Source organism: Micromonospora pisi (genome assembly GCF_003633685.1).
GTDB lineage: Bacteria > Actinomycetota > Actinomycetes > Mycobacteriales > Micromonosporaceae > Micromonospora_G > Micromonospora_G pisi.
Genome location: NZ_RBKT01000001.1, coordinates 4,601,852 through 5,063,224 on the forward strand (window position 1 = coordinate 4,601,852; position 461,373 = coordinate 5,063,224).

A 461,373-nucleotide genomic window follows, 5' to 3' on the forward strand; every position below is an offset into this window, starting at 1 on the left:
TCAGCAGTGGGGAGCCGGTCGCGGCCAGTTCCTCGCAGACGATGGCGAGGTCGGTGATGCCGCCGCCACCGCCGCCGTACTCCTCGGGGATGTTGACGCCGAGGTAGCCGAGCCGGCCGGCTTCCTGCCACAGCTCGGTGGTGTGCTCACCGGCCTTCGCCTTGCTGACGTAGTACTCGTGCCCGTACCGGTTACCGAGCGCGCGTACGGCGTCGCGCAACTGTTCCTGTTCCGGGGTGAGGTCGAAGTCCATGAGGGGCCTCCGGAGGTGCGCTGGGGGTGGACGGGGCGTTAGGAAGGGGCCCTTCCTATACAAAAAGCGATAACAAGGGGCCCTTCCTTACACCACGACGGCGAGGACGGTGCCGGCTTCGACCTGGGCGCCGGGGGGCACCGGGAGTTCGGTGACGGTGCCGGCGGTGGGGGCGTGGACCGGGTGTTCGAGTTTCATCGCTTCGAGGGTGAGCAGGAGGTCCCCGGCGGCCACGTGTTGACCGGTGACGACGAGGATGCGGCTGACGGCGCCGGGAAGCGGGGCGACCAGGGAACCTTCGGCCAGCTCCGGGGTGGGTTCGGGGAAACGGGGGAGTTCGGTCAGGGTCACCGAACCGTCCGGGCCGTCCACATAGGAGACGGAGTCGACCCGGTGTACGGCGAACGCGACGCGTACCCCGGCGACGTCGAGCACCACCCGATCCGGTTCGGCGGTCAGGATCGTCACCGCCGGTGAGTCGTCGGGCAGCGGGGCGACGGTGGGGTGCAGGCCGGCGAGGTCGAGTTCGTCCGGGTCGACGGGGCGTACCCACCAGGTGGCGAGGGCGCCGGTCCGGTCCAGCCGGTAGCCGACCTCGACCGGGCCGGACGGGCCGTCGAAGACGCTGGTCTGCGCGCCGGCAGGGACGTTGCGCCAACCGGACGGCAGGCTCGTCAGCACCGGGGCGGACCGGCGGCGGGCGGCTGCACCGGCGAGCGCGGCGGCGAGGCAGGAGACGCGTACCGCCTCGACCGAGGAGAGCAGTGGGGCGAAGAGTTCCGGGTGCCGGTCGAGGAAGCCGGTGTCGATCGCCCCGGCCCGGAACTCCGGGTGCCGGAGTACGCGTACCAGCAGGTCACGGTTGGTGCGTACGCCGTGCAGCTCGGCCCGGCTCAGCGCGTTGGCGAGCAGCCGGGTCGCCTCGCCCCGGGTCGGTGCCCAGGCGACGAGTTTCGCCAGCATCGAGTCGTAGTGCACCCCGACGGTCGAGCCGTCGCGTACGCCGGAGTCGAGCCGCAGCGCGGCCCGGCCGGCGGCGGTCGGCACCGGTTCGAACTCGGTGACCACGCCGGGGACGGCGAAGCGGTGCAGGGTGCCGGTCGCCGGCATCCACACGTTCGCCGGGTCCTCGGCGCAGAGCCGCACCTCGATCGCGTGCCCGGTGGTGAGGATCAGCGAGGAGGAGTAGGCGCCGGAGCCGGTCGCGCTGGGCAGCAGGCCGCCCTCGGCGACGACGAGCTGCCAGCGGACCAGGTCGAAACCGGTGACCGCCTCGGTGACCGGGTGTTCGACCTGGAGTCGGGTGTTCATCTCCAGGAAGAAGAACTCACCGGTCGGGGCGAGCAGGAACTCGACCGTGCCGGCGCCGAGGTAGCCGACCGCGCGGGCCGCCGCCGTCGCCGCTTCGAACAGCCTCGGCCGAAGCTGGTCGCTGACCGCCGTCGACGGCGTCTCCTCGATGATCTTCTGGTGGCGGCGCTGGATCGAGCATTCCCGTTCGCCGAGCGGCACGATGTGGCCGTGCGAGTCGGCGAAGATCTGCACCTCGATGTGGCGGGCCTGCTCCACGTACCGCTCGATGAAGACGGTGCCGTCGCCGAACGCGTTGGCCGCCTCCCGCCGGGCCGAGGCGACCGCCTCGGTCAGCGTGGCCGCGTCCCGGACCACCCGCATGCCGCGCCCGCCGCCACCGGCCGACGCCTTGACCAGCACCGGGAACTCGGTGACCCGGTCTGGGTCGGTTTCGGTCGGCAGCATCGGCACTCCGGCGTCGGCGAGCAGCGCTTTCGCCTCGATCTTCGAACCCATCACCGCGATCGCCTTGGCCGGTGGGCCGACCCAGGTCAGCCCGGCGTCGGTGACGGCGGTGGCGAAGTTGGCGTTCTCGGCGAGGAAGCCGTACCCGGGGTGGATCGCGTCCGCGCCGGACCGTCCGGCCGCCGCGACGAGCAGGTCCGCGCGGAGGTACGTCTCCGCCGGGGTCTGGCCGGGCAGCCGTACGGCGAAGTCCGCCTCGGCCACGTACGGCGCGTCGGCGTCCGCGTCGGAGTAGACCGCGACCGTCTCGACGCCGACCGACCGGCAGGTGGCGAAGATCCGTCGGGCGATCTCGCCCCGGTTCGCCACCAGCAGCCTGCGAATCATGAGGAGTCCCCCAGCCTGCGAATCATGACGAGTCCCCTCACATCCGGAAGACGCCGAAGCCGGCGCTTCGGGCTCCACCGTGGAGCGGTGCACCGACCGGGCCGACCGGGCCGACCGGGCCGCTGTGGATCGCGGAAAGGCAGAGCCCGAGCACGGTACGGGTGTCCCGGGGGTCGATCACCCCGTCGTCGAGCAGCCGACCGGAGAGAAAGAGCGCCGCCGACTGCGACTCGACCTGCGACTCGACCATGGTGCGCATCGCCTGGTCACGTGCCTCGTCGTACGGCTGGCCCTTCGCCTCCGCCGCCTGCCTCGCCACGATCGACAGCACCCCGGCGAGCTGGGTCGGCCCCATCACCGCAGATTTCGCGTTCGGCCAGGTGAAGAGGAACCTCGGGTCGTACGCCCGACCGCACATGCCGTAGTTGCCCGCCCCGTACGACGCGCCGAGGTTCACCGTCAGGTGCGGCACGGACGAGTTCGACACCGCGTTGATCATCAGTGCGCCGTGTTTGATGATGCCGCGCTGCTCGTACTCGGTGCCGACCATGTAACCGGTGGTGTTCTGGAGGAAGACCAGGGGAGTGCCGGCGGTGTTGGCGAGCTGGATGAACTGCGTCGCCTTCTGCGCCTCCTCGGAGAAGAGCACCCCGCGCGCGTTGGCCAGCACCCCGACCGGATAGCCGTGCAGCTCACCCCAGCCGGTCACCAGGGCGGTGCCGTACCCGGGTTTGAACTCGTCGAACTCGGAACCGTCCAGGATCCGGGCCAGCACCTCATGTGGGTCGAACGGCACGCGCGGGTCGGCACTCGGGATGGCGAGCAGCTCCTCCGGGTCGTACTTCGGCTCGGCCGGCATGGTCGACCGGGGCGCCGGGCCGTGCTTGCGCCAGTTGAGCCGGCGTACGCACTGCCGGGCCAGGCGGATCCCGTCCCGCTCGTCCTCGGCGACAAAGTCGGCAAGTCCGGAGGTGGTGGCGTGCATCCCCGCCCCGCCCAACGACTCGTCGTCGGTCACCTCGCCGGTCGCCATCCTGACCAGCGGCGGTCCGGCGAGGAAGACCTTCGCCCGGCCCCGGACCATGATCGTGAAGTCGGACATGCCCGGCACGTACGCGCCACCAGCGGTCGCGTTGCCGAAGACGACGGCTACGGTCGGAATGCCGGCTGCGGAGAGCCGGGTCAGATCGCGGAACACCTGCCCGCCGGGGATGAAGATCTCCGCCTGGCTCGGCAGGTCCGCTCCGCCCGACTCCACCAGATTGATCATCGGGAGCCGGTTCGCGAGCGCGATCTCACCCGCCCGTACGGTCTTGCGCAACGTGTACGGGTTCACCGCGCCACCGCGTACGGTCGGGTCGTTGGCGACGATCACACACTCGACACCCTCGACCACCCCGATCGCGGTCACCACGCTCGCCCCGACCGGATAGTCGGTCCCCCACGCCGCCACCGGCGACAACTCCAGCACCGGCGAGTCCCGGTCGACCAGCAGTTCGATCCGCTCCCGGGGCAGCAGTTTGCCCCGGGCGTGGTGGCGGGTCACGTACTTCTCGCCGCCGCCGGCACGGGCGGTCGCCACCGCGGCGTCGAGTTCGGCGAGACGCTCCAGCATCGCCGCCCGGTTCTCCTGGTACGCCGACTGTCGCGGCTGCACCGCGCTCTCCAGAACGGCCACGTCAGTTTCCCATGCCCTTCGCGATGATCCTGTTCATGATCTCCGTGGTGCCACCGTTGCCGCTCATGGTGCGGGCGTCGCTCGTCGTCTGAGCGTCGCTCGTGGTGCGGGCGTCGCTTGTGGTGCGGGCGTCGCGGGAGAGCCGCTCGACCTCTGCGTCGGGCGGGCCCGCCATGACGAAGGCGATGGTCTGAGCCATCGCCAACTCCGTAACGAACGGCTCACCGATCTCGATACGGACCCCGTGCGGCCGAACATCGCCGCCCGTCGTATCGACCGCCCGGCTCATCGTCGACCCGCCGACGACACGCCGGAGGAGACCGTCGCGGGCGTCGGCGCGGCCACCAGCGCAGCCGGTACGTCGACCACCCGGGCCCGTAGCAGCTCACCCAGCGCCTTCGCCTGCGGGTCGAACCGGGTCGACCCGGCCACCCCCTCGCCGAGCAGTCCCCGGATCACGAAGTTCACCGCCCGCAGGTTCGGCAGCTCGTACCGCTCGATGGTCAGGTCCGCCGTTTCCGGCAGCAGCTCCCGCAGCCGCTCGACGGTCAGCCACCCGCGCAGCCAGGCGTACCCGTCGGCGGTGCGCCCCCACACCCCGAGGTTCGCGTCCCCGCCCTTGTCCCCCGACCGCGCCCCCAGCACCCTCCCCAACGGCACGGGTGAGGAAGGGCCCCCTGTTATCGGATTCCGCATAGGAAGGGGCCCTTCCAAATGCTTCTGCGGGGGTGTGGTGACAGTGGGGGCGGGGATGGTCAGGTGTTCGCCGGAAGGGAGGACCGCGATCTGGGTGACCTCGGACTGCGGCAGCTCGCTCGCGGTGAAGACGCCGTACGGGCTGGCGTCACCGGGGACGCCGGTGAGCGTGCAACCGGGGTAGGAGGCGAGCGCCAGCTCCACCGCCGCCGCCGAGAAAACCCGTCCGGCCCGCTTCGGGTCGGCGTCGCGCAGGTGTACGCGCAGCAGCGCGCTCGCCGCCTCCGTCTCCGCCGCGTCCGGGTGGTCGGTACGGGCGAGTGTGAACTCCAACCCGGTCGCGCCGATCGCGTCGACCAGTTGGGCTCGTACGAGCTCGGCCTTCGCCTCGATGTCAAGTCCACAGAGGACGAAGGTGGCGCTGTTGCGGTGACCGCCGAGCGAGTTCGCGCCCACCTTGAGGGTCGGCGGCGGCGGCAGACCCCGCACGCCGGTGACGCGTACCCGGTCGGGGCCGTCGTCGGAGAGGGAGACCGTGTCGAGCCGGGTCACCACGTCCGGGCCGAGGTAGTCCGGGGCGCCGATCTCGTAGACCAGTTGCGCGGTGACGGTTTCCGGGGTGACCGCACCGCCCGTACCGGGATGTTTCGTGATGACCGACGAGCCGTCCTCGTACAGTTCGGCGATCGGGAATCCGGGCCGACGTCCCCCGTCCGGCAACTCGGTGAAGAAGCTGAAGTTGCCGCCGGTCACCTGCGTTCCACATTCGAGCAGGTGCCCGGCGACGGTCGCCCCGGCGAGCCGGTCCAGGTCGCCCCGGGACCAGCCGAACCGGGCGATCGCCGGGCCGACGACCAGGGACGCGTCGGTGACCCGCCCGGTCACCACGACGTTCGCGCCCCCGGCCAGGCAACGTGCGATGCCGAACGCCCCCAGGTACGCGTTCGCGGTCAACGCGCCCGGTCGATCCACGGCGTCACCGGTGACGTAGCCGATCCGGGCCGGCACGCCCAGCCGCTCGGCGAGCGTACGCAACGCCTCGGCCAGCCCGGCCGGGTTCAGCCCACCGGCGTTCGTCACGATGGTCACCCCGCGTTCGACCGCGAGGCCCAGGCACGATTCCATCTGGCGCAGGAACGTCCGGGCGTAGCCGAGACCCGGGTCCCGCAGCCGGTCCCGGCCCAGGATCAGCATGGTCAGCTCGGCCAGGTAGTCGCCGGTCAGCACATCGAGGTGCCCGCCGTCGAGCATTTCCCGCCAGGCGCTGAACCGGTCACCGTAGAAACCGGAGGCGTTGCCGACCCGGAGCACTTCCGGCGCGGTGGGCCTACTCATGGTTGGACCCCGGCCCGTCGCGACCTGGCGGCGTCCCGGCCGCTGCCCGGCTCCCGGCCCGGGCCCGGCGGGCCGGCGAACGCCTGGGCCACGTCCAGCCACTCGTCGGCGACCTGCCCGGTCGCCACCAGGGCCAGGTCGGTCCGGTGCCGCCGCTGGGTGACCAGCAGGCAGAAGTCGAGTGCCGGCCCGGCGACCCGGTTGGCGGCGTCGGCCGGTCCGAAGACCCACTCGTCGCCGTCGGGCGCGCGGAGTTCGACCCGGACCGGCACGTTGGGCGTGGCGCGGCCGTGGGCCGCGAAGCTGTGCCCGAGGGTACGGACGCCGAGGTATGCCACGTGCCGCAGCCGCCGGCTCGGGGTACGGCTGAGTCCGAGCGTGTCCGCGATGTCCTGGCCGTGCGCCCAGGTTTCCATGATCCGGGCGGTCGCCATCGAGGCGGGCGACATCTGGGTGCCGTACCAGGGCAGTCTGTTTCCGGCCGGCACGGCGGCGAGTGCGGTGGCCAGCGCAGCCCGTCCGGATCGCCACCGTCGCAGCAACGCGGCCGGAGCACCGGCCCGGTCCAACGCGCCACCGGGTGCGGCGGTCGCCATCACCTCGTCGAGCAGTTCGTTCGCGCCCCGGTCGACGAACCCACCCGGGTCGGTGGCCGCGTGCTGGAGCGAGGCGTAGAACGCCGGTACGTCCGTCGCCGCCATCAGCGCCACCTGGTCGGTCCAGGCCAGGTGGGCGATCTGGTGGGCGATGCTCCAGCCCGGAGCCGGGGTCGGCTCCGCCCAGTCGACCGCCGGCCGGTCGGCGACCAGGGCGTCGACCTCGGCCGACTCCTCGTCCAGGTCGGTCAGGAGCTGACTCAGGTCGACCACTACGCCTCCACTGTGGTGTTCGGGGTGTCCGACCCGTCCAGCATCGTCGCGAGCTGGCGTTTCCAGATACCGAGCAGGGCCGTACGCCGGGCCGAGTCGTCCGAGAGCAGGTTCGCCACCCCGAGCCCGCGCAGCAGGTCGAGGGTGGCCTGCACCGACTCCCGTACGCCCGGTTTCCGCTCGTCGGCATCGAGCAGTTCGACGGTGAGCCGGTGCATCTCCCGCCCCACCCGGGCCTCCAGCGGCACCAGCGCGTCCCGCAGTTCCGCGTCCGTACGCGCGGCGAGCCAGAGTTCGAGCGCGGCGACGAAGAGCGGGCCGGTGAACGCGGAGGCGAGCATGTCGATCACCCGGTCGAGTCGGCCGGGGCCGGCGGGGAGCAGGGCCGCCTCGGCCCGGATCTCCGCTGCCCGCCGCTCGGTGAGGTGGACGACCGCGGCCGTCACCAGCGCCGCCCTGGTCGGGTAGTGGTGCAGTTGGGCGCCTCGGGAGACACCGGCGCGGGTGGCGACGACCGTGCTGGTGGTGCCGGACCAGCCGAACTCGACCAGGCACTCGACGGTCGCCTCCAGCAACCGGGCCTGGGTCGCGCGGCTGCGCTCCTGTTGTGGCACACGTGTGGGGGCGGACACAGCGACAGCGTGCCGCCCACAAAACAAACAGTCAAGACTGACTTTTTCTGTCTCCCGCCCCGCCCCGGGCGGGCGGGGTGGAGCACCTACCGGCCGTCCCGGGGACCGAAGACCGTCAACGCCCGCACGTCATCGGCCCGCGAGTGCAGGTAGTAGTCGGCCCAGGTGGCCGCCTCGGGATAACCCGACTCCGCCGCCACCCGCGCGCACGCCGCCTCGATGTCGTACGCCGTCCGCCGTAGCTGCACCCCCGGGCCGAGCAGCGCCCAGTGTGCGCCCGAGCGCCCGTACGGCATGCCGACGCTGCCCGGGTTCACCACCAGTCGCCGGTGCGCGAGCCGCACGTACGGCATGTGGGTGTGCCCGCAGACGATCGTGTCGACCTCGTCCGGCAGCCCGGTGAAGACCTCGGCCCACCGGTTCAGCCGCGAGTCGACCAGCACGACCTCCTCGTCATCGCGGGGAGTCGCGTGGCAGAAGATCACCGTGCCGAGTCCGGCCACCGGCATGGTCACCGTCGCCGGGAGGCCGGCGAGCAGTTCGAGCTGGTTGTCGCGGAGCTGCGCGGCCGCCCACGGGGCGATCGGGTCGGGGATGACAGGTTCCTTGCCGGCCCGCAGCTCGACCATCTCCCGGTCGGCGTTGCCGCGCACCCAGACCACCCGGTCACCGAGGCCGGTCAACCGGTCCAGCACCTCGACCGGTTGCGGGCCGGCGACGATGTCACCGGTGAGCACGATCCGCTCGGCGGCGCGGACGTCCGGTTCGGCCAGCACCGCGTCGAGGGCGGGCAGGACGCCGTGGATGTCGGAGAGGACGGCAACGGTCTGCGGCATCTCCCCACGGTCGGGCCCCACCACCGCCCGCGTCGAGACGTTTTAGCAGAGAGCAGAAAGCCGGACTCGGAGCCGTCGCGGTCGGTTCCTCGACTCAAGGGGACAGCAGTACGGGGACCGCCGGTCGGCGATCCCCGCTCGTGCTGGGTGCGATGGTTCAGACGCGGGCGCGTCGGGCCAGTCGCTCCGGGTCGAGAATGATGATGCTCTTGCCGTCCAGCCGGAGCCAGCCCCGCGAGGCGAAGTCCGCCAGCGCCTTGTTCACCGTCTCCCGGGAGGCGCCGACGAGCTGGGCGATCTCCTCCTGGGTGAGGTCGTGGGTCACCCGCAGCACGCCGCCGTCGCGGGTGCCGAAGCGGCCGGCCATCTGGAGCAGGTTCTTCGCCACCCGGCCCGGCACGTCCGTGAAGATCAGGTCGGCCAGCGAGTCGTTCGTCCGGCGCAGCCTGCGGGCGAGCACCCGGAGCAGCTGCTCCGCGATCTCCGGCCGGTTGTTCAGCCAGGGCCGCAGGGCCTGCTTGCGCAGCCGTACGAGCTTCGTGTCGGTAACCGCGGTCGCGGTGGCCGTACGCGGACCCGGGTCGAAGAGGGAAAGCTCCCCGACCATGTCCGACGGACCCATCACGGCAATCAGATTCTGGCGGCCGTCCGCGGCGCGTCGACCAACCTTGATCTTGCCGGTGAGTAGGATATAGAGGCTGTCACCGGGTTCGCCCTCGTTAAAGACGATTTCGCCCTTTCGGACGTCAATCGTCTCCATCTCCTTGGCGAGCGCCTCGGCCGCTTCCGGGTCTACGCCCTGGAAGATCCCGCTGCGGGCCAGTACCTCGTCCATCGCGCACCTCCGACTGCGCGCACCTCCGTCGGCCGGGTCCGCCGGCTGATGATCCGTCGCGCGCCGCCAAGTCTAAGCGCACGTCAACGTGATCCGGGGGTGCACCCCTGGAAACTTGATCCGGCACGGTAACCCGTCCGACCATGACAGCGGCTATCATCCGCGCGCCGGGCGGCTCCGTCCACCCGAGCCCTTGGACCAGCCCCGTTACGCGGCCTCAACGGAAGCCCTCGTGCCCGTCTGCTCCCGCTGACCGATATTCCCTGACCAAGCTGCCCGCTCTTCCCCACCGAACGGTGGACCTTCGCAGGTTAGCGGGTTATGTAGCGTCGCGAACGATGTACGACAGCAATAGACCCCCGTCAGGCCAACGCCGCCAGCGCCGTGGCCCCGGCCGCCCCGTCCTGGTGGCCGGCGCGGTCCTGGTCCTCCTGGTCGGTGTGGCGATCGCCGGGGTCGCCGCCGTACGCCTCACCGGTCGTGACGCGGGGCAGCCGCAGTGGCAGGCCGACCCCACCGGAGCGGGGGCGACCGTGCCGAGCCTTCCGGGCAGCGCCCCGCCCACCGCCAAGGTCATCTCGCTCTCCGCCACCGGCGACATCGTCATGGGCAACGCCCCGGGACGGCTGCCCGCCAACGGCGGCAAGGGCTTCTTCGACTCGGTTCAGCGGGCACTCGCCGCCGACCTGGTGATGGGCAACCTGGAAGAGCCGATCACCGACGACACCGGCGCCTCCAAGTGCGGCGCCGACGCCACCCAGTGCCACCAGTTCCGGGTCCCCCCGTCGTACGCGGCACACCTCAAGGACGCCGGCTTCCACCTGCTCAACCAGGCGAACAACCACGGGCACGACTACGGCGCCGCCGGTTACCGCAACACCCAGAAGCACCTGGAGGCGCAGGGGCTGGCGCACACCGGAGCGCGCGACCAGATCACCGTGGTCGACGCCAAGGGTGTCAAGGTCGCCGTGGTCGGCTTCTCCGGGTACGCCTGGAACAACAACCTGAACGACATCCCCGCCGCCGAGAAGCTGATCAAGCAGGCGACGGGCATGGCCGACCTGGTTGTCGTACAGGTGCACATGGGCGGCGAGGGGGTCGACAAGATCCACGTCAAGCCGGGGACGGAGATGTTCCTCGGCGAGAACCGGGGCGACCCGATCAGGTTCTCCCACGCCATGATCGACGCCGGTGCCGACCTGATCGTCGGGCACGGTCCGCACGTACTGCGCGGCATGGAGTTCTACCAGGGCCGGCTGATCGCGTACAGCCTCGGCAACTTCTCCGGTGGTGCCGGCGCGCTGAACAACAGCGGCCGGCTCGGCTGGGGCGGGGTGCTGAAGGTGTCCCTCGGTGTCGACGGGAGCTGGGCCGGCGGCGAGTTCGTCTCGACGTACATGAACGGCGCCGGCAAGCCGACCCCGGACACCCAGAAGCGTGGACTCAAGGCGGTCCAGGAACTCTCCGAGGCGGACTTCGGCGACACCGCCGCGGCACTCGACGCGGCCGGGAAGATCAGCCCGCCGGCCTGAGAGCGGGACCGGTCGCCAGGTCGGCGGGCCGACGTAGGCTGACCGACGTGAGTCGTACCCCTGCCCCGGACGCCGAGACCGACCTCGGCCGCAAGCGACGGGCCCGCCGGATGGGTCGGGTGCTGGCCGAGACGCACCCGGACGCCCACTGCGAACTCGACCACGACGGGCCCCTGCAACTCGCCGTGGCGACCATCCTCTCCGCCCAGACCACCGACAAGCGGGTCAACGAGGTCACCCCGAAGCTCTTCGCCCGCTACCGCACCGCCGCCGACTACGCCGGCGCCGACCGGGCGGAGATGGAAGAGCTGCTCCGCCCCACCGGCTTCTTCCGCAACAAGACCACCTCGCTGATCAACCTGGGCCGCACCCTGGTCGAGCGGTACGACGGCCGGGTGCCCGGCAAACTCACCGAACTGGTCACGCTGCCCGGAATCGGGCGCAAGACGGCGAACGTCGTCCTCGGCAACGCCTTCGACGTCCCCGGCATCACCGTCGACACCCACTTCCAACGGTTGGTACGACGGTGGAACTGGACCACCGAAACCGACCCGGTCAAGATCGAATACGTGGTCGGCGCGCTCTTCGAGAAGCGCGAATGGACCATGCTCTCGCACCGGGTGATCTTCCACGGGCGGCGGGTCTGCCACGCCCGCAAACCCGCCTGCGGCGCCTGCACACTCGCACCGCTCTGCCCCTCGTACGGCCTCGGGCCGACCGACGCCCCGAGCGCGGCCAAGCTGCTCAAGGGGCCCCGCGCCCGGGAACTCGCGATCCAGGCCGGCGTCGACCCCGCGCTGGTGCCGGCCACCGCCGTGACGGCGGAGGCACCGTGAAGCGTCCGCTCGCCGGGCTGCTCCTGCCCCTGCTCCTGCTCGCGGCGGCGTGCGGCCGGTCCGGCCCCGCCCCCGAGCCCGAACCGCCGGCACCCTTCGCCGACTGCGCCGCGCTGACCACGCCGGTCGCCGCGTCGCCCGGGGCAACCGACAGCACCGCCGGACCGACCGGCCGACCGGACGGGTCGACAAAGCCGCTGCCGGCGATCGCCCTGCCCTGCTTCACCGGCGGCGCCGACGTGTCACTGGCCGACGTACGCGGACCAGCGGTGATCAACCTCTGGGCATCCTGGTGCCCGCCCTGCCGCAAGGAACTACCCGCGTTCCAGCGCCTCGCCCAACGGGCCGGCGGTCAACTGCGCGTCATCGGGGTGGACAGCAGGGACGACCGGGACGACGCCCGCGACCTCGCCACCGAGATCGGCCTCACCTTCCCCGCCCTCTTCGACGCCGGTGAGAAGCTCCGGACCGGGCTCGCCGCGCCCGGCCTGCCCGCCACCGCCTTCGTCGACGACCAGGGACGGGTACGTCACCTCGACGTCTCCGGCGCGCTCGACGACGCCACCCTCACCGCCCTGGTCGAACAGCACCTCGGGGTGGTGCTGCCGGCATGAGCCCTGAACTGCCCCCATGGTGCGAACCGCTGGTCAGCCGGGTCAGGACCGCCCGCACCGAGGACTTCACCCGACTCCGTACGCCCAGCACCGGCGGTCGGGCCAGCGCGGTCCTGGTACTGATCGGCGAGGACCCGGCGTACGGCCCCGACGTGCTGATGCTCCAGCGGGCGGCGACCATGCGTACCCACGCCGGCCAACCCGCCTTCCCCGGCGGTGCCGCCGACCCGGACGACACCGGCCCGGTGGCGACCGCGCTGCGCGAGGCGGAGGAAGAGGTCGGCCTCGACCGGACCAGCGTGACCGTGCTGGCGCAACTCCCACCGCTCTGGATCCCGGTCAGCGAGTTCGTGGTCACCCCGGTCCTCGCCTGGTGGCACGCCCCGCACCCGGTGCACGCCCGCCAGCCGGCAGAGGTCGCCCACGTCGCCCGACTCCCCGTCGCCGAACTGGTCGACCCCGCCAACCGGGTACGGGTCCGCCACCCCAGCGGCTGGATCGGCCCCGCGTTCCAGGTCCGGGGCATGCTCGTCTGGGGCTTTACCGCCGGAGTGCTCACCGCCCTGCTCGGCATGGCCGGCTGGGACCGCCCCTGGTCACAGGAGCGGATCGTCGAGCTTCCGCCGGTCGGCGCGACACCGGCCCCGTACGCCGGGAACGGGTCGGCAGGAGAGCTCGCCGAGCCCGGCACGGCGAGCGGATCGATCCTTCCCGGGCGCTGATTCGCCAACCACTACCGGCGGGCTGTCATCTACCGGCCCCGGTCCCCGTACGCTGGACCCGTGTCGGTGGTGGATGTGGTGCTGATCCTGCTCATGCTGGTGTTCGCCATCACCGGCTACCGGCAGGGCTTTGTCATCGGTGCGCTCTCCTTCACCGGTTTCTTCGTCGGTGCGCTGATCGGGCTGCAACTCGGACCGCTTCTGGCCGACCAGTTCTCCGGCGAGTCGATGCGGATCCTGGTCGCGCTGATCACGATCTTCGGGTTGGCGGTGCTCGGTCAGACCCTCTCCGGTTGGGTCGGCTCGCACCTGCGGCACGCGATCAGCAGTCCGGTCGGCCGCAAGGCCGACGACGTCGGCGGCGCCTTCGTCTCGCTCTTCGCGGTGCTGCTGGTCGCCTGGCTGGTCGCGGTCCCGCTCGGCTCGTCCTCCCTGCCCTGGCTCGCGAGCGCGGTACGCAACAGCGCGCTGCTGGACGCCGTCGACCACGTACTGCCCGCCCAGGCGCAGGCGCTCTCCAACCAGCTGCGCGACACGGTCGACACGAACGGCTTTCCGGACGTCTTCGGTGGCCTCGCCGCGACCCGCGCCCGGGAGGTCGCGCCCCCCGACCCCGCGCTGGCCGGATCGCAGGTGGTGGTGAACGGGCAGCGGTCGGTGGTCAAGGTGCTCGGCTCCGCACCGGCCTGCTCGCGGCGGATCGAGGGCTCCGGTTTTGTCTACGCCGACGACCGGGTGATGACGAACGCGCACGTGGTCGCCGGGACCAAGTCGGTCTCGGTCGAGGTGGAAGGCGACCGGCACAACGGTCGGGTGGTCGTCTACGACCCGGAACGTGACCTGGCGGTGATCTTCGTACCGGGGTTGACCGCGCCGGTGATGCCGTTCGCCCCCCGCCAGGCGCCGAGCGAGGCGGACGCGATCGTGCTCGGCTTCCCGCTCGACGGTCCGTACAACGCGCAGGCGGCCCGGGTACGGGACGTCACAAAGATCACCGGTCCGAACATCTACGACTCCGGGGACGTCACCCGCGAGATCTACACGATCCGGTCGCTGGTCCAGAGCGGCAATTCGGGCGGCCCGCTGGTCGCACCGAACGGGCAGGTGCTCGGCGTCATCTTCGCCGCCGCCGCGGACGATCCGAACACCGGTTTCGCGGTCACCGCCGAGGAGGCCCGGCCGGTGGCGACCGCCGGTACCGAGCGCACCCGGGCCACCGGAACCGGCGCCTGCACCTGACCCGGGGCGGCTAGTCGCGCTGGTCGCGGCGCCTGCGGTAGAGAACCTGGCGGCGCAGTTCGGGCGAATCGGGCTCGGGGTCGTCGAAGTCGTCCGTCGCGTCGGTGGTCATTCCGATCCGGTGCATCACCGCCTGCGAGCGCAGGTTCGTCCGCGCGGTGACCGCCAGAATCTCGGGCAGTTCGACCGTGTCGAAGCCGTACGCGAGCACGGCCCGCGCCGCCTCGGTGGCGTACCCGTGCCCCCATGCCGACCGGGCCAGCCGCCAGCCGATCTCCACCCCGTGGAACGGCATCCCCTCGTCCACCCGGTCCAGGCCGGTGAAGCCGATGAACTCCCCGGTCGAGTGGACCTCGACCGCCCAGAAACCGAAGCCGTTGCGGTCCAGGTCGTCCTGGAACGCGGTCATCGATGCGGCGGCCTCGTCCGGGGTCAGCAGCCGGCCGAGATGCTCGCGGACCTCGGGGTCGGCGTTCATCGCCGCCCACACCGGCAGATCGGACTCACGCCAGTTCCGCAGCCGCAGTCGTTCCGTGACGATCTTGTGGGTCATGGCGCGAGACTAGCCCCGGGGTGCGCCCGACGGTCGTCAGGATTCGCTTGACGGCTCGCTGTCGCTGGTGGCGGCGCCGCCGCTTCCCGTCTCGGGCGCAGGCGCAGGCGGTGGCGCCGTGCCCACCCGGTCCCGTCGGCCCCTCGGGCGCCACAGCCCGTTCCGCGCGGCCTGCGCGTACTGGAGCCGGTTCACCAACAGGGCACTGCCGGTGAGTACGGCCACGAGCAGCGCGCTCCCGACCCAGACCCCCGACTGTCCGGTCGCCCCCTCCAGGCCACCGGCCGGCTGAGCCGCCCAACGAATCCGGCCACCCGGCGGCGCAACCTTGAGCTGGTCCGTCTGGTGGCTGCCCGATCCGCTCGCCGCACTCACCCCCGGAGCCGGGCCGAAGCCGGCCTCACCGGGGGAGAGGTTGTCGTCGAGCGGGTTGAGCGGCACCGCCTCCACCTGTTCCGACAGTGCCGCGAGCGGGTTGACCAGACCGAAGCCGAACGTGTCGTCCCGGCCGGCCGGCCCCAGGTCACGGGCCGTACGGACCAGCCTGTTCACCACGTCGGCGGCGGACATGTGCGGCCACTTGGCACGGACCAGCGCCGCCGAGGCGGTCACCATCGGAGCGGCGAAGCTGGTGCCCTGGACCCGCCAGTACCCGCCGTCGCGGCCGGCGCCGTACAGGCCGGTGGCGGGGGCGGTCAGCACCGTCTGCGAGCCGGTGATCGAATCAGCCCAGAGGCGGTCGCTGTCGCGATCCATCCCGGCGACCGCGACCACGCCCGGCTCCCGGGCCGGGTACCAGACGTCGGTCGACGACGAGACGCCCCGGTTGCCGGTGCAGGCGATCACGACCACGTCGCGAACGAACGCGTAGTCGAGCGCGGCGGCCAGGGCCGGGCTGTTGCCGGCACCGCCGAGCGACAGGTTGACCACCCGGGCGCCGTTGTCGACCGCCCAGCGCAGACCCTTCGCGACGATCATGGCGTCGTCGTAGCGGTTCTGCGCGTCCAGCACGCGGACCGGGAGGATCTTGGCTTTCGGGGCCAGACCCGCCACTCCGCGGGTGTCGTCGTTGCGCCCGGCGATCAGCCCCGCCACCGTCGTGCCGTGGCCCACCGGGTCGGTCTGCCCGTTACCGCCCGGCTGCACCAGGTCGAGACCGGGCAGCACCTGGCCGGCGAGATCGGGATGGCTACCGTCGACGCCCGAGTCGATCACCGCGACGGTGACCCCGTTGCCGGTCGAGACCTTCCACAGGGCCTTCGCGTTGAACTCGTCGAGCTGCCACTGCTCGTCGCGGATCGCGTCCACCCGGATCGGCAACGCCGCCGGCTGGGCCTGCGCCACCACGGGGCGGGTACGAGGCGCGGCTGTGGCCACGGCCGGACCGGTCAGGGTCGCCCCGACCCCGACCATGGCGAGCAGCGCCGACACGGCGACCCGTGCCCCGGCACTACGGTCTCGATACACCAGCCCTGTCACAGCTTGGCCATTTCACCCCGGTGGAAACGTGATGCACGGAGGTTACCCCGTTTCACAGTGGTGGCGGGGCAAACGAGGTGAATCGATCACACCGGGGGCAGATGGGCGAGCTGGATCAGCCGTACGCCCTCCTTCCGCGTGACCAACCGGCCCCGCCCCGGCGGCATCGGACCGGGACGTACCGCGCCCACCAGAGCACCCTCGTCCTTGTCCCCGGACATCACCAGGCCGGGCGAGGAAAGCTCGCGTAGCCGCTGGATGATCGGCTCGTAGAGGGAGCGGGACGCACCCCCGGACCGACGGGTCAGCACCAGGTGCAACCCGATGTCCCGGGCCTGCGGCAGGAACTCCTCCAACGGGCGCAGCGGGTTCGCCGGACCGGTCGCGACCAGGTCGTAGTCGTCGACCAGGACGAACAGCTCCGGGCCGGTCCACCAGGACCGGTCCTTCAACTGCTGCGGGGTGACGTCCGGACCGGGCAGCCGGCGAGACATGTAACCCGCCGCCGACTCGATCAGCTCGACAGTTGCCGCCGCCGCCGTGCCGTACCCGATCAGGTGTTCGGTCTGGATCACCCCGAGCAGGCTGCGCCGGTAGTCGACCAGGATCACCCGGGCCTGCTCCGGCGTGAACCGGTTGGTGATCGACGTGGCCAGCGCGCGCAGGAACGACGACTTCCCGCACTCCGCGTCCCCGAAGAGCAGGAAGTGCGGTTCGCTCGCGAAGTCGAGCGCGACCGGACGCAGGTCCGCCTCGGAGATGCCGATCGGCAGCCGCAGGCCGCTGGTCCCGGACAGGTCCAGCTCCGCGTACGGCAGCACCGGCGGCAACAGCCGCACCCGGGGGGCCGGTGGCCCGGACCAGCCGCTCGCCACCGCCTTCACCAGGGAAGGGGTGTCACCACCGAGACTGGTCAGCCCCGGCAGCGCGGTCAGGAAATGCAGACTCTCCGCGGTGATCCCGCGACCCGGCGTCTTCTCCGGCACGTTCGCCGCCGCACGCCGGGAGACGATCGAGTCGGTCGGGTCACCGAGCCGCAGTTCGAGACGGGAACCGAAGAGGTCCCGGATCGCCGGCCGGAAGTCCATCCAGCGCGGCGCGGCGGCGACCACGTGCACGCCGTACGACAGGCCCCGGGTGGCGATGTCGGTGATCATCGGCTCCAGGTCGTCGTACTCGCCACGCAGCGTCGGCCAACCGTCGACCACGAGGAACACGTCACCGAACGGATCCGCTCCCGGCCCGACCCCACCGGCCGCCCGCCGCTTGCGGTACGCCACCATCGAGTCCACCCCGAGATCGGCGAAACGCCGCTCACGCTCGGCGAGCAGAGTGGAGATCTCGCCGATGGTGCGCCGTACCGCCGCCGTGTCGAGCCGGCCGGCCACCCCGCCGACGTGCGGCAGGTCGCGCAGCGCGGCGAGCGCCCCGCCACCGAAGTCGAGGCAGTAGACCTGCACCTCGGCCGGGGTGTGGGTGAGTGCCAGGCCGCAGATCAGCGTCCGCAGCAGGGTCGACTTGCCGCTCTGCGGCCCGCCGACAACGGCGACGTGCCCGGCGGCCGAGTCCAACGCCAACCAGAGCAGGTCCCGCCGCTGCTCGAACGGCTTGTCGATCAGCGCCACCGGCACCTGGAGCGCGCCGTGCAGCTCCGGGTTGCCGAACGTCAGGCCCCGGGCCGGGTCGCCGACCACCGGGCCGAGCAGTTCGTCCAGCGCCGGTGCCTGGGCCAGCGGCGGCAGCCACACCTGGTGTGCCGGCGGCCCCTGGCCGATCAGCCGGGAGACCATCACGTCGAGCAGGCTCTGACCGGCCGGCACCTCCTCCGGCACCGGCGCGGCGGTGGGCGCCGGATCGGGCACCGGCACGAAGTGGGTCGAGTAGTTCAGCAGGCGTGGCGCACCGCCCTGGCCAGCGCCGGCCCCGCCGAGCCCGTCCCGGCGGAAGGCGCCGGAGACGTACGCGGCCTTGAACCGCACCAGCGGCTCGGTGCCGAACTTGAGGTAGCCGTGCCCGGGGGAGCGGGGCAGTTCGTAGGCGTCCGGCACGCCGAGCACCGCCCGGGACTCCAGCGCGGAGAAGGTCCGCAACCCGATCCGGTACGACAGGTGCGTGTCCAGGCCACGCAGCCGCCCCTCCTCCAGCCGCTGCGAGGCGAGCAGCAGGTGTACGCCGAGCGACCGGCCCAACCGCCCGATCTGGACGAAGAGGTCGATGAAGTCGGGTTTGGCGGAGAGAAGTTCGGAGAACTCGTCACAGATGATCAGCAGGGACGGCAGCGGTGCGAGCGCCGCTCCACCGCCCCGGGCCTTCTCGTAGTCGCGGAGGCTGGCGAAGTTGCCGGCCCGGCGGAGCAGCTCCTGCCGCCGGATCAGCTCACCGTTGATCGCGTCCACCATCCGGTCGACCAGGGGCAGCTCGTCGGCCAGGTTCGTGATCACCGCCGCGGTGTGCGGCAACCGGTCCAGTGAGGAGAAGGTCGCGCCGCCCTTGAAGTCGACCAGGACGAAGTTGAGCGCCTCGGAGGAGTGCGTGGCGGCGAGCCCGAGTACGAGCGTACGGAGCAGCTCCGACTTGCCCGAGCCGGTCGCGCCGATCAGCAGCCCGTGCGGGCCCATGCCGTCCTGCGCCGACTCCTTCAGGTCCAGCTCGATCGCACCACCGTCGCCGCCCACACCGATCGGCACCCGCAACCCGTCCCGGGCCGGGCGGGGCGCCCAACCCTGGGCGGTGGTGAAGTTCTCCGGGTCACCGATGCCGAGCAGATCGGCCAGGCCCATCTCGGTGTTCAGCGGCGTGTCGGCCCCCTTCGCGGCGGCCGCCAGCCGCAGCGGCGCGAGCCGGCGGGCGACCGCCTCCGCCTCCACCACGGTCAGCCGGTCCGCCGTGCCGACCTCCGCCTGCCCGTCCATCGTGTACGTGTCCAGGCGCCCGCCGCGTACCTCCAGCACCAGCGTCGAGCGGTCCAGCAGCCGGGGCGGTGGGCTGTCCAGGTCGATGATGGTCACCGCGTCGATGCCGCCGTCGCTGACCAGCGCCGCCGCCCCGGTCAGGTCACCGCCGTCGAGGACCACCACCACATGCGGGCCGTCGGTCGCCGGACCGGCCGGGCTGAACCGGGACCGGTTGCCGAGCACCTCGTCGAGCAACTGTTCGAGTTCGGTGGCGGAGCTTGCGACCAGGCGTACGGGTCCGAGCGCGTCGACCCGGTTCGGGTGCTGCGCGTGCGGCAGCCACTTCAACCACTCCCAGAGCCCGCGACGCTCCGGACCGGCGCAGACCGCGATCAACAACTCGTCCGGGGCGTGGAAGACGGCGAGTTGGGTCAGCATCGCCCGGGCCAGCGCCTGCGGACCCTCGGCACCGGTCCCCGGGGTGCCGGGACCGGATTCGGTCCAGCCCAGGTCGGGCCGGCCCAACTCGACCCGGGGCGCCTCACCTCGGACGAAGACCCGGGCGAACGCCCGCAACGAGAGCGCGACCGGCAGGTCTGGCACCACCGCGTACGCGTCCAGGAACCGGCGCAGCGCCCCGGCGGTCATCGGCTCCAGATCCTCCAGCGGCCGGGTGACCGGCGGGATCAGCGGGGTGGCCAGGGTCTGCGGGCCGACCGCGACCCGGACCACACCGAAGTCCGGATCGGCCGGTCGACGCTCCCAGACCCGGTGGCTGCCCACCGTGGACCAGAGCCGGGCCGGGTCGGGGTGCCGGTAGAAGAGCCCGGCGCGCTGCTTGCCGGCGGTCTCCCGGACCCGGCGACGCAGCGTCGCCAGGTGCCGCAGGTACTCCCGGCGGGCCGCCATCATCTCCGCCTTCTTCGGCGTGCCGGAGGCACTACCCCAGGAGGACGCGAGCATGGCCAGCGACGACACCCCGAACATCGCGCCGACCACGTACGAGTAGGCGCCGCCACCACGGCCGAACATCATCGCCATCGCGACCGAGCCGCCGAGCATCGGCAGCACCATCATCAGTTGCTGCATCCGCCCACCGGCGGCGGCCGGGATCTCCGGTGGCGGGTCCACTGGCAACTCACCCGTCGGAATGTCCGGCGCGGGTCGGCGTGGAGGCCGCTTGATGACAACCGTGCTCACGCCACCATCCCGTCGAGTGCACCGCGCCCGCTCATCCGATCTCCCCCTGACGCTCGGTCGGCAAAGCCCGGCCCATGGTAGGTAAAGTGCGGTCGTCTGCGCAGCCGTGGCGGTCCGGTGATGGGGGAAAGTCAATGAGTAGCGGGCTCGCCCGGGTCACGATCAGCGCACCCCAGCGCCGGGTCGACGTCGCGCTACCGGAGCATCTTCCGCTCGCCGAACTCCTGCCCGAGGTGCTCCGACACGCCGGGGACGGGCTGGCCGACGACGGTGAGCGGCACGGTGGCTGGGTGCTGCGGCGTACCGACGGTGCCGCGCTCTCCAACGGTCAGGCGCTGCTCCCGCAGGGGGTACGCGACGGCGACGTGCTGCATCTCGTACCGGCCCGGGCACAGTGGCCGGAGCTGGAGTACGACGACGTGGTCGAGGCGATCGCCGACGGGGCCCGGCGGCGGGGCGCCGCCTGGTCGGCCCCGGCCACCCGGGGCGCCAGCCTGGCCGGTGCCGGTGCCCTGCTCACGGTCGGCCTGGTCGCGGTTCTCGCCGCCGGTCCGGGGGTCGGACTCGGCCCGATCGCCGCGCTGGTCATCTCCGTTGTGCTGGCGCTCGCCGGGGTGGTGGCCTCCCGCGCGTACGGCGACGCCGCAGCCGGTGCCGCGCTCGGCGGCTACGCCCTGCCGTACGCGTTCGTCGGCGGGGCGCTGCTGATCGCCTCCGGGGATCCGGTCGGGGTGCTGGCCCCGGTGCGCTGGCTCGGTGCGCCGGAGGCGCTGGCCGGCTCGGTGGCGGTGCTGCTGGTCGCCGTACTCGGCGCGGTCGGGGTCGCCGCCGGGCTGCGGGTCTTCGCGGCCGGTGCCACCGTCGGCCTGCTCGGCGCGGCGACTGCGCTGGCCGGGTTCGCGGTCTCCGCCGGTGGGGCCGCCGCGATCCTGCTCTCGGTGCTGGTCTGCGGGATCGGGGTGCTGCCGCTGCTGGCCATCCGGTTCGGCAAGCTGCCGATGCCGCCGATCACCCTGCCCGCCGGGACCGACGGTACGGAGGGCTTCACCGCTGCCGGCGGCCCACTCGACGGGGCACGGGAGCGGCCGGAGCGGGGGCGGGTCTTCGCCGCGGTCGCCCGTACCGAGGAACTGCTCACCGGCATGTTGATCGGACACGCCGTGCTCGCCACCGTGGCGGCCGGGCTGCTGGTGCTCGCGGGTGGCTTCGCTGGCCGGCTGCTGGTGGCGGTCGCGGCGGCGGCGCTGCTCCTGCGTTCCCGGCTCTTCGTCACGTTCCGCCAGCGGGTGCCGCTGGTGGTCGCCGGCATCCTCGGCTTCGTGGTGCTCGGGTTGGCGCTGGTCACCGGCGCCGGTACGGACACCCTGCTGGTGCTCGTCGGCGGTGCACTGGTGCTGGCGCTGGTGACCGTCGGTGCCGGTGCCACCTACGCGCACCGGACCCCGTCGCCGTACCTCGGGCGCGCCGCCGACCTGGTGGACACCCTGATGGTGGTTTCGGTGGTGCCGGTGGCCTGCGCGGTGCTCGGCCTCTACGCCCAGGTACGCGGCCTGCTTGGCTGATCCGCTGGACGGTTGGTCCGTTCGGCGTGCCCGGGGCCCCGCTGGTCTGACGCCCACGGTGGCCCCGGCCGTCTCGTCCCCGCCGACCGGAGTCCAGCCGGCGGGAACGGTACGTCGTCAGTGCGCGTACGCGGTGCCGTTCTCCTCGGCCTCCTGCTGGCGGCGGATCGAGGCACGGATCTCCGCCTCGGCCTCGGTACGGCCGACCCAGGTGGCGCCCTCGACCGACTTGCCCGGCTCAAGATCCTTGTAGACCTCGAAGAAGTGCTGGATCTCCAGCCGGTCGAACTCGCCGAGGTGGTGGATGTCGCGCAGGTGCTCCTGCCGCGGGTCCTCGTAAGGCACGCAGAGGACCTTGTCGTCGCCGCCCTTTTCGTCCTTCATCCGGAACATGCCGATGGTCCGGCACCGGATCAGACAGCCGGGGAAGGTCGGCTCGGGGACCAGGACCAACGCGTCGAGCGGGTCGCCGTCCTCGCCGAGGGTGCCCTCGATGAAGCCGTAGTCGGCCGGGTATTGGGTCGAGGTGAAGAGGGTACGGTCCAGCCTGATCCGGCCGGTCGCGTGGTCGACCTCGTATTTGTTGCGGTGACCCTTGGGGATCTCAACCGTGACGTCGAAATCCATCTTCCACGCTCCCTCGTTCGCCGACGCTGGCTAACGGAATGTAGGCGGCGTGTGCCGGAGGAGTGTTGTCCCACTCCAAAAGAACCGGGCGCCGCTTAGTGTTCGGACGGAAGTAGTGTCACCTAAAGGTGTTTGCTGACTGGGAGGAGGGGCCGGTGGAGAGTGAAGATTCACACTCGGGGTGGATAAATGAGCCACCAGCGTCGGGGCCGCACTCGCCTGACCAGCAGTTTCGGGCGCACCCTGCGGTGGAGCGGTCACCGTCCGACGGCCGCCCGGCTCCCGGCCGGGCGAGCGTGCCACAGCCCGCCGCACCACAGCCCGGCCACCCCGGTCCGCGTCCACCGGCGCCCTACGATCCGCCGTCGGGTTCGTCTCGTTCGGCGTCGGGGTCGGCGCGTCCAATTCCGCCCGGGTCCGCCCCGGCGGGGACGTACTACTCCGGTTCGCCGTCGGCTTCGGGCTCCGCCCGTCCTGTTCCTCCCGGTTCGGCGATGCCGGTTCCTCCGTATTCACCCGTTCCGGCGACCACCTCGTACCGTCCGGATCCACCGGCGTCCGGTCCGCTGCCGTCGGTTGGGCCGGCGTCGGGTAGCGCCCGAGTCGTCCCGCCGCCCGGTCCGAACCCGCCCGCCGTCCCGGCCAACCCGGGCGGATATTCGGTGAACCCGGGGCACTACCCGGTCAACCCGCCGCACCACCCGGGCTCGGCCGCCGTCCCTGGGCGGGCCGCCGTCCCACCCACCACGGGTTATCCGGCCGACACCCCGCCCGCTCCGACACCCCCGCCCGCCCGACGTCGGACCCGGCTGGTCGCCGGAGCCGCCGCGGTGGTCGTGCTGGCACTCGCCGCCGCCGGGGTCGCCGTGGTACGCCCAGGCCCGGTCGCCGGCTGGCTGGGTCAGGCCGATCCCAGTCCCGCTGCCCGCTCCGAGCCGCCCGAGCCACCGCCCGCACCCGTGCTCCTCGCCGCCGGCGCCACCGCGCCCGTCCCGACCCAGCAGGGCCTGCGGACGGCACTCGAACCGCTGGTGGGCGCCGCCGCCCTCGGCTCCTCGGTGCATGTCGCCGTGCTCGACGTGGCGACCGGGGAGCAGCTCTACGGCCAGGGCCAGGACACCCCGACGGTGCCCGCCTCGACGACCAAGTTGGTCACCGCCGCGACCGTGCTGGCGGCCCGTGGCCCGGCATACCGGATCCCGACCCGGGTCGTGGCCGGCGCCACCCCGGGTGAGGTGGTGATCGTTGGCGGCGGCGACCCCACGCTCGCGATCAACGCCACCGGGATCTACCCCGGTGCCGGCCGCCTCGACGACCTGGCGGCGAAGGTGAAGCAGGCCCTCGGCGGGACCGCGCCGACCAAGGTCACCGTCGACTCCTCCCTCTTCTCCGGGCCGGTGTACGGGCCGGGCTGGGACGCGGACATCCCGACCGGAGGGTTCGCGGCGCCGATCACCGCACTGATGACCGACGGCGGGCGGATCGACCCGAAGGACAACATCAAGGGCGCCGAGCGGTACGAGAAGCCGGATGTGGCGGCCGGCCGCCTCTTCGCCAAGGCGCTCGGGCTTCCCACGGCCACGGTGAACGCGGTGGCCAAGGGCACCGCTCCGGCCGCCCCGCCGGACGCGACCGGCGCATCGGCCTCACCCGGCGCCACCATCGCCCCCGGGACCGAACTGGGCCGGATCGACTCGCCACCGCTGGTCCGGCTGGTCGAGTTCATGCTCGCGGACAGCGACAACGTGGTCGCCGAGGCGCTCGCCCGACAGGTGGCGCTGGCCCGCCAGCAGCCCGCGTCGTTCGACGGTGCCGCCGCCGCGATGGACACCGTGGTGGGTGAACTCGGGCTGGACGCGAACCAGACCGCGGTCAGCGACGGCAGCGGCCTGTCCCGACGCAACCGGATCAGTCCGGCGTTGCTCACCGACGTACTCGGGTTGGCGGCTGACGGCAGCAAGCCGGAACTCGCCGGCATCTTCGCCGGACTTCCGGTCGCCGGCTGGTCCGGCACGCTCACCGAGCGGTTCGCCAGCCCCGCGGCGGTTGCCGCCCTCGGGGCGGTACGGGCGAAGACCGGCACGTTGAGCGAGGTGAACGCGATCTCCGGCACGGTGACCACGGCACAGGGGCGGCTGCTCGCCTTCGCCGTACTCGCCGACAGGGTGCCGAGCGGCCCGGAGCAGGCAGGGTCGGCGTTGGACAAAATCGCCGCCGCCCTGGCCGCCTGTGGCTGCGCCGGCTGAACCGTACGACACGGTGAGGGTGTGCGGGCGCGGGTACGGTGGGTGCCATGGCGCAGTTCGTGGACTGGGACCTGGCCGCCGCCACCGCTGGCGCGCTGGGTAAGACGGGCCCGAGGGTCTCGTACGACGAGGCCACCGCGGTCGTGGGCGACCTGCGGCAGCTGACCGACGAGGCGGCGGGGCACGTGGTCGCGTACACCGGGCTGCGGTCCCAGGTGGCGCACCCGCCGGTGCGGGTGGTCGATCGCAAGGACTGGGCCGCCACCAACATCGCCGGCCTCCGCGAGGTGATCACGCCACTGGTCAACCGGCTCTCCGGTGACAAGCAGCCCGGCGCGATCAGCGACGCGATCGGCTCCCGGCTCACCGGTGTCCAGGCCGGAACCGTGCTGGCCTACCTCTCCGGTCGGGTCCTCGGCCAGTACGAGGTCTTCTCCGCCGACCCCGGTCAACTCCTCCTGGTCGCGCCGAACATCGTCGAGGTGGAACGGAAACTGGAGGCCGAGCCCCGGGACTTCCGGCTCTGGGTCTGCCTGCACGAGGTCACCCACCGCACCCAGTTCACCGCCGTGCCGTGGATGCGCGGGCACTTCCTCGGCGAGGTGCAGGCGTTCGTCGACGCCTCCCAGGCCGGTGGCGAGCACTTCACCGACCGGCTGCGGCGCGGGGTGGCGACGCTCTCCGACTCGGTCCGTAATCCCGACAGCCGGGCGAGCGTGCTCGACATCGTGCAGACACCCGGCCAGCGTGCCGTGCTGGACCGGCTCACCGCGCTGATGACCCTGCTCGAGGGGCACGCGGAGTTCGTCATGGACGGGGTTGGCCCGGAGGTCATCCCGAGCGTCGAACGGATCCGCGCCAAGTTCAACCGCCGCCGTGAGTCCGGCAACCCGCTGGAGAAGGCGATCCGCAAGCTGCTCGGTGTGGACGTCAAGATGCGCCAGTACGCGGAGGGCCGCAAGTTTGTGCACGGTGTCGTCGACCGGGTCGGCATGGAGGGCTTCAACCGTGTCTTCAGCTCACCGTTGACCCTGCCCCGCCTGGAGGAACTCGCCGATCCGGACGCCTGGGTGAACCGGGTCCACGGCAAGGCCGGCCCGACGCCGGCCGCCGGCTGATCCGCGCCGAGTGGCCGCGCTCGCCCCACCGGTTGCCGCCGTCCGGGTCGCGGTCCGGGCGGCCCTGACCGGGGTAGGCCGACCGGGCCCCGTCCTGGTCGCCTGCTCCGGTGGCGCCGACTCGCTGGCGCTCGCCGCCGCCACCGCGTTCGTCGCCCCTCGGCTCGGTCTCGCCGCCGGGCTCGTCACCGTCGACCACGGGTTGCAGCCCGGCTCGGCGGATCGGGCCCGGGACGTGGCCCGCTGGGCCGCTGATCAGGCGTTCTCTCCGGTTGAGGTGGCCACTGTGACGGTACGGGGACGTCCCGGTGGACCGGAGGCCGCCGCGCGGGAGGCGCGTTACCAGGCCCTGGTCGACACCGCCCGGCGGTACGACGCGTCGGCGGTGCTGCTCGGCCACACCCGGGACGACCAGGCGGAGACGGTGCTGCTCGCGCTCGCCCGGGGCGCCGGGCCGCACGGTCTGGCCGGGATGCCGGCACGGCGGGAGCTGGCCGGTGTGACGCTGCTGCGGCCGTTGCTCGACGTCGACCGGGAACAGACCCGCAAGGCGTGCGCGGTGCTCGGGCTCAGCCCCTGGGAGGACCCGCACAACACCGACCCCGGGTACGCCCGCGCCCGGGTCCGGTCCGATCTGCTTCCGGCACTGATCGCCACGCTCGGCCCGGGTGTGGTGGCGAACCTGGCCCGAACCGCTCGGATGATCGCCGAGGACACCGAGGTACTGGACGACCTGGCCGCGACGGCGCTGCGCGCCGCCCGGGTCGGTCCAGCCGCCGACCCCGCTGCCGGTCCGGCCGCCGACCCCGCTGCCGCCGGGGCTGTCCGTACCGGTGCCGGGCTCGCGGTGGCCGTACTCGCCGGGCTGTCCGCGGCGGTGCGCTCCCGGGTGCTGCACCGCTGGGCGCGGGAGCTCGGCGCCCCGCCCGCCGCCCTCTCCGCCCGCCACGTGACCGCCCTCGACGCGCTGGTCACCAACTGGCACGGCCAGGGGCCGGTGCACCTGCCCGGGGCAATAACGGTGGCCCGGCGCGGTGACACTCTCGGCAGGGGGTAGACAGGGTGCATGGCACATCCCCGTCAACCCCTCTACGCGCCGCACGGCGCGGTCGCGACCAGTCAACCGCTCGCCGCCGCCGCCGGGCTGGCCGTACTCCGTAAAGGTGGCACCGCGGTCGACGCGGCGCTCGCCACCGCGATCGCCCTGACCGTGGTCCAACCCGGTTCCAACGACATCGGCGGCGACCTGTTCGCCATCGTCTGGGACGGCGAGCGGCTGCACGGCCTGAACGCCTCGGGCCGCTCCCCGGCGGCCCTGACCAGGGAGGCGGTGCTCGCCGCCACCGACGGCCTGGGAGCGGCGCCGGCGACCGCGCTCGGCGGGGCACAGGCGTCCGGCCCGGCGATGCCGGCCCGGGGGTGGCTGCCGGTGACGGTTCCCGGCGCCCCGGCGGGCTGGCGGGACCTGCACGACCGGTTCGGAGTGCTGCCCTTCGCCGACCTCTTCGCCGACGCGATCGGCTACGCCGAGAACGGCTACCCGGTCTCGCCGAACGTGGCCGCCGGCTGGGCTCGCTCGGTGGAGATCCAGGCGGAGCTCACCGGCCCGGAGTTCGACGAGTGGTCCAAGGTCTTCACCGTGGACGGCAAGCGGGCTCCCCGCCCGGGCGAGCGTTGGCGCAATCCGGACGCGGCACGCACCCTGCGGCGGATCGCCGCCACCAACGCGGACGCCTTCTACCGGGGCGAGATCGCCGAGGCGTTGGCCGGGTACGCGGCGCGGACCGGCGGTCTGCTCACCGCCGACGACCTCGCCCGGCACACCTCGACCTGGGTCCAGCCGATCAAGGCCGGGTACCGGGGGCACGAGGTGTGGGAGTTGCCGCCGAACGGGCAGGGTGTGGCCGCGCTGCTCGCCCTGAACATCCTCGACGGGGTGGACCTGACCGGGATGTCCCTCGCCGACCGGCTGCACTGGCAGATCGAGGCGATGAAGCTCGGCTTCGCCGACGCGCACGCGTACGTGGCCGACCCGGAGAAGGTCGCCGTACCGACCGAGGAGCTGCTCAGCCCGGAGTACGCGGCCACCCGGCGAGAGCTGATCACCGACCGGGCCGGTACGCCGGAGCCGGGAAGCCCGGGGCGGGGCGGCACCGTCTACCTCTGTGCGGCCGACTCGGGCGGGATGATGGTGAGCCTGATCCAGTCCAACTACCTGGCATTCGGCTCGCACGTGGTGCTGCCCGGATTCGGTTTCGGGCTGCAGAACCGGGGCACCGGGTTCAGCCTCGACCCGGCGCACCCGAACGTGGTCGCGCCGAACAAGCGCCCGTACCACACCATCATCCCGGGCTTCCTGACTCGTGGCGGCGAGCCGGTCGGCCCGTTCGGGGTGATGGGTGGTCACATGCAACCGCAGGGGCACCTGCAGTTGGTGTCGCACACGGTCGACGACGGCCTCGATCCGCAGGCGGCGCTGAACGCTCCCCGCTGGTACTGGCACGCCGACCGGTCGGTGCTGGTCGAGCCGGACCTGCTGAACGCCCGTTCGGGGCCGATGGCAATCGGTGAGCTGCGCCAGCGCGGCCACGCGCTCGCGGTCGCGGACGACGACGACTCGCCGCCGTTCGGCTACGGCCAGGCGATCTGGCGGCTGCCGGAGGGCGGCTACGTCGCCGGCTCCGATCCCCGCGCCGACGGCTGCGCCGTCGTCTACTAGCTGAAGGAAGGGCCCCTTCTTATCGTTTTCCGTATAGGAAGGGTCCCTTCCTAACGCCTGCTGCCGGGTCGAACGCCTGCTGCCGGGTCAGACCCGTTCGCGGAAGAGGGTGCGGTAGGCGTGCGGGGTGGTGCCGACCCGGCGGGTGAAGTGGTGGCGCAGCGTGGCGGCCTCACCGAAGCCGGCCCGGGTGGCGATCGCCTCGACGCCGAGTTCGGTCTCCTCCAGTAGGCGCCGGGCGAGCAGGATCCGCTGGTTGGTCAGCCAGTCGTGCGGGGTGGTGCCGGTCTCCGCCCGGAACCGCCGGGCGAACGTACGCGGGGCCATGTGTGACCGGGCGGCCATGTCGTCGATGGTCAGGCTCTGGTCGAGATGGCCGACCAGCCAGCCGAGCACCGGTTCGAGGGTGGGCGCGTCCGGCGTACGGGGGATGGGTGCCTCGATGAACTGAGCCTGACCGCCATCGCGGTGCGGTGGTACGACCATCCGCCGGGCCAGTTTGGTGGCGAGCGCGGAGCCGTGTTCCTGGCGGACCAGGTGCAGGCAGGCGTCGATGCCGGCGGCGGTGCCGGCGCCGGTGAGCAGGTTGCCGTCCTGGACGTACAGCTCGTTGCAGCGGACCCGGGCCAGGGGAAAGCGTGCGGCGAGCTGGTCGGCGTACTTCCAGTGGGTAGTGCACTCGCGTCCGTCGAGCAGCCCGGCCTCGCCCAGCACGAAGGCGCCGGAGCAGACGCTGAGCACGTACGCCCCGCGCTGGTGGGCCCGGCGCAGCGCGTCGAGCACCGGCTCGGGGACGGGCGTGCCGTCGTACAGGGCCGGTACGGCGACCAGGTCGGCGTCCTCGGTGGGGGTGAGATCCGCCTCGGGCACCAGTTGGAAGCCGGATCGGCTACGTACCGGGGCACCGTCGACGGTGCAGACGTCGAAGCGGTAGCCGGGGAAGCCGTCGGCTGTCCGGTCGGTGCCGAACACCTCGCAGAGCACACCCAGTTCGAAGGCGGCCACCTGGTCGAGGACGATCACCGCGACTTTGCTCAGCATGTGCGGAGGATAACGCCGCCGGTGGCAGGAAATCGAGGCCCAATGGCATTCCTGCCACTGTCCGCGTCTTCGCGCTCGGCGGAAACTGAACAGGACGTCCGGTGCGCACCGGTGGCGAAACCACAGGAAACCGTTGAAAGGTCCACGCCGCCATGGAACTCTTCATCCTGCTCTTCGTGTTGCTGCTCGCACTCGCCTCCGCGCTCGGCCTGACCACCGACACCCGCGAATCGACCGGGCGCCGGTCCGTGGACGGGGGCCGCGAGTGGCGTTCCCGCACCTGCTGACCGGTCTGTCCGAAGCCCCGGGCCCTCGCCGGGACGGTCACGTCACGAACTGGCCGCCCCGGCGACAGGCCGTCACCGACGTACGGCAGGCTAGGGGCATGGCTGACGGCTCCTGGTATGACGCCGACATCGATCACGTGATCATCTCTGAGGAGGAGATCCGCGAGAAGACCGAGGAACTGGCCAAGCAGGTCTCGGCCGACTACGCCTCGGTCGACGACGGGCTGCTGCTGGTATGCGTCCTGAAGGGCGCGGTCATGTTCATGGCCGACTTCGCGCGGGCGCTGGGGCGGCACGGCCCCCCGTCCGAGCTGGAGTTCATGGCCGTCTCCTCGTACGGCCAGGGGACCACCTCCTCGGGCGTGGTGCGCATCCTGAAGGACCTGGACCGCGACATCGCCGGCCGGCACGTGATGGTGGTCGAGGACATCGTCGACTCCGGGTTGACCCTTTCCTGGCTGCTCCGGTACCTCGAGTCCCGTTCGGCGGCGAGCGTCGAGGTGGTCGCCCTCTTCCGTAAGCCGGATGCGATCAAGGTCCACGTCCCGGTCAAGTACGTCGGTTTCGACATCCCGAGCGAGTTCGTGGTCGGTTACGGGCTCGACTTCGGCGAGCGGTACCGCGAGCTGCCCTACGTCGGAGTGTTGAAGCCCGAGGTCTACACCCGGTCCTGACCCGGGACGGCCCGTGGGTGGGGCCCGGTACGACGCTCGTCCGTCGATGTGTGCGGGCCATCTCCCGGCATCGGCGTGAGGAAATATCGAGCAGTCGTACAGCGCGCTCTCAGGAAGACCGGCTACGGTATGCGGTGGTGGCGCGGACGTATCTCCGCGCCGGGTCTTTCGCCCTGTTTGACCGGACAGGTCGGGAACCGGGCGCAAGTTCGCCGTCACGCTGGCACGACGGGCGAGCCGAGGGCGTCCACGGAGGGTTTCCTCCAGCGCTCACGGAGCGGCACCGGATCGCGACTGCTGGGCTCGCAAGCTCACTCCTCGCGGTCACGGTGTACCGTCGAATCACCCCGGCGAGATATTCGCGTCGAGGTCGAGGCCGGCCCGCAAGGCGGCCCCGGCCGCCGCTCCGCGCGGCGACAAGCCAACCCAGACGGTCAGGACGTCGATCAGGAGGGTCCGGGCGCCAAGGCGCTCGACAACAGTATGGAACGTACGCGTTTCTTCCGCCGCCCGGTGGTCTGGATCATCCTGGTGATCATCGGTGCGATCGCGCTCAGCTCGTTCTTCACCGGCGGCCCGAGCTACCACAAGGTCGACACCTCGGTCGCCCTTGATCAGCTCCACACGGCCAGTATCAAGAAGGCGGTCTTCCAGGACAAGGAGCAGACGCTCCAGCTCGACCTGGCCAACAAGACCAAGTTCGGCGACACCACTACCGATCGGATCCAGGCCCAGTTCCCGGCCGAGATCGGCCGTGACGTCTGGAACCAGGTCGAGGCGGCCAAGGCGGCGAACCGGATCACCGGTCCCGCCGACACCAAGGTGTCCAGTGACAACGTCTTCCTGACGCTCCTGGTCAACCTGCTGCCCATCGCCGTACTGGTGATCCTGCTGCTGCTGTTCATGTCGCAGATGCAGGGCGGTGGGTCCCGGGTGCTCAACTTCGGCAAGTCCAAGGCGAAGATGATCACCAAGGACACCCCGAAGACGACCTTCGCCGACGTCGCCGGCTCGGAAGAGGCGGTCGAGGAACTCCACGAGATCAAGGACTTCCTCCAGAACCCGGCGAAGTACCAGGCGCTCGGTGCCAAGATCCCCAAGGGCGTACTGCTCTTCGGGCCGCCCGGAACCGGAAAGACCCTGCTTGCGCGGGCGGTCGCCGGTGAGGCGGGGGTGCCGTTCTACTCGATCTCCGGTTCCGACTTCGTCGAGATGTTCGTCGGTGTCGGCGCGAGCCGGGTCCGTGACCTGTTCGAGCAGGCGAAGTCGAACGCTCCGGCGATCGTCTTCGTCGACGAGATCGACGCGGTCGGCCGGCACCGGGGCGCTGGCATGGGTGGTGGCCACGACGAACGTGAGCAGACCCTCAACCAGCTTCTGGTCGAGATGGACGGCTTCGACACCAAGGGCGGCGTGATCCTGATCGCCGCGACCAACCGGCCGGACATCCTCGACCCGGCGCTGCTGCGCCCGGGCCGCTTCGACCGGCAGATCGCGGTGGACACCCCGGACATGGAGGGCCGCAAGGCGATCCTCCGGGTACACGCCAAGGGCAAGCCGTTCTCGCCCGACGTCGACCTTGACGCGGTGGCTCGCCGTACCCCGGGCTTCACCGGTGCCGACCTGGCGAACGTGATCAACGAGTCGGCGCTGCTGACCGCCCGTGGCAACAAGCGGGCGATCTCCAACGATTCGCTCGAGGAGTCGATCGACCGTGTGATCGCCGGCCCGCAGCGGCGTACCCGGGTGATGAGCGACCAGGAGAAGAAGATCACCGCGTACCACGAGGGTGGACACGCGCTGGTGGCCTGGGCGCTGCCGCACTCCGCGCCGGTGCACAAGGTGACGATCCTGTCCCGGGGACGTTCGCTCGGCCACACCCTGGTGCTGCCGACCGAGGACAAGTACACCCAGACCCGGGCCGAGATGGTCGACACGCTGGCGTACGCGCTCGGTGGTCGGGCAGCCGAGGAACTCGTCTTCCACGAGCCCACCACGGGTGCCGGCAACGACATCGAGAAGGCCACCGCACTGGCCCGCGCGATGATCACCCAGTACGGCATGAGCTCGAAGCTGGGCGCGATCAAGTACGGCACCACCGGTGACGAACCGTTCCTCGGCCGCAACATGGGCCACGAGCGGGACTACTCCGACTCGGTCGCCGCCGAGATCGACGCCGAGATGCGCGCGCTGGTCGAACTGGCCCACGACGAGGCCTGGGAGATCCTGGTCGAGTACCGCGACGTGCTCGACAACATCGTGCTCGAGCTGATGGAGAAGGAAACCCTCTCCACCGCCGACATGGCCCGGATCTGCGCCCGGGTGGTCAAGCGTCCGCCGCTCGCCCCGTACAACGGGTTCGGCAAGCGGCAGCCGTCGACCGAGCCCCCGGTGCTCACCCCGGCTGAGAAGGACAAGCTCAAGGCGCAGGCCGAGGCGGACGGCGCCGAGGCGACCGTCGGTGGCGGCGGTGCCACGCCGCCCGCGCCCAACTCGGACGGCCCGCACTGAGCAGCGACATCGTCGGCCCGGTGGACGAGGTGCACGACGCCTCGTCCACCGAGCCCGACAACGACGACACGCTGGACTACCTCGCCGCCCGACTGGTCGACGGCAAGCTCACCGGCAGCCCGGTGGAGGACGCCGTCGACCTGCTACGGATCGAGAAGGCGGTACGCGAGATCCTCATCGCGGTCGGCGAGGACCCCGATCGGGACGGCCTGGTGAAGACCCCGGCCCGGGTCGCCCGGGCGTACGCGGAACTCTTCGCCGGCCTGCGGGTCGATCCCGCCCAGGTGCTCGGCACCACCTTCGAGGCCAACCACAGCGAGCTGGTGCTGGTCCGCGACATCGACGTGATGAGCCTCTGTGAGCACCACCTGCTCCCGTTCCGGGGAATGGCCCACATCGGCTACATCCCGGGTGCCAACGGGCGGATCACCGGCCTTTCCAAGCTGGCCCGCCTGGTCGAGGTCTACGCCCGGCGACCACAGGTCCAGGAGCGGCTGACCAGCCAGATCGCCGACCTGCTCACCGAGAAGCTGCAACCACGCGGTGTGGTCGTCGTACTCGAGTGCGAACACATGTGCATGGCGATGCGGGGCATCCAGAAGTCCGGTGCCAAGACCATCACCTCAGCGGTACGCGGCTCGCTCCAGGAGGACTCGAGGTCCCGCGCCGAGGCGATGGCCCTGATCATGCACTCCTAGGCGCAGCCACGGACGGCACTAGCCGAACAACGCGAACGCGCCGATGCCCAGACAGCTCAGCAGCACCAGCACCGCGAGAGCGAACGGGCCGTACACCACCAGTCCGTGCACCCATGTCCGGCGACGGCGGTCCGCCCCACTGCCCACGGCCGGTAGCCGGGTCGCGGTGACCATGACGTCCGCCACGTCCGCCGTGCCCCGCGCCTGACGCAGCCCGGCCAGGACCGCCGCTGGACCAGCCGCCATCGCCTGACCGGCTGCGGCCACCTCGGCCGGTGCCGGTACGAGTTCCGGTTCCGGTACGCCCAGGGCGCGCAGACGTGCCTGCTGCGGCACCAGCCGGGCCCGTACGGCGGTCAGTTCCTCCCGGGCGTCCTGCACCGCCTCAGCCTGCTCGCCGGCTGCGGTCGCCGCCCCTCGGCGAACCGCGTCGAGCCGCTGCGCGGCGGCGAGATACTCCTCCCAGGCGCTCACCGGAGCACCTCCGGAAGGACGAACGGGACGATCATGGTGGTCCGGTCGGCCCGCCGGTCATGCCACAGTGCCCGACCACGGCGTGGCCGTACGACGGGGCGGCCGAGCAGTCCGGCCAGTTCGGCTTCCGGGAGTCCCAGCAGGACCAGATCGCTGACCAGGGCACCGGCGGCCCGGTCACCGGCCGGCCCGGTCGCGCCACCCCCGCCGGAGTCGATGGCGCCCTGGGCGGTGGCCGGTTCAACGCCGAGAACCCCGGCGAGGCGACCGGGCCGCTCCGCCCAGGCCAGCAGGTGCACGCCGCGATTCGGCCACTCGCGCAGCAGCACGGCGAGCCGGTCGGTGGGCAGAGCCGTCGGTGCGAGCCCGTCCAGACCGAAGAGCACCAGGTAGCCGGGTTCCTCCTGGTCGAGCACGCGATCCAGCCCGGTGGCGTCGACCATCAGCACCTCGTGTCGCTCGCTGGTGAGGTCGGCGGCGAGCCGGCTCGCCGGACCGACCGTCCCCGGCGCGAGAGACGCGACCACGAACCGGCCGGCGCCGCTCGGCAGGTGCGCGGCCAGGCTGCGCGCCGCCACGTCGAGTACGTCGGCCCCGGCCGGGCCGAGGACCACCAGGTGCCGCGCGCTTGACTTGTCGAACGAGATCGCGGCGGTCTCGAGCGCCGGTGCGAGCACCCGGCCGACCAGGGCGGCCGGTCCGGCGCTCAGGCCCGCAGCCGCCGCCAGGTAGCCGGGATCCTCGGTCAGCGCCTGCTCCGCGTACCCGACGAAGATCGTCGGCGGTAAGGCGTCCGCCGCCCGTGCCTGCCAGAGTCGCTGCCGTAGCGCAGCCAGTGCGCCGGGGTCGACCTGCGGGTCGGGGAACTGGACCACGCGCTCGTGTCCCCGGGTGGCGCCGCGTGGGCCACCCAACCCGCCCGCCGTGTTGACCACCGCACTGCCCATCGGCAGACCGGCCGCCGCGTCGTTTGTCGGCTCCAGCACCTCACCACCGCCGGGCAGCGCCACCCGGACCGGGAACTGGGCGTACACCGAGTCCCGCTGTCCGTATCCCGGCGCCGGATCGGAGACGGCCCGGTTCACCAGGACCAGATGTACGCCGTACGGACGGCTGCGGCGGGCCAGCGACTCGAGTCGGCGGCGGGCCTGCGGGTCAGCGTCGTCCTCGGCGTCCAGCAGGAACCGGAAGCTGTCCAGCACGCAGAGGATCCGCGGCATCCGGTGCCGGGCGCGCAGGTCGGCGAACCGGGTGACGCCGGCGGACTCGGCCAGGGCCGCGCGCCGGGTCACCTCCGCGTCGAGTTCGTCGAGCACGGCCAGTCCGTACTCCCGGTCGCACTCCATCCCGACCACCCGCGCGTGCGGCAGCCACGACGGATCGTGACCCGCCGGAACGACCTCCTCGAACGACGATCCCTCGGCGAAGTCGAGCAGGTAGAGCATCAGATCGTCGGGAGAGTAGTGGGCGCAGAGACCGTAGATCACGTTGACCAGGAACGCGGACTTGCCGGCACCGGGGCGCCCACTGACCAGCCAGTGCGGGGTGAGTTCGTTGAACCGCAGCGTCACCGGGATCTCGCCGTCCCGGCCGACCGTGGTGACCAGACCCTCGGCCGGATCCGCTGTCCAGAGGCCGTCCGCCCCTTCGGGCAGCAGGTCGGCCAGGTGCGGGCGTGAGTTCGCGTTGACCCGCGCGGCCAACTCCTGGCAGACGCGTTGGAAGAGCTGCGCCGGCGGGTCCTCGTCGAGGAAGACCGGAGAGTTGAGCCCGGTGGAGGGCAGGTGTTCACCCGGGCTGCCGAACGAGGCGCCGGGCGGGTCACCGACCAGCGCGTACGGGTTGCGCAAAGCGATCATCGTGCTGTCGGCCAGGGGAGGTTGGGTGGTCTCCGCGGTCAGCGGTGGTGGCGGCCAGCCCGCGATCATCAGGTGCAGCCCGGCCGCGGGACCATGCTGGGCCAGGGCGCCGATGCGGACCAGGTCCGCCGACTCGGTCAGCTCGGGCAGCGAGGCGATCACCAGCAGCAGGGTGCGCTCGTGGCGGCGGCCCCGGTCGGAGTGCGGGCGGGCGGGCCGTACCCACTGCTCGGCCTCGGTCAGGATGGCCCGCAGACCGGCCCGGTCGGTTGCCGGCGGCGGCATGAGGCCGGCGTCGGCCAGCGGCGCGAACGGCGCGAAGAGTCGGCCGGCGGTGGCCGCGTCCACCGCCCGTACCAGCAGCGAGCCGGCGGGGGCGGCGGCCAGCAACCGGAGCAGGACCGCGCGGACCAGGCCGGACACCCGGGGGTCGCGAGCGTCCGCGTCGATGGTGAGGTGGCCGGTGCCGAGCAGCGGTACGACCGCCGGGAACCGGGCGTCGTCGAGTGGTTGTGCGATGCCGACCCGGACGAAGCCGGGGAGCCCGGGGCCGCCCAGCGGGGTGTCCACCGCCTGCGCGCCCAGTGGTGCGCCGAGCCAACCGGGCACCAGTGCAGCCGCGGCGGCCCGAAGCCGCTCCGCGAGTTCGTGCTGCTCCCGCTGGTCTGCCGGGGCCGGCTGGGTCGCGTCCAAGGTGGTGGCGGCGGCCACCGCGGTGGCCGCGGCCTGGCGGTGCAGCGCCGCCGCTTGACTGGTCCTCGTCTTCACTTGGGTCACCCCCTCCACCTCTCACTCGTGGCGGGTCACCCGGGGCGGGTACCTCTTCTGTCGGAGACGTTATCCCAGCCGGAGCCGATCATCGTGGACGCACAGCCGAGCACGGAGGGTGCTCATGTCGCATCAACTGCATATCGTCACACTTTGCTGCCATTGAGTTATCAAGCTGTGCTTCTCGCCCATTGGGTCGGAACCCGCCAACCGATAGCCTCAGGGTGTGGAATCAGTGCAGCCCCCCGCGGGTTCCCAGGTGTCGTGGGTCCCCGCCCAGCGCACCAGGTCGGGACAGGAGAGCCCTGACCCGGTCGCGATTCCACCCGCCCCGAAGCGTCGCCGGTTGCGCACGGTCCTGGCGATCGTCGCCGGGCTGCTCGCCGTGCTGGGTGTCGCCGGTGCGGCCATCGCGTACGTCGCGTACGACCGCTACACCAGCCCGGACCAGAGCGCGCCCGACATCACCGTGAACAACTACCTCCAGGCGTACATGGCTGACCGGAACGACATCCGGGCCAAGCCGCTGGCCTGTGGGGACACGTCCAAGTTGGCCGAGTTGGCCGCATTGCGGGCCGACCTCGTGGAGCGCGAGAAGCGGTTTGATACCACCTTCCACGTCAAGTGGGGCAAATTGGACCCGCACGAGGAAGGCGACAGGGCCGAGGTCCTGGTCGACTTGGTTCTCTCCACCTGGGTGAACGATCTGATTCAAAGCGAACGACAATCCTGGCGGTTTGTCACCGAACGGGACGGCGCCTGGCGGGTCTGCGAAGCCTCGCGGGTCACCTAGTGACCGCCGATCGAGCGGTCACTCGATCCAGAGCAGGTGAACCGGAATCTCCAGAGTGGCCGGTGGCTGCCCGCTCCATCCCCAGCGGTACCAGTCGAGTTCCGGCGTGACCCGTACGCAGATGTCACCTTCCGTGCTGGTGTAGACCTCGGTGACGGCCCGCAGGTCGCGGCGTTCGACGGTATCCACTACGTGCACCACCCGGCGCCCGGAGACCGAGTCCGCCTCGACAACCGGCAACGGGGGCCGGTGCGCGGGCCGGTCGAGTGAGACCAGCAGGGAGAGCACGTCGCCGGAGGGGGCGCGTACGCCGAGATCCGGCCCCGCTGGTTCCCCGAGGGTCTCCACCCAGACCCGGTCCGCCGGTACCAGCGGCGCGAAAACCTCGATCTGCTCCGCTTCGGCCCGGTACCACTCCTGTTCGGGAATCACCGGTACGTAGGTGCGGCTGCCCTGCACCACCCGCTCGTCCGAACGCAGGTCGGCCCGCCACCCCAGACCGGGAAGACCGACCAGGACCCGGCGACCGCGCAGATCGAGTTGTTCCCCGCTGGTGGCGAGCACGACCGGCCGGGGTGGCCGGGGCGCCCAGTCCGGTTGCCCGGCGAACGGATCGGGGAGAGGGTCGCCGGTCACGGCCGAGGTTTCCGGTGCCGATCGGATCGGGTTGGCCGGACCAACCTCATCCGTTCCCCTGCAAGGTCGCGCCGCGATCCCGCATGAACGGCACCGGGTTGATCGCACCCCGACTGCTCCGGTCGCCCTTCACGTGCACCTCGAAGTGCAGGTGCGGCCCGGAGGAGTTACCGCTTGAGCCGACATTGCCGATCACCTGTCCGGCCTCCACCATGTCGTTCACGTTCACCAGTGGCTTTCTGACCATGTGACAGTATCGCGTGATGATCTGATTGGCGTGCAGGATGTCGACGAACCAGCCGCAGCCACCCTTGCCGGGGAATCCGTCGACGTCACAACTGCGTACGCCGCCCCGGTCGGGATCACAGCGGGCCACCAGCACCCGTCCACTCGCCGCGGCGCGGATCTCGGTCCCCTTCGCCGCACCGATGTCGACCCCGTTGTGCGACGGCCGCGAGGCGGTGCGGAAGCCGGACCCGACCGCGCCCGGGATGGGCAGGGTCCAACCGGAGGCGGCGATGTCCGCACCAGCTGCGCACCGCAGATCGGCACCGTTCACCGGCACACCGGCGCCAGCCGCACGGGCGGCACCCTTGGTGAGTGCGTTCACGATCTGGGTGGCGATCGCCTCGTGTTTGGCGTACGCGTCGGGGAAGGCGCTGCGCTGGACCCGCTGCGCGGCATCGGTCAGCCGTTTCTTCTGCCAGCCGCGTACCTCCAGCAGCTTCTCGTAGAACTTGCGCGACGTGTACTCGGGATCCAGCAGCTGCTGGGGTGTACCCCAGCCCTGCGAGGGCCGCTGCTGGAACAGGCCGATCGAGTCGTGGTCGTTGCTGGCGCCGAGGTGGGGCAGGTTGCTCAGCCGGGACTCCTGCATGGCGGTCGCCACCGCGATCACCCAGCCCCGTGGAGGAACCCGCATCTGCGCACCGACGTTGATGATGACCGCGGCGTTGCGCATCTGGGCCGCGTCGTACGGCTCGATGATCGGCAGGCCGTCCTTGATTTCGATCGGCTTGTCCTGGCCGCAGCCGAAGGTGTTGAGCACCGGGTCGTCGGACTTTCCGAGGAACTCGGAGAAGAGCAGCGCACCGGTCCCCCCGGTGCAGCAGAGCAGCGCCAGCGCGGCGGTGAGCGCGATGGCCAGCGCCGGCAGTCGCCTGCGCCGGGCGTTCGCCGCGGGATCCTGGTCGTCGCTCATCGTCCACTCCGGACCGTGGTCATCCTCGCTCCCAATCCACCGCGTCGACCAGCCATCGCCCCTGCGGGGCGACCAGCTCGAGACGGAGCGTGCCGGCGTCGACCGGCACGCTGACCTCGACGAGCTCGGCGCTGCGGGTGACGACCTCCAGCTTGCCGGTGAGTCGTTCCGCCGGCACTCCCGCCGGGTCCACACCACTGAGCCGGTCCGCCAGTCCACTCGTGGAGAGGGGGCGGAGCTTGTCGTGCCACTGCTTCGCCGACACTCCCTCGTGGGCGAGCCAGGCAGCGGCGAACCTACCCGCGATCTCCTCCGGTGCCGCCGCGCCCGGACTGGTCCGTGGTGTCGGTGGCGGCTCGGTGGTGATGACGCCGTCGTCGCCGGTCGTCGGGTCGACCGTGGCGATCGGCTCGACCGGTGCCCCGGAGAGCCCGGAGTCGTTTCCGGAGACGCCGGAGACGAGTCGGGCCGCACCCACCACGCCCAGGATCAGCACAGCCAGCATCAGTGCGATCCCGAGTCGGGACCGCAGGATGCCGGTGACCAGGGTCTCGAGTGCGCGTCGCACGGTCTACCTCGCCTCGGACCGGATCCGGGGTGCGGTCGGCGTCGGTGTCGGCGTCGTCTCCGGCCGCTTGGCCGAGTCGGGACGGTAGAGCACGTACGTCGGTTTCTCCGCCGGCACGTCCGGATCGGTCCACTCCGCGCCCCGTCCGCTTCGGGGACGCGGTGCGGTCTGCTTCGACGGGCCGCCCCGGTCCGGCTGGCCGGCCCCGCCGGACTCTTCCCGACCGTCCGGGCGACCCTCCCGGCCATCCGATCGCTCGCCGGCACGGGTGTCGGCCGAGTGCGACGGATCCTCCAACCGGGCCTCGGGACGCAGGTTGGTCTGCTCGGCCATCACCTCGCGCCGCTTGCCGACGGCCCGGTCGCCGCGGGAGTCGGACTGGTCCGAGCGGGACGACTCCCGCAGGTCACGCAGGAAGCGGCGGTGCCAGGACTGCTCGGCGTCGACCGTACGCGTGGTCGTCTTGCCACCAAGTTGGGTGATCCGCCGGTAGGGCCGGAGCAACAGCCACCCCACCACGCCGGTCAGGAACACGAGCACGACCTGTAGCCAGCCGGGCAGGGTCGGTGTGCTCATCACCAGGTCGACGGCGAACAGGTAGATGGCCGCGCCGGTCCCGAAGATGGCGATGTTGAACACCGCCGCGACAACCGCGTTGGCCAGCCGACGCAGCCCGGCGCTCGCGGGCCGCATCAGGCCCACGGTGCCGAGCACCGGCGCGGCGATGACAGCCCAGCGGAAGATCAGGAAGCCGAGCAGGACCAGCAGTGAGGCGGTCAGGTCGAACAGGGCGAAGAGCAGGGCGGCGAGCGCGGCGATGAAACCCGCACCGATCCGCTCCATGTCCCGGCTCCCCTGGAGGTACTCGTACGCCTCGGGATCCTCGATCTTGATCTGCTGGGCGACCTTGTTCCACTGGTTCTTCTTCGCCTCGAAGATGGTGTCCCGGGTGGTGGGGTTGGCCCGCAGTCGCTCGGTCTCCTCCCAGGTCAGCGACTTGGCGTCGTACAACGCCTTGCCGTACTTCTTGGCCGTCACGCTGTCGGCCGAGCCGAGCAGGCCACGCAGCCAGTTCCGGTAGAGCATGGTCTCGGTCGAGATGTCGCTGGCTCGTACCGCCGGGGGCCGCTTGTCCGTGCAGGCTCTCGGGTCCAGCGCCGAGCACTCTTCCGGCGGGATGTCTCTGGTCGAGGGTCCGACGGCCTCGTGTACGACGCTGAGCGAGGAGATCAGGGCGTTGTCGGCGATGTTCGCCGACTGCACCGGCCACGCGGCCAACGCGGTCACCGCCACCATCACCAGCAGCGCCCAGCCGGCGGTGGTCATCGCGTGGCTCATCTCGGACTGCCGCGACCGCCACAGCAGATAGAGCCCGACAACACAGAGAGTGATGATGCCGAAGACGCTGAAGACCTTCTCGTACACTGCCTTGGTTGCCTGTTCGACCAGGGGATTCGCCCAGTCCCACATGGTCCGGGGGTCCCAGGCCCGTTCCCGGAGCGCGTTCGACGCGCCGATGACCGCGGTCGCCGCCATCAGCTCACCACTGGCCACCTTGGTGAGCGCGAGGCTCGCCGGGTTGACCACGCTCGACGCGCAGCCACCCTCCAGGTCGTAGGTCTCGTAGCTGTAGCCGGCGTAGCCGTAGTCGCTGTAGAGCCCGCGTGGACCGGGTTCCTTAACGGAGTCGGGGCGGGCGGCGAACCAGCCGGCGAGACCGGAGTCGGGCGTGCCCGGAGTGGGCGGATCCAGGCACTCGGCGGTTGTCCCGCCGACCTCCTGGAGCTTGTCGACACAGGTCCGGAAGTCCGCCTGCCATTCCTCCGTGGTGCAGAGGTCGGCCGGGGCGTAGGCCGGCAGCGTCGTCGCCGGGGCGGCGGTCGCCGTGACGCCGAGCAGCGGCCAGGACACGGTCGCCACCGCGATCACGGCGAGGGCGAGGAGGAACGCGATGCTGCGTACGCCGGCCCGCGCCATGTCAAGCCTCCAGGTCCGCGAGGGGGATGGGCAGGTTCGCCGGGGTCGAAGCCGCGCTGGCCGGGGTGGTGTCGAGGTGGTCGAGCAGACCCTCGACGTACGACACGTCGACCCGGATCTTCTGCACCCGTCCGTCGACGTCGCGCATGACGAACTCCCGGAAACCGAGCCGGGAGGCTGACGACGAGTCCACGTTCGACAGCGAGGCCAGGGTGGCCTCGTAACCGTCGTTGACCGGCACCCGGAGCAGCCGTAGCGCCTCGGAGGCGATCTCGGTGTCCTCGGCGATCCGACCCACGAACACCGTCGAGACCAGGTTCTGCACGTCCAGGCCGAGGATGTCCCGGGGGTTCTGGGATGCCACCAGTGCGGAGAGGTTCCACTTCCGGGAGTCCCGGGCGAGTCGGACCAGGAACGAGCGGCCGGATCGCCAGCCCTCCATGAAGTGGGCCTCGTCGAGACCGACCATCTTCCGGGATCCCATCGAGCCGCCGTAGCAGCGGCGTACGGCCAGTCGGTGTGCCGTGTGCAGCATCGGCAGCGCGAGAGCCTCCTCGGCCGACCAGTACTCTCGCTCGATCTTCAGATCGGGCAGGCGCAGTCCGGCCATGGTGATCACGGTCAGCGCGGCGTCGGCGCCGAGCAGACCGGCCGGAGGCCGACCGAAGAAGAGCAGCGCGAGCGGCATCTCGGCGGTGTCCAGCAGGAGGTTGGCCAGCTCCTTGCCCTCGTCGTTGTCGAGGTTCGCCAGGCAGGCGACGACATCGTCCAGGGTGGACGTCTCCTCGGCCGGCACCTGACGCACCGCGTGCCGCAGCAGGGTGGCGGTGGACGCCTCCCGGGCCACCTGCGGCGGGACCAGCATCATGCAGATGTCCTGCACCAGCATCCGCCGCTCGGCCCGGGAGTTGGAGATGGCGATCTCGAACTCCCGGTCGCCACCGGCACCGGTCGGGAACTCCGACCGCAGTGGGGTGGGGATCAACGCGTACGGGGCGAGCGTGCCCTGTTCCGAGCCGGTCAGGTTGAGCACCCGCGAGTACGGCCGCAGCTCTGGCATCGAGCAGAGCCGGGCCAGTGGACCGGACGGGTCCAGGAGCGTCACCTGCACCCCGCGTCGGGCGGCCAGGTAGCCCAGGGCACCGAGCAGCGTCGACTTTCCGCCGCCCGGTTCGGCGACGAAGACGGCCAGCCCGGAACGTTCCCGTACCTCCATCGGGAAGTGCAGGTCGAGGAAGACCGGCCGACGGCAGGTGCCGGCGGTACGTCCGATCAGGTCGCCGCGCCGGTCACCGACCGTGGAGGCGGCCTGCGGCAGTGCGGCGGCGAGCAGGTTGACCGGCATCCGCCGGATGTATCCGGTGTTGGCGATCGGCTCACCGGGGATGAATTCGCGGGCCAGCCAGTCCTGGTTCTTCGGGTGCTGCAGCGACACGCGCAGTTCCCGGGAGTAGAGCTGGATGAGCCGGCGAGCCCGCTCCAGGCACTCTTCCCGGGTGCGCCCACCAACCGCGATCCGGTGCCAGCCGTGTGCCCGGGCCGAGTCGACCGGCAGGCCGGTGGTCATCTCGTCGCCGATGACCAGGGCCCGCTTGGCGAGCCGTTCCAGCTCCGGCGGGGCGTCGATGCCGTGTTCGGCGTAGTCGAGCTGTTGCGACCGGATCATCCGCAGCCGGTGTTCGAGGTTACGGAACGAGTCGCCGGAGCCGAGGATGTCGACCCGGGTGGAGAGTTCCATCGGCCAGGGCAGCCGCTCGTGGAAGTGCAGCCAGGGCTCGTGCCGTTCGGGGATCTCCAGCGGCTCCATCCGGCCGACGGCGAGTACGGCGACGTGTCGCTCCTCGCCGGTCATCCGGTTGACCAGTTTGACCGTGGAGCCGTACGGGCTGCGGTAGCGCTCGACCTGTTCGGTCAGGGCCAGCAGGTCACCACGTTCCCACTGTCCGTTGGTGACCGGGGAGAGCGTTCCGGGCGGCGCCATGCAGAGCGCCACCGAGCGGTAGAGCAGCCACTCGAGTTCACCGGCGGTGACCCGCCGCCCGCGCATGCCGAAGGCGCCGAGTACCTCGTCGAACTGTTCGACGGTGCGACCCAGCTTGCGTCGCTCACCGTCGGCCACGCCCCGCCCGAAGGTGCGCAGGATCCGTTCGGTGAGCGAGTTGCCGAGGGAGCGGCGGGCGAAGGTGACCCCGAGATAGGTCTGACCCTCGGCGTGGTTCACCGAGAGCAGGTGCCGTTGGGCGGCGACCAGGTGGTCGGACCAGCTGGCGGCGCCGGGTACCGCTGCCAGGGGGTGGGGGGTGTGCGCGTCGACGGTGCGGGCCCACTCGTCGGCGGGGAAGGGGCGGGTGGTGCGGCGCAGGTGCAGCCGGAAGCCGGCGAGTCCGGCGTACTGCTCGGAGATGGCGGCGAGCAGCGCCTCCCGTTCGGCATCCGGGCGGAAGGCCCAGCGCACCTCCGGTAGCCAGTACCAGGCGGTGACCGTGTTGGGGGTGAAGGTCAGGTGGCCGGCGATCTCGGTGATGGCGAGTTCGATGGCCGGATCCCGGTCGGTGAACTTCACCTTCGGGGCGCGGACCTGGGTGGGCTTCGGTTCCGACTCGCGTCGCCGGGACCGGCCGGGCTTCTCCTTCGAGGAGCCGGCCCCCTCCCGGGGCTGTCCCGGGCCGGAACCGGTTCGTTGCTGGTGCGGTCCGGGGTCGGTGGGGTCGGGGCCGTGTTGGTCAGGTCCGGGGCCGCCCTGTCGGGGGTCCGGTCCGGTGGGCCGGTCGTCCCGGCCGGGGGCGAATCCGGTGGGCCGTTCGCCGCGGTCGCCGGCGAACGCGGCGGGTCCGGCCTCGGCTGGCCGTGGTCCGGGCCGCGCGGTCGACGGTGTGTCGGTGGTCCGGCGGGCCTCCCGACGATCCTCCGGGTACGGCTCGTCCGCGGGCGGCGACGGGTGTGGTTCGGACGTCACCGGTGGGTGGGTCGGCTGCTCCGGGATACGCCTGCGGGCGGGCGCGCCGGTGGCCGGGGCGGCGCGCTGGCTGGGTGGCGCGGTGGCGATCCGCCGTCGGGCCGGGTCCATCGCCGGTACGCCGATGCCGCTTTCCGGGGTCCGGGCCCGTACCACCGGTTCGGGCAGTTCGTCGGGTTCCCAGGTGGGGAGTTCGGCCGGGTGGGCGGCCCATCCGGTGTCGGTACGGGGCGGTGGCTCGGCTGCCGTACGGGTGGGTTCGGTGTGCGGGGTGTCGGTGCCGCGGGCCGTTCGGCTGCCCGTTGGCCGGGTTGGGGGAGCCGGGGGTACGGCGACGGCCGCTGGGATGCCGCTCGACTGTGGCTGGCTGGGCGCCCGGGGTGCGGGCGGCATCGCGCCACCGAACAGGTCGAGGAAGGGTGAGTCGATGTCCGGGCCGTCGACCGGTGGTGGGCTGGCGACGGTGGGTGTGGCCGGCGTGGCGGACCGGTCGCGGGCGGGTTGCGGCGCCTGGAATACCGCCACGCCGCCGTTTCCGGGGGTGGCGGTGAGCGCGTCGTTGACGGTCTCGTCCTCGTCAAGATCGGGCTCGGCGTAGCTGATCGGTCGCGTACCGTTACCCCTGAGGGTGGCAGCACTTTCGGCCGGGTGTGGGGAACCCGGCGTGGCGGGGCGGGTCATGCCGCTGCCTCGCCCGACCGGACAGCTCCCGTTGCCTGGGACCAGATCTTCACGCGCCGCCTCGATTCGTTCCACGTGGCCGTTCCGGCCGCCGCCCCGAGCCCTACGCTCGTCCGCTGCCTACTCATGCCAGGTCCTCCCGGATCCGGATGCGGGTGGCGATCAGTCGGGGATCGCGCTGCTCCGTGGCCGGCTCACGGGTACGTCGCCAGTCGGTCAGCGCGGTGCGGATGACCATTCGCGCGGGCCGGTCCGGGTCGACGTGCCGGAAGATGAAGGACGTGGTGACGATCGCGAGTGCGATTTCCCAGGCCGGGAAGAGCTCGACCTTGAGGGTGAACAGCCAGTGGATGAAGATGTAGAGCGGCACCAGTAGCAGGAAGAGTCCGTACTGGGCGTAGGGCAGGTGCACCGGCAGGGTGTAGCCGGGTGGCCCGAGGTAGACCAGACGTGCCCGGTAGATGTCGTCGTCGGTGCGCAGCCGCATCTGGATGCTCCGCGGTCTACTCGAAGATCAGTTTGATCAGGTAGTCGCCGACGAAGAACAGCGTGGCGGCACCGGCGATGAAGGCCAGGCCGACGATGGCGATGGCCGAACTGGTCAGCACCTTTGAGATCTCACCCCGGCTGGCCCGCCCGATGAAGATCACTCCGAGTACGGCGAGCAGGATGGGTGCGATCTTGCTGGCGAAGAAGCTGACGACACCGTCGGTGTTGATGCCCGGCGAGGGTGTCGGCTCGGCGGCGAGAACGGGAGCGACCGTTTGGAGCGCGTACGTGGTGTTGGCCCACGCCGTCTCCACCAGCTCCATGGCGATCATCGGAATCCTCCCCGGTGCGGCGACCGGAATCGCGGCACTGCAGTTGTCCAACCCGGCCGAACAAGGGGGTCGGCGATGCGGTGCCGGGTTGACCCTCTGTCTCGACCCTCACCGCGAGCGGTGACGGCTTCTGGGCGTTTTGGTCCGCTTCGGCCCATCTCCTCAAGCTTCGACGTCCGGCTGTTGCGCAATTCCAAAGGGTACGGCCCGTGCCTGCTTGGAACAAGCCAAGCGGAGTGTCACCGTTACGACCTCGTTGTCCGGTCTGTTTGGCCAGCTACCGCCCAGGTGGGACGCGGTGCGTTCGATGCCGCTGGGTAACGTTCAGCCGTGACTGAGTTGGCCCACGGCCCCGCTGGCACCTCCGGTGCGCCCGCACCGGCGTCCACCGCGGCGCCCGACCTGACCCGACTGACCGGCCCGGAACCGGACGAGTTGCTCCGACCGGCCCGCCCGGTGGTGATGGGCGTCCTCAACGTCACCCCCGACTCCTTCTCCGACGGTGGCCGGTACGCCGACCTCGAAGCGGCCGTACGGCATGGACTGCGGATGCGCCACGAGGGTGCCCGACTGATCGACGTCGGCGGCGAATCGACCCGACCCGGTGCCGACCGGGTGGACGCCGAGACCGAGGCGGCCCGGGTGCTCCCCGTCATCCGCGAACTGGCCGCCCACGGCGTACCGATGAGCATCGACACGTACCGTGCCAGTGTCGCGGCGGCGGCGCTGGAGGCAGGAGCGACGGTCGTCAACGACGTCTCCGGTGGGCTCGCCGATCCGGACATGGCCCGGGTGGTCGCCGACGCGGGTTGCCCCTGGGTCCTGATGCACTGGCGCGGCCACGCCAAGCAGATGCGGGACCTGGCCAACTACACCGACGTGGTGACCGACGTGAAGGCCGAGCTGGGCCAGCGGATCGCGGACGCGTTGGCGGCGGGCGTCGCCGCCGACCGGATCGTGGTCGACCCCGGCCTCGGGTTCGCCAAGGGGGCGGCCGACAACTGGCAGCTCACCGCCCGGCTCCCCGAACTGCTCGCGCTCGGCTTCCCGTTGCTCTTCGCCGCGAGCCGGAAGTCGTACCTGGGGGCGCTGCTCGCCGACCCGGACGGCACCCCCCGCCCGACCGACGAACGCGCGGCGGCGACCGTCGCCACCAGCGTGCTCGCGGTCGCCGCCGGCGCCTGGGGCGTACGGGTGCACGACGTACGCGGCACCGCGGACGCGCTCGCCGTCTGGGAGGCGAGCGGTCGACCCCGACTGGCCGTACCGGGGGCGACCCGATGACGGACCGGATCACCCTGACCGGCCTGCGCGCCCGTGGCCACCACGGTGTCTTCGACTTCGAACGGGCCCAGGGGCAGGACTTCCTCGTCGACGTGGTGTTGGAGCTGGACCTCGGCCCGGCGGCCCGCTCCGACGAGGTGACCGACACCGTGCACTACGGCGAGTTGGCGGACGTGCTGGTCGGGATCATCGGTGGCGAGCCGGTGAACCTGATCGAGACGCTGGCGGAGCGGCTCGCCGCAGCCTGTCTCGCCGACCCTCGGGTGCAGGTCGCGACGGTGACCGTACACAAGCCACAGGCGCCGATCCGGCACGAGTTCGCCGACGTCGCCGTCACGCTGACCAGGCGGAGGTGAGCGGTGAGCCAGGTGGTGTTCTCGCTCGGCAGCAATCTCGGTGACCGGCTCGGGCACCTGCGTTCGGCCGTGACGGCACTCCAGGACGTACTGCTGGTTGTCTCCGGGGTCTACGAGACGCCGCCGTGGGGCGACCCGGACCAGCCGGCGTACCTCAATGCCGCGCTGCTGGCCGCGGACCCGGCGGCCGCGCCCCGGGACTGGCTGGAGCGGGCCCGTGGGATCGAGGAGGCCGCCGGCCGGGTCCGTGACCCGGCCCGCCGGTACGGCCCCCGCAGCCTGGACGTCGACGTGATCGGGGTCTGGACCGACGCGGGCGAACCGGTGTTCAGTGACGACCCCGAGTTGACCCTTCCGCATCCTCGGGCGCATCAGCGGGCGTTCGTGCTGCGTCCGTGGATTGACATCCAGCCGTACGGCAAGCTCCCCGGCCACGGCTGGCTGACCGATCTGATGAGCACCGAGCCGGTCGCGACCGACGTCCTGGACGTGCGTGCCCGGCCCGATCTCCAGTTAGAGTCGATATGAGGAACGAGTCGGCCGGAGGGTCGCGGAACGCGCCGGCCACGGGTGCGGCCCGGCTGAGCGAGCGGATCGCCGCGGCCGAACAGAGCGAGGAGACGCCCATGACCGAGCGGCAGTCCCCACCGCGCGGGCCGACGGACGAACGCCCCCGGATGGGCCCCACCCGGCTGGCCACCCTGGTGGTCGCCGCGCTGGCCTCGGCCGCCCTGGCCTGGCTGCTGGTCAGCCTCTTCTACGCCGACATCCCACCGCTTCCGTGGCTGCCCCCGGCGACCATCGCCGCACTCGCGGTCCTGGAGGGGTACGCGGCGATCAACACCCGGGCGCGGATCGAGCGTCGGCCCGGTCGGGACCCGGTCGACCCGCTCGCGGTGGCGCGTTTTGTCGTGCTGGCCAAGGCATCGTCGCTGGCCGGGGCGATCTTCGCCGGGTTCTACGCCGGCCTGGACGCCTGGCTACTGGTCGAACCGACCCGGGCGGCGGGCAACGACGTGCCCGCGGCGACCGCCGGACTGGTGGCCTCGTTGGGGCTGGTCGTGGCGGCGCTACTGCTGGAACGGTCCGGTCGGGTGCCGAAGCGTCCCGGCGACGATCGGGAAAACGACGAGCGCCAGGACTGACGGCCGAACCCAGAAGTGGCGTCCGCAGGGGGTGACGGCGGTGCCGGATCCGAGTAGCGTGCCTGCGACCGGTGGAAACGTGAGTTCCGTCGGGTCGGGTCCGGCGCTGTGACCGGCTCGGGCCCCAGCGACCGTCGAGGGGCTGGGATGGTCGGCACGACGACCGCGGGAGGCGCGCGAGATGGCGTACGACGAGTCGATCTATCGGCGGCACGAGTCAGCCGGCTCGGAGCCGGCCGGCGCGGGCGCGCGAGATGACTCCTGGTACGACGAGCGTGGTTACGCCGATGAGCGGACCGCTCGCCCCGACCCCGGCTACGCCGCCGGTTACGCGGCTGACGACTACACCGCCGGCTACCCCGCCGACGAGTACACCGGCAACTACCGCAGGGGTTCGACGACAGCGCAGTTCTCCGATGCGCCCGAGCCGATGGCGCCGACCCGGCCCGGTGTCTCGCCGGCCGAACTCGACGACGTCTTCGACGACCCGGCGCACGGCGAGCCCGGCCGGGACCGGCTCGGTGTGCACTTCGGCTGGGAGTTCGTACTGCTGCTGGTGACCGGGCTGCTGGCGTACGCGCTCTACCGGACCGACCCCGACCTGCTGCGGGGCGCACCGCTGAACCGGTTGCTGGTCGACGGGGCGGCGCTGGGGGCACTGGCGCTGGGCGCGGGCCTGACGCTCCGCGCCGGGGCGCCCAACCTCGCCCTCGGCCCGGTCGCCGTCGCGGCGGCCCTGCACTTCGCCGAGAACGGGGACCGGGGCGTGGTCGACGCCATGCTCCCCGCAGTGCTCTGGGCGATCGCCGCCGGCCTGGTGCTCGCGTTGCTGGTGGTCGGGTTCCACGTACCGGGCTGGGGTGCCAGCCTCGCCGTCGCGCTCGGGGTGATCGTCTTCATCCAGCAGCGTTCCGGGGCGGTGGACGTGCAGGGGGACTACGACCCGACCGAGCACGCCCTCTACCTGATCGGCGGCTTCGCCGCGCTGGCGCTGCTGGGCGGCCTGCTCGGCATGATCAAGCCCATCCGACGCTCGGTGGGCCGGTTCCGGCCGATCGGTGACCCGGCCCGGCGTCGTGGCGGGGTGGCCGCGACGATCACCACGCTGTCGATCATCGTGTCGATGGTGGCGGCCACCCTGGCCGGTGTGCTGCTCGCCGCCGACGGGACCGGGCGGGTGACGCCGACCTCCGGGCTCGAGTGGACCGGTCTGGCCATCGGGGTCGCGCTGGTCGGCGGCACGAGCGCGTACGGTCGCCGGGGCGGGGTCTTCGGCACGCTTTTCGCGGTCGCCGCGCTCACCCTCTTCCTCGCCTACGAGAACGCCCGGGACTGGGACATCGCGCTGGCCGCCACCGCCGCCGTCACCGTTGCCGCCGGGCTGGTGGTGACCCGGCTGGTCGAGTCGTTCGGCCGGCCCCGGTCCGCCGGCCCCGCCGAGGAGGAGTGGCAACCCGAACCGGCTCCCGCCGCGACCGCCTCCAGTTGGAGCGAGGAGCCCCCGGATCGGCCGGAGTGGTCCTCGGTGCTGCCGGACCAGGCGCCGGCCAGCCGAAGCGACCCATGGGGCAACGACCGCTGGGGCAACGAGCGCTGAGCGGCGCCCTGCGGGCAGTGGCAGGGCGACACGTGGCCACTCCGGGTGCCGCCGGGATCAACCCCGGCTAGGCTCGGCAGCATGACCGAATCGTCAGCCGGCGGCCCTAACGAGTCCGAGTTCGCGCAGCTCGACGCGTTGTCCACTGAGGAGCTGCGGGAGCGTGCTTTCGCCCGGGCCCGGGAACGCCTCGATGTCGGCTTCTTCTGGTCGGTGCTGCGTCACCTGCCCAACGCCGACGAGGCCACGATTCTCGACGGCTCGCCGAATTCGGTGGGGCCGACGGTGGACGAGGCGGTGGCGTTGTGGCGGCAGTTGACTGGTCACGGGTACGCCGATCCGGACACCGAACCGTTGCTGCGTGCCGCCTTCATCGACTACCTCCAGCGGCATTGACCCGTCGGGGCGGTGCAGGACCCGCTGCTAGTCCTAAATCCGCTCTTCCGGACATCCGTACGTAGCGCACAGTTCTTGAGCTACGTACCGTTGGTGCCTATTCATTAGTTGAGCGACAACGGGTGAGCGGTTCTCGGGTTTGCCCACTTGAGGGCACCGGGAAATAACGCGGCATGGCTCTCACCAATCGCTACAAGACCGCAACCGGTGCGGGCACACTCGCCGCACTCATTCTGGTCCTGGTCTTCGGCAGCCCCTGGTACGTCGACTGGGCCCGGGACAACACCGATCCGAACACGGCCGGCGGCTGGTTCCTGCGGCTGCTCTCCTGGCCGTCCTGGCGGTTCGACTCCGACGACTCGGTGCAGAACGTCGTTGCCGCCGACCTCAGGGCGATCCTGGTCGTCGCGCTCACCGCGCTCTTCCTCTACCTGCTGCCCGGTTCACAGTTGGCCCGGGCCCGGGGCACGCTCAGCCAGTTCTTCGCCGGCTGGGCCTCGTACGTCTTCGCCGGCGCCTTCGCGGCCCTGCTCACCACGCTGATCCAGGCGGACCCGACGCTGCTCGGCGCGTTTCAGGCGGCCGGCGACGGGGCCGGGTACGGGCTCTTCGTGGGCTGGGTCATCGGCCTCGCCACCCTCGGTGGCTGGCGCGGCCGGCGTTGACCGATTGTCGCCAGAGCCGATCGGAGCGTTGACCGCAGGCCATGCCCCGGGCCGAACACCTCACCGGCCCGGGGCGTGGCGTCGTCTTCAGCCGACCGGGTCGGCGGGGTAGTCGATGCTCAGGATGCGGTGGCGGCTGAGCAGGCCGACCGGCTCACTGCCCTCGGTCACCCACGTCTCGTCCGCGTTCGTGGTCAGCAGGGTGGCGAGCGCGTCGTAGAGCGACGAGCCGAGTGCCACCCGGGGCAGCGAACCCGGCAACGGCGTGGTGGGGAGGGGGTTGAGCAGGTCCCGGGTGATCGGGGTGACGGCGAGTCGACGGATTCCCCGGTCCGCGCCGACGAACTCCCGGACGAAGGACGACGCCGGTTCGCCGAGCAGGGTGGCGGGACTGTCGTACTGCTCCAGCCGCCCGCCCTGGGACAGGATGGCGATCCGGTCGCCGAGCCGTACCGCCTCGTCCAGGTCGTGGGTGACCAGCACGATCGTCTTGCGTACCTCCTCCTGCAACCGGAGGAACTCCTCCTGGAGTCGGGCGCGGGCGATCGGGTCGACGGCCGAGAACGGCTCGTCCATCAGCAGGACCACCGGGTCGGCGGCGAGCGCGCGGGCCACGCCCACCCGTTGCCGCTGCCCGCCGGAGAGCTCGTGCGGGTAACGCCGGCCGAACCTGGACGGGTCGAGGCCGACCAGGTCGAGCAGTTCGTCGGAGCGGCTCCGGATCCGCGACCGGGACCAGCCGAGCAGGCGCGGTACGGTGCCGACGTTGGCCTGCACCGTCTGGTGTGGAAAGAGTCCGACGTTCTGGATGACGTAGCCGATCCGACGCCGGAGTTGCACCGGATCGGTCTCGGTGACGTCCTCGTCGTCGAGCAGGATCCGCCCGGCCGACGGCTCGATCAGTCGGTTGATCATGCGCAGTACGGTCGACTTACCGCAGCCGGAGGGGCCGATCAGCACCACCAGTTCGCCGGCCGGCACCGACAGGCTCAGTTTGTTGACCGCGACGGTCCCGTCCGGGTACTGCTTGCGGACGCCGTCCAGCCGGATCGACGCCGCGCTCGGCGTACCGGCGGCACGGGTGGCACCGTCGCCGGAGTCACCGTACGGCGCGCTTCGGTGCGATGCCGCGGAATCGTCCTCCGGGGTAGCGTTCACCTATGTCCTTCCACCTGCTCTACCGGGAAGCCCCGGGTAATCCGTGGTTCTCCTGGCAGTACGTGCGGGACAACTCTGACACCATTCTCGGCGCACTGCGAGAACACGCGAGCCTGACCGCCCAGGCGGTGTTGCTCGCCGCACTCATAGCGATACCCCTTGCGGTCGTGGCCTACTGGTTCCGTGCCCTCGCCGGCCCGATTCTCGCACTCTCCGGGGTGCTCTACACGGTTCCGTCACTGGCCCTGTTCGCGTTCCTGGCGCCATTGCTCGGCATCGGGACCACCACCGTACTGGTCGGTTTGGTGCTCTACGCCCTGCTTCTGATCATCAGGAACGCGCTCGCCGGGCTCAACCAGGTGCCGGCGGAGGTACGCGACGCCGCCGAGGGAATGGGGTACGGGCGCCTCGGGCGCCTGATCCGGATCGACCTGCCGTTGGCCCTGCCCGGCATCCTCACCGGGTTACGCCTGGCGACGGTCTCCACCGTGGCGCTTGTCACGGTCGGGGTGCTGGTCGGCCATGGCGGGCTCGGGCAGTTGATCCTCGGCGGCTTCCGGAACAACTTCTTCAAAGCCGAGATCATGGTCGGCACCGTGCTCTGCGTCGTCCTGGCGCTGGTGCTCGACCTCATCCTGGCCGGCATCGGCCGGCTACTGACGCCGTGGACCGCCCGGGGGAGGACCCGATGAACGCGTTCGAACAGGCGGTGCGCTGGCTCAACGATCCGCTGAACTGGACCAATCCCGGTGGCATCCTGGACCGGCTCGGCGAGCACCTGACCATCTCGGCGGCGGCGGTGGCGCTCGGCTGCCTGGTCGCCTGGCCGATCGGGCTCTGGCTCGGGCACAGCGGCCGGGGCGGGGCCCTCGTCCTGCTGATCTCGAACGTGACGCTGGCCATTCCCACCCTCGCGCTGCTCACCATCCTGCCGCTGACCGCTCTCGGCTTCGGCCAGCGGCCGGTGATCGTGGCGCTGGCGATCTTCGCGGTGCCGCCGCTGCTCGCGAACGCGTACACCGGTGTGCGGCAGGTCGACCCGGAGACGCGGGACGCCGCCCGGGGGATGGGGCTCTCCGGTGGGCAACTGTTGCGGCGGGTCGAACTGCCGCTGGCGGTGCCGTACCTCGCCGCCGGGTTCCGTACTGCGGCGGTCCAGGTGGTGGCCACCGCGGCGCTCGCCTCGTTCGTCAACGGCGGTGGTCTCGGACAGATCATCAGCGCCGGGTTCGGGCTCGGTATCGGGGTCGGCGGCGGGCAGATCCTCGCCGGTGGCCTGCTGGTGGCGTTGCTCGCCCTGCTGGTCGAGGTGATCCTGGCCACGGTCGAACGGGCGGTCACGCCGCGTCCGCTGCGTCGCGGCACCCGCCGCGCGAACCGGAGGGCGGCGGCGGCCATCACCGGCTCCTGACGCCGTACGGCCGTGCCCCGCCGGTGTTTCCCCGCCGCGGGACCGTACGGCTGACCCTCGGATCAGCCCGATTCCGGTGCGTGGCTTACCCGTTAATCCAGCCAGCTAACAGTGTGACGATCCGGTGACGACATCGCCCCCGAGTTGTCGCTCGGTACGCGACGATGTTGGGTGGGAGGTCGCGGGCGATCGCCACGTCTGATCGTCCGTCGGACACGCGGCCGGCCCCGTTGGGCCGCGCCGGGACACGGAAGGCGGGCGTTATGCGCGCACGTACACGTCTGGCGGCGGGAGCGGTGGGCGCGCTCGCCGTGGCCACATTCCTCGCCGGGTGCGGTGAATCCGGGTCGTCGGGCACCGAGGCGCCGCCGAGCGCGGCGGCCGGTGCCGGTTGCGCACCGGTGGCGGGCAAGAAGCTGGTGGTGCTCGAGGACGACAAGAAGTTGCAGGACACGGACAACGTCATTCCGGCGATCAACGCGAAGGCCGCCACGCCGGAGCTGGTCGCCGCCCTGGACAAGGTTTCCGCCGCGATCGACACGCCGAAGCTGATCCAGCTGAACAAGGCGGTCGACGTCGACCGGAAGTCGTCGAAGGTGGCGGCCCAGGAGTTCGCCTCCGCGAACAACCTGACCAGTGGCATCAGCAAGGGTGCCGGGGGCCCGATCACGGTCGGCGCGGCCAACTTCAGCGAGAGCCAGACGCTGGGTGAGCTCTACTCGATCGCGTTGACCGCCGCCGGGTTCACGGTGAAGGTCCAGACGGTCGGCAACCGTGAGCTCTACGAGCCGGCGCTGGAGAAGGGTGAGCTCCAGGTGGTGCCGGAGTACGCCGCCACCCTGGCCACGTTCCTCAACGGCAAGATCAATCAGGGCAGCACCGCCCAGGTCGCCTCCTCCGACCTGAACCAGACGGTGACCAACCTGAAGGGCCTCGGTGAGAAGGCCGGCCTCACCTTCGGTACGGCGTCGAGCGCGCAGGACCAGAACGCGTTCGCGGTCACCCAGGCCTTCGCCGACCAGCACGGACTGAAGACCCTGTCTGACCTGGCCGCCAAGTGCTCCGGGTCGGCCACCATCCTCGGTGGCCCGCCGGAGTGCCCCCAACGGCCGAAGTGCCAGGCCGGACTGGTCCAGGTCTACGACTTCAAGGCCGGTTCGTTCAGTTCCCTGGACGCCGGTGGCCCGCAGACGAAGACGGCGCTGACGACCGGCGCGATCAGCGTCGGCCTGGTGCTCTCCTCCGACGGAGAACTCGCCGCCGGCTGAGTCCACCTCCTCGGGTATCCCGTGGGGCCGGCATCGTGACGCGATGCCGGCCCCACGGCCGTCTACGGAGGGTGTGCGGATGTGACCGGCCAGACGTTCGGGCGCCATCTCCCCGGATTCGGCAACTGTGGGTAGGCTGCAGTGCCATGCCCGCCGGGGATGACACCGAGCCGCCGCGCCGTCGGCAACTCCTGACGACCCTCTCCTGGACGGGCGTCGGGTTGGCATCGCTAGCTGCGCTCATGCTCCTGTTCGGGCAGAGCAACGGACTGCTGCGGATCACCGCGTTGCTGGGCGTACTCGCCATTGTCCTGATAGGACTTTCGGTCACCCTGCGTGGCAACTCGGAGACTGAGGGTGCCGAGCTGGAAGAGGCCCTGCTCGAGCGGATTGAGGAGGTGCGCGGCACTCTCCGTCAGGACATCGCCACCGCCGCCCGCTCCACCCATCAGGCACTCGGCGAGCAACTCCAAGCGGTCCAGCACAACGTGGCGGCGTTGCGCCGACAGGCCGACGCCGCTGGCACGGAATCCGGGCCCGGTCGCGGGGACCCGGCGGCAGGTCGTGGTGCCGCTCGCGCCGAGGCCGCTCCGGACCGGACGAGCGCGCCACCGCCGGACGCCGCCCGGAACGGTCCCCCGTCCGTGCCGGTGACCGGACCGTCGCCGGGTTCCCGTTCCGCGACGGGCTACCCCGGCCCCAACCGACGCGAGTCGGACCACCGTGAGCCGGTCCGGCAGGAGGCGTACGGCGGGTCCGCCCGGAACCACGAGCAGTACCCCGCCCAGTACGGCGCCGGCCAGTACGGCGGCGGTGCCCAGTACGGCGCCGAACCGTACAGGGGTGGCCAGTACGACGGCGCCCAGCAGGGCGGGCCCGAGCAGTATGACGGCAGCCAGTACGACGGCGGCCAGTACGACGGTGCCGAACCGTACGGCGGAGGCCGGTACGGCGGCGCCATGCCGGAGTCGGGCTACGGCGGCCGGGAGCGGGGCGGCCGTGCCACGGTACCGCCCGCCACCGGCGCCGCTCCGCCTCGTCCACACCTCGGTGGCGGCGTGGTCCGGCACACCGAGACGGTGAAGGTCACCACCCGGCACACGATCGTCGGGCCGCCGGGTGACGACAGCGGTCCCGGCCATGTGTACGGCAACGTCTACGGCGGTGGCGGCGGCTACGCCCCGGAGGCCGATTACCCGTCCAGCGATCGGTATCCGCCGGGCGAGGGCTACCGAGGTGGCGGCGGGGCGGACGCAGACGAGTGGTCCGACCGGCCGGCCCGGGGACGCCGGGCGGCCAGCCCGGACGACGAGCATCGGGGCGACTGGTCGGGGGCGCACCCGGGCGGCGAGACGCCACGATCCGAGCGGTACGTCTCGGCGGAGCCGGACGGGGCCGGTTTCGAGGACGCGTCCCGGTGGTCCGGCCGGGCGGGCGACCGGTGGGCGTCGGTACGCAACGACGAGCGGGGCAGCGAGCTTCGGATGGGCGAGCGGCGGGCGGCCGTACGCGCGGACGAATCCGGCACCGAACTGCGGGTCGAGGACCGCTGGGCGAGCATGCGGCGGGAGGAGCCGAGGCGCGACGGGTCCCGGCGGGACGAGCCGGGTTGGGCCGGTGACCGCCCGGCGGCTCCGGAGGGTGGAGGGCGTCGCCGGGCCGACCAGTGGGGTGACGCGGACCGAGGTGCCTCTGGCGATGGTGACCGTCGGCACCGTGGCGCCTCCGCTGACGGGGACCGTCGGGGAGACCCGCAGTGGGCCGGTTCCGGGAATCGGCAGCGAGCCGGTGCGGGGGACGTGTACTGGGCCGAGCCCGACGCTTCCGGGGGCCGCTGGTCGGGCGCAGGCGGGGACCCGGCCGGGGGCCGCTGGTCGGGTCGGGGCGAGGGCCAGGACGACGGCCGTTGGTCGGACGCGGGCGCCGGGGCGTGGCCGGATCGTGGCCGGGACCGGTCGCCGGTCGTCCCGGCCCTGCCGGCCGGAAGCGCCGAGCCGAACGGTGGGTGGCGGGCGGGCCGGGGTGAGGCACCAGGTGCGCCACCGGCTCCGGGCGGGCGCCGCCGGGCCGAGGACCAGGCGTACGGCTATCCACCCGAGGACGACGCGCCGCGCGCTGGTGGAGCCCGCTGGCGCTGAACCGCTCATCCGATGGTCGCCCCGGCCCGGTGACGTCGCCGGGCCGATGGCGTCCGGGGACTACTTGTCGATGTCGCCGACGACGAAGAACATCGAGCCGAGTACGGCGATCAGGTCCGGCACCAGGCAGCCGGGGAGCAGGGTGGCGAGGGCCTGGACGTTCGCGTACGAAGCGGTGCGCAGCTTCATCCGCCACGGGGTTTTCTCGCCCCGCGAGACGAGGTAGTAGCCGTTGATGCCGAGCGGGTTCTCGGTCCAGGCGTAGGTGTGCCCCTCCGGTGCCTTGACCACCTTCGGCAGCCGTACGTTGACCGGTCCGCTGATCCGGTCGACCTGGTCGAGGCACTGTTCGGCCAGGTCGAGTGAGACGTACACCTGGTCGAGCAGGACCTCGAACCGGGAGTGGCAGTCCCCGGCGGTCCGGGTGACGACGGGTACGTCCAGCGACCCGTACGCCAGGTAGGGCTCGTCCCGGCGCAGGTCCAGGTCCAGGCCGGAGGCGCGGGCCACCGGCCCGGAGGCACCGAAGGCGGCCGCGTCCTCGGCGGAGAGCACACCCACGCCGACGGTACGGGCGAGGAAGATCTCGTTGCGCCGGATCAGGTTGTCCAGGTCGGGCATCCGGCGGCGTACCTCGCCGATCGCGGCCCGGGCGCGACCGGTCCAGCCGGCCGGCACCTCCTCCTTGATTCCGCCGACCCGGTTGAACATGTAGTGGATCCGGCCGCCGGAAGCTTCCTCCATCACCGCCTGGAGCGTCTCCCGTTCCCGGAAGGCGTAGAAGACCGGCGTGATCGCGCCGATCTCCAGCGGGTACGAGCCGAGGAACATCAGGTGGTTGAGCACCCGGTTCAGTTCGGCGAGGGCGGTACGCAGCCAGATCGCCCGTTCGGGGACCTCGATGCCCATCAGCCGCTCCACCGCCAGCACGACGCCCAACTCGTTGGAGAACGCGGAGAGCCAGTCGTGCCGGTTGGCCAGCACGATGATCTGCCGGTAGTCGCGGACCTCGAACAGCTTCTCCGCGCCCCGGTGCATGTAGCCGACGATCGGCTCGCAGGCCACCACCCGCTCGCCGTCGAGCACCAGCTTGAGCCGGAGTACGCCGTGCGTGGACGGATGCTGGGGGCCGATGTTGAGCACCATGTCGGCGGTGTCGAGCCCCGCCCCGGTGCCGACGGTCAGCTCCCGCAAGGCGCCGGTATCGGTGGTCATACCCGCCATCGTGGCACGCCGCGCCGCCGCGACGGCACAGCCCCGCCCAATCCGCCCGCCGCGCGCCCGGACCCGACCGGCTACCTTTTCCGACCGGTCAGGATGGTCACCCGGACCTGTTCGGTGAACCGGTCCTCGGGAATCAGTGCCTGGCGGACCTGGTCGGCGAAGTCCGGTCGCCGCTGCGGTGCGGGCAGTTGGTCGACGGGGAAGGCCGAGTAGAGGCTGCCGACGAGTTGTTCCAGGTCCAGGCTCGCCTGGTACGCGACGTACGTCTCGTGGGTCTCGAAGCCAGCGGCGGCCAGACTGGCCCGGTACCGCTGGTGACTGTCGGTGTCGGTGCCGCAGGCGTAGTCGAGCCGCCTCCCCGACCACCGTTCCAGGAACGCGCGCAGCGCCCGTGACCAGGTGGTGTCCTGAAGCCACAGTGGAGATCCGTTTGTCACCACCGCCACGCCGCCGCTGGGACGTACCAGCGGAAAGAGGGTGGGAAACAGGTCGTCCGGACGCATCCAGTGCAGTGCCTGCCCGATGGTCACCGCGCCGACCGAACCGGCGCCGAGCAGCGCGCCCAGCGCGGGCAGGTCGGTGTCCGTACCGAGCAGCCAGCTGGTGTTGGTGAGGCCCCTGCCGTCGGCGGCGGACCGGGCCCGGGAGAGCATGTCCGGCTCCGGGTCGACGCCGACCACGGCACGTACCCGCCGGGCGATCGGTGCCGCGAGTTGACCCGTGCCACAGCCGAGGTCGACCACGGTGTCGTCGCCGGTCAGCCCGAACGCCGCCACGAGGGCGTCGATCACCGCCTCCGGATAGCCCCGCCGGTACCGGTGGTAGAAGTCGACGACCTCGCCTCGGAAGCCCAGTCCCGGTCCCGGCGCTGGTTCCGTTCTCGCTGCTCTTGTCGGCGTGGCTGCCATCGGCACAGCGTGGCAGTCGGGGTCCGTACGGGAAAGGCGATTCTGCTCAGGGCAGCCGACGTTCAGGAGCGCCGGGCGATGGTGATGATCTCCGGGCTGGTGGCGGTGACCGGGTTTCCGGTCCAGTCCCCGTACTGTCGTTCGACCGCGAGCCCGGTCGCCGCGAGATGTCCGGCCGGGTGCGGGCCTGTTCGAGCATTCCGTGCGCCGGGTCGAGTCCGCAGAGCCGGCCGCCGTGTCCGCTGGACCGGGCCCGGTGCAGCAGCATGCCGGTGCCGCAGCCGATGTCGAGTACGTTCTCCGCCGCCATCACCAGGGGCAGGTAGAAGCCGAGGTCGTCCTGCTCCTGCCAGGGGTGGAAGAGGTCGCACAACTCGGCGAGCCCGTTGTCGGCGAACTGGTGGTCGGCCATCACGCCTGTCTATCAGCTCGCCTGGTTGCCCGCGACCGGGATAACTCGGGACGGCAACCGGGGCCGGGCGGCGTGTCCTGACCGACGGCTCGGGCCGGAGGATCACCCGACGGCGTAACCGGGAACCGACGGCCACCGTACGGTCAGCACCACCGACTCCTCCTCGGCGTACCAGGAGTGGTCCACGCCCCGACCCCAGACCACGTAATCGCCCTGCTTCGACAGCAGGACGCTCCGCCCGGGCAACTCCACCCGGAAGCGTCCGCTGATCAGCATGAGCAACGCGGTACGCCGCTCCCCGGTGACCCACTGCGCGCGTTCGTCGCCGGGCGGGTGGACACCCCACTTGATCTCGACGTCCGCACTGTGCCGGACATCGTCGGCCGGCTTGAAGTGCCCGAGCAGCCAGCCCCGGTCGCCCGGAGCGTCCACCCCGGCGTTGCCGACGTACACGTCCTCGATCATGGTCCGGGAAGCTAACACGGGCCGCGTTGGCGAGATCGCCGTACGCCGGGATCGGCCGAACGGGCGCCGAGTTCACTTTCTCGCCGGTGCCAGCGGGCGGGTGGCCACCCCGATACTTGTCGCGGGTCGGTACGGCCTCGCCGGCGGGTTCCGTCGGCCACACTCCGCCGACCGCGCCGAACCGTGAGGCGGGAGGTCGAGTGTCGGTACACGAGGAGGTGGCGCTCGCGCGGAAGTCCCCGACGCACGGCCCACCGCCACCGGCGGACGAGTGGATCGACATCGAGTTCGCCGACGCCGACATCGACGCCGTTGTGGACGTGGCCGCCGACGAGGACGTGGCCGCCGAGGGGACGGGGCGGCGGCGGGCCGGGACGCCGGACCGTACCGCGCCGCTGACCTGGGGACAGTGGGCACTGCGGTTCGGAGTCGAGCGCTACCCCGCCAACCGCATCCTGATCAACATGCGGCGGGTGGTGCCGGTGCCCCGGCGTGCCCCGGACGGGGTCGACGACGTACGCCGTGCGGTCGGAGCACTGGTCGGCCGGCACAGCTCGCTGCGTACCCGAATGCCGGTCACCGACGGGCGGTGGCACCAGGCGGTCGCCGCCGCCGGCCGGCTCCCGACCCTCCTGGCCCGCGCCGCCGCCGACGACGCCGACGGTACGGCGACCGCTCGGGCGGTCGCGGACCGCCTCGCCGCCACCGCCTTCGACTTCGCCGAGGAGTGGCCACTGCGGGTGGCGCTCGTCCTGGTCGACGGGCGGGTACGGCAGATCGTCGTCGTCTTCAGCCACACCACGGTCGACTTCGGAGCGGTCGAGGTCCTGCTCCGCGACCTGCGCCTGCTGTTGCTGCGCGGCACGCTCGACGCGCCGGTCGGCCCGCAGTCGATCGACGTCGCCGGACGGGAGCAGGACCCCCGGTACCGGCGCCGCAGCATCCGCTGCGTCGCCCGGTGGAGCACCGGCTTCGGTCGTCTCACCGAGCAGACCCTGCCGTGGCGGGCACCGCCGCTCGAACCGAGGTTCCGGCGGGCGTTCCTGGAGTCGGGGGCGGCCGACACCGCGCTCCGGCTGCTGGCCAGCCGGCACCGGGTGACCAGTTCGACGGTGCTGCTCACGGCGACCACCGTGGTCCTCGCCCGCCGGTCCGGCAACGAGGTCGTCGGCCTCTACACCATGGTCAGCAACCGTGCGCTCGACGGTTACCGCGAGGCGGTCGCGAACCTGGCCCAGCTCGGGCTCGCCGTCGTCGACCTGGCCGACCGGCCCAGCTTCGCCAACCTGTTGCCAACCGTGTGGCGAGCCGCGCTCGACGCCTACCGGCACGCCTACTACGACCCGTCCGACCTGCGCCGCACCCCCGAGTCGACCGGTTACCCGAGCGCTCCCGGTACCAGCCCCCACTGCTACTTCAACGACATCCGGCTCGCCACCGACCTCGACCTCTTCGGCCGCGCGACAAGTGAAGCCGAGGTACGCGCCGCCATGACGGGCACGACCTTCTCCTGGCTGGAGCACCTCGACGACTTCCCCTGGCGTACCCGGGTGGAGGTGGTCGACCGGCCCGGGGCGCTCGGCTTCATCCTCACCGCCGACAGCGCGTACCTGCCGCCGGAGGAGGCCGAGAGTTTCCTGCGCGAGCTGGAACAACTGCTGGTCGACGCGGCCTTCCGTGACCTGCCCTGGCCCTGGGAGTAGCCCGCTACGAGGTTGGCTTCGGTCGAACCGGAAACCCGGCCGGGCCCGGTGGTTACGATGCTCCCAGCGATCACGCCGCCCGGCGGGCTGCCGGCAGCGGCCCGCTCGGCTCGGACGAGGGCGGTGGCGCATGGCGAGACCAACCGGTCCGGACCTGCCGGTTGCCGCGAGATCCGATCACCCGAGGCCGTTCACCGCCACCGTCGTCCTGCTCTCGCTCGCGGCCGGCGGAACCGACGCGATCAGCCTGCTCCACCTCGGCGGGACCTTCTCCAGCGTGGTCACCGGCAACATCGTGGTGCTGGGTGCGTCGGCCACCGGACTCGAGGTGGCGACCCTGGTACGGGTGGTGGCGGCGATCGGGTGCTACGGACTGGGGGTCTTCGCCGGCGCCCGACTGACGGCCCTGCCCCGGTACGCGACCCCGCCCGGTCCACGTTGGCGTCCCCGGGCGGCGATCACCTGCCTGGTCATCGAGGCGCTCCTGCTCGTCGCCTTCTGGGTGGGTTGGCTGGCGGCCCATGGTGCGCCGAGGGGCGACGTACAGCTTCCGCTGATCGCGCTCGCCGGCCTGGCGATGGGGGTGCAGAGCGTTGCCGTACGGGCACTTGGTCGCGCCAATCTCTCCACCACCTATCTCACCGGTTCACTCACCCGGATCGTCAGTGCGATCGGCACTCCCAACTGGCGACGACAATTCGACGGCGTGCAGGCACTCGCACTCGTCGGCGTTCTGATCGGCGCGGGAATCGCCGCGTTGGTAACGGAATTCCTCCCCTGGGCGGGACCGTTGCCGCCCGTGTTGTTCACCGTCACCGCTGGTGGGCTTCTACTCGCCGACGCGATCGGCGGACGGCAAAGTGGAGCTCGGCGGGCGTCATAGGACATCGAAAACGCGCCCCTGACGGTAGTCTTTGCCAGGTTTCGATCGTCGACGCGACGGTCGCCTTCCTGTGCGGGTCACCAATACCCCGCGTCTTGTACGGATGTACGCCTTAAGCAATCGAGTTGGGGGCACCGGTGCGAAGGCAATTCCTACTCCGTTCGTGCGTTCTCGCCCTGGCGGTGGGCGCCGTCGCCGGGTGCACCGAGTCCGGGCCGGAAGCGGAGGTTCCCGGACTCGCGTCCCGGGGTACGACGATGACCACGGTGCAGCCCACCCGCCAGGATCTGACGAACAAGGTCAGCCTCGCCGGCAAGGTGACCGTGAATCCGGTGTTCGGGCTGGTGTCGCCGGTCAAGGGGCAGGTGCGCTATCTCGACGTCAAGGCGCCGCAGAGCACCCCGACCAAGCCGACCCGGGTGGCGAGTGTCTGGGTCTCCGGCAAGGCACACCGGATCGACGTGCCGGCCGGCGCGGTGTTCAGCGGCCGCCTGGCCGACGACCGTTCGACGGTCACCGCCGGGATGCCGGTCGTCTCGGCGAAGATGATCGGCTACGGGCTGGTCGCTGACCTGGACGGTGCCCAGGCGTACCAGATCGCCGACGGGCTCGCGACCGTCCAGGCCCAGATCAAGAACGGACCGGGGCCGTTCCCCTGCGACGTGCTCGGCACGATCGCGGCGCTGCCCGCCGGTACGATCCCGGACCCGCCGGCCCCGCCGCCCGCCGCGCCGCCGTCCGGAGCGCCCTCCGCCCCGCCGGCGCCGGTGGCCCCGCCGGAGCGGAACCAGACCGAGCCGTCGGAGGCGACCGGGCTACGTCTGGTCTGCACCGCCCCGGCCGACGTGAGACTGATCAACGGTGCCAGCGCCACTCTGGAGGTGGTGACCGCGCGCGCCGCGAACGTGCTGGTGCTGCCGGTCGAGTCGGTCGCCGGTGCGCAGGGCAAGGGCAAGGTGGACGTGGTCAACCCGCAGGGGGTGCGGGAGACCAGGGACGTGGTGCTGGGGCTCAGTGACGGCAAGGTCGTGGAGATCAAGTCGGGCCTCACCGGTACGGAGACGATTGCCGTACCCGGCCCGGACATCCCCGCCGCGAAGCCGGCCGAGGGTGACCCCAACGCACCGATGGGTGTGAAATGACCGCCCTGCTGGAGTTGCACGGCCTCACCAAGACGCTCAAGGGGCAGCAGGCCCCCCGGCCGATCCTCACCGGTGCCGACCTCAGCGTCGACCGGGGCGAGAGCGTGGCGATCCTCGGCCGTTCCGGCTCCGGCAAGAGCACCCTGTTGAGCCTGATCGGGCTCTTCGACCGGGCCGACGGTGGCCAGTACCTGCTGGGTGGCCGCGACATCACGAAGCTTCCCGAGCGTAAGGCGGCTGCCCTGCGCAGCGCCGAGTTCGGCTTCGTGTTCCAACGGTTTTTCCTGCTCAAACACCTGACCGCCGCCCAGAACGTGGCGATGGCCCTGGTCAACGGTCAGGGCTGGACGTCGCGACGCAAGCGCCGGGCGAAGACCCTCGCGGCGCTCGACCAGGTCGGCATCGCCCACCTGGCCAAGCACCGGCCGGCTCGCCTTTCCGGCGGTGAGCAGCAGCGGGTCGCGGTGGCGCGGGCGCTGGTACGCGATCCCCGCCTCCTGCTGGCGGACGAGCCGACCGGTGCCCTCGACACCGAGACCGGCAACCTGGTGATCGAGGTGATGCGGGCCGCGACCGACCGGGGCTGCGGGCTGATCCTGGTCACCCACGACCAGGACCACGCCAACAAGATGCAGCGGGTGGTACGCCTGCACGACGGACTGCTCCACCCGGTCGTCGGCGCAGGCACCGCCGCCGCCTCGGCCACCACCGCCGCCTTGCCGACGGTGGTCGACGGGTTGTCGCCGGCCGAGGCGGGGACGGTGGTCCGGTGATCCGTCTCTCCGGGCGGTTCCGCTCCGCTCTGATCATTGGTGGCCAGGGCATCCGGGCGCGTAAGACCCGCACGCTGCTGTCGATGGTCAGCCTCTTCCTCGGGGTGCTGGCCGTGGTCGTCGTACAACTCGGCGCCGAACTCGCCGAGCGAGCCCAACTTGCCAACCTGGAACTGCAGGTGGGTAAGGACGGCACCCGGCAGGGGTTCCTGTCGGGTGACGCCAACAGCGTCCGGATCAGCCAGGAGACGCTGGCCGGGCGACCGGACGCGACCGCGATCCTCAACCTGCAGGCGATCATCGGGGAGCCGGACGTCACCCCGGTCAACCCCGGTGCGGCCCCGTTCGACCAACCCGGCATGTTCGGCAACTACCGGACCACCTGCGACATGAGCGGGAACTGCTACTCCGTAGGGCTCGACGCTGCCGGCGTGGAGGCGGCGGTTCCCGGTGCCGCGATCGAGCTGAGTCTGCTCGCCCTGACCGGTGACGTGCGCCAGTTCAAGCCGTTCCGGTCCGTCGCCGGTGACTGGCTGGACTTCTCGTCGACGCCGTCGCTCGCTCCCGGACTGGTCATCAACGAGGAGGCGGCGAAGGGTTTCGCGCGCTACCAGGTGCCGGCGGAGATGCGGGTCGTCGGAGCGACAGCCAATCCGACCCCACGGATCATCGGGGTGGTGGACGACGGCAACCAGCAGCCGACCGCGTACGCCCGGGCCGACGAGATGGGGAACTGGTTGCCGACGCTGACCGGCGGCGGCAACTACGGACCCGGCCTCCAGGTCATGTTGGCACCGACCGCGCTCGACGCGGAGCAGTTGCTACGGGTACGGATGGTCGCTGCCGGGGTCCCCGCCGAGCAGATCCACTTCGAGACGATCAACGCGCGCGAGCGGATCGCCAAGGAACTGGCACTGTTCCGCTGGATCTTTCTCGGCATGGCCGGGCTGGTCCTGTTGATCGGGGTCGCCGGAATCCTGAACGTCGGACTCGCCACGGTCGGCGAGCGGGTGGAGGAGTTCGCGCTGCGTCGGGCGGTCGGCACCCCACGTTCGCTGCTGGCCGGAATCGTACTGGCGGAGACACTGCTCACCGGGCTCTTCACCGCCGCCCTCGCGATCGGGCTCTGTGCCGCCGGGGTGAGCGCGGCCAGCGCGATCTTCGGTGGGCAGCAGCAGTTCCTCCAGGATCTCGTCTTTCCCTGGGAGGCGGGGGTGGCGGGGGTGATCGCCGGTCTGGTCGCCGGTGTGCTCGGCGGTCTCATCCCGGCGGTACGGGCGGCCCGGATTCCGATCGCCACCGTCATGCGGGCCTGAGACGGGTCGGACGGAGCAGGGCCGGCGGGTCGCCCCGGGGGGCGTCTTCGGACGTCATGTCGGTCGGATATCCGTACGCCCTGCTCCGCCGGCCGGCCCGGCGTAATCAGAGGGCTATCCGGTAGTCTTTGCTCCCAGCGGGCTGTTAGCTCAATAGGCAGAGCAGCTGACTTTTAATCAGCGGGTTCTGGGTTCGAGTCCCAGGCGGCCCACGTTGATCATGGCTCTGACCTGGCGTTTCTGTCAGGTCAGAGTTTTTTCATGTCTGGTATGGACGGCTGTGTGACCGACGTGTGATCTACGGTTCGGCGGGGTCCGGGATGACCCGCGTTGGTGGGTCGGGTGCTGTTGCTGCTACCGGCTGCGTCGGCGCTGGTCCAGCGTCGGCCGGTTACCGATCGATTCGCGTTCGTTGAGGCCCCCAGGAGCGGCGATACCACTACCATAGTGGGATGATTCCGGCAGAATGAGTCTCCGATGGCTGATGACGTCGGCGTGGTTCGGGAAGCGACGGGAGAACATCGCCCGGCGTTTCTCGAACTCTTCTTCGACCTGGTGTTCGTCCTCGCGTTGATCGTGCTCGCGGCGGATCTGTCCGCGACACTGTCCTGGTTAGCCGTCGCGCGAACGCTGATCCTGTTCCTGGCGTTCTCACTGGTGTGGGCGCTGACCTCATGGGCAGCGGACACCTTCGATCTGAGTCGCCCGCGTGGTCAGGTGCAGGTCTTCTGGGTGATGACGGGCAGCCTGGTGATGTCGGTCGCGGTCCCGGAGGCGTTCGACGGACGAGGGCTGCTCTTCGCGATCGCGTATCTCGCGATCCAGCTCGGGTCAGCCACGTATCTCGTGATCACCGGTCGCCAACAGGTACTACGGATCCGTAACCGTCGGATCCTCTTCTGGGTCGGCATCTCCGGGGTGGCCTGGCTCGCCGGCGCGTTCGTTCCCGGCACCCCGCGCACGGCGCTGTGGGGACTGGCGATATTGATCGAGTACACGGCGGCCGTGCTCGGCTGGCCCACGCCGAAACTCGGCCACTCCGTAGGGTGGGAGTGGAAACTCGTCGGTGAGCGCGTCGCCGAACGCTACCGCCAGCTTCTGATCATCGCGCTCGGGGTGTCGATTTTCACAGCCGGGCTGACGCTCAGCCCCGACAACTACACGTCCCATCGGATCGCCGCCTTCGGGGTGGCGTTCGCCACAGTGGTGCTGATGTGGCGGATCTACATCTACCGTGCCGGTGAAATCCTGCCCGATGCCATCGTCGCTTCCACCAATCCATCCAGGTTCTGCCAGTTCGCGGCGGTGGGCCATCTCGTCATGGTCGCTGGCCTCATCCTCACCGCGGCCGGCACCGCACTCGTGATCGACCACCCGTTGCGCCCGGCCGACCCGAGCTGGGGCGCGATCATGCTCAGCGGCCCGGCACTGTTCCTGGTCGGCCGCAGTGTGCTCGCCTACACCGTGTTCGGCAGAGTGTCGTGGAACCGTCCCATCGGGATCATCCTGATCGGCCTGCTCGTGCCCACCTTCCCCGTCCTCCCGCAACTCACGATCATGGCGCTCATCCCGCTCATCCTGCTCGGCATCGCGGTGGCGAACATGATCACTTACGGAAGACGACCGAGACCGCCCGCGCCCCCACAGCTACGTCTCTGAATCCTCGTCGTCGACCGATTCCTGACCTGACACGGGCGCTCAGTGACGACGAGCGGACGCCGGCGGCGTCTCTACGAACCCCGTCCGCCAGCGACTTGGGCACCTGGAGAGAGCGACCGGGGGTGCGCAACCGCCAGCTCGACGACCAGCGTCGCGGCGAGCACCACGTCGATCAGGATCAGCACGGCGAACATCGGAAGCAGATGCAGCGCCGGCGTCATGGCGAGCAGCACAAGCATCCCGATGAGGCGCGGGCGGAACGACCGGTGGACCAACAGATCGAACAGTGAACTGCCGAACAGGAAGAGTGCGGGTCCGGCAGCGATGCAGACCGTCCACGCCACGTTCTCCTTCTGCAGCGGGTCACGCGCGGCCAGGTCGGCGGCGACCGCCATCACCACGACACCGGCAACCATCACCAGATGGCTGTGCGACATGAGGATTCCTCGACGTATTTGTTCCAGGAGCACGATGGACGGCCCGGCGATCAGTTCCCTTACCCTGTTGATGTAAATCTGGAATACCAGGAGTGCTCCGACGAACGCGGCCCCCGCCGCGGCGACACTTTCGGTCGGGAGTGGGCCCCCGACGACACGCAGGCCGACGCTGAGGATCATCTCTCCGAGCGCGACGACGAAGATCTGCCGGTGCCGCTCGTAGAGATGGGGACCAGTGAAGATCCGGGAGGCCAGTTCGGTGCGGCCGAGGCCCGGTGTCGGCCATCCATAGGTTGCCGAGACATATTCGATGACGAGCGCGGCGGCCCACAGCACCAACTGGATGTCGCCGTGCGCGATCGCCCCGCCGATCCAGAGCGGGCTGGTGAGACCGTGCCAGAAGATGACCCGGATGCTCCTGGCCTGCACGGTTCGGTTGACCCTGGTAGCGGGGATAAGGAATCCATCGCGGGCAACATGGATGGCGAGGTACGCGCCGGCGAAGAACAGGGCGCGCGCCTCGAACGCGGTCGGCATCACGAGCGCCATCGCCATGACGCCGAGCATGATCAGGATTACGAGTAGCTGGATCTTCGGCAGGCGCGGATTGAACAGGTCGGTCAGCCAGACAGTCAGTACCCAGACCCACCACGCGGCGAGAAGCAGCAGGACCATCTCGAACGCGCCGTGCCAGGTCAGGTTCTGGACCAGTTCGTGCGCCAACTGGGCGAAAACCAATATGAAGGCGAGATCGAAGAAGAGTTCGAGGAACGACGGAGGTGCGGTCTCACCTGGGGGACGGCGGATCGCCGGTATCAGATGTCCGTCCCGTGGCCACTTCATGGCCCTTTTGTACCATCTTTCGGAATTGTACCCCCGACCTTCGCTGGTGACGCCACCAGCCCGCGGCCCATCGTTGTCGCAAGCTGCAGCTTTGCCGCAACGAATCAAATGTCCGCGCGAACCGGGCGTGAGATCGTGGGCGCGGGACGAAGCGCGGGTGATGAGGCCGTCTCCTGATCGCCGTAACCGGTCCTGGAATCGGCCGGCAGGGCTACCATTGCCCGCGTCATGCTGCTTCGGGTGCTTGGACCGTTCGAGGTCGAGGTCGACGGGGGCGATGCGGTCGATCTCGGGGGACCCCGCCAGCGTGCCGTACTCGCCCTGCTGCTGTCTGCTCGTGGTGAGGTCGTTTCCGTCGATCGGATGATCGACGATCTGTGGCGGGGTGAGGCGCCTCCCCGGGCGATCGCCTCCCTCCAGGCGTACGTCTCGAATCTGCGGCGGCTGTTGGAGCCGTCCCGTGAACGCGGGACGCCCGGCCGGCTGCTGGTGACCGCACCGCCCGGGTACGCGATCCGGGTGCCCCCGGACGCCGTTGACGCCTGGCGGTTCGAGGGGCTGCTGGCTGAGGCGCGTTCGGTCAGTGTCACCGACCCGGTCCACGCCCGCCGGCTGCTGGAGGCCGGGCTCGGATTGTGGCGTGGGGACGCGTACGCCGAGTTCGTTGGGGAGCCGTGGGCGCAGTCGGAGGTGCTGCGGCTGGGGGAGTTGCGCCTGGTGGCTCGGGAGTTGCTTCTTGATGTGCGGTTGCGTACGGGGAGTGCGGCGGAGGCGGTGCCGGAGGCGGAGGTGTTGACGCGGCAGGCGCCGTTGCGGGAGGAGAGTTGGCGGCTGTTGGCGTTGGCGTTGTGGCGTACTGGTCGGCAGGGGGACGCGCTCGCGGCGCTGCGTCGGGCGCGCGTCACCCTGGTGGAGGAACTCGGCCTGGATCCGGGACCGGCGCTGGTCGAGCTGGAGAACGCCATCCTTGGGCAGCGCCTTCACCTGCTTCCGCCGCCGGCCACGGCCGGGGCTCTCGTACCGCATGCCGGCACCGAGCCGCCGAGCCTGGTCCCGCCCGTGGACCCGCTGCCGGAGGTTTCGCCGGAGGAGTTGTTCGTCGGGCGGGAGGCGGAGCTGGCGGTTCTCGGGGAGGCGGCGGCCGAGGCGGTCAGCGGGGGGCCGCGGATTGTGTTGCTGACCGGGGAGGCGGGTGCTGGTAAGACGAGTGTGCTTTCCCGTTTTCGGCGGGAGCTCGCCGGCCAGGGTTGGTTGGTCACGGTTGGGCGGTGTCCGGAGGTTGAGGGTGCTCCGCCGGCGTGGGCGTGGGTCGAGGTGCTTCGGCAGCTGGCTGAGGAGGTGCCGCCGGGGGATCTCGCGTCTGCGCTCGCGCCGCTGCTCGACGACACCGATCCTGGAAGCGGTGGTGATGTCGCCGCCGGGCGGTTTCGGTTGCATCGCGCGGTCGTGATGTGGTTGCGTGCCGCGGCGGCCCGCAGGCCGGTCGCGATCCTTCTCGATGATTTGCACGCCGCTGACGCGGAGACGTTGTTGTTGTTGACCAGTGCCGCTGAGTTGACCGACGTGGCGATCCTGTTCGTCGCGGCGTTCCGGCCCGCCGACAACCGTGACCGGCTCGCCGAGAGCATGGCCCTGCTTGCCCGCCGGTCACCCCGGCGGGTGCACCTGGATGGGCTCGCGGCGGTTGACGTCGAACAACTGATCCGCACCTTCACCGGTACGGCTGTCGACCCGGACACGGTTGCGGCGTTGGCCGAGCGGACCGGTGGGAATCCGTTCTATGTGCGGGAGTCGGCCCGGTTGCTTGCTTCCGAGGGTGCGTTGGTGGCGACGTCGGAGGTGCCGGAGGGGGTTCGGGACGTGTTGCGTCGGCGTCTTTCCCGGTTGCCGGAGTCGGCGGTGGCGGTGTTGCGTCTGGCCGCTGTCGCGGGTCGGGAGGCGGATGTGGAGACGCTTGTCGAGGCCGCCGACGCCGACGAGGGCACTGTTCTGGACGGGTTGGAGGCGGGGTTGGTCGCGGGGTTGCTCGTCGAACCGGCGCCGGGGCGGGTGCGGTTCGTGCATGGTCTGGTCCGCGACACCATCTACACCGACCTGTCGCACCTGCGCCGGTCCCGGATGCATGCCCGGGTCGCGGCCTGTATCCGCCGGTTGCGTCCTGATGACTATCCGGCGTTGGCTCACCACTATGCCCGGGCGGCGTCGTCTGACACCGCCGGGCTCGCTGTCGACTACGCGGTCCGTGCGGCTGAGTTGGCGCAGCGGCGGTACGCGTACGACGCGGCGATCGAGACGCTGGGCAACGCGGTTGACGCCGTCGATGGCGTGGTCAGGGATCGTGACGCGTTGCGGGTGGATCTGCTGGGCCGTCTGTTGCGTGCCCAGGCGCGTGCCGGGGCGGTGGCCGCGGCCCGGGATTCTCGTGCCCGGGCGGTCGAGATCGCCGCCGACTCGGGTCGGGACGAGTTGCTCGTGGCTGCGTTCACCGCGTGGAAGGTCGCGACACCGTGGCTGATTCGCGCGTACGGGGTGGTGGACCACCGGATTGTCGAGTTGCTCACCAGGTTGTTGGGCAGGGACGACCTGGATCCGGTGGACCGTTGTCGGCTGCTGGAGGCGTTGACCAACGAGCTCGACGGCGAGGACGACCCCCGTGGCCCGGCGGCGGGGCTGGAGGCGCTGGGCATCTCGCGTGGGTTCGACGACCCCGAACTGCGTGCTCTCGGGCTCGCTGCCCGGCTCCGTACGATGCGGTTCGACCTGGAGGCGCCGCAGCGGCGGGACCTGGCGTGGGAACTTCGCGATCTCGCCACCGAGCATGGCCTGGTGACCTACCACTGGCTGGCCGAGCAGACGCTGAGCCAGAGCGCCACCGCGCTCAACCAACCAGAGGAACTACGCGCCAGCATCGCCCGGCAGGAAGCGATGGTCAGCACCTACCGGCTCCACGAGGCGATCGGGATCGGCCTCGCCACCCAGGCCGCACTCGCACACATCGCCGGCGACTTCACCACCGCGCAGCGCCGCTACGACGAGGCCGCCGAACAAATGCAACAACAGGGCTCACTACACGCCGACAGCCTCCGCTTCTTCTCCACCGCGATCCTGCTGACCACGCAGCGGCGCCTCGGTGAATACCTGGAGCCGATCCGAGCCGCGCGCGGGATATTCGGTCCGATCGTCGACGACCTGCTGGCGCTGGCGCTCATCGAGAGCGGCCGGGTCGAGGAGGCCAGGGTCACGCCGTTCGGTGTTCACTCCTATCGTCCCGATTACTTTCAGTCGGCACTTTTCACGGTGCGGGCGATGGTTGTCGTGGCGCTGGGCCGCACGGACCTGGCGCAGCCCGTCATCGACGAGCTGCTTCCGGTCCGGGAACAGTTGGCCGGTTTCTCCAGCACCGCGTTCACGTTGCGCCCGGTGGCGTTGACGCTCGGCGAGCTGTTCCGCCTGCAGGGCCGTACCGAGGAGGCGGCGCGGCACTTCGCGCTGGCGGCGGAGGTGGCCCGCCGGTGGGACGCGCCGTACTGGCTGGCGGAGGCGGAGTCCGCGCTCGCCGCCTGACCCCGGCAGGCCGATTAGCAGATTCCAAGCTGGCTGCAAGTGGTACGGATCAGGCTTGGTTGAACAGTACGATGCCACACCCGTGTCCCGGAGGGCGTTATGTCCCGCGCGTGCCCTTCCTGGGTGCTTCCTGCGCCGAAGCCAACGTCGTCGTGCACTGTCCGCGAGTGCTCGGCCCGGTGGTGCCGGGGGGCACCGCACGGCAGGCTCCCCGCGTCGCGCGACACCGGGTGTTCTCAGCGCCGGCACACGTTACCGGTGACACGGCATTCGTCACGTCCGAATCGTGCCCACCGCCGCCGGTTTCGTTTCCGGTCGGGCGGTGCCGAGTCAACCAACGAACACTGGAGTGAAGAGACATGCCCAGCGCTGCCACACCGATGGCCGACAGCCGTGACATGTATATGGTGCACACCGTCTTCCGGCGTGAGTTCGGAGCGGCCCCACAGGTGATCCGGAACGTGGCGGACGGGGACGTCAAGCGCGCACGGTTGGTCGCCGACCATGTGGAGCTGCTTACCTTTTTGCTGAACACGCACCACAAGGGTGAGGACGATCTGGTCTGGCCGAAGCTGCTTGAGCGCGGCGCAACCGAGATCGCTCCGATGGTCGAGACGATGGAGCGTCAGCACGAAGCGATCCACGGCCCGCTGGATGAGGTGGACGCGAAGCTCGGCCAGTGGCGCCGGACGGCGGATGCCATCGAGCGCGACGCGCTCGCGGCGGCCGTCGAGCGGCTCATCCCGCCGCTGTTGGAGCACCTGGCCACGGAGGAAGCCAACCTCCTGTCACTGATCGACAAGCACCTGACGGCTGCCGAATGGGCCGAGGTCGCTGCCGCCAGCATGGGCAAGCTCCCGAAGGGCAAGCTGCCGCTCTCCTTCGGCATGGCACTCTACGAGGCGGAGCCCGAGCATGTGCAGGTGTTGAAGGAGGCTGTTCCGACGCCGGTCTGGTTCGTCTTCTCCCGCCTCGGTCCGCGTGCGTACGCCAACCACTCCCGGCGTATCCACGGCACGGCCACGCCCGCCCGCTTCGCGGGCTGAGCTGGCCCGGTCAGCTTCGGCGCGGCCTGAGGCGGGGGTTCGTGCTGCTCCCAGCGGCATTGTGGTGACCGGGTGCGGGGGAGGGGGGTGCCCGGTCACCCCTTGCGGGGTACGGGCTGGATGAGCGTACGGAACTCCGCCGGCAGTTGAGCGATCGTGTCCTCGAACTCCTTGGGTCCGACGACCCGGTGCATGGTCTGCAGGACGGCTCGTACGCCCCGCTCGGCGGCACTGGGGTCGACCGAGGCGCGGTCGGCTACCCGGCGGAGGAATTCGTCGTACCCGAACGCCTCCGGGTCGGCCTGCCGTTCCTTGCTGAGGAACGGGCGTAGCTCGTGCGCCACTCGGTTGGTCAGGTCGTCGATCTCCCCGCCGCTGATCCGCTCGGTGAGCGTACGCAGGGTCGCCTCGGTCAGGGACTGGGCCGTTTCCGCTGGTACGTCGGCTCGCGCGGCGACCTTCTCGAAGAACGACAGTTCGGCCATGGTCCGTCCTCTCCGCCCCTGAGACTCGTGTCCCTTCCCATCCCTGCGGCAGCGTGGCTACCCGAACCCATCGCCGGCAAACGGGCGGTGTGCAGCCGTTGTGAGTGAACCGGGGCGGTGTCGGGCCTGGTGGTCGGGGGTTCCGGTTCTGGAATACGACAATCCACAGCAGACGGGACCGGATGGGACCTGCTCGGGACAGTAGTCTGAGGGCTGGTTGTTGTCGGGGAGGCGCGATGCTTGGCGAGGGCGGGTTCGAACGTCAACTGGTGGACGTACGCGCTCTGCTGCGCGAGACCATCAGCAGGGCGTCCGAGGAGGGGCGTGACGAGCCAGGGGAGTACGTCGCCGAGGCGGCCGACGGCCGGATCCGGGTCACTGTGGGGACGGACGGACGGGTTGGCGCGGTGGAGATCGATCCTCGGGTGCTGCGCGAGGGGGCGGAGTACCTGGCCGACGAGTTCCGTACGGCGGTGAACGCGGCCCTTGACGGGCGGGGTGAGCAGAACCGGACGGACGAGCCCGTACCGGACCTCGACGCGCTGAACAGTGCGGTCGAGCGCCTCCAGGATCAGAGCATCCGCCAGATGCGGGAGATGACCGCGACCATCGGCGAGGTCATGCGGAAGCTCCACAAGAGCTGACCGTCTCGGCGTGGTGATCGCGACAGCGGCTGGAGGGCCTCTGCGACGAGACCGCTCCAGCCGGTGCGGGTCAGGGTGCGGTGAGCACCACCGGGCCGGCGGCGGTGACCGCGATGGTGTGTTCGAAGTGGGCCGCACGGCTGCCGTCGGTGGTTGCGATCGACCAACCGTCCGACAGGGTGCGGCAGCGGCTGTCGCCACCTTCGATCAGCATCGGTTCGATCGCGATCACCAGCCCTTCCCGTAGCGGTAGGCCACGGTTCGCCTCGCCGGTGTTGGGAACCGACGGGGCCTCGTGCATGGCGGTCCCCACCCCGTGTCCGCCGAGCCCCTCCGGCAGGCCGTAGCCGGCGGCGCGGGCGACCGACTCGACGGCGTACGAGATGTCGCCGATTCTGGCGCCGACCCGGGCGGCGGCGATGCCGGCGGCGAGCGCCCGGTCTGTGGTCTTGGAGAGGCGCCGGGCGGCGTCGTCGATCTCGCCGATGGCGACGGTGATCGCCGCGTCGCCGTGGTAACCGTCGATGTACGCGCCGCAGTCGATCGAAAGCAGGTCGCCGTCGGCGAGCACCCGGCGGTCCGGGATGCCGTGTACGACCACGTCGTTGACCGAGAGGCAGAGCACCCCGGGGTAGGGCGTCGGGGCCCAGGCGGGGTGGTAGTTCAGGAACGACGGTTTGGCACCGCCGCTGGCGATGAGTTCGGCGGCGAGCAGGTCGAGGTCGATCAGGCGTACGCCGGACCGGGCCGCCGAGGCGACGGCGGCGAGGGTGTTGGCGACGATCCGGCCCGCCTCGCGCATTGTCGCGATCTCGGCTTCTGATTTCAGGACAACCATGCCTGGTATTTTAATACTAGGATTAGTATCGGGCCATGGTACGTACGCCACTGACCGAGGAAGAGCGGGTGCGAGGGCTCGCGCTGGGCCGGGCGCTGCAACGTGCCCGGGGCACCCGCAGCGCGGCCGAGGTCGCACTCCGCGCCGGCATCTCCCTGGACACGTTGCGAAAGATCGAACGTGGGGCGATCGTCACCCCGGCCTTCTTCACCGTGGCCGCCCTCGCGGAGGTGCTCGGCCTGGACCTCAACGACCTGGTCGACGAACTCGCCGCCCCGGTGCACCTGCCCGAGCGCCTGGCCTCGTAGCGCCGCCCAGCCAGGGTGGAGACGGTCCGGGGAGCCGTCCGGGCTACCGCGGCCGGGCTACCGGCCGGGTGGCAGGGGGCCGGCGAGGTCGTGCGGGCGGGGGCGGGCCAGCCAGCAGAGGGCGCACACGAGGGCGGCGATCATGCCGGCACCGCCGCCCCGGGTGGCGACCACGAACGCGGTGACGTACGGCCCGGACTCGGGCAGGTGGGCGCGGGCGCCGAGCAGGCCGCCGGCGACCGTGGTGAGGCCGATGAAGGCCCAGATCGCGTACGCGAGCGGGCGTGGGACCGGGGCCGTACGCGGGTCGGTACGTGGCTGCGGCGTACTCGTGTGCCACCAGTGGACGAACCAGCCGAGCAGGGCCGCCCCGCCGATCAGGCCGCTCGCGTACTGCGCCCAGCGGTATCCGGGTAGTCCCGCGTGGATCTCGGCCAGCCAACCGATGTGCCGGGTGCCCCACCGACCGAGGTGGGTGAAGGAGTCCCAGACCACGTGGGTCACTGCCCCCAGCGCCAGCGAGGCGGCGAGCACCGCGACCCGCCGCAGGCTCCGCAAGTGGAAGGTGGCCCCCCGGGGCAGCCGGGAGTCGATCCGGTCCCGCAGCGCCGCCGGCGCGATCGCGATCGCGAACGGGGCCAGCGCGGCCTGCCACACCGCGAAGGCAACCCCACCCAGCAGTACGTCCACCGTCAGCGCCGAGGCCAGGGTGTGCGTGGTGGTCCCGTCGAAGGTGGTCGGCACGAAGTACGGCAGGTCCGGTGCCATGCTGCCGATGACCAGGGCGGACGGGACGAGCCCGGAGCGCATGAACGGCAGTACGGCGGCGGGGTGGCTACCGGTGAACGGCATGTCTGCTCCGATCCGCGTGAGCGTACGGGGCCGGTTCCCTCCAGCTAACCGCTCCTACCGCCGGGGCGGGAGTCATGGAGGGGGCGATCAGCCATTCGTGAAACGGATGAACAGCGCAAAATATCCAGATCGGGGACCGTGGCGGGTTGAGTGATCGCCCACGTTGTCGGCCGAGCCTGGGCGATCGGACCCGGAGTGCGGCAGCATGGACCGGTGCATGAGGGTACGGCCGAGAGTTGCGCCGAGCTGGCCGGGTTGCTGGCCGGCGGTGACGTGGTGGTGCTGAGCGGCGCCGGCCTCTCCACCGAGTCGGGGATTCCCGACTACCGGGGACCGAGCGGGGCGCTGGTGCGGACCAGCCCGATGACGTACCAGACCTTCACCGGTGATCCGTTGGCCCGCCGACGTTACTGGGCGCGCAGTTTCCTCGGCTGGCGGCGGATGGCGCAGACCCGCCCGAACGCCGGGCACCGCGCGGTCGCCCAGTTGCAGCGCCAGGGACTCGTCACCGGCGTGGTCACCCAGAACGTCGATGGTCTGCACCAGGCCGGGGGCGCGGACCGGGTGGTCGAGCTGCACGGCAGCCTGGCCAAGGTGATCTGTCTCGGCTGCGGCGACGTGACCTCCCGTACGGAACTCGACCGCCGCATGGCGTGGGCGAACCCGAGGTTCGACGCGCGGGTCACCGCGCTCAACCCGGATGGCGACGTCGACCTGTCGGACGAGGAGATCGACCGGTTCCGGATGGTCGAATGCTCCGCCTGCGCCGGTGACACGCTCAAGCCCGATGTTGTCTTCTTCGGCGAGACGGTGCCGGCGGACCGGGTCCAGCAGTGCTTCGCGATGGTGGAGAAGGCCCGGGTCCTGCTGGTGCTCGGCTCGTCCCTGACGGTGATGTCGGGGCGTCGGTTCGTCATCCGGGCGGCGAAGCTCGGCATCCCGGTGGTGATCGTCAACCAGGGCCCGACCCGGGGAGACGCATACTCGGCGCTGAGCGTCGACGCCCCGCTCGGTGTCGTACTGCCGGAACTCGTCCGGCTCACCGCCGTACGTTCCGCCGTGGCCGTGCCGCCGGTCGCGACCGGTCCGGTCGGTGCCGGGTCGCCGGTCACGGCGTAGGTCGGATCGCCCGCACACGCGGGTTCCCGCCTGGTCGGGTCGAGTTTTCTCGTCCCTCGGCGGCTTCCGGCCACGGCCGGGCATGCTGCACATGGGAACGGCCCCGAAGGAGGCGCAGCGTGCCGGACTACGACAGCGACTGGACCGATGATCAGCGCGGCCTGTACGACGAGTGCTACTCCATCGGGCACGCCTGGGCGACGGACCAGGACACCTCGGCGGACGACCTTCAGCAGGTGCTGGACCTGGCCGAGGCGGACGACGACGATCTCGGCGACGTCGAACTCGACTACCCGCCGCTGGTCGACGCGGTGGCCGAGGCCATCGGCGAGACCGTCACCAGCGTCACCGCCGACCGCGACGACCCCGCGTTCCGTGGTTTTGTCGACGGCGCCCGCGACGGCGCCGCCGAGGACGTCTTCGGTCTCTAGGCGGCCGGCCAGCCCGCACCCTTCCGCCGCCCGGCGGCGGACGGCTAGGCGGGCAGGAGGTCGGCGATGATCACCGTGACGTTGTCCGGAGCGCCGCCCTGGTGGGCCAGCTTGACCAGTTGCTCCGCGCACTGCTGTGGGTCCGCGTGTTGGGCCAGCGCCTCGCCGATCGCGTCGTCGTCGATCACGTCCGAGAGCCCGTCGCTGCAGAGCAGCAGCCGGTCGCCCGGCGCCGCCGTCACGAGCGCGGTGGTCGGAACAAGTTCACCGCCCTGTACGGCCCGGGTGATGATCGAGCGCTGCGGGTGACGGTGTGCCTCCTCCGGGGTCAGCGCGCCCCGGTCCACCAACTCCTGGACGAAGGTGTCGTCCCTGGTCAACTGGTAGAAGTTGGGGTCGCGGGCGAGGTAGCAGCGGGAGTCGCCGACGTGCAGCACCGAGAGCTGGTCGCCGGTGAGCAGCACAGCCGTCACCGTCGTGCCCAGACCGGCCTGGTCCGGATCGGACTGGGCGGCAGCCGCGATCTGGCGGTTGGCCGCCGCGAGTGCGCCGGTGAGTGCGGCGAGCGGATCGGGGCCGATCGGGGCCCGGTCCAGCGGCAGCAGGTTCTTGATCACGATTGCGCTGGCCACCTCGCCAGCCGGCTGTCCGCCGACCCCATCGGCGACCACGAGTAACCGCTCGCCAGCATGGGCCGCGTCCTCGTTGTTGGTGCGGACCAGGCCGGGGTCGCTGACAATCGCGGTACGCAGGCTCAGGTTCATGGAGTGCAGCATGCCAAGCGGAGCACCGAATCGTCTCTACGCACTGTTGCGTAGGGTTGGCCCATGATGCCGGTCGCCATGGTCGGGCGCGTCGCGGAGCTGACCGAGCTCGCCCGCGCCTGGTCCAGCCTGGCCGGCTCGGCCCGGCCGGCCCGCCGTACCGCGTTGATCACCGGGGCGGGTGGCGTGGGCAAGAGCATGTTGGTCGCCGCCGCGCTGGACGCGTTCAATCCCGCGCCGGGGACCGTGCTCTTCGGCACTGCCCGGGTGCACAGTCCGGCGCCGTACGACTGGTTGGCGGCGGTGCTGACCGGGCGGAACACCGGCGACCTGCCGTTGCCGGCCGACGCGCTGGCCTGGCTGGCCCAGCACCCGAACGCGCCCCGTGAGCGGTACGCCCCCGGCACCCTGCTCCGGCTCGCCGTACAGACCGTGCGGGCGCTGGTCGGGTCGGGGCCGGCGGTGCTCGTGGTGGAGGACCTGCACGCGCTCGACCCGGCGAGTCTCAACCTGATCGGCGAGCTGGCCGCCGCGCCCGAGTTGCCGGCCCTGCTGGTGGTCGCCAGCCGGCCCCCGGAAGCGGCGGTCGCACCCGAACTCGCCGCCCGTACGCTGGCCCGGCTCGCCGGTGCGCCGGGCTCGATCCGCCAGCACCTCGGCCCGCTGACCCGGGACCAGGTCGAGGCGGTGCTGGCGCAGGTCTACCCGGACCGCGTCGTGGAGCCGCGGTTGGTCGAGGCGGTGCGGGAACGGACCGGGGGGAACCCGTACCGGCTCACCGAGCTGCTCGCCACCCAGGGCGGGCACGGACCGGAGGGGCTGGTCCGGCAGCCGTCGCCGGGGCAGCCGTCGCCCGTGGTGGACTGGCCGGTCGAACCGCTCGGCGCGGAGTTGACCGCTCGTGAGGTCGAGGTGCTCGGCTGTCTGGCGGCCGGGATGTCGAACAAGCAGGTGGCCCGCTCACTGGGCATCTCGGTACGCACCGTGACGGTGCACGTCTCCAACCTGCTGCGCAAGACCGGCTCGGCGTCGCGTACGGAGGCCGCGCTCTGGGCGGTACGCCGGCAGCTCACCGGGCCGACACAGCCGGTCTGAGCGCGGTGGCGGAACCGCTCCGGTCGGCCGCCGTCCCGTTCTTATTGATCAATTGTCTCAGCGGCTGGTCCCGATTTCTCCACCCTTGACGCGTACGCCATCATTGGCAGATAGGACTGGCCCGCGAGAGGGGGTGGTCGCCATGATTCGTGGCACCACTGTAGAAAGATCATATATTCCGCGGGCTGACCAGCGTCTTTGCTTGACCAGCTGAGCTGGTTCCGGTCGCATTCGCACCGAGCCATGATCCATAAGCACCCGTTCTCCGGGGCCCCTTGGTGTACCCGGTTGCATGACAATTGGCGGATGGTGGTGCACGACAGATGAGGATTCAACCTCGTCAGGAGCTTCTCGAGATCTGGGCTGCCGTTGTCAGGTCGTCCTGGCGGGACGGCCGTTGGGTGTGGGGCGGTGCGGACGGCTCCAATTCGATCAGTGACGCGGAACAGCTGCTCTGCCTGCTCCTGCCGTCGACGCAGGTGACCGCGTTCAACATCGACCGTCCGGACGAGACGGCCGATGAAATGATCAAGGTATTGCGTCCGCTCGGCACGGCGACCCAGATACCGCTGGTACTCGTACAGATCTTGACCGAGTACTTCGCCCGCTACACCGACCCGTCCGGTACGCCCATTTTCTCGGGTGACAGCTATTTTGGCATCGACGACCCGACCCAGCCCGCGACCGAGGAGCAGCGGCACCTCGACATCGTGGACTCCTTCGCGATGTCGGTCACCCTCTCGCTGGCGACCATCGGTTTCCTCCGGGTGTTCCGCAACGCGGTCCGGCGCGAGGAGACCCTCCAGGAGATCACCTCCCTGGAAACGATGGCGAGCACCCGGCTCAGCGCCGCCATGATCGGCCTACTGCGCAGCTTCTCCGTCAACGTCTTCGACGTCGACTCCACCGAGGGCCGGGCCCTGATCCGTACGGTCAACCAGGCCGAACTGCCGCAACGGCAGATCGTCTCCCAGCTCCGCCGGGCACTGCGCCAGACGATGGCGACGTTCCGTGAGGTCCTGATCGGATCCGGCCAGGTTGCCGACCTGGAAAGCCCGAACCGACTGTTCGAGTGCGGCTGGTCCTGGGGGATCGTCAACGACGCCCCGCTGATCGAGACCAACGAACCGGTCGGCGACCAACCCAAGGGCGTGGCGCAGGACGCCCCGTACCTCTACTTCACGGTCATCGCGGTCGACGCGATCGAGGACCTCTTCTCCGAACGGACCCGCATCCTCGGCCTGCTCAACGACGAGCAGCAGCGGCTCTCCCGGGCGCTGCAACTGCGGTGGGAGCTGACCAGGACCTACTGGGCCACGGTCGCGACCTTCGGCGACAGTCACCGCTGGCCGCTGGAGGACATCCCGTGGCGGACCACCGACGAGGACGCCTCCGACTACTACACCCTGCTGGTCACCTCGCTCGCGGTGAAGGGGCTGGTGCAGGAGCGGGGTACGGATGCCGAGCTGAGCCGGGTCGGCCTGGCCCTGGTCGAGCTGGCCAACCGGGCCCGGATCACCCGCCGGCCGTTCGACGCCGACCCGGCGCTGACCCTGCACTCACCCGGCGTACGGCTGACCCTCAACGGCAGCGAACAACTCGGTGGCCCACGACTGCGCTGGATGGTGAGCGAGTTCTCGGCGCTGCTGCTGCAACGTACGGCCTTCATCGCCGGCCTGCTCAGCGACGCCGAGCAGCGGGGAACCCTGCTCGACCTCGCCGACCGGGTCTGGGAGCACCTCTCCGCCCGGCGGCTCGACGGCGGTGTCGGACGGAGCCTCTGGGACCAGCCGGCAAAGGTCTTCCGACAGCTCAAGCACACCCAGGAGGGGACCTCCTGGTACTACACCGAACGGGTGGTGCAGGGGCTGGTCACCACCGCCAACATGCTCAACCGACCGCCGCTACGCAGCGATAAGCTGGCCGATTACGCGTTGGACCTGCTCAGCGAGGCCGAGCACCTGTACGACATGGAGCTGCTCAGCGGTGCCGCCGAGGGCGGTCCGAAGATGCAGCAGACCCTGCACCTGATCCGGGTGAACCTACGCCGGTCCCGGGAGATCGTGCAGGACCGGCCCGGCACCGCCGCCGCGCTGGCCACCGAGGTGTTGCGCGCGCTCGACGAACTCGCCGCCGCCCGCCGCGACGTCTCCGAGGCGGGCTGACCATGCTGATCTTCGCGACTTCCGACAAGGGTGGCACCGGCCGCTCCGTGACCAGCAGCAACGTGCTCTATCGCAGCGCGTTGCAGGGCACCGACGTCTGCTACCTCGACTTCGACTTCGGCTCGCCCACGGCCGGTGCCATTTTCAACATCGACCGGGCGGTGCACGGCACCACCACCCAGACCGGGCTGCACAACTACCTCAACTCCGAGTGCGCGGAACCACACCGCCTCGATGTCTGGGCCGACTCCGACCGGCCCAGCCTCCGGAACCGACCACCGGGAGCGGGCCGACTGATGTTGCTTCCCGGCGACGTCGGCGGCGGAGAGTTCCCGAGCAGTGAGGAACGGGTGCGCCAGTGCATCCGCCTCTTCCTCCGGCTGGAGGAGGAGTTCGAACTCAGCCTGGTCGACCTGAGCGCCGGTCGGTCGTACGCCACCGACATCGTTCTCGCCGCCACCGCCGCACCCGAACTGCGTTCGGTCAAGGCGCGCTGGTTGGTGTTCCACCGCTGGACCCGGCAACACGTGCTGGCCGCCTCCAGTCTGGTCTACGGGGACAAGGGCATCCTCGAAACCGGGGTACGGCGCGGCCACACGTACGACAGCCTGCTCAACGGGCTGCGGTTCGTGCGTACCGCCGTGGTCGACCCCGACTCGCCCGAGCTGGAAGGGCTGCAACCACCCCAGGTGGCCTGGCTGCGCGAGTGCAACCAGGACCTGCTGGAGATGGCGAGCACCAACCGGGTGGGCCGGACGATGATGATCGGCTCGGTGCCGTTGGACCCGGTGCTGCAATGGCGCGAGCAGCTCATCTCCGACAACGACGTGTACGCCCGGCGGATCGCCAACCTGGAGACGGTCGAAGCCTTCTCCTCCCTGGCCAAACGCATAGTCGACGACGCGGCCTGGGAGACGCTGTGACAAAACCGGAAGTGAGCTTCGAAGAGACGGCGGCCCGACGAAGCGTCGAATCGGTCCCGCTCTCCCATCTCTCGATCGAACTCGGCCACCTCTACATCGAGGAGTTCGCCGGCGGCGTCGAACAACTGCGCCGACATTTCTCCCGGGTGGCGCCCTGGGTGGCCGCGGCCCGCCAGGCCGCCGTCGGCCGGGTCCCCAAGGGACGGGCCAGGATCAGCACCTGTTTCCTGATCGACGACTACTTCACCCGGTTCAGCACCCCCGGCGAGGTGGTCCGGCAACTCCAGGAGGCGGCCGAGGGCACCGGGCTGGTGATCGACTACTTCGCTCGCGAGTCCGGTTGCGCGGAGGCCGACGGCATCCCGCTGGCCCAGCTGGTGGTGGACCAGTTGGTCTCCGACCCGGTGCCGGAGACCAACGGGGAGCGGCCACCGGTCACCGAGACCGGTTGGCTCTGCAACGGCAAGCGTTCCCCGGCCAGCGGGCCGGCCCAGGCGATGAGCGACTACGTCTGGCAGCCGCCGGTGCAGAACGCGGCCAACCGACACTCGATCTTCATGGACGTCGAGCTCTGGGACTTCGACGAGAACGGGCAACTGGTCTGGTCCTGCCCCTTCCTCGCCGGGGTATGGCAGCTCATGCGCCTCGGCCTGCTGCGGCACGAGGGCGAAGGCGTGACCAACCCGTACCAGCTGGAGGAATGGCCGGACGACTGGGACGAACTGCCGGCCGTGGTCAAACTGAACCCGCGCGCGGCGCCGTTCAGCGCGTACCGCACCTTCTCCGTGCTCGGGTCGCGTTTCCTTCCGATCGAACACGCCGTACGGACGATCCTCAGCCAGGTGTCGATCGGCCCGGCGGTGCTCGACCAGATCCACACCCGGAGCCGGAACGAGCACGTCGACCTCCCCAAGGACCTGGTCGAACGGATCGAGTACGTGTTCATCTCCGACTGACCGCGCTGGCACCCGCTGCCGCCCACTGCCTCGACCGGTGGTCATCGCGGGATGTCCGGCAGATGGTCCGGATCCGCTCCCGGTAGCCAGGTCAGCGCCTGGCCGGCGAACCGACGGAAGCCGGGATCGTCGTCGTGCCGGGCCAGCCCGGTCAGCAGCGTACGGGTCTCCGGGTCGTCGCCGAACCGGGTGCCGAGCAGCCGCACGGCGGTCACCCGTACCGACCAGTCGTGGTCGTAGAGCCGTTCGACGAAGAGCGCCCGCACCTGGGGGTGCTCGGCGAGCCGCTCACCCAACACCCCCAGCACCTCCCGGCGTACCTGCACGTCGGTGTCGTGCCGGGCCTTGTCGAGCAGCAGTTCACGGACCCCGGGCTCGGCGCCGAAATGGTCGCCGAGGATGCGTACCGCCACGCAACGGACCAGGCCCTCCTCGCTCTCGACCCGCTGCGTCAACACCGCACCGAGCTCGGTCGTGGCGGAGTGGGTGGCCAACGCGGTCGCCGCCGCCCGGAGCAGTTCGGCGTCCGGGTCCAGACGAACCCGGTCCAGCAGGATCGTGGCGAGCTCCGGGGCGCCCCGGAACCGCTCCACCAGCATCCGCACCGCGGCGAGCCGTAGCCGGGGACTGGTGTCGACGGCCCGGCCGGCGAGCAGCTCCCACACCACCGACGTGTCGGTCCCGGGCAGCCCGGCGATCACCGACGCGGCATGGGCGAAGACCTCCCCGGCCTGGTCGTGGCGCGCCCGGTCGACGAGTACGGCGTGCACCTGCGCGTCCGACCCGGCCCGAGCCGCGAGGGCGCGCGACGCCGCGAGGCGTACCTCCGCCCCGCTGTCGTCGACAGCCCGTTCGATGATCAGTTGTCGTACGTCGTCCTCGGCCGCCCACTCGGCCAGCGCCCGTACCGCCGCCAGGCGTACCGCCGCGCTGGCGTCGTCGCGGGCCAACCCGGCCAACGTCTCCCGGGCGCCCGGGTCGATGCCGATCCGGTGCACCAGTGCACGCGCGGCAGCCAGCCGGATCCGGGGGTCGAAGTCGACCCGGGCCAGCCGGACCAGGCTCTCCACCAGTTCCGGTGCGCCGCGCAGCCGATCGACCAGCGCCTCGACGGCGATCAGCCGTACGTCCGCGTCCCGGTCGTGCCCCGCCACCACGGTCAGCAGCTCGACCAGCGAATCCTCGTCCGCGAAGCACTCGACCAGCATCCGCAGCGCGGTCCGACGGACCACCTCGTCGTCGTCCTGCCGGATCCGGAGCTCCAACAGTTCGCGCAGTTCCCGATCCGGTCCGAACCGCTCGACCAGGGACTGGGCGGCGGCCCGGAGCACCAGGGCGTCGCTGTCCGAGCGGATCCGGTCGACCAGGAGCGTCTGGACCACCGGGTCGACGCCGAGTCGCTCGCCGAGGGCCCGTACGGTGGCCCGACGCAGCACCGGGTCGACGTCGTCACGGGCCCGCTCGATCAGGCGGTCACGGACCTCTCCGCTCGCGTTGAAGCGTTCGATCAGGACCTGGGCGGCCATCCGCACCACGTCCGCGTCGCAGTCGCTGTCGAGGCGGTCGAGCAACATCGCCCGCAGTTCGTCCTCGCCGCCGCAGCGTTCACCGAGCAACCGCAGCGCCGCCTGTCGGACACCGGCGTTCTCGTCGGTGGAGGCCCGTTCCAACAGCAGCTCGCGTACGGGTGGTTCGCCCCGGAAGCGTTCGCCCAGCGCCTGCACCGCGGCGAGCCGTACCCCGGAGTACCCGTCCTTGCAGGCCCGCTCGGTGAGCAGTTCGCGGGCCCGGTGGTCGGCGCCGAAACGCTCTCCGAGGGCCTGCACCGCGGCGAGCCGTACTCCGGTGTAGCCGTCGTCGCGGGCACGTCTGATCAGTCGGGCGCGGACCAGCTCCGCCGCCGTCCGATGCGCGGTGCTCTCCGCCGCGGCGGTGGCGAGCTGCGCCACCTCGGTCAGCCCGGCTACCCAGGCGTACGCGGCCGAGCTGCCGTCCTGTTCGCCGAGTTCCTGGTCGAAGAGTTCGTCGATCCGCTCGTTCGGCGTGGAGAGCATCGCGGCGAGCCGGGCTGCGTACGCCGACACCGGACTCCAGGCCACCCGGACCCCTCGTCGGCGGTACCAGCGCAGGTACGCCTCCCGGTCCGGCCAGTCGGTGCCGATCGCCTGCGCCGCCGGCAGGATCTCCGCCTCGATCAGCTCCGCCGTCTTGCGGTCGTGCATCGACACACCGTGTTCCAACAGCAGGATGAGCTTGCGCAGCAGTGCGGCGGCGGGCTTCGCCACCACCGGCGAGATGGTGCGGACCTCGGCGAGGCACTGCACCGCCAGCGCCAGGTTCCAGGGCGGCCGGCTGAACGGGGTTGGCGGCCAGGACCGGTTCACCTCGTTCGTCAGCAGGTCGATGATCTCCGCCGTACGCTCCTCGGGCAGCGCGCCGGCGAGCAGCCGGAGCACCTCCCGCCAGGACTGCCGGGGCCAGTGCTGGCGGAACAGGTCCTTCACCTCGCCGATGGTGAGCACCCGGTCGTGCTGGAACTTGGTCAGCACCGCGTCGGCGCAGAAGAACTCCAGGAACGTGCGGTGGACGAAGCCGTACAGGTGGGAGCCGTACCGGCTGAGGATGAAGTTTCGTTCCCGGAACTGATTGATCATCGACAGGGCGATGGCGCGGGCCGCGGCCGGGTCCCGGTGGTAGCGCTCGACCAGGTAGTCCTCGAAGACCTGGCTCAGCTCCTCGGCCTCGATGTAGTTGGCGCTGAGGCCACCTTCGGCGGACTGCATCCGGTACGCGAGCCGCCGCAGCAGTTCCTTCTTGTCCTCGGTGCCGATGAAGTCCGGGTCCTGGTGCTGGTCGCGGAGGTGCCGGTTGACGTCCCAGTGTTCGACCAGCACGGTCGCCGCGTGGTCGTAGAGCCGCCACCGTTCGCGGGGTAGCGCCTGGTGCTTCCCGATGATCGCGAGGATGGTCAGCAGCAGTGGATTTCCGGCCAACTCCCGGATCGCGTGCGAGTGGCGCATGGCGTCGAGCAGGCGCGCCTGGCGGATCAGCGCGTCCTGCGGCCGGTCGTGGATCGCGAGCCTGTACCAGTGTCCGAGGAACTCCGCGGTCTGGTCGGAGTCGAGATCCTGGAGGGTGAAGTGGGTGAACCCGACGTCGGTCAGGATCCGTCGGGCGTAGTCGACCACCCGCGACGTGACGATGACGCGTACCTGTGGGAAGTCGGCGGCGAAGCCGGCGATCTGGCTGACCACCTCCTGCCGGCGGCGGCGGTCGAAGACCTCGTCCAGGCCGTCGAAGACGGCGACCGTCCGGCCGAGGGTGAGGTGGCGCAGCAGCGCCGTCCGGTCGATGCCCAGGCCGTCGGTGTGCGCCCGGTGGTCCAGGTAGTCGACGAAGCTCTGGCAGCGTCCCTCGGCGGCGAGGGTGACGTACGAGCGGAGTTCGACAAGCAGCGGCAGGTGGTCGGTCAGGGCTGCCAGCCGGTCGTCGGGGTGCCCGCCGGCCAGGGCGAGGACCAGGTAACGGGCGGCGGTGGACTTGCCCGAGCCGGGGTCGCCGAGGAGCACCACGGTCCGCTGCTCGGGTGAGCCGAGCACGTCGAAGAGTCGCTGCAACGGTTTGGCCCGGTAGGACTCCTGCAGATGTGCCAGCTCGCTCGGGCTCACCTCGGCCGGCACGTTCTCCAGGGGCAGGCTGCCGTCGACCGGCACCCGCTGCCGCCATTCCCGGGGCACCTCGGCCGGCGGCGGGTCCGCCCGTACGGTCTGTTCCACGAAGACCGACGCGAGACCGATCTGCAGGTAGTCCTCACTCTGCGCCGGGGTGAGCGCGTCCAGGTCCAGTACGCCGTAGTGCTGCCGTAGCCGGGCGAAGTAGCGCTTGACCGTGTCCTGGCCGAGGGCGTTCAGCCCGTGCCCGGGCCACCCGGTCTCCGCCAGCCGTACGGCCACCGCGGCGGTGACCCGGGCGGCCAGGTCGGCCGGGTCGGTGAACATGCTGCACATGTGTCGATCGGCCAGCTCGGCGCGGAGCGCCTCGATCTGCTCGGCGTCCGCGCCCCGGTCGACGAAGGTCCGTGGCCACGGCGCTTCCTCGTCGAGTAGGAAGATCAGGCAGGGCTTTCCGCTGTTCAGCGCCTCACGGTATTCCAATTCTGTGATCGAGCGACCATAGCCGGGCGGCACGAAACCGTAGCGCCAGGCGAAAATGCCCACGTAGACATCACATTCCCGGACATCTTCGAGGCATCTTTCCAGCGGGCGCCGATCTTCCGCGACATAGGATTCCATCGCCATGTCCTCGACCCGGAGCCGGCGCAGCGCGAGCTGCACCGCGGCGCGACATTCCTGTAGATCCCGGAAAGTGGCTGACACGTAGACCTTGGTCACGGCGGCTCCTATGCGGCGTGAGCGGCACGTGACGTAACCGTATCAATAGGGCGCAAGAATAATTTGCCCGTCGTCCGGCCCCCGACAGCAGTATCGGCGGCCGAACAAGGCATCGGCGCTAATGATTTTCAAGACAAGGTTGCGGTGCGTGATTCGATCATGTCCAGCACGTCGAGGGCGCAGCCCCAGGAAAGGCTGATCCCACTTCCACCGTGACCGTAATTGTGGATCACCTGGCTACCATCCACATTGATCACATCCAGCCTGACCTGTGGGCGGACCGGGCGGAAACCTACCCGGTGACTCAGGACCCGGGCCCGTGCCAGAGCGGGCTCGACGGCGGCACAGCGGCGTACGATCGCCGCCGCGGTCTCTTCCCGGGGTGTCGCGTCGCAGTGTTCGGGCTCCATGGTGCCGCCGAGCACGACGTGGTCCCCGTGCGGGAGGAAGTAGGTCAACTCGGCGAGTTCGTTGCTGCTCTCCGCGAAGAACCAGTCCACGCCGGGGTTGTCGACCACCACCAGTTGCCCCCGGGTCGGTCGCACCTCGCTGTCCGGCACGAGTTCCCGGGCGCTGGACCCGGTGCAGTTCACCACCACCGGCGCCTCGGCGGCGACCTCGGTGAGCGAGTCGACCGTGGCCCGCTCGATCCGGCCGCCGGCCCGGCTCAGTCGGTGCACCAGGTAGTCGAGGTAACGCGGCATGTCGATGACCGGCGCGGTGTACCGCCATCCGGAGACAAAACCGCTGGGCAGCTCGGCCGGTCGGCAGAGCTCGAAGTCGTCGACCTCGGTCAGCCACGGGTGCGGTGGCGACCAGGTGCGGGTGGCCTCCAGGCCGGTGACCAGACGCACCCCGGTCCCGGTCGCCCTGGCAAGCGGCTTGAGCAGAGCGAGCGTCTGCTGGCCCCAGTGGGCCGCCCGCTCGTGCGCGGCGATCACCCGCCCCCAGATCGCGCCGGCCGCGTACGAGGTCGTCTCCGCCGGTCGCTCCCGGGTCCGGACCAGAACCGACCGTCCGCTCTCGGCAAGACATACCGCCGTGGTCAGGCCGGTCACCCCGGCGCCGACAACAAGTACGTCCATGTTGGCAGCCGTCACCACTTGAGCCTATGGCGCGGATTGCGTTGCCGCCCGACCCCTGGAAGTTCAGTGAAAAGGTGTATCCGGGACTTCCGTCGTAAAAACCCGCGCGGAATCAGACGCCGCTCGGCGCGGACCACCCCGCCCGGGTACGCCACCCGCTCCCCGACGCGCCGCAGGGCCGGGCGGACCAGCCGGGCCCCAGCCGTACGCAACCGCGACGATAGTTACGCGTGCGTTCGCGTGTCCCTTACGTTGCACGGCGGTCCGATGATGGGATGAAACCGGTCGATCGATGAGACGTCCTGGTCGCAAGCCGCGGCAGGGGCGGCGCGTGACGTTGCGGAGGTGCCATGCTGACCGTGGGCGAGGTCCACACCGGGCTGCTCCAGAACTCGACCGCGCTGTCGCTGGATCGGACCGCCCAACTGCTGGACCTCCTGACCGGTGAACGGGTCCGTCGCTCGGAACGGCCGATCGCCTACGCCGTCTCGCCGGACCAGCTCACCGGAGTCGACTGTCGACTTCCGACCAGCACCGGCAGTCGGAGCCGGGGTGTCGGCACGGTGGTCTCGCACGCTGCCGTCACCGGGGGGCACGTGTTGCAGGGTTCCACCCACACCCGGATCGCCCGAGCCGCCGCCAACCGTCGGCTGGTCTGGTCGCACTACCTCTCCCGGCCGGGGCAGGTGGAGACGATCGGCAAAGTTGACGTACGGGACATGACCCGGGGGTTCCTCGGCGCGGCGTACCAGTCGCCGGCACTCAACCTCGGTGCGATCAGTGCCCGGAGCATGGACACCGTGCAGGCGTCCGCGACGCTCGACCACCGCCCGCCGTTCCGGGCCCAACGGACCTGCCTACGCTGGGTCCTGCTGCCAGCCGAAGACCCCGAGACCGAACTGAGCGGCACCTTCCGGGTCGAGTCGGACACCCTCCGTACGCTCGAACTGACCGTGGCGGACCGGGACGTGCAGACGATCGTGGAGCTCTGCGAGGACCTCGCCCTGCACGACTGGTTGCTGACCACGCTGCTCGCCCTGATGGAGGCCAGCCTCACCGGGCCGGGCAGCCGGTCGCAGAAGCTGGATCGGCTCCGGCCGGCGATCGACTGCCTGTTGCACCTCTGGATGCCCGCCGCCCGGCTCGACGAGTCCGTGCTCCCGGTCTGGCAGGCGCTCGAACGGCGCCCCGGCTTCACCCGGCAGTGGGAGTCGTCGGTGAACCGGATTCGCGACCAGGTCAGCCTCAGCGCCATCGCCCTGCTCGAAACCCCGACCCGCTGATCGTCGGCGCCACCTCGCGACCGGCCGGCGGGCCGGCGCCGCGCGCACCGGTCGGCGCTGCGGTGACGGGTCAGTGGGCCTCGGGGACCAGTTCGGCCCGGCCCACGGTCAACTCCACCACATCCTGGTTGACGTCGGCGATCTGGTCGGCCTCGATGTAGAGGTCACGGGCGAGCAGGCCGGGGCTGTCCACCTTCAGGTAGCCGCTGCGCAGCAGCCGGGCGGCGAGATCTGGCGGTACGTCCGGCTCGTCACCGCTCTCGGTGTGCGGCACCCGGTCACCGAGCACGCCGTCACCGTTCGGGGGGTCCTGCGCGGTCACCGCGTTCGGGTCGCCGACGCGGACCGCGACGACCGTACCGACCTCTTCACCGACCGGGTCGACGACCCGCATGCCGGTGGTCACCTGGGCGATGGGCTCGGGGCTGGTTGGGACGTCGCTGTGCATGTCTGGGCGATTCCCTGCTGGTCGCCGCGCTAAACCCGACCCCGGGTCCGGGCGGGACGAAGGGCGCTGCGACCGGCTGCCTCAGCCGAGTCCGGGTGGCCGGGCCGAGAGCTCCCGCCAGTTGTCCGGTCCGACCAGCAGGCCGCGTACCGCCTCGTACGCCTCGTCCTCGCTGTCGTACTCGAAGAACCGGGAGATCCCCTCGGCGCCGCCGGCCCGCTGTTCCAGGTGCCACTGGTCGGCATCCGTACGGAGGTAGACGTCCCGCCGGGCGAGGTGCCCCCATTTGCCGTTCCACCAGTGTTTCCGCTGTTCCATGATCGCACCCTATCGAACGTGTGTTCGATAGGGTGCGGGGAGGGGGAAATTCGAGATGTGGCCGGTCAGCGGCCCGACGCCGGGTGGTCCCGTCCGGCCGGCGGGTAGTCCCGACCGGTCAGGTTGTCGAACGCCTCCCGGTGCTGTGACGGCACCCGACCCCCGGCGACCAGCGCGTCCCGGATCTCGGTGAGCAGCTTGACCTCTTCACTCGGTGCGGCCGGCGGCGGCTCCTCGCCGCGGCGGCGGCGCTCGGCCAGCTTGTTCAGCGGGAGCACCACCAGGAAGTAGAGCACCGCCGCGGTGATGAAGAAGGTGATCACCGCGTTCACGAAGGCGGCCCAGTCGAACACGACCCCGTTGAGGTGCCAGGCGCCGGGCGTGGGAGGCGCCTCCGCGCCCGGCGTACCGGGTGTACCGGGGGTGCCGGTCGGTGCCGGGGTGGCAACGGAACCGCCCAGCAGTTGGATCAACGGCTTGAGGAACGAGAGCGTGAGCTGGGTGACCACGGTGGTGAAGGCGGCGCCGATGACGACGCCGACCGCGAGGTCGACGACGTTGCCACGCATGATGAAGTCTTTGAAACCCTTGAGCATTCGCGTCTCCGGAAGGTTGGCGGTGTCGACCGACAACCTATGCCCCGGGAAAGGCGCGAAGAAAAGTGCCGCCTGGTCGGCCTTGTGGGGCGTACCAGGCGGCGACAGTTCCACCACCGAGCGGCACCGCCGCGAGGGGCGGCGATGGGCGTACTAGGACGAGGCGGGAGTCTGGTCCGCGGCGATGGCCTGCTCCACCGACGGGTGGGTCTGCAGCACCTCCACCAGTCCGCTGACCTCCAGGATGCGCAACACACCGCGCTGCGGAGCGGCGAGTCGTACCACCCCACCGGCCTCGTCGGAGCTGTTCTTCGCGCGTACGAACACGGAAAGGCCGGTCGAGTCGCAGAACGTGAGCTCGGCCAGGTTGAAGACCAGCCGAGGCTTGCCCCGATCGAGCAGATCAGTGATCTCGTCCTGCAACTGCGGGGCCGTGGCCATGTCCAGCTCGCCCGCGACCGCTACGACGACCACGTCGCCGCGCTGCTCCGTGTGCACCGTCAAGGACATTCGCGACCTCCTGTTATCGACAGAAACGGTACTCCACCGAGGGGTGCGGTGGCAGGACCGGAACGCCCGGTTGGCGAACACCATTTTCCTTACCGGGTGGTGGCGACCGGGAGCCGCCCCTGCCGACACCGCTCCGGCCGCGCCGGGGACGGGTGGAGCGGTTGGAGCAGCTATTCGACGCGGACCACGAGACCGGGCGAGGAGGGTACGTGGTACAGCCGTAGCCGGACGATCCGGGCGCGGACCGGGATGTCGTAGACCAGTGCGCCGGTCACCAGGATGCCCGGGTTGATCTCGTTGAGGAAGGCCTGCTGGTCGGCGTTGGCCAGCAGGCTCGCCTCGCTGTCGGCGTTGAACAGCGCCCCGTCCGGCCCGTACGCCCGCTGGAGCGCGTCGGTGAAGAACGCCGGATTCTTCCCGATGTTGCGTACGGCGAGTTCCACCAGGCAGAACTGACCGACGGCGGCCTGGTTGACCAGGCGATCACCGACCTGGTCGACGCCGCACCGGACTCCGCTCACCAGAAACTCGAGATCCCCGTCCCGGCCGGCCTGGTTGAGGCCGACAACCCGCTGCCCCCGACTCTCCACCCGGGTGTAGATGTCACCGCCCCAGGTCAGCGCCGTGCCGACAACGCCGGCGCAGCAGCAGATCACCAGCGCCACGCTGACCCCGAGTAGCAGCCAGAGTCGTCGGCGGCGTTCCGGACGCACCGGGTGCGGCTCCGCGTCGGGGTCGTCGAGCCAGGAGACCGACTGGCCCGGTGACCAATCGTCCGGGGGTGGCTGCTCGGATCGCGGCTGCTCCGGGGGCCACTGCCCGGTCTGCCGCTGCTCGGTCTGCCACTGCTCGTCGGGCGGCCGGTCGGGCTGCGACTGGTCGGCGTACGGCGGTGGTTGGTCGGGATAGGGAAGCGTGGAGTCGCCGCCGATCGGCGGGGCCACCACGGGGGTGTCCGGGGTGGACCAGTCCGGCGGCCGGACCGGCGCCTGCGGGTCGGGTGGACCGGTGCCGGCTGCCGGTCCGTCGACCGGCGGCGGCACTGGCTTGTCGACCGGGGGTGGCGGAAGTGGCTCGTCGACCGTGGAGCCGCCCTCCGGGTCCGGGGTCGGTTCGCTGGTGGGCGGGTCCGGGTCGACCGACCAGCTCCACGGTTGTGCGTGGGGGCCAGGGGGGTCGCTTCCGGATCCGGGCCCCGGATCCGGGCGCGGGGTGGGCTCGGGACGGGGTTCGGGCGGGCCGTTCTCCGGTCGGTCGGGCGTGGGCATCGCGGTCCCCCGATCACGCGAACACTTTGCCTGATTCTAGGGTTGATAACCCCTTTGTCCGTTCAAGATCCCGGTTTCTGACCCCGCCACACCGGCCCACACTGCGGTTGAATGATCGGATGGACCTGGTGACCTTGGACGATGTCCGGGACGCGGCCACGCGGATCGCCGGCCGGGTCGTCCGCACCCCGCTGCTCCCCGCCGGCTGGGATCCGGAGTTCTGGCTCAAGCCGGAAAGCCTCCAGCCGGTCGGCTCGTTCAAACTGCGTGGTGCCACCAACGCGGTGGCCCGACTCACCGAAACCGAGCGGGCCCGGGGCGTGGTCACCCACTCCTCCGGAAACCACGGCCAGGCGCTGGCGTACGCGGCCCGGGCGGCCGGGGCGCCCTGCACGGTGGTGATTCCGGAGGGGGCGCCGACGATCAAGATCGAACAGGTACGGGCACTCGGTGCCGAGGTGGTGCTCGTACCCGCGGCCGAACGCCTCGCCACCGCCGAGTGGATCGTCGCCGAGCGGGGCCGCACCCTGATCCCGCCGTACGACGACCGGAACGTGATCGCCGGGCAGGGCACGATCGGGCTGGAGATCGTCGAGGACCTGTCCGAGGTCGAGGTGGTGCTGGTGCCGGTGGGCGGCGGTGGTCTCGCCTCCGGAGTCGCCACCGCGATCAAGGCGCTCCAGCCGCTGACCAGGGTCTACGGGGTGGAACCGGCGTACGCGGCCGACGCGCAGGAGTCGCTGACCAGCGGGAAACTTGTGGTCTGGGACCTGGCACGGACCCACCGCACCAGCGCCGACGGGCTGCGTACCAGCCTCGCCGAACTCACCCTGGCGCATCTTCGGGAGCGGCTCGACGGCATCCTCACGGTCACCGAGTCCGAGATCGCCGCCGCCACCGCCCGGCTGGTCCGGGGCGCCCGGCTGGTGGTCGAGCCGAGTGGCGCGGTGGCCGCAGCCGCCCGGCTGTTCCACCGGGACGAACTGCCGTCCGGCCGTACCGTGGCGGTGGTGAGCGGCGGCAACGTCGACCCGGCCGTGCTCGCCGCCGCGGTGGCCGCCTGAGTGCTCTTCCACCCGGGCGACCACCACCGGTCAGCCGTTGTCGATGCGGGCTGGCGCCGCCTCCGCTGAACGTGCTGTCAGCCTCGGCGCCACTTCTGGTTCGCGCCCCCGCCGCAGGTCCAGGTCTGGAGCTTGGCGCCGTTCGCGGTGCTCCAGTCCCGTACGTCCACGCACTTGTTGGCCTGCGGGTTGACCAGGTCGCCGGCGCCGGTGAGGACGAACTGCTGGGCCGCGTTGCCGCTACAGGTGGCGAGTTGGATGTTCGCACCGTTGGCGGTCGAGCCCCAGGCGACGTCCATGCACTTGCCCATCGCCCGGACCGTGCCGTCGCCCGGGAAACTCCACCGCTGGGCATCCGTGCCGTTGCAGTCCCAGAGCTGGAGCGCAATGCCCTCGGTCGGGGTCGCGCCGGGGATGTCGACGCACTTGTTGCCGTACCCGATCAGTGGCCCGCCGGTGCCGGGGTTGCCGCCGCCGGTGTTCCAGGCCCAGACCCGGACGTAGTCGATCAGCATCTGCTGGGGGAACTGGGTGCTGCCGTCCGGGTAGCCGGGCCAGTAGCCGCCGACCGCCACGTTCATGATCATGAAGAACGGGTGGTCGTAGACCCAACGATTGCCGCGCAGGTCGGCCGGGGTCTTACGGGCGTACTGGTTGCCGTCGACGTACCAGGTCACCGAGTCCGGCGCCCAGTCCACGGTGAAGGTGTGGAAGGCGTCCGCGAACGCCTGCCCGTTCGGCAGGGTGTAGCTGCTGCTGATCGCGTTCCCGCCGGAGTAACCGGGACCGTGCAGGGTGCCCCAGACGGTGCTCGGCTCCCGGCCGATGTTCTCCAGGATGTCGATCTCACCGTTGTCCGGCCACTGTGAACCGCCGAGCATCCAGAACGCGGGCCAGATGCCCTGCGTACGCGGAATCTTGATGCGGGCCTCGTAGCGGCCGTACGTCTGGCTGAACCGGTCCGCGGTGAGCAACCGGGCCGAGGTGTACTGGCAGGTGCCGTAGTGGCACTGGTAGTTCGCCGGATTCTCCCGGCGAGCGGTGATCACCATATTGCCGTTGCCGTCGTGCGCGGCGTTGCGCGTGGAGCTGGTGTAGTACTGCTGCTCGTTGTTGCCCCAACCGCCGCCGCCGATGTCGAACTTCCACTTGTTGCCGTCCGGGCCGGTGCCCGCGGCTCCGTTGAACTCGTCGCTCCAGGTGAGTGCGCCCGGCGCCGCCTGGGCGACGTCGGGCGTGGGAGCCGTCAGCAGGGTGGCCAGGCTCGCCCCGAGCAGGGCGAGGGCCAGGGCGATCCGTCGTGTACGCATGGAAATACTTCTATAACAACTGACGGCTTTTTGACAAGGTTGTTAACTAATAACTGCGTCAATTCCGGCAAGAGTGGCAAGTCGCCGGGGTCCAGCGGTAGTTGCCGGGCCCCGGCGGTAGATCGCCGGACGAGGCGGCGAGCCGGCTCAGTGGGAGAGACCGAAGCGGTCCAGCATCCAGGCGGTGATGAACGCCTCCTCGCGCCACGAGTCGTAGCGCCCGCTCGGCCCGCCGTGCCCCGCCCCCATCTCCGTCTTCAGCAGGTACGACCCCTCCGGTGCCACGGCCCGCAGCCGGGCGATCCACTTCGCCGGCTCGTGGTAGAGCACGCGGGTGTCGTTCAGGCTGGTCACCGCGAGGATCGCCGGATAGCTCACCGGGGCCACGTTCTCGTACGGGGTGTACGACTTCATGTACGCGTACACCTCGGGGTCGGCCAGCGGGTTGCCCCACTCCTCCCACTCGGTCACGGTCAGCGGCAGCGACGGGTCGAGAATCGAGTTCAGCGCGTCGACGAACGGCACCTGCGCCACGATGCCGGCGAACGCCTCCGGTGCCAGGTTCGCCACCGCGCCCATCAGCAGGCCACCGGCGGACGCGCCCCGGGCCACCAGCTTGTCGGCCGTGGTCCAGTCGGACTTGACCAGGTGCCGGGCCACCGCGACAAAGTCGGTGAAGGTGTTCTTCTTGGCCAGCATCTTGCCCTGGTCGTACCAGTGCCGGCCCAGCTCGCCGCCGCCCCGGACGTGTGCGACCGCGAAGACGACGCCCCGGTCCAGCAGCGAGAGCCGGGGAATTGAGAACCACGGGTCCATGCTCGCCTCGTACGACCCGTAGCCGTAGAGCACACACGGTGCCGAGCCGTCGCGGGGCGTACCGGCACGGCAGACCAGCGAGATCGGCACCCGGGTGCCGTCGTCGGCCAACGCCCAGTCCCGGTGCTGCTCGTACGCGGCCGGATCGAAACCACCCAGCACCGGCTTCTGCTTGCGCAGCACCATCGTCCGGGTCACCAGGTCGTAGTCGTAGACCGAGTCCGGGGTGACCAGGGAGGTGTAGCGCAACCGGACGGTGCTGGTCTGGTACTCCGGGTTGGCGTCCAGCCCGACGCTGTAGATCGGCTCGGGGAAGTCGATGTCGTACGCGTCGGTGCTGCCGGTGGTGAGCACCCGCAGCCCGGTCAGCCCCTCGCTGCGCAGCGAGACCACCAGGTGGTTGGCGAACGCGTCCACCGACTCCAGCCGGGTGCCGGGCGTGTGCTCGATCATCGGCACCCAGTCACCGGGGTTGTCCGCCGACGTGTACGCGAGCGCGAAGTCCTCGGCGCCGTCGTTGTGCAGGATCAGGAACCGGTGCCCGTGGTGCTCGATCGAATACTCGACGCCCTGCCGGCGGGGTGCGATCACCGCCGGCTCGCCGGTCGGGTTGCTGGCCGGGATGACCCGTACCTCGCTGGTGACCTTGCTGTGCGCCTCGATGACGATGAACTTCTCCGAGCGGGTCAGCTCCACCCCGACCCAGAACCGCTCGTCGTCCTCCTGGTAGACCACGTCGTCGTCGGCGGCCGCCGCGCCCACGGTGTGCCGCCACACCTGGTTCGGCCGCCACGCCTCGTCCACGGTCAGGTAGAACAGGGTCGACCCGTCCCCGGACCAGGCGCTGCCGTAGAAGGTGTCGGGCACCTCGTCGGCGAGCACCTCCCCGGTGCGGAGGTCCTTCACCCGCAGGGTGAAGCGTTCGTCACCGGCGAAGTCGGTGGAGTACGCCAGCCAGTTCCCGTCCGGGCTCACGTCGAAGGTGCCGAGCGCGAAGAAGTCCTGGCCCTGCGCGAGAGCGTTGCCGTCGAGCAGGATCTCCTCGCCGTCGAGCGGGGCGCCGTCACCGGTGGCAGGCGGCTCCGTCTCGTCCTCGGCGACCGGGCGTCGGCAGTGGATGCCGTACTGCTGGCCCTCGACGGTGCGGGTGTAGTACCAGTAGCCGCCCTTGCGGGCCGGCACCGAGAGGTCGGTCTCCTGGGTGCGGTCCTTGGTCTCGACGAAGAGCGTCTCCCGCAGCGCGGCCAGTGGCGCCGTCACGGCCTCGGTGTAGTCGTTCTCGGCGGTCAGGTGGGCGATCGTCGCCGGGTTGTCCTTCGCGGCGAGCCACGCGTACTCGTCGATGACGGTGTCGCCGTGGTGGGTGCGCTCGCTCGGGATCCGGTCGGCGATGGGGGCGGCGGGTGTCTCAGTGCTCACGACGGCCACGTTACCGCTCCCGGTGGCGCCGGCCCGGCACCGACCGTTGGCAAAGATTAGAACATGTGTACGATAAGCGCCGTGGGGACATCGATGACAGCGGTGGAGCGGGCAGCTGGTGGGGGGATCGGTCAGCGACTGGCCGACATCTGTGGAGAAGAGTTCGTCCGCCCGGCCGGCATGGCCGACGGGGTGGCCGGCAGGGCGGCGCGCTGGGTGGCGGCGCCGGGCACCGCCGACGGGGTGAGCGCCGTGCTGCGGGTCGCCGCCGACCACGCGCTCTCGGTGGTGCCCCGTGGCGCCGGCACCAAGATGGACTGGGGCGCGCCGCCGTCGCGGGTGGACGTCGTGCTCGACACCGGCCGGCTGGCCGGGATCTGGCACCACGCCGCCGACGAGATGGTGGCCGAGGTCGGGGCGGGCACGCCGGTCCGCGCGGTGCAGGCCGCGCTGGCCCGGACCGGGACCCGGCTCCCGCTCGACCTGCCGTCACCCGACGCGACCATCGGCGGCATGGTGGCCGCCGACGAGACCGGCCCGATGCGTCACCGGCACGGCTCGCCCGGCGACCGGCTCCTCGGGGTCAGTTACGTGGACGCGACCGGGGCGCTGCACCACGCCGGCGGCTGGGCGGCCGGCGAGAACGCCGGCTACGACCTGGCCCGGCTGCTCTGCGGCTCCAACGGCGCGCTCGGTGTGCTGGTCTCCGCGACGATGCGGCTCCAGCCGACCCCGGCGACCCGGATCTGGGTGTCCCGGCCGGTCCAGTCGCCGCTGGAGGTGCACCAGCTGGTCCGGTCGATCCACGGCGCCTGGCTGAGCCCGGCGGCGATCGAGGTCGACCTGCCGAAGGAGGGCATCGGTGGTGGACACCGCACCGGGCCGCCCGCCGCCGGCACCCTCTCCGTCCTGCTGGAGGGCGGCGAGGCCGACGTCGGTGGGCGGGTGGCCCGGCTGGTCGAGCTGTTCGACGGTGACAGTCGGGTCGACACCAGGGCGCCGGCCTGGTGGGGCCGCTACCCGTTCACCGCCGACGACGTCGCCGTACGTATCGACGTACCCTCGACCGACCTGCACGCCGTGCTCTACGCGTTGGGCGACGCCGCCGGCACCCCGATCTCGGTCCGCGGCTCCGCCGGCCTCGGCGTGGTGTACGCCGCACTGCCCGGCTACCTCGCCCCGGAGCAGATCGGACCGATCCTCGCGGTGGTGCGCCGTGTGCTGTCGGCCCGCAACGGTCGCTGTGTGGTGCTGGCCGCCCCGCCGCGGACCCGGGGAGAGATCGACTTCTGGGGCACCCTGCCCACCCTGCCGTTGCTGCGGCGGGTGAAGGAACGCTTCGACCCGGATCACCGGTTCGCGCCGGGCCGCTACACCGGCGGCCTCTGAGCCCGCCGCCGGTCCTGGAACCGCTGACGCCTGGCGCCGCCCACCAGCAGGGCGCCAGGCGTCAGCCAGGTGTCCGTTCGGGCGCGGTTACGGGCGGCGCTGGTAGGCCCCGTACCACCAGATTTTCGCCAGCTCCTCACCGAAGGCGTCGTCGCCGCTGCTGTCACCCGGGGTCGTCGCCACGTACTCGGTGATGGCACGGTCGCCACCGATCACGATCACCTGGGCGGCGTACGACACGTGCAGGTCGGGGATCCGGTTGCTGTCCCGTTCGGCGGTCAGCACCTGAGCGGTGTGTTCGATGAACCGGCTGTGCCCGGCGATCCAGAAATCGCGCACCGTGGCGTCGTACGCGGCGACCTCGTTGATCGCGGCGAGCACGGCGGCGTACTCCCGGTAGACCCGCACGATCCGCTGGAAGACGTCGATCAGGACGTCCAGTCCGTCCGAGGGCTTCCAGATGGTGCCGGTGTCGTAGCCGATGGTCCGCATCGTGTGGGCCAACCGCACGAGCAGCTCGCTCTTGTCCCGGAAGTGGGTGTAGAAGGTCGACCGGGCGACACCCGCCTCGGCGGCGATCCGCTGTACGCCGAGTTCGGTGAAGCTCGCCCCGCCGGCCAGCAGCCGTTCGGTCGCGGCGAGGATCTGGGCTTCGACCGAGGCGCGGCGGCCGGGATCAGTCGCGCGTCGGGTGATCGATGGCATGCCCGCAGTCTAAATCGGCTGCTCGGAGCAGAGCTCTCCATGGCGTTCGCCCGCCGCCGGGGCCGGTCGACGGCTCAGACCGGGACCGCCTCGTTGCGCAGTACGAGGATGGCGATGTCGTCGCGGGGGGCCTCAGCGGAGAACCCGATCGCGGTGGAGCGCAGCCGGGCTGCGACCACGTCGGCGGAGTAGCCGGCCAACGGCGCGGCCGCGTCCCGGAGCCGGTCGAGGCCGAACAGCTCCCGGCCGCGCCGCCGCTCGGTCACCCCGTCGGTGTAGAAGATCAGCGCGTCGCCCGGGGCCATCGGCACCGTCATCGCCGGGGTGGCGATCGAGTCGAGCAGCCCGAGCGCGGTCCCACCGGTGCCGACGAAGGAGGTGCGACCGTTGCCGCGTACCAGGACCGGACGGTCGTGCCCGGCCAGGTGCAGCTCCACCGCGAGCCGACCCTCGTGGTCCTGTGCCACCGCCGCCAGGGCCAGCGTGCAGTAGCGCCCGCCGCCCCGCTCCACCAGCGTCTCGTTGAGCCGGGCCAGCGCCTCGGGCAGCGGTTTGCCGTCCCCGACCAGCACCCGGATCACGTCCCGGACCAATCCGGTCACCGCTGCCGCCTGTACGCCCTTGCCGGAGACGTCCCCGACCACGACCAGCCACCGGCCGTCCGGCAGCGGCAGTACGTCGTAGAAGTCGCCGCCCACGTCGGCGTCGTCGCCGGTCGGTACGTACTCGGCGGCGAAGCCGATGCCGTCGACCACCGGTAGGACCGGTGGCAGCAGCGACTGTTGCAGGGTGTGCGCCACCCGGCGCCGCTCGGCGTGGATGCGCGCGTTCTCGATCGCCAGTGCCGCCCGCCGGGCCACGTCCTCCAGCACCGCGACTTCGTCCGGGTCGTGCCGATGGCGCAGGTGGCGGCCGACCGCGAGGGTGCCGAGCCGCTGCCCCCGGGCGACCAGTGGGACGGCGAAGCCGTCCATCGGGCCGCCGATCGGCACCTGCGACCCGCTGCGGGACGCCTCCCGCAGGCGGGCCTGGACCGAGTCCGGACCCTCGTCCTTGAGCACCTTGTGCAGTTCGGGCAGGACCGCCTCGTCCGCGTGGCTGGCCGCGGCGAGTTTGAGCCGCCCCCACTCGTCCGTGGTGTGCACGGCGCACCACTGCCCCAGGCGGGGTACGACCAGTTGCGGGATGAGCGCCATGGTCAGCTCGACGTCCAGCGACTGGGCCAGCAGTTCAGACGCCTCCGCCAGGAAGGTCAGCCAGCTCTGCCGGCGTACGTCGGCCCGGCGGAGCCGGTCGTTCTCCAGGTGCAACGAGAGCCGCTCGGCCATCAGCGCGGCGAGTGGCTGGGCGTAACCCGATGGTGCCGCGTCGAGTTCCAGCTCCCCGCTGTAGGGCCGGTGCACGGCGAGCGGCACCCGGAGCAGGTCGTCGCCGGAACGGGGGTGCCGGCCGTAACGGGCCAGCACCTGTGATCCGTTGCCGTCGCCCCGGTCCAGCCGTACGGTGCCGCCGGCCGCCCCGACCATCTCGCCGACCCGGGCCAGCAGGTCGCCGGCGAAGTCGGGCAACGGGTCGTCCGCGTACGAGTCGGGGGCGATCTGCATCAGCGCGCTGAGCGCACCGGCGCTCGGCGCGGGTCCGGTGCCCTGACCGGCGGCGGGTGACGTCGGGGTGCTCTGCGCCAGGGTGGTGTCGGGGGGTGTCGGGGTCTTGCGGTCGAGCCGGAACCAGACGCCCTTGCCGGTGGGGAGGTGGGTGGTTCCCCAGCGGCTGGCGAAGTGGTCGACGAGCAGGAGGCCGCGCCCTCGCTCCGAAACCTCGGAAATATCTGTCAGGTCGTTTTTCGGCCGGGCGGTCACCTTTTCGATCGGTCCGACGGCGAAGTCGGAGACCGTCACGGTCAGTCCGCTCTCGTCCGCGACGACCTCGATGTCCAGTTCCGTCCCGGCGTGTTCCACCGCGTTCGTGGACAACTCGGTAGTCAGCAGTAGTGCCTCGTTGAGCAGCTCGTCCAGCTTCGCGTCGGCCAGAACCGACCGTACGATCGCCCGCGCCGCGGCGGGTGTGCGCCGGTCGGCGGGAAGCCTTATCCGCCGGACGCGCTCGTCCGTGCGGTCACTGAACGGCCCCCCGATTTCCGCTGACACGGTTTCATCCTCCACTGACAGGCTCCCGGTGCCAAGCCTGGCGGCACGCCGCCGCAGGTCAGCGCGGGCTGGTATCGACGCGGTCGGAGCACAATGATGGGGGGTGCTGCCATGGCACGGGGCCGGTCAGGCGCCCTGTCCCCCCTCCGGCGAACTGAGCGAGGAAGTATGACCACGGCGAAACAATTGCCCGTCGCGGACCCGTCGACCTCGGATGACGCGGCCCTGCTCGGCGAACTCGCCGAGGCGCTGCGGCGGGTTCGCCGCGGTGATCTCAAGGTGCGGCTGCCGCGTCGCGCGGGGGTCGCTGGCGAGGTCGCGGACGCCTTCAACGAGGTGGTTTCCCTCCAGGAGCGGCAGAACCTCGACCTGCGGCGGATCAGCCGGATCGTCGGCCGGGACGGCCGGCTCACCGAACGGCTCGACGAGGAGGGCTTCGACGGCGCCTGGGCCGACGGGCAACGGGCGGTCAACTCTCTGATCGACGACCTGGCCCGGCCGGCCACCGAGATCGCCCGGGTGATCGTGGCGGTCGCCGACGGCGACCTGTCCCAGCACATGGCGATGGAGATGGACGGTCGGCCGCTGCGCGGCGAGTTCCTCCGGATCGGCCGTACGGTCAACACGATGGTCGACCAGCTCTCCTCCTTCTCCAACGAGGTGACCCGGGTGGCCCGCGAGGTGGGCACCGAGGGTGAGCTGGGCGGACAGGCCGACGTACGCGGGGTCTCCGGCACCTGGAAGGACCTGACCGAGTCGGTCAACACGATGGCGTCGAACCTGACCTACCAGGTGCGGTCGATTTCACAGGTCGCCACCGCAGTGGCTCGGGGCGACCTGTCGCAGAAGATCACCGTGTCGGCGAAGGGTGAGGTGGCCGAGCTGGCCCATACCTTCAACTCGCTCACCGACACGCTGCGGCTCTTCGCCGAGCAGGTGACCCGGGTGGCCCGCGAGGTGGGCACCGAGGGCAAGCTCGGTGGCCAGGCCGAGGTGCCGAACGTCGCCGGTACCTGGAAGGACCTGACCGACAGCGTCAACTCGATGGCGTCGAACCTGACCTCCCAGGTCCGCAACATCGCCCAGGTGTCGACCGCGGTGGCCCGGGGCGACCTCAGCCAGAAGATCACCGTGGCGGCGCAGGGCGAGATCCTGGAGCTGAAGGACACCGTCAACACGATGGTCGACCAGTTGTCGTCGTTCGCCGACGAGGTGACCCGGGTGGCCCGTGAGGTGGGTATCGAGGGCAAGCTCGGTGGTCAGGCCCAGGTACGCGGTGTCTCCGGTACCTGGCGGGACCTGACCGAGAACGTGAACCAGCTCGCCGGCAACCTCACCTCGCAGGTCCGCAACATCTCCCAGGTCTCCACCGCCGTCGCGAAGGGTGACCTGTCGCAGAAGATCACTGTTGATGCCCGGGGTGAGATCCTGGAGTTGAAGTCGACGGTGAACACGATGGTGGATCAGTTGTCGTCGTTCGCCGACGAGGTGACCCGGGTGGCCCGTGAGGTGGGCACCGAGGGCAAGCTCGGTGGTCAGGCGCAGGTGAAGGGGGTTTCCGGCACCTGGCGGGACCTGACCGACAACGTGAACTCGATGGCGTCGAACCTGACCTCCCAGGTCCGGAACATCGCCTCGGTGACCACGGCGGTGGCGAAGGGCGATCTGTCGCAGAAGATCACTGTTGATGCCCGGGGTGAGATCCTGGAGCTGAAGTCGACGGTGAACACGATGGTGGATCAGTTGTCGTCGTTCGCCGACGAGGTGACCCGGGTGGCCCGTGAGGTGGGCACCGAGGGCAAGCTCGGTGGTCAGGCCCAGGTACGTGGAGTCGCCGGCACCTGGCGGGACCTGACCGACAACGTGAACTCGATGGCGTCGAACCTGACCTCCCAGGTGCGGAACATCGCCCAGGTCTCCACGGCGGTGGCGAAGGGTGACCTGTCGCAGAAGATCACTGTTGATGCCCGGGGTGAGATCCTGGAGTTGAAGTCGACGGTGAACACGATGGTGGATCAGTTGTCGTCGTTCGCCGACGAGGTGACCCGGGTGGCCCGTGAGGTGGGCACCGAGGGCAAGCTCGGTGGTCAGGCCGAGGTGAAGGGCGTCTCGGGCACCTGGCGGGACCTGACCGACAACGTGAACTCGATGGCGTCGAACCTGACCTCCCAGGTCCGGAACATCGCCTCGGTGACCACGGCGGTTGCCCGGGGTGACCTGGGGCAGAAGATCACCGTTGACGCGCAGGGCGAGATCCTGGAGCTGAAGAACACCATCAACACGATGGTGGATCAGTTGTCGTCGTTCGCCGACGAGGTGACCCGGGTGGCCCGTGAGGTGGGTATCGAGGGCAAGCTCGGTGGTCAGGCGCAGGTGAAGGGGGTTTCCGGCACCTGGCGGGACCTGACCGAGAACGTGAACCAGCTCGCCTCCACGTTGACCACCCAGTTGCGCGCGATCGCGCAGGTGTCGACCTCGGTGACCCGGGGTGACCTGACCCAGCGGATCACGGTCGAGGCGCAGGGTGAGGTCGCCGAGCTGAAGGACAACATCAACCAGATGATCGTCACGCTCCGGGAGACCACCAAGAAGAACGCGGAGCAGGGTTGGCTCGACTCCAACCTGGCCCGGATCGGTGGCCTGCTCCAGGGGCAGCGGGATCTGGGCGAGGTCTGCCGGATGATCATGATGGAGGTCACCCCGCTGGTCGACGCGCAGCTCGGCGCGTTCTTCCTGGCCGACACCGAAGAGGCGGTGATGCGGCTGCGGCTGACCGCCTCGTACGGTTATGTCGCCCGGCACCACAACGTCACCTTCGGCCCCGGTGAGGGACTGGTCGGGCAGGCGGCGCTCTCCCGCCGGACGATCCGGGTCGGCGTACCGGACGGGAAGCTGACCGTACGGTCCGGGCTGGCCGCGACACCCCCGGCCGACCTGGTGGTGCTGCCGGTCCTCTTCGAGGGCGAACTGCTCGGCGTGATCGAGTTCGCCAGCGTCGCCGCCTTCTCCGAGCTGCACCTGACCTTCCTGGAGCGGCTGGTCACGACGATCGGCATCGCGGTCAACACCATCCAGGCCAACCGGCGTACGGAGGAGCTGCTGGCCCAGTCCCAGCGGCTGGCGCACGAGTTGCAGGAACAGTCGGCCGAACTCCAGCGTACGAATGCCGAACTGGAGGACAAGGCGCAACTGCTCTCCGAGCAGAAGGGCAACATCGAGACCAAGAACCGGGAGATCGAGATGGCCCGGATCGGTCTGGAGGAGAAGGCGCAGCAGCTCACCCGCGCCTCGGCGTACAAGTCGGAGTTCCTGGCCAACATGAGCCACGAGCTGCGTACGCCGCTCAACTCGCTGCTGCTGCTGGCCCGGCTGTTGGCGGACAACTCGGAGCAGAACCTGACCGACAAGCAGACCGAGTTCGCCCGCACCATCCACAGTGCCGGCTCCGACCTGCTCCGGCTGATCGACGACATCCTCGACCTGTCCAAGATCGAGGCTGGCCGGATGGACGTCGAGCCGACCGAGGTGCGGTTCGACGAGATCCGGGCCTACGTCGAGCAGGCGTTCGCGCCGCAGGCCGAGGAGAAACACCTGGACTTCCAGGTACGGATCTCCCGGGACCTGCCGGCCGCGGTGATCACCGATGCCCAGCGACTCCAGCAGATCCTGCGCAACCTGCTCTCCAATGCGGTGAAGTTCACCGACAACGGGGCGGTCACGCTCCGGATCGCGCCGGCACAGGAGGGGACGTACTTCGACGTGCCGGCACTGGCCACGGCCCGTCAGGTGGTCGCGTTCACCGTGATCGACACCGGTATCGGCATCTCCGACGACAAGCTCTCATTGATCTTCGAAGCGTTCCAGCAGGCGGACGGGACCACCAGCCGCCGCTACGGCGGCACCGGTCTCGGGCTGTCGATCAGCCGGGACCTGGCCCGTTTGATCGGTGGCACGATCACGGTCTCGTCCGCGCCTGGCCAGGGCTCGACCTTCACCCTGTTCGTACCGGACGTGCTGGCCCCGGACACGGTGGTCGCCCCGATGCCGTTGCCGGCCGCCCCGATCCGCAAGGACCTGCCGCCGCTGCTGCGCCCGGCCGAGGTCGAACGGATGAACGCCCCGGTCACCCGCCAACTCGACGGCGCCACCGTACTCATCATCGACGACGACGTACGGAACGTCTTCGCGTTGACCAGCGCGCTGGAGCTGCACGGGATGACGGTGCTCTACTCGGACAACGGGGTGGACGGCGTACGGCTGCTCGCCGAGCATCCGGAGGTCGATATTGTGCTGATGGATGCGATGATGCCGGATCAGGACGGTTACGAGACCACCCGGGCGATTCGTCGTAACCACCGATTCACTGACCTGCCGGTCGTCTTCCTGACCGCGAAGGCCATGCCGGGCGACCGTGAGTCGGCGCTCGGTGCCGGAGCCAGTGACTACATCACCAAGCCGGTCGACCTGGATGAGCTGATCGAACTGATGGCCTCCTGGGTCAACGGCAGCGGACGGGAGATGCCCAGTGAGTGAGTACGGCAGCGAAGCGGTAGTCCGATGAGCGAGGTGGCGAAGGCACTTCTGGTCGACGACCGGCGGGAGAACCTGCTGGCCCTGGAGGCGATCCTGCAGGGCCTGCCGGTGCACTCGGTGGCGGTCGAGAGCGGCGAGGCGGCACTCAAGCAGCTTCTCGTGGACGACTTCGCGGTGATCCTGCTCGATGCCCAGATGCCGGACATGGACGGGTTCGAGACCGCCAGCCACATCAAGCGGCGGGAGCGGACCCGACACGTACCGATCATCTTCCTTACCGCCGCCGACCGCGACGCCCAGCTTGCGCTGCGTGGTTACGCCGTCGGTGCGGTCGACTACCTGACCAAGCCGTTCGACCCCTGGGTGCTACGGGCGAAGGTGTCGGTATTCGTCGACCTCTGGACCAAGAACCGGCAGCTCGTGGCCCAGTCCGAGGTGGTACGCGAGCGCAACACCCAGTGGCGCAACCTCACCGACGCGGTGGACGAGGCGACCCGCCTGCTCCGTTCGGAAAACACGGACGCCCACGAACGGGCCGCGGAAATCCTCGAACAGGCCCGCTGGGGCACCACCCCCTAACCGCTCGCTGGCCGGCACCGCTGATCCGGTCGGCAACCGCCGCGACGGTGGAAGCCGCGTAGAGTCGCACTGTTCGGCGGAGGAAAGGGATCTGGGCAGAATCGTGGGCAGTGGGCCGGCGTACCAGCGGGTCGCGGACGAGATCCGCGCAGCCATCCTCTCTGGCGAGTTGGCGCAGGGCGACCGGATGCCGTCGCTGCCGGAGTTGGCGGCTCAGTTCGGTGTGACCACGACCGTCGCGCACAGCGCGGTCAACGTGCTCCGTGGCGAGGGTCTGGTGGTAACCCGGCAGGGCGCGGGCGCCTTCATCCGTCGCTTCGAACGGATCCTCCGCAGTTCGCCGGGGAGGCTCTCCCGCTCGCACTGGGGACAGGGCCAGGCCATCCAGGACCATGACACCGGCGTACGGGCAAGAGTGTTGGACGTGGTCGTCAGTGAGGTGCCCGCTCCGGGGTACGTCGCAACCGCGTTGGGCGTGGCTGTCGACGCCGCCGTGCTCAGTCGCTCCCGCCGGTTCGAGGTCGACGGGCGCCCGGTGCAGTTGGCCACCTCCTACCTTCCGCTCGAACTGGTACGTGGGACGGCAATCACCTACACGGACACCGGACCGGGTGGTGCGTACGCCCGGCTTGCCGAGTTGGGCTTTGGGCCAGCGCGTTTCGTGGAACGTCTGACGGATCGGGCGCCCCATCCGGACGAGCGGGACCGACTGGCTCTGTCCACCGCTGGCGCACGGGTTATCGAGATCACTCGGTACGCGTACACCGAGGCGGACCGCTGTGTAGAGGTGACCCGGATGGTGCTCGACGCCTCCGCCTACGAGTTGGAGTACAGCTTTCCCGCATAACTCTTGCCAAGAGTTCTAACTCTCTGCAAGAGTTGGTCTATCGATATCTCCGTGGAGTAGGGGACGACATGGACCTTCGCGAACAGGTGTGCAAACTCGCGGTCGACCTCGGTTACGAGATTGAAGAGCGGGACCTGCTGGAACTGATTGCCGATGAACCGGAGGGCGTCAGCGAGGCGATCGGCGCGGTGGCGGCAATCGCGGCACACGAGTTCACGCTGAAGTTGCTCCGTCAGTCCCTCGACAAGCTGCGTGCGCAGTGGCTGACCTGGCAACTCGGCGATGGCCTCGGAGACCTCGCAGAACTGCTCGTGCGGCTGGACGAGGCGTACGAGACCGTCACCGCTGATCTTCGCGACAGTCGAGCCGAGTTTCAGACCTCGATGCGCCACCTCGTCGGCACCCCCGCCCGGCCGTGACCTTTGCAGGGGTGGTCTGCCGCGTGGGCTGTGGCGGATTCGTACCCCTCCAGGGGTAGTAATTCGCCACAGCTCGCTGTCGACCTCCGGTTGGATGGGTGCCATGGACGTCACAAGGGGCGGGCGGAGTTGGCGGATCGGTACGGCCGACGACGTGGGCTGGATCGTTGGCCAGACCACGTCAGGCATCTCGATCACCACGGCGATCCCGCCGGTGTACGACGCCTACGCCACCTTTTTCCCGCCCGACGGCGTCGGTTACCAGGCGCATGAACGCGCCGTGGTCGACGTGCTCGTCAGACACACCCCCGATCAGCCCTGGTGGCTGGGCTACCTCGACACCGGCGCCCACGACATCGTCTTCCCCCTGGCTCCGAAGGTGGCCCTCTACTGGGACTGGCCCTATGTGCTGGTCGAGGCCGGCCCCGAACAGGCTCTCGGTTGGCGGACCGGTCACATGCGCGGTGACGGACCACTGCCCGATCTGTTCTTTCCCGCGGACCGGTCCTGGCTCGTCTCCGCGCTCTGGGACGACACCTGGACCGACATCGGCGGCAGCGCGGCCTTGATCGCCGCCCTGCGCCACAATCCGCTGGTCAACGCCCGCCCGGTCGGGCCCGACGAAGACGCCCTCCCGCCGGGGTTGACCCGCGAATGACGCCGGTGCCCGGTACGGGTCAGCTGTTGGCGGGCTCGTTGCGGATCATGAGAGCGGAGCGCAGGCCGGTGATGTCCAACACCCGCAGCAGGAAGTCGCCCACGTTGGTCAACACCAGCAGGGTCTGCGCGTGACTGGCCTTGCGACTCAGTACGACCAGGGTGCCGAGCCCCTGCGAGTCGCAGAAGGTGACACCGCTCAGATCCAGCACCACTCGCGGCGGCGCGTCGGAAAGCACCTCGTTCACGGCGGCGGAGAGCCGGCCCGCAGTGAGCATGTCAATCTCACCGGCGAGGTTCAGGATCACCTCTTCGCCGGTCCGCTGGACCGCTATGGTCAGCTCCGCTCGCTCCACCGGATCAGCGTATCGCGATCTAGGTGACTCGGCCGGTTTGAGGCATACCGCCGCGCTGCGAAGATCGCGTACACCGGGGCGCGGTCGGGGTGCCGGACGTGAGCCGGGTAACCCCACCAGGGGTGGTTACCGCGCTGACCGGTGGCGCTGACAGAATGGCGGCACCGTGACCGATACGCACTCCGCCGGCACCGGCCCCTACCCGGCCGAAGCCCCGGCATCCGAAGCCCTGTTCGACCGCGCCCGAGCCATCGTGCCGGGCGGGGTCAACTCCCCCGTACGCGCGTTCCGGGCGGTCGGGGGGACGCCCCGCTTCATGGTCCGTGGCTCCGGCCCGTGGCTCTTCGACGCCGACGGCCGGCGCTACGTCGATCTGGTCTGCTCCTGGGGCCCGCTGATCGCCGGGCACGCCCACCCCGAGGTGGTCGCTGCCGTCCAGGCCGCCGCCGCCCTCGGCACCAGCTTCGGTACGCCCACGCCGGGCGAGATCGAGCTGGCCACCGAGATCGTCGCGCGCACCCCGGTCGAGCAGGTACGACTGGTCAACTCCGGGACCGAGGCCACCATGTCGGCGATCCGGCTGGCCCGGGGCTTCACCGGCCGCTCGAAGATCGTCAAGTTCGCCGGTTGTTACCACGGGCACGTGGACGCGCTGCTCGCGTCGGCCGGCTCCGGCGTCGCCACCCTGGGCCTGCCCGATTCGCCCGGGGTCACCGGCGCGGCGGCCGGCGAGACCATCGTGCTGCCGTACAACGACGTGAGCGCGGTCGAGGCCGTGTTCGCCGCCGAGGGCGAGCACATCGCCGCGATCATCACCGAGGCGGCGCCGGGCAACATGGGTGTGATCGCCCCTCGCGACGGCTTCAACGCGCGGCTGGCCAGCATCGCCCACGCGTACGGCGCGCTGCTCGTGGTGGACGAGGTGATGACCGGGTTCCGGGTCTCGAAGGGCGGCTGGGCCGGGCACGAACCGGTCGACGCCGACCTGTTCACCTACGGCAAGGTGATGGGCGGCGGCCTGCCGGCAGCGGCGTTCGGCGGCCGGACCGAGATCATGTCGCGGCTGGCCCCGGCCGGCCCGGTCTACCAGGCCGGCACGCTCTCCGGTAACCCGCTCGCCTGCGCCGCCGGGCTGGCCACCCTCCGGCTCGCCGACGATGCGCTCTACCAGCGCCTGGACACCACCGCCAACACCGTCGGCAAGCTGGCCGGCGAGGCGCTGGCCGCCGTCGGGGTGCCGCACCGGCTCTCGTACGCGGGCAACATGTTCTCGATCTTCTTCACCGAGAATGACGTGGTCGACTTCGACTCGGCCCGTACCCAGGACGTGGCCGCGTTCCGGGCGTTCTTCCACGCGATGCTGGCCCACGGCGTGTACCTGCCGCCGAGCGCGTTCGAGTCGTGGTTCGTGTCGGCGGCGTTGGATGACGCCGCACTGGAGCAGTACGCGGCAGCACTGCCCGCGGCAGCGGCAGCAGCCGCGGCGGCGGCCAGTCACGGGGGGTAGTCGAGTGAGCAAGACGGTCGTCCACGTGCTTCGGCACGGCGAGGTGTACAACCCGGACAAGATTCTCTACGGTCGGTTGCCCGGATTCCGCCTCTCCGAGTTGGGTGTCCAGATGGCCAAGGCGGCGGCGCAGGCGCTCGCCGACCGGGATCTGGCGTACGTGGTGGCCAGTCCCCTGGAACGGGCCCAGCAGACCGCCGAACCGATCGCCGCCCAGTTCGGGCTCCCGGTCGCGGTCGACGACCGGCTGATCGAGAGTGCCAACTGGTTCGAGGGCAAGCGGGTGTCGCCGGGCGACGGGTCGTTCAGTGACCCACGCAACTGGTGGGTGCTGCGCGACCCGGTCACCCCGTCCTGGGGCGAGGCGTACCGGGTCATCGCCGAGCGGATGTTCGCCGCCGTACACGCCGCCCGGGTCGCCGCCGAGGGGCGCGAGGCCGTCTGCGTCTCGCACCAGCTGCCGATCTGGACGCTGCGCCGGTACATCGAGCGCAAGCGGCTCTGGCACGACCCGCGCAAGCGGCAGTGCGGGCTGGCCAGCCTCACCTCGTTCCACTTCGAGGACGCCAAGATCGTTGGCATCGGCTACTCCGAGCCGGCCGCTCACCTGGTGGCCATGTCGCCGACCGCGCGGACGGCCAAGGGGGCTTGACGATGAGGCTGTCGCCGCGGGTCTGGGTCGGCGCCGCGCTTTCCGCCGTCGCGGTGGTGGCGCTCGCCGGCTGCTCCGGTGGCAGCTGGGAGGAGAAGTGCTCGACCAACGCCGACCAGGCGATCGAGTGCGCCCCGGAGGACCGGGCACCCGCCCCCAAGGTCAGCGGTGAACTGCTCGACGGCGGCCAGTACGACATCACCCAGGACCGTGGCCAGGTCGTCGTGGTCAACTTCTGGGGCTCCTGGTGCCCGCCCTGCCGGGCCGAGGCGGACGACCTTGAGAGCACCTTCGCGGCCACCCGGGATCAGGGGGTCCGGTTCATCGGCGTCAACGTCCAGGACAGCCGGGACAAGGCGAAGGCGTTCGAGCAGAGCCTCGGGGTGACGTATCCGAGCCTCTTCGACTCGGGCAACCGGGTGGCGCTCAACTTCGAGATCCCGCCGAACAGCACCCCGGCGACGATCGTGCTCGACCGCGACGGCAAGATCGCGGCGGTCTTCCGCAAGCCCGTACTCCAGTCGATGCTGCAACCGGTGGTGGCCCGGGTCGCCGCGGAGAAGCCGGCGACCGGTGGTGCCGTCACCACCCCCACCTCTTCCGACGCCGGTTCGCCGTCGGCCGGCTCTCCGTCTCCGGTTGCCCGCTGATGGGCGACTCGTTCGCGTCCCTCGCCGAGAGCGGGCCGCTGGTACTGGCGTTCGGCGCGGCGGCCCTCGCCGGCCTGGTCAGCTTCCTGTCACCGTGCATCCTGCCGCTGGTCCCCGGCTACCTCTCGTACGTCACCGGCCTGGCCGGCGCCGACCTCGACGCCTCCCGGGTTAGGAAGGGCCCCCTGTTATCGGATTCCGTTGTAGAAGGGGCCCTTCCTAACGCCGAAGGCGGTGCACCGGCCAGCGGCGGCGCGGTGGCGGTGGAGGAGGCGGTGGCGACCCGGAGCGTTCGTGCGGTCAAGGGTCGGGTGCTCGCCGGCACGCTGCTCTTCATCGCCGGCTTCACCGTCGTGTACGTGCTCAGCGCGATCCTCGCGGCCAGCGCCGGACAGTTGCTCGCCACGCACCGCCGGGCACTCGAGATCGGCATCGGTGCGCTGATCATCCTGCTCGGGCTCGCCTTCCTCGGCCTGGTGCCCGGTCTGCAACGCGAGTTCCGGATCCAGCGGCTGCCGGCCGCCGGGCTGATCGGGGCACCGGTCTTCGGCGCCGTTTTCGCGCTCTCCTGGCTGCCCTGCTCCGGGCCGACCCTCGGGGCGGTGCTCGGACTCGCCGCGGTCAGCGGACAGACCGATCGGGCCGCGCTGCTGGCGGTCGCGTACTGCCTCGGACTCGGGCTGCCGTTCGTGATCTTCGGGCTCGCCTTCCGGCGGCTGCTCGGCGTCTTCAAGGCGATCCGGCGCAACAGTCTCTGGGTCACCCGGATCGGTGGGGCACTGCTGGTCGTGGTCGGGCTCGCCCTGGTCACCGGCGGCTGGCTCGATTTCGTGATCTGGTTGCAGACCACGTTCGGTGTGGGTGAGGTCAGCATCTGATGTCCAGCGTCGAGGAACGTACCGGGACCAACGCGGGGCACAGTGCCACGGCGGGCGCCGGTGGCGGCCCGCCGGCCGTACGGCGGACCAACCGGGCGATCGTCCTGCTGCGCAACTCGTGGCGGCAGCTGACCAGCATGCGTACGGCGCTGATCCTGCTCTTCCTGCTCGCCGTCGCGGCCATTCCCGGCTCGGTGCTGCCCCAGCGCAACATCAGCCCGGAGAAGGTCAACGAGTACTTCACGGCGCACCCCGACCTGGCCCCGGTGCTCGACCGGCTCGGCGGATTCAGCGTCTTCTCCTCGATCTGGTTCTCCGCGATCTACCTGCTCCTCTTCACCTCACTCGTGGGCTGCATCGCCCCCCGGATGCGCGACCACGTCCGGACGCTGCGCTCCGTACCGCCGACCGGTCCGAAGCGGTTGGACCGGCTGCCGCAGCACGCGGTCCTGACCGACCTCGACGAAGCCGGGCGTCAGGCCGTCGCCGACGCGGGCGGTGAGCTGCCGGCGATCGCGTCGATGCTGCGCAAGCGCCGCTGGCGGGTGGTGGTGCGCGGCAACACCGTCGCGGCCGAGAAGGGGTACGTGAAGGAGAGCGGGAACCTGCTCTTCCACATCTCGATGCTGGCCATGCTGCTCGGGGTTGCGATCGGTTCCTGGTACGGCTGGCACGGCAACCGGTTGCTCGTCGCCGGTAAGGACTCCTCCTTCTGCAGCACCCTGGACCAGTTCAGCGAGACCGGTCTCGGCCCCCGGGTGCACGCCACCGACCTGCCCCGGTTCTGCCTGGAACTGACCGATTTCAAGGCCCGGTTCCTGCCGTCGGGGCAGCCGGAGTCGTTCAGCGCCTCGGTCCTGGTCGACGAGAACGGTGGGGCGCAGCGCCCGGCCGACTTCTCGGTCAACTCCCCGCTGCGCCTGCACGGGGCGAGCGTCTACCTGCTCGGTCACGGCTACGCCCCGGTGATCCGCTACACCGACCGCAACGGCAAGTCGCAGACGCTCGCGTCGCCGTTCCTGAGCAACGACGGCAACCTGACCAGCGAGGGTGTGGCGACGTTCCCGGACGTCAACCTCGACCCGGCGACCGGGAAGCGGGACCCGAAGCTCCAGGTCGCGTTCGAGGGCATCTACCTGCCGACCGCCCCGGAGCAGCCTCCGTTCGTACGCTCGCAGTTCCCGGAGGAACGGAATCCGGCGCTGATGCTGATCGCGTACCGGGGCAACCTCGGCATGGACGCCGGCCTGCCGGGCTCGGTCTACAGCCTGAACCAGAAGCTGATCAGCGACGGCAAGCTGACCCAGGTGGGGGACGCGAAACTGCTCCGCCCGAACGAGAAGTGGACCCTCGACGACGGTACGACGGTCGAGTTCCTCGGCACCCAGCAGTACATCACGCTCTCCGTCCGGTACGCCCCGGCCTCGACATTGATGCTGGTCAGCTCGGCGACGCTGCTGATCGGACTGATGTTCTCGCTGTTTGGTCGGCGGCGACGGGTCTGGTTCCGGGTGACGCCGACCGACCCGGACGATGGGTCCACGACGGGCGGTAGTAGTTTGATCGAGGCCGGTGGGTTGCCGCGCACCGACTATGCCGGATTCGCCGACGAGTTCAACCAACTCGTCGCCGCGGTGAAACGCGGTGCCGGGGGCCGAGAAGGGACCGAGTAGATGGCCGCACTCTCCGATCAGCTCCTGGTCTTCACGATCCTGGGCTACCTGATCGCGATGATCAGCCACGCCGCGTCGTACGCGTTCGACGGTGGGGCGGTCGCCCGGGTCGTCCGCCCGGCGCGCCAACTCGTCTCGGTGGGTGCGGCCGACTCCGGCGTGGAGAGCACCGACGCCCCCACCGGATCGACGCCGGCCCGGCCGGGGTCGACCGGACGGGCCGCGATCGCCGCCCGGGTCGCCCTGGTCGCCACCATGATCGCCACCGCGCTGCACTTCGGAGCGGTGGTCACCCGGGGTGTGGCGGCTGACCGCCTGCCCTGGGGCAACATGTACGAGTTCGTGCTGTCGGTGACCTTCGTCGGCGCCGCCGGCTGGCTCTACCTGGTCTTCCGTTGGCCGGCCGTACGCCAGTTGGGGCTCCTCCTGACGTTGGTGATGGTGCTGCTGCTCGGCATCGCCGGGCTGGTGCTCTACACCTCGGTGGTGCCGCTGGTCCCGGCGTTGAACTCGTACTGGTTCGACATTCACGTGACGACGATCAGCTTCTCGTCCGGCATCCTGCTGCTCGCGTTCGTTCCCGCCGCGATGTACCTGATGCGGTCCGGGTACGAGGACGGCAAGCGGAGTTTCCCGTACGTCCTGGCCCGTCGGTCGCCGAGCGCCGCCACCCTGGAACGGCTGACCTTCGGCCTGAACGCGTTCGCCTTCCCGATCTTCACCTTCGCGGTGATCGCGGGCGCGGTCTGGGCCGAGGCGGCCTGGGGCCGGGCCTGGGGTTGGGACCCGAAGGAGACCTGGGCGTTCATCTCGTGGGTGGTCTACGCGGGTTACCTGCACGCACGGGCCACGCCGAGCGTGCGGCGCAACGTGGTCGCCTGGATCTCGATCCTCGGCTTCCTGACCATGCTGATGAACCTCTTCGGGGTGAACTTCTTCTTCACCGGCCTGCACTCGTACGCCGGGGTCAACTGAGTCCTCGCGGCTGAGCCCCTGCCGCAATAGTTAGAAGTACACTTCTAAGAGGTGTACTTCTAACTCCGGGCGGTCATCGTGACGCTACCCAAACCGGCCGAGATCTTCGATCGCGACGCCGAGTGGCACGAACTCGCCCGGTTTGTCGGCGACGAACGGCCCGGTGCCACGCTCGGCGTCGTCAGCGGCCGTCGTCGCCAGGGGAAAACTCTGCTGCTCTACCAGCTCGCACAGGCCACCGGAGGGTTCTACTTCGGCGCGACCGAGGCGACCGCGACGGACTCGCTCCGCCGCCTCGGCACGGCGCTCGGCGAGCACACCGGCGCCCCGGGGCCGGTCCACCTGCCGGACTGGGCGCACGCGGTCGACGCGCTGCTGGCGCTTGGACGCGACCGGCCGACCACGGTGGTCATCGACGAGTTCCCCTACCTCGCCCGGACCAGCCACGACCTCCCGTCGATCGTCCAGCATGCCCTCACACCGGGCCGACCGGAACGGATCGGGTCCCGAACCCGCCTGCTGCTCTGCGGGTCGGCACTCTCCTTCATGGGGGGGTTGCTGGCAGGCTCGGCGCCACTGCGGGGTCGAGCCGGACTGGAATTGCCGGTCGCGCCGTTGGACTTCCGCGCGGCCGCCGGGTTCTGGGGCATCACCGACCCGGCCCTTGCCGTACGGGTCTTCTCCATCGTCGGCGGCACGCCCGCCTACCGTCGGGAGTACGTCCAGGACGACGCCCCGGCCGACGCCGCCGACTTCGACAACTGGGTGACCCGCGCCGTCCTCAATCCCGCCCGACCCCTGTTCCGGGAAGCGCGTTACCTCCTGGCTGAGGACCCGGACCTGCGCGAAACGGCGCTCTACCACTCGGTGCTGGCCGCCGTGGCCGAAGGAAACGCCACCCGGGGCGGGATCGCCGGGTACATCGGCCGGAAGGCGACCGACCTACAGCATCCGCTGACCGTGTTGGAAGACGCCGGCCTGCTCGTTCGCGACCCGGACCCGCTGCGGAGCGGAAGGAGTTCGTACCGGATCACCGAACCGTTGGTCACCTTCTACGAGGCGGTGATGAAGCCGGCCTGGACCGCGTTGGAGCAGCGCCGGGGGGCAGACGTATGGCGAGGGGCGCAACGGCGGTTCACCAGCGCGGTGCTGGGCCCGCGTTTCGAGGAGATGGTTCGCCAGTGGGCGGGCCGGTTCGCCGGGCCGGAAACGCTCGGTGGGCTCGCCGCGCAGGTCGGCTCGGCGACCATGACCGATCCGGCGACCCGTACCAGTCATGAGTTGGACCTGGTCGCACTCGGTGAGCAGCCGCTTGGTGGTGCGCCCCGCCCGGTGCTCGCCATCGGTGAGGTCAAGTGGGGCCGAACGCTGGGGCAGCCGGACCTCGACCGACTGGACCGGGTACGCGAGTTGTTGCGGCGACGTCCAGGGGCGGACGCCGAGCGGACCCGCTTGTTGCTCTCCAGCGCGGCCGGGTTCACCGAGCAGTTGGTGGCCGCGTCGGCTGGTCGGACGGATGTGCTCCTCGTCGACCTGGAGCGGTTGTACGGCGGCGACTGACCGGTGCCCCCTTGGCGCAAGCCATCTACGGACCGGGACGAGTGAAATCTAGCTGTTGACAAGATGCGACGTCCGCGCCAATCTTGACACTGACAAGCTGTGTTCGACTCACCCCGGGAGCCCGCCGTGACACCGGAAACCCGCATCAGCGCCGCCATTTTGCTCATCACGGTCGGCACCATCGCCTTTGGTGGATTGTCGCTGCTGATGAACCTGGTTCGCCGCATACCCGGTTACCTGGACAATCCGGTACGCCGCGCGCTCTGGACCGCCGGTCACGCCCACGCCGGAGTTCTTGTGCTCCTGGCCCTGGTCGCTCTCCTCTATCTCGACCAGGCGGACTATTCGGACGGACTCAAGACGCTGGTCCGGGTCCTCTTTGTCGCCGCCCCGATCCTGATGCCACTCGGTTTCTTCCTTTCCGTCGTCCGTCCGTCGGATACCAAGCCGAACAAGCTGATCTGGCTGGTGGGGGTTGGTGGGGCCAGCCTGACCGCCGGAACCCTGCTGCTCGGCATCGGCCTGCTCTGACGAGCGACTCCAAGCGGTGAATTGCGTCGATGATTGGAAATTCGGGCGTAGCGGATTTGTGTGGATTGGCCTATCGGGGTTGCCTGGCCGACACAAACCCCTTAACCTCGCCAAGTCATCCGTGATCAACATTCCGGGCGACTTCCACACCATTTTGAAAGGTGCCCATGCGCCCCTTCATGACCCTGTCCCGGATCGGTCTGGCCACCGCCGTGACCGGACTGGCCGTTGTAGGCGCCGTCGCGCCGGCTGCCGCGCGCGAAGCCGCCCCGGCCCATACCTGGGTGAGCCCGTCACTTCCACCGCTCACCAACGTTTCCACTGATGCCACGAAGCCGAAGACGATCAAGGTTGGGGTCTTCAATCAGACCTCCCTGGCGGCCCGCGACATCACGATCAAGATCGACGCCTCCCGGTTGCCGGCACGTATCGCCGCCGTGCTGCCCGGCCCGGACCAGGGCTGCGCCGCGTCTGGCGCGGTGGCAACCTGCCAGCTGTCGGAACTCGCCGGCGACGCCACCCACGTGTACACCATGGGTGTCGGCCCCAGCGGCGTCGAGAGCGGTGAGTGGGGCGGAAACATCAGCGTGACCTCGCGGGCGTCGAACAGCCCCGGCGAGCAGTCGACCGAGGGGCTGGTACAGCTCACCGGACCCGGCATCGACCTGGTCATCGGCGGCATCGACGATCTTGCGGTTGCCCCCGGTGCCTCGACCGACGTGCCGATCGCACTGCGCAACGAGGGCAACGTCACCGCAGATGGAGTCGCCGTCGTACTCCACGCGTACGACCACAACCTCGAACTGCCGAACACCTACAGCAACTGCTCCGACGATCCGGACTTCCTGGAAGTGGTCTGCTTCTTCGACCAGCCGGTCGGCGCGGACGAGACCTTCGTCGTCGACCCGGCGACGCCGCTGAAGCTCAAGGTGTCCGACACGGCGCCGGGCCCGTACTCGTACGGGGCCGGCGCGGTGGTGGTTCCGCTGAACGACGAAGCCCTGGCGCAGAAGGCCGGGGCGGCCAAGTCCGCCGGTGGCAAGAAGCTCCGGCTGATTCCGGCGGGCAACCCAGCCGCTCGCGGGGTCGCCGACGACCTGAACTCCGACGACAACGTGGCCGAGTTCAAGGTCAAGGTGCCGTCGCACGCTGCGGACAGTGCGGCGGTCGGTACCGGGGTCGACGGAGTCACCGGCTCGTCCCTGACGGTCAAGGTCGGTATCCGCAACGACGGGCCGGCGGACACCCTCGGCCCGGACGACAACTGGGGCTCCAGCGCGTTGATCAGCCTCCCGGCCGGCCTGGCCGTTCGCAAGGTCGACTCGCGATGTGTACCGGTCATCGACGGCAAGCCGGACTGGGAGCAGGGGAGCAGGGTGGACGGCCTCGTCTACCATTGCCGCCCGCTGGAGAGCGTCGCCGTCGGGACCACCGACCTGTTCTCGTTCACCGTCGAGATCACCGGTCCTGCCGGCGCGGCCGGCTCGATCGTCGTTGACGGCGGGGTGCAGGATGCGAACGCCGCGAACAACACTGCCGCGATCACGCTCACGACCGGTGACGGTGGTTCCGGTGACGGTGGTTCCGGCGACGGCGACGGCGGTGCGGGTGCCGGCGGTGGACTGCCGGTGACCGGTGCCAGTGCCGGTGCGATCGCGGTCGGCGGCATCCTGCTGCTCGGCGCGGGTGTCACGGCGCTCGTGGTGGCCCGGCGCCGTCGGATCGTCACGGTCGTCGACTGATCTTCCCCGATCTCCCGGTACGGGGGCAGCGGCACCGCGCCGTTGCCCCCGTACCCGTTCTCGGTCGTGACCTGGCCCGCCCGAACCCGGCTGCTCGTGACACCGGTCATGGCCGGACGGGGCCCCGCGCCGCAGGGCACCCCGGCTGAGTCGACCCGCTCGCCGGTGCGGGAGACTGGCAGTCATGGTGGCCCGTGGTTTCCCGTACGCCGATCTGAAGGATTTCCTCGCCGCGCTGGAGAGTGCGGGCGAACTGCGCCGGGTGTCCGTGCCGGTCGACCCGACGCTGGAGATCAGCGAGGTGGTGACCCGGACGGTACGGGCGAACGGGCCCGCTCTGCTCTTCGAGCGCCCGACCCGGGGCGAGATGCCGGTGGCGGTCAACCTCTTCGGCACCGAGCGCCGGATGGCGATGGCTCTCGGTGTGGACCGCCTCGACGAGGTCGGCGACCGGATCGGTGCCCTGGTCAAGCCGGAGTTGCCGGTCGGCTGGTCCGGTATCCGGGACGGCCTGGGCAAGGTGCTCCAGCTCAAGTCGGTGCCGCCGAAGAAGGTCAAGACCGCCCCCTGTCAGCAGGTCGTCTACCGGGGCGCGGACGTCGACCTGAACCGGCTGCCGGGCCTGCAGGTCTGGCCCGGCGACGGCGGGATCTTCCACAACTACGGGCTGACCCACACCAAGCACCCGGAGACCGGCAAGCGCAACCTCGGCCTCTACCGGTTGCAGCAGCACTCGCAGAACACCCTCGGCATGCACTGGCAGATCCACAAGGACTCCACCGCCCACCACGCGGTCGCCGAACGCCGGGGGGAGCGGTTGCCGGTCGCGATCGCCATCGGCAGCGACCCGGTGGTCAGCTACGCCGCCTCCGCCCCACTCCCCGGCGACATCGACGAATACCTCTTCGCCGGCTTCCTGCGTGGTGAGCGGGTCGAGATGGTCGACTGCCTGACCGTGCCGTTGCAGGTGCCGGCGAACGCGCAGATCGTGCTGGAGGGGTACATCGAGCCGGGCGAGCGGCTACCGGAGGGACCCTTCGGCGACCACACCGGTTTCTACACCCCGGTCGAGCCGTTCCCGGTGATGCACGTCGAGGTGATGACGACCCAGCGCGACCCGATCTACCACTCGATCGTCACCTCGCAGCCGCCGCAGGAGGACCACGGGCTGGGCAAGGCCACCGAGCGGATCTTCCTGCCCCTGCTCAAGCTGATGATCCCGGACATCGTCGACTACGACATGCCCGCCGCCGGGGTGTTCCACAACTGTGTGATCGTCTCGATCCGTAAGCGCTACCCGAAGCACGCCCAGAAGGTGATGAGCGCGATCTGGGGTGCGCACCTGCTCTCGCTGGCCAAACTGATCGTGGTGGTCGACGAGGACTGCGACGTGCACGACTACTCCGAGGTCGCGTTCCGCGCCTTCGGCAACGTCGACTACTCGCACGACCTGCTCGTCACCCAGGGGCCGGTGGATCACCTCGACCATTCGTCGTACCAGCAGTTCTGGGGCGGTAAGGCGGGCGTCGACGCGACCCGGAAGCTCCCCACCGAGGGCTACACCCGAGGTTGGCCGGAGGAGATGACCATGTCGCCCGAGATCCGGGCACTGGTCGACAAGCGCTGGAAGGAGTACGGAATATGAGGCGGGCACAGTGAGCGCTGCTACCACCACCGTTGCCGAGCGGCCGGGGCGGGTGAAGTCCTTCCTGAAGCTGGTCGTGATCGAGCACTCGGTCTTCGCGCTTCCGTTCGCGTTCCTCTCCGCGCTGGCCGCGATGTTCGTCGACGGCGGTCGGGTGCGTTGGCTCGACCTGCTGCTGATCACCATCGCCATGGTCGGCGCCCGTACCTTCGCCATGGCGGCGAACCGGATCATCGACCGGCGGATCGACGCGCGCAATCCGCGTACGGCCGGTCGGGAACTGGTCACCGGGGCGGTGAGTGTCCGGACTGCCTGGACCGGCGCGATCGTCGCCGTGATCGTCTTCCTCGGCGTCGCCGCCGCGCTCAACCCGCTCTGTTTCGCGCTCGCCCCGCTCGCTGTCGTCCCGCTGGTCGTCTACCCGTACGGCAAGCGGTTCACCGACTGGCCGCACGCGATCCTGGCGGTCGCCCAGGCGGTCGGCCCGGTCGGCGCCTGGCTCGCGGTGACCGGCACCTTCTCCGGTTCCGGTCCGGCCTGGCTGCTCGGTGCGGCGGTCGGCCTCTGGATCGGCGGCTTCGACCTGATCTACGCCTGCCAGGACGCCGAAATCGATCGGGAGATCGGGGTACGCAGCGTCCCCGCCCGGTACGGCAAGTCGTTCGCGCTGCGCCTGTCGAGCGTGACGCACGTGGTGACGTTCGTGCTCTTCGGCTGGTTCGGTGCGCTGATCGGCCTGGGCTGGCTCTTCTGGATCGGGCTGGCCCTGACCGCGGTGGCCTTCGTCTACCAGCACCTGGTGGTGACGCCGACCGATCTGTCCCGGGTCAACCGGTCGTTCTTCACCGCCAACGGGTTCGTCGCGATCGCGCTCTTCTTCTTCGCCCTGTTGGACCTGGTGTTCCGGCTCCACCTGCGGGCCTGAGCTGGGTTCGGGCGCTACCGGAGTTCCGGTGGTGCGGCGGGCGGCACCGAGACGGTCCGTCCGCCGCTCTGTCGGTAGCGGCTGCTCTCCAGCGACCAGTCGATGGTGCCGCGCACGGAGTACGCCACCCCGTCCAGGTAGTCGCCCAGCGCCTCGTCGATCCCCGGCCCGAAGGACGGTACGGCCGCCCGCAGCGCGGCGAAGCCGTCCATCGTCCGCTGCCAGCGTCGGACCACCGCCTGCACCGCCGCGCGTTCCGGTAGTCCCTCGGCTCGGGCGACCGCGAGCACCAGGTTGTGCCCGCCGGCGGTGGCGGTGTCCCGGGCCAGTGAGAGCACGTCGTTGAACCAGGAGAGCAGGTCGTTTCCGGTGGTCGCGTATTCGCGTACGGCCGGGTGGTGGTAGACCGCGTCGGGCAGTGGTCGCCCCGTGGCGAACTCGACCAACGTGTACGAGACGTACGCCGCCGAGGTGGCGCGGCGCAGTTCCACGTACTCGGGCACGGTCGGTTGCCGGCCGACCGCCTTGTTGTCCGCCTCGATCAGCACCCCGTCGAGGTGGTGGGCGACCGCGTCCACGAACCGGTCCCGGGCGGCCGGGGAGAGCCGTCGGGACGGCACCCGCCATGCGTCGGTGAGTTGCCGCCGCAGCGGTCCGGTGAAGCCCGGGTGGCGGCTGCGTGGGCCGTTGCGGAGTATCCGCAGGATGCCGTCGCGTAGACCTCGGACGTAGTCGGGGTCGGGGCCGGCGGTGCCGTCGCAGGCGTCGTCGAGCAGGAAGAACCAGGTGAAGAGCGCGGTGAGGGTGCGTAGGTCGGTGTGGGAGGCGGTCGGGTAGAGGCGTCCGGCGTAGCGGGCGAAGCCGTGGCGGTGCAGCCGGGCGGCGGCGTGGTCGTCGAGGGGCAACCCGGACCGCCGGAGCCAGCCAGGCAGCCAATTCTGGACGGAGTCGGCATATGGCGAGATTCTCGATGGAATGGGACAATCGAACTCAATCGACCAGAGTGCCTCGCCGTCCATGCCGTCGCCTCCCCAAACGACCGGTGCCGGGCCTGTCGGAAAGCATGGCAGTTCCACGGCGGTTCGGGCGGCCCCAGCGGTACTCAATCCCGCCTGGTTCGCCGCAATCCTGCCCTGTTCGATCGGCCCGCCTCCGCTACCGGATGGCCCCCGGTGCCACGGCCGTCAGCCGGACCGGGCAGGCTGGGTGCATGCGCAGGCCGTGGGTGGTGGGGGTTTCCGGGGCATCGGGTACGCCGTACGCGGCCGCCGTCATCAACGGGCTGCTCGACGCCGGCGCGGCGGTCGACCTGGTGGTCTCCCGGGCGGCCCGGCTGACCATCCTCGACGAGACCGGCTCTGCGTTCCGTGACGCCCATTGGCGCGACGACCTGGGCACCTGGCTGGGGCGGGACCTCGCCGCGGCGGACCTGGTCCACTGGCCGGCCGGGGACCTCGCCGCCGGCCCGAGCAGCGGGTCGTACCCGGTGCGCGGGATGGCGGTGGTGCCGGCGAGCACGGCAGCCTGCGCCGGGATCGCCATCGGGCTCTCCAAGGACCTGTTGCAACGCGCGGCCGAGGTGAACCTGAAGGAGCGCCGACCGGTGGTCGTGGTGCCCCGGGAGACCCCGGTCACCCGTAGCCACCTGGAGCATCTGATCGCGTTGCACGACGCCGGGGCGGTGGTGCTGCCCGCGAGCCCCGGCTTCTACGGCGCGGGTGCGTCGGCCACCGCGCGACAGCTGGTCGACTTCGTCGCCGGCAAGGTCCTCGACGCGCTCGGCGTTCCGCACTCGTTGTTCCGGCGCTGGGCCGGCGAACTCGGCGCCGGCCGCGACGGCCGGGAATCGGCCGACGACGCCTGAATCAGACCGTTACGGCCCGGTTGGGATATTGAGGGTATCGGGCCGGTCCCCGGCCCGATCCTCAGGTGGTACTCGCTGGTTGGTTCTCAGTGCAGGCCGACGTTGCCGGCACTGGCTGGGCCAGTTCCGGTCGGCGTCGCCGGACCGGCGTTGCGCGGCCGGTTGGCGATGTTGTCGTCGACCTCGTCGAGCATGCCCTCGCCCTCGAGCAGGGCACGCACCTCCGACTCGCGGAACCGGCGGTGCCCGCCCGGCGTCCGGATACTGCCGATCCGTCCGGCCGCAGCCCATCGGGTGACGGTCTTGGGGTCGACGCGGAACAGCGCAGCTACCTCGCCCGGCGTCAGCAGACGATCTCCAGTGTCCACAGCCCCCTCCTCGCGTCCACGAAGCCCCCGGACTGGTAAGACCGCCCCCGGGACAAAAGTGCCTGCCAGAGCCTTCGGTGGGGACGTACGGCAATTACAGCACCGCCAGAGTGTCGTGTCCGGCGAACGCGAAAACGCCCTGAGTGGGAAGTTAGCTCTACCGATATGTGGTTTTTACGTGCTTTGAGCGCGGCCCTCCGCCTACCGGTCGTTACCCGTCCCATCCACCGGGATAGTGTCTACAGTCCGTGGACGCTATAGACCTGGTGCTCGTCAATCTCCTACAGGCAAACGCCCGTCTCTCCTACGCCGAACTGGCCCGACAGGTCGGCCTCTCCGCGCCTGCCGTACATGAGCGGGTCGGCAAACTGGAGGCGAGCGGAGCCATCCGCGGCTACCGGGCCGACGTCGAACCGGAGGCGATCGGGCTCGGCGTCACCGCACTGATCGGCATCGTGCAGGATTCCGGCGGCGACACCGACGACGTGCTCTCCGCGCTCCGCGACATGCCCGAGATCGAATCCTGCTACTTCATGGCCGGCGTCGAGTCGTTCCTGCTCAAGGCAAGGGTGGGCACGATCGCCGAGCTGGAGCAGTTGATCGTACGGCTCAACCGGACCGCGGGTGTCGCCTCGACCCGGACCGGGATCGCCCTCTCCACGAAGTGGGAGAACCGGCCGCAGCCGACCACGGCGGAAGTCCCGAACCGCCCAGCCTGAGCCCCGTTCCCCGGCTCAGCTCCCGGTCCGGGGTCCCGGTTCGGTGTCCCGGCTCAGCGGCGTACCTCGGTCCCGACCCGCTCGGCCAGGCCGGGATAGTCGACCACGTAGCCGTCCTGGTCGAGCCGCAGCTCCGCGTCGAAACCGTTGTCCGCAAAACGTACGTTGCCGCCCTCCAGCACCGTGTAGACCTGCTCGGAGGGGACCACGACCAGGCTCGGCACCAGCACCCAGGCGACCGTGAGCCGGTGCACGGCGCCCGGCGTCGCGGCGCGCAGACCGAGCCGGCGTACCGGCAGGGTGTTGAACAGCGGTGCACCGCCGAGGTCGACATCGAGCGCGTCGGCCAACCGGTGCGCCTCCTCGATCCCCGGGATGCCGGCCGGAGGCTTTCCGACGGCGGCCAGCGCGGCGTCGAGGTCGCCCTGCTCGGCGGTGCTGGCCCGCCACCGCCCGGCCGCCCGTTCCAGCCGGATGCTGCGCAACCAGCCCGCACCCTCGACGCTGACCTCCATACGTACCGTCGCCCAGGTCTCGTCGGTGGTCACCTCGTACCGGCAGGTGTAGGGGAGCGGGTCCACCGCCAGCGCCACACCCCGGGCGAGCAGCCCGCGCCGGTCGTCGAGAAGCACATGGTCGGCGCCGGGCACGTCGGTACGGTTCCAGAGCAGCGATCTCGGCATCATCGGCATAGCCGGGACGTTACCGCCGGAAAGACGCCCACGCCGGCCGCGCTGCCGCCAGCAACGACAAAAACGGCGGGCGGACGATGTGGTCGAGCCACGTCGTCCGCCCGCCGCAAGGTCGGTCAGGCCGGCTGAAGATCAGTGGGTACGGGTGGGACGGCGGCTGCCGAACGGGCGGTCGCCACCGGAGCGCGGACGCTCGCCCTGAGCCTCGCTCGGCCGGTCAGGCCGAGGCGCGCTCTCGTGCCGGAATCCGCCCCGACGATCGTCGGAACGCCATTCCCCACCGCTGCGCCACTCGCCCGCCGGACGCGAGCCGGTGGCCCGTTCGCCCTGCGGCCGGTCACCGTAACGGCGTTCGCCCTGCGGCCGGTCACCGTAACGGCGTTCGCCCTGCGGCCGGTCCCCGAAGCGGCGTTCGCCCTGCGGCCGGTCACCGAAGCGGCGTTCGCCCTGCGGCCGGTCACCGTAACGGCGGTCACCACGCGGGCGGTCGCTGTAGCGTTCCGGCTCGGCCACCACCGGCACACCGCTCGGCGCCTGGGCGCCGGTGAGCTCGGCCAGTACCGCGTCGCCGGGGCGTACCCGGGTCTGGGCCGGCTCGACGCCCGCCTTCTCCAGCATCGCGAGTGTGGTCCGGCGCTGCTTCGGCAGGACCAGGGTCGCCACCGCGCCGGACTCACCGGCCCGAGCGGTGCGGCCGGCCCGGTGCAGGTAGTCCTTCGGGTCCTTCGGCGGGTCGACGTGCACCACGAGGGAGACACCGTCAACGTGAATGCCCCGGGCGGCCACGTCGGTGGCGACCAGGACACTCGTCCGGCCTTCCTTGAACTCGGCCAGCGTGCGGGTCCGTACCCGTTGGGTCTTGCCGCCGTGCAGCGCACCGGCCCGGACACCGACCGCCGCGAGCTGCTCGACCAGCCGGTCCACCCCCATCTGGGTGCGGGCGAACATCATCGTGCGGCCCTGCCGGGCCGCGATCGACGCGGCGATCGCGAACTTGTCGTGCGGCGGGATCAGCAGCAGGTGGTGGTCCATGGTGGACACCGCAGCGGTCGCCGGTGCGGTCGAGTGCGTCACCGGGTCGTGCATGAAGCGCCGGACCAGCGCGTCGACGTCGCCGTCGAGGGTGGCCGAGAAGAGCAGCCGCTGCGCGTTGACGGGCGTCTTCGAGAGCAGTTCGGTGACCTCGGGCAGGAAGCCCATGTCGGCCATCTGGTCCGCCTCGTCGAGCACGGTGATCTCAATTTCGTCCAGCTTGCAGACACCGCGCGAGATCAGGTCGCCGAGCCGACCCGGCGTCGCCACGATGACCTCCACGCCGCGCCGCAGCGCGTCGATCTGCCGGTCGTACGGCACCCCGCCCACGGCGGTCTTCAGGAACACGCCGAGCGACTTGCCCAGCGGCACGAGGGCGTCGTTGACCTGCATCGCGAGTTCGCGGGTCGGCACCAGGATCAGCGCCCGGGGGTGCTGTGGCCGGGCCCGGCCACCGTTGGCCACCCGGGCCAGTACGGGCAGACCGAACGCGAGCGTCTTGCCGGAGCCGGTCTGGCCACGGCCGAGTACGTCCCGTCCGGCCAGCGCGTCCGGAACGGTCGCCTGCTGGATCTCGAACGGGGTGCTGATGCCCTCCCGGGCGAGCGCCCGGACGAGCTGGTGCGGCAGACCAAGCGCCGCGAAGTCGCGTACGGGTGCCGGCGCGGTCTCGGCGATCGGCTCGGATTCCTCGGCCGGCCCGGCCTGTGCGACCTGTGCGACCTCTGCGGGCTGCGGGACCTCTGCGGGCTGGCTGGGTGCTACCGCCTGGGCTGCGGGTTCGATCTGTTCCGTCGAATCGATCTGCGCGGTCGGGGCCGTGGTTGCGTTCGGGGCCTCTGCGGTGTCGACCGGGGAGTCGAAGACGGACGGGAACGTGCTGGGATCAGCGAAGGGCGTCAAGAAAAACCTCTCAAGCGGGGCACATCTTCGCGAATGGCCCACTGCGGCAAACGTCCGCCGCTGAATCGCCCGCAAGATCGCCCAGGGGCGCGCTTTGTGCGCGCCAGGTCAGTAATCGCGTCAAGTGTACGGCTTCTCCGTGGTCCTGGCATCGACCGACCCCGGCCAGTGGGCAGGGTCACCCCGACCACGGAGCCCTCTCACGGGCGCCGCAGCCGGGGTTCGCGAAGGGAACGGCACGCCGGATCAGCTGCCCAGCAAGCCGCCGAACAGGTTGTTGAACGCGTCACCGGTCCCGAAGACCACGAGCAGACCGATCGCGACGAGCACGGCCAGTCCGGCGACCAGCACCCCGATCATCTTCGCCGTGCCCGTGTTGCTCGTGGGCGTGTCCGCCCAGCCCTGCGCCAGAATGTGCCCGGTCAGCGAACCGGTGTTCTCCACCGGGTTCCCGGTCCGGATCGGGACCGTCAGGTCCCCCGGGTTGCCGGTCCGGATCGGGATCGTCACGTCCGCCGCCGAACCATCCTCCCCGCCGTACACGGCCCCCCGGCCGGGCTGCTCGCCCGCCGTCTTCCGGGGATCGCCCACCGGAAGTCGGATCGGTTGGGTGGTGAGCGCGGAGGCCGAGGTGGGAATCGGCTGGGTGGTGAGCGCGGACGTCGCCGTCGTGATCGGCTGGGTGGTGAGCGCGGAGACCGAGGTGTTGATCCGCTGGGTCGCCACCGCGTCCGAACCCACCGGGGTGCCGGTCGAGGTGGAAGAAGACGGCACGCGGCTCGCCGGTGGCGGAGGGAACGGCGGTACCGGGGCCGGCACCGGCGGGCCGGGCGGCGCAGGCGGCGCGGGCGGGACCGGACCCGGTCCGGGTGGCGGGGGAGTCGGCCGGGGCGGAGTCGGTCCCGGTGCCGGTGGAGCGGGCACCGGTACGGGCGGAGTCGGTCCGGGTGCCGGTGGAACCGGGAACGGGGCCGGCGCCGGTCCGGGGCCGGGTGGCTTCGGCGGTTCCGGCCTCGGCGGGCGGGCCGGCTCGGGCGGGTGCACCGGCTCGGGCGGCTGCGGCGGCACGGGCGGACGCGGGTCGGAGTCCAGGATCGGAACCGGTCCGCTTGTCTGACCGGCCCGGTAGACCGTGGGCTGGACGCCCGACGTGGGCGCACCGCCCGCTCGCCCGTCGGCCGGCGCCGTGCCGACTCCGGAGACCTTCCCGCCGGAGCGGACACCTGCCTCGCCCGCCTCCCCGGAGCGCTGCGTCGGGATCGAGTAACCGATCGTCGGCTTGCCCCAGGGGCGGTCGGTGGACCTCGGTGGCGTGGCGTCCGTCGACCTGGTGGACGTACCGGTCGGCTCCGGATCCGTCCCCGGCTTGGAGAAGGCGGACCAGGGCACGTCAGCCGCGGGGACCTTCGGCGTACGGCGTTGCAGTGGAGTGCTCGCCGAGGCCGCCTCGACCAGCGCTGGTCGGGCCGACGCCGGCGGGGACACGCTGGCGCTGACGGACGTGGCCGGCGTGGTCGACGCGTCGGTCGTCTCGTCCGGTGTGTCGCCACGGGTCGGGGCGTCCTCGACCGAAGCGAGGCCGGTGGAGACGTCGTCGGTCGAGGCGTCGTCGTCGACCGGCTCGGGGCCGTCGTCCGATTCGGAAACCGTCTCCGGTGTGCTCTCCGACTTCTCCGCCCCCGCCCAGAGCGTGCCGGCCGGAGGCGGCGGAGGCGGCTCGTACGCCTCCGGCAGCTCATCGTCGGCGGCCTCCGGCACGACTGTGCCCACCGGCGGCGGCGGTGCCAACGGCGGCAGCTCCGCTACGTCGTCCGCCGCGTCCGGTGGTGTCGTGGTCAAGGTCCCGGTATTCGAACTCGCCAGCTCGATGGCTGGCGGTGTCTGCTCTTCGCCCATCGTTGCCTCCCGCGCCCGCACCCGGACCGGTGGCGCCGGACCGGGAGTGCCCTCGATCCTCACCGTGCCACATCCGGGCACGGGCGGACAGTCGGAGCCCGTTGTCCGGCCGAGCGGCCCGCGCGCCGCAGGCGCGGACCGGCCGGTCCGGAGGCGGCTACGTGCCGCTCGGCGTCACGTTGTTCGAGGCCGACGGCGTGGAGCCGGTGGTCGGGTTCGGTGTCGGCGAAGGCGCCGTGCTCGGCGGTGTCGACGTCGGCGGAGTGCCCGGTGTTGTCGGCGTACCCGTGCCGGTGGTGGGATCGGGTGAACCGGTCGTGGGCTTCGGCGTCGGTGTGGGGGTTGTCGGCTTCGGCGTCGGAGTCGGAGTTGTCGGCTTCGGCGTCGGTGTGGTGGCTGTCGGCTTCGGGGTCGGTGTGGTGGCCGTCGGCTTCGGCGTGGGCCGGGTGGTCGTCGGCGTCGGGTTGGGCGTCGTGGTCGGCGCCGGTACGGCCCCGTAGATCCGGGTCGCGGCGTAGAAACGCGACCACCAGACGGTCGAGACCTTCACCACGTCGCCCGAGTTCGGGGCGTGCACCATCTTGCCGCCACCGATGTACATGCCGACGTGGTGCACCGTGGTCCAACTGCTGCCCGAGGCGAAGAAGATCAGGTCCCCGGGGAGCAGCGAGTAACGGTCGACCGCCCGGGCCCGGGTCGCGTAGTACTGGTCCTTCGCCACCCGGGGGAGCTGGTAGCCGGCACTGCGGTAGGCCGCCCACATCAGGCCGGAGCAGTCGAACTCGTTCGGTCCTTCGGCCGCCCAGACATACGGATCGCCCCGCTGCGCGAGCGCGTACTGCACCGCTTGCAGCGCTCTCGGGTCGGCAACCATTCCGGCGACGCTGTCGCTGTTGAGCGAACCGGGACCGAGCTGCTGCTCGGCGGCCTCCCGGGCGCGTTCGATCGCGGCGAGCTGATCCGCGTTGTCCCGCTTCAACTTCAACAGGTCGGCTTCGAGCTGCTTGAAGGTGGTTTCCTTGGTGGTGAAGAGCGTGGTCGCGGTGGCGACCCGGGCATCGGCGGCGAGTTGTCCCTCGCGTGCCGTCTGCTCGGCCGCTCGGGCCCGGGTGAGTTCACGGGCGGGAGCGATGCTGTCCGCGCCGGCCGGCGCGCCCTTCTGTAGGCGGCTCAGCGCCCCCAGCCCTTCCAGGTCGGAGCCGAGCGCGCCCGGCGGCAGACCGGCGGCCTCCTTGAACGCCTCGGCGGCGGCGACGTCAGCCGCCTGCTGTGCCTTGAGCAACTGCTCGTGTGCCGACTGCCACTGCGTCTGAGCGGTCACCAGCAGGCCGGCCGCGGTGTCCCGGTCCTGGCGTAGCTGGAGCAGTTCGTCGCCGAGTACGGCGAGCTGTGTCTCCTTGGCCTGGATCTGGGTGGCGAGCGGGCCGTTCAGCAGCGGCGGCAGCGGGGCGGTGGGGCCGGTGCCACCGGCCGGCGCGGTGGCACCGGGCAGCAGCAGGGAACCGACCACCGCGGGGCGGGAGCCGGTGTCCGGCACGGTGGTGGGCAGAGCCGGGTCGGCGTAGACCGGGGTGGCGAAAGCGAACGCGACCACTCCGCTGAGCAGCGCGGACCAGGCCAGCGGCCGCAGCACCGGGCTGATCAGCGGTCGGCGGTGTCGTCCTCGTCGATTGCCCGTCTTCTGTGCCATTCCGCTCCCCATCCAGCAATCGAGGGCCCGGTTATACCGCCCCGGGGCCCTCGTGTCCGGCGATGTGCCCGGCGTCCCACTTTTGTCTACCTCACCACGTCCAGGAAGTCGATCGGGGCGGGGGTAACAAGAGCCTGAGAGTCTGGTGACGGCAGCCTGAGTGTCGGATGGCCGGCGGGCGTCCGGTGAACTACGTCGCTGTGGCAGTGGCCGTCCGGGCGTTCCCGGGTGGGCCACGTACGCTCGACCCTGGATCGTAGGGAAGGACGGGCCCGCCATGGATGCCGGACGCAAGCGTGAACTGGAAGAGAAGGTCTACGCCGGGGAGCGGCTGAGCCGGCAGGACGGCGAGGACCTCTACGACAGCGACGATCTGGCGTGGCTGGGGCGGCTGGCTCACCACCGTCGCACCGAGATCAACGGTGACCGGGTGATGTTCAACGTCAACCGCCACCTGAACCTGACCAACGTGTGCAGCGCCTCCTGCGCGTACTGCTCCTTCCAGCGCAAGCCGGGCGAGAAGGACGCGTACACGATGCGGATCGAGGAAGCCGTCCGCAAGGCCAAGGAGATGCAGGACGAGCAGCTCACCGAGCTGCACATCGTCAACGGTCTGCACCCGACGCTGCCCTGGCGTTACTACCCGAAGGTGCTGCGCGAGCTGAAGGCGGCGCTGCCGACGGTGAAGCTGAAGGCGTTCACCGCCACCGAGGTGCAGTGGTTCGAGAAGATCAGCGGTCTGCCGGCGGACGAGATCCTGGACGAGCTGATCGACGCTGGCCTGGAGTCGCTCACCGGTGGCGGTGCGGAGATCTTCGACTGGGAGGTCCGGCAGCACATCGTGGACCACGCCTGCCACTGGGAGGACTGGTCGCGGATCCACCGGCTGGCGCACTCGAAGGGGCTCAAGACCCCGTCGACGATGCTCTACGGCCACATCGAGGAGCCCCGGCACCGGGTCGACCACGTACTGCGGCTGCGTGAGTTGCAGGACGAGACCGGGGGCTTCACCGTCTTCATCCCGCTGCGCTACCAGCACGACTTCGTCGACTCGGCGGACGGCAAGATCCGTAACCGGATCCAGGCCAGGACCACGATGGCGTCCCCGGCCGAGTCGCTCAAGACCTTCGCGGTCTCCCGGCTGCTCTTCGACAACGTGCCGCACGTGAAGTGCTTCTGGGTGATGCACGGGCTGTCGGTCGCCCAGCTCTCGCTGAACTTCGGCGTGGACGACCTGGACGGCTCGGTGGTCGAATACAAGATCACCCACGATGCGGACTCGTACGGCACCCCGAACACCATGCACCGTGAGGACCTGCTCAACCTGATCTGGGACGCCGGGTTCCAACCGGTCGAACGGGACACCCGTTACAACGTGGTACGCGAGTACGACGCCCCGCCGACCCTGGCCCAGCGCCGGGCGGAGCCGCAGCAGGTCTGGGCCTGACCCTGGACGGGGTTGCCCGCTCTTAACCTGCCCCATGTCCGGCGTGCGTGTTGGCGTGCGTGTCACGCCACTGGTCGTCAGTAGCTTCCATTCACCGTGATGATTGATGCTGCCGAGCGTGGTCGAGTCGGGACCGCACGCCGGATCAAGAGGTTCCGCCGTCCACTGGCCGGCGGTCTGACCGCATTGGTGGCCGCCGTCGTGGTCGCCCTGCCGGCATATGCGGGTGCCGCACCAGCGCCGGGTCCGAGCGGTCCCGGATCGGTAGACATCACGGTGGAGATCGGACCCCCGTCGCCCACCGGGTCGGGCAGTCCGACTCCATCGGTCACTCCGACCGGCTCGACCGGTCCCAGCCCGTCCACCACCCCGACCGGCTCGACCAGTCCCACTCCGACCGCGTCGACCAGTCCGAGCACGTCCACCAGCCCGACCGGGTCCGCCACTCCCAGCGCATCCGCCAGCCTGGGGCTGTCGCCCAGTTCGACGAGCCCGGCACCGCTCGGCAACGGTTCCGGAGGCGTCCTGCCCCGAACCGGGATGCCGCTGATGCTGCTCCTCGGCGCCGCCGCCTTCCTGGTGGCGGTGGGGCTCAGCCTGCGGGCCGCCGCGGAGCGTCGGACCGCCTAGGAAAACCCGGCCGGGCCGATCGAGCGCTGGGCCGTCGTCCGCCGAACCCAGCCGGTAGCCGCCCCGGTCAACCCCCCGGCCGAGCGGCCGGGGCAGACCTGCGCGGCGGGCCAGGGCCGCCCGTACGTGGATGCGGTATCGCCGTTTACACCGGCCTCCAATGTCCGTTTAGAGCGGCGAGTGGCTGACCAGCGGGCATCTGCGCGGCGAATCGGACATCGACATTCATGATCGGGGCAACGGGTCAATGACCGAATCCGAGATGCTATCGATGCATTTACCTGGGTGACGATAAATGGAGCTACTGCGCCTTATCTTTCCAATGCAAAGGTACGCCCTATTTGATCACCCCGAGTGAACTGATGTTCACCCCGTGCATGTCTGGCGTGAGCATTTGGCTTTGCGCCCGGTCACGGTGCGTGCGCAGCCTGATCGCGGTGGTCGCCCCGACAGCGAGGCCCACGCATGCGCGTTCCACGCTCGACGGGAGGAACTGGTGCAGCAATCGCGTTTCGTCTTCCTATCCATGCCGGCGAAATCGGGCGGCCAGGTGGACGAGGCTGCCGAGGAGGTGTTGTGGATGCTCGTCTCGCCCAACAATCGGCAGCTGGGTCGCGGTGAGGAGGGCTACGGGACGTACGCCGAGTGTCGCGCGGCGGTCGTACGCCTGCGGGACGAGCACCGCCGGGCCGACGCGATGGCCCTGGCCGACGAGTTGACCGGCCAGTGGGTGTGGCGGCTGGAACTCGACGGTGAGACGGTCGCTGTCTCCAGCCGGTCCTACCTGCGCGCCCGAGAGTGCAGCTACAACCTGGAGAGGTTCCTGGCCGCCGTACCACAGGCCGACGTGGTCGACGGGACTCGGGCGGTCCGCAAAGGACAACGGCTGGGCGGTGACGTACGGACCGTGTTCAGGTCGTCCGCCCTGCGCCGGCCCTACGGCCCGGACAACGGAACCAGGGCGGCGATCTGATGGCGCCGAGCGCCGCAGCGGGTACCACGTTGCCGTCGGCACCGGAGGAGTCGCCGGACGTTCCTCGGCGGACCGTTGACCGACCCGGCCCGGCGGATCTGGTCTTCCGCGCTGTGGCCCGGTCCGGTGGGCTGCTCGTGCTCGCCATCATGGCGCTGGTCGGCGTCTTCCTGGCCTACCGCGCATTGGACGCGATCGAATTCGCCGGCTGGTCGTTCCTGAGCGAGCAGCGGTGGGAGCCGGAGTCCGGCCGGTTCGGCATCGCCGCGGTGCTCGTCGGTACCCTGCTCATCGCCCTGGTCGCGATTGTCATCGCGGTACCACTGGCAATCGGTGCCGCGTTGTACATCTCCGAGTACGCACCGCGCCGGATGAAACAGACCCTGGTGAGTCTGGTCGACCTGATGGCTGCCGTGCCGAGTGTGGTCTACGGCCTGTGGGGGCTCTTCCTGCTACAGGGCAACGTGCTCGGGCTGTCCCGGTGGATCTCGACCTACTTCGGCTGGATCCCGCTGTTCCGGGTGGACGGGGTGGACCCGAGGGACCCGTTGGCCACCGACTCGGTCTACACCTCGTCCACCTTCATCGCCGGGATCGTGGTGGCGATGATGGTCGCCCCCATCATCTGCTCGATCATGCGCGAGGTCTTCGCCCAGGCGCCGGCCGGTGAGCGGGAGGGCGCGTACGCCCTCGGGGCCACCAGATGGGGGATGATCCGCTCGGTCGTGCTGCCGTTCGGCAAGGGCGGCATGATCGGTGGGACGATGCTCGGCCTGGGTCGGGCGCTGGGCGAGACGATCGGCGTCTACCTCGTCATCTCCATGGTCTTCGCGATCCAGCCCAACATCGTGCAGAACGGCGGCAGTTCGGTGGCCGCGCTGATCGCGCTCCGCTACGGCGACGCGACACCGATGGGCATCTCCGCGTTGATGGCCGCTGGACTCGCACTCTTCCTGATGACCTTGGTGGTCAACTTCATCGCTTCCAGCATCGTGGCGCGATCCAGGTCCGGCGCGGCGAGCGAGGCGTGAGGAGCGGTGATGACTAACAGGCAGCTCGCCGAGACGGTACGCGACGAGTTCGTGCCGCAGACCGTACACCTCGCCGACGAGCTCGATACCGGCCATTCTCCGGACCTGGCTCAGCCGGCGACGACCGTACCGGCTCAAGGCCCGGAGCCCGAGCGGCTCGAGGAACGGCGGTCGACCGGAACCAGCCGGCGCAGCGACCGGTTCGCGGCAGCCGGCGCCGCCCTCGCCGCGCTCGCCTTCACCATGATCGTATTCACCCAGTTGGCTCCGTTCGACGGGTTGCTGGGCTTCGTCGTCTTCGCCTGGCTTTCGTTCGTCGGCATCTACGCCCTGCTGGTCAGCTTCGACGAGGACGGTCCGGCGGTCCGCGACCGGATGGCCGCGGCGGTCGTGCACAGCCTCGGATTCCTGCTCCTGCTCGGCCTGGTCGTGGTGGTGCTCTTCACCCTGTTCCGGGGACGGGCGGCGCTGGTCCACCTCAACTTCTTTGTCCAGGACATGCGGCTGGCGGGCCCGCTGGAGCCATTGAGCGTCGGCGGTATCTGGCACGCGATCGTCGGCACCCTGGAGCAGATCGGGATCGCGCTGGCCATCACCGTGCCACTCGGGGTGCTCTGCGCGGTCTTCCTCGGCGAACTGCCGGGCGCGTTCAGCCGGTTCGTCCGTACGATCGTCGAGGCGATGACGGCGCTGCCGTCCATCGTCGCGGGCCTGTTCATCTACGCGACGGTCGTACTGATGATCGGGTTCGGCAAGTCCGGCTTCGCCGCGTCCCTGGCGATCACCGTGATGATGTTGCCGATCGTCATCCGGGCGTCCGATGTGGTGATCCGGCTGGTGCCCGGCTCGCTGCGCGAGGCGTCGTTGGCGCTGGGCGCCTCCCAATGGCGCACGGTCTGGCACGTGGTGCTGCCCACCGCGCGCTCGGGCCTGGCCACCGCGGTGATCCTCGGTACCGCCCGTGGCGTCGGTGAGACCTCGCCCGTACTGCTGACCGCCGGGGTGAACGCGGGGATGAACGCGAACCCCTTCTCCGGCTGGCAGATCTCACTGCCGCTACAGACATTCGAATTCGTCAAGTCGCCGCAGCCGACCATGATCGCGCGTGGCTTCGGGACCGCGGCCACCCTGATGGTGCTGGTGCTCGTGCTCTTCATCGTGGCCCGGACCATCGGTGGCCGGGGTCCCGGTCAACTCACCCGGCGCCAGGCGCGGCGCCGGGTCGCCCAGTCGGAACGCGACAAGCGCCGCTTCCTGGAGCGGCAGTCGGCGACGCCGCCCGCCACCGAGGCCATGACATCCCCCGCCCTTCCGGACCGCCATCGCGAGCCGGAAGTCGATCCCGCCGACCATCGCGAGGAACGAGATGCCTGAACGTACGAATCTCCGGATGTCCGCCGTCAGTCGGCGGCTGTTCCGCCTGGCCGCCGGGGTGCTGGCCCTCGGCCTGGTGGCCGCCACCGTGCTCGCCGGCGGGGCGGCCCAGGCGGCCGCGCCCATCCTGGTGCCGATCAGTGGCGCCGGCTCGACCTGGAGCCAGAATGCGGTCGACGCCTGGCGGCGCAACGTCACCCAGTACAACATGACGATCAACTACGCCGGTACGGGTTCGACCGACGGGCGTAACCAGTTCAAGAACGGCACCGTCGACTTCGCCGTGTCCGAGATTCCGTACGGGATCGACGACCCGGCCACGCCGAACGCCGACGATGCCCCGCCGAACCGCAAGTTCGCGTACATGCCGATCGTCGCCGGTGGCACGTCCTTCATGTACAACCTGAAGATCGGTGGCCGACAGGTGACGAACCTGCGGCTGTCCGGACCGGTGATTACCAAGATCTTCACCGGTGTGATCACCAACTGGAGCCACCCGGAGATCAAAGCGGACAACCCGGGACTGGCCCTGCCCAGCCGCAAGATCGTGCCGGTGGTCCGCTCCGACGGTTCGGGCACCACGGCCCAGTTCACGCTCTGGATGAGCAAGGAGCACGGCGGCCTGTGGAACGACTACTGCCGGGCCGCCGGCCGGGCCACGCCGTGCGGGATCACCTCCTACTACCCGACGATTCCCGGTCGGGGCTTCGTCGCCCAGGCGCAGTCCGTCGGGGTCGCCGGCTACGTGGCGCAGGGGTACGGCGAGGGCGCGATCACCTATGTCGAGTACTCGTACGCGTTGGAGAACCGGTTTCCGGTGGCGAAGGTGCTCAACCGCGCGGGTTACTACATCGAGCCGAAGGCGGCCAATGTCGCGGTCGGCCTGCTCGGCGCGACGATCAACGGCGACCTCACCCAGAATCTCGACAACGTCTACCGCGGCGCTGATGCGCGGACCTATCCGCTGTCGTCGTACTCCTACATGGTCCTGCCGGTCTCGGAGAGCGTTCTTGGTTTCACCAAGAACAAGGGCTACACCCTTGGCCGGTTCGCCTATTACTTCCTCTGCCAGGGCCAGCAACAGGCCGAGGTGCTCGGCTATTCGCCGCTGCCGATCAACCTGGTGACCGCCGCTTTCGACCAGGTCGCACGGATCGACGGGGTGGAGAAACAGGACATCAAAATTGAGAACTGCAACAATCCGACGTTCTCCCGGGACGGCACCAACACCCTGGCACGCAACGCGGCGCAGCCGCCGAGTTGCGACGCGAAGTCCAGCGGTACGCAGTGTGTGACCGGCACCGGCGGCGCGACCCAGGAGACCCGGAACAGCAATCCCGTCGGTGGGAACAGCAACAATCCCGCCGGTGGCGGCAACAATCCCGCTGCCGGCGGCAACAACGCCACCGGCGGGGCCACGCCGACCGGAGTGGCCAGCGCCGGCCCGGTCGCGGTGGACCCCGACACCGGCGAGTCTCTCGGTAACCCCGGCGGTGGGGGCAACGACGAGTTCGTGGTGGCCACCCCGGTCTCGCTCGACGGTCAGGGCGGCTGGGCGCTGCGGCACACCATGATGCTGCTGGCCGGGGTGTTGCTCGCCGGGCTGCTGCTCGCGCCGCCGCTGTTCACCCGCCGGCTGGCCGGCCGGAACGGGACCGACCAGCGGAGCCCGCGATGACGGCGATGGTCCGGCGATCGGGTCGCGAGCCGCTACGGGGCTGGCGCCTGGCCCTGGCCCTGGTGGTGGTCGTGCCGCTGGCCGGAGCCGCGATGGTGGCACCGCAGTACCCGGCCGGGGCGCAGCAGCCGTCCGGCGGGGTGGACGCGCCGACCGACTCGGCGGTGACCGTGAGCGGCCGGGCGGACGGCGTGTACGGCGACGACTTCTCCGACCTCCGGGTGACGGTCTCGCAGACCAGGAACCTCACCAGCCAGGGCATCTCGGTCAGTTGGACCGGTGGCAAGCCGACGGTGATGAGGGACGCCGTCCAGATGGTCGCCAACTATCTACAGATCATGCAGTGTTGGGGACCCGACCCGGCGGCGGCCGACTTCCGGGAGACCTGCGTGCAGGGATTCGGTCGTCCCGGTGGGGCGGTCAACCGTATCCCCAAGTTGCTCGTACCCGATCCGCTGGAGACGGTCCTGTCGCCGGACGCCAAGATCATTCCGTTCCTGGCGGTGACCGGCGAACGGTCGTCGGACGGGGCGGAATGCGACGCGGGCTGCAACCTCGGTGCCCTGCTCTCCGACTACTTCCGGGCGGACAACACCAACGAGATCTACCAGGGATTCACGGCCGCCGACGGCACCGGCCGGGTCGTCTTCGAGGTGCAGAACGCGATCACGCAGCCCTATCTGGGCTGCGGGGCACCCCAGCCGGCCCCCGGTGGCGGCCAGACGCCACGGCCCTGCTCGCTGGTGGTGGTTCCACGGGGCGATCACGACATGGACGGGAACCCCTTGTGTGCGGGCTGCGCGCTGGTGGACAGCCCGCTGCAGGCGTCGACGTTCCGGGACCGGATCGTCATTCCGTTGCAGTTCGAGTCGCTCGGTGGCGGCTGCGAGCTGGGGGCCGAGGAGCGGCTCACCGTCGGGTCGGATCTGGTCGCCGACGCGGTCCGGTCCTGGCAGCCAGCGCTCTGCGCGGACGGCGGCGCGACCTTCGGCTACTCCGCCGCCAGCGACGAGGACGCGGTACGGCAGGTGCTCAGCCCCGTACCGGGCGCCCCAGGTATGGGTTTCACCGCCGAGCCCGCGGTGCCCCTCCCGGGCGGGCCGGAAGTGCTGCACGCCCCGGTCGTGCTCTCCGGGGCGGTGATCGCCTTCAACATCGACGTGGAGGTCGATGCCAGCGCGCCGCCGGACGTACTGAAACTGAGGGCGAGCGCGCTGCGCGAGCTGAAGCTGACGCCCCGGTTGGTGGCGAAGCTGCTCACCCAGTCGTACTCCTCGGACGTACCGGGTGGCGCCGTTAGCGAACATGTCCGGAACAACCCCCGTGACCTCTTCCAGGACCCGGAACTGCGGTCGCTGAACCCGGTGTTCGTACAGTTCACCCGCGTCGCCGCGCTGCGCTCCGGACTGATGGTCGCGCAGGGCAACTCGGCCGCCTACCGCGAGGTGTGGAAGTGGATTCTGGCCGATGCCACGGCGCGGAAGTGGCTGGCCGGTGAGCCGGACGAGCACGGAATGGTGGTCAACAGCTACTACCGCGATGTGCTCAACACCGGCGTGCCGCTCGACACCTTCCCCAAGGCCGACGCCACGGAGGTCGTCGGTGCCGGCGCTCCGGAGGACAAGCCCTTCGGAACCGGTCACCTCCGTCCCTACCTCGGCAGCATGGAAGAGGCGGCGCTCCAGACGCGACGTGCCGACCCGAAGTCGAAGACGGTCTGGGACGCGAACCGGACACCGCCGGACTATGTCGCCGGTAGTGCTCTCCGGCCGGTCGGATTCCGGGGGGCCATGTCGATCACCGACGCCGCGTCGGCCGCCCGTTACGGTCTCTACGCGGCGAGCCTGACCAACCAGAACCAGGAGTTCGTGGCGCCGACCCGGGAAGGCATGCTGGCCGCGGTCGACGCCATGGTGCCGAGTGAGGCCGATGACGATGTCCTGATGATCGACCCGACGAAAAAGGCACCCGGCGCCTATCCGCTCACGATGGTGAACTATGCCGCGGTCAATATCAGCAATCAGGATCAGGCGGCGCGTGATGACTACGCGCAATTCCTGCGATATGCCGCCGGGGCCGGTCAGACCGAGGGCGTCCGCCGGGGCGAACTGCCCCGGGGCTACGTCCCGCTACCCAACAAGTTGCGCCAGCAGACGATGTCGGCCGCGAACGCGATCGAACGCGGGCCGGCCCCCAGCCCGACCCCGTCGGTCGAGCCGACGGAGCCGGAAACGACCACCCCGACCACCTTGTCGACGACCCCGGCCAGCACCAGCACCTCCACCGGCACCCCCAACGCGGGGCTGCCACCGGTGACACCCGGCCCGACCCGTACCCCGGCGCCGGTGCCACCGGCCACCGCGGTCAGTCAGACCACCCCGGGGGGGCCGCTCGGCCTGGTGGGCCAGTACGCGTTGGTCGCCGCGCTCGCGCTCGGACTTCTCGGCGGTGCCGCCGGCCCGGTGCTGCTCCGGCTGTCCGGGCGCCGCCGAATCTAGCCGTCCCTCATTCCTGATGTGTTCCTCGATTGATGTGACGCTCCGTGGCCAATCCTGTTCATTCGGCCTAAACGTTGGCGATAAGTAGCGCACGAAACGTTTGCGAAACAGCAGTATCGACCGACGGGACGGGTGAGAAAGACTTGCTTCCAGCTCATTGATCACCGGAAATGGGCTAACCGTTTTTGTCTCTCTCAGAAGGGGAGAACAAATGAAGGTAAGGGCTCTCGCGAGCACGATGGGCGTCGGTGTGGCCGCCGCCCTCATGCTCACCGCCGTGGCCGTCCCGGCCTCGGCCGACCCGGTCCCGGCCACCGACTACCGCCAGCTTGCCGGTGTCGGGTCGGACACCACGCAGGACGTGCTGAACCACCTCGGCAAGGTGGTCGGCGGCGGCAGCACGATCGCCTCCTGGGACGCCCGGCCGCCGGCCGGCGCGACGACGACCATCAAGACCAAGGCGTCGGGCCCGAACGGGGACTGCACCCAGACCCGGCCGAACGGCTCCGGCGCTGGCCGGACGGCGCTGCGTAACGCGCAGAGCAGCACCAACGCCACGTACGACTGCGTTGATTTCGCCCGCTCGTCCAGCTACCCCAACGCGGTCCCGCAGACCACCGGCCTCTACACCTACATCCCGTTCGGCGTGGACGCGGTGACCGTGGCGGTCAACGAGAACAGCTTCCTGCCGTCGAACATCACCTCCATCCAGGCCCAGCGGATCTACCAGTGCTTCGACGACGACATCGCCGGTGAGCCGGTCGTCCCGCTGCTGATCCAGTCCGGCTCGGGCACCCGGCAGTTCTGGCTGCAGAAGATGGGTGTCGCCGAGCAGGACATCGCCGCCGGCTTCTACCCGTGTCTGCAGGACCTGGGCAACACCGTCCAGGAGCACGACGGCAACGTCCTGGCCGGCCACGAGGAGTACCTGCTGCCGTTCTCGGTCGGTCAGTGGATCGCCCAGGGCAACACCGGGCAGGTTGTCGGCGGACACGCGATCGACATCGCCAACCGTCGGGGTCCGTCGAAGCTGCTCTCGATGGACGCCGTCGCGCCGCGCAACGTCGACGGCTCCCTGAACATCAACTTCCCGATCCGCCGCGACGTGTACAACGTCGTACCCACCGCCGACCTGGTCACGGGTTCGCTGCTCTCGAACACCTTCGCCGGTCCGACCTCGTCCGTCTGCAACGAGGACGACGTCATCAAGGCGTACGGCTTCGGTTTCCGTACCGGTTCCAGCTCGAACCTGCTGGAGCTGCCCTGTGGCTCGACCCTGCTGAAGGCCGACTCCTGATCCTCGGGCCGGCCGACTGAACGCGCACCACGACCCGGGGACCGGACCGCATCCGCGACCGGTCCCCGGTTCGCCCATGACACCGCAGGTCCTCTGGCTTCGCACCCGCGAGAAAAGGAAGTGGTTCATGTACAACCTCACCCGTCGGATGGGCGTGCTGGTCGCGTCCGCCGCGCTCACCTTCGCCGCTCTGACCGGATTCGCCGGCGCGGCGCAGGCCGAGAGCCCGATCCTCGGCACCCTCACCCTCAGCCAGACCAGTGGCACTGTCAGCGACACGCCGTTCGTGGCGAATGCCACCACCTCCGCCGGCTGCCCCGCCGGGTACGGCCAGAACGCGTCGCTCCGGGTCGGTCCGGTGGGTGGGCAGTCCCGGCTGCTCGGGCCCATCGGCGGCGCCGGCGACTACGACAGCGTCGGGTCGATCACCCTGCCGGCCGCCCGGTCGCTGACCACCGCGCTCGGCGCGACCCCCGCCGACGGGGACTACGAGGTCGTCATCAACTGCGCGGGTGTGCCGGTCGGCACCCACCCGAAGACGTTCTCCACCCTCGTCACCGTTTCCGGCAGCAACTGGCAGGTGAAGGCGGCCGTGGCCACCACCACCAACCTGCAGGCCAAGCCCTGGCTCTTCGCCTTCGAGGGGCAGCAGGTCACGCTGACGGCGGACGTGTCGCGAGGCGCCGCCGGCACGGTCGAATACCTGGTGGACGGCATTTCCGTCGGGACCGCTCCGGTCGTCGACGGCAAGTCGGTGCTGAAGACCCGCGCGCTGCCCAACGGGCTGCTCCAGGTCAAGGCGAAGTTCACCCCCGATGACCCGCGGCTGTTCAAGCCTTCGGTCTCGGCGATCTGCTACATCGTCATCGGTTGATCGTCCGGCCGATCTGATCCGGACCCGGCCGGAACGTGTCGCAACCGACCCGTAGCCGGCCACCCGTCCACGCCGCCAAGCCGTTCCCGGTTTGGCGGCGGTGGCCGTACCACCCCATCTCGGCGCAACCCGCTCAGAGAAAAGGACGCGGCTCGTGCGTGAGTCCAGACTTCCCGTCGCCGTAGCGGCCGTACTGCTGGCCGCGCTCCTGCTGACCAGCACACCCGCCACCGCCACGGCCGGCACCACCGGGCCCGCGCTGGCCGGCCCGGTTGGGCTCGGCCGCTCGGCCCGGGCGGCGCCGCTCGGCCCACTGACCCTCGGCCCGACCAGCGGCAGCACGACCGCCAACCCACTGTTCACCAGCGTCACCACGGCGGCGCCGTGCCCGGCCGGCTACGGGCGGAACGTCGGGCTGCGGATCGGTCCGGCCGGCGGCACCGGTGGCCTGCTTCTCGCCCCCCAGAACGCCGGGGGGTACGACGCGAACCCGGTGACGTTTCCGGCCACCATCCGTACCCTGACGCAGGCGCTCGGGGTCGAGACCGCCGAGGACGGCGACTACGACGTGTACGTCGAGTGTTTCGGGCTCACCACCGGCCGGCACCCGGAGCGGTTCCAGACCACGATCAGCGTCGCCGGCGACCGCTGGCAGATCAGGACCGGTGGTCCCGCTCCGGCCGGTCCGTCGACGCCCGTTCCGGCGCTGGAGCCGCCCTCGACCACCGCCCCGAACAGTCCCTCTGCCGGGCCCGGCCCGACCGTCGAGGTTGCCCCGACCATCGAGCCCACCCCGGCCGCGGCTGCCCCGGTCAGCCCGTCGCGGGTGGCCGGAGGAGGAGACGACGACCCGAGCCTTGCTCCGTCCGTGTTGCTGATCGGTGGGCTCGCCGTCGCCGTCGCCGCCGTAGCGCTGCTGGTCGCCCGTCGTCGCCGCGCTGCCGCGACCGGTTCAGCCGGCGCGGCGACATGGAACGACCGGTCCTGACCCGTTCGAGAGCCACCGCAGTCCACCGACAGATAAGGACATGATCGTGCGAAAGTCCAGGTTCCCGCAGTTTGCGGCCGCCGTACTGCTGATGGTGACCGCCAGTGCGGCGGCGGCCATCCTCGGCACGGCTGGCACAGCCCAGGCGGCACCGCTCGGCACCCTGACGTTGACCGCGCTGACCGGCAGCACCACCACCGCTCCGATGCTCGTCAGCGCGACCACCTCCTCGGCCTGCCCGGCCGGTTACGGGCAGAACGTCGGCCTGCGGGTCGGCCCGGCCGGATCCGCCACCGGTGGCCTGCTCGGCGCCGCGCTCGGGGCCGGCGGCTACGACACCGCTCCGGTCACGTTCTCCGGTGGCCAGATCAGCCGCAGCCTGGCCCAGGGCCTCGCCGTCACGGCTGTCGCCGACGGCGACTACGACGTGTACGTCGAGTGCTTCGGGGTGAGCAGCGGCAAGCACCCGGACCGGTTCCAGACCACCATCACGGTGACCGGCGGCAGTTGGGAGCTCAAGGGCGGTGGTGGGGTGCCCACCCCGACCGCGACGCCGTCGCCGACGCCGACCAAGACGCCGACGACAACCGCGCTGGTGATGTCGCCGGCAAACTCCGCACCCGCGGGAACCCGGATCACCGCCACCCTGAACGTCACTCCCGCCACGCTCGGCGGGCAGTTCCAGCTGCTGAACGGCACCGCCTCGCTCACCAGTGGCAACGTGGTCAACGGTGTCGGCGTCGTGACGATCGACACCCTTCCCGCAGCCAGCTATTCGCTCGTCGGCAGGTTCACCCCGCTCGACCCCACGTACGAGGTGTCGACTTCGGATCCGGTCGCCTACACCGTCACCCCGGGCCAGACGAACAGTCCGACCCCGACGACCACGCCGACCCGGACCACCAGTCCGACGCCGACGACGACGAACAGTCCGACCCCGACGAACAGTCCGACCCCGACCGAGAGTTCGACCCCGACGAACAGTCCGACCCCGACCGACAGTCCGAGCCCGACGCCCACAGCCAGCGGGGGCAACCTCCCGGTCACCGGCATGCCGCTGATGCTGATTGTCGGCAGCGGGGCAGCGCTGGTCGGCGGCGGCAGCGGACTGTTGCTGGCCGCGCGGCGGCGTCGCGACCAGGTCGTCCCCAGCGGGCTGCCGCAGTGGCGCGATTAGTGGGGCCGGACCGGATGACCACCAGCACCGAGCCGCGCGAGAGCGGAGCTGCCCGACCCGCGCCGCCGCGGACCGAGCGGATCGGGCTCTACCTGCCCGGTACGGCGTTGACCATCCTCGCGGTGATCCTGCTCGGGTTCGTGGCGCACGTCGTGCTGCTCTCCCAGGTGCGCTACGCCCGGGCCCAACAACTCGCGTACGCCGACTTCCGGGCGGACCTGGCCGAGGCGACCGCTCCGGTCGGGCAGACCGACGACCAGGGGCGGTTGTTGCGGCCGGGCACTTCGGTCGCGGTACTGCGGATTCCGGCACTCGGCGAGCGGCAGGTCGTGGTCGAGGGAACGGAGGCCGGCGTGCTGATGGCCGGGCCGGGACATCGCCGGGACACGGTGCTGCCGGGCCAGGCGGGCACCAGCGTGATCATGGGGCGGCAGGCGACGTACGGCGGCCCGTTCGGCCGGATAGCCCTGCTCTCCCCCGGCGACCAGTTGACCGTGACCACCGGACAGGGCGTGCACACGTACGTGGTCCGTGGGGTGCGGCGGCCGGGCGATCCGGCTCCGCCGGCGCTGACCCCCGGTGCCGGCCGGCTAACCCTGCTGACCGTGGCCGGCAGGCCGTTCATGCCCCGGGAACTGGTCCGGGTCGACGCGGATCTGACCTCCCCGGCACAGCCGATCCCGAAGCGGGTGCTCGGCCGGGGTGAGGCGGCGCTGCTTCCCGCGGAGCGGGCGCTCGCCTCGGACCAGGGCGCCTGGATCGGGCTGGTGCTGCTGACGCAGGCGTTGCTCGCGGCTGTGATCGGGATTGCCTGGGCCCGGGTCAGATGGGGTGTCCCGCAGGCGTGGGTGGTCGGGTTTCCCGTCGTCGGGGGGCTCGGGATGGTCACCGCCGACCAGATCATGCGACTGCTGCCGAACCTGTTGTGACGTCCACCGCTCGTTTCTGTGAGGTACTGACATGACGACTTCCGTCGACCACCAGGTGCCGCCGTCGTCGTCGGCGCCGGCTGCCGCGTCGCCCGACCTCGGCACGCTCCAGGCGCGATCGATCTCCGCCTGGTTCGGAGAGCACAAGGTGCTGGACCGGGTCTCCCTGACCATGAACGCGGGGGAGGTGACCGCACTGATCGGGCCGTCCGGGTGCGGCAAGTCGACCTTCCTGCGCATTCTCAACCGGATGCACGAGCTGATCCCGAGCGCCTCGCTCGCCGGTGAGGTGCTGCTCGACGGCGAGGACCTGTACGCGTCCGCGCGGCGAATCACCGACGCCCGGCGTCAGGTCGGGATGGTGTTCCAGAAACCCAATCCCTTTCCGGCGATGTCCATCTACGACAACACGCTGGCCGGTCTGAAACTGACCGGGGTGCGGGCCAGCCGGGCTACCCGCGACGACCTGGTCGAGGAGTGCCTGACCAAGGCCGGGCTGTGGAAGGAGGTACGGGACCGGCTCCGCGCCCCCGGCGGGGCGCTCTCCGGTGGGCAGCAGCAGCGGTTGTGCATCGCCCGGTCGTTGGCCATCCGGCCACGGGTGTTGTTGATGGACGAACCCTGTTCGGCGCTGGACCCGACCTCCACTCGTCGGATCGAGGAGACGATCGCGGAGTTGGTCGCGGAGGTGACGATCGTCATTGTCACGCACAACATGCAGCAGGCGGCGCGGGTCTCCCACCAGTGCGCGTTCTTTCTCGCGGAACACGGAACGCCGGGAGCCATTGTGGAGCACGGTCCGACCGAGGCGATGTTCGAGCGCCCGCAGGACCCTCGTACGTCCGATTATGTGCACGGACGGTTCGGTTAGCCGAGAACGCCGACCGGGTGACGGCCAGCCACCGGTCGGCGAGCCATCGAATGAGTGAAATCCCAGGTACGGGTGGGTCTGACGTCTGTCGTTCACGCCGGATATCTGTCTGATTCTTTAGATTGTCGATCCCGCGCCAGTAACGGCGTAACCCGCAATTCGCTTTATGCATGTCTGGCGTAGGCGTTGGCCTGCACGCGGGGTCACAGCCCGTGTGCAGCCTGATCGAAGTCGCGGCCGGTCTTCGGGCACCAACAGGCAACGGGCCTGCCGCACCACCACTTCTCCTGAAGGAAGTGATCCATGAAGGCATCCACGTCCCGTCTCGGCCGGGTTGTCGCGCTGTTCGGCGCGGCCGCCCTGTCGACGGTTGGTCTGGTTGGTATCGCGGCGCCGGCACAGGCGGCACCGCTGGGCACCCTGACTCTCAACCCGGCCAGCGGCAGCGCCACCGCCGCCCCGGCATTCACCAGCGTGACCACCTCCTCGGCCTGCCCGGCCGGTTACGGGCAGAACGTCGGCCTGCGGGTCGGCCCGGCCGGGTCCGCCACCGGTGGCCTGCTCGGCGTCGCGCTCGGGGCCGGCGGCTACGACACCGCTCCGGTCACGTTCTCCGGTGGCCAGATCAGCCGCAGCCTGGCCCAGGGCCTCGCCGTCACGGCCGTTGCCAACGGCGACTACGACGTGTACGTCGAGTGCTTCGGGGTGAGCAGCGGCAAGCACCCGGACCGGTTCCAGACCACCATCACGGTCAACAACGGCAACTGGCAGGTCAAGGGTGTGGTCCAGCCGGCCACCCCGACCACCACCACGCTCGCGGTCAGCCCGGCCGGTTCGGTGCAGCAGGGCACGGACGTGACCCTGACCGCGACCGTGGCGCCGACCGCCGCGGCCGGCTCGGTCGAGTTCCGCCGTGGCGCCGTCGCGGTGGGTACCGCGCCGGTGGTCAACGGCACGGCGAGCATCACCATCAACACCCTGGCCGCGGGCTTCAACTCGCTGACCGCTGTCTTCACCCCGACGGTCGCGGCGGACTTCCAGCCGTCCACCTCGGCTCCGGTCAGCGTCCAGGTCACCGTTCCGGGTGGCCTCGGCGCCGAGCAGGAGATCACCGCGGACGTGGCGCCGGGCGCGTTCTCGCTCGGGGTGGCCGGTGGCGCGGTTGCCCTCTCCGGTGGCCTGGTCGGCGGTACGGCGACCGGTGCGCTGAACAAGGCCACGGTGACCGACCTGCGCGGCACCAACGGCGGGTGGAACCTGACCGGCCAGGTGGAGAACTTCACCGGGCCGGCCGGCGCCTCCATCCCGGCCAACCAGCTCGGCTGGACCCCGAGCGCGACCAAGGTCGGCCAGGGCTCCGGTTCGGTCGCGGCCGGCGCGCCGGCGAACCCGGGCGCCGGCCTGGGCGACGCGCGCACGTTGTGCAGCGCCGCCCAGGGGGGTAGCGCTGGCGTCTTCGAGTGCGGCGCCGGGCTGACCCTCGGGATTCCGGACACCGCGGTGCCGGGCAGCTACACCGCCACCCTGACCCTCACGCTGGTCTGACCCGACCGGTCCGTTCAACCCAGGTCAGCCGACCCCGTTCGGTGGGACGGTGGCCGCCCTCTGCGGGGGTGGCCACCGATCCGCCGACCGAACGCACCACGGTGGTGGTACGGCGAGCGGTCCGCTCGCGGTACCACCACCGCACACCCGTATCTGGACCCCGGAGTGGCTCTCATGACCGCAGCTCGCATCCCCCGCGCCCGTGCCGCCGTCCTGCTCCTCGTCGCCGCCGTGACCGCCTTGGCCGGGGTGCTGCCGCCCTCGCCGGCACGTGCCGCGCCGGAGGACGAGTTCCGGTGGGCGGTGCAACCCTCCGACGCGAACGGGCCCGCCGGCCGTACCCAGTTTGTCTACGACGTGGCCGCCGGGCAGCAGATCGACGACCACGTGGCGATCACCAACCTGTCGGCCAGGTCCCTGGTCTTCACGGTGTACGCCACCGACGCGTTCACCGCGACCGACGGCGCGTTCGCACTGCTGCCGGCGAGCCAGCCGGCGCGGGACGCGGGTAGCTGGGTCGGTTTCGACGGCAAGCCCCACACCATTCGTCCCGGTCAGCGGGTCATCGTTCCGTTCCGGCTGACTGTGCCGAGCAACGCGACCCCCGGTGACCACGCCGCTGGCGTGATCGCGTCGGTCAGCGAGCAGCGGGTCGACGCCGAGGGACAGCAGGTCAACGTGGACCGGCGGGTCGCTGCCCGTGTCTACCTGCGGGTGGCCGGTCCGATCATCGCAACCGCCGAGGTCGAGTCGGTGCAGGTGACCTACGACAACCCGGTGCTGCCGTTGGGTCGAGGACCGATGACGATCACCTACCGGGTACGGAACACCGGCAACGTCCGGGTCGACGGCGTCGTACGGCTCCGTGCCACCGGTCTGCTCGGCATCCCGCTCGCCGGTGCTGCACAGATCGACCTGCCGGAGTTACTGCCGGGCGGCGAGGTCGCCCTGACCCGGCGGCTCGACGGCGTGGTGCCGGCCGGTCTGGTCAACGGTTCGGTGGTGGTCAGGCCGACGACCAGCGATGGCGCGCTGCCCGAGACGATCCGTACCGAGTCGGTGCTCGCGCCGCCTTGGACGCTGCTCTACCTGTTGACGGTGGTGGGCGCGTTGTTGCTGTGGCGGTGGTCGCGGCGTCGGGAACGTACGGCAGCGCCCGGGGACGGCACGGCGGCGGACGCCAGTGACGACAGCACGGCCGTCGAGGTCCGTGTCTAGGCCGGCGCTGGCCGCCCGGTTCGCGGTCACCGTCGGTGCCATCCTCGTCCTGGGGCTGGCCGGCGGGGCGACCGCCGGGGCGCGGGCTGAGCCGGTGGTCGCCGTCGATCAGACCGAGGTCGCGCTCGGGGAGGAACTGGCGGTACGGCTCGCCGGCTGGGCGCCCGGCACCGTGCTGGTGGAGCTCTGCGGGAACGGGGCGCATCGGGGTTCGATCGACTGCGCGGTGGGCACCGGGGCGACCGCCGCCGTCCGGGCCGACGGATCGGGCTCGGTGGCGTTGACCTTGTCCATGCCACCGAGCGGCTGCCCGTGCGTGGTGCGGGTACGGCCGGTCCTCAGCGGTGCCACGGTCACCGTCCCGGTGGTGGTCAGGGGTGTACCGGTGCAGCCCGCCCCGCCCGCCGGCCGGGTGCCGACCGCGCTCGCCGCGACCGGCGTACGGGTCGCCGCGTCCGGATCGTCCTGGGCGTCGATCTTCGGCGGCCCGGCACACCGGACGGTCACCGTGACCCTGAGCAACCCGGGCCAGGCACCCGTGGCGGAGCCCCGGCTCAGGCTGACCAGCGGCCGACCCGGCCGGACCGATGTGATCGTCCCGGCACCCGGGATCGAGCTGCTGGAGCCGGGACAGCGCCGCACCTTCGATCTGCCGGTCACCTTCGGGGCGCCGACCTGGGGCCGGTACGCGGTCCGTGGCGAACTGCTCGGCGCTGACCAGCCAGCGGTTTTCTACGCGCACACGTACTCGTATCCCTGGGGTCTGCTCGTCCTGCCGGCGTTTGCCATCGGCCTGGCGATGCGGCGTCGATGGCGCCGCGTCGGGTAGATCGGACCATGTCGCGTAGATGCGGCCACCGGGCCGGGTGAGCCGCATCGCCGCGCCGGGGGCCCGGGCGGCGGTCTGACGTACCCTCGACGGGTCATGAGTGAAGCGCAGAGCAGTTTTCCCCGGCGGGACGAGAGCGGACGGGTCACCGGCCTGGCCGATCTGGTCGGCGTGGTGTTGGCCGGTCTGGTCATCGGGGTGCTGGCGCTGCTTGTCTTCGACTGGGCGTTCGAGTCGATCGGCCTGGCGGACTTCGGCCGTACCAACGGTTGGCTGGCGGTGATCCTGCCGGCCTGGCTCTTCCTGGAGGAGTACCGGGCCTGGGGTCCGGGTCCGGCCCGGCTCGTGGCGGCGCTGGTGGCCGCCGTCGTCGGCCTCACCACCGGGCTGCTCGCCGCAGGATTGGCCGCCGGGCTGCCGCCCCTGGTCTCGGGCGCGGCGGCGGCTGGCGGGTTCGCGCTGGTATATACGCTGATCTGGTATTTCGGGGTCCGGTGGCTCGACCGCCGGACAGGTTGATCGGAGACGGAATCGTGAGTCCCGCGGTGAAGTACACGCTGGGCCGGATAGGGCTGTTCCTGGTCGTCGCGGCGGCGCTGCTGCCGGTCCCCATGAACATCTTCCTGAAGCTCATGCTGGCCGTGGTCTTCTCGGCGGCGGCCTCCTTCTTCCTGCTCCGGACCTGGCGCGACCAGATGGCCGAGCAGGTGGCCGGTGCGGTGCAGCGGCGTCAGGCGGAGAAGCAGCGGTTGCGGGCCGCGCTCTCCGGCGAGGACGAGGCGTCCGAGGCCCCGGTGTCGCCGGCCGGCCCGGTCCCGACCAACCCGCCGACGACCGATGCCGACGGCGGCCCGGCGACCCGCTGACCGCAGGGCGGTGGGTCGGACCGCCCGCCGCGTGACGTGTCGGGTCGTTTGGTCGTGCGCGACGCCACGCTTCTGTCAACGCCCGCCCGTTTCGTGCGGCTCCTCGCCGTACGCCCGCTTCCGTCACGTTTGACGCATGCTTCGTCGACGCGCTACCCGCCCCGTGCTGGCGGCGGTGGTCAGGAGTCGAGGCCGCGGCGGCGGGCCACCCGGTCCAGGTCGTTGACGAGCCCGTCCAACCGGTGCATGCCCGCCTCCAGGTCGCCCACGGACTGTTCGCTCGGCGCGGACGCCAGTATCGGCGCCATGATCTCGTTGGCGCGTTCGGCGTACTCCCGTTGGGCCTCGACGACCGCGGCGGTGACCTCCGCCGTCAGGTCCCCGACCGGCAGGCGCATCGCGTTCGGATCGATCCGTAGCTCCTGCAGGGCGCCACCCGGGCCGGTAACCGCCCGTACGTATCCGCGTGGCGATTCGCCGGTGCCGAACTGTGCGGCGAGGTCGTCCTGCATCCGCTGGATCCGCGCCAGTTGCTCGTGGGCGTACTCGGCCAGGTTCTCCAGGTTGCGCATGTCGGGCACGTCGTCGAATCCTCTCAGCCGGTGCTGGGTTAACAAGGGGCCCTTCCCCTACGGAAAGCGATAAGAAGGGGCCCTTCCTTACGGGTCAGGGTGGTGAGGATAGCGACGTGGGGTGGGGGGTGGCATCCTTGCCCGGTGGCCAAGGACTACACGATCCACATTGAGCCGGTGGTACGTCCACTGCTGGAGCCCGCCGAGCGTCTGCTGGCGGTGACTCCGCTGATCAAGGATCCGGGCGCGACCGAGGACGTCTCCGTCTCCGACGAGCTGAAGAACCTGCTCGACCCGACCATCCTGCTCGGACTCGGTAGTCACCCCGGCGAGTTGCTGCAACGGGCGACCTTCGGCCGCGCGGTCGTCGGCGCGCCGGGGAGCGGCGGACGGGTGCTCTTCGAGGCCGTCGACCGGCTGACCTCGCCGACCCTCGTGGTGACCGACAGCCGGTTGCTCGTGGTCGAACTGGAGATGGTCGAGCGGCCGGGCCGGAGTTGGACGGACCGGTGGTTCGGTCCGGTGGAGCAGGTCGCCAGGTTGGTCCACGCGGTGTTCCGGGCCGCTATTGTCGGTGCGGTCGAGGCCCCGGCCGGTGTGTTGCGGCGGGGCCGGTTCCTGGTCGTCTTCGCCGATCGTTCGGCGTGCGCCCTGGTCGGCGGTCCGCCGAAGCTGGGGCTCGCGGCCGCGGCGGCGATCGGCATTCCACGACCACCGGTCGATGCCCCTGGGGAGGAGCAGGCGTGAGCCAGCCGTTGAAGGTCTATCTCGACGCGATGACCCGGTACGCGGACGCGATGGACGACCTCAGCACCGCGTTCGGCAACACCCGTTCGTTGCTGGTGGACGCCGACGTCACCGAGGACAGCTTCGGGCTCCTGCCCGAGTCCCGGGACGCGGCGAAGATCTACGAGCAGCGCACCACCGACGGCCTCGGGGTGTTGCGTACAGGCGAGGAGGTCTTCAGCGAGCTGGGTGTGGCGTTCCGCCAGATGCGGGACAACTACCAGGCTGCCGATCAGGCTTCCGCCGACCAGTTCGGAGGCGGACGGTGACCCGGGCCCCGAGCGGCGCGGAGCGGATCGAGACGTACCTCGGTCCGGCCGGGGCGGCGTACTCGGTGATCAAGCCGATCGTCGAGTTCCTCGCTCACCCGATGGACGCGGTGACCGGTGACCCGGAGGCGCTGATCGCGCAGGCGAAGGCGTGGCGGGACGCGGCGGACCGGATGGACCAGTTCGTCCAGGACGAGGTCGGTGCGCGCCGCAATCTGCTCGCCCACTGGGAGGGCGACGCGGCGGAGTCGTTCAACGCCGAGATGAGCCAAGTCAACCAGTCGTTGAGCGAGATCGGTGCGCACTTCGAGGCGACCGCGGAGCTGTTGGAGGGGTCGGCGGAGGGGGCCAGACAGGCGCAGGAACTGGTCGAGCAGATCGTCCGTGAGCTGATCGCCTGGGCGATCATCACGATCATCGTGGCGCTCGCCTCGGCCTGGATCACCGCGGGCGCCTCGGTGCTGGCCGGGGCGGCGGCGACCGGTGTGGAGGCGGCGGTGGCCGGCACCCGGGCGGCGGCGGTGGGGGTCAAGCTCGCCAACCTGCTGCGCAAGGTGGCGACCTTCCTGAAGAAGATGAGCGATTTCGCCCGGACGTACAAGCTGACCAGTATCCACAAGGTCGGGGTGCAGAACTGGGCGAGTGCCCGGTACGCCACCAGTTCCGGTTACCAGCTTCTGGCGACCAACTGGGTGATCAAGAAGACCATCGTGGAGCCGACCCTCGGCCCCACCGTCGACAAGGTCACCGGTGCGGACAAGCAGTGGGAGCTGCCCCAGGTGCTCTGAGGGGCGGCCTGGTGGCACCCGGTCTGCTGGCATTTACCTTCACCGATTCGCGTACATGCGGCACTTTTTGCCGACGTGACGACGATGTTGACATGGAACAGAGAGTGATCGTTATTGATATGACCATGTGAGGGGTGGTGCAGTGTGCGGTACAGAGCGGGAATCTCCGCACCCCCAGGAGGTTTTGCATGCCCTTCCGTACCCTCGTACCCCGGCGGTCGTCCCGGCGCCGGACCCTGGCCCTCGCGACGACCGTCGCGATCGGACTCTTCGCCGCGGTGACCGCCCCGGTCTCCGCCGACCCCAAGCCGGACGCGATCAGCGCCGCCACCAGTGCCGAGTACCGGGTGATCGGCCCGCGCACGCTGGACGACCGGAACGCGGTCGCCCGGACCGGCGTGGCGATCAACTACAGCGAGCACGGCATCCTGAACGTCACCGCCACCGCAGCCGAGGCGAAGGCGATCTCCGCACTCGGCTTCACGCTCGAGGCGGTACCGGCACCCCCGTCCCGCGGCGCCACCGATGGGGTGGGCACGTTCGCCTTCCCGCCCGCGGACTCGAACTACCACGACTACGCCGAGCTGACTGCGGTGATCAACCAGGTGGTGTCGGACCACCCCACGATCGCCCGTAAGTCCAGCATCGGCAGCTCGTACGAGGGCCGGGACCTGCCCGTCATCAAGATCTCGGACAACGTCGGTACGGACGAGGCCGAGCCGGAGATCCTGTTCAACTCCCAGCAGCACGCCCGTGAGCACCTGACCGTCGAGATGGCGATCTACCTGCTCAACCTCTTCACCGACAACTACGGCTCCGACTCCCGGATCACCAACATCGTGAACACCCGGGAGATCTGGATCGTGCCGACGGTCAACCCGGACGGCAGCGAGTACGACATCGCCACCGGCTCGTACCGGTCCTGGCGGAAGAACCGGCAGCCGAACAGCGGCTCGTCGAACGTCGGCACCGACCTGAACCGCAACTGGAGCTACAACTGGGGCTGCTGTGGCGGCTCCTCCGGTTCGACCTCGTCGGAGACGTACCGCGGTCCGTCCGCCTTCTCCGCCCCGGAGACCCAGGCGCTGCGCAACTTCGTCAACAGCCGGGTGGTCAGCGGCACCCAGCAGATCAAGGCGAACATCGACTTCCACACGTACTCGCAACTGGTGCTCTGGCCGTACGGCTACACCACGGCGAACACCGCGCCGGGGCTCGACGCGGACCAGGAGGCGACGTTCCGGACCCTCGGCCAGCAGATGGCGGCCACCAACGGCTACACCCCGGAGCAGTCCTCCGACCTCTACATCACCGACGGCGACAGCATCGACTGGATGTGGGGCCAGCACAAGATCTGGGCGTACACCTTCGAGATGTACCCGGGCTCCTCCGGCGGCGGCGGCTTCTACCCGCCCGACGAGGTCATCCCGGCGCAGACCTCGCGCAACCGTGAGGCGGTGCTGCTGCTCAGCGAGGCCGCCGACTGCCCATACCGGGTGATCGGCAAGGAGGCGCAGTACTGCGGCGGCGGGGGCGGCACCACCGTCTGGTCGGACACCTTCGAGACCGCGACCGGTTGGACCATCAACCCGTCCGCCACGGACACCGCCACCTCCGGTGTCTGGGAGCGGGGGACCGCGCAGGCGACCAACTCCAGCGGTGCCAAGCAGCTCGCCCCGGCGGGCGGCAGCAACGACCTGGTGACCGGCCGGCTCGCCGGCACCGCCGCCGGTGACTACGACATCGACGGTGGGCTGACCAGTGCCCGTTCACCTGCGGTGACGTTGCCGGGCAGCGGCACGCTGACCCTGTCGCTCAACTGGTACCTCGCGCACGGTGCGAACTCGTCCTCGGCGGACTTCTTCCGGGTCAGCCTGGTGCACAACGGCGGTACGACCGCCCTGCTCACCCAGGCCGGGGCGGCGAGCAACCGCAACGGCGCGTGGACGTCGGCGAGCCTGAACCTCTCCGCGTACGCGGGCCAGTCGGTCCGGATCCTGGTGGAGGCGACCGACGCCTCCGGTGCCAGCCTGGTCGAGGCGGGCGTGGACAACGTGACGATCACTAGCTCCTGACCACACCCCCGCGACACTGCCCCGTCGACCGGTTTCCGGTCGGCGGGGCAGCCGTCGGTGGCCTCGTCAGCTGAACCGGCGACCCTCGTCCCGCCGGTACGCCCACCCGGCGGTCGAGCCCAGCACCACGACCCAGACACCGAGCATGACCAGCGCGGTGGTGTCCGGCCGGAAGTCGCCCACCGCCGCCCACATCAGCTCGACCGCCCCCCGGGTCGGCAGGTAGGGGGCGATCGTCTCGATGAACGCGGGCGCGTCGCCCGGAGAGGAGAGCAGGCCGCCACCGAAGGCGAGCGGGAAGAAGACGATCTGCGCCACCACGATCGCGGCCTTGCTCGGCAACGCGTACCCGATGGTGAGCCCCAGCAGCGTGAACGGCACCGCGGCCACGACCACCGCGCCGAGCGCGAGCAGGAACGCGCCGGGCGTGATCGTCGCCGCGGTGGCGACCGCGGCGATGACCACCACCGGGATCAGCGAGACGAAGGTGAGCGCCAGGCCGGCGAGAATCCGGCCGGCGAAGCGCGGGGCCGGTCCGGTCGGCAACGTACGCGTGTAGGGGTCCCAGGGCTGTGCGCGGTCCTCGGCCACACCGATGCCGTACTGGAAGATGTTGCTGCTCATCACCGCGAAGGTGACCATCGAGGCGGTGGCGAAGGTGGCCCCGACCGGGTCGTCGCCGGCGAACGGCACCACGAAGAAGAGCATCGAGGCGGCCGGGAAGAAGGCGCTGCCGATCACCGCGATCGGGATCCGGATCGTCTCCAGGAGCTGGTATCTGGCGTGTACGAGCGCGAGCTGCATGGCGGTTCCCCCGGTCAGGCGGTGATCGGTTGGGTGGCGGCGGACGAGCCGGTGTCGACCGGTCGGTCGGCCCCGGTGGTCAGGGTCAGGAACGCCTCTTCCAGCGAGGTGGGCCGGATCTCCAGGTCGGAGAAGGGGACGTTCGAGGTGACGAGGTCCCGGACGAGCTGGTCCGCGTCGGCGGTGAGCAGGTGGGTACGCCCGTCGGTCCGTTCGACGCCGAGCACACCCGGCAGCGGCGGCAGGTCGGCGACGGTCAGGCTGACCCGGCGTACGCCGACGATGTCGCGGATCGCGGCGACCGTGTCGTCGGCGAGCACCCGTCCCTGGCCGAGCACCACCACCCGCTGGGCGAGCGCCTCGATCTCCTCCAGGTAGTGACTGCTCAGCAGGACCGTTCCGCCGTCGGCGTGGTACGCCCGGATGGCGGCCCAGAGGCTGTGCCGGGCCTCCACGTCGAGGCCGGTGGTCGGCTCGTCCAGGATCACCAGCTCCGGGCGTCCGACGAAGGCCAGGGCGATGGCGAGCCGCCGTTTCTGCCCGCCGGAGAGCCCGCCGGTCTGACGCCGGGCCAGGTCGGTGATGCCGAACTGGTCGAGCAGCTCGGCCCGGGGGATCGGGTTGGCGTAGTGCGCGGAGACGAAGTCGACCACCTCGCCGACCCGCAGGGTCGGGGGCAGGCCGGTTTCCTGTGGGGTCACGCCGAGCCGCTGCCGCCTGCCCGGGTCGCGCGGGTCGCCGCCGAAGAGCTCCACCCGGCCTTCGGTGACCCGGCGTACGCCGACGAGCAGGCTCAACAGGGTGCTCTTCCCGGCCCCGTTCGGCCCGAGCAGTCCGACAAGTTCGCCCGCCCCGACCTCGAAGCTGACCTGGTTGAGCGCGGTCACGTCGCCGTACCGGCGGGTGGCCCGATCTGCGCGGGCGAGAATCATGTCGGCTCCTTGGCGGGGGTGGTGGGGTCGAGCAGGGCACGCAGGGCGGCGGTGTAATCCTCGAACGCCAGTTGCCCGCGCCGGCTGAGCCGGACCAGGGTGGCTGGCGTACGTCCCTGGTGGGTCTTGGTGACCTCGACGTACTGGGCGTCTTCGAGCTTGCGCAGATGCACCGAGAGGTTGCCGGCGGTCATCCCCAGGATCTCCTGGAGGCGGGGGAAGGTGATCCGGTCGCCTTCGGCGAGGGTGGCCAGGGTCGAGACCACCCGTAGTCGGGCCTGCGCATGGATGATCGGGTCGAGCTCGGGTGGCCCGCTCACGAACCGCTCCCGCGCCTCAGCCAGGCGATCACGCCGCCGACCAGCATGCCGCCGCCACCGGCGACCGCGACGATCAGCGCGTGCCAGCCGGGTCCGGCGTACACCCCGACGATGTTGATCAGCGTGAGCCAGATGCCGAGCCGGAACAGGTTGCGGTCCAGCCAGATCGCCCCGCCGGCCAGGTGCAGCACCCCGGTCAGGCCGACCGCGCCGGCGGCCCAGAGGAGTCGGGCGAGGTCGTCCGGCAGGTGGTCGGTGACTCGGCCGAGGGTGACTCCGTAGGTGACGAAGCCGAGCATCCAGGCGATGCCGTACCACTGGCCGCGACGGGAGGAGTCGCCCGTGACCTGCCCGTACGCTCGGGCGCCGCCGATCGCGCCGAGTGTCCCGGCGGCGGCGAGCAGGACGAACAGGACGGTCAGTGGCAGCCACTCGGGCAGGTTCACGAAGACCCGGTCGTCCGGGCCGAAGCGGAGGAAGAAGAGACTGAATCCGACCAGCCAGGCGACTCCCCAGGGCCAGTAGACCAGGCGGGGGTCGGGGCTGAGGTGGCGCGCCGTCTCGGCCTGTTGCTGGCGGATCAGCCGCAGTGTCTCGGCCGGGCTGGCTGGCGGCAGGTCGTCATCGTCGAGGATCACGCAAACAACTTTACCGCACAAAGTCCTTGGCGCGCTTGACCCCGTCACCCACCCGACACCACCGGTCGCGGTCCTCGCCTCACTCCCGACCGAGCAGGCACACCACGGCCTGCCGGAGAGCGGTCGGCCGACGGCCGAGCAGCCGGCGGCCTCGGCGCCACCGAATCACCGGGTGGCGATCACCGGGCCGAGCGGGTCGGGGAGCGGGTCGTGGTGGAGCACGGCGAGGCGGGAGACGGCCCGGGTCAGTACCACATAGAGCCGGTGCAGCCCACGGGGTTCGGCGGCCACGATCTGGGCCGGCTCGACGACGATGACGTGGTCGTACTCCAGTCCCTTGACCAGGCTCGCCGGAACCACGGTGACCCGCTCGGTGGCCTCGACGTCGTCGGCGGTCGAGGTGGCGATCCCGGCCCCGGCGAGCGCGCCGGCCAGCCGGTCGACCGCCACGTCCGCGGCGATCACCGCCACCGAGCCCTCGTACGCCAGGGCCGCCCGTACCTCGGTCACCGTCGCCGAGTCCAGGTCGTCCACCGTACGCAGATCCAGTGCGCCGTCGCGGCGCAGCGACTCGGCCGGTGGTACGTCGACAGCGAGCGCCGGCAGCAGCCGGTTGGCGAACGCGACCACCGCCGCCGGCACCCGGAAACCGATGGTCAGCGGCACCACGGCGGCGTCCGGCTTGCCCAGGTGGGCCAGGGATTCCCGCCAGTCGGTGGCGGCCCACGGCGCGGTGCCCTGGGCGAGGTCGCCGAGGAGGGTGATCGAGCCGTGCACGCTGCGGCGGGCGATCGCCCGGCACTGCATCGGGGAGAGGTCCTGTGCCTCGTCGACGACCACGTGACCGAAGCTGGCCACCCGTTCGATCAGGCCGGCGGCCTCGTCGATGAGGACCGCGTCCGCCGCACTCCACTTCGCCGCCTTCGCGGTGCGAGGTGGTTTCGCCCAGATCAGGAGTTCCTGTTCGGCGGCGGTGAGCAGGTCGCCTGCCGCGGTGGCGAGCGCGTCGGGGTCGGAGAAGAGGTGGTGCACGAGCCCGTCCGGGGTGAGCGCCGGCCAGGCCGCGTCGAGGAACCCGGTCACCGGCGCGGCCTTGCCCATCCGGCGCAGCCAGGCGTCGTTCGGTGACTCGCCCCGGCGCGCCTCGGCCTGCCGTTGCAGCAGGCTGACCACCCGGGCCCGGACCCGTTCGCGGCCGATGCCGTACGGCAGCCGCTCCCGGCGGGCCTCGTCGACCACCCGGCGCAGCACCTCGGTCCCGATCCGCCAGCGGAACGAGCCGTCCGAGACCGTGATCGACTCCTCCGGCTCGCGGATGTGGGCGGCCACCGCCCGGCGCAGCACCTCGGCCATCCGTACGTCGTGCTTGAGTCCGGCGACGGCCGGGGTGTCGCTGCCCCGGACGGTGATGGTGCGTCCACGCTCCCCGAACTCCTGCCGGACGAAGGCGGCGGTGACCAGGTCCTCGACCGTGGCCTGGGCTACCTCCACCTCACCGAGCGCGGGCAGTACGGCGGCGATGTAGGACAGGAACGCCCGGTTCGGCCCGACGATGAGTACGCCGGAGCGGCGCAGCCGTTCGCGGTGCAGGTAGAGCAGGTACGCGGCGCGGTGCAGCCCGACGGCCGTCTTGCCGGTGCCGGGCGCCCCCTGTACGCAGATCGAGGTCTCCAGTTCGGCCCGGACAAGTTCGTCCTGCTCCGGCTGGATGGTGGCGACGATGTCGCGCATCGGGCCGACGCGGGGGCGTTCGATCTCGGCGGTGAGGATCCGGGAGGCGGTGCCGAGCTCCTCGCCCCGGTCCAGGTGCTCGTCCTCGAAGCTGGTCAGGACGCCGGCGCTGAAGCCGAAGCGGCGCCGGGTGGCGACGCCCTGCGGGTCGCGGACGCTGGCCCGGTAGAACGACCGGGAGACCGGCGCCCGCCAGTCCAGCACCATCGGTTCGCCGAGGTCGTCGGTGACGTGCCGCCGACCGATGTGGTAGTCGACCTCGGGAAAGGTGAGCCGACCGAAGAAGAGCGGGGTGGTCGGGTCGTCGGCCAGTTCGGCGACCCGGCGGGAGAGCGTACGGCCGAGCATTTCCGCCGTGTACGAGTCACCGGCGACGTTCTCGCCGGTGCTGAAGAGGGCTTCGGCACGTTGCCGCATCCGGTGCAGGGCGGCACGGGAGGCGGCGAGATGTTCGCGTTCCGAGGTGAGGTCGGTTTCGAGTGCGGGCACGTTGACGTCCTGTCGGAATCACCTGCTGCTCGCTCGCGTATCCGGGGGCGGTTGGCCGACACCCGGCGCGGGGACGTCCGCTGCGGTGGCTACCTCACCGCGGCCGTCAAGCGACCACCCAGCGTACGCGCACCCGCTGCACCGATCCACCGAATTACCCGCGCCGGGTTCGGGTTGCCGCTCGCCGGTTTCGGGTCGCAGTCGGGCGCGGCCGCGGCTGGCACGCGCCACGCGACCTCCGGTTAGGAAGGGCCCCTTCCTATACAAAATCCGATAACAAGGGGCCCTTCCTTCGCGGGGCTGTGGGTGGTTGGCCACTTCGTTGGTGACTGGTTGAGCGACTGCCCGAAGCGCCGGTTACGGTGGGGTTCATGGGTGATCTTCAGCGACCTCGGGTAGGGCACATCCAGTTCCTCAACTGCCTGCCGATCTACTGGGGGCTGATGCGGTCCGGTGCCTTGATCGACTTCGATCTGCACAAGGACACGCCGGAGCGGCTCAGTGCCGCCCTGGTCGCGGGCGACCTGGACATCGGTCCGATCACGCTGGTCGAGTATCTGCGCCACGCCGACGAACTGCTCCTCCTGCCGAACCTCGCGGTCGGCAGCGACGGGCCGGTGCTCTCGGTGAACGTCGTCTCCACCCGGCCGCTGGCAGACCTGGACGGGGCCCGGGTGGCGCTCGGCTCCACCTCCCGTACCGGGGTGCTGCTCGCCCAGATGCTGCTCGCCGACCGGTACGGTGTCCGGCCCGACTACTTCACCTGCCCGCCCGACCTGACCCAGATGCTGCTTGAAGCCGACGCTGGGGTGCTGATCGGCGATGTCGCGCTCCGCGCGCTCTACGAGGCCCCGGGGCGGGGGCTGTCGGTCACCGACCTCGGGCAGGCATGGCGCGACTGGACCGGGCTACCCATGGTCTTCGCCGTCTGGGCCGTACGGCGCGACTTCGCCGCCGCCCACCCGGGTCGGGTCAAGGAGGTGCACCAGGCGTTCCTGCGCTCCCGTGACCTCTGCCTGGCCGGGCTGGACGAGGTGGCGGAGGCAGCGGCCCGCTGGGAGCCGTTCGACGCCGCCACCCTGGCGTCGTACTTCCGGGTGCTCGACTTCTCTCTCGGCGACCGCCAGGTTGGCGGGTTGCGGGAGTTCGCCCGCCGCGCCGCCGCGATCGGCGCCACGCCCGCGTTGCCGGAGCACGGTCCGGCCTTCTTCGTCGGCTGAGAAAGGGACTCAGTCCGTACGGAGCTGCGCCGCGACCTGCTGGCAGATCTTGAAGCCGTGGGTGTAGCCGAGGTCGATCGGGTACCGGGTCATCACGCCCATGGTCCAGCCGTCCCCGATCGCGAGGCAGTTCACGTTCACCTCCTGCTCGGCCGTGCGTTGGACCCAGCCGTTCTTGATCGCGATCGTTTTCTGGACGATCGACGGGAAGGCCTTGCGGATACCGAAGTCGCCGGAGCCCCGGACCGCCCGCATCTCGTCGAGCAGCCATGTCGTCCAGGTGGGGCCGGCGGCCCGGCCGTCGTCGATGCAGGCGGCGAGCCGGGTGACGTCCCGGGGCGAGAGCGACGTACGGCTCCAGCCGCCGTTGGCCTTGCTGTCGGTCAGCTTGCAGATGCTGATCAACCGCTTGATCGAGGCGGACCCGCCGATGGTCTGGTAGAGCGCGGTGGCGGCCTCGTTGTCGCTGTCCCGGATCATGATCTGGACCTGGTGTAGCTGGGCGTCGGTCGGTTTCCTGCCGGCCTCGGCCGATCGGCGCAGGAAGTCCGCGCCGATCCATGCCTTGATCAGGGAGGCGGTGGCATTGGTCTCGCCCATGTTGCCGGAGCCGCGGATCTCGCCGGTCCTGGTGTCCTGGAGGGCCCAGGCCCACCAGCCCTTCGCGTCGATCTTGACGTCGGTGGGGTGCACCGCGAGCGGCGGCAGTTCCGGGCTCGGGGTCGGGCTCGGGGTCGGTGTCGCCGGAACCACCGGGTTGCCGGTCGGGGTCGTGTCGGCCAGTTCCGGGGACTCGTTCCACTCGACGGCGGTACGGACCGCCAGTGGAGATCCCGGCAGCAACCCGAGCGCGGCAACGACCAGGGCCAGGAGTACGCCGGCGCTGACGGCGATCCGCAGCGGCGTTAGCTCCCTGGCGCGAAGATCGCCGGTTCCCTGTGGCTCGGCCATCAGTTCGCCCCTCCGGCAGCGGCCGGGGCCGCCCTGCCCACTGGTACGGGCACCTTGAGCGCGGCGCCGGGCTGCGGGGTGACCAGTTGGGTGGCCACGCTGGCGCAGAGCTGCGCGCCGTGGTCCAGCCCCCGAGCCTGTGGATATCGCAACAACACCGCGAGCACCCACTCGTCGGCCAGCGCGAGGCAGTTGAGGTGCCATGACCCGTCTGCGTTGATCATCGTCCAGCCGTTCTTGATCGCGATTGGGCCCTGGTCGGTGATCTCCCTGGGCAGGCCGTCGATGATTCCCCACCGGCCACCGCCGCTGGTGCTGCGTTGGTCTCCGGCGGCGGTGCTGCCTCTCACCCGGCTCATCTCGTCGAGGACCCAGCGGGTCCATCTCGGGCCGGCGGCGGTGCCGTTCTTGACGCACTCTCCCATCCGGACCGCGTCCCGGGCGGAGATCGCCGTGTAGCTCCACCAGACGACGTCGTCGCCGGGTGGGATCACTGGTTTCGTCTCGGTCAGCCGGCACATTTTGATCATGCGGTCGATCACCGGCCGGCCACCGCCGAGCCGGAACAGGGTTTCGGCCGCGCGGTCGTCGCTGTCCACGATGGCTCGGGAGGCGTCGCGTAGCCGCGCCGGTGGGGGTTGCCGGTCGCCGAGCCGGCGGAGGTAGTCCGATACCAGCCAGGCTTTGATCATCGACTGGCTGGTATTGGTGGCGGTCCGGTTCGGCGAGCCGGAGATCGTGCCGGTGTCGCGGTCGAGCAGGGCCCAGGCGAAGAAGCCGCCGTCGACCCGTACGTCCACCGGCGCGGAGGCCAGCGTCGGTGGTGGCGCGGGGGTGAGCTCGACCGGGGTGGCGGGACCGGTCGGGGTTGCCGGGGTTGGCTCGGTCACCGGGTCGGCTGTCTCACGGGCGTACGCCGGCACGAGCAGGACACCGCCGGCGACGAGGGTCGCGAGGGCGAGCACCGTGATCACACGAGGACGCATGAGCGGTAGAACTCCAAGAAAGTCGGGTCCCGGGGGAGCGGGGCGGCCTGCGCTTGGGGTGTGTGGTCCTGCTCTGGTCTGGCTGCGTTGGTCTGTCGGTCCCGGCGACCCGTCGTTGCCCGGTCGCACCGGCCGTGACCTGCCCGGGAGGGGAGGGGCCGACCCGGAAAGTTTACGTGACCAGGGTCGATGTGTTCGATCGGCGACGCATCAAGTTCTGGTAAAGACACCCCGATATATCCCTTATGCGATAAGGGTTTTCGCGAGTCGATCACCAGGTGGCTGGGAGTGGTTTGTCCAGCTTGGACCGATTTGCAGGTTTGTGTAGGCAATCGATTACCGAATGTGTTCGTCGGCTTTTCCTGTGACACCCCCTGGCTTACTCATGTTTGAGCTGTAACACTGGGGGCGTGTACGGCAACGACTTCTCCGATGCGTCCGACGAGCCGGCTGGTGGCTTGATCGACCAGGTCGAGGCGGCCGAGGCGGCGTTGCGGGCCGCGGCCACCCAGGCGCGGCCCGGCGCTGGCGTCGACCTGTCCGAGGCGAGCGAAAGTGATCTCGACTACTACTTCACCGCGGTGATCGAGGCGGACCAGAAGATCGAACCCCGGGACTGGATGCCCGACTCCTACCGGAAGACGCTGATCCGGCAGATCGCCCAACATGCCCATTCCGAGATCATCGGCATGCAGCCGGAGGGCAACTGGATCAGCCGCGCCCCCTCGCTCAAGCGCAAGGCGATCCTGCTGGCGAAGGTCCAGGACGAGGCCGGGCACGGCCTCTACCTCTACGCCGCCGCCGAGACCCTCGGGATCAGCCGGGACGAACTCGTCGACATGCTGCTCGAAGGCCGCCAGAAGTACAGCTCGATCTTCAACTACCCCACCCTGACCTGGGCCGATGTCGGCGCCATCGGGTGGCTGGTGGATGGCGCGGCAATCGTCAACCAGGTGCCGCTGTGCCGGTGCTCGTACGGGCCCTACGCCCGCGCCATGATCCGGGTCTGCAAGGAGGAGTCCTTCCACCAGCGCCAGGGCTACGAGATCCTGCACACCCTGTCCCACGGCACCCCGGACCAGCAGGCCATGGCCCAGGACGCGGTGGACCGCTGGTGGTACCCGTCGTTGGCGATGTTCGGTCCACCGGACACCGACTCGACCCACTCCGCCCAGTCCATGGCCTGGAAGATCAAGCGCTTCTCCAACGACGAACTGCGGCAACGGTTCGTCGACATGTGCGTACAGCAGGCCGGCTTCCTCGGCCTCCGGCTGCCCGACCCGGATCTGCGCTGGAACGAGCAGCGCCAGGCACACGACTACACCCAGCCGGACTACGCGGAGCTGATGCGAGTGATCAAGGGCGACGGGCCGTGCAACCGGCAACGGATCGACCACCGCCGTCGGGCGCACACCGATGGCGCCTGGGTACGTGCGGCCGCCACCGCGTACGCCGCCAAGCGCGCCGCCCGCACCCTGGAGCCGGCCCAGTGAGCGAGTCGTCGCCGTTGTGGGAGGTGTTCGTACGGGCCCGGCGGGGCCTGTCCCACACGCACGTCGGCAGCCTGCACGCGCCCGACGCCGAACTGGCCCTGCGTAACGCCCGGGACCTCTACACCCGGCGCCAGGAGGGCGTGTCCATCTGGGTGGTGCCGGCGGGTGCGATCACCGCGTCCAGCCCGGACGAGAAGGACGCCTTCTTCGAACCGGCCGCCGACAAGATCTACCGCCACCCGACCTTCTACGAGGTACCCGACGGGGTGGCCCACCTGTGAGCGTCTCCGTCGAACACCTGCTCCGGCTCGGCGACGACGCCCTCGTCGCGGCGCAGCGGCTCGGTGAGTGGGCCGCCGCCGCACCCGAGATGGAAGAGGACATCGCGCTGGCGAACATCGCGCTCGACCAGCTCGGCGCGGCGCGGCTGCTGCTGTCGTACGCGGGCGAGCGGGAAGGCGCCGGCCGGGACGAGGACGCCCTGGCGTACCTGCGCGACGATCGGCAGTACCGCAACTGCCTGCTGGTGGAACTTCCCAACGGTGACTTCGCGGTCACCATGGCGAAGCTGCTCTTCCTCGCCGCGTACCAGCTTCCGCTCTACACCGCGCTGAGTAGATGCGGCGACGAGCGGCTCGCTGCCATCGGCGACAAGGCTCGCAAGGAGTCGGCGTACCACCTCGACCACGCCTCACTCTGGACCGTCCGGCTCGGCGACGGCACCGACGAGTCGCACCACCGGATGCAGGCGGCGATCGACCAGGTCTGGCCGTACACGCACGAACTCTGCGCCGCCGACCCGGAGGCGCCGGTCGACCCGTCCAGCCTGCGGCCGGCCTTCATGGCCACGGTCGACGCCGTGCTGACCGAGGCGACGCTGGTACGTCCGGCCGACGGCTGGGCACCGAGCGGTGGGCGCTCCGGGGTGCACACCGAGCATCTCTCGTACCTGCTGGCCGAGATGCAGGTGCTGCACCGGGCCCATCCCGGCGCGCGCTGGTGACGGCGTGACGGAGCCGACGGTGAGCCCACGGGCAGCGGCAGCGGCGGTGGCCGACCCGGAGATCCGGGTGCTGACCATCGAGGAACTGGGCATCCTGCGTGACGTGCGGCAGGAGCCGGGGACCGGTCGGGTGACCGTGACGATCACCCCCACCTACACCGGCTGCCCCGCGATGGACGTCATCCGGGAGGACATCCGGATCGCCCTCGCCGCCGCCGGCTACCCGGACGCCGAGGTCGCGACCGTCTACGCGCCGGCCTGGAGCACCGACTGGGTCTCCGCGTCCGGCCGGGCCAAGCTCGCCGCCGCCGGCATCGCCCCGCCGGGACCCGCGCCCTCGGGGGACGGGCCGGTGCCGGTGCGACTGACCGTACGCTGCCCGCGCTGCGAGTCGGCCGACACCGAGCAGGTCAGCCGGTTCGGCTCCACCGCCTGCAAGGCGCTCTGGCGCTGCCGCGCCTGCCGTGAACCGTTCGACCAGATGAAGGCGTTATGAGCAGCGTGACGATCACCCGTCCGGTACGCCGCCGGCCGGTCTTCCACCCGCTACCGGTCACCGCCGTGGACCGGCTCACCGACGACGCGGTCGCGATCACCTTCGCCGTCCCGGACGACCTGCGGGAGACCTTCGCGTTCCGGCCCGGCCAGCACCTCACCGTGCGGCGACGCGACGAGGTGACCGGTGACGAGGTGCGCCGGTCGTACTCCATCTGCTCCACCCCGTCCGAGTTGGCCGGTCGCGGCCGCCTCCGGATCGGGGTCCGCGAGGTACCCGGCGGTGCCTTCTCCCTCAACGCCTGCCGTCTGCTCCGCGCCGGTGACACGGTCGAGGTGATGCCGCCGCTCGGACACTTCAGCACCGCGCTGCGCCCGGACCGGGCCCGGCACTACGCCGCGGTGGCCGCTGGCTCGGGGATCACGCCGGTGCTCTCGCTGATCGCGACCGCGCTCGCCGTCGAACCGGCGAGCACCTTCACCCTGGTGTACGGCAACCGCAACGCTCGCAGCGTGATGTTCACCGAGGAACTGGCCGACCTGAAGGACCGCTATCCGACCCGGCTGCACCTGATCCACGTGCTCTCCCGGGAGCCGGGTGAGTCCCCGCTGCTCTCCGGCAGGGTCGACGCGGACCGGCTGCGGCGGCTCCTGGACCACCTGGTGCCAGCCGAGCGGATCGACGAGTGGTTCCTCTGTGGTCCGTACGGGATGGTCACCGACGCCCGGGACGTGCTTGCCGCGCGTGGGGTGGCGGCCGAGGTCGTACACACCGAGTTGTTCCATGTCGACGAGCCGCCCGCGCCGCCGGTACGGCCGACCACGGCGGTGACCGCCGGCACCGACGTCACCATCGTGCTGGACGGTCGCGCCTCGTCGTTCCGGATGGACCGGACCGAGCGGGTGCTCGACGCCGCGCTCAAGGTACGCGGGGAACTGCCGTACGCGTGCAAGGGCGGGGTCTGTTCGACCTGCCGGGCGAAGGTGGTGACCGGCGAGGTGTCGATGGCGCGCAACTACGCGCTGGAGCCGGAGGAGGTCGCCGCCGGTTATGTCCTGACCTGCCAGTCCAGCCCGGTCGGCGACCGCCTCGTGATCGACTACGACGCCTGACCGCTGTCCGGTGCGGCGATACAGCCCGAGCGCCTCATGGTGGCCGGTCGGACCACCCGTACCGGGATGATCGACGCCGGGAGGGGTGGCCGCCGGTGGCCGGACCCGGGCGATTGAGGGCGTCCTCCGGGCCGGCCAGTACGCTCGGAGCTGTGACTGGGAGCCGCGAGATCGACAACATCCTGCAACGTGGTGCCGACGGTGGGCGGATCACGCCCGAGGAGGCGCTGCTGCTCTACACCGAGGCGCCGTTCCACGCCCTCGGCGAGGCTGCCGACGCGGTACGCCGCCGCCGGTATCCGGACAACATCGTCACGTACCTGATCGACCGCAATATCAACTACACCAACGTCTGCGTCACGGCGTGCAAGTTCTGCGCGTTCTACCGGGCGCCGAAGCACGGCGAGGGCTGGACCCACCCCACCGAGGAGATCCTGCGCCGGTGCGGCGAGGCGGTCGAACTCGGTGCGACCCAGGTGATGTTGCAGGGCGGCCACCACCCCGACTACGGCGTGGAGTACTACGAGGAACTCTTCTCCTCGGTCAAGGCGGCATACCCGCAGCTGGTGATCCACTCGATCGGGCCGAGTGAGATCCTGCACATGGCGAAGGTGTCGGGTGTCTCACTCGACGAGGCGATCCGTCGGATCAAGGTCGCCGGGCTGGACTCGATCGCGGGCGCCGGCGCCGAGATGTTGCCGGACCGGCCGCGCAAGGCGATCGCGCCGCTGAAGGAGTCCGGGCAGCGCTGGCTCGAGGTGATGGAGCTCGCCCACCGTCAGGGGATCGAGTCCACCGCCACGATGATGATGGGGACCGGCGAGACCAACGCCGAGCGGATCGAGCACCTGCGGATGATCCGCGACGTGCAGGACCGTACCGGCGGGTTCCGGTCGTTCATCCCGTGGACGTACCAGCCCGAGAACAACCACCTCAAGGGGCGGACCCAGGCCACGACCCTGGAGTACCTGCGGCTGATCGCGGTGGCCCGGCTCTTCTTCGAGACCGTGCCGCACCTGCAGGCGTCCTGGCTGACCACCGGTAAGGAGGCGGGTCAGCTCGCGCTGCACATGGGCGTCGACGACCTCGGCTCGATCATGCTGGAGGAGAACGTCATCTCCTCGGCCGGAGCCCGGCACCGGTCCAACCTCCAGGACCTGATCTGGATGATCCGCTCCGCCGGCCGGATTCCGGCGCAGCGGGACACCCTCTACCGCCACCTGGCGGTGCACCGCACCCCGGACGAGGACCCGCGGGACGACCGCGTGGTCTCCCACTTCTCCTCGATCGCCCTGCCCGGCGGAGGAGTGGGTAAGTCGTTGCCGTTGGTGGAGGCGAAGTAGGGCCGACGGTCGGCCGGCCGGCACCGGCCGACCGGTTGCCCGGTTACTCCGGTCGGGCGCTGCCCCCGGCCGGTCGGGCCGATCAATGGGACATTCCTGAATCGGTAGCGCCGCAGGTCATAACGGAAGAGTTACGCGGGTAGCGGCGGGTCGGCGGTGATCGCTAACGTCAGTCGTAGCTCCCTTTTCTCCGGGAAACTCCTGACGATTCTCTGCGCCGCCGCGCCACCATGGCCGTGTCGGTGGTGAGTGGCGTCCGTACTCCATCGGCCCAGCGGGGCCGTCCACATAACGCAAGGCGGCGGGGGCGGGGTGCTCGGCACCCCGCCCCCGCTGTGTTTCCGCCGAATTTTGTTGTTTCTCCAGGTGAAACGCTATTGGTCGGGCGCGTCGGGTCAGTTGTTTGACTACAGTACGCAGTCATGCGAACACAACTTTTCCTGGTCGGTTCGGCCTGTTCAGTTCTGCTCATGGCGGCAGGGCTGGTCGTCACCGCGCCGGTGTTCGCAGCCGTACCCCGCGCGGCCGTACCCCGGGCGGCCGTAGCGGTTGCCGCCGATGTGGACCTCGCGGTCACCCTCGACGGGACCACCCTCACCAACCAGACGCAACGCAAGACCGCCACCGCGACCGTGACCAACCACGGCACCGCGACCGCGCAGGGCGTACGGCTGCACTTTTCCGGTCGGGTGGACGGCGAGGTGATCAATCCCAGCAGTGTCGCCTTCTGCCCGGCGTCGGCGACGCCGACCCCGCCGACCACCGCGCCGTCCCTGGAGGTGACGGTCGGCGGCGAGTGCGGCCTGCCGGACCTCGCACCGGGGCAGACACTCCGGCTCACCAGCACGATCGTCCGATCGGCGCACGGCACCGGTCAGGTCGGCGAGGTGACCGTACGGGTGTCGCACGGCGGGACCGACCGGGTGCCGGCAAACGACTCCGCGACCGCCTCGATCGGTTTCGCCGAAGGCGCCGGTCCCGACCTCTACGCCCGAGCCTGGGACGGACCGGCGGACCGGGCCGGGACGCTCACGCCGGTGCCGCCGGGTGGCAGTGCCGATCTGCGTTTCGAGATCGGCAACCACGGCGCCGAATCGGTCAGCGGCATGGTGGTGACCATCGGCCTGCCGAACCACGTCATGTTCGCCGAGGAGAGCGCCGGGTGCGCGTACGACGCCGCTCGGCGCAACGCCACCTGCACCTATCCGGACCTCTCCCTGGTCAGCGCGCGGGCGGATCGGGCGAGCGACGATCGGAGCTTCTCGGCGGTCCGGTTCCGGCACCCGGTCCGGATCTCCCGGTCCGCACCGGCACCGGCCCGGCTGGACGGTGGCCGGGTCGAGGTCGAACCGCTGCTCGCCGGGCAGTTGCCGCCCAGCGGGCGGCTGCCCGAGGGGGCCACCGGGCTGGTGGCGACCGAGACGGTCGGTGCCGCCGACAGCGACCGGTTCACCATGTCGACCGTGACCCGTGCCGGTGCGGCGGCCGGCCTGCCGTTGACCGGTACGCCGACCGGGCTGCTCGGTGGGCTCGGGCTCGGTGTGCTCGTCGTCGGGGGTGGGCTGGTGCTCCTGGCCCGCCAGCGCCGACTGGTCCCGGTGCTCCCGGCCACGTGACGGCCGCAGACGGCGGTTCGAGTCGGTGGCCGCCGGGTGTCGGTCCCGCCGGGGTACCGCCCCGCTCCGGGCGCGACGGCGGCGGCTGGCAGAGTGGTACGGCGTGACCGGTACCCCACACGGACAGCGTGCCAGCCTGGACAAGCAGCCGCACGAGGTGGCGGCGATGTTCGATGGCGTCGCGTCCCGGTATGACCTGACGAACACGATCGTCTCCTTCGGCCAGGACCGGGGATGGCGGCGGGCGACCCGGGCCGCGCTCGGGCTGCGCCCCGGTGAACGGGTTCTCGACGTCGGCGCCGGCACCGGTGTCTCGACCGAGGAGCTGGCCCATTCCGGTGCGTACGCGGTGGGGCTCGACCTCTCCATCGGCATGCTGCGGGCCGGGCGCCGGAGCCGGCCGGAGGTGCCGTTGCTCGCCGGTGACGCGTTGCGGTTGCCGTTTCCGGACGCTTCCTTCGATGCGGTGACCATCTCACTGGCCCTGCGCAACGTGGTGGACAGCGAGGCGGCGCTGCGGGAGATGGCGCGGGTGACCCGGCCGGGTGGCCGGCTGGTGGTCTGCGAGTTCAGTACGCCGACCAACCCGGTCTTCCGTACCGTCTACCTCTCCTACCTGATGCGCTCGCTGCCGGTGGTGGCGCGGACGGTGTCGAGCAATCCCGACGCCTACGTCTACCTGGCCGAGTCGATCCGGGCCTGGCCGGACCAGGCCGGGCTGGCCGCGCGGATCGCCGCCTCGGGGTGGGGTTCGGTTGGTTGGCGGAACCTGACCGGCGGCATCGTGGCGCTGCACCGGGCCGTGCGCGAATAAGCCGGCTTGTCCGAGGACGAGCCCCTCCGCCGACCCGGTTTTCGTGTTTCGTCCCATTAGTGCGGTCTGGGCCAGTAGGCTGCCCGCATGGCGGGTGCATATCGGCAGCCGGACCGCGACGACTGGTCGGCGGCGGCGGAGAACGGCGCGCCGGCCGACACGGACGCGGCTGAGCTGATCGCGCAGATCCGGCAGTTGGCCGCGGACGCCGACCCCGCCGGCGTACGACAGGTGGTCGCGGAGGTGCTCTCCGCGCTCGACCGCGCGGCCGGGGGGGCGTTACGCGAACAGTTGCCGAACGGACTGCCGGGGATGGACGGTTACCCGGAGTCGCCCTCGGGTCACGTCACGCCGGAGCGCGGTGTTCCCGATCCGACCAAGGGACGAAGCGAGTGGGAACCGGCCGGGGACGGCTGGAGATCCGCCGCGGCCGAACCATCGGCCGGCACGGCGCAGCCGCCGGTCGACCTGCCGGCCGGGTACGAGAACGCTCCGGTCGACCTGCCGACCGGCGGCGAATACCCGGAGCTGGGCCGGGCAGCCGAGTCGGATGGGCCGCCCGCCAACCGGTTGACCGGGGACGACGAGCCAACGGTGGCACTGTCCGATCTGGAGGCTGGCGGGTCGGAGGAGCGCCCGACCGGAGTGGCCTGAACCGACTTGTACGCAGCCGCGCGCTCCCGACCGCGTCCACCTCGGTAACTTAGGTTCACCTAACCCGCTGGCGACCTCGTGGCGGTCTTAGACTCCTCACCGGATTCGCTTGTGAAGCATTTCACGAGCACTCGGGAGGGAGGCGCTGATGGCCACGGTCGAATACGACGCGGATGTCATCGTCGTCGGTGCCGGGCCGGGAGGTTCCACCACCGCCTATCACCTGGCCCGCAACGGCCTGCGTGTACTCCTCCTGGAGAAGACCGAGTTCCCGCGCGAGAAGGTGTGCGGCGACGGCCTCACCCCGCGCGCGGTCAAGCAGCTCGTCAAGCTCGGCGTCGACACCTCACCGGAAGCCGGTTGGCTGCACAACCGGGGACTGCGGGTGATCGGTGGCGGCATGCGGCTGGAGCTCGACTGGCCCGAGCTCGCCAGCTTCCCCAACTACGGTCTGGTCCGGACCCGGCTCGACTTCGACGACCTCCTCGCCAAGCAGGCGGTGGGTGCCGGCGCGGAGCTGCGCACCGGCGTCAACGTCGTCGGTCCGGTGCTGGACGACAGCGGCCGGGCGGTCGGGGTCAACGCCGAGTCCGGCCCCGGCAAGGAGCCGGTGACCTTCCGGGCCCCGCTGATCGTCGCCGGCGACGGCGTCTCCGGGCGTCTTCCGCTCGCGCTCGGCCTGGCCAAGCGGGAGGACCGGCCGATCGGCGTCGCGGTCCGCCGCTACTACCAGTCACCGGCGAAGACGAACGACAACTACCTCGAGTCATGGCTGGAGCTGCGCAGCCGGGACTCCGGCGACAAGCTGCTCCCCGGCTACGGCTGGATCTTCGGCATGGGCGATGGTCGGGTCAACGTCGGGCTCGGCGTACTCAACTCCTCGTCCGCGTTCGGTAAGACCAACTACCGCCGGATGCTCACCGACTGGCTGGCCAACACGCCGCCCGAGTGGGGCATGACCGACGAGACCAATGCGGAGGGTCCGATCCTCGGGGCCGCGCTGCCGATGGGCTTCAACCGGGTTCCGCACTACACCCGTGGTGTCTTGCTCGTCGGCGACTCCGGTGGCATGGTCAACCCGTTCAACGGCGAGGGCATCGCGTACGCGATGGAGTCCGGCGAACTCGCCGCCGAGGTGATCGTGCAGGCGTTGGCCCGGGCCGAGGGTGCGGACCGGGAGCGCGCGCTCGCCGGCTACCCGGCCGAACTCAAGGCTCGCTACGGCGGTTACTACCGGCTCGGCGGGATCTTCGTGAAGCTCATCGGCAATCCGCAGATCATGCGGATCGCCACCAAGCACGGCATGCCGCATCCGACCCTGATGCGGTTCGTGCTGAAGCTGCTGGCCAACCTGACCGACCCCCGCGATGGGGACGCGATGGACCGGGTGATCAACGCGATGACCAAGGTGGCACCAGCGGTGTGAGCAGCGGCCCCCCGGGCGAAGGTGCCCAGGGGACTGTGAATAGTGTGAATTTCGTTAATCACCGAGGGCAGGGAAGGACGAGCAGGAGAAGAGATGTCGCTCTCGCCTTACGTACCCATCATCGGGCTCCTCGCCCTCGCCGCGGCGTTCGCGCTGTTCTCCGTCGGCGCCGCGCGGTTCGCCGGTCCGCTGCGTTACAACAAGGCCAAGCTCGAGGCGTACGAGTGCGGCATCGAGCCGAGCCCCCAGCCACCGGGTGGTGGTCGGTTCCCGATCAAGTTCTACCTGACCGCGATGCTCTTCATCATCTTCGACATCGAGATCATCTTCCTCTACCCGTGGGCGGTGTCGTTCGACGCGCTGCCCATCTTCGGTTTCGTGGAGATGGTGCTGTTCATCGTCGCGGTCTTCGTCGCGTATGCCTATATCTGGCGGCGCGGCGGCCTGGACTGGGACTGAGGGAGGACGTCAGATGGGTATCGAGGAGAAACTCCCGGCCGGTGTCCTGCTCACCTCGGTGGAGAAGCTGGTCAACTGGTCCCGCAAGTCGTCCGTCTGGGGTGCGACCTTCGGTCTGGCCTGCTGCGCCATCGAGATGATGGCCGCCGGTGGCCCGCACTACGACATGGGCCGCTGGGGCATGGAGGTCTTCCGCGCCTCGCCGCGTCAGGCCGACCTGATGATCGTGGCCGGTCGGGTCAGTCAGAAGATGGCCCCGGTGCTGCGTCAGATCTACGACCAGATGGCCGAGCCCCGTTGGGTGCTCTCGATGGGCGTCTGCGCCAGCAGCGGCGGCATGTTCAACAACTACGCCATCGTGCAGGGCGTCGACCACATCGTTCCGGTCGACATGTACCTGCCCGGCTGCCCGCCCCGGCCGGAGATGCTGATCGACGCGGTGCTGAAGCTCCGCGAGAAGATCGGGCACGAGCCGCTCGGTCCGAACGGGCGCAAGATGCTCGAGGCCCGCAAGGCCCGCGGTGACGTGCCGGTCGTGCCGTACGGCTCGATGCCGTCGTCGTACCGGTCCGACAAGACCCGGCGGGCGGAGTGGACACAGGCGGTGCGCGAGGGCCGCGAGGAACAGCTCCGGATCGAGAACTGGATGAAAGCACAGAACCACATCGGCGGGGGTGTCAAGCCGTGACCACGCCCAGTGAGAAGCCCGGTGGCGGCGTACCGGCGACTGCCCCGCCGGTCGGCGCGACCAGCGGTGCACCCGCCGAACACCCGCCGGCCAGCCCGGCCGGGCGCGGCATGTTCGGTATCCACGGCTCCGGCGACACCTCCGGCTTCGGTGGACTGGTCCGCCGCCGGGTCGGCCTGGTCGACAGCCCCCGGCCGTACGGCGGCTACTTCGACGAGGTCCGGGACGCGCTGGAGGAGGCGTACCCCGCCTTCGCCGACGCGATCGAGAAGATCGTGGTCGACCGGGGTGAGCTGACCCTGCACGTACGCGCGGAGCGGATCGCCGAGGTGTGCCAGGTGCTCCGCGACGACCGGGCACTCCGGTTCGAGCTCTGCTCCTCGGTTTCCGGGGCGGACTACCTCGGCAGCGACGAGCGCCGGCTGCACGTGATCTACCTGCTCACCTCGATGACCTACCGGCGCCGGATCCGCCTGGAGGTCGCCGTCACGGCCGAGGAACCGCACCTGCCGAGCGTCACCGCGATCTACCCGACCGCCGACTGGCAGGAGCGGGAGGCGTACGACATGTTCGGGGTCGTCTTCGACGGCCACCCCGGTCTGACCCGGATCCTGATGCCGGACGACTGGGAGGGACACCCGCAGCGCAAGGACTACCCGCTCGGCGGTGTGCCGGTCGAGTACAAGGGCGCGGAGATCCCACCGCCGGACAAGCGGAGGAGCTACCAGTAATGACTACTCCTGGATACGCGTCGCAGCGTGAGACGACCGAGGGTCGGGTCTTCACCGTCACCGGTGGCGACTGGGACACCGTCGTCGCCGGCCACGACCCGATCGCGGACGAGCGGATCGTCGTCAACATGGGTCCGCAGCACCCCTCCACCCACGGCGTGCTGCGGCTGATCCTCGAACTCGAGGGCGAGACGGTCCGTGAGGCGCGCAGCGTCGTCGGCTACCTGCACACCGGCATCGAGAAGAACCTCGAATACCGCAACTGGGTGCAGGGCTCGACCTTCGTGACCCGGATGGACTACCTGGCGCCGATCTTCAACGAGACGGCGTACAGCCTGGCCGTGGAGAAGCTGCTCGGCATCACCGACGAGGTCACCGAGCGGGCGACCACGATCCGGGTGCTGATGATGGAGCTGAACCGGATCGCCTCGCACCTGGTCTGGCTCGCCACCACGGGCATGGAACTCGGCGCGATCTCGATCATGCTGTACGGCTTCCGCGAGCGTGAGTACATCCTCGACATCTTCGAGATGATCACCGGCCTGCGGATGAACATGGCGTACGTCCGCCCCGGCGGTGTCGCGCAGGACGTACCGGACGCGGCCGTCGTCAAGATCCGCGAGTTCCTCGCCATGATGCCGAAGCGGCTCAAGGAGTACGAGGACCTCCTCTCCGGGCAGCCGATCTGGATCGAGCGGACCAAGAACGTGGCCGTGCTCGACGTGACCGGTTGTGTCGCGCTCGGCGTCACCGGCCCCGTGCTCCGCTCGGCGGGGCTTCCCTGGGACCTGCGCAAGACGATGCCGTACTGCGGTTACGAGACGTACGAGTTCGACGTACCGACCTCGACTGACGCCGACGTCTGGGGACGCTACCAGGTCCGGCTCGCCGAAATCCGCGAGTCGCTCAAGCTGGTGGAGCAGGCACTCGACCGGCTCCGCCCCGGTCCGATCATGGTGGCCGACAAGAAGATCGCCTGGCCGGCGCAGCTGGCCATCGGCGTCGACGGCATGGGCAACTCCCTCGAACACGTCGCGAAGATCATGGGTCAGTCGATGGAGTCGCTGATCCACCACTTCAAGCTCGTCACCGAGGGTTTCCGGGTACCGCCCGGCCAGGTCTACGTCGCGATCGAGGCTCCCCGTGGCGAGCTGGGCGTACACGCCGTCTCCGACGGCGGCACCCGGCCGTACCGGGTGCACTACCGCGAGCCGAGCTTCGTCAACCTGCAGGCCCTCCCGGCTATGGCCGAAGGCGGTCTGATCGCGGACGTGATCGCGGGCGGTGCCTCTCTGGATCCGGTGATGGGTGGGTGTGATCGCTGATGGGCTTCAGTGAAGAGACGTACGGGCGCGCGCGGGAGATCATCGCGCGTTACCCGGCCGACCGGTCCCGCTCGGCCCTGTTGCCGCTGCTGCACCTGGTCCAGTCCGAGGAGGGCTATGTCTCCCCGGCCGGCGTCACGTTCTGCGCCGAGGTCCTCGGCCTGAACAAGGCACAGGTCGGCGCGGTCGCGACCTTCTACACCATGTACAAGCGCCGGCCCACCGGCGACTGGCTGGTCAGCGTCTGCACCAACACCATGTGCAACGTCCTCGGCGGGCAGCAGGTCTACGACACCCTCTCCGAGCACCTCGGCGTCGGGCACGACGAGACCACCAGCGACGGCAGCATCACGCTGGAACACGCCGAGTGCCTGGCCGCGTGCGACTACGGCCCGGTGATGACGGTCAACTACGACTTCTTCGACCAGGTCGACCCGGACAGCGCGGTCGGTGTGGTCAACGAGCTGCGGGCCGGCAACCGACCGGCGCCGAGCCGGGGCGCCCGGCTCTGCACGCTCAAGGAGATGTCGCTCCAGCTCGCCGGCTTCTCCGACGAGCGCGAGGGCGCGGTCGCCGACGGCGTGGCGGGCGACCCGACGCTGCGCGGTCTGCGCCTGGCCGAACAGCACGGCATCTCGGTGAAGGGCTTCGACCCGAACACCCCGATCAAGCGCAAGCAGGACGCCGCACCGGCACCGGCCACCACCCGGCCGGCCGCCGCGACCGGCAGCACCGCGCCGGACGTACCGGCGCCGGACCAGAAGTCGCCGCAGTTGCGTACCGCGGAGACCCGCGCGCCGGACGCGAAGACGCCGGCACCGGACGCGCCGGGGGTAGCCACCCCGGTCGACGGCGAACCGCCGGCACCGGCGGACGCCCAGGCCGCCGCCGCCGCAGGCACCGCCACCAACCCGCCCGCCAGCGATGGCAAGCCGGCCGGTGACGACGCAGAGCAGCAGCAGCGTTCGTTGAAGGAGGCTCAATCATGAGTACGCCTCGGCCGGAGACGCTGGCGAAGCTGACCCCGGTGCTGACCAAGCGCTGGCTCTCCCCGGACGCCTGGAAACTCGACGTCTACCAGCGGCTCGACGGCTACGCCGCGCTGCGCAAGGCGATCGCCGCCGACCCGGACGACCTGATCCAGCTGATCAAGGACTCCGGGCTGCGTGGTCGTGGTGGCGCCGGCTTCCCGACCGGGCTCAAGTGGGGTTTCATCCCGCAGGGCGACGGCAAGCCGCACTACCTGGTGGTCAACGCCGACGAGGGCGAGCCGGGCACCTGCAAGGACCTGCCGCTGATGACGCACGACCCGCACTCGCTGGTCGAGGGCGTGATCATCGCGTCGTACGCGATCCGGGCCAACCGCGCCTACATCTACATCCGGGGCGAGGCGGTCCACGCCGCCCGGCGGCTGCGGCACGCGGTCGACGAGGCGTACCGGGCCGGTTACCTCGGCAAGAACATCCTCGGCTCCGGGTTCGATCTGGACCTGGTCGTGCACAGCGGCGCCGGGGCGTACATCTGTGGTGAGGAAACCGCGCTGCTCGACTCGCTGGAGGGCTTCCGGGGCCAGCCGCGGCTGCGCCCGCCGTTCCCCGCGACGCACGGCCTCTACGCCTCGCCGACCGTGGTCAACAACGTCGGCACCATCGCCAGCGTGCCGTACATCGTGCTCGGCGGCGCCGACTGGTGGAAGAGCATGGGTACGGAGAAGTCCTCCGGGCCGATGATCTACTCGCTCTCCGGTCGGGTGAACAACCCGGGTCAGTTCGAGGCCGGCCTCGGCATCACGCTGCGCGAGCTGATCGAGCTGGCGGGCGGCATGCAGCCCGGTCACAACCTGCGGTTCTGGACCCCGGGTGGCTCGTCGACCCCGCTACTCACGGCCGACCACCTGGACGTGCCGCTCGACTTCGAGGGGGTGGCGGCGGCCGGCTCGATCCTCGGCACCACCGCGACCCAGATCTTCTCCGACCAGGACTGCCCGGTCTACGCGACCTACCGGTGGCTGGAGTTCTACCACCACGAGTCGTGTGGCAAGTGCACCCCGTGCCGGGAGGGCAACTACTGGATGGTCCGGGTCTACCGCCGGATCCTCTCCGGGCACGGCACCCAGGAGGACCTGGACACCCTGCTCGACACCTGTGACAACATCCTCGGCCGCTCGTTCTGCGGTCTCGGCGACGGCGCGACCAGCCCGGTGACCTCGTCCCTGCAGTACTTCAAGCAGGACTACCTCGACTACATCGAGGGGCGCACCGCGCCGAAGCTGTCGGACAAGCAGTTGGTAGGTGCGCACTAATGACCGATCTGAAGGCCGTCAACCCGGCCGGCGCTGCCGCGCCGGTGGAGACCGTCACCCTCACCATCGACGGCATCGAGGTGACCGCGCCCAAGGGCACGCTGCTCATCCGGGCCGCCGAGAAGCTCGGCATCGAGATCCCCCGGTTCTGCGACCACCCGCTGCTCGCCCCGGCCGGGGCCTGCCGGCAGTGTCTGGTCGACGTGGAGGGCCAGCGCAAGCCGGTCGCCTCCTGCACCCAGACGGTGGCCGAGGGCATGGTGGTGAAGACCCAGCTCACCTCCCCGGTCGCCAAGAAGGCGCAGGAGGGGGTGATGGAGCTGCTTCTGCTCAACCACCCGCTCGACTGCCCGATGTGCGACAAGGGCGGCGAGTGCCCACTGCAGAACCAGGCGATGTCCACCGGCCGCCCGGAGTCGCGCTTCCACGAACAGAAGCGCGAGTACGAGAAGCCGATCAACATCTCCTCGCAGGTGCTGCTCGACCGTGAGCGGTGCGTACTCTGCCAGCGCTGCACCCGGTTCTCCGAGGAGATCGCCGGGGACAAGTTCATCGACCTGATGGACCGCTCCTCCGGCGAGCAGATCAACGTCTACCGGGACGAGGTCTACGGCGGCGAGGGCGACGGCACCGGACGCGACGCAGGCGGTGCCGGGGATGTCCCGTTCAACTCGTACTTCTCCGGCAACACGGTGCAGATCTGCCCGGTCGGCGCGCTGACCGGTGCCCAGTACCGGTTCCGGGCCCGCCCGTTCGACCTGGTCTCCACCCCGAGCGTCTGCGAGCACTGCTCCGCCGGCTGCGCCCAGCGCACCGACCACCGCCGGGGCAAGGTGCAGCGCCGGCTCGCCGGCGACGACGCCGCGGTGAACGAGGAGTGGAACTGCGACAAGGGCCGCTGGGGCTTCCGCTACAGCACCGCGAACGAGCGGCTCACCAACCCGCTGATCCGCGACGCCAAGACCGGTGAGCTGCGGGAGGCTTCCTGGAGCGAGGCGTTCGCCTTCGCCGCCGAAGGGCTGCGTCGGGCCCGGGACGGCGCGTACGGCATCGGTGTGCTCACCGGTGGCCGGCTCACCGTCGAGGACGCGTACGCGTACGCGAAGTTCGCCCGGGTGGCTCTGAACACCAACGACATCGACTTCCGTGCCCGCCCGGTCGCCGCCGAGGAGACCCAGTTCCTGGCGAGCAACGTGGCCGGCGTGACCGATGTGACCTACGCCGACATCGAGCGGGCATCCGCGGTGGTCCTCGCCGGCCTCGAGCCGGAGGAGGAGTGCCCGATCCTCTTCCTGCGCCTGCGCAAGGCGCACCAGAAGAAGGGCCTCAAGGTCTACGCGTTGGCGCCGTTCGCCAGCCGTGGGCTGGAGAAGCTCGGCGCCAAGCTCGCCCGGGTCGTCCCGGGTGAGGAGGCGCGGGTGCTGGCCGAGCACGACACGGTCGCCGAGGCGCTCAGCACGCCGGGCGCGATCCTCTTCGTCGGCGAGCGGCTCGCCACCGTACCGGGCGGGCTCTCCGCCGCGGCGGCGGTCGCCGAACGTACCGGGGCGAAGCTGGCCTGGGTGCCGCGGCGAGCGGGCGACCGGGGTGCGGTCGACGCGGGCTGCCTGCCCAACCTGCTCCCCGGCGGACGCCCGGTGACCGACCCCGGTGCACGGGCCGAACTGGCCGGTGCCTGGGACGTGGCCGCCGGAGTCATCCCGAGCCAGGTGGGTCGGGACACCGACCAGATCATCGCCGCGGTCGCCGACGATCGGATCGGTGCGCTGGTGGTGGCCGGGGTCGACCCGTCCGACCTGGCCGATCCCCGGCTCGCCGAGGAAGCTCTGGAGAAGGTGCAGTTCCTGATCAGCCTGGAGATCAAGGGCAGTGCGGTCACCCGCCGCGCCGACGTGGTCTTCCCGGTCGCCCCGGTGGTGGAGAAGGCCGGCAGCTTCCTCGACTGGGAGGGCCGGCTGCGGACCTTCGAGGCCGTGCTCGACACGACCGCGATGAGCGACGCCCGGGTGCTGGACGCGCTCGCCGCGCAGCTCGGGATCGACCTCGGCACCGGCGACGTGAACAGCGTCCGCCGCGAGCTGGGCGGACTGCCGGTGACCCGGGCGGAGCGCCCGGCCAGCCCGGCGGTCGAGCCGGCCGGGGCCGTCGCGCCCGGCGCGGGTGAGGCGGTCCTCGCCACCTGGCACCACCTGATCGACCTGGGCAGCCTGACCGAGGGCGACGCACAGCTCGGCGGCACCGCCCGCCCGCCGGTGGTCCGGCTCGGCAAGGCCGCCGCAGAGGCACTCGGCGTCACCGACGGCGACGCGGTCACCGTCGGCACCGACCGGGGCGCGCTCACCCTGCCCCTGGAGATCACCGACATGCCCGACGGTGTGGTCTGGCTGCCGACCAACTCGCCCGGCTCGACGGTCCGGCGCGGTCTCGGCGTCACCTCGGGCGCGATCGTCCGGCTCTCCGCCGGTGCGTCCCACCTGGTCGCCGCCGACGCGGCCGACCGGCCCGGCCCGCTGCTCAACGCGGCAGCAGGAGGTGGAACCGAATGAGAATCGACTACCTGGCCCAGGACCCGACCCTCGCCGACTTCGGCAAGGACACCTGGTGGCTGGTCCTGCTCAAGATTGTCTTTGCCTTCGTCTTCGCGGTGCTGGCCACCCTGCTCGGGGTCTGGTTCGAGCGGCGCGTGGTCGGTCGGATGCAGGTCCGTCCCGGCCCGAACCAGGTGGGCCCCTTCGGCCTGCTGCAGACCCTCGCTGACGGCCTCAAGATGGCCTTCAAGGAGGACATCCTGCCGAAGGCGTCGGACAAGGTGGTCTTCTTCTTCGCCCCGACCATCTCGGTGATCAGCGCGGTGACCGCGCTTTCGGTGGTCCCGTTCGGCCCGATGGTGAGCATCTTCGGCGAGCGGACGCCGTTGCAGGTCACCGACGTGCCGGTGGCGGTCCTGGTGATCCTCGCCTGCTCCTCGATGGGCGTCTACGGCATCGTGCTCGGCGGCTGGGCCTCCGGCTCGACCTACCCGCTCCTCGGCGGGCTCCGGTCGAGCGCCCAGATGATCTCGTACGAGGTCGCGATGGGTCTCTCCATCGTTGCCGTCTTCATGACCGCCGGCACCATGTCCACCAGCGGGATCGTCGCCGCGCAGTCCGGCAACTCGTCGGCCAGCTGGGACATCTTCGGCTGGCACCCGACCGCGCCGGCCTGGTACGCGATCCTGCTGCTGCCGAGCTTCATCATCTTCTTCATCGCGATCGTCGGCGAGACCAACCGGGCGCCGTTCGACCTGCCCGAAGCCGAGTCCGAGCTGGTCGCCGGCTTCATGACCGAGTACAGCTCGCTGAAGTTCGCGCTCTTCATGCTCTCCGAGTACGTCGCCATGGTGACCATGTCGGCGGTGACCGTCACGCTCTTCCTGGGTGGTTGGCGGGCGCCGTGGCCGATCACCTTCTGGGAGGGCGCGAACTCCGGCTGGTGGCCGCTGCTCTGGTTCCTCGGCAAGGTGGTCCTGCTCGTCTTCGTCTTCGTCTGGCTCCGGGGCACCCTGCCCCGGCTCCGGTACGACCAGTTCATGAGGTTCGGCTGGAAGGTGCTGCTGCCGATCAACCTGGTCTGGATCCTGGCGCTCTCCGGCATCCGCTCGATCGACGGCTGGCGCGCGACCGACCGGTGGATCGTCATCGGCATCGTGGTCGCGGTCCTGTTGCTGATCGTGCTCTTCTGGCCCAACCGCAAGCCGGAACCGACCGAGACCCTGCAGCAGCAGGTGCGCTCCCGCCCGGCCGGCAGCTTCCCGCTGCCCCCCATGGACCTGGTGGTCCCGCCGAGTCCGCGGCTCAAGCGCGCGGTCGCGGAGCGGGAGCAGGCCGTCATCACCGCTGGCGCGGACGAGAAGGAGGTGTGACGTGGGCATCTCGGGGACCTTCAAGGGTTTCGGGGTCACCTTCTCGCACATGTTCAAGAAGGTGGTCACCACCGACTACCCGTTCAAGCCGCCGACGCCGGCCCCGCGCTACCACGGGCGGCACATCCTCAACCGTCACCCCGACGGGCTGGAGAAGTGCATCGGCTGCGAGCTGTGCGCCTGGGCCTGCCCGGCGGACGCGATCTACGTCGAGGGCGGCGACAACACCGACGAGAAGCGCTTCTCGCCCGGTGAGCGGTACGCCAGCACGTACCAGATCAACTACGCCCGCTGCATCTTCTGCGGACTCTGCATCGAGGCCTGCCCGACCCGCTCGCTGACGATGAGCAACGAGTACGAGCTGGCCCGGGACTCGCGGCAGGACCTGATCTTCACCAAGGAGCAGCTGCTCGCGCCGCTGCTGCCGGGGATGGAGCAGCCGCCGCACCCGATGCGGCTCGGGGACACCGAGAAGGACTACTACGTCGGTGCGCTGACCAATCCGGGCACCTCGGCCGGCGCCGAGCGGGCGCCCTGGTCGGAGACCGGTACGGCGGACGCCGCCGGGTCGACTGGAGACAAGTGATGACGACGCAGACGGTGCTCGCCGCGGCCGGCGACGTCTCCACCGGCGAGGCGGTGACCTTCTGGATCCTCGCCCCGCTCGCCCTGATCGGCGGGCTCGGCATGGTCGTGGCCCGCAACGCGGTGCACTCGGCGCTCTGGCTGGTGCTGACCATGCTCTGCCTGGGCGTGTTCTACGTGCTGCAGGCCGGACCGTTCATCGGCATGGTGCAGATCATCGTCTACACCGGCGCGATCATGATGCTCTTCCTGTTCGTGCTGATGCTGGTCGGTCGGGACGCCTCGGACTCGCTGATCGAGACACTGCGCGGCCAGCGGGTCGCCGCGATCGCCCTGGGCCTCGGTTTCGCCGCGCTGGTGGCGAGCGGGGTCTACCGGGCGGTGGAGGGCACCACCGCGGTGGGACTGGACGAGGCGAACCGGGACGGCAACGTCCAGGGCATCGCGTCGCTGCTCTTCACCAAGTACGTCTTCGCCTTCGAGGTGACCTCGGCGCTGCTGATCACCGCGGCCGTCGGCGCGATGGTGCTGGCGCACGTGGAGCGGCGCAAGGAGGAGCGGATGGACCAGGTGGCGACCATGAAGGCGCGCTTCGTCCCGGGTAACTACCCCGGTCCGAAGCCCGGCCCGGGTGTCTTCGCCACGTCGAGTTCGGTCGCCACCCCCGGCCGGCTCCCGGACGGCTCGCTCAGTGAGCGCAGCGTGCCCGAGATCCTGCCGACCCGGGAGATGACCGAGTCGGAGACCGCGCTGAAGGGGACCGAGAAATGAGACCGGAGTACTACCTCGTCCTCGCCTCGGTGCTCTTCACCATCGGCGCGGTCGGGGTCCTCGTCCGCCGTAACGCGATCGTGCTCTTCATGTGCGTCGAGCTGATGCTCAACGCGGCCAACCTGGCGCTGGTCACCTTCAGCCGGATCAACGGCGACCTGAATGGCCAGATCATGGCGTTCTTCGTGATGGTGGTCGCCGCGGCCGAGGTCGTGGTCGGACTCGCGATCATCATGTCGATCTTCCGGACTCGACGCTCGGCGAGCGTCGACGACGCCAACCTGCTGAAGTACTAAAGGGGCCCTCGAGTGGAAGAGACTGTGGAGTACGCCCAGGCCACGGGGCTACTGAGCAGCGTGTGGCTGCTGGTGGCCATCCCCCTGGCCAGCGCGGCGATCCTCCTGCTGCTCGGCCGTCGGGCCGACCGGTGGGGTCACTGGCTGGGCGTGGCGAGTATCGGCGCCGCATTCGTGCTTGGCCTGACCTATTTCTTCCAGCTGCGCGGCCTGGACAACAAGTCCGTCGAGAGCAGCCTCTGGGAGTTCATCTCGGTCGGCAACTTCAAGGTCGACTTCGGCCTGCTCTTCGACCCGCTGTCCGGGGTCTTCGTGCTGCTGATCACCGGGGTGGGTTTCCTCATCCACCTCTACGCGGTCGGCTACATGGAGCACGACCCGGGCCGGCGTCGATTCTTCGCGTACTTCAACCTGTTCGTCGCCGCGATGCTCATGCTCGTGCTCGGCAACAACTACGTGATGCTCTACTTCGGCTGGGAGGGCGTCGGTCTGGCGTCGTACCTGCTGATCTCCTTCTGGTACGGGCGCCCGTCGGCGGCCACCGCCGGTAAGAAGGCGTTCCTGATGAACCGGGTCGGTGACGCCGGTCTGGCCATCGCCATCTTCATCATGTTCGCCACCTTCGGCACCACCCAGTACAACGAGGTCTTCAACGGGGTGATCGGCGGCGTCGACGCCGGCACCCTGGCCGGCGGCACCGTACTGGCGATCGGGCTGCTGCTGCTGCTCGGCGCGGCCGGCAAGTCCGGTCAGTTCCCGCTGCAGGCATGGTTGCCGGACGCGATGGAGGGTCCGACCCCGGTCTCCGCCCTGATCCACGCCGCCACCATGGTCACCGCCGGCGTCTACCTGATCGCCCGGTCCAACCCGATCTTCTCGGCGGACCACACGCTGCAGACCGTGGTGGTCAGCGTCGGTGCGCTGACGCTGCTGATGGGCTGCATCATCGGCGCGGCCAAGGACGACATCAAGCGGGTCCTCGCCTGGTCGACGGTGAGCCAGATCGGCTACATGTTCCTCGGCGTCGGACTCGGCGGTGGCGCGTACGCGCTGGCCATCATCCACCTGCTGGCGCACGGCTTCTTCAAGGCCAACATGTTCCTCGGCGCCGGTTCGGTCATGCACGGCATGAAGGACCAGGTCGACATCCGCCGCTTCGGCGGGCTCGCCAAGTACATGCGGATCACCTGGCTCACCTTCGGCGCCGGCTGGTTGGCGATCATCGGCATGTGGCCGTTCTCCGGCTACTTCTCCAAGGAGCCGATCATCGCCGCCGCCTTCGAGCGGCACGGCTGGACCGCGTGGCTCTACGGCGGAGCGGCCCTGCTCGGTGCCGGCCTCACCGCCTTCTACATGACCCGGCTCTTCGTGCTCACGTTCCACGGGCCGAAGCGCTGGACCGACGACATCGAGCACCCGCACGAGTCGCCAGCGATCATGACCATCCCGCTCATCCTGCTCGGGATCGGTTCGCTCGGCGCCGGCGCGCTGCTCGCCACCTCGGTGCCGGACTGGCTCGCCCCGGCGGTGCTGCCGGAGGCCGAGGAGGGAGCACACGGCGTGCTCTCGCACGGTGTGATCACCACGCTCTCGCTGGTGCTGACCGTGCTCGGTGCCGGGCTCGCCTGGCTGCTGTTCCGTAACGGCACCGCGCTGCAGCAGCAGCCGGTCGGGCCGGTGGTACAGGCCGCGCGGCGCAACCTGTACACGGACGCGTTCAACGAGGCGGTCTTCGAAAAGCCCGGCATCTTCCTCACCCGGGCCCTGGTCTACCTCGACAACCGCGGCATCGACGGGCTGGTCAACGGACTGGCCGCGGCGGTAGGCGGCGGCTCCGGCCGGCTGCGCCGGCTGCAGACCGGGTTCGTCCGGTCGTACGCGATGTCGATGCTCACCGGCGCCCTGCTGGTGGTGGCGGCGTTCCTGGCCCTGCAGATGGGATGGCTGGCCTGATGGAGGATTTTCCCTTCCTCTCCGTACTGACGCTGGCGCCGCTGGTCGGTGCCCTGGTCGTGGTGTTCCTGCCACGCAGCCAGCCGGAGCTGGCCAAGCGGGTCGCGCTCGTCTGGTCGGTCGCCGTACTGGTGCTCTCGATCTTCATGTGGGTGGCGTTCCAGGCCGGCGGTGACCGACTCCAGTTCCGCGAGTCGTACTCCTGGATCCCACGCTGGGGGGTCAACTTCACCTTCGCGGCCGACGGCATCGCGCTGGTGATGCTGATGCTGATCGCGATCCTGGTGCCGCTGGTGATCCTGGCCAGCTGGCACGACGCGGACAAGTCCAAGCGGTCGGTGCCGGTCTACTTCGCGCTGCTGCTGCTCCTCGAATGCACGATGATCGGCGTCTTCGCCGCCGCCGACGTCTTCCTGTTCTACGTGTTCTTCGAGGTCATGCTGGTCCCGATGTACTTCCTGATCGGAAGCTACGGCGGACACCAGCGCCAGTACGCGGCGGTGAAGTTCTTCCTCTACTCGCTCGTCGGCGGGCTCTTCATGCTCGCCGCGGTGATCGGCCTCTGGGTCGTCGGCGGCAAGACCTTCGACTGGCAGACGCTGCTCCAGACGCTGCCGCAGATGGACATCTCCACCGGTACCGAACGCTGGCTCTTCCTCGGCTTCTTCATCGCCTTCGCGATCAAGGCACCGTTCTTCCCCTTCCACACCTGGCTGCCGGACGCCGGTGGCGCCGCCCCGGCGGGTGCCGCCGCACTGCTGGTCGGTGTGATGGACAAGGTCGGTACGTTCGGCATCCTCCGCTACTGCCTGCCGCTCTTCCCCGAGGCGTCCCGCTGGTTCGCCCCCTGGGCACTCGCCCTCGGCGTGATCGGCATCATCTACGCGGCGCTGCTCGCGGTCGGCCAGAACGACCTCAAGCGGCTGGTGTCGTACACCTCGATCGCCCACTTCGGCTTCATCGGCGTCGGCATCTTCGCCTTCACCACCCAGGCCGGCACCGGCGCGGTGCTCTACATGCTCAACCACGGTCTCGCCACCGGCATGCTCTTCCTGGTGGTCGGCATGTTCGTGGCCCGCCGCAACTCGGCGCTGATCAGCGACTTCGGTGGGGCCGGCAAGATGGTCCCGGTACTGGCCGGGATCCTCTTCTTCGCCGGTCTGGCCTCGCTGGCGCTGCCCGGCACGGCACCGTTCATCTCCGAGTTCCTGGTGCTGATCGGCACCTACACGGTGAACAAGCCGGTCGCCATCATCGCCACGGCCGGCATCATCCTGGCCGCCGCGTACGTGCTGTGGATGGTGCAGCGCACCACGCAGGGCACCCTGAATCCGGCTCTGACCGAGGTCGAGGGAATGCGGCACGACATGAACCTTCGGGAGAAGGTCGTGGTCGCGCCCCTGATCGCGCTCATCCTGGTACTCGGCTTCTACCCGAAGCCGGTCACCGACGTCATCAACCCCGCCGTCAAGGCCACGATGGAGAACGTCGGCAAGTCCGACCCCGCTCCGACGGTCGGGCACCTTCCGGAGGCCGCGAAATGAACACGCTGCAGTTGCCCTCCATCAACTACGCGGCCCTCGCGCCGATCCTGATCCTGCTCGGTACGGCCTGCGTCGGGGTCCTGGTCGAGGCGTTCGTCCCGCGGCGCCTCCGGCACGTGGTGCAGCTCGTCCTCGGTCTCGCCGCCCTGGTCGCCGCCCTGATCGTGGTGGTGCTGGAGCGGACCACCCAGACGGTCACCGCCGGTGAGGCGGTCGCGGTCGACGGTCCCACCCTCTTCCTGCAGGGCGCGATCCTCGTGCTCGCCGCGATGGCGCTGCTGATGATCGGTGAGCGGACGCTGGAGCACGGCGGCGCCTTCGTCGCCCACGCCGCGGTGACCGTCGGCTCCGAGGAGGACCGGCGGCAGGCGAACGAGGAGGGTGGCTCCACCGAGGTCTTCCCGCTGACCATGTTCGCGGTCGGTGGCATGCTGCTCTTCGTCGCCGCCAACGACCTGCTCACCATGTTCATCGCGCTCGAGGTCTTCTCGCTGCCGCTCTACCTGCTCTGCGCGCTGGCCCGTCGCCGGCGACTGCTGAGCCAGGAGGCCGCGCTCAAGTACTTCATGCTCGGTGCGTACGCCTCCGCGTTCTTCCTCTTCGGCATCGCGCTCACCTACGGCTTCACCGCCGGTGTGACGAACGGCCAGCCGGGCGACGAGCCGGGCGGCGTCGACTTCGCCACCATCAGCAACGCCGTCGCCGACTCGTCGAACAACCGGATCCTGCTGGTCGCGGGCATCGCCATGATCAGCATCGGGCTGCTCTTCAAGGCCGCCGCCGCGCCGTTCCACGTCTGGACCCCGGACGTCTACCAGGGCGCCCCGACGCCGGTGACCGCCTTCATGGCCGCCTGCACCAAGATTGCCGCCTTCGGTGGTCTGCTGCGGGTGCTCTACGTGGCGTTCGCCGGAGCCGCCTGGGACTTCACCCCGATCCTCGGTGCTGTCGCGGTGCTGACCATGCTGGTCGGCGCGGTCCTCGCGGTCACCCAGACCGACATGAAGCGGCTCCTCGCGTACTCGTCCGTGGCGAACGCCGGTTACCTGCTCGTCGGCGTACTCGCGCTCACCCGCGACGGCCTCTCCAGCACGATGTTCTACCTCGTCGCGTACGGCTTCACCGTGATCGCCGCATTCGGCGTGGTGAGCCTGGTCCGGGACGCCGACGGGGAGGCCACCCACCTGTCCCGCTGGGCCGGCCTCGGCCGCCGCTCGCCGCTCTTCGCCGGGATCTTCACGTTCCTCCTGCTGGCCTTCGCCGGCATCCCGCTCACCAGCGGCTTCACCAGCAAGTTCGCGGTCTTCGGGGCGGCGCTGGACGGCGGGAACACCTGGATGGTCATCGCCGGTGTACTGACCAGCATGATCCTTGCCTTCCCGTACCTCCGGGTCGTGGTCATGATGTGGCTTTCCGAGCCGAGCGAGTCCACCCCGACCGTCTCGATCCCGGGAGGCCTCACCTCCGCCGCGCTGACGATCGGCGTGGTCGCGACGCTCGCCCTCGGAGTGGTTCCGGCACCGCTGCTGGACCTCGCCAACGGCGCCGCAGAATTCGTCAAGTGACCGGAATCACGACCCGGCACCTGGCTCCGCGCACGATGGATCCCGACCGCCCCCGGCCAGGGGTGGTCGGGCCGGTGTGGCATGGTTGAGAGCGTGGGGAGACCGGCTGACGGCCTGACGGGAATTGGGCTCGACTTCGTCGACGAGAAAGTCGAGGCTTCGGCCCTGGCGGTCCTCGCCTCGGTCGAGACCGAACTGCTGGCGAGCGTGGCGAGCGCCGACCCGCTCGTGACGGAGGCGGCCCGGCATCTTGTCGAGGCCGGCGGCAAGCGGTTCCGGCCACTACTGGTCGCCCTCGGCGCCCAGTTCGGCGACCCGACCTCCGAATTTGTGGTGCCCGCAGCGGTGGTGATGGAGCTCACCCACCTCGCCACGCTCTACCACGACGATGTCATGGACGAGGCCCTCGTCCGGCGCGGCGCCCCGAGCGCCAACTCGCGCTGGACCAACTCGGTGGCGATCCTGGTCGGTGACTACCTCTTCGCCCGCGCCGCCGACATCGCCGCCGACCTCGGCCCCGAAGCCGTACGCCTCCAGGCCCGCACCTTCGCCCGGCTGGTACACGGACAGATCGCCGAAACCGTCGGCGTACGAGCCGGCGAGGACCCGGTCGCCCACTACCTGAACGTCATCGGCGAGAAGACCGGCTCCCTGATCGCCACCTCCGCCCGCTTCGGCGGCATGTTCGGCGGCGCCCCCGAGGCACACGTCGAGGCGCTCGCCCGCTACGGCGAAACCATCGGTGTGGCGTTTCAGCTCTCCGACGACCTGCTCGACATCGCCTCGGACTCAGTCCAGTCCGGCAAAACACCCGGCACCGACCTGCGGGAGGGCGTGCCCACCCTCCCCGTGCTGTATGCGCTCGCCTCCGACGACGACGACGCCGCCTCCGTACGGCTCCGCGAGATCCTCTCCGTCGGCCCGGTCACCGACGACGCCCTGCACGCCGAGGCACTCGGCTTGCTCCGCGAATCGCCGGCCCTCAAACGAGCCCGCGAAACCGTCCGCAGCTACGCCGAAGACGCGCGCGAACAACTCACCCCGCTGCCAAGCTGCTCCGCCCGACAGGCCCTCGAGTCCCTCTGCGACTTCATCGCCGACCGGACTAGTTAGCTGGGCCTCGCTGCGCTCGGCCGGCTCGCTCCGTGTTAGCCGGCGCCAGCGGGGCTGGCGCGGCTCGCTCCGCTTCGCGCCGCCCAGTGCGGCGTCTTCGCCTGCGGGCGACGAAGGCTTCGCCTCGTCGTCCTCGGCTCCAGACGCCGCGGCGGCGCTCGGTCGACTCGCGACGTGGGTGCGGTTACTGCTGACTGACGTTTTGTTCGCCGTTCGGTTCGGCGTGGGCGGTGGGCGATGCCGCGAGGAGGACCGGACCATTGGTACGGGCCAGCAGCTTGCCGCCGTGGGTACCCCCGCCGTGCTGTCGGCGCGCTGAGGGCCACAGATCAGCCGTCACGACCCGTTCGGCGTACCCCGGCATTCGACCAGGGCCAGCGACCAGAAAGAGCCGGACGGCGAAGAGAGCGGCAGTCCGTTCTGACCGCGACCAACGTCGCGAGTCGACCGAGCGCCGCGCGGCGTCTGGAGCCGAGGACGACGCGGCGAAGCCGTCGTCGCCCGCAGGCGAAGACGCCGCATTGGGCGGCGCGAAGCGGAGCGAGCCAGCCGAGGCGCAGCCGAGGCCAGTCAGTCCGGTATGGGGTCGTTGTACTGGCCGGGCTTGCCGGCGTACAACTTGCCGTTCTGGAGGGGCCAGGCGTTGGCGGTGCAGCCGTGCATGCCGAGGGTCTGTTGCTGCATCACGGGCGCGAGTTCGCCCTTGCCGGGGCAGAGTTCGTGGCCATGGCCGAGCCGGTGACCGACCTCGTGGTTGATGACGTACAGCTGGTACTCGGCGAGGGATGCGCCGTAGTTGGGTACGCCGTGCGCCCAGCGGGCGACGTTGATGACGACGGAGTTGCCGTTGCGGCAGGAGGTGTAGCGGTCGTACCCGTCCTGGCAGAGCTGGTCGCGGGTCGCCGGGCTGGCGAGGTAGATCGTGAAGGCCGCTGTTTCGTTCGGTCCCACGCGTTGTAGTCGCCATTGGCCGTTGCCGGTCCAGCTTCGGGGGTCTCCCAGCGTGGTGACCACCGCGTCGGCGAACTCGTTGGCGGTGATGCCCTCGATCTTGTTCTCCACGGACACCCGGAACCGCAGCAGTTGTCCGGAGGTGCCATAGACCTTGCTGCGGCCGTCGGCGACCTGCCAGGTGCGGGGGCCCGTCTCGGGGTACGTCACCGGCTTCGGGGGCGCGACGGCCTCCTGCGACGGGGTGACGACGGGCTTGGGGGCCTGCGCGGAGGGCGCGGGGCTGCCGCTGCCGGCCGGGTTGGCGGCGGCGCTGGCGGCTGAGTTGGCCTGGGAGGGGTTGGGGTGACGGCCGGCCCCGGTCAGGCCGACCACGGCGATCGCCACGCCGACGACCACGGCCACTGCGGCGGGCGGTAGCAGGCGTCGGGTGGCGGAGGGCCTGCGGCGCTTTCCGGTGCGGCGGGCGGGCATGGACGGCTCCTCGTGGTTCGGGCGGATGGCGCCGGTGCGGTTCGGGCGAATCGGGGCGCTGATCCGGCCGTTGGGCGTACGGCGCCGACCGGCCCGGTCGTGTCGGGTCGGTGCGGGTCGGTTCCGGGGTGGGATGGGGTGACGGGTCCGGTCTGTGAGGGGGTGTGCGGGTGTCTAGGGGAGCAGGGCCGGGTCGGTGACCAGGTCGGCGAGCTGTTGGTCCGGGAGGACGGGGCGGCCGAGCGCGTAGACGCCGGGGCGGGGGCGGCCCGCCTGTTGCACCGTAACGAGTAGGTTTTTGGTGATGTACACGGCCTCGTCCACCGGGCCGGTCACCGGGTGCCAGCTGGCGATCCGTACGGCTGACCCGTTGCCGGCTGTGACCATCCGGCAGGTCTGCTCCTCGCTGTTTATCGGGGTGTCGCAGGGGTTGGCGGACACCCCGCCGGATGGGGTCTGGGCGGGCAGCAGTCGTAAGGTGAGGACGGCCGCGCGACCGTCGAGTTGGACCTCCAGCGACGCCCGGTACAGCTCCTTCGGCTTCTGCTCGTTGGTCGACGCCCGGGTGGCGGAGTGCCAGGTGGTCTCACGGGTGGCGTAGGTGCCGCCACCGGGGGCGGGGGTGGAGTCGCCCTGGGGCAGGGTGTATCCGGCCGGGATGGCGGCCGTGAGTCGGTCCATCGCGGCCAGTGCGAGGGCGCGGTAGTCCGGTGGTGGGCCGGTGGCCGGTGGGGTTGCCGTGACCATCGGGGTCGCCGCGTTCGGCAGGGGTGCGGCCGGTGCGGTGGGCAGCGCCGATCGTGGCCAACCGGGGAGCAGGGTGGCGATTCCGGCGGCGACGGTGACCAGTACGGCGGCGGCGACGGTCTGGCCGATCCGTCGGCGGCGGAGCAGTTGCCGGTTGCGGGCGAGGACGTCGTCGACGGGTAGTTGGATCCCCGGTGGCGGGCCGGCCTCGACGGCCCGCGAGAGCAGCTCCCGGATCGACGGCTCGGTCATCGGATCTCCTTCTTCGGAACCAGGCTCAGGGTGTCGGTCTGGTTCAGGGTCAACGAGCCGAGCTTTGACCGTAATGCGGCTAATGCCCGGTGTGTATGTGTCTTGACCGCGCCGGTGGTGATCCCGAGCAGGTCCGCGGTCTGCTCGACCGACATGTCCTCGAAGAAGCGCAGTACGAGGGTGGCGCGCTGTCGGGTGGGGAGGCCGGACAGTGCGTCGAGCAGAACTATCCGGTCCTCGGTGCGGCTGGCTGTGCTGCTGGTCGTGGCCCTGTCGTCCGGCAGTTCCCGTACCGGGTCCTCTCGCCGCCAGGCGCGACGGCGCTCGCTGATGAACGTGTGGAGCAAGGTGCGGTGGGCGTACTGGTCGAGGTGCTCGTACCGGTAGATCCGTGGCCAGGCCAGATAGAGCTTGGTGAAGGTGGCCTGCACCAGATCCTCGGCCAGGTGCCAGTCGCCGCACAGGAGGTACGCGGTAGCGCGCAGCCGGGTGCCGCGAGCCACGTAGAAGTCACGGAAGCCCTGGTCACGCGCGGCGGCCGGATCCCTGGCCCTCCCCATTCCGCTCCCTCCTGCCGTACGAGGGATAGAACGCGGGCGGGCGACGAACTGGTTGACGTGATCCAGCCCACTTTGGGACAACCTGCGCGACAGGAGCGGCACATGGGCCGGGCGGAGGAACTTACCGTGTCTGTCGCTGCACGCAGTGTCGCCGTAGATCTGGCATCCTCGATCCGAACGGGCATTTCGTAGTCGGCGGATTTTTCATATGGTGTAAGCCCCAGCGGCGGAGGTGGTTGTGCGCGACCCTCTGGCGGAACCTTCGGACCTGATCCGTAGCGTGTCCCGTGCGCTACGTGTTCTCGAAGCGGTCGGGCGCGCCCCGAAGGGCTTGACCGTGAAGCAGATTGCGCGACGGTGTGAGCTGACCGTCGCCACCACGTACCACCTGGTGCGGACGCTCGCGTACGAGGGTTACGTGATCCGGCGCGAGGACGGCACGTACATCGTCGGGCTGGAGGTGGCGGACCGCTATCGCGAGCTGGTGACCGCCTTCCGGGGTCCTCCGGTGGTGGGTGAGTCGCTCCGGCGGGCCGCGGTCGACACCGGCTACAGCCACTTCCTCGGCCGGTTCGTCGGCGGCCAGGTGGCGATCACCGCGGTGGCGGAGGGGCCACGGTCGCCGTACCTGGAGGATCTGGTGCCGGGCTTCGACGAGGGAGCCCACGCGACCGCCCTCGGCAAGGCCCTGCTCGCCACGCTCACGCCCGAGCAGCGCTTCCGCTATCTGCGGGAGTACGGCATGCGCCCGTTCACCACGGCGACGTTGACCGCGACCGACACCTTCGAGGCCGACCTGACCGCCGGTGACCGGCGCGGGATGCACCTGGAACTGGGGCAGTACCGGCAGGGGGTGGCGTGCGCCGCCGTGCTGGCGACGCCCGACAAGGACATGGAACGCCGGGTGGTGCTGGCCTGCGCGCTGCCGGCCGCGGAGATGATGACGTCGGCGCGGGTGGTCCGGGCGAAACTGCTGACCGTGGCCCGCGCGGTCGCCGACGGGCTCGCCACCGAGGTCTGACCCGAGACGGGACGACCCGCCGGTACCGGCGTGGTGCCGGTACCGGCGGGCCGTCACAGGAGGGTCAGCTGCCCACCGGGCCGCCGTCGAGGCGCCAGGTGACGACCACGCCCGGCTTGGCGAAGTCACCGTCCGGCCAGTTCGACGCCGGCTTCTCGATCGACGCACCGCTGATCTCGCCCGGGTGCTGTACGGCGACGAAGACCGAGCGGTTGTCCGTGCTGATGAACGGGCCGCAGGTCTCGGCGCCGACCGGCACGGTCAGGAACTGCTTGAGGTGACCCTTCTCCGGACCTTCGATCGCGGTGGCGAAGAGGCCGTCGTTGCTGCCGAGCTGGTTACCGTCGGTGGAGATCCACAGGTTTCCCGCACCGTCGAAGGCGACGTTGTCCGGGCAGGAGATCGGCGACACCTGGGTCTTGTCGTACCCGGCGAAGAACGTCGACGGGTCGGTCGGGTCGCCGCAGACGATCGGCAACGACCAGACGAAGCTCTCCCCGGTGTGGTCGCCCTTGTTCTCGACGATCTCCAGGATCTGCCCGTGCTTGTTGCCGTTGCGCGGGTTCGCCTCGTCGACCGCCGGGTTGGTGCCGACGCCCCGGTTGGTGTTGTTGGTCAACGCCACGTAGATCTTGCCGGTGAGCAACGACGGCTCGACGTCCTCCGGCCGGTCCATCTTCGTCGCGCCGACCGCGTCACCGGCGAGCCGGGTGAAGGTCAGTACGTCGGCGGCGGTCATGCCGGGCACGTACGAGGTGTTGCCCCGGACCAGCTTGATCCACTTGCCCTGGCCGTTGAACGCCCCGTCGGTCGGGAGCTTCCCGGAACCGTCGATCTCGTCGGCGCTGGTGTAGTCGAGCTTGGCGACGTACAGGGTGCCGGACTCCAGCAGGGTCAGGTTGTGCTGCCGGGCGGTCCACGAGTTGCCCTTGATGTACTTCTTGTCCGAGACGAACTTGTACATGTAGTCGAACCGCTCGTCGTCACCCATGTACGCGACCACGTGGCCGGACTTGGCGATGATGACGTTCGCGCCCTCGTGCTTGAACCGGCCGAGCGCGGTGTGCTTGCGCGGCTTCGCCTCCGGGTCGAGCGGATCGACCTCGACGATCCAGCCGAACCGGTGCGCCTCGTTCGGGTGCTTCGCCAGGTCGAAGCGCTCGTCGGCGCGCTCCCACTTGCGGCTGCCGCTCGGGTAGCGGGCGGTGGTCGGGATGCCGTACCGGGCCAGCTTCGGCTTGAGCGCCTCCGGTGCCCCGTCGCCACCGACGAAGTACTGGTTGAAGTTCTCCTCGCCGGAGAGCACCGTGCCCCACGGGGTGACGCCACCGGCGCAGTTGTTGAGCGTACCGATGGCGACCATGCCACGCGGGTCCGCCGCCGTCTTCAGCCAGGCCGAGCCGGCCGCCGGGCCGGTGAAGTCGAACCGGGTGTTCAGCGCGGTGATCCGCCGGTTGTACGGCCGCTTGCCCGTGCGGACCAGCCGCCACTCGCCGGTGTCGCCGACCCGCTCCACCTCCACCACGGAGAGGCCGTGCGCGGCGATGGTGGCCCGGACCTGTTCGACGGTGAGCGCGTCCAGCGAGGTGAAGCCCGGGAACATCAGTTCCTCGTTGGTGTACTCGTGGTTCACCACGAGCAGTGCCTTCTCACCCTTGCGGTCCAGCGGCAGCACGGCGACGAAGTCGTTGTTGTAGCCGAACTGCTTCGACTGGCGGGCTGCGGTCTGGTGGTGGATGTCCAGTTCAGGCGCGTCCGGCGCCACCGGGTCGCCCCAGCGGATCACCACGGAGTGGTCGTACCCGTTCGGCACGACCAGCGTGTCCAGCTTGTTCGGCGGGATCGACTTGAAGGTCAGGGCGCCGTTGCCGGGCGGGGTCTTCCGCGCGGTGAACGACTCGACGTCCGGCAGGGCCGGGGTCGAGCCCTCACCGGGCGCCGCGAGCGCGGGGGCCGCACCGGCGAGCGCACCGGCGGCCGCACCGCCGAAGCCGAGTACGAGGGCGCCGACCGCGCCGGCCCGGACCACTCCGCGACGGGTGACCTCGGCCTTGACCACGTCGCCGAAGTACTCGTTCTCCGACTCGTTCGGCACCGGGTGATCACAGGCGTTACCGCAGCGGTAGAGGCAGGTCATGGCACTGCGGCCACCATGACCGGTCGAGCCGAGCAGGGGGAGCAGCCGGGGACGGTCGTTCATGTGGGATGGCCTCCTTGGCTGGATCAAGCTGCATGTCGGTTCAGCGGAACGGCCCCCGGCGCACCGCTCGGGGAGAGCGGTGGGCAGGGGTGAGCCGCACGCTAGGAGCGCGCTGTGAGCGGCTTTCGGCGCTGTGGTGAACCCCACATGAACAGCCGCAGTTCCGAGCATCGATGGGCCGGTCGGCGGTGATCCCCTCGGACAGTCGGCCATGGGTCGATGGACCGCCCGGTCAGCGGTCGATGGACCGCTCGGGTGCCGGCGGCCGAACCAGCGGGCCCGCCCGACGGTGAACCGATCGGCACCGGACCGCGTGTAACAGTTGCGAGAGTGTCGGGACCACCGACGTCGGGTGCGGCAGCGAGGAGGTTGCCATCAGCGACCGGGACGCCGAGTTGCTGCGCGCGCTGCACGACGAGCACGCGGACGCGCTCTTCGCGCACTCGTTGCGTCTGGTCAACGGTGACCGCCAACGGGCCGAGGACCTGGTCCAGGAGACCCTGCTGCGGGCCTGGCGCCACCCGGAGGCGCTGGACCCGGCACGCGGCTCGGTCCGGGCCTGGCTCTTCACCACGGCCCGGAACCTGGCGATCGACGCCTGGCGTCGGCGCAGCACCCGGGTCGGCGAGGTGATCACCGACGACCTGCCGGAGCCGCCGCAACTGTCCGACGAGGCGGACCGGGCGGTGGAGGCGTGGATGGTCGCCGAGGCGCTCGCCCGTCTCTCCCCGACCCACCGTGAGGTTCTGGTGGAGTGCTTCTACCAGGGACGGTCGGTGGCTGAGGCGGCGTCGCGGCTCGGCGTACCGCCGGGCACGGTGAAGTCGCGGACGCACTACGCGCTGCGATCCCTGCGGTTGGTACTGGCGGAGATGGGGGTGACCCAATAGATGAGCGAGCGCGACGAGCGGTGTGAGTTTGCTTTTGACGACGGCGCGTACGTGTTGGGTGCACTCGCCCCCTCCGAACGCGCCGCGTACGAGCGTCACCTCGCCAACTGTCCGACCTGCCCGGCGGCGGTGGCCGAGGTCGCCGCCCTGCCGGGGCTGCTCGGCCGTCTCGACGTGGAGGGGCTGGCGCGGATCACCGGGCCGTCGCCGACCGTCGAGTCCCGGCTGCCGACCCTGATCGAGGCCGCGCGGTCGGTGCGGCGCCGGGAGCGGTCGGTGACCCGCTGGCGGTACGCCGGAGCGGCGCTCGCCGCCGCCTGCCTGGCGCTGGTGGTGGGGCTGGGCTCGGTCTGGCTCACCAACCCGGGAACACCGCCCCGGACCGACCTCCAGGTACGGATGGTCGCCATGCAGCCGGTCGCCGGGGCGGTGCCGGTCAGCGCCGAGATCGGGCTCAATGGCACGCAGTGGGGGACCGAGGTGACCATGCGGTGCGAGTACGGCGCCCGGACCGGCTACCAGAAGGCGTACACGTTCCGGCTGGTGGCGTACGGCCCGGACGGCGCGAGCGAGCAGGTGGGGTCGTGGCTGGCGGCCCCCGGCGACGAGGTCCACTTCACCGGGGCGACCCGGTTCTCCGGGGCGGAGCTGGTCCGGCTGGAGGTGCACCGGGTCGACGGGACTCCGCTGCTCGGTTACGACGTGCGCTGACGTCGACCCCCGGGTCGCCTCATGCAGCGCCAGGCGGTGCCGCTGGTCAAGGCGCCCGGTCGCCGCGCACCGGGCTGACGCGGGAGGCTAGACCGGCTCGGTCACCGCGACGGCGTGGACGGTGGCGCGGGCGGACCGGCGGGCGTGCCGGATCGCGTCGGCGGTGAAGACGATCAGGGCCAGCCAGACCAGGGCGAAGCCGGCCAGCCGGGCCGGCGGCATCGGCTCGTGGAAGATCAGCACGCCGAGGACGAGTTGCAGGCTGGGCGTGAGGTACTGCAGCATGCCGAGGCTGGTCAGCGGCAGCCGGTTGGCCGCACCGGCGAAGAGCAGCAACGGGATCGCGGTGGCGGCGCCGGCCAGCACCAGCAGGGTGGTGTGGGTGGCCGAGCCGTGGCCGAAGCTCAACTCGGAGTGCCAGGTCAGCCAGGCGAGGTAGCCCAGCGCGGGGAGTGCGAGCAGCGCCGACTCGACGAAGAGCCCCTCGGTGGCGGGCAGCCCGAGCCGCTTCTTCAGCAGGCCGTACCCGCCGAAGCTCAGTGCCAGGGTGAGCGCGATGTACGGCGGCTGGCCGTAGTCGATGGCGATGACCACAACGGCCAGGCCACCGATGCCGAGCGCGGTCCACTGCGTCGCGCGGAGCCGTTCGCGTAGCACGGTGACGCCGAGCAGCACCACGACGAGTGGGTTGATGAAGTAGCCGAGGGCGGTCTCCACCACCCGGTTGGCGTTGACCCCGTAGATGTAGACGCCCCAGTTCACCCCGATCAGCACGGCCGCGGTGGCGATGCCGGTCAACAGCCGGGGCTGGCGGACCAGCGCGCGCAGGAACGCCCAGTGCCGGGTGGCGGCGAGGATCAGCGCGACGAACGCCACCGACCAGATCACCCGGTGGGCGAGGATCTCCACCGCGCCGGTGGGCCGGAGCAGCTTGATGTAGAGCGGGAAGAAACCCCAGAGGACGTACGCGCCGAGTCCGTAGAGATATCCCAGGCGGAGCTGGTTCACTTCGCTACCGTAAGGGGCGGAGCCGGTTGGGTTCCTTATCGGTGACCGGCGTCACCCACGGTTGTGGACGCATCAGCTCCATCAGGTTCTGCGGCTTCGCCAGGGAGGTGAAGCCGACCTGCGCATAGACCCCGTGGGCGTCGTCGGTGGCGAGCAGCATCCGGTACACGCCGAGTTCGGTCACCGCGTCCCGGGCGGTCGCGGCCAGCCAGCCCCCGAGTCCCCGTCCCCGCTCGGCCGGGTCCACGAAGACATCGGAGAGCCAGGCGACGGTCGCCCGGTCGGTCACCACCCGGGCGAACGCGACCTGGATCCCGTCGCCCGGCCGGTACACCCCGAACACCATCGAGTTGGCGATCGCGCGGGCCGTCACCTCGTACGGGCGGTCACGCGCCCAGTAGGCCTCGGTCGACAACCAGCGGTGCACCCGGTCGACGTCGATCCGGTCGGGGTCGGTGCAGAGTTCGTAACCGTCAGTACGGGTGAGCGTCAACACCGGGCGACCGTAGTCCCGCCCCCCGCCCCCCGCGCCAGTCCAATTCCCGAACTCTGGTCAGTCGCGGTTGGTGACCATGCCGAGCACCCAGGTGACCACGCTGACGAAGAGCGCCCCGAGTACGGCGGCCGGCCAGAAGCCGTCCACCGCGAACGGCAGCTCCAACTGACCGGCGATCCAGCTGGTCAACAGGAAGAGCAGCCCGTTCACCACGATCGCGATCAGACCGAGGGTGAGCAGGTAGAAGCCGCAGCCGAGGGTCTTGATGACGGGCTGGAGCACCCCGTTCACAACCCCGAAGATCACCGCCACCAGGAGCAGGGTGAGTACCGCCTCGCCGATCGAGTCCGTACCCAGGGTGATGCCGGGGATGACGAGTGTCGCCAGCCAGAACGCGAGCGCGGTGGTGGCGAGCCGCAGCAGCAGGCCGGTCAGGAAATTCATGCCGGGGATCGTGCCACGGCACGCCCGGCAGCGCTGTCCCGGGACCTGCTCGTGCCCGGCCGGCGGGGCCGGTCAGCTCCGGGTCGGCGGGCCGATCAACTGGACCTCGATCGGGGTCGCGGAGAGCAGCGCCCAGCGCAGCACCCGACGATTCACCACGCCGACCATGTCGCCCCGGATCCGGGTCAGCCACTCTGCCGAGTCACCGAGTCCGAGCGCCACCCCGGCCAGCGCCGCCTCGTCGGCCCGCAGCGGTTGCAGGATCACCAGGTCGGCCCGGGAGACCGCGTCCGTGTCCGCCGGGGTCAGCCCGTCCCGAACCACCAGGCTCGCCTGCCAGCCCGGACCTGGCTGGGCCTCCGCGCCGACCGGCCCGACGTCCACCACGACCAGCAGCGGGTGCAGCGGGGTGCCGGGCGGACCGCCGACCTGACGGCCGGGCGGAATGAGCGGAATGGTCTCGCCCGGTGCGCTCACCGCCCGGACGAACGGTTCCCAGACCCGGGGCCGGGCGGTCTGCACCACCACCCGGGCGCCGAGGGCCATCGCCCGCAGCGCCACCAGTTGCGCGGCGGCGACCCCGCCGATCAGCAGCACCCGGGTCGGCTCGGCGCGGAAGAGCCGGACGGTGACCGCCGCCCCGTGCCGGTTCGCGCCGATCATCAGACCGGCCGTGCCGAAGGGGAGGTCGAGCAGGTCCACCATGGCCGACGCCGACCGCTGGGCGAGTGCGGCGGAGGGCGTACCGACCGGCAGCGTGGCCGCGAGGCCGTCCAACTGCTCCCCGTCGAGCCGCCGCCCGGTCGCGTTCTCGGCGGCGAGCAGCCGACGTAGGGCCTGGGTGGTGGCGGAGAGTCCGGCCGCGTTCTCGGCCGCCACCCGTACGGTGAGGTCCACCGGCACCGGGTCGCCGGCCGCGCCGCGCGGACCGGCGGCGAGCGACACCGTGGTCGCGGTGGCCGGTAATGCGAGCAGCCGGGGCACCAGCCGTCGGGCCGTCTCCGATTTCGGGTCGGGCCAGCGGCGCAGCCGGAAGGTCGTCTGCAGCAGGCCGCCCAACCGCACCGCCTGCCAGCTTTCCTGGGCCGGTTGCGCGCCGTCGTGGTGGGCCAACTCCGCGAGTACGCCGAGCGCGGCGCGTTCGCCCAGCGGACGCGCCGGCACCGGGGCGAGCCGCCGGCGAACCTTCCGGACGGTGCTGGAGAGCGCCCGCCGCAGGTCCACCTCGGACCAGCCCTCGGTGCGCACCACCCGGACCGCCAGCAGGGCCCGCTCGTGCCCGAGGAGCCGCCCGTCGGTGAGCTGCCGGTACGAGGTGGCGGGGGTGCCGCCACCGGCGCGCAGGGTCGGCGCGGGCGCACCGGCGAGGACGAGTTGGATCCGGACCGGCGGGGTCTGGGCGCCGGTCGCCGGCAGCAGGCTCGCCGGGCTCGGCAGTGACTGCGCGGTGTCGGCGAGTAGTCCGGTCGGGTCCCCGAGTTCGAGGACGGCGGTCAACCCGTACCCGTCGCTGATCACCGCGGCGGCGTCGCCGGCCAGGTCGACCGAGAGCACGCCCGCGCCGGGGGCGAGCAGGTCGAGCAGGGCGGCCGGGTCGGCGTTCGGGGCGAGGGCGCGCCGACGGAGCAGGTAGCGCGTGCCGACCGCGATCCATTCGAAGAGCCAGCGGCGGCGCAGCCGGAGCCAGGCGGTGAGCACCAGTACGGCGGCGCCGAGTCCGGCGGCGGTCAGCACCAGCGGCCCGTGTCCGGCGGCGGCCAGCAGCAGCGCCACCGCGCTCTGGGCGGCCACGATCTGCCCGGCGCGCTGACCGAGCGAGGTGCGGCGGACCGGGCCGACGGCGGTGGCGCGTCCGGCGCCCGGGTCGCCGTCCGGACCGGTCCAGCTCGACTCGCCGGTTCGGGCCAGGTCACCCGCCACACTCACCGTCACCGCGATAGCCTCCCGTGCATGGACCGCCCCCGGGCGTCCCCCCGAGACTCGCCGAGGGGCCTATCGTATGGGCCGGACACACCGGGGAGGGGCCCGCATGCCGTCTCGGCAGGACCAGTTGCACTCTTACCAGTTCATGGTCCAACGTGTCGTGGCCGCGCTGGTGATGCGGGAGACCGACCCGGCGCAGTCGCCGTTCCGACGGGCGGCCGGGGCGACCCTGGCCAGCGTCCTGATCGCGGCGATCGCGCTCGGCGGGGTCGGGGTCTACGGTGCGATCGTGGGCGGTGGCGGCAAGAGCTGGCGCGACCCGAACGCGGTGATCGTGGAGAAGGAGTCCGGTGCCCGTTACGTCTTCCGTGACGAGAAGCTGCACCTGGTGCTCAACTACGCGTCCGCGCTGCTGATCGTCGGTGGCGCGCAGCCGAAGACGGTGCTGGTGTCGCGCAAGTCGATCGACGGGGTGCCGCGCGGCAACACGCTCGGCATCAGCGGCGCCCCCGACTCGCTCCCGGCGGCGAACCGGTTGTCGACGGCGCCGTGGACGGTCTGCTCGACCGTGCTCACCGTGGACGGTACGGCGGCGCCGCGTTCGGTGCTGCTGGTCGGCGCCGAGGTCGGCGGCGGTACGCCGCTCGGCGACCGCGCGGCGCTGGTCCGGCATCCGGGCGGCGGGCTGTACCTGGTCTGGCACAACCGCCGGCACCTGATCCGGGACCCGGACCTGGTGCTGTCGGCGCTCACCTGGAACAGCGAACGGCCGACGCCGGTCGCTCCGGCGCTGCTGAACGCGCTGCCTGCCGGAGCCGACCTGGGGCGGGTGCCGATGGCGGACCAGGGCAAGCGGTCGGTGAAGGTGGAGGGTGCCCGGATCGGTGAGGTGTTCGTGGTGGAGAGCCAGGGTGGCGGCCGGCAGTACGCGGTGGCCAAGCGGGATGGCCTGGCCGGGATCACCCAGGTGCAGGCCGACCTGCTGCTGACCGCCGTCGGGCAGGATGATCCGACGCCGATGTCCCAGGGCGAGTACGCCCGGGTGGCGAAGGTGGACCCGCTGGACTCCGAGGATCCCGGTGCGCCCCCGGCGAACCGGCCGGAGCTGGTCCCGGCCGAGGACGGCGGGATCTGCGGCGAGGTACGTGACGACGGCGGTGTGCACCAGGTGACGACCGGATCGAAACTTCCGGATCTCACCGACGCGGCGCGGACCGCGGCCCGGTCCGCGCAGGGTGCGGCGCTCGCCGACCACATTCTGGTGGAGCCGGGTCGGGGTGCGGTGGTGGAGGCCGCCGCGGCGCCGGGGTTGGGTGGTGGGGCGATCTCGGTCATCACCGACCAGGGCCGGCGGCACGCGGTGACGAGCGCCGACGTGCTCGCGATGCTCGGCTACGGCAACGCCAAACCGCTTCGTCTGCCGGCCAGTCTGGTCGCCCTGGTGCCGGCCGGCGAGGCACTCGACCCGGCCGCTGCCCGCGCGCCGGCCACTCAGGACTGAGCGGCCCGTCAGGGCGACAGTTATCCACAGGGCGCGGTCAGGGGCTACCGGGCATGGGCTCGGCCCGCTACGGTCAGCGACGGAGTTCGCCGTACGGCGTGCCTGTCGGGCCGGCCGGGGAACGAAATACCAGCGCGGCGTCCACTGTGGTCGCCGTGGGCGCGACGATCGAGGGAGCGGGGTGACGTCCGGGGTGTCCCAGACGCAGGCAGAAGCCGCGGTGATGCAACAGACCGCGAAGAAGTTCGAAGATGTGGACCAGTCGCTGCAGTCGATGCTCAACAGCCTGATGAACGAGCTGGAAGGGCTCCAGCAGGCGTGGCGTGGCGCGGGCGGTCGCTCGTTCGAGCAGGTCAAGCAGCAGTGGGCGGCCGACCAGGCGAAGCTGGGGCGGGCGCTGCGCGAGACGGCGGGTGCGATCCGCACCTCCGGCCAGCAGTACGACGCGTCGGACAGCGAGGCGGCCAGTCGGGTCGCCAACACCAACCGCGGCATCCAGCTGCCGCTCTGATTCCCGGGGGAGGATCCAACCGATGAACGATGGCGTGCTTGTCGTCAGTTTCACCGCGTTGCAGCAGGCCAGCGCGGACATCCAGCGGGCGCTGAACACGCTCGACTCGCAGCTCGGTCAGCTCGAGCGCGACGCGGCTCCGCTGGTCGCCACCTGGTCCGGTGAGGCGAAGGAGGCGTACGAGCAGCGGCAGGCGAGCTGGCGTTCGGCCTCGCTCGACCTGAAGAACATGCTCCGTGACATCAAGGTCGCCGTGGACGATTCCGCGGCCGACTACCAGAACACCGAGAAGCGGAACACCAGCCTGTTCCAGTGACACCGCACCCGCCGAAGGCGCTGCCGGCCGCTCACAGCCGGTAGGCCGGCGGGAGAGGGAACAGACTGGTTTGGCGGTCCGGCCGGCGTCGCTACGCCGGCCCGGCCGGCTGCCAACCGCGCCGGGCGCCCCGGGGCAGCACCACCGCCAGGAACAGCGCCAGCGCGGCCAACCCACCGGCCACCCCGGCCAGCCAGAGCGCGCGAACGCCTGCCTGCTCGCGCCGGTGCTGCCGGGCTACCGCCACCGGATCCGCCTGGTCGGCCGGGAGCGCCGCCGCCGTCGGAGCCGCACCGGCGGGCCGGGTGTCGGTCAGTGCCCGGTACGGGTTGAGCACCCCGCTGCCGTACGCGTCGCTGCGCCCGCCGTCCGGGGCCGGATCGGCGCTCGCCACGATCCGGGCGACCACCTCGGCGGCGGGCAGTTTCGGCTGGTACTGCCGGAGCAGGGCGGCGGTGGCCGCTACGAAGGGTGCCGCGTAACTGGTGCCGTCGTTTCGGCTGTGTCCCGGACCGGCGGTGGCGGCCAGCACCCCGACCCCGGGGGCGACCAGGTCCACCCACGGCCCGGTCTGGGAGAACGAGGCATGTACGCCGTTCTCGTCGACCGCCCCCACGCCGAGCACCCCGTCGTAGGAGGCGGGGTAGGGGCGCGGGTTTCCGGTGGTGTAGCGGTTGCCGACCGCGGCGACCACCACCACGTTTCGTGCGATCGCGTACTCGATCGCGGTCCGGACCGCCCGGTTGTCCTCGTACAGCACGACGGAGAGGTTGAGTACGTCCGCGTCGTGGTCGACCGCCCAGCGGATGGCCTGGGCGAAGCCCGCCTCGCTGACCGTCCGGCCCTGCTGCTCCCCGCCGATGTCCTGCTGCTCGCTGATCCGTACCGGCATGATCTTCGCCTCCGGGGCGAGTCCGTGGAACCGGACGCCGTCGCGTGCGCTCGCCGCGATGATGCTCGCGACGGCGGTGCCGTGGTAGACGCAGTCGTCGGTTCCGTCGCCGCCCGGGTCGAGCAGATCGGTCCCGTCGGTGACCCGCCCGCGCAGTTGGGGATGCTTCTCGTCGACCCCGGAGTCGATCACCGCCACGGTGATGCCCGCGCCCGTGGCGAGCGGCGCGAGCCGGTCCGGCTGGTAGCGGCGCTGGGCCCACGGTTCCTCGGCGACGAACTTCCCCGGTGTGGCCCGGGTGGTGCAGTCCAGGGCGACACGCCGTGCGGCGCCCGCCGGTGCGGGTGCCGCCCCGGCCGGTCCGGCGGGCAGCACGAGCACCGCCAGCACGACATGGGTGAGGGCGAGACCTAATCTCCGGCCCGGCATCGTCCGCCTCCGAAAGTGTGTCGGGTTCGCGACCGGATGTTATCCGTGTGGTATCGGCCACGGCACCCACCGCCGGGCTGACATCGTGATCTCGTGCCAACCTTGTAGGTTGTACGCGGTACCTGTGGCCTCTTCGTGGAAAGGAAGGTGGCCGTGACGGAATGGGAGCCGGCCACCGAGGCCGAGGCCGCTATGCGGGACGCGCTACGCGCGAATGATCAGGAACGGTACTTCAGGATTCTGGCCCGTACCGAACTGCTGCTGCCGGTCTCCGCGAACGCGCTCGCCGGGCACGCGCCGATGGGCTGGGGGACCTGGACCACCAGCGGCCGGACCCACGTACTCGCGTTCACCTCCGTGAACGCCATGCAGGCATGCCTTGGCGACAGCGCCGGCCCGACCCGGCGTACGGGTTACCACGAGCTGGCCGGTAACTGGCCGAACCTGGAGTGGTGGCTCGCGGTCAACCCCGGTCTGCCGGTCGAGGGTTACCTGCCGGCGTGGTTCGTTTCGCAGCTCGCCCGGGGTGACGTGCGGTTGCCTGGCCGGACCATAGGTGCCCGGGCCCGGTTGGAGCGGGCCGAGAGCGCCGCCCGGGCCCGGGCCACCGCGGTCGTACCGGGGCGTCCGCAGACCCAGGACCCGGCTCCGGAGCAGGCCGCACCGCCACTGCCGACGCGACCGTCGCTCGGGGCGGCCGTCGATCCGCTGACCGGTGCGAACGGCGGATACCCGGCCAACGGGGCGGCACCGGAAAAGGCGTATCCGCAGCCCGGTGGAGAGGCGCCCGGTCAACTCGGCGCCGGACACCCCGGTCGTGACCGGAACGGCAATGGCGGCGACGGCCCGGCGAACTTCTTCACCTCCATACCGCGGTCGGCACGACCCGCAGCCGCCCCGACCGGGGCCGTGAACGCCGCCCCGACCGGGGCCGTGACCCAGGAACTTTCCGGCTGGTACGCGGCGGCGAAGTCCGCCGAGCCGGCGCCCGAGCCGGAACCCGCGACACCATGGCTGAGCGGGACCACGGCCGGCGCGGGCACCGTGCCGGCGGCCCCGACCAGGTCGGGGTGGACCCAGGGGGCACCCGCCGAGGCGGATCTGACCATGGCGATGCGTCGTCCGGGTCTGTCCGGGGATGCTGAGCTGACCACGGCGATGCCGCGTCCGGGTTTGTCCGGGGATGCTGAGCTGACCACGGCGATGCCGCGTCCGGGTTTGTCCGGGGATGCTGAGCTGACCACGGCGATGCCGCATCCCGGGACGCCCGCCGAGGCGGATCTGACCATGGCGATGCCCCGCCCCGCACCGGTTGCTGACCGTGCCCCGGTCGATCCGGCCGTGCCGGCACCGCTGCCCACCGCGCGGCCACCGGCGGATCCGACACCGGTCGGCTACGGATCGACCGACTCCAGCCTCACCGACCTGACCCCGGTCGACCCGGCGTTCGCGGACTACGCCCCGGTCGACCCGGCGTTCGCGGACTACACCCCGACCGAGCCGGCGTTCGCGGACTACGCCCCGGCCGAGTCGGCCTACGCTCCGGTCACGGCCGCCTACCCCGAGGTCGCCCCGGCCGATCCGGTGCCGGTGGTGTCCGCGCTGCCGCCGGACTTCGTGCCCGCCAACGACGTCGAGGAGAGCCTGCTCACCGCAGCCGGTGACGGCAGTACCGACACGTTCCTCTCGACGTTGCTGCTGGCCAGGGTGCTGTTGCCGGTGTCTGCCGCGGCGACTCCCGGAAGCCGCCCCGGGGACGAGGGCTTCGTCTGGAACACCGAACGGATGGACGGCGAGACGTACGTGGTGGTCTTCACCTCCCCGGAACGGCTGGCTGACCACCTCACCACGTCGACCGAGACGGTCAGCGTGAAGTTCGTCCAGGTGATCCGGAAATGGCCGGACACCGAGTGGTCCTTCGCGGTGAACCCGGGCACGCCAGTCGGCGCGAAGCTGCCCGGATCGCAGATCGTCGCGCTCGCCAACTGGGCGGCCGAGGTCGGGCTCGGCGACGACACCGGCCCGATCGAGCAGGTCGAGTCACCGGCCGCAGAGGAAACACCACGCTCGACGTACGCGCCGGCACGGGAAGATCCGGGCCGACCGACGATGATGCAGAAGACCATCGCGCCGAGCCAGGTCATCTACTACCTCGAACGCGGCTACGACCGGGTCTCCGGTTTTGTCCACCGGGCCCCCGAGGTGGCGCATCTGAACACCCCGGCGAAGCTGCACGCCGCGCTCGGGCTCGGCTACGCGAACTCGCCCTTCGCCCGGGACGCCGACGAGATCTACGTGCTGCGCTGGCCGGCGTACCGACCAAGCCTCTACCGCATTCCGTACGGCGGGCAGTCCGAGGCCGCGATGCGGGCGATGGAGGGCTGGGTCATCGAGCGGCCACCGTTCCGGGGCAACGGTTTCGCCCCCGGCGAGAGCAGCGACGTGGTGGCGGAGTTCAAGGTGGACAGTGCCCGGCTGCCGCACGGCGCCGAACTGTGGCGGATCGGCTCGGACGGCACCGAGGCGCTGATCGCCACGTTCGACGCGGACGCGCCGAGCTGGCAGCGGGTGGAGACACCGTGATGCGGGACGGTTACGTCGCCCGTTGGCGCGGCCAGGAGTACGAGGTCAGCCCGGACGGCGACGAGGTCCGGCTCTACCAGGTCCGACCCGACGAGGGCTTCAGCGAGGTACGCCCCGGCCGGTTCGTGCGGGTGGTGCCGGTGGCCGAGGTCGAGGAGCTGGCGTACGTGCGTACCACCTGCCGGTGGAAGGGTGAGCCGTTCATCGTGCTCGCAGAACACGACACCTGGCTGCGGGTGGAGTACACCGGTGGACGGTGGCCGATCGCCGAGGCGATGGGGCTGGAGGCGTTCGACTTCGGCGTCTACCAGGGCTGGGCGCCCGCCGCCGAGGTCACCGACCTGCGCGAACAGCGGGCCTGACCGCGACCATGCCCGATGCGCTGCGACAACTCGCCGGGGTGCTCCTGGTCGACCCGTCCGGCGCGGTGCTGATGCAGCTTCGCGACGAGCACGCCCCGAACCACCCCAATCTATGGGGGACTCCCGGTGGACACATCGAGCCCGGTGAGACCGCCGAAGAAGCCGCCCGTCGGGAGCTGTGGGAGGAAACCGGCCTACGCGTCGACGGTCCGCTGGAGCTGTTCTGGAGCGAGCGGACGGACGACACGAGTTATTCGTCCGTTTACTACGCGCCGACCCGCGCCCGACAGGACGAGGTCGTCCTCGGTGAGGGGGCGGCGATGGTGTTCCTCTCCCCGGAAGAGATCGTCGACCTGCCGATGACACCGGTCAGCGGTCCCGTCGTACGCCGTTTCCTCGCCTCGCCGCAGTACCGCGCCCTGCTCGGCTAGTCGGTACGTTACAGCGGCGGTCAGGCGTCATCGAGCACCCGTTCCGGGGCGCGGAAGTTCAGCAGCGGCGACGGTAGGAGCCAGAGAAAGGCGAGCGACCCACCGACGGCGCCCACCAGCAGGGTCGAATGCGCGCCGATCACGGTACTGACCGCCGCGCCGGCGAGTGCGCCGAGCGGACGTATACCGAAGCTCACCATCTGGTACGCCCCACGAACCCGGGAACGCATCGCCTCTGGAACGACCAGGGCGAAGACCGAGCCGACCGAGATGTCCTGGGTCGCGGCGCCGTACCCGGAACCGATGGCAGCCAGCAGGAGCAGGGCGACACCGGTGACATCCGCTCTGTTGACGAATGGGACCAGGATGAGGGGCGCGTTGAACAGGAGGCACCCCGTGAGGAGTGTCCGTCCGAGCCCTATGTGGGCAGACAGTCGCGGCGCGAACGATGCGCCGACAATTGCCCCGACTGCCTGGGCGCTGAGGACGAGTCCGACGGCTCCACCGGACATGTCGAGGTGATTGACGAAATACCACATGAGGACCGCGTTGAACATCAGGTTGAAGAAGTTCACCGTTGCGGTCACGGTGAGCGCCGTCCTGATGAACGGTGTCCTCCAGATGAAGGTGGCACCGGAGTGGAGAGAATCGCGAACCTTCTCTGTCGCGGACGCCCGGACTTCGACAATGCGGATCCGAGACAGGAGAAGTGCGGATATCAGTGCGGACACCGCGTCGATCATTATCGCCAGCGGGGCGCTGAAGGCTTGGACGAGATAACCGCCAGCGGCCGGGCCGGCCAGCATCGCGGTGGCATGGCTGCCGTGTATCGTCGCTTGGCCCTCGACGTACTGGTCGGGGGGAATGACGGCGGCGAAGATGCCGGTTTCGCTGACTGCCGAGAGCACCGAGCATGCGCCGAGGGCGAACATCACGGTGTACAGCTGCGTCATGCTGAGTGCGTCGAGGGCGACGCCCAGTGGCACGCTGCCCAGGGCGACGAACCTCCCGATGTTGGCCGCCACCATGACCAGTCGGCGGTTACCGGACCGGTCCACCCAGGCGCCCGCCGGAACGGACAGGAGCAGGCTGGGCACCCAGATCAGAGCGGAAAGTATCGCGCTCTCGACGACATTCGCGTCCAGTACGAGGATCGCGGTGAGTGGCAGTGCGGTGGAGGAGATTGAATCGCCGAAGGCGGACAGGGTGGCGGCGCCCCACAGTTTCTGGAAGGACCTGCCCTGTAACACCCGTGGTGCCAGAGACCGCCGCCGGGGGAAAGGGCGGTCTTGTTCATCGGGGGGAGCTGACCGTTGTTGACCCACTGGTTTCAACACCCTCGTCTGCCGGCGTCGGTGGCGCCGTAGTGTGAATGACAGGGCGGCCCAATTGTGACGGGCCGCCCTGTCGCTCTCGATGGTCGATTCACCAGGACGGAGGCCTCATCGGGCTCACCTCCCTTGTGGAGTGTGACGAATATTGATGCCCGGAAGTAGACCAGAGATTGACTGGTGGCGTTACCCCATCGTGATTTAGTTCACAGTAATGAACTTTCCTCGATCGGAATGGGGGCGACGCGGAGGTCATCCGCTCAATGAGCGGATAACGAATTGATAAATGTCCCTACTTGCCTGCTGGTACACGACTCGATTGAGGAATGATCGCCTCGTCGGTCAGGACTTCGCCCAACGCAGGATCTCGCCGAGCACCAGGTCCGGCGTCTCCAGGTGCGGGAAGTGCCCCACCCCGTCCAGCAACCGCCACTCGTACGGCGCGGTCACGTACCGCCCGGAACCCTGGGCGGTACGCGGCAACACCCCCCGGTCCTCGGCCCCGTGCAACTGGAGCGTCGGGGTGACCAGCGGATTCTGCATCAGCTTCACGAACCGGTAGCCCTGCAACCGCAGCACCGACCGGAACGCCCAGCGGTATCCCTCCAGCGCGCAGAACGACGCCTGGGGAATCTGCATCGCCTCCCGACACCGCGCCGAGTACGCCTCGAACGACTCGCTGCCCACCCACCGCTCGCCACCCCAGCTGGCCAGGAAATGCCCGACCAGGGCAGCGTTGTCCCTGGTCAGGATGTGTTCGTAGCGCGGGATCTGGAACTTGAGGGTGGGCGTGGCGGCAAGGAACTGCCCACGCGGGTCAGCGAAGATCGCCGTACGCAGCCGGAGCGGATGCGGTGCGCCGAGCACCACCAGCCGCCGAACCAGACCCGGATGGAAGGCGGCCGTGGTCCAACCGATCATGCCACCGAAACCGGAACCGACCAGGACGGCGGAACGCTCGCCGAGCCCTCGGATCAGCCCGGCGACGTCGGCCGCGAGCGTGTAGCCGTCGTACCCCCGGGGTGGCTTGTCGCTCGCGCCGTAACCGCGCATGTCCACCGCGACCGCCCGGTAGCCGGCGTCCGCGACAGCGGGCAGCATGTCGTGCCAGGCCCACCAGAACTCCGGAAAGCCGTGCAGGAAGAGCACCAGCGGTCCGCTGCCCGCCTCGACCACGTGGAATCTGCTGCCGTTCGCGCCGACGAAGCGATGCGTCCACGGGCCGTCCACCAGCACGCGGGATTCGTCGACGGCAGGCTGCCGGCCACCGCTTCGCTGATCGCTCATGCAGCACAGCCTAGGCCCAGGACCTGCGTCGTCGTCCCTTACGGCGGCACAGTTACGGGTATCGTCAGGGATGTCACCGAAACCACGGCGGAATCTCCGATGAACGTCTTCGACGGATGCGGATATGGTGCGGAACATGATTTCCGCCGATGATGGGACCTTCGCCCACCTGCCGGTGCCGGTGATCCGGGTGGAGGGCACACCGGAGCGCTGCGGGTTCGACTACGGCGTCGCCGCCCGTCAGCCCATTGCCACCAACCTGGATCTCTACCTGCGCCGGTTCCGGACCGAGGCGGGACTCGACCTCGCCACCGTGCGCGCCGCTGGTGAGGCGTTCCGGCGTACCACGGCCACACACCACCCCCGGGTGGCCCAGATGCTCGACGGTGTGGCCGAGGGGGCGGGGGTCGGGGTGGGCGAGATCTACGCGCTCAACGCCCGGACCGAACTCCTCTTCGGCGCCACCCCCACCGGCCCCCAGGCCGCCCCGACCGGCGGCACCCGACCGGCCGGGACCGTGCCGGACGGGCGGGACGGCGGCTGCACCGTGGCAGGCGTACTCGGCACCCACACCGCCAGCGGCAACCTGCTGCTCGGGCAGAACTGGGACTGGCATCCGGACCAGCGGGAGGCGATGGTGCTGCTCGCCACCCGCGACGAGCGGGGGCTGACCGTACTCGCCCTGGCCGAGGCGGGAATGCTCGCCAAGACCGGGCTCAACTCGGCCGGTGTCGGTGTCTGCGTCAACATGCTCGGCTGCGACCGGGACGGGCTGCCCGGCGATGGCACGGCGCCCGGGGTTCCGTACCACGTACTGCTGCGGGCGGCGCTGGAGGCGGACAGCCTGGCCGGCGCGTTGAAGGCGGCCTGCCGGGGCAACCGGAACAGCTCCATCAACCTGCTGCTCGGGCAGGCCGGCGAGGCCGGTGGTGAGCTGATCGACCTGGAACTCGTACCCGGCGACGCGGGCTGGTTGCACCCGGTCGACGGGGTCCTGACACACGCCAACCACCTGGAGTCCAGGCTGCCGGTTTACGACACGATGAAGGACTACGGCGGGTCGTCGATGTTCCGCTCGGCCCGTGCCCGCCGACTGCTCGACGGCGCCGCCCAGGCGCGGAAGGTCACCGAGAACGACCTGGCGGACCTCTTCGGTGACCACGCCAGCTTCCCGCACGCGATCTGCCGGCACGTGGACGAGCGGGACGCGCTGGCGGACCGGTCGGAGACGGTCTTCTCGGTCCTGCTCGACCTCGACAACCTGCGCTTCGGTATCGCCCCCGGTCCGCCCTGCGGGCACGAGTACGACTGGCTCATGTTGGCCCGCTGACCCGGTCGACAAGGGGAACCACACCGACGGAAGGGGCCGGTGCCGCGTAGGCGGCACCGGCCCCTGTCACTCACCTGTCGGTGTCAGCGCCGAGGCGTGCTTACCTTGATCAGGCTGGTACCGAGCGGCAGACCCAGTTCCAGCACAACCTCGATCTTGGTGCCGGTACCGGCAACCTTGACGGAGTTGGCCGGGTTCGCCGCGGACCAGTAGCGGTTCGGGTCCGAGTCGTCGAACGTGGGGATGCCCGGACGCGACGGCACCTGCAACGGAACCCCGAGCCGGTGCAGGGTGATCGCGTCGGTCTTCTGCCGGCCGAACGTCGCGTCGAACGGCTGCCGCCGGTTGGCGAGCAGGCAGAGCCCCTGCGGGTTGTACGGCGTCACCGCACACGTACCCGGCCACGCGATCGGGGTCGGACGGGCGTCGATCGGCAGCACCAGGCCCTGACCCGGGTGGGTCGAGGTGTTGTTGTCATCCTGGCTGTAGTCGACCTGCCAGATCAGCAGACCGTCCTGGTACGGGAACCGCTCGACCCACTTCGGCTTGGTGTCGGTCCAACCGTAGTTGTACGGACCGGTCTTGAGTCCCTTGTCGTACCCGACGTACTGCCGGTTCTCCGCGATGTAGAAGTTCGGCACCTGCTCGTCGACGGTGCCGGTGAACCGGCTCCAACCGGCGGAGGTCCAGCCGTTGTCGCCCGACTCGACATCGTCGCTCCAGGCCACGGCGCCGTTCTTGACCAGCTTCAGGTCGTCGAGGAAGGCGCCGGCCAGGTGGTAGCCGCCGTCGCTGTAGTAACGGAACCGGAACTTGACCGTCTGCCCGGCCCACGGGGAGAGGTCCCAGCTCAGGTCCTGCCAACCGCCGGAGTTCGCGTCGATCCGGTCACCGACCTGCACCCAGTTCTGTCCACCGTCGACGGACACCTGGGCGAAGAGGAAGTCGAAGCCCTCCTCGATGTCGTACCAGCCCTTGGCGTCCAGCGAGGCGGTGGTGGCGCCGGTCAGGTCGAGGTCCCGGGTCAGCTTGATGTCCAGGTCGTCGGCGCTGCCGGTCCACCACTCGTACTGGCCGGAGGTGGGGGTGTTGTACTCGACGTACTTGCGCTTGCTCGGCAGGTTGACCACCACGGCCTGCGGCAGCGGCCCGTTGTTGTCACCCGCCGGGCCGAGGATCTCGTACTTCGTCCCGGATCCCTGGTTGACCACCTTGTAGTCGAGCCAGCCGAGGAACATCTTCTCCCACGGGCCCATGTAGCCCGGGGTCGAACCGATGTTGTCGCCGCCCTTGTTCAGCCACGAGCCGCCGGACATGAGCGACCAGAAGCCGGTGCCGTTCTCGGTGCGGTTGGTGACGTCGTACAGGTCCGGCAGACCGAGGTCGTGGCCGAACTCGTGCGCGAAGACGCCCAGGCCGCCGTTCTCCGGCTCGGTGGTGTAGTCACCGATCCAGAGGCCCGAGTCACCCAGCGGCACGCCGCCCCGCTCGTTGTACGAGGGGCCGGTGTCACCCATCCGGGTCGGGTACGCGTACCAGCGGTGCGACCAGATCGCGTCCGCGCCCTGCGCACCGCCGCCGGCCTCTTCGCCCTCACCGGCGTGGATCGCCTGGAAGTGGTCGACGTAGCCGTCCGGCTCGTTGAAGTCGCCGTCACCGTCGAAGTCGTACCGGTCCCAGATGTCGAACTGCTTGAGGTACTGGGTGATCTGAGCCTTGGTCTTGCCGGCGGCGAGCTGCGATTCGTACCACGCCTGGGCGGTGTCCTCGACGAAGGGCCAGTAGGTCTCGCCCTCGGTCTCGACGACGTTGTTGCTGCCGTAGCGGGCCTCGTTGTACGGCACCGTGACCCAGTCGCTGACGTCGCCGCCGACGGTGTACTTGCCACCGGACTGGTCCAGGTAGAAGGAGGCCATCGACTCCTTCTTCGTGGAGTACATCAGGTCCAGGTAGCTCTGGCGGTTGAAGTCCTCCTGCCAGATGGTGGAGTTGTCGTCGGTGGCGCTGCCGTCCCAGTTCCGGTCGCGCGGTGCGATCTCGTTGTGCTTCGGGCCGACGGTGCCGCCGTACTGGGGGTTCACCTGGTCGCCGAACTCGACCAGGATGGAGAAGATCGGGTCGACCTTGGCCGGCTTCTTCTTCACCTCGACCCAGCGGTTGCCCTTGACCCGGACCACCTCGGAGCCGTTGCGCTGCTGCGGGGCGGACTTGCCGGAGAGCAGGTCGGCGATCGCCTCGCGGCGCAGCGCGTCCTGCTGGTCACCGAGCGGGTGGGGCAGGTTGTCCTCGCGGTGTACCGAGGTGGGGTCCTGGTCGACACCGGTGACCCGCGCGGATGACGTGGGCGACGGCTTGGGGGCGCCGTACGCCGGAACGGAAACGAAACCAGCCGCCAGTACGACGGCGGCGACGCTCGCCATCCCTGCGGAGACATCTCTCCTCAAAGGGTCCTCCTCCCTTCGTGGAATGTGACAGGAACTCGACGCAGGGCGCCGCACCTGTCACTCATGATCGTCACTACCTTTGCAGATAGATGCACCGATGTCACGAGCGACGATGGAGTGGGACGCCAGTGTTTAGCCGGACTCGGACCAGGTATGGCAAGTCGTCGGAATGTTCACTTCCGGAAAATCGAGTAACTTGACAGCGATCATTTTCGATGGTGCTGGTTCGCGACGTACGACGAAGGGCGCGGCTCCGGGTGGAGCCGCGCCCTTCGGGTGGTATCGCCGCTGGTCAGTCCTCGTCGGACTTGCCGGACTGGAGCCCGGAGGAGATCAGTTCCATCACCGACGAATCCTGGAGGGTGGTGACGTCGCCGAGCGAACGGTTCTCGGCCACGTCGCGCAGCAACCGCCGCATGATCTTCCCGGACCGGGTCTTCGGCAGCTCCGGTACGAGCATGATCTGCCGGGGCTTGGCGATCGGCCCGAGCGTACGGGCGACGTGGTTACGCAGTTCGGTGATGAGTTGCTCACCGGCCGCACCGGAGGTGTCGACGTTGCCCCGGGGAATGGTGAACGCGACGATCGCCTGCCCGGTCGTCGGGTCGGTCGCGCCGACCACCGCCGCCTCGGCCACCGACGGGTGCGAGACCAGCGCCGACTCGACCTCGGTGGTGGAGATGTTGTGCCCGGATACGAGCATGACGTCGTCGACCCGGCCGAGCAGCCACACATGCCCGTCGGCGTCCTTCTTCGCGCCGTCCCCGGCAAAGTACATGCCGGCGAACCGGGACCAGTACGTGTCGATGAAACGCTCGTCGTCGCCCCAGATGGTGCGCAGCATCGACGGCCACGGCTCGCGCAGCACCAGGTAACCACCGCCGCCGTTCGGCACCGACTCACCCTGGTCGTCGACCACGTCGGCGCTGATCCCGGGCAGCGGCGACATCGCGCTTCCCGGCTTGGTGGCGGTCACCCCGGGCAGCGGCGAAATCATGATGGCGCCGGTCTCGGTCTGCCACCAGGTGTCGACGATCGGCGCGTTGTTCCGACCGACGTGCTCCCTGTACCACATCCAGGCCTCGGGGTTGATCGGCTCACCGACGCTGCCGAGCACCCGCAGCGACGACAGGTCGTAGCCCTGCGGGATGTCGTCGCCCCACTTCATCATGGTGCGGATCAGGGTCGGCGCGGTGTAGAGGATGCTCACCTTGTACTTGTCGACGATCTCCCAGAACCGGCCCCGGTGCGGGGTGTCCGGGGTGCCCTCGTACATGACCTGGGTGGCGCCGTTGGAGAGCGGTCCGTACACGATGTACGAGTGCCCGGTGACCCAGCCGATGTCGGCGGTGCACCAGTAGACGTCGGATTCCGGCTTCAGGTCGAAGACCGCGTGATGGGTGTACGACGCCTGGGTCAGGTAGCCGCCGGTGGTGTGCAGGATGCCCTTCGGGCGGGCGGTCGTCCCGCTGGTGTAGAGGATGAAGAGCGGGTGCTCGGCGTCGAAGGCGGCGGCGGTGTGCTCGGTCGACGCGGTCTCCACGGTCTCGTGCCACCAGTGGTCCTTGTCGGTCCAGGCCACCTCCTGCCCGGTCCGCCGTACCACCAGCACGTGCTCGATGCTCGGGGAGACGGCGACCGCCTCGTCCACGGTCGGCTTGAGCGCCGACGGCTTGCCGCGCCGGTAACCGCCGTCGGCGGTGATCACGACCTTGGCGCTGGCGTCCTGGATCCGGTTGCTCAGCGCGTCGGCGGAGAAACCGCCGAAGACGACGCTGTGGGTGGCGCCGATCCGGGCGCAGGCGAGCATCGCCGCCGCGGCCTCCGGGATCATCGGCAGGTAGATCGCCACCCGGTCACCGGCGGTGACGCCGAGACCGGTCAGGGCGTTCGCCGCCTGGCAGGTCAGCTTGTGCAGGTCGGAGTAGGTGAGGGTGCGGGTGTCGCCGGGCTCGCCCTCCCAGTGGATGGCGACCTTGTCGCCCCGGCCGGCGGCCACGTGCCGGTCGAGGCAGTTGTAGGCGACGTTGAGTTCCCCGCCGACGAACCACTTGGCGAACGGCGGGTTCGACCAGTCCAGGACCTGGTCCCACGGCTTGGCCCAGTCCAGCCGGCGGGCCTGCTCCGCCCAGAAACCGAGACGGTCGTCGGCGGCCTCGGCGTACGCGTCGGCGGTGACGTTGGCGGCGGCGGCCAGCTCCGCCGGGGGCGGGAACTCCCGCGTCTCCTGCAACAGGTTCGCCAAAGTCTCGCTCATGCGCGGTGCTCGCTCATCTGCTCGCTCATCGGTGGGGCTCCTCATGGTCGCGTGAGATGCGTCTCGGTAGGAGGTTAACGGCGCTGTCACCGGTGGTGCGAGCGCTGGCCGGGTCGCTGGCCGGTCCGGCGCGCCGAGTGAACGCCGTCGCGCGCCGGCCGGTCCGCCCCCGTCGGGGCGTTCGGGCCGGCTGCCTCGGCCGGCGGTGGTACGGGTCGCTAGCGTGGGCTTCGTGACCACTGACCCGCTCGCCCCGCTGCTCGCCCTCGCCGAGGTCGGACCCGCCGTCGACCGGGCCCGCGAGCGGGTCGACCAGGCGCTGCGGCACCGCGCGTTGCGCCGGCACGGCGGCCAGGTCGCGGCCGAGATCAGCCTCCGGTCCGCGGTGGCCAGCGCCGCCCTGGAGGGGTACGAATACGAGCGCGAAGCGGTCCGGGCCGGCACCGTCACCGACCCGGTGCTACAGGGCGCGCTCCGGGTCGCCGGGGCGCTGCCGGGACTTGCCGACCTCTGGACCCGGGCACCCCGGCAGGTCCTCGCGAAGGTGCACGTACTCGCCGCCCGGGGGGCGCTGCCCGAGCAGGAACTCGGCCGGCCGGTGGCCGACCCGGCGACCGGTGCCCGGCTCGACGCACTGGCCGGGCTGCTGACCGGCGGGACGAAGGTCTCGCCACTGGTGCTCGCCGCCGTGGTGCACGGCGAACTGCTCGCCCTGCGGCCGTTCGCCGGCCCGTCCGGGGTGGTGGCCCGGGCCGCCGCCCGGCTCACCCTGATCTCCACCGGGTTCGACCCGCGTGGCCTGGTCGCGGTTGACGTCGGCCACGAGGAGCGGTCCCCGGAGTACGTGGGTGCCGCCGGCGCCTTCGCCACCGGCACCCCGGACGGGGTCCGTTCCTGGTTGCGCCACTACGCGACCGCGGTGGAGGTCGGTGCCGAGCAGGTCACCCTGGTCGGCGACGAGGTGCTCGCCGCAGCCTGACCCGAATCGGGAACCGGGCTCAGGTGCTCTTCTGCGCGGAGGGGGTACGGGTCCGGCGGTGGCGACCGTACCAGGCGATGCCGATGGCGACCCCGACCCCGACGCCGAGCGCGGCGGCGGCCACCGGCACCGCCGGACGCTCCCGTAGGCGCCGGCCGAGCGGGATCGGGTGCCGGAACTCCAGCACCGGCCAGCCGTTCTCGGTGGCGAGTTTGCGCAGCGCCCGGTCCGGGTTGACGGCGGTGGGGTGCCCCACGCACTCGAGCAGCGGGCGGTCGCTGATCGAGTCGGAGTACGCGTACGACTCGGCGAGGTCGTAACCGCGCGCCTGCGCCAGCTCCCGTACGCCGTCGACCTTCGCTGGGCCGGCCGCGTAGAACTCCACCTCGCCGCTGTAGCGCCCGTCCTGGACGCTCATCCGGGTGGCGATCACGTCGGTCACGCCGAGCAGTTCGCCGATCGGTCGGACCATCTCCTCGCCCGAGGCGCTGACCAGCACCACGTCCCGGCCGGCCGCCTGGTGCTCCTCGATCAGGGCGGCGGCTTCGGCGTACACGTAGGGGTTGATCAGTTCGTGCAGTGTCTCGGCGACGATCTGGCGGACCTGTTCCACCGGCCAGCCCTTGCAGAGAGCGGCCAGGTAGTCCCGGGTACGCGCCATCGTCTGGTCGTTCATCCCACCCAGCCGGAACATCAGCTGCGCGTACGCGGACTTGACCACGTCTCTGCGCGAGATCAGGCCGTCCCGGTAGAACGGCTTACCGAACGCCAGGGCGCTCGATTTCGCGATGACGGTCTTGTCCAGATCGAAAAAAGCGGCACTTCGGCCCACGGCGCGCAAGTCTAGCCGGATGGTCTATGGTCGGCGGGTGCGCGGGGTCACCCGGTCGGTTGTGGCCCCGGACACTCTGTCCTCCGGGGGCACCGACGGTGATCGTGATCACGCCGGGGCGCCGTGGTTTTGCAGTGCGTGGAGGATGCGCCACTCGACGTATACCGGTCTGCTCAGGCATGCTTGTATCCCGACACATTCTCATATCGCGTGTTCGCTCAGCTCTCGGCGGTTGCACCCCCCGTGACCGCTGAGCGGGTTCGGCTCGACCCCCCCGGAGCCGAACCCCAGACGACCCCCGTCTCCCCCCGACGGGGGTCGTCGCTTATCCGGGTACGGCGGGGCGCCGCCCCGGTCGTCGGCGGACCGGGGCGGCGCCCGTGTATCCGAGCGGCTTACGGGCCGTCGTGCAGGGCGGTACGCAGTGTCTGCGCGCCCTGGGCGGTGGCGGCACGGGCGGCGCTGGTCCTGGCCAGCGTGTCGAGCATGACGAAGTCGTGGATCATGCCCTGGTAGCGGACCTGGGCGACCGGTACGCCGGCCTGGCGCAGCTTGGCCGCGTACGCCTCGCCCTCGTCACGTAGCGGGTCGGCCTCCTCGGTGACGATCAGCGCGGGTGGCAGCCCGTGGAGTTGGTCGACGCTGGCCCGCAGCGGTGCGGCCATCGGGTCGTTCCGCTTGCTGTGGTCCGGCAGGTACTGGTCCCAGAACCACATCATCTCGTCCCGGCTCAGGTAGAAGCCGCTGGCGAACTGCCGGTAGCTGTCGGTGTCGAAGTTCGCGTCGGTCACCGGGTACCAGAGCACCTGGTGGCGGAACTGCGGCCCGCCGCGCTGTTTCGCCAGCAGCGTGACCACCGCGGCGATGTTGCCGCCGACGGAGTCGGCGGCGATCGCGATCCGGGCCGGGTCGAGGTCGAACTCCGGCCCCTGCTCGGTGATCCACTGCGCGACCGCGTAACACTCCTCCAACGCGACCGGGAACCTGGCCTCGGGGGAGCGGCTGTATTCGGGGAAGACCACCGCCACGTTCGCCTGGGTGGCGATCTCGCGGATCAGACGGTCGTGGGTGAACGAGTCACCGAAGACCCAGCCGCCGCCGTGGATGTAGAGCACCACCGGCATGCCCTGCTGGCTGCTCCGGGGCCGCATCATGTCCTGGGCGAGGCCCCGTACACGGTCGCCGAGCCCTCCCTTTCCATCCGGTCCGCCGCTGCGGGCCGGGCGCACGATCCGTACCGGGACCTGGCCGGAGGGGCCGCCGGGAACCATCAGGTTCTCCGACTCCACCGCGGGCTTGGCGATGTTGGTCGACTGCAGGTCGGTGAGCTTGGCCCGGCCCTCGTGCGGCGGAATCTGGTACATGAACGGTGGCTGGGACGTCATCCTGGCCAGCTCCCGCGCGGCGGGCTCCAGTACGACCGTACTCACTGCCTGAGCCATGGTCGCTCCTCCTCACACAGCAGGGACTGCTGCGGTAGCGGCTGCTCTCCTTGGTGGCTACCCGAATCGGGGGCGAATATCGCGAGCTGATCGATGGCCCGAGGCCGATGAGGTGCCCGTTTTCGTGCGCCTCGGGCGGGTTCACATAGCAGATCCGGTTTCGGCTGCTCCGGTTATCCACAGGACCGCCGGTTGTCCACAGCCTGTGCGGGATGCGGTGGAGACGAGGTTCCGGCCGTTCCAGGGTGGGTCGGTCACCCCGTACCGACGCCGCCGCTGGAGACCGCGATGCCACCCCGTACCCCTGTCCACCCTGGACCGCGTCGACCGCTCGTGCTGACCTCCGACGGCGACCTCCTCGACGACCTGCTTCGGCTCGCCGCGGCCGGTGGCACCGAGGTCGAGGTGGTCGCCGACCCCGCCGCCGCCCGCTCCCGGTGGGGCGCCGCGCCCCTGATCCTGGTCGGCACCGACCAGGCCCAGTCCTGCCTGCGGGCGCGGCTGCCGCGCCGCCCCCGGGTGGTACTGGTCGGCCGGTCCGGGCCCGGTGACCCCGGCTGGGACATCGCCGAGCTGATCGGCGCCGAGCACGTCGCGATGCTGCCGGCCGCCGAACCGTGGCTGGTGGACCGCTTCGCCGACGGCGTGGCCGGAGCATCCGGCACCGGCCTCGGGCGGGTGGTGGCCGTGGTCGGCGGCCGGGGCGGCGCCGGTGCGAGCGTGCTGGCCGGCGGACTCGCCGTCACCGCCGTACGCGGCGGGCTGCGGACCCTGCTGGTCGACGCCGATCCGCTCGGCGGCGGACTGGACCTGGTCCTCGGTTGGGAACAGCTCGAAGGGCTGCGCTGGCCCGCACTCACCGAGGCCGACGGCCGGGTCGACGCACCCGCCCTGGTCCGGGCCCTACCCAGCCGAGGCGACCTGGTCATGCTCTCCTGGGACCGGGGCGACCTGTTCAGCCTGCCGGCCGAGGCGATGGCGGCCACCATGGACGCCGCCCGACGCGGCCGTGACCTGGTCGTCGTCGACCTGCCCCGACAACTCGACGACCCGGCCGTGATCGCGCTACAGGCCGCCGACCAGGTGTATGTCGTGGTCCCCGCCGAACTGCGCGCGGTCGCCGCGGCGGCGCGGGTGGTCGCCGCCGTCGACCCGCACTGCGCCGACCTCGCGGTGATTGTGCGCGGGCCGGCACCCGGCCGGCTGAAGGCACGGGAGATCGCCGGGGCGCTGCACCTGCCGCTGGCCGGAACGTTGCGGCCGGAGCCGGGGCTCAGCCGAGGGCTGGAGCGGGGCGAAGCCCCGGCGGCAACCGGACGCGGCCCGCTCGCCACCCTCTGCCAACGCCTCCTCGCCGAGTTCGACGGCGGGTCGACGCGGGGCGCGGCATGACCGGCCGGGCGAACGGCGCCGACCTGGCCGGGCAGGTCCGCCGCCGGTTCGCCACCGACGGTACGGCGATCACCCCGGCCGCGGTGGTGGCAGCCGTACGCGACGAGCCGGGAGCGGCCGTCCTCGGCGACACGACCGTGCTCCGAATGGCCGGTCAGGTGCACGACGACCTTGTCGGTGCCGGCCCGCTCGCCCCGCTGCTAGCCGACACCGACGTCACCGACGTGCTGGTCAACGGGGTGCGGGTCTGGGTCGACCGGGGGCACGGCCTGCAACGGTCCACGCTCACCCTCGGCAGTCCCGACGACGTACGCCGACTCGCCCAGCGACTCGCCGCCGGTTGTGGTCGACGGCTCGACGAAGGCTCCCCGTACGTCGACGGGCGGCTGCCGGACGGCACCCGGCTGCACGCCGTACTGCCACCGGTGGCGACCGACGGGCCGTACCTGTCGCTGCGTACCTTCCGGCAACGGCCGTTCACCCTGGACGAACTGGTCCAGCACGGCACCGTGCCCCGGCCGGCCGCACCGCTGCTCGCCGCCGTGGTCGCCGCACGCCTGGCGTACCTGGTGGTGGGCGGCACCGGTTCCGGCAAGACAACGCTGCTCAACACACTGCTCGGCCTGGTGCCGCCGACCGAACGGATAGTGCTGGTCGAGGACGCCGCCGAACTGCGCCCGGTGCACCCGCACGTGGTCGGTCTCCAGGCGCGTACGGCGAACGTGGAGGGAACCGGGTCGGTCGGCCTCAGTGACCTGGTCCGCCAGGCACTGCGGATGCGACCGGACCGGATCGTGGTCGGCGAATGCCGGGGCGCCGAAGTGGTCGACCTGCTCGCCGCCCTGAACACCGGGCACGACGGCGGGGCCGGCACCCTGCACGCGAACGCCCCGGCCGACGTACCGGCCCGGTTGGAGGCGCTCGGCCTGCTCGGCGGTCTGCCCCGGGCAGCCCTGCACGCGCAGGTCATCGCCGCACTCCAGGTCCTGCTCCAGGTGCGCCGAACCGGGACGGGACGGGTGCTGGAAGCGGTCTGCCTGCTACTGCCGAGCGGCCCGGATCGGCTGGTCACCGTCGTACCGGCCTGGCGTCGTACGGGCGGTCCGGGACCGGCGGCGGCTGCCCTGGCCCGGCTGCTCACCGACCGGGGAGTCCCGGTGCCGGCGGTGCTCAGCGGGCCGGCGCCGCTGCCCACGGGGGGCAGGCCGTCGTGATCGGCGAGTGGTGGCTCGCCATCGTCTGCCTGATCGGTGCCGCCGCGTTGACCGCCTGGTCTCCGGCGGGCAACCGGGCGAGGTGGCGAGCGCTCGCCAGCGGCCCGGCGTTGGGGCGACGGCGGGCAGGGCACGGGCGGCGGTCCGGAATCGGCCGGAGGGTCGTGCCCGGGTGGCGCGGGTCCGCTCGGCATTGGCTCGAGCGCGGCCCGAAACGGCTCGTCCTCGCCGTGGCCGGGCTGGTCGCGGCCATCGGCGCGCTGCTCGGCGGGCCGGTCGCGGCGGCAGCGGGACTGGCGTACGGCGGGCTCGCCGCGAGGGCGGTGCTGCGCCGACAGATCGTGCGAACCACCGAGCAGGCCCGCCGCCGCCAACTCGACAGCCTCAGCGGACTCGCCGCCGACCTGCGGGCCGGCCTGCCGGTCGCCCCCGTCGCTCCCGCCACGACGGATCCTGCCGGTGGCAAGGTGGCCGGTCCGGCGGAACGGATCGACGAGCTGGTCCGGGCGTCGGTGCGGCTCGCCGAGCAGACCGGTGCACCCCTCGCCGACCTGTTGGAGCGGATCGAGGCCGACGCCAGGGCGATGGACCGTGGTCTGGCCGCTGCCGCCGCGCAGGCTGCCGGGGCACGGGCGACCGCGATGCTGCTCGCCGGGTTGCCCCTGGGCGGGATCGCGCTCGGCTACGGCATCGGTGTCGACCCGCTCGCCGTGCTGTTGCGTACGCCGATCGGCGCGGCCTGCGCGGCCGGTGCCATCGTGCTGCAACTCGCGGGACTGGCCTGGGCGGACCGGCTCAGCACAAGCGCCCAGCGGGCGACCTGATGTGGTCGCAGACCCTGATCGTGCTCGCTCTGACCGTGGCCGGCGTGGCGCTCGCCGTCGGCCGACCCGCTGGCCAGGCCCCCCGACACCGGCTGCACCGACTGGACCTCGCCGGTGCGCGGCCCGGCGCGACCACAGTCGGTAGGCGGTGGCGCCCCGATCCGGTCCGGGCCGGTGCCGTGCTCGGCGGTGTGGCCGTCGCGGTGGTGCTCGGTGGCTGGACCGGCCCGCTGGCCGGGGTGCTGGCCGGTGTCCTGCTGGACCGGCTGCTCCGACGCTTCGAGCCGGCGCGGGCCCGGCGACTTCGACTGCGGGAGGTCGCCGACCTGCCTCTCGGCGCGGACCTGCTGGCCGCGGCCCTGCGCGCCGGAGCACCGGTCGACCGGGCGGTGCTGTCGGTCGCCGAGGCGCTCGGTGGGCCGTTCGGCGAACGGCTGCACCGGGTCGGACGGACGCTGCGACTCGGCGGTGAGTCGGAGGAGGCGTGGGCGCACCTCGGCTCGGTCACCGGTGCCGACCGGCTCACCGCCGCTGCCGTCCGTACGTCGGCCAGCGGTGCCGCGCTCGCCGGTGCGCTCACCCGACTCGCCGACGACCTGCGCGCAGACCGGGCCACCACGGTCGAGGCGGCGGCTCGCCGGGCCGGGGTGCTGATCGTGCTGCCGCTCGGGCTCTGCTTCCTGCCCGCCTTCATTCTCGCCGGTCTGGTGCCGGTGATCGTCGCCGTACTCGGTGACGTGCTCTGAGATCCGTACGAGGAAGGGAAATCATCGTGATCCGCAAACTGAGGGCCCGGCTGCGCGGCGACGCCGGGATGAACACCGCCGAGTACGCCGTCGGCACGCTCGCCGCCGTCGCGTTCGCCGGGATCCTGCTGAAGGTTCTCTCCTCCGGCAACGTCCAGTCCGCCCTGACCGCCGTCATCGACCGGGCGCTGAAGTGATCCGGCGCCGGTGGGCCGACCACGACCGGGGTTCGTTCACCGCTGAGTTGGCGGCCGGTCTGCCGGCGCTGGTGCTGCTGCTTCTCGCCGGGCTCACCGCCGTCGGTGCGGTGACCGTCAAGGCGCAGTGTGTGGACGCGGCCCGGGAGGCGGCGCTCGCCGCCTCCCGGGGCGAACCCGGGGTGCCGGCCGGTGCCGGGTCGGCCCCGCCGGGGGCCACCGTCTCGGTCACCGTCGTGGGCGAGCGGGCGGTCGCGACCGTACGCGCACCGATCCGCGCCTTCGGCACCCGACTGCCCCGGCTGACCGTCACCGCGACAGCGGTGGCGGCGGTCGAACCGGGTGAACCGGAGCCGTTGTCGTGAGCGGACCGAAGCCGGCCGGAGCCGTTGTCGTGAGCGGGCGGAGGAGAGTGGCACGGGACCGGGGGAGCGCGTCGCTGTGGCTGCTCGCAGTGGGGTTGACGCTGGTCATGGCTGGAATGGCCGGGGCGGCCGTCGGCGCGGCCCGGGTGGCGAAACACCAGGCGAGGGTGGCGGCCGACTTCGGTGCCCTGGCCGGCGCCGCCCGTACGCTCGAAGGCCCGGCGGTGGCCTGTGCCCGCGCCGCCGACCTGGTCTCCGCCAACGGTGGCCGGATCGTCGACTGTGCGGTGGACGGCCTCGACCTGCAACTCGTGGTCGAGCTGACGGCCCATCCGCTACCCGGACTGACCCGGGTCGCCCGAGCTACCGCCCGAGCCGGCCCCATCCGAGCCTGACCGGAGTCCAGACTGGTCGGACGCTGTGGTCGTTTACTGCCCCTCCAGTGGTACTGAACGACCACAGCGCTAGCGGAGGTGGGGCGGGGTCAGCGCCCGGAGCCGTCGACAGCGGCGCGCAGCGCCGAGGCGCTGAGGAGCTGGTGGATGCTGTGCAGTTGCTCGTTGAGCCGGTGCAGTTGCTCGGCCTGGGCCAGGGCGGCGTACGCCTGCCCGAGCGAGATCTGCTGCTCCACGGTGAGGTTGTCCTGGTCGACGCCGTAGAGCAGGTCGACGGTCTCGGCGATGGTGTCGGCCACTCTCTTCTCCTCCGACGGCTGTGGAAGCGCTCCCATCAGCGTACCCAGCCACACCCCGATCCATGTAGATGAATCAGTCGGAATCCTTGGAGAGGTTCGCCAGCACCACGTCCAGCACCTTCACCGCCTCCGCCTTGGCCAACGGGTTGTTGCCGTTACCGCACTTCGGCGACTGCACACAGGACGGGCAACCGGACTCGCAGCCGCACTCGCTGATCGCGTCCCGCGTCGCCCGCAACCACTCGGTGGCCGCGTGATAGGCCCGCTCGGCGAAACCCGCTCCGCCCGGGTGTCCGTCGTAGACGAAGACCGTAGGCGCCCCGGTGTCCGGATGGATCCCGGTGGAGAGCCCGCCGATGTCCCACCGGTCGCAGGTCGCGATCAGCGGTAGCAGGCCGATCGCGGCGTGCTCGGCCGCGTGCAGCGCACCCGGTACGTCGGCCACCTCCACCCCGGCCCCCACCAGCGCGTTCAGTGACACGGTGAACCAGACCGCGACCGTACGCAGCTCCCGGGCCGGCAGGTCCAGCGGCCGGGTGTCGATCACCTCGCCGGTGGCGAGCCGCCGCCGCTGGTACGACACCACCTGGCTGGTCACGTCGACCTCGCCGAGGAAGAGCCCGACCGGCCCGGCGTCCCGGTAGGAGCGGACCGACACCACCCCCAGCGAGGTGACGTCACGGGCGTGGGTGGACCAGTCCGGCTCCTCGGCGTGCACCAGCGCGCAGGCGTCCGCCAGGTCCAGGTCGTCGACCACGTACGAGACGCCCTGGTGCAGGTAGACCGCCCCGGTGTGCAGCATGAAGTGGGACGAGCCCGGGTCGACGGTGCCGAGCAGCCGGCCGGTGGCCGACTCGACCACCGCGATCGGCGTACCGCCGGTGCCGCGCAGGTCCACGTCCGGCCGCCCGGTGTGCCGCCAGTACCAACCCGTCGGGCGTCGACGCAACGCACCCGCCTCGACCAGGGCCTCCACCGCCTCCGCCGCACCCCGACCGAACAGTGGCAGGTCGGCCTCGGTGAGCGGGGCCTCGGCGGCGGCGCAGCACAACTGCGGGCCGAGCACGTACGGGTTCGCCGGGTCGAGCACGGTCGCCTCGACCGGCCGCCCGAACAACGCCTCCGGATGGTGTACCAGGTAGGTGTCGAGTGGGTCGTCCCGGGCCACCAGTACGGCCAGCGCCTCGCCGCCGGAACGTCCCGCCCGCCCGGCCTGCTGCCAGAGCGAGGCCCGGGTTCCCGGCCAGCCGCAGATCAGCACCGCGTCCAGCCCGACCAGGTCGACCCCGAGTTCCAGCGCGTTGGTCGAGGCGAGCCCGAGCAGGTCCCCGTGCAGCAGCGCACGTTCCAGTTTGCGCCGGTCCTCGCGCAGGTAACCGGCCCGGTAGGCGGCGACCCGCTTGCCGAGGCCGGGCACGGCCTCGTCCAGTGACCGCCGGGCGCTGCTCGCCACCACCTCGGCGCCGCGCCGGGACCGGACGAAGGCGAGGGTACGCACCCCGGCGGCGACGGTGTCGCTGAGCAGGTCGGCGGTCTCCCGCAGAGCGGAGCGACGGACCGGTTCGGCCTCGGTGACGTCGACCGCGTCCGGCGGAGGCGGCAGCAGCGGCGGCTCCCAGAGGGCGAACGTCACCCCGCCCCGGGGTGACGTGTCCTCGGTGACTGCCGTCACTGGCAGCCCGGTCAGCCGTTCGGCGGCGTTCGCCGGGTCTCCCGAGGTCGCCGAGGCGAGTACGAACACCGGCGACTGCGGCACCCCGGCGACGGTCCGGCCGTACCGCGCGGTCTGCCGGCGCAGTCGGCGCAGTACGTGCGACACGTGCGAGCCGAAGACGCCCCGGTACGTGTGGCACTCGTCGACCACGACGAAGGAGAGCCGGCGCAGGAAGGTCGCCCAGTTCGCGTGTCCGGGCAGGATGCCGTGGTGCAGCATGTCCGGGTTGGTCAGGACGAACCGGGAGTGCTTGCGGATCCACTCCCGCTCGGCGCGCGGGGTGTCGCCGTCGTAACTGGCCGGGCGTACCCCGTCGAGGTCCAGGGCGGCGACGGCGCGCAACTGGTCGGCGGCGAGCGCCTTGGTCGGGGCCAGGTAGAGCACCGTCGCGCGAGGGTCGGTGAGCAGGGTGGCCAGCGCCGGCAACTGGTACGCCAGCGACTTGCCCGACCCGGTGCCGGTGGCGACGATCACGTGCTGGCCGCCGTACGCCAGGTCGGCCGCCTCGGCCTGGTGCTGCCACGGTGCGACCACGCCGCGCCCGACGAGCGCCGCCCGCAGCGGCTCGGGCACCCAGCCGGGCCACGGCACCGCCTGCCCGGCGCTGGCCGGCACCCGCTCGACATGGGTGACCGGATCGTGCCGGGTACGCGCGCGCAGCCGATGCAGCAGCTCGGCCGGAGTCGGCGTCGGACCACCGGGGGGTCCGGGCTGCTCGGCCTCTGCCGATACTGTGGCTGAGGTGGTCACGCCCTGCACTCTTGCACCGACCAGCCGAAATCGGAAAGTCGGGGGCTCCGGAGCGGGTGGTCCCGGGAGCCGGAGTCGGGTCAGGTGGAGGGGCGCGGGTCAGGTAGGCGACGCTTCGGCTCGGTGCGGCGCCGGGCGGACGATGGTTAGATGCCCATGAGCATTCCTGGCAGGAGCCTTCCAGCCGGGCCGGTATCAGCCGGAGAGGTAGCCGAGGAGGACGGATGGAGCTGTCGCTGACGACCCGTACCATCGCCGAGCACGCGGTGCTGGAGGTCGGTGGCGAGGTGGACGTCTACACCGCCCCCCGACTCCGGGAACGGCTGGTCGAGATGGTCGACGGAGGTGCCCGGCAGGTCGTGGTCGACCTGGGGCGGGTGGACTTCCTCGACTCCACCGGCCTGGGCGTGCTGGTCGGGGCGCTGAAGCGGCTGCGTGCGGTCGGTGGCAGCTTCGGTCTGGTCTGTGACAAGGAACCACTGCTCAAGATCTTCCGGATCACCGCGCTCGACCAGGTGTTCCCGCTCTACCCGTCGATCGAAGCGGCGACCGCGCCGGGCGCGGCGAACCCCACCGCCTGATGTCCACCGTCCGTTTGTCCTTCTCCCCGGCGCCGGTGCATGTCCGCACCGCGCGCCTCGTCGGGGTCGCGGTCGCCCGCCGGGCCGGGGTCGCCGAGGAGTTGCTCGACGAGGTACGGCTCGCCATCGGTGAGGCGTGCACCCGGGCGGTGGCCCTGCACCGCCAGTACGGCCTGACCGACCTGGTGCAGGTGGAGATGTCCGACGGCGGCCCCTACACCGTCCGGGTGACCGACCGGGCGCCGATCGAGGCCGGACTGGGTCTGGCCGCGCTTCCCCCGGACGAACTGGCCGATGAGTCGTTGACCGACGAGGCGCTCACCGTCGGCGTGGGCTTCGCCCTGCTCGCCGGATTTGTCGAAGATCTTCAGGTGCGCCCCGTGGATGAGGGAATCGGCACCGAGGTTCGGATGGTCTGGCCGGTCGGCCGCTGACCGTCGGGCCCGATCCGCGTGTCCGGTCGGCCGTTCTGTGGCCGCTGTGATCCTCCATAACAGATCAACTCCGCTAACACAGCGACGAAGATCATTGCGACACGGCGGGCGGTAACTGTGACCTCCAACACTGTGGGCGGCTAGAGTACCCGGGGTTATCAGCAAGTGCCCTGGTCTCGCGCTCGCGTGACCGGGTGATCACCGCTGAGCTGAAGCCTTGGCCCGGCGGAGACGCTTGCGAACCGTCGCTCCACGCGTGGAGACGCCGGACCGGTTCGTCCGCCGGCCGGCGCGAGTGTTGGGTACAGGAGGACATAGATGTCCACGACCTTCGCCGCCGAAAGCGGCGGGTTGTCCCTCAGCGGTGCGAACCTGTCGTACGTCATCATCGCCGCGGTTATCGCGTTGGTGGCGCTCGGCTTCGCCGCCACCTTGACCAAAGCGGTCCTGGCGACCGGTAGGGGCACCCCAAACATGCAGGAGATCGCGGCAGCGGTCCAGGAGGGCGCCTCGGCGTACCTCTTCCGGCAGTTCAGAACCCTCGCCATCTTCGTCGTACTCGCGGTGGTCCTGCTCTTCCTGCTGCCGGTGCACCAGACCGACGGCAGCGAGACGCTGGTGAAGATCGGCCGCTCGGCGTTCTTCGTCGTCGGCGCCGTGTTCAGCGCCTTCATCGGTGGCGCCGGCATGGCGCTGGCCACCCGCGCCAACCTGCGGGTGGCCGCCGCTGCCCGGGAGCATCAGGGCGGCCGGGAAAAGGCCATGCAGATCGCCTTCCGGACCGGTGGCGTGGTCGGCTTCCTCACCGTCGGCCTCGGCCTGTTCGGCGCGGCGATGGTCGTCGTGCTGTTCCGGGCCGACGCGCCGACCGTGCTGGAGGGCTTCGGCTTCGGTGCCGCCCTGCTGGCCATGTTCATGCGGGTCGGCGGCGGCATCTTCACCAAGGCCGCCGACGTCGGCGCCGACCTGGTCGGCAAGGTCGAGCAGGGCATTCCGGAGGACGACCCGCGTAACGCGGCGACCATCGCCGACAACGTCGGGGACAACGTCGGCGACTGCGCGGGCATGGCCGCCGACCTGTTCGAGTCGTACGCGGTCACGCTGGTCGCCGCACTGATCCTCGGCCGGGCCGCGTTCGGTGAGACCGGGCTGGTCTTCCCGCTGATCGTCTCCACCATCGGGGTGATCGTGGCGATCGTCGGGGTCTTCATCACCCGGCTGCGCGCCTCGGACCGCTCCGGGCTGACCGCGATCAACCGGGCGTTCTACGCCTCCGCGGTGCTCTCGGCGATCCTGGTCGCGGCGATGTCCTTCGTGTACCTCAAGCCGACCTGGAGCGAACTGCTCGGCGACGGCTGGCGTACCCAGCTCGGCGTGGAGGGCGAACTGCCGCTCGGGCCGCAGTGGTTCGCCATCGGCGCGGTTGCCATCGGCATCGTGCTCGCCGCCGCGATCCAGGCGCTGACCGGCTACTTCACCGAAACCAACAAGCGGCCGGTGCAGGACATCGGCAAGAGCTCGCTGACCGGCCCGGCGACCGTCGTACTCGCCGGCATCAGCATCGGGCTGGAGTCGGCCGTCTACTCCGCGCTGCTCATCGCGGGTGGGGTCTTCGGCGCGTTCCTGCTCGGCGGCAGCTCGATCACGCTCTCCCTGTTCGCCGTGGCGCTCGCCGGGACCGGCCTGCTCACCACCGTCGGCGTGATCGTGGCGATGGACACCTTCGGCCCGATCTCCGACAACGCCCAGGGGATCGCCGAGATGTCCGGCGACATCGACGAGCAGGGTGGCCGTACCCTCACCGAACTGGACGCGGTCGGCAACACCACCAAGGCGATCACCAAGGGAATCGCGATCGCCACGGCGGTACTCGCCGCGACCGCGCTCTTCGGGTCGTACACCGACACCCTGCGGGCGGCGTACGCCGACGCCGGGGTGAATGACGTGGCCGGCGAGATCCTCGCCGCGCTCAACGTGGCGAACCCGCGCAACCTGGTCGGCCTGATCATCGGTGCGGCGGTGGTCTTCCTCTTCTCGGGGTTGGCCATCAACGCGGTCTCCCGTTCGGCCGGTGCGGTGGTGCTGGAGGTACGCCGCCAGTTCCGCGACCTGCCCGGGATCATGGACCGGACCCAGCGCCCCGAGTACGGCAAGGTCGTCGACATCTGCACCCGGGACGCCCAGCGGGAGCTGGTCACCCCGGGCCTGTTGGCGGTCCTCGCCCCGATCGCGGTCGGTTTCGGCCTCGGGCCGGGCGCGTTGGCGTCCTACCTGGCGGGTGCGATCGGCGCCGGCACCCTGATGGCGGTTTTCCTGGCCAACTCCGGTGGTGCCTGGGACAACGCCAAGAAGCTGGTCGAGGACGGTGCGCACGGTGGCAAGGGCTCCAGCGCGCACGAGGCGACCATCATCGGTGACACCGTCGGTGACCCCTTCAAGGACACCGCCGGTCCGGCGATCAACCCGCTGATCAAGGTGATGAACCTGGTCTCGTTGCTGATCGCGCCGGCTGTGGTCGCGTGGAGCGTGGGCGCTGACCGGAACACTCCGTTGCGGATCACGGTCGCGCTGGTCGCCGTCGCGATCGTGGTGGCTGCGGTGATCTACAGCAAGCGCAAGCCGGTCGCCATGTCGGATGACGAATCGGGCCCCGGTGCCAGCTCCGAGCCCCGCCCGGAGACCATCACCGCCTGACCGCCCCTGTGGAAGGAAGGGCCCCTTGTTAACGCTATGCGTTAACAAGGGGCCCTTCCTTCCACCAAACGTGAAGGGGGTATGGCTGTGCCAGCGTGGCGTCCCTCCCTACCCGTACGCTGCAACGCATGCGTACGCCCCGCGCGCCGGCCGCCGGGATTCTCCCCGTGGTCCTGTGCACCCTCGTGATGCTGATAGGTGGATGTGGTGGGGGGCCGCCCGCGCCGGCCTGGGCCGCCTCGGTCTGCGACGCGTTGGACCCGTGGCGGGTCGAGATCGATACGTTGACCAGCAGCGCGCAGCAGCAGATGACGGCGCAGACCACGCCGGCGCAGGCGAAGGAGAACCTGGTCCGGATGATGGCCGGCGCGGAGCAGGCGAGCGAGGCGGCGCGGCGGGGCGTGGTCGAGGCGGGCGTGCCCGACGTGTCGCGGGGCGAGGTGGTCTCGGAGGGCTTCGTCACGTCGTTGACCCAGGTCCGGGACGCGTACGGCCGGGCCAAACGGTCGATCGAGGCGTTGGACACCGGCCAGTCCGGGCCGTTCTACGACGGGGTCAAGGCCGCGGTCGACACCCTGAACAAGGAGTACGACGCCAGCGAGCTGGACACCAGCAAGCTCAACTCGCCGGAGTTGAAGCGGGCCTTCGCCGAGGTCCCGGAGTGTCGCTGACCACGCCTTCGGCGGATCCGCCGCCGGTGCCGCCACCTGCGGCGCCGGGAGCGGAGCCGGTGGCGTCGGGAGCGGGGCCGGTGGCGACCGAGCCGGTGCCAACCGGGTCGGGGGTGACGGAGGAGACGGTGCCACCGGCCGGGGTTGCCCCGGTCCGGCAGCTGTCGCTCTTCGGGGTGGAGGCGACCGAGCCGTCGCCGGCCGACCTCACCGGCCTGCTCGTGGGGCCGGGGCAGGTGGTCCGGATGGGTGGCACGGCCAGGGTCTCGGTGGTCGTCGACTCCGCGTGGCGGGTGCACGTACTGGCGGCGGAGCTGGCGACACGGGGTCTTCCGGTGAGTTGGGAGGGGACCGGGGACCAGCGGCACGAGGTGCGGACGGCGTACGCGACGACGCTCGCCCCGCTCGCCCGGAGCTGGTTGCGGGGTGGGGCGAAGCGGCCGCCGGCCGGGTTGTACCTGAACGGTCGACGGCTGCGGCTCTGGGTGGCCGCTGCGGGCAGCCCGGAGCCGGCGGGTTTTCTGCTCCGGCTCGGCGACGCCGAGGAGAACTGTTGGGAGCCGGTGGGTGCCGCGCTCGCCGCGGTGGGGCTGCCGGCCGTACTGTTGCCCCCTCGGGCGGCTGGTCCGGCGTACCGGATCACCGGCCGGCGTCGGTTGGCCCGGCTGATGGAGCTGGTGGGTGAGCGGCCGGCGGCGGCGCCTGCGGCGAGTTGGCCGACTTCAGCCGGTTAGGCGATTTGGTTCCTATTTCGGATCTTTTAGCCATTCTCAGCCCTGAATCAGGCACAATCCGGTCGACTGTCCGATAGCGGACAGGGAACCGGAGATATGGGAGATAATCGACCCACCGCGAGGCATCAGAGAAAGATCGTCGTGGCCGATGGATCCAGACCGATTCATCCTAGGTGTACGGTGTCGCCGTCCGGGATGCACCACCCAGGCGGCTTCCGGGGTCGGCGTTCGCGCAGCGTGAGAGGGCTCTTCACGGCCCGCGCAACCCTCGCGGCGCGCAGCGCGTTACGTTGGACGTCCAGCGAGCCGACCCATCGGCGGCGGTCTGGCGGTAAGGCGGACCACGGTGGTCCGCAGGGCGAGTAGTCGTGAGTGAGGTCGGGGAGAGACGTGCCGAGTAACGCCAAGAGCACCCGTCTGGTCATCGTCGAGTCACCGGCGAAGGCCAAGACGATCTCGGGCTATCTCGGCCCGGGTTACATCGTTGAGGCCAGCCTGGGGCACGTCCGTGACCTGCCACGCAACGCCGCCGACGTGCCCGCCAAATACAAGAAGGAACCGTGGGCCCGGCTCGGCGTCGACGTCGACCACGGGTTCACCGCGCTCTACGTCGTCTCCGCCGACCGCAAGCAGCAGATCGCCAAGTTGACCAAGTTGGCCAAGGAGGTGGACGAGGTCTACCTCGCCACCGATGAGGACCGCGAGGGCGAGGCGATCGCCTGGCACCTGGTCGAGACCCTCAAGCCCCGGGTCCCGGTCAAGCGGATGGTCTTCCACGAGATCACCCGGCCGGCGATCCAGGCGGCGGTGGCCAACCCCCGCGAGATCGACCGCGACCTGGTGGACGCCCAGGAGGCCCGCCGCATCCTCGACCGGCTGTACGGCTACGAGGTCTCGCCGGTGCTCTGGAAGAAGGTCATGCCGAGACTGTCGGCCGGCCGGGTCCAGTCGGTGGCCACCCGGATCGTGGTCGAACGGGAGCGGCAGCGGATGGCGTTCCGCACCGCCGAGTACTGGGACATCCTCGCCACTCTCGCGGTACGTGACGCAGGTGAGGGACCGCGTACGTTCCACGCCACCCTGATCGGGCTCAACGGCGACCGGATCGCCACCGGTCGGGACTTCGAACCGACCACCGGCAAGGTGAAGCCGGGCGCCGGGGTGACCCACCTCGACGGTGACGGTGCCCGTGGGCTCGCCGCCCGCCTCGACGGGCGGCCGTTCACGGTCACCCGGGTCGAGGAGAAGCCCTACCGGCGCCGCCCGTACGCGCCCTTCATCACCTCGACCCTCCAGCAGGAGGCGGCCCGCAAGCTCCGTTTCTCGTCCCAGCAGACGATGCGCACCGCGCAGCGGCTGTACGAGAACGGCTACATCACCTATATGCGTACCGACTCGGTGAACCTGTCGGAGACCGCGATCGCCGCGGCCCGCCGGCAGATCGCCGAGCTGTACGGCGAGCGGAACGTGCCGCCGGAGCCGCGCCGCTACACCGGCAAGGTGAAGAACGCGCAGGAGGCGCACGAGGCGATCCGCCCCGCTGGCGATCACTTCCGCACCCCGGGTGAGCTGGCCAACGAACTCTCCGGTGAGGAGTTCCGGCTCTACGAGCTGATCTGGCGCCGGACGATCGCGTCGCAGATGACCGACGCGGTCGGCTCCAGCGTCTCGGTGCGCATCCGCGCGGTCACCGAGGCCGGTGAGGAGGCCGACTTCGGCGCCACCGGCAAGACCATCACCGACCCGGGCTTCCTGCGGGCGTACGTCGAGTCCTCCGACGACGAGAACGCCGAGGCCGAGGATGCCGAGCGGCGGCTGCCGACCCTGGTCAAGGACCAGCCGCTGACCGCCGACGAGCTGGCCGCGACCGGGCACACCACCCAACCGCCGGCCCGTTACACCGAGGCGTCGCTGGTCAAGGCGCTGGAGGAGCTGGGTATCGGGCGGCCGTCGACGTACGCCTCGATCATGCAGACCATCCAGGACCGGGGGTACGTCTTCAAGCGCGGTCAGGCGCTGATCCCGTCCTTCCTGGCGTTCGCGGTGGTCGGGCTCCTCGAAGGGCACTATCCGCGCCTGGTCGACTACAACTTCACTGCCGCGATGGAGAACGAGCTGGACGAGATCGCCGGTGGTGACCACGCGGCGGTCGACTTCCTCACCTCGTTCTACTTCGGCAGCGACGTGGCCGGGAACGACTCGGTGGCCCGCTCCGGTGGGCTGAAGAAGATGGTCACCGAGAACCTGAGCGAGATCGACGCGCGCAGCGTCAACTCGATCCCGCTGTTCCGGGACGACGAGGGACGCGACGTGGTGGTCCGGGTCGGCCGTTACGGGCCGTACCTCCAGCGCACCCTGCCTGGTCCGGAGGTGCAGGCGCCGACGGCGCCCGCCCCCGAGGGTGAGGGCGAGGCCGGTACGACCGAGGACGGCGGTCCGGCCGGTGACCGGGTGTCGCTTCCGGAGGGGGTCGCGCCGGACGAGCTGACCCCGGAGAAGGTCAACGAGTTCTTCCTCGGCGGTGGCGGCGAACGCAAGCTCGGCGAGCACCCGGAAACGGGCGAGCCGATCCTGCTCAAGTCCGGCCGCTTCGGCCCGTACGTCTCCAGTGGTGACCGGAAGTCGTCGCTGCTGAAGTCGCAGTCGCCGGACGACATCTCGCTCACCGAGGCGCTCCGGCTGCTCAGCCTGCCGCGTGTGGTCGGGCTCGCGCCGGACGGGGCGGAGGTGCTGGCCGCCGCCGGTCGCTACGGCCCGTACGTCAAGCAGGGCGACGAGTTCCGCTCGCTGGACTCCGAGGACAAGATCTTCACGGTGACGCTGGAGGAGGCGTTGGCGCTGCTGGCGGCGCCGAAGGCCCGGCAGCGTCGCGCCGCCGCGCCGCCGTTGCGGGAGATGGGTGCCGACCCGCTGACCGAGAAGCCGTTGGTGATCAAGGATGGCCGGTTCGGTCCGTACGTGACCGACGGGGAGTTCAACGCGTCGCTGCGACGGGGTCAGACCCCGGAGGCGCTGACCCTCGAAGAGGCTTCCGAGATGCTCGCCGAGAAGCGGGCCAAGGGGCCGGCGCCGAAGAAGAAGGCGGCGGCGAAGAAGGCCCCGGCGAAGAAGGCGGCCGGGGCGGCGGAGCCGACCGCGGCGAAGAAGACGGCGGCGAAGAAGGCGGCCCCGCGCAAGGCCGCGCCGAAGAAAGCCACCGCCGCGAAATCCACTACCGCTACCAAAGCGACCAAAAAGGCGGCCCCGGCGAAGGTGACCGACCGTTCCGAGTAACTGTTCGGGGGAATGAGCGCCGGATCGGATTTTCCGATCCGGCGCCATGCTTTACGCTCCACCGGTGGCGCGACGGGGGATATGGAGCGGCCACCGCCAGACAATGCTGTTGTTTTCGGTCGTACTGGCGGGGGCGCTGATTGTTATCGGCGGAATTGGTTATCGGGCGGACTGGTGGGGCGAATCCCCTCGAAGCTCCTCCTGGGTGGACCCGTCGGGCGGTGAGCCGTCCGGGAGTCAACCGCCGGGCGGTGGCACCGCGGGGGCGCCGCCGGGGACGCGACTCGACGCGCAGGGGCGCCGGCTGCTCACCGTGCTGGGCGCGGGTGACGTGCTCATCCATCCCGAGGTGACGGAGCAGGCGAAGCGGGATGCGGCCCGGACCGGCCAGGCCGGCGGCTACGACTTCTTCCCGATGTTCGAGCGGGTGGCGCCGGCGATCAGCGGCGCCGACCTGGCGATCTGCCACCTGGAGACCCCGCTGGCACCGGCCGCCGGCCCGTTCGAGGGTTATCCCCGGTTCAGTGCGCCGCCGCAGGTGGTCGACGGGTTGCGCCGGGCGGGCTTCGACGCCTGCTCCACCGCTTCGAACCACACCATGGACCAGGGCGCGCAGGGCGTGAAGCGCACCCTGGACGCGCTCGACGCGGCCGGGCTCGGCCACGCGGGCAGTGCCCGTGACGCGGCCGAGGCGAACACGCCGAGGATCTACGAGGCGGCCGGGGTGAAGGTCGGGCACCTGTCGTACACGTTGAACTTCAACGGGCTGGAGCGCCCGGCCGGCAAGCTCTGGATGGCCAACCTGATCGAGCCGGCGAAGATCCTGGCCGCGGCGAAGAAGCTGCGCGCGGCCGGTGCCGAGATCGTCGTGCTCAGCCTGCACTGGGGTACGGAATACCAGCATCTTCCGGACGCCGATCAGTTGGACTGGGTGAAACCGCTGATCGAGTCGCCCGATATCAACCTGGTCCTCGGGCACCATGCACACGTGGTGCAACCGTTCGAGGAATTTGACGATAAATGGGTCGTTTATGGCATGGGTAACCAGATCGCCCGGCATGCCGATCCGGTCAACGATAATCGCGAGGGTGTGATGGCCAGGATCACCTTCACGGAAATGGCCCCGAAAGAGTGGAAAATCACCGAGGCTGCCGCGATCCCTATCTGGACCGATATAAGTCCGGATATCCGACTGGTGGATCTCGCCGCCGCTCTCGCGAATCCGGCCCTGGCGGCGGACCGGCGGAAGGTCTACCAGGGGGCGTACCAGCGGATCACCGGCTATCTGACCGCCCGGGGCGCCGACCAGGACGGTCTGAAGGTGCTCGCCCCGACCGGCTGAGTGCCGCCGCCAGGGAACCTCAGCCGCCGAGGACCCGTTCGGTGTAGGCGTTGGCGAAGACCCGCCCCGGATCGAGGCGGTCCCGTACGGCCACGAAGTCGTCGAACCTCGGGTAGACCGCACGCAGCGACGCCGCGTCCCGGTAGTGCAGCTTGCCCCAGTGCGGGCGGCCACCCAGGCCGATCGCCTCCCGCTCGAACGCCTGGAAGTACGGCTCGTACGGCGCGCCGACGTACTGGTGGATCGCCAGGTACGCCGACTCCCGCTGGTAGCCGTGGGAGAGCCAGATGTCGTCCGGTGCAGTGAACCGGACCTCGACCGGGAACTGCACCTTGAACGGCAGCCCGTCGACCACCCGGCGCAGCGCGGTCAGCGCCTCGGGCAGGGCGGCGCGGGGCAGCCCGTACTCCATCTCGGTGAACCGGACCCGGCGCGGGGTGCAGAAGACCTGGTCCGAGCGACCGGTGTAGGTGCGGGCGGTGAGTGCGCGGGCGGAGATCGCGCTGATCGGCCGGACCAGGCCCGGCACCGCCCGGCCGAGTCGGCAGGCACCGGCGAAGACCGTGTTGGCCAGGAACTCGTCGTCCAACCATCCCCGGAACCGGGGCAGTGGCCGGTCGTCGAGTGGCACCCGGTTGTTCGTCTTGACCTGCACCCGGTCGGTGTACGGGAACCAGTAGAACTCGAAGTGGTCGTTCCGGTCGATCAGGTCGGGCAGGTCGGCGAGGACCGTGGCCAGCGGTGCCGGCCGTTCGTCGGCCCGGAGCACGAAGGCGTCCACGCAACGGAGGGTGACCTCGGTGATGATCCCGAGCGCGCCCAGCCCGACCCGGGCGGCGGCGAACAGTTCGGGGTCGGTGGTGGCGGAGCAGTGCCGTATCTCGCCGGCCCCGGTGACCAGGGTCAGGTCTTCGACGAAGGTGGAGAGGCAGCCGTATCCGGCGCCGGTGCCGTGGGTGCCGGTGGAGAGGGCGCCGGCGACCGTCTGGGCGTCGATGTCGCCGAGGTTCGGCATGGCCAGGCCGTGGCTGGCCAGCAGCGCGTTGAGGGCGCGCAGTTCGAGCCCGGCCGGTACGGTGGCCAGCCGCTGCTCCTGGTCGATCCGGATCGGGCCGCCCAGGTCACCCAGCTCGATCCGGAGGTCGGTGGCACCGGCGATGTCGGTGAAGGAGTGACCGCTGCCGACCGCCTTGATCCGACGTCCGGCCGAGGCCGCGACCCGTACCGCGTCGGCCAGTTGTTCCACGGTCGACGGTCGCAGCACGGTGCTGGCGGTGGCGCGCTGGTTGCCGGCCCAGTTCGTCCAGCCCGGGGCGGGCGTGGTGGACGGGGGCGTCGCGCCGGGCGGCGACACCGCGCCGTACGGCGATGGGGTGCTGGCCATGCAGCCTCCAGAGCCGAATATGAGTAGCATTCATATCAGGCTTCGATGCGATGAGTAAACATCGCACACCAGGTCCGATCGTTAATCCAGGTAACGTTTCGAACTCGCGACGTGCAGACACATCTCATCCGTCGAAGGGGGAGTGGCGACGCGTGTCCACATCAACCGCCACGAGTGGTCCACTACGCCGCGTCCCGGTGCAGGGCCGTAGTGTTGCCAGGGTCCAGCGCATGCTTGACGCCTGTGCCGAACTGGTCGACGAGGTCGGCTACGAGGGTCTGACGACGACCCTGCTCGCCGAGCGGGCCGAGGTGGCGATCGGTTCGGTCTACCAGTTCTTCCCGGACAAGCGGGCGATCGTCCAGGCGCTCACGCTGCGCAACATGGAGGCGTATCTCGAACGCCTCGCCGACCGGTTCTCCCAGGGCGACCTCGCCCACTGGTGGGACGGGGTCGACGCCGGGATCGACGAGTACATCGCCATGCACCGGCTGGTGCCCGGCTTCCGTACGCTGCACTTCGGCGACGTGGTCGACGTGCACCTCCTCGACGACCAGCGGGACAACAACGGGGTGATCGCCGAACAGCTCGCCCGGGTGCTGGTCGAACAGTTCGGGATCGCCGACGGCCCACCGCTGCGCTTCGCGCTGGAGATCGCGGTCGAGGCCGCCGACGCTCTGATCAAGCTCGCCTTCCGGCGGGACCAGGACGGCGACGAGCGGGTGCTGATCGAGGCGAAGGCGCTGATCCGCGAATACCTGCACCGACAGGTCGGCACCGTCGCCGGTGGCGCTCAGCCGCCGGTCGTCGGGGTCGTCGCGGCCGCTTCGGCCACCGCCACGGCGGTGGGGGACCCGGCGCCCAGCGCGGCAGGCTGAGGCGCGGTCCGGTCAGCCCGGTCGGATCAGCTCGAAGGGGCGGACGGCCGGTCAGCCCGGTCCGGTGGCGGGGTCAGAGGAACGCCTGACCCTCGCCCCGGTAGCTCGGCACCGTCGCCACCACCCGATCCCCCTCGATCAGGTGCAGCTCGTTGACGTGTTCGCTCAGCTCGCCGGCCTTGGCGTGCCGGAACCAGACCCGGTCGCCGACGGTCAGTGCCTCCGCCGCCGTACCGGCGAGCGGGGTCTGCACCTCGCCGGCCCCCTCCGAGCCGATCAGCTTCAGCCCCGGTGGCAGCCAGGGCTGCGGCAGCCGGCTCGGTTCGGCCGGCCCGGAGGCGATCCAACCGCCGCCGAGCACGGTCGCCAGACCGGGTGCCGGGCGCCGAACCACGGCGAGGGCGAAGAAGGCGGCCGGGACCGGGCGCCACGCGCGGTAGGTGTCGAAGAGGGTGGGCCCGTACAGGCCAGAACCGGCGGTGACCTCGGTCACGGCCGGGTCCGCGCTGGTCGCGGCCACACTGCCGGTGCCGCCACCGTTGACGAAGTCAAGCTCGGCGTGTTCGCGTACGGCGGCCACCGCCGCACCACGACGTGCCGTCAACTCCGGGTACGACCGGCGCTGGAGTGCCCGGATCGCCACGCCCCGCAGCGCCTGCCCCGGTGGCGCGTCACCGAGCCCGGCTATCTGCGCCTCGTACGACATGAGCCCGACCAGCCGGAACCCGCGCCGGGCGACGACCCGGGCGGCGAGCGCGCCGGCGTCGGCGGCCGAGTGCACCGGCGAGCGGCGTACCCCGATGTGCAGCCGCCCCCGGGCCGGCCGCCACGAGGCGTCGAGGTCCAGGCAGACCCGGATCGGTGCGCGCCGGTCCGGTGCGGCGACCGTGTCGATCAGGTCGAGCTGGTCCGGACTGTCCACCATCAGGGTCACCGCCGCCGCCAGTTCGGCGTCGGCGGCGAGTTCGGCCAGCCCGGCCCGGTCCGCGCTCGGGTACGCCACCAGCACGTCGTTGCTGACACCCGCGCGGACCAGCCAGCTCGCCTCGCGCACGGTGTACGCCATCACTCCCTGCCAGCCCGGTCGGGCCAGCGCCCGGGTGAGCAGGTCGCGGCAGCGGACCGATTTGCTCGCCACCCGGACCGGCTTGCCCGCCGCCCGCGCGGAGAGCGCGTCGGCGTTCGCGTCGAACGCGGTCAGGTCGATCGCCGCGAACGGCGGATCGAGGTGCGCGGTCGCCCGGTCCAGGCGGTCGCGCAGGGCGTCTCGGTCGGTTGGTACGTCGGTGTGCACATGTGCACGCTAACTGGCCCCCCGTCAATGCGAAACACCTTCGCGTATTGGTGGTTCGTGTCGGGTCGTCCCGACCGTCCCGACCCCGGGATCAGGGGAATGTCGGGGTGGGAGCGGTGAGCGCCGCGATTAGAGTGTGTCCCGGGGGAGCCCAGCCCTGGGCCGGCACGGGGAGGTACGGCCATCGACACCAATCGCGGCGGCGAGCCGGGAGCGACACCGGACCCGGAATCGACCGCCGAGCCGGGCGCGACCTCCTCGTCAGCCTCCGCCCCGGTCGACCGTACGGGCTACCAGGCGCTCCGCACGGTGCTGCGGATCCGGCCCTTCCGTCGGCTCTGGCTGGTCCTCGGCGCCGCCTCGTTCGGCGACTGGCTCGGCCTGCTCGCCACGTCGATCTTCGCCGCCACCCAGGTCAGCGGGGACACCGCGAAGGGCCTGGCGTTCGGTGGTGTGATCGCGGTGCGGCTGCTGCCGGCGCTGCTGCTCGGCCCGGTGGCCGGGGTGCTGGCGGACCGGTTCGACCGGCGCCTCACCATGGTCGTCTGCGACCTGCTCCGCTTCGTGCTCTTCGCCTCGATCCCGCTCGCCGCGCTGCTCAACATCGGCGGCGGACTGGTGGTCGGTTGGGCGGCGGTGGCCACCTTCCTGATCGAGGCGATCACGCTGATCTGGATCCCGGCCAAGGAGGCGGCGGTCCCGAACCTGATCCCGCGTACCCGGTTGGAGGTGGCGAACCAGCTCACCCTGATCACCACCTACGGGGTGACCCCGGTGCTCGCCGCGATCAGCATCGCGGTCCTGGACCGCAGCGTGCGCGCCGTTTCCGGCGGGCCACCGCAGGGCTGGAACGACCCGACCCAGTTGGCGCTCTACTTCAACTCACTGAGCCGGCTCGCCACCGCTCTGGTGGTCTTCTTCGGGATCCGGGAGATCAGCGGGCGAAGCCTCGGGCGCGAGGAGGGCGAGGAGGGCGAGCGGGGCGAACGGCAGAGCATGCTCCGGCAGTTCGTCGAGGGCTGGCGGTTCATCGGCAAGACCCCGCTGATCCGGGGCCTGGTCCTCGGCATCTTCGGCGCGTTCGCCGGCGGCGGCGTGGTGATCGGCACGGCGAACTTCTTCACCAAGTCGCTCAGTGCCGGCGAGGCCGCGTTCTACCTGCTCTTCGGCTCGATCTTCATCGGCCTCTCGGTCGGCATCGGGCTCGGCCCGATGATCGTCCGGGAGATGTCCCGGCGGCGCTGGTTCGGCATGAGCATCGTCCTGGCCAGCGCCTCGGTGCTGTTCCTCGCCGGCTCCATCCACCTGTCGATGGCGATCCTCGGCGCGGTGCTGGTCGGCGCCGGTGCCGGGATGGCCTTCCTCTCCGGCACCACGCTGCTCGGCGGCGAGGTCGCCGACGAGGTACGCGGCCGGGTCTTCGCGGTCGTCCAGACCGGCACCCGGCTGGTGCTGATCCTCGCCATCTCGGTCAGCAGTCTGCTGGTCGGTGTCGGTGGCTCCCGCGAACTGCGGATCGCCGACCTCGGTATCTCCGTCTCCTCCACCCGACTGCTGCTGCTCGTCGCCGGGATCGCCGGGATCTTCGCTGGCGTCAACGCGTTCCGCCAGATGGACGACAAGCCCGGCGTACCGGTCCTGCCGGATCTCTGGGGCTCGATCCGGGGACGCCCGCTCTCGCCGGCCGAACCGTTCACCTCGACCGGGGCGTTCGTGGTCTTCGAAGGAGGCGAGGGGGCCGGCAAGTCCACCCAGCTCGCCGCGCTCGCCGAAACCCTGCGCCAGGAGGGCCGGGAGGTGGTGGTGACCCGGGAGCCGGGCGCGACCGACGTGGGCGTACGGATCCGCTCCCTGGTCCTGGAGAGCACCACCGCCGGTACGGCCCCGCTCTCCCCCCGCGCCGAGGCGCTGCTCTACGCCGCCGACCGGGCACATCACGTCGCCACCGTGGTCCGGCCGGCACTCGCCCGGGGGGCGGTGGTGATCAGCGACCGGTACGTCGACTCGTCCCTGGCCTACCAGGGCGCCGGTCGTACGCTCCCGGTCGACGAGGTCTCCTGGCTCTCCGCCTGGGCCACCGGCGGCCTCAAGCCGGACCTGGTGGTGCTCCTCGACGTCGACCCACGGGCCGGGCTGCTCCGGGTCACCTCCCGGGGAGCGGGCAAGGACCGGCTGGAGGCCGAATCGCTCGACTTCCACGACCGGGTCCGGGACGCCTTCCTCGACCTGGCGGCGGCCGACCCGAAGCGCTACCTGGTGCTCGACGGTTCCGGACCGGTCGACCAGATCGCCGCCGCGATCGCCGCCCGGGTCGGCGGCATGCTCGGTGAACCGGATGCCGTCGTGCACCCTGGTCCGGCGAAGCCCATCGACCTCTCGGCGGAGCCGAAGACTACCGCCGGTGACGACTCGGGCGGCCTCGAACTGGAACGGCGGTCCTGATGACGAACGTCTTCGCCGACCTGGTCGGCCAGGCCGAGGCGACCGAGACCCTGCGCCGCGCCGCCGCCTCGGCGGCACAACTGGTCCGTAACGCCGAGGCCGGTACGGAGCCGGGCGACGTCACCGGCAGCGCGATGACCCACGCCTGGATCTTCACCGGCCCGCCCGGCTCCGGTCGGTCCGTTGCCGCCCGCGCCTTCGCCGCCGCGTTGCAGTGCGAGTACGGCACCGGCTGCGGCGAGTGCGCCGGCTGCCACACCACCCTGGCCGGCACCAACGCAGATGTACGGTTCGTGGTCCCCGAGGGACTCTCCATCGGCGTCGGCGAGATGCGTGCCCTGGTGCTTCGGGCGGCGAGCACCCCGTCCGGTGGCCGCTGGCAGGTGCTGGTGATCTCCGATGCCGACCGGCTCACCGAGGCCGCCGGCAACGCCCTGCTCAAGGCGATCGAGGAACCCCCGCCCCGGACGGTCTTCCTGCTCTGCACCCCGTCCACCCACCCGGACGACATCTCGGTGACCATCCGGTCCCGGTGCCGGCTGGTGCCGTTGCGCCAGCCCGCCGCCGAGGCGGTGGCGGCCGTGCTCACCGAACGGGACGGGATCGCCCCGGACCTGGCCGGCTGGGCGGCGGCGGCGGCACAGGGACACGTCGGTCGGGCCCGGCGGCTGGCCCGCGACCCGGAGGCACGTAAGCGGCGGGACGCCGTACTGGCCGTGCCCCGGCGACTGACCGGGGTCGGGGCCTGCTTCGACGCCGCCGCCACGCTGATCGAGTCTGCGGAGGCGGAGGCCGAGGCGGCGGTGGCCGATGTGGACGCGAGTGAGCGGGCCGCGTTGCAGACCGCGCTCGGTGCCGGTGGCACCGGCAAGGGGGCCGCCGGCGCCGCCCGGGGTTCCGCCGGGCAGATCAAGGACCTTGAACGTCGGCAGAAGTCGCGGGCGACCCGGGCCCAGCGGGACGCGCTGGACCGGGCCCTGGTCGACCTGGCCGGCTTCTACCGGGACGTGCTCGCGGTGACGCTGCGCGCCCCGGTCGCGCCGGTGCACACCGACACGGCACCGCTGGCCGAGGCGGCGGCCGGGAAGTGGGCACCGGAGGCGGCGCTGCGCCGGCTGGAGGCGGTGCTCGCGTGCCGTACCGCGATCGAGACGAACGTCAAGCCCCGCATCGCCGTCGAGGCGATGATGCTCGCGCTCTGGCGCGGCTGACCACACCCCTCCCGGCCCGTTCCGGTGCCCCCGTGCGGGGTTCCGTTTCCATCGACCAACCGGTACGGTGCGGTGCTTGGTGCAACTGGGACGGCACATTCGGTGAATGGATGCCGGGAGGAGCTCATCGATGTCGCGGGAGATCGACGAGGCCTGGATCGAGGAAGCGGTCGAACGCTACCGCCGGATCGAGTCGTTGCAGGCCGAGTTCGACCAGGCGGTGCGGACGGTCGAGGTAAGTGTCCGGTCACCGGACGGGCTGGTCGAGGTGGTGGTGACCGCCGACGGCACGATCACCGACGTACGTTTCCTGGCTCCCGCGCAGCAGCGGGCCAACGCCGACCTGGCCCGCTCGGTACGGGCGGCGGTGACCGCCGCAGCCGACGCCGCCCGGTGGGCCCGGGAGAAGTTGCACACCGAGACGTTCGGCGCGTACCGGCGGCTGACGGAGGCCTGAGTGGAGAGTCTGCGTGAACTCGCCGACCGGCTGGACGAAGCGGCTGCCACGCTCACCGGTGCCGGCCGTGGCCTGGCCGCCGCCAGTGGGTCGGACCGGGTGCCGGACGCAGCCGGTACGGGCCGGTTCACCGAGACCACCGGGGCGTTGACCGGGCAGTGGTCGGCCGCCACCGGCGCCCGCGCCCGCGAAGCCGTCACCGCCGCCGACCGGATCGCCGACCTCGCCGCCAACCTGCGCCTGGTCGCCGAGGGCTACACCGACACCGACGACGCCGCCCGCCGCCGGCACGCGCAGGAGGTGTGATGGATCCGCTGGACCATCTCGCCGGGCCCGCCGCCGACCTGCTCGGCCGGGTCGACGACCTGCTCGCGGGCGCCGGGGCGCCGGACGACCACCGGATCTGGCCACTGCTGCGCCGGCTGCGCGCCCTGCCCGGGGCCGTACTCGGCGAGGTGCTCGTGCTCCGGCCGGCGCCGTTCGCCGCCGCCGGGCACGCCGTACGCGCCCAGGTCGGCGAGTACGACCACGCGCGGCAGCGCCTGACCGGCGACGACCCGTGGCAGGGTGCCGGGGCGCAGGCGTACGCGGCGCACCGGGACGCGCTGGTCGCGTACCTCGACGGGGACCGGCCGGAGAGTCTGACCGGGCGGCTCGACGCGACCGCGAGTTACGCGGACGCGGTCGCCGACTGGATGGTCCGCACCCGTTACGCGCTGGCCCGCACCCTCGCCGAGGTGCTCGGCTCGGCGGAGGCGGTGGCGGTGGTCACCGCCGGCCGCAGCGGTGACCCTGGTCCGGCCGGACCTGCCGCCGCCGAGATCGGCGCCCGGGTGCTGGCGACCGTGGCCGAGGCGGAGGAACAGGCGCGGGCGCTGCTGCACCAGTGGTCGGAGGTGCTCGCCGAACTGCCCTACCGTGCCCCGGCCGGGGCCGGTACCGGCCGGTTCGACACCACCACCCGGGTCGCCCGCTGACCGTCGGCCCCGTCCCCGGAAATCCGGTGGGGGAGTCTGCGGTGTTTTGGACGTAGGGTGGGCGGATGGGGATGCTGTGTGCGGTGAGCTTCACCCGGTACGGGCGCCTGTACTACCTGGATCCGGGCGACTTCCGCCCGGCCGTCGGGGACCGGGTGCTGGTCCCCACCGACGACGGGCCCGAGGTCGCCGAGTGTGTCTGGGCGGCCCAGTGGGTCAGCGAGGACACCAGCGGATTCCCCCGGTTGGCGGGGCTCGCCGGTGACCCGGAGTTGCGCCGCGACGAACTCCAGCGCAAGCGCAAGGCGGAGGCGAAGGTCGCCGCCAAGCGCCTGATCCGCGAGCACGGTCTGCCGATGAAGGTGATCGCCGTCGACCACGTGCTCGAAGCACCGGGCGGCACCTCCTCCGGGTCCCGTACGACGATCTACTTCACCGCACCGCACCGGGTGGATTTCCGGGCGCTGGTCCGTGACCTCGGCGCCACCCTGCACTGCCGGGTGGAGCTGCGTCAGCTTTCCGCCCGTGACTCGGCCCGGGTCCAGGGCGGCATCGGCTCCTGCGGGCGGGACCTGTGCTGCGCCACTTTCCTGACCGACTTTGAACCGGTCACCATCCGGATGGCCAAGGACCAGGACCTGCCACTCAACCCGCTGCGCATCTCCGGTGCCTGCGGCCGGTTGATGTGTTGTTTGAAGTACGAACATCCGCTATACCAACAATTTCAGGCCACCGCCCCGGCGGTCGGGGCACGGGTCGACACCCCGGACGGGGCGGGCCGGGTGGTGGCGCACAGCGTGCCGCGCGACTCGGTGGTGGTACGGATGGACGCCGACGGTTCGCGTACGTCGTGCAGCCGGGCGTCGGTCTGCGGCTCCCGTCAGGCCCACGAGGAGCGCTACGCGTAGCAGCGCTTGGCTCACGCCGAGGGGCGGTCGGGCGGCATCCAGCACATGATGCGGTCGAAGATGGCCCGTACGTCCGGCGGTGGCCCGAGGGCCGAGTCGTAGACGTGCAGGTCCGAGATCGCGTCGACGAACTGCGTCCCGAGATAGAGCATCAACGCGATCCGTTGGTGGCGGAAGCTCACCGTCAGGTCGAGCCGGGCGTCCGCGCACGGCCACGGTTGGGCGCAGATCCGGCAGCACCAGACCGGGCGTAGCGGCAGGTGGAGTTGCCGGCTGGCGACCGGCTTCGGTTCCATCACCAGACCGGCCCTCGCGGTGCGGCCGGTTCCCGGTCGAGCAGCACCCGGCGCCGGATCACGTATTCGGCCTCGGGCTGCTCGGGCTTGCCCGTCGGCTTTTCGACGCCGCGCAGGGTGACCCACTCGGTGTCGTACGCCCCGGCGTCCATCGGCACGTGCGTCACCCGCAGGTGGAGATCCCCCATGTTGTCCTGGTGCAGGGGCACACTTTCGCGGTGGTAGTCGCCCGCTTCGGCGTCGACGATGTCGCCCGGACTCACCAACGGTCGCCCGGTCATCTCCGGTATCCGTTGCGCCGGGCGAGGTCGTAGCCGAGTCGCTGGCCGTACGTGATGACGTGCTGCCGGTGCACCGCCGTTGGCTCGTTCGCCCAGGACGGGAGAGGTGGCGGCGGCGGTGCCGGGGGTGGCGGGGGCGGACTCGGCGCGAGCAGGCGCAGGATGAGGTCCCACCAGATCTGGACGACGAACATCGCATTCCTTTCGGTGTTTGGAATGCGGGGCCGTCCCGTTCGGGAAGGCGGGACGGCCCCGCGCAACTTCCGCCCGTCCTTGCCGGTGGATTCGAACGAAAGCGCTTCCTCTCCACCCTGGACTATCGACGTGCATTAAAGGAATATGTTCACCGAACACTAAGGACGCACCATCTCGGATGCGTCTCTTTATGTGGGGCGTGGCCTCTTATAAGGAGGAAATACGGGTGAATAACCTTCCGGCACGACTCAAGCAGCTACGCGCAGAGCGCGTGATCACCCAGGACCAGGTGGCCGACGCGATCCAGGTCAGCAATTCCTTGATCGCGGCGTTCGAGACGAACCGGCTGGTCCCGCAGTCCGACACCGCCAAAGCTCTGGACGATCATTTCGGCACCGGGGACGAGATCCAGAAAGCATCGGCCGAGGCTCGGAAGAACCGCCGGCCGACCCCGCCGAGCTGGTTCCTCCCCTGGCAGGGCGTTGAGGAGACGGCGACAACCCTGCGCTACTTCCAGGCGAGTCTGCTTCCCGGCCTGTTGCAGACTGAGGCTTACGCCCGAGCAGTGTTCGCCAGCACGGGGCTGCTCTCCGACGAGGAGGTGGAGAGCCGGGTCGCCCTCCGGATGGAGCGGCAACTCGCGATCCTCGACCGGAAGGATCGCCCCACCTGCGTCTTCTTCCTCGATGCCGCCACCCTCCGGTGCGGGCCTCCGAAGATCGCCAAGGACCAACTGCTGCAATTGGCGGACATTGGCGCCAGGCCGAACATCTTCGTGCACGTCATCCCCGACTCCGCCGGGTTGCACGCGGGCCTTAGCGGTACCTTCGCTTTGGCCACCATCGAGGCCGGAAACATGGTTGGTCTGCTGGGGGACTTCTATGAAGATCGAGTGGTACCGGAGCCAACCCGCGTGACCGGCCTGGACCGGACGTGGCAGGCTATAGGTGCGGTCGCGCTTCCGTGTGGCCAGTCAAGAGACCTTATTCTGAGGTTGGTGAATGATCATGACGACTCAGTGGCCGACCTGGCGCAAGTCCAGTCGTAGTGGCCAGAACGGCGGAAACTGCGTGGAGGTCGCCGACAACCTCCCCGGTCGCGTCCTCGTCCGCGACAGCAAGGACCAGTCCGGCCCGACGCTGACCTTCCAACCGGAGGCGTGGCGCGACTTCGTCAACCTGGCGAAGCGCGGATAGCCCGTCCCGACACACCCCTCCCGAAACGCTGCGAAGCCCCGACCATTCGGCCGGGGCTTCGCCGTATCTTGTGGATCCGTCGAGCTGCTCAGCGCAGGGTGATCGGTGGCTCGGCGAGCCGGAGGCGCAGCGGCTGCGCCGGGACCAGCCACGGACTGTCCGGTCGGTCGTCCGGTCCCACCCGCCACTGACGGGACACCGTGTCCACCGCCACCGGGTCAATCATCTTCGATGAAGATCGAGTGGTGGTGGATTCATCTCGTGTGACCGGCCTGGACCGGACGTGGCAGGCTATAGCGGCGGTCGCGCTACCGTGCGACCAGTCAACGGACCTCCTCCTGAGGTTGGTGAATGATCATGACGACTCAGTGGCCGACCTGGCGCAAGTCCAGCCGTAGCGGCCAGAACGGCGGGGACTGTGTGGAGGTTGCCGACAACCTCCCCGGTCGCGTCCTCGTCCGCGACAGCAAGGACCAGTCCGGCCCGACGCTGACCTTCGAGCCGCAGGCGTGGCGCGACTTCGTCAACCTGGCGAAGCGGTAGTCCGTCCGGCACACTCCTCGAACCGCACAAAGCCCCGACCGGATGGTCGGGGCTTTGCCGTATCCGGGGCTGGGACTCCAGCCGGGGTTCGGTATGTCGACCTGGTGGAGTTGGGGTGTGGTTCGGGCCGGTAGCGTTGCCCCGATGTCGAAGATCCTGGTAACCGGCATGTCGGGAACGGGCAAGTCGTCGGCGCTCGCCGAACTTGGCCGACGCGGTTATCGCGTCGTGGACACCGATGATCCGGGCTGGCGCGAGTATCGCGAGTATGTCGAGCCCTCTGACCAGGTGCACCGCGGGGAGTGGCTCTGGGTCGAGGAAAGGATCACCGGGCTGCTGGATTCCGATGACGGTCGCTCACTCTTCGTTCAGGGGTGCGTCAGGAACCAGTCGAGGTTCTATCACCGTTTCGACGCGGTCGTCCTGCTCAGCGCCCCTGCTGACGTGATCCTTGACCGGGTCGCGCGCAGAACGACAAACGAGTACGGCAAGACTCCGGTGGAACGAGCGATGATCCTGGATGACCTCGCCCAGGTTGAGCCGCTGCTCAGAGCGACCTGCACGCACGAGCTGGATGCCAGCCGACCGCTCGATGTAGTCGTCGCCGACTTGATCGCGATCGCGTCGCACCCGATGACGACGTCCTAGCGAACACTCCAGCCGGGGTTCGGCGGCCACGAACCGAGTCGCCGGCTGCCTCAGGGCAGCGGGACGACGTAGGAGTCGACGCGGGCGATGAGCCCGTCGCGGAAAGTGAACAGGTCGTTGAAGGCGAAGCGGAACGGCCCGTGCTCGACGCTGACGCCGTGGCCCTCGCCCGTGGTGACGACGACCGGGCCGTCCTCGTGGACACGCTGGACGTCGAGCTGAGGGCTGCCGGTGAACGCCGGATTCTCGATCTCCCCGTCGAACTCCGCTTTGCCGTGGGTGGTCCGATGGCCGTGGATCACCCACTCGACGTCGTCGGTGAGGGTCGCGAGGATGCGCGGGTGGTCACTCGTCCGGAATCCGGCGAAGTATTCCGCGACGAGGTCGCGTTGGGTCGTCTGGGTCATGGCGCTCCCTGTTCTGGTGTGGCCTGGTGTCGTAGGTGTGCGTCGAGGGCGTCGAGGATCGAGGTGAGCCCGTCGGCTGCCTGATCCGTCCGCAGCTCACGGGGGAGCCGACGCTGGTGGACGGTGAGGTTCGTGCCGTCGTCCGCGGGAGAGATGGTGACGGTCGTACGGAGGCCGGTGACGGGTTCGTCGAAGACCAGCTCGTGCGGTGCGGCGATGCTCACGTAGACGAACCGGAGCCGGCGGGTCGCGCCGTCCGGCGCGCGGGTGTCGAGCGCGAACTCTCCGCCGGGACGCAGGTCGACGGTCACGGACTCAGCGGGCACGGTGGCGTGCGAGCCGCCCCAGAACGCCGCGATGCTCGCCGGCTGGATGAAGGCGGCCCAGACGCGTTCGGGTTCCGCCGAGAGATGGCGCTCGGCGATCAGTTCGTCGCCACGGAGCTTCGCTCTGGTCAACGGGCTGCCCCATCCTCGGTGAGGTGCTGTTCGAGGGCGTCGAGCCGGTCGTCCCAGGCGCGGCGCTGGTCGTCGATCCAGGTGCCGAGCAGCGAGAGCTGGTCGACCCTCAGCCGGCAGGGGCGCCTGGTGCCCTCCCGTCGCTGTTCGATCAGGCCGCAGCGTCGTAGGACACCGACGTGGTGGGAAATCGCCTGTGGGGTCAGGCCGAATGGTTGAGCGAGCTCTCCCACCGTCGCGTCACTGCGCGTAAGACGAGCCACCAGGGCGCGACGGACCGGGTCTCCGAGAGCGGCGAACATCGAGTCGAGATCCGGGCCGGGTGCCACGAGTGAGGAGGGCATGTCCCCACCCTAATGCAAACCCTTGTTTGCGCAAGCGATGGTTTGTGAATGCGTCGGGTGGCTCAGCGCAGGGTGATCGGTGGCTCGGCGAGCCGGGCGCGCAGCGGCTGCGCCGGGACCAGCCACGAACTGTCCGGTCGGTCGTCCGGCCCCACCCGCCACTGGCGGGACACCGTGTCGACCGCAACCGGATAGATGGTCAACGTGCCGCCGGCGGCGAAGTGCAGGCGCAGGAAACTCTTCGCGTCCTCGATCCCCTGCCCGGCGAAGAGTTCGTTGACGTTCACCCCGAACGCGCCCGCGATCAGCAGGTACGCGGCGGTGAGCTGGCTTGCGACCAGCCCGGCGACCGGACCGTAGAACAACGCGGCGGTTGCCCCCGGCAGTGGCCACGGCCAGTCCTGGAACGGGAGCTGGAGCCACACCCAGGCACCGCCCGCACCGAGAGCGATGTGGCCGACACCGTGACCGACGCCGAGCAGGTAGTGCCGGATCTGCCGTTTGCCGCTCGCCGTCGGTGGCTTGGCGAAGAACGCCGCACCGACCAGCACGACGACCAGCATGATGACCAGCGGAATGCTGAACAGGCCCTGGTCGGTGGAGCTGGCCCGTTGGGTCGCCACCCCGGCGATGGGCAGCATCAGCAGGACGTGCAGGGCGCCGAGCAGGGTCACGAACCCCGGGTTGCGGAACGGTAGCCGGCCGAAGATGCCCCAGCCGTAGCGCCGGGAGCGGGCCGGCTCGGGATAGCGGCCGACGAGGTCGTACTCCCGGCTCTCGCTCGCCCGCCGGGCGACGGTGTCCCGGGGCGGCACCTCGATCCGCTCCGGCAGGTGGTGGGTGGGGTAGAGGTACGCCCCTCCGCCTCCACAGTGGATGAGCTGCCGCTCCGGGCCGGCGTAGCGGGCGTAGTGGTGCAGGTCGCCGGAGAGGACCAGCGGGACCCGGGCGCCGGTCGGGGCGAGCACGGTACGGACGAAGTAGTCGACGGACTCGTACGCCTTGGGGTTGTCCACCGCCTTGACCCAGGTCGGCGCCGGCACCGAGACGATCACCTTGGACTCGGGGCCGAGCTGGGCGGCGGCCTCCTCGAAATAGCGCAACTGCGGATCGTCCAGGTACGTCCCGGACTGCTCGTCCAGGGCGAAGAGCCACCAGTCCGACGGCAACCGCACGGCGAAGTAGGAGCGGGACTGCGGGGTACGCCACCCACCGATGTCGCTGTCGCGGGAACGGGCGAACAGGCGCAGGAACGCGGTCAGGCCGTCGTACCAGTCGTGGTTGCCGGGGATGGCGTAGAGCGTCGGGGCGGGACCGTCAGCGGGCGGGCAGGGCAGAGCCGCCTGGTATGGGCCCTTGAACCGGTTCTCGTACGCCCCACTGCTCGCCGTCGGGTAGACCTGGTCGCCGCCCATCATCAGCATCTGCCCCCGAGGCAGCCGCCGGTCCTCCAGCACCAGTTCCGGTTGCGCCAGCAGGTACGCCACCGAGTACGTGGCGTTGAACCCGTCGCCCAGGTCGGCCACGAAGTCCATCCACAGCTCGCCATCGGTGCCCGGCTCCTGGTAGACCCCGCCGGGCAGCGCGTTCTGCAACTCGCGTTTGTCCAGATAGGCGCCGAAGAGCAGGGCCAGCAGCGTACGCACACCGGTGCTGATCAGCAGCAGTGGCGCCAGCCAGGGCACGGGAGCGGCCGGGGTGAAGCCGAGTTCCTGTGGGTCGAGGCTGCGTGGTCGGGGCAGCGGAGCTGGTCGTACGTCGGCGGCTCCGGTCGCGTTCGCGCTCGCTGCCGGTGCCGCTGCCTGTTCGTCGCTCACGCGACGGGAGCCTAGCGTTGACCCGGGCCGGACGCTGTCCGATGGCGGACGTTCCGGACGGATTCCGCCGGATAGCTCCAAAGCGTCGCCGCCCAATCGCTTCCTGGGTGGGCGCCGGGGCGGCGACGCTGGAGCACTGTTGTTTGCCGGAGGTTGGTCAGCTGGGGAGCTGGTAGTTGGCGAAGGAGTAGAACCACGTCTGGCCCACCGGTGTCCCTGCCTCACAGTTCCATACGTGGATCTTCGTGCCGTTTTGACCGCTTGTTGCGGCATCCGCGTCCAGGCACTTGCCACTGTGGTGGTTGTAAAGGTTCGAGGTGTTCGGCAGCGTCCACCACGCCTGCGCGTCGGCCCCCGGCTGGCAGTCCCACAACTGGACCTTGCCGCCATTTCCGATGTAGGACGTGTCTCCGTCGAGGCACCGCCCGGTTTCGATGTTCGAGATGACGCGGTACTGCTGCCCCGCGCCGGTCCAATGCACCTTCACCCGCCACATCTGCAACTTCGCGCCGTACTGGCAGTCCCAGAGCTGGACCTTGGTGCCGTTGCCGTTGGCGGTGTCGCGGTCCGCGTCGAGGCAACGAAAATCGCGCCCGTCCTTGAGGTAGAAGACCTCAGGGTCGGCGACGGCGATGCCGGCCTTTCTGGCGTCGGCCGCCGGGACCGGGACGAATCCCAGTTGCCCCTGGTCGATCGCGTTCCCGCTTCCGCTGGAGCTGGGGGCGGGGGATGCCGTCGCGCTCTGCGCCCCTACGCCGAGGGCCACCGCGACCATCGTGGCGACGAGTGCCACTGCCCGCCTTGTTCTTCCTGATCCAGACATGGGGAAAGCCCCTCCCGTGAACCGATCGAAAGAAATGCCGCCGGTCGTCGGTGGCGGCCGGCGAGCCAGAAAAGATCTTAGAGATGGAAATATTTGGGGGCAACGATGTATCTCGTGCCGTGTCACGGCTGTCCGCGCGGCCTTGGCCCGGCGGTGGCTGGCGGACTTGTGGGTGCGACCGCCGCCGCCCGGGTGGCCCCAGTGGTGGGCAGCGCAACCCCAACCCGACGACCGTAGGGGGAAACCCGTGTGAGGGGTCGGCGGCGCGTACCGTACACTCGACGGGCGTTGCCGCCTTAGCTCAGTCGGCTAGAGCGACGCACTCGTAATGCGTAGGTCGACGGTTCGATTCCGTCAGGCGGCTCCAGGGACGAGGCCCTGACCAGCGGGAACGCTGGTCAGGGCCTCGTATTTGTCTATGCGACCTCAATCGCCCTCGAAAACCTCCGATAACGCCCGTAGGCGCTCAGGTCAGACGGGACGGGACACATCGGGCGTCGGTCGCTGTCTGTCCGCGTCCGGCGCTGGCGCACGCTGTCGAAGCTGCGGTCGGTCACCCGCCACCTGGCGGGGAGTTCCCGCCACCTGGCGCTCGATCACACCGATCCAGGCCGCCATGCTGGTCACAGCGATCACTCCCGTGATCGCTGTCCATCGGAGGCAACGCATGACCACCTTCAAGGCTCCCCCGCCGCCGTTCGACCCGGAACTCGGCGCCGCGCTGGCGGCCATGGCCGACTTCCTCCCCTCAGCGGTGACGCCGGACATGATCCCAGCAATGCGCGACCTCAGCGCCGGGCCACGAGCCACCGACGACGAACTGCGGCGCGACGGCCGGTTCGAGATCGAGGAGCGGGCCGTACCCGGCCTGGACGGGGACCCGGACATGTCGCTGCTGATCCTCCGGCCCACCGCCCCCACCGGCACCCTGGGATGCCTGTACCACATCCACGGCGGCGGCATGATCTTCGGCGACAACCGCAGCGGCGTGCGGGAAATTTTGCTCGACTGGGCGGAGGAGTTCGACCTCGTCGTGGTCTCGGTCGAATACCGGCTCGCCCCGGAGACCCCGCACCCCGGACCGGTCAACGACTGTTACGCCGGACTGCGCTGGACCGCCGAACACGCCGGCGAACTCGGGTTCGACCCGGACCGGCTGATCGTCGCCGGAGGCAGCGCCGGTGGCGGACTGGCCGCGGCGGTCGCCCTGATGGCCCGCGACCGGGGCGGCCCCGGCCTGCTCGGGCAGATGCTGCTCTACCCGATGCTGGACGACCGCAACAACACCCCGTCCGCGCTGCAGATGGCCGGCCTGGGGATGTGGGACCACACCGCCAACCAGACAGGCTGGGGAGCGCTGCTCGGCGACGCGGCGGGCGGGCCGGACGTCTCGCCGTACGCCGCACCGGCCCGGGCCGAGGACCTATCCGGGCTGCCGCCCACCTTCATCGAGGTGGGCAGCGCCGAGACCTTCCGGGACGAGGACATCGCGTACGCGAGCCGGATCTGGCAGGCCGGCGGGCAGGCCGAACTGCACGTCTGGCCGGGCGCCTTCCACGGTTTCGACGTGACTGTGCCGACCGCTCAGATCTCCCAGGACGCCAAGCGAGCCCGGGTTGCGTGGCTCAACCGGTTGCTCAACGCATAGCCTCAACTGATGAGAGACCTGGCCGTCCGGCTCGCCGCGCTGGATGCGGAGGCGGGTGCCGCGTTGCAGGTCATCGCCTACTTCGACGGCCTGGTCGAGGGACGCGCCGGTCTGCAGAGCATCGTCCGTGGGGCCGCCGTGCTGGCCGGATGCCCGGCCCGGCTGGACGACGACGCCCGCCGGGTGCACATCCGGATGCTGCCGGACGGGATCGCCGCCCCGCTGCCCGGCCCGGCGGACGAGAGCTGGCCCGGCCAGCCGGTCGGCACGGCGATGCTGCGGCTGGAACGCGTCGGGCCGCCCGGTCCGGTGGACGCGATGGTGCTGGAACGGGCGGCGGGCGCGGCCGGCTCCGTGCTGGACCGCACCCGTGGCCGGGCCCCCGCCACCGACCCGGCGGCGGTCGAGCTGGTCGTCGACGCGTCCGCGCCCGCCGACGTACGCCTGCATGCGGCCCGCCGGCTGGGACTGCCCGTGGACGGCACGGCGTACGCGGTCGCTCTGGGCTCGGGCGAGTCCCGGCTGGCGGCGGCCGGCACACCGCCACCCACCACCCGGGCCGGGATCGGTCCGGCGGTGCCGCTGCTCGACCTGCCCGAGTCCCACCAGGCGGCCCGGACGGCGTTGCGCTTCGCCGCCGAAGGTACCGACGAGGACCCCGGCGAGACGTTGGTGCACTTCGAGGAGCTGGGCGGGCTGGCCGTGCTCGCACTCGTCCCCGACCCGGCCGGGGTGCCGGACGTGCGGGCGCTGGAACACGCGGCGAACGCGGCGCCCTGGGTCCTGACCACGCTGCACGCGGTGGCGTCGACCATCAGCATGCGCGCGGCGGCGACCGTGCTGCGCCTGCATCATTCGACGCTGCAGGACCGTGTCGAGCACGCGGAGCACTGGCTCGGCTGGAGTGTGCGGGAGCCGCAGGGCCGGTTGCGGCTCCAGCTGGCGCTCGCCCTCCGACGCCTGCACCGCCACCCGTCCTGACCGAGCCGATGCGGATTGCACCGGACCGGGGTGGGGCGGGTTTTGGCACAGCAGTTCAGGTTTGCCAGGGTCGCCGGACGGGTACGGGCCCAGCGCGGGAACGCCCGCTGGAGCCTGGGAGGCGGCCATGGAAAGCCGGATCAAGTCACTGGGTCATCCAGTGCACCCGATGCTGGTCATGTTCCCGGTCGCGCTCTTCGTGACCGCAGTGATCTTCGACTTCGCCGACATGGTCGGTGGGCCCGAGTCCCTGGGCGAGGTGGCGTACTGGAACATCCTGATCGGGCTGATCGGTGGCGTACTCGCGGCCGCGGTCGGCGCGGTCGACCTGCTCGCCATCCCGGGCGGCACCCGGGCCAAGCGGATCGGGATCAGTCACGCGGCGGTCAACACTGCGGTGATCCTGCTCTTCGCCGCGATCTGGGCGGTACGGATGGCAGCCGACGATCGCGGGGCCGGTGGCGCGCTGTTCGCCATCGAGGTGGTGGCCCTCGGCTGTGTCGGTCTCGGCGCCTGGTTCGGCGGTGAACTGGTCGACCGGCTCGGTGTCGGCGTCGACACCAACGCCAACCTGAACGCCCCCAGTTCGCTGAGCCCGGCCCCGGCGGACGGAATGGGCCGGATGGGAGACGCCCGATGAGTGAAACCGTGCAGGCGGGACTCGACCGGAGCCGGGAAGCGGTGACCGAGATCGGAACGTCGACCGGGCTCCGTGCGGTCTCCGGGTTCCGGGCCTTCCGTGAAGAACTCGGCCGGATGGTCAACTCGGCCCTGGCCGGGGTCGGCGGCCCGCCCCCGGCGGTGGAACTCGTCGAGAGCGAGGACGGCTGGTACGTCGTCGCCCGGCTTCCCGGGGTCGCCCCCGAGGAGGTCGCGCTCGAAATCGACGGCCGGGACCTCTGCGTACGGGCCCGCTCCGAGGAGGAGGTCAACGCCGACCGGGCCGGGATGCCCGGCACCGGTTCCCGGGAACGCGCCTTCGAACACCGGGTACGCCTGCCCGGCGAGGCGGATCTGGACCGGATCGACGCGGTGATGGACCACGGGCTGCTCACGGTGGCGTTACCGAAGGCGGGGCGCTCGGGCCGCCGTACGATCACGATCGGTCGCCGTTATGCGACGGCCCGCCCCACGACAGGTCGCGCCCCCACCGCTCCGGTCGTCGGTAACCCCGACGACGGACGGGTCGACGGCGGACCCGCCATCTCGGCCGGTGCCGCCGCACGTCGGGTCGGTGAGGCGGCGCTGACCGCCGGCAGCTCGGCCCGCGCCAGCGGTGGCGGCGCACCCACTCCGCTGGGCGATCCGGCCGCCGACCGGGAACTGCACCAGCCGGAGGCCGGGACGGGGCAGCCCACCCGCCGCCAGTTCGGCTGAGCGGCGTACGGGGAGATGGTCGGCCGGGTACGCGACCTGGTGCCGGACGTCGAGCGGATCGCCGTACTCCGGGCCAATGCCCTTGGTGATTTTATTTTCGCGCTGCCCGCCCTGGACGCGCTGCGGGCCGGTTACCCGGACGCCGAACTGGTCCTGATCGGGGCACCGTGGCACGCGGACCTGCTCGCCCAGCGGCCCGGACCGGTGGACCGGGTGCTGGTCGTGCCGCCGGCCGACGGGATCCGGGCCGCCGGTCCGAACGAGCCGGAAACGCCGACCATGGCCGAGTTCCTCGACGCCGCCCGCCGGGAGCGGTTCGACCTCGCCCTCCAGATGCACGGGGGCGGGGCGAACTCGAACCCGGTCGTCGCCGCCCTGGGCGCCCGGATCACCGCCGGTCTGCGGGCCGAAGGCGCACCGGAGCTCGACCGGTGGATGCGGTACGTCTTCTACCAGCCGGAGGTCTTCCGCTATCTGGAGGTCGCCGGACTGGTCGGGGCGAGCCCGGCCACGGTGAGTCCCCGGCTGCACGTCACCCCGGCCGACCTGGCGCAGGCCCACTCGGTGGTCGGTGACCCGGCCCCGGACCGGCCCCGGATCGCGCTGCACCCGGGCGCCAGTGACCCGCGCCGCCGCTGGCCGGCGGAGCGGTTCGCCGAGGTGGCCGAGCGCCTGGTCGCCGACGGGTACGAGGTTTTCGTCACCGGCACCGCGCAGGAACGGGACCTGGCCGACCAGGTGGTGACCGCCGCCCGCGCGCCGGTACGTTCGCTCGCCGGGGAGCTGTCCCTCGGCGGGCTGCTCGGTTTCTACACCGGGTGCGCGGTGGTGGTCGCGAACGACACCGGCCCGGTGCACGTGGCGGCGGCCGTCGGTACGCCGACCGTCGGCATCTTCTGGGTCGGCAACCTGATCAACTGCGCCACGCCGTTGCGGGCCCGGCACCGCCCGATCGGCTCGTGGACCATCAACTGCCCGGAGTGTGGGGTCGACTGCAGCCGGGGGATCTATCCGGCCCGTTCCGGCGAGGACTGCCCGCACCGCGTCTCGTTCGTCACCGACGTACCCGTGGTCGAGGTCCTGGAGGCGGTCACCGACCTGGCGCAGCCGGCGTGAGCGCGCTGTTAGGAAGGGCCCCTGGTACAACGTATAGCGATAACAAGGGGCCCTTCCTTACCTCAGGTGGGTTCGAGGGCGGCCTGGGTTTCCAGCGACGTGGCCTGGGGTTCCAACGAGTGGGGCGCGGGCTCCAGGGTCACGGTGGTGTCGTCGTCGGGCTGGTCGGCGAGGACGATCTCCCACGCCTCGACCTCCCGGTCGGTGACCGTGGTCGGTGCCTCCAGGTGGTAGGCGCCGCTGGGCAGGATGCCGGCGCCGCCGTACCGGGCCATCACCGCGAGTTGCGCGGCGACATCCTCGCCCTGGTGTTTCTCCGGCAGCCGGTGCCAGAAGTCGAAGCCGCCCGAGTCGTGCAGCCGGGCCCGGTCGTAGAGCACACAACCGCCGATCCAGGAGACCTTGTACGCCCGCCACTGGCCGGGCCTCAGCCCGACCGTCTCGGTGACGTGCAGCAGGTTGGCGGCGGGGTGGATCCGGGCCCGGTCCCACTCCGGCGTGCCGGGTCGGACCTCCTCCGGGGTCGGCTGACCGTCCCACTCCTCGTAGTGCCGGTGGGTCTCCGGTCGTACGTCGTCGAGGTAGGAGAGGCCGTGCACCGCGTTGCCGACGAAGCCGCAGCCGAGTTCCTGGATCGCGGTGACGAGCCGGTCGACCGCGTCGGGTTCGAGCCAGACGTCGTCGTCGAGGAAGAGGACGTACCGGGCGCGTGACTGGTCGAGCAGGTACGCCCGGTGTTCGGCCAGCCCGCGCCGGGGCAGCCGCCGGGTCAGCAGCACCGGGTGTCCCCGGTGGCGCAGTACGCGTACGGTCGTCGCGACCGCTGGCTGGCTCCACGGCGGGCCGCCCCCGGACTGGTCGCTGACCACCACTCCGAAACCCGCCGGCCCGTTCTGGGCGGCCAGCCCGGCGAGGGTGACGGCGAGTTCGGCCGGCCGGTTCCGGGTCGGGATGAGGACGTCCAGCAGCCGGTCGGTACGGAACTCCGCCGCGTCGTCCGAGGCCAGCGGCCGGTTCACGACGGGCGGCGGACTCACGACGGGCTACCGGTGAGGAAGGGCCCCCTGTTATCGCTATGCGTTGTACTAGGGGCCCTTCCTTCCGTCGACTGGGCGCGGATCTTCTCGATGATGGCGGAGGTGGAGCGGTCGGGTACGTAACCGAGGGTGCGGACCTGGCCGCCGAGGCGACGTACCAGCGGGGCCTCGGGCACCATCTCGGGCGGGTAGTCGCCGCCCTTGACGTACACGTCCGGTCGGACGGTTTCGATCAGGGCGGCCGGTGAGTCCTCCTCGAAGACCACCACGTGGTCGACGCAGGCGAGCGCGGCGAGCACCGCCACCCGGTCCTCGACCGGGTTCACCGGCCGGTCGGCGCCCTTGAGTCGCCGTACGCTGTCGTCCGAGTTGACCGCCACCACCAGCACGTCGCCGAGCGCGCGGGCCTGGTCGAGGTAGCGGACGTGCCCCCGGTGCAGCACGTCGAAGCAGCCGTTGGTGAAGACCACCGACCGCCCCTCGCGGCGGTGCCCGGCGATCAGCGCGTCCAGCCCGCCGTGGTCGACCACCGCTGGCGGGCGCGTGGCCGCACCGGTCGAGCCGAGAGCGGAGAGCAGATCCTCGCGTACGCAGACACAGGTGCCGGTCCCCGCGACGGTGGTGGTGGCGGCGAGTTGGGCGAGCTGGGCGGCGGTCGGCAGGGGTGCTCCCGCCGCCAGTGCCAGGGTCATCGCGGCCAGGTACGCGTCGCCGGCGCCGACCGCGTGGCTGGCCGGGACCGGGGTGGCGTGGCTGCGTCGGGGTTCACCGTCGGCGCCGCCGACCACCGCGCCGTCGGTGTCCAGGGTCACCGCGACCACGTCCGCGCCGGTACGTTCCCGGAGCTCGGCGAGGTGGGCGCGGGCCATGCCGGCCCGGTCGGTACCACTGGCGACCCGGTCCTCGGTGAAGCCGCGCGGCCGTTCCGGCAGCGGCGGTACGGCCGTCGTGGTCACCACCGTGGGTGTGTCCAGTCCGGACACGTCCGTCGGATCCGGATCCGGCTGGGGCTGCGGCCCGGTGGCGGGTGCGTTGAGCAGTCGGGTGGCCTCGGCGAAGCTCGGCGTCACCACGGTCGGGGCGAGCCCGCGCCAGTAGGCCAGGTCGTGCGCGTCGAGGGCGACCGTGCCGAAGAGGTCGCGGTGCTCGACCAGCCAGCCGCGGATCGGTTCGGGTAGCGCGCCGAGGCCGTAGTCGCAGATCACCAGCGTGGGCGGGTGCCCGGCGACCTCGCGGAGTTCCTCGGTGGCGCTGGCCAGCGCGGCGAGCAGCCGTTGCACCCCGTCGACGCAGAGCCGGTCGTCCCGGTCGCCCTCGTCCTCGCGTACCAGGATCTGGTCGGCGGCGAGCAGCCTTCGTTTGACCGGGGTGCTGCGGCCGCTCTGGGAGACCGTACGGTCCCAGACTCCGGCCCGGTCGAGGCAGTCGTGTAGTTCGTCGCCGGCCACGTCGGCGCCGACCGGTGCCACCAGTGCGGCCCGGCCGCCGAGCGCGCTCAGGTTGACCGCGGTGTTCGCCGCGCCACCGGCTGCGGTGATCCGCCGTCGCAGGGTGAGTACGGGGGCGGGTGCCTCGCGGCAGAGCCGGTCGGAATCGGCGAACCGCCACTCGTCGAGCATCGCGTCGCCGACCACCAGCACGCCACGCCCGACCCAGCTCTCCACCACGTCGGCGAGTCGCCGATCTTCCTCTGCTCCGATCGCCATACCGGCGGGTCCCCGCTGTCGCCGGGGCCAAACCGGACCGCCACCGGCGCCAGGTGGTTCTGGGCGTCTGCGTCCCCGTTCGGGGTTATCCCGGGCTGGTGGCGGGGGTGGCCGCGGCGGCGGCCCAGGCGGCGTCCTCGGCCTCCTTGCGGGCCAGGCCGTCGCGGCCGTCGTAGCGGAGGAACTGCGGCAGCGCGGCGGCGAGGGCGACCGTGCCGACCACGCAGAGCAGGCCGCCGGAGACGATCGAACCGTTCACCCCGAGCCAGCGGGCGGCCAGCCCGGAGCGGAGCTGGCCGAGCAGCGGCCCGGTCGAGTAGGACAGCATCTCGATGCCGGCCAACCGCCCGCGTAGGTGGTCGGGGATGGTCTGGTTCCAGATGATCATCCGGAACAGTCCGGAGACCATGTCGGCGGCGCCGGCCAGGGCGAGCAGGACCAGCGCCAACCAGAGCGAGTCGACCAACCCGAAGGCCAGGATCGCCAGCCCCCACGCCCCGGCCGCCAGCACCACCATCAGCCCGTGCCGGTGCACCTGCCGGGTCCAGCCGGAGCCGAGGGTGGCGAGCAGCGACCCGACCGCCGGGGCGGCGTAGAGCAGCCCGAGCACGGCCGGGCCGCCGAGTTTGCCGGCCATGAACGGATAGAGCGCCTGCGGCATCCCGAAGAACATCGCGTTGATGTCGACCAGGTAGGTGCCGAGCAGTTCGGGGCGGCTGCGGGCGTAGCGCAGGCCGGTCAGCACCGAACGTACCGACGGGCGGTCGGCGGCGGGTGGTGGCGGGACCGCGCGGACCACCGCCAGGCAGGCGAGCGAGACGGCGAAGGTGGCGAGGTCGATCGCGTACACCCAGACCAGGTCGACCGAGGCGATCAGCACCCCGGCCAGGGCCGGCCCGGCGAGCTGCGCGACCTGCATGCGCAGCGAGTTGAGCGCGCTCGCGGCGGGGATCTCGGCCGGGGTGACCAGGCGCGGTGTGAGGCCCTCCAGGGCCGGTCGTTGCAGCCCGTCGACCGCCGCGGTCAGCCCGGCGACCAGGTAGAGCAGCCACAGGTGCGGCTGGTCGGAGAGCGCGTTGAGCAGCAGCACCGCGCAGAGTGCGGTGAGCCCGACCTCGCCGCCGAGGACCAGCCGGCGACGGTCGAGGTAGTCGGCGAGGGCGCCGCCGACGAAACCCATCACGAGCAGGGGTACGAGTTCGACCACCCCGAGCAGGCCGACCAGGAGTGGGTCGTGCGTCATCTCGTACACCTGGTACGGGACGGTGACGTACGTGATGAACGACCCGAACCCGGAGATCCCGGCGGCGGAGAAGACCAACCGGAAGTCCCGGGAGGTACGCAGTGGCGTGAGGTCCAACGCCAGACGCCGGAGCAGGGTGGTGGTCACCTGCGGATGGTGCCGGATCGGGTTGGTCGCGTCGAGTGGGTTTCCCCGCCCGTAACCAGGCATGTTCGGTGGCGGCAGGGGGAGAAAGCACGATGACCACCGCCGAGAACGCCCGACCGGCACTGAGTCGCCAGCAGATTCGGCTGCTGATGACCGGCCTGATGCTGGGCATGCTGCTGGCCGCGCTGGACCAGACGATCGTGGGTACGGCCCTGCCGACGATCGTCGGCGAACTGGGTGGGATCAACCACTATTCGTGGGTGGTGACGGCGTACCTGCTGGCGTCGACCGCCTCGACCCCGCTCTACGGCAAGACGGCCGACCTGTTCGGACGCCGCCCGGTCTTCCTCTTCTCGATCGGGACGTTCCTGGTCGGTTCGGTGCTGGCCGGGATCTCCCAGGACATGACCCAGTTGATCATCACGCGGGCCATCCAGGGGCTCGGCGCGGGCGGTCTGCTGACGCTCGCCTTCACCATCATCTCGGACGTGGTGACACCCCGGGAACGTGGTCGCTACCAGGGGCTCTTCGGCGCGGTCTTCGGCATCGCCTCGGTTGCCGGCCCGCTGCTCGGCGGCTACTTCGCCGAGCACAACTGGCGCTGGATCTTCTACATCAACGTACCGTTGGCGATCGTCGCGATCATCGTCTGCTTCTACGTCATGCGACTCATCCCGTTCAAGCGGCGCCGGCACGCGATCGACTGGCTCGGCGCGTTGCTTCTGGTCGCCGGGGTGAGTGCGATCCTGCTCGCGCTGAGCTGGGGCGGAAACGAGTACGCCTGGGCCTCGCCGCTCATCCTGGGGCTCTTTGCCGTCGGCGCGCTGCTGACCGCCCTCTTCCTGATCCAGGAGACCCGGGTCGAGGAGCCGATCCTGCCGATCGGGCTCTTCCGACGGCGTACGTTCGCACTCGCCAACACCGCCGGCTTCGTCCTCGGCCTGGTGATGTTCGGGTCGATCATCTTCGTGCCGCTCTACCTGCAGTTGGTCAAGGGGGCGTCACCGACCAACAGTGGTCTGCTGATGCTGCCGATGATGGCCGGCATCATCGTCACCTCGGTCCTCTCCGGCCGGGCGATCAGCCGGATCGGCCGGTACAAGTGGTTCCCGGTCGCGGGTGCGGCGATGCTCGTGCTCGGCCTGCTGCTCTTCACCCAGTTGCAGGTCGACACCACGCTCTGGCTGGCGTTCCTCTACATGGTGATCATCGGCATCGGGCTCGGCCTGAGCATGCAGGCGCTGATCCTCGCCGTACAGAATTCGGTCGAGATACGCGACCTCGGCGCCGGTACGTCGGCGATCACGTTCTTCCGGTCACTGGGCGGATCGTTCGGGGTGGCGATCCTCGGCACCCTGCTCTCCACCCGGTTGACCGGCGGGCTGACCGACCGGCTCCCGATGGCGCTGCGCGAACTTCCGCCGCAGCAGCAGGCGCCGCTCGACCCGAGCACCTTCTCGATCAACGAGCCGGCGAAGATCATGGCGTTGCCCGGTCCGCTCCGGCTGGCCGTGCAGGAGAGCTTCGTGAGCGCGCTGCACCTGGTCTTCCTCGTCGCCGGGCTGATCGCCATCGTCGGCCTCGTGGTCAGCCTGCTGGTGCCGAACGAGGAACTGCGCGGACCCGCGCCGAACAACCGGTCCGGCAAGTCGCTGGAGGACGAGACCCACGACGAGGCGGCGATCGACATGGAGTCGAACGCGCAGACGATGATCTGACGCCCGGTCGCGGCCCCGCGCTACCTACTTGAGGATGAGCTGGCCGGTGCGCTCGAACACGGCCAGGTCGTCCAGGGTCTCGAACACCGTGGCGGAGGTCGGGGTGGGCAGGGCCCGGGGCGGGAAGAAGCCGGCGTTGGTCGTCTCGTCGGTGACGGTCAGCAGCTCGCCGGACCAGACGTCGATCCGGAACGCGACCACGAAAAGCTGGTACGTGTCGCCGTACATGTTGGTGAAGGTGCGCTCCGGGCCGGTGTAGAAGGCGAACGGGGTGACCTCCTCCGCCCGTAGCCCGGTCTCCTCCCACACCTCGCGGGCCACGCAGTCGCTGATCGACTCGCCCAGCTCCATCGCGCCGGCCGGCATCGCCCAGTCGCCGTTGTCCGAACGTTCGATCAGCAGGACCTGACCGGCCGCGTCCCGGACCACACCCCGGGCGCCGACGAACATCAGAGTCCGGTCACCGGCCAGGGTCCGGAGCTGGCCAAGGTACGATTCGGCCCACGAAATGCTGCTCATCCGATCACTCTAGGACAGTGGACCGCCCGGTGGCGGCGGCTGCGTGGGGGGCCGGTAAGACTGGACCAACGCCCGACCCGGCCGGTTCTAGCGGATGATCGGTTCGGGTCACGCGAGGGTTTCCAAAATGTGAATTGGGCCACTACTTTGTTTCGCATGCGTAGCACCATGATGGATTTGCCCCTCCAGGTCTCCCGGATCCTCGAACACGGCAGCACGGTGCACGGCAGCTCCGAGGTGGTCACCTGGGTCGGCGCCGACGCTCCCGGCGGGCCGAGCCGCCGGATGACGTACGCCGAGGTCGGAGTCGCCTCGGCCCAGCTCGCGTACGCGCTCCGCGACGACCTCGGGGTGACCGGGGACCAGCGGGTCGCCACCTTCATGTGGAACAACAACGAGCACCTGGTCGCCTACCTCGCCGTACCGAGCATGGGCGCCGTGCTGCACACCCTCAACCTGCGGCTCTTCCCCGACCAGGTCGCGTACATCGCCAACCACGCGTCCGACCGGGTGATCCTGGTCGACAGCACACTGATCCCACTGCTCGCCCGGGTGCTGCCGGAGCTCACCACGGTCGAGCACCTGGTGGTCGTCGGCGGGGGCGACCCGGCGCCGCTGGTCGAGGCGGCGGCGGCCGGTGGCCGGACGGTTGCCGTACACCACTGGGACGACCTGCTGCGGGGCAAGCCCGAGCGGTACGACTGGCCCGAGCTGGACGAGCGGGACGCGGCCGCGCTCTGCTACACCTCCGGCACGACCGGGCACCCGAAGGGCGTCGCCTACTCGCACCGGTCGATCTGGCTGCACTCGATGCAGATCTGCATGGCGGAGGGCTTCGGGCTCGGCCCGACCACCCGTGAGCTCGCCATCGTGCCGATGTTCCACGCCATGAGCTGGGGCATCCCGTACGCGGCGATGATGTCCGGCGCGTCGCTGATCATGCCGGACCGTTTCCTCCAGGGTGCGCCGATCGCCCAGATGATCGCCACCGAGCGCCCGACCCTGGCCGGCGCGGTGCCGACCATCTGGAACGACCTGCTCGGCCACCTGGACGCCAACCCGGTCGACACCTCCTCGCTGCAAGAGGTGATCATCGGCGGATCGGCCTGCCCGCCCGCGCTGATGCACGCGTTCGCCGAGCGGCACGGCATCGACGTGATCCACGCCTGGGGCATGACCGAGATGTCGCCCCTCGGTACGGTCGCCCGCCCGCCGGCCGGCGTCACCGGTGACGAACAGTGGCGCTACCGCTACACCCAGGGCCGGTTGCCGGCCGCGGTCCAGGCCCGGATCGTCGGCCCGAACGGCGAGCTGATGCCCGCCGACGGTGAGGCCGTCGGGGAGGTGGAGGTCCGGGGACCCTGGGTCACCTCCCGGTACGTCGGAGAGGACGAGCCCGACCCGGAGAAGTTCCGGGACGGTTGGCTGCGTACGGGCGACGTCGGCACCCTCTCCCCGGACGGTTACCTGGTCCTCACCGACCGGGCCAAGGATGTGATCAAGTCCGGCGGGGAGTGGATCTCCTCCGTGGAGTTGGAGAACCACCTGATGGCCCACCCGGCGGTACGCGAAGCCTGCGTGGTCGGGGTGCCGGACGACCGCTGGGACGAGCGCCCGCTCGCCGCCGTGGTACTGCGGGAGGGTGCCACCGCGTCCGCGACCGAACTGCGCGACTTCCTCGCCGAGCGGGTCGCGAAGTGGCAGCTCCCGGAACGGTGGACCTTCATCGCCGAGGTCCCCAAGACCAGCGTCGGCAAGTTCGACAAGAAGCGGATCCGCTCCACCCACGCCGCCAACACCCTCGCCGTCCAGTACCTCGACTCCTGACCCGCCTCGCGGACCAGGCTGTGGTCGTCTACTGCCCCCAGAGGGGCAACGGATGGCCACAGCCCAGGGTTAAGGGCGCCAGCCGGCAGCCTGAAGGGCGGCGCGGAGCTGGGCAATGACTTCGGCGGGGCGGTCCCGGACCACCCAGGCGGGGAAACGCAGGATCCGTACGCCGGAGATCCACAGGTCGTTCTGCCGTCGCATGTCCGCCCACCAGTGGCCCACCTCCAGGTGCTGGCCGCCGTCGATCTCCACGTGCACCCGCCATTCGTCGAAGTAGACGTCGAGATAGCGCCGCCGCCCCCGGGCGTCTGTACGCCGTACCTGCCGGCTCGGCGTAGGCAGGTCGGCTCGCCGGCAGAGCCGCAGGAAATCCGACTCCGGGACCGACGCGGCGCCGTCGCGGGCATCGGTAGCAGCGTTGATGATCAGACGCCGACGACGCACGTTGGGCATTCGAGCCAATACCGGATCCAGATCGGCGGAATTGACCAGTCGCTGCTGGAACCCAGCGGCGACAATGGCCCGCGCCTGATTGTCGGTGGCAGCCCACCGTGCGGCGTCGACCAGTGAACGGGCGGGCATAGTGCACGGCGGCAAGCCGAGTCGGTGCACGTCCGCCGGAAGCAAATGTCGGGTTCGGTGCACCACCACCCCGTACGGCGGGTCGAGATCCTTGCGGCCGGCGGGAATCAGCACATGGAGGGCTTCGCTTCGGTATCCCCGCAGTCCGAGTAACTCCAACGCGGAGAGCCCACCGAGGACCGCCCGCCGCACGCCGAGCACCGCCACCCATCGGAGCTGCTCACGGGTGAGTGGCCCGGTGTGGGCGACGTACACCCCGCGCCCGGCGAGTTGCCACCGGCCGGAGGCGACCCGGTGCCGTACCGCCTTGGGAGAAAGATGTCGCAGGGCCTGACGCCGGTCGAGTACGTCCGACTGTCGGTGCAGCAGGTGGGTCAACGGGTCGGCATCGGGCGCCGGCGGCGGTCGCAGGCCCGGTACGGCATCACGGCGCAGCATCCGCCCACCCTGTCGATCCCACCCCCGCACCGCCACCCCCGTCCCCCAACCTGTGGACAACCCCCGTGATGCCGCCACACCGTGGCCACCTACTGCCCCTGGAGGGGCCATTGACGACCACGGCGAGTTGAATGGGCGGCATGGAGTCGAGTGGGGTGGTGAGGCGGATCAGGCGCGTCGCGGAGGAGGCGGTGGCGGCGGCTGCGGCCGGCGACGCGGCGGCGTACGAACGGGCCGCGACGGAGTTGGCCGCGCGGAATCCGGAGCAGGTCGGGCTGGTGCTCGGCGGGGTGGTCCGGATGCTGCTCGAAGAGGGGCACCCCGACGGGCTGGACAGCGACGACCTGCAGGTGGTGCTGAAGCGGTGCGCCGGTGATGCCCTCGGCTGGTTCCCGGAACTGGACCCGACCGTGCTGGTGCTGCTCCTCACCGCCGCGCTCGGCGTACACCCGTCGGAGGAGGAGGCGCCACCGGTCGAACCGGCGGCGATGGCCCGGCACGCGCCGCTGCTCGTCGCCGACCTGCTCGCGGTCACCGGTCGTCCGCTCGCCGACTACCTGGACGCCGCGCTGGCCGAGATCTTCATCGTGCAGACCATGGAGCTGCCGTAACCCGTGGTGCCCCGGCCGGTTCAGTGCAGCGCGGCGGCGAGCCGCCGGTGCAGTACGGGCGCGGTCGCCGTCGGGGTGTGCAGGACCACCCGCAGCCCCTGATCCGACTCCTGCGCCGCCGAGGCGAGTACGGCCAGCAGGGTGGCGAGCTGCGCGGGCGGCTCGTCGGCGAGCAGGTCGGCGGCGTCGGTCACCACCAGCGTCCGTGGCCCCCGCGTCACGAGGTCGCGCAGGCAGTCCAGCAGCGCGTCCCAGTTGTGGCCGAAGTAGTCGGGGAACGACAGCGCCGTCGCCCAGTCGGTGAACAACCCGGCCCGGCTGCGGTTCTCGGTCCCGCTGACGACCAGCGCATCGGCGGGTGGTGCCGGGTCGGTGGACACGGTCAGCCACGGCGGCAGGTGACGTTCGCCCGCTTCAGACATCATGATCCTCTGGTCAGCCGGTGGTCCGTCGGGCCGGGCCGAGCTCGTCCCGGCCCGGCCCGACGGTACGACGGACTCGGTCAGAGCCGGTAGAAGTCGGCGTAGTGGTTCGGGGTGAACCAGGTCGCGCCGGTGGCCTTGTTGACCACGATCCGGTACGCGTCCCGGGCGGCGCCCTGCCGACGGGGGTAGACGTCGTATTCGTAGTAGGTGGCATTCGTCGGCAGCTGGCCCTCGTAGTTCATGTGCTGACCCCCGGCGTAGTTGGAGAGCCCGCCGCTCCACGAGACCCAGCCTCGGGTGGTGGGGAAGTTGCGGCTCGCCCAGCCGCTGCGGGCGGTACGCGCGTCGGCGCATCGGGAGATGGTGCACGAGCTGTAGACGGCCGCCGACGCGGAGCTGGTGTGTGACGGTGCGACCACGGCGGGTCCGACCAGCATCGCGGCGATCATGGCGGTGAGCAGGGCGAAGCTGGCGAGGAGTCGCTGCGGTCGCGACCGGACAGCCGGGGGGAGCGGGGCGGTGACGGTCATGGTGGCCTCCAGTGCCGGGGGATCCCACGGGGGTGTGCGGGTCGTGATCCATCCTCGGCAGTGAATGCCTACGCCCGAAAGAGGGCCAACGGGAAATTAATCGACGATCTACCATATGTTCCCGCCCCCTTCCGGTGACTCGGCCGGAGGTCGCACCCGGGGTCGAAATGGCGGTCCGTTGCGTCCTCGTCGGCGCCGGGCCGTAAGCTGCACTGGTTTTCCAGTGCGGGGTCCGGCGTTGTCGTGTGACCCGTACCCACCAGCTTCAGGGAGTGAGCCATGCCGGAAAAGGCTGGGCACGACAAGACCGACGACCCGATCGAGGCTGAGCTGACCGAGGGCACCGAACCGGCCGAGGGCGAGGAGCCGGGCGAGGACGCCGAGCCCAGCTTCCTGAACCGGGCCGCCCGGCGCGCCCAGGGCAAGGGTGCCACCCGACAGCAGCAGCCGCAGGGCAAGGGGAAGGCGTCCGGAGGCCGTGGTTCCGTCCAGGGACCGCGCCAGTGGGGCAACCGCCGCAGCGGCTGACCCCGGCGACACTGCCTCGGACACGTACCGGCGGTCGTTACGCCGGTTGTTCCTGGGACGTGCTGATCAGGACCTTGCCGACCGCCGAGTGCTCCACCGCCGTGTGGGCGTCGGCGGCTTCGGCGAGGGGGTAGTAGTGCAGGGGCAGTCCGGCGTCCGCGCCGACCCGGATGCCGCCCTGTGCCGCCGCCGTGGCCACGTCCTGCACGGCCTGGGCCTTCGCCGCCGCCGGCACCTGGTAGACCGTGACGAACTGCCAGCGGGCGTTCGGCGGCATCAGTCGCATCACCGGCAGCGTCAGTTCCTCGCCCCGGAACGAGTAGACGGAGACGACACCGGCGTGCCCGATCACCTGGGCGTCGACCGCCGCGTTCTGGTCGCCGGACACCTCGACGATGGTGTCCACCCCGTGCGGCGCGATCTTCTTCACCTCGGCGACCACGTCCTGCTGCCGATAGTTGATCACGTGTGAGGCGCCGGCGGCGGCGGCGAGCTGAGCCTTCTCCGACGTACTGACCGTCGCGATGACGGTCGCGTCCGCCCAGCGGGCGAGCTGGATCGCCGCGTTGCCGACCGCACCCGCGCCGCCCTGGACCAGCACCACGCGGTCGGCGAGGCTGCCCAGGTCGAGGTGGCGTGGCATGAGTTCCCCGACCGTCAGGCACCGGTGCGCGGTCAGGAACGGAATGCCGAGGGCGGCGCCCATCTCGAAGGGCACCGAACCGAGCAGCACGATCTGGCGGGACGGCACCAGGGTGTACTCGGCAGCCGTACCCCAGGGGCGTCCGGAGGCGGCCTCCCAGACCCAGACCCGTTCGCCGACCAGGGTCGAGTCGACACCCTGACCGGTCGCCTCGATCACGCCCGCCCCGTCCTGACCCGGGATCTGCCAGCCGTACGGCGGTGGGCCGGCCTTGCCGGCCCGGAACTGGACATCGGTGGGGTTGACGCCGGAGAGCGCCATCCGGACCAGTACCTCACCCGAGTCGGGTTCGGGGACCGGCTGGTCGACCAGTTCCAACACCCCCGGTTCACCGGTGCGGGTGTAGACGGCTGCCTTCATGGGGCCTCCCTGGCTGGCGCGGATGCCCCCATTTTTCCTGCTTATGGCCTGCTTTGTTGCTGTTCTCGGTTTGCCGGGACGTGGACCGAGGTGGGACGCCCACTCGCCGGGTTAGCGGTGCGGCGGCCGGGTACCCGAGTTCCTTCGGGGCTTCGGGGAGGGGTTGTGACGTTGCTCTGCACGCTCGAAACGCACGGCGGAACGTACGACAGAACGTACGGCGGAACGTACGGCGGAACGTACGACGGAACGGGCACCGGGGACGCGACGGACCGGAGGGTGGTCCGGTGACCGGCAACCGGATCGGGGACTACGGGTTCCTGGCCGACGGTCGTACCGGTGCGCTGGTCGGACGGGACGGGTCGGTGGACTGGTGGTGCCCGACGCGGTTCGACGGGCCGTCGGTCTTCGCCCGTCTGCTGGACGACAACGGCGGGCACTGGTCAATCCGCCCAGAAGAGGATTTCTCGGTCGAGCGGGCCTATCTCGACGACACCCTGGTGCTCCGTACGGTCTTCCACACCGACGGGGGCAGCGTGGCTGTCACCGACGCGCTCGCGTTCGAGCCCGGTGCGCGGGGCCACCAGATCGGACGGCGTTCCCCCGGCCTGCTGCTGCGTACGGTCGAAGGGCTCTCCGGAAGCGTCCCGCTGACGATGTCCTTCGCGCCCCGCTTCGAGTACGGCCGGGTGACGGCGTACCTGACGGTGGAAGGTCAGCGGGTCACCACGACGGCCGGGGCCACCACACTCACCCTCACCGCGAGCGTGCCGGTCCACCGCGACCACATCGACGCCTCGGCCCGCTTCACCGTCGTCGCCGGCCAGCGGGAGTGTTTCGCGGTGGCGCACTCGCCGACCTACGACGCCGGTGACGGGCAGGCGGCCGGTCCGGACGTGCCGGCGGCACTGGCCGACACCGCCGAGGGCTGGCGTTCCTGGCTGGCCCACCACGACTACCGGGGCCGCTACCGCGACCTGGTCCGGCACAACTCGCTGGTGCTCCAGGGACTGACCTACGCTCCCAGCGGTGCCGTCATCGCCGCGTTGACCACCTCGCTGCCGGAGCAGATCGGCGGGGACCGCAGCTACGACTACCGGTACGCCTGGCTGCGCGACTTCTCCCTGACCATGCGGGCACTCTGGGTGGCGGCCTGCCCCGACGAGGCGGGCCGGCTCTTCGACTGGGTGGCCAAGTCGGTCGGTCGGGTCACCATGGAACCAGTGCCGATCATGTACGGGCCGGAGGGGGAGCGGGACCTCACCGAACGCGCACTCGACACCCTCGCCGGGTACGCCGACAGCCAGCCGGTGCTGGTCGGCAACGAAGCGTGGCGGCAACGTCAGTCGGACGTACTCGGTGAGGTGGTCGACGCGGCCTGGCTGCTGCGGGACTACCTCGACCCGATGCAGGAGTCGGTCTGTCGGCTGCTGCACTCGTTGGCGGACCAGGCGGCGGCCACCTGGCACCTGCCGGACGCCGGCATGTGGGAGGCGCGTGACGCGGAGCGGCACTACATCTCGTCGAAGGTCGGCTGCTGGATGGCGCTGGACCGGGCGGTCCGGTTCGGTGGCCGGATCGGTGGTGCGCACGATGTCGCACGGTGGGCGGGTGCCCGGGACGAGGTCCGTCGCGCGGTTCTGGAGCAGGGCTGGAACGCCGAGGTCGGCGCGTACACGGGGGCCTTCGGGTCCGACCGGCTGGACGCCTCGCTGCTCGTCGTGCCGATCGCGGGCTTCCTGCCCGCGAACGATCCACGGATGTGGGCGACGATCGAGCGGATCGAGCAGGACCTGACCGAGGACGGGCTGGTCCGGCGCTGGGACGGCGACCCGGCGACCTTCTTCCCCTGTTCGTTCTGGCTGGCGAGCTGCCTCGCCCTGGCCGGCGAGCACGACCGGGCCACGCGGCTCTTCGAGTCCGTCGCCGGCCGCGCCAACGACCTGGGCCTGTTCGCCGAGCAGTTCGACCCGCGCGGTGCCGGCCCGTTGGGCAACTTTCCGCAGGCTCTCTCGCACATGGCCCTGATCAACGGGGCCTGGCATCTCACCGAGAACGCGCCCGGCGGCGTGCCTGCCGGCGTCTACACATCGACCGAGGGGGAGAGAAAATGAGCGGACGACTCGATGGCCGGCAGGCCCTCATCACCGGTTCGGACTCGGGCATCGGTCAGGCCACGGCGATCGAGTTCGCCCGGGAGGGCGCCGACGTGGTGGTCCACTACCTGCACGACCACGAGGGTGCGATGCACACCCGGGACATGGTCGAGCAGGCCGGCCAGCGCGCGACCATCGTGCGGGCGGACATCACCCAGGAGGACCAGGTCGAGGCGATGTTCGACCAGGCGCTGATCGAGTTTCCCGACCTGGACGTGCTGATGAACGACGCGGGCGTCGACTCCTCCGGCATCCCGGTCTCCGAGTTGGACACCGACACCTGGGACACCGAGATCCGGACCAACGTCTACGGCGCGTTCTTCTGCTGCCGGCGGTTCGTCCAGCACCGCAAGGAGATGGGCGGAAACGGCAAGATCATCAACATCACCTCGGTGCACCAGGAGACGCCCCGGGTCGGCGGCACCGACTACGACGTGAGCAAGGGCGCGCTGCGTAACCTGACCAACAGCCTCGCCTTGGAGGTCGCCCCGCTCAAGATCAACGTGAACAACATCGGCCCCGGAATGGTTCTCACGCCCTTCAACCAGGAGGCGATCGACAACCCGAAGGTGCTCGAGGAACAGGTGCAGAGCATCCCGTTCCGGCGGGCCGCCGAACCCTCCGAGGTCGCCCGGGTGGCGGTCTTCCTGGCCAGCCCCGACTCCGACTACGTCACCGGCTCGACGTACTTCATCGACGGCGGCCTGATGCAGAACCAGGGTCAGGGCGCCTGACCCCGGCGTCGATCGCGAGGAACTCTCGTCCCAGGCGTCACCGACGGCATCCGGGTTCGTTCTTGACCAGGGTGACCATCCGGTACGCCCATGAATGTAAGACCCTCGCCTGACCGGCAGCCCTCTGCTTGCTGGTCAGGTGAGGGTTTCACCCTGCCCGACCTGAGAGGGGCAAAGCCCGGCAATGAGCGAACACCCCCATCACCTGCCGCCGCGTGGGGAACGATGGCTGCTGCTGGCAACGACGATCGTCGGGGCCCTCGCCGCCCTGATCGGCGCCTGCGCCGGCTGCGGCAGTCTTCTGGTGAACCAGTAGGAGGCCGGGCCCTCGACCGGGCCGGGTCGAGGGCCACCTGCCGACGATCCGGTGGCGGTGGAGCCCGGTGCGCACACCCGGTCCGCCGACGAGCATGCCGATATTGCGATCACCACGTCGATTGCCGACGATACCTCTGACTCTTTGAGGAGGCCGATCGATGCAGGCGGTAGCGGTGACCGCGCAGGGCGGTCCAGAGGTGTTGCAGCTCATTGAGCAACCGGACCCGGTCCCCGGCCCCGGGCAGGTGCTGGTCCGGGTGCTCGCGGCGGTCGTACACCCGGCGGACGTCGCGGCCCGGCTCGGGCTCATCCCCGGGGGGCCGGTCGAACCGCCGTTCCTGCCCGGCTGGGACTTCGCCGGTGAGGTGGTCCAGGTCGGTGACGACGAGGCCGAGTACCGCCCCGGTGACCGGGTCGTCGGCATGGTGCCGTGGTACCGGACCCGAGGCGCGGTCGGCGCGTACGCCGAACTGATCGCCGCCGACACCGGCTGGGTCGTACCGCTGCCGGACGGGCTGAGCCCGTCGGCCGCCGCCACGGTCCCACTGAACGCGCTCACCGCACGGCAGGCGCTGCGGATGATGGCGCTGCCGCCCGCCTCCACAGTGCTGGTCACCGGTGCGAGCGGCGGGGTGGGTGGCTTCGCCGCGCAGCTCGCGGTCCGTGCCGGGCACCGGGTTCTGGCCGTCGCCGGCCGCGACGACGAGGACTGGGTACGCGACCTCGGGGTGGCCCGGGTCGTACCGAAGGATCTCGACCTGGCCGGGATCGGGCCGGTGCCGGCGGTCCTGGACGCGGTGCCGTTGGCCGAGCCGGCCGCGGCGGTGGTCGCCGACGGAGGCGTCCTGCTCACCACCCGGCCCACCCCGCCGGTCGACCCGGCTCGCGGCGTTCGGCAGCAGGTCGTCCTGATCGAGTTCGACCAGGAAGCGCTGCGCGAGCTGATCGTCGACGTCGCCGGTGGACGGCTCCGGACCCGGGTCGCGGCCACGCTGCCCCTGGCCCGGGCGGCCGAGGCCCACCGGATGGTCGAGGCCGGCGGGGTGCGCGGCAAGGTCGTGTTGACTCCGTAGTCTCCGGCCGCTCCGCCCGAGGAGCGCCGGTACGGCACGGATCCGGTACGGGTGACGTCGGTTGCCCGCACCGGATCCGTCACCGGTGGATCAGCCGGCCATGAGGGTGAACTTCTCCCAGGTGCTGATCGTGTCGCGATTGGCGATCAGCGGGTCGGCTCCGTAGTTCTCGGCGCTCACGTACCTGCCGTTCACCTTGGCTCGCAGGCTCACCGTGTTGTCCGAGTTCCTGACCAACGTGAACGTCTCCCACCCGCCGACCGCCGCCCGGTTCGCGATCAGGGGTTTCGCGCCAGCCTCCGCCGCGCTCACGTACATGTTGTTGATCTTCGCGCGCAAGGCGACGTTACCGCCACCCAGATCAACCAGCTCGAACGGTTCCCAGACGCCGACCGCGGCGGCGCCCGCGATCAGGTTGCCGGCACCGGCGCTCGACGCGCTGACGTACCTGTTGTTGATCACGGCTCGGAGGACGACCGTGCTGGTCGGCGTCGGCGTCGGTGTGGGCGTCGGAGTCGGCGTGGGGGTTGGCGTCGGGCTCGGGGGCGGCGTGCCGGTACCCGTGATCACCCGCAGCGCGTCGATCATGCCGACTGTGGTGGCCTTGTTGACGATACGGATCGTGTGCGCCCCGTTGACCAGCCCGTACCGGCTGAACACCACCTGCTGGACCTTGCGGCCTCCGGTGGCGTACAGGTTGACATTGGCCTGGAAGACATCGTCGATGTAGACGTCGACATTGCCCATGTCGCCGTTACGTTCGGTCAGGTACTCGATGCCGGTCCCGATGAAGGTGTACGACGCGGTCGCGCCGACGGTCAAGCTGTGGTGGGTGTCGTCGTTGTAGTCGCCGACCCCGCGCTTGTTGGTGATCCGCCAGTTGTCGTCGTAGGTCAGCAGGGTGTCGTTGACCATCGAACGGTTCGCGTCGAGGCCGAGCGTCGCGGCGGTACCCGTCAAGGTCTTCTCACCCTGGTTGGCCGTGCCGCGCAGGGTGGTGGCCGAGTAGCCCGAGAGCGGCTTGGCGGTGCGCTCGACGACGTAGACGGTGTTCGCCGCGGTGGCGAAGCTGACCTCGGCGGCCGAACTGGTGGCCAGGATGGCGTTGTCCGAGGTACGGCGGACCCGGACCTGCTGACCGCTCCACGGGTTAACCACCCGGGCCTGCTTGCCGTACTGGCTCCGGATGCCGACGTACTTGACCTCGCCGGCCTCACGCTCCGAACTGACCAGGAAACCGTCCTTGGCGAGCAGGGTGAACTTGCCGACGAAACTGGAGTCGGTCGGCACGGCCGGGAAGACCCGGATCTTGTCGTTGTACGACTGCATCAGCGACTCGTTCATCGCCATCAGGTGGACGCCGAGGTATTCGAAGACGCCGTTGTCGTTGACGGTCAGTCCGTTGGGAAGGTGCTGGTAGTTCTGCAGCATCAACTTCATGCCCTGGAACGCCTCGTTACCCATGCCCAGCCGGGCCGCGTGCACGTGGTCGTTCGCCCAGATGTTGTCGTACGGGTGCGGGCGCGTGTTCCAGGTGTTGATCGCGGTCTGCTGGTCGGGGTAGCCGATACCGGTCTGGTCGTTGGGCCAGACCAGCTCCAACGCGACGTTCTCACCGTTGCGGTTCTGCGACGTCGGCAGGTCGTACGGCAGGTAGGTGCCGTTCTGAACCTGGTACGGCGCGAGCTTGTCCACGATCGTCTGCCAGTTGGTCCGCAACCCGGCGTCGAGACCGAGTTGGTTGCTGACCTGAATCGTGATCGGGAAGAGCAGCCGTACGGCGGCCAGGTCGCTGATGGCGTTGCGGACGTCCCAGTACGTCTCACGGGCGTTGGAACTCGCCATGTAGTACTGACCGGTGGCGGCGTCGTACGAGAGCCGGTCCTCGTAGAACTTCACCACGTCCCGCATGAACGGGTACGCGGTATCACGCAGGTACGCCTCGTCGTTGGTGTACCGGTACTGCAAATACATCTGGTAGGCGGCCTCCGGGCCGGTCGAGTAGATGTCGTTGACGAAATCGCTGTTGACGGTGCCGCGGGCGTTGCCGTCCCAGCCCATCGTCTCCGGCACCCAGAGCCCGTCACTGCCGTACCGGGCGGTGGTGTACGACTTCAGCGCGTCGAAGTTGCGGCTGTAGAGCCGGTTGTTCGCGGCCTTCAGCTCGACGTGGTTGGAGGCGTAGAACGAGTGGTAGACAGCGCGCTGGTTCCAGTGCCAATAGGCATTGGTCCACTTTGACTCGTCCTGGGTCGCCCGGAACACGCCGTTGATGAAGTGCATCGGGTAGTTGCCGTAGCCACCGGCGGCGATCATGTACGTCGCGAGGTAGTAGGCGTTTTCCAGGTAGTTGGCGTCACCGGCGGAGTTGGAGTACTGGACGAACGACTTCTCCCAGAACGCGTGCCACCAGTTGCGGTAGTTGTTCAGCGTGGTGCCGTACCCGGTGTTCTTGACCGAGGCGAGCTGGTTGCGGGCCTGGGTGACCGAGTTGAGGCCGGGGGAGTTGATCCGGCTGGCCGCGGTGAACCAGATCGTGTAGCTGGAGGTCGGGGTGATGTTCAGCCGTACCTGCCTGCCGCCCACGACCTGCGAGGTGTAGCTCGCGCCTTCGACGGTGGCGGCCAGGGTGTAGCCGAAGTTGTTCGGGTCGGTCTGGCCCCGGCTGATGCCGACGCCGGCCGTGTCGGCGAAGGTGGAGTACGTGCGCCAGGTGTTCAGGTCCGGCACGTCGGCGATGTTCTGCACCGTGTTCGGGTCCCAGAGGCTCAGGTCGAGCCCGACGCTGGTGACCCCGGGGCGGGTGTCCTCGACGTGGATGCCCATCACCTCGGAGTTGGGCGCGCCCATCACGGTCACCGTGCGGTTGCTGTCGTACTTCGTGGTCAGCGTTCCGTCATAGAGCGACAGCCGCTGCTGGAACGTGGTGTACCCGGTGTCCATCTGCGGGTCGCTGAACAGGTTGACGTTGCCTGCCGCGTAGGCGGACTGTTCGGCGAGGTCCACGCCGGAGACCTGCATCGAGAGGCCGTTCTGGCTCCAGACCATCGCGCCGGTCCGCCCGTTACCGACCGTGAGGCCGCTCAGCGGGTTGGTGTTCGGCCGGTTGTAGACGACGTCGTGCTTCGACAGATAACTGGCGTAGTCGATGTCGAGTGTTCCGGTGCCGGAGTTGAACGCGGTATCCGTCGTCGCCGCCGGTGACGGTTCAGGCGGCACGGCGGCGACCAAGCCACCCGCGAGCAGGGCAACTGCCGCGATACGTAGTGGCGTACCGAACTTCATCTACGCGATCCTTTCGAAATTACCCGCCCGGCGCCGTGATCTGGTCACCGACCGATCAGAACCGGGGTGGTTTCAGGCTGTTGTGCCTGGTGGCAGTCGCGGGGACAGCACCAGTCGGCGGGACCGGTGCCGGCGGCTTGCGCCACCGGCACCGGTCCCGCCGACGTGGGTTGCGAGACCCGTGGAGATCAGAGAATCGTGAGGGTGAACTTCTCCCAGGTGCTGATCGTGTCGCGATTGGCGATCAGCGGGTCGGCTCCGTAGTTCTCGGCGCTCACGTACCTGCCGTTCACCTTGGCTCGCAGGCTCACCGTGTTGTCCGAGTTCCTGACCAACGTGAACGTCTCCCACCCGCCGACCGCCGCCCGGTTCGCGATCAACGGTTTCGCGCCAGCCTCCGCCGCGCTCACGTACATGTTGTTGATCTTCGCGCGCAAGGCGACGTTACCGCCACCCAGATCAACCAGCTCGAACGGTTCCCAGACGCCGATCGCGGCGGCGCCCGCGATCAGGTTGCCGGCACCGGCGCTCGACGCGCTGACGTACTTGTTGTTGATCACCGCTCGCAGTGCGATCGGGCCGGTCGGCAGTGGGTTTCCGCCGACAGGCGGGTTTTCCCCGGCAGGCGGATTCTGCGTGAGGGCCTGCCAGAAGTTGATGTTCAGCGGGCCGCCCAGGAACTCGAGTCGGACGGTGTGGTGCTTCCCGGCGACGAGGGAGAAGGCCCCCGCGTCGATCGTCTGGTAGTTCTGCCAGCCGCCGGTGTTCGGTACGGAGACGGCCGGTCCGGCGACGCCGTCGATGACGAAGCGGAGCTTGGCGTCCGTGTTCGGGGTGGAGACCCGGGCCTTCAACGTGACCGCGTTCTGGAGCGGGATCTCCTGCCACTGCAACCACTCGCCGTTGCTGGTCGAGCCGACGTTCCAACCGCCACCGGTGTCGAGCGATGCCTGGACGTCGAGGTCACCGGCGCGGTACACACCGTACGCATTGCTCGGCGTGCTGTCGCTGTAGCTGTCGGCGGTCTCCGCCTCGACCCGCATGTCGGTCGGGAACGGGTTCCTGGAATAGCGACGCAGGACGTTCAGCATCTGATTGGGATAGTCGACCCGCCGCTCCGCGTACGTCCCGGCGGCCATCCGCCAGACTGCCGCGTTCTCTTCCCAGTCGGTGAAGCCCTCAACGAGGGTTGCCGCCGCACCGCTGTTCACGGTGGTGTTCAGGTTGTTGGCGAACGCCTGGCCATGGTTGGGGTCGATCACCATGTTGGTGGTGTCTCGCACGACGTAGAAGCCGGGCACGGCCACGCCGTAGCTCCGGCCGTTGAAGGTGATGAGCGAACGCCCGCCATTGGGCATGTTGAACCAGGCGTTCGAGCCGTTCGCGACGGTGCTGACCGCCGGGTCCCGCTCCATCCAGGTGCGGTCGAGGTTGAAGAACGGGTCTACCCCGAACTCAGCCTTTGCCCGGTCACGGACGTGCTGCAACATCCTCGCCGAGTTGCCGTCGCCCTGATTGACGAAGAAGCTGTCGCTCAGCGACCACTCGTAGACCACCGGCCTTCCGTCAATCTTGAAGCGCAGGTTGTCCGGTACGCCGGTGAAGAAGGCACGCAGATTGTTGTCCCAGATGTACTTGTAACCGCCCTCGCCGGTGCCGTCCGCGTCGGCGATGTCGAAGGGCGGGTCGTAGCCACCGCGCTTGTGCACGGCCAGGTTCTTCTTGTCGGTCATCGAAGCCGGAGTGTCGTCGAACGCGGCGATCTTGAGCCGGTCGGCGACGCCCCGACGGTTGATCGCGTCGACGAGCTCGGTCAGCAACCGAGGGTCGCCGCCGCCGTTCGGCACCGCGCTTCCTGGGGCGTACCCGCGCAGGACGGGGGCGACGAAGTCGACGCCAGAGGTCACCAGTTCCTCGACGTAGTTGTCCCAGAACTTCGCTCGGTCGCCGCTGGTGACCAGGTACATCGGCAGGTTGAAGATCGTGCTCCCGTTGCCCGGGTAGGAGCCGTTGAGGGTGCCACCACTCAAACCGAACGTCACGCCACCCGGCCCGGTCGCGGTGGCCGTACGACCGGGGAGGCTGGTGCCGCCGGTGACAACCACCGGAGTGTCGGCCGCGGTGGCGGCCGTCGCGGTCGCGCCCAGGGTGCCGGCGGGAAAGATCATGGCGAGACCCAGCATGAGCGCGGCTCGACGGAAATTCCTGTGACTGGGTCGTCCAGGCCCATCTGACATACGTGCTTCCTTTTCTTGCTACTGCGGTCAGCCGGACGCTGATCAGCGATGCCGCTGACAGACCCGACGTCAGCGGAAGTTGCCTCGCTGACGTCGGTGGCCGGTGCACGGCGGACAGGGATCGCTGCCGGAATCGGGTTCCGACGGGCGGAAAGGTCCCTGATGATTACAAGACGTGTCCGGGTCGCGTCCCTCCGGAATAAGCTCTGATACCTCACCGAACCTGAATGGATTGCGCGATCAGGACACACGGTTGACGGCCGTGCCGGTGTATTGGTTCAAAGGTTTCTTGTAACCGATGGTGGGTGGCCTCGCCACGCAGCTCGTGCGGGGCGGGCGGCAAGGTCGTGTTGACTCCGCAGCGAGCAGCGAGCAGCGGGCAGCGAGCAGCGGGCAGCGGGATCGGCGGACGGTGGACGTCAGAGCGCGGCGGCGCCGGCCTCGGCGACGGTCTGGTCCTGGTTGTCGTCACCGCCGCTGACGCCGATCCCGCCGATCACCTTGCCGTCGCGGAGCAGCGGGATACCGCCCGCGAAGATGACCACCCGGCCGCCGTTCGTGGTGTGGATGCCGAAGAACGGTTGCCCCGGTTGTGCGTTGCCGGCCAGGTCCTTGGTCGCGATGTCGAACGCCCGTGCGGTCCACGCCTTGTTGACGCTGATGTCGATACTGCCGATCCAGGCGCCGTCCATTCGGACCTGGGCGAGCAGGTTGCCCCCGTGGTCCACCACCGCGATGTTCTCCGGTTGGCCGATCTCGTTGGCGCGTGCCTCGGCGGCGGCGATCAACCGACGCGCGTCGGCGAGTGTCAGAGCGGACATGTGCACCCCTCGATGTTGATGGCATCCACCGCCGGTTCAGGCGGCCGGCTTCAGTACGACCTTGGAATAGCCGTCCTCGCGACGATCGAACCGGGCGTACGCGTCCGGCGCCTCCTCCAGTGACAGCCGCTTGCTCACCACGAAGCCCGGCTTCGCCCGCCCGGCGATGATCAGGTCCCGCAACTGCTGGTTGTACGCCTTCACGTTGGCCTGCCCGGTCCCCATCCGTTGGCCCTTCTCGAAGAACTTGCCGGCCTTGAAGAGCAGTTCGCCGTGGCGTGAGTGCTCGTCGGGTGCGCCCGGATCCGACGGCAGGTAGAGCCCGACCACCCCGATCCGGCCGGTCGCCCGGACGATCTCCACCAGGCTGTTCAGCACCAGGGCGGGCTGTTCCTCCCCGCCGGTCCCGTGGGCCTGGTAGCCCACCGCGTCGACGCCCTTGTCGGTGCCGTCGCCGTTGGTCTGGTCCAGGATCTGCATCACCGGATCGCCCTTGCTGAAGTCGATCGGGATCGCCCCGATCGACTCCGCCAGCCGCAGCCGCCCCGGCACCCGGTCGACCACGAAGACCTTGGCCGCGCCGATGAGCATCGCGGAGTACGCGGCCATCAGGCCGACCGGCCCGCCGCCCATCACCGCCACGGACTCGCCCGGTCGCACGTCGGCGAGGGCGGTGCCGTGGTAGCCGGTGGGGAAGATGTCGGCGAGCATGGCGAAGTCGTCCTCAAGCTCGTCACCCGGGGGCAGCGCGAGGCAGTTGAAGTCGGCGAACGGTACGCGCAGGTACTCCGCCTGCCCACCTCGGTACGGCCCCATCGCGGCGTAGCCGTAAGCGCCACCGGCGAAGTTCGGGTTGACCGTCAGGCAGAACCCGGTGTTGCCGGCGAAGCAGTTCTTGCAGAACCCGCAGGCCACGTTGAACGGGATCGAGACCCGGTCGCCCTTGCGGACCCGGGCCACCCCGGGGCCCACCTCGGTCACGATGCCCATGTTCTCGTGGCCGAAGACCATGCCCGGTTGCGCCTTGGTCCGACCCTCGTACATGTGCAGGTCGGAACCGCAGATGGCGGTGCTGGTGATCTTCAGGATGACGTCGTTCGGGTCCTCGATGCGCGGGTCCTCGACGTTCTCCACGGTGACGTTGTTCGCCCCGTGGTAGACCACAGCTCTCATCTCGGCTCAGCTCCTGTCCGCACCCGGGATCCTGTTAACGACCCTAGGTCCGGCAGGGGGCACAGAGGCTGGATATGCGGAACGGCGAACGCCGCGCTGAGCTGCGACATTCGCCGTTCCGAGGGTTCCGTGCTCGGTGGCGCGGGGCCTACCGCACGCCGGGTGCGACGTCTACTGCACGCCGAGTACGTCGACCACGAAGCGCAGCGTGCCGCCCGGGGCGCCGTTGGTCGGGTTCTCGCCGTACGCGAGGGCGGCCGGGATGTCGAGCTGGATCCGGCTGCCGACCTTCGCGCCGACCAGGCCCTGGTCCCAGCCCGGGATGACCTGGCCGACACCGAGCTGGAACGTGATCGGCTCGGACCGGCTCCAGGAGGAGTCGAACTCCTTGCCGTCGGCGTAGGTGACGCCGACGTAGTTCGCGGAGATCTGCTGGCCGGCCTGGGCCGCCGGACCCGTTCCCTCGATCAGGGTGGTCGGGGTCAGCTTGGTCACCTCGCCGGTGCCCTTGGCGACTGCTGGCTTCTGGGCCAGTGCCGGGTCGGCACCGTCGGGCAGCGGCGGGAACTCCGCGTTCGCCGGCGGCTGCGCGCCGGGGGCGGCGGGATCGGCCGGGGCGGCGGGATCAGCCGGGGCGCTGGCGCCGGGGTCCGAGGCGACACCGTTGTCCGCCGGGTCGTCCTTGCCGGTGTTGTCCAGGGCGATGAACGCGATGACGATCACGGCGATCACGGCCAGGCCGGCGAGCGCGCCGGCGAGTGCCTGACGGCGGCGCTTCGCGGCCGCGGCCTTCGCCTTGGCGGCCTTGGCCAGGGCGCGCTTCTCGGACTTGGTCAGCGGAGCCTCGTCGCCGGTCACGTTGGCGGGGCGGCTCTGGACCTGATCACTCATGGGTGTCGGCTCCTGCAGAAGAGGTCGGGGCGGGCGGCCTCGCCCGGGGGTGTTCTGATCGAAAGGCTCTGCATACGGTACTCGGCCGGCCGCGATTTGACCCTGGAGCGGGTGATCATTCCTGGTTCGGGCGGCCGGCGTTCCGAGTGCACCGGGCACCGGACGTACGCGCTCCCGCCGGGTGAGGTCCGGCTGGTGGTACGGGCCACGCCGACCCGTCGGCCCGTACGCGGCTCACATTCTCAGGCGGATTTGCGAGTGCTCTTCTTCGCCGGGGTGGCCTTCTTCGCACCGGTCGACTTGGCTCCGGTGGACTTCGCCCCGCCCGATTTCGTACCGGCGGATTTTGCCGCCGTGGATGTGGCGCCGGTCGATTTTGTGCCGGCCGCCTTCTTCTGGGCGGTCTTCTTCGCTGGCGCCTTTGCGGCAGTTTTTGTCGCCTTGGCCGCCTTCGCCGCCTGCTGGGCGGATTTCGCGGCCGAGATCGGCGTGGCCTTGGCCACCCCGCCGCCGGACGGTTCCTCGCCCCGCGCGGCCCGCGCCCGGTCCACCGAGGCGCGCAGCGCGGCCATCAGGTCGACGGCCGCCGCCGGGGCCTCCTCCGCCTCCTCCGGCTGCACCACCTCACGCCCCTCCACCTTCGCGTCGATGACCTCCTGCAACGCCGCCCGGTAGTCGTCGGTGAACGCATCCGGCTGGAACTCCCCGGCCATCGAGTCGATCAATGAGCTGGCCATCGCCAGCTCCGGCGGGCGTACGGAGATGTCCTCGTCGAGGAAGTTGAAGGTGGGGACACGTACCTCGTCGGGCCAGAGCATCGTGTTGAGCAGCAGCACCCCGTCCCGGACCCGCAGGGTGGCGAGCTGTTCGCGCTGGCGCAGCGCCACCTTGACGATCGCGACCCGGTCGGAGTCGATCAGCGCGTCCCGGAGCAGCACGTACGGCTTGGTCGCGGCGCCGTCCGGCTCCAGGAAGTACGCCTTGTTGTAGAGGATCGGGTCCACCTGCTCGGCCGGTACGAACTCCAGCACGTCGATCGCGTGCGAGGTGGTCAACGGCAGTTCGGCGAAATCATCGTCGGTGAGGATCACCATCTCGCCGCCGCCCAGGTCGTACCCCTTGGCGATGTCGTCGTAGCTGACCTCCTCGCCGTCGATCGAGCAGGTACGTTTGTACTTGATCCGCCCGCCGTCGGTCCGGTGCACCTGATGGAAGCGAATGTCTTTTTCCTCGGTGGCTGAATAGAGCCTTACCCCGATGGACACCAGGCCGAATGAGACCGCGCCCCGCCAGATAGCCCGCATTCCCCGCTCCTTTCCCCGGTATTGACCAGGATTGCATCTGGTGGAAGATGGGGCGAGTGTTTCCCTGCGGACCTAGAGTGATGTCGTGCCGGGCGCACCGCTCAAACCGATGCTCGCCACCACCGGGGAGCTGCCCAGCGGCGCCGGCTGGGGGTACGAGTTCAAATGGGACGGCGTACGCGCGCTCGCCCAGATCGCCGGCGGCGTGATCCGGCTCTACGCCCGCTCCGGTACGGAGATCACCGCGGCCTACCCGGAGTTGGCGCCACTGCGCCAGCAGGTGCCGAACGCCCTGCTCGACGGCGAGGTGGTGGTGCTGACCGAGCGGGGGCAGCCCTCGTTCACCGCGCTCGCCGAGCGGATGCACGTACGCGACCCGGGGCGGGCGGCGCGGCTGGCGGCGAGCATGCCGGTGACGTACCTGATCTTCGACGTGTTGCGGCTGGCCGACGTGGACCTGACCGGCCAGCCGTACCAGCAGCGCCGGGCGACCCTCGACGGCCTGGGGTTGGCCGGGGCGCGTTGGGCGGCTCCGCCGGTCTTCCCGGACGGCCCGGCGACCTACGAGGCAGCGGGTGAGCACGGCCTGGAGGGAGTGGTCGCCAAGCGGCTCGACTCGGTCTACCGGCCGGGCGTGCGGTCACCGGACTGGGTCAAGGTCAAACTGGAGGTGACCGGCGATTTTGTGGTCGGCGGCTGGCGTCCCGGTGCCCGCCGGATCGGCGGGCTGCTGGTCGGGGTGCCGGCACCGGACGGTGGACTGATCTTCCGGGGGCGGGTCGGCGGCGGGATCGGGGCGGCGGCCGAACGTGAACTGCTCGACGTGCTGGAACCGCTCCAGGTCCAGACGCCGCCCTTCGCGGAAAGGGTGCCGCGTGAGGATGCCCGGGGCGCGATCTGGGTACGTCCCGAGATCGTGGTCGAGGTGAAGTACGGCCAGCGCACCCCGGACGGGCGGCTGCGGTTTCCGCGGTTGCGCCGGTTGCGCCCGGACAAGACGGCGGAGGATGTCGACGATGCCGGCTGAGAAAGTCAGGGTCGAGGTGGAGGGGCGGAACCTGGAGGTCTCCAACCTGGACAAGGTGCTCTATCCCGGAGTCGGTTTCACCAAGGGCGAGGTGATCGACTACTACACCCGGATCGCTCCGGTGCTGCTGCCGCACCTGCGGGACCGGCCGCTGACCAGGATCCGTTACCCGAACGGGGTGGGCGAGTCGTTCTTCTTCGAGAAGAACGCCCCGGCCAGCACCCCCGACTGGGTACGCCAGGAGCGGCTTCCCGCGCCGGGCTCGTCGAAGGGCCGGGACGAACTGGACTACGTGGTCGCCGACGACCTGCCCACCCTGGTCTGGCTGGCGAACCTGGCCGCGTTGGAGCTGCACACCCCACAGTGGCGGGTGGGCACCCGGCGCCAGGGCGACCCCCGACCGGACCTGATGGTGGTCGACCTCGACCCGGGTGCCCCGGCCGCCCTGGCGGAGTGCTGCGTGGTGGCGGTACGGATGCGCGACCGGTTGGCCGAGGACGGGATCGCCAGCTATCCGAAGACCTCCGGCAAGAAGGGCATGCAGCTCTGTTGCCCGATCGCCGGCAAGCAGTCGGCGGACGAGGTCTCCGCATATGCGCGGCGAGTGGCGGAGGAGTTGGAGCGGGGCGAGCCGAAGCTGGTCACCGCGAAGATGGCGAAGCGGCTGCGCCCCGGCAAGATCTTCATCGACTGGAGCCAGAACAACGCGGCGAAGACGACGGTGGCGCCGTACTCGCTGCGGGCGGGGGCGGTGCCCGCCGCGTCGGCGCCGCTGACCTGGGACGAGGTGGAGGCGGTTACCTCGGGGGAGGTGGGCGCGGTGCGCCAGTTCACCGCCGCCGAGGTCCTGGACCGAGCGCAGGAGTACGGCGACCTGATGGCGGAACTGCTCGTTCCAGGCCCCAAACTGCCTCGCTGACGGCCCTGCTTTCTCGCTGTCTTGCCGGCCGTCGGCGAAGAATATCCGGAGGTCTCGTACACGTTTTTCCGTGTAGCTACATGAGAGAACGTGTACGAAGAAGTCGCTTCACGTCCACGATTCTGGGTTGTCCACAGGGTTGTCCACAGCTGGGTGTGAGTGGGTGGCGGGCGACCGCCGGGCCGGTCACCATCAGTCGATGCCGAACGCCACCCTCGCCCGGCAGTTGGGCTCGCTGCTGCGGCTGGAGCGGGAAGGGGCCGGGCTGACCCAGGCCAAGCTCGCCGTCCGAGCCGATGTATCCCAGCAGTGCGTCTCGCACTTCGAGCGCGGCACCTCGGCACCGACGGCGACCCTGGTCGAGCGGCTCTTCGACGCACTCGGCAAGCAGTTGCGGTTGGAGGTCGAGGAACGCGACGCCGACCTGGACGCCGCGATCGACGCCGCCACCGGCACGGACGACGAAACCGATGACGAAAACAACGACGAACCCGACGTCGTCGAGGCGCTGCTCCACGAGTTGGGCGTGCTGTGGCGGCGGGCGTCGCCGGAGCTGGAGTACCTGATCGACGGCGAGCTCGCCGCGGCACTGCAAGGGCGGCCCACTGCGCTGGTTGACGACCGGTGGCGAGCTACGGGTGCGCCTGCTGCCCCGGCTCCCAGCGCCGGTGCTGGTCCGGACGGGCGGTCGGGAGATGCGGGTGCGGCCGTTGGGTGATGTCGAACGCGACGAACCGCAGATCGCCCGGATCGCCGCCCGAGCCAGGGCCCGGACGGCGACCGGTACGGCGAACGAGTGAACCCGCTCAGTCGATGCTGGGCAGCGGCGGCCCGAGCACGTCGTCGGCGTCGACGATCGTGTAGGCGTACCCCTGCTCGGCGAGGAACCGCTGCCGGTGTGCGGCGTACTCGGTGTCGATCGTGTCCCGGGAGACCACGGTGTAGAAATGCGCCTGCCGGCGGTCCGCCTTCGGGCGCAGCACCCGGCCGAGCCGCTGCGCCTCCTCCTGGCGGGAGCCGAACGTGCCGGAGACCTGGATCGCGATCCCGGCCTCGGGCAGGTCGATCGAGAAGTTACCCACCTTCGAGATGACCAGGGTGGGGATCTCCCCCGAGCGGAACGCGTCGAAGAGCCGTTCACGCTCCTTGTTGGTGGTCGACCCCTGCACGATCGGCGCGTTTAGGAACTCGCCCAACTGGTGCAACTGGTCGATGTAGCCGCCGATCACCAACACCTGGTCGTTGCGGTGCCGGTCGATCAGGGCCTTCACCACCGGCAGCTTGGTCCGGGCGGTGGCCGCCATCCGGTAACGCTCCTCCGGCTCGGCGGTCGCGTACGCCATCCGCTCGGCGTCGGTCAGCGTCACCCGTACCTCGGTGCAGTCGGCCGGGGCGATCCAGCCCTGCGCCTCGATGTCCTTCCACGGCGCGTCGTACCGCTTCGGGCCGATCAGGGAGAAGACGTCGCCCTCGCGGCCGTCCTCCCGGACCAGGGTCGCGGTCAGCCCCAGCCGGCGACGGGCCTGGAGATCGGCGGTGAACCGGAAGATCGGCGCCGGCAGCAGGTGCACCTCGTCGTAGATGACCAGGCCCCAGTCGCGGGCGCCGAACAGGTCCAGGTGGGTGAAGGCGCCGTTGCGGCGCGCGGTGAGCACCTGGTACGTCGCGATGGTGACCGGGCGGATCTCCTTGCGTTCGCCGGAGTACTCGCCGATCTCCTCCTCGGTCAGTGAGGTACGGGCGATCAACTCGCGCTTCCACTGCCGGCCGGCGACCGTGTTCGTCACCAGGATCAGCGTGGTCGCCTTCGCCTCGGCCATCGCCGCCGCGCCGACCAGGGTCTTGCCCGCCCCACAGGGAAGCACCACGACGCCCGACCCGCCGGCCCAGAAGGTCTGCACCGCCTCCCGCTGGTACGACCGCAGCGTCCAGGCCGACTGGTGTCGAGCCGGGTGCTGCTTGTCGGCGGGAACGTCCTTGCCCTCCTCGGCCAGCTCGATCGGGTGCGCCTCACCGTCGACGTAGCCGGCCAGGTCCTCCGCCGGCCAGCCCAGCTTGAGCAGGCCCTGCTTGAGCCGGCCGCGCTCGGACGGGTGGACGATCATGGTGTCCTCGTCGACCTTGGCACCGAGCATCCCGGCGAGTTTCTTGCTCTTCGCCACCTCGATCAGGACCATCCGGTCGAGCGCCCGCAGCACCAGCCCGTGACTCGGGTGGTTGACCAGTTGCAGCCGCCCGTACCGGTCCATCGTCTCGGCGATGTCGACCAACAGGGCGTGCGGGACCGGGTAGCGGGAGTACTTCAACAGGGCGTCCACCACGCCCTCGGCGTCGTGCCCGGCCGCCCGCGCGTTCCAGAGCCCCAGTGGCGTCAGTCGGTAGGTGTGCACGTGTTCGGGGGAACGTTCCAGCTCGGCGAAGGGGGCGATCGCCATCCGGCAGGCGAGCGCGTCCGGGTGATCGACCTCCAGCAGCAGCGTTTTGTCTGATTGCACGATCAATGGGCCACTGCTCACGTTCAGGTTCCTCTCGACAGCGCCGGTCCGGGTTGCTCCCGGGAGACGGCGCGGAACAAGACCCTCAAGTGTTGCACGGTCGGTAACGAATTCCGCCGGACAGATAACGAAGCGAGAAAAGTCTTCACCTCACGCAACATCCCGGACCCCCTGTGCGTCTAGCAATGGGCAGCCGCTCGGGGTGGGACGCCGGATCAACCGCCGACGATCCCTCGCCGAGCGGTGGCTGTGCTGGTCGGCGCCGGTGTAGGTGCGTTCGATCCGTCAGCGGAGCCGGTTGGATGCCCGGGGGACACCCGACCGGTCCGGGTGACGGAAGGCAACGGGGGCGAATGGCTCACCGGCGCCCGACCGGCTCTGCCCCTGTCACCACGGCCTTGCGGGTGCCAGTCTGGTAGGGCCGGGCGGGTCCGCATGGGGAGGCAGCGATGTCCGTGGATCGTGAGCGGGTCGGCCGTGCCACGGTCGTCGGTTACACGCTGGTCGCGATCGGCCTCTTCGGGTGGTTCCTCTTCGGTTGGCTGGTCGAACGGCAGGGCTTCGTCAACTCGGTGGGCGAGTCGGCCGGCACCGCCTTCGCCCTGCTCCTCGTCATCTCGATCGTCGGCACGGTACGGCGCAGCCGGCTCTGACCCGCCACGCCCGTACCGCCCCGCAACGGTTACTCGTCCAGCACCGCCGCCGTGATCCGGTGCAGCGCGAACGTGTGCAACATCTCGGTCCGCTCATCCTCGGCCCGCAGGTAACCCGCGCCGATCGACACCGGCCGGACCAGACGCGAGGTGGTCGCCCCGTGCGCGTCGACGTATCCGACCCAGACCAGCACCTTGTCCCGGATCGCCTGTTGAAGCGTGGCGAGTGCCTGGGTGTGCGCGTGTGCCGTGGTCGCGGCGCCCCCGGTGCGCCCGGCCCCGCCGCGTACGGGATCGGGAGCCCGCCGGGCCGCCCGCGCGGCGGCGTCACCGCGCCGCATCTGCTCGACGATGCCGAGCACCCGGGGGGTGGTCAGCCGTGGGGCGGCGAGCGGGTCGGCGGCCCGGTTGGTCACCGCGACCCGGGCCGGCGCCCGGCGGACCTTCGTCCGGGTGAGCACCACCGCCCCGCTGGCGTCCTCCGGCACCGGCGCGTACCCGGCCTCCCGCAGCATGGTGAGCAGTCGCCCCACCTGGAACGGGGTGGCCAGCACTGTCGGAGCCAGCCGGCGCAGCGACATGGTGCTCAGCCGCCGGTCGGCGACCACCTCGGTCAGCAGCGCCTCGTCGTCGCTGCGGACGTACGCGCCGGCCGAGCCGACCCGCAGCCCGCCGTGCTTGCGCGCCATGTCGTCGACGAGGTACGTCAGCCCCTGCGGCACCGGGGTACGGGACCGCCGCTGGAAGAGCGCGTGCAGGTCGTCGGCGGCGTAACCGGCGTCCAGCGCCCGACGCAGGCTGGTCGCGGTGACCCGGTGGACGCTCGCCCCGCCGGCCGACTCCGGATCGGCCAGCACCTCCAGTTCCGCCGCCAGGGTGGGTTCGGGCGGGCCCGGCACCACGATGCTCAGGTCGGCCTGGAGGAGGAAGTGGTCGACCGGGGCGGGGAGCAGTTCGTCCAGTGCCCGGACCGCCACCGATGCCTCGCCGGTGGATTCGTCGGCTCCCAGCCGTACGCCCAGCGGGTCGTCGGTTCCGGCGGCCACCCGGCTTTCGGCGGTGGCCGAGTCGGTGAGCAGCAGTCGACCGTACGAGGTGATCGCGCCGAGCCCGGTCAGGCCCAACCGGGCCGCCTCGGTGAGCACCTCCCGTTGGGCCACCTCCCGCCCTCGGCTGCGCCGTGGGGAACGCCAGGCGAGCAGTGCCAGCACCTCGTCCACACCGGGTGCGGTCCCCGGATCCAGTCCGGCGAGTACGCCGAGCAGAGCCCGGCGGGCGGTCGGCGTACCGGCCCGTTCGACCTCCGGGGAGAGCGCGGTGATCAATCGGTCCCGGTCGTCGCGCTGCCCGACCAGCCCCGGCTGGCGGGTCATCGCCAGCCAGGCCGTGGCGAGCTGTTCCCAGCGCCGGGCCAGCGAACCGGCACGCCACGCCTCGTAACTCGCGGTGGGCAGCACCTGCTGGTCGGCGCCGGCCCGGGTGGTGGTGGCGCCGGTCAGATCGACCTCGCCGACGAGGCCGGCGGCGTAGGCCACCTCCAGCAGCAGTGCGGTGGTCGACTCGTCCAATCCGACAATCCGGGCGATCCTCCGCAGATCACGTACGCCGACACCGCCGGAGCGCAGCACCGGGGGTGGGTCGGCGGCGACCGCCTCCAGCACCGACTCGGTCTGCCGGACCAGCTCCATCGCCTGGCCGGCGCCGGCCGAGTCGACCGCCTTCGGCTCCCGTAGCGCGGCGGTGCCGAGCGCGGGCGGCAACGGCTGCATCGGACCGAGCGGGCCGGAGTCACGGCGCAGCAGCAGCCCGATCTCGCGGGGAAGTTCGACCGCGGTGCCACCGGTTCCGGCATCGGTGTCCGAGATCGGCACCAGAAGAGCGTTTTCCACCAGCCAACGCACCGGAGAACCGGCACCGGAACCGGCGGCGTCGGGGCCGGTGGCTTCCTCGGTCGGGGTCTCCAGCGCCCTCGGTGGAAGCGTGCCCACCGGAGGGCCGGCGGCGAGCCGGTCCAGGATCGCCCGCGCCGCCGGGGGTGCCGCGAGCACCGTACGGCGCAGCCGGGCCGGGTCGGCGCAGAGCGCCGCGGCGGAGGGGTCCAGGTCCAACGCGGGCCGGCCCAGTCCCGCCGGGTACGGCGAGCTGACCTCGTCCACCCCGGCGACCACCTGGAGGGCGTGCTCCGGCCCGTACAGCAGGAAGAGCGCGCGCAGCCGGTTGAGCGCGCCCCGCACCGCGGCGGGGTCGGCGCCCTGCGCCGGCACCGCCGCGACGGCCAGGATCGCGTCGACCGAGGTGGTGCCGTCGGACGGATCACGAGTCAGCCGGGCGCCGTCGAGGATCTGCAGGGTGAACTGGTCCAGCCCGTCCAGGGCGCGGGCGACCGAGACCCGCGCCTGGGCCCGTGCGGCGAGCGCGGAGAGGTCCGCCGGCACCGGTAGGACCAGGTCGGGACGGAGTTGTAGCAGCGCTGCCAGAGCTTCGTCCGGCAGCGACCGCAGGTGGTCGGCGAGTGAGGTGGTCATCGTCATTCCACGCTAGCCGGCCGGGTGCCGGTGGCGCCCCTCGGTCGGCCGGGTGGACTCCACAGGCCGCCCGGCATGCGACGATGATCGGATGGCGACCACCCCCTCGGTCGGGTTCGACCTTGACATGACCTTGATCGACTCCCGGCCCGGCATCGCCGCCACCTACCGCGAGCTGACCGCCCGGACCGGCGTACCGGTCGACGCGGACCTCGCGGTCAGCCGGCTCGGTCCGCCGCTGCGGCAGGAGCTCTCGTACTGGTTCCCACCGGAAGAGTTGGAATCGGCGGTGCACACGTTCCGGTCGCTCTACCCGTCGTACGCGGTCACCCCGACGGTGCTGCTACCGGGGGCCGCCGAGACGCTCGCGGCGGTACAGGCGGCCGGACTGCGGGTGCTGGTGGTCACCTCCAAGCTCGGCCGCCTGGCCCGGCTGCACGTGGAGCACCTCGGCCTGCCGGTGGACGACGTCGCCGGCGACCTCTTCGCCGAGCAGAAGGCGACCGCGCTGCGGGAGCACGACGCCCGGCTCTACGTCGGCGATCACGTCGCCGACATGACCGCCGCCCGGATCGCCGGGGTGCCCGGCGTCGGTGTCGCCACCGGGCCGTGCGATGTGGATGAGCTGCGGTCCGCCGGGGCGGAGCTGGTCCTCGATGACCTCACCGGATTCCCAGCGGCGTTCTCGGGCCTGTTACGGCTAGCCTTGTGAGGGTCATCAGCCACATACGAAGTTGAGGTCAATCAGGTGCCGACGGGTCGAGTGAAGTGGTACGACGCGGCCAAGGGTTATGGATTCGTCACCAGTGACGAGGGCGGCGACGTGTTCCTACCCAAGAGTGCGTTGCCCGCTGGCGTCACCGATCTCAAGGGGGGTCAGCGGATCGAGTTCGGCGTGGTGGACAGTCGCAAGGGCGCCCAGGCGCATGCCGCCAAACTGCTCGACGCGCCGCCGTCCATGGCGGAACTCCGCCGCCGCCCCGCCGAGGAGCTGCACGGGCTGGTCGAAGACATGATCAAGGTGCTGGAGGCGAAGATCCAGCCCGATCTGCGGCGCGGCCGGTTCCCGGACAAGAAGACCGCGCAGACCGTCGCTCACCTGGTCCACGCGGTCGCCAGCGAGCTGGAGATCTGAGGGGCCGTCGGGGTCAACCCGGCGACCGCGGCCCGGCGGAGCAGGGCGTCCACCGCCCGGTAACCGTCCTCGCCGAGGTCTGCGGTGAACTCGTTCACATAGAGCGCGATGTGCTGGTCGACCACGTCCGGCTCCATCTCCTGCGCGTGCGCCAGCACGTACTCGCGGGTGCCGGCGGGGTCGGCCCACGCCTGCCGTACCGACGCGCGGATCCAGTCCGCCGCGGCCACCGGATCCACGGTGCCGCGGCGGGCCAGGATCGCACCGAGCGGGATCGGCAGCCCGGTGTCCGACTCCCACCACTCACCGAGGTCGACCAGCGCGGTCAGCCCGTGCCGGTGGTAGGTGAAGCGGGCTTCGTGGATCACCAGACCGGCGTCGTAGCGACCGGCCGCGACCCCGGGCATGATCTCGTGGAACGGCACCACCTCGATGCGCGCCGGCTGCTGCCCCTGGGCCCAGAGCCGGAACAGCAGGTACGCGGTGGTCCGGTCGCCGGGCACCGCGACGGTCGCCCCGGTCAGGTCGGTCCGGTCGCCCCGGGTCAGCACCAGCGGCCCGCAACCGCGCCCCAGCGCGCCACCGCACGGCAGCAGCTGGTAGTCGTCGAGCAGCCAGGGCAGGGCGGCGTAGCTCACCTTCACGATGTCGTACGCGCCCTGCTGCGCGGCGGTGTTCGTGACGTCCACGTCGGCGTAGGTCACCTCGACCGGCGGCGCCCCGGGCACCAGACCATGCACCAGGGCATGGAAGACGAAGGTGTCGTTGGGGCAGGGCGAGAAAGCCAGCGAAAGTGCCACGCCTCCCACCGTAAACCCCGGTGGATCGCCGCGACGCGGGGGCCGTACCAGGTCAGTGCAGCGCGGCGGCGGCGCAGCGGAGCGCGTCGAACGCCTCGGTGATCCGCCACGCGCCCCGGTCCCGGGGACCGACCGGGTTGGAGATGGTACGCAGTTCGGCGAAGGGGACGCCGGCCTGCGCGGCGGCGGTCGCCACCCCGTACCCCTCCATCGCCTCGGCCACCGCGTCCGGGTAGCGGGCGGCGAGGGCGCGGGCGCTCTCCGTGGTCCCGGTGACGGTGCTACAGGTGATCACCGCCCCGACGGTGGCCCGGGGCAGCGCCTGCCGCAGCCGCTCCAGCAGTGCCGGGTCGGCGCTGGTGGTCGAGGGGCCGAAGCCCAGTTCGTCCAGGGGCAGGAAGCCGTCCGGTGACTCGGCGCCGAGGTCGGCGGCGATGCTCCGGGTGGCCAGCACGATCGTGCCGAGCGCGGCCCGGTCCGGGAAGCCGCCGCCGATCCCGGCACTGATCACCGCCTGGTACGGGTTCCCGCCCGCCTCGGCGAGGGCGAGCAACCGGGCGGTGCCGGCGGCAGCGGCGGCCGGACCGACCCCGACCGGGGCGACCGTGACCGTGGTGATGGTCAGCCCGGCGCGTACCGCCTCCGCCTCGGCCGGCACGGCGGTGACGATCAGCAGTCCAGCGCTCATGTTCTCGGCTCCCGGGGTTCGCGCGGTTGGCGGGTGTCGTCGCCGACGCCCGGCCCCGGCGCGGCCGACGACGGCCGGTAGATGTGGTAGCCCGGCGGCGCACTGCCCGCCAGGTTGCCGTTCTGTGCCGATGCCGATGCCGATGCCGATGCTGTGGCGGGCTCGGTGACGGTACGCGTCTCGGCCGTCGCCGGCTCCGCCACCCGGTCCCGGGCAGCCTGTTCGGCGGCAGCCCGTTCGGCGGCGGCCTGCTGCTCGCCGGCGGCCTGCTGGTCGGCGGCCTCCTGCTCGGCGTCCGGGATGGCCCGACCGTGCAGTTTCTCGCCCCGCAGCCGCCCCGCGACCACCACCGCGCGTACGGCGGCGAGCGTGGCCAGGCCACTGAGCACCGCGATGCCGACCCGGCCGTCGAACGGGATCAGACCCAGCGCGCCGCCGGCCACGAAGGCCAGCATCAGTGCGGTCTCCGAGTGGGCGAAGGCGCTGGCCCGGGACCGCTCCCGGATCCGTTCCTGGATCGAGGCGTCCACGGCGAGCTTCGCGATGCCGCTGACCAGAGCCGTGACCAGGCAGAGCAGGGCGACCGTGAGCAGGGAGAACCGGACCGTGGCGAGCACCGCCAGCGCGGCGACGATGACCAGGCCGCTGGATTGCAGCGCGATCGGGCGGTGGATGCGCAGCCGGGTGCCGAGCGCGGTGGCGAGGAAGGTGCCGACCGCCAGCGCCCCGCCGACCAGTCCCAGTGCGGCCTGGTCGGAGAGCTTCCGGCCGAGGAGTTCCGTGGTCACGTCGCCGGCCTTGATCGCGAAGGCGAGGAAGAGCAGGAGGAAGCCGTACAGGCCGCGCAGGGTGGCGCCGCCGGCCAGGGCGGCGAGCACAAGTCGCCCGCCCGGTGAGCCCCGTCCGAGGGCCCGCTCCTGGCGGCCCCGCCAGATGGCGCGGATCGGCCGGGGCACCGCCTCCGGCGGCTCGGAGTCGGCCCGGGGCGGCAGTCGCAGCGCGATCACCATGCCCACCAGGAAGATGACCGAGGCCACCCGGAGCGGCCACTGTGGACCGAGCCAGAACGCGGCCAGCCCCAGGGGCGCGACCACGGTGCCGGCGATGGTGCCGTACACGCTGGCGCGGGCACCGGCCTGGGACAGGCCGATTCCCTCGGGCAGCAGCCGGGGGACGGCGGCCGACCGGGCCACGCCGTACGCCCGGGAGAGGGCGAGCACGCCGAACGCGGCCGGGTAGAGCCCGAACCCGTGGATGTAGTCGGAGATCAGCCAGGCCAGGAAGGCGCGGCCGAGCATGGTGGCGGCGAGGGCGTACCGGCGGCCGTGCCGGAAGTGGTCGAGCAGCGGACCGACCACCGGGGCGAGCAGTGCGAACGGCACCATGGTCACCAGCAGGTAGAGGGCGACCTTGCCGCGCGCCTCGCCGAGCGGGGCGTTGAAGAAGATCGTTCCGGCCAGGCCGATCGTGATCAGGACGTCACCGGCACACGAGACGGCGTGCAGGTCGAAGAGGCGCACCATGCCGGTCTCGCCGCCGGCGCCCCGGGTCCGCGCCCGGCCGGCACCCCTGGTGATCCAGGCTCCGCCTCGGAACGTGCCGCGCAGGAGCGCACGGGTGCCACGGATCGTCGTACCGAGGGCGCGCCCGAGGAACGACCCCCTGGGGCGGTTGAACAGCGGCATGTGCACCATCCTCGCCCATCCGGCGCAACCCTGGAGGATGTGCCGGGAGAACGTCTGCGGGGAGTCCCTGCCGGCCCGCCGCTCGGATAGGGAAGAATGAGCGCGTGACCAGGACCGCCAGCGCTCGCGCAGCTCGTCTTGACCAGGTTTGTGCCGCTGCCGTGGAGGTGGCGCGGGCCGGCATCACCGAGGTGGAGTCGGCTGACGTTGGCGCCCACCTGGAGGTTGTTGCTGAGGGTGAACGCCTGGTTACCCATTTCTTTGAATGTCTGCTCGCCGGTTACCGGGGATGGCGCTGGGCGGTCACCGTCACCCGGGTGTCGCGCAGCAAGCAGGTGACGATCTGCGAGGCCGTCCTGCTGCCCGGCCCGGACGCGCTGCTGGCGCCCGGCTGGCTGCCCTGGCAGGAGCGGCTGCAGCCGGGTGACCTCGGGGTGGGCGACCTGCTGCCGACCCCGGCCGACGACGACCGCCTGGTGCCCGGCTACGTGCTCTCCGACGATCCCGCCGTCGAGGAGACGAACTGGGAGCTCGGGCTCGGCCGTTCCCGGGTGATGTCCCTGGAGGGCCGGCTGGAGACCGCCCAGCGCTGGTACGACGGCGACCACGGCCCGGCCGCGCCGATCTCCGCCGCCGCTCCCCGGACCGCCCGCTGCGGGACCTGCGGCTTCTATCTGCCCCTGGCCGGTGCCATGCGCCAGGCGTTCGGGGTCTGCGGCAACTTCTACGCTCCCGACGACGGCCGGGCGGTCAGCGCCGACCATGGCTGCGGGGCGCACTCGGAGACTCTGCTCGACACCCCGGAGACGCCGGTGGACGAGCTGCCGACGATCTACGACGACAACGAGGTCGAGGCGGTCTCGGTGAGCCGGGCGCCGGGTTCGGTGGAGAACGGCGAGCCCGCCGAGCCGTACGGGCACGGCTGACCGACCGCCTGCGGGCGACGTCGGGTCCCCGGGCCTGCCCGGCCACCGGTCAGTGTCGCTGGCCGGCCCGGCGGCGGCGTCGGTTGGCGTCGTGGCGGAGCATCACGGCCAGTCCGGGGAAGCCCACCAGGAAACCGGCGAGGCAGGTCCAGAGCCAGTCCTGATGACCGTGCTCGGTCAGCCAGTCGCGGAAGAAGATCAACAGGACCAGTCCGACCACGGCCCAGATCACCATGCCGCCCACGGCGAACGGGACCATCGGCGGGTCGAGCGGCTCCGGCCGCGGTTGCTGCTGCTCCGGCACGTGATCAGCGTACCCGTGGGCAGGGATCGAGGTTCGTAACCGGAACGAGCTTCCCCGGTAAACGGTCGTCTGGGACGATGCGCCCATCGAACCCCCATGATCGCGATGTGAGGCCCCTGATGACGACCACCTCAGCAAAGGCCGGTGCCCCGCCGGCCACCACACCCCCACGCAACGGCTTTGACCGATACTTCGAAATCTCCCACCGTGGCTCCACCGTCAACCGGGAAATCCGGGGCGGGCTCGCCACCTTCTTCACGATGGCCTACATCGTGGTGCTCAACCCGTTGATCCTCGGCAACGCCGTCGACGGTGACGGGCAGAGGCTGGCCATTCCCGCGCTCGCGGAGGCCACCGCCCTGGTTGCCGGGGTGATGACCATCCTGATGGGTGTGGTCGGCCGGTTCCCGCTCGCGCTCGCCGCCGGGCTCGGGGTGAACGCCCTGGTCGCGTACGAGATCGCCCCGCAGATGACCTGGGCCGACGCCATGGGGCTGGTGGTGATCGAGGGCGTGATCATCGCGATCCTGGTGCTCACCGGTTTGCGTACGGCCGTCTTCCGTGCGGTGCCGACCCAGCTCAAGACCGCGATCGGGGTGGGCATCGGCCTCTTCCTGACCATCATCGGGCTGGTCGACGCCGGTTTCGTCCGCCGGATCCCGGACGCTGCCGGCACCACCGTGCCGGTCGGCCTGGGCATCAACGGCAAACTGGTCACCTGGCCGGCGCTGGTCTTCGTGCTCGGCCTGCTGGTCACCCTCGTGCTGGTGGTACGGAAGGTCCGGGGCGCGATCCTGATCGGCATCGTGGCCTCGACCGTGTTGGCGATCATCGTGGAGGCGATCGCCAACGTCGGCCCGTCGTTCGTGAACGGGGTGCCGAACCCGCAGGGCTGGTCGCTGAACGTGCCGGAGTTGCCGGACACCGTGCTCGCCACCCCCGATCTCTCCCTGCTGGGCAACTTCGACGTGCTCGGTTCCTGGTCGCGGGCCGGCTGGCTGATCGCGTTGATGTTCGTCTTCACGCTCCTGGTCACCGACTTCTTCGACACCATGGGAACGATGGTGGCGGTCGGCCAGGAGGGCGACCTGCTGGACGAGAGCCAGACGCCACCGCGTACCCGGGAGATCCTGCTGGTCGACTCGATCGCCGCGGCGGCCGGCGGGGCGGCGAGCACGTCGAGCAACACCTCGTACATCGAGAGCGCGGCCGGCGTCGCGGAGGGGGCCCGTACCGGGGTGGCGAACCTGGTCACCGGTGGGCTGTTCCTGCTGGCCATGTTCCTGGCGCCGCTGGTCGTGGTGGTGCCGTTCGAGGCCGCGTCAACGGCGCTGGTGGTGGTCGGGTTCCTGATGATGACCGGCGTACGGAGCATCGACTGGACCGACTACGAGATCGCCGTACCGGCCTTCCTGACGATCGTGCTGATGCCGTTCACCTACTCGATCTCGAACGGAATCGGCGCCGGCGTGATCACCTTTGTCGTGCTCAAGCTGGCCCGGGGCAAGGCCGGACAGGTGCACCCACTGCTGTACGGGGTGGCCGGCCTCTTCACCCTCTATTTCCTGCGGGGCCCGATCGAGTCGTTGATCGGCTGACCCGTTCGGGCCGGTTCCGCCCCGCGTGGGTGGCCGGTGGTCGGGCGGGGGAAACTAGCATCGCAGGTACCCCCGCCTGGCCTTGAGCTCGGTGACTGTGGTCATAACAGTGGTCGTTAGCCAGGCTTATTAGCTAGGCTAACTAACGTGACGGAGCGGACGGTGATGGCGCAACGTGTGCCGCCTGCGCAGCTGGCAAGCCTGCTGCGCGACGCGATCACCCGGCTCAATCGACGGGTCCGGCAGTCCCGGCCGGTCGGCGAACTCACGCTGACTCAGTTGTCGGCCCTGACCAGCCTGGAGCTGGCGGGCGCGCTGACGCCTCGTGAGTTGGCCGACACCGAACGGGTGCAGCCACCGACAATGACCAAGATCGTCGCGAAGCTGGAGGAGCGTGGCCTGGTGCGCCGCACTCCCCACCCGACCGACCGACGCCAGGTCATTCTCTCGACGACCGATTCCGGCCGTGAAGTGTTCGCCCAGTTCGAACGGGCGCGCAACGAATGGCTGGGGCACCGGCTCGCCGAGTTGACCCCGGAGGAACGGGAAACGCTGCGGCAGGCCGCGGCGATTCTGCAGAAGGTCGCTCGCGCCTGATCGGCGCCGCGCACCGGGTCCGCTTCGTCCGCTGTGGATGACGCGTACGACCCGGAGGAGGCGCACCCCGAGTGCGGGCAAAACTAGGCACCACGTTCCAGTCCCTGCAGGTCCGAAACTACCGGCTGTTCGCGATCGGTCAGCTCACCAAGCTGATCGGCGTGTGGATGATGTTCACCGCGCAGGACTGGCTCGTACTCGATCTTTCCCACAACTCGGCGACCGCCCTCGGCTGGGTCACCGCGTTGCAGTTCACCCCCGTACTGCTGCTCACCCTCTTCTCCGGCCGGCTCGCCGACCGGTACGACAAGCGCCTGCTGCTCTTCATCGCGAACGCGAGCTGGTGCGTGCTGGCGCTGGTCATGAGCGTGTTGGTGGTCACCGGCGTGATCGAACTCTGGCACGTCTTCGTCTTCGCCGCCCTGCTCGGCACCGCGAACGCGGTCGAGACCCCGGTACGTCAGTCGTTCGTCTCCGAACTCGTCGGCACCTCACTGCTGCCGAACGCGCTGTCGCTCTCGGCGGCGACGTTCAACTCCGCCCGGATCATCGGCCCGGCGGTGGCCGGTGTGGCGATCGCCGTCTTCGACGTCGGACCGGTCTTCATGATCAGCGTCTTCGGCGCGCTCGCGCCGCTGGTCGGCCTGTTCCGGATGCGCGCCGACGAACTGCACCGGGAGGCCCTGCCCCCGATCGAGGAACGCGCCCCCGCCCGGGTCATCGACGGACTCCGGTACGTCCGGGTCCGGTCCGACCTGGTGCTGCCGATGGTGCTCATGTCGGTGATGGGGATGACCCTGTTCAACTTCCAGATCACCCTCGCCGCGCTCGCCAAGACCGTCTTCCACACCGGTGCGGCCTCGTTCGGACTCTTCACCACCGCGCTCGCACTCGGCGCGCTCGGTGGTGCCCTGGCCGGCAGCGGGCGGCGCAGCCGGCCCTCGGTCTGGGTGGTCCTCGGCGCGGCGGTGGGCTGCGCGATCTCCGGCACCCTGGTCGGGCTCGCCACCAGCTACTGGCTGGTGATGGTGCTGCTGGTGCCGGCCGGCTTCCTGATGGTCTACTTCGCCCAGGCGTCCAACCAGCGGGTCCAGCTCGGCGTCGACGCGGCCTTCCGGGGTCGGGTGATGGCCCTCTGGGTGCTGGTCTTCCTCGGCACCAACCCGGTCGGCGCGCCGGTGATCGGCTGGGTCGCCGAGCACGCCGGGGCGAACGCCGCGATCTGGATCGGTGGGCTCATCTCGCTGGCCGCCGCCCTGCTGGCCCTGCTCTGGCAGTTGCGCCACGAGGGTGCCCGGCTCCGCCTGCGGATCGCCCCCCGCCCCGGCCTCTACGTCGTTCCCGCCGCCGACGCCAGCTGACCCGGCAAGCCAGCCGATCAGAAGGAAGGGGCCCTTGTTATCGGATATGGATAGGAAGGGGCCCTTCCTTACCCGAGCGGGGGTGGGCGAGTGTCGTACCGGTCTGATTGGTTGTGGGGATGGAGCAGACGCGCTATCTGGAGTGTCTCGCCGCCGACCACGCCCGGCTGGGGCTCGTCGCGGCAAAGGGCCTGGCCGAGACCGTGCCGAGTTGTCCGGACTGGAGCGTGCGGGACCTGACTCGTCACGTGGCTCAGGTCTACCTGCACAAGGTCGCCTGCATGCGGGCCGGGGCGGCACCCCAGGACTGGCCGCCGGACCTCTCCGCGGAGGAGCCGGCCATGCTGCTCGAACGGGCGTACGCGGAACTGGTGTCGGAGTTCGGCAACCGGACCCCCGGGTCGGCCGCCTACACCTGGTACGAGCCGGATCAGACGGTGGCGTTCTGGATCCGCCGGATGGCGCACGAGACGGTGGTGCACCGGGTCGACGCGGAGCAGGCGGTCGGGGCGTCCATCGCCGACATCCCGGACGACCTCGCTCACGACGGGATCGACGAGGTGCTCCAGGTGATGCTGGAATACGGCACCCGTAACTGGCCGGAGGCGTTTGCCGGATCACTGCCGGACTCCCCGGTCCGGTTGCTTGTCGACGCCGGTGAGCGGAGCTGGCTGGTCGATCTGGGTCCGTCCGGCGCCCAGGTCGGACCCGGGGCCACGGACCAGCCGGTGCACGCGACGATCAGCGGCTCCCCGCAGGAACTGCTGCTCTGGCTCTGGCGTCGCTCACCCGAAGCAGCGGTACGGCGTACCGGTGACCGGGTCGTGGTCGAACACTTCCGCCACTGCCTCGGCCTCGCCACGCAGTAATCGGGCGGCCCCGAGGGCGGACGGCGGCTAGGGTTTCATCGGTGACGCGCCCCGTACGGCGGGGCCTGACGTCGGAGGAGATGGCGGTCATGCACGCGCTCGTGCTGGCACTGGCACTCCTGGCACTGGTCTGTCTTCCGGCGTTGGTGGCCGCGATGATCTGCGCCGACGAGCTGGTGCACTGGCTCGCCGCCGAGTGGGACGCCCATCGGGTGCGGCGGCGGGAGCAGCGAGCCCTGGATCACCTGGAGCGGGCGCTGCGCGCCGAAACAGGCTTCGGCGGCTTCGACCCCGCCGAGCTGGATCGGCCGGGCGGCCCCGCCATCGAACAGGTCGCGGCCGATCTGCGCCGACTCGGCGGTGAACGGCTCGGGCCGCAGCAGAGGTCCCGGTCCGGGCACGGCGACCTGCTGCGGGCGTACGACGACCGCCTTCGGCTCGCCAGCCGGTATCTGGGGGTGGCGGAGCACCTGGCGGACCTGGACGGGCTGGACCGGGAGATCGAACGGGTCCGGGTCGAGGGTGAACTGGAGGCGGCCGGCTTGATGCTGCACCAGGCCGGTCGCCGCCCGTACCCGGAATGGTGAACTGGTGCGACTGTTCGTGGCGATCCAGCCGCCGTCGGAGGCGTTGGACGATCTCGCCGGGATGGTGGACGGGCTGCGGGTCGGTGCCGCGGGGGCGTCCGGGGTCAACGTACGGCTGACCGCACCGGAGGACCTGCACCTGACCGTCGTCTTCATCGGCGAGGTACGGGACGACCAACTGTCCGGGGTCCGTCGCGCGCTCGATCGGGCGGCCGGGAGTTGGCGCCCGCCGCCGGGAACGGGCGGCTCGGTCGAGGTTGTGGGCGTGCCGAGGCTGCGGCTCGGCGGCGGCGGACTCTTCGGGCCGGCAGCCGACGGCGTGCTCTGGGTGGGCCTGCGCGGCGACGTGGACGCGTTGCACGCGGTCAGCCTGGCCGCCCGACGCGAACTCACCGGCTGCGCAATGGCGCACGACCCGAGGCCGTACGTGCCGCACGTCACCCTGGCCCGGCCGGGGCGTCGGCTGTCACCCGAGGACGTCGAGGCCGACCGGGGTGCCCTGGACGGCTACCTCGGTCCGTCCTGGCCCGTGACGGAACTGGTGCTGGTACGCAGCAACCCGCCCGGCCACCGGCGCCGGTACGACCACCTGGCCGCCTGGCCGCTGTAGCCGTACAGGGGAGAACGGGCTGGCCTCGCCGAGCCGCGGGAGTGTGTCGGGTCAGGAGGTTTCGCGGGCAGCGGGGCCGCTGCCGAAGAGCACGTCGTCCCAGCTCGGCAGCCGCTTACGGGGCTTGCCGCTCTGGTCGGCGTTCTCGTTGGTGGCCGCCGGTGTGGTGGTCCGGCGTGGACGCAGCACCGCCAGCGACGGCACCGCCGGAACCTCCTTGGGCAGGTCCGCGTCGTCGTCGAACGCCGACCCCTGACCTCCACCGAGCAGCGCCGCCGCGCCACCGGCGACCGGTCGCGGTCGGGGCGTCTCGTAGCCGGAGTGCGCGGCCGGGGAAACCGGTTCCAGGCCGCGTCCGGCAGTCGACCCGAGTGGACGGTCGAGGGAGGCGAGCAGTGCATCCCGGCCGGCCCGGATCGGATCGCGGGTCGGACGCGGTGGCGCCGTCTGCTCGCTGGCGGGCGCCGGCAGGCCGTGCCCACCCCGGGACGGCTCGACCCGGGACGGGCCGGGCAACCCGTGACCGCCACGCTCCGGCGACGGCTCCTGGCCGAGGATCGGTGTGGGGCGCTCGGCGCAGAGGTACTGCGCCATGTCGTCGTGCGGCGAAACCATCTGCCGCGTCTTGTCGAGGTCCCAGACAGCCTGCGCGGTGGCCTTGCCGGACGGCCAACTGGCGATGATTCGCCAGGTGCCGTCGTCGCGCCGGTAGGCGTCCCAGGAGATCTTCTCGGTGTCGATGCTGTGCTGTGCCAGCCGGCCGTCGACCACCTCGGCGAGCGGAACGCTCTTCTCCGAGTTCTTCAGCCGGGTACGCCGTGCGTGCTGGGCGACCATCGCCCGCTCCTGCAGCACCGGACCGGCGTAACGCAGCACCCGGTCGACCGGGACACCGGCGATCCGGGCCACGTCCTCGGCGGACTCACCGGCCCGGATCCGGGCCTGGATGTCCCGTGGAGAGAGGGAGGCGACCTGGTCGTGGACCGGGGCCACCACCGACAGTGGGGCGCCACCCGGTTCGGTGTGGAGGACTGTGGCCACCCGCTCGTCGATGGGGAGCGCGAGCAGGCGACCCACCTCATCGGCGAGAACCAGGGCCTGGCCGTCCTCGGAGAGGGCGACGAAGCGTACCGGTCGCATCGCGTTGCCTCCGTCCCGCTCGGCACACGCCACGAGCCAGCCACCCGGGCGTCCTCGCCACACGGTACGCCGGTCGGCCCGTCCGTGGGGGATGCCACGCCCGCATGTCGCGGGTGAGCTGCGCGAATGATCAATGACCCGTCGGGGTTCCGACGGACCCGCCCGGACCGGCCGCACGGGTCCGGACGCGTCCATGCTGTACGCGCCCGGACCATCACGATATCCGCGACCGCCCGCCGCCCGCCGCCCGCCGCCCGGTGAGGCGGTGCCGGCGCGGCGAGCCCTGCTAGAGCGAGGCGACCACGTGGTCGACGCAGGCGGTGAGCGCCTCGACGTCGGCCGGCTCGACCGCCGGGTAGAGCGCGATCCGCAGCTGGTTGCGGCCGAGCTTGCGGTACGGCTCGGTGTCCACGATGCCGTTCGCGCGCAGCGCCCTGGCGATCGCGGTGGCGTCCACCTCGTCGACGAAGTCGATGGTGGCGACCACGTTCGAGCGCAGCCCCGGGTCGATCACGTACGGGGTGGCCACCTCGGAGCGCTCGGCCCACCCGTACACGACGGCGGCGCTCTCGGCGGTGCGCTTCGCCGCCCAGGCCAGCCCGCCCTGCGCGTTCATCCAGTCGGTCTGCTCGGCGGCGAGGAAGATCGTGGCCAGCGCCGGGGTGTTGTACGTCTGCTCCAGTCGCGAGTTGTCGATCGCGGTGACCAGGTCGAGGAAGGCCGGGATGTAGCGCCCGGACTGCTTGATCTCGGTCGCCCGGGCGATCGCGGCCGGTGACATCAGCGCGAGCCAGATTCCGCCGTCGGAGGCGAAGCACTTCTGCGGGGCGAAGTAGTAGACGTCGGTCTCGCGTACGTCCACGTCGAGCCCGCCCGCGCCGGAGGTCGCGTCGACCAGCAGCAGCGAGTCCGGGTCGGCGCCCGCCACCCGGCGGATCGGCACCGCCACCCCGGTCGAGGTCTCGTTCTGCGGGGTGCCGTAGACGTCGACGCCAGCCTCGGCGACCAGGGCCGGGGCGGAGCCGGGTTCGGCTTTGCGTACGGTCGGTTCGCCGAGGAACGGGGCGTCCCGGACCGCCTTGGCGAACTTGGCGCCGAACTCGCCGAAGTTGGCGAACTGGGCCCGGTCGCGGACCAGCCCGAAGGTGGCGACCTCCCAGAACGCGCTGGCACCGCCGTTGCCGATGATCACCTCGTAACCGTCGGGCAGGGAGAAGAACTCGGCGATGCCGCGCCGGAGCCGGGCCACCTGGTCGCGTACGGCCGGCTGGCGGTGCGAGGTGCCGAGGTACGTGGTCGCCACCTCGGCGAGCGCGGAGACCGCCGCCGGGCGGACCTTGGACGGTCCGGCGCCGAAGCGGCCGTCGGCGGGTTTCAACTCGTCAGGGATCTGAATGGTCGATGGGTCAGCCACGGTTATCGACGATCCTTCCGATGGGCCGGCGGGCCCGGGAACTGGCGGACGAGGGCTCCGGACCGCGGGCGCCGAGGCGCCGCGAACCGGAATCCATGGATGTCCGGCGACGCTGCCGAGCACCCATCCTCGCACTGTCGAGGTGCTGGGCACGCCACCGTCCCACCTCGGCGGGTCAGCCGGGTACGGAACGACGACGGCCCGTCCGATCAGATCGGACGGGCCGTCGTGGTGTTCGTTCTCACACGTTGTGGACGACCGCGTCCCAACCCTCGACATCGGCCGGCTTGCGGGTGCCCGGACCGGTGTAGCGGGCGGCGGGGCGGACCAGCCGTCCGAGCTTCTTCTGCTCCAGGATGTGCGCGCTCCAGCCGCCCATCCGCGCGCAGGTGAACATGGAGGTGAACATGTGTGCCGGTACCTCGGCGAAGTCGAGTACGACGGCCGACCAGAACTCGACGTTGGTGGCGAGCACCCGGTCCGGCTTGCGTGCCTGCAATTCGGCGAGGGCGGCCTTCTCCAGTGCCTCGGCGATCTCGAAGCGCGGCGCGCCGAGTTCCTTCGCGGTCCGGCGCAGCACCCTTGCCCGGGGGTCCTCGGCCCGGTAGATCCGGTGGCCGAAGCCCATCAGCCGCTCGCCCCGGTCGAGTACGCCCTTGACGTAACCCTCGGCGTCGCCGCTGCGCTCCACCGCCTCGATCATGTGCAGGACCCGGGAGGGTGCCCCGCCGTGCAGCGGGCCGGAGAGCGCGCCGATGCCGGAGGAGATGCAGGCGGCGGCGTCGGCTCCGGTGGAGGCGACGATCCGGGCGGTGAAGGTGGAGGCGTTCAGGCCGTGTTCGGCGGCGGAGATGAAGTACGCGTCGACGGCCTTGACGTGCCGGGGGTCCGGCTCGCCGCGCCAGCGCTTCATGAAGCGTTCGACGATCGTCTGCGCCTTGTCGATCTCCTTCTGCGGCACCGCCGGCAGACCGAGACCACGGGCCGACTGGGCGACGAAGGAGAGTGCGGTCACCGAGACCCGGGCCAGGTCCTCGCGGACCTGCTCGTCGTTGATGTCGAGGAGCTGGTCGAGACCCCAGTACGGGGCGAGCATCGCGACCGCGGACTGGACGTCCACCCGGATGTCGCCGGAGTGCACCGGAACCGGGAACGGTTCGGCCGGTGGCAGGCCGGGACCGAACCGGCCGTCCACGAGTAGGGCCCAGACGTTGCCGAATGAGACCTGCCCGATCAGATCCTCGATGTCAACGCCTCGGTAGCGCAGCGATCCGCCCTCTTTGTCGGGCTCCGCGATCTCGGTCTCGAAGGCGACCACGCCTTCAAGCCCCGGTTTGAAGTCGGACATTTCGCTCTCCTGGATCTGGTTCGTCCGTACACCCGGGGCTCATCGGTGTGACCCGGGAGCTCCTTAGGCGACCCTCAGGGATGTGTTCGTGCCATCTTGCCTGGTGAGTAACTAACTCGCGACCCGGTCTCGATGTGCTGCGCACGACACTTTTCCGGAGCCGGTTCCGCGACGGATTCATCGATCGCCGGCCAATTACCTGACCAGTGCCGGTTCACCCGGGTCCAGGCGGGTGCGCCAGGATGGCCAGGTGACGCCAGACACAGTGCGACCAGCGGGTATTCGCAGCGACTACGCGGTCGACCGGGGGCTCTCCCGGACCGACCTGGCCCCGGACTGGTACACCCAGTTCGACCGCTGGTTCGCCGACGCGGTCGCCGCCGGCCTGCCCGAGCCGAACGCCATGATGCTGGCCACCGCCGACGCCACCGGGCGGCCCAGCGGCCGGACCGTCCTGCTCAAGGGGTACGACGAGCGCGGGCTGGTGTTCTTCACCAACTACGGCTCCCGCAAGGGCTCCGAGGCGCTCGCCAACCCGTACGCCAGCCTGGTCTTTCCGTGGTTTCCGATGTCCCGGCAGGTGGTGGTCTGCGGCGCGGTGGAGCCGGTCGACCGGGCCGAGACCGAGGAGTACTTCGCCAGTCGCCCGCGCGGCTCCCGGCTCGGGGCGTGGGCCAGCCCACAGTCGCGGGTGCTGCCCGACCGGGAGACCCTGGACACCAGTTTCCGGGCGGTCGTGGACCGGTTCGGTGACCAGGGTCCGATTCCGCCGCCGCCGCACTGGGGTGGTCTGCGGGTGGTGCCGGAGACGGTGGAGTTCTGGCAGGGGAGGACCAGCAGGCTGCACGATCGGCTGCGCTACCGTCGAGGCGACGAACAGGGGTGGATCATCGAACGACTGGCACCATGAGTTCCGAGCCGGGTTCCGCGCAGGACTCCGGACAGCTCCTCGAAGACCGGCAGAGCGGTCAGCAGGACCTCGAAGACCGGAAACTCGCAGACAGTAAGCAAGAGAAGAAGCCGTCGCGGTGGGCGATCGACGTACGCCCGCTGCGGGTTCCCGCGTACCGGCGGCTCTGGATCGGCAACGGCGTGTCGATGTACGGCATGCAGTTCACCGCCGTCGCCGTGCCGGTGGAGATGTACACCCTGACCCATGACTCGTTCTGGGTCGGCCTGCTCGGCCTCACCACCCTGGTCCCGTTGGTGATCTTCGGCATCTGGGGCGGTGCCGTCGCCGACGTGGTGGACCGGCGCAAGCTGCTCCTGGTGAGCACCGCCCTGCTCTGGCTGACCACACTCGGTCTGCTGGCCCAGGCGGTGTTCCGGGTGGGCAGCCCGGTGCTGCTGCTCGCCCTGGTCGCGGTCCAGTCGGCCGCGTTCGGGATCAGCTCACCGGCCCGCCAGGCCATCATCACCCGGCTGGTGCCGACCCCGCTGGTACCGGCCGCGCTGACCCTCGGATTCACCACCGCACAGGCGGCCGGGGTGGCCGGCCCGCTCACCGCGGGTCTGATCTTCTCCGCCTGGGCGCCGGAGACCGGCCTGCCGCTGGCGTACGGGGTGGACGCCCTGCTCTTCACCGTCTCGCTCTGGGCCACCTACCGGCTGCCGTCGCTGGCGCCGCTGGCCGAGAGCGAGGGCGGGGAGGTGGACGCGAACGCCCCACCGGCCGCCCGGCGCGCCGGGCTGCGCAGCATCGCCGACGGTTTCCGTTACCTGGCCACCACCCCGGTGCTCCTGCTCTCCTTCGGCATCGACCTGATCGCGATGGTGCTCGCCATGCCCCGCAGCCTCTTCCCGGAGGTGGCGCAGGAGCGGTTCGGCGGGGGAGCGGCGATCGGTCTGCTCTACAGCGCGATCGCGATCGGGTCGGTGCTCGGCGGTCTCACCTCGGGTTGGATCGGCCGGATCGAGCGTCAGGGCCTGGCCCTGGTGGTCGCGGTGGTCGGCTGGGGGGTGAGCATCGCGTTCGCCGGACTGGCGCACCAGCTCTGGCTGGTGGTCGGGCTGCTCGCCCTGGCCGGCGCCGCCGACCTGGTCTCCTCGGTGTTCCGGCAGTCGATGTTGCAGGTCTACGTGCCGGACCGGATGCGGGGGCGGCTCCAGGGGGTCAACATCACCGTGGTGGCCGGCGGTCCCCGGCTCGGTGATCTTCGGGCCGGCCTGATGGCCTCCTCGCTCGGCGTCGGCGTCGCCTGGGTGGGCGGCGGGCTGGCGGTGGTGGTGCTGGCCCCGCTGCTGGCGCTCGCCTTCCCGGCGCTCATGCGCTACCGGGCACCGGCCACGCCCGCCGACTGAGCGCGAACCCGGTCGGATAGCTGCTTCGCTGGTGGCCGGGGTTGCCGGGCGATCGGGCGGCGCGTCGGGCCAACCGATATCGTCCCGGCATGGAGAACGTGGAAACCGGGCCCCGCCCGCTGTCCGGCACACAGTGGACGATCGCGGGTGGCGGCCAGGAGGCCGTCGTGGTGGAGGTGGGCGGGGGACTTCGCGCCTACCGGATCGGCGGGGTGGACTACCTCGACGGGTACGCCGACGACGAGGTCTCGCCGGGCAGCGCCGGGCAGGTGCTCGCCCCCTGGCCGAACCGGATCCGGGACGGCCGGTACAGCTTCGGCGACCGCTCGTACCAGCTGGCGCTGACCGAGCCGGACAAGCACACCGCGATTCACGGCCTGGTCAACTGGCTTCCCTGGCACCTGGTGGAAGAGGCGCCGGACGCGATCACGGTCGCCTGTGAGCTGCCCGCCCAGGTGGGTTACCCGTGGCCGCTGCGGCTGACCACCCGGTGGCAGATCGGCCCGGAGGGGCTGCGGGCCGACCACGAGGTGACCAACCTCGGGGCGCAGGAGGCACCGTTCGGGCTCTCCGTACACCCGTACTTCCGGTTGCCGGGGGTGCCGGTGGAGCAGGTGCGGCTCCGGGTGCCGGGACGCAGCCGGCTGCTGGCCGACGGTCGGCTGCTGCCGATCGGCGCGGTCAAGGTCACTGGCAGTGAGTACGACTTCACCGAGCCCCGGCAGATCGGCGACGCCGTGCTCGACGTCACCTTCGGCGAGGTCGAGCAGGGGCCGGACGGTTCCAGCGTCACCCTCACCGGACCGGGTGCGGAGCCGGCGGTCAGCATCTGGGCCGACCGGGCGTTCGGCTGGTGGCAGGTGTTCACCGGCGACACCCTGACCGGAGACCGGAACCGCAGGTCGGTCGCGGTGGAGCCGATGACGTGCCCGCCGGACGCGTTCCGTTCGGGCCGGGACGTGATCGTGCTGGCGCCCGGCGCGACCTGGCGCGCGAGTTGGGGGATCCGCCCCGGCTCGGCCGTCGCCTGAGCGGGCGGGCCGGCCGGATGGAGTTCGCGCAGGTCGTACGGGCCCGGCGGATGGTGCGCAACTACGACCCGGACCGGCCGGTCCCGCCGGACCTGGTCGAGCGGCTGCTGGATCACGCGGTGCGGGCGCCGTCGGCCGGGTTCTCCCAGGGCTGGGGCTTCCTGGTGCTGGAGACCGCAGCGGACACGGCGCGTTTCTGGTCGGCGACCAGTCCGGACCCCGGCGCCGGGGGACGTTGGCTGACCGGGATGCGCCGTGCCCCGTTGATCGTGGTGCCGCACGCGAACCGGTCGGCGTACCTGGACCGGTACGCCGAACCGGACAAGGGCTGGACCGATCGCGACGAGAGCCGCTGGCCGGTGCCGTACTGGCATGTCGACGCCGGTTTCGCCGCACTGCTGATATTGCTTACCGCAGTGGACGAGGGGCTTGGCGCGTGTTTTTTCGGGATCCCACCGGAGCGCGTCTCCGCGTATCGTGATGAGTTCGGCGTACCCGATGAATTCAGCCCTATCGGGGCCCTGACAATTGGTTATCGGGCACCGGACCACCGGTCGGCCTCGCTCAAGCGGGGCCGTCGTCCGCTCGATCAGGTCGTCCATCGCGGTCAATGGGGTTGACCGTTCGGCTGGTACGTGTCGGACGGGCAGTAACGAAATCGACATCCGGGAACAAACCGCGATCTCGTGGTCGGTCGCTAGGCTGACACGGGCCATCGGATTGGCACCGGCGTCATCGGACGTGGTGGGGCAGGGGCGGAACGGCAGAGCCGGCCCGGCCACGGGGAGGGGAGAGTGCTGTCGTGATCTTCAAAGCGGTTCGGGACGGACGTCCCTACCCGGAGCACGGGTTCACCCTCAAGCAGTGGGCGGAGATTCCGCCGCGCCCGCTTCGGCTCGACCAGCTGATCACGACCAAGCGAGAGCTCGCGCTCGACAAGCTGCTCGCCGAGGACTCCACGTTCTACGGCGACCTCTTCCCCCACGTCGTGCAGTGGAACAACGGCCTTTACCTGGAGGACGGCCTGCACCGCGCGCTCCGGGCGGCGCTCCAGCAGCGCAACCAGATCCACGCCCGGGTGCTCGTCCTGCCGGCGGCACCGTGAGCGCCCCGGTGTCCTCGCTGGACCTGCTCGACCTCGACGCGCTCCTCTCCGAGGAGGAGCGGCAGATCAGGGCGGTGGTACGCCAACTCGTCGACGACCGGGTCCGCCCGCACGTCGCCGGGTGGTACGAGTCCGGTCAGGCGCCGATCCGGGAGTTGGCCGTCGAGTTCGGCAAGGTGGGCCTGCTCGGCATGCACCTGACCGGATACGGCTGCGCCGGCGCCTCGGCGGTCGCGTACGGGCTGGCGTGCCTGGAGCTGGAGGCGGGGGACTCCGGGCTGCGGTCGTTGGTGTCGGTGCAGGGCTCGCTGGCGATGTACGCGATCTGGCGTTACGGCAGCGACGAGCAGAAGCAGCGCTGGTTGCCGACGATGGCGACCGGCGAGACGATCGGCTGTTTCGGCCTGACCGAGCCCGACCACGGTTCCGACCCGGCCTCGATGGCGACCCGGGCCCGGCGGGACGGCACCGACTGGGTGCTGACCGGCACCAAGATGTGGATCACCAACGCGCCGCTGGCCGACGTGGCGGTGATCTGGGCCCGCACCGATGAGGGCATCCGGGGTTTTGTCGTGCCGCTCGACACCCCCGGCGTGAGCACCCGGGAGATCCGGCAGAAGATGTCGCTGCGCGCCTCCTCGACCGGGGAGATCGTGCTCGATGGCGTACGGCTGCCGGCAACCGCCCAACTGCCGGCGGCGAGCGGTCTCAAGGCACCGCTCTCCTGTCTGACCGAGGCGCGGTTCGGCATCGTCTGGGGTGCCCTCGGTGCCGCCCGCGACTGCCTGCGGGTGGCGCTCGACTACGCCGTGCACCGGACCCAGTTCGGTAGGCCGATCGCCGGCTTCCAGCTGACCCAGGCGAAGCTCGCGGACATGGCGGTCGAGTTGCAGAAGGGCTACCTGCTGGCGCTGCACCTGGGTCGGTTGGCCGACGCCGGTGCGCTCCGCCCGGACCAGGTCAGCGTCGGCAAGCTGAACAACGTCCGGGAGGCGCTCACGATCGCCCGTGAGTGCCGGACGATCCTCGGCGCCAACGGCATCAGCGGCGAGTACCCGGTACTGCGGCACGCCAGCAACCTGGAGACGGTGCTGACCTACGAGGGCACCTCGGAGATCCACCAGCTGGTGATCGGCCAGCGGTTGACCGGGATCGCCGCGTTCAGCTGACCGTCCGATGGGGTACAGCTACGGCAGTGGTCGTGTTGTCGCACCCGACCCGTACCGTTTGCGCCAGGAAGACGGTCTGATGAGGACGGTGAGGGCAGATGTCCCGAAGCGGAGATGTCAACGAGCCCACCCGGGAGTTCCCGGAGTACGCGAAGGGTCAGGCCACGCCGGGCGTGCCGGCGCAGGACCGACGCTGGGCGGCGGACGGCGGCGCCGAGGCGGTCGGTGAGCCGACCGCTGGAGACGGCGATCCGGAGCCGACCCGGTCCGATCCGGTGCTCACCTCGGAACGCACCCGTGGACGCGGGCTGTTCTGGCTGGCGGGTGCGCTCGCCGTGGCGCTGGTCCTGGTCCTCGGGGTGCGGGCGACCGGGCTCTGGCCGACCTGGCGCAACCCGTTCGCGCAGGAGACGACCGACCGGAGCCAGCCTCCGTTGCTCAAGTCGATCCAGGACCTGAGCCGTTATGTCGCGGCGGAGGGCAACTTCCAGGTCGTGATCGACCTTCAGAACGACCGGAAGTACGTGCCGGACTTCCTGCTCAACGAACGTACGCTTTTTGTCGGCGCGGGGTCAGTTGAGTCGTATGTCGATTTCGCCCGTATTTCCGACGGCGCGGTGATCGAGTCGGCCGATCGGAAGTCGGTGGAGATCCGGTTGCCCGCGCCGCAACTCGGCGAGCCGAATCTCGACCTTGAGCGGAGCTATGTCTTCGCCGAGGAACGCGGTCTGTTGAACCGGCTCGGCGAGGTGTTCGGCGGAGATCCGAACCGGCAGCGCGAGGTCTACCAGAAGGCCGAGGAGAGCATCGCCGCCGCCGCCCGGGACAGCGGTCTCGGTGACCGGGCGCAGGAGAACACCCGGAAGATGCTTGAGGGTCTGCTCCGTTCGCTGGGCTACGAGAAGGTGACTGTCACCTATACCGCTCCCTGAGCGTAGGACTTCGATGACTCGGTGTCATCGCAGGTCAGGGCGGTACGCCGGGTATTCTCCAAGCGTCCACCGGTGGCGACAGAACACAAACGGGATATGGCGGTAGTATCCAGCGACGTCTTGAGAAGGCGGCCGATGGTGCACCGTGTTGCCCTTGGTCCGCCGGCCCCTCGCCAATCGATACACCGAGAAATCGAATCGGGAGAAACGCCTGTGGCACCTTCTGTTGCCGGAGACGAGATCGAGGTTACCGTCCTGCTTCCGTGCCTCAACGAGGCCGAGACGTTGGAGATCTGCGTCACCAAGGCTGTCCGGGCCCTCGCTGAACTGGGTGTCGTCGGCGAGGTCCTGGTCAGCGACAACGGATCGACCGACGGCTCGCAGGAGATCGCGACCAGGGCGGGCGCGCGGGTGTCGCACGCACCCATCCGCGGCTACGGCGGCGCGTTGCTCAACGGCATCGCGCAGGCCCGTGGCAAGTACGTGATCATGGGCGACGCGGACGACTCGTACGACCTGTCCAACCTTGAGCCGTTCATCCGGGAACTGCGGGCCGGGCACGACGTGGTCATGGGTAACCGGTTCCGTGGCGGCATCGACAAGGGCGCGATGCCGCCGCTGCACCGCTACCTCGGCAACCCGGTGCTCTCCTGGCTCGGGCGGCGTCTGTTCGGGCTGCGCAACGTCGGCGACTTCCACTGCGGCATCCGGGGCTTCAACCGGGACCGCATCCGCGACCTCCAGCTCTGCATGCCCGGCATGGAGTTCGCCTCCGAGCTGGTCGTGCGGGCAGCGCTGAACAACTACGACATCGTCGAGGTTCCGACCACCCTCAAGAAGGACGGCCGCAGCCGCCCGCCGCACCTGCGTACCTGGCGGGACGGCTGGCGTCACCTGCGCTTCCTGCTCGTCTTCGCCCCGCGCAAGACGCTGATCTGGCCCGGATTCGTCCTCACCGTGCTGGGCCTGCTCGGCACCGCGACGCTCTCCTTCGGCCCGCTCCAGGTGGCCGGGGTCGGCTTCGACATCAGCACCATGGTCTACACCTGCCTGGCCGTCCTGGTCGGCGCGCAACTTCTGCTCTTCGGTGTCTTCGCGCTCCTCTACGGGCACACCGAAGGCATCACGACCCAGCAACAGGCGGCCTTCTGGGGCAGGTGGGTCCGGTTCGAGACCTGCACCGCCGCCGGTCTGTTCCTGGTCCTGCTCGGCCTGGCCGGTTCGATCCTCGCGGTCACCGCGTGGGGGACCAGCGGCTTCGGCGAGCAGAACCTCGCCGAGACCCTTCGGGTCGTGCTCCCCTCCTCGACGGTGATCGGCCTGGGCATGACCGTGCTCTTCTCCGGGCTCTTCGCCAGCCTGCTCAACCTGCGTCGGGTCAGCCCGAGCGCGCCGGTCGTCGCGACCCCGACCGACGACGCCCGCAGCGACAGCGACCTCGCGTCGGCGCGGAGCTGAGCAAGCAGTGACGCTCCAGACGACGCCCGGCGAGTCCGGCCGGCCGATCGAGGCCGACCTGATCAAACCCGACGAGGCGGATGTGTCGACCGAAGACCGTGAGCCGGTCACCAAGCCCGTGGCGAAGCCGGCCGAGCCGGCCGAGTCCACCGGGCTGGTGACCGGCCCGGCCGAGCCGGCCGGCTCCGGCCCCGTCGCCGCCGAGGCGACGACGGGGCGTCGGGTGCCGGGCTGGCTGGGCAACAGCGGCACGATCGCCCTGCTCAGCTGGCTGGTGGGGACCCCGGTCGCGGTCGGAATCCCGAAGGTGATCGACCGGAATCCGTTCTCGGCCGGTGCCTCGACCATTCCGCTCGCGGCAGCATTCCTGCTGATCATCGGGGTTTTCCTGCTGGCCCGGCGTTGGTCCGGTGAGGTGGCCGCGGGTCTCGCCGCCGGTCTGGGTGCCGCCTGGACCGTGCTGATGCTGCGTTCCGCTCTGAACGGCACCCCGTTCGGCTTCGCCGGCCTCGTCGGCGACATGGGCCGGATGTCCGCGGCGGCGACCCGCTACACCACCACCATCGCCAGCAGCGACACCCTGGTGCACGGGCTGCCGTCGGAGTACCCGCCGTTCTACGCCTGGCTGATCGGCCGGGCGTCGGTGCTGTTGGACGAACCGGCCTGGCGGCTGCTCGCCGACGCCGAAGTGATCTTCAGTTCCGCCGCGGTGCTCGCCGCGTTCCTCCTCTGGCGCCGGCTGGTCGGTCCCTGGGTGGCCCTGGCGATCTCCGCGCTGACCCTCGCCACCTGGTCGGACCCGCGTAAGGCGTTCGAGGTGCTGACGTTGGCGATCTTCGTACCGTGGGCGCTGGAGGTCTTCGCCCGCCCGACCCGGCGGCGGATGCACTGGCTGCCGGCCGGTCTGCTCGGCGGGTTCATCGTGATCACCTACCAGGCGTGGATGGTCTACGCGGCCATCGGTCTGATCGCCCTGATCGTGATCGCCTGGCGGACCGAGCCGGACCGCTGGGCCTACCTGCGCCGACTGGGCCTGATCGTGCTGGTCTCGTTCGTCGTGGCGTCCTGGTACATCGTGCCCTTCGGCTGGGCCAGCCTGACCGAGGGCGGACAGTCGATCTCCGACCTGTACGTCTCGAGCTCGCTGAACGCCGGGCTCTTCCCGTTCCTCGACGTCAACCCGCTCGGGCTGCTGCAACTGGTCGGCCTGGTCGGCCTGGTGTGGTTGTGGCGCTCGGTCTGGTGGGCCCGCCCGCTGATGCTGCTGGTCATCTCCGCGTACGGCTACCGGTTGATCTCGATGGTCCGGTACGTGCTCACCCAGCACACCGGTTTCATGCACTACACCGCCCGGCTCTACGGGGTGCTGCTCACCATCGCCGGGGTACTGGTACTGGCGCACCTGGTCCCGATGGTGCTGCGGCGGCTGCGGCTGACCCCGCCCCGGCTGGCCGGCGCGGCGCTGCTCGCGGTCATCCTCGCCTGGACGGCGACCGGCTTCACCAACGCCTGGATGCCGGAAACCGGCAGCAAGTACGCGATCAGCGCGCACACCGAACCGCTGCCCGGCGGCGGGTACCCGACGTACGCCCCGAAGGAGGGACGTCGTTCCGGGTTCCCGATCACCCAGGTCGAGCAGGCGGTCGAGGAGGTGCTCGGCCCGGACGCGCAGCCGGTGACCCTCTCCACCGACGACCGGGTCTTCTCGTTCCTGCCCTGGCCGGGCTTCATGGACAACGACCGCACCGCCGGCAGCACGCTGTCCCGCTGGGACGACCGGCTCGCCGAGGTGAAGGAACTGGCCGCGACCAGGGACCCGGCGGCGTTCGCGGCCAAGGCGGCGAACCTCGGCGAGTTCGGGGGGATCCAGGTGTTCGTGCTGAGCGAGCAACCGGACGGCTGGGCCTGGCGCAGCCAGCGCTTCACCCCGGACCAGTTCTCGTCGCAGTACTGGACCGTGATCGACCTGGACAACGTGGTGGTGGCCGTCCGGCGGTGAGCCGGGGCTCCACCGACCCACCGTCAGACCGTTGTGTCGACCGGGGCCGCACCCGCGAGGGGCGGCCCCGGTTCGTCTTCCGGCTACACCCGGGCAACGGTCCCGGAGCCGGTCCCGCCCGGCGGTGCGCTGCCGCCTCAGTTGGCCGCGTACGCCTGCCGCTGGTCCTCGTTCGGCATGATGATCCAGAGCGCCAGGTAGACCAGCACCTGCGTACCGGGCAGGATCAGCGACAGCACGAAGATGAGTCGGACCATTCCGGCGGAGAGGCCGAAGCGGCGGGCCAGACCGGCGCAGACTCCGGCGATCATGCGGTGGTCCCGGGGGCGTACCAGTTTGCGACTCATGGTCGTCGTCTCCCACTCTGCGGCGGTCCGCCGCGTCTCTATCCACCGTACGAACGGACGTCGAGGACGCCGTCCGCCCTGAGGCCGATTCGGTGCACCCGTACCCGTAGGTGCTTACCCCGGTCGGCCGCTCCGGACGCATGCTGGAGAGGACGGGTAGGCTCGCCGATCGGTGCTGGCCTGACCGACGGCAACGGAGCCGATGCGGCAGCGCGGGCGGTGGGAGGAGGATCGATGATCAGCGTCTTCGATCTGTTCACGGTGGGAATCGGGCCATCCAGTTCGCACACGGTGGGGCCGATGCGGGCGGCACGTACCTTCGCCGCCGGGCTCAAGGCCGACGGTCTGCTCGCCGGCACCACCCGCATCCACGCCGAACTGTTCGGCTCGCTCGGCGCCACCGGCCACGGCCACGGCAGTGACCGGGCTGTTCTGCTCGGACTCACCGGGGAGGCCCCCGAGTCGGTCGACCCGGACCAGGTCGACGCGGCGGTGGCGGAGATCCGGGAAACCGGGCGACTGGCCGTGCTCGGCGCGCACACCATCGACTTCGACCCGAACCGTGACCTGGTGCTGCACCGCCGCCGCGCGTTGCCGTACCACCCGAACGGAATGACCTTCACCGCGTACGACGAGACCGGCGAGGTGGTACGCGGCCGGACGTACTACTCGGTCGGCGGTGGGTTCGTGGTGGACGAGGCTGCGGCCGGAGCCGACCGGATCATCGCCGACCCGACCCGGGTGCCGTACCCGTTCAGCACCGGCGCCGAACTACTGCGGGTGACCGAGGAGACCGGTCTGTCGATCAGCGGCGTGATGTTCGCGAACGAGCGGGCCCGGCGGAGCGCCGACGAGATCCGTACCGGCCTGCTGGAGATCTGGCGGGTGATGCAGGAGTGCGTGGAACGGGGCAGCCACCGTGACGGTGTGCTCCCGGGCGGCCTGAAGGTACGGCGCCGGGCGGCGGAGCTGCGGCGGGCCCTGTCGGCGGAGCGCGGACCCGGGTCGACCGGCACCGGTGGGGCCGAGGACCCGCTGCGGGTGATGGACTGGGTGACCCTGTTCGCGCTCGCGGTCAACGAGGAGAACGCCGCCGGTGGCCGGGTGGTGACCGCGCCGACCAACGGTGCCGCCGGCATCATTCCGGCGGTGCTGCACTACTACACCCGGTTCGTCGCCACCGCGTCACCGGACGGGGTGATCCGCTTCCTGCTCGCCGCAGCCGCGATCGGCGTGTTGTTCAAGGAGAACGCGTCGATCTCCGGGGCCGAGGTCGGCTGCCAGGGCGAGGTCGGCTCGGCCTGCTCGATGGCGGCGGCCGGGTTGGCCGAGGCGCTCGGCGGCACCGCCGCCCAGGTGGAGAACGCGGCGGAAATCGGCATGGAGCACAACCTGGGGCTGACCTGCGACCCCGTCGGCGGCCTGGTCCAGATTCCCTGCATCGAGCGGAACGCGGTGGCGAGCATCAAGGCGATCACCGCCGCCCGGCTGGCGCTGCGCGGGGACGGCGTACACACCGTCTCGCTGGACAAAGTGATCAAGACCATGCGAGAGACCGGCGCGGATATGAAGGTGAAGTACAAGGAGACAGCACGAGGTGGGCTCGCGGTCAATGTCATCGAATGCTGAGGAGGCGCGGATCGGCGTCCCTGACGCTTGGAGTGCGGCCGGCACCGCCTACCGAGCGTGCTGACCGACTGCTAACCTATGGCGCGTCAGCGGCCCGTTCAGGCGAGGCCCGCAGCGGCGGTCTGGGTGCCGTGTCCGATTTTCGGCACGAGACGCGGGAGCACAATAGCTGTTAGGGCGGTCGCGGACGGTGACCGGGAGAGGTCAACACGTGATCCGTACCGGACGCGTCGGTGGATCATTCCGGCGCAGCCGCCCTCGATCATTCCTCAGTTCGGGAAGGCGGCCATGACAACGAGCGTCGCGAGTGTGTGGAGCCATCGCAACGCACTGCGGCTGCTGGTCCGGCGGGATCTGGCGGTCAAGTACCAGCAGTCGTTCCTCGGCTATTTCTGGTCGCTGCTCGAACCGCTCGCGATGGGCGCCATCTACTGGTTCGTCTTCGGTGTGCTCTACGGCACAGGCACCCACACCGGTCCGGCGAAGGATTCGTACCCGCTCTTCCTCATCACCGGGATCTTCGCCTGGATGTGGACGAACTCCGCGATCAGCGAGGCGACCAGCGCCCTCACCGGGCAGGCCCGGCTGATCACGACGATGAAGGTCCCCCGCGAGGTCTTTCCGATCGGGCGGGTGATCGGCCGGTTCGCCGAGTACCTCGCCGGTATCCCGGTCCTGGTGGTGCTCGCCGCCTACTTCGGTGAGCTGCACTTCGGCTGGGAGTTGCTGGCGCTGCCGCTCGCGGTGGTGTTGCAGACCATCCTGCTCACCGGCGTCGCGCTGCTCCTGTCGTCGTTGAACGTGCTGCTGCGGGACGTGGACCGGCTGATGCGGCTCTTCACCCGGCTGCTCTTCTACGGCACGCCGATCATCTACCCGCTCCAGCTCGTCCAGGATTCCGGTCTGCCGTCCTGGGTGCGAACGCTGTATGAGCTCAATCCGCTGGTCGGCATCTTCGAGCTTTTCCGCGCTATCTGGTACCCGTCGGAATTCCCCAATGCCTGGCTGCTCTCCGTTTCGGTGGTCGGCAGTCTGGTGCTGTTCTTCGGCGGCTGGTGGGTCTTCCGCCGGCTCGAGCCCGCCGTGCTCAAGGAGCTGTAGTGAGCAAGCCGATCATCGAGGCGCACGACCTCGGCATCCAGTTCGTCCGTGGCCGGCGCCGGCAACTGCGCCTGCGTGAGATGTTCATCCACCGGGGTGGGCGGCAGCCGGCGGCGAACGAGTTCTGGCCGTTGCGCAACGTGTCGTTCGAGGTCCAGGCCGGCGACGCGGTCGGCGTCATCGGCAAGAACGGCACCGGCAAGAGCACACTGCTCCGGTTGATCGCCGGGGTGTTGATCCAGGACGAGGGGACGATCACCGTACGTGGTGAGGTGGCCCCGCTGCTGGAGCTCTCCGCCGGTTTCTCCAACGACCTCACCGGGCGGGAGAACGTCCACCTGGTCGGCTCCCTGCACGGGCTGAGTTCCCAGTACCTCAAGAACCAGTTCGACGAGATCGTGTCGTTCGCCGGGGAGCAGGTCGAGAAGGCCATCGACACCCCGGTACGGCACTACTCGTCCGGTATGAAGGTCCGGTTGGGCTTCTCGGTCATCTCGCACCTCCAGCACCCGATCCTGCTGATGGACGAGGTGATGGCGGTGGGCGACACCGATTTCCGCAAGAAGTGCTACGCCACCATCGAACGGATGCTCGGTGAGGGACGTTCGCTGGTGCTCGTCTCGCACAACGAGAACGACCTGACCCGTTTCTGCAACCGTGGGCTCTACTTCAGCGCCGGCAAGTTGCTGATCGACGGCACCGTCCGTGAGGCACTCGACGCGTACAACAACGTGGTCCGGACGTGACGCTGGCGGTCCTGTTCACCCGTTCTGACCAAACCGGTCCGGTCCCACCGGTCGGCGACGTACCGCCGGTGGACCGGCTGTGTGCCCAGTTGACCCACGCCGGTGCCCGGCAGGTGCTGGTCACCGCCGCACCGGCGGAACTGGCCGAGCTGGCCGAGCGGTCCGACGAGCCGATCCTGATCTGTGCCGACGACCTGGTCGCGCACGCCGCGGTCCTGCGCCACCTGGCCACCAGCCCGGTCGGCCCGACCGTCGCGCTGGTGCTGACCGACCCGCCCGCCGCCGGGCAGACGGTGCTCCGGGAGGAACGCGGCCAGGTGGTCGCGGCCGGCGTCGGCGACGCCCGGGTCGACGCCGCCACCGGTACGTTCGGTGGCGCGATCCGGGTCGGGGTCGACGACCTGCCGATCCTCGCCGCCGCCGCCCGTTCCGCCGCCGCGTCGAGCGGGTCGGGGTCGGTCCCGGACCGGATCTTCGCGGCGCTGGTCGGCACCGACGCCACGGTCTTCAGCCACCGGGTACGGCTCCTCGTCGCGCACCGGGCCACCGACGCCGTCGGGGTGGCCGCCGCCACCTCGGCTGTCGCCTCGGTCGACGAGGACAAGGCCGAGCTGCGGCTCTCGGTCAAGGAGAAGGACGACTTCTTCAGCACGTACTTCGTCAGCACCTGGTCTCCGTACGTCACCAAGTTCTGCGCCCGGATCGGGCTCGGCCCGACCGGGGTCACCGCGTTCTCGGTGCTCTTCGCCGTCGCCGCCGCCGCGCTCTTCGGCCTCGGCGGCCGGTCGGCCGCGGTGCTCGGTGCCGTCCTGCTCTACCTCGGGTTCGTGCTCGACTGCGTGGACGGGCAACTGGCCCGGTACACCCGGCACTTCAGCCCCTGGGGCGGCTGGCTCGACACGATGGCGGACCGGGCGAAGGAGTACGCCGTCTACGCCGGTCTCGCGGTCGGCGTCGACCGGGCCGGCCTCGGCAACGGGTGGACGCTGGCGATCGCCGCGCTCACCCTGCAGACCGCCCGGCACATGACGGACACCTGGTACGGCGCGCTGCACGACGAGGCCGCCCGGCGCCCCCAGCCGGCCCCGGCGGCCGGCGGTGGCCTCGGCAACCGGCTGAGCCAGGCGTCCAACCGGGTGCAGGCGGACACCGGCTCGGTCTCGTACTGGCTCAAGCGGACCATCGTCTTCCCGATCGGGGAACGCTGGGCGCTGATCGCGCTGACCGTGGCCCTGTTCAACCCGCTGGTGAGCCTGGTCGCGGTGCTGGTCTGGGGCGGGCTCGCGGCGGCGTACACGCTGGCCCTGCGGACCCTGCGGGCCCGGTCGATGCGGGTCTCGGTGCTGGCCCGGGTGGACACCACGCTCTACCGCGACGACGGTCCGGTCGCCCGCTGGCTCGGCGCCGCCGGCCGCCGGCTGCTGCCCCGGTGGGCCGGCCCGCTGCCGCTCGCCGTGATCGCGGTGGCGGCCAGCGTCACGCTGCTGGCGTGCGGACTGGCCGGGGTGGGTGACACAGGGCTGCGGGTCGCGGTGATCGTGACCGGCCTGGTGGCCGTGCTCGCGGCCGGGCTGCCGTCCGGGCGGTCGCACGCCGGGGCGCTGGACTGGCTGGTCCCGGCGGCGCTGCGGGCGGCCGAGTACCTCTTTGTGATCGCCGTGGACGTGGCCACCGGAATACCGGGTCCGGTCACCTTCGCGTTACTGTTCGTGTTGGCGTTGCATCACTACGACCTGACCGCCCGGTTGGAGAAGCGGAGCGCGGCGCCCGAACTGCGACCGTACGGGCTGGGCTGGGACGGGCGACTGCTCCTGCTGGTCGCGGTGGTGCTCGCCGGGGTGGCCGCGGCGGGAGAGGCGACGCTCGCCGGATACCTCTTCGTGATCCTGACCCTGGGCGCGGTCAGTGGATGGATGTTGCCGGCGGCGCCGGCGCGTCCGAGCACCGGTGGTGCTCTCGGTGTCGACGGCCGGGCCGTGGTGGTCACGGCGGAGGAGCGGAAGCGATGGCCCTGATCAGCTTTGTCGTGCCGGCCTACAAGGTCGAGGGGTACCTGCGGGAGTGCCTGGACTCGATCCTCGGACAGCCGTTCACCGACCTTGAGGTGATCGGCGTCGACGACTGCTCCCCGGACAGCAGCGGCGAGATCTTCGCCGAGTACGCCGCCCGCGACCCCCGGGTGACGGTGGTCGCGCTGCCCGAGAACGTGGGGCTGGGCGAGGCGCGCAACGTCGGACTGGACCGGGCCCGGGGCGAGTACGTCTGGTTCGTCGACAGCGACGACTGGCTCGCCCCGGACACCCTGCCGACGGTGGCACGACGGCTGCGCGAGACGAACCCGGAGCTCCTGATCGTCGACCACGTCCGGTCGTACTGGGACAACACGGTGCTGCGTAGCGCGATGCCGGAGGTCTTCCCGACCCCGCCGGGCGCGACCACGTTCAGCCTCCGTGAGCGGCCGGAGCTGATCGGCCTGCTGCACACCGCCTGGAACAAGGTGGTCCGCCGGGACTTCCTGGTGGAACTGGGGCTGCGCTTCGGACCGGGCTGGTACGAGGACGTGTCGTTCACGTACCCGCTGCTGCTCGCGGCGGAGCGGATCACCGTACTGGACCTGGTCTGCGTCAACTACCGCCAGCGTCGCTCGGGTGCGATCACCCGTACCCAGGGGGACCGGCACTTCGAGGTCTTCCCGCACTGGCAACGGGTGTTCGAGTTCATGGACGAGTGGGCGCCGCAGATGGACGACCTGCGCCCGTTGCTCTTCCGGCGGATGATCTGGCACTACCTGACCGTGCTCGGCAACGGGAACCGGATCGGCACGAAGCTCCGGCCGGCGTTCTTCGCCCGGATGGTCGACGACTACCGGAGGTGGCTGCCGGCCGGCGGTTACCCGGTGCCGGCCGGTCCCGAAGGGGTCAAGCACCGGCTGGTGGCGCAGGGCAGGTGGCGTACGTTCAGCGCGCTGCGCACCGCGTACCAGTTCCGGGGCCGGCTGCGCGACGGAGCCGGCGCCGGCAAGCGGGCGGTGGTGCCCCGGCTGCGCCGTGCCGCCCGGGCCGGACGTGACGGGGCCCTGCGGACCTACTACCAGGTCCAGCTGCGTCTGCCGATCGACCAGTCGTTGGCCCTGTACGCGGCCTACTGGTACCGCGGTTACGCCTGCAACCCGGCGGCGATCCACGCCAAGGCCGCCGAACTGGCCCCGCACATCCGGGGCGTCTTCGTGGTACGCCGGGACCGGGTGTCGAGCCTGCCGCCCGGGGTGGCGTACGTGGTGGCCGGATCGGCCGCCTACTACCGGGCGCTGGCGCGGGCGAAGTGGCTGGTGAACAACGTCAACTTCCCGGATTTCGTGGTGAAGCGGCGCGGCTCGGTGCACATCCAGACGCACCACGGCACCCCGGTCAAGGTGATGGGACTGGACCAGCAGCGGTACCCGACCGGCGCGGTCGGCATGGAGTTCCCGAAGCTGCTGCGCCGGATCGACCGCTGGGACTTCAGCGTTAGCTCCAACACCTTCTCCACCCAGATGTGGGACCGCGCCTACCCGGCCAACTACACGGCGCTCAACACCGGCTACCCGCGTAACGACCGGCTCGCCAACGCCACCGCCGAGGAGGTCGCGGCGATCCGGGCCGGACTCGGCTTCGGCCCCGAGGACCGGGTGGTGCTCTACGCGCCGACCCACCGGGAGCACCTGCCCGGCTACCGGCCGCCGTTCGACGCGGCCGAGTTCGTCGAGGCGCTCGGGCCGCAGACCCGGCTGATGATGCGCAGCCACTACTTCCACGACCGGGACGTGGCCGGCACGGTCAGCGTCGCCGGCCGGGTGCGGGACATGAGCGCCCACCCGTCGGTCGAGGATCTCTACCTCGCCGCCGACGTGCTGATCACGGACTACTCGTCGGCCATGTTCGACTACGGGACACTGGACCGGCCGATCGTCATCTACGCTCCCGACTGGGACGCGTACCGGCTCGCCCGCGGGGTGTACTTCGACGTCACCGCCGAGCCACCGGGAGCGGTCGCCAGGTCCTTCCCGGATCTGCTCGACCTGTTCCGTGGTGGTGCGGTCGACAACGACGCGGCGGCCAAGGCCCGCGCCCATTTCCGGGCACGGTTCTGTGTCCTGGACGACGGCCGGGCGGCCGAGCGGGTGGTGCGCCGGACGTTGCTCGGTGAGCCCGGCTGACACGGGTGCCTGGGAGGCATGAGGTTGGGCGCGTTACTGACTGTTGTGGTGCCGATCTACAACGTGAGCAGCTACCTGGTCGACTGTCTCGACTCGATCGCCGGACAGACGTACCCGGACCTGGACGTGGTGCTGGTCGACGACGGGTCCACCGACGACAGTGGCGAGATCGCCGAGCGGTACGTGGCGGCCAACAACCGGTTCCGCCTGATCCGGCAGGAGAACCGGGGGCTCGGTGCCGCCCGTAACACCGGTATCGACGCGGCGGCCGGCGAGTACCTGACCTTTGTCGACAGCGACGACCTGCTGCCCCCGTACGCGCTGGAACTGCTGGTGGGCGTGCTGGAACAGACCGGTTCCGACTTCGCCTCCGGCAACGTCGCGCTGCTCACCTCGCGTGGCCTGCGGCAGTCGCCGCTGCACCGGGGCACCCACCGGTTCACCGTCCTGCGGACGAACCTGCGGTCCCGCCGCAACCTGGTCTACGACCGCCTCGCCTGCAACAAGGTCTTCCGTCGGTCCTTCTGGGACAAGCACGGGCTGCGGTTCCCGGAGGGCGTCCGCTACGAGGACATCCCACTGACCGTGCCGGCGTACGCGCTGGCCGACGCCGTCGACGTGGTCGACCTGCCGGTCTACTACTGGCGGCAGCGGGAGCCCGGCGCCGAACTGTCGATCACCCAACGCCAGCACGAGGTGCGTAACCTGGTCGACCGGTTCGCCGCCGTGGACAGCGCAAGCCGGTCGCTGGCCGCGCTCGACGGCAAGCTCAAGGACTGGTACGACGAGACCACACTCGTCAACGACCTGCGGATATTCCTGGATCTGCTGCCGGACGTCGACCAGCGGTACCGGGAGGCCTTCATCGACCTGGCCGCGGACTTCCTCAGCCGGGTCGACGAGCGGGTGCTCGACCGGTTGGTCGCGCGGCTACGGGTGGCCTGGCGGCTGGCTCGCGTACGGGCCCTGCCGGAACTGGTCGCGGTGGTGGCCGCGAGCAGGCTCGGCGCCACCCCGCCGGTGGTACGCCGGGGCGGCGGCCGTTACGTGCAGCTCCCGCTCCTCGACGCGGGGCACCCGGCGGCGCCCCGGGAGGCGTTCCAGGCCGAGTCGGGTATCCGGACCGAGGTGCACGAGCTGCGCTGGGTCGACGGCCGGCTGCACCTGCGTGGCCTCGCCTACGACGCGGCCCGGGGAGCCGCCCAGCCGTGGGCGGCCGCCCGGGTGTTCTGGCTCCGCGAGATCACCGGGAAGCGGCGTGTGCTGCGCCTGCCGAGCCGACCCCGCCGGGTCGCGCAGGCGCCCAGTTCCGTGCCGTACGGCTGGTCGGGATTCTCGGCCGCGCTCGACCCGCGCCGGCTGCGGAGCCGGGACGGCTGGCGGGACGGCGAGTGGGTCTTCAACATCGCGTTGGTCAACTCGGGTGGCCCGCACCGGCGGACGCTCGGCCTGGGCGATTTCCGCCCGGCGCTGCCGGCCCGCTGGGTCGATGACGGGGTACGCATCGTGCCGTTCCCGGACCGGAGCGGGCTGCGGCTACGGGTGGAACGCCCCCGGGCCTGGGTGACCGGTACCTGGATCGAGGGTGGCACCCTGCTGGTCGCCGGACGGGCGCTGACCAGCCCGGTCGGGGCGACGATCCAGCTCGCCCGCAGCGCCGGGGTGCTCTGGCGGGCGTACCCGGTGGAGGTGTCGACGCCGGCGACGGCGTCGGAGGTGGCACCGGGTGGCAGGTCAGCGGAGGACCCGGGGCCAGGTGACCCGTCGCTCGGTGCGGCGATCACGCCGGAGGACGGCTCGGCCGTCGGGGTGGCCTGGACCGCCCGTGTGCCGGTGGCCGACCTGGTGGCGGGCGCCGGACTGGCGGGCTGGTCGGTTCTGGTGGGCGAGGTCGGCGCCAGCTGGCGGGTGGCCCTGACGGAGGCGGACGGCAAGACGTGGGAGTTGCCGGTACGCGTCGGCTACACCACCTCCCGGCAGGTCGTCGGCGAGGTGGAGGTGGTCGCCCAGCCGGCCGACGACGAGGTGTTGTCGCTGCGGGTGCTTCCGCCCGGACCGGTGGCCAGCGCGGTCGAGTTGGCCGACGGGATGCTCTCGCTCCGCGGTGAACTGCCCAGCGGTCTGCCCGGTCGGGGCGACCTGCGGATCGTGCTCCGCCGGCCGGTCGGTGCGGATCCGTTCGAGGTGCTGCCGCCGGACATCGAACTGCCGGGGGAGGTCTCCGCCGGCTGGCGGGTACGGATCCCGCTGTCGGGCGCGACCGCCGTACCGGACGGCGACTGGCTGCTGCTCTACCGCTGGGGCCCGGACCAGGAACCGTTCGACCTCCCCTTCGACATCGCCGCCCGGCGCTCGCTGCCCCGGGACGCGTCCTCGGGCGGCCGGCGACTGGAACTGCTGCCGGAGCGGGATCGGGAGACCCTGCGGCTCAGCACGCCGTAGCCGGCTCAACTGGTGCAAGCGCGGTGACCGTCGGCGCTCCGCCGGCCCGGTAGCCGGGCCGGCGGAGCGCCGACGGTCACGTTGTCCTGGTCGTCCTCGAGGTCGCGGGACGAGGCGTGCCGTGCGGGATCAGGCCGACGGCGGCGGGGTCGGGCGGCTGACCCGACGCCGGACCTTACGGGCCACCCCGATCGCGGCCTGGCGGGCGACGAACCGGGTGGCGTTGGCGAGCGACCGTACGCCGCCGACCGGGATGGTCTCGACGTCACCGAGGGACGCCCGCCGGGCGCGCTTGCCGGCCGGGTGTACGAGCCGTGGACGGGGCGAGACCAGGCTGGCCGGGGTGAGCAGGCTGAGGTCGACCACGCCGAACTCCTCGCCACTGACCCACCGTTCGCCAGCGACCTCGGCCACCACCTTGTCCAGGGGCTCCTCCGGCCGTCCCACCCGCCGCGCCCGGCTCAGCGCCGAGGTACGCCACAGGGCGAGCGCCTCCGCCGGTGACTTCGCGCCGCCGGGAAGCAGTCGGACCAGGCCGGCCTGCCATTCGTCGGCCACCTGCACCAGCCGGCGCACGGTGTTGACGTCGACGCCCAGGTGCGACGGGACGTTCAGCAGGAACGGGGACGGGAACGCGGTGGCCGGTGCCTCCCGTACCAGTTCCACCCGGGGGTCCGAGCGGTAGGTGACCAGGAGCAGCCGGCGGTCGAGCAGCGGGTCGGCGAGGATCGAGCGGCGGTTGTCGTCGACCGCGTCCCAGTCCGCGACCAGCATGACCCGCAGGTCGGTCTGGTCTCCGGCGAGCAACCGGTCGACGCAGGTCCGGACCAGTTCGAAGGAACCCTCGGCCGGCACCACGGCGGTGATCAGCGGGACCGCCCAGGAGCGGTTCGCGGCCGGCCGCAGATAGCGGGGGTGGGGCATCCGCTCGGCCAGGTACGGGTGGTTGTAGCGGCGCAGCGCGTCACCCTTGGTCTGCATGTGGGTGGCGCCCATGTGCCAGCTGCCGGCCTGCGGCTCGGGGATGAAGACGGCACCCTGTTGGGTGAGCCGGTAGCCGAACTCGGTGTCCTCACCGAGGCGGAGTTCGGTGTCGAGCCCGCCGGCGGCGAGGTAGAGGGAGCGGGTCAGCGCGGCGGTCGCGCCGACGTGGGCCCGGAAGTTGAGGTGGTCGCCGCCGCGTAGCTGGTCGGTCTCGTTGATCAGCTTCTCGACGTAGTCGTGCGGTTCGGTGTCCTGGATCCGGTACAGCTTGTCGATGGTCCCGGCGGCGCACCGCTCGGCGACCTCCTCCGGGGTGGGGAAGTTGCCGGCGACGAAGCGCTTGTAGCCGAGCGTCACGGCCTCTTCGGAGACGTGCTGCCACCGGACCTGGGCCTCGATGTGGTCGGGGAAGACGACCATGTCCGCGTCGAGCCAGTGCAGGATCTCGCCGTCACTGTTGCTCGCGCCGACGTGCAGCGCGTTCGACCGACCCCAGCCGGTCGAGTGTTCCGGGACCCGGACGATCCGGCAGTTGGCCGGGCGGATCTTCGGCAGCTCGATCGGCGGTTCGCTGCCGTCATCGGCCACGATTACCTCAAGCAGGTGGTCCGGGTACGTCTGGTGACTCAATGAGGCCAGGGTGAGGTTCAGCGTTTCCTGGCAGTTGTAGGCCGGGATAACAACCGACACCGACCTGGTCGGCTGCCATTCGCCGAGCTTGCCGGGTTGGAGCGGGCTCCAATCGTTGCGGACTAACCTGACCTGGTCTGGGTGCGCGCCCGACGGGACGCTGTTCCGGGCTGACACGAGGCACAGTCTAGCTACGAGCGGCAGGCGGACCGGTCGGTGCTCTCCAGTTCGATGACATCCGCCGGAGCCCGCGTCACCGCAGGAAAAGGCCCATCTCAATACGGAAAGTGATGACGAGGTGGCTATTTTGCGAGAAGGGACGTTGTTGTCGAACAAGTAATGAAGAGGTGGTGAGCAGGTGGTGTGATTCCGCTCAGTAATGTCGCCCCGACCGGCACGTACACTTTTGAGGGACTATCGTGAGATCTTCGGGGTTGTCAGTACGGCTGCGGTGACGCCAGTTCGGCGTCACGGACTGTGGGCGGCGAGCCCGCCCTCAGACACCGCCGACGGAGAGAGGGACCGGGTTTTGTCGAGCGAGGACACGCCGGAGAAGTTCAACCGCTGGCGGGTGGTTGTCGGTGACCGGCGGGGAGCGCGCCGCCGGCGTTGGCCGACCGCGATGGCGGCGGCCGGCCTGACCGAAATTCCTGGCCGGCCCCGGGGTCGGACCGCTCCACAACCCGGCGACCGGGTGGTCCGGCTGGCGGTCGCCGCAGAGTCGGTGGACTGGCTCTGGCACCTGATCGACGACCCCTTCGCGCTGGTCCAGGTACGCCGGCTGACCGTGGTGGTCGACAGCTGGCGGATTCCCGAGGGCGGCTGGTCCGGTCGGCTCGGGCCACTGCGGCACGTACTCGCGCACCAGGTCCGGCTTCCTCGGGGGATACAGGGCCGGGCGGTCGTCGAACTCGAGGTCAAGTGGTCGACCCCGCTGCGGGCGTTGCTCACCGCGATCATCCCGTTGCTCACGCCGGTGCGCCCGATCCCCCGTCCGGCGAGTGCCGACGTCGCCGCCCAGGACGTCGAGCCCGGGTGGCTCGGCCTGGGGCAGAACATCACCATGGTTCGTGGCCCGCTGCCGGGCAACAACGACATCCGGGCTCACGACGTGGTGCTGACCGCCACCGGCGAGCCGATGCCGCTGGCGCAGCCCGCGGCGACCGAGACCAGCGTCGTCACCACCGCCGACTCCGCTGCGGTGGCGGCGCCCGCCCCGGCGGACCTGTACGCGATGACGGTGGCAGCCGGACCGTACGGCGCCGGGCTGGCGCAGCGGCCGGCGACCGCGCTGATCGATCTCGACCGGGCGGTGGTCACCGGCAGGTACGGCCCGTTCGGGGCGTCCGCCGGCCGGGCCGAACTGACCTTCACCGACGCCGGGGACGGGTGGGGTTACCGGATCACCGGCTCGGACGGGCTCCTCTGCGAGGGCCGGATCGACCGGCCCTGGCGCAGCGAAGAGGTGCTCGCGGCGCTGGCCGGAGTCGCTGTGCTGCACTGCGCCACGGTGCCGGCGCGGCACCCGCTCGCCGAGGCCGGATTCCTGGTGCACCTGATCCTCGCGGGTCTGCTCGTGCACGTACCCGACCTGCCGGACGCGGTCGGGGCGCACCTGGCCGACGAGGTCCGTGACAGTCTCCGGGCCGAACTGCCCGCACGTACCGGTCAGGACCTGGAGTGGGAGGTGCGGACGGTGGCCCAGCGGCGTTCGGCGATGCGTCTGCACGCCGGCGGCTTCGCGCTGCCCCGGCTCACCGCCGCCGCGTTCCCGACCCTGGCCGAGGTGCCGTCGGTGAGCGCGCTGCTGGTCACGAAGCGGCTGCAACATGTGATCGAGGCGGTCAACGCGATCGAGCGGCAGACGTACCCCAACCTGGAGATCGTGCTCTGCCTGCACGGGGTGGAGTTGCCGGCGGAGCTGCGTGCCCGGGTGGCCCGCAGTGCCCGGCCGATCGAGATCATGACCCTGCCGGCGGAGCAGGGCTTCGGTGAGGCGATCGGTGCCGCCACCGCCCGTGCCCGGGGCAGTCTGGTGACGAAGTTCGACGACGACGACACGTACGGCCCGGAGCACGTCTGGGACCTGGTGCTCGCGCGGCAGTACTCCGGCGCGATGATGGTCGGCAAGGGCGCCGAGTTCGTCTACCTGCAGACTCTGGACACGACGGTACGGCGCGACGCTGGTGTCGCCGAGCAGTACGTCTCGGTGGTCGCCGGCGGCACGATGCTGATCAGCCGGGGTGACCTGGAACAGGTGGGCGGTTGGCGTCCGGTGCCGCGTTCGATCGATCGGGGACTGCTCGACCGGGTACGCCGGGCCGGTGGCCTGATCTACCGGACCCACCCGCTCGGCTACGTCTACCAGCGTCGCTCCGACGGACACACCTGGGATCCCGGCCTGGAGTACTTCCTGCGCGGCGGCGGAATGCAGTGGTCCGGGCTGCCCCGGCATCGCGAGTTCGGCACCGAGTCCGGCCTGGACGGACTGACCACGATGGGTGTCGCGGCGGCAACCGAGCCGTGGGCGGCTCCCCACCGCTGACCTGGATACGCTGGTGGGGCCGGGGTTCCGGTCCCATGCACCGTTTGTCGACAGTGGAGGAACCGGCCCGGGAGGGCTAACAAAAGTCCGTTGCGTACGAGTTACCGAACCGTCACGTTATGAGCATGGGACTTTTACCCGATGGGCGTGGGCGATGATCCTCGTCACAGTCATCTCGGGGACCAGCTCGATCCAGCGGGGAGGTGACGGTGACAACCGTCGCGCTCAAGGACGTGACAAAGGTATTCGCCGACGGAACGATCGCGGTCGACAGCGTCAACCTCGACGTCAACGACGGCGAGTTCATGGTGCTGCTCGGCCCCTCGGGCTGCGGCAAATCCACAGTGCTCCGGATGGTCGCCGGACTGGAGGAGCCGAGCAGCGGCGCGATCCTGCTCGACGGTGAGCTGGCGAACGACCTGCCACCACGCGACCGGCGGATCGCCATGGTGTTCCAGGACTTCGCGCTCTATCCACACATGACGGTCGGCGACAACATCGCCTTCCCGCTGCGCCTCTCCGGGGTCGAACCGGCGCCCCGGGGCGAGCGGGTCAACGACGTGGCGAGCGCCCTCGGCATCGGCGACGTACTCGCCCGGAAGCCGAGTCAGCTCTCCGGCGGGCAGCGGCAACGGGTGGCGATGGGGCGCGCGATCGTACGACGTCCCGGCCTCTTCCTGATGGACGAGCCGCTCTCCAATCTCGACAGTGGGCTCCGGGCCGAGCTGCGCGCGGAGATCTCCGGGCTGGTCCGGGAACTGGGCGTGAGCACCATCTACGTCACCCACGACCAGGCCGAGGCGTTGACCATGGCCGACCGGGTGGCGATCATGCGCAAGGGCGTACTCCAGGACGTCGGCACCCCGACCCAGGTCTACGGCCGCCCGGCGACCCTCTATGTCGCGGCCTTTCTCGGCAGTCCGAGGATGAACCTGCTGGAGGCGTCGGTCTACGTGCATCTCGACCGGTACGTCACCCTCAACCTCGGTGAGCAGTCGCTCTACCTGCCCTGGGACGACATCAGGTCCCGGGCGGTGGCGCACTACCACGGTGAGCGGATCGTGGTCGGGATGCGAGCCGAGGCGCTCAGCCCGGTGGCGCCGGATTCTCCCGGTGACGTGCTCCAGGGGCGGATCCGCTACCTCGAACACCACGGACACGAGTCGCTGGCCTTTCTCGACATCGGCGCCACCGCGATCGTGGTGGACGAACTGGGCGGGCCGGTCCGTGGGCAGAGCCAGGGCGGGGGACGGCTCCGGCGGTTCGGTCACGCTGTGCAGCGGCTCACCGGGCGGGCGACGGTCCCGGCCCCGCCTGCGGCGGAGCGGGAGATGGTCGGCCCGGGGGCACGGACCAGTGTGCTCAACGACCCGGGGCGCCACCACCGCCGCCCGGCGGAGCTGGCCGTACGCCTGGCGCCGTACCCGGCGGTCGCGGCCGGACATCCGCTGGCGATCTCCGTACGCATGGACGCGCTGCATTTCTTCGACGAGCGGGGCGACCGCATCGATGTGGGGTGGCGCTGACGCGGTGCAACCGCCTAGCGTCGATACGCTCCGTTTTCGATGTCCCATCGACTCGATGTCCCATTGAAGGGAACCATCTGTGGCAACCGACGGCTCCGGCCCGCTCGTGATCGAGCGAATTCTCCGTGATCGGCATGGCATCTGGCAGCAGGTGGTCGCGGACCGGGACCTCAACGCGCTGACCGGCAAGATGCTCGCTGCCTCGACAATCGCGCTGGCCTGTTACGGCGCGGTGCTCGGTGCGTTCCACAGTTTCCTGATGGCGCTCACGTCAGCGGTCAAGCTGCCGCTGTTGTTCCTGGTCACGCTCGCGATCTGCCTGCCGACGCTGTACCTGTTCAACCTCGTCTTCGGGGCGCGGCTGTCGGTACGTCAGGCGGTGTCGATGGTGATGGTGGCGATCACCGTCACCTCGATGCTTGCGGTGGCGTTCGCGCCGATCAGTCTCTTCTTCCTGATCACCGCACCCGATTACGGCTTCTTCAAGCTGCTGAACGTGGCGATCCTGACCCTCTCGGCATTTGTCGGGCTGAGGTTCCTGACCGGCGGCATGCAGGTGCTCAACGAGCACGGCCTGCTGGCTCCGACGACACCCGCGCAGGTCCCGGCGACGGCGACCCCGGCGACCGTTGGTGCGCCGCTGGTCGAGGGCGGTGTCCCGGCGCAGCCGGTGCCGGCCACGGTGGGCGCGGTCAACGGCGACGGTACGGCGCCGGCCGCCGTACCGGTTGCCGCCGCGACGCCCGTCCCGCCGCCCGCGCTGGTGGCGGTGGCGACCCAACCGCACCCGCAGTTCCACCCGGCACCGGCCGGGTTCTACCGGCCGCAGCCGGCGGCCCGGGTCGCGACCTCCGGTCAGCGGCCGGCGAGCATGACCCTGCTCTACATCTGGATCCTGCTCTTCGGGTTCGTCGGCACCCAGCTCGCCTGGACCCTGCGCCCGTTCTTCGGCAGCCCTGACCAGGACTTCGCGTTCTTCCGCAGCATCGAGGGAAACTTCTACGCCGAGATCCTGCGGACCATCGCCAATCTCTGAGACCCTTGCCGGAACAAATTACTGACGAGTAGCCTCCGGCCATGACCATCGACTCACGTCAGATCGCCGCCGGCATGCTCGACGGGGTGCCGTTCGCCCGCACCCTCGGCTTCGAATTCGTGGAGATCGCCCCGGACGGCGCCGAGGGTGTCCGGGCCACGGTCCGGCTGCCGGACTCGCCCGCCGCCCACAACCACGTCGGCGGGCCACACGCCGGTGCGCTCTTCACGCTCGGCGAGACCGCGTCCGGTGCGGTCGTCCTGGCCGCCTTCGGTGGGCTGCTCGACCGCGCCGTACCGCTCACCGTCGCCGCCGACATCCGCTACCGGAAGCTCGCCCTCGGGGCGGTCCGGGCGACCGCCCGGCTCGGCCGTCCGGTTCCCGAGGTGATCTCCGAGTTCGACGGCGGGACCCGGCCGGAGTTCCCGGTCCTGGTCGAGATCGGCACCGAGGACGGCGAGCTGACCGCCGAGATGACCGTGCTCTGGACGCTGCGCCGGCAGTAACCGGGCACGACCGGCGAGCCGGGTGACGCAAAGACGTTTATCCGGCCCGTCCATGCGGATAAGTTGATGATGTGCTGGGCCTACCCGGTCATGTGACCGCCTGCCTCTTCGACCTGGACGGCGTGTTGACCCAGACCGCCCGGGTCCACAACGCCGCCTGGGCCGAGACCTTCGACGACTTCCTGCGCCGCCGGGCCGCGGACCGAGGTGAGCCCTTCCAGCCGTACGACCCGGGGGCGGACTACAACCAGTACGTCGACGGCCGGCCGCGCGCCGACGGCGTCCGTACCTTCCTCGCCTCCCGGAACATCGTGCTGCCGGAGGGAAGCCCCGACGACCCGCCCCGGGCGGACACGGTCAACGGGATCGGCAACCGTAAGAACGAGATCCTGCTCCGGCGGATCCACACCGACGGCGTCCAGGTGTACGACGGTTCGGTCGCGTACCTGCGCGCCGCCGCCGGACACGGGCTGCGCCGGGCGGTCGTGTCGGCGAGCGCCAACTGCCGTGACGTGGTCGCCTCCGCCGGTCTCGAAGACCTGCTCGAAGCCCGGGTCGACGGCATCGTCGCCGCCCAGCGCGGACTACGCGGAAAGCCGCACCCGGACACCTTCCTGGCCGCCGCCGAACTGCTCGGGGTCAAACCCGACCAGGCCGCGGTCTTTGAGGACGCGCTGGCCGGGGTCGAGGCGGGCCGCTCCGGCGGCTTCGGCTATGTGGTCGGCGTCGACCGGGTCGGGCAGGCCGACGCGCTGCGCGCGCACGGGGCCGACGTCGTCGTCACCGACCTGGCCGAGCTGCTCGGCAGAGAGGGAACCCGATGATCCGCGAGCGGGCGTACCCGGTGGAGCCCTGGCACGTCCGGGAGACCCGGCTCGACGTGGACGTACTGGCCCAGTCCGAGTCGGTATTCGCGCTGGCCAACGGGCACATCGGACTTCGCGGCAACCTGGACGAGGGGGAGCCGCACGGACTGCCCGGCACCTACCTGAACTCCTTCTTCGAACTACGGCCGCTGCCGTACGCGGAAGCCGGGTACGGGTTCCCCGAGTCCGGTCAGACCATCGTCAACGTCACCAACGGCAAACTGATCCGGCTCCTCGTCGACGACGAACCGTTCGACGTGCGCTACGGCGAACTGTTCGACCACGAACGGGTGCTCGACCTGCGCGCCGGCACCCTGCACCGGTCGGTGCTGTGGCGCTCGCCGGCCGGCAAGCGGGTCCGGATCAGCAGCACCCGGCTGGTCTCCTTCACCCAGCGGTCGGTGGCGGCGATCCGCTACGAGGTGGAACCGGTCGACGAGCCGTTGCGCCTGATCGTGCAGTCGGAACTGGTCGCCAACGAGGTGCTGCCCGCGCAGAGCCGGGACCCCCGGGTCGCGGCGGTGCTGGAGTCGCCGCTGGAGTCCGAGGAGCACCTGGCACTGGAGGACGGCGGCCTGCTGGTTCACCACACCCGGGCGAGCGGGCTGCGGCTCGCGGCGGCCATGGGTCACGAACTGGACGGACCGACCCGGACCACGCTCAGCACCGAGACCTTCGACGACTGGGCCCGGACCACCGTCACCTGCGTCACCCAGCCGGGGGAGCGGATCCGGCTGGACAAGTACATCGCGTACGGCTGGTCCAGCGAACGGTCTCGCCCGGCACTGCGGGACCAGGTCGGCGCCGCGCTCGCCGGTGCCCGCTTCTCCGGTTGGAGCGGGCTCCTGGCCGAACAGCGCGACTACCTCGACGCCTTCTGGGACACCTCGGACGTACGGGTCGAGGGCGATCCGGAGGTGCAGCAGGCGGTCCGCTTCGGCCTGTTCCACGTGCTCCAGGCGGGGGCGCGGGCGGAGTTGCGGCCGATCGCGGCCAAGGGGCTCACCGGTCCCGGGTACGACGGGCACGTCTTCTGGGACACCGAGACCTTCGTGCTGCCGGTGCTGACGTACACGTTGCCGTCGGCCGTGGTGTCCGGACTGCGGTGGCGGCACTCGACCCTCAACATGGCCCAGGAACGGGCGCGGACCCTCGGGCTGAACGGGGCCGCGTTCCCGTGGCGGACGATCCGGGGCCAGGAGTGCTCCGCTTACTGGCCGGCGGGAACAGCGGCGTTCCACATCGCCGCGGACATCGCCGACGCGGTACGGCGGTACGTGCAGGCCACCGGTGACCTGGACTTCGAACGCGAGGTCGGGCTGGAGCTGCTGGTCGAGACCGCCCGGCTGTGGCGCTCGCTCGGCCACCACGACCGGGCCGGCAGGTTCCACCTGGACGGGATGACCGGTCCGGACGAGTACACGGCGGTGAAGAGCGACAACATCTACACCAACCTGATGGCGCAGCGGAACCTGCTCGCGGCGGCGGAGGCGGTGGGCCGGCACGGTGACCACGCCTGGCGGCTCGGGGTGGACGACGAGGAGACCGCCGCGTGGCGGGACGCGGCGAACGCGATGCACATCCCGTACGACGCGGAACTTCGGGTGCACCAGCAGGTGGAGGGTTTCACCCAGCTCCAGGAGTGGGATTTCGCGGGCACCCCGCCGGAGAAGTACCCGCTGCTGCTCAACTATCCGTACTTCGACCTCTACCGCAAGCAGGTGGTGAAGCAGGCGGACCTGGTGCTGGCGATGCACTGGCGCGGGGACGCCTTCACCGCGGAGGAGAAGGCCCGCAACTTCGCCTACTACGAGCGCCGTACGGTTCGTGACTCGTCGTTGTCCGCCTGCACCCAGGCGGTCCTCGCCGCCGAGGTGGGACATCTCGAACTGGCCCACGACTACCTGGGCGAAGCCGCCCTGATGGACCTGCACGACCTGAACCAGAACACCCGCGACGGGGTCCACGTCGCCTCCCTGGCCGGGGCGTGGATCGCACTGGTCGCCGGCTTCGGTGGCATGCGCGACCACGCGGACATCCTCTCCTTCACGCCCCGGTTGCCGAACCGGATCGACCGGTTGGAGTTCTCACTGGTCTGGCACGGGCACCGGCTGCGGGTGGACGTACGGGAACGGGAGACGACGTACGCGCTGCGCAACGGCGACCGGAGCGGCACGGTGGACCTGCTCCACCACGGCGAGCGGGTCCGGGTCACGTGTGACGAACCGGTCACCAAGCCGAACCCGCCGCCGTCGGCGGTGGGTCCGACACCGCAGCAGCCGCCCGGCCGCGCCCCGGCCCGCCGGGCCTCGGTCGCCGAGAGCGCCGGTTCGGCCCCGCCGATCGAGCCGCAGACCCCGGGCAAGCCCCAGGCGTAGTACGCCGCCGTGCCACCCGGCCCGTCCGTCAGAGCAGGGCCGCCGGGCCCGTCCGGTCAGAGCAGGGCCGCCGGGCCCGTCCGGTCAGAGCAGGGAGAGGTGTACGTGGTTGGTGTGGTCGCTGGACGGGTCGCCGTGCGCCGAGGAGTACGTCTTCCACCCGGTCGCCGGGAACCAGATCTGCCGGTACCAGATCACATAGAGGATGCCGAGCTTGTCGGCGTTACGGACCAGGAACGCGGCGAGGTTGTTGCCGTACGTCTTGTCGCCGCCGGTGGCGTCGCCGCCGAAGCCGTTCGGCTGCGCCGAGAAGTCACAGGCCCGGCCCTTCGGGTGTTCGAACGGTCCGCCCGTCCGGTAGCAGGAGACGTGCCTGGTGAAGCCGAGGCGCCGGGTCTCCTCGAGCGCGTGCAGGGTGCGCGGCGTCAGGCAGCCCTTGGTCGTCGGGTCGGAGCGGGTGCAGGACTGGGCCGGCCAGGACCCGTCCCGGCTACGTGGGGCCGGATCCGCCACCGGTGAGGCGGCGTCGACGAACCCCTCGGTGGCGATGCCGCCGACCTGCGCGAGGGCACGTTCCGCCGCCTGCTTCTGTTTGGCCATGGTGGCGAGGTGCCGCTGCTCCTCGGCGAGTGCCGCGTCGGCCGCGCTCTTGGCCCGGCTGGCCCGGTTTCGCGCTTCCCGAAGCTGGCGCAGCTTGCTGTTGTCGCGTTGCGCGATCAGGTCGAGGCCCTCGGCCCGCTTCATGAACTCGTCCGGCCCGGCACTGCCGAGCAGTGCGCTGAGCGGTCCGATCCGACCGAGCCGGTAGGCGTTCACCGCCACCTCACCGACCTCGGGGCCGATCAGGGAGAGCTGCTCCTCGATCTGTCGCAGTTCGTCGGCGAGTACGGCCTGACGTTTGCGTGAGTTCTCCACCGCGTTGCTGGCCGCCGCGTAACCTCGCCCGGTCGATTCGAGGACGTCGCGTAAGAGAGGGTTGCCGCCTTCGTCGCCCGGCGTGACCGGGCCAGCGGGCGCGGCTGCGGCGGGTCCGGCCGCGACTGCCGCGCCGGCGAGTGTGCTCACCGCGGCGAGCAGGGTCAGGGCCAGCGAGAACCGCTGACGCATAGGTGTCGTCATGCACGTTCCTCCCGTCGGCCGCCGACCGGGTTAGCTGACGGGTTCGGGACGGAACTACCCCTACCGCGAGTGCGGATTCACCCCACCTACCTGGTTCCCCGGCTCGCACGATGGCGATTGGGCGGCGGTCGTCGCCGACAGCTCGAGGGGGTAACCACCGGGTCGGAACCGAGGGAGACATTACCGGATCAGTCGGACTTATCGTGGCTGAATCTACGTCGCCACCGGGGATTTTTCCTGCTAGTGGCGGTGTGCCACTTCCTGGCGGGCACCTCCCCAGTCGTGACGAGGTCGGCGCACCCGTTCTCGCCCATTTCCATCAATCGGCCGGTCGCTGCTTGACCACGGGGTTGTCGTAGGCGATTGCGGGCACCACTGTGTCCGGTTGACGGTGGAGGTGGTGCGGATACCGAGACGTAACGGGTAGAACTTCATCATCCAGTCTGGAACAACCCGAAGAACCTTCGATTAATATCGAGACGGTCTCGCCCGTCCCACCGATTGATACCTCGCCGGGCTCTTGGCGGATGGTACTGGCGGATGCGAGGGCGGTTTGTGACCACGTGGTGCACCGAACGCTACGAATCGATCTCCGAGCGACTCGGGTGTTCGCTCGCGAGGACCATTCGCGTAGCATGATCCCGCTCGCCGGCGCGGAGGCCGGCAAATTAGTCGGGATGGGATCAATGCCGGACGCGGCACACAGCAATCCGGAGCCTGCGGCGAACGTGCTGATCCTCGGCACCGCCGAGTGGGATTCGGCGATCGCCACCAACCAGCACTACGTCACCCGCGAGCTCGCTGTGACGGCGGCGGTGACGTTCGTGGAATCCCTCGGCCTGCGGCGGCCGACCCTGCGGCGAGCCGATGTAGCCCGGATGGCGGCGCGAGCGCGCCGCGCGTTTGCGACTCCCGCGGACGGACCGAAAACACCCGGACGGCCCAGACCGGACCGCACCAACGTCGTCTCCCCGCTCGTCGTGCCCCTGCACCGTGCACCCACCCGCCCGCTGAACCGCGCGTTGCTCCGCCGCTCCGCCGCTCCGTGGCTGCAATCTAGCCGCCCGCGCGTCCTGTGGACCTTCACGCCGGTGACCTACGGTCTGGAAACCGCTGCTGACGTCGTGGTCTACCACTGCGTCGACCTGCTCGCGAAGTTCCCGGGCATCGACGGCGTGGCCGTTGGCAAGGGCGAGCGGAGCCTCGCGGCCCGCCCCGGACTTGTCGCCATCGCTACCAGCCAGGCGGTGCACGAGCACCTCGTCAGCACCGGCTTCCCCCGCGTCGAGCTGCTGCAGAACGTCGCGGACGTCTCCGTGTTCGTCGAGGGCAGTCGTCCGGCCGCGGAACGTAGGCCCGCCGTGATCTTCTCCGGCAACCTCACCACCGCGAAGCTGGACATGCCGCTGCTCGAGTCCGTCGCCACGGCGCTGCGGGGACGCGGCGAACTGCTGCTGGCCGGTCCGTTGGCCGCAGGTGGCGGAAGCTTCACCGCCGAACTGCAGCGGCTGGAGGCACTGGGCGCCCGCTACCTGGGCCTACTCACCCCCGAGGAGCTCGCCGCGGCGGCTGGCACCTGCGCGGTCGGGCTCATCCCGTACGCAATCAACGACTACACGACTGGCGTCAGCCCGCTCAAGTGCTTCGAGTACCTGTCGTCCGGCCTGTCGGTGCTGAGCACACCGCTGCCCTCGGTCCAGACGCTCGCACGGAACAACCCGCACGTTGTCGCGGCCGGCGCCGCCGACATCGTCGGTCACCTGGACCGGATGCTGGCGCCCGTCGCGGACGACGTGATCGCCGATCGGATGGACAGTGCCGGTCGGCACGGCTGGGCGGAGCGGGGACAGGTGCTTCGCGACCTGCTGGCCGCCGAGCTCGCACGGCCCCCGATCCGATGACGACCGTCGGGGCACGACTACTCGAGCGTGGGGGACGTACGGCATGAAGCGTGTCTTGTCCATCGTCGGCGGGGTTCCCCTGCGGGTCGGTGTCCTGGTGCTCTTCGCCCTCGCGGTGCCACAGTTCTATTTTCTGCCCCAAGGCACGATGGACATCGCGCTGTCGTCGATCGTCGCCATCCTCCTGGTGCCCACCGCGGTGGTCTGGGCCTGGCGCAACCTGGGCGTTCAGCGGTTGCTGCGCACCTGGCTGATGTACGGTCTGCTCGGACTCCTGGCAGCCCGGATCCTCGCGCTGCTCTGGTCGCCCGATGCCGGCTACGGCCGACTGCCGATGGTTCTGCTCGCGCAGTTCATCATGACGCTGGTGCTGATGTACGGCGCCGCGAGCGAGAAGCCGGATTTCCTGCGCCAGATCCAGTTCTTCTACTGGCCCTTGGTCATGCTGCAGACATTTCTGGTGGCACTGTTTCGTGTCTTCCCGGGAGTAGAGGACGCGTACCTGCGTTCGATCGCCGGACTTTTCGCGGGCCAGAACACCGTCAGTGGGCTCTTCGACGTCAATCGAAACAACGTGCTGGACCCTACTAAGTCGGGTGGGGTGTTCATCAACGCCAACGTCGCGGGCCTGTTCCTCGGCGTCAGTGCGATGGCAGCCTTCGCCGTGTGGTCACGGACACGGCAGCGGCTGGTGCTGGTGGCGGGCGTCGTCGCACTGACCGGCGTCTGGTTCACCGGCTCCAAGTCCGGGCGGATGTTCGCGGTAGTGCTGCCGCTCGCCGCGTTGGCCGCGTACTTCTGGCGGAGGCTGAAGCCGGCCCTGCGCCGGTATCTGCTGATCGGCGCTGGCGTGGCGACGGTCGGGGCCATCGTACTGCTCAGCACCGGTGGCGGGTTCGCCACCGCTGTCCGGGGTGCCTTCGGGCAGCGGACCGACATCTGGGGTTACGGCGCCGAGGCGTTCGTCGAGAGTCCTCTGCTCGGTCTCGGCTGGGGTGGCTGGCAAGAGGGGTTCGCCGTGTACGCCGCCGCGCACGGCATCTACAGCCCCAACTTTCCGCCGCACAACATCCTGCTCGCCGCGTGGGCCTCGACCGGCCTGGTCGGACTCGTGCTGACGATTCTGGTCTTCGGGGCGATGCTGGGGCTGGTCGTCAAGGCGTTCAAGCGGTCCTCGGACCACAACTCGCTCTTTGTGGCTTGGACGGGGGCGGCGTTCGTCTGGGTGATCGTCCAGGCAATGGGCGAGAACACCGACGTATTCGGGGAGATCCACCTCATCCCCGTGCTTGCGTTGCTCCTCTGCTACTTGATCGATGTTCCGCGACAGGAGACGACAGATCGTGTCACAGATGCCGATTTCTGGAATCGTGAGACATCAATTATTCCAGCCATCCGAGACGTTTATCCCGAGCCAGGCCACGGCAATGCGTACCTTCCGCCCCCTGTATATCGCGCGGGACCCGGTGACCAGGGCCCCAGTTGGCACCAACGCCCTTAGCATCTCCGAGTTCGGCAGGGCGGCTGCCACCTCGTACCTGTTGACCCGTCGATCGAGCCGGCTGGTGAAGGTTCTCGCCGAGCGTGGTGTGTCAGTCCTGCACGCCCACTTCGGTGTCGAGGGCGTGCACATCGCCCCGACCGCGAAGGCGCTCGGCGTGCCGCTGGTGACGACGCTGCACGGCTTCGACGTGACCATCGCCAAGAAGGAACTGCTCGCGTCGAAGAAAGCATCCTGGGTCAACTACGTCACGTGGCGGACATCGCTCTTCGAGACCGGTGCGGTCTTCGTGTGCGTCTCCGAGTACATCCGGCGCCGTGCGATCGAATGGGGTTATCCGGCTGAACGCTGCGTGGTGCTGCCGATCGGGGTGGACACCGACGTCATCAAACCGGCGCCGATCGTCGAAACGCCCCGGATCGTGCACGTCGCCCGCTTGGTGGAGGTGAAGGGCACAACGGATCTGCTGCGGGCGTTCGCCACCGTACGCCGGGCACTGCCGGCGGCCGAGCTGGTCATCGTTGGCGACGGTCCACTGCGGGAACAGCTTGGCGCGCTCGCGACACAGCTGGGAGTCGCCGAGGCGGTGCGGTTCCTCGGCGCGCAGCCCCACGCTGAGGTGCTGGCGCAGGTCCGCGCCGCGCGGGTGCTGTGCCTGCCGAGCGCGACGGCGTCCAACGGCGCTCAGGAGGGCCTGGGCATGGTGCTGCTGGAGGCGGCGGCATCGGGGAGGCCGGTGGTCGGAACCGATCACGGTGGCATCCCCGAGGCGGTCGTCGACGGTGTCAACGGATACCTCGTGCCGGAGCGGGATCCGGCGGCGCTCGCCGAGCGGCTGCTCGCGTTGCTCGTCGACCCGGAGCTGAGTGAGCGACTCGGCGCGGCGGGACGAACGATGGTGGAGCGCCGATACGACCTGCGTACGCAGACCGGAAAACTCGAGTCGCTGTACCAGGACATGTCATGACGCAATTGATCAGAGAGCCGTAGCGCCGTGGCCAGCACGTTCTTCCGGCTCCTTCTCGGTGGTATCGCCGGGAAGGTGCTCGGCGTCGTCCGTGAGGTCCTGCTCGCCGCGTTGTTCGGCGTCGGGCGGGCGGTGGGCGCCAACCGGGTGGCCCTGACCGCCACAATGGTCCCGATCAACTTCTTCACAGCCGATGCGCTGACGGCCGGTTTCCTGCCGCTCTACGTGCGGTATCGGCAGGACGACCCGCCGATGGCGCTGGCGCTCTACCGTGCGGTCTGGACGCTGCTCACCGTGCTGTCGCTGGGACTGGTGATCGCCCTGCAGCTGGCCCGAGGCTTCTGGACCGACCTGCTCGGCCCAGGCCTCGACGACTCCACCGCCTCGCTGGCCGCGTCGATGCTGTCCGTTGCCGCGCTCGGCGTGCCGTTCTACGTCCTCTACAGCCTTTACACGCTGGTCGCACTGGCGCAGGACGACGTGCGCCTGATCAACCTTCGGGCGTCGGTGCAGAGCATCGGGCTCATCTCGGCGACGGTGGCGGCCTACTTCACCGGCGACCTGGTAATGCTCGCCTGGGGCTTCACGGCGCCGTACGCCGCGTTGTGGTGCTGGGGCGCGTACTGGATCCGGCGGAAGCAGTATCTCAACGACATGGGTGGCGAACGGCGGCGCCGGACGTCTGACCGGGCCCACCAGAAGATCGCGCTTTCGATGTTCTGGCGCCGGCTGCGCCCACTGCTGCTTATCCCGGTGCTGCTGCAGGGCTCCATCAGCGTCGAGCGGGCCGTCGGCTCGCTGCTCGGTATCGAGGTTGTCGCCGCGACCGAGTATTCGCGATTCGTCGTCGACTCATTGATGGCGCTGATCGCCGCGCCGCTCGGCCTCGCCGGGCTCGCCGCGTTCTCCCGGATGCGGTCGGACGAGATCTACGACGGTCTCAAGCGCATGATCGCGCCGATTCTGCTGGTCACCGTGCCGCTGTCGATCGCGCTCTGTGTCAACAGCCGGGGCATTATCACGGTGTTGTACGCCCGAGGCGAGTTCGATGAGCACGCCGTCGACGTGTCGTCGATCATGCTGCTTGGCTTCTCGCTGGGCATCTGGGCGCACGTGCTCGGTCACACGTTGGTCAAGGTTCTCAATGCGCGCGGAGACAACAAGCGGGCGGCAATCGCCAACGGTTTGTCGTTCGGCATCGCCGCGACGGTGAACCTCGTTATGTGGCGATACTGGGGACCGTTCACGCTCGGCCTCGCTTCAGCCATCGGCGGCGTGGTGATGTTCGTGGGCGCGGCGCTGTCGCTGCGGATCATGCGGCACTGCCTGGGCCTGATGGCGGTAGCCGCGCCCGGGGCCCTCGGCGCGGCCGCCGCCGGATGGCTGTTGGCCGACGACGGGCTGCTACGACTCGCCGCGTCGTGCTCGGTCATCGGCCTGGTGTGGTTGGCGTACGTGATGCTTGTGCCAAACCTCCGTAGTGCCTTCATATCCGGCGTTTGGTCCAAGGTCGCCTCGCGTGGCCGTAAACCGCCGCCGGTCGTGGACGCGCCGGTCGTGGACGCGCCGCTGGTCCGGTCCGAGGTCGCCCGGCACCGCGGGACGTGGCGTAGCTAGACAGAAGGCGCCTGCGGGCACTCCCTCTCAAGAGGGAGTGCCCGCAGGCGTCCTGGAGCCCCTTCCGCAGAGTGTCCGGCCCGGCGCCGGCCCCGGCGGGGCTCCGTCGGCTAGTACCGGTCCCCGGTCGAGGGGACGCCGCTCTGGTCGTGCGGAGCTACCCGGCGCGGGTCGTCCGAGGCCCGTGCCTGGGCGGCGTCGTCCGCCCAGTCCCGCCCCGCGTTACGTTTGTCGCGCTTGTCCTGCGGCGGGCGGGCGCTGGTCGGGGTGGACTCGGACTTGGCGGATTTCTGGCGGGTCATGGCATCCTCGCGATCACTCGACGCGGGCCGCTGCCGCGGCCACCGTGGTCTCCTGCCGCACTCGGTGCCTTCCCGAGCGGGCCGCACCTGTCGCCTTCCCGAGCGGGAAGACGGCAAACGGCCCCGCCACCTCACCCGCTGTCCCGTATCCGCAGCCCGGCGCTGGGTTGTTCGTCGAGAACCCGGGTACCGGACAGCGGGTGGAGACAGAGAACCGGGGCACCGGAGAGCGGCCAGGGACAAGCGAGACCCAACGGGTCGGGACGACCGGGACAGGACGGGTCGACACGACCGTGACCGAGACCGCGATCCCGGCCGGGGGTGTGGAACTCACCGCCGATTTGGTGATGCCCACCGACGGAGCGGTCGGCGTGGTGCTGTTCGCGCACGGCAGCGGCAGTTCGCGGCGCAGCCCACGCAACACCGCGGTCGCCCGGGTGCTCCACCAGCACGCGCTGGCGACCGTACTGGTGGATCTGCTCACCCCGGAGGAGGAACGGGTCGACGAACAGACCGCCGAACTCCGGTTCGACATCGGACTGCTCGCCGGCCGGCTGGTCGGCGGGATCGACTGGTTACGGAGGGACCCGGACACCGCCGCCCTGCCGGTCGGGCTCTTCGGCGCGAGTACGGGTGCGGCGGCCGCACTGGTGGCCGCGGCGGAACGGCCGGAACACGTACCGGCCGTGGTCTCCCGTGGTGGTCGCGCCGACCTCGCCGGTCCGGCCCTTTCCCGTGTACGGGCGGCGACGTTGCTGCTGGTCGGCGGTCAGGACGAGGAGGTGATCCAGCTCAATCAGCAGGCCCGCGACGCGCTCGGCGGGCCGGTGGAACTACGGATCATCCCGGACGCGACCCATCTCTTCCCCGAGCCCGGTGCACTGGAGCAGGTTGCCGACCAGGCGGCCACGTGGTTCGCCGAGCGGCTACCGAGCTTCGGCGCGGCGCCGTAGCCCGGCCCGTCGCCCTGTGCCGGCGATGGCCCTCGGCTTGATGGATCTTGATAGTGCTTGTTCGGCTCCGCACTCGGCGGGTAACCACTGGCATGCACATCGGGATCATTGGCGCGGGAAATGTCGGAGGAACGCTCGCCAAGCGACTGGCGGAGTCGGGCCACGAGATCGCGATCGCGAACTCCAGGGGACCGCAGACACTCCAGGACCTGGTGGGCGAACTGGGACACCGGTCGCATGCCGTCAGCGCGTCGGAGGCAGCCCGCTTCGGCGACCTGGTGATCGTTTCGGTGCCGTTCGGACGGTACGACGAACTCCCCACCAAGGAGCTGAAGGGCAAGCCGGTCATGGACACCGGAAACTACTACCCGGAGCGGGATGGTCACTATCCCGAACTGGACGAGGACAAGACCACCTCCAGTGAGATGGTGCAGCAGCACCTCAAGGGCGCGCACGTGGTCAAGGCGTTCAACACGCTCCACGCCGAAAACATGCGCGACCACGCCCGCCAGTCCTCCGCCCAGGAGCGGTACGGCATCCCCATGTCAGGGGACGATCCGCAGGCCAAGCGGGCGATCGCCGACCTGGTCGAGGAACTCGGCTTCCAGCCGGTGGATGCCGGTGACCTGGCGACCGGTGGGCGCAAGCAGCAGCCGGGCAGCATCACGTACGAGGCGGACTTCACCGCCGACGAACTGGTCGAGGCGCTGCGGCAAGGCTCCTGACGTCAGCTCGGCGCGTCGCGGCCCTGCCGGAGCGTGGAGACGGTGTCGACGACCCGGTAGACCACGGCGGTCACCGGCACCGCCACGAAGGCGCCGGGGATCCCGCCGAAAAGGGTGCCCGCGGTGACCGCCACCAGGATGACCACCGGATGCAGCCGTACCTGCCGTTTCATGATCAATGGCTCGAGCAGGTTGCCTTCCAGTTGCTGCACCGCGATCACCACGAGCAGGGTGAACAGGGCGGTGGCTGGGCCCTTGGCGGCGAGGGCGACCAGCACGGCGACGCTGCCGGCGACGGTGGCGCCGATGATCGGAATGAAGCCACCGAGAAAGGTGATCACGGCGAGCGGCAGGGCCAGCGGCACCCCGAGCAGGACCAGCCCGAGCCCGATACCGATGGCGTCGATCGCCGCGATCGCCACCGTGCCCCGGGTGTACGCGCTCAGCGTGTGCCAGCCGTTCCGGCCAGCCTGCACGAATGCCGGCCGGGACCGGTCGGAGACCCGCCCGAGCACCCAGCCCCACATCGGGCGACCATCCTTGAGCAGGAAGAACAACAGTACGAAAATCAGCAGTACGCCACCGGCGACCTCGGCCGCCGTACGCGCCCCGGCCACCGGATCGGGGGTTGACCTGCGTAGCCCGTCGGTGGCCTGCTTGGTCCACTTGTCCAACTGTTCCGGAGTGACCGGCAGTGAACCGGTGATGAAGTCCCGGGTCCGGTCGAGTCCCTCGTCCAGTTGCTTGCTGAGACTGGAGAACTGGTCCGCGGTCAGGGTCCAGACCAGGTACGCGGCGCCGCCGATGACCGCCAGCAACAGGAAGAGACTCAGCAGCGCGGCCAGCGCCGGGGGCAGCCGGAGCCGGCGCAGCCGTACGGCCAGCGGGTCGAGCATGGCGGCGAGGAAAAGGGTGGCGGCGAGCGCGATGGTCAACGGCGCGAGCCGGGCGGCGACGGTGGCGAGCAGGTAGATCCCGGCGGCGACCACCAGCAGGCAGGCGCTCCACACCACCGCCCAGCGAAGGAACCAGGGCAGGCTCTCCCAGGTGCTGTGGATCCGCTCCTGACCGTCGTGCATCCGGTTCCGGGCGCTCGTACGCGGCTCCTGCCGTTCCCCGTCCGGAACGATCGAAGGCTGGGGGTCGGGTGCCGCCGTGCCGTCAGACATGGTCGGCCTCCCGCTCGCTCGCCATGGTCACGGTGACCCCTCTCGATGTCGGCGGAGAGGCAGTACCCGGTCGGGGCGGTGTCGACACGTCTGGGCAGGGCGTCCAAAATCCTACGGTATGGGGCCTAGGTCGGGTTCTCTTCGCCGAGATATCGCCTGTGACCCGCGAAGATCGTCCCTGGCCCGCGGATATCGTCCGTGCCATGAGTGCCGATCCGAGCAGCGGGAACGCCGCCCGCACCAACACCGTGCCCGAGCTGACCGAGCGCCTGCGGGTGTTCGTGGCCGAGCGGGACTGGGAGCAGTTCCACACCGCGAAGAACCTCGCCATGGCCCTCGCCGGGGAGGTGGGCGAACTGCTCGCCGAGTTGCAGTGGCTCACCCCGGAACAGGCCGCCCGGGTAATGGCGGACCCGGCCGCCGGAGCCCGGGTACGGGCCGAGATCGGCGACGTGATGACGTACCTGACCCGGCTGGCCGACGTACTCGACATCGACCTGGTCGAGGCGGCGCACGACAAGCTCGACGACTCGGCCCGCCGGTACACGGTCGAACGGTCCCGAGGCTCGGTCGCGAAGGTCCCGCCCCATCAACCGTCCGGGTTGTAGCCCTCGGTTGATCTTCTGGTCAGTGCTTCTTGAAAATCGTATCGAGATGCCACTCAAGGAAATCTCGATTTGGTCGGTCGTTGGGTCGTTCCGGGACGTGCACGCGTTGCCCCGCGCGAGCGTAGTACTCTTCGCCGTTGCCGAATTCGCGGCGAAGCTCAGGGCTGACAAGGAGGCGGTGATCGGGGTCCAGCCCCAGATACCCTCGATCGAACAGGGTGTGAACGTCGGATCGGAGGAGAAGGCCGTTGTCGATTCGATGTTCTCCTCCGGCTGGCAATGGCCGAATATGCGCGGCTTGCAGAACGGGCAGGATCTTCTCGCCGCTGATCGCGCAGCGTCTACCGTAGGCTCCGAGTACGACCGCTTTGAATGACTGCTGGCCGAGCCGACGAGGGGTCAGACGGGGATCCCCGTAGACGGGGCCCGGTCGGTGCCAGGGGGAGCTGGTGTCGACCTCGACCGTCGCGCCAAGCAAACGCCCAATGAGCACGTCGAAGTACTTTGCCGTGGAGCTGTCGCCAATGTCGTAGCTCTTGCCTTGAACAATGTTGGGCTTGAAGTCGGCTGGCGGGTCCACGAACGTACCCGTGGGAAAGAACGCCGTGTCCCTCACGAACACACACCCGATCACTGGATCCTCGTCCACGCCGATTGGCTCTCGACGGTACCGGCTGACTATGCGTCGCATCTGCTCCAGGCTTGCGACACCGTTCCCTTCCTCGAACAGGTCCCACGCCTCTGAGATCCGCAACTTGGCGAATCCACTGTAGAAACCCCCGCCTACTATTTGATTCTGCGGGTGATGCGTCTTGAAGAAGAAGGGCTCACCTGGTGTGAGGACCCGGAACTCCCGCTCCCCGGCCGGGCGCCAGAAGTTGACTTCGTTGAGCACCTGACGGGCAGCGAGAAAGCGGTGCCAGTCGCCATCGGTCACTCCCACGTATGCCTTCACGGGGAGATTATGGATCATGTCGAGGTTGAATCTCCATGGCTGTCACTGGCCGTGATCGCTGGGTCGGGCCTCGACCTTGACGACCACGACGATGTCGGCCAGGTTGCCGGCGTCCTCAACACAGTCGCCGCCGTTGCTGCCGCTGTGGGTGTTCCTGTGCCATTGAGTGCCGCTCAGGGAGGCATGTTGAACCTCCCAGATGACCGCGCGGATGGGTTACTGGTCCCCCATACGTGCTTTACCCAGGTTTGCCTAATCGTGCGGCTATTCGCGTGGGCACTTTCTGCCACTTACCCGAACCGTCCCCCAAAAGTTCGACGGCGGATCAGACTGGACGAGTCGGAGGCGGCGCGAATCGCACCGCCATGGAGCGCCGGAAGGGGTACGCCATGACGACGGTTGCCCAGCGCATCAAGGGATTTCTGAGCGGCCCGCAGGGACGCAAGCTGATGGAGCGTGGACGTCGGCAGGCGAAGAAGCCGAGCACCCAGCAGAAGCTTCGGCAGTTCGCGGATCGGGTCCGTGGTCGTTCGGGTCGCCGCTGAGAGCACCTCAGCCGCGAGAATCCGGCGGTGGCGGACAACGCTCCCAGCCGGATGACGGGTGAACCGGGGACGGGCGGATGAGGGTCACGAGGTTAGGGGGACGGGGATGTCTGCTTCCAATCCGGCGATGGCTGGTCGCGGTGACTACGCGCAAAGCCGTGGTGAACGCGGTTCGGCGAAGACGAGCGCGGCCGCAACCTTTGCGCTCGTGTTCGGTGTGGCTGCCCTGATCAGTTCGTTGACAGTGATTCTGTCGGTCGTCGGACTGATCCTCGGCATCATCGGCGTGATCGTCGGCATAGCCGGGATGAAGATGGCTCGCCGGCCGGGCGTAACCGGTCGAAGCATTTCCATTGCCGGTTTGGTGCTGAGTGCGCTGGCAGTCCTGGTCGCGATCGCCTTCGCCGCCGGGGTCACCACGTTCTTGAACGACAGAGCTGCGGTGGATCGCCTCCAGCAGGAGGTTGAGGATCTGCGCAACGAACTGCCCACCTAAGCCCCGTACACGGCGGGTCTCCTGCTGTGGCGGTGGGAGGTCGCGTCCGGCAGCGCGTCTAGTGCTTTGACCACCAACGTTCGCGGGGTTGGTTAGGCGGCTTTCGTGGTCGGGTGGCCCCAGCGGTGTTGGCGTTCGCTGCGGACGCGTGCGCGTTCGCGGCGTTGGGCGGCGAGGACGTCGGGGTGGCGGGCGTTGGCGTTGCGCCAGCTCAGGTATTGGTGCAGGTGGTGGCGCAGCGCGATGTGGTTTTGGTGGTCGGATCCGGCGATCACGAACGTTCGTAGCGGCCCGAAGTGGGCTTCGATCGGGTTGGCCCAGGATGCGTAGGTCGGGGTGAAGCACAACTCGACCTTGTTGCGGGTGGCCCAGGCTCGGATCTTGTGGCCTTTGTGCGCGGACAGGTTGTCGAGGATGACGTAGATCGGTGCGCCATCCGGTCTGGCGGCGCGGATCGACCTGAGCGCGGACAGGGTGTTGGCCGCGGACTTCCGTTCGCGCACGGCGCCCCACATGGTGTCGTCACCGATGGAGTAGCAGCCGTGGAACTGCCGGACGCCGTGCAGCTTGTGATAGTTCGCCGGTAGCCGGTGAGGGTGGTTCTTGGGATGCCAGTCGGAGCCTGCCTGCGGGCGGATCGTCAACGGCCCGAACTCGTCGAATGCGAAGCAGCGCTGCGGGAAGTTTTCCATGATGTGTTCGATGCGGGCGAGTTTCGCCTCTCGGTGCGGGTCGTTCGACTCTTTCCAGGTCTTCGTCCGTTGGAAGGTGATCTCGTGTTTGCGTAGGAGCTGCCGCAGCCGCTCACGGCCGATCTGCACCCTCCGCTCGGGGTTGTCGGCGAGGTAGTCGGCGAGTTTCCGGATGCTCCAGCGGGTGAACGGTTGCCGCAGCGCGGTCGGGCGGGTGTTGGCCGTCGCGACGATGAACTGCTCGTCGGTCTCATTGATCCGGCGGGGACGGCCACCCGCCCACTGAGGGTCCAGGCTGGGCATGCCCATCTGGTTGAACCGGTGGATGACCTGCCGGACGGAGTCCTCGTCGGCCTGGACCAGGCGGGCGATCACCGGCACGCTGTTGCCGCCGGCCGAGGCCAGTACGACCAGCGCCCTGCGTAGCCGGACCGTTGACCCGGTCCCGCGACGGACCAGGCGTTGCAGCTTCTGGCCTTCTTGATCACTTAATCGGCGTACTCGAACAGGTTCTGCCACCCCGACAGCCTTGACCCACACCGGGTCCGCGCCACGGACCCGCCCGGCGTGTCACCCAACCCGGCCAACGTTGGTGGTCACGGCACTAGGCGAGGACCTTCTGCGCCCACCTGCTCGGCTTGAGGGTCATCACTCGAAACGGGCAGCTCTGGTCGGTCAGCAGGGTGTACGCCTTGATCGCCCGTTCGGCGGCATCCTGCGCCTGCTCGGCGCGGGTCATGCCCTTGCCACGGTTGCGGAAGAGCGCGCCGTAGAAGGCCGCGCAGAAGACGCCGCTTTCGTGCCAACCGATGATGGACGAGGTGCCGATGTACGTCACCTCGCCCTGAAGGCAGTCCCGTACCGCCTTCTGCCAGACACCTGTGCCGGTCTTGCAGCCGTCGGCGAGAATCGCCCCGGTTGAGATGCCCTTGCCCTGCTCGGCGGCGATCTCGCCCAGATGCTCAAGGGAAATGTTGGTCTTCTCGTCCGTGCTGGTGAACGTCGGCGTGATGCTGTGGTCGCCATGAGCCATGACGTGCAGTACGTCGCACGATGCGGTGAATGCTGTCAGCACCGTGTTCGGATCGCGGGACCGGACGAAGTCGATGTCGACGATCGGCTCGTCGTAGCCGGCGTTGAAGTTCTGCAGCGTGCCCTGCACGAACGTCATCGCCGCGTCGAATGATGAATCCAGGCCGATATCGAGCAGGCTTACCCGTCTGGGCCTCACCGGTGTCGTCCTCCCCAGGTCGCAACCTCCGTGAGCGTAGAGGCCCCTTCCCGGCTTGTGAACCCCGTTCGTGGATCAACGTCGGCGGGTCACCACCCGTCGGCGAAGTGGTCGGTGAGGCGGGGGCGTTGACCCCGGAGACGAAGGCGGACCCGACAGGCGGAGGCCGTCCCAGCTGGCTTGATCACGCCGGGCTGTGGCGACTGACTGCCCCTATAGGGGCAGTAGAAGACCACAGCGAGAGGGGTTCGTCGGGAGCGGGTACGGCTGCGACAGCTGAGTCCGCCCGTACCCCTTCTGCTCTTGGCGGGCCTGGCATGCGTCCAGGCCCGCCTCCCGGCAAACTCGCCCCGCTGTGGGCGGCATGTTGGCCGGGGCGGGGGCACGCCGGACCGGTAACCACTACCGCCACAAATCTCTACCGGTTCCTCGGGTGTGGTTTCGTCGGTATCGGGTAGATCCGACACCGATGAGCTGATCTGCGTACGGAAGGCGGGAGGGATCCGCGATGGTGTCAGTGGGTTACACGTTGCTCTGTGAGCAGGCCGGTCCGGTTGACCTGATCGATCACGGGATCCGGGCCGAGGCCGCCGGTTTCGACCACCTGCTGATCTCCGACCACTACAACCCGTGGGTGGAGCAGCAGGGGCACAGCCCGAACGCCTGGCCGGTGCTCGGCGCGGTCGCCCACGCGACCTCCCGGATCGAGCTGATGACGTACCTGACCTCCCCGATCCGCCGCTACCACCCGGCGATGGTGGCGCAGCAGGCGTCGACGGTCGGGGTGCTCTCCAACGGCCGGTTCACCCTCGGCCTCGGCGCCGGGGAGAACCTGAACGAGCATGTGGTCGGGGCGTGGCCGCACGTGACCCAGCGGCACGAGATGTTCGAGGAGGCGGTGCAGATCATCCGGCCGCTGCTCGACGGCGAGAAGCTCGTCTACTCCGGCAACCACTACGAGGTGCCGGAGGCGTACGTCTGGGACCGGCCGGACGTACCGGTGAAGTTCGCGATGGCCGCGTCCGGGCCCCGTTCCTGCGAACTGGCCGGGCAGTACGCCGACGGACTCATCGCCGTCCAGCCGGAGCCACGCCTGCTGGAGATGTTCGACCGGGCCGGTGGCACGGGCAAACCACGGTACGGGCAGGTGGCGATCTGTTACGGGCCGGACGAGGCGGAGTGCCGCCGCACCGTGTACGACCAGTGGCGATGGTTCGGCCTGGGCTGGAAGGTCATGGCCGAGTTGCCGGAGCCGGTGAGTTTCGCCGCCGCCACCCAGTTCGTCCGCGAGGAGGACGTGGCCAGTTCGGTTCCGTGCGGGCCGGACGTCGAGGCACACGTGGCAGCGTTCCAGCGCTTCGTCGACGCCGGGTTCACCCATGTCGGCCTCGTCCAGGTCGGCGGCCCGAGCCAGGTGATGTTCCTCGACTGGGCGCGCGACGTGCTCCTGCCCCGCCTGCGCGAGCTGTAGCCAGCTTCGAGCTGTAGTCAGCTTCAACCGGAAAGCGTGGACGCCTTGCGGGGCGCGCCCCGGTAGGTGCCGAACGACCAGCGGTTTCCCTCCGGGTCCGCCACGATGAAGTCGCGTGAGCCGTAGTCGGTGTCGGCCAACTCCCGTAGCACCTTCGCGCCGGCGCCGACCGCCCGAGCGTAGAGCGCGTCCGGGTCGTCGGTGACAACGTACGCGCCGAACGTGCCCGGCTGGCGTGACCAGGCGTCGTCGGGGTCGTCCTTCGCGCTGCCGAGCATGATCCCGCCGCCGAGCGGCCAGGCGAGTTCGGCGTGTTCGACCCGGTCATTGGTGGCGTAGACGGCGGTCTCCTCGAAGCCGAAGGCGGTCACCAGGAACTGGATCAGCCCGAGCGCGTCTCGGGCGGGGACGCTGGGCCAGACCTGCGGCGGTGGCGCTTCATCAGTCATGGCTCGCAGTCTTCCCCGTCCCAGGCGTCGATGACTTGGACGTTTCGGAACTCCTCCGTCAGCCACCGGCTCGCCGAGCAGCCGGCGAACTCGCGGAACTCCCGGGCCAGGTGGGCCTGGTCGTAGTAGCCGCAGGTGGTCGCGAGGTCGGCCAGCGTCGGCGGCTGCCCGCTGGCAGCCTGGCGTTGCAACAGCCGACGGGTACGGTCGAAGCGGACCACCCGCGCGGCGCCTTTCGGGCTGAGCCCGGTTTCGGTGCGGAACTGTTGGCTCAGGTGCCGACCGCTCCAGCCGACCTCGCGCGCCAGTTCTTTCACCGGTACGGTCCCGCCGCTGGCACGAAGTCGCCGCCAGGCCCAGGCCACCTCGTCGCGCGGCCCGTTCGCGATCCCGGGCGGCCCGTTCGCGATCTCCAGCCGTCGGGTCAGCAGGACGTTCAGGGTCGTGAACCGCTCGGCCCAGCTCACCCCGGCGAGCAGCCGTTCGCGCAGCTCCCGGGCGAACGGTCCGAGCACCTCTCGGCCGTCGAGGTCGACGTGGACGAGTTCTCCGGCGGGCAGCCCGAGCAGTGCCCGCGCACCGAGCGGTGACAGGGCCAGTTGCACGCCCGACTGGCGACCGTCGTGGGTGATGATCGCCGGGGTGGTGTGCAGGCCGCCGACGAGTGTGTCGTACCTGCCGGCGGGCGTCCTCGGGTCGGGATGGGCGGCTACCACCAGTGGATCGTCGAGCGTGACGATCACCGTCAGGTAGGGCGACGGCAGCCCCCGATGTGTGCCCGGCTCGACTCCGACCTGCCGGTAGCCGCTGTACCAGGCGACGTACGGCCGCAGTGGCGCCGCCGGCCGCCGCTGGACGAAGTCCGACACGCCACCGGCACCGTCGCGCTCACCCACCCGGTCACTGTGCCACAACCCTTCGTGACCCTGGCGTGATTCAGCAGCGGAGTCGCGGCGGCAGCGCCAGCTCTTCGGACCGGTCCCGGTCCAGGTAGGTCTCCTCGGCGAAGGCGAGGAAGCGTTCCGCGTCCGCCGCGTTCGACGCCAGCCCGAACGAGACCCGGATCGCGCCACCGGTCGGCACCCGTATCACGTCGAGGTACTCGTCGACCGTCCTGATGTTTCGCATCAGGGTCCGGGCCAACCGCCACTTCGTGATCCCGAACGCCCCCTCGCCCGCGCCCGGATTGCAGAAGCAGCCGGTACGCAGGGAGAGGCCCGCCGCCGTGGACTCGGCGGCGACGAGGCGTTCGTCGACCACGGTGCCGTCCGGGTGGAGGAAGTTGAACGAGATGGTGGCGCCCCGACGGTCGTTCGTCGCCGGGCCGTACACCCGGACCAGTGGTTCGCCGGTGTGGTGCCGCAGCGCGGTCAGCCGTTCCAGCAGCCAGCCGGTGAGGGCGTCGACCCGGGTGTGGATGAGGTCGACCCCGATCGAGTCGACCCACCGCAGCCCGAACTCGACATCGGGGATGCTGAGGAAGTTGAGCGTGCCGTCCTCGAAGGCCGTTTCGTCGTCCATCGGCTCGTGCCAGTCCCCCTGCACGCTGACCGCCCGGATCGTGCCCCCGGCGAACCAGGGCCGGCGCAGCCGGGCGAGGGCGTCCCGGCGGGCGATCAGCGCCCCGGTGCCGGTCGGGTAGCCGAAGAGTTTGTACCAGCTCAGGCAGACGAACTCCGGTTCGACCGAGCTGAGGTCCAGCCGGTTCGTCGGCACGTACGCGGCAGCGTCGAGCAGTACGTCGTAGCCGTGCCGTTGGGCCAGCCCGACCCATTCCAGCGGATGCTGGACCCCGCTGAAGTTGCTCTGCGCGGGGAAGGCGAACAGGCCGCCCGCCCGTCGCCGCCATGAGCCGATGTGCTGCCCGACCAGTGCGGATTCCACATCAGACTGGTCGACCCGCAGCTCCGCCCCGCGTACGGGGACGTAACGGGTCGGTGCCCCGGCGGTGCGGGCGTACTCCCGGATGCCGTTGACCGAGTTGTGATTGTCCGAGGTGAGCACAAGCGGCCGGGACCTGGCGAACCGGTACGCCTCACCGACCAACCGGCAGGCGCCGGTCGCGTTCGCGGTGAAGACGACGGCGTACCGCTCCGGGTCGGCGTGGAAGAAGGCGAGAACCGCCCGCCGGGCCGACTCCACCAGGCTTCCGGCCGCGACCGAGGTGGGGTTCTCCGAGTGCGGATTGCTGTAGAGGCCGGCGGTCAGCCGACGGTGGTGCGCCTCGATCTGGGCGCGGGCGGCCACCCCCGCGCCCGCGTAGTCGAGGTACACCTGCCCGTCCTGGTCCAGGTGTGGGTATTCGGCCGCGCGCAGCTCGTCGATCCGGCCGGTGCCGGCGTACCCCGGGCTCGCCGAGGCGGGCATCTCAGGCGGGCGCGCCACGGCGGTCCTTCCGGGCCAGCACGGTCCACGCGGCGCCGAGGAAGGCGACCAGGAAACCGGCGAGGATCACCCAGTTGACCCAGACCGGCCGGGCGAAGCTGTCGCCGTAGCTGGCCAGCAGGGGTGGGCCGAGCGGCGACCCGCCGTCGCGCCAGATCCGTTCCAGTTCGGCGGTGTGGCCGAGGCCCTCGAACGCCCAGCGGTTCGACATCGCGTAGCTGAGCCACTGGCCGCCGGCCGCCATCACCGGCACCGGCAGGATCGCGCCGACGAAGAGGACCTGCGGGAAGCAGAGCATCGGCAGCATCAGGGTGGCCTGGGCGGCGTCCGCCACCGAAGCGGAGCAGAGCAGTCCGAGGGCGAGCGCGGCGGCGGAGGAGAGCAGCAGGGTGGTGTAGAGGGCGGCGAAGGCGCCCGCGTCGACCGCCGGCAGCCGGTCGATCCCGGCCAGGACCCCGAGCAGGGCCAGGTCGACCAGGGCCAGCAGCGGGAGCAGCACCGCGACCTTGGCCAACAGGTACGGCCCGACGCGTACGCCGGCCAGCCGTTCCCGCCGCAGGATCGGCACCTCGGTGCAGATCTGGAGCAGCCCGTAGGTGAGGCCGAAGAAGAACCCGCCGAAGGCGATCCAGAACAGGGTCATCACCGTAACGTTCGGACTCGGGTCGGCGAGGTCGAACGCACCCGGCCGGAAGAGCAGCGCGAACATGCCCAGCACCATCAGCGGTGAGCCGAGCAGGATGGCCAGGGTGAGCCGGTTACGCGCGACGATCTCCACGTTGCGGCTGCTCAGTACGGCCCACTGGCGCAGCGGCCCGACTCCCTGACCCCGACGACCCGGCACCCCAGGACCACCGTCGGTGTCGGTGTCGGTGTCGGTGTCGGTGTCGGCGGCGCGGCCGGTCTCCGGTTCGTGGCTGCGGCGGAACCGGGCCGGCCAGCCCTCCGGCTCGGCCTCCTCGTCCAGCCGCAGGTAGACCTCGGCGAGTGCGGTCACACCGAAGAACTCGCGGGCCGCCGCCGGACTGCCGGCGAAGGCCAGCTCTCCCTGCCGGGTCAGTACGACCACCCGGTCGCAGAACTCGACGTCGGTCACCTGGTGCGTGGTGAGTACGACAGTGGCGGCCGAGTCGGCGAGCCCGCGCAGTACGCGCAGCAGGTCGACCGCGATCGCCGGGTCCAGCCCCGACGTCGGCTCGTCGAGGAAGAACACCCCGGGCCGGGTGAGCAGTTCGACCGCGATGCTGGCCCGTTTGCGTTCGCCGCCGCTGAGCCGCCCGACCGGCACTCCGGCCCGTTCGGTCAGCCCCAGCTCACCCATCACCTCGCGGACCCGCTCGGTGAGGGCGGTCGGGTCGGTGTCCGGCGGGAGGCGGAGCCGGGCCGCGTACCGCAGGGTCCGCTCCAGCGGCAGTTCGCGGTGGATGATGTCGTCCTGCGGCACGTACCCGATGCCGGCGGCCCCGATGACCCGCTCAGCGCCGCCCTGGTGGTCCACAGTGCCTGCGCCGGGCGGACGTACCCCGGCGAGGGTCTCCAGCAGTGTGGTCTTGCCGGCGCCGCTGGCACCGATGATCGCGACCAGTTCGCCGGGCTCGACGGTCAGCGAGACGTCACGCAGGATCTGCCGGCCACCGCGCACGGTCTGGTGCAGGTGGGAGGCGACGACGCGTACGCCGGTAGGTGGTGCGGTGGTCGTAGTCGTACCGAACGGGGTCATGACTGGCCGATCCCTGCGGTCTGAGGACGGTTCTGCCGTTCTGGCGAATATGGCACGCCGTTCACATCTCGTCAGCGCCCATCGAAGTCGGATATCGGCACCCGGGCGACGGCGCGAGCCTCGGACACGCCAGGGGATATCGTTTCGTTGGCTCGCCGGGTTCCCCGGACGGGGCGGCGACGGACGGGAGAGTTGGCTGGTGGCGAGGACGAGGCGCCGTGCGGTGGTGCGGGGCCACGGCCATCCGCAGATCCGGGCGACCCACGCCAAGACCCTGGAGTTCACCCACGACACCGACGTGACCCAGCGGGCGACCTGCGTCGTCGGGGTCGGCACGGAGCTGGATCCGGCGGAACTCGGGCTGTTACGTGGCCGGGTCCGCTTCACCGTCGAGGCGGACGGCCACGAGGCGACGGGGGAGGCGACGATCAACCCCGAGCACGCCGTACGCGACGGCCTGGTGCTGCGGCGCAGCCACCACGCCGACCCGGGGACGCTGGCCTTCGCGGCGACGCTGACCGCGGATGACCTTGATCGTGACCTGGTTGCCGCGCTGACCGACCCGGCGACGGCGGTGACCCTCAGCCTGGTCGAGGTCGCCGTGCCGGCACCGCTGATCCTGCTCCGCTCGGCCGGGCAGTCGCTTCCCGAGGGGCGGCTCGGGCTGCTCTGGCGGCACGCCGACGAGGCGGTGGACCTGGGCGCGGTGCGGGAGCCCGCAGCCGCCCGGGCGACCGTCGCGCGTTCCGGTGTCCTCGCCGTCACGCTGCCCGGAACGCTCGACGAGGCGACGCCCGCCGCGCTCGGGTGGCTGGCCGTGGCAGCCCAGGCCGGTGCCCGGTTCGCGCTGCCGGCGGCCGGGCCGACCGAGACGCTCTACGCGGCCGGGTTGCCGCCGACCCCGGTGCTGTCGCTCGGCCGGGTGGACCGACGGTCGGTACGCCGGCCCGAGGTCGAGGTCGCGCTCCGCTCCGCCCTGGCGCCGACCGTACTGACGGTGCCGGCGGAGGAGGTCGACGCGGTCCTCGAACACGTGGTGGCGGCGACGCCCGGTCGACGGGTCGCCGTACCGGACGGGCAGCCGGACGTCGGCACGGCGATGAGCTGGACCACCGCCGACCGGGCCGGGTCCGCCGTACGCCGGGTCGGGGCAGCGGAGGTCACGATCGTGCTCGCCGCCGCGGTCGCCGTGGACCAGCCCGTCGACCTTGATGCCCTGGTGCGCGCCCTCGCCGGCGCCGGGGTGTCACCGCGTACGTTGAGCGAGGCGCTGGCGCCGTTCGGGCTGAACCGACGGCGGGTCTACGACGCCCTGGGGCCGGGCCGCTCCTCCGGTGGCTCCTGACAGAATCGGCAGATGCAGGTCGTACAGGGCAAGCGTCTGGTCACGCCGGACGGCGAGGTGCTCGACACGCTCCGGGCCGGGGCCGATCGGGTGGTCGTCGACGTCGGTACCGGTGACGCGCGTACCGCGTACCGGTTGGCCAGGGCGCAGCCGGACTGGCTGGTGGTCGGGGTCGATCCGGCGTGGCAGCGGATGACGCCCACGAGCGTGCGTGCCGCCCGGAAGCCGGCCAAGGGAGGTACGCCCAACCTGCTCCTGGTCAACGCCGCCATCGAGACCGTGCCCGCAGATCTGTACGAGATCGCCGACGAGGTGCTGGTGTTGATGCCGTGGGGCAAGTTGCTGCGGGGCGTGGTCCATGGTGAGGCGGACGTCTGCGCGGGGCTGCGCCGGGTGGCCCGTGCCGGAGCCACGCTTGAGATCACCGTCGGCACCAGCATCTGGCGGGACCCGGTGCCGTTGGAGATCCGCGAGCTGCCCGAGCTCACCCCCGAGTACGTCGACACCGTCCTCGCCGACCGGCTGGCCGGGTACGGCTGGCAGGTCACCGGTGCGGAGGTGGTCAGCGGCGCCGAGATGGACCGGATCAGCTCCTCCTGGGCACGCCGGCTCGGTTCGGCGAACCCGGAGGTCGTGATTCATGTTCGCGCCAGCGCGGTTGATCCCCGCTGACCAACCATCCCGGATCGATGTTCACCTGAGGGTCGCACAGTGAGTACGTCGTGTTACATCCTCGGGGGTGGATGGTTGTTGCTACGCCGACCAGGTGGGTGACAGCAGCCGGCCCGCGGTTGTCACCCACCTGGCGGTTGGGTCGTCTCTGCCCGCCCTGGACGCGGTCGTCCTGTCCGCCGTGGTCGCGGAGGGCGGGTGGCGCCGTCAGGCGGTGGTTTCCCTTACCCAGGCGGAGAGCCTTTCGGCGAACACCGTCGGCGAGAAGTTGGCGGCGTTCGCCTGCACTCGCGCTGGATTCAGCTCGCCCAGCCGAGCGACGAGCGGAGCGAAGCTACGCGGGTCGGTGGAATCGATCAGGAATCCGGTCTCGCCGTCGACGACCGTCTCCAGTAGACCGCCGTGGCTGAATCCGATGACCGGGGTGCCGCAGGCCTGGGCCTCGACCGGAATGATGCCGAAGTCCTCGTGGGTGGGGAAGAGCAGTGCTCGCGCACCCCAGTAGAGCTGGCGCAGGCGCTCGTCGCTCGGCCGCACCTCGAAGCTGACCGGTACGTTGACCTTCTCCGCGGCTCGGCGCAGGGACTCTTCCTCCGGGCCCTTGCCGGCGATGATCAGCGGCAGTCCCGCCGCCGCCGCGATCTCGATCATCAGGTCGAAGTTCTTGTACTTGATCCAGCGTCCGACCCCGAGCAGGTAATCCCGGTTCTGCTGCTGGTCGGCCACCGGGGCGGCGGTGTAGAACCGCACGTCGACCGGGGGGTTGATGACGTGCGCGTCCCGGTGCCAGTACTGGCGGATGCGTGCCTGGACCTCACGTGAGTTGGCCGCGTAGCTGTGTACGTGCCGACTGAGCCGCAGGTCGGCCGCCTGGAGCACCTTCCGTGGCCCGGCCAGCATCGGATTCGATCCCCGGCCGTCGAAGTCGGGGCTCCACACGTAGCGGGCGGGGGAGTGGACGTAGCTGAGGTAGCGCGTCTGCTCGGAGGAGCCCAGCTTCACCGTGTGGGCGAAGGCGTGGCTCGATGAGATGACGACGTCGTAGTTGTTCCGGGAGAGGGTGCGCCAGGCCACCGGCATGAGGGGCAGGGCGAGGGCCTTCGACCCTCGCAGCGGCGTACGCGCCATCCAGGACTGTCGGAGAGTCAACTCCTCCGTCGCGTCGTCGTCCTTCCACAGCACGAAGCGTTCGCCGTGTGGAATGAGGTCCGCGATGTTGAGGAAGACCTTTTCCGAGCCACCGGTGGAGCCGTACCACTCGTGGACGAGAGCAACCGAACGCCCGGCCAGGAGCGCCGAGGGGGCGCTTGACGAGCGGGTGTCTTCGAGCGAGGTCACCTGCCACCGCCATTACGTTCTGTCACGCGACGATGGCTGGTCTTATTCGACGAGTGCACTAACATCCCCTGTGTTGTGCTGGGAAAACCCAAGCGGTGCGCGATCGCACGCCGCGACCCCGCCGATTTCCAACTGGAATAAACAGCCTTGACTGTGAGTTGTCAAGGACGTTTTCCTGGGCTCTGTCCAGTTGGCAGATTTTATCGCGGTAAAGAAGCTGTCAGATAATTAGTCTGACTAGGCCGAGCTGCCCGGTGTGAGGGTATTTAGCGGTTTATCATGCCATCTCGGCGGCGGGACTGGTGGATTCGCGCTGAAATGACGCGATCACCTTCGGTGACCCGACGTGATACCGAAATATGGTTCCGCGGTGACGATGGTTTGCGGCGGCGGTTCGGTCGGCGGCGGTGCGGGGTTGGCGTGGCCGCCGGGTCCGATTCTGCGGGCGTGGCGGTGATCGTCACCGTGTGGAGATGCCGGCCGCTGGGTTGTCCGCCGGCGACACTTGGTGGTGTTGGACGTCACGGGTTACGTCCCTGACCGAGGCTATTGAGCAATGTGTCCGGTCCGGTACGTCTTGGATAATTCTAGGGGACAAAAACGCGCCACCTCCTCCTTCGAAATTACCCTCTGTTGCGGTTGGTGTTCATTTGGTTATCCGGAAACATTGCATCGTGGCGAAGTTACCTGGGCTACTGGGCGAGGGTGCGCATGGCCTTGGGTGAGTCAGTACCATCGGGCGCATGGCACGCCACCCACAACTCGCGATGACTGATGCCACGGCCGTTGTCGAGATGTCCCCGGAACTCGATCAAAACGGTAAGAAGCCACCCCGTCGCAACCGCGGGAAGCGTATTGCCCTCATCGTCCTGCTGGTGGTCGCGCTGGTTTCCGGTCTTGGCATCCTCGGGGCCGGCCTCTACCTGCGTTCGGTGGAATCGGGCATTCACCGGGTTGACGCGTTCGACGCCGTGCCCGAGGCGGCACGCCCGCAGCGGGAGGGGGCGGCCAAGGGGGCGCTGAACATCCTGCTGCTCGGCGGTGACTCACGTGATCCCGACAGCAGTTCCGGGTCGCGTACCGACACGATCATCCTCGCGCACATCCCGGCTGACCGTTCCAGTGCCCAGTTGATCTCGATCCCCCGGGACACCTGGGTGCCGGTGCCGAAGTCGCAGAGCGGCAACAACGGCGGCGTCGACGCCAAGATCAACGCTGCTTTCGCGTGGGGTGGCGTCGCACTGATGGTGCAGACGGTCGAGTCCTACACCAACGTTCGGATCGACCATGTCGCGATGGTCGACTTTGCCGGCTTCAAGGAGATCGTGGACGCGCTGGGCGGCGTCGAGGTCAACGTCGACACGAACTTCACCTCCACGCACTCCCTCGACCATCCCCGGAAATACGTCAAGGGGCCGATGGAGATGGACGGCGCGACCGCGCTGGACTACGCCCGCGAGCGGTACGCGTTCGCCGATGGGGACTTCGCCCGGATTCGGCACCAGCAGCAGGTGATCAAGGCGATCCTGGACAAGGCCGCTTCGGGAGGCACGCTCGCCAACCCGGCCAAGCTGAACTCCTTCGTGCGGGCGACCACCGACACGGTGACCGTGGACAAGGCGCTCAACGTCCTCGACATGGCGGGCGAGCTCCGCGGCCTGCGCAGCGACAAGCTCGGCTTCTACACCAGCCCCACCAAGGGAACCGGTCGGGTTGGTAACCAGAGCGTCGTGCTGCCAGACCCGGCAAAGGCCAAGGTGCTGTTCGACGCCGTCCGGCGCGACTCGGTCGACGAGATCCTGGCCGTCGCCGAGACGAAGTAGTGCCTCCGTCCTAACGTGGCGAAAAGGGCCGGTGCCCCGTACTCGATACGGGGGCCGGCCCTTCTGCTTGCCGGCGGAGGCGGCGCCTGTCGTCGGTGACGGTGGCGGCCACTGACCGGGACCGCCCGGCGGGACTGCAGCCTGGTCGTGTGTCGGATATAGCGTCATTAATGGATGATCGGCCGTCCGCCGTCGGGGCCCGGACCCCCGCCGAACCGGCAAAGTCCCGGGAAACCCTGGACCCGGACGCGATCGACAGGTAGAAAAACACCGATCCCCTCCTGCGTCGACGGGGCGTCGCCGACAGTCAAAGAGAGCGCTCTCTTTGTGCCGGTCCGTCCCGTCTCCCGTCCCCGATAGGCAGGTAGATGAACATCAATCAGGAACACAGTGCGCCCGCACTGTCGAGTGTGCGTACCGGCACCTCGCTCCGTCGGCTCCTCACCGTGGCGGTCTCGGCCGCAACGCTCACCGCCGCTGGCCTGGTGCCGCTGGCGAGCGGTGTCGCCGCCCACACCGGCGGACGCCCTGATTTCGGGCCCAACGTCTTCGTGTACGACCCGTCGACGCCCGTCGCGCAGATCCAGGCGAAGTTCGACGAACTCTTCGCGGTGCAGGAAGAGAACGAGATGGGTACGAACCGGTACGCCATCCTCTTCAAGCCCGGCCGCTACGACGTCAACGGCAAGCTCGGCTACTACACCACCGTCGCCGGACTCGGCCAGTCCCCGGACGACGTGGACATCAACGGCGCCATCCGGGTCATCGGGCAGCCGGATCCCGGCTCAGCCGCCGGAATCTCCGCCCTGACCAACTTCTGGCGCTCGGCGGAGAACTTGTCCGTCACGCCGACCGACTGGTCCAACCAGTGGGCGGTGTCGCAGGCGTCGCCGATGCGCCGGGTGCACATCAAGGGCACCCTCTGGCTCGAACCCGGCAACGCGGGCTTCTCCAGCGGCGGTTACATCGCCGACTCGAAGGTCGACGGGATCACCATCAACGGGTCACAACAGCAGTGGCTGACCCGGGACAGTGAACTCGGGGACGTCTGGACCAACGGTGTCTGGAACCAGGTCTTCTCCGGGGTGGTCGGGGCACCCGAGCAGGGTTTTCCGAACCCGCCGTACACCACACTGCCGACCTCCCCTGTGACGCGGGAGAAGCCGTACCTGTACATCGACGGCAGGGGCGACTACCGGGTCTTCGTCCCGACCCTGCGACACCACACCTCCGGCACCAGTTGGGGCGAGGGCAAGCGCCAGCAGGGCTACTCGTTGCCGATCAGCGACTTCTTCGTGGCAAAGCCGTCCGACAGCGAACACAAGATCAACGAAGCGCTGGCCCGGGGCAAGCATCTGCTGCTCACCCCCGGGGTCTACCACCTCGACCGGGCGCTCCAGGTCAAGCGTGCGAACACCGTCGTGCTCGGCCTGGGCATGCCGAGCCTCGCCCCGGACCGGGGCGACGCGGCACTGCGGATCGCCGACGTCGACGGGGTCCGGATCGCCGGCGTGCTGGTCGACGCCGGCCCACGGGAGTCCGACGTGCTGGTCGAGGTCGGTGACCGGCACAGCCGCCGGAACCACTCGGCCAACCCGATCTCGCTCCAGGACGTCTTCTTCCGCATCGGCGGCCCATGGGTCGGCAAGGCGAAGACCAGCCTGGTGGTGAACAGCGACGACACGATCATCGACAACATCTGGGCCTGGCGCGGCGACCACGGCAACGGCATCGGCTGGTCGCAGAACACCGCCGACACCGGCGTCGTGGTCAACGGTGACGACGTGACCGCGTACGGGCTCTTCGTCGAGCACTACCAGAAGTACCAGACCATCTGGAACGGCGAGGACGGCCGGACGATCTTCTACCAGAGCGAGCTGCCGTACGACCCACCGAGCCAGGCCGCCTGGAGCAGCCCGACCAGCAAGGGCTACGCCTCGTACAAGGTCGATCGGCACGTACGTGAACACGAAGCCTGGGGCCTGGGCGTCTACTCCTACTTCAACCAGGAGGTGGACATCCGCGCCGACCGGGGAATCGAGGTCCCGCAGACACCGAAGGTGAAGTTCCACAACATGGTCACCGTCTTCCTCGACGGCAGCGGCGGGATCGAACGGACCATCAACGACGCCGGCACCCCGGTCGTCGGCTCGTACGGGACCAGCACCATCGTGGACTATCCCGAGGGCTGACCGACCGCCCCGGACCGCACCAAACGAGGCGGCCGACCCGGATGCCGGGTCGGCCGCCTTCGTACTGTCGCCTGCTATCCGACCCGTATCGCCGATGCCGGCGCCGGACCCCGGCTCACTGCTCGGTCGAACCGAGGACCGGCGGTGCGGCGCTCTCGTCGTCCCGCCAGACCATGTCGTCCTCGGTCAGCCAGGTCAGTCGGTCGTTGCCTTCGTCTTCCTCCGGCTGACCGTGCTGCGAGCCGCCGAGCATGCCGGGACGTCCACTGGTGCCGGAACCCGGGCGCCCAGCCGCGGACCGGTCACCCGCGGTCGACCGCTCACCAGCGCTGGACGTGCCCTGCCGACTTCCGCCCTCGGCGCGCCCTGCGCCGTTCGTCGACCTGCCCTCCGCGCTGCCGCCACCGGGGCGCGCCGCCGCCGACGAACCCGGTGTGCCGGAGGCGGCCAGGGTGCCGCTGCCGAGGACCCCGCCCGGAGGTGTCGCCATCGACTGGCCGGCGAAGAGCCCGGCGCTACCACCGGCGGGTGGGGCACTCGCGGCGGTCGCGGCCATACCGCTGGCGCCGGTGGCCCAGCCGCCCGCCAGTCCGGCGCCGGCCAGCGACGTACCGTCGTTGTTCCCGGTCGTGTCGCCACCCTTGCCGGTCGACTTGTCACCGCTGTTTCCGGTCGACGGACCCCGACCGGTGGTCGGTCCACCTGAGGTGGTGACGAGGCTGTTGTCGGACGGACCGGACACCGGCCCGCGGGCCGGCGGCTGCGGCGCCTCGGCCCGGGCGATGCCGGTCTGCGCCAGGCTCCCGCTCTCCGGAGCCCGCGTCGGCGTGGTCGCCCCCGGCCCGGTCTGCGTGTTCGGGGGGGTGCGGTTGACGGTGTCGGGCGTCTCCGGATCCGCGACCGGTGGTGTGATCAACCGGTCGTACGCGGAGAGGTCATACGCGGCGGCGAGTCGCGCCACCACAGCGACCATCCGCTGATGGGCCCGTTCCTGTTCCTCTTTGTCCTGCTGGTGCCCGAGGAAGCCGCCGACGACCATCCCGGCCGGGCCGAAGATGGCGCCCTTGGCCGCCCCGCCCAGAGCCTGATCGTGGTCGTCGGTCTCCTCGGGGCTCTCAGCGTCCTTCTGTGCGGTACGCAGCGGCCCCGCCATCAGGCTCAGTCCCTCGTTGACCGCGCCCATCCCGGTGGCGACGCTGTTCGAGTACGACACGACCAGGTTGATTCGACGCTGGAATTCCTCCCCGGCCGCGCCCGTCCAGGCCCGGTCGAGCGCGTCGAGGTCCTCGCGCAACGACCTGGCGAGCCCGTCGACGGTGGTCTTGAGTGAACTCCACTTGCTGGCCAGGGTTTCGACCTGGTCCGCGTCGCCCGCGTGGACGGCCCGGTAGAGCTCCTCATGGCTCACATGCTGGTAGCGCTGCACATACTCGTCAGACACGACGCGGCTCCCCCGGATCGAGTGCACCCTCGACGCCACCGAGCACGCGGCCGATGTCGTCCGCGTTGGCCTTGTTACGGGCCTCGGTCGTGCGGTAGTTGTCGATGATCTGTCGGGTGGCCTCCTGAACGGCGGTGATGGCCTGTCGGAGCCGCTCCACCCGGTTTACGTACTCCTGGTGCAGGGAGGTGTACTGGCGAGCGTTGCTGGTGGCGTCGGCGAACAGTCCCAACGCCGGTGGCTGGCACTGCATCTCGGTGTTGAGTTTGGTCAGCACCTGCTCCGCTTCGGCCAGCCGTCCCGCCAGCCTCCCGTGGAAGTCCTCCAAGGACAGTACGTCGACTTTTGTCTGCGGACTCATAGCGGTATCCCCGTGGTCGGTCGTCGTTGTCGCGCAACAGCCGTGGCCTGCGCCAAGATTAGTCGACCCCCGCCAATGCCGCGACCCGTCCGAGGTGGCCGAATCCGGTGACCGAACGGGCGCCGTCAACCCGCCGTGACCGTCGGCTGCGGCGTCGTCGACGGGACCGGTTGCCCCGACTGCGGTGGCCGGGCGGTCGGGGTCGCCGGGCTGCCCGTGGCCGAGGATCCAGCCGGCGACGGGGTCCCGCTGGGGGACGGCGGCTGACTGGGTCGTGCCGTCGGCGTCGCGTTGCTCCTGGCCGGCGAGGGTGCGCTGCCGGGAGCGAAGTACCGCAACGCGTCGCTGCGTTGCAGGGTCGGGCCGGTGGGAACCAGTGCCAGCACCGATGCCGGTAACCCGAGCGGGGTCACCCCGCCGTAACCGAGCGCGGTCACCGCGTCGCCGTCGCGGGTCCCGAGCGGGTAGCGAACACCCTGTGAGGTCACCAGGTAGACGGTCGCCCCGGGCGCCCCGCCGGAACCTCCACCCGAACCGGGCATTGCCTGCACGAGCGCGCCCTTTCCGCCCGGCATCACCACCCGCTGCGCGGTCTGCACCGCGTCCCGCGTCGACTGCCGGACCTCGATCGACCCAGGCGCCGACGGGGTCAGTTCCGGTGGCGTCTGGTCGAACACCTCGATCGTCGTACGGGACGAACCGGCGGTGCCGTCCCGGTAGGTGGCGCAGATCGACGTGCTGCCCGCCACCGCCGGTTGCACCTCCGGCAACCGTTGCGGCATGCCCTCGTCCTCCAGCCGCTCCTGGCTCAACGCCTGGCCGGCCTGCTGCGGGGTGATCTCCTTGACCACGCCACCGTCGCGGAGCAGTAGCAGCGCCGTGATCTCGCCGATCGGGGCGAGGCCGATCCTGGTCAGCACATAGTGCTGCCCGGCGGACCGGAAGACCTGCCCGACCCGGGCCGGCCCCGGACCCACCCGCAGCCGGCTCGGTTCCTTGTTGCCGGCGATGCCGGGTTCGCGCACCCGCGGACCCACCGGGATCGCGTTGAGCAACTGCGGGCCGACCTCGACCGGCCGTACCGAGGCCATCTTCAGCGCGGTCATCGCGGCGGCCCCACCGGTGATCTGCATCCGGGTGTTGTTCGTCAGCAAATAGAGCTGCCTGTTGTTGGTGATCAGGACGGCCCGGTCGGCGAGCGCGACACCGCCGGCCAGTTCCTGGTTGACGACCAGGCGAGTGGTCGACTGACGCGAGTCGGTCGGGTTCGGGGTGTTGCAGACCGACCAGGGCAGTCCCACCAACGACTTCTGGCCCGGCAGGTCGTCCGGCGCCCCGACGATGCCGACCATGGGGCCGCGTGGCCGGTCCTGGATCGACGCCTGCGACATCGTACGGACCTGCGGGTCCGCCTCGTCCAGGATCAGCCGCGCGGAGGTGTAGTTGAGGGTCGGGTAGAGCAGGTCGTCCACGAAGACGTACGTGGCGCCGGTCTCCCGCTCGACAACCAGTGTGTTCGGCTCGAGCGGCGAGCTTCGTTTCGTCACCAGCCCGTACACCCCGGCCCCGGCCAGGACGATCGCCGCGGCCATGGCGCTGCCGAAGACCGCGAGCCCCAGCCGCCGCATCGGCAGATTGTTCGTCTCCGGGTCACCCGAGAGCAGCGCCGAGACGATTCGGCGGGTGACGAACCGGTACGCCTGCACCTGGTCGCGGCGGGTCCGCATGCGTTACCTCCGGCGTGAATGTGGTCCGCGACGAGCAGGTCCGAAATCCGTCACGGGCTTCCCTACGATAAGGGTCCGCCGGTCGATCAGCGGGACCCGTCCGCGCATCCGCGCCGTACGGCACCGCCGGCCGAGGGTCCAGAGAGGATTGCCAGCGATGATGCAGGTTCAGGCACCCCCCGGTCAGACCGTCCCCGGGCGGACCGGTTCCGGCCGCCCCGCCGATCGGCGCAGGCGCGGTCGGATCGGGCCGGTGGCCGTCGGTCAGATCGTCGTCCTGGAGATCGGCCTGGTGGCGGTCGGTGCCGTGCTCGACCGCCCGGTGTGGCTGGTCTCCACCGTCGCCTCGCTCGCGGCGCTGGCCGTACTGGCGGCCTTCGCCGGGCGGCGCGGCGGCTGGTGGTACGAGGACCTGAGGTTGCGCCGCCAGCTCCGTGGACGTACGCAGCGGGCCGGGCAGCCAACGGCCGGTACGGGCTCCGACGACCCCCGCCTGACCACTCTCGCCCCCGACCTGTCGCTGACCGAGGTGCTCGACCGCGGCTCCCGGTTCGGAGTGGGGCAGGACGAACACGGCTGGTTCCTCGCCTGCCTCGTCGCGCCGGAGGCGAGCGATCCGGAGAGCCCGGTCGAGGCATCCACCGTCGACCAGGCGCTCGGCGTACTCGCCGGTTTCACCGGCCCTGGCTCGACCGTCCAGGTCGTCGCGCGCACCCTGGTCCACCGCGACGAACCCGGTGTACCGGCCACCTACGAGCGGGACGTGTGGGTGGCGGTCCGGCTGTCGGTGCCCGACGCCCGCGTGGAGGCGGTCAACCGGGGCGGCGGCATCTCCGGCGTGCACCGCACGATGGCCGCCGCTGCCGGCCGGCTCGGCAAGGCACTCACCGCCGGCGGGCTGGCGTACCAGGTCCTCGACCGGGACGAGTTGCGCCACGCGGTGCTCACCGCGACCGGCCTGGACCTGGTGACCGAGCCGCAGCCGGAAAACTGGACCGGTGTCTCCGGCGGCGGTTGGACGCAGTCCTGCCTGGCGTTGCGCTCCCGGGTCGACATCCCGTTCGGCAGACTCGTCGACGCCGTGACCTCGACCTCGCCCGTCTCGCACACGCTCTCGGTGACGATCGACAGCAGTGGTCGGCGGGGTACGCCGTTGCTGCGCGTGGCGGCTCCCGACAGTGAGTTCACCGCCGTGGTCGGGGCCGTCGAGCACGCGGTCAGCCAGCACTCGACCGCGCCACGACGGCTCGACGGGCGGCACGGTCCGACGATCTACGCGGCGGCACCGGTCGCCGCCGAGTGGGAGGCGACCGGCACCGTACCGGTCAGGCCCTGATGTTGGCTATCCAGCCGTAGAGGCCGCAGACCCAGGCGGCGAGCGGCACCACGGCGACGATCAGCAGGATCTCGATGATGTCCAGGGTCCGGCCCCACACCGGTGAGATGGGCCGGCCCGCCACGCTCGACCCGTAGACGAGACTGATCACCGCGGCGACCACGAGACCCGCCAGGACCACTCCGAGCCGGATGACGACGGGCGCCTGGGCGAACAGGGCGGTGGCGGCCAGGCCGAGCCCGAGCGATCCGACGGCCAGGACCGGGGTCCGCTGCGACCGGCCCTTGAACGGGCGCGCCTGCAGCATCGCCAGCAGCGCGAGCACCAGGCAGAGCAGGAGGGCGGGTAGCCGGCCGTCGAGGGCGAGGAGCACCTCGCCGCCGAGCACCACGATTGCGACCGTCCACAGCAGAGCGGTGAGGAACTGGTCGGCCCGCTCACCCAGGCGGAGCACCTGCCGGCTGTCGAAGGTCTCGCGGTCCGTCTTGAGGTCGTCCGGTCCGGTCGGAATCGACGGGACCGGCAGCCGGGCCAGCCGGTACGACGCCATCGGCAGGGCCGGCATCGTCGCGAACGCCACCGTGGCCACCACCGCCCCCGAGGCGGCGCCGCTCATTCCGAACACCATGCAGAGAATCGCACCGAGCCCGGCGAAGACACCGACCGTGGTGGCGCTGAAGAAGAGTGGCGCCCGGTCGCCGACCGCCAGCGCCGACGCCGCCCCGAAGACGACCAGCGCGGTCGCGGCGAGCAGGAAGTGCGGCGTCGACAGTTCGGTCAACGGGTGGTCCCCGGCGAGCAGCAGGAGGCCACCGACGACGGCGTACGCCAGGCCGACCATGGCCAGGACCGAGGCGGTGCCGCTGTCGCTGGCCGCCCTGGACAGCACGGCAGCCGTCACCATCAGCCCGATCGCGACGACCAGGGCGACCAACGCGCCGGCAAGCTGCGGTGGACCGGCGAGCAGGGTCACCACGGCCCCGCCGACCAACGCCAGCGAGGCGAAAAGGAGAGAGAAACTCCGGGTGGTGCCGATCTGCCAGCCGCCGGCACGGCGGTTGGTGGCGGTTGCCACCGCGTCGACCACGTCGTCGAAGACCACCTCGGGCGCGGTCGCGTTGCGAGGGTTGAAGTAGAGGACCTCGCCGTCGTGGATGCCGTGCTGGGTCGCGCTGTAACCGCCGTCGAGTGGTTGGCCACCCAACCGGGACAGGCTCCATCCCCCGTGCCGGGCACCCTCGTCGGCCAGCTCCTCGCCGGCGTACCGGAGCAGAGTCGGCAGCAGGTCGGCGAGGGGCACATCGGACGGTAGGGCGAGATCCATGCGTGTCCTCGGTGCCACGATGGTGACCCGGCTCAGGTCGCCGGTCGCCGTCTTCGTCGCCACTGGGCCTCCTCGTGCTTGCGTGTGCGGAGTCGTACCAGCGCCCGCCGGCACGTCTGGACGAGTGTGGCCGGTGAACGCCCTTGCGCGGGATCGCGGCGTCCAGGGGAGATTACCTACGATGGCGGGTACGTACGATGCCCCCCGACGGCTTCAGTCGGTTGCACCCGGGCATGAGCCGCGATCGGGGAGGTACAGACGTGGGTACGGTGATCTTCCGTCGGCCCCCACGGCAGGCGGGGCCCGCACTGCCACGGGGCGAGGTCCTGCTGGAGTCTCCACCAGAGCTACCCGAGCAACTGCCCCGTGGTCTGGGTCAGATGTTGATGATCCTGCCGATGGTCTGCGGGGTCGGTGCCATGGCGTTCCTCTACGCCGGTCGGTCCGGCGGCATGATGACCTGGGTGGCCGGTGGCCTGTTCGGGGTCTCGATGCTCGGCATGGCGATCGGCTCGATGAGCAACGGTGGCAACGACAAGGCCGAGCTGAACGCCGACCGGCGCGACTACATGCGCTACCTGACCCAGGTGCGCAAGCGCACCCGCCGCGCGGCCGAGCAGCAGCGCAAGGCGATGGAGTGGCGCCACCCGGAACCGGACGCGCTCTGGTCGATCGGCTCCTCGCGCCGGCTCTGGGAGCGACGCCCGACCGAGGAGGACTTCGGCGAAGCGCGGATCGCGGTAGGCGCGCAGGCGCTCGCCGTACAGATCGTGCCGCCGGAGACAAAGCCGGTGGAGGATCTCGAACCGATGAGCGCCATCGCGCTGCGCCGGTTCGTCCGGGCCCACTCCACGGTGCCGGAGCTGCCGACCGCGATGTCGCTGCGGGCGTTCAGCCGGGTCGTGCTCCGGGGCGAGCGGGAGGCGATGCTGGACCTGACCCGGGCCGCGATCGGGCAACTCGTCACCTTCCACGCCCCGGACGACCTGATGCTCGTGGTCGTCGCCGCCACCGACTACCAGTCCGACTGGGACTGGGTGAAGTGGTTGCCGCACGCGCACCACGGCGGGCGGGTCGACGCCGCAGGGCCCCGACGTCTGGTCTTCAACACCCTGTCCGAGGCGGAGCAGGCGCTCGTGGGAGAGCTCGGCACCCGCCCGCGGTTCACCCCGGAGGCGAAGCCGTACACCAACGGTCCGCACGTCGTCGTGGTCGTCGACGGCGGGGAGGTCTCGGCCACCTGTCAGCTGGTCGGAGTGGGGCTGCTCGGCACCACGGTCATCGACCTCTCCGGCGCGGTGCCCCGCGAGGCCGGTCGCTGGCTGCTCTGCCTCGATGTGACCGACGGCTCCGGACTGGACCTGATCCGGGGCAAGACCACCTCGCGGTTGGGGCGCCCGGACCGGCTCAACGCCGCCGCCGCGGAAGGGCTCGCCCGACAGATTTCGCCGTACCGGCTCTCCCGGCAGACCGTCAGTGAGGAGCCTCTGGCCCGCAGCATGGAGCTGCCGGACCTGCTCGGCATCGGTGACGCCGCCACGCTCGACACCACGTCCACCTGGCGGCCCCGCGCCCAGCGTGAGCGGCTGCGGATTCCGCTCGGCGTCGGCCCCGAGGGCAACGTGGTCGAGCTGGACTTCAAGGAGTCGGCGCACGAGGGTATGGGCCCGCACGGCCTGGTCATCGGGGCGACCGGCTCGGGCAAGAGTGAACTGCTGCGTACGGTCGTCGCCGCGCTCGCCGCGACCCACTCCTCCGAGGACCTCAACTTCGTTCTGGTCGACTTCAAGGGTGGCGCCACCTTCGCCTCCCTGGACGCGTTGCCGCACACCAGCGCGGTCATCACCAACCTCTCCGACGAGTTGCCACTGGTCGACCGGATGCGCGACGCGCTCGCCGGGGAGATGGTCCGCCGGCAGGAGTTGCTGCGCGCGGCGGGCAACTACATCTCCCGGTACGAGTACGAGAAGGCCCGTACCGCCGGTGAGCCACTGGAACCGATGCCGAGCCTGCTCATCATCTGTGACGAGTTCAGTGAACTGCTGGCGGCCAAGCCCGACTTCATCGACCTCTTCGTGATGATCGGCCGTCTCGGCCGTTCGCTCGGCGTCCACCTGCTCCTGGCCAGTCAGCGACTGGAGGAGGGCAAGCTGCGGGGGCTCGACACGCACCTGTCGTACCGGATCGGTCTGCGTACGTTCTCCGCCGTCGAGAGTCGGATCGTGCTCGGCGTGCCGGACGCGTACGAGCTGCCGAGCGCGCCCGGACACGGTTACCTGAAGTCGGACACCGCCACGATGCTGCGTTTCCGGGCCGCGTACGTCTCCGGCCCGTACCGCGCCCCGGGCCAGCGTGCCGCGACTTCGGACGCGGCGCTGAGCCGCGCCATCGTTCCGTTCGGTCTCGACTTCGTGCCGATCGAGGCCGTCGAGGAGTTGGTCGAAAGCGCCCCGGTGGCGCCCGAGCCGGCCGAGACCGGCAAGGCGGTCACCATGCTGGACGTGCTGATCGACCAGCTCCAGGGCCGGGGCAAGCCCGCGCACCAGGTCTGGCTGCCGCCGCTCGCCGACCCGCCGGGTCTGGGCGAGCTCTTCGGAACGTTGACCGAGGATCCGACCTACGGCCTCTGCCCGGCGGGGTGGGCCGGCCGGGGTCAGCTCACCGTGCCGGTCGGCATCGTGGACCGGCCGTACGAGCAGCGCCGCGACCCGATGTGGGTCGAGCTCGCAGGTGCGGGCGGCAACGTGGTGATCGTCGGCGGTCCGCTCTCCGGCAAGAGCACCCTGCTCCGCTCCCTGCTCGCCTCGACGGCGCTCACCCACACGCCGCGCGAGGTGCAGTTCTTCTGTCTCGACTTCGGCGGTGGAGCGTTACGCAGCCTCGCTGCGCTGCCGCACATGTCGGGCGTTGCCGGCCGACGCGACACCGAGGCTGTTCGCCGTACGGTCGCCGAGGTCGGCACCATCATCGACGAGCGTGAGACGCGGTTCGCGCAGCTCGGCATCGACTCGGTGGCGAGCTACCGTCGTCGCCGGGCCGCCGGTGAGTTCCCCGACGACCGGTTCGGAGACGTCTTCCTGGTCGTCGACGGCTGGAGCGTCCTGCGCCAGGAGTACGAGGAACTGGAGCAGCTCGTCACGAACCTCGCCGCCCGGGGCCTCGGCTTCGGGGTGCACGTGGTCGTCACCGCTGCCCGGTGGGCGGAAATCCGAGTCAACATGCGCGACCTGCTGGGGACGAAGCTCGAACTCCGCCTCGGCGACCCGGCCGAATCGGAGGTCGACCGCCGGGCGGCGGTCAACGTACCGGAGAAGTCGCCCGGACGTGGTCTGACCCGCGACAAGCTCCACTTCCTCGCCGCGGTCTCCCGGATCGACGGATCGCGCGCAATCGAGGACCTGTCCGAGGCGTCGGTCGAACTGGCCGAACGGGTGGCGGCGGCCTGGCCGGGCGAGCCCGCGCCGAAGGTACGCCTGCTGCCCCGGCGGATGGCCACGGCGGAGCTGACCGAACTGGTCGACCCGGCGGCGACCGGCCTGCCGATCGGCGTGAACGAGTCGGCGCTCGCGCCGGTCTACCTCGACCTGGCCAGCGAGCCGCACCTGACGGTCTTCGGCGACGCCGAGTGCGGCAAGACCAACCTGTTGCGTCTGATCGCCCGGGGCATCACCGAGCGGTACACCCCGGCCGAGGCCCGGTTGGTGATCGCGGACTACCGCCGTGGACTGTTGGGCGCGGTCGAGGGCGACCACCTGCTCGACTACGCGGCGTCCAACAAGGTGTTCAGCGAAGGGCTGGCGTCGATCCGGGACGCGCTCGGAAACCGGCTGCCCGGACCGGACGTGACCACCGCGCAGCTGCGCGACCGGAGCTGGTGGCGCGGACCTGAGCTGTACATCCTGGTCGACGACTACGACCTCGTCGCCTCCGGTGGCAGCAACCCGCTCAGCGCCCTGCACGAGCTGCTGCCGCAGGCCCGTGACATCGGCCTGCACCTGATCATCGCCCGGCGGGTCGGCGGCGTTGCCCGGGCACTCTACGAGCCGGTCCTGCAGCGACTGCGGGAGCTGGACTCGCCGGGTCTGCTGATGTCCGGCAGCCGGGAGGAGGGCGCGGTCTTCGGCACGCTGCGGCCGAGCCCGCAGCCGCCGGGTCGGGGCACCCTGGTCCGTCGCCGTGACGGGCAGCAACTTATCCAGACCGCGTGGTCTGATCCGAACTGACGTCCGCCGGACCCCGGGTCCGACGGCGACGGCGACGGCGTGGCCGGTGGCCGCGAGTGAGGAGGGACCGAGTTGAGCACCTCATGGACGGGACGGTCGGGCGGCGGGGACCTGGATGGTCTTCTACGGCAGGCCGAGGAACAACAGCGGCGGCTGGCGGAGTTCCAGCAGCAGCGCGCTGAGCTCAAGCTGGCCGGGGAGAGCCCGGACGGACTGGTCCGGGTGACGGTCGACGGCGAGATGAAGGTCGGCGACATCGACATCAACGCGCGGGCGATGCGGCTGGACAGCTTCAGCCTCGCCGAGTCGCTCCAGGCCGCGATCGACGCGGCGTACGCGGCCTTCGCTGAGCGTACGAACGAGATGCTGGCGGAGACACTGGGCGGCGCCGACCTGGTCCGCCAGGCCGAGTCGGGGTCGCTCACACCGGAGGAGTGGTTCAAGCACTTCGGCGTCGACCTGGGCGATCCGTCGCGTCGGGCCCGGGGCTGAGCGGAGGGATGCCTGATGGCGAACAAGGTTGACGTCGACGCGATCCGCAAGGCCGGTCAGAAGCTCGGCGCGGCTGACGGTCCGATCGCCTACCTGCAGAACGTGCAGAAGCTGCTGGAGGGGGTGAAGCTCTCCGGGCAGGCGCTCACCTTCTTCGGAATGCCCACCGTCGAAGCGCACAACGATTCGGTGGACGGGCATGTGGACAACCTGAAAACCGGTATCGAGCACCTACGTTCCGCCGCCGCCCGGTTGGAACAGAGCGCCAAGAACTGGGAGAAGTCCGACCAGCCGTGGGTGGTCAAGTGAGGTCCTGCGAGAGGAGCGAGTGATGGCACCGGGGCCCGAGATCCTGATCGCGAACGCCGCCGGACAGGTCACCGGAACGCACAGTGTGGTGGCGCGCATGACGCCCGTACGGGCGCTGATAGCGGCCGCCCGGGGCAACATCGCCTGGGTCGTCGGTGCCGGCATCCTGCTCGGCGCGATCATCTACCTTGAGGCGTTCGACAACGACGAGGTCAACGAGTCCATCAAGGAGTGGGGCGACGCCGCCCGCCTGCTCGGTGCGGACCAGTTCGGCGCGGCGCTGGATGAGGTCATTCCGTCCAGCGACGAGTGGGACTTCGACGACCGGGACGCGTTCGAGGTTTTCATCCGCAAGCTCAAGGCCGAGGTCAACTCGCTGGCGGAGGCGTGCGCGGCCAACAAGGACGCGCTGACCTCGGCCCGCGACCAGTTCAACGCGACCGTCGACGCGCTCATCGACGTGCTCACCGCGATCCTCCTCGCGGTGATCGCCTCGATCGCGTTGCAGGCGTTCCCGCCCACCGCGCCGCTGGCCCAGGCGATCGGCATCGCCGGCCTGACCACCGCCATCGCGGTCGTCACGCTTGCCTTCGCTGACCTCGGTACGCTGTTCAGTGCCGTTGGCGGTGCCTTCCGGGCCAACGACCGCTTCGCTTTCGTCTCCGATTCGCGTCCCGGTTGGGCCGCCGTGGGCAGTGACCCGGGCATCAAGGACATCAAAATCGACTGGGTGAAGGATTCGAAGTTCTACCAGTAGAGGTCGGACTACGAAGAGGGTTGGTGGCTGACCATGTGGGCGTTCTGGCTCTTCATGTACTTCCTCGCGACGATTCCGACGATGCTCGTCCTTGGCCTGGTCTATCGGTTCACCCGTTCGATCCGCGTACAACGGGCGTCCGAGATCGTCGTACTCAGTGCCGGCATGGCGCTTCTGCCGCTGATGATCGAACGGGCGCTGGACAAGCCCGTCGTGTGGTTGGCGGTCGCCGTCCTGGCTGTCGTCGTGGTTGGTTGGGCCATCTTCATCGTCCGCAACTGGAACTCGAACCGTCCGAGCATGACGTAGCCGTCGGTGACCGATCGGTGCCTGACGATGGCTGGTCGTTCGGCCATCCATAGCGGATGGTGCGGACCGTTCGGATGAGGGCTGCGGTTGGTGGGAGGGGTGAGCTACCGTCTCATCCATGAGTGTCCGCCGGTGGGGTGCCCTAACTCCGCCGCGGGGGGCTGGCGCGGCAGACGGCCGCCACTAGTAGACGGAAGGGTGTGAAGCATGGCGTTCGAGGTCGAAGCTGGGAGCCTGCATACCGCCGCGAGTGACGTGCGGTCGACGCGCAGCGACGTCGACGGCGAGTTGAAGAAGCTCTGGAACGTGGTCGACGATCTGGCCATCGCCTGGAAGGGCGGTGCGTCCACCGGGTTCCAGGACCTGATGCAGCAGTGGAACCAGGACACCAGCAAGTTGCTGACGGCGATGGACAACATCGCCGACCTGCTCGACAAGTCGGGCACGACGCACCAGGTGAACGACGAAGAGCAGCAGCAGATGCTGAGTAAGTTCCACAACGCGCTCAACCCGTGACCGGCTGGCGAGAGCAGAGGGGCAAATCGTGACGATCAAGGTTACATACGAGGTCCTCGAGTCCAGCACCCGGCAGATGCAGGCCATCTCGGGGACCATCGACGAGAAGCTGGACACGCTCCGGCAGATGCTGTCGAAGCTGCAGTGGGAGGGTGAGGACCGGACCTCGTACGAGCAGCACCAGGCCCAGTGGGACACCGCCGTCCGGGACATCAACAAGATCCTGAACGACATCGGTGGTGCGGTCGGCATCGCGAAGGACAACTACGTCAGCACCGAAATGAGCAACTCCAAGATGTGGCACTGAGATAATCGCCCGGCGCGGCTCCGGTCCGGTTCGGCCGGACCGGAGCCGCGCTTGTCTCGGTGCCATGGGTTGACGATCGTTCTGGGGGAGCGATGCGTACGAGAACAGGTCTCCGCCCGGTACAACGGTCGGCGGCGGCGGCGCTGGTGCTGGTCGCAGCTGTCGGTGTCGGTCCGCTGGTCGCCGTGGGTCCGGCCCACGCTGACACCGTGCGTGGCCTTCAGTGGTATCTCGACGCGCTGCGCATCCCGGAGGCTCACAAGATCAGCAAGGGTGCCGGCGTCACCGTTGCCGTGATCGACACGGGAGTGGACGTGTCCCACCCGGACCTCAAGGGTCAGGTGGTGGCCGGCCACGGACTCGGGTCGGACGCCGCGCCCGACGGGCGCCGCGACTCCGGCGTGGATGGTCACGGCACGGCGATGGCGGGCCTGATCGCCGGACGCGGCGGCGGGCAGAACCGCGCCCTGGGCATCGCGCCGGCCGTGAAGATCCTCCCTGTCTCCACCGGCTCCGACTTCGGCGACGGCGAGTTGGCCACGGCGATCCGCTGGGCGGCCGACGCTGGCGCCGACGTGATCAACATGTCGCTCGGGGCGAACGGCCCAGCCAGCGAGGAGGAGCAGGCGGCCGTGCGCTACGCGCTGGAGAAGGACGCTGTCCTGGTCGCGGCGACCGGCAACCTGGAGCAGGGCTCGCTGGGAGTGTCGTCACCCGGCAACATCCCCGGCGTCATCGCTGTCTCCGGATTGAGCAAGGACGGACTGTTCTCCCCCAAGTCGGTGCGAGGACCCGAAGTGACGCTCGCCGCTCCGATGGACGACGTGATCACGCCACGACCCGTCTCGGTGTCGAAGAACGGTTACGGCGTGGCGAGCGGTACGAGTGACTCCGCTGCGATCGTTTCCGGTGTTGCCGCGCTGGTCCGCTCGAAGTATCCGGACCTGAACGCCGCGAACGTGGTCAACCGTCTGGTCCGAACGGCCAAGGACGAGGGCGCGTCCGGTCGCGACGACCTGTACGGCTTCGGTGCCGTGGATCCGGTCGCCGCGTTGACCCGCCAGGTGCCGAACGTCGACGCGAACCCCCTGGTCGCCGCCGCGCCGCCCGCGCCGGCCGACAACCCGCAGGCGGAGGCGGACGACGGCCCAGCGGTCTCGATCGGTGTGTCGAACAAGGTCGGGGCGATCGTCCAGGTGGCGCTCTGCCTGCTGGTGGTGGTCGGACTGGTCGTATTCCTGGTCGTCCGGAGCCGACGGTCGGCGCGGCGACGGCGAGCGCTTGTCGACGTGGGGGTTGGCGCGGCTCCGCCCGGCCCCGGTTGGGGTGCGGCTCCCGGTCAGCCACCGGCGGGACAGGCACCGTACCTGGGACAGGCACCTCACCCGGGGCAGGGAGCAGCACCGGCGTACCCGCCGTATCCGGCAGCCCCCTCCGGGCACCCGCCGTATCCCCCGGCGGCGCCGTACCCCGGACAGCCGGGACCGATGCGGCCGGGCAGCGGCTCACCGCCGGATCACGGGACGCGTCAGTAGCAGAAGGCCATCAGCAAGTTCACGGGGAGGACACGGATGAGTGAGGACAGGACCGACCAGCCCGAGCGACTCAGGGTGGACGTCCCGTACCACCCGGTCGGCTACGAGTTGGACAACGTCGGCCGCGCCCAGGTCCCCTCGGACCTGGTCGCCGGGCCGAACGAGGCCGGGGTCAAGACCGAATGGGATGCCTCCAGCCTCGACTCGGCCATTCGGTGGCTGGACGCGCACGCCACCTACCTCAACCGGCTGCGCCACGAAATGACCGATCTCCAGGACATGATGGGTGGAGCTGCGGCTGCCGGCGAGGGGGGCAGGGGTCCGCTCGGCGGGTTCGTGTGGGCCAATCGGCTGGCCGCGCAGCACAAATCCGTCTACGACGGGATGGAGCAGGGAATTCATTCGTTGGCGACGAACCTCGAGGAAGCCGTCGCGGCGCTCCGTCAGGTCAAGGAGAACTACGAGACGGCGGAAGAGGTCAACCGGATGACCGCCATCGACATGCAGAAGATCTTCGCCGACGTCGCCCGCGGCGCCCAGAGCCAGTAGAGGGGAATGGCAGATGGAGCCGACCTGGGAAGAGATGTGCCAGCACGTCGTCATCGACGGCCGGCCCGGCGATGTTGCCAGCGTCGCCCTCGGCTGGCAGGAGCTGCTCAAGAATCTCCGCAGCGTCAAGGAAAGCCTCGAAACAAACGTCAAGGACCTCGGGACGACCTGGAAGGGCGAGGCGTACGAGTCGTTCAAGACACGTATCGACGGGCACGCCAAAGTCATCGGCGGATTGCTAGAGGATGCCGAAAAGGGTGACGGTATCGTCCTGGCACTGAACAACGCCGCGGACCGGCTGAGTGAAGCGCAGCGGGAGTTCCCGATCCCCGCCACCTGCTTCAACGACATGTTGGAAGCCAGGAACGCGAAACTGACCATTCCTTTCGGCTTCTTCGAAGCGAAGGTCGCCCCCGATTTCCTCGGCTGGTTGGATCCGGTCAGCGCGGTAATGGACTGGATCAACGACCGTTCCGAGGAGGCGGCCCGGGTCTACAACCAGGTGACCGACGACTACCAGGACCAGGCGCCGACCATGCCCGGCGAGGTGCGGCGGGTCACCACCCTGACCCCGACGCCGGAACCTCCCAAACTCGACGACGGTCGCGGCACCAACGGCAAACTGCCGGACACCAGCAAGATCGGGGATGTTGGCAAGATCGATAGTTCGATCGGCAAGCCGGACATCCGTACCGACGTACCCGAACCAAAAATCGACCGGCCGGACACGAGTATCACCAAGCCTGACCTGGGCGATGGTTACTCGAAGCCGGGCACCATCGACGGCAGCCTGCCGGGGCAGGGCTCCCTGCCGGGGACCGGTGGCGTCGACCCGGAGTTCGGCTCGGGTCTGGCCGGCGCGGGTTCCCCCGGGCTCGGCTCCGGCGGCGGACTGCCCAGCACCTCCGGCCTGGGCGGCGCCGGCCTGGCCGGTGGCGGTGGGGCCGGAGCGGGTTCAATCCCGGGTGGTGGCGCTCTCGGCAAGCCGGTTACGCCGATGATGCCGCCGATGATGGGTGGCGGTGCCGCCGCAGGCGGCAAGGGCGCCGGTGGACGAGGTGCCGGTGGTCGTCTCGGTGCCGGTGGTCGCCTCGGCGGTGCCGGTGGTGGCATGGGCGGAATGGCGGGAGGCATGCCGGGCGGCGCTGCCGGTGGCCGTGGCGGAGGCCGAGGTGCGGGCGGAGCCGGCACCGGACCGCGCGGTGCCGGAGCTGGCCGGGGTGGTCTCGTCGGCGGCCCAGGTGGTGGAGGCGCGGGCTATGGCGAGGAAGAGGCGCCGCGCAACACCTGGCTCGAAGAGGACGACGACGTCTGGGGCACCGGCGGCGACGGTGCGCCGGGCGTGCTGAACTGATCCGCTGACCGCTGCCACCGCCCCAGGGCGGTGGCAGCGGATTCCGACGTCGCGCGTACGGCGAGGGTGTTCAGGCCGGGTACGGCGATGTTCAGCCCGCCGTCGGCCCGGGACGCGACGGCTCCGGAGCGTCGGCCTGCCGTCGGCCTGGCTGCCAACCCCGCGCCCGACCCATCCTCGTGATCGGACGGACCAGCAACAGCAGGACGGCGAGGACCGCGCCGAGGACGGCGACCCAGATCGCCACCGCCCGGTCGTCGCCCCACGGATCCTGCTCGGCAGGCGGAACCGCCATCGCACCGAGCGGCGGATTGGTACGGGTCCCGAGCAGCTCCGTCGCCGCCCGGTACGGGTTCACCATGCCGTACCCGACGTCCGCGTTACGCCCGTCGGGCGGGTTGTCGGCAGTCTTGGTCAGTCGGTCGGCGACCGCGGCCGCGGTCAGATCGGGAGCGAGGGCGCGGACCAGCGCCGCCGAGCCGGAGACGTACGCGGCCGCGAAACTGGTGCCGCCCTCCGGGATCGTCAGGTAACCGGTGCCACGCGGAGCGGGACCCACGATGTTGAGGCCCGGCCCGGCGATGTCCACGTAGTCGCCGCTGACCGAGGTGCCGACGTGCCCACCCTGTTCGTCCAGGCCGGCAACGGCGATGACACCCGGGTACCCAGCCGGATAGGCGGGCTGGTTCCGTTGCTGTTGCTGCTGGTTGCCGGCGGCGGCAACCAGCACGACCTGCTTCGAGAGGGCGTACTTGATCGCCTCCTCCAGCTCCGGCCGGGGCAGGGTCTCCAGCGAAAGGTTGATTACCTTCGCGCCCTGGTCAACGGCCCAGCGGATCGCCTCGGCGATGCGCAGCGGCAGATTCGGGTCGTTGGTCCGCTTGCTGTCTGGCAGCACACGGATCGGCAAGATCCGGGCCGATGGCGCGACGCCGTTGAACGGCGCGCCGCTCCCTACCTTGCCGGCGATGATGCCGGCGATGACGGTGCCGTGCCCGGCCAGGTCGCACTGCCCCTGCTGCTGGGGAAGGTCACCAAAGTCGCGGCCCGGCAGGACCTGTCCGCGCAGCAGAGGATGGTTGGCGGAGACACCGGAATCGATGACGGCCACGGTCACGCCACCGCCACGCGTAAGCCGCCAGGCAGCCGCCGGATCCACCCTGTTCATCGCCCACGGCGCAGCCGTCAGGGCGGTGCCGGTAGGGCCGCACTCCGGGGCCGCGAGGGCGGGTGCCGGGGGCACGACGACCATGGCGGTGAGTGCCGCGACCGCTCCACAAAGCACGCCGCGGACCGTGCGGCGGGCCAACCCGGCGGCTTTTGGCCCGCGGCCGGGCCGGCGAGTCCCAGGACGTTCGTACACCCGGTCAGGCTACCGCTGCGGAGGCAAGCGTGACGACCAGTGGAGTTGCCACGGCCAACCTTGTTCAGGGCAGGATTGTGGACGGTTACGGCCCTCCGGGCAAAGAACCGTGCCGGCGGGTGTGACTGTTACGGGCGACCGGGACGGCGACCACCAGATAAAGTCGGCTGGTCATCGCAGCGGCCATGGGGAGAGATGAATGATCGGGCACCGTACGGGTCTCCGTCGGGCTGTCGTCGCCCTCGCGGCCGTGATACCGCTCGGCGTCGTCGTCGGGGCACCGGCGCCCGCACTCGCCGACGTGCCACCGCTCCAGAAGCAGTGGCACCTGGACGCGTTGCGAATCAAAGAGGTTCACCGGGTCTCCACCGGTGCCGGAGTGGTCGTCGCGGTGGTCGACACCGGCGTGTACGCGGACCACCCCGACCTCGCCGGCCAGGTGCTCGACGGCAAGCGGATGATCGGCACCGACGACAAGGGCAAGGTCGACGAGCGCAACCACGGCACCGGAGTGGCGGGTCTGATCGCGGCGCGGGGAGGCGGAGCTGGGCACGCCCTCGGCATCGCTCCGGGCGCGAAGATCCTGCCGGTGACGATCGCGACGAACACCTTCGCCGGCAGCAACATGCCCGACGGCATCCGCTACGCGGTCGACCACGGCGCCAAAGTGATCAACCTGTCCAACGGTGGCCCGACCACCAGCCCGGACCTCGACGAAGCGGTTCGGTACGCCCAGTCCAAGGACGTGGTCGTGGTCGCCGCCGCCGGCAACACCGCCCAGGGGGACACCGGGGTGCTCTATCCGGCCCGGCTGCCCGGAGTGATCGCGGTCGCCGCGACCGACCGGCAGGGCGCCGCCTGGTCGGGAAGCGTGCGCGGTGAGCAGATAGCCATTGCCGCCCCCGGAGCGGATGTCTCGACCACCGCCGGTCGCTGGCCGGACCTGCGCGAGGGCGGCTACCTCACGGTGGAGGGCGGCACCAGTGCCGCCACCGCCGTGGTGAGCGGGGCGGCGGCACTGATCCGGGCGAAGTATCCCGAGGCGAGCGCCGCCCAGGTCGTCGATCGCCTGGTGAAGACCGCCGTCGACGCCGGCCCGCCGGGTCGGGACAGCGAGTACGGCTTCGGTCGGCTGGACCTGGTCAAGGCGTTGACCACGGATTTGGCGCCGGTGGATGCGAACCCGCTGGGTGCGATGCCGGCGGCAGAGGCCGCGGACGAGAACACCGTCGAAGGGTCCGGTTTCGATTTCGGACCGCTGGTCGCCGTGGCGGGCGCTCTGGTGCTGCTGGTGTTCGTCGTGGTGCTGGTAGTGGTCGTACTCGTCAACAGGCGCGGACGGGGTCCCGCCCACCACTGACGGTGGGAGGCTTGCCGCGAGTCGTGTGCCTGGTGAGAAGCGTGCCGTGACGACGGCACGTTGAACGACGTGAGCCCGAGGAAGGTCTGGGGCGGGCAGTCAGCCGGCGGCGAGGGATTGCCCGTGTGCGGGGTCCGCCTTCGGCAAGGGGTGCCGAACCCTGCCTGACCAGTGCTGGCAACAAGCCGGTACGACCGCCATGAGCAGCGCGATCGGGTGATGCGGTAGTCACCGCGCGACAACCGCGCGAAGAAGTGACGGGGACCACATCCGAATCTCCGAACTTCCCGTGCGCCCTTGCATCCTGCCGACGTGAACGCGTTGACGGTGGAACCTGAGCGCTGGGAGTCGGCGTGGACTCTGCGTCCGGTCCGGTGCCGGACGAGGTCATCCCAGGGGGTTCGAGCTCGCCGCTCCCAGTGGCAGGACGTTGTCGATCTCGGCATCGAATCGAATCGCCACCTGGCTGGCGCTCGCTGTCGACAGACGCATCCACAGGTCCACGTCGTTGCACATAGCAGGTTCTCGGCATCCGGACGGGCCTGCTGAAGCCAGTAACCCTGCCTTCAGCAACCAACAGTGAGAGGTTTCCATGACGGAGAACGATTCGACCGCGAAGGCTGCACTCGCTTTTCAGTCGGGCATTGAAGAGTTGGCGGCGACAATTCCCGGCTCCTACCGTGAGAGAGGGGCGAATGGCACGCTGCTTGCCCTGACGCACGCCATGGTTCCAGCCCTCAATCCCATCCTCAGTGCCGCCGCCAAGCCTGATTCCGCGGAGATCGTCGCCCTGGCGGAGGTTGCCGAGCGGGAATCCGGACAGGCGCCCTGGAGCATCCGGTTCCGCGGTGAACCGGATGAGGAGATCGCGCGGACGGCCACGCGGTACGGCTTGACGACCACCTCACGGCAACCGTTCATGATCGTGTCGCTTGAGGGGTACGGTCCGGCGCGGCCAGAGCCCACCACCGAGGTCAAGGTACGCCGCTTGTCGGGGGACGAATCCGACATCTTCGCCGCCGTGCTCAGCGCGGGATTCGGGGCGCCGCCAGAGATGATCTCCGCCATCTACACGCCGAAGGTGTTGGATAATCCCAGCATCTCCGCCTACGTCGCCGAAAACGACCGGGGTGACGCTGTGTCGGCCGGAGTCGCCTTCCTCAACGACCAGTACCTCGGGCTGGCCAACATCTCAACGGTTCCCGAGTTCCAGCGTCAAGGCTACGGACGCGCCCTCACCGAGGCGATCCTCCGCGATGGTCACACGGCGGGTGCCCATGCCGCATACCTCCACGCGAGTGAGTTGTCCCTGCCCTTCTTCGAGAGCGTCGGGTTCAGCACGAAGGAGTATTGGACGATGCTCAGCGCCTTCTGAGAGGTCCGCAGGACTTCGAACGATTACGTGGGGCGGCCAGACGCACCCGGCTCATGTCCCCAGCACCACAGGGTGTGCGCCACGTCGGCAGGCTAGGAGCCGCCACCGGTCCCGCGTGTCGGCCAGTGAAGCCAAGGGGGCCGGGAGGACCTCGTACGGTCGGTCCTCCCGGCCCCCGGCTCGATCATTCTCAGGTCGTGCCCGTCGAGTGGCCGTCGCAGTACATCCACCGCGACGGCAACGAGGTCGTCGTCCGCTCATCGCTTAGGCATACACGTGCTATGGCGGGCATTCTTCCTCCTGCTCCCGTCGCACCTCGGTCACCACCTTCCGGGAGCTGCGGACCGGGCAGACGCGACCGTGACACCGATTAGATGATCTTCGGGTGGGTTTCGGTGTGATCCGCAGGTGGCGCTGCCAGCGGTGACAGGTTTTGCGGGTCCCTGTCGCCCGCCGGCCGCCGCTGCTAGGTACCCTGTACCCTCGCGCCCTCGTAGCTCAGGGGATAGAGCATCGGTTTCCTAACAACGATCCGATAAATCGCTGTTGCCGAACAACCTGCATATTCGAAGCCCATATCGCATATTCGTGGGCAACGATGGTCGTTGCGTGCTCTATTGCAACAGGTCGACGATGTCCTGTGCTGTGCCCAACTCGCTCGACGCCATGGTCTGGAATTTCGGGAGTCGATCAAGCCTGCCTGATGGTGCTAGTGGATCACATTGCCGACTCGTCGTCGGCGTCGTAGGGCCACGTCCATTGAAATCGAGGCGGTCCTCGACGAGTTCGCCGAGCAGGCCCGCGCCCGGGCCCAGGGAGTGCTGCGCACCGTCACGAAGCTAGAGATTTATCGATGGTCCACCGGGGCCTTTTGAAAAAGACTCCGGCACCCAAACCCGGCCGCTATGGTCGAGACGGCGACACCAGGTCTCGGCTGATCGTCTGGGAAATGAAACGCGTGCGCGGTGGCAGGCCACCCGGCGATATCCCCGGCCCGGTCATAGTCTCAACCGACGACCAGCTCGCCGACTTCCTCGACGGCACCACCGTCGAAGCGCTGGCCTGGGCCACGGTGCCGTCATCAACGCCCTCGAAGCCTGCGTCGACATCAAGGTCGTCCGAACAACGCGGCCATTCCACCACTACTCTGACCCGCGGAACCTCCCAGAGCGCGTCGCCAAGATCTTGCACCATGAAGCCGCCGAACGCATCCGCGTCGCATGCCAACGCGCCGCCTGAGCTGGCAGCAGTCGCAGGCCATCCGTCCGGTGGTTCCGGATGCCGCCATCGCCGCTCACACTGATGAGCCGGGAGGTCACGATGTCAGGGAAGTACCATCCGCTGACCGCGGCTTTGAGTGCGGCGTCCGCACGGGGCCAGCAGGACGTCGAGCTCGACTTCGACGCGATCGCGGACCTGATCGCAGGCCTGCCACCCTCGGCCGGCCTGCGGCAGTGGTGGGCGAACACCGACCACCCGCAGGCCCGCGCCTGGCGTGCCGCGGGCTACCGGGTGCAGCAGGTCCACCTCGACCGGCGCCGGGTCCGCTTCAGCCGGCTACCAGCGTCGGCCGCCAGCCGGCACGACATCACGCCGCCTCAGGCCCACTCGGCCGCTGTGGCGGGGCCGCCGGCCGTGGTCGGGTCACCGGTCGACGTCCGGGTCCGACTGCGATGGACCGACGCGGGCAGCGTGGTGCTCGACGGTACCGGGAAACCGGCCTTCCCTCGTGCGGCCGCCTCGCACGGCCTCTACCGGCTCATCTTCAGCGGTCCCGGAACCCGGATCTACATCGGCGAGAGTGAGAACCTGCATCGCCGGCTGTCTAACAACTATCGCAACCCCGGGCCCAGCCAGCAGACGAGCCTGCGGATCAACGCCCTGCTGCGCGAACACCTCACCGCAGGCGGGACCGTCTCGCTGGCCGTGGCGACGGCCGCCACCGTGGTGGTCGACGAGCAGGAGCGGCCCCTGGATCTGACGTTCAAGGCGGGCCGGTTGCTGGCCGAGAGTGCCGCCCTCGTTGCGGCCAGGATGGCCGGCGACGCGCAGATCGTAAACCTCGGATGACCCTCCCGGCGGACCCGCAGCGACTTGCCACCCTGCTCGGCGCGCTCGACGACTACCGGCAGGCTCGCCGGGCGCTGCTGACGGCCCTACGCCTGCCGGCGTCGAACCGCGACCCGCTCGCCGAGCTCAGTGAGCATCTGGTCCAAGCCCTGCTCGGCGGCGAACTCGCCCCCAGCCGCGTGCAGGCGCACTGGGACCTCACCCTGCCCGACCATGCCAGGGTCCAGATCAAGTACCTAGTGCTTTGACCACCAACGTTCGCGGGGTTGGTTAGGCGGCTTTCGTGGTCGGGTGGCCCCAGCGGTGTTGGCGTTCGCTGCGGACGCGTGCGCGTTCGCGGCGTTGGGCGGCGAGGACGTCGGGGTGGCGGGCGTTGGCGTTGCGCCAGCTCAGGTATTGGTGCAGGTGGTGGCGCAGCGCGATGTGGTTTTGGTGGTCGGATCCGGCGATCACGAACGTTCGTAGCGGCCCGAAGTGGGCTTCGATCGGGTTGGCCCAGGATGCGTAGGTCGGGGTGAAGCACAACTCGACCTTGTTGCGGGTGGCCCAGGCTCGGATCTTGTGGCCTTTGTGCGCGGACAGGTTGTCGAGGATGACGTAGATCGGTGCGCCATCCGGTCTGGCGGCGCGGATCGACCTGAGCGCGGACAGGGTGTTGGCCGCGGACTTCCGTTCGCGCACGGCGCCCCACATGGTGTCGTCACCGATGGAGTAGCAGCCGTGGAACTGCCGGACGCCGTGCAGCTTGTGATAGTTCGCCGGTAGCCGGTGAGGGTGGTTCTTGGGATGCCAGTCGGAGCCTGCCTGCGGGCGGATCGTCAACGGCCCGAACTCGTCGAATGCGAAGCAGCGCTGCGGGAAGTTTTCCATGATGTGTTCGATGCGGGCGAGTTTCGCCTCTCGGTGCGGGTCGTTCGACTCTTTCCAGGTCTTCGTCCGTTGGAAGGTGATCTCGTGTTTGCGTAGGAGCTGCCGCAGCCGCTCACGGCCGATCTGCACCCTCCGCTCGGGGTTGTCGGCGAGGTAGTCGGCGAGTTTCCGGATGCTCCAGCGGGTGAACGGTTGCCGCAGCGCGGTCGGGCGGGTGTTGGCCGTCGCGACGATGAACTGCTCGTCGGTCTCATTGATCCGGCGGGGACGGCCACCCGCCCACTGAGGGTCCAGGCTGGGCATGCCCATCTGGTTGAACCGGTGGATGACCTGCCGGACGGAGTCCTCGTCGGCCTGGACCAGGCGGGCGATCACCGGCACGCTGTTGCCGCCGGCCGAGGCCAGTACGACCAGCGCCCTGCGTAGCCGGACCGTTGACCCGGTCCCGCGACGGACCAGGCGTTGCAGCTTCTGGCCTTCTTGATCACTTAATCGGCGTACTCGAACAGGTTCTGCCACCCCGACAGCCTTGACCCACACCGGGTCCGCGCCACGGACCCGCCCGGCGTGTCACCCAACCCGGCCAACGTTGGTGGTCACGGCACTAGCCAACCCTGACGGCAGGTGGGTGAACGAGCACGTCGTGCGCGCCCACCCCGACGTCGCCTTCTACGCGCTGGTGCTGTTCGAGGCGCTCACCTCTGCACTCCAACGAGTACCCCGACAACCGGTGTGCTGATCCTGCCCACCGCGCAGCTGGGCGCGGTCCATCTCGAGCTGGGCAAACGGCACCTGCGCGGCGACGCCGAGCTGCAGCTGACCCGACGCAACTGGCAGACGATGCGTGACGAGCCCGCGCGGTTCCGCGCACTCGGGGTGCGAATCTGGCTCCCGTAGGGCGTCCCGTCGCCCGGAATGCCGCTTATGGTGTGCCATTTCCGACCTAGTGCCGTGACCGAGAAGGTTTGAAGTGTTGGGGTCTGGCTGCCCGGGCGGCGGGTTTACCCCAGCGTCGTTGGCATTCGCTGCGGATGCGAACGCATTCGCGGCGTTGGGCGGCCAGGACGTCGGGGTGACGGGCGTTGGCGTCTGCGCCAGCACAGTTAGTTGTGCAGGTGACGGGCCTACACCGCTACGACAAAACGCTCAGTGTGCGCCCGAGGCCGAACACGATCAAAAGTTACATAACCTATTATCTGGGATATAGACGTCGCGCTAACATGGCCCGACGGCGGTGCGCCAAGCGCTGCCGCGGTGTCCAAAGCTGTAGTCTTGCGGCACCGCAATAGGCCCGTGCCGGGTACTACAGGAGACTTGAGTGACCCAGATGACCGCCGTGGAGTTGCCGGCAAAGTCGCGGCTACGAGTCAAAGCTCACGGCGAGGTGTTCACCCCGCGTCGAATGGTCGACCAGATGCTCGACCTGGTCCACGATGACCTGGAGGACGGGCCGGGCTTCGTCGATAAGACGCTCATCGAACCAGCGGCGGGCGATAGTAACTGTCTCGTTGCGCTCCTCCAGCGGAAGCTCCAGGAAATTGACAGGCAGTATCAGCGGGATCGCTGGGCTCACGAGTCTCTGTTCGCCCTTGCCTCGATCTATGGAATCAAGTCACTGGAGCACAACCATCAGGACGCCAAGGATACAATGCATGAGGATTTTCTGCATTTCTGCGCGAGTCGCGGCTTCACATGCGGTCCTCACATAATGGTCGGCGACGTCGGTCGAGCCACGAGCGGCGCCAGGATCCCGTTCCGACCGACTTGGTCACATCAATCACCCGCTGACGTGTTCGAGGGTGGTGTCGTCTGAGTGCGCATCATCGATAACCTCAACGAGCTCCTCGGTGATGATTTGAAGGCGTCAATTGGGCGTGGCTCGAAGCTCCGCATCGCAGCTAGCACGTTCTCAATCTTCGCGTTCGAGGCGCTGAAGCATGAGCTGCAGTCGATCAAGGAGCTGGAGTTTATTTTCACCGCGCCGTCCTTTACGGCCACGAAGATTACCGATAAGCCTGCGCTGGAGAAGCGGCAATTCTTCATCCCGAACGACAAGAGCCGGGATGCTGCGCTGTATGGCAGTGAGTTCGAGATTCGTCTGCGCAACAAACTGACTCAGCGGGCCATCGCGCGCGAGTGCGCGGAGTGGGTCCGGCAGAAAGTCAAATTCCGCTCGAACTGCACCGGCGCACCCATGCAGTCATTTGCGCTGATCGACGACTCCGCCGCGTATGCCCCCCTTCAGGGGTTCACGACCGCTGACCTTGGTTACGAGCCCGGGCCTGCTGTCTCAAACATGGTGCACAAGATCGAAGACGCGTCGTTCACGCGTCAATACGTCCAGCTCTTCGATCAGATCTGGCACAACACTGAAAAGCTTGATGACGTTACGGAGGCGGTGCAGGACCACATCGCCAGCGTATATGCGGAAAACTCGCCGCAGCGAGTGTATTTTTTGATCCTCTACAACCTGTTCAGCGAGTTCCTCGAAGGCATCAACGAAGATGTGCTCCCCAACGACCTGACGGGCTACCAGAACACCGAGGCCTGGAGGGCGTTGTACAACTTCCAAAAAGACGCGGCGACCGGCGTGATCAACAAACTGGAGACCTACAACGGCTGCATCCTGGCCGACAGCGTGGGCTTGGGGAAGACGTTCACGGCGCTGGCCGTGATCAAGTATTACGAGCTGCGCAACAAGACCGTGCTCGTGCTGGCGCCGAAGAAGCTCGCCGACAACTGGACAACCTACAACAGTAACTACACGACTAACATCTTCGCGAAAGACCGATTCAACTACGACGTGCTCGCCCACACCGATCTGTCCCGAGACGGCGGCGAGTCGCTGGGCAAGCGGCTGGACCTTGTCAACTGGGGCAACTACGACCTCGTCGTGATCGACGAGTCGCACAACTTCCGCAACGCCGACTACGTCCAGGAGCGCGAAACCCGATACCAGAGGCTGATGCGCAAGGTCATCCGCGAGGGCGTGAAGACCAAGTTGCTGATGCTATCGGCGACGCCCGTGAACAACCGCTTCAACGACCTACGCAACCAGCTCGCGCTGGCCTACGAGGGCGACTCGGCGCAGCTCGCGGCGAAGCTGAACATCGAGGTCTCCATCGAGGAGGTGTTCCGGCAGGCGCAGCGCGTCTTCAATGAATGGAGCGACCTGCCGCCGGATGACCGCACGACCGAGGCGATCCTGGCCAGGCTCGACTTCGACTTCTTCGAGCTGCTCGACGCAGTTACCATTGCCCGCTCCCGCAAGCACATTCAGGCGTTCTACGACACCACCGACATCGGTGCGTTCCCCGAGCGGCTCAAGCCGGTCTCGCTGCGCCCGCCGCTGACCGACCTGACGGACACGCCGACGTTCAACGAGATCTTCGAGCAGCTCCAGCTTCTCACCCTCGCCGTGTACACGCCGCTGGCATATGTGTTCCCGAGCCGGCGCGACAAGTACGAGCAGCTCTACGGGGCAAGCTCGGGACAGAACTACATGGGCGGGCAGACCGCGAACCTCGGCGCCGCCAGCCGCGAGCAGGGCATCCGCAAACTCATGACGGTGAACCTCCTCAAGCGGTTGGAGTCCAGCGTCGAGGCGTTCCGCCTCACCCTGAACCGGCTGGAGGGCACAGTCACCGAGGCGATCGAGGCCATTGACAACCACGCGGCGAACATCGGTAACATCGTCTCTTCTTTCGTCGACGCCGACGATGACGACTTCGAGTTCCCCACCAGCGGAACGGTCGGCCGCAAGGTGCAGATCGAACTGACCGACATGGATGTCGAGTCGTGGAGCCGTGACCTTGTCAGCGACGGCAGGGTCATCCGGCAGCTCTTAGCCTCAATTAGCGGCATCACCCCCGAGCACGACTCGAAGCTCGGCGCGCTGCGCGATCTGATCGCGAGCAAATTCGCCCAGCCGCTGAACCCCGGCAACCGCAAGGTGCTGATCTTCTCCGCGTTCGCCGACACCGCCGAGTACCTCTACGCGAACCTCGCCCCGGCCCTCAAGCATCAAGGCCACGACTCCGCGATTGTCACCGGCCAACGCAATCCGTCCACCACGGTCGGAAAGGGCTACGGCTTCCAGCAGGCTCTGACCCTGTTCTCGCCAAGGTCGAAGCAGCGTCACCTCGTCATGCCGCGAGAGAGCGGCGAGATCGACGTGCTCATCGGCACCGACTGCATCAGTGAGGGCCAGAACCTCCAGGATTGTGATTTCTTGGTCAACTACGACATACACTGGAATCCGGTTCGGATTATCCAGCGATTCGGCCGCATCGATCGCATCGGTTCGACCAATGACCGCATCCAGCTCGTGAACTTCTGGCCAGACATCTCGCTGGACGAGTACATCAACCTCAAGGAGCGCGTCGAGAGCCGGATGGTCATCGCCGACCTCGCCGCGACTGCCGACGACAACGTGCTCACCCAGGAGACGAGCGACGCAGCGTTTCGGAAAGAGCAGCTTCGCAAGCTCCAGGACGAGGTGATCGAACTCGAAGACGTCCGCACCGGGGTTTCGATCACCGACCTAGGCTTGAACGACTTCCGCATGGACCTGCTCGGGTACACCAAGGAGTACGGCGACTTGGCCGGCACCCCGAAGGGTCTGCACGCTGTCGTACCCGCGGACCGCGACAAAGGGCTGAAACCTGGTGCGCTCTTCGTGCTGCGCAACATCAACGCCGATGAGCGGCTCAACCGAGGCAACCGCCTGCACCCTTACTATCTCGTCTATCTCGACGACCGGGGGCAGGTCATAGCCGATCACACCGAGGTCAAGCACCTGCTCGACCTTATCCGGGCCGGATGCCGCCACCGTGACCAACCCGCTTGGGAGGTATGCCGCATCTTCAACGCGGTGACGCGCGACGGCGCTGATATGGGCCACTACAGCCATCTGCTCACGGAGGCGATCCGCTCCATGATTGATGTCACCGACGAACGTGATGTCGACAGTCTCTTCAGCCCCGGACACACCACCGCCCTTGTGCAGACCATCGCGGGGCTCGACGACTTCGAGCTGATCGCCTTCCTCGCCATCGTCGAGGAGCCCGCCGATGGTTGAGCCTGTCGAGGCCAAGCCGGCTCTATTCCGGTGGCCACCAGTTGCAGCCTTCGGCCGCACCGTGCCGAAGACGAAGTTCTACGAGCATGGCAAGGTCCGCACCGCCCTGCGCGAGAAGTTCATCGAAGATGTCCATCGCATCACCTGGGCGTACAAGCTCGCCGAGGGCACTATCCGCCTGCGCGGTACGGCCGCTGTCCCGGAGATCCAGGTTTTCGCTGTGGAGACTAAGGGCGCGGATGTGCCGGACGATGTTCTTAGCGCGATTGACAAGACGATCCATTTCCCAGTCATCTTTGAAGTCGCCAGCGGTGGCCGGGTGCGAACGGTCGCCGCCCAGAAGTCTCTCAGCGGCAAGAGCCCGACTGTCGGCACGTACTTCACCACCGACTGGCAGTTGGTCGACGCCCCGCGTCGCCAGCTGCCCACCGCGCTCGACCTGCCGAGCCTGTACGAGGCTATCCTCAGCGCGCTGTTGCCGGTGGACAGGCGCGCCGGGGAGACAGTGTCGGAGGCCATCGAGAGACTGGGTCGCGCGCGCAAGCTCCAGCGTGAGATTGCCGGGCTGGCACGGAAGTTGCGTGCCGAGCCACAACTCAACCGCAAGATCGAAGTGCGCCGGCAGATCAACGAACGGACCACGGCGTTGACTTCGTTCACCGATCCCGCGCCGAGCAACGAGGAATGACTGTGGACAAGCTCAAGATGCACTCGCCGGACCTTTCTCAGCACAATATCGACGCGATCGCCGAGTTGTTTCCTACTGTCGTCATCGAGACCGTTGACGCGGAGGGCAACCCACGCCGCGCGGTGGACCTCGACGCGCTCCGCCAGGAACTCTCCGACCACGTCGTCGAGGGTCCGCAGGAGCGCTACCAGCTGGACTGGCCCGGCAAACGAGCCGCCGCGTTCGCCGCCAACGCTCCGATTGCCAAGACGCTGCGCCCTGTGCGTGAGGAGTCGGTCGACTTTGACACGACAAAGAACCTTTTCATCGAGGGTGACAACTTGGAGGCGCTCAAGCTGCTCCAGGAGTCCTACCTCGGCAAGGTCAATCTGATCTACATCGACCCGCCCTACAACACCGGTAACGACTTCGTCTACGAAGACGACCTCGCCGAGTCGAGTGCCGACTACCTCGCGCGCTCGGGCCAGAAGTCAGAGACCGGCGACCGCCTCGTCGCGAACACCGAGGCGAACGGCCGGTTCCACTCCGACTGGCTGAGCATGATGTACTCCCGGCTGAAGCTGGCGCGTGGCTTGCTGACCGACGACGGGGTCATGATCGTTGCCATCAGCGACCACGAGCATGCGAACCTCCGCCTGCTTCTCGACCAGGTGCTCGGGTCGGAGAACTTCATCGCGAATGTGACGTGGCAGGGCAGTGGGAAGAACGACGCGCGCTACACAGCGGGTGGCGTGGACTACATGCTCATTTATGCCAGGAACGAGCGTTTGCTTCGTTCTCTCGACACTCGCTGGAAAGAACCCAAGCCTGGGATTAACCAAGTCGAAGCGGTCGGGCGCCGTGCCTGGGAGCAGTCGGGGGGTGACCCCGCGAAGGCGACCACCATCTTCCGCAGCGGAGTTAGGGCGATTAGGGCTGATTTAGAGCCAGCGGTGTTCCGGTACGACCAGATCGACGACGAAGGTCGGGTCTTCCAGGCGGATAACATGACAAGCCCAAACCCTCGCCCCAACCTCATGTACGAGTTGACGCATCCGGAGACCGGAAAGGCCGTCCCGACGCCGACAAACGGCTGGCGCTACTCGCGGGAGACGATAGACGAACTAATGGCTCAAGGCCGTGTCCTCTTCGGGCCTGACGAGACAACCTCGCCGCGTCTTAAGAGGTTTCTAGCGGAGCAAAGCGATCGCGTTCCGTACCCGACCTTCACGCAGGCACGCATGCCGGGTTCCAAGAAGCTCGAGGACCTTCTGGGCGCCGATGTTTTCGACTATCCGAAGGACACCGCTGTTCTGGCCCGTTGGATCGGCGCGATCACCCGAGATAATCCGGATGCAGTCGTCCTCGACTTCTTCGCCGGCTCCGGTTCGACTGGCCATGCAGTCATGGAGATTAACGCGGCGGATGGCGGGCATCGCCGATACCTCCTCGTGCAGCTCGATGAGGCGGTTGACCACCCTGACTACGGCTCCATCGCCGACATCGCCCGTGAGCGCCTCCGACGCGCCGGTGCGCAGGTAAAGCAGGGGGGAGGGTTCTTGGGGTCCGACCTCGACGTCGGCTTTCGGTCCCTGCGCGTTGCCACAACCAACATGGCTGACACGCGCACGACCGCGGACGACCTGGTGCAGTACGCGCTGACCGAGGCCGTCGGCAGCGTGAAGCCCGGCCGCACCGACGAAGACCTTCTCTTCCAAGTACTCCTCGATTGGGGGCTCGACCTCGCCGAGCCGATTACGGTCGAAGAGGTCGCAGGGCGACGTGTGTTTTCCGTCGCCGAAGACGCTCTGATTGCATATCTTTCGGGCGAGGTGACCGACGCCGTCGTGCAGGAGATCGCCAAACGCCACCCACTCCGCGCCGTGTTCCTGGACGCAGGATTCGCAAGCGATGCCGCGCGCATCAACGCTGAGCAGATTTTCCGCGAAGTTTCACCCGAGACCGAGGTAAGGGCGATCTGACCCGATGAAGCTCCAGTTCAAGGTTCAGCCCTATCAGACCGAGGCTGTCGATGCAGTGGTCGACGTCTTCACCGGGCAACCGTACGCCGACGGGGTGAAATATCGCATCGACCCCGGCACTGACGCTGCGCAGACCTTGCTGGAGGACGCCGGCCTGCGCAACGCAGAGATTGTGCTGACTCCGCCGCAGATCCTGGCGAACGTGCATATGGTGCAGCAGACACGCGGTCTGGAGCGCTCGAAGGACCTTAAGGACCCGGTCAAGAAGTCAGCGGCCCCGATCAACCTCGACATCGAGATGGAAACCGGTACGGGCAAGACCTACGTGTACATTAAGACGATCATGGAACTGCACAAGCGGTACGGATGGTCGAAATACATTGTGGTCGTGCCGTCCATCGCGATCCGCGAGGGTGTGAAGAAGTCATTCGACATCACCGCCGAGCACTTTCAGCAGTTCTACGGCACCAAGCCGCGCACGTTCATCTACAACTCATCGCGTCTGCACGAGGTGGAGCGGTTCTCCTCCGACTCGGGCGTGCAGGTGATGATTATCAACATCCAGGCGTTCAACGCCACCGGCAAGGACGCTCGCCGTATCTACGAGGTACTCGACGACTTCCAGTCCCGCAAGCCGATCGACGTCATCGCGGCGAACCGGCCGATCCTCATCATCGACGAGCCCCAGAAGATCGAGGGCGACGCGAAGAAGCCGTCCAAGTCGCTGGAGGCACTCGGGTTGTTCAACGCCCTGTTCGCGCTGCGCTATTCGGCGACTCACAAGATCGAGCGCACCAAGGTGCACCGGCTGGACGCGGTCGAGGCCTACAACCAGAAGCTCGTGAAGAAGATCGCGGTGCGCGGCATCACGGTCAAGCACCTGGCCGGCAGCACCGCCTACCTCTACGTGGACGGGCTGGAAGTCGGTAAGGGCACGGACTTCCCGAAGGCTCGCGTCGAGCTGGAGGTGCAGACCGCCCACGGCATCAAGCGGCAGGTTAAGCGACTAAACCAAGGCATGAACCTGCACGACATCTCCGGCGGCATCGAGGCGTACAAGGGTCTCTTCATACGGGACGTCGACGCGAACCGCGACATCATCGAGCTGAGCAACGGCGAGATCATCGGCGCTGGCGAGGTGACCCAGGACGTTGCCGAGGACCAGAAGCGTCGCATCCAGATCCGCGAGGTCATCCGCGCCCACCTCGACAAGGAGCGGGAGCTGTTCGCGCAGGGCATCAAGACACTGTCGCTGTTCTTCATCGACGAGGTCGCCAAATACCGCGACTACGACCGCGAGGACACCCTCGGGGAGTACGCCCACGTGTTCGAGGAGGAGTACGAGACGGTCCTCGCCGACTACCTCGGCCAGCTCGACCTCGAAGAGGCCGCCGAGCGGTACCGTAAGCACGTCGCTGCGATTCCGGTACGGGCGACACACGAGGGCTACTTCTCGATCGACAAGAAGACCGGCCGCTCCATCGACGGCAAGATCGCCGCGCGGGGCGACTTCGCAGGCCAGTCGGACGATGCTGACGCCTACGATCTGATCCTCAAGGACAAGGAGCGGCTGCTGTCGTTCGAGGAGCCCGTGCGGTTCATTTGGTCGCACTCGGCGCTGCGCGAGGGCTGGGACAACCCGAACGTGTTTGTCCTGGGCATACTCAAGAAGAGCGACAACACCACCACGCGGCGACAGGAGATCGGCCGTGGCCTGCGCCTGTCGGTCGACCAGCACGGCGAACGGATGGACAACCCCGTCACCGTCCATGACATCAATGAGCTGACCGTTGTGACCGACGAGTCGTACACCGACTTCGTCACCGCTCTCCAGAAGGAGATCATCGAGTCGCTGTCGGCCCGCCCGCGCAAGGCGAGCGTTGACTATTTCACCGGCAAGCGAATCACGCTCGCCGACGGGTCGCCAACCGTGCTGGAGCAGTCTTTCGCCCAGGCCCTCTACAACCACCTCATCCGCAGCAACTACATCGACGACGACGGCTTAGTCACTCAGGAGTACAAGGACGCGCGAGCTGACGGCACCCTCGCCGCGCCTACAGCCGAGGTGCTCAAACCAGTCATCGACTTCGTGTGGCCGCTCGTCGATGCGCTCTACCTCGACGTGCCCAAGCCGACCGACGGCCGCAAGCCGAAGAAGATCCCTTTCAACGAGGCGAACTTCAAGAAGCGCGAGTTCCAGGAGTTGTGGGGCCGCATCAACCACAAGGCCGTTTACCAGGTTGAATTCGACTCCGAAGAGTTGATCAAGAACTGCATCCGTACGCTTGACAAGTCTCTCAACGTGACGGTGATGCAGTACCTCGTCGAGGCCGGCAAGCAGGTCGTCGACCTCGAGGTCGAACACCTCGAAGCCGGAACCGGTTTCAAGGTGTCGGAGACGAAGGTTGAGCACTCGGCCGTCTCGGCGGCCTCTATCGTCAAGTACGATTTGCTCGGCGAGATCGCGGAGAAGACCCAGCTCACCCGCCGGACCTGCGCGGCAATCCTTACGGGCATCAACCCCGGCACGTTCACGAAGTTCAAGCAGAACCCCGAGCAGTTCATCACCGAGGCTTCCCGGCTCATCAATGAGCAGAAGGCTACGGTGATTGTCGAGCACCTCAGTTACAACCCGCTCGACAACCGATACGACTCCTCAATCTTCACCGAGAACCAGACCGCTCAGGACCTGTCGAAGGCGGGCGACAAGCTGAAGAAGAGCGTCTACGAGTACGTCATCACGGACTCAAAGGTCGAACGGTCGTTCGTCGAGAAGCTCGACGTCAGCGACGAGGTCGTCGTCTACTCGAAGGTACCCCGCGGCTTCTTCATCCCAACTCCGGTTGGTGACTACAACCCCGACTGGGCCATCGCCTTTCGTGACGACACCACCAAGATTAGGCACGTCTACTTCGTCGCCGAGACAAAGGGATCGATGTCCACCCTGCAACTCAAGGGCGTGGAGGAGGCAAAGATCGAGTGCGCACGCAAGTTCTTCGCATCGCTCAACGGCAAGGTCGAGCGCGACGGCGTGAAGTACGACGTCGTTGACAGTTACGACTCGCTGCTCCAGATTGTGACGGCGTGAGTAAAGCTGCGGGTGCCGAAAACCTCATCCGCGCTCGTCAGGCGGCATGCTCGTACTCATGTAGAAGCTCTGTACCGTGCCAAAATTCGTCATGGTTGCTCGGATCCACACCACACCCGAAGAGGCGGCCGCTCGCAGCAGCACCTTGGCAGGGTCTAACGCTTGGCCTGGTCGGCCCGACGCGAGTGCATGGACAGGGGCCACCCTCAGCGAGCACCTACGCGCCGGGCTGTCGGATATGCCGAACGCACGACACCGATCACCGGGGCCGAGCGTGTGATCTGGACGGCCGCTGAACAGGGCGGACGTTGTTTCGGGACCCGCAGGGATCCGGGCCGCCAGGTTGGACTTGACGGATGTGTTTGGAACAACCCGTCCTACCCCTCTTTACGCAGGTCAAAGCTTGATCGCAATCGAAAGTGGCGACAAAACTGGTCGCTGATTCGGTGTGACGGTATGGCTTTTCCCAGGTCACCGGGCATCTACGGGGGTAGGATAATTTGTTCCAGAGTTGGTCCTGGGGAGCGCCGACCGGACCCGTCGGCCCGTGCCCCTTGTCGGAGGTACCAGATAGTCCGCGATGGTTTCCGACCATGAGGCGCCGCCAGCTAGAACAAGCCCCGGCGTCGGCTTCCAGACTTAAACCGTGGGCTGTGGGTGCCTGTATTGTCACTGCCTGCGCCGGAATGCCCGCCGCGATGATTGTCGCCTTGGCGTCGCATACATCGTCTGGGGTGGCGGGCGTGACCGCCATTGCGTCCATAAGCGTCGCTGCTTTCGGGGCAGCCCTCAGCCTGGGACGGCCGTAACTTTCTACCGTTCGAAAACTCGGCCACGGGCGTTGAACTGCTATTTGTCCGCCGTGGGATCGATGAACGGTGTCATGATGCCCGTCATGATCCTGTCGTTCGGCTACCTGTTTCTTCGCCAGGCACTGCAGTTGATCATCCTGTTCGGCCGTGAGCACGCCGGACCTGGACCGGGCGTTTGTCCAGGGCGGCGGCGCGGCGGCCGGCGGGGGTCTTGGGTGCGCCCTCGACGATCCGGTAGCCGGAGGTGAGCTGGTTCCGCTCCACGGTGAGGGCCCCTTGGTCGAGGTCCGGTTCACCGGAGTCCGCGCATCTCCCCCGGCTGGAGTGAGGAACTGCGCGACCGCAAGGAGCCCTTCGACGGGCGTGACGACCTGCGCGCCTGGCTCGCGGACCGGGCTTTGCCCCACAGGGGTGGACGCCGGCGCCGTCCTCGCCCTCGCCGACTTGGACGACCTGCACACCACGATCGAGCGGCTGGGTGTCTCCCTGGCGGCGGCGAACGCCGGCTTCCGTACTCTGGGCCTGCCGCCGTTACACCACCGCGACGGGCACGTCCGGCAGTTCGCGGCCCACCTTCAGCAGCATCGCGCCGAGATCCAGGACCGCCTCCGCGACCGGTTCGTCGCCGTTGTTCGGCGTGGCGAGCCGCTGACCGAATACCTGCGGCTGCGCGATCTGCCCGGCCTCGACCCAGACCCGGACTGGCTGGACCGCCACTGGGATCTTCCCGAGCCGGTACTCAACAAGCGGATCGGGGATTGGCTCAATGCCGTCTGCCCGGCGGCCTCACCGATTGGACCCGCATCGACCGCGCTGCTGCCCCCAGTGAAAGATCTGAGAGAAGGCGGCCATCGTACCGCCGTACGCGCCGCAACGGCCGCCCGAATCGCCGTAGAGGCGTGGCTGCACCGCTTTACCGGCACCAGCACCCGCCGCCCCGGCCAACCCGACGCTGTCGCCGCAGCCATGACCACCGACGGCAGCATGGACTTCGGCCGGCTGACCCAGTCCGACGTGATCGCCTGGTTGCACACCCACCACCAGTGGCCGGAATCGATGCCGCAGACCACCGCGCCCGCACAGCTGGGACTCTCCGAGCAAGACATGGCGCACGCCCGGGCCGATGATCACCTCACTGTTGCGGGACCACCAGGGCGAGAGCTACGTCTACTACCTCGATGTCTCGCTGCCGGAAACGCTGCGGCGGCACACGCTACGCCCGCAAGCCGCCGAGTTCACCGGCGAAGACATGCAGGGCTGGTACCTGCCAGGAGACTTTCTCGGATGCGACGGCGAGCACATCATCGGCGAGGAATCCTCGTTCGACGAAACGCTGACGCTCATCGAGACAACTGCCGGCCTTATCACAGCCGGAGCTGCCACTGTCCCGCAGCAGGGCGGGATGGTTCCTCTGCCGTAGCGATATCGGGGTACGGCTTGGAGAGCAGAGGGAGGTCCCCGCTGACGGGCTCGAGCGCTGATCTTGGGATGGCCGCTGGCGCCCGTCGAATCTCCCAGGTTGAGGGGCCAGAGCACCAAAGCCACGAGTCGCTAAGGTGCCCTGGTCGGCCTTCGGGTCGATTCCGCCCCCGTCGGCGAGCGCGTCCTTTCGAGGATGGTGCGCTCACAAGATCAGCGCCAGAGCCCGAACGTACCAGGTCCACAACGACCATGAACGATCTATCCCGGCAGTATGGGGACCTGGCCGTCCATCCGGCCGTCGACTTTGATGACTATCGCTTTCTGGGTCGAGCCTAGATCACCCATCGCTGAGGGTGACTTTGGCGGCCGAGCCGCTGCGCGCATCGCGGCTAGATCCGTCCACCGCAAGTTTGAGGAACAGTCGCGGAGAATCGGGCGGCGGCGGGGCTTCGGCTGCGATATTCTGTTCGGCTCGGCATGAGGTCCGGGCGTGGCGTATGCCATCGACGACTCGTAGACCAGGCCGATATGCAGATCATTTCCCTGGCTCAGCTGCGTGAGACCGACGAACGTAGCCAGCGTTTCACCCCGCTGGGTCTCGGCCTAGATCGCATGCTGACCCCGGAGTCCGCCGCCGCCCACCACCAGGAGACGGTTGCCCAGATTGACCTTGCGGACGCCGTGGCGCAGGGCACGCGCGAGGCCTTCGAACGACTGCGCAACATCCACGCGTACGGGGTGCTGTGCTACGAGATCTACACCTTGGTCAACGACCACGCGCTGCTGGTCATCGAGCAGGCTCTGCGGGATCGGTTCATCGACTTCCACGACGGCTCATGCACCTTCGTGCGTCGCGACAGCCGGGAGAGTGCGATCGTCATCGGCGGCTACGACGACGTATACAAAGCGGCCAACCGATTCTCCCCGGTCCGGGGTTACCGGCTGCTCGTGGGACGCGGCCCGGCAACCGTCGAGTTCAACGGCACGCTCGGCGGCTTACGCAAATGGGCTCGGGCCGCTGGACTGCTCCGCGGGCAACGCAATCGCCGCATCGAGCAACTGCTCGCGAGGCTACGCAACTCCGTCGCCCACCCCTCGTCGACGCACCTACTTACTCCGGTTGACTGCGCGGTGACGTTGCGCGATTTGGCCGAGTTCATCAACCAGCTTTGGGGAGTACCTACGCCGGGCGGCCGTCTCTACCCCGCGCCGGCCGAGCGCGGCGTGCTGTTCATCGGCTGGAACGCCAACGGCAGTACGACCCTCGCACGAGCCGATAACCTCACCGCCGGCATGGTTCGTCTCGACGACATCGAACAGTGCGCGATCGTCCGCGCCTTCTTCAGCCCGGGAACCCGCCCGGAGGACCCCGACCTCCGCTACTTCAACAGTCGATACGACAACAGCCGACTACCTACCGAATACCTTTGGGGACCTGGCAGCCCCACCGAAGCCGCCACCTGGCTAACCACCGCCCACCCAACATCGGACTCTGTGGACCTCCTTGATCAGGTCTTCGCCGTCCGGCACGACGACGACCGCGTGTACCGACCCATGAAGCCCGGTGTTGTCGCCTTGCTCGACCCAGCCGACCAGACCGGCCACTGGTACCTCGTCCAAGCTGATTTCCCTCAGGATGCCTTCGTCCACATCCGGCAACTCTTGGCGGCCGAGCCGGGATGCAGCCAACGCGGTGAATGCACCGTATGCCCAGTCGAGATCCTCGACCAGGGCACCGTCGGGGAACTCGTCGGGCGCGGCCGACTCGCCCCGACTAGCACCGCACTGCCTCCGGCCTTCTGCCTTCGCGACGACATCCCGTCCTGGCAACCAGCGCCACTACGCACCAACCGCGAGCCGGCGCCACGTAGCAGGAGCAACCGCCGCCGTGGGAGGCCGCATAACTCCGCCTAGCAGCCGGATTGCGGCAAATAAGTGCATTCGACCATACTCGCACGGGATGCACTGGTACCTAACACCTGCCGGCCGAAGGTCAGCCGTAAGCGGCGAAAAGGTGTCATCGGATAATGCTTCCTCAACAGCCGTTCGAGTCGTACGATTTGCGCTCGTGAGCGAAGCCCTGAACCCGGTTGGCGTGGTTTGCACGTCTTGTCGCAACGCAACTTCGTCTGTACCTGCTGGTTGGATCGGCGAGGATGAGGATCCCACAATTGGTTACGCGCTGATTGAGTGCTCACACTGCCATAGACTTATGGTTATTCAGGAATTCAATGAATGGAATGGGCAAGATTTAGTTTCTAGTGGTGCCCCCGTTGTCATCTGGCCAGTTCGAGACACGCAACTTAGTGTCGAAATCCCTGATCCTGCACGCAAGTCATTTGAGGAGGCGCGTGCTTGCCATCATGCTGGACAGTTCACGGCTGCCGCACTGATGGTCCGGCGGACGCTCGAGGCAGTCTGTATCGACAAGGGGGCCACGACCGGTAGCCTTCAAGTCAAGCTTAACGAATTGAAGTCTAAAGGAATAATTGAGGGGAAGCTCACCGACTGGTCGCACGACCTTCGAGCTCTCGGAAATGAAGCTGCCCACGATACGACGATATTTATCAGCGCTGCCGATGCGCAGGATGCCCTTGAGTTGGCGGAAGCATTGCTAAATTATGTCTACGTCCTCAATGCCAAGTACAACGCATTTAAGGCGCGCCGCACAACCCCTGTCGCGCCATCGTGATTACGCAATACTCGACATTCTTATCAAGATCCTATTAACGTCTTGATGCCCTAGTGAACAACCGGAACCTGGCATGATTGACCGTACGCTCATCGGCATGAGTGTACGCCGAAACACACGTGCGACGTCGGGTGAGGTGCCGATATAGTCGCCGCCCTGGATCCGTGAAGCGTAGGGACAGTGATGCACAGGACCCTTCGAGTTATCGGCTACTGGCGTGATTCGTCGGCGTCGGAAAGTTTGCCGGACGTTCGGGACTTCATTGATGAAAGCGTGCCTGCTGGTGTGCGCGCTGCCGTGGTTGCGTATCTCCGGTCGGGCACCTGGTTCGTCGCGACGGCAGGGTTTTCGCGGTGCCGGATCTGCGGGGTGGCCAACGGTAGTACTGATTTCACTGACGGCGAGCACTTCGTGTGGCCGGAGGGCCTTGCGCACTACCTGGAGACGCATGGCGTCTGGTTGCCGGACGACGTCACTGCCATCGCGCGGCGGGGATTGGCGGGAGCGGTCGACACAGGCGAGTTTGAGCGGGCGCTGCTTGACGCCGGCGAGGTAGCCCTCGATCAGCAATGGTGGGCAAGTCAGCGTCGGTGATTCAGGCAACACCGACCCCGCCCAAGCACCGTTCATCGCTTGATCGACTCCCCGATCATCGACAGAAGTGGATAGGGCATGCGGTCGATGCCGGCTCGCCGGTAGCAGAACGTCACGATGATCGCCGCCCGTACCGCCGGCCTGGTCGGCCCTACCAGCCACCCCTCGCGCCCGATGAGGGCGACGCCTGCCCCTCGGTCAACCGTGCACGAGGTCGTTAGGCGACGAGTACGGGAACTTGGAGGCGGCGCACATCCTGCAGTCCGGCCAAGGGGCGCTCCTGGGACGACTGTTCGCCTGACCCGGACACCCTGCGGGGAGGGGGGACCTCGCATGGTTTGATCACCGGAGGGTGGGTCAGTCATCGGGCACAGAGCGGGTCCGTCGACCTGTGTCTGCTCTGAAATGACTTACGCTGATATCGATGATCATCGAGTGGTGCACGATGTGTGCTCATCGCTTGTTGTGCGTTGGTGGCCGGTGCTGGGTCATCGTGCGCGACGGTGACGGTCGACGGCCTGACCCGCGATCACGTGCGGTCGTGCTGTGATCCGCAGGTGGCGCTGCCAGCGGTGACAGGTTTTGCGGGTCCCTGTCGCCCGCCGGCCGCCGCTGCTAGGTACCCTGTACCCTCGCGCCCTCGTAGCTCAGGGGATAGAGCATCGGTTTCCTAAACCGTGTGTCGCAGGTTCGAATCCTGCCGGGGGCACCTCGAAGATCAGCAAAAACGTCCTCTGACCAGCAGGAATACTTCCCGGTCGATGTGATCTCGTAGGCAGTCGTAGGCCGCCTGTAGCCACCGTTTGTCGCTGGTTGTGCAAAATACGTGCAATGATCTTGAGCCTCTGTGGGGCGGTGTTTGCCCAGCTCACGGGCCTCAAAACACGAGAGGCCGCAGCGTCAGCCACGGCCTCTCGCGCCCTACCGGTGATCGTCATGCGGACAGTGCCGCCTCGATCCGTTCGTTCATCCGGCTCCGGTCCCCGTCGATGCACTTCGCGTACACCTTGAGCAGCACGTCCACCGAGTGACCGGCCCGTTCGGCGACCTCTGGCGCGGGTAGGCCCGCGTTCAGCCAGAGCGACACCCCGGCGTGCCGCAGGTCGTACGGGCGCCCGGCCAGGGGAGAGGCTGCCCGGTCCGGAGGCAGGCTCAGGATCCGTGCCTCCTCCCAGACACGGGAGTACGTCGAGGACGCCACTACGTTGCCCCGCTCACTGAGGAACAGCCGCCCGTCCGCACCGACGCCGAACCGCTCGACATGCCCGCGCAGGATCGCCACCAGCTCCGGTGGGATTGGCACCTCCCGCGCTTCCGTCTCGCCTCGGTGCTTGAGTCCGCGATCGTCGTGCACCTCGCCGCTGTCGGTGTATCGCTTGCCAGCCGCCGGTCGGGACTTCTCCACCGTCAACATGCCCCAGCCCGTCTTGGGCAGGTGGCAGTCACGTTCCCGCAGGCCCAATGCCTCACTCGGCCGCAGCGCGGCGAAGTACAGGCAGGCGTAGAACGCCTGTAGCCGTTCACCCCGACGACCGGTCTTCCCGCGCTGGCCGACGTAGGTCACGGCGGTCAGCAGCTCCCGCGCCTGGCCGACGTTGACCACCACCCGCCGATCCACCTCGGCCACGACCTTCCGCCGCGCGGACCGTACCCGGAGTTTGTCGACCGGGTTGAAGTCCAGCAGCTCCAGTTCGACGGCGTACTGAAGGACGTTGTAGAAGACCGAGCGCCGCCGCCTGGTCGTGCTCGCCGCCGAGGCCCGCCCATCCATCCGGAGCCCGAGCACGTCGAGAGCCGGACGGACCACCGCGGCTTCCGCCAGTGCGGTCAGCGGTTGCGACGCCTTGTCGAGCCACCGCAGGGCAGCGGCGATGTCCGCCGGCCGGTCGAGCTTCCGAGCGGCAGGCGGAAACTCGTACTCGCGCAGTGCTCGACGGAGCAGCGCCGGATCCGGCTGGCCGGGTACGTCCCGAACGAGCGCGGCGGTCACGGTCGCCAGCGCATCGGTAGTGCTCTCCCGCGACTTCGCGGCGGCACCCGGCCACTTCATGTCGATGTACCGCCGGACGAAGCCGAACCAGCTCACCGACTCCTCGGGCTTCACCATCGAATCGGGCAGCCCGGAATCCGCGTCGAACGCCTCGCCCCGGTTCGCCGCCTGCATGAGGTCGGAGCGGAAGTTGTCCGCCAGCGCTCGCGTGCCGAAGGTCCGCGACTTCGGTTCGGCCGCGACGACCCACCGGACCGTGTACGACTTCTTCCGACCCGCCAGAGCGTTGACCTGGATGCTGCGAACCCGTACCTCCCGCGACTTCACGCCGCCTCCCGAAGCCGCTCAAGCCAGGCCCGGAAATTGCTCCGCTCGATCCGCAGCTCACCGTTCGGAAGCTTGATGCACTCCGGCGCGATGCCCAGCTCACGCCAGCGGTAGAAGGTTCGCCGCGATACACCGTTGAGCGCGGTCAACACCTGGGGGACGGTCATCAACTCGTCGTTCATAGGGGTGATTTCCTCCGAGGGGTCAGGCTGCGGGGGAGAGGGGAGACGCGGTTGCCGAAAGGTCGCCGGGTGCGCGTTGTCGGGCGGCGTTGAGGGTTGAGCGCCACCGGATCCGGGCGGAGACGGCGCGCAAGATGCGGTGTTCGAGGGGTAGGACGTCGGGGTCTTCGGGGCGGGCGAGTTCGAACCGGTACCGCTCCAGTTGGTCGGTGGCCGCCTGGTCCTGGTCGTGCTGCTCGGTGTCGGCCATGTCGCCGGCGAGGACGGCGCGGATCCAGGCCCGGTTGTCCGCGCGGTGGTCGGCGAGGGTCTTGCCGGACCACTGCCGAGAGACGAGGACGCGGCGGCCGGTGAAGCCGAGCGTGTTGCGTTGGTGGACCTTTCCCGTGCAGCGGCCGGGGGTGAGGCCGGGCTTGGCGCCGTCGGGTTGGACGCCGTAGAGGAGCCAGTTCGCACAGGTCGGCGAGCAGGGCAGGATCGACAGTTCGGCGTGGAGCCGGTCGAAGTGTGCCTTCTGCGCGTCGGATCGCGGCTTCGCCTGATCGGTCAGGTCCTTCGTGACGTACTTGGTCACGTAGCGGATGGACCGCTCGGCGTCCTTGGTGGCCTGCTCGATCCCACGCGCGTCGATCCGCCCGAGCCGGGCCACGTACGCCGGTCGGGCGTCTTCGATTTCCAGGTCGTCCAGGGCGTACGCCCACGAGGTCAGCGGTTCCCGTGTCTTGGGGTCGACGTATGCCTGCTGGTCGACGTCCCAGATCGGAGGCTTTTCCACCGTGTAGACCGGCTGGTCGAACGACGGCCACCACACCTGGTGGTAGGTCGCGGCGGCGATCTGCTTGAGCAGTCGGCGGGGCAGGGTGCCCCGGATCGCGAAGTGCGCGTGTGGGGCGAGTCGTCGTTGTAGCTCGACGGCTCCGGCGTATTGGACGTTCCAGCCAGCGGCGCGGCGGACGTTCTGCCACCACCGGTCCAGCACACGAGCGAAGTGGATCGAGTCCAGTGCCGCCCGCCGGTAGTCGTAGCTGGCCGGGTCGACCGGTGTGCTCAGCACGTCGTCGTACGGGCCGTGCCGCTCGCCGCACTCGCAAGGCGCGACGTAGGCGCCTCGCCGTAGGTGGGAGTGGACGGGGCCGTGTGTATCGAGGGTGAGGGTGACCAGCATCGACGGTCGGTACGTCTTCCCGGCCCGTCCGGCGTAGGCGCGTCCGACGGTGCGGGGTGACACCGGGAGGCGGGGCAGGTCGGGTGAGTCCTGCCGCCGTTTCGTCGAGCGCTTGCGGCGTGGCCGGTCGTCGCGTTCCTTCGGGGTGAGGTGCCCGCGCAGGTTCGTCTCTCCCAGGGCTTCGTCCAGTTCGGTGATTCCGGCGTCAAGGTCGGTGAGTTGGGCGGCCCTCTGGTCGGGGTGCATGGGTTCGTACTGGAGTGCTTCGCGTTCGAACTCCATGTGTGCCCGGACCCGGACCAGGGCGAGGACGTCTTCGGTGGGGTGTTCGGGGCGGATGGCGGGTTCGTCGGCCAGGTGCCAGCCCTCCCGGATCTGCTGGATCCGCAACCGCCGGTTCCGCTCAGCGCACGGCTTGCACTTCACCGCCAGGGTCGCCCCGCACGGCACCTCCACGACCTCCGTCACCCCGGTCACCGTGTCGGTACGACGGAGCGGCAGCGGGCGGACGCAGACGCCGTGCTGTTCGGCGAGTTGCTTGAGCGCGTCCTTGGCGAGCGGTCGACGCATCCGGTCCGCACGCGATCCCGGCCGCACCTCCGCCGCGAGGGTCGGGCCGGGTGTCGGCTTGATCGGGGCGGGGGCGAGTTGCAGTTCGAGTTGGGTCATGGGGTGGCCTCCGAGGGTGCCGAAGGGGTGTACGAGGTGCCATTGCGGGGCGCGAATGCGGCGGCCGGGACGGGGACCAGGGCGGGACGTTCGGACTCCCGGACCAGGCGGAGGAGTTCGGACGCGGTCCCGTTGGCGACCCGTAGGACGGCGCGGAGTTCGTCGCGGGTGATCTGCCGTCCGGTCGCGGCCCGATGGTCGGCCGCGTGTTGCCGGGCGACCTGGACCAGGTCGACGGTTACCGCCTGGTCGTCGTCCCCGTCGTTGGTGTCGTCGTCCTGGTGGTTGTGCTCGTCCTGGTCGTTGACCTGGGTGGGTACGGGATCGGGACGATCACCGTCCTGCCCGTCCTCACCGGCCAGGGCTGGGGACGGCACCGGGGACGCCGGTTCGGGCTTCACCGATAGGACGAGTTTGGAGAGACCGAGGAAGGCCAGGGCGGGGACGGCGGAGATTAGCCATCCGGACAGGCCCGGTTTCGCGACCGCGAGTTGTGCCGACAGGGACAGGGCCACCGCGGACACGAGGAGGAACATCGGGTAGCCGATCCGGCCGCCACTTCGCCGCCTACGCCGGATCGTCAGCAGCGCGGCGAGCGGGATGAGTTCGGAGATGGCGGCGTTGGCCCACCCGAACCAGTCCCCGGTACCGGCGGGTGAGTTCGTCATGGTCCAGTCGTGAACGTGGGTGAACGACGCCGCCCCGGCCAGCCCGCCGACGACCAGGAGGATGATGACCAGGACCACGCCCTCCACCCGCTCGGTCCGCGACTTCCCCACGGTGGCGCTCATGCCTGCTCCTGCTCGTCGGTGTGTCGCCGATAGGTCTGCGCCAGGTCGTTGATGTGCTGATCGGTGAGGTAGGAGAACCGGACCCGGACGGGTTCGCGGACGCCGTCGAGGACGACGAACCCGACACCAGGCGTGGCTTCCGGGATCTGGTCGCAGATCGCGCCTCGGTCGCGGGCACCGTCGCCGAGGACCATGTCCGCCTGCTCCGGTTCGGTCATCCGCAACGCGATCCGGGTCGGGAACAGGTCCCGGAACGGCAGCACGTCCTTACGCGGGTCCTGCAACGCCGCGACCACATGCACCCCCACCGCACGCCCTTGCGACAGCAGTAGGCCGAGGGCTTCGCGGATGCGATCGCGGACCTTGCGGTCGGTCAGGTAGGCGGTGAGCGCGGCCAGCTCGTCCACCACGATCACCAACAGCGGGTCATCAACGGTCGGGGTGTGCTGACGGGAAACACCACGCAACCGGGCCGCCCGCAGCCGCATGCGCTTCACGGCCTCTTCGAGGACACCCGCCATGCTGTCCGGATCGTCGTAGGCGAACCTCGTGAACAACGGGGCACCGGCGGCGAGTTCCATCCCGCCCTTCGGGTCGAACGCCCACAGCTCCACCAGCCCGGAACGGATGCCGGCGGCGAGGGAGCGGATCAGGGACCAGATCACCGATCCCTTGCCCGAATTCGTCGCCCCCGCGATCAGGACGTGCGTTCCGGCCAGCCGAAGCGCGTACGGGTCCCCGTCCTCACGGACTCCTAAGGGCAGGTTGGTGAAGTCGGGTACCTGCGGCACCGGCAACGGTGCGACCGTGGCGGCCAGGGGGTCACGGCGACGGAAGTGCAGCACCACCCGATCCGGCCGAGACGTCGACAGCGCCCGACCCTCCCGAAGCCGGAACGCGTACGCGAGACGTTCCGCCGCCCTTCCCCAGTCATCGGGAATCTGGCCCGGCAGCATCCGCACCGTCACCCGGTCCCCGTACCGGTCACACCGCACCGACAGCAGCGGCGGCACGTACCGGTCACCCGCGAACGCAGTCGCTAGCCCACAGGTGGCCATGATCGAGGCCCAACCACGCCGGTACACCCACAGTCGCCGCCACCGAGCGAGGACCGGGTACCAGCCGAACCGCAACCACGACGCGGGGTGCCACCGCCACCAGGCCGCGCACCCGCCGCCGATTCCGAGGACCACGGCCAGGAGGGTCGGCCAGCCGTACGACGCCCACACCCACCACACAAACGCCGTGGGGCCACTGATCCACCAGTAGCGGACCGCGAGGACCGTGAGCCGGACCAAACCGCGCAGCAGCCACCAGACGACGAGCAGCCAACCGGGAATCCGCCAGGCGGGGAGTCGGACGTTCATCGGGGCGACCGGGATCTTCTCCCCCGGAATGACGTTGATCAGCGGCATCGGCGGTCACTCCCGCCGGTCACACAAGCGCGGGCTACCACAGCAGGTCACCTCCGCGACCGGGGCGGGCGAGGGTGGCACGGCAGGTCCGGCAGGCCATGTGGATCAGATCGAACCGGCGCGGAGCGACCCAGCAGCGGCAACGCGGACAGCGGATCTCGTCGACCAGCAGCGGTGCCGCTGGCAGGCCGAGCAGTCGGCGGAACCCGTTGACGGCGGCGCGGGTGAGGTCCCGCAGGCAGCGGGCGAGGAGGCGGCGCATCACGACCACCGCCCGACGAGGGGCAGGGGGTGCGGCGACTTTCGGGCAGCACGAACTACGGTGGGCACCAGGCCCTCCTTCAACTTGAGGGGTAGGGGTCACACGCGGGACGGGCCGGGACTCTTGGCGGGGAAACGGCCCGCCCCGCGAACAGAAGTGGGAAGCGGTCAGGCAGCAGCCGCGACGGCGGCAACCACGGCCGGGACGATCGCCGTCGCGCGCAGCGAGTACGCCATCCGCGCCTTGCACTGCCCCGACGACTTGCACCGCTGCGAATCCACATACGGGGTCAGGGTCAGACCCTCGAACTGCACAGCCGGCGGATAACCCGGCACAGTCGACGGCGGCGGCACCGGCTGATGCGCGCCGATCACCTTCACCTTCACCTCAGTGGGACGGCCGAACTTCCCGGCCTCCGGGTCCAGGTCCATCACCCGCACCACCCAGACCCGCTCGCCGGTTTCCTTGTCCCGAGCCTGGTTGTCCTGCTCACCACGCCGCTCGAAATCAACCTGCGGGTCAACACCGAGGCAGAGCGCCCCGGCAGGGAAGACGTACTCGGACGGGACCGGCACCTTCAACGTCAGCGGAACCACGAACACAGCCTCCTAGCTGAACTCGGAACCTAGCAACTTGGCTACTTGACTTGTTAGGTCCGAACGTAGCTCGCGTTGACTTGACTTGTCAACCAAGCAGGGTTCGTCCACTTCGGTCGACACTGACTTGGGCCAGCGCGCAGAGGTGGGGACTATCAACGTTGGGCAGACGTGGATGAGGGCGGCACGTCCGTGCCGCCCTCCCTTGACTACCGCATCTCTACGAAGCGGACGCGACCCGTACAACGTCGCAGCTTCGACGACAGGTGCGCGAGCGGGTCAAGCTCATCCGGTTGTTGCCAAGTCGACTTGGTTCGTTAGCGTCGTCCGATGTAGAGAGCGGCGACGCCGAACGCGGCCGTAACGATCGCGCCGACCGTGGCGAGGCCTGCGGTGGCGGTACCTCCCCAGCCGCCCAGGGCCGTCAGCAGTACAACCACACCCAATGCCGCGCCGGCAGTGAGGAACGTCAGACGCATTACCGACAGATCCGGTTGGTGGCGCTGGCGCTCCTCGGCGTCTGGATCATCGGGCGTTCGAGTGCTCACTACGTCCTCATCCTTCCGTTATGCGCGGCAGGTCGGCAGGACTCCTGAGACCTTCCTGTTGGTGCAGGAAGGCCTCCCTGCTGTGCGCAAGTATGCACGCGAGAGGACGTGAGTGGGAATCTCACTCACCACGATCAACACGATCTCGGGTTACAAAACGGGAGTAAGTGGGACCTAGTGTCGTCCAAAAAGGAGAGGACTGGGCCCGGCCCGTCATGCGTCATGCGGGAAGAACGGTTTTGTTCCCTCGTTCGCCGACGTGACGCCACGAGCTAGCCCAGCGGGTACACGTCTTCCAGTTCGTGTCTGGACGCCGGCAGCAGGACGTCAACCGCCAGTAGGGGAGTTCCGGTTCGATCGCAGACCGACAGCAGCACCGTTAGCAGTGGGTCGCGGGGGCGGACCTGGAGTAGCGACGCCTCATCGCCGGCCGGTAGGCGGGCGGAGATCTGCTCGCTCACGTGGTCGAACTGAGCACCTTTGCGGGCGGTCAGGTGGCGCAACAGCCCCTCGCCCAGTGGCTCTGACGAGCCGACGCCGGTCCCTTCGGCCAGGTCCGTCGGCAGGTACGCCGTCCCCAGTTCGATCGGGCCAAGCTCGTCGACCAAGACGAGGCGACGCCGGGCGACGACTGGTGTACCGGTTTCCAGGCGCAAGGCCGACGCGGCGCGGGGTGGAGCGGGTACCACCCCGGCCGCGAGGAGCTGCGAGTCAGCCGACTCGACCGTGTCCAGTACGGCGTAGTTGCGTTCCCGTCCCCGGCGCTGTTCCTGCCGTGGGATGCCGAGCACGAACCGGCCCTTGCCCTGGTGGCTGTCGATCCAGCCATCCTGGCGAAGCAGGTCGAGCGCCCGGACGACCACCGGACGAGACGCCTTGAACTCCCGGACCAGTTCGGTTTCGCTGGGCAGCATCGCGCCCTGGGGGTAGGTGCCGTCTTCGATGCGCTGCTGCAACGCGTTCACGATCACGACGTACTTCGGTTGCCTCACCACGAGCGGCACACTTCACCCCCAGACAACAAGTCAGCTTGTCAAGAGGCTAGCTGTGCCTCTGACGATCTGTCCATCGGCCCGCGTTTCCTGGTCTGGTTCGCGACTGCTCTTCGTGCCACGCGCGTAGTGCCTCCTTGAGTCGGATGTTCTCCTCCCGGAGCCCCGCCTCGACGGCGTCACGCGCGATCAGCTCATCCACCATCCGCCGGACGAAGGCGTAGACCTGGTCTTCGGCCAGGCCGCGACGGCCGAACCGGGTACGGGCGAACCGTGCCGCTCGCACCTGGTCTGGCCGTAGCCGGGAGAGCCGTTGGATCGCTCTGGAGACTCCCACCGCCGAGGTCACGACAACCACCCGCCACCGACGTACGCCACCGCTCGCCGCGCCGGACCCCGAAGAGGAAGATCCGGCACGTCGAACCTGTCGGGACCTGCGGCGGACATGTGACCCACCACCGTCTGCATGATCATGACTCCTTCCGATCGAGCTTCACCCGTCACGGCATGTGCAGGCCGGACGGATAGGTCAGCGGCGCCCGCCGGTTATCGGCCCGGCTGGCCGCCGTGCGGGTGGTCTGCCAGGTGACGCCGCCACAGCACCCCTCGGGGCGGCCGCCTGGACCTGCTTGTGCGGGCGGGCGAGCAGGCGCAGACCGTCGAACTGCACAAAGATCTCCCGCTTCTCGACTGCCTCGCCCTTTCGATCGAGCACGTACCCGTGAAGCCACACCCAGCCGTCGTACGTCGCTTGCTTCGAGACGACCGTGACCCGGAAGACGATGGCGCTGGCGCCGCCGAACTGGACCGATGCCGCAGCGTCCACCCGCAGAACGTCCCCTGGTTCGGGCACCACGCCGGGTCTCCTAGTCGATGAGATGGAAGGCGCCGAGGCGGGCGGGGACCGGGGACCTTGTCTGTCGATTGCCTTCGTCAGACGGGTCGCCTACCCAGCACCCACCCCGGCGCCGGCTTAACCGGAATGCGCCTCGTCCACAACGGGCGTACTCGGTGGGTTCTCTCCCGTGCCGCCGCAGTCCGGGCAGGGCCGTCGCCGCAGGCGTTCCGGGTCGTCGGGCGCGCGCAACCAACGCCGGGGACTGGCCAGCTTCCAGCCCCGCCCACCGCACGCCTCACATTCGCCCGGTCCAGGCTCGTCCGATCCGATTGGCTCTACCGGCTGCGGTCGGAGCCGAACGACAAGCGCGTAACAGGCGACCTCAGATGCCCGGCGGACCAGCGGGGACATGGGTACGCACGCGGAGGTCGACGGGCCAGCGCTCCGACTGCTGCGCGATAACCTCGAATCACTGAGCGGTACGTCATGCGAGCGATTCATGCAGTGATCGTCTATCCGTCAATATGGACCCATCGAGGGCCTGATACCGGACCGCTGCGGGACCTCGGGCGGACATCAGAGGGACATGCATTGATGGCAGGACCTGCGTAGGCGAGCGTAGGCAGTAAGCCCATCCAGGGAGGCGGCACCGATGGCCCGAGACCGGCGCGAACCCCGCACGATGCTGGAGTACCTGATCCAGCAGAGCGACCGCACGTACGAGGAGTTGGCCGAGGAGTTCTCTCGGCTCGACTCCCGCGCGGCGATCAGCGCCCGGCACCTCGGCCGCCTCGCACGCGGCGAACGGCAACTGGCCGACTCCACCCCGGCGACCCGCCGCGCGTTGCAGGCCCTGTTCGGCAAGCCCGTCGAAGAGTTGCAGCTTCCCTGGACTGCCGGCCACCCCTCCACCGCACCGGCACAGCCTGCCGCCCTGGCGCTGCCCGGTACTGGTCCAGAAAGGAACATCCTCGCCATGGCCGCTCAACGCGCCCGCCAGTACGCCATGCTCGCCGCCGAAGCCACCACCCCCGCCGCCATCCAGCAGCTCGCCGAGGAGGTGCAGCGCCTCGCCCTGGCCTACCCGCAGCGGCCGGTCAACGAGGTCATCGGCGACCTGGCCGAAACGCAGGACACCCTGTTCACCCTCCTGGAGCGCCGGCAGCCGCCGGACCAGTCACGGGACCTGAACTTCCTCGCCGGCATCACCAGCGGCCTGCTCGCCAAGGTGTCGCACGACCTGGCCGATCCGCACTCGGCGATGCTCCAGGCCCGCACCGCTGTTCTCTGCGCCGAGCAGGCCGGACACCCCGGCCTGCAAGCCTGGCTACGTGGCATGCAGTCGCTCGTCGCCTACTGGGCCGGTCGGTACGCCGAAGCGGTCCGCTACGCCGACGCCGGCCGCGAGTACGCCGCCCAGGCCGGCGGCACCTCCGCCGTCTGGCTCCCGATCAGCGCCGCCCGCGCCTACGCCGCCCTGGGCAACGCCGAGCAGGCCAAAGCCGCGATCGCCGAGGCCGAGCAGTCCTGGTCACGGGTACGCCCCGACGAGATGGACGCTATGGGCGGCATCTGCACCTTCAACCAGCCCCGCACCCTCTACTACGCCGCCGACGCCCTGGCCTGGCTGCCCAGCGAGGCTGCCGCAGCCGCGGACTACTCCTCCCAGGCCGTCAACGCGTACGCCGACCCGCACGACCCCTCATGGGCGTTCGGCGACCAGGCCGGCTCACACGCCGACCTCGCCATCGCCAGCATCGCCAGCCGCGACCTGGACGCCGCCACCGAAGCCCTCGCCCCCGTCCTGGAGTTGCCCGCCGAGCGACGGATCAACGGGATCGTGCACTCCGTCCGCCGCGTCCACCAGGCCGTCACCCGTGCCGGACTCGCCAGCGACGCGCGAGACCTCATCGACGGCATCGAGCACTTCACCCACACCCCCGCCAACGCCCTGCCTCGATAGGGCAAGATCGGCGACATGTACCCAGTCACGCTCACCGGCCAGGTCGTCAAGCTGCGCGAATTCCGGCCTGACGACGTGGCCGACGCCCTAGCCATCAACGGCGACGACCGGGTCACCCGATGGCTGTCCTACGACAGCCGAGACGAAGCCACCACCGCTGCCATGATCAGCGGCGCGATAGAACGGGCCCAGCTCACCCCACGGACCGAGTACTTCCTCGCGGTAGCGGACCGGGACGACCGCATGATCGGGTTTGCCCGACTCGGCCTCACCGGACACCAAGCGGCCAAACTCGGGTACGCCATCAACGCCGACCACTGGGGCCACGGCTACGCCACCGACGCCGCCCGCACCCTCATCACGTACGGCTTCCACCAGCTCGGCCTACACCGCATCACCGCCGCCATTGGCCCCGACAACGCAGCCTCCATCACCGTCGCCACCCGGCTCGGCTTGCAGCACGAAGGCCGCCTCCGCGACCACGTCTTCACCAACGGCGCCTGGCGAGACTCCCTGCTCTACTCCATCCTCACCTCGGAGTGGACCAACCAGCAGCCCGCCTCATAAACCCGCTCTTCCGTCAGCGCTGGTCGCCCGGCGACAAGATCGACCCGCTCCGTCGTATCTGTACCATCGCGGCATGTGCGACACCGCCACGCCACCCGACGACGGCCCCAGCGCACACCAATCCAGCGCACCCACCCCCGCGCAACAGGCCGCCGCGATTCGCGCTCACGCAGCCGAAGTGCTTGCTCGCGTGCAGGAATGGCACGACGCTCCAGGCTGGCAGGACAACGACACCAACCAGCGCCGATACCGCCTCACCGCCGACGCTGTCGGTCAACTCGACGCACTGCCCGACCCTGAGCACTCTGACGGCCTGGCCGCGCTGGTCGACGCGATCCACCCCATCCTCACAGAATGGCGTCCAGGCCGGCCGGGACCCGAGCAAGCCATCTACGCCGCCGTAGAACGTCTCGGACGCGAAGCCGCCGCATGGCGATAGCTGCGTCGACCAGGTACGCGGAGACAGCTCAACTACGATCGACCAGGTGAGCGCGCGTCCGTCGACCGGCATCCCGGAAGCGTTGCGGGCGGATGTCGAGTGCCTGTGGGCGTACCACGACATGCGCCATGAGGTCCGGCCAACCGATGTCGGTATCGGACTCGGCAGTCACGACCTGGGCGTTGCGAAGGTCGCCACCGACCTCTACCACCGACCTCTACCACCGAGGTATGTACCCGCTGCTGGTGTTCACCGGAGCGAACGCGCCCACCACCGTCGAGGTCTTCCCGCGCGGCGAAGCTATACACTACCGCGAGTACGCCATCCAGCACGGCGTACCGACCGAAGCCATCCTGATCGAGCCTCAGGCCCGGAACACCGGTCAGAACATCGAACTCACCCGCGCGCTCCTGGCCGAGCACGACATCGGAGTCCGGTCAGTCACCCTCATGTCCCGGCCCTACCAGCAGCGGCGCGCCTACGCCACCTGCAAGAAGCTCTGGCCCGAAGTCGACGTCATCTGCGCATCGCGCCCGCTATCGCTCGATGACTACGTGACCAGCATCGGCGACGTCGACAAGGTCATCAACATGCTCGTCGGCGACACCCAACGGATCACCAAGTACGCCGAACTCGGCTTCGCCATGCCCCAGGCCATACCCGCCGAAGTCGAACTCGCGTACGCCCGACTGGTCGACGCCGGCTACACCAGCAGACTCGTATAACCGGCCACGGCGTAGGGGCTAATGGCTAAGAGCCTTCCGGTCAGCCTCCGCAACCTCCGGCTACACGATCACCGCAACCAGCTGGCCATCCTTGGACAACGGCACACTTGCCTCATAGACACAGGCAAGCGATTATCACAGGACTGAGTTCCCCCCGCTTTGATGGAGCGGTGGTTACCTGCTGCCGGCCGGCGCAGGGGTGGCGATAGGTGGCTCGGCTGGGTTGCTCTGGCGGATACGCCAGGCGGTTTCGTACTCGTCGGGGCTGAGGTAGCCGAGTTCCTTTTGGATGCGGCGGGTGTTGTACCAGCCGTCGATGTAGGCGAAGATCGCGTTCTCGGCCTCGTCTCGCGTCCGCCAGCTCGTGCGGTAGACCAGTTCGATCTTCAGGGTGGACCAGAAGTTCTCCATCAGTGCGTTGTCGTACGAGTCGCCGACGGAGCCCATCGAGGGCAGGATTCCGTTGTCTTGCAGGCGTTCGGTGAAGCGGAACGACGTGTAGTTCGAGCCCCTGTCCGAGTGGTGGATCAACTGGCCGTCGCGGACGTCGCGGGACCAGATGCCGTATTCGAGGGCGGCGAGGATCAGGTCGGTGTCGCAGCGGTCGGAGGTCTTCCACCCGACGATGCGGCGGGAGAAGACGTCGCGGACCGCAGCGAGCCAGAACACGCCCTCGCCGCAGGGGATGCGAGTGGCGTCGGCGACCCACAGCCGGTTCGGCCCGGCAGCGGTGAACTGCCGGTTGACCAGGTCCGGTGCCGGCGTGTGCCGTGGGTCCTGCTTCGTGGAGCCGCCGCGCCAGCCGCGACGGAGGAACGCGCCCTGCCAGCCCTGGGCGGCCATCAACCGCTCGACCCGCTTGCGGCCCACCCGGATGCCGTCGCGGCGTAGCTGCCGGTGTACCCGGTCCGCGCCGTAGGTGTGCCCGGACGTGGCCCAGACCTCGTGGATGTTGGAGAGCAGGCCCAGGTCGACCACGTCGCGGTCGCAGGGCTGTTCGGCCTGCTTGACCCACGCGTAGTACGTCGAGGCGCCGATGTTGAGGACCCGTAGTAGGAGCGCGACCGCGAACTGGTCACGATGTTCGTGGATGAACCTCATGACCGTCGCCGGGTCGGGTCGAACTCCGCCGCGAAATACGCGCTCGCCGCCTTCAGGATCTCGTTCGCCCGCCGCAGCTCGCCTACCTCTTTACGCAGCCGCCGGTTCTCCTCGGCCATCTCGCTGGTGGGCCGGTCGTGACGCTCACCCGCATCAGCCTCGGCCTGCCTGATCCAGTTCCGCAACGCCTCGTGATGCACGCCGAGTTGCTCGGCCAGGCGCCGGATCACCGGCTTCGGGTCCGACTCGCGGTACAAACGCACAGCACGCTGACGTAGCTCATCGGGGTACTTCTTCGGTGCGACCACAGAAACTTCCTCCCCACGGCCATCAGACCATGATCAAGAAGCTCCATGAAAGCGGGGGTGGCTCAGACAGCGCTCGCTGACCTGGCGACGGTCAAGCGGTGAGAACTTCCTGTACGTCTTCAAGGCGGCCCTGAACGGGCCGCTCGCGCCGCTGCCTGGGCGCGTGTCCGTCGCTCCGCTGGCGCTCCGGCCACGCAACACGCCCGGCGGCTGGCGCGGAAAGCGGAAGCCCAAGGGGCCGCCGGAGACGACAGCGTCGAGAGTGGGAGTTGTTGATGGGCCGGCAGCCGGCCGGGTCGGGGCTGGGGTCGCGCGGCGTGCTCGACGCACGCCGCACCGTTGGCGAGCTGCCGGGGAGTGCGGGGTTGCGGTTACCGCGCCTCCGGCGGGGGATCCCCCAGCCCCGGTATGACGGTGAGGCCAGCGCCGCCGGCCGCCGCCGGGTCCGTGGGTGGTTGAGGTGGGAAGCCGTCCCACCCACCGTCGACCCGGGCAGAGCCGAGCAGACCACCGCCCGAGGCGCCAGCGTCCGTACGGGCGTCAAGGCCCGCTTGTCATGGCGCCCCGGGCGCCGGCCTGCTCCACAGGAGTGCTGGTCGACGGCGGACGGGATGGGCGTCAGGCTTTGGGGTGGTCTGGTTCGTCGAACCGTCAGGGGCCGGCTTGGCAGCGCAGTTGGCATGGACTGTCACGGCACGAAGGGCTGGTGCAATGAGGTTCTACGTCGGACTATGCATTCATGGTAAGTACCGACTGGGCACGGGCTGTGGGTTCCCAAGAGCTTCAACTGTGGACTACGGCGACTCTGCTGCAGCGAGACCGGGTTCGCTCTGCGTTCGACGATCACGTCCATAACTTGCCGGATGTTGGCCAGCGCAGACGGACCCGCCTGCAGGTTGAGGGACGCCTCTTTGCTCTTGCCTTGAACCAGTGGCACGTCTCCCTAAGCATGATCAGGGACCTGTCAAGGCCGGAGATACGTCCCGGATTAACGGCCTTGATACGGGCGTTCGACCGGCAGTACCCCACGGTTAGACAACTGCGAAACGTGATTGCCCACCACGATGAGTACATATTAGGGCGAGGAGTGCTGCAGCGCGGGACGACGCCCACAATTAAATATGCACTTCGATGGACAAGTGGCACCTCGGGGTCGGTAGACATTGTTTACGCGCAGGGCGTGCCGCCGTTAGTCCTGGATGTCGACCCCATGACGGATGCGGCTATTGAGGTGATGGACGGGTTGAACGCTCTCTTGGCGGCAAACCCACAGTCTCCGCGACTGCCGGCGGATGGTGAAGGTCCGAGGGCGGGTACCTGAGATCGACGTTAAGGCTCGTACCCGTACCCGTACCCGTACCCGTACCCGTACCCGTACCCGTACCCGTACCCGATCCGTGCCCGACGTGGCGCTAACCAGCAGCTAACAGAGACCCCTAGGTGCGCCAGATGTTTCACGCCTAAGTGGTCCGCCAGTCGAATCCGAAATGGTGCGTGCCGACTGCGGTGCGGGTCGACGACACGGGGAACCTTTCTACTGACTGTTTCGGGGAGGCGACAGTTGTTCGCTCTCGGGGCGGTGCCCGATTGGAGGGAAAATTCGTCCCAGTCGACTGGCCGCTGGGTTGCCCGCCTCCAGATGCCATTTGTCTTGGGCTCGGCTGTCGATGCTAAACGCCGCAATGATCAGGAAGTACATATTTACAAGAGGATTAAGGTCGTTAAGGTGAGTGCCCTCCTGGCCGTTGTAGCGGGGTAACTGGCGCGTAAATTGGTAGTCGATGATCCCGTTGTTGTGCACAATCAGATTTCTCTTGGCAATCGCCTCGGCTGCCCAAGTCAGATTGTTTGGGCTGGCGAAGAGTTGGAACCCGAACTTTCCTTTGACATCGCGGTGCAGCTCACGGATACCTTGGTAAGAAAGCTTTCGTACATAGTCGTCGACTGCGTATTGAATCACTGCCGCTTTGTCCGGGAGGCGTAGGAGATCGGAGACCTTGATGTCGGGTAGCGCCTTAATTGACTCAGGGTACCGTCGTAAGACTGCGGTCAGAAGCCGTGATATATAGGTAAGAAAGTAATCTGTCGTACGTGTCAGGATTAGTTCTGAGACAAGGTGAGTGTACCCGTGCTGTACCAATTGTGGCGTAGTAAGTCGATCCACGTCGAGGTTCGACGATGGGTCATGTTTGCGAAGGGCATCCCCGATCGGTTCGCCCCCGACGTTCACCGCACCGAGGAAGTGGAAGAGCCGGTGTGTGTTGTCGAGGAAGTCTACAAATTCTTGGGTGCGACCCGGTGTAGGTGGGCCGCACAGGATATGCATCGCAGCTTCTACTAGTCCGACGGCGGTCGCATCGGATACCTCCGACTCTGTCATGGCAAAATCCTCGCAGGATCCTGATTGTTTTACCAGAGGGCAGTGCTGCAATCGGCGGGTTGCTCTTGTGGTCTTACCCGGAGGTTGACCAGGTGTGGGTGAACACCCTGGTCGGCAGTGGTTGGATTCCTCTGGCAGGGGTGCTGGCGGCCATGTGCAAGTCTCTAAGCATGGGAATGCTCAGGCGCGGTGCCCCTGCCGCTCAGGGAGACGCAACAGTCCGAGGATCTTTGTTGCGGCAGGTAGTGGGCGGGCTGGTTCTGGCTGTACTTGTTGCAATCATTAGTACTATTTCCTTATGGCTGTTGCTGGGCGGTCCGAAGATTGCCACAGCGGGCACGGCTCTTAATGCTATCGAGGTCTACAGTGGTTTGCGGATTTCGCTCGCCGTCGTTGCTGGACTGGGTGCGGTGGTAGCGCTGGTTGTCGCCTACCGGAGGCAGCGCTACAACGAAGCGCAGCACTTGCTGTCGCAGGTTTCGGACACGCGTGATGCTGTAAGACTCTTTGGCGAGCGATTCCAATCAGCCTCAGGGCAAATTGGTTCCGCTGAGCCCGCTGTCAGGCTCGCTGGGGTATACGGGCTGCTGAACTTGGCGAATGATTGGAAGTCCGGGAGGCAAATGTGCGTCGATGTCCTGTGTGGCTACCTGAGGATGCCTTTCGAAATCTCACCAGCGGACGCTGAGCTGGTCTACTCGATGGTATATGTCGGAAAAAACCGTGCCCAACCAATCGTTTCTGCAGACGTGCTAGTTTCTGACAATGAAACTCGTCGGGAATTTCAGGTGCGCTTGGCAATCCAGCGCACCCTGGTGGCTCATCTCCGAAATCCGAGCAAGAAGCATGAGTATGACGAGGAGGTTCTTGAATTCTGGCCTGACATTCGACTCGACCTCTTTGGCGCCGTGCTGTGCAATTTCGACGTTGAAGGTTGCGATGTCGCCTGGGCTGATTTTAGGAGGGCTCGCTTCCTGGGGGATGCGAAATTCTGGCGATTTACCGTCATTCACGAGGCCAAGTTTCAGTGGGCGGTGTTCTTTGGAGGTGCGGCGTTCAGTGGTGCAGCTTTTGGTGGCCACGCCAACTTCTGTGACGTTAAGTTCATGCGAAAGGCTTCCTTTCTGGGTGTGAAGTTTGGGGTCGATGGCGAATTCAATCGGGCGGTCTTTGAAGACGAGGTGAATTTCAAGTCGACCGGGTTCGGTGCGGGGGCATGGTTCCCCGGCGCGCGTTTCATGGGAGCTGCATCTTTCAAGTCGAGTCAGGCGGTAGACGGGCACCACTTGGCTAATGCGGAGGTTGAGGAAAGAGCAGGCTGGCACGACTGGCCGTCTGGTTTCGAGGTAGTGAGTGGACGAATCCGTGAGACAACCTAGCGCGGAGGTGTCGGCGATGACGGCAGCGAAGGAGGGGTCGACGAGGACCGGGGCCAGGCCGTCTCCAGGCCGTCAGAGGTGGACCAACGGTGCCTAACGACGACCATCAACGCCGAACGTTCCAGCAGCTCAGTGCCTGAATGGCTACCACATGTCGGATAGGCCGGCTGCTCGTGCCAGTTCAACGCCAAGTGGTTCCCTGGGCCGCCCACGGGGCCGTCCGGGCCGTCGCCGGGCGCCGGCCAACGCTGACCTACGACGACCAGCGACACCGGATGAAGCAGCAGGTCAAGTACCCGGCGAGGTTTCTGACAAGGAGGGCGACGGACGAGGCGACCTGTACGCCGGATTCCGTTAGAGCGACGGTTCGTGGAAGTAGACGGTGGCCGACCACCAGTCACCGTCGGCAGTGACCTCGCTGTGCAGGATGACGTCTTGGACTCCGACGCCGGGCCGTTGCTCGATGCTGTCTGCGATGCGGCGTAGAAGCGCCGGGACGCTGTCTTGGCCGGGGCCAACTGGGTTGGCTTGCGAGAAGTGCTTTATGGTCCACGACTCCCGTTCAGACGGCATGGCGGCAGTCTGCCAGGGTTCGGACGATAGCCCTCTCCGGTGGTATGGGGCACACATGGGGCTTGAGACACCGTCAAACGTCGTCAGTCAGCCACCAACGTTGGCAGCCCGAGACGACATGTGAGCAGCTGTCGGGCGCTGTTCCCGCTGTCGGGGGGCAGCGGCTCTAAGTTCCGCTTCAACTGCACCACTGCCGATTTGTTCTCTTCTGAATCAAGGCGCCGCGCGAGCGCGGCGCGCCCGCTCGCGCTCGGCCTGCTGGCGGCCTCCGGCCGGCATCGGCCGGCGCGGCGGGCTGCTGCCGGGAGGGTTAACCCGGGACACGGGTTTCTTGGTCAGCCGATACAGGCGACGAGGGCTGAGGCGTCTGCCGAAAGAAATAGCTTGAAGCGCTTACGTGTGTCAGGCACCTGTACAACTCCGACCCGTACCGGCTGCTCTCCCGCTGCGGTCAGGGACTCAAGACCCGGATGCCAGCCGTCGGTGGGGATTCCGGCGTCCTGGACGATTTGTTCTCGGACCCGCCAGATGTCAGCGAACTGCCGCGCCGGTGCGGAGGGGTCGAAAACCTTGAACGAGCTGCCACTCTGAAGTGCAGCGATACATGCCTGAGGTGGCTCCGGTGCTGCGGCCAGTAGGGCGATGAGCACATCGCGATCCATTACAGGATCGTACGAGCGTTAGATCTCGGGCCAACAGGCGGCAGCGTCGACTTGAGTGCCGTGACGATCGCGAGGATGGTCAGCGCCGTCGCGGGTAGGGCGATCGGCTGCCGCGCCGCTTCGCGGCTTGCCACCGGCGTACGCGGTCCGGGCGCACGGTGCCCCGGCGCCACGCGAAGCCGCCCCGGCCCAAAGGCCCGGGGAGGAAGCCGTACGACGCAGCCCGCCGCGCTGTGCCAGCTGCGTGCCATAGGCCGGTGCCGTGAACGGTCTTCAGCGGGCAGGTACGGGCACCACGGCACCGCCGACGACCAGGCACTTCGGGCAGATCAGGTCGGTGGATCACGATCTTCCAAACTGAAGGTGGTGGTGCAGTCCATGGGGGAAGAGCCTTGGCGCCGCGTCGATAGGCTGTATCGGTGACCGACGCCGAGACCAGCCTGAGCCACCTGCGGGCAGCGATTGCGTACGAGCTAAGGCTGAAGGGCGCGGCGCAACTTGGTCCAAGCGGCCTTACGATCCTCACCCCGCCATCGGACCGCGAGTTGATCGATGAAGTCCGCAGGCTCCGGAAGCTGGCCGACCAAGCCGGGGGCACGAGATAGCTGGCGTGGCTCTGGCCTCTCTGCCGAATGCAGAGTACGTGCAATGATCTTGTCGGCCCTGGTGTGGCGGTCAGTCAGACGACCAGCTCAGGGGCATGTTCGGTGCTCTGCCTCAGTCGCCTTCCTAAACCGTGTGTCGCAGGTTCGAATCCTGCCGGGGGCACCTTGAAGATCAGTCAGAATGTCTTCTGACCAGCGAATATGCTCCCGGATCGATTCGGTCTCGGTGGCGACTCGCCCAGGACCGCAACCAGGGGCGGAGTACCCGTGTGCAGATGTCCGGCGGCGAACGGCGTCTGGATCGAGACGCGTTCGCTTGCGGCAGGGCGACCGTTACGCGGACGTGACCCGGATCAACCGAGGTGACCTGGCGGCGGTTGTGGGAACGGACGTGCCACCGCGTCGGAGGACACCTGCACCGCGTACCGGGAGGTTCCCATGCTTGAGGCCGCCGTGCTCTGGTTGCTCGTCACGATCGAAGTCGTCTTCGTCGGCTGGGTGCTCGTCACCGTACGCCGGCGGCATGTTGGCGCTCGGCGCCGGCGGAGCGTTCGTCGGTGAAGCGGGCAGGTCTACCAGTGAGCGACAGGAACACCGCTCCGTCGCTGGACCCGGCCTTCCGGCTGAGCGTGGGAACGTCACGTTCCACGCCCAGCCGGAAGGTGCCAGCTCCGCGCGGGTCATCGTCCCGGTCGTCGCCGGCCAGTCAGCAGAACAGTCGGCCAGTCAGCGGAACAGCCAGGGCCGTCAGCAGGACAGCCAGGCCCGTCGGCAAAAAGCCGGGGGCCAGTCAGTGGAACAGCCGGGCCGGTCAGCGGAACACCTAGACGGTGGGGACCAGGGTGTGGAGCACCGGGTCGGACCCGTCGTTGTCCGTGACGACGGCGTACAGGCGGGTGTCGTCGGCGGACCAGCCGAGCCCGCGTGGGGCGAGATCGTTGTACGCGGTCTCGCGCATTCCGAAGTCGTACGTCCAGGTCGGCTGGTCGCCGGTCTCGTCGTAGCCGTACAGGTCGTTGTCGTACCCGCTGGGGCTTCCCGAGCCGAGTGCCAGTTGACCGTTTGTCGCCACCCCGACCGAGGTCGGGTAGGGGCCGGTCGGGTACGTGCGTACCACCGACAGCCCGAAGACCGACATGAGTGTGTGGTACTGGGCACCGGTGGCGATCACGAGGTTGGCGCCGTCGGCGGTCACCGCGATGTCCTGCACGATGTTCGGCACGGCGATCTGGCACGGTCCCGGGCCCCAGCACATCGGGTCGGGCTCGCCGGTCGTGATGTCGTACTTGCGCAGTTGACTGCCGCTGAGGTCGCGGCCGGCGACGAGGAGTGTGACGCCCCAGCCCTCCCGCTCGGCGACCGCCAGCAGCGGTACGCCCTGGACGGCCGGCAACCCGGTCGCGTGGGTGGTGACCACGCCGGTGGTCAGGTCGAGAGCCCGCACACTGGCCGAGGAGAAGTCCATCGCACAGGCCGAGCTGAACCAGAGCTTGCCGACGGCGAGGGCGACATCGCCGGGACAGGCGGCGCCGACGTCGTACCGCTTGACCTCCCGCCCCTTCTTCGTGTCGATGACCGAGATCGTGTGCGCGCCGTTGAGCCCGGCGTACAGGAGGCTGCCGTCGGTGCTCAGGGCCAGGCCGGATACCCCGGTCTGGCCGTCGAACGTCCGCCGTACCGACCCGGCCTGGTCGACCACGGCGATTCGGTCGCCCCCGGCAAGGTAGACCTCGTTACGTGCCCCGTTCACCTGCATGTCGGCGTAGGACGTCAGGGGTAGGGGTGTGACACCGCCGGAAACCACCCCGGCTGCTGAAGCGGGCGTCGCCGCGGCGAGTATGCCCGCCGTGGTGAGCATCGACGCCAGAACCGACCCCGTCATGGTGCGAAACCGCACGCGCGGTCTCCCTTCGCTCGTTGACCCGTAGTGCCTCAGCGCCCCGGCGACCCCGCTGATGCGGTGCCCCGGGGTGCTCGGCCCGGGCGTCCCGGAGGACGCCCCCATCGGTAAAGCGTCGCCGGGTCGCCCGCCGTTACATTGACTCCACAATGGAGGGACAAGACGGCGACCGTCGGCCTGGTGACCTGACAGGGCTGTCACGGGTACGTCCGCGCGATATCCCGCCATTCCTACTGGCGTCGGGGGAGGTTCCCCGGCCACGCATCCAGTTAGGAATCGGCTCGCCAACGGCGACTCGTCCCCCGTACGTTGCGACGGTGGCAACCTGGATCACCCGTTTCGAGCCGCCCGCCAATCTGAGCGTTGATCCCGTACGCGTCGCGGTGAAGGACGCGATCGACGTGGCCGGCGCCGTCACCACGGCGGGTTCCGTGGCCGTTCGCGGTTCGGCCGCCCCGGCGCTCGCCGACGCCGCCTGCCTGGCGGGGGTCCGGGCAGCCGGGGCGTACGTCGTGGGGAAGACGAACCTGACCGAGCTCTGTACCAGCCCGGTCGGTGACAACGAGGCGTTCGGCACCCCGGTCAACCCGGTGGCGCCCGACCGGATCCCCGGCGGGTCGTCGAGTGGTAGCGCGGTGGCGGTGGCCACCGGGGAGGTCGACGTCGCGTTCGGTACGGACACCGGCGGCTCGGTACGCATTCCGGCTGCCTGTTGCGCCGTGGTCGGACTCAAGACGACCTGGGGACGGGTTCCGACCGGTGGGGTGTGGCCGCTCGCGCCGAGTCTCGACGTCGTCGGCCCGATCGCCCGTGACGTGACCGGTGTCGTCGCCGGAATGCGGCTGCTCGAACCCGGTTTCGCGGCGGCCGGCACACCGGCCCGGCGGGTCGGTAGGTTGCGGATTCCCGGTCTGGACCCCGCCGTCGAGGACGCTGTCGACGCCGCGCTCGACGCCGCCGGACTTGTCGTACGCGACGTACGCCTGACCAGGTGGGAGTCCAGCTTCGAGGCGTACGCGACCATCGTCCTCGGCGAGCTGTGGCGGGCGCACCACCGCCTGCTCGACGCTGATGGGCTGGGTGTGTTCGTCAACGAGGGCCTGCGGGCGGGTAGCCGGGTGGGCGGGGCGGCGCTGTCCGAGGCGATGGTCTACCGGCGCGACTGGCAGTCGGAGGTGTCGGCCCTGCTGGGAGAGGTCGAGCTGCTGGCCCTGCCGACGCTGGTCGCGCCGCCACCACCGTTGACCGACTTCGTCGGCTTCCCGCTCACCGATCTCACCGCTCCGTTCAGCCTGGCCGGTGTGCCGGCGCTGGCGATGCCGGTGCCGACACCGGGTGCGGTCGTGCCGCCGAGTCTTCAGCTCGTCGGCCCGCTCCACGGCGAGGAACTGCTCTGCGCGACCGGTCTGCTGGTCGAGGCCGCACTCGGTCAGGCGATGCCCGGCGCGGTGGCGATCGGATAGGCGCCGGCCGGCTGGGTTGCTGCGGCCGGCTGGGCGGGTGCGGCCGGGTGGGGAGCGCTGGCGGGACGGCCGAGGGCGGACGGGAGCGGGCGGGTGTGGAGGATGTCCAACCTGGACACGGCGCGGGTGAGCACCACGTAGAGGCGGTGTGCACCCCGTCGCTCGTCGTCGACGATTTCCGCCGGCTCCACCGCGACGACGTGGTCGTACTCCAGGCCCTTCGCCAGGGTCGCGGGCAGCACGGTCACCCGCGCGTCGTCGGAGTTGTCTCCGTCGACGGTCGTGGTGACGATCCCGGCATCGTCCAGCGCCGTCGCCAGTTCCGGCAGCCGGTGCCTCGCGGCGATCACCGCGATCGAGCCCGGTTGGCGTAGGGCGTCCGCCACCGCCGTGACCGTCGCCGCCGGCAGGTCGGCGACCGGGCTGACGCGGAGTTCGCCGTCGGCGCGGAGCGACCGGGTCGGTGGCACGTCGACCGCGAGCGTCGCCAGCAGCCGGTTGGTCAGTTCGACCACACTTGCCGGCACCCGGAATCCGGTGGTCAGCGGCACCACCGGCGCCTCAGGCTTGCCGAGGTGTGCGAGTTGCTCGGCCCACGATCGGGCCGCCCAGTCGGTGGTGGCCTGGGCGAGGTCGCCGAGCACGGTCAGGCACCCGTGGACACTGCGCCGGGCGACGGCCCGGCACTGCATGGGGGAGAGGTCCTGGGCCTCGTCGACGACGATGTGCCCGAAGCCGTCGGGGCGTTCGACCAGGCCGGCGGCCTCGTCGATCAGGATCAGGTCGGCGGCGGTCCAACGGGCCCGTTTCGCCGTCCGTGGCGCGGTCCAGGTTATCGCCGCCCGTTCCTGCTCATCGAGTACGCCGTCCGCCGCCTCGGCCAGCGTCTCCGGGTCACCGAGCAGTCCGGCCACCAGTTCCTCCGCCCGTACGGCCGGCCACACCTGGGCGAGCAGGTCGTTGACCGGTCGGCAGTGGCTCATCCGGCGTACCCAACCCGGGCCGGGCGCCTCGCGGGTCTCGGCGTGCCGTTGCAGCCGCCCGACGATTCGGGTGCGCAGCCGCTCCCGGCCGAGCCCGTACGGCAGGTCGGCCTGCCGCACCTCCTCGACGAGTCGGCGTAGCGCCTCGGTCGACACCCGCCACCGGTAGGACCCGTCCGGTACGACAAGCGGTTCGGTCGGCGTACGGATTTTCGCGTGCAGGGCGCGGCGCAGCACGTGTGCCATCCGTACGTCGTGTTTCACCGCCGCGGCCCGGTCGCTGTCGACGGCCTGGACCGGGTGTCGGGCGAGCAGGTCGTCGAGTGTCCGTTGGGCGATGTCGACCTCGCCGAGGGCGGGCAGCACGGCCGAGATGTAGTTCAGGAAGGCCCGGTTCGGGCCGAGGATCAGCACACCGGTGCGATGCAGTTGCCGGGGGTGGGTGTAGAGCAGGTACGCCGCCCGGTGCAGCCCGACCGCGGTTTTTCCGGTTCCGGGCGCGCCCTGGATGCAGACCGACTCGTGCAGCCCGGCGCGGACGAGTTCGTCCTGTTCGGGCTGGATGGTGGCGACGATGTCGCGCATCGGGCCGACCCGTGGACGTTCGATCTCGGCGGCGACCAGCCGGCTCAGCCCGTCGGCCCGTGTTTCCGAGCCGGCCCGTGTTTCCGGGATGGTCCCTGCGTCCGGGGCGGGCGTCAGGTGTTCGTCCTCGAAGCCGGTCAGTTCGGCCGGCGCGTTCGCCCGTCTGGTCCAGCCGAATCGGCGGCGTACCGCGACCCCTTCGGGGTGCTGACGGCTGGCCCGGTAGAACGCGCGGGAGACCGGTGCCCGCCAGTCGAGGACCCGGGGCGGGGCGGCCGGGTCGGTGATGTGGCGGCGACCGATGTAGTAGTGCTCGCCCCGGTGGTCGCCGGCTGCCGGGCTGTCGTCGAAGTCGAGTCGACCGAAGTAGAGCGGGCTCTCCGGTTCCTCGGCGAGGGCCTTGGCGTGGCTGCGCAGCATCCGGCCGAGCGTCTCGGCGGTGTAGCGGTCGCCGGCGATCTGGGCGCCGGTTTCCACCCGGTGCCGGGCGGTGTCGAGCATTCGGGCCAGCGTGGCCCGGGACTCGGCCAGGTAGGCCCGCTCGTGGGCCAGTTCGACGTCGAGCGTCGACTGTTCGGTCCGCACGGTGTCTCCTCCCACCTTCCGGCAAAACTTTACCGAGTAAATCATATGACTCGGTCAAGTTTCTAACTTGGTTGCGCCGTAGTTATGCTGGCGGGGTGAGTGAGGCGGCGGGACTACGCGAGCGCAAGCGGGAACGGACCCGGCAGGCCATCTCCGAGGCGGCGATCACGCTCTTCCTCGCCCGAGGGTTCGACCAGGTTTCGGTGGCGGAGATCGCCGCCGCGGCCGAAGTCTCCAAACCGACCCTGTTCAAGTACTTCGCCAGCAAGGAAGAGCTGGCCCTGCACCGGATCGCCGACCACCGCGAGGAAGCGGCAGCCGTGGTCCGGGCCCGCCCGGCGGGCCAGGCCCCGCTCGCCGCCCTGCGTCGGCGGTTTCTCGACGGGCTACGCGACCGCGACCCGGTCACCGGGCTCAACGACCACCCCGAGGTGCTGGCGTACCACCGGATGATTTTTTCCACCCCGAGCCTGCGGGCACCGGTGTTGCAGCACACCGAACAGGACGAGCGGGCCCTGGCCGAGGCCCTCGACGAGGGCACCGGGCACACCGGAGTCGACGCGGCGATCACCGGGCGGCTGGCGGCCAGCCAGGTGATCGCCGTACAACGGGTGCTGGCCCGGGAGAACTGGCGGCGGCTGGTCGACGGACGCTCCGCGGACGAGCAGTACGGCGACGCGGTGGCCGCCGCCGAGCACGCGTACGACCTGCTCGGGCGGGCGTACGCGGACTACTACGGCTGAGCCGACGCCCGTTCGTCGCGGCGGGACTGCCGGATCAGACCGAGGGGGTCTCGCGCATCGGCTTGAGTGCGAGCGCCCACCGGGCCAACTCGTCCAGGAGTGTCGTCGCCATCGACTCCATCTGCGCGGTCGGCTCGATCTCGGTGCCGTCCTCGCTGCGTAGCTGCGAGACGAACGGGATCATGACCGACTCGTTCAGCGGCACCATCTTCAGCGCGAGCAGGACCGGCTTGATCGCCTGCTGGGCCCGGGTGCCGGCCGCGAGCCCGCCGTAGCTGACCAGGCCCACCGGCTTGTACTGCCATTCCTGGTGCAGGTAGTCGAGCGCGTTCTTCAACGGCGCCGTGTAGCTGAAGTTGTACTCCGGCATCACCAGCACGTACGCGTCACCGGCGTCGATCTTGGAGCTCCAGTCCAGTGCGTGCTCACCCTCGTACTGCCGCATCCTGGGATGATTCGGCTCGTCCATCATCGGCAGGTTCCACTCGGCCAGGTCGACCGCCTCGACGTCGAAGGCACCGTGCTCGACCGCGCGCCGGTAGAACCACTGGCCGACGGGCAGACCGACCCGGCCGGGACGGGTGCTGGCGATGATGACGTACAGGGTCGGCATGGGCGCGGCACGTCCCCTCTTCGAATCGGTCGAGGCAGCCTGACCGGATCAGCGTCTCATGACCACCATCCACCCGTGGGGAGCCGGTCAATCGAAGAAGCGGGCCATGTGGCTGGGCGCCGGCTCCGGGGCGTCGGGGGCCAGCGGGGTCATGTCCGCGAAGATCGACGCCCCGTCGCAGCCGGCGTGCAGCGGGTACCAGCGCGGAGTCCCCGGTGGGCGGGAACAGATTCCCTTGATCGTCTGTACGTCCAGCAGCCGTACGTGGGTCGGGTCCGCGACCGCGTTCACGTGCCCCCACCACGGGCTCATGATGTGCAGTACGCCGCCCGGCCGGAGCACCCGGTGGCACTCGTCGACCAGGGCCAGGAAGTCGATCAGGTGTTCCAGGATGTGCACCGTGAAGATCACGTCGACCGAGTTGTCGGCGATCGGCAGCGGGCCGGAAAGGTCCGCCTGGGCGTCCACCCCGTCCGCGCGACGCAGGTCCAGGCCGAGGTTCTCCGGGTACTGCTTCGCCGCGCCGCAGCCCAGGTCGACCACCACCGGTTCCCGTCCGCCGACCCGGACCCGGGACCAGACCGCCAACACCCCGTCGAACCGGCCGACCAGTAGTCGGACCAGGCGCAACTGGTCGGCGTCGGCGACCTCGCCGGTCAGGTGCGCGACCCCCCGGTCGAAGCGGACCTCGACCGCGACCCCGCGCAGCCGGTCATCGTGCTTCGCCAGATCGGCGAACGCCTCGGCGAGGAAACCGTCGACCGCCCGGAGCCGCTCTCCCGAGGACGGCGTGCGTGCCAACGCGACCATGGGGCCCACCTCCCGGCGCCGGCTACCCACAATCGGGCCGGATATGCCTCCGCCCGGTGGCGGCTCAGCGCGGCGAGGGGCGGCGACCGAGTCTGGTGGCCCGGAGCCGCTGCCGGGGCGGGGTCGCCGACAACACCCGTTTCAGGTGGTAGCGGTGCAGCTCGGCGGTGCCCTCTTGAGAACTGTCGTCGGTGACCGCGACCAGGTCCCAGCCCTGTAGACCGGCCCGGTTCAGGTGCTCCAGCGCGGTCTCCCCGTATTCGGAGACGTCGAGCATCGAGCCGTCCGGGCCGTACCAGGTGTAGATCAGTTCCCAACCGGTGTCCTCTAGCCGGGCCTGCCGGCGCCGCACGAGCAAGGCGTACTCGAACTGGACCATGGGCTCATTGTCGTCTATCTTCGCCGGTCGGCAAGACGACGCGGCGGGGCGGGACGGCGTGGCCCGGTGGCAGGGAGGGTCAGCGTTCGCTGACCCGTCCGCCGTCGACCTCGATATGCCGGGTGGTCCGGACCGCGTCGAGCATCCGGCGGTCGTGGGTGACCAGCAGGAGCGTGCCCGGGTACGCGTCGAGCGCCAACTCCAGTTGCTCGATCGCCGGCAGGTCGAGGTGGTTCGTCGGCTCGTCCAGGACGAGCAGGTTCACCCCACGCGCCTGGAGCAGGGCGAGCGCGGCGCGGGTCCGCTCGCCGGGGGAGAGGGTCGCCGCCGGGCGCAGTACGTGCGCGGCCCGCAGCCCGAACTTCGCCAGCAGGGTCCGTACGTCCGCCGGCGCCAACTCCGGTACGGCGGCGCCGAACGCGTCCAGCAGTGGCTGGTCACCGAGGAAGAGCCCACGGGCCTGGTCGACCTCGCCGACCACCACCCCCGGCCCGAGCGAGGCGTGGCCGGCGGTCAGCGGCAGCCGCCCCAGCAGGGCGCCGAGCAGGGTGGACTTGCCGGCGCCGTTCGCTCCGGTGATCGCCACCTTCTCGGCCCAGCCGATCTGCAGGTCGACCGGCCCGAGGGTGAAGCCGCCCCGGTCCACGACCGCGCCGCGCAGCGCGGCCACCACCGTTCCGGCCCGGGGAGCGGCGGCGATCTCCATTCGCAGCTCCCACTCCTTGCGGGGTTCCTCGACCACGTCCAGGCGCTCGATCAGCTTCTCGGTCTGCCGGGCCTTGGCCGCCTGCTTCTCGCTCGTCTCGCCCCGCATGTGCTTGGCGATCTTGTCGTTGTCCGGGGCCTTGCGGCGGGCGTTGCGGACGCCCTTCTCCATCCAGGCCCGCTGGGTACGCGCCCGCGCCTCCAGCCCGGCGCGGGTGTCGGCGTACTCCTCGAACTCCGCGCGTGCCTGGCGGCGGGCCACCTCCCGCTCCTCCAGGTAGGCGGCGTAACCACCGCCGTAGAGCCGCACCTGCTGCTGGGCCAGGTCCAGCTCCAGCACCTTGGTCACGGTCCGGGTGAGGAACTCCCGGTCGTGGCTGACCAGCACGGTGCCGGCCCGCAGCCCGGTGACGAAGCGTTCCAGCCGGTCCAGCCCGGCCAGGTCCAGGTCGTTGGTCGGCTCGTCGAGCAGGAAGATGTCGTACCGGCTGAGCAGCAGCGAGGCCATCCCGGCCCGGGCCGCCTGGCCGCCGGAGAGGGTGGTCATCGGGGCGTCCAGGTCGACCCCGAGACCCAGTTCGGCGGCGACCTGTCCGGCCCGTTCGTCGAGATCCGCGCCGCCGAGCGCGAGCCAGCGTTCGAGCGCGTCCGCGTACGCGTCGTCGGCGCCCGGGGTGCCGGCGGTGAGCGCCTCGGTGGCCTGGTCCAGCGCGGCCTGCGCGGCGGTGACCCCGGTACGGCGGGCCAGGAAGTCCCGGACGGCCTCGTCCGGTCGGCGTTCCGGCTCCTGCGGCAGGTGTCCCACGTTCGCGCCGGGCGGGTTGAGCTGCACCGAGCCCTGCTCGGCCGGCTGGAGCCCGGCGAGGGTACGCAGCAGGGTCGACTTGCCGGCGCCGTTGACACCGACCAGCCCGATCACGTCACCGGGGGCGACGACGAGATCCAGCCCGGTGAACAGGGCACGGTCTCCGTGTCCGGCGGCAAGGTCCTTGACGATCAACGTGGCACTCATGAGACGCCGATGGTATCCGGCCGCCCCCCTGCCGGGTCGAGGAGTTTCGGCCGGGCCGGCGAGTGTCCGACCCGCTGGCGGGGCACACTGGGCCGGTGGCGACCACTCTCGCGATCGACTGCGGCGGCGGCGGGTTGAAGGCGTCGGTGTTGGACGAGGCGGGGACGATGCGGGCCCGGCCGATCCGGGTGCCGACGCCGTACCCGTTGCCGCCCTCGCTCTTCGTCAAGACCCTGGTGGATCTCGGCGGCCAACTGCCCAGCGCCGACCGGGTGACCGTGGGCATGCCGGGCATGCTGCGTCACGGTGTGGTGGTGGCGACCCCGCACTACATCACCCGGGCCGGGCCCCGCACCAAACCCGACCCGGAGTTGACCGCCGAATGGTCCGGCTTCGACGCCCGGACCGCGCTCGCGGACGCGTTCGGCCTGCCCGTCCTGGTGCTCAACGACGCCGAGGTGCACGGTGCCGGTGTGGTCGCCGGTACCGGGTCGGAACTCGTCCTCACCCTCGGCACCGGGCTGGGCTGCGCGCTCTTCGACGGCGGGGTGCTCGCCCCGCACCTGGAGCTCTCCCAGGCGCCGGTGCGCTGGGGGATGAGCTACGACACCTATATCGGCGAGCATGAGCGCCGGCGGCTCGGCGACGGGTTCTGGTCCCGCCGGGTACGCGGGGTGGTCGAGGGACTGCGCCCGGTCTTCCAGTGGGACCGGCTCTACCTCGGCGGTGGCAACTCGCGGCTGATCCGGCCGGAGCAACTCGCCCGGATGGGCGACGACGTGGTGGTCGTACCGAACACGGCGGGCATTCTCGGTGGTGTCCGTGCCTGGGCGATTTCCGCCGACTGACTCCTGGTCGACGGTCCGGGGAACAGTCGCGTTTCGCGGGGTGTTGTGTCAGCGTCGGTGGAGACCGGGTGGCACGGACGGGAGGGGTGGGGAAAGTGGATCTTCTGGCGGAGTACCGACGGGCGACCATGTTCTTCGAGACCGGGGATCCGACCGGGGCGGCCCGGCTGCTGGAGCCGATCGTCGAGGCCGAACCCACGAACACCTCCGTACGGCAACTGCTGGCTCGCGCGTACTTCCACTCGGCCCAGCTCGGCCGGGCGGAGGAGCAGCTGCGGGTGCTGGTCGACCGGGACCCGAGCGACCACTACGCGCACCACGTACTCGGCCGGACCCTGGAGCGGGTCGGGCGCGCACCGGAGGCGTTGCGGCACCTGCGGATCGCCGCGGCGATGCACTCGGAGAACGACGACTACCAGGCCGCGCTGCGCCGGGTCGAGACCAAGGTCGGCGGGGCCCGCTGAGGTGACCTGCCTACGATGGTTCCCGGCGGTGGCCGACCGGGTGACCGGTCGGGGCCGCTCCCGGACGACGGAAGGTGGGCGTGTGGTGAGGACGGGCGTGCGATGAAGCTCAAGCTCGACCTGCACGACATCTTCAACCGTGGGCACGACATCGACCGCGCGCTGCGCGGGATCATCGACGAGGCGGTGGCGAAGAAGGCCACCCTCGTGGAGATCATCCCCGGTAAGGGGTCGGGTCAGCTCAAGAAGCGGGTGTTGCGCTTTCTCGACCAGAAGGAGATCAAGCAGATCTACCACCGGGTCGAGAAGGACTCGAACAACTTCGGCCGAGTGTTCGTGCACTTCCGCTGGAAGTAAGGAAGGGCCCCTTGTTAACGCTATGCGTTAACAAGGGGCCCTTCCTTACGGTTCAGCTTCAGAAGGAGTAGGTGCGGGCGACCGCGACCATCTCCGAACTGTGCGAGCCGACCACGCCGACACCCGGCGGGCGCGGGTGGAAACCGGGCAGACCGGTGAGGTCGTCGCTGGCGTCCATCGCGCGCAGCGACACCGGGCCGTCGCCGGCCGGGACCACCAGCTCGATCTCGATGCCCCCGGCCGGCGGGGCGTGGAAGACCAGACCCCAGGACCACGGTCGGTTGCCGGCACCCTTGTTCCCCGGTACGCTCCGGCCGGCCACCGTCGCCCGTAGCACCTTCGCCGCCACGTGCAGGGTGGTGAGGCGTACCTGCCGTTGCGGGGCCAACCGCAACCGCAGGGTGCGCTGGTCACCGCTGGTCTGGTCGCCGAGCACGGTCAACGTCGGGGCGGGCAGTGCCGCCGCCGGTGCCGGTCCGGCGAGCATCTCGTCGCTGCCGAGCCCGGGAAAGTCGTCCGACGGCGTCACCGGTGTCCGCACGTACTGGGCGGTCCAGGGCTGTGGGTCGGCCTCGTGACTGAGCCAGCGGGCCGTGCCGGAGTTCGTGTCGAGGGCGTACATCAGGTGTGTGGGCACCGGGTGGGCGGCGTCGAACCGGTCGACCGCGAGCCCGGTCGCGGTGAGCGCCAGGGTGGCGACCGCCGCCACGACCGTGGGGACGACGTGCCGCCACCGGGCCGCCCCGGAGGTGCTCGACGGCCGCTCGGCGGTCGTGGGGTGGAGCAGTTCGACGACCGGGAGCGCGCCCAGCCCGAGCAGGACGGCGAAGAGCGCGGCGACGCCGCCCATCGCCATGCCGAGCGCCGGGAAGAGCAGCATCACCGTGGGGAGCAGGATGAGCACGCCCACCGCCGCGCCAGCGGTGACCGCCACCACCGCCCCTGGGCTGCCCGGCCGGACCGCGAGGGCGACCAGAGCGCCGGCCGCCCCGGCCAGCGCGGGCAGCGTGGCCAGGTACGCGCCACCGGGCGTGAGTGCCGCGAGCACCACCCCGAGTACGGCGAGCCAGCCCAGCCCGCCGAAGGTCAGCGCGGCGGTGCCGATCCGCCGCCGGAAGAGCGCGTACCAGCCGAACAGTACGGCGGCGGCGAGCGCCAGCACCGCCACCCGATACCACTGTGGACGGTAGGGGTCGAGCAGTTCGGCGTGGCCGGGGCGGATGGTGGTGACCGCCAGCCAGAGCAGTTGCGCCAGCACCGGCGCGACCACGATCGGGAGCAGGGCCAGCCCGAACCCGGCGCTCAACCGCCCCCACGACGCCTGACCGTGGCGGCGGGTCGACCAGCCGAGCAGCCCCACGACGACGACGGCGAGCAGCGCCAGCGGCCAGGTGAGCCAGCCGGGGTAGCGGACCAGGGCGCCCGGAATGGGGAAGTAGGTGGCGTCGCTGCCGGAGCTCAGTCCGGGCAGGTTGGTGTCGCCGAACTCCCGGGCCAGCGCGAGCGCGTTGTCACCGTGCTGTTGCAGGCTGCCCCGGTCGACGTTGGCCGGGGTGTCGAGTGGTGTGTGGTAGATCGCTCCGCCGTCGAGGTAGGCCGAGTTCAGGCCGGTGAAGCCCTCGTCCAGGAAGGCGGTGAAGTCGGTGTCGTTGGGCAGGAGCCGGTACACCTCGACGGCGAACGAGGTCCCCATCGGGTGGGGGGCCGCCCGACCGAAGACGTCGACCAGCCCGGCGTTGCGCGGTGAGGTCTCGAACATGATGACCGGGCCGGTGCTGCCCCGAGCCTCCAGGTTGAGCACCACCCCGCCCTGCGCGGCGAGCGGGTGCTCGGATGCGAACGCCGACGCGCCGCAGAGGCATGCCTCCTCCGCGTCGGTGAGGACGAACACGATGTCGTTGCGTGGCCGGTCCCCGGTGCTCAGCGCGCGGGCCACCTCCAGGATCGCCGAGGTGCCGACGGCGTCGTCGTTGCCGCCCGGTCCGGACTGCACCGAGTCGTAGTGGGCGACGAGGAAGATCCGGCCGGTCGGGTCGGTGCCGGGCAGTCGGGCGACCACGTTGCGTACCCGGGCGAGGGTGGCGCCGGCCGCCGCGCCACTGAGCTGACCGGCCTCCTCGGCCACCGTGTCCTGCACCTCGGTCTGCAGGCCGAGCCCACGCAGGGTGGTTTCGAGGTACGCCCGTACCTGGTCGTTCGCGGGGCTGCCGGCGACGTGGGTACGCGCGGCGACCACCCGTACGTGCTCGTCGGCGCGGGCGGCGCTGAACTGCCCGGCGGGGGCGTCGGCGCCGACCGGGGCGGGCGTACGGATCGCCAACAGGGCGGCGGCACCGATCGCGACCAGCGCGGTCAGTGCGCCGACGGTGGTCAGGGCGCGGCGGCCCGGTCGGACCGCACGTGCCGGTACGTGTTCGGGAGGTGACTCAACGGGTGCGCCCACGGTTTCTCCTGGGGGAAGGGGTCATCCTGGCGGTTATGGGTCGTTCCTGGGGGCGTGGGATGTTCGTGCGGTGGTACAGGTCGCCCTATCCTGCCCGCTACCCCTCCCCGTGGGTGACTGCCGAACGGCCCCGGTTGTCGCATAGCGTTGTGGCCATGACCGTGGTCCCCGAGCCTGATCCGATCGACCTCCTCAGGGAGTTCGTCGACCGGGTGGCGCCCTACGACCCAGACCCGTCGGCCTCCCCGGTAGGCCTGATCGAGGTCCGGCACCGGCACGCCACCGAGAGCTTCCCGCTCACCCCGCACCTGGTCCGGGCGATCGCCGGGGCACTCACCGGCTACCGCGACCCGGGCGACCGGGGCCGCTGCGCGCAGTGTGGCGGCCGGCGGCTGGACGACAATCTGCACTGCGTCGACTGCGGTCGACTGCACGGGGTGCTCGGCGAGGTGATCGCCGCCCGAGCCGAGCGGATGGCCACCGGTGGGAGTGCGCCCGGCGGGTTCGTCGGGTGATCGGCGTATCGGCGCGGGTCACCGCGTTCCCCGTGTTGTGTGGCAGCGTTGGGTGGTACAGGATCAGCAGGTTGATCGCGAAGGAGCGGGAAATCAGCATCGAAGAGCCCCAACTCCCGGCCGGGGGGCGGCGTTACGGGGCGCCGGCGTGACCGGCTCCTCTGTCGTGCCGCAGCGGGCCTACCCGCACGGCGGGCTCAGCCGGCACCCCAACCTGCCCGTCGGCGAGCGGCTGCGGGTCCTGCTGGTCGAGGACGACGAGGGCGACGCCTTCCTGGTCGGCGAGCTGCTCGCCGAGACCCGGTCGGCGATCGACCTGCTGGTGGCGACCAGCCTCAACCAGGCCCGGCAGCAGATCGCGGGGGTCGACTGCGTACTGCTCGACCTCGGTTTGCCCGACGCCGAAGGGCTGGACGGGCTGCGTCAGGTCCTCGCCATGTCCACCGGTGCGGCGGTCTGTGTGCTCACCGGCCGGCAGGATGAACGGCTCGGTGTCGACGCGGTCGCCGAAGGCGCCCAGGACTACCTGGTCAAGGGCCAGGTCGACGGGGTGCTCCTGACCCGCGCGCTGCGCTATGCGGTGGAGCGCAAGCGGGCGGACGAGAACGCCCGCCGGCTGCGCGAGATCGAGCTGCGCCAGGCCGAGTCGGCCCGTCTGGAGCGTGGCCTGCTGCCGCAGCCGCTGATGGACACCGACCAGGTGGCCGTGCACACGTTCTACCGTCCCGGCCGGCACGCGGCGCTGATCGGCGGCGACTTCTACGACGTGGTGCAGACCACCCCCGACCGGGTCGACCTGATCATCGGTGACGTCTGCGGGCACGGGGTGGACGAGGCGGCGCTCGGGGTCGAGTTGCGGGTCGCCTGGCGGGCCCTGGTGCTCGCCCGGGTCCCCGACGACGAGGTGCTGCCGGCCCTGGAGCAGGTGCTGATGAGCGAGCGCCGGGCGCGGGAGATCTTCGCGACGGTGGCCACCGTCCGACTCGACCTGGCCGCGAACCGGGCCACCTTCCGGCTCGCCGGCCACCCGCCGCCGCTGCTGCTGGCGGATGGACGGGCCGTTCCCGTACCGGCCACGGGCGGGTTGGTGCTGGGCGTACGTCCCCGGCCGCCGGTCGCGTTCGATCTGACCTTCGACACCGAGGACTGGTCTTTGCTGCTCTACACCGACGGACTGATCGAGGGGCGGGTCGGCGAGGGCACGGACCGGCTCGACGTACCGGGGCTTGGTGATCTGGTCACCGACCCTCGGGCCGGTGTCGTACCCCTGGCCGAACTGCCCGGCTGGCTGGTCAGCCGGGCGGAGGAACTCAACGGCGGCCCGCTCGCCGACGACGTGGCGATGCTGCTGGTGAGCCGGGGCGGTGGTCGGTGATGGATCAGAAGTCGACCACGGGAGCGCTGGTCCCGGGTCAGGAGCGGAAGTCGGCTTCGCGGGCGGCCCGGCGCCAGTTCGGCTGGAGTCTGCACCGCCGGGTGACCGCGCTCTGCGTGGTGGTCGGCGCCGTGCTGGGCCTGCTCGCCGTCGGTGAGGCGCTGGTCGCCAACGCGAACCGAGGCCACCTGGACACACTGCTGACCAAGACCGGCCCGCTGCGCACCGACGCAGAGTCGTTGCCGACCGCGCTGGTCAACCAGCAGACGGCCGTACGCGGCTACGCGGTCAGCGGCGACCGCGCGGACCTGGGGCCGTACAACGACGGGCTGGCGCAGGAGGGGATCCTGATCGGCCGGATGGACTCGCTCCTCGAAGACCAGCCGGTGATCCGCCGACAACTGCACCTCGTCCGCGACCAGGCCGCCCAGTGGCGTGCCGACGTGGCCGTGCCGATCATCAACGCGACCGCCAGCAGTGGCCCGGGCGCCGGTCAGGCGCTCGTCGACGAACAGGGGCGGAAGCAGTTCGACGAACTGCGGGCTTCGACCGACCGGTTGCAGGACCTGGTCCTCGACCTGCGCAACGAGGTCGCCAACAAGGCCCGGAGCACCGGCAACACCCTGGTCCTGCTGTTGATCCTCGCCGCGGCCGTGGTGATCCTCGCCGGCGTGGCCCTGCTGATCTCGCTCAACCGGGTGGTGATCGGGCCGGTGACAGCCCTGGCCGAGCAGGTACGCAAGGTCTCCCGGGGTGAGTACCAGCGGGAGATCACCAGGACCGGGCCACCGGAGCTGGCCCAGCTCGCCGGGGACGTGGACGCGATGCGCCAGCGGATTGCCGCGGACCTGGCCGAGGTACGCGAGGCGCGGACCCGGATCGAGTGGGTCAACAGCCAGCTCCAGAAGCAGGCCGAGGAGCTGGTCCGTTCCAACCGGGACCTGGAACAGTTCGCGTACGTCGCCTCGCACGACCTCCAGGAGCCGCTGCGTAAGGTGGCGAGCTTCTGCCAGTTGTTGCAACGCCGGTACGCCGGCCAGCTCGACGAACGCGCCGACCAGTACATCGCGTTCGCGGTCGACGGTGCGCAGCGGATGCAGCGGCTGATCAACGACCTGCTCGCGTTCTCCCGGATCGGGCGGCTCACCACCGGCTTCACCGAGGTGGACCTGAACCAGGTGATGAGCGATGTCGCCGCGCAGACCGAGGCCGCCCGGGAGTACGCCGGTGGCGAGCTGACCTGGTCCGGGCTGCCGACCGTACAGGGCGAGGAGGCGTTGCTGACCAACCTGCTGGTCAACCTGGTCAGCAACTCGCTGAAGTTCCGTCGGCCGGACGTACCGCCACGGATCCGGATCACGGCGCGGCGGGTCGACGGTGAGTGGGAGATCAGCTGCGAGGACAACGGCATCGGGATCGAGCCGGAGTTCGTCGACAAGATTTTCGTGATCTTCCAGCGGCTGCACTCGAAGGACGCCTACCCGGGCACCGGGATCGGGCTGGCGATCGTGAAGAAGATCGTCGAGTACCACGGCGGCCGGATCTGGGTCGACCTCGACGTCACCGAGGGTACGGCGATCCGGTTCACCCTGCCGGTCGGCGTTGCGGCGGACCTGCCGGAGCTGGCCGCGTCGGCCGTACCCGGGCAGTCCGGTGGTCCGGACGGGTCACCTTCGGGGCAGACTCGGGATCCGGAGGGCCGGCCGGGCCGGACCGACGATGATTCAGGTGAGCCGGACGATCCCGCGGTTGACGGGCCGGGCGGACCGCAGACCGGAGGAATGAAGGAGAGCGTGGCATGACGGCACCGCCGGACGGCAAGAGCCCGATCGAGGTACTCCTGGTCGAGGACGATCCCGGGGACGTACTCATGACCCAGGAGGCGTTCGAGGAGCACAAGCTCCGCAATCGGCTGACCGTCGTCTCGGACGGCGCGGAGGCGCTGGCGTACCTGCGCCGCGAGGGCCAGTACGCGGACATCACGCTGCCGGACCTGATCCTGCTCGACCTCAACCTGCCCCGGCGTGACGGTCGTGAGGTGCTCGCCGAGATCAAGAACGACGAGCAGCTCTGCCGGATCCCGGTGGTGGTGCTGACCACCTCGCAGGCGGACGAGGACATCCTGCGTAGTTACCAACTGCACGCGAACGCGTACGTGACCAAGCCGGTCGACTTCGACCGGTTCATCACTGTGGTCCGCCAGATCGACGAGTTCTTCGTCAGTGTGGTGAAACTTCCGCCGAGGGGCTGACGCGATGATCGACGAAGTGGGGTCGTTGATCCGAACCGCCGCCGCCACTGCCATCCTGCCGCTCTTCGGCCACCTGGAACGCTCCGACGTGACCGAGAAGGCCCCGGGTGAGCTGGTCACCGTGGCCGACCGGCGGGCCGAGCAGATCCTCGCCGACGGGCTGCGCCCGCTGCTGCCAGGTTCGGTGGTGGTGGGTGAGGAGGGGGTCGCCGCCGATCCCTCGTTGCTGGACCTCCTCGGCGGTACGGCACCGGTGTGGCTGGTCGACCCGGTCGACGGGACCGCCAACTTCGCCGCCGGTCGGGAACCGTTCGCGGTGATGGTGGCACTGCTGGAGAGCGGGGCGATCCGGGCGAGCTGGATTCTCGACCCGATCTCGGACGTCCTGCTGACGGCGGAGGCGGGCCGTGGGACGTACCGCGACGGGGTGGCGGTGCGGACGGCGGACGCCGGGTCGGCGGCGGTCCTGCGTGGCGCGGTGATGACCCGTTTCCTTCCGCCGGATCTGCGGGAGTCGGTCCTGGCCGGCGCGGACCGGCTCGGCGAGATCCTTCCCGGTCAGCACTGCGCCGGCCGGGAGTACGCCGACATCGTCGCCGGGAGGCAGCGGTTCGCCCTCTTCTGGCGGACCCTGCCCTGGGACCACGCGCCCGGGGTGCTGCTGCTGACCGAGGCGGGTGGGGTGGCCCGACGGCTCGACGGGACGCCGTACCACCCGGCCGACGACCGGGCCGGGCTGCTGGTCGCCGCCGACGAGCGGACCTGGCACCGGGTGCGCGACACCCTGCTGCCCGAGGTCGGCCGGGACGCCCCATTGTGATCATCATTACCAAGAGTGAATGACTTGTTTCGCCCGCGTGCACCGCTGCGATGTGGTAGGCGTGCAGGGCCGACAGCGCCCGCCTGGTCCGGTAGTGTGACCCCCGGTCTCCCGCCCGGAGGCGCCGCATCCGGCGCCGGCGGTGGCCGCCGCCGAACAGCTACCACGTAACGGGGGGTAGGCGGCCGACGGAAGGAACGGCTTTCGTGCCTCGCAGGACGGCCAGTATCCGACGCCGCGCGTCGGGAACACTCGCGGCACTGCTCGCCGCCGTAGTGGTCGCCACCGGGACGCCGGCCGCCGCGGCTCCGGCTGTCCGGACCCTCGGCTTCGGACCGCTCGCGCTCGCCCCGGCCGGCCCCGGCGAGGAAGGGGGCAGCAAGGCGCTGCGGGACACCCTGGAGGCCGTCTCCAAGGGACACATCGAGGCGAAGGCCAAACTCGACAACTCGGTCAAGCGGCAGGGCGCGCTCACCGAGGAACTCGCCAAGATCGAAACCCGGTTGACCGAACTGAACGCAGTCGTCGCCGAGGTCGCGGTCCAGTCGTACCGGCACGGCCGGCTGAGCGCCGTCGCCACCCTGCTCAACAGTGCCTCGCCCGAGGCATTCCTGGACCGGGCCGCCGGCCTGGAAGTGATGGCCCAGCGCGACGACAAGCAACTGCGGGCGCTCGCCGAGGCCCGGGAGGAAGCCAGCCGGGCCAAGGCCGCGATCGACAACGAGGTACGCGAGCAGCAGAAGCAGCTCGCCGTCATCGCCAAGCGCAAACAGGACGCCGAGCGGGCCCTCGCCGCGGTCGGCGGCACAACGGCCGCGGGCTTCGTCAGCGCCAACTCGGCGTCGGCCAAGCCGGCACCGAAGAACTCCGACGGCTCCTGGCCGAAGGAGTCCTGCAACGTCGACGACCCGACCACCGGCGGCTGCATCACCCCGCGCACCCTGCACGCGATGAAGCAGGCCCAGGCGGCCGGCTTCAAACGGCACGTCTCCTGTCACCGCCCCAGCGGCGGCGGCGAACACCCCAAGGGCCGGGCCTGCGACTTCTCCTCCGCCACCGACGGCTTCAAGGACGCCGACGCCACCGGCGGCGACCGCACGTACGGCAACAACCTCGCCGCCTACTACGTCAAGAACGCCGGCTCGCTCGGTGTGCTCTACGTGATCTGGTACCGGCAGATCTGGATGCCGGGCACCGGTTGGCGGTCGTACAACGGGGGCGGCAGCCCGGCCGGCGACCACACGAACCATGTTCATCTCTCGATGGTTTAGCACCCAGCCGGCCCCGGGCTGCGTACCATCCCACCGATGGACACTTCACCCACGACGGTGCCGGGAGCCACGAAAGACTCCGTGCAGCCGGCGACCGTGATCGAACCGGTGCAGCGGCGCGCGCTGCCGAACGGGCTCGCCTCCACACTGGTCTTCCTCGCCAGCGGCGCGGTGCTCGTGCTGGAGACCGTGTCACTGCGCCTGGTCGGCCCGTACCTCGGCGTCACCCTCCAGGTCACCAGCTCGGTGATCGGGGTGGCGCTCGGCGCGATCGCGTACGGCGCCTGGCTCGGCGGCTGGCTCGCCGACCGCCGCGACCCCCGTACGCTGCTCGCCCCGGCTCTCGTGCTCGCCGGCATCACCACCGCGATCACCCTGCCGGTGGTCCGGTACGCCGGTGAGGTGCTCCGTGGTGGTGCCACCGCCGGCATCCTGCTGCTCACCGCGCTGGCCGTCTTCCTGCCGGCCGCCCTGCTCGCCGCGGTCACCCCGCTGGTGGTCAAACTCCAGCTCAGTGACCTGAACCGGACCGGTCAGGTGGTCGGCCGGCTCTCCAGCATCGGCACCCTCGGCGGCATCACCGCCACCCTCGGCACCGGCTTCGTGCTGGTCGCCGCCCTGCCGAGCACCGTCATCATGGTCGGGCTCGCGCTGCTGCTCGGGCTCACCGGGCTCTGGCTCGGCTACTACCTGTGGCGGCAGGAGCGGACCTCGGTGCCGGGGCGGCCCGGAGTCAAGGCTGCGGTGGCGCTGCTCGGACTCGTCGCGGCGGGGCTGGCCACGGTCGCACCGAACCCCTGCGACGTGGAGACCGCGTACCACTGCGCCCGGGTCGAGGTCGACGCGGAGAACCCGGACGGGCGGCTGCTCGTACTCAACTCGGCCTGGCATTCCTACGTCGACCTGGCCGACCCCACCCACCTGGAGTTCGAGTACACCCAGTGGATCGGCGCGGTCGCGGACGTGGCCGCCCCGGCCGGGCAGCGGCTGGACGCGGTGCACCTCGGCGGCGGCGGCTTCACCATCCCCACCTACCTGAGCGCCACCCGGCCCGGCACGGTCAACACCGTCTTCGAGATCGACGGTGAGCTGGTCGAGCTGGGGCGGCGGGAGCTGGGCGTGAAGCCCGGCCCGGAGCTGCGGCCGGTGGTCGGCGACGCCCGGATGCTCGTCGGCGATCTGCCGGACGACAGCGCCGACCTGGTGGTCGGTGACGCGTTCGGACACCTCGTGGTCCCCTGGCACCTGGCGACCCGGGAGATGGCGGCCGACATCCGGCGGGTGGTCCGCCCCGGTGGCCTCTACGTCCAGAACGTGATCGACTATCCGCCGCTGCGCTTCATCCGCGCCGAACTCGCCACCGTCAGGGCCGAGTTCGGCCACCTCGCGCTGGTCGCGCCGCCGGCCGCGATCAGCGGCGCGCAGGGGGCGAACTTCCTCATCGTCGCCGCCGACACCCCGTTGCCGCTGGAGGCGTTGCGCCAACGGCTGGGCGAGAACGAGGGATCGGTCACCGTGCTCGACGGGGCGGCCCTGGACCAGTTCATCGACGACGCGCTGGTCCTCACCGACGAGTTCGCCCCGGTCGACCAGCTCCTCGCCACCGCCTGAGCACCTGTCCCGGCGAGGGCGGATAGTTATTCATCTCTTGGTCAACCGCTGACCGCCTGACCGTCGCCCGTCGACGGTTGGATCGGGGGCCCACCCCGAAGACGTCAGGAGATCAGCGGTGCGACGTACCCTTTCCATTCTCGGCCTGGCCGGCGTCCTGCTGGCGGCGGTGGTGGCGATCCCCACCTCGTCGTTCGCCGCCCGCGACAGCGACGAGTCGGACGAGCGGCACGCGGACAAGCCGCGTGGGGCGGCCAAGCCACTGGTGATCGCGCACCGGGGCGCCAGCGGTTACCGGCCCGAACACACCCTGGAGTCGTACCGGTTGGCGATCCGGATGGGCGCCGACTACATCGAGCCGGACCTGGTCCCGACCCGGGACGGGGTGCTGGTCGCCCGGCACGAGAACGAGATCTCCGGCACCACCGACGTCGCCGACCACCCGGAGTTCGCCGGCCGCAAGGCCACCAAATCCATCGACGGGGTGGCGGTGACCGGCTGGTTCACCGAGGACTTCACCCTGGCCGAGCTGAAGACGCTGCGGGCCAAGGAACGGCTGCCGCTGGTCCGCCCGACCAACACCGCGTTCGACGGCACCCTGGAGATCCCGACCCTTCAGGAGGTCATCGATCTGGCGGCGGCGGAGAGCCGTCGGCTGGGCCGGACGATCGGCATCTACCCGGAGACCAAGCACCCCACCTACTTCCAGTCGATCGGGCTGGCCCTGGAGGAGCCGCTGGTCCGGGTGCTCCACCGCAACGGCCTGAACAGCCGCAAGGACGCGGTGTTCCTGCAGTCCTTCGAGACCGCGAACCTGCGCAAGCTGAGCAAGATGACCGACGTACGGCTGATCCAGCTCCTCGACGGCACCGGGCGGCCGTACGACTTCACCGTCGCCGGGGACGCGCGTACCTACCAGGATCTGGTCAAGCCGGAGAACCTGAAGTGGATCAGCACGTACGCGGACGGGATCGGCACCACCAAGAACCTGCTCGTGCCCCGGGACGCCAGCGGCAAGCTGCTCGCCCCGACCACCGTCGTACGTGACGCCCACCGGGTCGGGCTCGACGTGCACGCCTGGACCTTCCGGCGGAGAACCAGTTCCTTCCGGTCGACTTCCGGATCGGCACCGACCCGAACGCCCGTGGTGACATCACGGCCGAGTACGAACTCTTCTTTGGCCTCGGCCTCGACGGTGTGTTCAGCGACCACGCGGACACCGCCGTGGCCGCCCGCGCCGCCCTCCGCTGATGTGAAAGGAAGGGCCCCTTGTTAACGCATAGCGTTAACAAGGGGCCCTTCCTTTCGTGGGAGCGGCTCAGAAGTGGTGCAGGAGGTCCGGGAAGGAGGTGAGGGTCAGCACCCGGTCGTCGTCGGGGTCGATCTCGGCGTGATCCAACGCCCAGGGGTGCGGGTCCGGGATGTAGACCGCGTTCAGGCCCGCCGCACGGGCGGGGAGGATGTCCGACTTGGGGGAGTTGCCGATCATCCAGGTGGCGTTCAGGTCCAGCCGCTGTTCGATCGCCAGCCTCCGGTAGACCTCGACGTTCTTCTCCGGCACGATGTGCGTGCCGCGGAAGTGGTGCCCCAGACCGGAAGCGTCGATTTTGCGCTGCTGTTCGTCGACGTCGCCCTTGGTCAGCAGCAACAGGTGGTGCCGCCGGCCCAGTTCGGCGAGGGTGTCGGCGACCCCGGGCACCAGTTCCACCCGACGTTCCACCAGCGCCACCGCCAGTTCCTCGATCCGCCGCCGCTCCGCCTCGGTGGCTGGGCGCTCACGGAGCCGGGACAGGCATTCCGCGAGACTGTGCAGGAAGATCGCGCTGCCGTACCCGTGCGTGACCACGTTCGCCCGTTCGATGTCGTCGAGGATCGCGCGGATCTCGGCACGGTCCAGGGTCGGGTGGGCCACCCATTCGAGGAAGTCGTCGATCACCCGCTCGAACAGGATGTTGTTCTCCCAGAGCGTGTCGTCGGCGTCGAAGATGAGCACCTGTCCGGTGCGTTGTCCGCCGGAGACCCCGGTACGTTCCACGGTTCCCCCCTCGTTGGTCCGCGTGGGACTGTAGCCAACCGGTTCACCATGAAGCGAGTAAGTTCCCGGGCCCGGCGGCGGAGCACCGAGTGGCGGTTCGTCAAGTGGTTTGTCATTAACTGATGAAGGCCACGGAGGCGGGTGCACTGCTCCGCCAGATCGGATATTTCTTCTTGTACGCAACTCCGTCGATGTGTGCCGATCATCGGGGCCGGGGCGGTGACGTACCGCCTTTGTCTGGCTCGTCAGCAGTGTGAACGTGGGCCGACCGGGAGTGCGTACGACGGTGGGGTGGGCGTGACCTTGATGATCAATTCATGGCGGTCATCTCGCGCGGCGCGGACACCCGTAGACCGATCCACGACGCTCGGGTAGTTTCCGCAGCCAGGACCGATGACGGGAGACCGGCGGTGGGGACGTACGCGGTCGTGACAAAGGCGCCACCCGAGCGGGTATGCGAGGCGGTACGCGCGGGTCGGGTCGGCGGGTTCGTGGCACCCGACCCGCTCGGCACGATAGTGCTCTTCGACCCCCCGCCCGGGAGCAGATCCAGCAGCCGCCGGCTGGCCAGACCGGCGGCCGAACTCGTCCGGCGGACCGCCGTACCGGCCTGGATGCTGCTGGCGAACGAGTCGCTGGCCGAGGCGATGATGCTGACGACCGGCTCGGGCCCGCAGAGCCTACAGTGGGCGGCTGACTGGCAACCGTCGGAGGACCCGGCCGAATACCTCTCCGACCGCAAGGCGTGGGACGCCTACTGCGCGGAGATCGCCGCCGGCTACGGCGAGCCGGACCGGGGGGCCGACCTGGCCCTGATCCGCAACGATCCGGTGCCGGGACGCCCACAGCCGCTGATGGCGGACCTGTTGCGTCAGGTGTGCCGGGTGTTCGACCTGCCGGACGTGGCGGTGGGGCGCTCCCTGCTCGTCGGCGACGAACCCGGACTCTACGAGGCGGAGCGGGTCGACGGGTCGTCGTACGGGCTTCTCGGCCGCCTGCTGGCCCGGTCCTGACATGACCGGACCGGCAACGGATTCCGGGACGTCCGAGACGATCCTCGCGGTCCGCGCCACCAGCCACCGGTTGCGGACCCTGGGCGCCGCCGCGCCGGACCGGATGTGGCACGAGGCCGACGGCTGGACCCGGCTCACCACATCCACTGCCGGCGCCGATGACGTGGCCGCGCCGGAACCCGCCGGGATCAGCGTCGCCGCCCGGGTGCCGGCATGTCTGATCACAGTGGACGACGGCGGGTTGCGGCTCACCGCCTGTGGGCCGGACGGGGTCGCGGTCGGACCACTCGACGCCGGTTGCACCGAGGCGGACGCGGCGTCAGCGGTCACCCTCTTCGGGCTGCCCGACGGCACCGGGCTGTTGCACCGGGCGCTGAGCAGCCCGTCCCCGGCCTACGACCGCCCGGCCCGGCTCGCCGACGTCTGCCGTTGCCTGGGAATGCCGCTGGAACTGCTGACCCCGGCCGGGTCCGACGGTGCCGTCGTGGTCGCCCGGCCGGCGGGCGGACCGGAGGCCGGCGTGGTCCTGGTGTACGCCCCGGCGGTGGTCGCCGCGGCCGAGGCACCGCTGACCCGGCAGTCCGCGTGGACGGTGCCGGTCGACGGACTGCGCAGCCTGCACCTCTGGGACGGGCGGGGTCCACGGGCCAACCTGACGGTCGCGGCCGAGGTGCTCGCCGACCGGCGCTGGCCCACGATCACCTACTGGTGGTCGGAGCGGACCGCCGGCTTCATGCTGACCCGGCGCAAGCGGGTGGTGGGGGCGCACGAGTGGGGCGGTGACGCCCCGGTCACCCCGGAGGGGACCGCGCGGGCGGGCCGGCAGTTGGCCGAACAGTTCGGCGTGGCGGAGCAGGCGTTGACCGTGATCGGGTTGCTGCGCCGTACGGATCTGCCGCCGAAGCAGGCGCTCGTCGAGTTGGGAGAGCTGCTCGACCTGCCGGTCGAGATGGTCGGGCGTACCGCCGGGGAGTTGGCCGAGTGGGCCGGGTCGGTGCCGGGCGCGATCCGGACCGAGCGGCTGAGTCTCGCCGGTGCCGTGATCCACTCTGTCCGGGAGCACCGGATGAAGTCACCACCGGAGGATCTGTACCACGCCCGCCCGATGTGGCAGCGCCTGCTCAGCGGCCTGACGTTGCTGGTGTTCGTACCGATGACGGTCTTCTTCGCGGCGAGTTGGCTGCGGGGTGAGGGGAGCGGTTGGTGGGTGCTGCTCGGACTCGTCCTGACCCTGGACATGGCATGGGGCGTACGTCCGGGCCGGCGCAGCCGGATGCGGGTCAACCGGGGCGTCACCTCGCCCGGCGACCCCGACCGGCACCCCTGAGCGTCGCCCCTGCTCGTAGGGAGAGGGTGGTTTCCCGTACGACTGCCGGAGCCGGGTCGCGCAGCAACGGAATGAGCTCTTCGGGGTCGACCTCGGCTAGTAGCCGCAGTCCCCTCACCGCCTCGGCCCGGACCCGGGGTGTCGGGTGGGTCAGCAGCCGGCGGAGCAGCGGCACGTCCGCGCCCGAGCCGGTCTCGACGAGTCCGGCGATCGCACCGGCCGAGGGGACCGGCTCGCCTACCGCCGACCGGTACCGTTCCAGCGCGTCGAGCCCGGTACGGCGGGCGGCGTCCCGCGCGACCGCCCGTACCAGTGGCGCGGGGTCGGTGAGGTGGTGCGTCACCTCCTCGTCGGCGCCGGTCCGGACCAGACCGGTCAGGGCGAGCACCCGCACCTCGGACCGAGGGCTGCGACTCAGCCGGTGCAGGATCGGCAACCGGCGGCTCCAGACCGCCTCGCGGCAGGCGGCTTCGGCCGCGCTGGCCCGGATCCACCCGTCGACGTCGGACTCGGCGGTAGCCACCAGGTCGTCGACGCTCAGCCAGCTCTGGGCCCGGCTGACCCCGTACGTGAAACGGCGGGTCCGGACGTCGGCGGAACCGGCCAGGCGCATGCGTACGTGGACCGGGGCGGCGAGCAGCGCGGCCGTCACCTGGGCGTGTGCGAACCCGCCACGGAGCCGTTCGCCGAGCAGCAGCGCCATCGGCAGCGCGGCCGGTAGGTAGGAGTTGGCGTTCTCCGCGAGCAGCAGTGCCAGACCGGCCCGAGCGGGGTCGCGCACCTGCTTGACCCAGTCGGCGGTACGCAGGACGAGGAACGGCGTCAGTTCCGGATACTCCATGTCGAGCATCGCCGCGACGGCTCGTTCGCGTACGTGTCCGTCGCCGTCCATGCTGGCGATGGCGGCCAGCACCGGTCCCGCCGACGGCTCGTCGAGCCGGGTCGCCAGCCGTGTGACAGCCGTCGTCACGGTCGGCAGGTCAGGCCATCCACGTCGGACGTGCTCGTCGAGCCGGGCGAGCATGCGGGGCTTGGCACCGAGCAGCATGAGGGCCGCGCACTCGGTTTCCCGGCCGCCCCCGCTCTCGGCGAGTGCGGCGAGCGTAACGATCAGCCGGTCGAGCGCCTCCCCGTTCAGGCTGGTCGCCTCCCGCGCCGCGACCGCCACCTCGTCGAGCCCCGCCCGGGCGGGCGGTTCCGCCCCGGGGCCTGACGCTTCCGGTTCGGTCGCTGCCCGACGTGCCCGCTTCACCCACATCACGCCGACATCCTGCCGCACTCGACGGCTGGCACCCAGCGAGTTCCGGTGCGAATCGCCGCAGGTCACCGACGAGCCCCTCCGGGTGGGTCGGGGCCTGACACCGAGCCGGCAGACCTACCCTAAATGATCTTGCAGGCGTAATCTCCCGGGCGTTCACCGGACAACCAAGATTGAGGAAACCACCCATGTCACCACGTTCCCGGGGGATCGGCCTCACCGCCGTGATCTCCGCGTTCCTGGCGGTGGCCGGAGGGTCGCCAGCCATGGCGGCAGCCGGTCCCGCCCCCGAACCTGCCACCGGCACACCGACCCCCACGGCGTTCGCCACCCCTCCCGGCACCCACACGATCACCCTGATCACCGGTGACGTCGTCACCACCAGGGAAAGTGGCGCCCAGGGCGGCACCGTCCAGGTACGGCGCCCCGACGGCGGCCCCGCCGACGCGCGGATCGTCGAAGCCGGCGACAGCCTCTACGTGTACCCGCAGGCCGCCCTGCCGTACGTCGCCGCCAACACCCTCGACAAGCGGCTCTTCGACATCACCTCGCTGGTCGCCGACGGCTACGACGACGCGCACCTCGACCGGCTGCCGCTCATCGTCACGTACACGGACGCGGCCCAGGGCCTGCGGGCCGACGCCGCACCGACGGGAGCCGTACGGACCCGAACCCTCAGCAGCATCCAGGGCGCGGCGGTCAGCACCGAACGTGACCGCGCCGCCGACTTCTGGACCTCGGTCACGTCGAACCCGGCGAACCACACCACCGCGAAATCCACGTCGGACGCCGGCCCGAGCTTCGGCGCCGGCATCGACAAGATCTGGCTCGACGGGCGGGTCCACCCCGACCTCGCCGAGACCACCGCACAGATCGGCGCCCCCGAGGTCTGGGCCGGCGGCGACACCGGCAAGGGCGTACGCGTCGCCGTGCTGGACACCGGCATCGACGCCGACCACCCGGACCTGACCGACCAGATCGCCGACTCGGCCGTCTTCGTACCGGACGAGGAGATCGTCGACCGGATCGGACACGGCACCCACGTCGCCTCGACCATCGCCGGCACCGGCGCCGCCTCCGACGGACGGGAGAAGGGCGTCGCCCCCGGCGCCAGTCTCGCCATCGGCAAGGTCCTCAGCGACCAGGGCTACGGGCTCGACTCGTGGATCCTCGCCGGTATGGAATGGGCCGTACGCGACGCCGACGCGAAAATCGTCAACATGAGCCTCGGCTCGGACCAGCCCAGCGACGGCTCCGACCCGCTCAGCCGAGCCGTCGACACGCTCAGCGCCGAAACCGGTGCGCTCTTCGTCGTCGCCGCCGGCAACTCCGGCGCCCCCTCCGCGATCAGCGCACCCGGCGCCGCCGACGCCGCGCTGACCGTCGGCGCCGTCGACGGCAACGACGAACTCGCCCCCTTCTCCAGCCAGGGACCGCGCCTCGGCGACGAGGCGCTCAAGCCCGAGCTGACCGGCCCCGGCGTCGCCGTGCTCGCGGCACACTCGCAGTACGCACCCGGCGAAGAGGGCTACTACCAGTCGATGGACGGCACCTCGATGGCCACCCCGCACGTCGCCGGGGCCGCCGCGCTGCTCGCCGCCGCACACCCCGGTTGGACCGGGCAGCAACTCAAGGACGCCCTGGTCAGCACGACCAAGGCCACCCCGTCGTACGACGCCTACCAGGGCGGCACCGGCCGGGTCGACGTCGCCGCCGCCGTACGGGCACCGATCGTCGCCACCGGCACCGCGTACGCCGCGGTGCCGTACGACCGGAAGTCGGGCACCACGAACCTGGCGTCCGCCGCGGCCCCCGGCCCGGTCAAGCGTCCGGTGACCTACACCAACACCACCGCCCGACCGATCACGCTCGACCTGGCGCTCGACGCCGCGACCGCGCCGACCGGGCTCTTCGCCCTCTCCGCCAACCGGGTGACCGTGCCCGCGAACGGCACCGCCACCGTGACCCTGACCCTGAACACCGACCGGGCCACGACCGGCGCCCACCACACCGGTCAGATCGTCGCCACCGGCAACGGGACCGTGCTGGCCCGCACCGCCATCGGCGTCGGCACCGTCACCCCCTACCACTGGCTGACGCTGCGGCTCACCGACCGCAGTGGCAAGCCCATGGCCGGCCTGGTGGAACTCGGCCGGAGCGGCAACTTCGGACCCGACTTCGTCAACATCGGTGACGACGGCGAACTCAGACTGCTGCTGCAGCAGGACGTCTACTCGGCGCTGGTCTTCGCCAACATCCCCGGCAGCCACGGACCGAACTCGAACGGCCTGGCCCTGCTCGGCGACCCCGACATCGACCTGCGGGTCGACACCACGGTCACCATGGACGCGTCCAAGGTCCGCCAGATCCAGTCGACCGTCCCACGGCCGACCGGCGACACCTACGCCCGGCTCGACTACCACCGCACCATGGGCGGCGGCCACTGGCGCTCGTTCATCGAGGCGGGCGTCTTCTACGACAGCTTCTGGGCCGTACCGAGCAGCGACAAGGTCACCCACGGCGACTTCTACCTCAATGCCCGCTGGCGCAAGGAACAGCCGGTGCTCAGCGTCGCCAGCGCCAAGGCCGACTTCGAC

General features: G+C 70.0%; 406 protein-coding genes, 3 tRNA genes, 7 pseudogenes and 1 riboswitch (2 of these 417 only partly in view). Of the genes and pseudogenes, 261 read left to right on the forward strand and 155 right to left on the reverse strand.

The window, feature by feature from the left end; translation table 11 throughout:
- The 9 genes from BDK92_RS19515 to BDK92_RS19555 all read right to left on the reverse strand — a co-directional run.
- A protein-coding gene (locus BDK92_RS19515) for an acyl-CoA dehydrogenase family protein (RefSeq protein ID WP_121157996.1) crosses the window boundary here: on the reverse strand, positions 1-253 show its beginning. Its footprint begins 911 nt before the window's first position; the window shows 253 of its 1,164 coding nt (coding positions 1-253); its start codon is at positions 251-253; its stop codon lies off the left edge, out of view.
- A gap of 87 nt (positions 254-340) precedes the next feature.
- Positions 341-2,398, reverse strand: a complete 2,058-nt coding sequence (locus BDK92_RS19520) for an ATP-binding protein (protein WP_121157997.1) — start codon at positions 2,396-2,398, stop codon at positions 341-343.
- Positions 2,399-2,435: 37 nt separating this feature from the next.
- Positions 2,436-4,013, reverse strand: coding sequence for an acyl-CoA carboxylase subunit beta (locus BDK92_RS19525; RefSeq protein WP_425462312.1), 1,578 nt, complete (start codon positions 4,011-4,013; stop codon positions 2,436-2,438).
- Between the two features lie 64 nt (positions 4,014-4,077).
- Positions 4,078-4,365, reverse strand: coding sequence for a hypothetical protein (locus BDK92_RS19530; RefSeq protein ID WP_121157999.1), 288 nt, complete (start codon positions 4,363-4,365; stop codon positions 4,078-4,080).
- Positions 4,362-6,107: an acyclic terpene utilization AtuA family protein gene (locus tag BDK92_RS19535; protein WP_121158000.1), complete on the reverse strand. Its 1,746-nt coding sequence runs from the start codon at positions 6,105-6,107 to the stop codon at positions 4,362-4,364. Before BDK92_RS19535 ends, BDK92_RS19530 begins: the two co-directional genes overlap by 4 nt.
- A complete protein-coding gene (locus BDK92_RS19540; RefSeq protein WP_121158001.1) occupies positions 6,104-6,976 on the reverse strand; it encodes a TIGR03084 family metal-binding protein in 873 nt (290 codons plus the stop codon). Before BDK92_RS19540 ends, BDK92_RS19535 begins: the two co-directional genes overlap by 4 nt.
- Positions 6,976-7,608 (reverse strand): TetR/AcrR family transcriptional regulator, encoded by a 633-nt coding sequence (locus BDK92_RS19545; protein ID WP_121158002.1) that lies wholly within the window; start codon positions 7,606-7,608, stop codon positions 6,976-6,978. The genes BDK92_RS19540 and BDK92_RS19545 overlap by 1 nt, the downstream gene beginning before the upstream one ends.
- Before the next feature lie 86 nt (positions 7,609-7,694).
- Positions 7,695-8,444 (reverse strand): metallophosphoesterase family protein, encoded by a 750-nt coding sequence (locus BDK92_RS19550; protein WP_121158003.1) that lies wholly within the window; start codon positions 8,442-8,444, stop codon positions 7,695-7,697.
- Between the two features lie 157 nt (positions 8,445-8,601).
- The gene (locus BDK92_RS19555; RefSeq protein WP_121158004.1) at positions 8,602-9,279 is read right to left on the reverse strand and encodes a Crp/Fnr family transcriptional regulator; all 678 of its coding nucleotides are present in this window, start codon (positions 9,277-9,279) and stop codon (positions 8,602-8,604) included.
- Between the two features lie 338 nt (positions 9,280-9,617).
- Here BDK92_RS19555 and BDK92_RS19560 point away from each other — a divergent pair, with 338 nt between their 5' ends.
- The 5 genes from BDK92_RS19560 to BDK92_RS19580 all read left to right on the forward strand — a co-directional run bounded on the left by BDK92_RS19560 (position 9,618) and on the right by BDK92_RS19580 (position 14,222).
- Positions 9,618-10,811: a CapA family protein gene (locus BDK92_RS19560; protein WP_121158005.1), complete on the forward strand. Its 1,194-nt coding sequence runs from the start codon at positions 9,618-9,620 to the stop codon at positions 10,809-10,811.
- A 110-nt stretch (positions 10,812-10,921) separates the two neighbouring features.
- Positions 10,922-11,647 carry an endonuclease III gene (gene nth / locus BDK92_RS19565; RefSeq protein ID WP_121162395.1) on the forward strand — a complete coding sequence of 242 codons (726 nt, stop codon included), beginning with the start codon at positions 10,922-10,924 and terminating at the stop codon, positions 11,645-11,647.
- A complete protein-coding gene (locus BDK92_RS19570; RefSeq protein WP_121158006.1) occupies positions 11,644-12,261 on the forward strand; it encodes a TlpA family protein disulfide reductase in 618 nt (205 codons plus the stop codon). The genes nth and BDK92_RS19570 overlap by 4 nt, the downstream gene beginning before the upstream one ends.
- Positions 12,258-12,983 carry an NUDIX hydrolase gene (locus tag BDK92_RS19575; RefSeq protein WP_121158007.1) on the forward strand — a complete coding sequence of 242 codons (726 nt, stop codon included), beginning with the start codon at positions 12,258-12,260 and terminating at the stop codon, positions 12,981-12,983. Before BDK92_RS19570 ends, BDK92_RS19575 begins: the two co-directional genes overlap by 4 nt.
- 60 nt (positions 12,984-13,043) lie before the next feature.
- On the forward strand, positions 13,044-14,222 hold the full coding sequence (locus tag BDK92_RS19580) for a MarP family serine protease (protein WP_121158008.1): 1,179 nt from the start codon (positions 13,044-13,046) through the stop codon (positions 14,220-14,222).
- 10 nt (positions 14,223-14,232) lie between these two features.
- On the opposite strand, the gene BDK92_RS19585 is transcribed toward BDK92_RS19580, so the two are convergent.
- The 3 genes from BDK92_RS19585 to eccCa (BDK92_RS19595) all read right to left on the reverse strand — a co-directional run bounded on the left by BDK92_RS19585 (position 14,233) and on the right by eccCa (BDK92_RS19595) (position 20,348).
- Entirely contained in the window at positions 14,233-14,775 is a 543-nt protein-coding gene (locus BDK92_RS19585; protein WP_121158009.1) for a GNAT family N-acetyltransferase, read from the reverse strand.
- A gap of 36 nt (positions 14,776-14,811) precedes the next feature.
- Positions 14,812-16,188 carry a type VII secretion-associated serine protease mycosin gene (gene mycP / locus BDK92_RS19590; RefSeq protein WP_121162396.1) on the reverse strand — a complete coding sequence of 459 codons (1,377 nt, stop codon included), beginning with the start codon at positions 16,186-16,188 and terminating at the stop codon, positions 14,812-14,814.
- A gap of 152 nt (positions 16,189-16,340) precedes the next feature.
- On the reverse strand, positions 16,341-20,348 hold the full coding sequence (gene eccCa / locus BDK92_RS19595) for a type VII secretion protein EccCa (protein WP_121158010.1): 4,008 nt from the start codon (positions 20,346-20,348) through the stop codon (positions 16,341-16,343).
- Positions 20,349-20,482: 134 nt separating this feature from the next.
- Between eccCa (BDK92_RS19595) and eccD (BDK92_RS19600) the strand changes: the two genes are divergently transcribed.
- The gene (eccD, locus tag BDK92_RS19600; protein WP_121158011.1) at positions 20,483-21,910 is read left to right on the forward strand and encodes a type VII secretion integral membrane protein EccD; all 1,428 of its coding nucleotides are present in this window, start codon (positions 20,483-20,485) and stop codon (positions 21,908-21,910) included.
- A 117-nt stretch (positions 21,911-22,027) separates the two neighbouring features.
- On the opposite strand, the gene BDK92_RS19605 is transcribed toward eccD (BDK92_RS19600), so the two are convergent.
- Positions 22,028-22,537, reverse strand: coding sequence for an inorganic diphosphatase (locus tag BDK92_RS19605; RefSeq protein ID WP_121158012.1), 510 nt, complete (start codon positions 22,535-22,537; stop codon positions 22,028-22,030).
- 494 nt (positions 22,538-23,031) lie between these two features.
- Here BDK92_RS19605 and dacB point away from each other — a divergent pair, with 494 nt between their 5' ends.
- From dacB to BDK92_RS19625, 5 genes and pseudogenes are all read left to right on the forward strand, one after another.
- Positions 23,032-24,783, forward strand: coding sequence for a D-alanyl-D-alanine carboxypeptidase/D-alanyl-D-alanine endopeptidase (dacB, locus tag BDK92_RS19610; RefSeq protein ID WP_121158013.1), 1,752 nt, complete (start codon positions 23,032-23,034; stop codon positions 24,781-24,783).
- A 47-nt stretch (positions 24,784-24,830) separates the two neighbouring features.
- The gene (locus tag BDK92_RS19615) at positions 24,831-25,901 is read left to right on the forward strand and encodes a zinc-dependent metalloprotease (protein ID WP_121158014.1); all 1,071 of its coding nucleotides are present in this window, start codon (positions 24,831-24,833) and stop codon (positions 25,899-25,901) included.
- Between the two features lie 10 nt (positions 25,902-25,911).
- A pseudogene (gene tilS / locus BDK92_RS19620) lies at positions 25,912-26,653 on the forward strand (tRNA lysidine(34) synthetase TilS); the annotation flags it as partial.
- 86 nt (positions 26,654-26,739) lie between these two features.
- A pseudogene (locus BDK92_RS41210) lies at positions 26,740-26,958 on the forward strand (TilS substrate-binding domain-containing protein); the annotation flags it as partial.
- Between the two features lie 9 nt (positions 26,959-26,967).
- Entirely contained in the window at positions 26,968-28,620 is a 1,653-nt protein-coding gene (locus tag BDK92_RS19625) for a gamma-glutamyltransferase family protein (RefSeq protein WP_121158016.1), read from the forward strand.
- 87 nt (positions 28,621-28,707) lie between these two features.
- Here BDK92_RS19625 and BDK92_RS19630 read toward each other — a convergent pair whose 3' ends face one another.
- Positions 28,708-29,661 (reverse strand): GlxA family transcriptional regulator, encoded by a 954-nt coding sequence (locus BDK92_RS19630; protein ID WP_121158017.1) that lies wholly within the window; start codon positions 29,659-29,661, stop codon positions 28,708-28,710.
- 152 nt (positions 29,662-29,813) lie between these two features.
- Between BDK92_RS19630 and BDK92_RS40830 the strand changes: the two genes are divergently transcribed.
- The 4 genes from BDK92_RS40830 (at position 29,814) to folE (ending at position 33,831) form a co-directional block, all read left to right on the forward strand.
- Positions 29,814-29,948, forward strand: coding sequence for a hypothetical protein (locus BDK92_RS40830; RefSeq protein WP_281278628.1), 135 nt, complete (start codon positions 29,814-29,816; stop codon positions 29,946-29,948).
- Between the two features lie 98 nt (positions 29,949-30,046).
- Complete coding sequence (hpt, locus tag BDK92_RS19635) at positions 30,047-30,622, forward strand: hypoxanthine phosphoribosyltransferase (protein WP_121162397.1); 576 nt, start codon at positions 30,047-30,049, stop codon at positions 30,620-30,622.
- 483 nt (positions 30,623-31,105) lie between these two features.
- The gene (gene ftsH / locus BDK92_RS19640) at positions 31,106-33,133 is read left to right on the forward strand and encodes an ATP-dependent zinc metalloprotease FtsH (protein ID WP_121158018.1); all 2,028 of its coding nucleotides are present in this window, start codon (positions 31,106-31,108) and stop codon (positions 33,131-33,133) included.
- A 29-nt stretch (positions 33,134-33,162) separates the two neighbouring features.
- A complete protein-coding gene (gene folE, locus BDK92_RS19645) occupies positions 33,163-33,831 on the forward strand; it encodes a GTP cyclohydrolase I FolE (protein WP_121162398.1) in 669 nt (222 codons plus the stop codon).
- Positions 33,832-33,849: 18 nt separating this feature from the next.
- Here the strand turns inward: folE and BDK92_RS19650 are convergent, their stop codons facing one another.
- Together BDK92_RS19650 and BDK92_RS19655 are read right to left on the reverse strand one after the other, a co-directional pair.
- The gene (locus BDK92_RS19650) at positions 33,850-34,305 is read right to left on the reverse strand and encodes a hypothetical protein (RefSeq protein ID WP_121158019.1); all 456 of its coding nucleotides are present in this window, start codon (positions 34,303-34,305) and stop codon (positions 33,850-33,852) included.
- Positions 34,302-36,932, reverse strand: coding sequence for an FtsK/SpoIIIE domain-containing protein (locus BDK92_RS19655; RefSeq protein WP_246017134.1), 2,631 nt, complete (start codon positions 36,930-36,932; stop codon positions 34,302-34,304). The genes BDK92_RS19650 and BDK92_RS19655 overlap by 4 nt, the downstream gene beginning before the upstream one ends.
- 226 nt (positions 36,933-37,158) lie before the next feature.
- Between BDK92_RS19655 and BDK92_RS19660 the strand changes: the two genes are divergently transcribed.
- Positions 37,159-37,725, forward strand: coding sequence for a hypothetical protein (locus tag BDK92_RS19660; RefSeq protein WP_342775833.1), 567 nt, complete (start codon positions 37,159-37,161; stop codon positions 37,723-37,725).
- A gap of 18 nt (positions 37,726-37,743) precedes the next feature.
- Here the strand turns inward: BDK92_RS19660 and BDK92_RS19665 are convergent, their stop codons facing one another.
- The 5 genes and pseudogenes from BDK92_RS19665 to BDK92_RS19685 all read right to left on the reverse strand — a co-directional run.
- The gene (locus BDK92_RS19665) at positions 37,744-38,361 is read right to left on the reverse strand and encodes a hypothetical protein (protein ID WP_121158021.1); all 618 of its coding nucleotides are present in this window, start codon (positions 38,359-38,361) and stop codon (positions 37,744-37,746) included.
- Between the two features lie 46 nt (positions 38,362-38,407).
- Entirely contained in the window at positions 38,408-39,562 is a 1,155-nt protein-coding gene (locus BDK92_RS19670) for a M23 family metallopeptidase (RefSeq protein ID WP_121158022.1), read from the reverse strand.
- A gap of 19 nt (positions 39,563-39,581) precedes the next feature.
- Positions 39,582-40,130 (reverse strand): hypothetical protein, encoded by a 549-nt coding sequence (locus BDK92_RS19675; RefSeq protein ID WP_121158023.1) that lies wholly within the window; start codon positions 40,128-40,130, stop codon positions 39,582-39,584.
- A 3-nt stretch (positions 40,131-40,133) separates the two neighbouring features.
- Positions 40,134-42,107: an MFS transporter gene (locus BDK92_RS19680; RefSeq protein WP_121158024.1), complete on the reverse strand. Its 1,974-nt coding sequence runs from the start codon at positions 42,105-42,107 to the stop codon at positions 40,134-40,136.
- A gap of 1 nt (position 42,108) precedes the next feature.
- A pseudogene (locus BDK92_RS19685) lies at positions 42,109-44,729 on the reverse strand (ATP-binding protein); the annotation flags it as partial.
- Positions 44,730-44,899: 170 nt separating this feature from the next.
- Here BDK92_RS19685 and BDK92_RS41215 point away from each other — a divergent pair.
- Positions 44,900-45,661, forward strand: coding sequence for a hypothetical protein (locus BDK92_RS41215; RefSeq protein ID WP_425462244.1), 762 nt, complete (start codon positions 44,900-44,902; stop codon positions 45,659-45,661).
- A 207-nt stretch (positions 45,662-45,868) separates the two neighbouring features.
- Here the strand turns inward: BDK92_RS41215 and BDK92_RS19690 are convergent, their stop codons facing one another.
- Positions 45,869-46,231, reverse strand: coding sequence for a hypothetical protein (locus BDK92_RS19690; protein WP_121158026.1), 363 nt, complete (start codon positions 46,229-46,231; stop codon positions 45,869-45,871).
- A gap of 16 nt (positions 46,232-46,247) precedes the next feature.
- Positions 46,248-46,565, reverse strand: coding sequence for a hypothetical protein (locus tag BDK92_RS19695; RefSeq protein ID WP_121158027.1), 318 nt, complete (start codon positions 46,563-46,565; stop codon positions 46,248-46,250).
- A 462-nt stretch (positions 46,566-47,027) separates the two neighbouring features.
- Here BDK92_RS19695 and folP point away from each other — a divergent pair, with 462 nt between their 5' ends.
- The 7 genes from folP to BDK92_RS19730 all read left to right on the forward strand — a co-directional run bounded on the left by folP (position 47,028) and on the right by BDK92_RS19730 (position 52,008).
- On the forward strand, positions 47,028-47,849 hold the full coding sequence (gene folP, locus BDK92_RS19700; protein WP_121162400.1) for a dihydropteroate synthase: 822 nt from the start codon (positions 47,028-47,030) through the stop codon (positions 47,847-47,849).
- On the forward strand, positions 47,846-48,205 hold the full coding sequence (gene folB / locus BDK92_RS19705; protein ID WP_121158028.1) for a dihydroneopterin aldolase: 360 nt from the start codon (positions 47,846-47,848) through the stop codon (positions 48,203-48,205). The genes folP and folB overlap by 4 nt, the downstream gene beginning before the upstream one ends.
- A 3-nt stretch (positions 48,206-48,208) precedes the next feature.
- Positions 48,209-48,733: a 2-amino-4-hydroxy-6-hydroxymethyldihydropteridine diphosphokinase gene (folK, locus tag BDK92_RS19710; RefSeq protein ID WP_121158029.1), complete on the forward strand. Its 525-nt coding sequence runs from the start codon at positions 48,209-48,211 to the stop codon at positions 48,731-48,733.
- A 98-nt stretch (positions 48,734-48,831) separates the two neighbouring features.
- Entirely contained in the window at positions 48,832-49,350 is a 519-nt protein-coding gene (locus tag BDK92_RS19715) for a DUF3180 domain-containing protein (protein WP_121162401.1), read from the forward strand.
- A gap of 181 nt (positions 49,351-49,531) precedes the next feature.
- Positions 49,532-50,947 (forward strand): ABC transporter permease, encoded by a 1,416-nt coding sequence (locus BDK92_RS19720; RefSeq protein WP_121158030.1) that lies wholly within the window; start codon positions 49,532-49,534, stop codon positions 50,945-50,947.
- Between the two features lie 81 nt (positions 50,948-51,028).
- Positions 51,029-51,343, forward strand: coding sequence for a hypothetical protein (locus BDK92_RS19725; RefSeq protein WP_121158031.1), 315 nt, complete (start codon positions 51,029-51,031; stop codon positions 51,341-51,343).
- Between the two features lie 173 nt (positions 51,344-51,516).
- Positions 51,517-52,008 carry a hypothetical protein gene (locus BDK92_RS19730; protein WP_121158032.1) on the forward strand — a complete coding sequence of 164 codons (492 nt, stop codon included), beginning with the start codon at positions 51,517-51,519 and terminating at the stop codon, positions 52,006-52,008.
- A gap of 87 nt (positions 52,009-52,095) precedes the next feature.
- Here the strand turns inward: BDK92_RS19730 and BDK92_RS19735 are convergent, their stop codons facing one another.
- On the reverse strand, positions 52,096-53,058 hold the full coding sequence (locus tag BDK92_RS19735; RefSeq protein WP_246017545.1) for an ABC transporter ATP-binding protein: 963 nt from the start codon (positions 53,056-53,058) through the stop codon (positions 52,096-52,098).
- 110 nt (positions 53,059-53,168) lie between these two features.
- On the opposite strand from BDK92_RS19735, the gene BDK92_RS19740 reads away from it, so the two are divergent.
- The 4 genes from BDK92_RS19740 to BDK92_RS19755 all read left to right on the forward strand — a co-directional run bounded on the left by BDK92_RS19740 (position 53,169) and on the right by BDK92_RS19755 (position 57,983).
- Positions 53,169-53,858 carry an ABC transporter permease gene (locus BDK92_RS19740; RefSeq protein ID WP_121158034.1) on the forward strand — a complete coding sequence of 230 codons (690 nt, stop codon included), beginning with the start codon at positions 53,169-53,171 and terminating at the stop codon, positions 53,856-53,858.
- Positions 53,855-54,577: an ABC transporter permease gene (locus BDK92_RS19745; protein WP_121162402.1), complete on the forward strand. Its 723-nt coding sequence runs from the start codon at positions 53,855-53,857 to the stop codon at positions 54,575-54,577. Before BDK92_RS19740 ends, BDK92_RS19745 begins: the two co-directional genes overlap by 4 nt.
- A gap of 263 nt (positions 54,578-54,840) precedes the next feature.
- Entirely contained in the window at positions 54,841-55,845 is a 1,005-nt protein-coding gene (locus BDK92_RS19750) for a glycine betaine ABC transporter substrate-binding protein (RefSeq protein ID WP_121158035.1), read from the forward strand.
- A 146-nt stretch (positions 55,846-55,991) separates the two neighbouring features.
- Positions 55,992-57,983: a hypothetical protein gene (locus tag BDK92_RS19755; RefSeq protein WP_147457058.1), complete on the forward strand. Its 1,992-nt coding sequence runs from the start codon at positions 55,992-55,994 to the stop codon at positions 57,981-57,983.
- Positions 57,984-58,043: 60 nt separating this feature from the next.
- On the opposite strand, the gene BDK92_RS19760 is transcribed toward BDK92_RS19755, so the two are convergent.
- The 4 genes from BDK92_RS19760 to BDK92_RS19775 form a co-directional block, all read right to left on the reverse strand.
- Complete coding sequence (locus BDK92_RS19760) at positions 58,044-59,207, reverse strand: NADH-quinone oxidoreductase subunit D (RefSeq protein ID WP_211349293.1); 1,164 nt, start codon at positions 59,205-59,207, stop codon at positions 58,044-58,046.
- 71 nt (positions 59,208-59,278) lie between these two features.
- On the reverse strand, positions 59,279-60,115 hold the full coding sequence (locus BDK92_RS19765) for a class I SAM-dependent methyltransferase (RefSeq protein ID WP_121158038.1): 837 nt from the start codon (positions 60,113-60,115) through the stop codon (positions 59,279-59,281).
- 46 nt (positions 60,116-60,161) lie between these two features.
- Positions 60,162-60,527 (reverse strand): class I SAM-dependent methyltransferase, encoded by a 366-nt coding sequence (locus BDK92_RS19770; protein ID WP_121158039.1) that lies wholly within the window; start codon positions 60,525-60,527, stop codon positions 60,162-60,164.
- A gap of 102 nt (positions 60,528-60,629) precedes the next feature.
- Entirely contained in the window at positions 60,630-60,992 is a 363-nt protein-coding gene (locus tag BDK92_RS19775; RefSeq protein ID WP_121158040.1) for a cupin domain-containing protein, read from the reverse strand.
- A 200-nt stretch (positions 60,993-61,192) separates the two neighbouring features.
- On the opposite strand from BDK92_RS19775, the gene BDK92_RS19780 reads away from it, so the two are divergent.
- The 7 genes from BDK92_RS19780 (at position 61,193) to BDK92_RS19810 (ending at position 68,468) form a co-directional block, all read left to right on the forward strand.
- The gene (locus BDK92_RS19780) at positions 61,193-62,695 is read left to right on the forward strand and encodes a condensation domain-containing protein (protein ID WP_121158041.1); all 1,503 of its coding nucleotides are present in this window, start codon (positions 61,193-61,195) and stop codon (positions 62,693-62,695) included.
- Positions 62,696-62,825: 130 nt separating this feature from the next.
- Positions 62,826-63,578, forward strand: a complete 753-nt coding sequence (locus BDK92_RS19785; protein ID WP_121158042.1) for a YoaK family protein — start codon at positions 62,826-62,828, stop codon at positions 63,576-63,578.
- A gap of 257 nt (positions 63,579-63,835) precedes the next feature.
- Positions 63,836-64,720, forward strand: a complete 885-nt coding sequence (locus BDK92_RS19790) for an efflux RND transporter periplasmic adaptor subunit (RefSeq protein ID WP_246017135.1) — start codon at positions 63,836-63,838, stop codon at positions 64,718-64,720.
- Positions 64,717-65,493 (forward strand): ABC transporter ATP-binding protein, encoded by a 777-nt coding sequence (locus tag BDK92_RS19795; RefSeq protein ID WP_121158044.1) that lies wholly within the window; start codon positions 64,717-64,719, stop codon positions 65,491-65,493. Before BDK92_RS19790 ends, BDK92_RS19795 begins: the two co-directional genes overlap by 4 nt.
- Positions 65,490-66,809, forward strand: coding sequence for an ABC transporter permease (locus BDK92_RS19800; protein WP_121158045.1), 1,320 nt, complete (start codon positions 65,490-65,492; stop codon positions 66,807-66,809). Before BDK92_RS19795 ends, BDK92_RS19800 begins: the two co-directional genes overlap by 4 nt.
- 139 nt (positions 66,810-66,948) lie before the next feature.
- Positions 66,949-67,021 (forward strand) — tRNA-Lys (locus BDK92_RS19805).
- A 265-nt stretch (positions 67,022-67,286) separates the two neighbouring features.
- Positions 67,287-68,468: a low temperature requirement protein A gene (locus tag BDK92_RS19810; protein ID WP_121158046.1), complete on the forward strand. Its 1,182-nt coding sequence runs from the start codon at positions 67,287-67,289 to the stop codon at positions 68,466-68,468.
- Positions 68,469-68,539: 71 nt separating this feature from the next.
- Here the strand turns inward: BDK92_RS19810 and BDK92_RS19815 are convergent, their stop codons facing one another.
- Entirely contained in the window at positions 68,540-69,748 is a 1,209-nt protein-coding gene (locus BDK92_RS19815; protein ID WP_121158047.1) for a low temperature requirement protein A, read from the reverse strand.
- 240 nt (positions 69,749-69,988) lie between these two features.
- Here BDK92_RS19815 and BDK92_RS19820 point away from each other — a divergent pair, with 240 nt between their 5' ends.
- Positions 69,989-73,312, forward strand: coding sequence for an ATP-binding protein (locus BDK92_RS19820; protein WP_121162403.1), 3,324 nt, complete (start codon positions 69,989-69,991; stop codon positions 73,310-73,312).
- Positions 73,313-73,671: 359 nt separating this feature from the next.
- Positions 73,672-74,358, forward strand: coding sequence for a hemerythrin domain-containing protein (locus BDK92_RS19825; protein ID WP_121158048.1), 687 nt, complete (start codon positions 73,672-73,674; stop codon positions 74,356-74,358).
- A gap of 95 nt (positions 74,359-74,453) precedes the next feature.
- On the opposite strand, the gene BDK92_RS19830 is transcribed toward BDK92_RS19825, so the two are convergent.
- Positions 74,454-74,843, reverse strand: coding sequence for a DUF2267 domain-containing protein (locus tag BDK92_RS19830; protein WP_121158049.1), 390 nt, complete (start codon positions 74,841-74,843; stop codon positions 74,454-74,456).
- A gap of 236 nt (positions 74,844-75,079) precedes the next feature.
- Between BDK92_RS19830 and BDK92_RS19835 the strand changes: the two genes are divergently transcribed.
- Entirely contained in the window at positions 75,080-75,487 is a 408-nt protein-coding gene (locus tag BDK92_RS19835) for a YbaB/EbfC family nucleoid-associated protein (protein ID WP_170208623.1), read from the forward strand.
- A gap of 70 nt (positions 75,488-75,557) precedes the next feature.
- Here the strand turns inward: BDK92_RS19835 and map are convergent, their stop codons facing one another.
- Entirely contained in the window at positions 75,558-76,325 is a 768-nt protein-coding gene (gene map, locus BDK92_RS19840) for a type I methionyl aminopeptidase (protein ID WP_121158051.1), read from the reverse strand.
- A 35-nt stretch (positions 76,326-76,360) separates the two neighbouring features.
- Between map and BDK92_RS19845 the strand changes: the two genes are divergently transcribed.
- On the forward strand, positions 76,361-76,633 hold the full coding sequence (locus tag BDK92_RS19845) for a helix-turn-helix domain-containing protein (protein ID WP_121158052.1): 273 nt from the start codon (positions 76,361-76,363) through the stop codon (positions 76,631-76,633).
- Positions 76,634-76,690: 57 nt separating this feature from the next.
- On the opposite strand, the gene BDK92_RS19850 is transcribed toward BDK92_RS19845, so the two are convergent.
- On the reverse strand, positions 76,691-77,485 hold the full coding sequence (locus BDK92_RS19850) for a DUF4184 family protein (protein ID WP_121158053.1): 795 nt from the start codon (positions 77,483-77,485) through the stop codon (positions 76,691-76,693).
- A 213-nt stretch (positions 77,486-77,698) separates the two neighbouring features.
- Here BDK92_RS19850 and BDK92_RS19855 point away from each other — a divergent pair, with 213 nt between their 5' ends.
- Together BDK92_RS19855 and BDK92_RS19860 are read left to right on the forward strand one after the other, a co-directional pair.
- Positions 77,699-78,604, forward strand: a complete 906-nt coding sequence (locus BDK92_RS19855) for an NAD-dependent protein deacetylase (RefSeq protein WP_121162404.1) — start codon at positions 77,699-77,701, stop codon at positions 78,602-78,604.
- A 119-nt stretch (positions 78,605-78,723) separates the two neighbouring features.
- Positions 78,724-79,035: a hypothetical protein gene (locus tag BDK92_RS19860; protein ID WP_121158054.1), complete on the forward strand. Its 312-nt coding sequence runs from the start codon at positions 78,724-78,726 to the stop codon at positions 79,033-79,035.
- Between the two features lie 44 nt (positions 79,036-79,079).
- Here BDK92_RS19860 and BDK92_RS19865 read toward each other — a convergent pair whose 3' ends face one another.
- The gene (locus BDK92_RS19865; protein ID WP_121162405.1) at positions 79,080-79,799 is read right to left on the reverse strand and encodes a PP2C family protein-serine/threonine phosphatase; all 720 of its coding nucleotides are present in this window, start codon (positions 79,797-79,799) and stop codon (positions 79,080-79,082) included.
- Positions 79,800-79,862: 63 nt separating this feature from the next.
- On the opposite strand from BDK92_RS19865, the gene BDK92_RS19870 reads away from it, so the two are divergent.
- The 4 genes from BDK92_RS19870 (at position 79,863) to BDK92_RS19885 (ending at position 84,938) form a co-directional block, all read left to right on the forward strand.
- Positions 79,863-80,894, forward strand: a complete 1,032-nt coding sequence (locus BDK92_RS19870; protein WP_121158055.1) for a response regulator transcription factor — start codon at positions 79,863-79,865, stop codon at positions 80,892-80,894.
- Between the two features lie 323 nt (positions 80,895-81,217).
- On the forward strand, positions 81,218-83,059 hold the full coding sequence (locus BDK92_RS19875; RefSeq protein ID WP_121158056.1) for an SCO2524 family protein: 1,842 nt from the start codon (positions 81,218-81,220) through the stop codon (positions 83,057-83,059).
- 2 nt (positions 83,060-83,061) lie between these two features.
- On the forward strand, positions 83,062-83,982 hold the full coding sequence (locus BDK92_RS19880; protein ID WP_121158057.1) for an SCO2523 family variant P-loop protein: 921 nt from the start codon (positions 83,062-83,064) through the stop codon (positions 83,980-83,982).
- The gene (locus BDK92_RS19885) at positions 83,979-84,938 is read left to right on the forward strand and encodes an SCO2522 family protein (protein WP_211349295.1); all 960 of its coding nucleotides are present in this window, start codon (positions 83,979-83,981) and stop codon (positions 84,936-84,938) included. The genes BDK92_RS19880 and BDK92_RS19885 overlap by 4 nt, the downstream gene beginning before the upstream one ends.
- A 41-nt stretch (positions 84,939-84,979) precedes the next feature.
- Here BDK92_RS19885 and BDK92_RS19890 read toward each other — a convergent pair whose 3' ends face one another.
- Both BDK92_RS19890 and BDK92_RS19895 read right to left on the reverse strand, forming a co-directional pair.
- Positions 84,980-89,329, reverse strand: coding sequence for a HEAT repeat domain-containing protein (locus BDK92_RS19890; protein ID WP_121158059.1), 4,350 nt, complete (start codon positions 89,327-89,329; stop codon positions 84,980-84,982).
- A gap of 128 nt (positions 89,330-89,457) precedes the next feature.
- Positions 89,458-90,429: an FAD-dependent oxidoreductase gene (locus BDK92_RS19895; RefSeq protein ID WP_121162406.1), complete on the reverse strand. Its 972-nt coding sequence runs from the start codon at positions 90,427-90,429 to the stop codon at positions 89,458-89,460.
- Positions 90,430-90,764: 335 nt separating this feature from the next.
- Here BDK92_RS19895 and BDK92_RS19900 point away from each other — a divergent pair, with 335 nt between their 5' ends.
- Entirely contained in the window at positions 90,765-91,697 is a 933-nt protein-coding gene (locus tag BDK92_RS19900; protein ID WP_121158060.1) for an SCO2521 family protein, read from the forward strand.
- Positions 91,698-91,767: 70 nt separating this feature from the next.
- Here BDK92_RS19900 and BDK92_RS19905 read toward each other — a convergent pair whose 3' ends face one another.
- The 5 genes from BDK92_RS19905 to BDK92_RS19925 all read right to left on the reverse strand — a co-directional run bounded on the left by BDK92_RS19905 (position 91,768) and on the right by BDK92_RS19925 (position 94,837).
- On the reverse strand, positions 91,768-92,145 hold the full coding sequence (locus BDK92_RS19905) for a hypothetical protein (RefSeq protein ID WP_121158061.1): 378 nt from the start codon (positions 92,143-92,145) through the stop codon (positions 91,768-91,770).
- Positions 92,146-92,226: 81 nt separating this feature from the next.
- Positions 92,227-92,463, reverse strand: coding sequence for a hypothetical protein (locus BDK92_RS19910; RefSeq protein ID WP_121158062.1), 237 nt, complete (start codon positions 92,461-92,463; stop codon positions 92,227-92,229).
- Between the two features lie 65 nt (positions 92,464-92,528).
- Positions 92,529-93,059 carry a large conductance mechanosensitive channel protein MscL gene (locus BDK92_RS19915; protein ID WP_121158063.1) on the reverse strand — a complete coding sequence of 177 codons (531 nt, stop codon included), beginning with the start codon at positions 93,057-93,059 and terminating at the stop codon, positions 92,529-92,531.
- A gap of 153 nt (positions 93,060-93,212) precedes the next feature.
- The gene (locus BDK92_RS19920) at positions 93,213-93,569 is read right to left on the reverse strand and encodes an STAS domain-containing protein (protein WP_121158064.1); all 357 of its coding nucleotides are present in this window, start codon (positions 93,567-93,569) and stop codon (positions 93,213-93,215) included.
- A 170-nt stretch (positions 93,570-93,739) separates the two neighbouring features.
- The gene (locus tag BDK92_RS19925) at positions 93,740-94,837 is read right to left on the reverse strand and encodes a DUF4352 domain-containing protein (RefSeq protein WP_121158065.1); all 1,098 of its coding nucleotides are present in this window, start codon (positions 94,835-94,837) and stop codon (positions 93,740-93,742) included.
- A gap of 119 nt (positions 94,838-94,956) precedes the next feature.
- Here BDK92_RS19925 and BDK92_RS19930 point away from each other — a divergent pair, with 119 nt between their 5' ends.
- Positions 94,957-95,901, forward strand: coding sequence for a threonine ammonia-lyase (locus BDK92_RS19930; protein WP_121158066.1), 945 nt, complete (start codon positions 94,957-94,959; stop codon positions 95,899-95,901).
- A 77-nt stretch (positions 95,902-95,978) separates the two neighbouring features.
- Here the strand turns inward: BDK92_RS19930 and BDK92_RS19935 are convergent, their stop codons facing one another.
- Entirely contained in the window at positions 95,979-97,211 is a 1,233-nt protein-coding gene (locus tag BDK92_RS19935; RefSeq protein WP_121158068.1) for a family 16 glycosylhydrolase, read from the reverse strand.
- Between the two features lie 147 nt (positions 97,212-97,358).
- Entirely contained in the window at positions 97,359-99,446 is a 2,088-nt protein-coding gene (locus BDK92_RS19940; protein WP_121162407.1) for a S9 family peptidase, read from the reverse strand.
- An 81-nt stretch (positions 99,447-99,527) separates the two neighbouring features.
- Here BDK92_RS19940 and BDK92_RS19945 point away from each other — a divergent pair, with 81 nt between their 5' ends.
- Positions 99,528-100,835, forward strand: coding sequence for an FAD-binding oxidoreductase (locus BDK92_RS19945; protein WP_246017137.1), 1,308 nt, complete (start codon positions 99,528-99,530; stop codon positions 100,833-100,835).
- A gap of 87 nt (positions 100,836-100,922) precedes the next feature.
- Here BDK92_RS19945 and BDK92_RS19950 read toward each other — a convergent pair whose 3' ends face one another.
- Both BDK92_RS19950 and BDK92_RS19955 read right to left on the reverse strand, forming a co-directional pair.
- On the reverse strand, positions 100,923-101,540 hold the full coding sequence (locus BDK92_RS19950; RefSeq protein ID WP_121158072.1) for a TetR/AcrR family transcriptional regulator: 618 nt from the start codon (positions 101,538-101,540) through the stop codon (positions 100,923-100,925).
- A 74-nt stretch (positions 101,541-101,614) separates the two neighbouring features.
- Positions 101,615-103,687 (reverse strand): SpoIIE family protein phosphatase, encoded by a 2,073-nt coding sequence (locus tag BDK92_RS19955; protein WP_121162408.1) that lies wholly within the window; start codon positions 103,685-103,687, stop codon positions 101,615-101,617.
- 168 nt (positions 103,688-103,855) lie between these two features.
- On the opposite strand from BDK92_RS19955, the gene BDK92_RS19960 reads away from it, so the two are divergent.
- The 5 genes from BDK92_RS19960 to BDK92_RS39715 all read left to right on the forward strand — a co-directional run bounded on the left by BDK92_RS19960 (position 103,856) and on the right by BDK92_RS39715 (position 110,723).
- A complete protein-coding gene (locus tag BDK92_RS19960; RefSeq protein WP_121158074.1) occupies positions 103,856-108,220 on the forward strand; it encodes a hybrid sensor histidine kinase/response regulator in 4,365 nt (1,454 codons plus the stop codon).
- A 24-nt stretch (positions 108,221-108,244) separates the two neighbouring features.
- Positions 108,245-108,799, forward strand: coding sequence for a response regulator (locus BDK92_RS19965; protein WP_121158076.1), 555 nt, complete (start codon positions 108,245-108,247; stop codon positions 108,797-108,799).
- Positions 108,800-108,902: 103 nt separating this feature from the next.
- Entirely contained in the window at positions 108,903-109,646 is a 744-nt protein-coding gene (locus BDK92_RS19970) for a GntR family transcriptional regulator (protein WP_211349299.1), read from the forward strand.
- 68 nt (positions 109,647-109,714) lie between these two features.
- A complete protein-coding gene (locus BDK92_RS19975) occupies positions 109,715-110,065 on the forward strand; it encodes a hypothetical protein (protein ID WP_121158078.1) in 351 nt (116 codons plus the stop codon).
- 103 nt (positions 110,066-110,168) lie between these two features.
- A complete protein-coding gene (locus tag BDK92_RS39715; protein WP_211349301.1) occupies positions 110,169-110,723 on the forward strand; it encodes a hypothetical protein in 555 nt (184 codons plus the stop codon).
- A 19-nt stretch (positions 110,724-110,742) separates the two neighbouring features.
- Here the strand turns inward: BDK92_RS39715 and BDK92_RS19985 are convergent, their stop codons facing one another.
- Entirely contained in the window at positions 110,743-111,078 is a 336-nt protein-coding gene (locus tag BDK92_RS19985; protein ID WP_121158080.1) for an STAS domain-containing protein, read from the reverse strand.
- 166 nt (positions 111,079-111,244) lie between these two features.
- On the opposite strand from BDK92_RS19985, the gene hemL reads away from it, so the two are divergent.
- The 11 genes and pseudogenes from hemL (at position 111,245) to mqnP (ending at position 123,816) form a co-directional block, all read left to right on the forward strand.
- Positions 111,245-112,585: a glutamate-1-semialdehyde 2,1-aminomutase gene (gene hemL, locus BDK92_RS19990; RefSeq protein WP_121158082.1), complete on the forward strand. Its 1,341-nt coding sequence runs from the start codon at positions 111,245-111,247 to the stop codon at positions 112,583-112,585.
- A gap of 4 nt (positions 112,586-112,589) precedes the next feature.
- A complete protein-coding gene (locus BDK92_RS19995; RefSeq protein WP_121158084.1) occupies positions 112,590-113,237 on the forward strand; it encodes a histidine phosphatase family protein in 648 nt (215 codons plus the stop codon).
- Between the two features lie 2 nt (positions 113,238-113,239).
- A pseudogene (locus tag BDK92_RS20000) lies at positions 113,240-113,815 on the forward strand (TlpA family protein disulfide reductase); the annotation flags it as partial.
- Positions 113,816-113,886: 71 nt separating this feature from the next.
- A complete protein-coding gene (locus BDK92_RS20005) occupies positions 113,887-114,765 on the forward strand; it encodes a cytochrome c biogenesis CcdA family protein (protein WP_121158087.1) in 879 nt (292 codons plus the stop codon).
- Positions 114,766-114,902: 137 nt separating this feature from the next.
- On the forward strand, positions 114,903-116,438 hold the full coding sequence (locus tag BDK92_RS20010; RefSeq protein ID WP_246017546.1) for a cytochrome c biogenesis protein ResB: 1,536 nt from the start codon (positions 114,903-114,905) through the stop codon (positions 116,436-116,438).
- Positions 116,439-117,413 carry a c-type cytochrome biogenesis protein CcsB gene (gene ccsB, locus BDK92_RS20015; protein WP_121158091.1) on the forward strand — a complete coding sequence of 325 codons (975 nt, stop codon included), beginning with the start codon at positions 116,439-116,441 and terminating at the stop codon, positions 117,411-117,413.
- Between the two features lie 78 nt (positions 117,414-117,491).
- Entirely contained in the window at positions 117,492-118,973 is a 1,482-nt protein-coding gene (locus BDK92_RS20020) for an ATP-binding protein (protein WP_121158092.1), read from the forward strand.
- A gap of 126 nt (positions 118,974-119,099) precedes the next feature.
- Positions 119,100-119,504, forward strand: coding sequence for a hypothetical protein (locus BDK92_RS20025; RefSeq protein ID WP_121162410.1), 405 nt, complete (start codon positions 119,100-119,102; stop codon positions 119,502-119,504).
- Between the two features lie 161 nt (positions 119,505-119,665).
- Entirely contained in the window at positions 119,666-121,246 is a 1,581-nt protein-coding gene (locus BDK92_RS20030; protein WP_147457060.1) for a hypothetical protein, read from the forward strand.
- Between the two features lie 184 nt (positions 121,247-121,430).
- Complete coding sequence (locus BDK92_RS20035; protein WP_121158095.1) at positions 121,431-122,891, forward strand: menaquinone biosynthesis decarboxylase; 1,461 nt, start codon at positions 121,431-121,433, stop codon at positions 122,889-122,891.
- Between the two features lie 10 nt (positions 122,892-122,901).
- The gene (gene mqnP, locus BDK92_RS20040; protein WP_121158097.1) at positions 122,902-123,816 is read left to right on the forward strand and encodes a menaquinone biosynthesis prenyltransferase MqnP; all 915 of its coding nucleotides are present in this window, start codon (positions 122,902-122,904) and stop codon (positions 123,814-123,816) included.
- Positions 123,817-123,830: 14 nt separating this feature from the next.
- Here the strand turns inward: mqnP and BDK92_RS20045 are convergent, their stop codons facing one another.
- Positions 123,831-124,721: a terpene synthase family protein gene (locus BDK92_RS20045; RefSeq protein ID WP_246017139.1), complete on the reverse strand. Its 891-nt coding sequence runs from the start codon at positions 124,719-124,721 to the stop codon at positions 123,831-123,833.
- A 305-nt stretch (positions 124,722-125,026) separates the two neighbouring features.
- On the opposite strand from BDK92_RS20045, the gene BDK92_RS20050 reads away from it, so the two are divergent.
- The gene (locus tag BDK92_RS20050; RefSeq protein ID WP_121162411.1) at positions 125,027-125,680 is read left to right on the forward strand and encodes a UbiX family flavin prenyltransferase; all 654 of its coding nucleotides are present in this window, start codon (positions 125,027-125,029) and stop codon (positions 125,678-125,680) included.
- A gap of 86 nt (positions 125,681-125,766) precedes the next feature.
- On the opposite strand, the gene BDK92_RS20055 is transcribed toward BDK92_RS20050, so the two are convergent.
- Positions 125,767-126,048: a BldC family transcriptional regulator gene (locus tag BDK92_RS20055; protein ID WP_121158100.1), complete on the reverse strand. Its 282-nt coding sequence runs from the start codon at positions 126,046-126,048 to the stop codon at positions 125,767-125,769.
- A 248-nt stretch (positions 126,049-126,296) separates the two neighbouring features.
- Here BDK92_RS20055 and BDK92_RS20060 point away from each other — a divergent pair, with 248 nt between their 5' ends.
- A complete protein-coding gene (locus BDK92_RS20060; RefSeq protein WP_121158102.1) occupies positions 126,297-126,767 on the forward strand; it encodes an Lrp/AsnC family transcriptional regulator in 471 nt (156 codons plus the stop codon).
- A gap of 53 nt (positions 126,768-126,820) precedes the next feature.
- Here the strand turns inward: BDK92_RS20060 and BDK92_RS20065 are convergent, their stop codons facing one another.
- The 4 genes from BDK92_RS20065 to BDK92_RS20080 all read right to left on the reverse strand — a co-directional run bounded on the left by BDK92_RS20065 (position 126,821) and on the right by BDK92_RS20080 (position 132,980).
- On the reverse strand, positions 126,821-127,459 hold the full coding sequence (locus tag BDK92_RS20065; protein ID WP_211349305.1) for a putative glycolipid-binding domain-containing protein: 639 nt from the start codon (positions 127,457-127,459) through the stop codon (positions 126,821-126,823).
- A 132-nt stretch (positions 127,460-127,591) separates the two neighbouring features.
- Positions 127,592-129,169, reverse strand: coding sequence for a DEAD/DEAH box helicase (locus BDK92_RS20070; protein ID WP_121162413.1), 1,578 nt, complete (start codon positions 129,167-129,169; stop codon positions 127,592-127,594).
- A 471-nt stretch (positions 129,170-129,640) separates the two neighbouring features.
- Complete coding sequence (locus BDK92_RS40400) at positions 129,641-131,290, reverse strand: HRD1 family E3 ubiquitin-protein ligase (RefSeq protein WP_121158104.1); 1,650 nt, start codon at positions 131,288-131,290, stop codon at positions 129,641-129,643.
- Between the two features lie 157 nt (positions 131,291-131,447).
- Positions 131,448-132,980, reverse strand: a complete 1,533-nt coding sequence (locus tag BDK92_RS20080; protein WP_121158106.1) for a C40 family peptidase — start codon at positions 132,978-132,980, stop codon at positions 131,448-131,450.
- A gap of 277 nt (positions 132,981-133,257) precedes the next feature.
- On the opposite strand from BDK92_RS20080, the gene mqnE reads away from it, so the two are divergent.
- The 18 genes from mqnE (at position 133,258) to BDK92_RS20170 (ending at position 153,205) form a co-directional block, all read left to right on the forward strand.
- A complete protein-coding gene (gene mqnE / locus BDK92_RS20085) occupies positions 133,258-134,427 on the forward strand; it encodes an aminofutalosine synthase MqnE (protein WP_121158107.1) in 1,170 nt (389 codons plus the stop codon).
- A gap of 99 nt (positions 134,428-134,526) precedes the next feature.
- On the forward strand, positions 134,527-135,057 hold the full coding sequence (locus tag BDK92_RS38480) for a hypothetical protein (protein WP_147457061.1): 531 nt from the start codon (positions 134,527-134,529) through the stop codon (positions 135,055-135,057).
- A 496-nt stretch (positions 135,058-135,553) separates the two neighbouring features.
- Positions 135,554-136,030: a hypothetical protein gene (locus tag BDK92_RS20095; RefSeq protein ID WP_147457062.1), complete on the forward strand. Its 477-nt coding sequence runs from the start codon at positions 135,554-135,556 to the stop codon at positions 136,028-136,030.
- Positions 136,030-137,061, forward strand: coding sequence for a phosphate ABC transporter permease subunit PstC (gene pstC, locus BDK92_RS20100; RefSeq protein ID WP_121158110.1), 1,032 nt, complete (start codon positions 136,030-136,032; stop codon positions 137,059-137,061). The genes BDK92_RS20095 and pstC overlap by 1 nt, the downstream gene beginning before the upstream one ends.
- Before the next feature lie 9 nt (positions 137,062-137,070).
- Positions 137,071-138,435, forward strand: a complete 1,365-nt coding sequence (pstA, locus tag BDK92_RS20105; protein ID WP_121158111.1) for a phosphate ABC transporter permease PstA — start codon at positions 137,071-137,073, stop codon at positions 138,433-138,435.
- Between the two features lie 16 nt (positions 138,436-138,451).
- Positions 138,452-140,113 (forward strand): phosphate ABC transporter substrate-binding protein PstS, encoded by a 1,662-nt coding sequence (locus BDK92_RS20110; RefSeq protein ID WP_121162414.1) that lies wholly within the window; start codon positions 138,452-138,454, stop codon positions 140,111-140,113.
- Positions 140,110-142,611 carry a hypothetical protein gene (locus BDK92_RS20115; protein WP_121158112.1) on the forward strand — a complete coding sequence of 834 codons (2,502 nt, stop codon included), beginning with the start codon at positions 140,110-140,112 and terminating at the stop codon, positions 142,609-142,611. Before BDK92_RS20110 ends, BDK92_RS20115 begins: the two co-directional genes overlap by 4 nt.
- Before the next feature lie 211 nt (positions 142,612-142,822).
- Complete coding sequence (locus BDK92_RS20120; RefSeq protein ID WP_147457063.1) at positions 142,823-143,908, forward strand: substrate-binding domain-containing protein; 1,086 nt, start codon at positions 142,823-142,825, stop codon at positions 143,906-143,908.
- A gap of 127 nt (positions 143,909-144,035) precedes the next feature.
- Positions 144,036-144,782, forward strand: a complete 747-nt coding sequence (locus tag BDK92_RS20125) for an Ig-like domain repeat protein (RefSeq protein WP_170208624.1) — start codon at positions 144,036-144,038, stop codon at positions 144,780-144,782.
- A 154-nt stretch (positions 144,783-144,936) separates the two neighbouring features.
- Positions 144,937-145,770 carry a hypothetical protein gene (locus BDK92_RS20130; protein ID WP_121158115.1) on the forward strand — a complete coding sequence of 278 codons (834 nt, stop codon included), beginning with the start codon at positions 144,937-144,939 and terminating at the stop codon, positions 145,768-145,770.
- 46 nt (positions 145,771-145,816) lie between these two features.
- On the forward strand, positions 145,817-146,947 hold the full coding sequence (locus BDK92_RS20135; protein WP_147457064.1) for an Ig-like domain repeat protein: 1,131 nt from the start codon (positions 145,817-145,819) through the stop codon (positions 146,945-146,947).
- A 14-nt stretch (positions 146,948-146,961) separates the two neighbouring features.
- On the forward strand, positions 146,962-147,876 hold the full coding sequence (locus BDK92_RS20140) for a sortase domain-containing protein (protein ID WP_147457065.1): 915 nt from the start codon (positions 146,962-146,964) through the stop codon (positions 147,874-147,876).
- A gap of 31 nt (positions 147,877-147,907) precedes the next feature.
- Positions 147,908-148,747, forward strand: coding sequence for a phosphate ABC transporter ATP-binding protein (locus BDK92_RS20145; protein ID WP_121158118.1), 840 nt, complete (start codon positions 147,908-147,910; stop codon positions 148,745-148,747).
- Between the two features lie 303 nt (positions 148,748-149,050).
- A complete protein-coding gene (locus BDK92_RS20150) occupies positions 149,051-150,292 on the forward strand; it encodes an Ig-like domain repeat protein (protein WP_121158119.1) in 1,242 nt (413 codons plus the stop codon).
- A gap of 174 nt (positions 150,293-150,466) precedes the next feature.
- Complete coding sequence (locus BDK92_RS20155; RefSeq protein WP_121158120.1) at positions 150,467-151,510, forward strand: DUF916 domain-containing protein; 1,044 nt, start codon at positions 150,467-150,469, stop codon at positions 151,508-151,510.
- On the forward strand, positions 151,503-152,339 hold the full coding sequence (locus BDK92_RS20160) for a hypothetical protein (RefSeq protein WP_121158121.1): 837 nt from the start codon (positions 151,503-151,505) through the stop codon (positions 152,337-152,339). The genes BDK92_RS20155 and BDK92_RS20160 overlap by 8 nt, the downstream gene beginning before the upstream one ends.
- A gap of 96 nt (positions 152,340-152,435) precedes the next feature.
- Positions 152,436-152,858: a hypothetical protein gene (locus BDK92_RS20165; RefSeq protein WP_121158122.1), complete on the forward strand. Its 423-nt coding sequence runs from the start codon at positions 152,436-152,438 to the stop codon at positions 152,856-152,858.
- Positions 152,859-152,872: 14 nt separating this feature from the next.
- On the forward strand, positions 152,873-153,205 hold the full coding sequence (locus BDK92_RS20170; protein WP_121162415.1) for a DUF4229 domain-containing protein: 333 nt from the start codon (positions 152,873-152,875) through the stop codon (positions 153,203-153,205).
- A gap of 179 nt (positions 153,206-153,384) precedes the next feature.
- On the opposite strand, the gene BDK92_RS20175 is transcribed toward BDK92_RS20170, so the two are convergent.
- On the reverse strand, positions 153,385-153,777 hold the full coding sequence (locus BDK92_RS20175) for a YbaB/EbfC family nucleoid-associated protein (RefSeq protein ID WP_121158123.1): 393 nt from the start codon (positions 153,775-153,777) through the stop codon (positions 153,385-153,387).
- A gap of 144 nt (positions 153,778-153,921) precedes the next feature.
- On the opposite strand from BDK92_RS20175, the gene BDK92_RS20180 reads away from it, so the two are divergent.
- The 4 genes from BDK92_RS20180 (at position 153,922) to BDK92_RS20190 (ending at position 157,695) form a co-directional block, all read left to right on the forward strand.
- Entirely contained in the window at positions 153,922-154,524 is a 603-nt protein-coding gene (locus BDK92_RS20180) for a hypothetical protein (protein ID WP_121158124.1), read from the forward strand.
- Positions 154,521-154,832: a hypothetical protein gene (locus BDK92_RS39080; RefSeq protein WP_170208625.1), complete on the forward strand. Its 312-nt coding sequence runs from the start codon at positions 154,521-154,523 to the stop codon at positions 154,830-154,832. The genes BDK92_RS20180 and BDK92_RS39080 overlap by 4 nt, the downstream gene beginning before the upstream one ends.
- On the forward strand, positions 154,829-155,620 hold the full coding sequence (locus BDK92_RS20185) for a WXG100 family type VII secretion target (protein WP_170208626.1): 792 nt from the start codon (positions 154,829-154,831) through the stop codon (positions 155,618-155,620). Before BDK92_RS39080 ends, BDK92_RS20185 begins: the two co-directional genes overlap by 4 nt.
- Before the next feature lie 188 nt (positions 155,621-155,808).
- Positions 155,809-157,695 (forward strand): M14 family metallopeptidase, encoded by a 1,887-nt coding sequence (locus tag BDK92_RS20190; protein ID WP_121158126.1) that lies wholly within the window; start codon positions 155,809-155,811, stop codon positions 157,693-157,695.
- Positions 157,696-157,761: 66 nt separating this feature from the next.
- Here the strand turns inward: BDK92_RS20190 and BDK92_RS20195 are convergent, their stop codons facing one another.
- From BDK92_RS20195 to BDK92_RS20215, 5 genes are all read right to left on the reverse strand, one after another.
- Complete coding sequence (locus tag BDK92_RS20195; RefSeq protein ID WP_121158127.1) at positions 157,762-158,499, reverse strand: ABC transporter permease; 738 nt, start codon at positions 158,497-158,499, stop codon at positions 157,762-157,764.
- A 14-nt stretch (positions 158,500-158,513) separates the two neighbouring features.
- Positions 158,514-159,431: an ABC transporter ATP-binding protein gene (locus BDK92_RS20200; protein WP_121158128.1), complete on the reverse strand. Its 918-nt coding sequence runs from the start codon at positions 159,429-159,431 to the stop codon at positions 158,514-158,516.
- On the reverse strand, positions 159,428-159,751 hold the full coding sequence (locus BDK92_RS20205; RefSeq protein WP_121158129.1) for a winged helix-turn-helix domain-containing protein: 324 nt from the start codon (positions 159,749-159,751) through the stop codon (positions 159,428-159,430). The genes BDK92_RS20200 and BDK92_RS20205 overlap by 4 nt, the downstream gene beginning before the upstream one ends.
- Entirely contained in the window at positions 159,748-160,389 is a 642-nt protein-coding gene (locus BDK92_RS20210) for a transporter (protein ID WP_246017141.1), read from the reverse strand. Before BDK92_RS20210 ends, BDK92_RS20205 begins: the two co-directional genes overlap by 4 nt.
- A 165-nt stretch (positions 160,390-160,554) precedes the next feature.
- Complete coding sequence (locus BDK92_RS20215; RefSeq protein WP_425462313.1) at positions 160,555-162,537, reverse strand: HelD family protein; 1,983 nt, start codon at positions 162,535-162,537, stop codon at positions 160,555-160,557.
- 443 nt (positions 162,538-162,980) lie between these two features.
- On the opposite strand from BDK92_RS20215, the gene BDK92_RS20220 reads away from it, so the two are divergent.
- Entirely contained in the window at positions 162,981-163,829 is an 849-nt protein-coding gene (locus tag BDK92_RS20220; protein WP_121158131.1) for a menaquinone biosynthetic enzyme MqnA/MqnD family protein, read from the forward strand.
- A 9-nt stretch (positions 163,830-163,838) separates the two neighbouring features.
- Here the strand turns inward: BDK92_RS20220 and BDK92_RS20225 are convergent, their stop codons facing one another.
- Positions 163,839-164,780, reverse strand: coding sequence for a serine hydrolase (locus BDK92_RS20225; protein ID WP_121158132.1), 942 nt, complete (start codon positions 164,778-164,780; stop codon positions 163,839-163,841).
- On the reverse strand, positions 164,780-165,766 hold the full coding sequence (locus tag BDK92_RS20230) for a hypothetical protein (protein ID WP_121158133.1): 987 nt from the start codon (positions 165,764-165,766) through the stop codon (positions 164,780-164,782). The genes BDK92_RS20225 and BDK92_RS20230 overlap by 1 nt, the downstream gene beginning before the upstream one ends.
- Positions 165,767-166,176: 410 nt before the next feature.
- Here BDK92_RS20230 and paaA point away from each other — a divergent pair, with 410 nt between their 5' ends.
- The 25 genes from paaA to BDK92_RS20355 all read left to right on the forward strand — a co-directional run bounded on the left by paaA (position 166,177) and on the right by BDK92_RS20355 (position 192,956).
- Positions 166,177-167,259, forward strand: a complete 1,083-nt coding sequence (gene paaA / locus BDK92_RS20235) for a 1,2-phenylacetyl-CoA epoxidase subunit PaaA (RefSeq protein ID WP_121158134.1) — start codon at positions 166,177-166,179, stop codon at positions 167,257-167,259.
- A complete protein-coding gene (gene paaB, locus BDK92_RS20240; RefSeq protein WP_121158135.1) occupies positions 167,256-167,540 on the forward strand; it encodes a 1,2-phenylacetyl-CoA epoxidase subunit PaaB in 285 nt (94 codons plus the stop codon). Before paaA ends, paaB begins: the two co-directional genes overlap by 4 nt.
- Positions 167,537-168,262 (forward strand): 1,2-phenylacetyl-CoA epoxidase subunit PaaC, encoded by a 726-nt coding sequence (paaC, locus tag BDK92_RS20245; RefSeq protein ID WP_121158136.1) that lies wholly within the window; start codon positions 167,537-167,539, stop codon positions 168,260-168,262. Before paaB ends, paaC begins: the two co-directional genes overlap by 4 nt.
- 19 nt (positions 168,263-168,281) lie before the next feature.
- Positions 168,282-168,758, forward strand: coding sequence for a 1,2-phenylacetyl-CoA epoxidase subunit PaaD (paaD, locus tag BDK92_RS20250; RefSeq protein WP_121162417.1), 477 nt, complete (start codon positions 168,282-168,284; stop codon positions 168,756-168,758).
- Positions 168,755-169,870, forward strand: a complete 1,116-nt coding sequence (gene paaE / locus BDK92_RS20255) for a 1,2-phenylacetyl-CoA epoxidase subunit PaaE (protein WP_121158137.1) — start codon at positions 168,755-168,757, stop codon at positions 169,868-169,870. The genes paaD and paaE overlap by 4 nt, the downstream gene beginning before the upstream one ends.
- A 152-nt stretch (positions 169,871-170,022) precedes the next feature.
- A complete protein-coding gene (gene mqnC, locus BDK92_RS20260; protein ID WP_121158138.1) occupies positions 170,023-171,213 on the forward strand; it encodes a cyclic dehypoxanthinyl futalosine synthase in 1,191 nt (396 codons plus the stop codon).
- Between the two features lie 422 nt (positions 171,214-171,635).
- On the forward strand, positions 171,636-172,829 hold the full coding sequence (locus BDK92_RS20265; RefSeq protein WP_147457067.1) for a COG1361 family protein: 1,194 nt from the start codon (positions 171,636-171,638) through the stop codon (positions 172,827-172,829).
- A gap of 103 nt (positions 172,830-172,932) precedes the next feature.
- Positions 172,933-173,643 carry a demethylmenaquinone methyltransferase gene (locus BDK92_RS20270; protein ID WP_121162418.1) on the forward strand — a complete coding sequence of 237 codons (711 nt, stop codon included), beginning with the start codon at positions 172,933-172,935 and terminating at the stop codon, positions 173,641-173,643.
- Positions 173,644-173,730: 87 nt separating this feature from the next.
- Positions 173,731-174,297 (forward strand): hypothetical protein, encoded by a 567-nt coding sequence (locus tag BDK92_RS20275; RefSeq protein WP_121158140.1) that lies wholly within the window; start codon positions 173,731-173,733, stop codon positions 174,295-174,297.
- 118 nt (positions 174,298-174,415) lie between these two features.
- Complete coding sequence (locus tag BDK92_RS20280) at positions 174,416-175,723, forward strand: geranylgeranyl reductase family protein (protein ID WP_281278698.1); 1,308 nt, start codon at positions 174,416-174,418, stop codon at positions 175,721-175,723.
- A gap of 93 nt (positions 175,724-175,816) precedes the next feature.
- Positions 175,817-176,182, forward strand: a complete 366-nt coding sequence (locus BDK92_RS20285; protein WP_121158142.1) for an NADH-quinone oxidoreductase subunit A — start codon at positions 175,817-175,819, stop codon at positions 176,180-176,182.
- Between the two features lie 13 nt (positions 176,183-176,195).
- Positions 176,196-176,870: a NuoB/complex I 20 kDa subunit family protein gene (locus tag BDK92_RS20290; protein WP_121158143.1), complete on the forward strand. Its 675-nt coding sequence runs from the start codon at positions 176,196-176,198 to the stop codon at positions 176,868-176,870.
- The gene (locus BDK92_RS20295; protein WP_121158144.1) at positions 176,867-177,601 is read left to right on the forward strand and encodes an NADH-quinone oxidoreductase subunit C; all 735 of its coding nucleotides are present in this window, start codon (positions 176,867-176,869) and stop codon (positions 177,599-177,601) included. Before BDK92_RS20290 ends, BDK92_RS20295 begins: the two co-directional genes overlap by 4 nt.
- Positions 177,601-178,926 (forward strand): NADH-quinone oxidoreductase subunit D, encoded by a 1,326-nt coding sequence (locus tag BDK92_RS20300; RefSeq protein ID WP_121158145.1) that lies wholly within the window; start codon positions 177,601-177,603, stop codon positions 178,924-178,926. Before BDK92_RS20295 ends, BDK92_RS20300 begins: the two co-directional genes overlap by 1 nt.
- Positions 178,923-179,915: an NADH-quinone oxidoreductase subunit NuoE gene (nuoE, locus tag BDK92_RS20305; RefSeq protein WP_211349638.1), complete on the forward strand. Its 993-nt coding sequence runs from the start codon at positions 178,923-178,925 to the stop codon at positions 179,913-179,915. Before BDK92_RS20300 ends, nuoE begins: the two co-directional genes overlap by 4 nt.
- On the forward strand, positions 179,912-181,228 hold the full coding sequence (nuoF, locus tag BDK92_RS20310; RefSeq protein ID WP_121158147.1) for an NADH-quinone oxidoreductase subunit NuoF: 1,317 nt from the start codon (positions 179,912-179,914) through the stop codon (positions 181,226-181,228). Before nuoE ends, nuoF begins: the two co-directional genes overlap by 4 nt.
- Entirely contained in the window at positions 181,228-183,774 is a 2,547-nt protein-coding gene (locus tag BDK92_RS20315) for an NADH-quinone oxidoreductase subunit G (RefSeq protein ID WP_121158148.1), read from the forward strand. Before nuoF ends, BDK92_RS20315 begins: the two co-directional genes overlap by 1 nt.
- A 2-nt stretch (positions 183,775-183,776) precedes the next feature.
- The gene (gene nuoH / locus BDK92_RS20320) at positions 183,777-185,129 is read left to right on the forward strand and encodes an NADH-quinone oxidoreductase subunit NuoH (RefSeq protein WP_121162419.1); all 1,353 of its coding nucleotides are present in this window, start codon (positions 183,777-183,779) and stop codon (positions 185,127-185,129) included.
- Between the two features lies 1 nt (position 185,130).
- Positions 185,131-185,715 carry an NADH-quinone oxidoreductase subunit NuoI gene (gene nuoI, locus BDK92_RS20325; RefSeq protein WP_121158149.1) on the forward strand — a complete coding sequence of 195 codons (585 nt, stop codon included), beginning with the start codon at positions 185,131-185,133 and terminating at the stop codon, positions 185,713-185,715.
- Positions 185,715-186,485 (forward strand): NADH-quinone oxidoreductase subunit J, encoded by a 771-nt coding sequence (locus tag BDK92_RS20330; RefSeq protein WP_121158150.1) that lies wholly within the window; start codon positions 185,715-185,717, stop codon positions 186,483-186,485. Before nuoI ends, BDK92_RS20330 begins: the two co-directional genes overlap by 1 nt.
- Complete coding sequence (nuoK, locus tag BDK92_RS20335; RefSeq protein ID WP_121158151.1) at positions 186,482-186,781, forward strand: NADH-quinone oxidoreductase subunit NuoK; 300 nt, start codon at positions 186,482-186,484, stop codon at positions 186,779-186,781. Before BDK92_RS20330 ends, nuoK begins: the two co-directional genes overlap by 4 nt.
- A 12-nt stretch (positions 186,782-186,793) precedes the next feature.
- The gene (nuoL, locus tag BDK92_RS20340; RefSeq protein WP_121158152.1) at positions 186,794-188,734 is read left to right on the forward strand and encodes an NADH-quinone oxidoreductase subunit L; all 1,941 of its coding nucleotides are present in this window, start codon (positions 186,794-186,796) and stop codon (positions 188,732-188,734) included.
- The gene (locus BDK92_RS20345; protein ID WP_121162420.1) at positions 188,734-190,278 is read left to right on the forward strand and encodes an NADH-quinone oxidoreductase subunit M; all 1,545 of its coding nucleotides are present in this window, start codon (positions 188,734-188,736) and stop codon (positions 190,276-190,278) included. The genes nuoL and BDK92_RS20345 overlap by 1 nt, the downstream gene beginning before the upstream one ends.
- Complete coding sequence (gene nuoN, locus BDK92_RS20350) at positions 190,275-191,843, forward strand: NADH-quinone oxidoreductase subunit NuoN (RefSeq protein WP_121158153.1); 1,569 nt, start codon at positions 190,275-190,277, stop codon at positions 191,841-191,843. The genes BDK92_RS20345 and nuoN overlap by 4 nt, the downstream gene beginning before the upstream one ends.
- Positions 191,844-191,924: 81 nt before the next feature.
- Complete coding sequence (locus BDK92_RS20355; protein WP_121158154.1) at positions 191,925-192,956, forward strand: polyprenyl synthetase family protein; 1,032 nt, start codon at positions 191,925-191,927, stop codon at positions 192,954-192,956.
- Between the two features lie 570 nt (positions 192,957-193,526).
- Here BDK92_RS20355 and BDK92_RS20365 read toward each other — a convergent pair.
- The 3 genes from BDK92_RS20365 to BDK92_RS20380 all read right to left on the reverse strand — a co-directional run bounded on the left by BDK92_RS20365 (position 193,527) and on the right by BDK92_RS20380 (position 195,940).
- On the reverse strand, positions 193,527-194,381 hold the full coding sequence (locus tag BDK92_RS20365; RefSeq protein ID WP_121158156.1) for a DUF3152 domain-containing protein: 855 nt from the start codon (positions 194,379-194,381) through the stop codon (positions 193,527-193,529).
- Between the two features lie 174 nt (positions 194,382-194,555).
- Entirely contained in the window at positions 194,556-195,380 is an 825-nt protein-coding gene (locus BDK92_RS20375) for a hypothetical protein (RefSeq protein WP_121158158.1), read from the reverse strand.
- The gene (locus BDK92_RS20380; protein WP_121158159.1) at positions 195,377-195,940 is read right to left on the reverse strand and encodes a SigE family RNA polymerase sigma factor; all 564 of its coding nucleotides are present in this window, start codon (positions 195,938-195,940) and stop codon (positions 195,377-195,379) included. Before BDK92_RS20380 ends, BDK92_RS20375 begins: the two co-directional genes overlap by 4 nt.
- Before the next feature lie 238 nt (positions 195,941-196,178).
- On the opposite strand from BDK92_RS20380, the gene BDK92_RS20385 reads away from it, so the two are divergent.
- Positions 196,179-196,961, forward strand: a complete 783-nt coding sequence (locus BDK92_RS20385) for an IclR family transcriptional regulator (protein ID WP_121158160.1) — start codon at positions 196,179-196,181, stop codon at positions 196,959-196,961.
- Positions 196,962-197,025: 64 nt separating this feature from the next.
- Here the strand turns inward: BDK92_RS20385 and BDK92_RS20390 are convergent, their stop codons facing one another.
- Positions 197,026-199,161 (reverse strand): PhoX family protein, encoded by a 2,136-nt coding sequence (locus BDK92_RS20390; RefSeq protein ID WP_121158161.1) that lies wholly within the window; start codon positions 199,159-199,161, stop codon positions 197,026-197,028.
- Between the two features lie 395 nt (positions 199,162-199,556).
- On the opposite strand from BDK92_RS20390, the gene BDK92_RS20395 reads away from it, so the two are divergent.
- Together BDK92_RS20395 and BDK92_RS20400 are read left to right on the forward strand one after the other, a co-directional pair.
- Complete coding sequence (locus tag BDK92_RS20395; RefSeq protein ID WP_246017143.1) at positions 199,557-200,051, forward strand: sigma-70 family RNA polymerase sigma factor; 495 nt, start codon at positions 199,557-199,559, stop codon at positions 200,049-200,051.
- Positions 200,052-200,762: an anti-sigma factor family protein gene (locus BDK92_RS20400; protein ID WP_121158163.1), complete on the forward strand. Its 711-nt coding sequence runs from the start codon at positions 200,052-200,054 to the stop codon at positions 200,760-200,762.
- An 87-nt stretch (positions 200,763-200,849) separates the two neighbouring features.
- Here the strand turns inward: BDK92_RS20400 and rarD are convergent, their stop codons facing one another.
- The 4 genes from rarD to eccE all read right to left on the reverse strand — a co-directional run bounded on the left by rarD (position 200,850) and on the right by eccE (position 204,642).
- A complete protein-coding gene (gene rarD, locus BDK92_RS20405) occupies positions 200,850-201,770 on the reverse strand; it encodes an EamA family transporter RarD (RefSeq protein WP_121158164.1) in 921 nt (306 codons plus the stop codon).
- Between the two features lie 4 nt (positions 201,771-201,774).
- Positions 201,775-202,266, reverse strand: a complete 492-nt coding sequence (locus tag BDK92_RS20410) for a GNAT family N-acetyltransferase (RefSeq protein ID WP_121158165.1) — start codon at positions 202,264-202,266, stop codon at positions 201,775-201,777.
- A 57-nt stretch (positions 202,267-202,323) separates the two neighbouring features.
- Positions 202,324-202,710, reverse strand: coding sequence for a phage holin family protein (locus tag BDK92_RS20415; protein WP_121158166.1), 387 nt, complete (start codon positions 202,708-202,710; stop codon positions 202,324-202,326).
- Positions 202,711-202,782: 72 nt separating this feature from the next.
- The gene (gene eccE, locus BDK92_RS20420) at positions 202,783-204,642 is read right to left on the reverse strand and encodes a type VII secretion protein EccE (protein WP_246017145.1); all 1,860 of its coding nucleotides are present in this window, start codon (positions 204,640-204,642) and stop codon (positions 202,783-202,785) included.
- A 97-nt stretch (positions 204,643-204,739) separates the two neighbouring features.
- Here eccE and eccB (BDK92_RS20425) point away from each other — a divergent pair, with 97 nt between their 5' ends.
- The 3 genes from eccB (BDK92_RS20425) to BDK92_RS20435 all read left to right on the forward strand — a co-directional run bounded on the left by eccB (BDK92_RS20425) (position 204,740) and on the right by BDK92_RS20435 (position 206,961).
- Positions 204,740-206,134, forward strand: coding sequence for a type VII secretion protein EccB (gene eccB / locus BDK92_RS20425; protein WP_121158167.1), 1,395 nt, complete (start codon positions 204,740-204,742; stop codon positions 206,132-206,134).
- Between the two features lie 193 nt (positions 206,135-206,327).
- Positions 206,328-206,645, forward strand: a complete 318-nt coding sequence (locus BDK92_RS20430) for a WXG100 family type VII secretion target (protein ID WP_121158168.1) — start codon at positions 206,328-206,330, stop codon at positions 206,643-206,645.
- Positions 206,646-206,667: 22 nt separating this feature from the next.
- Positions 206,668-206,961 carry a WXG100 family type VII secretion target gene (locus tag BDK92_RS20435; RefSeq protein WP_121158169.1) on the forward strand — a complete coding sequence of 98 codons (294 nt, stop codon included), beginning with the start codon at positions 206,668-206,670 and terminating at the stop codon, positions 206,959-206,961.
- 91 nt (positions 206,962-207,052) lie between these two features.
- Here the strand turns inward: BDK92_RS20435 and mycP (BDK92_RS20440) are convergent, their stop codons facing one another.
- Positions 207,053-208,282 (reverse strand): type VII secretion-associated serine protease mycosin, encoded by a 1,230-nt coding sequence (gene mycP / locus BDK92_RS20440; protein WP_121158170.1) that lies wholly within the window; start codon positions 208,280-208,282, stop codon positions 207,053-207,055.
- 153 nt (positions 208,283-208,435) lie between these two features.
- On the opposite strand from mycP (BDK92_RS20440), the gene BDK92_RS20445 reads away from it, so the two are divergent.
- The 3 genes from BDK92_RS20445 to BDK92_RS20455 are packed head-to-tail and all read left to right on the forward strand — an operon-like array spanning position 208,436 to position 211,658.
- On the forward strand, positions 208,436-210,865 hold the full coding sequence (locus BDK92_RS20445; protein WP_121162422.1) for an SseB family protein: 2,430 nt from the start codon (positions 208,436-208,438) through the stop codon (positions 210,863-210,865).
- Positions 210,862-211,227, forward strand: coding sequence for a hypothetical protein (locus BDK92_RS20450; RefSeq protein ID WP_121158171.1), 366 nt, complete (start codon positions 210,862-210,864; stop codon positions 211,225-211,227). Before BDK92_RS20445 ends, BDK92_RS20450 begins: the two co-directional genes overlap by 4 nt.
- Positions 211,228-211,235: 8 nt before the next feature.
- Positions 211,236-211,658 (forward strand): NUDIX hydrolase, encoded by a 423-nt coding sequence (locus tag BDK92_RS20455; protein WP_121158172.1) that lies wholly within the window; start codon positions 211,236-211,238, stop codon positions 211,656-211,658.
- A 20-nt stretch (positions 211,659-211,678) separates the two neighbouring features.
- Here BDK92_RS20455 and BDK92_RS20460 read toward each other — a convergent pair whose 3' ends face one another.
- A complete protein-coding gene (locus BDK92_RS20460; protein WP_170208627.1) occupies positions 211,679-212,908 on the reverse strand; it encodes an MFS transporter in 1,230 nt (409 codons plus the stop codon).
- 423 nt (positions 212,909-213,331) lie between these two features.
- Complete coding sequence (locus BDK92_RS20465) at positions 213,332-214,276, reverse strand: alpha/beta fold hydrolase (RefSeq protein ID WP_121158174.1); 945 nt, start codon at positions 214,274-214,276, stop codon at positions 213,332-213,334.
- A 136-nt stretch (positions 214,277-214,412) separates the two neighbouring features.
- Here BDK92_RS20465 and BDK92_RS20470 point away from each other — a divergent pair, with 136 nt between their 5' ends.
- Positions 214,413-215,606: a C45 family autoproteolytic acyltransferase/hydrolase gene (locus BDK92_RS20470; protein ID WP_170208628.1), complete on the forward strand. Its 1,194-nt coding sequence runs from the start codon at positions 214,413-214,415 to the stop codon at positions 215,604-215,606.
- Positions 215,607-215,689: 83 nt separating this feature from the next.
- Here the strand turns inward: BDK92_RS20470 and BDK92_RS20475 are convergent, their stop codons facing one another.
- The gene (locus BDK92_RS20475) at positions 215,690-218,050 is read right to left on the reverse strand and encodes an immune inhibitor A domain-containing protein (protein WP_211349308.1); all 2,361 of its coding nucleotides are present in this window, start codon (positions 218,048-218,050) and stop codon (positions 215,690-215,692) included.
- A gap of 292 nt (positions 218,051-218,342) precedes the next feature.
- Complete coding sequence (acs, locus tag BDK92_RS20480; RefSeq protein ID WP_121158177.1) at positions 218,343-220,307, reverse strand: acetate--CoA ligase; 1,965 nt, start codon at positions 220,305-220,307, stop codon at positions 218,343-218,345.
- A gap of 232 nt (positions 220,308-220,539) precedes the next feature.
- Between acs and BDK92_RS20485 the strand changes: the two genes are divergently transcribed.
- Positions 220,540-221,286: a Fic family protein gene (locus BDK92_RS20485; protein ID WP_121162423.1), complete on the forward strand. Its 747-nt coding sequence runs from the start codon at positions 220,540-220,542 to the stop codon at positions 221,284-221,286.
- A 19-nt stretch (positions 221,287-221,305) separates the two neighbouring features.
- On the opposite strand, the gene BDK92_RS20490 is transcribed toward BDK92_RS20485, so the two are convergent.
- Together BDK92_RS20490 and BDK92_RS20495 are read right to left on the reverse strand one after the other, a co-directional pair.
- Complete coding sequence (locus BDK92_RS20490; protein WP_211349310.1) at positions 221,306-222,127, reverse strand: HAD family hydrolase; 822 nt, start codon at positions 222,125-222,127, stop codon at positions 221,306-221,308.
- Between the two features lie 386 nt (positions 222,128-222,513).
- Positions 222,514-223,560, reverse strand: coding sequence for an alpha/beta hydrolase (locus tag BDK92_RS20495; RefSeq protein ID WP_121158179.1), 1,047 nt, complete (start codon positions 223,558-223,560; stop codon positions 222,514-222,516).
- A gap of 336 nt (positions 223,561-223,896) precedes the next feature.
- Between BDK92_RS20495 and ssd the strand changes: the two genes are divergently transcribed.
- The 7 genes from ssd (at position 223,897) to BDK92_RS20530 (ending at position 228,693) form a co-directional block, all read left to right on the forward strand.
- Positions 223,897-224,952: a septum site-determining protein Ssd gene (ssd, locus tag BDK92_RS20500; protein ID WP_211349639.1), complete on the forward strand. Its 1,056-nt coding sequence runs from the start codon at positions 223,897-223,899 to the stop codon at positions 224,950-224,952.
- Complete coding sequence (locus BDK92_RS20505; protein ID WP_121158181.1) at positions 224,949-226,166, forward strand: TadA family conjugal transfer-associated ATPase; 1,218 nt, start codon at positions 224,949-224,951, stop codon at positions 226,164-226,166. Before ssd ends, BDK92_RS20505 begins: the two co-directional genes overlap by 4 nt.
- On the forward strand, positions 226,163-226,990 hold the full coding sequence (locus BDK92_RS20510; RefSeq protein ID WP_246017147.1) for a type II secretion system F family protein: 828 nt from the start codon (positions 226,163-226,165) through the stop codon (positions 226,988-226,990). The genes BDK92_RS20505 and BDK92_RS20510 overlap by 4 nt, the downstream gene beginning before the upstream one ends.
- Complete coding sequence (locus BDK92_RS20515) at positions 226,990-227,736, forward strand: type II secretion system F family protein (protein ID WP_121158182.1); 747 nt, start codon at positions 226,990-226,992, stop codon at positions 227,734-227,736. Before BDK92_RS20510 ends, BDK92_RS20515 begins: the two co-directional genes overlap by 1 nt.
- A gap of 68 nt (positions 227,737-227,804) precedes the next feature.
- The gene (locus BDK92_RS20520) at positions 227,805-227,933 is read left to right on the forward strand and encodes a DUF4244 domain-containing protein (protein WP_404511826.1); all 129 of its coding nucleotides are present in this window, start codon (positions 227,805-227,807) and stop codon (positions 227,931-227,933) included.
- Positions 227,930-228,298, forward strand: a complete 369-nt coding sequence (locus BDK92_RS20525) for a TadE family type IV pilus minor pilin (protein ID WP_121158183.1) — start codon at positions 227,930-227,932, stop codon at positions 228,296-228,298. The genes BDK92_RS20520 and BDK92_RS20525 overlap by 4 nt, the downstream gene beginning before the upstream one ends.
- The gene (locus BDK92_RS20530; protein ID WP_211349312.1) at positions 228,295-228,693 is read left to right on the forward strand and encodes an Rv3654c family TadE-like protein; all 399 of its coding nucleotides are present in this window, start codon (positions 228,295-228,297) and stop codon (positions 228,691-228,693) included. Before BDK92_RS20525 ends, BDK92_RS20530 begins: the two co-directional genes overlap by 4 nt.
- 89 nt (positions 228,694-228,782) lie before the next feature.
- Here BDK92_RS20530 and BDK92_RS20535 read toward each other — a convergent pair whose 3' ends face one another.
- Both BDK92_RS20535 and BDK92_RS20540 read right to left on the reverse strand, forming a co-directional pair.
- The gene (locus tag BDK92_RS20535; protein ID WP_121158184.1) at positions 228,783-228,992 is read right to left on the reverse strand and encodes a hypothetical protein; all 210 of its coding nucleotides are present in this window, start codon (positions 228,990-228,992) and stop codon (positions 228,783-228,785) included.
- A gap of 73 nt (positions 228,993-229,065) precedes the next feature.
- Positions 229,066-231,456, reverse strand: a complete 2,391-nt coding sequence (locus BDK92_RS20540; protein ID WP_121162427.1) for a DEAD/DEAH box helicase — start codon at positions 231,454-231,456, stop codon at positions 229,066-229,068.
- Positions 231,457-231,680: 224 nt separating this feature from the next.
- Between BDK92_RS20540 and BDK92_RS20545 the strand changes: the two genes are divergently transcribed.
- The 7 genes from BDK92_RS20545 to BDK92_RS20575 all read left to right on the forward strand — a co-directional run bounded on the left by BDK92_RS20545 (position 231,681) and on the right by BDK92_RS20575 (position 241,185).
- On the forward strand, positions 231,681-232,037 hold the full coding sequence (locus tag BDK92_RS20545; protein ID WP_121158185.1) for an STAS domain-containing protein: 357 nt from the start codon (positions 231,681-231,683) through the stop codon (positions 232,035-232,037).
- Positions 232,034-232,471: an ATP-binding protein gene (locus BDK92_RS20550; RefSeq protein WP_121158186.1), complete on the forward strand. Its 438-nt coding sequence runs from the start codon at positions 232,034-232,036 to the stop codon at positions 232,469-232,471. Before BDK92_RS20545 ends, BDK92_RS20550 begins: the two co-directional genes overlap by 4 nt.
- A gap of 318 nt (positions 232,472-232,789) precedes the next feature.
- Positions 232,790-235,165 carry a sodium-translocating pyrophosphatase gene (locus tag BDK92_RS20555; protein ID WP_121158187.1) on the forward strand — a complete coding sequence of 792 codons (2,376 nt, stop codon included), beginning with the start codon at positions 232,790-232,792 and terminating at the stop codon, positions 235,163-235,165.
- A 128-nt stretch (positions 235,166-235,293) separates the two neighbouring features.
- Positions 235,294-235,836, forward strand: coding sequence for a hypothetical protein (locus tag BDK92_RS20560; RefSeq protein WP_121158188.1), 543 nt, complete (start codon positions 235,294-235,296; stop codon positions 235,834-235,836).
- On the forward strand, positions 235,827-236,570 hold the full coding sequence (locus BDK92_RS20565; RefSeq protein ID WP_425462245.1) for a hypothetical protein: 744 nt from the start codon (positions 235,827-235,829) through the stop codon (positions 236,568-236,570). The genes BDK92_RS20560 and BDK92_RS20565 overlap by 10 nt, the downstream gene beginning before the upstream one ends.
- A gap of 390 nt (positions 236,571-236,960) precedes the next feature.
- Positions 236,961-239,843 (forward strand): type I DNA topoisomerase, encoded by a 2,883-nt coding sequence (gene topA / locus BDK92_RS20570; RefSeq protein WP_121158189.1) that lies wholly within the window; start codon positions 236,961-236,963, stop codon positions 239,841-239,843.
- 103 nt (positions 239,844-239,946) lie between these two features.
- Positions 239,947-241,185 (forward strand): CapA family protein, encoded by a 1,239-nt coding sequence (locus BDK92_RS20575; RefSeq protein WP_121158190.1) that lies wholly within the window; start codon positions 239,947-239,949, stop codon positions 241,183-241,185.
- Positions 241,186-241,204: 19 nt separating this feature from the next.
- On the opposite strand, the gene BDK92_RS20580 is transcribed toward BDK92_RS20575, so the two are convergent.
- The gene (locus BDK92_RS20580; RefSeq protein ID WP_121158191.1) at positions 241,205-242,569 is read right to left on the reverse strand and encodes a D-arabinono-1,4-lactone oxidase; all 1,365 of its coding nucleotides are present in this window, start codon (positions 242,567-242,569) and stop codon (positions 241,205-241,207) included.
- 152 nt (positions 242,570-242,721) lie between these two features.
- Between BDK92_RS20580 and BDK92_RS20585 the strand changes: the two genes are divergently transcribed.
- Positions 242,722-243,447 carry a TetR/AcrR family transcriptional regulator gene (locus BDK92_RS20585; RefSeq protein WP_211349314.1) on the forward strand — a complete coding sequence of 242 codons (726 nt, stop codon included), beginning with the start codon at positions 242,722-242,724 and terminating at the stop codon, positions 243,445-243,447.
- Positions 243,448-243,520: 73 nt separating this feature from the next.
- On the opposite strand, the gene BDK92_RS20590 is transcribed toward BDK92_RS20585, so the two are convergent.
- Positions 243,521-244,741: an amino acid deaminase/aldolase gene (locus tag BDK92_RS20590; protein ID WP_121158193.1), complete on the reverse strand. Its 1,221-nt coding sequence runs from the start codon at positions 244,739-244,741 to the stop codon at positions 243,521-243,523.
- A gap of 309 nt (positions 244,742-245,050) precedes the next feature.
- Between BDK92_RS20590 and tmk the strand changes: the two genes are divergently transcribed.
- From tmk to BDK92_RS20620, 6 genes are all read left to right on the forward strand, one after another.
- Positions 245,051-247,183, forward strand: coding sequence for a dTMP kinase (gene tmk, locus BDK92_RS20595; protein ID WP_246017149.1), 2,133 nt, complete (start codon positions 245,051-245,053; stop codon positions 247,181-247,183).
- Entirely contained in the window at positions 247,183-248,394 is a 1,212-nt protein-coding gene (locus BDK92_RS20600) for a DNA polymerase III subunit delta' (RefSeq protein WP_121158195.1), read from the forward strand. Before tmk ends, BDK92_RS20600 begins: the two co-directional genes overlap by 1 nt.
- A gap of 130 nt (positions 248,395-248,524) precedes the next feature.
- Positions 248,525-248,851, forward strand: a complete 327-nt coding sequence (locus BDK92_RS20605) for a YbaB/EbfC family nucleoid-associated protein (RefSeq protein ID WP_121158196.1) — start codon at positions 248,525-248,527, stop codon at positions 248,849-248,851.
- A complete protein-coding gene (locus tag BDK92_RS39085) occupies positions 248,852-249,157 on the forward strand; it encodes a hypothetical protein (RefSeq protein ID WP_170208629.1) in 306 nt (101 codons plus the stop codon).
- Positions 249,157-249,828, forward strand: coding sequence for a hypothetical protein (locus tag BDK92_RS20615; RefSeq protein WP_121158197.1), 672 nt, complete (start codon positions 249,157-249,159; stop codon positions 249,826-249,828). The genes BDK92_RS39085 and BDK92_RS20615 overlap by 1 nt, the downstream gene beginning before the upstream one ends.
- A gap of 65 nt (positions 249,829-249,893) precedes the next feature.
- Positions 249,894-250,736 (forward strand): PSP1 domain-containing protein, encoded by an 843-nt coding sequence (locus BDK92_RS20620; protein WP_121158198.1) that lies wholly within the window; start codon positions 249,894-249,896, stop codon positions 250,734-250,736.
- Between the two features lie 11 nt (positions 250,737-250,747).
- Here BDK92_RS20620 and BDK92_RS20625 read toward each other — a convergent pair whose 3' ends face one another.
- The 3 genes from BDK92_RS20625 to BDK92_RS20635 are packed head-to-tail and all read right to left on the reverse strand — an operon-like array spanning position 250,748 to position 251,507.
- The gene (locus BDK92_RS20625; protein WP_121158199.1) at positions 250,748-251,032 is read right to left on the reverse strand and encodes a hypothetical protein; all 285 of its coding nucleotides are present in this window, start codon (positions 251,030-251,032) and stop codon (positions 250,748-250,750) included.
- Positions 251,032-251,313, reverse strand: coding sequence for a hypothetical protein (locus BDK92_RS20630; RefSeq protein ID WP_121158200.1), 282 nt, complete (start codon positions 251,311-251,313; stop codon positions 251,032-251,034). The genes BDK92_RS20625 and BDK92_RS20630 overlap by 1 nt, the downstream gene beginning before the upstream one ends.
- Positions 251,310-251,507, reverse strand: a complete 198-nt coding sequence (locus tag BDK92_RS20635) for a hypothetical protein (RefSeq protein WP_121158201.1) — start codon at positions 251,505-251,507, stop codon at positions 251,310-251,312. The genes BDK92_RS20630 and BDK92_RS20635 overlap by 4 nt, the downstream gene beginning before the upstream one ends.
- Before the next feature lie 227 nt (positions 251,508-251,734).
- Here BDK92_RS20635 and BDK92_RS20640 point away from each other — a divergent pair, with 227 nt between their 5' ends.
- A complete protein-coding gene (locus tag BDK92_RS20640) occupies positions 251,735-252,556 on the forward strand; it encodes a helix-turn-helix domain-containing protein (protein WP_170208630.1) in 822 nt (273 codons plus the stop codon).
- The gene (locus BDK92_RS20645; RefSeq protein WP_121158203.1) at positions 252,516-252,704 is read left to right on the forward strand and encodes a DUF397 domain-containing protein; all 189 of its coding nucleotides are present in this window, start codon (positions 252,516-252,518) and stop codon (positions 252,702-252,704) included. Before BDK92_RS20640 ends, BDK92_RS20645 begins: the two co-directional genes overlap by 41 nt.
- 88 nt (positions 252,705-252,792) lie before the next feature.
- Here the strand turns inward: BDK92_RS20645 and BDK92_RS39090 are convergent, their stop codons facing one another.
- The gene (locus BDK92_RS39090; protein WP_170208631.1) at positions 252,793-252,930 is read right to left on the reverse strand and encodes a hypothetical protein; all 138 of its coding nucleotides are present in this window, start codon (positions 252,928-252,930) and stop codon (positions 252,793-252,795) included.
- Between the two features lie 131 nt (positions 252,931-253,061).
- On the opposite strand from BDK92_RS39090, the gene BDK92_RS20650 reads away from it, so the two are divergent.
- The gene (locus BDK92_RS20650) at positions 253,062-253,247 is read left to right on the forward strand and encodes a DUF397 domain-containing protein (protein ID WP_121162429.1); all 186 of its coding nucleotides are present in this window, start codon (positions 253,062-253,064) and stop codon (positions 253,245-253,247) included.
- A gap of 144 nt (positions 253,248-253,391) precedes the next feature.
- On the forward strand, positions 253,392-253,895 hold the full coding sequence (locus tag BDK92_RS20655) for an AAA family ATPase (RefSeq protein ID WP_246017151.1): 504 nt from the start codon (positions 253,392-253,394) through the stop codon (positions 253,893-253,895).
- A gap of 50 nt (positions 253,896-253,945) precedes the next feature.
- On the opposite strand, the gene BDK92_RS20660 is transcribed toward BDK92_RS20655, so the two are convergent.
- From BDK92_RS20660 to BDK92_RS20680, 5 genes are all read right to left on the reverse strand, one after another.
- The gene (locus BDK92_RS20660) at positions 253,946-254,302 is read right to left on the reverse strand and encodes a nuclear transport factor 2 family protein (RefSeq protein ID WP_121158204.1); all 357 of its coding nucleotides are present in this window, start codon (positions 254,300-254,302) and stop codon (positions 253,946-253,948) included.
- Entirely contained in the window at positions 254,299-254,760 is a 462-nt protein-coding gene (locus tag BDK92_RS20665; RefSeq protein ID WP_121158205.1) for an SRPBCC family protein, read from the reverse strand. Before BDK92_RS20665 ends, BDK92_RS20660 begins: the two co-directional genes overlap by 4 nt.
- Entirely contained in the window at positions 254,757-255,104 is a 348-nt protein-coding gene (locus tag BDK92_RS20670; protein ID WP_121158206.1) for an ArsR/SmtB family transcription factor, read from the reverse strand. Before BDK92_RS20670 ends, BDK92_RS20665 begins: the two co-directional genes overlap by 4 nt.
- Before the next feature lie 62 nt (positions 255,105-255,166).
- Positions 255,167-256,921 carry a metallophosphoesterase family protein gene (locus BDK92_RS20675; RefSeq protein ID WP_425462246.1) on the reverse strand — a complete coding sequence of 585 codons (1,755 nt, stop codon included), beginning with the start codon at positions 256,919-256,921 and terminating at the stop codon, positions 255,167-255,169.
- A gap of 157 nt (positions 256,922-257,078) precedes the next feature.
- Positions 257,079-257,714: an RICIN domain-containing protein gene (locus tag BDK92_RS20680; RefSeq protein ID WP_170208632.1), complete on the reverse strand. Its 636-nt coding sequence runs from the start codon at positions 257,712-257,714 to the stop codon at positions 257,079-257,081.
- A gap of 320 nt (positions 257,715-258,034) precedes the next feature.
- Here BDK92_RS20680 and BDK92_RS20685 point away from each other — a divergent pair.
- The 6 genes from BDK92_RS20685 to BDK92_RS20710 all read left to right on the forward strand — a co-directional run bounded on the left by BDK92_RS20685 (position 258,035) and on the right by BDK92_RS20710 (position 262,866).
- Positions 258,035-258,111 (forward strand) — tRNA-Thr (locus BDK92_RS20685).
- A 300-nt stretch (positions 258,112-258,411) separates the two neighbouring features.
- Positions 258,412-259,392: an alpha/beta hydrolase gene (locus BDK92_RS20690; protein ID WP_121162431.1), complete on the forward strand. Its 981-nt coding sequence runs from the start codon at positions 258,412-258,414 to the stop codon at positions 259,390-259,392.
- A gap of 9 nt (positions 259,393-259,401) precedes the next feature.
- On the forward strand, positions 259,402-260,373 hold the full coding sequence (locus BDK92_RS20695) for a helix-turn-helix domain-containing protein (RefSeq protein WP_121158208.1): 972 nt from the start codon (positions 259,402-259,404) through the stop codon (positions 260,371-260,373).
- Positions 260,374-260,500: 127 nt separating this feature from the next.
- Positions 260,501-261,013, forward strand: a complete 513-nt coding sequence (locus BDK92_RS20700; RefSeq protein ID WP_121158209.1) for a DUF2231 domain-containing protein — start codon at positions 260,501-260,503, stop codon at positions 261,011-261,013.
- A complete protein-coding gene (locus tag BDK92_RS41220; RefSeq protein ID WP_425462247.1) occupies positions 261,010-261,750 on the forward strand; it encodes an Hsp20/alpha crystallin family protein in 741 nt (246 codons plus the stop codon). Before BDK92_RS20700 ends, BDK92_RS41220 begins: the two co-directional genes overlap by 4 nt.
- A gap of 15 nt (positions 261,751-261,765) precedes the next feature.
- A complete protein-coding gene (locus tag BDK92_RS20710) occupies positions 261,766-262,866 on the forward strand; it encodes a glycosyltransferase family 9 protein (protein ID WP_121158210.1) in 1,101 nt (366 codons plus the stop codon).
- A gap of 170 nt (positions 262,867-263,036) precedes the next feature.
- Here the strand turns inward: BDK92_RS20710 and BDK92_RS20715 are convergent.
- The 3 genes and pseudogenes from BDK92_RS20715 to BDK92_RS20725 all read right to left on the reverse strand — a co-directional run.
- A pseudogene (locus BDK92_RS20715) lies at positions 263,037-263,885 on the reverse strand (glycosyltransferase family A protein); the annotation flags it as partial.
- A gap of 14 nt (positions 263,886-263,899) precedes the next feature.
- Complete coding sequence (gene rfaE2 / locus BDK92_RS20720) at positions 263,900-265,609, reverse strand: D-glycero-beta-D-manno-heptose 1-phosphate adenylyltransferase (RefSeq protein ID WP_121158212.1); 1,710 nt, start codon at positions 265,607-265,609, stop codon at positions 263,900-263,902.
- A gap of 85 nt (positions 265,610-265,694) precedes the next feature.
- Entirely contained in the window at positions 265,695-266,999 is a 1,305-nt protein-coding gene (locus BDK92_RS20725; RefSeq protein WP_246017153.1) for an MFS transporter, read from the reverse strand.
- 92 nt (positions 267,000-267,091) lie between these two features.
- Between BDK92_RS20725 and BDK92_RS20730 the strand changes: the two genes are divergently transcribed.
- Positions 267,092-268,717 (forward strand): MDR family MFS transporter, encoded by a 1,626-nt coding sequence (locus BDK92_RS20730; protein ID WP_121158214.1) that lies wholly within the window; start codon positions 267,092-267,094, stop codon positions 268,715-268,717.
- Between the two features lie 24 nt (positions 268,718-268,741).
- Here BDK92_RS20730 and BDK92_RS20735 read toward each other — a convergent pair whose 3' ends face one another.
- Positions 268,742-269,236, reverse strand: a complete 495-nt coding sequence (locus BDK92_RS20735; protein WP_246017155.1) for an NUDIX domain-containing protein — start codon at positions 269,234-269,236, stop codon at positions 268,742-268,744.
- Positions 269,237-269,392: 156 nt separating this feature from the next.
- Between BDK92_RS20735 and BDK92_RS20740 the strand changes: the two genes are divergently transcribed.
- Positions 269,393-271,063, forward strand: a complete 1,671-nt coding sequence (locus tag BDK92_RS20740; RefSeq protein ID WP_121158215.1) for a fatty acid--CoA ligase — start codon at positions 269,393-269,395, stop codon at positions 271,061-271,063.
- A gap of 69 nt (positions 271,064-271,132) precedes the next feature.
- Here BDK92_RS20740 and BDK92_RS20745 read toward each other — a convergent pair whose 3' ends face one another.
- Positions 271,133-272,086, reverse strand: coding sequence for a PDDEXK family nuclease (locus BDK92_RS20745; RefSeq protein WP_121158216.1), 954 nt, complete (start codon positions 272,084-272,086; stop codon positions 271,133-271,135).
- Positions 272,087-272,244: 158 nt separating this feature from the next.
- Here BDK92_RS20745 and BDK92_RS20750 point away from each other — a divergent pair, with 158 nt between their 5' ends.
- Entirely contained in the window at positions 272,245-272,697 is a 453-nt protein-coding gene (locus BDK92_RS20750; protein ID WP_246017156.1) for a hypothetical protein, read from the forward strand.
- Between the two features lie 20 nt (positions 272,698-272,717).
- Here the strand turns inward: BDK92_RS20750 and BDK92_RS20755 are convergent, their stop codons facing one another.
- Positions 272,718-273,119 carry a barstar family protein gene (locus BDK92_RS20755; RefSeq protein WP_121162434.1) on the reverse strand — a complete coding sequence of 134 codons (402 nt, stop codon included), beginning with the start codon at positions 273,117-273,119 and terminating at the stop codon, positions 272,718-272,720.
- A gap of 80 nt (positions 273,120-273,199) precedes the next feature.
- The gene (locus BDK92_RS20760) at positions 273,200-273,652 is read right to left on the reverse strand and encodes a ribonuclease domain-containing protein (RefSeq protein ID WP_121158218.1); all 453 of its coding nucleotides are present in this window, start codon (positions 273,650-273,652) and stop codon (positions 273,200-273,202) included.
- Positions 273,653-273,931: 279 nt separating this feature from the next.
- On the opposite strand from BDK92_RS20760, the gene BDK92_RS20765 reads away from it, so the two are divergent.
- Positions 273,932-274,180, forward strand: a complete 249-nt coding sequence (locus BDK92_RS20765; protein WP_121158219.1) for a hypothetical protein — start codon at positions 273,932-273,934, stop codon at positions 274,178-274,180.
- A 37-nt stretch (positions 274,181-274,217) separates the two neighbouring features.
- Here BDK92_RS20765 and BDK92_RS20770 read toward each other — a convergent pair whose 3' ends face one another.
- Positions 274,218-275,243, reverse strand: a complete 1,026-nt coding sequence (locus BDK92_RS20770) for an NADPH:quinone reductase (protein ID WP_121158220.1) — start codon at positions 275,241-275,243, stop codon at positions 274,218-274,220.
- A gap of 287 nt (positions 275,244-275,530) precedes the next feature.
- Here BDK92_RS20770 and BDK92_RS20775 point away from each other — a divergent pair, with 287 nt between their 5' ends.
- From BDK92_RS20775 to BDK92_RS20785, 4 genes are all read left to right on the forward strand, one after another.
- The gene (locus BDK92_RS20775) at positions 275,531-277,357 is read left to right on the forward strand and encodes a glycoside hydrolase family 15 protein (RefSeq protein WP_121158221.1); all 1,827 of its coding nucleotides are present in this window, start codon (positions 275,531-275,533) and stop codon (positions 277,355-277,357) included.
- The gene (locus tag BDK92_RS20780) at positions 277,354-278,133 is read left to right on the forward strand and encodes a glucose 1-dehydrogenase (RefSeq protein ID WP_121158222.1); all 780 of its coding nucleotides are present in this window, start codon (positions 277,354-277,356) and stop codon (positions 278,131-278,133) included. The genes BDK92_RS20775 and BDK92_RS20780 overlap by 4 nt, the downstream gene beginning before the upstream one ends.
- Before the next feature lie 184 nt (positions 278,134-278,317).
- A complete protein-coding gene (locus BDK92_RS40835; RefSeq protein ID WP_281278630.1) occupies positions 278,318-278,449 on the forward strand; it encodes a hypothetical protein in 132 nt (43 codons plus the stop codon).
- Between the two features lie 160 nt (positions 278,450-278,609).
- Positions 278,610-279,524: an NADP-dependent oxidoreductase gene (locus BDK92_RS20785; RefSeq protein ID WP_121158223.1), complete on the forward strand. Its 915-nt coding sequence runs from the start codon at positions 278,610-278,612 to the stop codon at positions 279,522-279,524.
- A gap of 90 nt (positions 279,525-279,614) precedes the next feature.
- Here BDK92_RS20785 and BDK92_RS20790 read toward each other — a convergent pair whose 3' ends face one another.
- The 6 genes from BDK92_RS20790 to ku all read right to left on the reverse strand — a co-directional run bounded on the left by BDK92_RS20790 (position 279,615) and on the right by ku (position 289,235).
- Positions 279,615-282,809 carry a fascin domain-containing protein gene (locus BDK92_RS20790; RefSeq protein WP_246017157.1) on the reverse strand — a complete coding sequence of 1,065 codons (3,195 nt, stop codon included), beginning with the start codon at positions 282,807-282,809 and terminating at the stop codon, positions 279,615-279,617.
- Positions 282,810-282,997: 188 nt separating this feature from the next.
- A complete protein-coding gene (locus BDK92_RS20795) occupies positions 282,998-284,977 on the reverse strand; it encodes a DUF5010 domain-containing protein (protein WP_170208633.1) in 1,980 nt (659 codons plus the stop codon).
- Positions 284,978-285,465: 488 nt separating this feature from the next.
- The gene (locus tag BDK92_RS20800; protein ID WP_121158225.1) at positions 285,466-285,867 is read right to left on the reverse strand and encodes a GlcG/HbpS family heme-binding protein; all 402 of its coding nucleotides are present in this window, start codon (positions 285,865-285,867) and stop codon (positions 285,466-285,468) included.
- 36 nt (positions 285,868-285,903) lie between these two features.
- Entirely contained in the window at positions 285,904-287,040 is a 1,137-nt protein-coding gene (locus BDK92_RS20805) for a glutathione-independent formaldehyde dehydrogenase (RefSeq protein WP_121158226.1), read from the reverse strand.
- Positions 287,041-287,211: 171 nt separating this feature from the next.
- On the reverse strand, positions 287,212-287,931 hold the full coding sequence (locus BDK92_RS20810) for an FKBP-type peptidyl-prolyl cis-trans isomerase (RefSeq protein ID WP_121158227.1): 720 nt from the start codon (positions 287,929-287,931) through the stop codon (positions 287,212-287,214).
- Between the two features lie 242 nt (positions 287,932-288,173).
- Positions 288,174-289,235, reverse strand: coding sequence for a non-homologous end joining protein Ku (ku, locus tag BDK92_RS20815; protein ID WP_121158228.1), 1,062 nt, complete (start codon positions 289,233-289,235; stop codon positions 288,174-288,176).
- A gap of 85 nt (positions 289,236-289,320) precedes the next feature.
- Here ku and ligD (BDK92_RS20820) point away from each other — a divergent pair, with 85 nt between their 5' ends.
- The 3 genes from ligD (BDK92_RS20820) to BDK92_RS20830 all read left to right on the forward strand — a co-directional run bounded on the left by ligD (BDK92_RS20820) (position 289,321) and on the right by BDK92_RS20830 (position 291,899).
- Positions 289,321-290,262 (forward strand): non-homologous end-joining DNA ligase, encoded by a 942-nt coding sequence (gene ligD, locus BDK92_RS20820; protein ID WP_121158229.1) that lies wholly within the window; start codon positions 289,321-289,323, stop codon positions 290,260-290,262.
- The gene (ligD, locus tag BDK92_RS20825) at positions 290,252-291,181 is read left to right on the forward strand and encodes a non-homologous end-joining DNA ligase (protein WP_121158230.1); all 930 of its coding nucleotides are present in this window, start codon (positions 290,252-290,254) and stop codon (positions 291,179-291,181) included. Before ligD (BDK92_RS20820) ends, ligD (BDK92_RS20825) begins: the two co-directional genes overlap by 11 nt.
- A 199-nt stretch (positions 291,182-291,380) precedes the next feature.
- Entirely contained in the window at positions 291,381-291,899 is a 519-nt protein-coding gene (locus tag BDK92_RS20830) for a helix-turn-helix domain-containing protein (RefSeq protein WP_147457068.1), read from the forward strand.
- Between the two features lie 88 nt (positions 291,900-291,987).
- Here BDK92_RS20830 and BDK92_RS20835 read toward each other — a convergent pair whose 3' ends face one another.
- Positions 291,988-293,697 carry a DNA repair helicase XPB gene (locus tag BDK92_RS20835; RefSeq protein WP_121158232.1) on the reverse strand — a complete coding sequence of 570 codons (1,710 nt, stop codon included), beginning with the start codon at positions 293,695-293,697 and terminating at the stop codon, positions 291,988-291,990.
- A gap of 428 nt (positions 293,698-294,125) precedes the next feature.
- Between BDK92_RS20835 and BDK92_RS20840 the strand changes: the two genes are divergently transcribed.
- Positions 294,126-294,329, forward strand: a complete 204-nt coding sequence (locus tag BDK92_RS20840; protein WP_121158233.1) for a hypothetical protein — start codon at positions 294,126-294,128, stop codon at positions 294,327-294,329.
- Positions 294,330-294,358: 29 nt separating this feature from the next.
- Here BDK92_RS20840 and BDK92_RS20845 read toward each other — a convergent pair whose 3' ends face one another.
- Positions 294,359-296,854: a helicase-associated domain-containing protein gene (locus BDK92_RS20845; protein ID WP_121162435.1), complete on the reverse strand. Its 2,496-nt coding sequence runs from the start codon at positions 296,852-296,854 to the stop codon at positions 294,359-294,361.
- A gap of 91 nt (positions 296,855-296,945) precedes the next feature.
- Between BDK92_RS20845 and BDK92_RS20850 the strand changes: the two genes are divergently transcribed.
- A complete protein-coding gene (locus tag BDK92_RS20850; protein ID WP_121158234.1) occupies positions 296,946-297,566 on the forward strand; it encodes an HAD family hydrolase in 621 nt (206 codons plus the stop codon).
- Positions 297,567-297,602: 36 nt separating this feature from the next.
- Entirely contained in the window at positions 297,603-297,989 is a 387-nt protein-coding gene (locus BDK92_RS20855) for a cold-shock protein (RefSeq protein ID WP_121158235.1), read from the forward strand.
- On the opposite strand, the gene BDK92_RS20860 is transcribed toward BDK92_RS20855, so the two are convergent.
- Genes BDK92_RS20860 through BDK92_RS20870 form a run of 3 tightly spaced genes read right to left on the reverse strand, consistent with a single transcriptional unit; the run spans position 297,950 to position 301,162 of the window.
- A complete protein-coding gene (locus BDK92_RS20860; RefSeq protein WP_121158236.1) occupies positions 297,950-298,789 on the reverse strand; it encodes a 1,4-dihydroxy-6-naphtoate synthase in 840 nt (279 codons plus the stop codon). The genes BDK92_RS20855 and BDK92_RS20860 overlap by 40 nt on opposite strands.
- A gap of 52 nt (positions 298,790-298,841) precedes the next feature.
- Positions 298,842-299,477 carry a futalosine hydrolase gene (locus BDK92_RS20865; RefSeq protein ID WP_121158237.1) on the reverse strand — a complete coding sequence of 212 codons (636 nt, stop codon included), beginning with the start codon at positions 299,475-299,477 and terminating at the stop codon, positions 298,842-298,844.
- Complete coding sequence (locus tag BDK92_RS20870; protein WP_121162436.1) at positions 299,474-301,162, reverse strand: MFS transporter; 1,689 nt, start codon at positions 301,160-301,162, stop codon at positions 299,474-299,476. The genes BDK92_RS20865 and BDK92_RS20870 overlap by 4 nt, the downstream gene beginning before the upstream one ends.
- Positions 301,163-301,248: 86 nt before the next feature.
- On the opposite strand from BDK92_RS20870, the gene BDK92_RS20875 reads away from it, so the two are divergent.
- A complete protein-coding gene (locus tag BDK92_RS20875) occupies positions 301,249-302,088 on the forward strand; it encodes a DUF3027 domain-containing protein (protein WP_121158238.1) in 840 nt (279 codons plus the stop codon).
- Between the two features lie 49 nt (positions 302,089-302,137).
- Here the strand turns inward: BDK92_RS20875 and BDK92_RS20880 are convergent, their stop codons facing one another.
- Positions 302,138-302,392, reverse strand: coding sequence for a DUF2530 domain-containing protein (locus tag BDK92_RS20880; RefSeq protein ID WP_121158239.1), 255 nt, complete (start codon positions 302,390-302,392; stop codon positions 302,138-302,140).
- A gap of 119 nt (positions 302,393-302,511) precedes the next feature.
- On the opposite strand from BDK92_RS20880, the gene BDK92_RS20885 reads away from it, so the two are divergent.
- The 6 genes from BDK92_RS20885 to thpR all read left to right on the forward strand — a co-directional run bounded on the left by BDK92_RS20885 (position 302,512) and on the right by thpR (position 308,014).
- Positions 302,512-303,990, forward strand: coding sequence for an NCS2 family permease (locus tag BDK92_RS20885; RefSeq protein ID WP_121158240.1), 1,479 nt, complete (start codon positions 302,512-302,514; stop codon positions 303,988-303,990).
- A 147-nt stretch (positions 303,991-304,137) separates the two neighbouring features.
- Positions 304,138-304,587 carry a MarR family winged helix-turn-helix transcriptional regulator gene (locus BDK92_RS20890; protein ID WP_211349317.1) on the forward strand — a complete coding sequence of 150 codons (450 nt, stop codon included), beginning with the start codon at positions 304,138-304,140 and terminating at the stop codon, positions 304,585-304,587.
- 71 nt (positions 304,588-304,658) lie between these two features.
- Positions 304,659-305,948 carry an MFS transporter gene (locus tag BDK92_RS20895; protein ID WP_121158241.1) on the forward strand — a complete coding sequence of 430 codons (1,290 nt, stop codon included), beginning with the start codon at positions 304,659-304,661 and terminating at the stop codon, positions 305,946-305,948.
- A gap of 119 nt (positions 305,949-306,067) precedes the next feature.
- The gene (locus tag BDK92_RS20900; RefSeq protein WP_121158242.1) at positions 306,068-306,817 is read left to right on the forward strand and encodes a maleylpyruvate isomerase family mycothiol-dependent enzyme; all 750 of its coding nucleotides are present in this window, start codon (positions 306,068-306,070) and stop codon (positions 306,815-306,817) included.
- Positions 306,818-306,858: 41 nt separating this feature from the next.
- Positions 306,859-307,404: a hypothetical protein gene (locus BDK92_RS20905; RefSeq protein WP_246017158.1), complete on the forward strand. Its 546-nt coding sequence runs from the start codon at positions 306,859-306,861 to the stop codon at positions 307,402-307,404.
- 4 nt (positions 307,405-307,408) lie between these two features.
- The gene (thpR, locus tag BDK92_RS20910) at positions 307,409-308,014 is read left to right on the forward strand and encodes an RNA 2',3'-cyclic phosphodiesterase (RefSeq protein ID WP_121158244.1); all 606 of its coding nucleotides are present in this window, start codon (positions 307,409-307,411) and stop codon (positions 308,012-308,014) included.
- Between the two features lie 51 nt (positions 308,015-308,065).
- Here thpR and sepH read toward each other — a convergent pair whose 3' ends face one another.
- The 3 genes from sepH to BDK92_RS20925 form a co-directional block, all read right to left on the reverse strand.
- A complete protein-coding gene (gene sepH / locus BDK92_RS20915) occupies positions 308,066-309,154 on the reverse strand; it encodes a septation protein SepH (protein ID WP_121162438.1) in 1,089 nt (362 codons plus the stop codon).
- A 286-nt stretch (positions 309,155-309,440) separates the two neighbouring features.
- Complete coding sequence (serC, locus tag BDK92_RS20920) at positions 309,441-310,568, reverse strand: phosphoserine transaminase (RefSeq protein WP_121158245.1); 1,128 nt, start codon at positions 310,566-310,568, stop codon at positions 309,441-309,443.
- 241 nt (positions 310,569-310,809) lie between these two features.
- The gene (locus tag BDK92_RS20925) at positions 310,810-311,916 is read right to left on the reverse strand and encodes a citrate synthase 2 (RefSeq protein WP_121158246.1); all 1,107 of its coding nucleotides are present in this window, start codon (positions 311,914-311,916) and stop codon (positions 310,810-310,812) included.
- Positions 311,917-312,166: 250 nt separating this feature from the next.
- Between BDK92_RS20925 and pdxH the strand changes: the two genes are divergently transcribed.
- From pdxH to BDK92_RS20970, 9 genes are all read left to right on the forward strand, one after another.
- The gene (pdxH, locus tag BDK92_RS20930) at positions 312,167-312,826 is read left to right on the forward strand and encodes a pyridoxamine 5'-phosphate oxidase (RefSeq protein WP_121162439.1); all 660 of its coding nucleotides are present in this window, start codon (positions 312,167-312,169) and stop codon (positions 312,824-312,826) included.
- Positions 312,823-314,217 carry an MFS transporter gene (locus BDK92_RS20935; RefSeq protein ID WP_121158247.1) on the forward strand — a complete coding sequence of 465 codons (1,395 nt, stop codon included), beginning with the start codon at positions 312,823-312,825 and terminating at the stop codon, positions 314,215-314,217. Before pdxH ends, BDK92_RS20935 begins: the two co-directional genes overlap by 4 nt.
- A gap of 89 nt (positions 314,218-314,306) precedes the next feature.
- Positions 314,307-315,248 (forward strand): aldose 1-epimerase family protein, encoded by a 942-nt coding sequence (locus tag BDK92_RS20940; protein ID WP_121158248.1) that lies wholly within the window; start codon positions 314,307-314,309, stop codon positions 315,246-315,248.
- Positions 315,249-315,265: 17 nt separating this feature from the next.
- Complete coding sequence (locus BDK92_RS20945; RefSeq protein WP_121158249.1) at positions 315,266-315,868, forward strand: nitroreductase family protein; 603 nt, start codon at positions 315,266-315,268, stop codon at positions 315,866-315,868.
- A gap of 182 nt (positions 315,869-316,050) precedes the next feature.
- A complete protein-coding gene (locus tag BDK92_RS20950) occupies positions 316,051-316,353 on the forward strand; it encodes a type II toxin-antitoxin system VapB family antitoxin (RefSeq protein ID WP_121158250.1) in 303 nt (100 codons plus the stop codon).
- Between the two features lie 8 nt (positions 316,354-316,361).
- Positions 316,362-317,522, forward strand: a complete 1,161-nt coding sequence (locus BDK92_RS20955) for an acyl-CoA dehydrogenase family protein (RefSeq protein WP_121162440.1) — start codon at positions 316,362-316,364, stop codon at positions 317,520-317,522.
- A 98-nt stretch (positions 317,523-317,620) separates the two neighbouring features.
- Positions 317,621-318,454, forward strand: coding sequence for a DUF4230 domain-containing protein (locus BDK92_RS20960; protein WP_121158251.1), 834 nt, complete (start codon positions 317,621-317,623; stop codon positions 318,452-318,454).
- 213 nt (positions 318,455-318,667) lie between these two features.
- Entirely contained in the window at positions 318,668-319,912 is a 1,245-nt protein-coding gene (locus BDK92_RS20965; protein WP_246017159.1) for a glycosyltransferase family 2 protein, read from the forward strand.
- A gap of 7 nt (positions 319,913-319,919) precedes the next feature.
- Positions 319,920-321,911 carry an arabinofuranosyltransferase gene (locus BDK92_RS20970; protein WP_121158253.1) on the forward strand — a complete coding sequence of 664 codons (1,992 nt, stop codon included), beginning with the start codon at positions 319,920-319,922 and terminating at the stop codon, positions 321,909-321,911.
- Between the two features lie 137 nt (positions 321,912-322,048).
- On the opposite strand, the gene BDK92_RS20975 is transcribed toward BDK92_RS20970, so the two are convergent.
- Positions 322,049-322,258, reverse strand: a complete 210-nt coding sequence (locus tag BDK92_RS20975; protein WP_121158254.1) for a PspC domain-containing protein — start codon at positions 322,256-322,258, stop codon at positions 322,049-322,051.
- A gap of 234 nt (positions 322,259-322,492) precedes the next feature.
- On the opposite strand from BDK92_RS20975, the gene BDK92_RS20980 reads away from it, so the two are divergent.
- From BDK92_RS20980 to BDK92_RS21005, 6 genes are all read left to right on the forward strand, one after another.
- Positions 322,493-323,887: an L-serine ammonia-lyase gene (locus BDK92_RS20980; protein ID WP_121158255.1), complete on the forward strand. Its 1,395-nt coding sequence runs from the start codon at positions 322,493-322,495 to the stop codon at positions 323,885-323,887.
- Between the two features lie 288 nt (positions 323,888-324,175).
- Complete coding sequence (locus BDK92_RS20985; RefSeq protein ID WP_121158256.1) at positions 324,176-324,988, forward strand: ABC transporter permease; 813 nt, start codon at positions 324,176-324,178, stop codon at positions 324,986-324,988.
- Positions 324,988-325,734, forward strand: a complete 747-nt coding sequence (locus BDK92_RS20990; protein WP_121158257.1) for an ABC transporter ATP-binding protein — start codon at positions 324,988-324,990, stop codon at positions 325,732-325,734. The genes BDK92_RS20985 and BDK92_RS20990 overlap by 1 nt, the downstream gene beginning before the upstream one ends.
- A complete protein-coding gene (locus BDK92_RS20995) occupies positions 325,731-327,749 on the forward strand; it encodes a DUF5941 domain-containing protein (RefSeq protein WP_425462248.1) in 2,019 nt (672 codons plus the stop codon). The genes BDK92_RS20990 and BDK92_RS20995 overlap by 4 nt, the downstream gene beginning before the upstream one ends.
- A complete protein-coding gene (locus BDK92_RS21000) occupies positions 327,740-329,929 on the forward strand; it encodes a bifunctional glycosyltransferase/CDP-glycerol:glycerophosphate glycerophosphotransferase (RefSeq protein WP_121158258.1) in 2,190 nt (729 codons plus the stop codon). Before BDK92_RS20995 ends, BDK92_RS21000 begins: the two co-directional genes overlap by 10 nt.
- Positions 329,930-329,977: 48 nt before the next feature.
- Positions 329,978-332,371, forward strand: a complete 2,394-nt coding sequence (locus tag BDK92_RS21005) for a glycosyltransferase family 2 protein (RefSeq protein WP_170208634.1) — start codon at positions 329,978-329,980, stop codon at positions 332,369-332,371.
- A gap of 129 nt (positions 332,372-332,500) precedes the next feature.
- On the opposite strand, the gene BDK92_RS21010 is transcribed toward BDK92_RS21005, so the two are convergent.
- A complete protein-coding gene (locus BDK92_RS21010) occupies positions 332,501-334,162 on the reverse strand; it encodes a glycosyltransferase family 2 protein (protein ID WP_170208635.1) in 1,662 nt (553 codons plus the stop codon).
- Between the two features lie 352 nt (positions 334,163-334,514).
- Between BDK92_RS21010 and BDK92_RS21015 the strand changes: the two genes are divergently transcribed.
- The 6 genes from BDK92_RS21015 (at position 334,515) to BDK92_RS21040 (ending at position 342,842) form a co-directional block, all read left to right on the forward strand.
- Positions 334,515-336,530 (forward strand): glycosyltransferase family 2 protein, encoded by a 2,016-nt coding sequence (locus BDK92_RS21015; RefSeq protein ID WP_170208636.1) that lies wholly within the window; start codon positions 334,515-334,517, stop codon positions 336,528-336,530.
- A gap of 209 nt (positions 336,531-336,739) precedes the next feature.
- Entirely contained in the window at positions 336,740-338,056 is a 1,317-nt protein-coding gene (locus tag BDK92_RS21020; protein ID WP_121162442.1) for an ABC transporter ATP-binding protein, read from the forward strand.
- A 79-nt stretch (positions 338,057-338,135) separates the two neighbouring features.
- Complete coding sequence (locus BDK92_RS21025) at positions 338,136-339,092, forward strand: hypothetical protein (RefSeq protein ID WP_121158262.1); 957 nt, start codon at positions 338,136-338,138, stop codon at positions 339,090-339,092.
- A 41-nt stretch (positions 339,093-339,133) separates the two neighbouring features.
- Complete coding sequence (locus tag BDK92_RS21030) at positions 339,134-339,598, forward strand: DUF4442 domain-containing protein (RefSeq protein ID WP_121158263.1); 465 nt, start codon at positions 339,134-339,136, stop codon at positions 339,596-339,598.
- A gap of 71 nt (positions 339,599-339,669) precedes the next feature.
- Positions 339,670-340,422 carry an HAD family hydrolase gene (locus BDK92_RS21035; RefSeq protein ID WP_121158264.1) on the forward strand — a complete coding sequence of 251 codons (753 nt, stop codon included), beginning with the start codon at positions 339,670-339,672 and terminating at the stop codon, positions 340,420-340,422.
- On the forward strand, positions 340,419-342,842 hold the full coding sequence (locus BDK92_RS21040) for a glycoside hydrolase family 65 protein (RefSeq protein WP_121158265.1): 2,424 nt from the start codon (positions 340,419-340,421) through the stop codon (positions 342,840-342,842). Before BDK92_RS21035 ends, BDK92_RS21040 begins: the two co-directional genes overlap by 4 nt.
- 84 nt (positions 342,843-342,926) lie before the next feature.
- On the opposite strand, the gene BDK92_RS21045 is transcribed toward BDK92_RS21040, so the two are convergent.
- Positions 342,927-343,961: a coiled-coil domain-containing protein gene (locus BDK92_RS21045; protein ID WP_121158266.1), complete on the reverse strand. Its 1,035-nt coding sequence runs from the start codon at positions 343,959-343,961 to the stop codon at positions 342,927-342,929.
- Between the two features lie 3 nt (positions 343,962-343,964).
- A riboswitch (cyclic di-AMP (ydaO/yuaA leader) is annotated at positions 343,965-344,095 on the reverse strand.
- A gap of 501 nt (positions 344,096-344,596) precedes the next feature.
- On the opposite strand from BDK92_RS21045, the gene BDK92_RS21050 reads away from it, so the two are divergent.
- The 4 genes from BDK92_RS21050 to BDK92_RS21070 all read left to right on the forward strand — a co-directional run bounded on the left by BDK92_RS21050 (position 344,597) and on the right by BDK92_RS21070 (position 349,947).
- Positions 344,597-345,862, forward strand: coding sequence for a glycosyltransferase family protein (locus tag BDK92_RS21050; protein ID WP_246017160.1), 1,266 nt, complete (start codon positions 344,597-344,599; stop codon positions 345,860-345,862).
- A gap of 97 nt (positions 345,863-345,959) precedes the next feature.
- Positions 345,960-347,363: an O-antigen ligase family protein gene (locus BDK92_RS21055; protein ID WP_170208637.1), complete on the forward strand. Its 1,404-nt coding sequence runs from the start codon at positions 345,960-345,962 to the stop codon at positions 347,361-347,363.
- Entirely contained in the window at positions 347,290-348,330 is a 1,041-nt protein-coding gene (locus tag BDK92_RS38485) for a glycosyltransferase (RefSeq protein WP_246017161.1), read from the forward strand. The genes BDK92_RS21055 and BDK92_RS38485 overlap by 74 nt, the downstream gene beginning before the upstream one ends.
- A gap of 111 nt (positions 348,331-348,441) precedes the next feature.
- Entirely contained in the window at positions 348,442-349,947 is a 1,506-nt protein-coding gene (locus BDK92_RS21070; RefSeq protein ID WP_170208639.1) for a lipid II flippase MurJ, read from the forward strand.
- Positions 349,948-350,057: 110 nt separating this feature from the next.
- Here BDK92_RS21070 and BDK92_RS21075 read toward each other — a convergent pair whose 3' ends face one another.
- A complete protein-coding gene (locus BDK92_RS21075) occupies positions 350,058-350,249 on the reverse strand; it encodes a hypothetical protein (protein WP_121158271.1) in 192 nt (63 codons plus the stop codon).
- A 347-nt stretch (positions 350,250-350,596) separates the two neighbouring features.
- Between BDK92_RS21075 and BDK92_RS21080 the strand changes: the two genes are divergently transcribed.
- Positions 350,597-351,202, forward strand: a complete 606-nt coding sequence (locus BDK92_RS21080) for a dienelactone hydrolase family protein (RefSeq protein ID WP_246017553.1) — start codon at positions 350,597-350,599, stop codon at positions 351,200-351,202.
- Positions 351,203-351,294: 92 nt separating this feature from the next.
- The gene (locus BDK92_RS21085) at positions 351,295-351,927 is read left to right on the forward strand and encodes an NADPH-dependent F420 reductase (protein ID WP_121158272.1); all 633 of its coding nucleotides are present in this window, start codon (positions 351,295-351,297) and stop codon (positions 351,925-351,927) included.
- A 2-nt stretch (positions 351,928-351,929) separates the two neighbouring features.
- Here the strand turns inward: BDK92_RS21085 and BDK92_RS21090 are convergent, their stop codons facing one another.
- Entirely contained in the window at positions 351,930-353,096 is a 1,167-nt protein-coding gene (locus tag BDK92_RS21090; protein ID WP_246017162.1) for an AI-2E family transporter, read from the reverse strand.
- Positions 353,097-353,299: 203 nt separating this feature from the next.
- Between BDK92_RS21090 and BDK92_RS21095 the strand changes: the two genes are divergently transcribed.
- The gene (locus BDK92_RS21095) at positions 353,300-353,704 is read left to right on the forward strand and encodes a nucleotide pyrophosphohydrolase (RefSeq protein ID WP_121158273.1); all 405 of its coding nucleotides are present in this window, start codon (positions 353,300-353,302) and stop codon (positions 353,702-353,704) included.
- Positions 353,705-353,723: 19 nt separating this feature from the next.
- On the opposite strand, the gene BDK92_RS21100 is transcribed toward BDK92_RS21095, so the two are convergent.
- Positions 353,724-354,659 carry an HNH endonuclease gene (locus BDK92_RS21100; protein ID WP_246017163.1) on the reverse strand — a complete coding sequence of 312 codons (936 nt, stop codon included), beginning with the start codon at positions 354,657-354,659 and terminating at the stop codon, positions 353,724-353,726.
- 389 nt (positions 354,660-355,048) lie between these two features.
- On the opposite strand from BDK92_RS21100, the gene BDK92_RS39095 reads away from it, so the two are divergent.
- On the forward strand, positions 355,049-355,204 hold the full coding sequence (locus tag BDK92_RS39095) for a hypothetical protein (protein WP_170208640.1): 156 nt from the start codon (positions 355,049-355,051) through the stop codon (positions 355,202-355,204).
- A 106-nt stretch (positions 355,205-355,310) separates the two neighbouring features.
- Complete coding sequence (locus BDK92_RS21110; protein ID WP_121158275.1) at positions 355,311-355,700, forward strand: DUF4190 domain-containing protein; 390 nt, start codon at positions 355,311-355,313, stop codon at positions 355,698-355,700.
- Between the two features lie 92 nt (positions 355,701-355,792).
- Here the strand turns inward: BDK92_RS21110 and BDK92_RS21115 are convergent, their stop codons facing one another.
- Entirely contained in the window at positions 355,793-356,911 is a 1,119-nt protein-coding gene (locus tag BDK92_RS21115; RefSeq protein WP_246017164.1) for an IS630 family transposase, read from the reverse strand.
- An 85-nt stretch (positions 356,912-356,996) separates the two neighbouring features.
- A complete protein-coding gene (locus BDK92_RS21120) occupies positions 356,997-357,623 on the reverse strand; it encodes a hypothetical protein (RefSeq protein WP_246017165.1) in 627 nt (208 codons plus the stop codon).
- 508 nt (positions 357,624-358,131) lie between these two features.
- Here BDK92_RS21120 and BDK92_RS21125 point away from each other — a divergent pair.
- A complete protein-coding gene (locus tag BDK92_RS21125; protein WP_121158278.1) occupies positions 358,132-359,094 on the forward strand; it encodes a TIGR03557 family F420-dependent LLM class oxidoreductase in 963 nt (320 codons plus the stop codon).
- Between the two features lie 23 nt (positions 359,095-359,117).
- Here the strand turns inward: BDK92_RS21125 and BDK92_RS21130 are convergent, their stop codons facing one another.
- From BDK92_RS21130 to BDK92_RS21145, 4 genes are read right to left on the reverse strand one after another with little or no spacing between them, the layout of a single operon-like run.
- Positions 359,118-359,543 carry a VOC family protein gene (locus BDK92_RS21130; RefSeq protein WP_121158279.1) on the reverse strand — a complete coding sequence of 142 codons (426 nt, stop codon included), beginning with the start codon at positions 359,541-359,543 and terminating at the stop codon, positions 359,118-359,120.
- Entirely contained in the window at positions 359,540-360,439 is a 900-nt protein-coding gene (locus BDK92_RS21135) for a helix-turn-helix domain-containing protein (protein WP_211349320.1), read from the reverse strand. The genes BDK92_RS21130 and BDK92_RS21135 overlap by 4 nt, the downstream gene beginning before the upstream one ends.
- Positions 360,440-360,479: 40 nt before the next feature.
- Entirely contained in the window at positions 360,480-361,928 is a 1,449-nt protein-coding gene (locus BDK92_RS21140) for an aminotransferase class V-fold PLP-dependent enzyme (protein ID WP_246017166.1), read from the reverse strand.
- The gene (locus tag BDK92_RS21145) at positions 361,912-363,648 is read right to left on the reverse strand and encodes an ATP-binding cassette domain-containing protein (RefSeq protein ID WP_121158281.1); all 1,737 of its coding nucleotides are present in this window, start codon (positions 363,646-363,648) and stop codon (positions 361,912-361,914) included. The genes BDK92_RS21140 and BDK92_RS21145 overlap by 17 nt, the downstream gene beginning before the upstream one ends.
- A gap of 199 nt (positions 363,649-363,847) precedes the next feature.
- Here BDK92_RS21145 and BDK92_RS21150 point away from each other — a divergent pair, with 199 nt between their 5' ends.
- The gene (locus tag BDK92_RS21150) at positions 363,848-364,993 is read left to right on the forward strand and encodes a DUF371 domain-containing protein (RefSeq protein WP_170208641.1); all 1,146 of its coding nucleotides are present in this window, start codon (positions 363,848-363,850) and stop codon (positions 364,991-364,993) included.
- A 12-nt stretch (positions 364,994-365,005) separates the two neighbouring features.
- The gene (locus tag BDK92_RS21155) at positions 365,006-365,665 is read left to right on the forward strand and encodes a class I SAM-dependent methyltransferase (protein WP_121158283.1); all 660 of its coding nucleotides are present in this window, start codon (positions 365,006-365,008) and stop codon (positions 365,663-365,665) included.
- Positions 365,666-365,872: 207 nt separating this feature from the next.
- On the opposite strand, the gene BDK92_RS21160 is transcribed toward BDK92_RS21155, so the two are convergent.
- On the reverse strand, positions 365,873-367,003 hold the full coding sequence (locus BDK92_RS21160; RefSeq protein ID WP_121158284.1) for a glycosyltransferase: 1,131 nt from the start codon (positions 367,001-367,003) through the stop codon (positions 365,873-365,875).
- 875 nt (positions 367,004-367,878) lie between these two features.
- Here BDK92_RS21160 and BDK92_RS21165 point away from each other — a divergent pair.
- A complete protein-coding gene (locus tag BDK92_RS21165; protein WP_246017168.1) occupies positions 367,879-368,826 on the forward strand; it encodes an LCP family protein in 948 nt (315 codons plus the stop codon).
- Between the two features lie 368 nt (positions 368,827-369,194).
- A complete protein-coding gene (locus BDK92_RS21170) occupies positions 369,195-371,018 on the forward strand; it encodes an adenylyl cyclase (RefSeq protein ID WP_246017169.1) in 1,824 nt (607 codons plus the stop codon).
- 115 nt (positions 371,019-371,133) lie between these two features.
- On the opposite strand, the gene BDK92_RS21175 is transcribed toward BDK92_RS21170, so the two are convergent.
- The 3 genes from BDK92_RS21175 to eccB (BDK92_RS21185) form a co-directional block, all read right to left on the reverse strand.
- Entirely contained in the window at positions 371,134-372,459 is a 1,326-nt protein-coding gene (locus BDK92_RS21175; protein WP_147457070.1) for a WXG100-like domain-containing protein, read from the reverse strand.
- Positions 372,452-372,820, reverse strand: coding sequence for a hypothetical protein (locus BDK92_RS21180; protein ID WP_121158287.1), 369 nt, complete (start codon positions 372,818-372,820; stop codon positions 372,452-372,454). Before BDK92_RS21180 ends, BDK92_RS21175 begins: the two co-directional genes overlap by 8 nt.
- Before the next feature lie 125 nt (positions 372,821-372,945).
- The gene (gene eccB / locus BDK92_RS21185; protein WP_121158288.1) at positions 372,946-374,547 is read right to left on the reverse strand and encodes a type VII secretion protein EccB; all 1,602 of its coding nucleotides are present in this window, start codon (positions 374,545-374,547) and stop codon (positions 372,946-372,948) included.
- A gap of 253 nt (positions 374,548-374,800) precedes the next feature.
- On the opposite strand from eccB (BDK92_RS21185), the gene BDK92_RS21190 reads away from it, so the two are divergent.
- On the forward strand, positions 374,801-375,883 hold the full coding sequence (locus BDK92_RS21190) for a type VII secretion protein EccE (RefSeq protein ID WP_246017170.1): 1,083 nt from the start codon (positions 374,801-374,803) through the stop codon (positions 375,881-375,883).
- Here the strand turns inward: BDK92_RS21190 and eccD (BDK92_RS21195) are convergent.
- Complete coding sequence (gene eccD, locus BDK92_RS21195) at positions 375,873-377,270, reverse strand: type VII secretion integral membrane protein EccD (RefSeq protein ID WP_121158290.1); 1,398 nt, start codon at positions 377,268-377,270, stop codon at positions 375,873-375,875. The genes BDK92_RS21190 and eccD (BDK92_RS21195) overlap by 11 nt on opposite strands.
- A 197-nt stretch (positions 377,271-377,467) precedes the next feature.
- On the opposite strand from eccD (BDK92_RS21195), the gene eccCa (BDK92_RS21200) reads away from it, so the two are divergent.
- The 10 genes from eccCa (BDK92_RS21200) to BDK92_RS21245 all read left to right on the forward strand — a co-directional run bounded on the left by eccCa (BDK92_RS21200) (position 377,468) and on the right by BDK92_RS21245 (position 387,558).
- The gene (gene eccCa, locus BDK92_RS21200) at positions 377,468-381,430 is read left to right on the forward strand and encodes a type VII secretion protein EccCa (RefSeq protein ID WP_121158291.1); all 3,963 of its coding nucleotides are present in this window, start codon (positions 377,468-377,470) and stop codon (positions 381,428-381,430) included.
- 72 nt (positions 381,431-381,502) lie between these two features.
- Entirely contained in the window at positions 381,503-381,922 is a 420-nt protein-coding gene (locus tag BDK92_RS21205) for a YbaB/EbfC family nucleoid-associated protein (protein ID WP_211349321.1), read from the forward strand.
- A gap of 15 nt (positions 381,923-381,937) precedes the next feature.
- A complete protein-coding gene (locus BDK92_RS21210; protein WP_121158292.1) occupies positions 381,938-382,231 on the forward strand; it encodes a hypothetical protein in 294 nt (97 codons plus the stop codon).
- 22 nt (positions 382,232-382,253) lie between these two features.
- Entirely contained in the window at positions 382,254-382,988 is a 735-nt protein-coding gene (locus tag BDK92_RS21215; RefSeq protein WP_121162449.1) for a hypothetical protein, read from the forward strand.
- A gap of 33 nt (positions 382,989-383,021) precedes the next feature.
- On the forward strand, positions 383,022-383,297 hold the full coding sequence (locus BDK92_RS21220) for a hypothetical protein (protein ID WP_121158293.1): 276 nt from the start codon (positions 383,022-383,024) through the stop codon (positions 383,295-383,297).
- A gap of 207 nt (positions 383,298-383,504) precedes the next feature.
- Positions 383,505-383,813: a WXG100 family type VII secretion target gene (locus tag BDK92_RS21225; protein ID WP_121158294.1), complete on the forward strand. Its 309-nt coding sequence runs from the start codon at positions 383,505-383,507 to the stop codon at positions 383,811-383,813.
- 28 nt (positions 383,814-383,841) lie between these two features.
- A complete protein-coding gene (locus BDK92_RS21230; protein ID WP_121158295.1) occupies positions 383,842-384,120 on the forward strand; it encodes a WXG100 family type VII secretion target in 279 nt (92 codons plus the stop codon).
- Between the two features lie 209 nt (positions 384,121-384,329).
- Positions 384,330-385,655, forward strand: coding sequence for a type VII secretion-associated serine protease mycosin (gene mycP / locus BDK92_RS21235; RefSeq protein WP_170208642.1), 1,326 nt, complete (start codon positions 384,330-384,332; stop codon positions 385,653-385,655).
- A 36-nt stretch (positions 385,656-385,691) separates the two neighbouring features.
- Complete coding sequence (locus BDK92_RS21240; RefSeq protein WP_121158297.1) at positions 385,692-386,204, forward strand: hypothetical protein; 513 nt, start codon at positions 385,692-385,694, stop codon at positions 386,202-386,204.
- Between the two features lie 13 nt (positions 386,205-386,217).
- The gene (locus BDK92_RS21245; RefSeq protein ID WP_121158298.1) at positions 386,218-387,558 is read left to right on the forward strand and encodes a WXG100 family type VII secretion target; all 1,341 of its coding nucleotides are present in this window, start codon (positions 386,218-386,220) and stop codon (positions 387,556-387,558) included.
- 91 nt (positions 387,559-387,649) lie between these two features.
- On the opposite strand, the gene mycP (BDK92_RS21250) is transcribed toward BDK92_RS21245, so the two are convergent.
- Positions 387,650-388,810 (reverse strand): type VII secretion-associated serine protease mycosin, encoded by a 1,161-nt coding sequence (gene mycP / locus BDK92_RS21250; protein WP_121162450.1) that lies wholly within the window; start codon positions 388,808-388,810, stop codon positions 387,650-387,652.
- 310 nt (positions 388,811-389,120) lie between these two features.
- Here mycP (BDK92_RS21250) and mycP (BDK92_RS21255) point away from each other — a divergent pair, with 310 nt between their 5' ends.
- The 4 genes from mycP (BDK92_RS21255) (at position 389,121) to BDK92_RS21270 (ending at position 393,974) form a co-directional block, all read left to right on the forward strand.
- Positions 389,121-390,281 carry a type VII secretion-associated serine protease mycosin gene (gene mycP, locus BDK92_RS21255; protein ID WP_121158299.1) on the forward strand — a complete coding sequence of 387 codons (1,161 nt, stop codon included), beginning with the start codon at positions 389,121-389,123 and terminating at the stop codon, positions 390,279-390,281.
- 592 nt (positions 390,282-390,873) lie between these two features.
- Positions 390,874-391,656, forward strand: coding sequence for a GNAT family N-acetyltransferase (locus BDK92_RS21260; RefSeq protein WP_121158300.1), 783 nt, complete (start codon positions 390,874-390,876; stop codon positions 391,654-391,656).
- A gap of 1,320 nt (positions 391,657-392,976) precedes the next feature.
- Entirely contained in the window at positions 392,977-393,726 is a 750-nt protein-coding gene (locus BDK92_RS21265; protein ID WP_147457071.1) for a DUF7662 domain-containing protein, read from the forward strand.
- A complete protein-coding gene (locus BDK92_RS21270) occupies positions 393,723-393,974 on the forward strand; it encodes a hypothetical protein (protein ID WP_121158302.1) in 252 nt (83 codons plus the stop codon). The genes BDK92_RS21265 and BDK92_RS21270 overlap by 4 nt, the downstream gene beginning before the upstream one ends.
- A 22-nt stretch (positions 393,975-393,996) precedes the next feature.
- On the opposite strand, the gene BDK92_RS21275 is transcribed toward BDK92_RS21270, so the two are convergent.
- Positions 393,997-395,115, reverse strand: coding sequence for an IS630 family transposase (locus BDK92_RS21275; RefSeq protein WP_246017164.1), 1,119 nt, complete (start codon positions 395,113-395,115; stop codon positions 393,997-393,999).
- 213 nt (positions 395,116-395,328) lie between these two features.
- Here BDK92_RS21275 and BDK92_RS39100 point away from each other — a divergent pair, with 213 nt between their 5' ends.
- The 6 genes from BDK92_RS39100 (at position 395,329) to BDK92_RS21300 (ending at position 405,413) form a co-directional block, all read left to right on the forward strand.
- On the forward strand, positions 395,329-395,493 hold the full coding sequence (locus BDK92_RS39100; protein ID WP_170208643.1) for a hypothetical protein: 165 nt from the start codon (positions 395,329-395,331) through the stop codon (positions 395,491-395,493).
- 421 nt (positions 395,494-395,914) lie between these two features.
- Entirely contained in the window at positions 395,915-396,409 is a 495-nt protein-coding gene (locus tag BDK92_RS21280; RefSeq protein ID WP_147457072.1) for a hypothetical protein, read from the forward strand.
- Positions 396,410-399,676 (forward strand): helicase-related protein, encoded by a 3,267-nt coding sequence (locus BDK92_RS21285; protein ID WP_121158304.1) that lies wholly within the window; start codon positions 396,410-396,412, stop codon positions 399,674-399,676.
- Positions 399,669-400,364: a DUF4391 domain-containing protein gene (locus BDK92_RS21290; RefSeq protein ID WP_121158305.1), complete on the forward strand. Its 696-nt coding sequence runs from the start codon at positions 399,669-399,671 to the stop codon at positions 400,362-400,364. Before BDK92_RS21285 ends, BDK92_RS21290 begins: the two co-directional genes overlap by 8 nt.
- A 2-nt stretch (positions 400,365-400,366) precedes the next feature.
- Entirely contained in the window at positions 400,367-402,325 is a 1,959-nt protein-coding gene (locus BDK92_RS21295) for a site-specific DNA-methyltransferase (protein WP_211349322.1), read from the forward strand.
- 4 nt (positions 402,326-402,329) lie between these two features.
- Positions 402,330-405,413, forward strand: coding sequence for a type III restriction-modification system endonuclease (locus BDK92_RS21300; RefSeq protein ID WP_121158306.1), 3,084 nt, complete (start codon positions 402,330-402,332; stop codon positions 405,411-405,413).
- A 944-nt stretch (positions 405,414-406,357) separates the two neighbouring features.
- On the opposite strand, the gene BDK92_RS40840 is transcribed toward BDK92_RS21300, so the two are convergent.
- Both BDK92_RS40840 and BDK92_RS21305 read right to left on the reverse strand, forming a co-directional pair.
- Positions 406,358-406,489, reverse strand: coding sequence for a hypothetical protein (locus BDK92_RS40840; RefSeq protein WP_281278631.1), 132 nt, complete (start codon positions 406,487-406,489; stop codon positions 406,358-406,360).
- A 267-nt stretch (positions 406,490-406,756) separates the two neighbouring features.
- On the reverse strand, positions 406,757-406,942 hold the full coding sequence (locus tag BDK92_RS21305) for a hypothetical protein (RefSeq protein ID WP_121158307.1): 186 nt from the start codon (positions 406,940-406,942) through the stop codon (positions 406,757-406,759).
- Between the two features lie 406 nt (positions 406,943-407,348).
- Between BDK92_RS21305 and BDK92_RS21310 the strand changes: the two genes are divergently transcribed.
- The 5 genes from BDK92_RS21310 to BDK92_RS21325 all read left to right on the forward strand — a co-directional run bounded on the left by BDK92_RS21310 (position 407,349) and on the right by BDK92_RS21325 (position 411,642).
- The gene (locus tag BDK92_RS21310; RefSeq protein ID WP_121158308.1) at positions 407,349-407,645 is read left to right on the forward strand and encodes a P-loop NTPase family protein; all 297 of its coding nucleotides are present in this window, start codon (positions 407,349-407,351) and stop codon (positions 407,643-407,645) included.
- Between the two features lie 530 nt (positions 407,646-408,175).
- Positions 408,176-409,561: a hypothetical protein gene (locus tag BDK92_RS39105; RefSeq protein WP_170208644.1), complete on the forward strand. Its 1,386-nt coding sequence runs from the start codon at positions 408,176-408,178 to the stop codon at positions 409,559-409,561.
- 154 nt (positions 409,562-409,715) lie between these two features.
- Complete coding sequence (locus BDK92_RS39110; RefSeq protein WP_170208645.1) at positions 409,716-410,339, forward strand: DUF4145 domain-containing protein; 624 nt, start codon at positions 409,716-409,718, stop codon at positions 410,337-410,339.
- Positions 410,340-410,519: 180 nt separating this feature from the next.
- A complete protein-coding gene (locus BDK92_RS21320) occupies positions 410,520-410,933 on the forward strand; it encodes a hypothetical protein (RefSeq protein ID WP_147457074.1) in 414 nt (137 codons plus the stop codon).
- A 636-nt stretch (positions 410,934-411,569) separates the two neighbouring features.
- Positions 411,570-411,642: transfer RNA gene (locus BDK92_RS21325), tRNA-Arg, on the forward strand.
- A gap of 225 nt (positions 411,643-411,867) precedes the next feature.
- On the opposite strand, the gene BDK92_RS40410 is transcribed toward BDK92_RS21325, so the two are convergent.
- The 11 genes from BDK92_RS40410 to BDK92_RS39730 form a co-directional block, all read right to left on the reverse strand.
- Positions 411,868-413,250, reverse strand: coding sequence for a tyrosine-type recombinase/integrase (locus tag BDK92_RS40410; RefSeq protein ID WP_121158310.1), 1,383 nt, complete (start codon positions 413,248-413,250; stop codon positions 411,868-411,870).
- On the reverse strand, positions 413,247-413,432 hold the full coding sequence (locus BDK92_RS21335) for a helix-turn-helix transcriptional regulator (RefSeq protein WP_121158311.1): 186 nt from the start codon (positions 413,430-413,432) through the stop codon (positions 413,247-413,249). The genes BDK92_RS40410 and BDK92_RS21335 overlap by 4 nt, the downstream gene beginning before the upstream one ends.
- A 22-nt stretch (positions 413,433-413,454) precedes the next feature.
- Complete coding sequence (locus tag BDK92_RS21340) at positions 413,455-415,266, reverse strand: replication initiator (protein WP_342775837.1); 1,812 nt, start codon at positions 415,264-415,266, stop codon at positions 413,455-413,457.
- Complete coding sequence (locus BDK92_RS21345; RefSeq protein ID WP_121158312.1) at positions 415,263-416,057, reverse strand: DUF2637 domain-containing protein; 795 nt, start codon at positions 416,055-416,057, stop codon at positions 415,263-415,265. Before BDK92_RS21345 ends, BDK92_RS21340 begins: the two co-directional genes overlap by 4 nt.
- The gene (locus BDK92_RS21350; RefSeq protein ID WP_121158313.1) at positions 416,054-417,472 is read right to left on the reverse strand and encodes an FtsK/SpoIIIE domain-containing protein; all 1,419 of its coding nucleotides are present in this window, start codon (positions 417,470-417,472) and stop codon (positions 416,054-416,056) included. The genes BDK92_RS21345 and BDK92_RS21350 overlap by 4 nt, the downstream gene beginning before the upstream one ends.
- Positions 417,473-417,506: 34 nt before the next feature.
- Positions 417,507-417,734 (reverse strand): hypothetical protein, encoded by a 228-nt coding sequence (locus tag BDK92_RS21355; RefSeq protein ID WP_147457075.1) that lies wholly within the window; start codon positions 417,732-417,734, stop codon positions 417,507-417,509.
- A gap of 167 nt (positions 417,735-417,901) precedes the next feature.
- The gene (locus tag BDK92_RS21360; RefSeq protein WP_121162454.1) at positions 417,902-418,330 is read right to left on the reverse strand and encodes a hypothetical protein; all 429 of its coding nucleotides are present in this window, start codon (positions 418,328-418,330) and stop codon (positions 417,902-417,904) included.
- Positions 418,331-418,647: 317 nt separating this feature from the next.
- Positions 418,648-418,878 (reverse strand): hypothetical protein, encoded by a 231-nt coding sequence (locus BDK92_RS38495; protein ID WP_147457076.1) that lies wholly within the window; start codon positions 418,876-418,878, stop codon positions 418,648-418,650.
- 272 nt (positions 418,879-419,150) lie between these two features.
- A complete protein-coding gene (locus tag BDK92_RS21365) occupies positions 419,151-419,873 on the reverse strand; it encodes a GntR family transcriptional regulator (protein WP_246017172.1) in 723 nt (240 codons plus the stop codon).
- A 46-nt stretch (positions 419,874-419,919) separates the two neighbouring features.
- Entirely contained in the window at positions 419,920-420,219 is a 300-nt protein-coding gene (locus BDK92_RS21370; RefSeq protein ID WP_246017173.1) for a DivIVA domain-containing protein, read from the reverse strand.
- A 180-nt stretch (positions 420,220-420,399) separates the two neighbouring features.
- Entirely contained in the window at positions 420,400-420,696 is a 297-nt protein-coding gene (locus BDK92_RS39730) for a hypothetical protein (protein WP_211349323.1), read from the reverse strand.
- Between the two features lie 664 nt (positions 420,697-421,360).
- On the opposite strand from BDK92_RS39730, the gene BDK92_RS21380 reads away from it, so the two are divergent.
- The 4 genes and pseudogenes from BDK92_RS21380 (at position 421,361) to BDK92_RS21395 (ending at position 424,402) form a co-directional block, all read left to right on the forward strand.
- Positions 421,361-422,671, forward strand: coding sequence for an NsdA family TPR-like regulatory protein (locus BDK92_RS21380; RefSeq protein WP_211349324.1), 1,311 nt, complete (start codon positions 421,361-421,363; stop codon positions 422,669-422,671).
- A 15-nt stretch (positions 422,672-422,686) separates the two neighbouring features.
- On the forward strand, positions 422,687-423,238 hold the full coding sequence (locus BDK92_RS21385) for a GNAT family N-acetyltransferase (protein ID WP_121158317.1): 552 nt from the start codon (positions 422,687-422,689) through the stop codon (positions 423,236-423,238).
- A 73-nt stretch (positions 423,239-423,311) separates the two neighbouring features.
- Positions 423,312-423,677 (forward strand): hypothetical protein, encoded by a 366-nt coding sequence (locus BDK92_RS38500; RefSeq protein ID WP_147457077.1) that lies wholly within the window; start codon positions 423,312-423,314, stop codon positions 423,675-423,677.
- A 37-nt stretch (positions 423,678-423,714) separates the two neighbouring features.
- Positions 423,715-424,402, forward strand: a pseudogene (locus tag BDK92_RS21395) (YdcF family protein).
- A 174-nt stretch (positions 424,403-424,576) separates the two neighbouring features.
- On the opposite strand, the gene BDK92_RS21400 reads toward BDK92_RS21395, so the two are convergent.
- From BDK92_RS21400 to BDK92_RS38505, 3 genes are all read right to left on the reverse strand, one after another.
- Positions 424,577-425,503: an IS3 family transposase gene (locus BDK92_RS21400; protein ID WP_121153561.1), complete on the reverse strand. Its 927-nt coding sequence runs from the start codon at positions 425,501-425,503 to the stop codon at positions 424,577-424,579.
- The gene (locus BDK92_RS21405; protein WP_121153559.1) at positions 425,500-425,811 is read right to left on the reverse strand and encodes a transposase; all 312 of its coding nucleotides are present in this window, start codon (positions 425,809-425,811) and stop codon (positions 425,500-425,502) included. The genes BDK92_RS21400 and BDK92_RS21405 overlap by 4 nt, the downstream gene beginning before the upstream one ends.
- Before the next feature lie 1,534 nt (positions 425,812-427,345).
- Complete coding sequence (locus tag BDK92_RS38505; RefSeq protein WP_147457078.1) at positions 427,346-428,191, reverse strand: hypothetical protein; 846 nt, start codon at positions 428,189-428,191, stop codon at positions 427,346-427,348.
- 98 nt (positions 428,192-428,289) lie between these two features.
- Between BDK92_RS38505 and BDK92_RS38510 the strand changes: the two genes are divergently transcribed.
- Positions 428,290-429,570 carry a pentapeptide repeat-containing protein gene (locus BDK92_RS38510; protein ID WP_147457079.1) on the forward strand — a complete coding sequence of 427 codons (1,281 nt, stop codon included), beginning with the start codon at positions 428,290-428,292 and terminating at the stop codon, positions 429,568-429,570.
- Between the two features lie 908 nt (positions 429,571-430,478).
- Here the strand turns inward: BDK92_RS38510 and BDK92_RS38515 are convergent.
- Positions 430,479-430,805 carry a hypothetical protein gene (locus BDK92_RS38515; protein ID WP_147457080.1) on the reverse strand — a complete coding sequence of 109 codons (327 nt, stop codon included), beginning with the start codon at positions 430,803-430,805 and terminating at the stop codon, positions 430,479-430,481.
- Positions 430,806-431,224: 419 nt separating this feature from the next.
- On the opposite strand from BDK92_RS38515, the gene BDK92_RS21420 reads away from it, so the two are divergent.
- Together BDK92_RS21420 and BDK92_RS40845 are read left to right on the forward strand one after the other, a co-directional pair.
- On the forward strand, positions 431,225-431,410 hold the full coding sequence (locus tag BDK92_RS21420; RefSeq protein WP_121158321.1) for a hypothetical protein: 186 nt from the start codon (positions 431,225-431,227) through the stop codon (positions 431,408-431,410).
- 438 nt (positions 431,411-431,848) lie between these two features.
- Positions 431,849-431,971 carry a hypothetical protein gene (locus BDK92_RS40845; protein ID WP_281278632.1) on the forward strand — a complete coding sequence of 41 codons (123 nt, stop codon included), beginning with the start codon at positions 431,849-431,851 and terminating at the stop codon, positions 431,969-431,971.
- 262 nt (positions 431,972-432,233) lie between these two features.
- Here the strand turns inward: BDK92_RS40845 and BDK92_RS21430 are convergent, their stop codons facing one another.
- Positions 432,234-433,292, reverse strand: coding sequence for an NHL repeat-containing protein (locus BDK92_RS21430; RefSeq protein WP_147457081.1), 1,059 nt, complete (start codon positions 433,290-433,292; stop codon positions 432,234-432,236).
- Between the two features lie 335 nt (positions 433,293-433,627).
- Between BDK92_RS21430 and BDK92_RS21435 the strand changes: the two genes are divergently transcribed.
- A complete protein-coding gene (locus BDK92_RS21435; RefSeq protein WP_170208648.1) occupies positions 433,628-434,773 on the forward strand; it encodes an amidase in 1,146 nt (381 codons plus the stop codon).
- Here the strand turns inward: BDK92_RS21435 and BDK92_RS21440 are convergent.
- A complete protein-coding gene (locus tag BDK92_RS21440; RefSeq protein ID WP_246017555.1) occupies positions 434,740-436,842 on the reverse strand; it encodes a HelD family protein in 2,103 nt (700 codons plus the stop codon). The two genes, BDK92_RS21435 and BDK92_RS21440, sit on opposite strands and share 34 nt — an antisense overlap.
- A gap of 179 nt (positions 436,843-437,021) precedes the next feature.
- Here BDK92_RS21440 and BDK92_RS21445 point away from each other — a divergent pair, with 179 nt between their 5' ends.
- A complete protein-coding gene (locus BDK92_RS21445; protein WP_121158326.1) occupies positions 437,022-437,669 on the forward strand; it encodes a TetR/AcrR family transcriptional regulator in 648 nt (215 codons plus the stop codon).
- A gap of 34 nt (positions 437,670-437,703) precedes the next feature.
- On the opposite strand, the gene BDK92_RS21450 is transcribed toward BDK92_RS21445, so the two are convergent.
- The 4 genes from BDK92_RS21450 to BDK92_RS21465 all read right to left on the reverse strand — a co-directional run bounded on the left by BDK92_RS21450 (position 437,704) and on the right by BDK92_RS21465 (position 441,188).
- Complete coding sequence (locus tag BDK92_RS21450) at positions 437,704-438,282, reverse strand: NADPH-dependent FMN reductase (RefSeq protein ID WP_121158327.1); 579 nt, start codon at positions 438,280-438,282, stop codon at positions 437,704-437,706.
- Between the two features lie 87 nt (positions 438,283-438,369).
- The gene (locus BDK92_RS21455) at positions 438,370-439,092 is read right to left on the reverse strand and encodes a methyltransferase domain-containing protein (RefSeq protein ID WP_121158328.1); all 723 of its coding nucleotides are present in this window, start codon (positions 439,090-439,092) and stop codon (positions 438,370-438,372) included.
- Positions 439,093-439,156: 64 nt separating this feature from the next.
- Entirely contained in the window at positions 439,157-439,471 is a 315-nt protein-coding gene (locus BDK92_RS21460; RefSeq protein WP_121158329.1) for a hypothetical protein, read from the reverse strand.
- Between the two features lie 79 nt (positions 439,472-439,550).
- Positions 439,551-441,188: an ABC-F family ATP-binding cassette domain-containing protein gene (locus tag BDK92_RS21465; RefSeq protein ID WP_121158330.1), complete on the reverse strand. Its 1,638-nt coding sequence runs from the start codon at positions 441,186-441,188 to the stop codon at positions 439,551-439,553.
- Positions 441,189-441,283: 95 nt separating this feature from the next.
- Here BDK92_RS21465 and BDK92_RS21470 point away from each other — a divergent pair, with 95 nt between their 5' ends.
- The 3 genes from BDK92_RS21470 (at position 441,284) to BDK92_RS21480 (ending at position 442,857) form a co-directional block, all read left to right on the forward strand.
- Positions 441,284-442,036, forward strand: a complete 753-nt coding sequence (locus BDK92_RS21470; protein WP_121158331.1) for an ROK family protein — start codon at positions 441,284-441,286, stop codon at positions 442,034-442,036.
- 95 nt (positions 442,037-442,131) lie between these two features.
- Positions 442,132-442,500, forward strand: a complete 369-nt coding sequence (locus BDK92_RS21475; RefSeq protein ID WP_121162456.1) for a tetratricopeptide repeat protein — start codon at positions 442,132-442,134, stop codon at positions 442,498-442,500.
- Between the two features lie 102 nt (positions 442,501-442,602).
- The gene (locus BDK92_RS21480) at positions 442,603-442,857 is read left to right on the forward strand and encodes a Smr/MutS family protein (protein ID WP_121158332.1); all 255 of its coding nucleotides are present in this window, start codon (positions 442,603-442,605) and stop codon (positions 442,855-442,857) included.
- 58 nt (positions 442,858-442,915) lie between these two features.
- Here BDK92_RS21480 and BDK92_RS21485 read toward each other — a convergent pair whose 3' ends face one another.
- A complete protein-coding gene (locus BDK92_RS21485; protein WP_121158333.1) occupies positions 442,916-445,300 on the reverse strand; it encodes a M28 family peptidase in 2,385 nt (794 codons plus the stop codon).
- Between the two features lie 155 nt (positions 445,301-445,455).
- On the opposite strand from BDK92_RS21485, the gene BDK92_RS21490 reads away from it, so the two are divergent.
- From BDK92_RS21490 to BDK92_RS21525, 8 genes and pseudogenes are all read left to right on the forward strand, one after another.
- Positions 445,456-445,815, forward strand: a complete 360-nt coding sequence (locus BDK92_RS21490) for a hypothetical protein (protein WP_121158334.1) — start codon at positions 445,456-445,458, stop codon at positions 445,813-445,815.
- Positions 445,816-445,981: 166 nt separating this feature from the next.
- Positions 445,982-447,190: a PP2C family protein-serine/threonine phosphatase gene (locus BDK92_RS21495; RefSeq protein ID WP_121162457.1), complete on the forward strand. Its 1,209-nt coding sequence runs from the start codon at positions 445,982-445,984 to the stop codon at positions 447,188-447,190.
- A complete protein-coding gene (locus BDK92_RS21500; RefSeq protein ID WP_121158335.1) occupies positions 447,190-448,992 on the forward strand; it encodes a sensor histidine kinase in 1,803 nt (600 codons plus the stop codon). Before BDK92_RS21495 ends, BDK92_RS21500 begins: the two co-directional genes overlap by 1 nt.
- Positions 448,989-449,441 carry a response regulator gene (locus tag BDK92_RS21505; protein ID WP_121158336.1) on the forward strand — a complete coding sequence of 151 codons (453 nt, stop codon included), beginning with the start codon at positions 448,989-448,991 and terminating at the stop codon, positions 449,439-449,441. Before BDK92_RS21500 ends, BDK92_RS21505 begins: the two co-directional genes overlap by 4 nt.
- A 4-nt stretch (positions 449,442-449,445) precedes the next feature.
- Positions 449,446-450,261, forward strand: a complete 816-nt coding sequence (locus tag BDK92_RS21510) for an inositol monophosphatase family protein (protein WP_121158337.1) — start codon at positions 449,446-449,448, stop codon at positions 450,259-450,261.
- Between the two features lie 227 nt (positions 450,262-450,488).
- Positions 450,489-451,532: a coiled-coil domain-containing protein gene (locus tag BDK92_RS21515; RefSeq protein ID WP_484199192.1), complete on the forward strand. Its 1,044-nt coding sequence runs from the start codon at positions 450,489-450,491 to the stop codon at positions 451,530-451,532.
- Positions 451,533-451,568: 36 nt separating this feature from the next.
- Positions 451,569-453,143, forward strand: coding sequence for a fused MFS/spermidine synthase (locus BDK92_RS21520; RefSeq protein WP_121158339.1), 1,575 nt, complete (start codon positions 451,569-451,571; stop codon positions 453,141-453,143).
- A 118-nt stretch (positions 453,144-453,261) separates the two neighbouring features.
- A pseudogene (locus BDK92_RS21525) lies at positions 453,262-454,394 on the forward strand (glycerophosphodiester phosphodiesterase).
- Positions 454,395-454,461: 67 nt separating this feature from the next.
- Here the strand turns inward: BDK92_RS21525 and BDK92_RS21530 are convergent.
- Positions 454,462-455,136 (reverse strand): HAD family hydrolase, encoded by a 675-nt coding sequence (locus BDK92_RS21530; protein ID WP_121162458.1) that lies wholly within the window; start codon positions 455,134-455,136, stop codon positions 454,462-454,464.
- 452 nt (positions 455,137-455,588) lie between these two features.
- Here BDK92_RS21530 and BDK92_RS21535 point away from each other — a divergent pair, with 452 nt between their 5' ends.
- Together BDK92_RS21535 and BDK92_RS21540 are read left to right on the forward strand one after the other, a co-directional pair.
- The gene (locus BDK92_RS21535) at positions 455,589-456,191 is read left to right on the forward strand and encodes a hypothetical protein (RefSeq protein WP_121158340.1); all 603 of its coding nucleotides are present in this window, start codon (positions 455,589-455,591) and stop codon (positions 456,189-456,191) included.
- Between the two features lies 1 nt (position 456,192).
- Positions 456,193-457,518: a hypothetical protein gene (locus BDK92_RS21540; protein ID WP_121158341.1), complete on the forward strand. Its 1,326-nt coding sequence runs from the start codon at positions 456,193-456,195 to the stop codon at positions 457,516-457,518.
- On the opposite strand, the gene BDK92_RS21545 is transcribed toward BDK92_RS21540, so the two are convergent.
- Positions 457,484-458,779: a hypothetical protein gene (locus tag BDK92_RS21545; protein ID WP_147457082.1), complete on the reverse strand. Its 1,296-nt coding sequence runs from the start codon at positions 458,777-458,779 to the stop codon at positions 457,484-457,486. The genes BDK92_RS21540 and BDK92_RS21545 overlap by 35 nt on opposite strands.
- A gap of 185 nt (positions 458,780-458,964) precedes the next feature.
- Here BDK92_RS21545 and BDK92_RS21550 point away from each other — a divergent pair, with 185 nt between their 5' ends.
- On the forward strand, positions 458,965-461,373 hold the 5' portion of the coding sequence (locus BDK92_RS21550; protein WP_170208649.1) for a S8 family serine peptidase. It continues 1,359 nt past the right edge of the window; only the first 2,409 of its 3,768 coding nucleotides appear in the window; the start codon lies at positions 458,965-458,967; the stop codon falls past the right edge of the window.

Coding starts and splice junctions, on each gene's coding strand:
- folP (WP_121162400.1), top strand. CDS start 47,028: ATGGGCGTCCTCAACGTCACCCCCGACTCCTTCTCCGACGGTGGCCGG.
- BDK92_RS19975 (WP_121158078.1), top strand. CDS start 109,715: ATGGACCTTCGCGAACAGGTGTGCAAACTCGCGGTCGACCTCGGTTAC.
- BDK92_RS19905 (WP_121158061.1), bottom strand. CDS start 92,145: ATGCACAGCGACGTCCCAACCAGCCCCGAGCCCATCGCCCAGGTGACC.
- BDK92_RS19550 (WP_121158003.1), bottom strand. CDS start 8,444: ATGCCGCAGACCGTTGCCGTCCTCTCCGACATCCACGGCGTCCTGCCC.
- BDK92_RS20780 (WP_121158222.1), top strand. CDS start 277,354: ATGAGCGGACGACTCGATGGCCGGCAGGCCCTCATCACCGGTTCGGAC.
- BDK92_RS21300 (WP_121158306.1), top strand. CDS start 402,330: ATGAAGCTCCAGTTCAAGGTTCAGCCCTATCAGACCGAGGCTGTCGAT.
- BDK92_RS21380 (WP_211349324.1), top strand. CDS start 421,361: ATGGCCCGAGACCGGCGCGAACCCCGCACGATGCTGGAGTACCTGATC.
- BDK92_RS20885 (WP_121158240.1), top strand. CDS start 302,512: ATGACGACCACCTCAGCAAAGGCCGGTGCCCCGCCGGCCACCACACCC.
- BDK92_RS19585 (WP_121158009.1), bottom strand. CDS start 14,775: ATGACCCACAAGATCGTCACGGAACGACTGCGGCTGCGGAACTGGCGT.
- BDK92_RS20645 (WP_121158203.1), top strand. CDS start 252,516: ATGACGACTCAGTGGCCGACCTGGCGCAAGTCCAGTCGTAGTGGCCAG.
- BDK92_RS20635 (WP_121158201.1), bottom strand. CDS start 251,507: ATGTTCGTCGTCCAGATCTGGTGGGACCTCATCCTGCGCCTGCTCGCG.
- mycP (WP_121162396.1), bottom strand. CDS start 16,188: ATGGTCGGGGTCGGGGCGACCCTGACCGGTCCGGCCGTGGCCACAGCC.
- BDK92_RS21345 (WP_121158312.1), bottom strand. CDS start 416,057: ATGAGCGCCACCGTGGGGAAGTCGCGGACCGAGCGGGTGGAGGGCGTG.
- BDK92_RS21510 (WP_121158337.1), top strand. CDS start 449,446: ATGATCGACGAAGTGGGGTCGTTGATCCGAACCGCCGCCGCCACTGCC.
- BDK92_RS20520 (WP_404511826.1), top strand. CDS start 227,805: ATGAACACCGCCGAGTACGCCGTCGGCACGCTCGCCGCCGTCGCGTTC.
- BDK92_RS20455 (WP_121158172.1), top strand. CDS start 211,236: ATGCCCGATGCGCTGCGACAACTCGCCGGGGTGCTCCTGGTCGACCCG.
- BDK92_RS20300 (WP_121158145.1), top strand. CDS start 177,601: ATGACTACTCCTGGATACGCGTCGCAGCGTGAGACGACCGAGGGTCGG.
- BDK92_RS40845 (WP_281278632.1), top strand. CDS start 431,849: ATGCTTGAGGCCGCCGTGCTCTGGTTGCTCGTCACGATCGAAGTCGTC.
- BDK92_RS19520 (WP_121157997.1), bottom strand. CDS start 2,398: ATGATTCGCAGGCTGCTGGTGGCGAACCGGGGCGAGATCGCCCGACGG.
- nuoK (WP_121158151.1), top strand. CDS start 186,482: ATGAGACCGGAGTACTACCTCGTCCTCGCCTCGGTGCTCTTCACCATC.
- BDK92_RS21355 (WP_147457075.1), bottom strand. CDS start 417,734: ATGCGCCGCCTCCTCGCCCGCTGCCTGCGGGACCTCACCCGCGCCGCC.
- BDK92_RS21210 (WP_121158292.1), top strand. CDS start 381,938: ATGGCGAACAAGGTTGACGTCGACGCGATCCGCAAGGCCGGTCAGAAG.
- BDK92_RS21245 (WP_121158298.1), top strand. CDS start 386,218: ATGGAGCCGACCTGGGAAGAGATGTGCCAGCACGTCGTCATCGACGGC.
- dacB (WP_121158013.1), top strand. CDS start 23,032: ATGCCGGTTCCTCCGTATTCACCCGTTCCGGCGACCACCTCGTACCGT.
- BDK92_RS19615 (WP_121158014.1), top strand. CDS start 24,831: ATGGCGCAGTTCGTGGACTGGGACCTGGCCGCCGCCACCGCTGGCGCG.
- BDK92_RS21500 (WP_121158335.1), top strand. CDS start 447,190: ATGGATCAGAAGTCGACCACGGGAGCGCTGGTCCCGGGTCAGGAGCGG.
- BDK92_RS20900 (WP_121158242.1), top strand. CDS start 306,068: ATGGAGCAGACGCGCTATCTGGAGTGTCTCGCCGCCGACCACGCCCGG.
- BDK92_RS19825 (WP_121158048.1), top strand. CDS start 73,672: ATGCCCAGCGCTGCCACACCGATGGCCGACAGCCGTGACATGTATATG.
- BDK92_RS19915 (WP_121158063.1), bottom strand. CDS start 93,059: ATGCTCAAGGGTTTCAAAGACTTCATCATGCGTGGCAACGTCGTCGAC.
- BDK92_RS20465 (WP_121158174.1), bottom strand. CDS start 214,276: ATGAGCGATCAGCGAAGCGGTGGCCGGCAGCCTGCCGTCGACGAATCC.
- BDK92_RS40830 (WP_281278628.1), top strand. CDS start 29,814: ATGGAACTCTTCATCCTGCTCTTCGTGTTGCTGCTCGCACTCGCCTCC.
- folB (WP_121158028.1), top strand. CDS start 47,846: ATGACGGACCGGATCACCCTGACCGGCCTGCGCGCCCGTGGCCACCAC.
- BDK92_RS20600 (WP_121158195.1), top strand. CDS start 247,183: ATGACGAACGTCTTCGCCGACCTGGTCGGCCAGGCCGAGGCGACCGAG.
- BDK92_RS20110 (WP_121162414.1), top strand. CDS start 138,452: ATGTCCGCCGTCAGTCGGCGGCTGTTCCGCCTGGCCGCCGGGGTGCTG.
- BDK92_RS19935 (WP_121158068.1), bottom strand. CDS start 97,211: ATGCGTACACGACGGATCGCCCTGGCCCTCGCCCTGCTCGGGGCGAGC.
- BDK92_RS21260 (WP_121158300.1), top strand. CDS start 390,874: ATGACGGAGAACGATTCGACCGCGAAGGCTGCACTCGCTTTTCAGTCG.
- BDK92_RS21110 (WP_121158275.1), top strand. CDS start 355,311: ATGTCTGCTTCCAATCCGGCGATGGCTGGTCGCGGTGACTACGCGCAA.
- BDK92_RS20980 (WP_121158255.1), top strand. CDS start 322,493: ATGATCAGCGTCTTCGATCTGTTCACGGTGGGAATCGGGCCATCCAGT.
- BDK92_RS21505 (WP_121158336.1), top strand. CDS start 448,989: ATGACGGCACCGCCGGACGGCAAGAGCCCGATCGAGGTACTCCTGGTC.
- BDK92_RS20830 (WP_147457068.1), top strand. CDS start 291,381: ATGCCGAACGCCACCCTCGCCCGGCAGTTGGGCTCGCTGCTGCGGCTG.
- BDK92_RS20730 (WP_121158214.1), top strand. CDS start 267,092: ATGACCACCGCCGAGAACGCCCGACCGGCACTGAGTCGCCAGCAGATT.
- BDK92_RS20840 (WP_121158233.1), top strand. CDS start 294,126: ATGTCCGTGGATCGTGAGCGGGTCGGCCGTGCCACGGTCGTCGGTTAC.
- BDK92_RS20560 (WP_121158188.1), top strand. CDS start 235,294: ATGCGTACGCCCCGCGCGCCGGCCGCCGGGATTCTCCCCGTGGTCCTG.
- BDK92_RS39095 (WP_170208640.1), top strand. CDS start 355,049: ATGACGACGGTTGCCCAGCGCATCAAGGGATTTCTGAGCGGCCCGCAG.
- BDK92_RS20960 (WP_121158251.1), top strand. CDS start 317,621: ATGTCCCGAAGCGGAGATGTCAACGAGCCCACCCGGGAGTTCCCGGAG.
- BDK92_RS19740 (WP_121158034.1), top strand. CDS start 53,169: ATGTCCTTCCACCTGCTCTACCGGGAAGCCCCGGGTAATCCGTGGTTC.
- BDK92_RS21480 (WP_121158332.1), top strand. CDS start 442,603: ATGAAGCTCAAGCTCGACCTGCACGACATCTTCAACCGTGGGCACGAC.
- BDK92_RS39105 (WP_170208644.1), top strand. CDS start 408,176: ATGCAGATCATTTCCCTGGCTCAGCTGCGTGAGACCGACGAACGTAGC.
- BDK92_RS20380 (WP_121158159.1), bottom strand. CDS start 195,940: ATGGGGAGGGCCAGGGATCCGGCCGCCGCGCGTGACCAGGGCTTCCGT.
- BDK92_RS21050 (WP_246017160.1), top strand. CDS start 344,597: ATGATCCCGCTCGCCGGCGCGGAGGCCGGCAAATTAGTCGGGATGGGA.
- BDK92_RS20615 (WP_121158197.1), top strand. CDS start 249,157: ATGGATCCGCTGGACCATCTCGCCGGGCCCGCCGCCGACCTGCTCGGC.
- BDK92_RS20575 (WP_121158190.1), top strand. CDS start 239,947: ATGCTGTTGTTTTCGGTCGTACTGGCGGGGGCGCTGATTGTTATCGGC.
- BDK92_RS21290 (WP_121158305.1), top strand. CDS start 399,669: ATGGTTGAGCCTGTCGAGGCCAAGCCGGCTCTATTCCGGTGGCCACCA.
- BDK92_RS19560 (WP_121158005.1), top strand. CDS start 9,618: ATGTACGACAGCAATAGACCCCCGTCAGGCCAACGCCGCCAGCGCCGT.
- BDK92_RS20390 (WP_121158161.1), bottom strand. CDS start 199,161: ATGAACGACCGTCCCCGGCTGCTCCCCCTGCTCGGCTCGACCGGTCAT.
- BDK92_RS21225 (WP_121158294.1), top strand. CDS start 383,505: ATGGCGTTCGAGGTCGAAGCTGGGAGCCTGCATACCGCCGCGAGTGAC.
- BDK92_RS21125 (WP_121158278.1), top strand. CDS start 358,132: ATGGTGTCAGTGGGTTACACGTTGCTCTGTGAGCAGGCCGGTCCGGTT.
- BDK92_RS19925 (WP_121158065.1), bottom strand. CDS start 94,837: ATGCCCACGCCCGACCGACCGGAGAACGGCCCGCCCGAACCCCGTCCC.
- BDK92_RS19605 (WP_121158012.1), bottom strand. CDS start 22,537: ATGGATTTCGACGTCACGGTTGAGATCCCCAAGGGTCACCGCAACAAA.
- BDK92_RS19695 (WP_121158027.1), bottom strand. CDS start 46,565: ATGATCGCCATGGAGCTGGTGGAGACGGCGTGGGCCAACACCACGTAC.
- BDK92_RS20630 (WP_121158200.1), bottom strand. CDS start 251,313: ATGACCGGGCGACCGTTGGTGAGTCCGGGCGACATCGTCGACGCCGAA.
- BDK92_RS20265 (WP_147457067.1), top strand. CDS start 171,636: ATGCGAACACAACTTTTCCTGGTCGGTTCGGCCTGTTCAGTTCTGCTC.
- BDK92_RS21340 (WP_342775837.1), bottom strand. CDS start 415,266: ATGACCCAACTCGAACTGCAACTCGCCCCCGCCCCGATCAAGCCGACA.
- BDK92_RS19535 (WP_121158000.1), bottom strand. CDS start 6,107: ATGAGTAGGCCCACCGCGCCGGAAGTGCTCCGGGTCGGCAACGCCTCC.
- BDK92_RS20760 (WP_121158218.1), bottom strand. CDS start 273,652: ATGACCGTCACCGCCCCGCTCCCCCCGGCTGTCCGGTCGCGACCGCAG.
- BDK92_RS20620 (WP_121158198.1), top strand. CDS start 249,894: ATGGGGATGCTGTGTGCGGTGAGCTTCACCCGGTACGGGCGCCTGTAC.
- BDK92_RS20220 (WP_121158131.1), top strand. CDS start 162,981: ATGGGTGATCTTCAGCGACCTCGGGTAGGGCACATCCAGTTCCTCAAC.
- ccsB (WP_121158091.1), top strand. CDS start 116,439: ATGGCCGCACTCTCCGATCAGCTCCTGGTCTTCACGATCCTGGGCTAC.
- BDK92_RS21385 (WP_121158317.1), top strand. CDS start 422,687: ATGTACCCAGTCACGCTCACCGGCCAGGTCGTCAAGCTGCGCGAATTC.
- BDK92_RS20735 (WP_246017155.1), bottom strand. CDS start 269,236: ATGAGCAGCATTTCGTGGGCCGAATCGTACCTTGGCCAGCTCCGGACC.
- BDK92_RS20655 (WP_246017151.1), top strand. CDS start 253,392: ATGTCGAAGATCCTGGTAACCGGCATGTCGGGAACGGGCAAGTCGTCG.
- BDK92_RS19745 (WP_121162402.1), top strand. CDS start 53,855: ATGAACGCGTTCGAACAGGCGGTGCGCTGGCTCAACGATCCGCTGAAC.
- BDK92_RS20120 (WP_147457063.1), top strand. CDS start 142,823: ATGAAGGTAAGGGCTCTCGCGAGCACGATGGGCGTCGGTGTGGCCGCC.
- BDK92_RS21310 (WP_121158308.1), top strand. CDS start 407,349: ATGATCACCTCACTGTTGCGGGACCACCAGGGCGAGAGCTACGTCTAC.
- BDK92_RS21040 (WP_121158265.1), top strand. CDS start 340,419: ATGATCCGCGAGCGGGCGTACCCGGTGGAGCCCTGGCACGTCCGGGAG.
- ku (WP_121158228.1), bottom strand. CDS start 289,235: ATGCGGGCTATCTGGCGGGGCGCGGTCTCATTCGGCCTGGTGTCCATC.
- BDK92_RS20790 (WP_246017157.1), bottom strand. CDS start 282,809: ATGAAGTTCGGTACGCCACTACGTATCGCGGCAGTTGCCCTGCTCGCG.
- BDK92_RS20870 (WP_121162436.1), bottom strand. CDS start 301,162: ATGCCGCTGTTCAACCGCCCCAGGGGGTCGTTCCTCGGGCGCGCCCTC.
- BDK92_RS20625 (WP_121158199.1), bottom strand. CDS start 251,032: ATGGAACCGAAGCCGGTCGCCAGCCGGCAACTCCACCTGCCGCTACGC.
- eccB (WP_121158288.1), bottom strand. CDS start 374,547: ATGCGGACCCGCCGCGACCAGGTGCAGGCGTACCGGTTCGTCACCCGC.
- BDK92_RS19930 (WP_121158066.1), top strand. CDS start 94,957: ATGGACCTGGTGACCTTGGACGATGTCCGGGACGCGGCCACGCGGATC.
- BDK92_RS20925 (WP_121158246.1), bottom strand. CDS start 311,916: ATGTCCGACTTCAAACCGGGGCTTGAAGGCGTGGTCGCCTTCGAGACC.
- pstC (WP_121158110.1), top strand. CDS start 136,030: ATGGCGCCGAGCGCCGCAGCGGGTACCACGTTGCCGTCGGCACCGGAG.
- BDK92_RS39090 (WP_170208631.1), bottom strand. CDS start 252,930: ATGATTGACCCGGTGGCGGTGGACACGGTGTCCCGTCAGTGGCGGGTG.
- mycP (WP_121158299.1), top strand. CDS start 389,121: ATGATCGGGCACCGTACGGGTCTCCGTCGGGCTGTCGTCGCCCTCGCG.
- BDK92_RS19865 (WP_121162405.1), bottom strand. CDS start 79,799: ATGAACCTGAGCCTGCGTACCGCGATTGTCAGCGACCCCGGCCTGGTC.
- pstA (WP_121158111.1), top strand. CDS start 137,071: ATGACTAACAGGCAGCTCGCCGAGACGGTACGCGACGAGTTCGTGCCG.
- BDK92_RS21090 (WP_246017162.1), bottom strand. CDS start 353,096: ATGTCTGACGGCACGGCGGCACCCGACCCCCAGCCTTCGATCGTTCCG.
- BDK92_RS20605 (WP_121158196.1), top strand. CDS start 248,525: ATGTCGCGGGAGATCGACGAGGCCTGGATCGAGGAAGCGGTCGAACGC.
- BDK92_RS19770 (WP_121158039.1), bottom strand. CDS start 60,527: ATGGCCGACCACCAGTTCGCCGACAACGGGCTCGCCGAGTTGTGCGAC.
- BDK92_RS19815 (WP_121158047.1), bottom strand. CDS start 69,748: ATGAAGTGGCCACGGGACGGACATCTGATACCGGCGATCCGCCGTCCC.
- BDK92_RS21240 (WP_121158297.1), top strand. CDS start 385,692: ATGAGTGAGGACAGGACCGACCAGCCCGAGCGACTCAGGGTGGACGTC.
- BDK92_RS19625 (WP_121158016.1), top strand. CDS start 26,968: ATGGCACATCCCCGTCAACCCCTCTACGCGCCGCACGGCGCGGTCGCG.
- BDK92_RS21170 (WP_246017169.1), top strand. CDS start 369,195: ATGAACATCAATCAGGAACACAGTGCGCCCGCACTGTCGAGTGTGCGT.
- BDK92_RS21000 (WP_121158258.1), top strand. CDS start 327,740: ATGGCCCTGATCAGCTTTGTCGTGCCGGCCTACAAGGTCGAGGGGTAC.
- BDK92_RS20505 (WP_121158181.1), top strand. CDS start 224,949: ATGACCGGCCGGGCGAACGGCGCCGACCTGGCCGGGCAGGTCCGCCGC.
- BDK92_RS20005 (WP_121158087.1), top strand. CDS start 113,887: ATGGGCGACTCGTTCGCGTCCCTCGCCGAGAGCGGGCCGCTGGTACTG.
- ftsH (WP_121158018.1), top strand. CDS start 31,106: ATGGAACGTACGCGTTTCTTCCGCCGCCCGGTGGTCTGGATCATCCTG.
- BDK92_RS20145 (WP_121158118.1), top strand. CDS start 147,908: ATGACGACTTCCGTCGACCACCAGGTGCCGCCGTCGTCGTCGGCGCCG.
- BDK92_RS20865 (WP_121158237.1), bottom strand. CDS start 299,477: ATGAGCGCTGGACTGCTGATCGTCACCGCCGTGCCGGCCGAGGCGGAG.
- BDK92_RS38485 (WP_246017161.1), top strand. CDS start 347,290: ATGCGTACCTTCCGCCCCCTGTATATCGCGCGGGACCCGGTGACCAGG.
- BDK92_RS38505 (WP_147457078.1), bottom strand. CDS start 428,191: ATGACAGAGTCGGAGGTATCCGATGCGACCGCCGTCGGACTAGTAGAA.
- BDK92_RS21455 (WP_121158328.1), bottom strand. CDS start 439,092: ATGGTCGCGTTGGCACGCACGCCGTCCTCGGGAGAGCGGCTCCGGGCG.
- BDK92_RS19850 (WP_121158053.1), bottom strand. CDS start 77,485: ATGCCGTTCACCGGTAGCCACCCCGCCGCCGTACTGCCGTTCATGCGC.
- BDK92_RS21155 (WP_121158283.1), top strand. CDS start 365,006: ATGCAGGTCGTACAGGGCAAGCGTCTGGTCACGCCGGACGGCGAGGTG.
- BDK92_RS20755 (WP_121162434.1), bottom strand. CDS start 273,119: ATGTCTGAAGCGGGCGAACGTCACCTGCCGCCGTGGCTGACCGTGTCC.
- BDK92_RS19680 (WP_121158024.1), bottom strand. CDS start 42,107: ATGGCGCGGGCCGGCGTACGCAGCATCGCGTTCCTCCTCGCCCTCGCC.
- BDK92_RS19910 (WP_121158062.1), bottom strand. CDS start 92,463: ATGGAACAGCGGAAACACTGGTGGAACGGCAAATGGGGGCACCTCGCC.
- mycP (WP_121162450.1), bottom strand. CDS start 388,810: ATGGTCGTCGTGCCCCCGGCACCCGCCCTCGCGGCCCCGGAGTGCGGC.
- BDK92_RS19715 (WP_121162401.1), top strand. CDS start 48,832: ATGACCGAGCGGCAGTCCCCACCGCGCGGGCCGACGGACGAACGCCCC.
- BDK92_RS19845 (WP_121158052.1), top strand. CDS start 76,361: ATGGTACGTACGCCACTGACCGAGGAAGAGCGGGTGCGAGGGCTCGCG.
- BDK92_RS19960 (WP_121158074.1), top strand. CDS start 103,856: ATGACCACGGCGAAACAATTGCCCGTCGCGGACCCGTCGACCTCGGAT.
- BDK92_RS20190 (WP_121158126.1), top strand. CDS start 155,809: ATGCCCTTCCGTACCCTCGTACCCCGGCGGTCGTCCCGGCGCCGGACC.
- BDK92_RS20290 (WP_121158143.1), top strand. CDS start 176,196: ATGGGTATCGAGGAGAAACTCCCGGCCGGTGTCCTGCTCACCTCGGTG.
- BDK92_RS20810 (WP_121158227.1), bottom strand. CDS start 287,931: ATGAGTGATCAGGTCCAGAGCCGCCCCGCCAACGTGACCGGCGACGAG.
- BDK92_RS20795 (WP_170208633.1), bottom strand. CDS start 284,977: ATGATCTTTCCCGCCGGCACCCTGGGCGCGACCGCGACGGCCGCCACC.
- BDK92_RS21520 (WP_121158339.1), top strand. CDS start 451,569: ATGGACACTTCACCCACGACGGTGCCGGGAGCCACGAAAGACTCCGTG.
- BDK92_RS20670 (WP_121158206.1), bottom strand. CDS start 255,104: ATGCCCTCCTCACTCGTGGCACCCGGCCCGGATCTCGACTCGATGTTC.
- acs (WP_121158177.1), bottom strand. CDS start 220,307: ATGAGCGAGACTTTGGCGAACCTGTTGCAGGAGACGCGGGAGTTCCCG.
- BDK92_RS20945 (WP_121158249.1), top strand. CDS start 315,266: ATGGAGTTCGCGCAGGTCGTACGGGCCCGGCGGATGGTGCGCAACTAC.
- BDK92_RS20355 (WP_121158154.1), top strand. CDS start 191,925: ATGGTTGAGAGCGTGGGGAGACCGGCTGACGGCCTGACGGGAATTGGG.
- nth (WP_121162395.1), top strand. CDS start 10,922: ATGGGTCGGGTGCTGGCCGAGACGCACCCGGACGCCCACTGCGAACTC.
- BDK92_RS19830 (WP_121158049.1), bottom strand. CDS start 74,843: ATGGCCGAACTGTCGTTCTTCGAGAAGGTCGCCGCGCGAGCCGACGTA.
- BDK92_RS21045 (WP_121158266.1), bottom strand. CDS start 343,961: ATGACGACACCTATGCGTCAGCGGTTCTCGCTGGCCCTGACCCTGCTC.
- BDK92_RS20935 (WP_121158247.1), top strand. CDS start 312,823: ATGAGTTCCGAGCCGGGTTCCGCGCAGGACTCCGGACAGCTCCTCGAA.
- BDK92_RS40400 (WP_121158104.1), bottom strand. CDS start 131,290: ATGGGCGAAGAGCAGACACCGCCAGCCATCGAGCTGGCGAGTTCGAAT.
- BDK92_RS19900 (WP_121158060.1), top strand. CDS start 90,765: ATGCTGACCGTGGGCGAGGTCCACACCGGGCTGCTCCAGAACTCGACC.
- BDK92_RS20805 (WP_121158226.1), bottom strand. CDS start 287,040: ATGAGAGCTGTGGTCTACCACGGGGCGAACAACGTCACCGTGGAGAAC.
- BDK92_RS20435 (WP_121158169.1), top strand. CDS start 206,668: ATGAACGATGGCGTGCTTGTCGTCAGTTTCACCGCGTTGCAGCAGGCC.
- BDK92_RS19875 (WP_121158056.1), top strand. CDS start 81,218: ATGAGGATTCAACCTCGTCAGGAGCTTCTCGAGATCTGGGCTGCCGTT.
- nuoF (WP_121158147.1), top strand. CDS start 179,912: ATGAGTACGCCTCGGCCGGAGACGCTGGCGAAGCTGACCCCGGTGCTG.
- BDK92_RS19760 (WP_211349293.1), bottom strand. CDS start 59,207: ATGGCGGGTATGACCACCGATACCGGCGCCTTGCGGGAGCTGACCGTC.
- BDK92_RS19950 (WP_121158072.1), bottom strand. CDS start 101,540: ATGCCATCGATCACCCGACGCGCGACTGATCCCGGCCGCCGCGCCTCG.
- BDK92_RS19775 (WP_121158040.1), bottom strand. CDS start 60,992: ATGATCGAGGACGTGTACGTCGGCAACGCCGGGGTGGACGCTCCGGGC.
- BDK92_RS19730 (WP_121158032.1), top strand. CDS start 51,517: ATGGCTCTCACCAATCGCTACAAGACCGCAACCGGTGCGGGCACACTC.
- BDK92_RS20285 (WP_121158142.1), top strand. CDS start 175,817: ATGTCGCTCTCGCCTTACGTACCCATCATCGGGCTCCTCGCCCTCGCC.
- BDK92_RS19870 (WP_121158055.1), top strand. CDS start 79,863: ATGATGCCGGTCGCCATGGTCGGGCGCGTCGCGGAGCTGACCGAGCTC.
- BDK92_RS20740 (WP_121158215.1), top strand. CDS start 269,393: ATGCGTAGCACCATGATGGATTTGCCCCTCCAGGTCTCCCGGATCCTC.
- BDK92_RS21270 (WP_121158302.1), top strand. CDS start 393,723: ATGACCCTCCCGGCGGACCCGCAGCGACTTGCCACCCTGCTCGGCGCG.
- BDK92_RS20700 (WP_121158209.1), top strand. CDS start 260,501: ATGGAAAGCCGGATCAAGTCACTGGGTCATCCAGTGCACCCGATGCTG.
- BDK92_RS21220 (WP_121158293.1), top strand. CDS start 383,022: ATGTGGGCGTTCTGGCTCTTCATGTACTTCCTCGCGACGATTCCGACG.
- BDK92_RS20765 (WP_121158219.1), top strand. CDS start 273,932: ATGCCGGAAAAGGCTGGGCACGACAAGACCGACGACCCGATCGAGGCT.
- BDK92_RS20850 (WP_121158234.1), top strand. CDS start 296,946: ATGGCGACCACCCCCTCGGTCGGGTTCGACCTTGACATGACCTTGATC.
- ligD (WP_121158230.1), top strand. CDS start 290,252: ATGCCGGCTGAGAAAGTCAGGGTCGAGGTGGAGGGGCGGAACCTGGAG.
- BDK92_RS20200 (WP_121158128.1), bottom strand. CDS start 159,431: ATGATTCTCGCCCGCGCAGATCGGGCCACCCGCCGGTACGGCGACGTG.
- BDK92_RS20690 (WP_121162431.1), top strand. CDS start 258,412: ATGACCACCTTCAAGGCTCCCCCGCCGCCGTTCGACCCGGAACTCGGC.
- BDK92_RS19790 (WP_246017135.1), top strand. CDS start 63,836: ATGACCACGGTGCAGCCCACCCGCCAGGATCTGACGAACAAGGTCAGC.
- BDK92_RS20315 (WP_121158148.1), top strand. CDS start 181,228: ATGACCGATCTGAAGGCCGTCAACCCGGCCGGCGCTGCCGCGCCGGTG.
- BDK92_RS20985 (WP_121158256.1), top strand. CDS start 324,176: ATGACAACGAGCGTCGCGAGTGTGTGGAGCCATCGCAACGCACTGCGG.
- BDK92_RS21460 (WP_121158329.1), bottom strand. CDS start 439,471: ATGGTCCAGTTCGAGTACGCCTTGCTCGTGCGGCGCCGGCAGGCCCGG.
- BDK92_RS20580 (WP_121158191.1), bottom strand. CDS start 242,569: ATGGCCAGCACCCCATCGCCGTACGGCGCGGTGTCGCCGCCCGGCGCG.
- BDK92_RS20650 (WP_121162429.1), top strand. CDS start 253,062: ATGACGACTCAGTGGCCGACCTGGCGCAAGTCCAGCCGTAGCGGCCAG.
- BDK92_RS20800 (WP_121158225.1), bottom strand. CDS start 285,867: ATGTCCGCTCTGACACTCGCCGACGCGCGTCGGTTGATCGCCGCCGCC.
- BDK92_RS19575 (WP_121158007.1), top strand. CDS start 12,258: ATGAGCCCTGAACTGCCCCCATGGTGCGAACCGCTGGTCAGCCGGGTC.
- BDK92_RS21075 (WP_121158271.1), bottom strand. CDS start 350,249: ATGACCCGCCAGAAATCCGCCAAGTCCGAGTCCACCCCGACCAGCGCC.
- BDK92_RS21540 (WP_121158341.1), top strand. CDS start 456,193: ATGACCGGACCGGCAACGGATTCCGGGACGTCCGAGACGATCCTCGCG.
- BDK92_RS20215 (WP_425462313.1), bottom strand. CDS start 162,537: ATGCGGCAACGTGCCGAAGCCCTCTTCAGCACCGGCGAGAACGTCGCC.
- BDK92_RS20785 (WP_121158223.1), top strand. CDS start 278,610: ATGCAGGCGGTAGCGGTGACCGCGCAGGGCGGTCCAGAGGTGTTGCAG.
- BDK92_RS20035 (WP_121158095.1), top strand. CDS start 121,431: ATGGTGGCCCGTGGTTTCCCGTACGCCGATCTGAAGGATTTCCTCGCC.
- BDK92_RS38515 (WP_147457080.1), bottom strand. CDS start 430,805: ATGGATCGCGATGTGCTCATCGCCCTACTGGCCGCAGCACCGGAGCCA.
- BDK92_RS20555 (WP_121158187.1), top strand. CDS start 232,790: ATGTCCACGACCTTCGCCGCCGAAAGCGGCGGGTTGTCCCTCAGCGGT.
- nuoN (WP_121158153.1), top strand. CDS start 190,275: ATGAACACGCTGCAGTTGCCCTCCATCAACTACGCGGCCCTCGCGCCG.
- BDK92_RS21335 (WP_121158311.1), bottom strand. CDS start 413,432: ATGAACGACGAGTTGATGACCGTCCCCCAGGTGTTGACCGCGCTCAAC.
- BDK92_RS19835 (WP_170208623.1), top strand. CDS start 75,080: ATGCTTGGCGAGGGCGGGTTCGAACGTCAACTGGTGGACGTACGCGCT.
- BDK92_RS19810 (WP_121158046.1), top strand. CDS start 67,287: ATGGCTGATGACGTCGGCGTGGTTCGGGAAGCGACGGGAGAACATCGC.
- BDK92_RS19755 (WP_147457058.1), top strand. CDS start 55,992: ATGCCCGCCGGGGATGACACCGAGCCGCCGCGCCGTCGGCAACTCCTG.
- BDK92_RS20165 (WP_121158122.1), top strand. CDS start 152,436: ATGAGTGAAGCGCAGAGCAGTTTTCCCCGGCGGGACGAGAGCGGACGG.
- mqnE (WP_121158107.1), top strand. CDS start 133,258: ATGGATGCCGGACGCAAGCGTGAACTGGAAGAGAAGGTCTACGCCGGG.
- BDK92_RS20415 (WP_121158166.1), bottom strand. CDS start 202,710: ATGAATTTCCTGACCGGCCTGCTGCTGCGGCTCGCCACCACCGCGCTC.
- rfaE2 (WP_121158212.1), bottom strand. CDS start 265,609: ATGGCGATCGGAGCAGAGGAAGATCGGCGACTCGCCGACGTGGTGGAG.
- BDK92_RS20710 (WP_121158210.1), top strand. CDS start 261,766: ATGGTCGGCCGGGTACGCGACCTGGTGCCGGACGTCGAGCGGATCGCC.
- BDK92_RS38480 (WP_147457061.1), top strand. CDS start 134,527: ATGATTGATGCTGCCGAGCGTGGTCGAGTCGGGACCGCACGCCGGATC.
- BDK92_RS20225 (WP_121158132.1), bottom strand. CDS start 164,780: ATGGCCGAGCCACAGGGAACCGGCGATCTTCGCGCCAGGGAGCTAACG.
- BDK92_RS20365 (WP_121158156.1), bottom strand. CDS start 194,381: ATGCCCGCCCGCCGCACCGGAAAGCGCCGCAGGCCCTCCGCCACCCGA.
- hpt (WP_121162397.1), top strand. CDS start 30,047: ATGGCTGACGGCTCCTGGTATGACGCCGACATCGATCACGTGATCATC.
- BDK92_RS21180 (WP_121158287.1), bottom strand. CDS start 372,820: ATGAGTCCGCAGACAAAAGTCGACGTACTGTCCTTGGAGGACTTCCAC.
- BDK92_RS19765 (WP_121158038.1), bottom strand. CDS start 60,115: ATGGCAGCCACGCCGACAAGAGCAGCGAGAACGGAACCAGCGCCGGGA.
- BDK92_RS20470 (WP_170208628.1), top strand. CDS start 214,413: ATGATTTCCGCCGATGATGGGACCTTCGCCCACCTGCCGGTGCCGGTG.
- paaE (WP_121158137.1), top strand. CDS start 168,755: ATGAGCAGCGTGACGATCACCCGTCCGGTACGCCGCCGGCCGGTCTTC.
- BDK92_RS20660 (WP_121158204.1), bottom strand. CDS start 254,302: ATGACCCAGACGACCCAACGCGACCTCGTCGCGGAATACTTCGCCGGA.
- BDK92_RS19720 (WP_121158030.1), top strand. CDS start 49,532: ATGGCGTACGACGAGTCGATCTATCGGCGGCACGAGTCAGCCGGCTCG.
- BDK92_RS19795 (WP_121158044.1), top strand. CDS start 64,717: ATGACCGCCCTGCTGGAGTTGCACGGCCTCACCAAGACGCTCAAGGGG.
- BDK92_RS38500 (WP_147457077.1), top strand. CDS start 423,312: ATGTGCGACACCGCCACGCCACCCGACGACGGCCCCAGCGCACACCAA.
- BDK92_RS21215 (WP_121162449.1), top strand. CDS start 382,254: ATGGCACCGGGGCCCGAGATCCTGATCGCGAACGCCGCCGGACAGGTC.
- BDK92_RS20175 (WP_121158123.1), bottom strand. CDS start 153,777: ATGCGCAACCTGGAGAACCTGGCCGAGTACGCCCACGAGCAACTGGCG.
- BDK92_RS20940 (WP_121158248.1), top strand. CDS start 314,307: ATGGAGAACGTGGAAACCGGGCCCCGCCCGCTGTCCGGCACACAGTGG.
- BDK92_RS21350 (WP_121158313.1), bottom strand. CDS start 417,472: ATGCCGCTGATCAACGTCATTCCGGGGGAGAAGATCCCGGTCGCCCCG.
- BDK92_RS20495 (WP_121158179.1), bottom strand. CDS start 223,560: ATGGCTCAGGCAGTGAGTACGGTCGTACTGGAGCCCGCCGCGCGGGAG.
- BDK92_RS19670 (WP_121158022.1), bottom strand. CDS start 39,562: ATGAGCGACGACCAGGATCCCGCGGCGAACGCCCGGCGCAGGCGACTG.
- BDK92_RS21450 (WP_121158327.1), bottom strand. CDS start 438,282: ATGCCGACCCTGTACGTCATCATCGCCAGCACCCGTCCCGGCCGGGTC.
- BDK92_RS20345 (WP_121162420.1), top strand. CDS start 188,734: ATGGAGGATTTTCCCTTCCTCTCCGTACTGACGCTGGCGCCGCTGGTC.
- BDK92_RS20545 (WP_121158185.1), top strand. CDS start 231,681: ATGGAGCTGTCGCTGACGACCCGTACCATCGCCGAGCACGCGGTGCTG.
- BDK92_RS19525 (WP_425462312.1), bottom strand. CDS start 4,013: ATGCTGGAGCGTCTCGCCGAACTCGACGCCGCGGTGGCGACCGCCCGT.
- BDK92_RS21130 (WP_121158279.1), bottom strand. CDS start 359,543: ATGACTGATGAAGCGCCACCGCCGCAGGTCTGGCCCAGCGTCCCCGCC.
- BDK92_RS21095 (WP_121158273.1), top strand. CDS start 353,300: ATGAGTGCCGATCCGAGCAGCGGGAACGCCGCCCGCACCAACACCGTG.
- BDK92_RS21465 (WP_121158330.1), bottom strand. CDS start 441,188: ATGAGTGCCACGTTGATCGTCAAGGACCTTGCCGCCGGACACGGAGAC.
- BDK92_RS20695 (WP_121158208.1), top strand. CDS start 259,402: ATGAGAGACCTGGCCGTCCGGCTCGCCGCGCTGGATGCGGAGGCGGGT.
- BDK92_RS20275 (WP_121158140.1), top strand. CDS start 173,731: ATGGCGGGTGCATATCGGCAGCCGGACCGCGACGACTGGTCGGCGGCG.
- BDK92_RS20195 (WP_121158127.1), bottom strand. CDS start 158,499: ATGCAGCTCGCGCTCGTACACGCCAGATACCAGCTCCTGGAGACGATC.
- mycP (WP_121158170.1), bottom strand. CDS start 208,282: ATGCCGGGCCGGAGATTAGGTCTCGCCCTCACCCATGTCGTGCTGGCG.
- BDK92_RS19750 (WP_121158035.1), top strand. CDS start 54,841: ATGCGCGCACGTACACGTCTGGCGGCGGGAGCGGTGGGCGCGCTCGCC.
- eccD (WP_121158011.1), top strand. CDS start 20,483: ATGAGTAGCGGGCTCGCCCGGGTCACGATCAGCGCACCCCAGCGCCGG.
- BDK92_RS21265 (WP_147457071.1), top strand. CDS start 392,977: ATGTCAGGGAAGTACCATCCGCTGACCGCGGCTTTGAGTGCGGCGTCC.
- BDK92_RS21430 (WP_147457081.1), bottom strand. CDS start 433,292: ATGACGGGGTCGGTTCTGGCGTCGATGCTCACCACGGCGGGCATACTC.
- BDK92_RS19555 (WP_121158004.1), bottom strand. CDS start 9,279: ATGGACGAGGTACTGGCCCGCAGCGGGATCTTCCAGGGCGTAGACCCG.
- BDK92_RS19630 (WP_121158017.1), bottom strand. CDS start 29,661: ATGCTGAGCAAAGTCGCGGTGATCGTCCTCGACCAGGTGGCCGCCTTC.
- sepH (WP_121162438.1), bottom strand. CDS start 309,154: ATGCGACCGGTACGCTTCGTCGCCCTCTCCGAGGACGGCCAGGCCCTG.
- BDK92_RS19725 (WP_121158031.1), top strand. CDS start 51,029: ATGACCGAATCGTCAGCCGGCGGCCCTAACGAGTCCGAGTTCGCGCAG.
- BDK92_RS21080 (WP_246017553.1), top strand. CDS start 350,597: ATGCCCACCGACGGAGCGGTCGGCGTGGTGCTGTTCGCGCACGGCAGC.
- BDK92_RS20375 (WP_121158158.1), bottom strand. CDS start 195,380: ATGACCGAGCCGTCGATCCGGGAGCTGCTCTCGCGGGCCGTCGAGGCC.
- BDK92_RS20065 (WP_211349305.1), bottom strand. CDS start 127,459: ATGCCGATGATGCCGAGATCGCTGCTCTGGAACCGTACCGACGTGCCC.
- BDK92_RS20770 (WP_121158220.1), bottom strand. CDS start 275,243: ATGAAGGCAGCCGTCTACACCCGCACCGGTGAACCGGGGGTGTTGGAA.
- BDK92_RS20230 (WP_121158133.1), bottom strand. CDS start 165,766: ATGCGTCCTCGTGTGATCACGGTGCTCGCCCTCGCGACCCTCGTCGCC.
- BDK92_RS20080 (WP_121158106.1), bottom strand. CDS start 132,980: ATGGCACAGAAGACGGGCAATCGACGAGGACGACACCGCCGACCGCTG.
- BDK92_RS20400 (WP_121158163.1), top strand. CDS start 200,052: ATGAGCGAGCGCGACGAGCGGTGTGAGTTTGCTTTTGACGACGGCGCG.
- map (WP_121158051.1), bottom strand. CDS start 76,325: ATGGTTGTCCTGAAATCAGAAGCCGAGATCGCGACAATGCGCGAGGCG.
- BDK92_RS19785 (WP_121158042.1), top strand. CDS start 62,826: ATGGCGAGACCAACCGGTCCGGACCTGCCGGTTGCCGCGAGATCCGAT.
- BDK92_RS40835 (WP_281278630.1), top strand. CDS start 278,318: ATGAGCGAACACCCCCATCACCTGCCGCCGCGTGGGGAACGATGGCTG.
- BDK92_RS19920 (WP_121158064.1), bottom strand. CDS start 93,569: ATGTCCTTGACGGTGCACACGGAGCAGCGCGGCGACGTGGTCGTCGTA.
- BDK92_RS20115 (WP_121158112.1), top strand. CDS start 140,110: ATGACGGCGATGGTCCGGCGATCGGGTCGCGAGCCGCTACGGGGCTGG.
- BDK92_RS21145 (WP_121158281.1), bottom strand. CDS start 363,648: ATGACCCCGTTCGGTACGACTACGACCACCGCACCACCTACCGGCGTA.
- BDK92_RS19530 (WP_121157999.1), bottom strand. CDS start 4,365: ATGAGCCGGGCGGTCGATACGACGGGCGGCGATGTTCGGCCGCACGGG.
- BDK92_RS20125 (WP_170208624.1), top strand. CDS start 144,036: ATGTACAACCTCACCCGTCGGATGGGCGTGCTGGTCGCGTCCGCCGCG.
- BDK92_RS20515 (WP_121158182.1), top strand. CDS start 226,990: ATGTGGTCGCAGACCCTGATCGTGCTCGCTCTGACCGTGGCCGGCGTG.
- eccB (WP_121158167.1), top strand. CDS start 204,740: ATGCCGTCTCGGCAGGACCAGTTGCACTCTTACCAGTTCATGGTCCAA.
- BDK92_RS20050 (WP_121162411.1), top strand. CDS start 125,027: ATGCGCAGGCCGTGGGTGGTGGGGGTTTCCGGGGCATCGGGTACGCCG.
- BDK92_RS20140 (WP_147457065.1), top strand. CDS start 146,962: ATGACCACCAGCACCGAGCCGCGCGAGAGCGGAGCTGCCCGACCCGCG.
- BDK92_RS39715 (WP_211349301.1), top strand. CDS start 110,169: ATGGACGTCACAAGGGGCGGGCGGAGTTGGCGGATCGGTACGGCCGAC.
- BDK92_RS21440 (WP_246017555.1), bottom strand. CDS start 436,842: ATGCTCGACACCGCCCGGCACCGGGTGGAAACCGGCGCCCAGATCGCC.
- BDK92_RS20975 (WP_121158254.1), bottom strand. CDS start 322,258: ATGAGTCGCAAACTGGTACGCCCCCGGGACCACCGCATGATCGCCGGA.
- BDK92_RS19880 (WP_121158057.1), top strand. CDS start 83,062: ATGCTGATCTTCGCGACTTCCGACAAGGGTGGCACCGGCCGCTCCGTG.
- BDK92_RS20010 (WP_246017546.1), top strand. CDS start 114,903: ATGCGTACGGCGCTGATCCTGCTCTTCCTGCTCGCCGTCGCGGCCATT.
- BDK92_RS20330 (WP_121158150.1), top strand. CDS start 185,715: ATGACGACGCAGACGGTGCTCGCCGCGGCCGGCGACGTCTCCACCGGC.
- BDK92_RS20745 (WP_121158216.1), bottom strand. CDS start 272,086: ATGCTGCGCCGTGATGCCGTACCGGGCCTGCGACCGCCGCCGGCGCCC.
- BDK92_RS19690 (WP_121158026.1), bottom strand. CDS start 46,231: ATGCGGCTGCGCACCGACGACGACATCTACCGGGCACGTCTGGTCTAC.
- BDK92_RS20845 (WP_121162435.1), bottom strand. CDS start 296,854: ATGACCACCTCACTCGCCGACCACCTGCGGTCGCTGCCGGACGAAGCT.
- BDK92_RS19965 (WP_121158076.1), top strand. CDS start 108,245: ATGAGCGAGGTGGCGAAGGCACTTCTGGTCGACGACCGGCGGGAGAAC.
- BDK92_RS21490 (WP_121158334.1), top strand. CDS start 445,456: ATGACCGTGGTCCCCGAGCCTGATCCGATCGACCTCCTCAGGGAGTTC.
- BDK92_RS21085 (WP_121158272.1), top strand. CDS start 351,295: ATGCACATCGGGATCATTGGCGCGGGAAATGTCGGAGGAACGCTCGCC.
- BDK92_RS21030 (WP_121158263.1), top strand. CDS start 339,134: ATGACCATCGACTCACGTCAGATCGCCGCCGGCATGCTCGACGGGGTG.
- BDK92_RS20155 (WP_121158120.1), top strand. CDS start 150,467: ATGACCGCAGCTCGCATCCCCCGCGCCCGTGCCGCCGTCCTGCTCCTC.
- BDK92_RS21400 (WP_121153561.1), bottom strand. CDS start 425,503: ATGAGGTTCATCCACGAACATCGTGACCAGTTCGCGGTCGCGCTCCTA.
- BDK92_RS20150 (WP_121158119.1), top strand. CDS start 149,051: ATGAAGGCATCCACGTCCCGTCTCGGCCGGGTTGTCGCGCTGTTCGGC.
- BDK92_RS41220 (WP_425462247.1), top strand. CDS start 261,010: ATGAGTGAAACCGTGCAGGCGGGACTCGACCGGAGCCGGGAAGCGGTG.